Here is a 461,373-nt window from a genome sequence, read left to right on the forward strand (position 1 = left end):
TGCCCGAGTAGTACTCGAACAGCATGCCGCACGAGGTGAAGACCACGGCGATCAGTCCGAGCGCCAACAGCCACCACATCCAGAACACCAGGCCGATACCGGCGACGGCACAGGCCAGCGCGATCCCGAACGGCCAGTAGCTGCCGGGGCTGAAGAAGCCGATCTCACCAGCGCCCTCAGCGATCTCGCCGTCTTCCCGGTCTTCCGGCCGCAGGTCGATACGACGGGCGACGAACCAGAAGAAGCCGGCGCACATCGAACAGAGCAGACCGGAAAGGATCAGAGCGACAACGCCGACCCATTCCATGCCGCCGTTGTAGCCGTCACCACTTCCGTCGTTGACGACGTTGTGGGTGTAGACCCCGTAGACGGCGGCCGCACCGAACAGGAACACGGCGACCGCGGCGAAGATCTTGTATTCGGTCCTCACGACTACAGTCCTACTTCCCTGCGGCTTGGGTCTCGGGCTGGTTCCAGGTGTGCGACTGGCGCCGGGTGTTGAACGGCGAGGTGCGTGTCGCGTACGGCTCCTTGCCGATCGCGGTGAGCGCCTCCTGCGTCGACTTCCCGGCCTTCTTCGCCTCGAGGAACTGGTCGAACTCAGCCGACTCGACGACGACCAGTTCGAAGTTCATGAACGCGTGGTAAGTGCCGCACAACTCGGCGCAGCGACCGACGTACCGGCCGGTCTTGTCGAGGGTTACCTCGAAGACGTTGCGCACATTGCCCGGGAACACGTCCCGTTTGAACAGCATCTCCGGCACCCAGAACGAGTGGATGACGTCCTTGCTGGTCTCCTCGAAGCGGATCTTCTCACCGATCGGCACGACCAGGATCGGGATCACGTCCGACGACCCGACGGTGGAGGCGACCGTGTTGGCCTTCTCCCCCATGCCGTCGCGGTAGTTGAACTGCCAGTTCCACTTGAACGCGACGACCTCGACGATCTGGTCGGGGTTCTTCGACAGTTTGTCCACGTTGGTCTGCACGATCGCGGTGTAGTAGAAGAGCACCGCGACGATCAGGATCGGCGTGACCGTGTAGAGGATCTCCATCGGCATGTTGAACCGGGTCTGCACGGGCAGCTCTTCGCCGCGCTTGCGGTACCGGATCACACACCAAAAGATCAGACCCCACACTCCGACGCCGACCGTGAGGGCCGCGATCGTCGACGCGATCCACAGGTCATACATCTCATGGGCCTGAAGAGTAATGCCCCGGCTCGGCCAGCCGAAGTGGCCGAAAGCATCTCCCCAGTCCGCGATCGAACAGCCCGAGAGCAGCATCAGCAGCGTAGCGCCGCCGAGACCCAGCCCGGCCGCCCGGCCTACCGCCCGCGGCCTTCTGGCCGAACTCCTTGCGCCCACCTGCTTATGCCTCCTTAGCAGCGCCGCCTGCCCTGAATCGGACACCTGGCGGCAAGGCTCACCGACGGTCGCACACTACTCGACCTGGACCGGACCGCCCGCCACCGGGGGGCGTCGGGGCCCCCTTCACGAGGGGGCCGTCGAGGAAAACACCCGGACAACCGGACGATACCGTTCCCGGTGTGGATTACACAGGCGATCCGGCCGGGGCGCACGCGTACCTGGATGCCGCCACCGCCGCGCCGCTGCACCCGGTGGCGCGCGAGGCGCTGGTCGCCTCGCTGGCCGACGGCTGGGCGGACCCGTCCCGGCTCTATGCGGTGGGCCGGCGGGCGCAGTTGTTGCGGGAGGCGTCGGCCGAGGCGGTCGCGGAGATTCTTCTGGTACGTCCGGACGAGGTCTCGTTCTGGGCCTCGGGGACGGCCGCCGCCCAGGCCGCGGTGCTCGGTGGGCTCGGTGGCCGGAAACGGGCCGGCCGGGTTCTGGTGCATTCGGCGATCGAGCATTCCGCGGTTCTGCACGCGGCGCGCACTGCCGAGGCGGTGGAGGTGGGGGTGGACCGGCTGGGCCGGCTCGACCTGGACTCCTGGTCGGCTGAGGTGCGGCGGCCGGGGGTGGCTCTGGCGTCGCTGATCAGCGCCAGTCACGAGGTGGGCACGGTGCAGCCGGTGGCGGCGGCGGCCGAGTCGTGCGCGGCGGCGGGGGTGCCGCTCTTCGTGGACGCGGCGCAGACCGTCGGGCGCGCGCCGTTGCCGCCGGGGTGGTCGCTGTTGAGTGCGAGCGCCCACAAGTGGGGTGGCCCGGCCGGGGTCGGTGTCCTGGTGGTGCGTAAGGGCGTGCGCTGGCTGTCGCCGTACCCGCAGGATGATCTGCACCGCCCGGGGAACAATCCGGGCGCGCCCGGCCTGCCGCAGGTGGTCGCGGCGGCCGCGAGTCTGCGGGCCGCGGCGGGTGAGGCGGAGGCTGAGGGGGTGCGGCTGGGTGCGCTCGTGGACCGGATCCGGGAGCGGGTCGCGGCGACGGTGCCGGATGTGGAGATCGTCGGCGATCCGGTCGGGCGGCTGCCGCATCTGGTGACGTTCAGTTGCTTGTACGTGGATGGCGAGGCGCTGTTGCACGCCTTGGACCGGCGTGGTTTCGCGGTGTCGTCGGGTTCCTCGTGTACGTCGTCGACGCTGCGGCCGAGTCATGTGCTGGAGGCGATGGGTGTGCTCAGTCACGGCAATGTGCGGGTGTCGCTGCACCGGGGGGTCACGGAGGCGGATGTGGACCGGTTCCTGGCGGTGTTGCCGGGTGTGGTCGCGGATCTCCGGGCGGAGGCCGGGTTCTGATCACGCTTGATTGCCGTGGGCTGCGTTGTCCGATCCCGATCATCCGGCTGGCGAAGGCGATGCCGGATGTGCCGGTCGGTGGGGTGGTGCGGGTGCTCGCCGACGACCCGGCCGCGGCCAACGACATCCCTGCCTGGTGCCGGATGAAGGGCCAGGAGTTCGTCGCGGCCGACGGCCACGCGTTCGATGTGCGGCGCGTTATCTGAGGTAGTCGATCACCGGTGGGACCGGGTCTTTGGCGAGCCAGGAGTCGACGACCAGGCGTGGGCCGAGGTACGGCTCGTATTCGGCCCGGCGTTCCAGGACTCGCACCCAGTCGGGGATGCCTTCGTGGTCGCGGGCCTGGTAGCGCTCCTCGACCCGCCGCCGGTGTTCGGTGTCGTCGCCGCAGATCACTTCGACGACGCGGAGTGGCACCTGCATCCGTTCGGCCAGGTCGGTCCACAGCTCGCGGGCCGCTTTGACCGGGTTGACCGCGTCGATGATGACGTGGTGCCCGATCTTGAGTTGTTCCTCGGCGAGTGCGGCGATCACGCCGTAGGCCGCGTAGCCGGGCCGGTGCTCGTGCACGCCGTAGCGCTGCAGGGTGAAGTCGACCGTGTCGACCGCCAGGACCGCCGCGGGCAGCTCGGCTGCGACCGCGGCGGCCAGGGTGCTCTTGCCGACTCCGGGGAGTCCGGCGAAAACCGCTAGAACCATTTCTCTAGATCTACGCCTCAGGCCGGGAGGAAGGGGGAGATCTCGGCAGCGGCCTCGTCGCCGTACGCCGCGGCCAGTCGCTTGGTGAACTCGGCGGGCTTCACGTCGTACTCCTGGGTGCCGATGGTCTCCAGCACCAGGGCGGCGACCAGTGAGCCGACCTGGGCGGAGCGTTCCAGGCCGAGTCCCCACGAGATGCCGGAGAAGAAGCCGGCCCGGAAGCCGTCGCCGACGCCGGTGGGGTCTTCGCCGAGCACGTCGGGGACGACCGGCACGTGGATGCGCTCAAGGCCCGTACCGGTGATCTCGACGCCGTCCTTGCCCAGGGTGGTGACCCGGATCTTGACGTTTTCGAGGACCTGGTCGCCGGTGAGCCCGGCCTTGGTCTCCAGGAGCGAGCGCTCGTATTCGTTGGTCATCAGGTATTCGGCGCCGCTGATCAGGCTCAGCACGTCGGAGCCGTCCATCCGGGCGAGCTGCTGCGACGGGTCGGCGATGAACCGGAAGCCGCGGGCCCGGCACTCCTGCGAGTGGCGGATCATCGCGGCCGGGTCGTTCGCTCCGATCAGCACCAGGTCCAGCCCGCCGGCGCGCTCGTCGACCGGGCCGAGTTCGATGTTGCGGGCTTCGGCCATCGCGCCGGCGTAGAAGGAGGCGATCTGGTTCAGGTCGTCGTCGGTGGTGCAGACGAACCGGGCGGTGTGTGCCACGTCACTGACGTGCACCGAGTCGCAGTCGACGCCGTGCCGCTCCAGCCACGACCGGTAGTCGGCGAAGTCCGCGCCGACCGCGCCGACCAGGATCGGCCGCAGACCCAGCTTGGCCATCCCGAAGGCGATGTTGGGAGCGACTCCGCCGCGCCGGACCACCAGGTCGTCGACGAGGAACGAGAGCGAGACCTTGTGCAGCTGGTCCGCGATGAGCTGCTCGGCGAACTTGCCCGGGAAGTGCATCAGATGGTCGGTGGCGATCGAGCCGGTGACGGCGATCTTCATTTCGGCCCTCAGGGTTGGGGAGCAGGGGGTCGTTACGGCTAGAGACTACCGGTCGGTTACACAGAACAGGCCGCCCCGTGAACGGGACGGCCTGTTTCTGGAGTTGCTTGGGATCAGTGGAACGAGTCACCGCAGGCGCAGGAGTTCTGCGCGTTCGGGTTGTCGATCGTGAAGCCCTGGGCGTCGATGCGGTCGGCGAAGTCGATGGTCGCGCCCGCGAGGTAGGGCGTGCTCATCCGGTCCACCACGACCTCGACACCGTCGAAGTCGGTGACGACGTCTCCGTCGAGCGAACGCTCGTCGAAGAAGAGCTGGTAACGCATGCCGGAGCAGCCACCGGGCTGTACGGCGATGCGCAGGCGCAGGTCGTCGCGCCCTTCCTGCTCGATCAGGGCCTTGACCTTCACCGCGGCGACGTCGGTGAGGTTGATGCCGGTCGGGGCAGTCGCCTCGGTCGACTCGGTGTGCGCTTCAGTGGTCACGTAGGTATCTCCCTGCCAGGTGCGGTCATGTGCCGTACAGGCCAACGCTAACCCCATTCCCGGGGATTCCCAATCCGGGCGGGTCGCAGATCACCAACTGCCTACCTACTCCATTGCCCGGCGAGGCGTGCGGCGAGTTCCCGCAGGCCGCGGGCCGGTTCGGCCAGAGCCGTCTCTACGTTGCCGAAATGTTCGACCAGGGTGTGGGTTTCGGTCACACCAGCCGCAGACGCCTCACGCTGACCGGTCTCGTTGCGCCCGGCCAGCACCACGCAGGGCAGACCCCGATCCTGGGCGCCGGCGGCGATCCCGGCGACCACCTTGCCGCGCAGCGACTGGTGATCGAACGATCCCTCGCCGGTGATCACCAGGTCGGCGGCGTCGAGTTCCCGGTCCAGGCCGATCAGATTCGTGACCAGGTTGATACCCGAGGTCACCCGGCCGCCGAGCGCGATCAGGGCGGCGCCGATCCCGCCGGCCGCACCGCCGCCCGGCTGCAGGGCCAGGTCCTTGATCCCGAACGCCTGCTCCAGCACGCCCGCGAAGTGTTCCAGGGCCGCGTCGAGCAGCAGCACATCCTCGCGGGAGGCGCCCTTCTGCGGGCCGAAGACGTTGCTGGCGCCGTGCAGGCCGGTCAGCGGGTTGTCGACGTCGGTCGCGGCCACCAGGCGCACCTGGCGTAGCTGCGGCACCCCGCCGAGGGCGGTCGCGGCGCTCAGGGCCGCACCGCCGTACGGCAGGGCCAGTCCGGCGGCGTCCAGTGGGGCCGCGCCGAGGGCGGCCAGCATGCCCGCGCCGGCGTCGTTGACCGCCGAACCACCGAGGCCGACCACGATCTCGACCGCCCCGGTCTCGACCGCGGCGGCCAGGAGCAGGCCCAGACCGTACGAGGTGGCCGCTCTGGGGTTTCGCTCTTCGGCGGTGAGCAGGTGCAGGCCGCAAGCCTGCGCGCTCTCCACGTAGGCGACGCCGCCGGCGTGGAGGATCTCGCCCCGGGCCGGGCGGCCCAGCGGGTCGACGGTGTCCACCGGGATGCGGCGGCCGTCCAGGGCGGCGGCGAGGACCTCGACGAATCCGGGGCCGCCGTCGGCGAGCGGGCGCTGGACGAGGACGTCGCCGGGCACGGACCAGCCGTCCGCGACGGCCTGGGCGACTTCGGGAGCGGAGAGGGTACCGGCGAACTTGTCCGGACAGATCAGTACGCGCACCCCGCGAGTGTGGCAGGCCACTGTCCGGGGCGCAGCTACCGTCTCATCCGCTGTGCGACCATGGGCGGCGTGACGGCGACCTGGACCGAACCCTCGAACACCCCGTTGAGCCTGCTTCTGCTCGGTAAGGGCGTCGACCCCGCGAGCGAGCGTGGCGTGGACTGCCCCGGCGATCTGCCCGCTCCCAGTGATCCCGATCTGGTGGCCCGGGCGACCGCGGCCAAGGCGGCTCTCGGCGACCGGGTGTTCGTGCTCGGGCATCACTATCAGCGTGACGAGGTGATCCAGTTCGCCGACGTCACCGGTGACTCGTTCAAGCTCGCCCAGCAGGCGGCGGCGCGGCCGGACGCGGAGTTCATCGTGTTCTGCGGTGTGCACTTCATGGCCGAGAGCGCCGACATCCTGACCACTGCGGACCAGCGGGTCATCCTGCCCGACCTGGCGGCCGGCTGTTCGATGGCCGACATGGCGGTGCTCGGCCAGGTCGAGACCGCGTGGGAGCACTTCGAGGACCTGGGCATCACCGACCAGATCGTGCCGGTGACGTACATGAACTCGTCCGCCGACATCAAGGGTTTCGTCGGCCGTAACAACGGTGTGGTCTGCACCTCGTCGAACGCGAAGCGGGCTCTGGACTGGTCGTTCGAGCAGGGTTCGAAGGTGTTCTTCCTGCCGGATCAGCACCTGGGGCGCAACACGGCCGTGCTGGAGATGGGTTTCGACCTGGACGACTGTGTCCTCTACGACCCGCACAAGCCGCAGGGTGGTCTCACCGCTGAGCAGCTGGTGAACGCGAAGATGATCCTCTGGCGCGGGCACTGTTCGGTGCACGGCCGGTTCACCATCGACAGTGTCCGGGAGGTCCGCGAGCGGGTGCCCGGTGTCAACGTGCTGGTCCACCCGGAGTGCCGGCACGACGTGGTGCGGGCCGCCGACTACGTCGGCTCGACCGAGTACATCATCCGGGCTCTCGACGCGGCTCCGGCCGGTTCGTCGTGGGCGGTGGGGACCGAGCTCAATCTGGTCCGGCGTCTCGCGCTGGCCCACCCGGACAAGCAGGTCATGTTCCTCGACCGGTCGGTCTGCTACTGCTCGACGATGAACCGCATCGACCTTCCTCATCTGGTCTGGACGCTGGAGGAACTGGTCGCGGGCCGGGTCCCCAACGTGATCACGGTCGACGAGAAGACCGCGCGTGACGCTCGGGTCGCTTTGGACCAGATGCTCGCCTTGCCGTGACTCTGCGTAACCGAATGAATCCATCCTTTTGGTGGATTTTTGAGGCGGTTCTCAAGTGCTCTTCTTGAGAACCGCCTGGGCAGGTAGAACTCGAATCAGGCTAGTCAACAGCATTTAAACGGCGATTCAAGCCTTGCGGCGGCTGCCGTTTACGTCACTCAGCGCTATGCTTCCCCGGTTGCAGAATCGGGTACCCCCGCCCGCGCTCTGCTTACTCGATCACCCCGGGCGTTCCGACGCCTACCGGCTGGAGGTTACGTTGACCGACGATGTCCTGATCGTGCACGGTGGCACACCGCTGCAGGGTCAGATCCGGGTCCGCGGCGCCAAGAATCTCGTCTCCAAGGCCATGGTCGCCGCCCTTCTCGGTGAGACCCCGAGCCGCCTCTTCGACGTTCCGCGAATCCGGGACGTCGAGGTGGTCAGCGGCCTTCTCGAGCTGCACGGCGTGAAGGTCACCGCCGGTGTCGAGGACGGCGAACTGATGCTGGACCCCACTAGCGTGGAGAGTGCCAGCACCGACGAGATCAACGTGCACGCGGGCTCGAGCCGTATTCCGATCCTGCTCTGCGGCCCGCTGCTGCACCGCCTCGGTCACGCGTTCATTCCCGACCTGGGTGGCTGCCACATCGGCCCGCGCCCGATCGACTTCCACATCCAGTCGCTGCGCGAGTTCGGCGCGGTCGTCGACAAGACCCCCGAGGGTATGCACCTGAGCGCGCCCAACGGGCTGCACGGGGCCAAGCTCGAACTGCCGTACCCCAGCGTCGGCGCCACCGAGCAGGTCCTGCTCACCGCCGTCCGCGCCGAGGGCGTCACCGAGCTGCGCAACGCGGCCATCGAGCCGGAGATCATGGACCTGATCTGCATCCTGCAGAAGATGGGCGCCATCATCACGGTGCACACCGACCGGGTCATCGAGATCCAGGGCGTGCCCCGGCTGTACGGCTACGAGCACAAGCCGATCCCGGACCGCATCGAGGCCGCCAGCTGGGCCGCGGCCGCCCTCGCCACTCGCGGCGAGATCGAGGTCCTCGGCGCCCGCCAGGCCGACATGATGACGTTCCTCAACGTCTTCCGGTCCATCGGCGGCGAGCTGAAGATCACCGACGACCGGGTGGCCCGGGACGGCATCGCCGGCGCCCAGGGCGGCATCAAGTTCTGGCACCCCGGCGGCGAGCTCAAGGCCGTCGCGCTGGAGACCGACGTGCATCCCGGGTTCATGACCGACTGGCAGCAGCCGCTGGTCGTCGCCCTCACCCAGGCGCACGGCATCTCGATCATGCACGAGACCGTGTACGAGCAGCGGCTCGGCTACACCGAGGCGCTGAACACGATGGGCGCCACCATCCAGGTCTACCGCGACTGCCTCGGTGGCACCCCGTGCCGCTTCGGCCGCCGCAACTTCATGCACTCCGCAGTGATCGCCGGCCCGTCCAAGCTGCACGCGGCCGACCTGCGCATCCCCGACCTGCGGGCCGGGTTCGCGCACCTGATCGCGGCGCTCGCCGCCGAAGGCACCTCCCGGGTGTACGGCGTCGACCTGATCAAGCGGGGCTACGAGGACTTCGAGGGCAAGCTGGCCGCCCTCGGTGCGCACGTCGAGCGCCCCTGACCCCTCGGTTCGTCCAGTTGGATCGTCAGCAGAGAGGCCGGGATCCCCGGCCTCTCTGCGCTTTTCGGTCATCGCACGGCCCCGGCCGGGCAGTCGCCGGCCCACCCCGGAGACGGGATCTGTCGGCGATTTAGTCACGATCAACGGCGCGGTGTGTGACACACCGCGCTGTTTGGCTACGCTTCTTCACGTGTCCCCGCTGTTTCGCCGCAAGCCAGACGACCTCGTCGCCGACGCGACCTCCTCGGTAACCCAGGAGGATTCCGCCTCGGCGCATCCCAAGGGCTACACCCCCAGCAAGAAAGAGCTGGGCGTGGTGACGCCGAAACGGGTCGCCCAGGGCCGCCGCGTGCAGGACCCGGCGCCGGCCAACCGCAAGGAGGCTTACAAGCAGCTCCGTGAGCGGCAGCGGGCCGAGCGTGCCGAAGCCTCCGAGGGCATGCGCAACGGTGACGAGCGTTACCTGCTGGCCCGCGACCGGGGGCCGGAGCGTTCGCTGGTCCGGGACCTCGTCGACTCGCGGCGCACCGCCGGGTCGTACTTCATCGGTGGGGCCGTGGTGGTGCTGATCGGCTCGTCCATCGCCATCCCGGCGGTGCAGCTGGCCAGCAACCTGATCTGGGCCGCTCTGGCGCTCGCCGTCCTCATCGACAGCATCTTCATCGCCCGGCGCATCAAGAAGCAGGTCCAGACCCGCTTCCCACAGACCGACCAACGGCTGGGCTCGCTGTATTTCTACGGCATCATGCGTGGCCTGACCTTCCGCCGCATGCGCATCCCGAAGCCGAAGGTCGACCTGGGCGCCACCGTCTGACCCTTAACTTTCTCGCGAACGCGGAGGCCCACCCGGGTCTCCGCGTTCGCTGTTTCCCGGCCGACTTCAGCTTCGGCTATGCGACGCCGGCCAGGCGCAGGAGGGCCGTCGTGGCGGCGGCCGCGATCACCACCACGACGAACGGAGCCCGGCGCCAGGCCAGCATGGCTCCGACCAGGACTCCGGTGGGGCGGGCCAGGCCGGCGAACTCGCTTCCGGCCATCAGGGCCGCGGTGGCGGCCAGGGCTGCCAGCAGGGCCGCGGCGGACATCGGCAGCAGGCGTTGCACCGAGGCGGAGAGTTCCAGGCGGTCGCGCAGCAGAACTCCACTGAGCCGGATGGCGTAGGTACCGGCCGCCAGGACCAGGATCGCAGCGATCAACATCGCTCCTCCTCGGAGACAGAACCAACGACGGGATCAGGACCGACGGCAGGGTCAGGACCGGCGGCAGGGTCAGGACCGGCAGCAGGGTCAGGACCGGCAGCAGGGTCAGGACCGGCAGCAGGGTCAGGACCGGCAGCAGGGTCAGGACCGGCAGCAGGGTCAGGACCGACGGCAGGGTCAGGACCGGCAGCAGGGTCAGGACCGACGGCAGGGTCAGGACCGGCAGTGGGGTCGTGGCCGGCGACAGGTCCGGGGTCGGCGGCGGGCTTAGGGCGGCGGCGGGGGCGGGGGCGGAAGAGGACGAACAAGCCCAGGAGTGCGGACATGACCGGGAGGCCGGCGGGCAGGACCGGGGTCGCCAGGACTGCGATGGCGGCTCCGGTCAGGGCGACCAGGCGAGTGTCGCGGTCGCGGAGCGACGGCAGGATCAGGGCGATCAGGCCGGCCGGGAAAGCGGCGTCGAGGCCGAGGGCGTCGGGGTCGCCGGTGGCGCCGCCGAGGAGTACACCGAGGACGACACCGGTGTTCCAGGTGACGAAGATGGTGGCGCCGACCAGCCAGTAGACGCGACGCCGGGCGGCCGGGGTGGTCTCGGCCAGGGCGAACGCGACCGTCTCGTCGGTCATCAGGTGGCTGCCGATCAGCCGGTCCCGCCAGCGGGGGCCGATGGTGCCGGCGACCGCGAGGCCGAACGGCAGGTGCCGGGCGTTGAGGAGCAGACCGGCCAGGACGGCGGCGATCGGGTTGCCGGCGGCTAGCAGCCCGACGGCCAGGAACTGGGAGCCGCCGGCGAACACCAGCACCGACATGACGACCGGAACCCACGCGGGCAGGCCGTACGCGATCGTGATCGCTCCGAAGGAGGCGCCGACCGCGAGAGTCGCGGCGGCCAGGGCTCCGATGTCTCGCCGTTGGGCTCGCGTTCGATATAACGTCCCCATAGTTCGACATGCTGAACGACAAGTCGAGTGTTCGTCAAACCGAACGCCGTGTACCGATGGAGCGAACATGCAGCAGCCGGCCCCGCCGCTGGCCGTCATCGCCGCCGCCCTGCGCCGCGAACGCGACCGGGCCGGCATCTCCCTGACCGAGCTGGCCCGCCGGGCCGGACTGGCCAAGTCGACGCTCTCCCAGCTGGAGTCGGGCAGCGGCAACCCGAGCATCGAGACGCTGTGGGCGCTCGGGGTGGCACTCGGCATCCCGTTCAGCCGGCTGATCGAGCCGCCGCCGTCGCCGGTGCGGGTGGTCCGGGCCGGCAGCAGTCCCCGGATCCGGGCCGAGGGCGCCGACTTCTCCGGCACCCTGCTGTCGGCCGGGGTTCCCGGCACCCGGCGCGACGTCTACGTGCTGGAACTCGAACCGGGCGCCCGCCGCGACGCCGACCCGCACATCCCGGGCAGTGTCGAGCACCTGGTGGTGTCGGCCGGCCGGGTCCGGGTCGGGCCGGTCGACGGGCTGGTCGAGGTCGGGCCGGGTGACTACGTGACGTTCCCCGGTGATGTGCCGCACAGCTACCAGGCCCTCGAGCCGGGGTCCTGGGCGGTCCTGGTGATGGAGCACCGTTAGCGTTCGGCGTACAACCGGGCCACCACGTCCTCGATGTCCGGTTCGAGCACCGACAGGTCGCGCACCGGGACCGCCGCCACCAGACCGGCGACCGCGGTTCCGGCGGTCGCCGAGTCCAGCGTGAAGGTCACCCGATGACCATTAGCGGTCACCGCGGCGAGGGTGGTGCCGGGCAGGGTGAAGCCGTCCGGCAGGGGCGTCTCCAGGTCGGCGACGAGACTGCGGCGCGAACCGTACCGGGCGTGCAGTGCCTCGATGCTGCCGTCGTGCACCACCCGGCCGTGGCCGATCACCACCAGACGGTCGCAGAGCCGTTCGATGTCGGCCAGGTCGTGCGTGGTCAGGACCAGGGTGGTGTCGCCGGCCGCGCCGAGTTCGGCCAGGAACGACCGGACCGCCTGCTTGCTGACCACGTCCAGCCCGATCGTCGGCTCGTCCAGGAACAGCACCTCCGGGCCGTGCAGCAGGGCCGCGGTCAGTTCGCCGCGCATCCGCTGGCCGAGGGAGAGCTGCCGGACCGGGGTGTCCATGAACTCGTCCAGGTCGAGCAGGTCACGGCACCGTTTCAGGCGGGCGGCGTGGTCGGCGGGCGGCACCCGGTAGATGTGCCGGAGCAGCGCGAACGACTCCCGCAACGGCAGATCCCACCAGAGCTGGGACCGCTGGCCGAACACCACGCCGATCCGCAGCGCCAGTGTGGTGCGCTGCGGGACCGGGGTCAGGCCGCACACCGACACCGTCCCGGATGTGGGCGTCAGCACACCGGTCAGCATCTTCAGGGTGGTCGACTTGCCGGCGCCGTTCGGGCCGATGTAGCCGACCATCTCCCCACGGCCGATGCGCAGGCTCACCCCGTCGACCGCCGCGACCGTGCGTTTCTCCCGCCGGAGACGGCCGGCTTTCACCCGTACCAGAAAATCCTTCTTGAGGTCTTGCATCTCGATCATGAGCCGGTGCTCCGGTAGTGACGGATGCCGGATCGCCAGACGACCGCGGCAAGTGTGGCCGCACCCAGCGCGACCAGCGGGGACAGGAAACCGGACCAGGCCGGCAGACCGAGCGGGTCGTCGCGGCCGATCAGCGTCAGCGCCGGCTGGTAGGCGATGAAACCGAAGCCCAGCGTGTACGCGAACAGGTTCCGGAACCAACTTCCATAGACCGAGATCGGGTACGAGGTGAAGTCCCGCCCACCGTAGGTGAACGCCGACCCGATCTCCCCCGAGTCCACCCACCAGAACGCCAGGCTGGCACTGAGCACGAAGATCGAACTGAAGAACACCGCGGCCGCCAGCGGGGTCAGCACCAGCAGCAGCACCCGGGCCGCCGTCCAGTCGACGTCGTTGGCCGCGACCGCCAGGCCCAGCACGGTGAACCCGAACAGCACCCGCAGCGCCTTGCGGACCGGCAGATCCATCAGCAACAACTGCGGCAGCGCGGCCAGCGGCCGGACCAGCACCGCGTCCAGGGTGCCGGCCCGCACATGGTTCTTGAGATGGTCCACGTTCCCGACCAGCAGGTCGGCCAGCGAGAACCCGGCCGCGCTGATCCCGGTGATCAGCACCGCCTCCCGGAGAGTGAATCCGCCCACAGCCGGCGTGGCCCGGAACAGCACCAGCACGGTCAGCACGTCGAACACCGTGGCGCCCATGCTGCCGACCATCTCGACCCAGAACGACGTGCGGTACGAGGCGGCCGACCGGATCTGCGCGGCACCCAGAGCGGCGTACGCCCGCAACTCACCCACCCTGCACCACCAGCCGCCGCTCGGCCCGCCGCTGCACCAGCCCCGCCAGCAGCAGGACCGCGACCGCCCACACCAGCTGCCAGACCACCAGGGCGAACTGCGTCACCGCCCCGTCCCGCTCGGCGATCACGTCCAACGGCGTCTGCAACAGGCTCGGCAACGGCGTCAGCAGCCACAACGCGACCACGAACTCGTCCGGGAGCAGGCGCAACGGGAAGTAGAGACCACCCAGCACCCCGGAGCCCAGGGTCCACATCATGATCGGGCCGCGCGCGTCGTGCAGCCAGTAGGCGGTGGCGTTCACCAGGTATTTACAGCCGAAACAGATGATCACCGCGAGCAGGATCGAGAGCACGAACAGCGGAACCGTCTGCCAGCGTTCCGGCGTGTGCAGGGGGAAGAAGATCGCACCCACCAGCAACGGAGGACCGAAACGGGTCATCATCGCGTACGACGCCCGGCCCAGGTCCGCGGCCAGGAAAGCGGGCACCGGCGCGATCGGACGTAACAGGTCGGCGGCGATGTCACCACTGCGGATCCGGTCCGCCAGCTCCGTCCAGCCCCAGATGCCGATGACACTGAGTAGACCCTGGCCGACCCAGACGTACAACGCCAGCTGTTCCGGCCGGTAACCGGCCGGACTGTCGCCCGCCGCGCCCGCCGCCACCGCCAGCAGCACATAGCAGCGCAGGAAGCCGAACACCACGTTGGTGAACGTTCCGGCTAAGGTGGCTTGCCGGTAGGTCGCGTACCGCCGGAAACCTGACCCGATCAGTGCACCGAAAGTAGCGACAGAGGCGCGGAACGGACCTAATCGAGAGATCGTCGGCACGCTGGCGTCTCGCTGGTCCACGCCGTTAATCTCCTTTCTGAACCCCCCGCGACGGAGCCGGGAGACTCTACAAGGCTCTCCCGCCGGATGCGGCTCATTTTCTGGACAGGCGGAGAACACCGTGACGGAGCGTTGCCATTCGGCGGGTCAGGGCGCCCGATGAACGGATGGGGCTCCCGGCCGGGCGACAGCTGGGACGACGAACCCGCCTGGGTCTACGAGATCACCTGGGAATGGGAGCCGCTGCCCGGACAGCGCTACCCCGGCGACCCCGGACGCCGCAAGGCCGTGCACACCCCGGTCTACGAGGCGTCCCGCGGTGCGTCCGCGCCCGCCAGTGCGGTGCCGGTCAGCCCCGCCGGGCGCGCGCAGGTTCTCGGGACAGCGTGGGCAAGCGATCAGAATCAGTCGCGGTACGAGGAAGTACGCGCCGAGCAGCGTCCCGCCGGCCCACCACAGCCGCCCCGCGACGAGCCCTCCTGGAACCGGCCCATCCACATGCACGACCGTCTCCAAGGCGGAGCGGGCGACCCCCGGCGTGGAGGCACACCCGCCGCACCGGTCTCGCCCGTCTACGGTCGCGCGTCCGGTGAACAGCCCGGCACCTACCCCGGCGCGCCTCCCGGCTTCCCGCACACGCCCGGTGGGCCCGGGCGCCCCGGACAGCCCTCGGTGCCGGTCAACCCCGGGCATCCCTCGATCCCCGTCAACCCGGGACATTCCTCGGTTCCGGTCAACCCTGGATACCCGGGCGCCTCGGCACCGGTCTCGCCGGGGCGAGGCGGGCGACCGGGCGGCGGATCGTTGCCGCAGCGGCCCGTCGGCAACCCGGCCGGCCGGGAACAGCAGCCCGGCGGTTACAGCAACCAGCCGGTCTCCTCCATGCCGGGCGGAACCTACGGACCCGGGCAGACGCCGCCCGGCGGACCCGGCCGGGGACCTCAAGGCGGTTCCGGTCAGACGCCCGGCAATCAGGACTGGCGCGGCCCTCAGGGCGTTCCCGGCCAGGGAACATATGGCGGTCCTGGTTCCGGCGGCCCGGTTCAGGGTGGACCCGGCGCCGGTGGTCCCGGTGTTCAGGGCGGTCCTGGCATTCAGGGTCGTCCCGGTGTTCAGGGTGGTCCTGGTGTTCAGGGAGGTCCTGGTGTTCAGGGAGGTCCTGGTGTTCAGGGCGGCCCCGGTGCTCGTGGTGGCGCTACGCCCGGGGGACCCGGTGTCCAGGGACGACCAGGTTCGTTGGGTGGACCCGCGCCCCAGCAGGGTGGGCCGGTGCAGCCCGGCCGGTTCGACGGTCCGATGGCGCCTGCCGCTTCGGCCGGCTACGCGCCAGGCCGAGGCCGGCCCGATCAGGACCCGGGACATCCCGGTCGTCCGGGTCAGGATCAGCACGGACACCCCGCGCAGGACCAGCACGGCCGGCCGGCCGCCAACCAGTACGGTCGCGCTACGCCGGATCAGCACGGACGGCCCACTGCCGACCAATATCGGCATCCCGGGCAGGACCAGCACGGGCGCACTTCGCAGGACCAGTACGGGCGGCCGGACCTGGACCAGCGGGGTCGGCCGGTTCCGGGACAGATCTCGCCGGCTGGACCGGCCTACGGTGCCGCGCGTCCGGTGCCGTCCGAGGCGTTCCCGGCCCGTGGCCCGCGCGATGGCCGCACCCCGGACTCGCCGTTCGACCTGCGGCCCGCGCCGCAGGACCGGAACTCCCCCGCACCCGCCCGCCCCGCACCGCAGCCGACCCGGGTCACCCCGCAGCAGCCGGTCGTCCAACCGGCAGCGGTCTACCCGCCGGTCGCCGGCCAGCCCATACCGAGCCACGGCACACCCGGCGTGGCCCCCGTCTCCGGAGTAGGTCGCACCTCGCCCGGCGTGGCCCCGGTCTCCGGCGTTGCGGCCCCGCACGTCCCGGCCACTCCCCCGGGATTCGTCCCACAACCAGACCCGGCAGCCCGAAGCCAGGCCACCCCTGGACAGGCGATTCCTGGTCACACCAGTCCCGGCCAGGCGGTTCCTGGTCACACCGCTCCGGTGTCCGGGCCTGCCGGCATGGACCGGCCTGCCGCATCCGGCGTAGCGCCGGTCTCCGGCATCGCAGGAACATACCCCGGCGTCGCACCGGTGTCCGGTGTCGCGGGTTCATACCCTGGCGTCGCACCGGTGTCCGGTGTGGCGGGTCTGGACTCTCAGTCCACGGCTGGGGTGGTCCCGGGTACCGCGCCCGCTGGGCTGGACCCGCGGGTCCAGCCCGGGATCACACCCGCGGTCGGGCACACCGGGGCTACCCCGGGACCTGGGACCGGGGCAGGGACCGGGTTTTCGCAGGGGTCGGAGCAGCAGCGCGGGCGTGAGGAAGAGCAGGACCCCACCCGGCCGCTCGACCCGCGCCGGTTGGGACATGGGCCGTCCGCGGGTGAACGGCCCGGTGCCGCCTCGCATCCGGAGGATCCGACCCGGCCGTTCGGTCTGCGCCGGACCGGGCCGGAAGCGCGCGGATTCACCGAGGACAGCACCCGGCCCATCGACCCGCGCCGACTCGGAACGCACGCCGCCGCCGGAGAATCCGCCGGTCCGGATGACCGCCCCGTTGCGCCGGAGGCGCCCTACGCAGGGACAGAAACCTACGCGGGGACGGAAACCCACGCCCGGCCGGATCAGCGCACCGCCGACGCGGGCTTCGCCGGATCCCCGGCAGGCGAACACGTCTCCGCGGAACCGCCAGCCGGTGGGACGGGTCAGTCCCCCGCCGTCGGCCCGGCGGGCGTTCCGGCCCAGGCCGCTGGCACGACAAGCGTTCCGGGAACGATCTCCGGCACGACGGGCGTTCCGGTTGTTGGGGGAACGCCCGTTGGCGAACCGGATGACAGCGAACCGGCTGGTCACGGTCTCGGGTGGCTGCTTTCGCAGACTGGGCACGGCGGGACGACCCCCGTCATCGGCGACGAACCTGTTCCCGATGACGAGGTGGCGGCCGACGACGAGGTGGTTCGGCCGCTGGGCTGGTTCGCCGCGCCCGAAGACGAAGACGGGGCCGAGGACGCTACGGCTGAAACCGCTACAGCGACGGAGCTCACGTCGTCCGACGCGGACAGTTCACGAACCGAGGCAGTGCACGCAGCACCCGGCACCGCGCCTTCGCCGGACGACTCTGTCCACACGGCGCCCCCTACCGCGTCCACGGATGCCGCGTTCACGCCGGGCGACTCTGCCGATGACGCGTTCGCGTCTGACGATCTCGACCGCAGCGGGGCTGGGGTGGAGAACGACGCAGCGGGACTGCCGTCTGTCGGGTCGGGGCCGGCGTATGACGGTGCGGGAACCGTTCATGCTGGGACCGGCGCTGTGGATGCCCCGGTGGGCGAGGCGCCGGCCGAAGTTGAGGCCGAGCCGGTTTCGTTCGAGCCGATCGCCGTTGTTCGGACATTGGCTGACCCGGACGATGCCGGGTTCGAGACCGGGTACTCCCACGCTGGGACCAGCCCGTCCGCGGTGGCGAGCGGCAGCGCTGAGAACGGCCTGGCCACGGCGGCGAGCGGTCGTTTCGAGACGGAGAGCGGCCGGGCGGCGGAGGCTACCCACGAGGGCGAGGACGTCTCCGAGCAGCTTGCCGCTGAATTGCGTGAACCGGGCATTGAGGTGGGGCAGCCTGCTCCCGCGGATGACAGTTCACTGGATGCCGAGAGTCACGGGGCCGGGAACAGCGAGCAGAGTGCGGCGAACCGTCCGTCCGGCGGGATCAACTCCCTCGCCGCGATGAAGAACATCGTTGCGGCCGGGAGTATCGGCGTCACGAAGTCCCTCACCGACGAGGAAGCCCTCGACCGGCGGGGATATCCCGACACTGCAGGAAACGCCGACGTGACGGGAGACTCCGGCCCGGCGCTGGCGTCCGACCTGGCGGGAACGCGCGATACGACAGGCGTGTCCGACCTGGCGGATACCTCCGATGAGGGTGAAGAGCCTGGGGTGCCGGAGGTCGGCGGTGTCGGGTCGGCTGCGGTGGGTGCTGATGCGGTGCTTGTGGATTCGGGTGGGTTCGCCCTGGTCGATGACACCGAGGCCGGAAGCGGCGAGTCCTTCACCGGTGGGCTTTCGGAGGCTGTCTGGTCTGCGGCCTGGGCTGATTGGCAGAGCTTCGGTGGGCACGGGGACCTGGGCGGTCTGTCCGAGGCTGACTGGGGCAAGGCCTGGAGTGACTGGCAGAACTTCGGTGGGCACGGGGACCTGGGCGGCCTGTCCAAAGATGACTGGGGCAACGCCTGGACCGGTTGGCAGAGCTTCGGCGGGAACGGGCAGACGGAGACGCCCGGCCCGGCGGTAACCGGCGACACCCCGGACAGCCCGGTTGCGGACGGCGACACCCCGGACAGCGCAATCGTCGACGGAGAGGTTGCCGGACACCCGGTTGTCGAGGGCCAGGACACCGATAGCCAGGACGCTGAGGGCCAAAGCGCCGAGGGCCAGGTCGACAGCAGCAGGGCCGCGTCGATGGAGGCGTCCCGCCCGGTCGAGGGCGATCAGGCCGAAAGCGATCAGGCCGGGAACGACGACGCTGAAAACGACGCGGCCGGGGACGATGCGGTCTCGGTGGGCTCTGCGGAAACGGCCGGTGTGGATGTCGCGGTCGTCGAGGCGGGGACCGAGGAGGGCGGGGCTCCGGTCGTACCAGCGCAAGGGGTGACGGTTGGGGAAGGATCCGCCGGAAGCGCCGCAGAAGCCGGTGTGGCGGCGGCCTCGCGGGAGATCCTGCCGGAGGCGAAAGCCGGAGGGCAGGACGCAGAACAGACCGGCGAGCAAGCCAGCGACAAGATCAGCGAGCAAGCCGGGGAGCAGGGCGGCGAGAACACCGGCAAACAGGCCGAGGAGCAGGGCCGGGATCGGGCCGGGAGTGTGAGTTCGGAGCGGCTGGAGCCGGTTCGGCAGCGGCGGGGGGAGCAGGCTCCGGCGGATCGGCGGCGGGCTGAGCCGGAGCGGATTCTGGCGTCGTATCCGTGGGTGTTCGATCCGCGGACGCTGCGGGAGACCGTTGGCGAGCCGGAACGGCTGGGGGATCTGGCGGATCGGCTCAGTGACCGGCTGGAGTTCGCGGAGCGGGACAACGTGCGGGCCGGGCTGCTGAGTCTGCGGGCCGCGGTCTCGCGGGTGCTCGGTGAGCTGGATGACGCGCTCGCCGACGGGCGGGAAGGGCTGCGGCACGCGGAGGCCAGCGGGGAGTTCCGGACCGTGGCGATCGCTCAGGCGCGGCTGGCGCATGTGCTGCACTGGCGGGGAGAGTTCGACGAGGCGGACCGGTTGTATGCGCGGGCCGAATCGGTGGAACTGCCGTCGGCGGTCCGGGCGGAGATCTCCGAGTTGGCCGGGCGGTCCGTTTTCGATCAGGGTCGCCTGTTGGAGGCGGTGAACCACTTCGAGCGAGCCCTGGACGTACGTCAGGGTGAGGATCCGGAGTTGGTGGAGCGGATCGAACTGGCGCTCGACGAGATCACCCGGCGCAGTGCCGACGGCTGGGGGCCCTATCCCCGTACCCGCGACGAGGTTCTGGAGGTGCCGAAGGCGCCGATGCGGCTGCTCGACGACGGGGCGGGCCTCTGGGGGTACGCCGCCGCCGTGGAGCCGCAGTTCGCGGAGGCGCAGCCGTTCGCCGAGGGGGTGGCGTGGGTGCGCCGTCCGGGCGCGCCGGCTTGGGAGCTGATCGACACCCGGGGTGAGCTGGTGATCCCGGCGGCGCACGACTATCGGGCGGTGGGGCCGTTCGCGGAGGGCCTGGCCTGGGTGCGGCGCGACGACTCCGGCTGGTTCGCGATCGACCTGCAGAACCGGCTGATCGTGACGCCGGCCGGGTTCGAGGACGCGCGCCCGTTCCGCAGTGGTCTCGCGGTGGTCCGGCAGGGTGGCGCCTGGGGTGCGGTGGACCGGAACGGGCGGATCGCGGTGCGGCCGGCGTTCCACGGGTTCCTGACGGTGCTGCACGTCGGGGGTTCGGTGGACGGGTTCACCGACGAGGGTCTGGCCGTGGTGGACGCCGGGGACCGGTTCGGGGTGGTGGACCGGGCCGGGCAGCTGGTGGTGCCGCCGGTGCACGCCGCTGTGGTGATCCATCCGTCGGCGTTCCTGGTGCGGGACCCGGCCGGGTCGTGGGGGGCGCTGAACCGGCGTGGGGAGCCGCTCGTCGACGTCGTGCACAAGGATCGGGATTCGGCGGTGGAGCAGTTGCCCGGCGAGGCTCGCCCGGTTCTATAAAGAACCATGGAGTTTCGTCATCTCGGCCGTTCCGGCCTACTGGTCAGTGAGATCGCCTACGGCAACTGGATCACCCACGGTTCACAGGTGGCGGAGGAGGCCGCCGTCGCCTGCGTGCAGGCGGCCCTGGAATGTGGCATAACCACGTTCGACACCGCCGACGTCTACGCCGGCACCCGGGCGGAGGAGGTGCTGGGCCGGGCCTTGAAGAGTGAGCGCCGGTCCGGTCTGGAGATCTTCACCAAGGTCTTCTGGCGTACGGGGCCGGGCGCCAACGAGAGCGGGCTGTCCCGCAAGCACATCCTGGAGTCGATCGACGGTTCGCTGCGGCGGCTCGGCACCGATTACGTGGATCTCTATCAGGCGCACCGGTTCGACCATCACACGCCGCTCGAGGAGACCATGGAGGCGTTCGCCGACGTGGTGCACCGGGGCAAGGCCCATTACATCGGGGTGTCGGAGTGGACGGCCGCGGAGATCCGGGCCGCCAAGCCGCTCGCCGACGACCTGCGGATCCGGCTGGTGTCGAACCAGCCGCAGTATTCGATGCTGTGGCGGGTGATCGAGGCCGAGGTGGTGCCGGCGTCACTGGAGCTCGGTCTCGGTCAGATCGTCTGGTCGCCGCTGGCGCAGGGGGTGCTGACCGGCAAGTACAAGGCCGGGGAGCAGCCGCCGGCCGGGTCGCGGGCCACCGACGACAAGTCGGGTGCCGGGTTCATCGCCCGCTGGATGAGCGACGACGTGCTGGGCACGGTCGCCCGACTGGAGCCGCTGGCCGCGGAGGCCGGGCTGACGATGGCGCAGCTGGCGCTGGCGTGGGTGCTGCAGAACCCGAACGTCTCGGCGGCGATCATCGGCGCGTCCCGCCCGGAGCAGGTGCGGGACAACGTGACGGCGGCCGGGGTGAAATTGGACGACGGCCTGCTGAAGGCGATCGACGAGATCGTGGATCCGGTGGTGACCCGCGATCCGTCGCTCACCTCCAGCCCGGCCAAACGTCCTTAGGGCCTAGCTCTCCCAGAAACGCATCAGGGAGAAGCCGGTGGAGTAGAACTGCCAGTCGACGCCGAGGATCCCGGCCAGGAAGTCCACCGCGGTGAAGAAGTAGGAGCCGACCTCGGTCTGCCAGAGCAGCAGGAACAGCACCAGGAAGCTCCACGGGGCGACCAGGTTCCACGCGCGCTGGTAGGCCGGGCTCATCCACGGGTGGATGATGCCGCCGCCGTCCAGGCCGGGGATCGGCAGGAAGTTCAGCAGGCTCGCGCTGATCTGCAGGAAGACGAGCAGGCCGAGGGCCGCCCAGAACGCGATGTGGTCACCTTCGGCCACGAAACGCCCGGTCGCGTCCTGGCTGATCTCCGGGGCCAGGCCGAACAGGAACGGGATCGCCACGATGATCGCCAGCACCACGTTGGTCAGCGGGCCGGCCGCGCTGATCAACGACTCCTTGGCCTTGCTCTGGATGTAGCGGTGGTCGACCCAGACCGCGCCACCGGGCAGGCCGATGCCGCCGAGGATCACCACGATCACCGGCAGCACGATCGACAGCAGCGGGTGGGTGTACTTCAACGGGTTGAGCCGCAGGTAACCCCGGTCGGCGACGGTCAGGTCACCGGAGAAGTAGCCGAGGACGGCGTGTGCGTACTCGTGCAGGCAGAGGGAGATCAGCCAGCCGGTGATGACGAACAGGAAGACGTCGAACCCGACGTTGCCGAACTCGTTCCACGTCAGGACACCGCTGACCACGAAGACGGCGACGATGCCGATGAAGACCGGGCTCGGCACGAAGGCGTTGCGCGGCGTACGGGTATAGACCGGTTCGTAGGTCACGTCGTCAGCCCGATCACTCGGCCGGAGGGAGGCTCATCTGGTAGTCCACCCGATCGTCGTCGACCAGGGTGACCGCGCCGACCCCGGAGGTCTGCAGCTGCCGCCATTCCTGACCGATCCACGACTCGGCGTCCGCCTGGCTGCTGAACGTCTCAGCAGGCCCTTCGACAGGCTTGCCATCGACGTCTTCGTAGCGCCAACTCCACGGCATTGAGCCGCCCCCTCACGTCACATACCTCAGTGGGCTTCCACCCTACGGCTTCCACCCGTGCGACCCGGCTCTAAGGTACGGGGCATGTCCGAAGATCGGTGGAACACGGTTCTGGTGCTCGGTGGTATCCGCTCCGGCAAATCCGGGTTCGCCGAGTCCCTGGTGGCCGGCGCTCCGTCGGTGCGATACGTGGCTACCGCGGCCGGCGGCGAGGACGACCCCGAGTGGCAGGACCGGATCGAAGCCCATCAGCGGCGACGGCCCCAGTCCTGGACGACCGAGGAGGTCAGCCGCGAACCCGCGCTCCTGACCGAGCTGCTGCTGTCCGCGAGTGCCGGCGAGACCCTGCTCGTCGACGACCTCGGTGGCTGGGTCGCCGCCGTCCTCGACCCGTCCCGGCAGCCCAACGACGACGAGGCCGACGTGGCGGCGCTGGCCGCGGCGGTCCGGGACACCGCCGCCCGGGTCGTCCTGGTCAGCCCGGAGGTCGGGCTGTCGCTGGTGCCGCTCAACCCGGTCGGGCGGGCGTTCACCGACGCGCTGGGCACCACCAACCAGGCGCTGGCCGCGGTCTGCGACGGGGTGGCCCTGGTGGTCGCCGGTCAGCCGAGCTGGTTGAAGGGCTCGGCGGCACCTGTCGACGCGGCGGCACCGATCGAAGCGGCGCCGCCCGTCGTCGCGTCCCGGCCGATCGCGATGGCGACGCCGAGCACTCCCGCGCCCCCGCCGCCGCCGGCACAGCCGCCGGCGGAGCCGCCGGCGGAGCCGGCCACTGTGGTCGTCCCCCTCACTACGCCGGAGCCGCAGCCGAGCGCCGCCCTGAGCGAGTCCACGATGATGCTGCCACTGGTGGCGTCCGGGCTCACCGAGATCAAACCGGGCATGGACCTGCCGCTGCCGAACAGTGACGCCGGACCGGACGCCCGCGAGCGCCTGACCGACCTGGACCTGCCGGGTGCGGGGCTGGGCGCGCTGGCCGAGGCGGTCGAGTTCGCCGCCGCGACCCAGAACACGACCACCCCCAGGGCCTGGAGCGGGGTACGGGTGGTGGTGGTCACCGGCAGCCGGGCCGGTGGAGCGGCCGCCGGAAGCGACGAGGCCGATGTGGAACGGCGCATCGCCGAGACCGAACGCGGCGAGGGCCTGCTGGGACGGCTCGCCGCCCAGGCCGGCGCCGACATCTCGGTGCTGCGGACCGCTCCGGTCGGCGCCATGGAGGACGGTCCGGTCACCGTCGAGGACGCTGTGGAGACGGCGCTGCGGGACGGCTGGAAACTCGCCGACGCCGCCGTCGACGCGGGCCGGGATGTGATCCTGCTCGCCGCGATCGGTACCGGGGCCGAGGCCGCCGCGACGGCGGTGCTGGCCGCCACCACCGGGGCCGAGCCGGTCGCGACGCTGCCGCGGGTGCTCGTTCCCGGCGGCCGGTTCGACGACGCGGCCTGGATGGTGCGCTGCGCCGCGATCCGGGACGCCCTGCACCGGATCCGGCAGGAGCCGCGTGGTGCCACCGACATCCTGCGCCAGATCGGCGGCCTGGACGTGGCGGTCGCCACCGGCCTGCTGCTTGGTGCGGCCGCCCGGCGGGTTCCGGTGCTGGTGGACGGCCCGCTCGGGATCGCCGCCGGACTGGTCGCGCGGGACCTGGCCAGCCAGACCCGGCACTGGTGCCTGCTGCCGGAGAGCGGCACGCTCGCGCTGGTCAAGCAGGGTGCGGATGTGCTCGGGCTGACTCCGGTGCTGCAGACCGGCCTCGACCTGGGCGAGGGGGCGAACGCGCTGTCGGTGCTGCCGCTGCTGCGTACCGCGATCAGTCTGGCCGCGTCGTCACCGGTGCATCCGGCGCTGCTGTCCGAGGTGGGCGACGACGGTCTCGACGAGGACACCGACGACGAGATCGACGACGAGGACACCGATGTCGACGAGGACGGGCCGGACCTCTCCTTCAACACCGCGGCCTTCAACACGGTGAACTTCCGCGAGCCGGGTGCTTGACGGGATCCGGCTGGCGGTCACCACGCTGACCGTGCTGCCGCTGCGGACGGGCCGGGTCGACCGGTCCGCCGCGGCGGTGGCGATGGCGGTGGCCCCGGCCGTCGGGGCGCTGCTCGGGCTGGTGCTGGCCGGGCTGCACGAGGGGCTGCGGGCGCTGGGTTCACCGGCGCTGGTGGCGGCCGGGGTGACGGTCGCGGCGGGGGCGCTGCTGACCCGGGGGCTGCATCTGGACGGGCTGGCCGACACGGTCGACGCGCTCGGGTCGTACCGCTCCGGTCCGGCCGCCCTGGAGATCATGAAAAAGCCGGACATCGGACCGTTCGGAGTGGTGGCCCTGGCCGCCACCGTCCTGATCCAGACCGCCGCGGTCTCCTCCGCCGGGCCGTGGGCGATCGTGACCGCCTGGGCCGCCGGCCGGCTGGCGATCACCGTCGCCTGCCGCCGGGGAGTGCCCGCCGCCCGTCCCGGCGGCATGGGCGCGCTGGTGGCCTCCACGGTGCCCGGGTGGGCACTCACGGTCGCCGCGACGCTGACGGTGGCTCTGGGGGCCGCCGCGGTGCCGGGCCGTCCGTGGCAGGGGCCGGTGGCCGTCGCTCTCTCCGGGTTGGCGGTGGTCCTTCTCCTGCGTCATGTCGTACGCCGTTTCGGAGGCGTCACCGGAGACGTCCTCGGCGCGTCAGTCGAGTTGGCCGTGACGCTGACGCTGGTGGCCCTGACCACCGTGCCGAGTTAGGGCGCGAATCGAACCGCGACTCGGCACGATGGAAGCGGTAGCCGCATGCGTGGTGAGCCGGGGTGCGGATCGAACCGCGACTCGGCACGCAGCAGACGGGTGGCGGGCCGTCAGCGGACCGACGGGGTGACGAACGGGGGCTTGACCAGGCGGGCCTCGATGCGGCGGCCCCGGATGTCGATCTCGACGAGGGTGCCGTCGGTCAGGCCGGCGGCGGTGTCGATGAGGGCGAGGGCGATCCCGGACTTCTTCGTCGGCGAGAAGGTGCCGCTGGTGGTCTCTCCGACGAGCCGCTCCCCCACGTACACACTCATGTGTCCCCGGGGGATGCCGCGGCCCGTCAGTTCCAGGCCCCGCAGTGACCGGCGCGGACCGGCGGTCTTCTCGGCCTGCAGGGCCGTCTTGCCCCAGAAGGCCGGCTTGTCCCAGCCCACCGCCCAGCCGGACCGGGCCTGCACGGGGCTGATGTCGAGGCTGAGCTCCTGACCGTGCAGCGGGTAGCCCATCTCGGTGCGCAGCGTGTCCCGGGCGCCGAGGCCGCACGGGCGGACCCCGGCCTCGATGATCGCGTCCCACACCGCGGGCGCGGCGTCCCACGGGACGACCAGTTCGTAGCCGTGTTCGCCGGTGTACCCGGTCCGGCAGACGATCAGCTCGGTGCCGCCGAGGGTCCCGGTCTCGAACGACATGTAGCCGTGTGACACCGGCAGGCCGAGTTTGCCGAGGATCTCCGCGGACTGCGGGCCCTGGACGGCCAGCACGGCGTGCGAGCGGTGCTCATCGGTGATTTCCAACGAAGAGGGCGCGGCCTCGACGAGACGGCGGACCACCTCGGTGGTGTTGGCGGCGTTCGGGATCAGGAAGACGTGGTCGTCGGCGTACAGGTAGGCGATCAGGTCGTCGACGACACCGCCGGACTCGTCGCAGCAGAGGGTGTACTGCGCCTTGCCGGGTTCGATGCGGCCCAGGTCGTTGGTGAGGCAGGAGTTCACGAAGGCGGCCGCGCCGGTCCCGCGGACCCGGGCCTTGCCGAGGTGTGACACGTCGAACACGCCGGCCGACTCACGGACCGCCGCGTGCTCCTTCAGGACTCCGCCGCCGGCGTACTCCAGGGGCATGTCCCAGCCGCCGAAGGAGGCGAACTTGGCGCCGAGGGCGACGTGACGGTCGTGCAGGGGGGACTGAAGAAGCTCGGCAGACATGAGACTCAACTTACCGGTGACCTTGGGCGGGTTTAGAGTCGCGGAGACAACACATGCTTCCCGTTAGCCGGAAAGGCGCCCACAGGCGTGTTTCCGGCCCCGACGTCCCGGAGAGTCCGAGTGACCCAGCCCACCCTCAGCCTGGTCGACACCGACCCGGCCGAATCCGCGGTCGATGCCATCGTCATCGGCTTGCACAGCCAGCCCGACGAGGACGGCACGCTGCTGCCCGCCGCCGGCGCCGAGAGCATCGCCGCGGCCTTCGACGGCAAGCTGACCGCGACGCTGGCTCTGCTCGGCGCGACCGGAGCGGCCGGCGAGGTGACCAAACTGGCCACCCTCGGCACGATCTCCGCGCCGCTGCTGGTGGCGGTGGGCCTGGGCACCGAGCCGACCGGCCCGGCGCCCGAGCTGGAGACGCTGCGCCGGGGTGCCGGTGCCGCGGTCCGGGCCCTGGCCGGCAGTGCGACGGTGGTGCTGGCGCTGCCGGTGCCGGACGACACCGACGCCGCGCCGGTGCTGCGCGCCACCCTGGAGGGCGCCCTGCTCGGCGGGTACCGGTTCGCCGGTTACAAGTCGAAACCGCCGAAGGGCCGCCGGGAGCCGGTCGCCGAGCTGCGCCTGCACGTGCCGGACGCCGCCGACGAGACGGCCACGGCCGAGCTGCGGCGCGCCGAGATCGTGGCCCGCGCGGTCCGGCTGAGCCGGGACTGGGTCAACACCCCGCCGAACGTGCTGCAGCCGGCGGACCTCGCCGACCAGGTGGCGACGGCCGCGACCGAGGCCGGGCTGGGGGTCGAGGTGCTCGACTTCGAGCAGCTCAAGGCCGGCGGGTACGGCGGTATCGTGGCGGTCGGGCAGGGTTCCGAGGCGCCGCCGCGGCTGGTGAAACTGACCTACACGCCGGCCGGGGTGGACAGCCCGAAGCGGGTGGCGCTGGTCGGCAAGGGCATCACCTTCGACACCGGTGGCGTGAGCATCAAGCCGTCCGCGGGCATGTGGGAGATGAAGTCCGACATGGCCGGGGCGGCGGCGGTGGCGGCCACCATGCTGGCGATCGCGGCGCTGAAGCCGGGTGTGGCGGTCTCCGGCTACCTGGCGATCGCGGAGAACATGCCGTCCGGGTCGGCGTACCGGCCGGGCGACGTGATCACCATGTTCAACGGCAAGCGGGTCGAGGTGTTCAACACCGACGCCGAGGGCCGGATGGTGCTCGGTGACGCGATGGCGCGGGCCTGCGCGGACGGCACCGACTACCTGTTCGAGACCTCGACGCTGACCGGCGGGCAGGTGATCTCGCTGGGCAAGCGGATCGCCGGTCTGATGGGTTCGGACGAGGCGACCGCGCTGGTGGAGAAGGCCGGCACCGCAGTCGGCGAGCCGGCCTGGCGGATGCCGCTGCCGGACGACGTGCGCAAGGGCATGGAGTCGGACATCGCCGACATCTGCCAGACGAACGCGAACCTGGACCGGGCCGGGCACATGCTGCAGGGCGGGGTCTTCCTGCGGGAGTTCGTGACCGAGGGTGTCGAGTGGGCGCACATCGACATCGCGGGTCCCGCCTACCACACCGGTGAGGCGACCGGTTACTGGACGAAGGGCGGCACCGGCGTGCCGGTCCGCACCTTCCTCAAGCTGATCGACGACCTGGCCTGATCCTCGTCATCGGGGCGCTGCCCGGTCTCAGGCCGGGCGGCGCCGCTGCCGCTCGTTGTAGTCGCGCATCCGCTGTGGATAACCGAGCAGTTTGATGTCATAGACGGGCATGCTGAGCTGGTGCGCGAACTTCCACGCGACGTCGGGTGAGCCGATCCGCCGCCGGGTCCATTCACCGTCGTGTGCCACAAGCAACAGGGTGGTCTCGGTCACTGTCGTCTGTGGCTCGATGAATGCCTCGACTCCCCGACGGGAGCGGAAGAATTGCGTAAGATGCTCAAGATCGGCCTGGTTGACCTGCTTGCCGCCGGGCCCGCCGGACTGCGACCGCCGCCGAAACCAAGCCACCGCTCCTCCTCACGTTCGATCCCGCAAGGGTACGTCGGGCCGACGTGTCGTGGGCACCTGGCTGCATTGACCGGGTCGAGAAGTGACAAGATGTCAGCGACGGGACTGTGACCGTTTCCATTGTGTGACCCACACCGGAGACGATGCGACCACTGGAGTCAACGTGAGCCAGCCCAACGGCGGAACCTTCGACATCGTCATTCTCGGCGCAGGTAGTGGCGGTTATGCGGCCGCTCTGCGTGCCGCTCAGTTCGACCTCTCGGTGGCGCTGATCGACAAGGCCGAACTCGGCGGTACCTGCCTGCATCGCGGATGCATTCCGACGAAGGCGCTGCTGCACGCGGCGGAGATCGCGGATCAGACGCGCGAGAGCGAGCAGTTCGGTGTCAAGGCCGATCTGGTCGGCATCGACATGGCCGGCGTGAACGCCTACAAGGACGGTGTCGTCGGGCGCCTCTTCAAGGGCCTGACCGGCCTGCTCGGGCACAACAAGAACATCACCATCGTCCAGGGCGCGGGCAAGCTCGTCAGCAAGGACACCGTCGAGGTGGACGGCAAGCGCTACACCGGGCGCAACGTCATCCTCGCCACCGGCTCCTACTCCCGTTCCCTGCCCGGCCTGGAGGTCGACGGCACGCGGGTGCTGACCAGCGAGCACGCCCTGAAGCTGGACCGGGTGCCGACCTCGGCGATCGTGCTCGGCGGCGGCGTGATCGGCGTCGAGTTCGCCAGCGTGTGGAAGTCGTTCGGCGCCGACGTGACGATCATCGAGGCCCTGCCCCGCCTGGTCGCGGCGGAGGACGAGGAGATCTCCAAGCAGGTCGAGCGCGCCTTCCGCAAGCGGAAGATCAACTTCAAGGTCGGCAAGCCGTTCGAGAAGGTCGAGAAGACCGAGAACGGCGTCAAGGTGACCATCGCCGGCGGCGAGACCCTGGAGGCCGAGATCCTCCTGGTCGCGGTCGGCCGTGGCCCGACCACCGCGAACCTGGGTTACGAGCAGCAGGGCGTCACCCTCGACCGGGGCTTCGTGATCGTCAACGAGCGCCTGCACACCGGCGTCGGGAACATCTACGCCGTCGGCGACATCGTGCCCGGCCTGCAGCTCGCGCACCGGGGCTTCCAGCAGGGCATCTTCGTGGCCGAGGAGATCGCCGGCAAGAACCCGGCGGTCATCGACGAGGCGGGTATCCCGCGGGTTACCTACTCCGACCCCGAGGTCGCGTCGGTCGGCATCACCGAGGCCAAGGCCAAGGAGACGTACGGTGCCGACAAGGTCTCGTCGTACACGTACAACCTGGGCGGCAACGGCAAGAGCCAGATCCTCAAGACGGCCGGCTTCATCAAGCTGGTCCGGGTCGAGGACGGCCCGGTCGTCGGCGTCCACATGGTCGGCGCGCGAGTCGGCGAACTCGTCGGCGAAGCCCAGCTGATCACCAACTGGGAGGCCTTCCCCGAGGAGGTCGCCCAGCTCGTACACGCCCACCCGACGCAGAACGAGGCGCTGGGCGAGGCCTTCCTCGCGCTCGCGGGCAAACCGCTGCACGCGCACAGCTGATTTCGATCGCGTTCTGACGTTAAGGAGTTTGGGAAAACATGCCGACATCGGTAACCATGCCGCGGCTGGGTGAGAGCGTCACCGAGGGCACCGTCACCCGCTGGCTCAAGCAGGAGGGCGAGCGCGTCGAGGTTGACGAGCCGCTGCTCGAGGTCTCCACCGACAAGGTCGACACCGAGATCCCCTCGCCCGCCGCGGGCATCCTCTCGCGGATCGTGGTCGGCGAGGACGAGACCGCGGACGTCGGCAGCGAGCTGGCCGTCATCGCCGGTGACGGCGAAGAGGCCGGTTCGTCCGAGCCCGCACCCGCTCAGGAGGCCGAGGCCGAGCCGGAACCCGCCGCCCCGGTCGAGCCGTCGACGGAGAAGCCGGTCGAAGAGGAGGCCCCGGCGCCGCAGTCCGCCGCTCCGGCGAGCGGTGGCGAGGGCACCGAGGTGAAGCTGCCCGCCCTGGGCGAGAGCGTCACCGAGGGCACCATCACCCGCTGGCTGAAGGCCGTCGGCGACACCGTCGAGGCGGACGAGCCGCTGGTCGAGGTCTCCACCGACAAGGTCGACACCGAGCTGCCGTCGCCGGTCGCCGGCACGCTGCTGGAGATCAAGGTCGCCGAGGACGAGACCGCCGAGGTCGGCGCCGTCCTGGCGATCGTCGGCACCCCGGGCAGCGCCCCGGCGCCGGAGAAGAAGCCGGAGCCCGCCCCGGCCCCGGCCGCTGAGAAGCCGGCCCCGGCCGCTGAGAAGCCGGCCCCGGTCGCTGAGAAGCCGGTCGAGAAGCCCGCTCCGCAGCAGGCCGCCGCGCCGAAGGTGGAGAGCGCCCCGGCGCCGCAGATCCCGCCGGCGACCGAGACGGCCAAGGCCGCACCGGCCCCCGCCGCGGTCGCTTCGAACGGAGCCGGCGACGCCGGTTACGTCACGCCGCTGGTCCGCAAGCTGGCCGCCGAGAAGGGCGTGGACCTGTCCAGCCTGACCGGCACCGGCGTCGGTGGCCGGATCCGCAAGCAGGACGTCATCGACGCCGCGGAGAAGGCCGCCGCGGCGAAGGCGCAGCCGGCCCCGGCCGCCGCTGCCGCCCCGACGGACAAGCCCGCGGCGAAGGCGGCTGCCAAGCCGGAGCCGAGCCCGCTGCGTGGCCGCACCGAGAAGCTGCCCCGGATCCGTCAGACGATCGCCCGCCGCATGGTGGAGTCGTTGCAGGTCTCGGCCCAGCTGACCACGGTCGTCGAGGTCGACGTCACCAAGATCGCGAACCTGCGGAACAAGGCGAAGGCCGACTTCCAGGCCAAGCACGGCGTGAAGCTGACCTTCCTGCCGTTCTTCGCCCTGGCCACGGTCGAAGGACTGCAGCAGCACCCGGTGGTCAACTCGTCGCTGGACATGGAGGCGGGCACCGTCACCTACCACGGCGCCGAGCACCTCGGTATCGCGGTGGACGCGCCGAAGGGCCTGGTCGTCCCGGTCATCAAGGACGCCGGTGACCTGAACCTGGCTGGTCTGTCCAAACGGATCGCCGACCTGGCGGACCGCACCCGCAACAACAAGATCGGGCCGGACGAGATCGGTGGCGGCACCTTCACGCTGACCAACACCGGCAGCCGGGGCGCGCTGTTCGACACCCCGATCATCAACCAGCCGCAGGTCGGCATCCTCGGTCTCGGCGCGGTCGTCAAGCGCCCGGTGATCGTGAACGACCCGGAGCTGGGCGAGATCATCGTGCCGCGCTCGATGGTCTACCTGGCGCTCTCCTACGACCACCGGATCGTGGACGGCGCTGACGCGGCCCGCTTCCTGGGCACGCTGAAGGAGCGGCTGGAGGCCGGCAACTTCGAGGCCGATCTGGGCCTGTAACACCACGGATGACCGGATCGGGGGGTGCGCCAGGAGTGGCGTACCCCCCGATTTGTTTGGGCTTGTGGGATCTTCGGGAAAGAATCACGGTATGCGGATCGTCATGGCCGGTGCGTCCGGTTTCCTCGGTACCCGGCTCGCCGAGCGGCTGAGTCAGAGCGGCCACGAGATCGTCCGGCTCGTCCGGCGCCCCACCGACCGGCCCGATGAGGCCACCTGGGACCCGGCGCAGGGCCGGCTGGACACCGACGTGCTCGCCGGCGCTGGAGCGGTGATCAATCTCGCCGGCGCGAACATCGGCGACAAGCGCTGGACGGACGCCTATAAGCGGGTGCTGCGGTCCAGCCGGATCAACACCACCGACACGATCGCCCGCACCATCGGGCAGTTACCGGAGGGCGAGCGCCCGCGCACGCTGCTGCAGGCGTCCGGTGCCGGGTGGTACGGAGCGACCGGCGAGCAGGAGGTCACCGAGGAGGCCCCGGCTGGCAACACGTTCCTGGCCGACCTGTGCCGGGTGTGGGAGGCCGCCGCCCGCCCCGCCGAGGACGCCGGCACCCGGGTGGTGCTGTTGCGTACCGCTCCGACGATCGACGCCGGTGGCGCCCTTCTCAAGCCGCTGCTACCGCTGTTCAAGCTGGGCGCGGGCTCCCGGATCGGTGGGGGTAAGCAGTGGATGGCGTGGATCGCGCTGGAAGACTGGCTGGCCGCCGCCGAGTTCCTGCTCGACCGGGAGGATCTGGCCGGCCCGGTCAACATGGTGTCGCCGCAGCCGGTGCGCAACGAGGACTTCACCCGTGACCTGGCCCGCGCGCTGCACCGCCCGGCGCTGCTGACGGTGCCCGGTCCGGTGCTGGACGTGGTGATCGGCGAGATGGCCGGAGAGGCGCAGCGCAGTCAGCGGGTGCTGCCCGGTGTGCTGTCCGGTGCCGGGTTCGTGTGGGCGTACCCGGGGATGGCCGACGCCATCGCCGCCGCCCTGCGTCCCGAAGCAGCGATGACCTCCTAAGCCTTCAGGCTTTTTTGCTACCCTCCGCCTGATGTCCGTCGCCACCGATGCCCCCGCCGCGTCCGCCGATCCGCCCGTCGAGCCGTCGCCGTCCCCTGCCCGGCCGTGGCGTGCCCATCTGACCGTCGCCGCGCTGGCGCTGGCGATGGCCGTCTACGTGACGAACGGGCTCTGGCGCGATCCGTACAACCATGTGCTCTCCGACAACGTCGGGGACACCGCGTTCTTCGAGTGGCTGCTGGGCTACGGCGTCTACACGCTGGGGCACGGGGCCAATCCGTTCTTCACCGACCTGATGAACGTGCCGTGGGGGGTGAACCTGGCGGCGAACACCTCGATCTCGGTCTACACGATCCTGTTCTCGCCGCTGACGTACCTGGCCGGCCCACAGGTCAGTTACGTGACCATCCTCACGCTGAATCTGGCCGGGTCCGCGTTCGTGTGGTACCTGTTCCTGCGCCGCTGGCTGGTCGCCAGCCCGGTCGCGGCCGGGCTGGGCGGCATGTTCTGCGGGTTCGCGCCCGGTTTCATCTCGCACGCCAACGGCCACCTGAACTGGACCGCCGGCTGGATCGCCCCGCTGGTGATCTGGCAGGTGCTGCGGCTGCGGCAGCCGGGCCGGTGGCTGCGCAACGGGCTCGTGCTCGGGCTGATGCTGGCGGCGTTCTTCACCATCGCCGCCGAGGGGCTGTTCTACACCGCGCTGGCCGCCGCTCTCTTCGTCGTCGTCTGGTCGCTGGCCGGGCCGGTGCGCGACGAGGTCAAGGCCGCGTTCGGCACCGTGCTGCGGGCGGTGGCGGTGGCCGCGGTGGTCGCCGGGGCGCTGCTGGCCTACCCGCTGTACATGCACTTCGCCGGGCCGCAGACGTTCTCCGGCACCGGCTACAACCAGCGGTACTTCGCCGAGGACACGGCCGCGTACCTGTCGTTCCCGAGCCGGTCGCTGGCAGCGCTGTTCGGTCTCGGTTCCGAACTCGGCCCCAACCGGACCGAGGAGACCAGCTACTTCGGCGTGCCCTTCGTGGTCCTGATGGCCGTCGCCGCCGTGCTGGTGTGGCGGCGGGCGGCACCCGGGCGCAAGGCGACACTGCGCGCGATCATGGTGGTCGGCGCGGTGTTCACGGTGCTGTCCTGGGGCCCTCGGCTCAACTGGATGGACGCCGAGCTGCCGATCCCGCTGCCGTACGCGGCACTGGCCCGGCTGCCGCTGTTCGACGCGGCGCTGCCGTTGCGGCTGGCGCTGATCGTGGCCGTGGTGTTCGGGATCCTGCTGGCCCTGGTCACCCAGGAGCTGCTGGACAAGCGGATCGACGCGCCGAACACGCGGACCGGGCTGACCGTGGCGATCGTGGCCGCCCTGCTCCCGATCTTCCCGCTGCCGGTGCGGCACCAGGATCGCGCGCCGGAGCCGGACTTCATCGCGAACGGCACCTGGCAGCAGTACGTGTCGGCGGACGGCGTGCTGTCCGCCCTGCCGTTCGCCCTGAACGTGACCGCCGACGGCCAGCGCTGGCAGGCGTACACGATGGCCCGCGGCGGCGCCCAGTTCCGCATTCCCGGCGGCTACTTCCTCGGCCCGATGACCACCGGCGAGGAGGGCCGCGAGCAGATGGGACGGATCGGTGCTCCCCCGCTCGCGACCGACTGGCTGTTCACCCGCGCCGCGCTGTACGGCTACGTCACCGAACTGAGCAACGCCGACCGTGCGCAGGCCCGTTCCGACTTCGCCTACTGGGATGTGGAGGCGGTGTTCCTGCCGGAGAAGATCACCGGCAGCGATCACATGACACTGTTCCGCAACGCCGTCGAGGTGACCGCGACCGATCTCCTCGGCCCGCCCGAGCAGGTGGACGACGTGCTGGTGTGGCGCATTCGGCCGGGAGTGGATCCGGTCGACCAGACGGAGTGACTCCGGAGCTAGGCTTCGGAGGTGACTTCCTCTGTTCTCACCGTCCTGCGCCCCGGCCTGGTCGACTACCTGGAGGCCTGGGAGGAGCAGAAACGCCTGCACGAGGCGGTGGCGTCCGGCACGCAGCCGGACACCATCCTGCTGCTCGAGCACCCCAGTGTCTTCACCGCGGGCAAACGCACCGAGCCGGCCGACCGCCCCTTCGACGGCACCCCCGTGGTCGACGTCGACCGCGGCGGCAAGATCACTTGGCACGGTCCGGGCCAGCTCGTCGGCTACCCGATCCTGCGCCTGGCCACCCCGGTCGACGTGGTCGCCTACGTGCGCCGCACCGAGCAGATGCTGATCGACGTCTGCGCCGAGTTCGGTGTGGTCGCCGAGCGGGTCGACGGCCGCAGCGGCGCCTGGGTCCGGGCCACCGACGGCGGCCTGGACCGCAAGATCGCCCAGATCGGCATCCGGGTCTCCCGAGGCGTCACGCTGCACGGCTTCGCCCTGAACTGCGACTGCGATCTGTCAAACTTCGACCGGTTCATCCCATGTGGCATCCGCGACGCCGACGTCACGTCCCTGAGCGCCGAGGTCGGTCGCCCGATCCCGCTCAGCGAGGTCATGCCGGTCGTCGAGCGCCACCTGACCACGCTGATCTGATGGAGCTCTACCGCAACCCGCGCGACAAACGGGTCTTCGTCCCCCGGCCGAACGGGAGCATGGTGCTCAATTTCGGTCACCCGATCGCCTGGGCGATCCTGGCATGCACCACGATCATCCCTTTCACGATCGTCGCGGTGGTCACGATCGCGGTCATTCTTTAAGACCCTTTTCGGTACGAACGACAAACGGCCCCGTCAGGTCCCCGCGAGGGAACGACGGGGCCGAGGCCACCCCGCGACCGCCGGGCCGAATGCGCCGGTCACCGAACCCCACGGTCCAGCCCCGGCAGGTCCGGCGCCCGGCTCAGGGGGTGCGGTCCTCCGTCACCCGCTGGTGGGTGTCACCCGCGCCGGTGTGCTGCTGAGCGGCGTCCACACCCCGGTCGATGTGATCCGAATACTTCTGCCCGGTCCGCTGGTCGACCTGGTCGCCCAGCTTCTCCAGACCGGCGTCGACCTGCTCGTCGTGTTTCGCCACCAGTTCCTTAGCCTTGTCCAAGAAGCTCATGCAGCCCGATTGCCCTCCCCGCTCATGCCAAAACCCGGACTCACCGTTTCGAGTAGCCACGACATCCGCCCGGTAGCTCCGGTGAGAATCCCGGCCCACCGCACACGCCCCGAATGCACGCCCGCTCTGTGTGGCGGGTTGAGCGGTGATGCGCGCCCTGAGTCGGCACGCTGGCGGGGGTAGCGGTGAGCGGCGCATTCGGCCCGGCGGTCGCGAGGCGGTCCGGAGTGCCGCCCGCGTCGCGGGGAGCCGGCGGGACCGTTGTGCCGGGCGTACCAGATCTAGGTTTTCGGGATTCGCCACACCATGACGGAGCCGCCAGGGCCCTGGCAGGCGATCTGGTCTCCGGTGCCGTCGCAGCGGAGCAGTGCGTACGGCACGATCGCGCGGAGAGCCCCGCTGAACTGGTCGAACACGGCTGTGCGGTCGCTTCCGGCGCGGATCACCATCGTTCCGGCGAGCTGTCCCCGGCCTCGGTCCGCGAGGATTCTCCCGGTGTCGGGGTCGACTCGGGCGATCCGGCCGCCGGGGCCGCCGGCCAGGGTCCCGTTCCAGGTGGTCCAGTCGGTACCGGACCAGAGCGGTGCGCCGGTGCTCTGATCGAGAGCGGTCATCCCGCCGGCGTGCAGCACGCACACCCGGTTGCCGCAGCGGCTCACCCCGACCGGGCGGGGAACCGGTGCCGTCCACAGCCGTTCCAGTGTGGGCAGTCGCAGCGCGGCGATCTGCCCAGGACCGAAGACGATCGCCAGGTCACCAGCCGCCACCAGCGTCGGCAGCCCGTCGTCGATCACCCCTCCGTAAGCGTCGGTGTCCTGCTCCCGCACCGGCAGTTCCGCGACGGTGTTCACCACCTCACCGCCCGCACGCCCGTATGCCACCGCCGTGCCGTCGTCGTAGAGGACCTGCACGTGCTGTTCGGTGGTGGTGACGCCGATCGGCGCGGCCGCGACCTCCTGCCGCCAGCGGATCTTCGCGGTCACCGGGTCGAGCAGGCCGGCCCGGCCCTCCGGGGTCCAGAGCAGCACCTCGTCACCGGCCGCCATCGCCGCCGAGTAGTCGTCGTCCCGCCAGCGTGCCTTTCCGGTACTCGCGTCGAGCAGCACCGTCTGGGAGCCGTAGATCAGCGCCAGGTACGGCCCGGCCATCCGCAACTGCGGCACGGTGCCGTCGGCGTCGAACAGTCTCGTCCACAGCGGCTCGGAACTCGGCACCGTCCGGGCCTGCAACTCCATCGACCCGCCGGCGGGTCGCGAGTGCAGGCTGTAGAAGGTGTTGCCGTCCAGCATCCAGGAGACGACGAGTTCGTCAGCCACCACCGACGGCCGCAGTGTCCGGATCTCCTCAGGAACCTGTGCACCACCGAGAAACAGCGTCATCAGGACCGCGACGATCCACATCGGATGCCGCGGGGTGGGCGCGGCATCCGATGCCGGAGACGGCGGGGCGTGATCGAGATCGATGAGCACGATCGCATTCGATCCCGCCGTCCGTTAGACCGGCGTCAAGAGGCCCGCCTCATCAGTTGCGGCCTCATGCGTCACGGCGCGATCCGGTTGAGGTCGCGGGGGAACGCCGTGGTCTCGCGGACGTTCGCGATCCCGGTCAGGCGGGCCACGAACCGCTCCAGCCCGATCGCCCAGCCACCGTGCGGCGGCATGCCGAATCGAAAACCGTCGAGATATCCAGCGTACGGTTCCAGCGACTCGCCGCGGGCCGCCAGCGCGGTGACGTAGTCCTCGTACCGGTGCAGCCGCTGCCCGCCGGTGACGATCTCCAGTCCGCGGAACAGCAGGTCGAACCCGTTGGACCAGGTCGGGTCGGCCGGGTCGGGATGGGTGTAGAACGGCCGTTTGCGCATCGGGTAACCGGTGACGAAGAGGAAGTCCGAGCCGTGTTCCTTCTTCGCCCACTCACCCAGCGCACGTTCGTGCGCCGGTGCCAGGTCGGGCTCGTCCTCGGGCGCGCCGGCGATCCGCAACGCCTCGGTGAAGTGGACGGCGGGGATCTCCGCGCCCAGTTCCGCGGTGACGTCGGCGTGGTTGCCGATCTCCCTCAGCATCCCGGCGATCGTCCTGGTCAGCGCGGCCATCACGTCCCGGTGGTCGGTGATGAAACCCATCTCGGCGTCCAGTGACGTGTACTGCGCCAGGTGCCGTGCGGTGTCGCTCGGCTCGGCCCGGAACACCGGCCCCACCTCGAACACCCGCTCGAATACACCGACCATCAGCTGTTTGTAGAACTGCGGCGACTGCGCCAGATAACCCGGCCGTCCGAAGTAGTCGAGTTTGAAGACGTTCGCCCCGGACTCGGTCGCCGACTCGACGATCTTCGGCGTCTGGATCTCGACGAACCGCTGCGCCTCCAGGGACTCCCGGAAACCCTTGGCCGCGGCGGCCGCGATCCGCAGGCTCAGCGCCCGGCTGGGATGCCGCAGAGCGAGAGCGGCGTGGTCCAGCTGGGCCGGGAGACCCGCGGTCAGCGCGGGTCGATGCAGTTCGAACGGCAGCGGTACGGTCACCCGGCTCAGTTCGCGGATCACCGGCCCGGTGAGTTCCACCCCGTGCGGCGCCTGTTCGCTGGCGGTGACCGTGGCGGTCACCTCGACGACGCTCTCCTCGGAGAGTCGTTCGAGTTGCTCACGGGTCTGCGGGTCGGTGACGATCACCTGACTGAGCCCGGAGACGTCCCGGACGATCAGGAACGCCACCTGTTTGAGTAGCCGGCGGCGATGGATCCAGCCGGCGATGGTGACCGTCTCATCGATGTGCCCGGTCAGTTCGGTGGAGAGGATGCGTTGCATGGCGGGTTACCTCCTCGGATGCTGCAACGCGGCCCCAGGGAGGTGCGGGCGAGCGGGATCCTCGCGGTACCACCGCACCTTCGCGCCTTTTCACGGGCGCCTCTTTGTCGTGCTGCGGCTCCGGGGTGTCTTCACGCTCCGGCGCTCGGGTCACCCTCACAGCAGGCGGGTGACTCTCTCGGCCGGCGGATCGAAGCGTTACTCGGTCCCATCATCGCCGTGCGGCGAACGTTAACAGTCGCCGATGCGGCTTTCTCCTGAATTAGGGGTGACCGCCCTCACAGGAAAGGTCACGTGAGCCTCGTCGCCCCTACCGCGCGGCAGCCGGAGCCCGGCGTATCTTCGGGGTGTGACTATTGCTCCCGAGGGCCGCCGCATGCTGCGCATCGAGGCGCGCAACGCCGAGACTCCCATCGAGCGGAAACCGCCGTGGATCAAAGTCAAGGCGAAGATGGGCCCTGAGTACACCGAGATGCGCGGCCGGGTGCAGAAAGAGGGATTGCACACGGTCTGTCAGGAGGCCGGTTGCCCCAACATCTATGAATGTTGGGAAGACCGCGAGGCCACCTTCCTCATCGGCGGCGATCAGTGCACCCGCCGCTGTGACTTCTGCCAGATCGACACCGGCAAACCGGCCGAGTTCGATGCCGACGAGCCCCGCCGGGTCGGTGAGTCGGTCGCCACGATGGGCCTGCGTTACGCCACGATCACCGGTGTCGCCCGCGACGATCTCCCCGACGGCGGCGCCTGGTTGTATGCGGAGACCGTCCGCCAGATCCACAAGTTGCTCCCCGACTGCGGTGTCGAGCTGCTGATCCCCGACTTCAACGCCGACCCGGTGCAGCTGGCCGAGGTCTTCGGCGCGACCCCCGAGGTGCTGGCCCACAACGTGGAGACGGTGCCGCGCATCTTCAAGCGCATCCGCCCCGGTTTCCGCTATGAGCGCTCCCTCAACGTGATCACGCAGGCCCGCGCGGCCGGTCTGGTCACCAAGAGCAACCTGATCCTCGGCATGGGCGAGGAGCGTTCCGAGGTCTCCGCCGCCCTCCGCGACCTGCACGAGGCTGGTTGCGAGCTGATCACCATCACGCAGTACCTGCGGCCCACCCCGCGCCACCACCCGGTCGAGCGCTGGGTGAAGCCCGAGGAGTTCGTCGAGCTCCGTGAGGAGGCCGAGCAGATCGGCTTCGCCGGTGTGATGAGCGGCCCGCTGGTTCGCTCCTCCTACCGGGCGGGCCGCCTCTACAAGCAGGCCCTCGAAGCCCGCGCCTGACCCGCGTCACCGGGCGGCGGCTACCCGCCGTCCGGTTTCCCCCGATCGCCGGTCTACTTCTTTTTCGCCTTCTTTTCCTTTTTGCCTTTCTTGCTCTTCTTATTGCCTGCTTCCGAGTTCATGCCGGCGTCGGCGACCTCGGGCAGCAGGACCGGTGAGAGAAGCTTCAGGAAGATCATGGCGAGTGGAGCCAGCCAGGCCCACCACGGCACCAGCGAGCCCGGCCCGATCAGCATTCCGGCCACGGCGTAACTCACCTCGACTGCGGTATCCATCTGTCTGCCTCCGTGAGTAACGCGCCGGGCCGGCACTGTGCTCGCCCTGGGTGGTCGCCCACAGATATCGGACCTCAGCCCGGCCGCTTTAGCCTTCGCCCGGTCCCGCCCGGTACACCGGTGTGCCTGTTCGGGCATGATCCGGTGCCCGGGACGCCGTCCGGTACCTGAGCCCCACTACACTTTGCGGCTATGGCAAAACCCCAGGAGAAGGTGTCGTTCCGCGAGCGGCTGAAGCAGATCGGCCAGGTGTTCGCGTTCACGGCGAAGCAGGACAAGTGGTTCGTCCCGCTGGTGGTCGGCGCGGTCGCGATCCCGGTGGCGATCACCGTGGTCGTCGTGCTCCTGACGGGTGGTTACCTCTGGATCCCGGTCGGCATCCTGTTCACGCTGCTGGCTGTCCTGATCGTGCTGAACCTGCGGTCCAACACGGCGATGATGAACGTGGCGGAGGGCCAGCCCGGCGCCGCCGCCTCGCTGATGGAGAACATGCGCGGCGACTGGCGGGTCCGGCCGGCCGCGAGTTCCACCACGCAGTTCGACATGGTGCACGTGGTGATCGGCAAGCCCGGTGTGATCCTGCTCGGCGAGGGTGACCCGCAGCGGGTCCGGAGCCTGCTCAGCCAGGAGAAGAAGCGCCTGATCAAGGTCATCGGAAACGCGCCGTTGTACGACTACGTGATCGGCAGCGACGACGGCCAGCTCCCGGTCCGCAAGCTGCGCACGACCATGCTGAAGCTGCCCCGCAACCTCACCGGCAAGGATGTGAACGCTCTGGACAAGCGTCTCGGCGCCCTGATGTCGCGCCCGCAGATGCCGAAGGGCGCGATCCCGAAGAACATGCGGCCCAGCAAGGGCGCTGGGCGCCAGCAGCGACCGCGCTGATCCACCTCTGACAGATGCCCGCCTCTTCAGGCGGGCATCTTCGTATCCACAGGGCTCGTATCCACAGGGTGACCCCATGATCACTGCGAGGCGCTAACCTCGGAGCTGCACCACTGCTCCGGTGTCCATGCCGGACGGTGACGCAGACACGCACCCGTGGGCACGAAGGAGTCCCGTTCGTGGTCAGCACCCTGGCGGTCCCCGGCACCTATCCGACTCTGCGCGACGCTCTCGAGGTGGCACCCGACGGGGCGGTCGTCTCCCTGGCACCCGGCACCTACCGGGAGCGCATCGACCTGGCCGGCCGCCGTCTGGCCCTGCGGGCCGCCGGTGATCCCGGTTCGGCGGTGGTGGACGCGTCCGGGCTGGGCGGCCCGGCGCTGGCCGTCTCCTCCGGCGACGTCGAGGTCGACGGTCTGACGCTGGTCGCCGACGACTATCCGGCGGTGGCGGTCTCCGGGGGCCATGTGCGGCTGCGCCGCTGCGAGCTCTCCGCCGGTTACGGTTCCGGTCTGCAGGCGGAGGGCGGCGCCACCGTCGACGCCCTTGAGGTCCGGGTGACGAACGGTCAGCACGGGCTGGTCTTCTCCGACGCCGGCGGCACGATCGAGTCCTGTGAGATCCGCGGGGTCTCCGACGACGGGGTGATCGTGCGACTCGGCGCCGACCCGGTGATCCGCGGGACGGTGGTGAGCGACTGCGGTTACCGGGGTGTCTACGTCTACCAGTCCGGCCGCCCGGTGATCGAGCGCTGCGACATCTCCGGCACCGGTGACGCCGGCATCGTGGTGGCCCACGCGAGCCAGTCGCGGATCGTCGAGACCTGGGTGCATCAGACGTCCGGGCCGGGCATCGTGATCGGCGCCGGCTGCACGGCCGTGATCGAACAGTGCCGGGTCGAGGAGACCGCGGAGCCGAGAGTGCGCGTCGACCCGGGTGCCAAGGCGACCGTGACACTCGACGACGGCATCGGGCTCCCCCAGGCCGGACTGGTCGCCGCCGGCACCGCGCAGGACGCCGCCGAGGTCGAGCGCCTGCTCACCGAGCTCGACTCGATGATCGGCCTGGCCGGGGTGAAAGGCGAGGTCCGGTCCTTGATCGACGAGATCCAGGTGAACGAGTGGCGGCGTGGCGCGGGCCTGTCGGTCGGCGCGGTCAGCCACCACCTGATCTTCACCGGCGCGCCCGGGACGGGAAAGACCACGGTCGCCCGCATCTACGGGCAGCTGTTGAAAGCCCTCGGGGTGCTGCCGAACGGGCAGTTCCGTGAGGTGTCCCGCCGTGATCTGGTCGGGCAGTACATCGGTCACACCGCGGAGAAGACCACGTCGGTCTTCGAGGACGCGATGGGTGGGGTGCTGTTCATCGACGAGGCGTACACGCTGGCCCGGGCCGGCGGGGCGGCCGCCGACTTCGGTCAGGAGGCGATCGACACCCTGGTGAAACTGATGGAGGACCACCGCGACCAGGTGGCGGTGATCGTGGCCGGTTACACCAGCGAGATGCTCGATTTCCTGGACGCGAACTCCGGTCTGGCCTCACGGTTCGCCAAGACCATGGAATTCGAGAACTACGGCCCGGAGGAACTGGTGCGGATCGCCGGCCGGATCGCCCGGCACGACGACTACGTGTTCGCGATCGGGTTGTCCGAGGCGCTCTACGACCACTTCGGTCAGTTGGAGCAGCACCGGAACTTCGGCAACGCCCGCGAGGCGCGCAAGCTGCTCGAGAGCATGCGCAAGGCACAGTCCGGACGGCTACGGGCGATGGGGCGGATGCCCAGCCGTGACGACCTTCGGACACTCATGCTCGCCGATCTGCGGGTGGCGACCCGCTGAACTACCTTGATCTGAACGGGGAGGTGACCGGTGCATCGTGGAGAGGGAACGACGTACGGCAGTGCCGCGCCAGCGCCACGGCAGGCCACAGCGGCCGCCGCACCGTTGCGGCCACCGGCCACGCCACCGGTCTGGGGTGAGACCCCTCCCCCGGGCGGGAGCCACCCGGCCACGCTGTCTCATCAGGTGCCCGAGGCGACGGTTCGGGCCGTACCGCGCAAGGGCCATCTGGGGCCGCTGAGCCTGGTGCAGATCGTGGTCGCCGAGACCGCGCTGCTCGCCTTCGCCGCCTCGTTCACCCGGACACCACTGGTCGTCCTGCTCGCCGCGGCCGGTGGCGGCCTGCTGGTCCTGGTCTTCTTCACCCGCCGGCAGCATCGTTGGTGGCTGGAGCACTGGCAGGTCACCCACGAACACCGGCGCCGCCGGTCGGCCCGTGTCGACCCCCGGCACGGGCCGGTGCTGGCCGCGTTGCGCACGATCGCCCCCGGCCTCACCGTCCGCGACATCGGCCCCGCGACCACTGCGGCCACCTCCCCCGCGAACCTTCCCGGGCAGGTCCCGGAGACCACGGTCGGTGTCGCCCGGGACGAGGCCGGCTGGTTCAGCGGGGTGGCCCTCGACCCGGCTGCCGCCCCACTCCCCCTCGACGTGCTGGTCACCGCGCTCTCCGGCACCGGGCAACCGGGGCTGGTCCTGGGGCTGGTCACGCACACGGTTCCGGCGCCCAGCCCCGACACGCCCGCGGCGACTCCGGCCGGGGCCTCCTACCGGCAGCTCACCGAGTCGGTCAGTCCCGGCCCGGTCCCGTCGTTCCGGGAGTCGACGATCAGCATCCGCGTCGACGCCCGCACCCTGGCCGAGGCGCTGCTCGACCACACCGCCGACCCGGAGGAAGCCGCCCGTCTCGTCGCCGGGCTGGCCCGGAAGGTGGCGACCAGTCTGCGGCGCCTGGGCATCACCGGGCGGCCCCTCGACGCGGAACAGTTGCTCGCCCTGCTGGCCCGCTCCTGCGACGTGGAACCGTGGGCGCTGACCGAGGGCCCCGGGGTGGACGAGGCGTGGACGCATTGGCGGTCGGCGCGGCTGATCCACCGGACGTACTGGCTGAAGACCTGGCCCACCTCGGCGACCGAGATCGGCCCGCTCTTCGCGTGGGCGGCGACCGCACCGGCGGCCCAGACCAGCGTCACACTGGTCATCGACCCGGCTCCCGGCGACGAACTCCGGGTGCGCGCGTTCATCCGGCTCGCCACCCGTCCCGACGCCGACCTGGCCGCCCTCGACCGGGTCCTGCAGCAGGGCGTCCGCCGGGTCGGCGGCGAACTGCTCCCCCTGGACGGCGAACACGGCCTGGCGGCCTACGCGACCGCCCCGACCGGAGGCGGTGCCGGATGACCACCCCCGACGGCTATTGGCCTTCCGAACGCCACCCGGACAACCCGGACCCATCCACCAACCCTTCTGCCGGCGACAGTCCGTCCCGGCAGCCCGCCCGCGGCTCAGCCCGCAGCCCGCTCCCGCAGCAGCCGCCGAGGCTGCGGGAAGGCGAACCGGCGACGCCCGGGCCTTGGGTGCCCAGACCGGCGAGTTCCACACCGCAGGACGGCGGGCAGGAGACCTCCGCACGGCGAGACAACGGGCAGGCGAGTTCCGCACCGCAGGACGGCGGGCAGGGGGCGTCCGGGTGGCGAGACAGCGGGCAGGGGGCGTCCGGGTGGGCTGCGGTGCCTATGGCGGTTCGGCCGGTGTCGGCGCCGGTTGCGCCTTACAGCCAGCAGCAGGGTGCCGGGGAGCCGGTGGCGCGGGCTCTGGCACCGGCCGTCACCTCAGCGCCGTTGGCCCGGTCGGGAACATTCTCGGCGGCCCAACCGAGCCAGTCGGGGCAGTCGGGGCAGTCGGACCGACCAGGCAGTCCGTCGGGCCAACCGCCGGGTCGTCCGCCTGGTCGTCCGCCGTCGCCGGATGGGCCGGAGGATCCTGAACGGCCGCCGGACCGGACCGGGCCGGCGGGGACGACCAGTCGGCTGCGGATCGGCTGGCATGCCGTCGCACGGGCCGGGCTGCGACGGGTGACGGTCACCCAGTCGCTTTCGGCGGGGCTGGTGCTCGGGCTGGATCAGCGGCAGGTTCCGGTGCCGTTGCGACTCTTCGCACCCGAGCCGGTCCGGGTCACCCTGGTCGGCGGGGTGTGGGCGGCCCAGTTGGTGATCTTCCGGGCGTTCTCGATCGGGGCGCGGGTGGTCGTGGTGACGACCGAACCGCGCGCCTGGCAGGGCTTCGGCGAACGCGCCACCGGCCAGCAGAACCGTCTGACCATCGTGGCCGGTGAACCCGGCCAGCCCTGGGGAGGCACCGCCCAGACACCGCTGCTGACCGTTTTCGACCTGGGCATGACCGGCCCGACGACAAGTCCGCCGCTGGGTCCGTGGCATACCCAGCTGACGGTTCTGCGGCAGCTCGACCGTCCCGGAATCGCCGTACTCCAGGAAGCCGGCCTGGCCGTGATGCAGCGTCTCGGCGGCGACGAGGCGATCCTGGCTTCAGCGGCTCTCAAGCTGAAACCCCAGAGCGGCCAGCTGCTCCAGTCCATGGAGGACGACATGCTGGCCCTGCTCGGCGACGGCGACGACCGCTACTTGTTCCTGAACCAGACCGGAATCGAACAGCAGTACATCGGCCTCCCCCGCCGCTGACACCCGCCCAGGCCGGTGATCTCGCCGCCAGCGGGCGGGTGCGCCAACTGGTGGGCGCACCGGCTCGAAGGGGGTCGGCCGGGATTCTGATCAGTTCGTCGTGGCGATCTTCCAGGCCCGATAGTGCAATTCCGGGGCGTCGGTGAAGGACGGGTGGCGGGGGCGCCAGTTCAGTAGGCGGTGGGCCTTGGCGCTGGTCACGAGTTCGTCCTGGTCGGCGGCCATCTGCATGATGCCGCCCGCGGCGGCGCTGTCCAGTGTGATCTCGCCGGTGTAGCCGGCGGCTCGGACCGCGACACGCTGCATGTCCAGGGTGGTCAGGCTCTGGTCGTCGGCGACCACGAACACCTCGCCGTCGACGGCCGCGGGATTGTCGAGGATACGGACGTAGGCCTCGGCCAGGTCGTCGACGTGGATCCAGCTCCAGCGTTTGGTGGTGTCGCCGTAGAAGACGGGGGCCTTCGCCTCGGCAGCGGCGAACCATTGGCCGGTCATCGATGTGGTTGCCGGGCCGCCGTACAGGAAGCCGGGACGGACCACGGTGTGCGCGAGTCCTGTCGCGGCGAGTTCTTTCTCCAGGCCGAATCGGAAGCCGATCGGGCTTTCCTGGTTGCCGGGGGTGGTCTCGTCCATCAGCGGCAGCCCGGTACGGCCGTAGGCGGAGATCCCGGTGGTGTAGACGAGGTGGCGTCGGCGGCCGTCGCGGTTCTGGACTGCGGTCAGTTCGGCGAACAGCCGCTGGTCCGCGCCGACCGGGTCGCTCATGTCCATGAGCAGGTGCACGACGGCGTCGGTGCCGGTCAGGTGTCCGCGCCAGGTCTCCGGTTCGGAGAAGTCGCCCGCGACCACGGTGACCTCATGGGCGGTCAGGTCCCGGGCCGCGTGGCCGTCCGGGTCACGGGACAGGCCCAGGACGGTGTGCCCGGCGCGGGCCAAGGCGGAGGAGACGCGACGGCCGGCATAGCCGGTGGCGCCGATGACGAGAATCTGCATGGTGTTCTCCGTGCTCAGTGGGATGGTGTGCTGCCGATCGAGGCGGCGGGCGTAGCGATGCGCCGACCGACCAGGTCGGTCGGCGTCGTAGGCGAGCCTTCAAGATGCTTGCTTGGTTAAGCAAATTATCAGGTAGTTGCTTGCTTCATCAAGTAGAGTGTGGGTGTGACGAACGACAACTGGCCTGCGCCGCTTGGTCCTGAGGAGGTTCTGCTTTGGCAGAGCCTGGGACGCCTTGTGCATTCGCTGCCGCGTGCGCTGGAGGACGACATGTCGCGCACCGGGGTCACCATGACCGAGTTCGCGGTTCTGTTGATCCTCAGTCAGGCACCTGACCGTCGCATGCGGATGGCTGCTCTCGCCTCCGCCGCGGGCCTCACCCCGTCACGCATCACCCGCGTCGTCGACGACCTGGCCAGGCATGATCTGGTGCGCAAGGAACGGCACAGTCAGGACAGTCGCGGCAACGACGCCATTCTCACCGATTCCGGCCTGCGCAGGATGCGGGAGATTCAGCCCGCTCACCTGGCCAGCGCCCGGCGCCGGGTGGTCGACCGGGTTCCGTCCGCTCTGCTGCCGGCTCTCGCGCAGATCCTCGCCGAGCTCGCGGATTCACTGTCACCACAGAGCCGCGACGCCTGAAACGGCTCGCCACCAACGCGGGACTGTCCCAGGAGCCGGCGACGCAGGACTGCGCCAAGAGCGGCCGGCGTGAGACTGCACCAGGAGCCGGCCGGCGTGGGACTGTGCCAAGAGCGGCCGGCGTGGGCTGGCCGTGCGGGGACGCTCACGCCCGGCGGGCGCGTTGCGGTCTTGGGGGAACGCGGACCTCGCGCGGTGCGAGCGGGACAGGCCGATGCGGTTGGGGGCCACGCAGACCTCGTACCAGCGCAGGGGTTAACGGGTTGGCGGTGACCAGGCCAGCTGCACCAGCCGGGCGCCGTGTTTGCGGGTGATCATCCAGGCTCGGCCGGGTGGGAGGGGCTGGGGTTTGACGTTGCCGAAGAGGGCGCCCTCCTCGCGCGGGCCGGACATCATGATGCCGGGGGACGCCAGTTCGCGGATGCGGCTGATGACCGGGTCGAAGAGGGCTCGGCCGGCGCCGCCGATGCGGCGGGTGATGACGACGTGCAGGCCGATGTCGCGGGCCTGTGGCAGGAATTCCAGCAGTGGGGTGAGCGGGTTGGGGCTGGCCGAGGCGATCAGGTCGAAGTCGTCGACCAGGACGTAGAGTTCCGGGCCTTTCCACCAGCTGCGGTTGTGCAGCATCTCGGGGGTCACGTCGGCGCCGGGGAGGCGTTCGCGCATGGCGACCGCCACCTGGTTGATCAGGTCGGCGGTCACCTGGTGGGAGGTGCCGTAGCCGATGGTGTGTTCGGCGGGGACGCAGCCGAGGAGGCTGCGCCGCAGGTCGACGAGGAGCAGCAGTGCTTCGGCCGGTGGGTGCGCGGCGGTGATCGAGCGGGCCAGGCTGCGCAGGAACGAGCTCTTGCCGCTCTCCACGTCGCCGAACAGGAGCGTGTGTGGTTCGGCGTCGAAGTCGAGCCAGACCGGTTGCAGGTCGACTTCGGCGATGCCGATCGGCACGACGGCGCCGCGGGCCGCCGGTAGCGCCTCGAACGGCAGCTCGGCGGGGAGCAGCCGGACCGGTGGCGCGGGAGTGGCCGTCCAGTGTTCACCGGCGTGCCGGACCAGGTCGGCGACCGCTTCGGCGAGGTCGTCGACGCGTTGTTCCCGGTCGATGCGGGGCAGGGCGGCGAGGAAGTGGTGGCCGTCGGGGGTGAGGCCGCGGCCGGGGGCGCCTTCCGGCACGTTGACCGCCTCCCGCCGGTTGATCACCGAGTCGGCGGCCTCGCCGAGGCGCAGTTCGATCCGGGTGCCGAAGACGTCGCGGATCTGGGGGCGCACGTCCATCCAGCGGCTGGTGGCGGCGAGGATGTGGATGCCGAAGCCGAGGCCGCGGTTGGCCAGTTCGTGCAGGGTGCTTTCGAGGTCCTCGAATTCGGTGCGCATCGTGGACCAGCCGTCGACGACGAGGAAGACGTCCCCGAAGACGTCGTCGGCGAACCGGCCCTGGGCGCGGGCCCGCCGGTACGCGGCGGCGCCTTCCACGTTGTCCCGGGCGAACAGTTCCTCGCGGGCCCGCATCAGCCCGTGCAGTTCGGCGATGGTGCGGCGCACCTTGTCGACGTCGCGCCGGGTGGCCACGCTGCCGGTGTGCGGCAGGTCGGCGAGGGCGCTCAGTGGTCCGCCACCGAAGTCGAGCCCGTAGAACTGCACTTCACGCGGGGTGTGGGTGAGGGCGAGGCTGATCACCAGGGTGCGCAGCAGGTTGGATTTGCCGGACTGGGACGCCCCGACCACGATCACGTTGCCGGCCGCCCCGGCGAGGTCCAGCCACATCGGGTCGCGGCGCTGCTCGTACGGTTTGTCGATGATGCCGCCGAGCGCGTGCAGTGTCCCGAACCGGTCCGCCGCGTCGACGGTGAGGCCCCGCTCCGGCATGGTGATCACCGGCGGCAGCATCTGGCCGAGGGTGGGCGCCTTGTCCAGCGGCGGCAGCCACACCTCGTGGGCGGGCGCGCCTTTGCCTTCCATCTGCCGGACCAGCACTTCGATGAGGGTGTCGCCGACGGTGGTCTCCTCTTCCGGCTGCACGTCCGGAGAAGGAGCGTCCTCGCGCAGCGGCGCCACGTAGAAGGTGGAGAAGTCGCGGATCGGGTTGCCGCCCCGGCCTCCGGCACCGGGGGTGGCCCCGTCGCGCCGGACCGACCCGGAGACGTAGGCGGCTTTCAGCCGGATCAGGCCTTCGGTGCCGGTCCGCAGATAGCCGTGCCCGGGTGATCGGGGCAGCTCGTAGGCGTCCGGCACGCCGAGCACCGCCCGGGACTCCATCGACGAGAAGGTCCGCAGGCCGACCCGGTAGGACAGGTGTGATTCGAGCCCGCGCAGCCGCCCTTCCTCCAGTTTCTGGGAGGCCAGCAGCAGGTGGATGCCGAGGGACCGGCCGACCCGTCCGATCTGGACGAACATGTCGATGAAGTCGGGCCGGGCGCTGAGCAGTTCGGAGAACTCGTCGACGATGAAGAGCAGGCTGGGCAGCGGGGCGAGCGGCACCCCGGCCGAACGGGCCCGCTCGTAGTCCCGCTGGGAGGCGTAGTTGCCGGCTTTGCGCAGCAGCTCCTGCCGCCGGGTCAGTTCGCCCTGGATGGCGCCGAGCATCCGGTCCACCAGGGGCAGCTCGTCCTCCAGGTTGGTGATCATCGCGGCGGTGTGCGGGAGCCGGTCCAGCGAGGCGAACGTGGCGCCGCCCTTGAAGTCGACGAGCACGAAGTTGAGGATCTCCGGGCTGTGGGTGAGGCCGAGCGCGAGCACCAGGGTGCGCAGCAGCTCGGACTTGCCGGAGCCGGTGGCGCCGACCAGCAGCCCGTGCGGGCCCATGCCGTCCTGCGCGGACTCCTTGAGGTCCAGCTCGACCGGCCGCCCGTCGGCGCCGACCCCGATCGGCACCCGCAGCCGGTCCCGGTTGGGGCGGCTGGCCCACAGCTCGTTCAGGTCGATGAGATAGGGGTCGTCCTGGTCCAGCAGCTCGGCGAGCCCGGTGTTCTGCGAGATGGCCGTGGTGTCGGCGTCGGCGACCGCGGAGAGCCGCAGCGGCGCCAGCTCGCGGGCCAGCACCTCGGCCTCGGCCAGGGTCAGCACGTCGGCCCGGCCGACCTCGGTGGGACCGTCCATCGTGGTGCCGGTGACCGTGCCGTCGGCGGCGATCTCCAGCACCACCGAGCTGTCGTCGAGCAGCCGGGGCGGCGGCACCGACAGGTCGACGATGGTGACCCCGGCGACGCCGCCCTCGGTCATCAGATGGTCGGAGCCGGCGGTCGAACCCCCGTCGATGATCACCATGACGTGCGGGCCGCCGCCGGGCGTACCGGCCGGGTCGAACCGGGCCCGCTCGGCCAGCACGTCGTCGAGCATCGCCTCCAGAGCGGGCACGCTCGGCGCGACCAGCCGCACCTGCCCGATCGCGTCGGTCTTGCCCGGGTGCTGGGCGTGCGGCAGCCATTTCACCCACTCCCAGCGGGCCCGCTCGTGGTCCGGCACGCAGACACCTATGCGCAGGTCGTCGGGGGCGTGGAAGGTGGCCATCTGGGCGATCAGGGCCCGGGTGAAGTCGTGCGAGGCCCGGTCGGCGCCGCGCACGTAGATGTGCGAGAAGTCCCGCAACGCCACCGACACCGGAAGATCGGGGACCACCGAGTACGTGTTGAGAAAGCGCCGCAACGCCATCGTGCACAGCGGCTCCAGTTCGTCGACCGCCCGCGTCTGCGGCGGGACGAGCCGGGTGGCGACCTCCTGTGGGCCGACCGCGATCCGGACCACGGTGAAGTCGGCGTCCCCCCGGCGGCGCTCCCAGAGCCGGCCGCTGTCGGTGAACGTCCACAACGTCTCCGGGTCGGGGTTGCGGTAGTAGAGCGCCTCCCGCTGCCGGCGGATCGTGTCGCGCACCTGGGCCCGCAGCTGGGAGAGCTGCCGCAGGTACTGCCGGCGGGACTCGATCATCTCGCGTTTGCCGGGGCCGGAGGTCTGGGTGGCCATCATGGCGATCATGCCGAGGATCGAGACCCCATACATCGCGCCGGCCACGTAGGTGATCGCACCGCCGCGCTGCGCGCCCATCATCAGGCCCATCGCGGCCGCGCCGGCACCCATCGGCAGGATCATCAGCATCCGGGTCCAGCCCTTGCCCTGCGGCGGCGGGATCTCGGGCGGCGGCTCCAGCGTCACCTCGCCGGACGGCATCACGGGCGCGGGCCTGCGCGGCGGCCGTTTGATGATCGACACTGTCACTGAGGGCTCCCCGTTGGTGACGTAGCGACAACATCCTATCCGTGATTTCCGAGCGCCCTGCTACGTTGTCCACTGTGAGCGCACCGGCGACGAGCGGGCCCTCCCTGGCCCGGGTGACCATCGCGGCCCCCACCCGCCGCCTCGACCTCGCCCTGCCCGACAACATGCTCGTCGCCGAGCTGCTGCCACATCTGCTCCGGCATGCCGAGGGCGCGCTGGGCGAACCGTCCGAGCGTTACGGCGGCTGGGTGCTGCGCCGGGCCACCGGCACCACTCTGGACCCGGGGAAGAACCTCGCCTCGCAAGGTGTGCGCGACGGCGAACTGCTGCACCTCGATCCGGCCCGCGAGGACTGGCCGGAGCTGGCGTACGACGACGTGGTCGAAGTGATCGCCAGCGGCTCCCGGCGGGCCGGCCGATCCTGGAGCCCGGCCGCCACCCGCCGCACCGGTCTGGCCGTCACCGCCGGCGCGCTGCCGCTCGGCCTGGCCGGACTGGCCGCGACCGGCCCCGGCTGGGTGCTGCCCGCAGTGATCGCACTCGCGGTCTCGCTGGCCCTGGCGGTGCTGGGCGTCCTGCTGTCCCGGGCGTTCGGCGACGCCGGGGCGGGCGGGGTGGTCGCGGCGAGCGGCCTGCCGTACGCGTTCTTCGGCGGTGCCTGGCTACTGACCCAGCCCGGTGGCGGTTTCCTGTCGGTCGGGGCGCCCGGCCTGGTCCTGGGCTCGTCGGCGCTACTGGTGGTCAGTGTCCTCGGGCACGCCGGGGTGGCCGGGCTGACCAGACTCTTCGTCGCCGGCATCGCGGCCGCACTGACCGGGTTGCTGGCGGCGTTGCCGACCCTGGCCGGCATGTCCGCCGAGGGTGCCGCGGCGGTGGCGCTGACCGCGGCGATCGGGCTGCTGCCGGCCTATCCGGTGCTGGCCGGATGGCTCGGGCGGCTGCCGTTCCCGGACCTGCCGAGCCGGGCCGAGGAGATGCTGAAAGAGGAGAAGACACCGCGCCGGGCGGACGTCTTCGCCGCTGTGGTCCGGGCGTCCGAGGTGCTGGCCGGGTTCATCCTGTCGGCGGCGCTGTGCAGCATCGTGGCGATGGCCTGGCTGGCGCTGTCCACACCGGACGTGCCGACTGTCCTCCTGATGATCGCCGCGATCGCCGCTCTGCTGCTGCGCGCCCGGCTGCTGCCGACCCCGCAACAGCGGGTGCCGTTGCTGGTGGCCGGGCTGCTCGGCCTGGCCGGCCTGGGCGTCGGCCCGGTGGTGACCGGCGCGGTCTCCGGCGTGGTGCTGGTGGCGGTGGCGGCCGCGGTGACCGCGGTGGCCCTGCCGACCGCGCTGATCTACAGCCGCCGGGACCCGTCGCCCTATCTGGGCCGGGCCGCCGACATCCTGGACATCATCGCGATCATGGCGCTGATCCCGCTCGCGTGCGCGGTCATCGGAGTCTTCGACGACATCCGCGGACTGTTCGCGTCGATCGGCGGGTGAGGCGATGACCTCACGCCGGGACCAGCTGCAGTCCTACCAGTTCATGAACCAGCGGGTGATCTCGGCGTTCGTGATGCGCGAGACCGATCCGGCCCAGTCGCCACTGCGGCGTGGCATCGGCGCCCTGTTCGGCGGTGTGATGGTCGCGATCCTGGTGGCGGCCGGTTTCGGCATCTACGGCGTGCTCACCCGCACCGGCGCCGACCAGTGGCAACAGGACGGCGCGGTGGTCGTCGAGCGGGAGACCGGCGCCGTCTTCGTCTATCTGAACAACCGGCTCAACCCGGCACTCAACTTCGCGTCGGCGAAACTGGCCGCCGGCCGCCCCGATCCACAGGTGTTCCGGATCGCCGCCAAGTCGCTGACCGGCACCCCGCGCGGCGTGACCATCGGCATCCCCGGCGCGCCCGCGTCCCTGCCCGACGCGGGACGGCAGGCCCGTCTCCCGTGGGCGATGTGCGGCGTACCCGGCAATGATCCGCAGTCGATCCTGCTGGTCGGAGCGGCCGGCCCACCCGGCACGCCGCTGGGTGATCGCGCGCTGCTGGTGACCGACCGGGACGTGGTGCACCTGATCTGGCAGGGCCGCAAACATCCGGTGGTGGACCCGGACACGACGGTGCAGGCGCTGTTCGGCGCGGTCCAGCCCACCCGGATGGGCGTGGCCTGGCTCAACGCGCTGCCTTCCGGCGCCGACATCGCCCCGATCACCGTGAACGGCCGCGGCAACGGTTCGGACGCCGCCCGGGGCTTCGACAACGGCGACATCCTGGTGGTGCAGACCGGAAGTGGTCAGCAGTTCCACCTGATCCTCAACGACGGCCGGGCCGCGATCACCGCGCTGCAGCAGGCGGTTCTCAACGCCGCGTTCCCGGACCAGCCGCGGCAGATCTCGGTCAACGACCTCAACGACATCCCGGAGAGCCGCGCCCTGCCACCCGCCGACCCCGCCACCCGCGGCCCCGACCGGGTCCCCGCGCTGGCGCCGCTGGGCACCGGCGAATCCACGTGCGCGGTGACGTCCGACGCGTCGAAGCCACCGGCGATCACGGTCGGCGGTTCCGCGACCGCGTTCACCGCCGCCATCCCCACCACCGGCACCGCCGACGGCGGACGCCCCTTGGCTGACGCGGTACAGGTCCCGGCCGGCCGCTTCGCCCTGGTCCGAGTCCCCGGTTCCGGCGGATTCATACTGGTCACCGACGTGGCCCTACGCCACGCCGTCCGCGACGAGGACACCGTGACCCGCCTCGGCTACCCCACGTCCCTAGCGTTCGAGGTCCCCACCGCTTTGATCAACTCAATCCCGGCGGGGGTCACCCTGGACCCGGCGGCAGCGCTCAAACCAGCCCTTTCCGGTACGGGGTGAACATCTCCCACAACCGCACCGGCTCGCCTCGTCTCGACGACGCGAGGTCCGCGCGGCGCCGGGCCGCCCCGCGACCGCCGGGCGGAAGCGCCCGGTCACCGGAGCGCGTCACTGCAACGGCGGCCGGTGCGGCGGTTCGATACCCAGCCGCTCCAGTGCGGACGCCCGGATCGAGCACACCGACTCACACCCGCCGCTGCCGTCGGCCTTCTCGACCCGGCACGTGTCGATGCGAAGCTCTCCGGGCTCGAACGGATCCCAGTCGATGCCCCAGCCCCGCAGTCAAACCCGCTGAGCCCGCAGACAGCCTGAAGCGGACACGTCGCCACCGCTGACCCACAGAATCATCCACCCGGGCTCGCTCATTCCCGAAGAGTAGACGCCGTTCCCGTCAGTGGATATCCAGTTGCCACGACCAGACCGCCTGGACAACCATCGATCGATGGAGACGATCGCCGCGATCAGCGGCTACTACGACCGGGGCGGCGAGGTGAACCGGCTGCACACCGGTCGCGGCCGGCTGGAGTTCCGGCGAACCCAGGACGTGCTCAGGCGCGTACTGCCACCCGCACCGGCCCGGGTGCTCGACGTCGGCGGCGGCGCCGGAGCGCACGCCCGCTGGCTCGCGGCCGACGGCCATCAGGTGCGGCTGGTGGACCCGATGCCGATGCACGTCCAGCATGCCGGGACGATCGCCGGAGTGGACGCGGTCCTCGGCGACGCCCGCCGCCTCGACGAGCCGGACGCCGCCTACCAGGCCACCCTGCTGCTCGGGCCGCTGTACCACCTGCCCGACCGCCAGGACCGGGTGACCGCCCTACGCGAGGCGGCGCGGGTGACAGCCCCCGGCGGCATCGTCGCCGCGGCGACGATCAGCCGGTACGCCGGCCTGTACGACACTCTGGTCCGAGGCCGCTACCCCGACCCGGAGGTACGCCGGATCACCGACCGGGAACTCGTCACCGGCGTCCACGAGCCGGTCGGCCAGGAACTGTTCACCCACGCGTACTTCCACCATCCCGACGAGATCGTGACCGAATTCGCCGACGCCGGCCTGACTCAGGTGACGACGTACGCCCTGGAAGGCGGAGCCTGGCTCTTCGCCGACCGAGACGGCTGGCTGGAGGACGACGACCGCACGACGGCGCTGCTGGAGGCGTTGCGCGCCACCGAGCAGGAACCAAGCCTGTTCGGCATCAGCTCCCACCTGCTGACGGTGGCCGTCGTGTAGCAGGCCAGAAACCTGAATGGGGCGCTTTACATTTTTGGCGAGGGGCATGCTGAAGCAAAGATTGTAGGCACCCTGGGTGACGACTGTCATCTCCCAGGAATCGCGTCCAGCACCCGATTCTGCCCTAAGTGTTTCGATGCAATCAAAACCGTTTCTGGAATGAGCGAAACGACGGCGGGTAGCTGGCATGAGGAGCCGCCTGGCTACACGGAGTGGCGCACTGCGGTGAACAGAAAATTTTGGGACGGAAACTAGACTTTTAGGCCTAAAACTACTTGCGACTGGGTATCCAGTGAGCAATTTTAGGTTGGACGAATTGTGACCTGTGAAGTATGCGGCCATCAGGCGCAAGTGTTATCGGCGAATACCGATCACCAGCCGAACGCTGTGCGGATATGCGGCTGGTGCTACGCGGTGACAGATGGACAGTGGTCGCCGGAATACGCGAGATGGGAGCAGCGATGGGAACTGGCCGACATGGACAACGGCTGGGAGGACCAACCCCTGCACGTGTACGGCTTCTTCAACACGACACTTGTGTGGCATTTCCGGGGACAAAGTAACCACGTCACCGCACAAATGGACTCCCGAGTGGGCGAATGCTTGTCAAGCCTGCAAGGACGCCGCCGTCGCCATCGACAAGCGCTGGCCACTGGATCGACGCGAGCCGCGTCCGATCCGGGCCGGGTTCGACCCTCTGGTGGATGACGGTCCGCCGTTCTGATCGAAGTTGTGGCCGAAACGCAGGTTCGGGTGCCATCCGCTTGGCGGATGGCACCCGAACATCGGCGAATCCTTGGCCGCGCCGCTTGTACCGTGCCAGAACACGCACGACGGCGCTCTCGGAACGCAAGACGGCGGCCACGGCGGCTGAGAGCCGAGCATGACCGCCGCCTCACGGGTTGTTCCCGAGATGTGCCCAAGATCAGATCAGCGAGTAAACCCGCTGGTCAGTGCCTTGGTCAGCGTCAGACGTTGTAGTACATCTCGAACTCGTGCGGGGTCGGGCGGAGCCGGACCGGGTCGATCTCGTTGGAGCGCTTGTAGTCGATCCACGTGGAGATCAGGTCGTCGGTGAAGACGCCGCCGGCCGTGAGGAAGTCGTTGTCGGCTTCCAGGGAGTTCAGCACCGCGTCCAGGGAGCCGGGGACCTGCTTGACGCTGCCCCACTCCTCCGGCGGCAGGTCGTACAGGTCCTTGTCGATCGGGGCCGGCGGCTCGATCTTGTTCTTGATGCCGTCGAGGCCAGCCATCATCTGGGCCGAGAACGCCAGGTACGGGTTCGACGACGGGTCCGGCACGCGGAACTCGATGCGCTTGGCCTTCGGGTTGCTGCCGGTGACCGGGATGCGGGTGCAGGCGGACCGGTTGCGCTGCGAGTAGACCAGGTTGACCGGGGCCTCGTAGCCGGGAACCAGGCGCCGGTACGAGTTGACGGTCGGGTTGGTGAACGCGAGCAGCGACGGCGCGTGGTGCAGGAGGCCGCCGATGTACCAGCGGGCCATGTCGGACAGGCCGGCGTAACCAGTCTCGTCGTAGAACAGCGGCTCGCCGTTCAGCCAGAGGCTCTGGTGGGTGTGCATGCCGGAGCCGTTGTCCCCGAAGAGCGGCTTCGGCATGAACGTCGCGGTCTTGCGGTGCTCCCAGGCGGTGTTCTTGATGATGTACTTGAACAGCTGCATCTGGTCGCCGGCGTGCAGCAGGGTCGAGAACTTGTAGTTGATCTCGGCCTGGCCCGCGGTGCCGACCTCATGGTGCGACCGCTCGACGGTGAAGCCGGTGTCGATGAGGCGGCGGACCATGGCGTCACGCAGGTCGCTGTAGTGGTCGACCGGCGAGACCGGGAAGTAACCACCCTTGTAGGCGGTCTTGAAACCCTTGTTGCCGCCCTCTTCCTCGCGGCCCGAGTTCCAGGCGCCCTCGATCGAGTCGATGTAGTAGAACGATTGGTGGGCGGAGGTCTCGTGGCGGATCGAGTCGAAGATGTAGAACTCGGCCTCGGCCCCGAAGTAGGCGGTGTCGGCGATGCCGCTGGCGGCCAGGTAGGCCTCGGCCTTCTTGGCGACGTTCCGCGGGTCACGCGAGTAGGCCTCGCGGGTGAACGGGTCGTGGATGAAGAAGTTGAGCGCAAGGGTCTTCTGAATGCGGAACGGGTCCACGAAGGCGGTGGCGACGTCCGGCAGCAGCATCATGTCGGATTCGTGGATGGCCTGGAAGCCGCGGATCGAGGACCCGTCGAAGGCGAGGCCGTCGGTCACCACACTGTCGTCGAACGACTCGACCGGGATGTTGAAGTGCTGCATCACACCCGGGAGGTCACAGAATCGTACGTCGACGAACTTGACGTCCTCGTCTTTGAGGTATCGCAGGAGTTCCTCGGGATTGGCGAACACACGTCCTCCTGGCACAGTTTTCCGATACCGGGCGGCATGAGCCGCCACCTGGCAAGGCTTGTCGCGACGTTATGACCCTGGAGTTGCTCCAGCGTATCCCCGCTGTTTCCGCCGTGTTACGCAGCGCTCGGAGCAGGTGCGGCGAGAGCGTCAACCGGACCCCCGGACCATATCGCGTACGCTCGTCATCCGTGGCTGCTTCAACGAAGGCGGAGACGAACACCGAACCGAACGCCGAACCGGCCGGGCTCGGTCCCCGGCTCGGCGCCCTGGTGCTCGACTGGGTGCTCTGCCTGCTGATCGCGAGTCTCTACGCCAGCCCGTTCGAGAAATCGTGGCCGGCGGTTCTGGTGCTGATCCTCGCCAACACGTTCTTCCTCGGCCTGTTCGGACAGACGCCGGGCATGCGGTTGCTGCGGGTGCGCTGTGACTCCTATCCGGACGGTGGCGTCATCGGCCCGGCCCGCGGCCTGTTCCGGGCGCTGCTGCTGTCCCTCTTCATCCCGGCGATCATCCTGAACAGCGAGGGCCGGGGCCTGCACGACCGCCTCGCCGGCTCGATCGTCGTGACAGTCCCCCGGCCGTGACCGGCCTACTCGTCCGGGCGTGAATTTCGGCCGGTCACCACGCCACCGCCCGGGGTTCGTACTCCGAAGGCCTGTTCGCCGGTGATCGGCTCGTGCTCCTCCCGCACCGGGATCGGATCACCGCCGCCACGACGCCGGCCCAGTTCCGGCGCGACCGTTCCGGGCGTCTCCGACCGGGCCGCCGCCGGGCTGCGCAGACCCCACGGCCCACCGGCCGGCCTGGACCGCTCGGGCGCGCCGACGACAGCGTCCCCGGCCGGCCGGCGAGCCTCTTCAGCACCGAACAGGTCGGACCAGGCCGCACCGGGGCGTTCCCGGCGTTCCGGGCGCCACGGCGGCGGCGCGGCGGGTGAGACGGGCCGGTTCAGCACCGGCGGCGCGGTTCCCCCGGGTCGCTGGGTGGTGGGTTGCGGTCGCACCTCCGCCGCACTGCCGGGCCGTGTGCCACGATCTTCAACCGGGTTCTTGAGTACGGGTGGAGCAGCGTTCGGACGACTGAACGTCTCCGGCCCGGCCGGCGCCCCGGGAACCCGGTCCGGCACTCCCGCCCTGGTACCCGGCCGATAGACGGGCTGCCCGGACGACGACGGCGGCATGACTCCGGGCTGCCCGGTCTGCGGCGGAACGACACCGGTCCCGGACCGTCCACCCGGCGTGTCACCAGTACCGGAGAAGCCTCCCGGCGGCGTGATCCCCGTACCGGAACGTCCAGCCGGCGGGGTACCCGCTCCGGTGGCCCGGCGATCTCCGGGACGACCGGTGGGCAGCGGCGGAACCACTCCCGGCGTGGTCCGCACCGGAACCGGCGTGGTGCGCCCGGGTCGTCCGGCCGGCGGCGGAATGGCACCCGGCGGAGTGCCGCCCGGTGTGGTGCGGCCCGGCCGCCCGGCAGGTCCGGGACGTGCGCTGATCGGCGGGATGACGGTAGGTGTAGGCCGTGCGCCACCGGGGACGACGGTGGGCGTGGGCCGCGCGCCCCCGACGGGTGTGGGTCGCACGCCGCCCGGCGGCACGGTGGGTGCGGGCCGCCCGATCTGGCGTCCACCGGTCGGCGGCACGATCGGTGTGGTCTGGCCGGACGGCCGGCGGATCGTCCGTCCCGGCAGTCCACCGGGCGGCACCACGACCGGGCCACGTCCGCCCGGGCGGACGACCTGTGGAGGCAGCGTCGGCCGTACCACCGGGGGAATGATCGTGGTGCCTCCCGGCGGTGTCCCGGGAGCCGGAACCGGCGCACCCGGCGGAAGTGTCCCCGGCGGCAGGGCACCGGGCGGCAACGCGCCCGGCGGCGGCGTGCCGGGCGGGATGACGGCGGGCGGCACGGTGCCGGGCGGCAGACCACCCGGTTGCGGCAGACCGGCACCCGGCGGAAGGGTTCCGGGCGGCGTCACACCGGGCGGCAGGACTCCCGGCGGTACGACTCCGGGCTGCTGTGGGAGCGGCAGTGAAATCCCCGGCGGCAGCAGCCCGGCCGGCGGGTTCTGCCCCGGCAGGAGCCCTTGCGGCGGCTGGTTGCCGACCGGCGAGGGCAGCGGCCCCGGCCCCGCCTGACCCCCCGGACCGCCGGTGCCGGGAATCCCACCGGGATCGCTGAGCACCGCGTTCAACGGCTGGACCGGCGGGCCGACCCCGCTGGACACCACCGCGATGTAGTCGAAGAACTGGTCCCCGTAGTGCTGGGCGAGGCGCTGCGCCTCGATCCGGTACTTCTCCCGGACCAGCCCCTGGTCCTCGTCGATCTTCTCCAGGGCGGCGGCGTTCCAGCTCACTCCCTCGCTGACGAAGGCGCCGAGGTTCTCCAGGAAGCCGACCTCCCGCGTCTGCTTCAGCTCCTGCTCGTAGTCGCGTAGCAGCAGTTCCATCTGGTGCCGCGCCTCGGTCGACACGGTCACCAGGTGGCGCAGCGCGATCACGTTCTTCTGTGCGGCCTCCATCCACACGTCCAGGTAGGCGAGGGTCTCGCCGGGCCCCAGCCGCAGGAACGTGTCGCGGGCGGCCGGTGACTGCCAGCTCTCGTCGCGCAGCACGGTGCTCTGCCGGAACACGACGTCGCGCACGTCGGCGAGGAACGCCCAGGCGTTCTGCCACTGGTCGGCCAGTGCCGCCATCTGTTCCGGGTGCAGGTTCCGGATCCGCTGGGAGATCTGTTCGACGGTGGCCGGGTTACCCGGTCCGGGCGGTGCCGAGAACGGCAGGGTCGACGGCGGGTAGCTGCCGTAATGGGTCTGGCCGCTGTACGGGCTGTACCCGTAGTTGGGGTCGGCGGTGGCGCCGAAGTAGTCAGGCATCGGATCACCCGTTCACTCGGTAGCGGTCGGCGATCGGGGCGGGCGTGGCCGGCTGCCCGTCGGTACGGATTCCGGTGATCACCCGGTTCGTCTCGACGAGGTCGCCCTTGTCGTCGCGTTCGGAGGTGACGGTGACCTGTTCACGGGTCACCGAGTCGGTGATCTCGATGGTCCGCTGGACGGCCTGCCCGGAGGCGTCACGGATCTCGGTGCTGCGGCCGACGGTGTCCGTTCCCTCGTACCGCTCCCGGGTCTCGGTCGTCCCGGTCTTGTTGCCGTCGGCACCGAACGTCTCCTGGACGGTGATCCGCACGTCGTCGGTCTGTTCGGTCGAGGTGCGGGTGGTGACCGAGGAGTCCGTCTCGCCGCTCGCGCGGTAGATCGTGGTGGTGGTCGTGACCGGTCCGCCGGGCGGAACGAACGTCAGGATCTCGCGGCGTTCCCCGTTCGGCCCGGCCGCCGTCTCCAGGGTCTGGTAGGCGGAGATCCGGGCCGCCGAGGTGGGCTCCCAGTCGGTGCTGGTCGCGGCCGGTACCGGCGGCCCGACTGCCGTCCGCAGATCCTGGGCCGTGGCGCCGACGTTGTCCGCCAGTCCCCGCGGGCGCGGGGCCGTCTTGTCGCCGTACGCGAACAGGACGTCGTTCAGGGAAGCCGCGGAGAGGGCGTCGCCGGTGCCGTAACTGTTCGCCACGACCCGGGCCGCGTTGCCGATGTTGCCGACCGACTCGGCGAGCTTCTGCAGGTAGACGGTGAGTTCGCCGGCGTTGGCCACCAGCCGGGCCCGGACCGCGTCCGCCTCACCGAGCACCTCGCCGTCGAACGCCTCGCCGGGCATCTGCCCGAGCGGGAGCAGGTAGGCGGTGCGGGAGGCGATGTCCTGCTGCTGGTTCGTCATGACGGTCGCGTAGTCGCGCAGCCCGTCGAGGTCGACGTCGACCGCCGGACCGCCGCCGAGCCACGGCGCGCCGGTGTTCCTCGCCGTCTGGTCCGCGTAGGGATTGTCCGCGACCATCACGCCTCCCCATTGATCAAAATGTTTCCGGATAACACAGGGGAGTACACCCGCGACACGGATCGGGTTCGACAAGATTCTTTTTAAATGCTTCGAACCAGCGCCGTACGACCGGTGTACGGATAGGCATAACCACCGGCACGGGCCGGACCAGAGAATCGGGGAGTGACATCGTGGCAGGAACGCCGGGCATGGGTCAGGTCCATGCCACTCAGGAACAGCTCACCTCGATGGCCGGCCGTTGCGCCGACACCGGGCAGAACATCTCGCGTGGCATGAACCAGCTGCTCGGCCAGATCCAAGGCCTGAGCGGCGGCGCCTTCGCCGGAACCGCGAACAACGCGCTCCAGGACGTCTCCATCCAGCTCAACGACGGTCTCTCGAAGATCATGCAGGCGCTGGACGAGCTCGGCGGCAAGATGTCGGCCGCCTCGCAGACCTACGGCGTCAACGACGAAGAGGCCGCCCAGACCATCCGTGGTGCCGCCGCCGGTGGCGACAGCGCCGTCATCAACGCCCTCCGCGGCTGACCGGGAACGGGGAGAACACCATGAACATCACTTACAACTTCGGCCAGATCGCTGACGTCTCGTCCTCGATCAACAGCTTCCAGGGCCAGATGGACCAGCAGCTCAACGACCTGTACACCGCGTTCTCCCAGCTCTTCGCCCAGGACTGGACCGGCGCCGCCGGCACCGCCTGCGACGAGGCCCGGCAGAAGTGGAACCAGGGCGCCACCGAGATCAAGCAGGCTCTGGCCACCGTCGGCGTGAAGCTCGGGGCGTCCGCCGAGCGGATGCAGCAGGTCGACGCGCAAATCGCCTCGAACATGTGACCACACAACGGAACGAGCCGCCGGTTCTCGACCGGCGGCTCTATTTCCAGGAGTGCGTAATGGCTTCATGGCTTTTCATATCCGTACTGGCCGCGTCTTTAATGGTGTCCGCTCCGGCTTTTGCGGCGCCCGGGCAGAACTGTGCCGAACCCGGCCGGGCGCAGATAACCGGATCTTATGCGCGGGTCATGCTCCAGGCCGACGAGATCAATGCCATCGAGAACGGCGGCGGTACGACGGTGGCCGTTCTCGCCACCGGAGTCGACGCCGGCCAGCCGCAACTCGGCAACCGGGTCCTCGACGGCGCCGACGTGCTCGCGAACGCGGGCCGGGCAGGCGACGACTGCACCGGCCTCGGCACCCAGGTCGCCGGAGTGATCAGCGGCCAGCGCGGCGGCGGCGACAACGACGTGGCCGGCCTCAGCCCCGGCTCCCGCATCCTGCCGGTCCGGGTGATGCCCGACGATCCCGCCGGTTCCGAACCCACTCCCGGCTCCCTGGCCCGAGGCATCGACACGGCGGTCCAGAACGGCGCCGACGTGATCGTGGTGGCCGCGCCGGTCCGCACCGACCAGGCGATCCTCGAATCAGCAGTGGCCGACGCCGTGGCCCGAGGCGTGATCATCGTCGCCGCGGTGGGCGAACGCGCCCGCGACGAACAAGCCGACGCGGGCGGCGAGACGCCGTACCCCGCCGGGTATCGCGATGTCATCGGCGTCGGCGCGATCGACCGGGCCGGCCAGGTCCCGGCCACGTCCCGTTCCGGCGACTTCGTCGACCTGGTGGCGCCCGGAGTGGCCGTCCCCGCCCTGCAGACCGGCCGCGGCCTGGTCGAGGTGGACGGCACCGCCGTGGCCGCCGGTTTCGTAGCCGCGTCGGCCGCCCTACTCCGAGCCCGCCGCCCCGACTTGACCGTCACCGAGGTCACCGACCTGCTCCGGGCCACCGCGAGCCCCACCGCGTTCGGCACCGGCGTGGTGAACCCGTACGCCGCCTTGACCGCCCGGACTGTCGACGCGAAGACCCGGCAGCTACCGGCGTTGAAGCCCGCCCCGCTACCCGACCAGACCGCCGAGGCCCACCGCCGAACAGTGGCCCTAACTAGCGCCCTCCTGGCCGCGATCCTGGTACTGGCCCTCCTGCTGACAGCCGCAGCCTTACGCCGAAGCCGCCGCCGGCAGTGGCGCCCGGCCCTGGCCCCACACCTCCACGCCCGCCCCGAGCCACTGGAACCGGGCCCGCCGGTGATGCTCCTCGACCCGGCAGTTCCTCAGCGGTGACGGACCACTGGCGACCGATGGCGCACAGGCCTTCGGGGGTCTGCCAGGTGAGTGCGGGGAATGCTGGAAGCAGGCCGACGACCGCGTTCATCAGGCGTGCGGCCATCGGCGGCCGTAGCCGTGTCACCTCGGGTCGCCGGGAACCATGCGGTGGATCATCGCAGCACCCCAGCCCGTTGATCAGGAGCGTCTGCCCAGCAGGCCGGCGGCTCGCCACAGGCGGTCGGCTCGGCGGGTGGCCTCCGGCACGGCAGCCGCGCCGCCGGGCAGGAAGGCGGTGATCAGCCGACTCATCGGTAGCAGCGCCGGGTTCTCCCGCGGGGGCCCGCCGGGGACGACCACACCCAGGTAGGGGCGGCGCAGGGTGCGCGGAGCGATCACCGACAGGATGCGCCGCAGGTGACTGCGATGGGAGACGATCGCCACCGGCCGCTCGTCGCCGAACCAGAGGTCGGACCGGAGCAGGTTGGTCACCGTGTCGACCGATCGGCGTTCGACCCGGATGGACGCGGGGTCGGCTCCGGTCTCCACCAGCCAGGCGCGCATCAGGTCGGCTTCGGGAACGCCCTGGTAGGAGCACCCGTCGATGCTCTGCGGCGCTCCTGTGTGGTCGGCCGGGGATTTGTAGCCGGAGCAGACGATCAGGCCACGGTTCAGGGACCGGTGCAGGGCCAGCGCGGTCCGGCAGCGGTCGACTCCGCCGGAGGTCAGGGCGGTGGCGTCGGCGTCGCGGCCGTAACCGGGGATCAGGACGTGTGTGACGTCGGCCAGCGTCAGCCCCGGGGTTCCGGGCAGCACCTCGAACTCCACGAGATCAGTCTGACAGCCGGGGACCCGTGCCGGAGTGCCCGGGCGGCAAGATGGGAGGTGTGGAGATCGGGGTGCTCGGGCCGGTTGAGGTTCGAGGGGATGACGGGGCGCTTCGGCCGGTGGCGGGAGTGCGGCTGCGTACCCTCGTGGTCCTGCTCGCTCTGGACGCCGGCCGTGAGGTGACCGCCGACCGGTTGATCGACGGCATCTGGGGTGTGCGGGCGGCCGCGAACGCACTGCAGGCGCTGATGTCCCGGCTGCGGCGGACCGGGCTGACCGTGGAGGCCACCCGGAGCGGTTATCGCCTGGTGCTGGATCCGGAGCGGGTCGACGCGCACCGGTTCGCCGGGGATCCGGGGCGGTACCTGCATCTGTGGCGTGGTGATCTGGAGTTCCCGGCGGTCGCGGAGCCGGAGGCGGTCCGGTTGCGCGGGTTGCGGCTGGCGGCACAGCGGTCGGCTCTGACCGGGAACGTTCCGGAGCTGGAGGCGCTGGTCACGGCGCATCCGCTGGACGAACCGCTGGCCGCGCTGCTGATCCGGGCGCTCCGGGACGACGGTAACCGCGGGGGCGCGCTGGAGGTTTTCGAACAGACCCGGCGGCGTCTCGCGGATCAGCTGGGTGTGGATCCGTCGGCCGAGTTGTCCGGACTGCATCGGGAGCTGCTTCAGGAGCGGCGGGGCAATCTTCCGGTCGAGGTGAGCAGTTTCATCGGTGACGTGAGCACCGTGGACGTTTTGGTGAAGAGTCACCGGCTGGTCACGTTGACCGGTCCGGGTGGCAGCGGCAAGACGCGGCTGTCGGTCGAGGTCGGCGCCCGGCTGCCGGGTGAGGTGTGGCTGGTGGAGCTGGCTTCGGTGCGGGATCCGGCCGAGGTTGCGCAGGCGGTCCTGACCACGTTGGGTCTGCGCGGTCAGGGGGTGCCGCTGACCCGGCTGCGGGAGGCTCTGTCCGGCCGGGAGATGCTGCTGATCCTGGACAACTGCGAGCATGTGATCGGGGCGGCCGCCGAGGTCGCCGACGTGCTGCTGCGGGCCGCGCCGGGGCTGCGGGTGCTGGCCACCAGCCGGGAGCCGCTGGGCATCGTGGGTGAGCGGCTGTTCCCGGTGGAGCCTCTCGAACTGCCTCCACCGGGTGCGGGGCCGGAGAGCGCGGCGCGGGCTCCGGCGGTCCGGTTGCTGCTGGAGCGGGCTTCCGGTTTCACCCTGACAAGCGACAACACCACTGCGGTGGTACGGGTGTGCCGAGCCCTCGACGGCATCCCGCTCGCCATCGAGCTGGCGGCGGCTCGGCTCCGGACGCTGCCGGTGGCTGTTCTCGCCGACCGCCTGACCGACCGGTTCCGGCTGCTGACCGGCGGCAGCCGTACCGCGCTCCCCCGGCATCGGACGCTGCGCGCGGTGGTCGACTGGAGCTGGGATCTGCTGTCCGAACCGGAACGGCGGCTGTGGCGGCGGTTGTCGGCGCTGCCGGGTGGTGCCGAGGTGGCCACGGCCGAGCAGGTGTGCGGTGCCGACCCGGACCTGCTGGGCATGCTTGTCGACAAGTCGCTGCTGGGGCTGGGTGTGGACGGCCGGTACCGGATGCTGGAGTCGATCCGCGAGTACGGCCTGGAGCGCCTGGCCGAGGCCGGTGAGACCGAGTCGATGCGCCGCACTCTGGCCGCCCATCTGATCGCGCTGGCGGCCGAGGCCGAACCGCATCTGCGCCGGGCCGACCAGTTGATCTGGCTGGACCGGCTGGGCCGGGAGCACGACAACCTGCACGCGGCCGTCCGGGACGCGATCACCGCGGGCGACCGGGGGAACGCGGCCACGCTGGTGGCGAACCTGGGCTGGTACTGGTGGCTGAACGGGCACCGGACCGAAGGCACCCGGCTGTGTGTGGAGGTGCTCGCGATGACCGGGCCCACCGACCGGGCCGACCTCGCGCTGGTGCACGCGTTCACCGCGCTCAACGGGGTAGAGGGCCCGATGGGCTTCGACGAGGTGAAGTGCTATTTCCGGGAGGCCGAACGGCTCGCTGTGGGGGTGTCGGCCCGGCATCCGGGGTTGCGCATGCTCACCCCGTTGGCGGCCATCTATTCGGGTTCGCCGATGCTGTCGCGGGGTGTGTTCGGCGGTGCGGAGGACCTGGCCGACGATCCGGACCCGTGGTTGCGGGCCATCTCCCGGATGCTGATCGGGCAGGTCCGGCTGAATCTGGGGGAACCCGCGGAGGTCGCCGAGGAGGATCTACGGTTCGCGCTGGCCGGTTTCCGGGCGGTCGGGGATCGCTGGGGCATCGGGTTCACGCTCAGTTCGCTGGCCGATCTGACGGCCGCGCGCGGCGAGCTGCGGCAGGCGCTGGTGTGGCAGCGGGAGGCGCTGGCCCTGCTGGAGGTGGTGGGCATGCGGGAGGATCTGCCGCAGCTCGCCGTCAAGATGGCCCATCAGGTGTGGCTCAGTGGCGAGCACGAGGAGGCGCATCGGCTGCTCGAACGCGCCCGTGAGTACGCCCGGGACGTCGGCGCGCCCGAGGTGATGGCGTCGGTGCACCACTGTCACGCCGTGATCGCCCTGGCCGAGGGGGATCTGGACGCGGCCCGTGAGTTCAACGCGCTGGCGGTCCGGCTGATCGAGAACTCGACGTTCGCACCGCAGTTCCGGGCGATGGCGCACAGTACCGGCGCGCTGATCGAGGGGGCCGCCGGTGACCTGGCGACGGCCCGGCGGAAGCACCGGACGGCGATCCGGCTGGCGGCGAGCGCGCAGGACTCCCCGGTGATCGCGCAGGTGCTGGCCGGGATCGCGGATCTGGCGCTGAGGGAGGGCGATCCGGGGCGGGCGGCCCGGCTGCTGGGTGCCGCGGACTCGGTGCGCGGTTCCCTGGACCGGACGGTGGAGCAGGCGGAACGGACCGGCCGCGAAGCCCGCGCCGCACTGGGCGACGCGGGCTTCGAGACGGCCTACCGACGGGGTGCCGGGGTCACCATGGCGACGGCGCTGGCCGCCAGTGGGCTAGATCCGGCGCCGGAACGCCCAGACCGACAGTGGGGCGAAGACGACCAGGGAGCCGGCGCCCCACAGCAGTGACTGGATCACCGGACCGGCGACCGGACCGCCGCTGAGCAGGCCGCGGGCCGCGTCGGCGAGGATGCTTGTCGGGTTGACGTCGGCGAACGCCCGGAGCCAGCCCGGCATGGTGTCGACGGGCACGAACGCCCCGCTGGCGAAGGTGATCGGGAACAGCAGCACGAACCCGAAGATCTGCACCTTCTCCGGGGAGCTGACCAGCATCGCCACCAGCACCGACATCCAGGAGACGGCGAAACCGAAACCGAGCAGCAGGGCGAACGCGGCGAGCACCTGGACCGGGCCGGTCCCGATCCGGAACCCGAGCACCATGCCGAGGCCGAGGAGCAGGGCGACCGCCCAGGCCTGTTTGATCACGTCGGCGACGATCCGGCCGGCGAGTGGCGAGAACCGGGCGATCGGCAGGGACCGGAGCCGGTCGAAGACTCCTTTACTGATGTCGGTGTTCAGGCCGACGCCGGTGTTGAGGGTGGCGAAGAGCAGGTTCTGCACGATGATGCCGGGCAGCGCGTAGGTCAGGTACTGGCCGGGACTGTCCGCGATGGCCCCGCCGAAGACGTAGGTGAAGAGCAGCAGGAACATGATCGGCTGCACGCTGAAGTCGAACAGTTCGAACGGGTTGTGCTTGATCTGGACCAGGGTCCGCCAGGCCAGCGTGGCGGTGTTGCGGACGGCCGTCGTGGTCATGAGCGGGCTCCGGTCAGACTGAGGAAGACTTCGTCGAGGCTGGGGCTGCGCAGGGCCAGTTCGGCTACCACGAGGCCGTGTTCATCCAGTTCGCGGACCAGTTCGGCGAGCGCTCCGGGGTCACTGACCGGGGCGGTGACGAGTTCGCCGCGCACGTCGACCGGGCCGATGGCGACCCGGGCCACCGCCGCGCGTACCCGGTCCAGTTCGTCGGTGAAGGCCGGTCGCACGGTCACCGTCTGGGCTCCGGTCTGTGCCTTCAGCGAGGCGGGGGTGCCGGTGGCGATGACCCGGCCGTGGTCGATCACCACGATCTCGTGGGCGAGCTGGTCGGCCTCGTCCAGGTACTGGGTGGTGAGCAGCACGGTGGTGCCGCCGGTGACCAGGGTGCGGATGACGTCCCATACTTCGTTGCGGCTGCGCGGGTCCAGGCCGGTGGTGGGTTCGTCGAGGTAGAGCACCTGCGGGTCGCCGACCAGGCTGGCGGCCAGGTCGAGGCGGCGGCGCATGCCTCCGGAGTACTTTCCGGCGGCTCGGCTCGCGGCGTCGGTCAGTTCGAAGCGTTCCAGCAGTTCAGCGGCCCGAGCGCGGGCGTCGCGGCGGGACAGGCCGAGCAGCCGGCCGATCATCAGCAGGTTCTCGGTGCCGTTCAGGGTCTCGTCGACCGACGCGTACTGGCCGGTCAGCCCGATCAGTCTGCGGACCTCGTGCGGGTTGCGGACCACGTCGTGGCCGCCGACCCGGGCGTGCCCGGAGTCGGGGCGGATCAGGGTGGCCAGGACCCGGACGGCGGTGGTCTTCCCGGCGCCGTTCGGGCCGAGCAGTCCGAGCACGGTGCCCGGTCGCACGGCCAGGTCGACGCCGTCGAGAGCGGTGGTGTCGCCGAAGCGTTTCCCTAGCCCTTCGGCGCGGATGGCATAGGTGGTGTCCATGCCGGACACGGTGCCCGGCGGGGCTGATACGGCGCTGACACGAGGGCCGGCGCCGTATCAGCGGATGTCAGAGCAGCCGGCCGAGGTCCAGGAAGACGGTCTCGCCGGTGGCGTCGTCGATGCCGTCGTTGTCGGTGACCGCGTAGGTGCGCCCGTCACCGGCGACCGCGAGGCCTTCGACCTTGTCCTGCGTCCAGCCACGGTCCGCCGTCAGCAGCGGCAGAAGATCCTTGACCAGCTTCTTCCGTACGATCGGAGTACCGGTCCCGCTCTTCGGGGCGTCGAAGATGTAGACCTTCTTGATCGCGGCAAGGGTGCCCCGCTGGTTGTCCCGCTCGATGACGGCGAAGGTGTCGGCGTCGACCGCGACCAGCTCGGAGAGCCCGGTCCAGCCGGTGGGTGCGGTGTCGAGCGGGTAGAGCAGCCACGACCAGGTCTTGCTGACCGTGTCGTAGCGGCCGATCCGGGCGGTGTTGACCGGGTCGCCCTTGATGGCGCGCTGGACGGCCACCCACACGCCGGTGCCGTTCTCAGCCACGCCCTCCAGACCGTTGCTGGTGATCGCCGAGGCCACTTCGGACGGCAGGGCGATCTCCTCCTCGACTTCGGCGCGCTTGTTCAGGCGTACCAGCAAGTCGGGCTTTTTGCCCGCACCGGTGCCCTCGACGGCCAGCCAGTAGCCGCCTGCCTTGCGCACCACCAACCCCTCGGCGTCGTAGCCGACCGGCTTGCCGTCCTTGGTGACGGTGATCTGCGAGTCGATCACGCCGCTGGTGGTGAGGCCGAGGATGCGGGTCGGCGAGTAGACCGAGTCGGTGACGGTGGCCAGCCGGTCGCGGCGGCCGGGGACCGCGGCGAGTGCCGACAGCGCGCCCCACGGGATGTCGTTCACCGAGACCGGGTGCTCGGCGCGCGGTTTGCCGAACCCGAAGAGCTGGATGCCGCCGCGGATGCCGATCGACGGGTCCTCCTCCTCGCTGGAGACGACGATCAGGTTGCGCGACGGGACCACGACGACACCCTCGGGCGCGTTGGTGGTCGGCAGGAGCCGGGTGAACCGCGGTCTGCGCGGGTTCGACACGTCGTAGACCGCGGTGAAGTTGCCGCGTTCGGAGTTCACGAAGACGTACGGCACCCGGTTGAGCACGGCGAACGCGACGTTCTCCACTTCGATGCCCTTGGCGTCGGAGCGTTTGTCCGGGTACTGGCCGTGGGCGACGGCGAGGCGTTCCAGGGTGTTGCCGGCGTCCCAGACGACCTTGCCGGTCTTCTTGTCGAAGATCGACCAGCCGCGGGAGCCGCCCTCGTAGTCGCCCTCGTTGGCGGTGGCGAACAGGTCGTCGCTGATCCAGGCGACGCCGTCCGGCTCGCGCTTGGCGGTGATCGTGCCGGTCAGTTCGATCTCGTCGTCGTCGAGCGTGTCGACCTTCGTCAGCGTCACCGATCCCGCGTCGATGCTCTTCTTGATCTTGCGGGTCGGGAGGTCGACGACCACGACGTGGTTGTTCTCCTGCAGCGAGACGACCGCCTCGTCACGGGAGTTGATGCTGACGTACTCCGGCTCGGGATCGGTCGGCGCCACGGTGGACAATTCGGACAGATCTACTTTTTTCACGATCCACGTGCGGGTGTCGATCACGGCGAGGTAGCCCGCCGGGCCCTGCGGGATCGCGCCGTCGTCGACGTCCTCGTCCCGCTCGTTCTCGATGGCGACGGCGATGTAACGACCGCTCGGCGCGACGGCGACCGAGTCCGGTTGCCCGCCGAGGTCGATCTCGCGGACGGTCGCGCGGGATGCGGCGTCGATCACGACCAGCTTGCCGGACGGCGACGTGAAACTCGCCGAGGTGTTCACCCCGGCGAGCAGCAGCCGGCCCAGGTGCGCCACCGACGTCGGCTCGCCGCCGACCGCGAGAGTGCCCGATGGCTTCGGCGCCGTCGGGTTCGTGATGTCGACGAAACCGAGGCGTCTGCCGGGGCTGTCGGTGTAGACGACGGTGCGGCCGTCCTCGGTGACCGTGGAGATCTCGGCAGCGGCGGTGTCGCCGATCGACGAGTTCAGGTAGGCCGGGAAGGTGGCGAGCCGGCGGAACTCCGGGGTGCGGCCGTGGGCGGCCGCCGCGGTGGGCACGGCGCCGGCCGCGGCCAGGACCACGACGGAGACGACCGCCGAGGTGGAACGGCGTAGAGACATGCACTCTGCCTACGCGATGATCTTGTCCGTCTCGTGGACCGCAGACGAACGGCGAGTGCCCAGAGGTGTCCAGATCAGCAGAGCCAGGCTGAACCAGACATAGAGGTTCGAGCCGAACACCGCCAGCGGCGGCCGCGGGCCGGTCTCCCACAGCCAGGTGGCGTGCGAGGTCATCAGCACGTAGGCGGACGCGCCCAGCCAGAACCGTGGCCGGTCGGTGTCGAACAGTTTCAGGCAGAGGATCAGCGCCGGGATCAACCAGACACAGTGGTGGATCCAGGTGACCGGGCTGAGCAGACAGCCCAGCACGCCGGTCAGGGCCAGGCCACCGGCCACGTCGGCGGGGGTGCGGGCCACCCGCCACGCCCAGAACCCGAGCACGGCCAGCGCGCAGAGCAGCCACAACGTCGACTCGACCGTGTCGAACGGGCCTCGGGCCAGGGCGCCGCGCAGCGACTGGTTGGACAGGAACGACAGCACGCCGACCCGGTTGGTGTCCCACAGTGCCGACGTCCAGAACACCCGGGACTGGTCCGGGAAGATCGCCCCGGCCAGCAGGGTCACCGCCGTCGCCGCCCCGATCGAGGTGAACAGGGCCCGCCAGCGCCGGGTGACCAGCAGGTAGATGATGAAGACGCCGGGGGTCAGTTTGATCGCGGTGGCCAGGCCGATGCCGATGCCGGCCCACTTACGGTCCGTCCCGACGCCGAACAGCATGTCGAACGCGACGACGGCCAGCAGCAGCGTGTTGACTTGTCCGAAAGTGATCGTCTCGCGGACCGGTTCGAAGGCGAGGGCGAAACAGACCGCGACCGCCAGCGGGAACCATCCGGTCCAGCCCCTGCCCCGCAGGTACGACCCGGCCAGCCAGTGCACCAGCAGGGCCACCGTGACCACGGTGCCGATCGTCGCGAACGTCACCACCAGCGGCAACGGCAGCCACGCCATCGGGGCCATCACCAGACCGGCGAACGGCGGGTAGGTGAAGCCGTACGGAGTCCCCGGGCGCAGCCAGTCGTAGACCATGCCGCCGTCACGGAACCAGTACTGGACCGCCCCGTAGTAGACCTTCGAGTCGAAGAACTCGTTACGAAGCCCGCTGACCACGATCAGGGCCACCGCCACCGAGAACAAGCCGAAGACCGTTGCGATTCGTTTCATAGAACACTTTCCACGTCAGGTAGCCCACGAGCGCGGTCATCACGATCGCGCCCTGCGCCTTCGTCGCGAGGGCCAGGTTGTAACCGTCCGGCAGGCACAGGACAGCGGCCACGGTGACCGGCACCAGCAGCCACTTGGTGTCGTTCTTCGAGGTCACGGCCAGGACCGCGAGCGGCCACAGGGCGTACCAGGGATGGAAGACCGGGGCCAGCACCACGGTCGCGGTCAGGGCCAGGGCCGCGTTGCGCAGAGCGTCACCCCGCCGCAGCGCGCGCACTCCGAGCAGCACCAGCACCCCGGCCAGCAGGATCATCCCGAGCACCCGGGTCACCGGGACCGCGTGCGGCACCCCCAGCATCTGCAGGGTCATCCCGACCGCCGTCGAGGGTGCGGTCCACTGCACCGACACCCCGCTGCCGGTCAGGCCGGTGATCCAGCCCAGCCCGAGCCCCGAACCGAGCGAGACCGCCACCAGGGCCAGCACCGCCCCTCCCCCCGACCGGACGATCCGGTTGATCCGGCCCGGGATCAGCAGCAGCACGAACGGCAGCACCACGATCGCGGTCGCTTTCACCCCCACCGCGAGACCCAGCAGCACCCCGGTGGTCAGCGCCCGCTCACTGGTCGCCGCCACCATGCCGCCGAGGATCAGCGCGATCATCACGGCCTCGTTGTGAGCGCCCGAGATCAGATGCACCGGCACCAGCGGGCAGGCCAGGAACAGCCAGGTCGCCCGCTCCGGCACCAGAGCCACCCGGCGGGCCAGCACCGGCAGGCACACGGCGATCGCCACCACTCCGAGCACCGCGATCAGGCGGAGCAGCACGACGGTTGCGATCAGCGAGCCGCCGAGCTTGGCGGCCACCGCCGCCAGTACCAGGAAGACCGGACCGTAGGGGGCCGGGGAGGTGCGCCAGGTGGGCGCGACCGCGTCGCTCCAGGGACACCCCAGAAGATCAACGCCGCCGTCGTACGGGTTGAGCCCCGCCGCCTGCTGCCAGCCCTGACACGCGTACGAATACACGTCATAGCTGCCCAGCGGCAACGACACCAGCAACGGCAGCGACCACAGCCCCGCCGTCACCCACACCCACCGCACCGACGGCGGATTCCGGCGGCCCCACCACCAGGCGACGATCAGTAGTACGGTGCCGAACAGCCAGCAGAGCGGCAGCAGCACCCCGTCCTGCCCGGCGAGAATGGTGCGCGGCGTCACCGTGGGTTCCCACGGATCGGTCGCTCCACCGAGCCAGGACGCGCCGGTGAGGAAGAGACTTCCTGCCAGCCCCGTGTATCGGACGACAGACGGACGGGGCATGCCGCAGACCCTACCGTGACAGGCTGCTACCGCTGACGTACCGGTAGGGTCGTCCGGATGTGGGCGCGGCACCGGCTGGAGTGGAGCACCGCGCTGACGGCGGCGGCGCTCGGCGTGCTCTACCTGCTGCTGCCGCCGATGGGTTCGGACCTGGCCGCCCAGGTCGCCCGGACCGGGTTCTTCACCGGGCACGGTTTCACCCCGGTCGACCTGCGGTGGTATTCCGGGATCGAACAGTTCGGCTACAGCCTGATCGCGCAGCCGGTGATGGCTCTGCTCGGCGTCCGGGTCGCCGGCGTGCTGACCCTGGTGGCCGGGCCGGTGCTGCTGACGACGCTGCTCCGCCGCACCGGCGCCGCGCGCCCCGCGCTGGGCGCGGTCCTCGGGACGGTCACCTTCGCGGGAAACCTGATCAGCGGACGGGTGACGTACGGCCTGGGCGTCTGTCTCGGCCTGGCCGCCCTGCTCACCCTGACTTTCCTGGCCGCCCGCACTCCCGCCCCTCCTTCTCCCCGGGTCCGGGGGCTCGTGGCGGCCGGGGCGGTTCTCGCCGCGTTCCTCACCGGCGCGGCCAGCCCGGTCGCCGGGCTCTTCCTCGGCCTGGCCGGGGTCGCGCTGCTGCTGTCGGGCCACTACCGGGCGGGCCTGCTGGTGGCGGTGCCGGCCGCCGTGCCACTCGCGCTGACGTCCCTGCTCTTCGGCGACGGCGGATGGATGAACATCAGCCGCACCGACACCACCCAGGCCGTGCTGACCGGACTGGTGGTGGCCGCCCTGGTCCCGGTGCGACCGATCCGGATCGGCGCCCTGATCTCCTGCGCCGGAGTCCTGGCCGCCGCCCTGATCCACACCCCGGTCGGCCTGAACGCGACCCGCCTCGCGGTGATGTTCGGCCTGCCGATCCTGGCCGCCTACGCGGAACTCCCCCGCCGCTGCCCCGGATGGGCCGTCTATCCGCTGGTGGCGGTCATGGTGTGGTGGCAGCCGCCGGTGGTGATCAGTGACGTGCGGGACGTCGGGAATCCCTCCGCCGATCCGGCCTACTTCCAGCCACTGCTGGACCGGCTGGCCGAAGAGCCACTGACCGGCCGGGTGGAGATCCCACCGACCCGGTCCTATTGGGAGGCGGCCTCACTGGGCGAGATCCCCCTGGCCAGGGGCTGGCTGCGACAGGCCGACATCGACCGGAACCCACTGTTCTTCACCACGGTCCCCGGCGCGTCCGGAACCGGCGTCGAGCTGACCGCCGACAGCTACCGGGCGTGGTTGGACGAGCAGGCGGTGCAGTTCGTAGCCGTACCGGATGTGGAGATCTCCTGGTCCGGGCGAACCGAGGCGCAGATGGTCACGGCCGGGCTGCCGTATCTGTCGCTGATCTGGTCCAGCGAACACTGGCGTCTCTACGCGGTGGCCGCACCCCGGCCGATCGTCGCCGCCCCCGCCACCCTGGTCCGCCAGGATGCCGCGACGATCGTCCTGGACGCCCCCGCCGCCGGGGAGATCCCCGTCCGGGTGCGCCACCACCGCTGGCTCACCGTCTCCGGCGGAGCGACCGTGACAGCCGACGGCGCGTGGACCCGGATCCGGGTCCCGGCGGCCGGCCGCTACACATTGACCAGTGACGTGACCCTTGCGGTCCGGAGATAGCGCCGTGAACAGTCGGCAGTTGCCCGTCCTTCCCCAGGTGCTGTGCCCTTCCGCAGGGTTCCGGCCGTAGTTACTATCCCGTTGGCCGTCCTGTGGGACAGTTGCGGGTGGTGCTAGGCGTCGTCGGTTCGGTTCGAGCTTCGTCACACGAGACCCCGCACCGCACCTCCACAGGCCTCTGCCTCGTTGAATCACAGCGCGGCCGACCGCGAGCGCGAACCTCATACGACCTGGAGACATCGTGAACACCGAAGCCGCGACCATGGACGATCTGGTCGAGCCGCTGGCCGTCATCAAGCAGACCCCGCTGCGGGAGATCCGGGCCGAACACGCCGACCGAGTGGTGCGCCGGATCGTGGACAAGGAGTCCCTCCTCCGGCGGCTGGATGTCGCCGCCTTCCAGTCCGCACATTGATGCCCGGCTCGACGGATGGTGCGGCTGGTGGAGCCCATCCGCTGAGCCAGTTCGTTCTGAAGGTGCACGGCCGGTGCGACCTGGCATGCGACCACTGCTATGTCTACGAGCACGCCGATCAGAGCTGGCGGACGAAACCCCGGATGATGTCCTTGGACGTCGCCGGGGCTGCCGCGCGCCGGATCGCCGAGCACGCGGCGAGCTGGGAGCTGCCGCACGTGCGGCTGGTTCTGCACGGTGGTGAGCCGCTGCTGCTCGGGCCGGATCGGATGGACGCTCTCATCACGCGGGTGCGGGCGCCGATCGAGGCGGTCACCCGGCTCTCCCTGACGATGCAGACCAACGGTGTACGCCTCGGCACCGAGATGTGTGACGTGCTGAAGCGTCACGGGGTGCGGGTGGGTGTCTCTCTCGACGGCGATCGGGACGCCAACGACAGGCACCGCCGGTTCGCGACCGGTGCGGGCAGTTTCGACCAGGTGCGCGCGGCACTGTCGTTGCTGCGCCGGCCGGATTACCGGGAACTCTACGCCGGAATCCTCTGCACCGTGGACGTTCGCAACTCCCCGGAGCAGGTTTACCGGGCGCTGCTCGCCGAGCGCCCGCCGAACGTCGATTTCCTGCTCCCCCACGCCACCTGGGACAGTCCGCCGTACCGGCCGGAGGGGCAGCCCACCCCGTACGCGGACTGGTTCTCGGTGATCCACCGGCTCTGGCTCGCCGACGGGCAGCCGATGCGGATCCGCCTCTTCGAGGGTCTGTACTCCACCGCACGTGGCGGCCCCAGCGGCAGTGAGCAGCTCGGCGCCGACACCGTAGACCTGGCCGTGATCGAGACCGACGGGCGCTACGAGCAGGCCGATTCGGTGAAGACCGCCTACGACGGCGCCCCGGCGACCGGCCTGAGCGTGCTCACCGCCACCGTCGACGACGTCTCCCGGCTGCAGCCGATCGCCGCGCGGCAGCACAGCATCGACAACCTGAACCCGGTCTGCCGGTCGTGCCCGGTGGTCCGGCAGTGCGCCGGTGGTCTCTACGCGCACCGGTTCCGCACCGGCCACGGGTTCGCCAACCCGTCGGTCTTCTGCCCGGACCTGCGTGTCCTGATCGAGCGAACCGACAAGGAGGTCAGCGTGCACAGCGCGAACACCGAACCGGTACGGACCGGGCCTACCGGGCTGATCAGCGACATCGCGTCGGGTTTCGGCGACGAGGTGACGATCGGGTGGCTGGCCGAGCAGCAACGGTCGGTCACCCGGGCGCTGATCGCCGCGACGGTCGAGCAGCACGGCACGACCGACGGTTGGGAGACGCTCGCCTGGGTGGAGGGTGAGCGCCCGGATGCGGTCCGCCGGGTGCTGGCCCATCCGTACGCCCGGGCCTGGGCGGTCGGCATGCTCCGCACCGGCGATCCGGCCGGGATGCCTTACCTGGGCGGTCTCGCGGCGGCGGCGGCCGTGCACGCGAACCTTCAGGTGGAGACCGGGGTACGGATCGACCGGGGTGTGGTCACGCTGCCCACGGTCGGCACGCTCTACTGGCCTCAGACCGTGACCGCCGACGCCCGGATCACCATGGACCAGGGGAAACTGTGGCTCACCGGCCCCGGCGACCAGACGCTCGCGGTCGATCTCGCCGAGCCGGGTTCCACCTGGCAGCCGACCCGGTGGATCGCGCGGGACGGCTGGAGTGTGCGGATCGAGGACGGTGACCCGGCTCGGGACTGTCACGGCTGGACCCCCGCGGGCCGGCTCGACGATCGTGCCGCCGGCCGGTGGCACGAGTCGCTGACCGCGGCATGGGATCTGGTCGACACCGAGCTGCCCGGGTACGCGCCGGCCCTGCGCGCCGGACTTCAGGTGATCATGCCGTTGGAGCCGGATCCCGCCGGGAAGCAGCGGGCGGCCACCGCGATGGACGCGTTCGGCTCGATGGCCGCCGCCTTGACCGGCCCGGCCGAGCTGGCGGTGCTGTTGGTGCACGAGTTCCAGCACGCCAAGCTGGGGGCGCTCCTGGACCTTTACGACTTGCATGTCCGGGACTCGGACGAGCTGGTGGCGGTGGGCTGGAAACCCGAGCCGAGGCCGGTGGAGGCCGCCTTGCAGGGTGTTTACGCGCATGCCGCGGTGGCCGACGTGTGGCGGCTGCGTTCCGGCACCGATCCGCGCGCCGCCGAGCTGTACTCGATGTACCACCGCTGGACCACCGACGCGATCGCCGCACTGCGGCGCACGGAGGCGCTGACCCCGCTGGGGACGGACTTCGTCGACCGGCTGGCCGGCACCGTGGAGTCCTGGGGATCGTGACCGGCGAGGCTGTCACGCACGACGATCTCGTCGCCGGCCTGACCGCTCTGGGCCTCCCCGAGGGGGGCCTCCTGCTGGTGCACTGCTCGATGCGCCGGATCGGCCGGGTGGACGGTGGCGCGGCGACCCTGCTCGCCGCGCTGCGTACGGTGGGCGGCCCGGCGGTCACGATCGTGGTGCCGGCCCAGACGCCGGACAATTCGCTGACCAGTCCGGTGTACCGCACGGCCACGGCCGGGATGACCGGCGCCGAACGCGCTCGCTACGTCGCCGGCATGCCGGGCTTCGATCCGGACCACACACCGTCGTACGGCGTCGGGGTCTTCGCCGAGCAGATCCGGTCACATCCGGGGGCGCTGCGCAGCCGGCACCCGCAGACGTCCTTCGCCGCGCTGGGGCCGGAGGCCGCCGCCGTGGTGGCCGTGCACGATCTGGACTGTCATCTCGGCGAGCGTTCCCCCCTCGGTACGCTCTACCGACGTCACGCCATGATCCTGATGCTCGGTGCCGGGATGGCGAAATGCACGGCACTGCATCTCGCCGAATATCGTCTCGGCGGCCCGGTACCGACCATGGATTACTCGTGCTTCATGTCCAAAAACGGTCAACGAATCCCGCTGCGATTCAGCGCCAGGAAATTGAACGACAGCGATTTCCAGGAAGCCGGAAACGACATTCTCCGGCATTCCTGGGCGATTACCGGCCAGGTGGGCGGCGCGGAAGCCCATCTCCTGCCACTCGCCCCCGCGGTGGACCAGGCCCGCAGGTGGTTCAGCACGAGCCGCCGAATCAACAACGAAATCAATCAATGACAGCGTGAAGTCGGGCCACTACTCTGAATCTCCGGACAGGCGGCAGGAAACGGGGATCACAGTGGACGTGCGCGTCGAGGGGAAAAGATCGTGCCCACGCCCGATCTCTATTTCGCGCTGATTCACGCGCGCACCTCGATCCCGAACCAATGGGTCGACGCCTTCTATCATCGGCTCGACCTGGAGGTGCAGAGCCGGGCCGCGCCGGCCCCCGGCCTGCGGGTGGGGTCGCTCTACTTCCCGACGGCCGGTGAGGTCCGCCGGGCGCTCGACGCCGGGCTCCCCCGGGTGCGGGTGCTGGTGCCGCTCTACACCCGGGAGTTCCTGCACGACCCGCCGCCCGACTTCGGCGACCGGCTGCACCGTCTGGAGGATCCGGCCGAGCAGCCCTTCGTGCATCCGGTGCTCTGGGAGCCGCACCTGCCGGCCCGCCGGGTGAACGGGCTCGCCCAGGCCGTCTCGCTGGGCGACTCGGTCCAGGAGTACCTGGACTGCGGCATGGCCTCGATCTGCCGGCTCAACGCCTTCACCCGGCAACTGCGGCGCATCGTCGAGGAGCTGGCCGACCGGCTGGTCGTCGCGGCCGAGGCCCCGGACCGGACGCCCGCGTGGATGCTGAGCCGGGCGAGACCGCCGGTGCCGCAGAAGCCGCTCGCGCCGAGTTTCCTGATCATCGTGGTCCGGGCGGACTGGCGGGACCCCGACTGGTCGCCGTACGGCACCGGGCCGGTGACCGAGCGGGCCCGGGACGCCGCTCAGCGGCTCTCCCTGCTGACCGAGATCCGGACCGGGCCGGCGACCGACGGTCTGCAGGAGTCCGCCGGGGTTCTGCTGCTCGACTCCGGCATGCTCGACGACCCGCGGGACCGGCGGGCGGCCGAGGAGTTCCTTCGCAAGGTGCCGCCGTGGATGACGGTGGTGATGGTGATCGGGACGGATCACGCCGACCGGGCTCACGAACTGGCCGCCGAGGCGCGGGCGATGGCACCGAACGGTGTGCAGATCGCCCGGGACGGCCGGGAGTTCCAACGGGCCGTCGACGAGGCGGTCTCCAAGGCCCGCCGCAACTTCCTTCGCAGCCGGCAGACCAGAAGACCGTGGGAGGACTCGCGATGACCAGCGACCGCGACGGGCAGGTCGTCACGTTCTATTCGTACAAGGGTGGGACCGGCCGGACCATGGCGCTGGCCAACGTCGCCTGGATCCTGGCGGCGAACGGATACCGGGTGCTCACGATCGACTGGGATCTCGAATCACCCGGGCTGCACCGCTTCTTCCAGCCCTTCCTGGATCCGCGTTTCCTGGCCAGCACCAGCGGCGTGGTCGACATGATCAATCTGTACGAGTGGGACTCGTCCAAACCGGAGTGGGATCCGGGGCAGGTCGGTGGTTACGCCAGTGTCCAGCAGCACTCGTTCTCGCTGGACTGGGACCATTTCCCGGTGGGCGGCACGCTCGACTTCCTCTCCGCGGGCCGGCAGAACCCGGTGTACGAAGGTGTGCTCAGCAACATCAACTGGGACGACTTCTACCAGAACGGTGACGGCAACGGCGGCCGCTTCTTCGACGCGATGCGCGCCGACATGAAGGCCCGGTACGACTTCACCCTGATCGACAGCCAGACCGGGAACAGCGACATCGCCGGGATCTGCACCAACCATCTGCCGGACGTGCTGGTGGACTGTTTCACCTTCAGCGGCCAGGGCATCGAGGGCGCGGCCCGGATGGCCCGGCAGCTGCACAGTTCCCGGGACATCCGGGTGCTGCCGGTGCCGATGCGGGTGGATCCGGCCGAGAAGCACAAAGCCGAGATCGGGCGGACCGTGGCGATGCGGGAGTTCGCCGAGCTGCCGGCCGGACTCGACGCCGGCCGGCGCCGGGCGTACTGGCACGGTGTCGAGGTCCCCTACCAGGCGTATTACGCGTACGAGGAGACCCTGGCGACGTTCGGGGACGCTCCGGGCGCCCCGGGAACGCTGCTGAGCGCGTACGAGGCGCTCGCGGCACAGATCACCGAGGACCGGGTCACCTCGATGCCGCTGATCAATCCGAGTCTGCGCGCGCAGTTCGTCACCCGGTTCGAGCGCAAGCCGTTCTCCGAGGCCCACACGGTGCTGCTCTCCGGCGCCGGGGTGGACCAGGTGTGGCTGGAGTGGGCGCGACACATCCTGACCAACGGTGGACTCGAGGTCGTGCCCCCGCCCGAGGAGAGCGGAGACGCCGGGGAGGCGCAGCTGGTGAACGCCCAGCACGTCAAGATCATCTCTCGGGCGGAGAGCGCCGGCCAGCATGCCGGCGGCGAGAGCCCCGAGCTCCGGGCGGTCTACACCGCGGACATCACCCCGTGGAGCCGGGTGCCGTCGGTGCAGTCGGCGTTCATCGCCGGATGTGACGCCGCCACCGCGGCCACCCGGATCCTCGAACTCGTCGGCCGGCCCGCCAGCGACCTGGACGTCGTGCTGAGCGGCACCCCGCGATACCCCGGTGACGAGCCGGAACTGGTGGTGAACCTCCCGGCCCGCAACGCCCGGTTCACCGGCCGGGAGACCAACCTGCTGACCCTCCGCGAGCAGTTGCGCTCCGGGTCGGCGGTGGTCCTGTTCGGCACCCAGGCGGTCGCGCTCCAGGGCATGGGCGGGGTCGGCAAGACCCAGCTGGCGCTGGAGTACGCGTACCGCTATCGCGCCGCCTACGACGTGGTGGCGTGGCTGAACGCCGACACGGAGGAGAGTCTGCAGGGCTCCCTGCGCGACCTGGGTGCCCGGCTGAACCTGCACTCCGACCAGACCGGCCCGGAGTACGCCCGCGCGGTCGTGCAGGAACTCAGCCGGGGCCGGCGGCGCTGGCTGCTGATCCTGGACAACGCGGACGAGCCGGACGCGGTGCGCACCTATCTCCCGCACGGCGGGCACGTTCTGATCACGTCCCGGAACAAGGCCTGGGGTGAGCAGACCCGGCCGTTCGAGGTCGACGTCTTCACCCGCGACGAGAGCATCGATCACCTGGTGCAACGGGTCAACGAGATCGACCGGGCGGATGCCGACCGCGTCGCCGAGCAGCTCGCCGATCTGCCGATCGCGGTCGCGGCGGCCGCCGCGTGGCTCGACGAGACGCACACCTCCGTCGACGAATACCTCCGGCTCATCCAGGAGGAAGGGCCGAGTGCGGTGCTCACCGCGGTGACCGACCGGCCGATCGCGCGCACCTGGGATCTGTCGCTGACCCGGCTGCGCGAGCGGGATCCGGCGGCCTACCGGCTCTTCCAGCTGTGCAGTGTGCTGGCTCCGGAGATCTCCCTCGATCTGATCTTCAGTGATCAGATGGCGGAGTACCTCAAACCGTATAAACCGGCGCTCTCCGAACGGATGGTGCGTGGCTCGCTGATCCAGCAGATCAACCGGCTGGCCCTGTCCCGGCTGGACCAGCGGCCCGCCTCGTCCGGCGACGGCGACCGCAGCGGGCGGGTCCTGATCCACCGGGTGGTGCAGAACGTCGTCCGCGACCGGATGACCGAGGAGGAACTCGCCCAGGCCCGGCTGGAGGTGCATCAGGTGCTGGCGAAGGCCCGGCCGGAGGACGGTGACGTCACCGACCCGGAGCACTGGCCCCGGTTCCGGATGCTCTGGCCGCACCTGGACGCCTCGGACGCCGTCTACAGCACCGACGAGTCGGTGCGCCAGCTGCTCATCGACCGGATCCGCTACTACTACGTCCAGGCCGAGCCGATCACCGGCCGCAGCCGGGCCGAACGGATCGCCGAGATCTGGCGGCAGCAGCTGGCCGAGACCACCGACCCGGAGCAGGCGGCCACCCTGCGCCTGCAGTTGCTGCAGCTCCGCTTCAACCTGGCCAACCTGATTCGTGACCTGGGTGAGTTCGAACCCTCCCGGCAGATCGACGAGGAGGTCCTGGCCGAGCAGATGCGCCTGCTCGGGCCGGAGCATCCGCACACCCTGATGACGCGGGGCAGTTACGCGGCCGATCTGCGGGGCCTGGGCCGTTACCCGGAGGCCCTCGAACTCGACATCGACACCTACCAGACCTGGCAGGACACGTACGGCGAGGACTACCCGCGCACGTTGGCGGCCCGCAACAACCTCGCCGTGTCGTACCGGCTGATGGGCCTGTTCCGGGAGGCCGGCGAGCACGACAAGGAGGCCTGGGAACGGCGCCGGGCGATGGACGGCGACACCAACATCTGGGCGCTCGGCACCGCCGGCTGCCTGGCCCGGGACATGCGCGACGCCGGGGACTTCGGGCGCTCCGCCACGCTGCTGAAACAGACCCTCGAATACCTGATCGACACTCGCGGCCCGGACTCCCGGTCGACCCTGACCACCAAGTCGAACTACGCGGTCTCGCTGCGCAGTCTCGGCCGGATCGGCGAGGCACTTCAACTGCATCAGGAGGCGTACGCCCGGCTCCTCGAAGTCTTCGGCCCGGAGAATCCGGAGACGGTGAGCTGCCGGTTCAGTCTCGCCCTCACGCTGCTCAACTCCGGCCAGGGCGATCAGGCGGTGGCCGAACTCCTCGACGTGCACGAGTTCTGGCAGCGCCGGCTCGGCGACCGGCACCCGTACACCCTGGTCTGCAAGACCGACCTGGCCATCGCGGAACGCCAGCTCGGCCGGTTCGGTGACGCCCGCGACTGGATCCGGCCGACGGTGGAGATCTTCTCCGAGGTGCTGGGACCGGAACACCCGTACACGCTCTCCGGTCTGATGAATCTCGCGATCTGCGAGACCGAACCGTCCGAGGACGACCGCACCGGCCCGGCCGCGGCCCGGGAGACGCTGCTGAGCATCGCCGCGGGCATCCGCCGGGTGTTCGGGCCGGACCACCCGAACACGTTCCGGTTCGAGGCGAACCTCGCCCTCGTCGAGGAGACGCTGGGTGTGGTGTCCGCCGACGACCGTCTCGCGGCGCTGCGGGAACGGATCGTCCTCAAGCTCGGCGAGACCCATCCGCTGGTGGACGGGCTGGACCGCCGCCGCTACCTGTACCGGGTCATCGACCCGCACCAGTTCTAGGCCATGGCGGACTCGGAGAACACCATCCCGTCGCTGGTCGCGTCGGCCTGGCGGACCGCGCCACCGGTGCTGCGCCGGTTCGCGTACTGGGTGTGGAGCATCGGTTTCGTGGCGGTGACCCTGTCGGTCATCGCGGACGCCCGGAACTGGTGGAACGGCCTCCAGTTCACCACCAACATCATCGCCGAGCTGGTCTGCGGCATGGTCGCACTGCCGGTCGCCCTGGTGATCATCGCCAGGCTGGCCGAGTACCAGGTGAAGGAGCTGGAGCAGGCCCGGCTGAAGACGCGATACGCGGCGGCGCTGCAACAGATGACCGGTTCGGCCCAGATCACCAACGACTATCTCCAGGAGCTGGTGCAGGAGGTGGCGTCCAGCACCAACACCTTCGTGGCGGCCGCCTGGGTGGTGGACGGCTCGCTCACCGACCCGGAGGGCGCGCTCGAATCGGCCCACCTGTTGCAGGCCCAGATGGAGAGCCAGCAGTGGCTCTTCTACGAGCGGGTGATGATCCCGCTGCGGATCGAGGGCAACCAACTCCGGGTGCTGCTCAGCGAGCGTGTCAACAACGGCGAACAGACCTCCGAACGGCTCCGCTTCGAACGACTGTGGCACAACCTGGAGTCCGCGCTGCGGCACCAGAAGGTGACCATGGCGGCCGGGTACCAGGAGTTCGCCCGGGGTGTGCCCACCGCGCACCGGGCGGTCCGCCTGCGCGACGCCGCGCTCAATCACCTGCGCAGCGTCGACCAGTTGCAGCGGTACTGCGCCGAACTGGCCGCGTTCGCCACCCCGGCTCTGGAGGGTTAGGCGGTCAGCCAGGCCAGGATCGGGGGCAGCGCCTCCATCGCACCGAAGTGCGCCGCGTCGTGCTGCACGTGCACTTCCGAGCGGGGGATCCGCTGCGCCAGCCACCGGCTGTGGCTGGCCGGCGAGAACGTGTCGTGTGCGCCGTGCCAGAGCCGGACCGGCGGCACGATGGTGTCGAGGGCGAACCCCCACTCGCGGCGGAACGCCTGGATGTCGTCGAGCCAGCCGTACGGACCGACGCGCAGCGCGTCGGCGTAACTCTTCGCCAGCAGCCGCTGGAACAGCACACTCCGGGTGAACAGCAGGTCTGGCCCGGACATCTGCGCCCGCAGCTCGGCCAGCAGGCTTTCCGGGTCGTCGGCGGTCTGCTCGGCCAGAGCACGCAGTTCGTGCATGTGGTCGGCGGTGCCCCGATCGGCGGTGACGTGTTTCCGGGCGTTCGCGTCGGCCATGCCCTCGTACCAGTTGAGGTCGGCGGCGTTCCGGGGCGCCAGCCCGACCAGGACCGCGGCCCGTTCGACCCGGTGCGGCAGCACGGCGGCGCAGGCGAGCGCGTGCGGGCCACCACCGGACCGGCCGACCACGGCGAACCGGTCGAGACGCAGCCGGTCGGCGATCGCACGGACGTCGGCGGCGGCATCGACCACGCTGCGGTCCGGCAGGCGGGTGGAGCCGCCGTAACCGGGGCGGTCGTAGCTGATCAGCCGGATCCCCTGCCGGTAGAGCATGCTGGGCCGGGGCCGTGGACCGGTGCTCGAACCGGGGGTGCCGTGTAGCAGGAACACCGGTGAACCGTGCGCCGCACCGGACACCTCGACCGTGAGAACCCGGGCACCGACGCCGACCTCGAAACGTGTTGCCAAGGCGATCCTCATCCCCGGGGCACGGCCAATGCATCGATGGTAATCGTCGCAGCGACCGGCAAGCCGGGGATTTACGGTGTCTCAGACCGTGGTGCGCCGGGCCGCCCGCTCGGCACGTTTGCGCTCGCGCTGTTCGCGGGTGTGGCGCTTGCGGTTCTCCAGGTCTTGCTTCCACTGCTCGCGCGCGGGTTCGTCGCAGCCCTGGACGGCGCCCTTGGTCTGTGCGGGGCCGATGAAGGACCGGAAGGCCCAGTCGTCGAAGGTCCGGTGGTACCAGGCCTTGAACCTCTCCATAGCAGTCTCCCCAGAATAGTTAGTGGGCCAATGGTTGGTACCCCAACTATTGGTAGAATACCCGGTGACCTGAGGAGAACCGCAAGTGAGCGAGACCCCGGAAGACCCCCTGGCCCTGGAGCAACAGGTCTGTTTCGCCCTGTCGGTCGCCGCCCGTGGGGTGGTCGCGCTCTACCGCCCGCTGCTGGAGCCGATGGGCCTGACCCATCCGCAGTATCTGGTGATGCTCGCCCTCTGGCAGCACGCCCCGCTCTCCGTGCGCCGCCTCAGCGAGTTGCTCCAATTGGACCCCGGCACCCTCTCCCCGCTGCTCAAACGCCTCGAGGCGATCGGCTATCTGCACCGCGAGCGGAACCGCGCCGACGAGCGCAGTCTCGCCATCACGCTGACCGAGCGCGGCCGGGCCCTGCGGGCCGAGGCGGAGAAGATCCCGCCGGCCGTGGTCGAGCGCCTCGGCATGCCGATCGACGAGCTGCGCCGGGTGCACGAGGCGCTCACCAGGGTGATCGCGGCCACCAGCGCCTAGGGCTCGCGTGGTGACTCAAGGTGCGAATCGCACCCCGAGTCACCACGAGAGCGTGAATTCCCCGGCACCCATCCGCGCCCGTCGTTGGGCACGGTGGGAGGACGAGGCCGGATGTGGAACTGCGTCAACTGTGGTGAGCGGAACACCCTGCCCGACGGGTGCGCGTCGTGCGGAAGACCGAGACGGTCGTTGCTGCCGTGGGAGGCGCCACCGCGGGCCCCGATATTCGGGGAGCCCGATCCACCGGCACCGCTGTGGATTCCGGAGGAGGCCGAACCGGCACCGCCGGAGGAACCGATCCGCAGCCCGATCCTCCCCGCCCTGCCGATCGCCGTCCTGGTCGGGGCCCTGATCACGGCCGCGATCTTCGGCGGGCCCCGGCTGTTCGGCGGCGACCAGCCGAAGAGCACCCGGCCCGCGGCCGTCGCCCCGGTCGCGCCGGAACCTGCGCCGGTGCCGATCCTGGAGGACGATGACGTCCGGCTGGTGACGATCGACCCGGCGGTCACCGATCCACGGGCTGAGAAGGTGGCGGCCACCTTCGAGACGTTCTTCACCGGCATCAACGAACGGGACTACACGGCGGTGGCCGGTGTCCTGGACCCGGCCGGTGAACTGGACCCGCAAGCACCCGGGCAGATGGCCGCGTTCGCGAAGGGCACGTCGACCACCCGTGACGCCGACGTGGTGCTGCGGAACCTGGACCCGGCCGGAGCCGGGCGGGCGCGCGCCGAGGTGACCTTCCGCAGCAGCCAGCGGGCCGGGCACGGGCCACCGGGGCGACCGAATGAGACGTGCACCCGCTGGCGGGTGATCTATCTGCTCAGCCCGGACGGCGGCCGGTATCGGATCCGGCAGGCCGACGCCGTGACGGAGCCCTGCTGATCAGGACTCCAGCACCCGTTCCATCGCTGCCCGGGACCGCCGGGTCAGACGCAGGTACCGGTCCACGAACTCACCCGGGTCGCCGCCGCCCAGCAGGAGCACCGCGCCCGCCAGCTCGGCCCCGTGCCGGGGAAGCTGGTCGGTGGGCCGGCCGCGAACCAGGGTGAGGGCGTTGCGCACCTGGGCGGCGAGGGTCCACCCGGCCTCCATCTCGGCCGCGTCCGAGGCGCTGATCAGCCCGTCGGCCGCCGCCGAGGCGAGAGCCTCCAGGGTCCGGGTCTTTCGAAGATCCGAGCGGGCGTACGCGTTGCGCAGTTGAGTGAGCTGCACCGCCCACTCCACGTCGGAGAGCCCGCCCCGGCCCAGTTTGGTGTGCGTGTTCGGGTCCGCACCGCGGGGCAGCCGCTCGGTCTCCACCCGGGCCTTGATCCGCCGGATCTCGATCACCTGTTCGCGAGTGAGGCCACCGTCCGGGTAGCGGGAACCGTCGGCCATGGTCTCGAACCGGCGGCCCAGTTCGACGTCGCCACAGACGAACCGGGCCCGCAGCAGCGCCTGCGCCTCCCACACCTTCGACCAGCGGTCGTAGTACTGCCGGTAGGCCTGCAGGCTGCGCACCAGCGGGCCCTGCCGGCCTTCCGGGCGCAGGTCGGCGTCCACACCGAGGGCCGGGTCGGGGGCGGGCGCGTTGAGCAGCCGGCGCATCTCCTCGGCGACGGCGTGCGCGGCCGCGCTGGCCTCCCCTTCCGGACAGCCCTCCGGTTTCTCGTAGACGAAGAGCACGTCGGCGTCGGACGGGTAACTCATCTCGTAACCGCCGAGCCGGCCCATGCCGATCACGGCGAACCGCAGGCCGTCCGGGCCGGGTTTGGTGCGGCGGGCGATCCGCAGCGCCGCGTTCAGGGTGGCGTCGGTGACGTCGGAGAGGGCGACACCGATCGCGTCCACGGTCAGCGGCCGGTCCGGGGCCAGTTCGCCACCCTGGCTCAGGATGTCGGCGCAGGCGATCCGGAACAGTTCCCGGCGGCGCAGCGCCCGGACCGCGGCGATCGCCTTGACCGGGTCGGTGTGCCGGTCCCCGGCCGCGGCGAACCCGTCCAGCAGCGACTCCCGCGCGCGCGGCTGGAGTTCGGCGTCGTCGGCGAGCAGGCGCAGCGCCTCCGGGTCCCGAGTGAGCAGGTCGGTGGCGTACCGGGAGAGGCTCAGCACCCGGGCCAGCCGGCGGGCCACCGGTCCCCCGTCGCGCAGCAGCCTTAGATACCACGGGGTGCTGCCCAGCTTGTCCGAGACGGCCCGGTAGTTGAGCAGGCCCCGATCCGGTTCCGGGGCGTCGGCGAAGTCCTGCAGCAGCATCGGCAACAGGGTGCGCTGGATCGCCGCGGTCCGGGTCACCCCACCGGTCAGCGCCTCCAGATGCCGCAGTGCCCCGGCCGCGTCGGCGAACCCGAGGATCTCCAGGCGCCGGCGGGCCGACTCCGGGACCATCCGCAGCTGTTCGGCGGGCACCCGGGCGACCGCTTCGAGCAGCGGCTGGTAGAGAAGTTTCACGTGCAGGCGCCGGACCCCGGCGGCATGACCGACCCAGTCGGAACGGAACGCCTCGACGGCGTCCCGTCCGGGCAGCGCGGTGTAGCCGAGTGCCGCCGCGAGCCAGCGCAGCCCGGCCGGATCGTCGGGGACCGTGTGGGTGCGCTTGAGCTGCTGCAGTTGCAGGCGGTGCTCGACGCCGCGCAGGAAGCGGTAACCCCGTACCAGCGTCTCGCCGTCCTGCCGTCCGACATAACCGCCGGCGACCAGCGCGCGCAACGCCGGGATCGTCCCCGGGTCCCGCAGCGTCTCGTCCACCCGGCCGTGCACGAGCTGCAACAACTGCACCGCGAACTCGATGTCCCGCAGCCCGCCGGAACCGCGTTTGATCTCGCGGTCCTGTTCCTTCTTCGGGATGTTGTCGATGATCCGGCGGCGCATGTCGCGCACGTCGGCGACCGCTTCGGGCCGTTCCGCCGCGTGCCAGACCAGCGGCGCCAGATCGGCGATCCACTCCAGGGCCAGCGCCAGGTCACCGGCGGCCGGGCGGGCCTTGAGCAACGCCTGGAACTCCCAGGTACGGGCCCAGCGCCGGTAGTACGCCTGGTGACTGGCGAGGGTGCGGACCAGCGGGCCACGGCTGCCCTCGGGGCGCAACGCCGCGTCGACCGGCCAGGCCACCATGCCGCAGATCTCCATCAGCCGGGCCGCGACGGTGGTGCCCGCACTCAGGTCCTCGTCCCCGGCGGCCACGAAGATCACGTCCACGTCGGAGACGTAGTTCAGCTCGTTGCCACCGCACTTGCCCATCGCCACGACCGCGAGACGAGGCTCCGGCGTCGCTGCCGGGAGGGCGGCGACGGCTATCGCGTACGCCGCCGCCAGGGTCTCGTCGGCGAGCCGGGACAGGGCCGCCATGGTGGGCTCCAGGCCGCGGCCCGCCGTCAGGTCGGCGGCGACGATGCGCAACAGCGAGATCCGGTACGCCGTACGCAAAGCCGGCACGGTGAGCTGCTCGAAGTCGGCCAGCCCGCCCTCGGCCTCCGGCGGCAGCCCGGTCCGGCCGGTGGCCAGCGACCGCCAGTGTTCCGGGTTGGCCACCAGATGGTCACCGAGCGCCGACGACGCCCCGAGCACGGCGAGGAACCGCCGCCGCAGCCCGTGATCCTCGGCGAGTCCGCCGAGCAGTTCCGCGGCCTTCGTCTCGTCACCACGCCCGGCCGACTCGACGATCCGGTGCAGCTGCCGCAGCGCCAGGTTCGGGTCGGCGGCCTTGGAGAGCGCGTCGAGCAGCCCGGCGGCGTGCTCGTCCACCGGGACCTGCGCGTCGACGTCCCAGAGCCGCAGACCGCCGGGTCCGAGCAGGTCGCTGGCGCGGGCGCCGTTGTCGGCGAACCCGTACCGCGCGAGGCGGGTGGGCCGCGTCATCACTGCCCCAGGATCGGCAGCGTCCGGCCGGTGGGGTTCGGGATGTCGGCGTCCGGCAGCGTGCCCAGGGCCAGCTCGGCGAACCGCTGCGCGAACGGCTGCCACACCTCCTCCACGTCGGCGAGCGCCGCCGAGGTGGCCAGCACCACGGCCTCCGGGTCGTAGTCCAGCTCGGCCAGCGTGTCGGCGTCCGCACCCGCCCAGTCGGCGATCATCGCGGCGTCGCACTCGATGTGGAACTGGAGTCCCCAGGCCCGGTCACCGATCCGGAACGCCTGGACCGGGAACCGCGACGAGGCGGCGAGCAGCACCGCGTTCGCCGGCAGCTCGGTGATCTCGTCGTGGTGCCACTGGAGCACGTCGGGCAGCAGCGGCACCCACTTGAACAGCGGGTCGTCGTCGGCGGTGTCCCGTTTGGCGACCAGGCCGGGGCCGATCTCCGGGCCGCCCTCGCTGAGCTGGACCAGGCCGCCGTTCGCCCGGGCCAGCAGCTGGCCGCCGAGGCAGACACCGAGGGTCGGCACCCGGTGCCGGACCGCCTTGCGCAGCAGCCCCTCCAGCGCCGGGAACCAGGACGCGCCGGGTGCGCCCGTCTCGTCGGGATAGGCGTGCTGATCACCTCCCAGCACGATCAGCGCCAGGAAGCCCTCCGGGGTCTCCGGAAGCTCGTCCCCGGCGTGCGGCCGGAGAACGGTCAGCTCCAGACCGGCCTCGGTCAGCCATTCCCCGAGCCGCCGGGGGTCGTCACTCGGGTCGTTCTCGATGACTAGTGCGGTACCCACACGTCGAGGCTATCGGAGCCGGCCGACTTCAGCGGGCGGGCGTCCAGCGGGCGATCACCTCATCGTCGTCCACCTCGCCGGTCTCCACGAAGCCCATCGACAGGTAGAGGTCCCGGGCCGCGGTGTTGGCCGGCTGGTAACTCAGGGCCACGTCGGGTGTTCCGGGTTCGGCGATCAGCCGTTCCCGCAGCTGGCGGACCACCTCGCGGCCGATGCCCTGCCGCTGGTGCTTCCCGTCCACGACCACCCCGCCGATCCAGCGGCTGCCGTCGTCGTCCAGGCCCCACATCACGAAGCCGGCCACCTCGCCGCCCCGCACCACGGCGAGCGGGTTCCAGGTGTCGCCGTAGTTGCACAGGCAGAGGTAGTAGGCCACCTCCGCGACGAAGTCCCGCTGCTCGGGGTGCACGGTGAGGGCTGCGCAGTCACGCCAGTTGGCGGCGGTGACGGGTTCGAGCCGGATGTCGGTCATTCGGGCGATCTTGCCAAACGACCCGGAAACACCGACGGGACGCTGTCGCCGGGGGCGAGCAGAGTCAGGGCTGTTCCCGACATCAAGGAGAGACGACATGGCTGCGATCAACGGCATCGGCTGGTTCCAGATCGGCACCGACCAGCCGCAGGAGGCCGAGCGGTTCTACGGCGGGCTGTTCGGCTGGACCTTCAGCGAGGCCGCCCCGAACTACCGGTTCGTCAGCACCCCGGACCCGGACGGCCCGCAGGGCGGTATCGCCGACACCAGCGGCGGCGGCCCGAACCACGCGGTCTTCTCGGTGCTGGTCGCCGACGTCGACGCGACCTGCGCGGCGGCCGAGGCGGCCGGCGGAAAGGTGCTGGTCAACCGGACCGCCGGCGAGGGGACCCGGATCGCCCACCTGCTCGACCCGGCCGGCAACCAGTTCCAGATCTACCAACCGCCGGCTAGCTGAGCGTCAACGGCCGCAGGCGGTGGGGGAGGTCGAGGTCGACCTCCGCCAGCGTCCGCGGCCGGACCGTCTCCCGGGTCGGAATCACCGAGGCGATCCGGTCCGGGCGGAACACCCGCACCGACTCGCGCAACCGGCACCAGGCGATCAGATACCACCGGCCGCGGGCCCCGACGTAACCCAGCGGCTCGATGTCGCGTGAGGTGACCCGGCCGTGCCGGTCGGCGTAACCGATCCGGAGCACGCAACCCACCGGGAGCGCGCCACCGGACAGCCGGGGCAGCTCGGCCGGCACCGTGTCACCGGTGAGCTGGATCCGGCCGGCCAGGTCGCGGGCCTCGGCCACGTCCTCCGGGCGCATCGCCGCGAGCAGTTTACGCAGCGCGCTCGCCGCCGGATGACGGAACGGCGTGCCCTCCATGCTCCGCAGGGCGAGCGCCATCGCGACCGCTTCCTCCGGAGTCAGGTTGACCGGCGGCAGGGTGTGCGCCCGGTCCAGGCAGTAACCACCGGTGCGGCCGGTCTCCGCGTAGATCGGGGTACCAGACTGCTGTAACGCCGAGATGTCCCGCTCGACGGTGCGCAGACTCACCTCGAAACGGCCGGCGAGCCAGCGGGCGCTGCGCGGCCGCGGGGCCACCGCCCGTAACTCCTCGACGAGGGCGTAGAGGCGATCGGTGCGGTTCACCCCCGGGACGCTAGCCCGGGGGTACGACGTTTTCTTACGCGATACAGGCGCAGACGATGATCGCCGCCCCGAAGTGGGAGGCCGCGCTGACCAGTGCTCCCGGGTGTTTCTCCTGGGTGCAGATGACCTCGCCGAGCTTGCCCGGGGTCAGCCAGTCCAGCACCAGGAAGGCCAGGCCCATGATCGCGATGCCGATCAGGCCGAACAGCACCGTCGACACCAGGCCCTGACCGAACGAGTCCCAGGTCGTGAAGATCGAGGTGAAGACGATCGCCGCGATACCGAGCTGGTTCGCCGACAGCAGCAGTGCGGCGTTCGGGTTCTTCTCGACCCAGATCAGGTCGCGCAGTTTGCCCGGGGTGAGCAGGTCGACCAGAACGAATCCGACCGCCATCAGCCCGATGCCGACCGCCCCGAACACTATGCTGCGCCCGGCGCCCTCGAGTAGATCCTCCAGCACGGCTTCTCCCTCATCATGTGTAGTCCGTCCAAGACCGTATCGGAGCCGATCTACCGCGTCGATCGGACGGCGGGACCCGCGGTGACGATTTTCCGTCAGGTGGCGCTGTACCAGGGGAGCCCGCATGCGGTGTGAGGGCGCAACGAGGGGGTCGGTGGTCTTCGGATGGTGGACGCGGAGGACCTCGACGCCGTCGTGATCGCGGCGCAGTCGGGTGATGAGGAGGCGTTCCGCCTGCTCTACCGCACCCAGCAGCCGGCGCTGCTGCGCTACCTGCGGGTCCTGGTCGGGGAGGACGCCGAGGACGTCGCCTCCGAGGCCTGGTTGCAGATCGCCCGGGACCTGCGGAAGTTCTCCGGCGACGGGGACGGTTTCCGGGGCTGGACCGCGACGATCGCCCGGCACCGGGCCATGGATCTGCTGCGGTCCCAGCGGCGCCGCCCACAGGCCGGGGTGCCGGTCGAGTTCCTGACCGACTTGAGCGCCGGTGACGACACCGCCGACCGCGCTCTGGAGCTGGTGACCACCGACGCCGCGGTCGCGATGATCGCGGCACTGCCGCCGGAGCAGGCCGAGGCGGTGATGCTGCGGGTGGTGGTCGGCTTGGACGCGAAGAGCACCGGGGAGATCCTCGGACGGCGGGCGGGCGCCGTTCGTACCGCCGCTTATCGGGGTTTGCGACAACTCGCGGCCCGCCTGGGCCAACCCGCGCACCCCCCTCCTGAGCAGCGCCGATCCGCCTCGTGGAGCGGCCCGGTGACAACTTCGGCGGCGCCGGCGCTGAAGGAGATGAGATGACCAGCCGCGAGGAGTGGACCCCGATGGACCGGACGACCGCAGAGAGTCTGCTGCGCGGCGACCGGACCGGGCATGCCCTCGACCGGGTGCTGGCCGCCGCACAGGCGCCCGCGACCGAGACGGAGCTGGCGGGTGAGGCCGACGCGATGGCGGCCTTCCGGGCCGCGGCACACGCGCCGGTGCCCCGCCGGAGACGGCCGTCGACTCTCCAGTCGTGCCTGGCCCGGATGATGACCCTCAAGGTCGCGGCGGTCGCGTTCGCCACCAGCGCGACGGTCGGCGGGGTGGCCCTGGCCGCGAACACCAGCACCCTCCACGACACCACGATCAGCGCGGCGGAGACCTCGGCCGCCACCACCGCGGCGGCGACCGCACCCGTGTCGCCGTCGCCCCGCTCCACCGTCACCGTCCCCTCGTCCGCGGCCGCGTCGCCGTCGGCGGTCCCGCCGAACCGGGCCACCGACCTGTGCACCGAGTTCCAGCGGGACGACGAACGCTTCCACGAGCAGGTGAAACGGGCCGGGAAGAACCGGGCCGAGGTGGAGCGGGCCTGCCGGGCCCGAGCCGGTTCACCGAACAAGTCGCCGTCCGCCCGGCCCACCCGGGACCGGACCGGCGGTCCGAAGCCCTCCGAACGGCCCTGGCCGGGCGGAGGTGGGAATGTGACCAGCAGCGCGGGACCGCGCCGCTGACACGAGCCGGCACTCGGCGGACCGGATCTGGGGAACGGGCGGTCCGCCGGGTGCCTTAACGGTCGGTCATCGGTTGGGTCGCCCCCACCCAGCTCCCGATGACCGCACCAGCCAGGCGGTGACGGCTCGGACACCGTCGCCGCCTGGCGCTTAACGCCAAGAAGGGCCCCTCTCGCGCGAGGGGCCCTTCTTGGTAAGTCGTTACTACAGCGCGCCCAGGTACCGCTGCCGCTCGTACGGCGTGACCTCGCGGCGGAACTGCTCCCACTCGGCCCGCTTGTTGCGCAGGAAGAAGTCGAAGACGTGCTCGCCGAGCACCTCGGCGACCAGCTCGGAGCCGGCCATCACGTCGATCGCCTCGGACAGGTTCTCCGGCAGCGCCTCGTAACCGGCGGCCTTGCGCTCGGCCGGCGACAGCGACCACACGTCGTCCTCGGCGCCCGGCGGCAGCTCGTAGCCCTCTTCGATGCCCTTCAGACCGGCACCGAGCATCACAGCGAAGGCCAGGTACGGGTTCGCCGCCGAATCGATCGACCGCACCTCGACGCGAGCCGAGCTGGGCTTACCGAACGCGGGCACCCGGACCAGGGCGGACCGGTTCAGGTGGCCCCAGCTCACGAACGCCGGCGACTCGGTGATCCGGTCCGGCAGCTGCAGCGGGAACAGCCGCTTGTACGAGTTGACCCACTGGTTGGTGACCGCGGTGATCTCCCGGGCGTGCACCAGCAGACCGGCGATGAACGAACGGGCCGTCTTGGACAGCTTCTGCGGGTCCTCGCTGTCGTAGAAGGCGTTGCGCTCGCCCTCCATCAGCGACAGGTGGGTGTGCATGCCGGAACCGGGCTGGTCGGTGTACGGCTTCGGCATGAAGGTGGCCCGGACACCCTGGGTGACCGCCACCTCCTTGACCACGTGCCGGAACGTCATGATGTTGTCGGCGGTGGTGAGGGCGTCCGCATACCGCAGGTCGATCTCCTGCTGGCCGGGCGCGACCTCGTGGTGGCTGAACTCGACCGAGATGCCGATCCGCTCCAGCGAGAGCACGGCCTGACGGCGGAAGTCACGGGCCACCGCGTGGGTGGTGTGGTCGAAGTAACCACCGGTGTCGACCGGAACCGGCACCGAGCCGTCGTTCGGCCCGTCCTGGATCAGGAAGAACTCGACCTCGGGGTGCGTGTAGAAGGTGAAGCCCTTCTCGGCGGCCTTGGCCAGGGCGCGGCGCAGCACGTGCCGCGGGTCGGCCCAGGCGGCACTGCCGTCGGGCAGCAGGATGTCGCAGAACATCCGGGCGCTCTCGCCGGAGACGCCACCCTCGAACGGGAAGACCTGGAAGGTGGTCGGGTCCGGCATGGCCACCATGTCGGACTCGAAGACCCGGGCGAAGCCCTCGATCGCCGAGCCGTCGATGCCGATGCCCTCTTCGAAGGCGGACTCCAGTTCGGCCGGGGCCACCGAGACGCTCTTGAGAGTGCCGAGCACGTCGGTGAACCAGAGGCGCACGAAACGGATGTCGCGCTCCTCGAGCGTGCGAAGCACGAACTCCTGCTGTCGGTCCACTGCCACCCCTAGTCCCGGATGTCTACCTATCGAGCCGAGACTACGCTGTTCACGGCATGTGACGTCGGCCTGGGTCAGGATCAAACCGGGCGGACAGGGGCCAGAATAAGGGCATGCCCACGCTGCGCATCGCCCTCGCCCAGGTGAACTCGACAGTCGGTGACATTCCCGGCAACGTCGCGGCGGTCCGCCGCTGGTCGCGGGAGGCGGCCGACGCGGGAGCGCATCTGGTGGCGTTCCCGGAGATGATGCTGACCGGCTATCCGATCGAGGATCTGGTCTTCCGCAACTCGTTCGTCGAGGCGTCCCGGCAGGCGCTCACCGCCCTCGCCGAGGGCCTGGCCGCCGACGGTCTCGGCGAGCTGGCGGTCGTCGTCGGCTACGTGGACGCCGACGGCCCGCCCGCGATCAGCTCCGCCGCGGTGCCCGGCTCCGGCCGGCGGGACGCGTCCGCGCTGCTGCACCGCGGGGCGGTCGTCGCCACCTACTACAAGCACCACCTGCCCAACTACGGCGTCTTCGACGAGGACCGCTATTTCGAGCCCGGCGACACCCTCACCGTGGTCCGGCTCGGCGGGGCCGACGTCGCTCTCACCGTCTGCGAGGACATCTGGCAGGCCGGGGGGCCGTTCAGCGCGGCGCGTCGGGCCGGCGTCGGGCTGGTGGTCAACATCAACGCCTCGCCGTACGAGTTGAACAAGGACGACGTCCGGCTGGCCCTCGTGCAGCGGCGCGCGATCGAGGCGGGGGCGGCGGTCGCGTTCGTCAACATGGTCGGCGGGCAGGACGAGCTGGTCTTCGACGGTGACTCGATGATCGTCTCGGCGGGCGGGGAGCTACTCGCTCGTACCGGCCAGTTCTCGGAAGAACTTCTGGTTCATGATCTTGAGCTGCCGGTAGCGGCGGACAACGCTCCGGCCCCGGACGGTCGCGACGGGATGATGATCGAGCGCTTTCTGGTCTCGGGCGACATCTCCGAAATCTCCGGCACCGCGGACGGCGGTATCGCCGACCGGCTCCCCGACCATGCCGAGATCTGGTCCGCCCTGGTCCTGGGCCTGCGCGACTACGTCGACAAGAACCGGTTCCGCTCGGTGATCTTCGGCCTGTCCGGCGGCATCGACTCCGCGGTGGTCGCCGCGATCGCCGTCGACGCCCTCGGCCCCGAGCGGGTGGTCGGCGTCTCGCTGCCCAGTGGCTTCTCCTCCGGCCACTCCAAGGACGACGCCGCCGACATGGCCAAACGCACCGGCCTGGACTACCGCATCGAGCCGATCCAGCCGATGGTCGACGCGTTCCTGGCGAACATGTCGCTCTCCGGCCTGGCCGTGGAGAACCTGCAGGCCCGGGTCCGCGGCGTGATCCTGATGGCGCTCTCCAACCAGGAAGGCCACCTGGTCCTGACCACCGGCAACAAGAGCGAGCTGGCGGTCGGCTACTCCACGCTCTACGGCGACTCGGTCGGCGGATTCAACCCGCTCAAGGACGTGCCGAAGACCATGGTGTGGCAGCTCGCCCGGTGGCGGAACACCCAGGGCGACCCGCCGATCCCGGAGAACTCGATCACCAAACCGCCGAGCGCCGAACTGCGACCGGACCAGAAGGACTCGGACTCGCTGCCCGACTACGAGATCCTCGACCCGATCATCAAGGGGTACGTCGACCACGACCTCGGCCGGGACGAGCTGATCGCGGCGGGCAACGATCCGGCGCTGGTGGACCGGACGCTGCGCATGATCGACCTGGCCGAGTACAAGCGGCGCCAGTCGGCCCCCGGCACCAAGATCTCCGGCAAGGCGTTCGGCCGTGACCGTCGTCTCCCCATTACGAACTTGTTTCGCGAGGGTGTGTAGAGGTGCAACGATGTGCGGACCCGGGGACCGCATCCGCGCGGCCTCGAGGGAGGAGTCAACGACATGTCGGAAATCCCGACCTTGTACGGGGGCCCGGCCACTCGCCGTGTCCGCACCCGTGACCTGATCAACGCCAAGGCCCGCGGCGACCGCTGGCCGATGCTCACGTCGTACGACATGTACACCGCCCAGATCTTCGAACAGGCCGGCGTGCCCGTCCTGCTCGTCGGCGACTCGGCCGCCAACAACGTCTTCGGCCACGAGACCACCATCCCGGTCACCGTCGACGAGATGTTGTCGCTGGTCCGGGGCGTGGTGCGGGCCACCAAGACCGCGCTGATCGTCGGTGACCTGCCGTTCGGCAGCTACGAGGAGAGCCCCACCCAGGCGCTGCGCACCGCCGTCCGCTTCATGAAGGAAGGCGGCTGCCACGCGGTCAAGCTGGAGGGCGGCATCCGGATGGCCCCGCAGATCGAGGCGATCACCGGGGCCGGCATTCCGGTGATGGCGCACATCGGCTTCACCCCGCAGCGCGAGCACACCATCGGCGGCTACCGGGTGCAGGGCCGGGAGAACGAGGGCGCCGAAGTGATCGCGGACGCCCGCGCGATCACCGAAGCCGGGGCCTTCGCCGTCGTGCTGGAGATGGTCCCCGGCGACGTGGCTAAGCAAATCACCAAGGAGTTGCCGATCCCCACGGTCGGCATCGGCGCCGGCCCCGACACCGACGCCCAGGTCCTCGTCTGGCAGGACATGGCCGGCCTGCGCACCGGCAAGATCCCACGGTTCGTGAAGCGCTACGGCGACCTGGCGGGCGCTCTCACCGAGGCCACCCGCCAGTTCGCCGACGAGGTCCGGTCCGGCGAGTTCCCGGCCCAGGAGCACACCTTCTAATTCGCGGGTACGGGGGAACGCCGAGCTTCCACCTCGCGTTCCCCTTCCTCCCGCCGTTTCTTCGTCCGCCCCTGGTGTGTTTCCCTTTGGCCCGCCCGGCTCTGCACGCCGCAGCCTTCAGCCCGGCGCCGCCGCCTTCAGAGGCGTTCGAAGCCGACCGTCCGGGATGCCGGGTCGGCGGCCGTCAAACGCACCCGGATCCGCTGCCCGAGCGGCAGATCCCCGAGACATTTGGCCCGCACCGCCGGATCGTCGAGAGCGATACTGCCGCCGGCCGGCCGTTTCGCCGACGGCTCGTCCCGGTCAAGCACCGCGGCGTCGAACTCCTCCCCGACCCGCCCCTGCAACAGCACCGCCTCAGTCAGGTCGATCGCCCCCCGGTCAGCCGCCGAGGCGACCCGATCGGTCGACGACATGGCCTTGGGCAGACGGGGCAACGCGGCGGTCACCCACTCCGGAACCGCCCGCCCGGCATGCAGCGCCAGACAGATCTCCGTCGCGTACCGATCCGCAAGCCGCCGCAGCGGAGCCGTCACATGCGCGTACGGCGCCCCCACCCCACCATGCCCCGCATCCGCCGTCCCCGGCACAGCCGACAGCCCACTCCCGTTCCGTCCGGCCTCCGCCGACCCGGCCGGAAGTGCGGTGGCGTCGAACGCGGTGTAGCCGGCGCCTCTCAGCAGCTCAGCCGCCTGGTCGAGGAAGGCGGCCCCGCGCGGATCCGCCGGATCGACGGCGGCCACCACCACACCGACGGCCGCCCCGTCCGGCCAGGAGATTCCGAGCGGCTCAGCCGCGGCCCGCAGCTTGGCGACGGCCTCCGGTCTCGGCGACGGCATGGTCCGCAACAGCCCGACCCCGCCACCGAGCATGATCCGAGCCGCGGCCATACCGGTGAGCAGGGAGATCTGCGCGTTGTACTCCTCGATCGGCAACGGCGCCCGAAGCACCAGCCGCCATCCGCCCCCGGCTTCGTCCCGCTCGACCTCCTGCGACGGCAGCGGAAGGTTCACGGCCCCACGATCAGCGGCCCGGCGAGCCAGCAGCCCCCCGATCTCCGGCAACAGCGCCAGAGCCTCCGGCGCCTCACCGGCGTCGATCAGGCGCTGTACCCCCGCATAGTCCAGCTTGGCCCGGCTCCGGATCCGCCCCCGCTCCACGTCGACGGCCACCATCGCCCCGTCACCGTCGAGGTCGATGGTCCAGACGACCGCGGCACGCTCGACCCCCGGCAGCAGGCTGACCGCGTCCTCACTGAGCACCGGCGGATGCAACGGAATCCGCCCGTCCGGCAGATAAATGGTCTGCCCCCGAACCCAGCTCTCCGCCTCAACAGCCCCACCGGGCCGAACATAGGAGGCGACGTCAGCGATCGCGTAACAAACCCGGTACCCGCCACCGTCGAGCCGGCTCAAATGCATGGCCTGATCAAGATCCCGGGACTCGGCCGGATCGATGGTCAGAAATTCGATACCGGTCCGATCCACCAACGGCAACGGGGTGGCCCGTACCGCCTCCCCCGCTTCCGCAAGCACCGCCCCCGGAAACTCCTCCGGCAACCCCAGTTCCCGCCGCAGTCCCGAAAAGTCAATCTGCGGCGCCACCACCCGTTTGATCGGCACGCCCCATTCCTACCAGCCCCACCCCGGACTCTTCGCTGACACCGTCCACCGAAGGACGAGTCGACACAGAAAAGCGGCGTGCCTCCGGTCCCCCGACCGAAGCCACGCCGCCACTCTGATGAGCCACCGATTCCCGCCGCCGCTCCTACCGGCGACGGGCAGGTGCCCGAGACGCCTTGACCGGCTCACCGTCGGCGGTGCCACGAGCACTTCGAGCACTTCCCGGCGTACGCCCGGAACCCCCCACCCCCGAATTGGCCCCCGAGGTACGCGAGACCCGCCCCGCCTTGGCAGCATTACCGGCCACTTTGCCAGCCCCCGCCGCCACCGACTTGTTGACCGCCCGCCCAGCCCCGCCACTCCGGGAGTTGCCGGCTTTCCCGCTCGCCGCCCCGCCTCCCGACGCCGCAGCCCGCCCCGGAACAGCCTTGGCTCCAGCTTTAGCCACAGACTTCCCAGACGCTTTGGCAACAGGTTTCACCACCGCAGCCTTGGCAGCATTCCCCCTGCCCCCAGCCCCGGCCCCGTTAGCCGCACCAGCTCGGGATCCCCCAGTCGCAGAAGCCCTGGTCCCCGCCGTCTTAACCGCGCTAACCCGAGTAGCCCCAGCCACAGCCGCCTTAGCCGCAGTCGCCTTGGTCCCAGTCGCTTTGGTCCCCGTCGCCTTGGCCGCAGTCGCCTTGGCCCCCGCCGCCTTGGCCCCCGCCGCCTTAGCCGCACTCGCCCGGGTCGCTTTAGCCGCACCTACCTTGGCCCCAGTCGCTTTAACCGCACTCGCCCTTACTGCAACAGGCGTCGCGACCGCCTTCCCAGAAGCGGTCTTAGCCCCTGCAGCCTTGGCTCCCGCCGCTTTAGTCCCGGCCGCCTTGACTCCGCCTGCTTTGACAACCGGCCCCTTGGCCGGAGCCGCCTTAACGGCTGCTGCCTTGGAAGCTGTCGCTTTAGCCGTCGTCGCCTTAGCAGCAGTGCCCTTCGCAGCAGTCGCCTTGACCGCAGCACTCTTAGCCGGACCAGCCTTCGCGGCGGCCGACTTCGCCACCGTGGCTTTGCCAGCCGCCGCCTTACTGACCGGAGCCTTACCCGGAACCACCTTGCCCGGCCTCGCACCTCGACTATTCGTGGCCGCAGCAGCTTTAGCCGCACTGGCCTTGGCCGCACCAGCCTTAGCCGCACCGGCCTTAGCCACAGCCGACTTCACCGGAGTCGCCTTGGCAGCGGCCCTCTTAGCGGTCGTCTTAGCAGCGGTCGTCGCCGAAGACGCGGCCCTGGCCAGAGAGTTTCCGCCCATTGCCGTCTTCTTCGCCGCCACCTTCTTCGCGGGTGCAGCCTTCACGGGTGCAGCCTTCGCCACCGCACCAGCCCGAGCCACAGAACCACGACCCGCAGTGCCAGCAGCCGTAGCCTGCTTGGCCCCGCCCGCTGTCGTGACCCGCTTGGCCCCGCCCGCTGTCACGGCCTGCTTAGCCCCGGTTGCTTTGACGCCGACCGCTTTGCCCCCACGAGTTCCGGCGGCCGTCGCCTTACCAGCAGCGGTCTTACCCGCAGCAGTTCCAGTACCGGCCGACTTGGCCACCGTCGCCTTAGCTGCCGTCGTCTTAGCCCCCGCAGTCTTTCTTACGGTCGCCCCGCCAACGGTCGTCCCAGTCGCAGCGGCCCTACCTGCAGTGGTCCTACCCGCCGTGGCCTTACCCGCAGCGGCCCTAGTCCCAGCCGTCTTGGTCGCCTTCGCCCCGGCGGATTTGGCACCAGTGGCCCTTGTCGCGGTAGCACGAGAAGATGCCACCTGAGCAGTCCCTGCCCTCGACGTGCCGACCTCAGTGGCACTCGCCTTAGCAGCACCCGTCTTAGAGGCCTTCGCCTTCGTAGCTCCCGCTTTGGTGGCACCCGCCTTCAGAGCGGTCGCTTTGGCGGTAACGCCCGTCGTCTTGGCAGCAACCCCGGTGGTCCCAGCACCGGCAGTCCTAGCACCGCCCGCCCTGACTTCGGACGTCCTGGTATCGGACGCCGCGATTCTCGATCTCGTCGGTCTGGTCGAGGTCGGTTTGGAAGCCGCAGACTTGGCAAGGCTCTTCTTCGGAGCATCCGACCCATCAGCAGCCGCCTTCAGCCCACCAGTTCGGGTCTCCGAACCCGCAGCCTTCGAACCAGCCGCCCTCGTGCCGGTCGCCCTCGTGCCGGTCGCTCTCGTCCCAGTCGACCTCGTACCGGCTGGCTTGGCAGCACCGGTCTTGGTTCCAGCGCGAGTGGCAGCAGGCCTTCGGGGCGTCTCAGAACGAGACGAGCTCCTGCCGGAGCCGGCAGCCACGACCGGCCTGGCCGCGGTCACCTCATGGTCGGAAGTGGTCACCTCGTCGCCGCGGTCCGCTACCGGTCCGGTCGCCTCAGCCAGGTCATCATCGAACTCATCGTCCCCAAGTTCGTCGTCCTCAAGGTCGTCATCGTCGAGACCGTCGTCGCCAAGGTCGCCGTCGAGGTCGTCATCGCCGAGGGCATCGGCATCGCGGGTCTCGTCGAGATCGGCTGAAGCAGGGCCGCTGCGGTGGAGGTCGTCGGCGACTGGGTCGCTGTCCATCCCGCCCAGGCCGCCAGCAATGACTCCGGTGGAGGCGGTGGCGATGCGGCGCCGGAGTTCGTCGGCGGTGACCGGTTCGGTGGATTCGCCGGTTTCGGCGGGTGCCAGGTCGCGGCCGTCCGAACCGGAGATGCGGGCGAGGGTCGACACCCACCCCGATTCGACGGCGTCGGCCGGGCCGGTGTAGTCCGATCCGGAACCGTCCTCGCCAGCGGGATCGTCGGCGCCGAGTACCTCCAGGTCCGGGCGGTCGGCACCCCACTGGTCGGAATCCTGGTCCGGGTGTGCCGGGCCAGGATTCTTCGGGAACCAGCCACCGACGAACGTCTTGTCGGTCAGTTTCCCGGCGTCGACCGTGGCCTCTTCACCATCGTCCTGAAGACCGGAGAAAAGCTGATCCGGGCGAATACTATCGGCCGGGTACGCGGCGGCACGGGTCGCGGACTTCTCGTCCCGTTCACCGCCCCCGGTGGAAACGGTCACCTGGTTCCGCGGCAGGCTGCCCATGGCTGCCGCCACACGCCGTGAACCACCGGCACCCCCCGCAGCGGCGGACTGCCCGACACGGCGCCTCCGGGTCTCGGACCCGATCAGTACCGTGACCCCACTTCCAGCCGTCCCACCACCGCTCTTACCAGCAGACCGCCGCGCACCCGTGACACCGCCGTTACTGCTGCTGGTGCCGCCAGCGCTGCCGCTCTTCGTTCCGCCGCTCTTGGTTCCGCCAGTCCTGATAGGCCCGCCGACTGTCTCTACAGGCTGCCGTTTCGAGGACCGCTTGAACGCGACCACGTTCTCAGCACCGCCTGGCCCAGCACCCGCTTTCCTAGCCGAGCCCTTCCCAGCAACAGCAGTCCTGGTACCAGCATTGCTAGCAACAGCGGTCGTAGTACCAGCCACGGTTTTCCCGGTACCGGCCTTCCCGGTACCGGCCTTACCAGCGGGGACCTTTCCGGTACCGGCCTTTCCCATCCCAGCCTTCGCGGAGGCTTTCGCCACGGCGGGTTTCCCCGCGGTGCTCCTTCCAGCAGTAGCCGCCAAAACGACGGTCTTGCCTGCCGTGCGCTTGGTGGCCACATTCGTGGAAGCGGTGTTCTTGGAACCCGGGCTCTTTCCGGCCGCACCCTTCACCGCAGCGCTTTTCCCCGCCAACGCCTTCGCGGCAAGGCTCTTGGCGGCCGGAGCCAGCACGACGGTCTTCCCGGTCAACGCTTTGCCGCCCGCGACCTTGCTGACCGCACCTTTGCCAGCCGAGGCTTTGCCAGCCGAGGCTTTACCAACCGGTGCTTTACCAACCGGTGCTTTAGCGGTCGAGGCTTTAGCGGTCGAGGCATTGCCGACCGGCGCCTTCGGGGTCGTGACCTTCCCGATCGACGCGGTCGTGGTCTTTCCCACTGGCGCTTTCGCGGTAGCGGGCTTCGACGATCCGACCTTCGCGCTGGTACGGGTGGAAGCCCCAGTACCCCCGGAAGCGACCTTGCCCGTGGACGCAACCTTGCCCGTGGGTTTGGTGGACGCCGCGGAACGGCTCCTGGATTTGGGTGCGATCGTCTCGGTCTCGGCAGCCGCCCGGGCTGAGACGACCCGAGCAGGGCGAGTCTTAGTCGCCGCGACTGCACGACCGACGGGCCTCTTTGCTGAAACGGAGGCCGCGCCGAGCTTTCCACCGGTCCGCTGAGCAGTGATTTTCCCGGCGCTGACCGTCTTCACCGCAGTGGTTCCGGCCTTGCTCGTCTTGGCAGCGACTACCGAGGTCTTGGAAAGGGCCACCGACGGTTTGGCAGCAGATGCCAAGGTCTTGGTGGCCGACTTCGCAGGGTCTTTCGCCGGGGCCGACTTAGTGGCAGCGGACCTGACAGCGGCAGACCTGGCCGCGACGGGCTTGGCAGGAACGAGCTTGGCAGCGACGGGCTTGGCGGCAACAGGCTTGGCGGTAACAGGCTTGGCGGTAACAGGCTTGGCGGCAACAGGCTTGGCGGATGCCGTCTTGGCCGGGCTGGCCTTACTGCCGCTTCGCGATGTCGCAGGAAGCCGGGGCTTCACGATTCCAGCAGTACCGGTCGCCGCTTTTCCTCGACGTGGCTGGGAGGCGACAGCACTCTTGATGGCTCCGGCACTCTTGGTTGCGCCCACGTTCCTGGTAGGGACCGTGCTCTTCGCGGTCCTGGTCGAACTCGGGACCTTGGCCGCGACCTGCTTCGAAGCCACCGACTGTTTCGAAACTGCAGCCCCGCCCTGCCTCACCACTGCGGCCTTCTTGACCGGCCCGGTCGGCTTCCCTTTGACCGGAACCGACTTAGCGGCAACCGACTTGGCGGCGGTCACTTTGGCAACGGCCGACTTGGCGGCGGCCGGCTTGGCAACAGCGGCAGCGGCAGCGGCAGCGGCAGCGCGAGCCCGGGACGGTTGAGCGGCAGCGGAGGCGGACCGGGTGGTGGAGCGGGCGGCCTGCCGGGGTGCGGTTCCCGTGGTGGACTTGGCGGTGACGGTGGAGTGGTCACCCGTACCAGCGGCGGGGTTGGATCTGGGTTTTGGGCCCGTGCCGGAGGCAGCGGGCCTGGTCGAGGCCTTTTTGGCAGCGGGCATCGAGGTGTTCCTTTCGAATGACTGCGGGCACGTCGGCGCCGGGTGTGGACACGCCGGGAGCGGCGCTCGACGTCAGCTGGCTTCCCCTGTCCAGCGGGCGTCCTCGGCATCCCACTCGGCATTGCGCTTCTCGACCGTCTCGAGTGCCCGCGTCGCTTCGTCAGCCGTGGCGTAGGGACCGAGCCGGTATTGAGCGGGGCACACGTCGTCGCCGCTCTCCACCCGGTGGTCGCGGAGGCACCAGAAGTAGCCCGTTCCGCCCAGCCCACTGTCGTTCATTCCATCACTCTGCCGCCAAAACCGTCCATGTGCTACCGATTCAGGCAAAATGTCCCGGATTTCCTTTATGGAGCACGCGACCGGGCATAAAAAACCGCCCCGGCCGGAATCGGCCGGGGCGGTGAGGAAGCATCAGCCGATCTCGGAAGCCACCAACTCGGCGATCTGGACGGCGTTCAGCGCCGCCCCCTTGCGGAGGTTGTCGTTGGAGATGAAGAACGACAATCCGTTCTCCGCGGTGGGGTCGACCCGGAACCGGCCCACGTAGGACGGGTCACGGCCGGCCGCCTGGAGCGGCGTGGGCACTTCGGAGATCTCGACACCGGGTGCGGACGCCAGGATCTCCCGAGCCCGCGCCGGGGAGACCGGGCGGCTGAACCGGGCGTTGACCTGGATGGAGTGACCGGTGAAGACCGGCACGCGCACGCAGGTGCCGGAGACCAGCAGGCCGGGCAGGTCGAGGATCTTGCGGCTCTCGTTGCGGAGCTTCTGCTCCTCGTCGGTCTCGAAACTGCCGTCGTCGACGAACGAACCGGCCTGCGGGATCACGTTGAACGCGATCGGCTCCGGGAACACCTTGGACTCGGGGAACTCGACCGCCGAACCGTCGTGGGTGAGCTCGGTGGCGCGGTCCGCGACCTTCTTGATCTGCTCGTCGAGCTCGGCCACACCGGCGAGCCCGGCACCGCCGACCGCCTGGTAGGTGGTGGCGATGAAGGAGACCAGCCCGGCCTCGTCGTGCAGCGGGCGCAACACCGGCATGGCGGCCATGGTGGTGCAGTTCGGGTTGGCGATGATCCCCTTCGGGCGCACCCGAGCCGCGGCCGGGTTTACCTCGGCGACGACGAGCGGGATCTCCGGGTCCATCCGGAACGCCGACGAGTTGTCGACGATGACCGCGCCGGCCTCGGCGAACCGGGGCGCGTACTCCAGGGAGCTGCCCTTGCCCGCGGAGAAGAGCACGATGTCGAGGCCGGAGTAGTCGGCCGTGGCGGTGTCCTCGACGGTCACCTCGCCGTCGCCCCACTCGATGGTGCGGCCCGCGCTGCGCGCGGAGGCGAAGAGCCGGAGCTCGGAAACAGGGAACTGGCGCTCGGCCAGGATGCGGCGCATGACGCTGCCCACCTGTCCCGTCGCCCCGACGATACCGATCCTCATAGGCACCAAACTACGGCCTGAACAGCGAGTAAAGAAATCAGGTTGCTCAAATAATGGGAACCGTATCCCACATTTGAGGACAACGGGCTTAGCGTGAGTGCCATGGCGACCTACACCCATGGACACCACGAGTCGGTCTTGCGCTCGCACCGCTGGCGCACCGCAGAGAATTCGGCGGCCTACCTTCTGCCGCATCTTTCCTCCGGAATCTCACTGCTCGACGTCGGATGCGGCCCCGGCACCATCACGGCCGACCTGGCAGCGCATGTCACACCCGGCCGGGTAGTCGCACTGGAGCAGACCGGGCCGGCGCTCGACCTGGCCCGCGCGGAGATCGAGCGGCGCGGCCTGACCGGCGTCGAGTTCGCGGTCGGCGACGTGCACGCGCTGGACTACCCGGACGGGACCTTCGACGTGGTCCACGCCCACCAGGTGCTCCAGCACGTGACCGATCCGGTGGCCGCGCTGCGCGAGATGCGCCGGGTCACGAAGAAGGGCGGCGTGGTGGCGGCCCGCGACAGTGACTACGCGGCGTTCACCTGGTTCCCACAGCTGCCGGAGCTGGACGGGTGGCTGGCCCTCTACCAGCGGGTGGCCCGCGGCAACGGCGGCGAGCCGGACGCCGGGCGGCGGCTGCTGTCATGGGCACGGGAGGCCGGGTTCACCGAGGTCACCGCGACGGCCAGCGTCTGGTGTTTCGCCAACGACGAGGACCGGCAGTGGTGGGGCGGAATGTGGGCGGAGCGCATCCTAAAATCTGATATGTCGGAGATGTCACGCAAGGCCGGAGCTTCGGCAAGCGAACTCCAGCACATCTCGGCAGCCTGGCGACGCTGGGCCGACGACCCGGACGGCTGGATGATCATCCCGCACGGCGAGGTCCTCTGCCGGGCTTGAACCCCATCAAGACGGCGGCCGGTACGCCCAGTGCCAGGACTCGCGGGGCACGTTCTCCACGTAGCCGTAGTTCTTGCCGTTCTTGCGCATCCAGGAGAGGGCGTCGGAGTTGAGATCGAGGTCGGTGGCCATACCCCAGCCGTGTTCGCTGGTACCGGGCTTGGCCGCCAGCCCACCCTGGGAGTAGAGGCCTTTACGCCGGGCCAGGTCGACCTGCTCCTCGTACGGCCGGTAGGAGTCGGTGATGCCGATCTTGACACCGTCACGTTTGGCATCGTCGATCATCCGGGTCAGCGACTGGGCGGCCGGCGCCCAGAGTTTGTGGTTGGTGTCGCCGACCTGTCCGAGTGCTTCCGCGGGGATCTTGCCGTTCCCGTACGCGACAAGATCCTCCGGAATGCCCTTGCTGTTCAGTTTGTAACTCTTGTCGGCACCCTGGTTGGCCGCGACGGCACTCCGCAACTGGCTCGCGAAACTCCCCTGAGCGGGGGCCGCGCCACCCCGGGCCGCAGCCGGCCCGGTAGTGGTCGTGGCCTGCTGACCCTGCAGCGCGAGGATCCGGCTCTGGATATTCGCGATGCGCGAATTCACTCCCTCGATTCCCACGCCTTCTCGTTCGGCGAGCCGGCCGGAAACTGAGGGGCAACCCGAAAAATACTCAGGAAGCCGGGGCCAGATCGATCGTGTGCTGGGTGTGGGTCACCTTGGCCTGCAGGTAGCGCACGTTCGCCGGGGAGGCGTGCACCGCCGTCGGCCGGACCGCCCGCACCTCGACGCCCAGGTCCCGCAACTGCCGGCACTTGTCCGGGTTGTTGGTGAGCAGGTCGATGGCGTCGGCGCCGAGGGCTTCCAGCATCTGCGCGGCGGCGGTGTAGTCCCGCTCGTCGTCGGCATGACCCAGAGCGCGATTGGCCTCGTACGTGTCCATCCCGGTGTCCTGCAGCGCGTAGGCGTCGAGCTTCGCGTACAGCCCGATGCCCCGGCCCTCCTGCCGCAGGTAGAGCAGGTAGCCGCCGGTTTCGGCGATCCGCTCGACCGCCTCCCGGAGCTGGGGACCGCAGTCGCAGCGCTGCGAGCCGAAGACGTCGCCGGTCATGCACTCGGAGTGCAGGCGGACCAACGGCACTTCAGCAGTCGCGACGTCGCCGAAGGCGAGCGCGAGATGCTCCTTGCCGTCCGACAGACCGGTGAAGGTCACCACCTCGGCGGTGGCACGGTACCCGTCGGGGAACTCGAGCGGAACGGTGACGCGAGTACGAACCGGCATGCCCTCTCCCTGTGCACTTGACACTTCAAGTACGGATCGACCGTACGCGCCGGTTCATGAGGTGACCAAGGTCGCTGGTCACACCACAAGATCAACAGGGTTGGTGTTGGCCCCGCAGAGCAGAACGACCACCCGCTCCCCCGGCTCCGGCCGATAGGCCCCGGAGATCAGCGCGGCCTGCGCGGCGGCGGTGCCGTGCTCGACCACGATCCGATGCTCGTCCCACAGGTCACGGCGGGCCTCGACGATCGCGGCATCGGTGACGAGGACCGATTCGATCTTGGCGGCCACCGCGGCCTCGAAGGCGATGTCTCCGATTCGCCGGGCACCCAGCGAGTCGGCCGCCACCCCGGAGACCGGCACATCCACCGGGGCGCCCTCCTCCAACGCCGCAAAAAGCGCACACGCGGTGACCGGCTCGACAGCGACTACACGTTTTGATCGATTTGTCGCGGCGATCACCCCGGCGATCAAGCCACCACCACCCACCGCGACCAGGATCGTGTCGAAGTCCGGCAGTTCCCCCACGAGCGTGCCGTTGCCCGCGACCATCGCCGCGTCGTCGTAGGCGTGGCAGAACAACGCCCCCGTCTCCTCGCCCCGGACCACCGCCGCCGCGTAGGCCTCGGCGTACTCCGTCCCCTGCCGCACCACCCGGGCACCCAGCTTGCCGAGCTTCGCCACCTTGACCGCGGGCGCGGTGACCGGCACGAACACCTCGGCGGCGATCCCCAGTTCCCGGGCCGCGTACGCGGCGGCGAGCCCCGCGTTACCGCCGGACGCCGCGATGATCCCGGCGGCCGACGGGTTCCCGGCGAGGATCTGGTTGAACATGCCACGCGTCTTGAACGAACCCGCGTGCTGCAGGTACTCCAGCTTGAACCACCGGTCCGGCCCCGCCGCCACGGTCGGCGTCCGCCGGATCCGGCCGTCGATGCGCTTCGCCGCCGCCTGGACGTCCGACAGATTGATCACGAAACCAGCCTAGGCCACGCTCCAGGAGACCCGGCTCGACGGAACCGGTAAACGCTCACCGACCAGGCGGGCCAGGTCCAGTAATCGGTTCGAGAAGCCCCACTCGTTGTCGAACCAGCCCCGCACCTTCACCCCGCCGTCGGCGGTGGTCTGCGTGCCGGACGGGTCGAACAGGCAGGACGCCGGATTGTTCTTCACGTCGACCGACACGGTGGGGTCCGGGTCGTACGCCAGGATCCCGCGAAGCGGCCCGGCCGCCGCCTCGGCCATCGCCCGGTTGACCTCCTCCGCCGTCACCGGCCGGCCGGTCGTCCCGGAGAGTTCGGCGAGCGAACCGATCGGGGTGGGCACGCAGTAGTAGCTGTAGCGCATCTCGCCGATCTCCGGCAGCGCCACCCGGACCAGGTCACCGACCACGTAGTTGTGCGGGATGATGCTCTCCCCGGCGGCCCGGCCGAGCCGTGGATCGTCCCGCGACGTGGCGATCGCCGAGTCCTGCACGCGCTGCCAGCCCTGGGCGGCCAGGATCACCGACGTGTTCACCGAGCCCAGCCCGAACCGGTCGAGCAGCACCTTCGCCATCACGGTGAGCGCGTTGACCCCGCACGACGCCGGGGAGACCACGTCGTGGCCGACCGGATCGTACTTCTGATGGTTCGCGCCGAAGACCAGGAACGCGTCGGGATCGTCGGCCGAGGCGCTGATCACCACCTTGCGGGCACCACCGTGGGTGATGTGGTGCCGGGCGGTGGTGCCGGCCCGGAACCGGCCGGTCGCCTCGATCACCACGTCCACCCCGTGGTCGGCCCACGGGATCCGCTCCGGACGCTCGTGATGGAAGGCTTGAATGGCATGATCGTTGACCACCAGATAGTCCCCACGCGCGGCCACCGTGCCCGGGAACGCACCCCGGATGCTGTCACGGCGCAGCCCGTAGGCCAGTTTCTCGGTGGATGCGATGTCGTTCACCGCGGCGATCTCCACACCGGCGTCTGGCATGGCGGCCACGATCCGGGTCAAACTTCGGCCGATCCGCCCGAGTCCATTGATCCCGATCGTGACAGTCATCGAGCGCTCCTCGATATTGTTTACTTTGTCAGCATTTCTCCCGTGACTTGACCGCACCCACTCACACCAGGGTCCACCAGCCGTCACGGTACCGACACTATGAGTTGTGCAAGTTGCACGTCAACGGACGACATTCTCACACCCCGCGAGTGAACGCCGCCGAAACCCCGGAAGGCACAGTGGACGACCGTCCGTCATGCTGGGAGCGTGCCCGTCCTCGTCTCCCACGCCACCGCCGACGAACCGTGGGCACAGTGGATCGCCGGCGCGCTGCGTGCCGCCGGCTACGAGACACGGCTCGACCCCGCCGACAGCGCGTTCGCCGCCCGGCTCAGCGGCACCCACCTCGACGGGGGTCACGTGCTCCTGCTCCTCTCCGCCGAACACCGCGCCACCCACGCCGACTGGACCCTGCTCGCCCAGACCCCGGCCCTGGTGGGACGACTGTTCACGGTGCGCCTCGACGCCGCCGGAACGCCGCGGCCACTGCATGCGATCCCCGGCCGTAGCCTGCACGGACTCGACGAGGAGGACGCCCTCGAAACGCTGCTCACCCTGACCGGCGGAATCCCCCGGAAAAACATCGGCGAACCAGGTTTACGGCCCACCGCCGGGTGGTAATCGCACGGCCTCCCCCACGACGACCCACGATTTCCGGTACGCCCGTCGAAAGCCGCCGCCCCGACCTCCCCCGCCACCGGCCGGGTGACCCTACCGTCGCGATGACGCTCCGAAACGGAGATCAGCCGATGTACCCAGCGTGACGACCCACCTCAGGACAGGCCGCAACCGCGGATCGGCGCACCCGTAGGATGGTGGCGCGACGGACGAGTCGGCTGGGCGGTCGCGTCGGCATCCCTCACGGGGTGCCGCCGAGGAACGTCCGGACTCCGTAGAGCAGGGTGGTTGTTAATGGCAACCCGGGGCGACCCGCGGGAAAGTGCCACAGAGAACAGACCGCCGGCACGCGCCACGGTGCGGAGCCGGTAAGGGTGAAACGGTGAGGTAAGAGCTCACCAGCACCCCGGGTGACCGGGGTGGCTAGGTAAACCCCACCCGGAGCAAGGCCAAGTAAGGCCACTGCCGCAAGGCGATGGCTGGCGCAGGCGTTCGAGGGCTGCTCGCCCGAGCCTGCGGGTAGGCCGCAAGAGCCTGTCGGCAACGGCAGGCCGAGATGGATGACCGCCTCCGGTGACCCAGGTCACCGGGACAGAATCCGGCGTACCGGCCGACTCGTCCGTCGCCCCACAGGGCTACATCCGGATCATCGACTGCTCCGGGGCCCGGTGGGCACCGGAGGGCTCCAGCTCGACCCGGCCCTGGGTGAGGAAACGGTCGAGTTCTGACTGGTCGATGGCCTCTTTGTCGGCTCGGGCCTTGGCCCGTTCGGCGGCTCGGGCGGCCTTGGTCCGGGCCACCTCGTCGGCCGCCTCCTGTTTGGCCCGCCGGGTGGCAGCGGCTTTCGCCGCCCGCGCCCGCGCCACGTCGGGGTCGAGTTTTCCCTTCGGCCGGACTTCGGTGATCACTTCGACTTCGCGGGCCTCGATGGCGGCGAAGTCGGGCCTGATCTTCGCGGCGACCCATTCGACGCCGGCGACCAGGCCCACCACCAGCGCGAAGATGACGCGCAGCCCGAACGGGCCGGGGGCAGCGAAGTTCACCGCCGCGGAGATGACCACCACGACGGACAGGATCTTCATGGCGGCTCGTTTGGCGTCGACGGCCATGCCCGCAGTCTGGGTGATCGTCAGCATGGAGAGCATGGCCAGGTCGAAGACGCCCGGCACGATCCACGCGAACATGCCGGCACCGAGCGACGCCAGGTAGTGGGCCTGGTGCAGGTAGCTGGCGGCGAGGGCACCGATCAGGATCAGGTTGTTGGCACGTTTGATGGTCCGGATCGCCCTGATCATGCCGGGCACCGCACCCTTGGCGTACTCGGTGGCGAACTGCTGCGTCAGGGTATGAGTCGGCAACGCTGAGGCTCCTCCGGGGTGACGGCCGGGGCAGAACGGCCGCATTGGGACTTCAGGGGCGGCGCCGGACACGACGCTACCGGAGCTTCAGCACTATTCGGGCCAATACGGAAATTCATCTCGCGTATGCCCAAGGCGGGCGCGTATCCGGAGAACGCGCCCGCCGAAAGAGCAGCGGCCTCAGGTGGACGAGACGCTACTGACCGGAGCGACCCGCGGATCGTTCTCGTCGGCGAAGTAGTCGTCGAGCGCCGTACCGTCCGTACCCTCAGGTGTCTTGGCGGCGCGCAGCGCAATGGTGACGACCACCGCGACCAGCGCGTTGACCAGAACCGCCACGAACCCGACGTAGATCGTCTTCTTGGTGTCGAAACCGAACTCGGCCAGCGGGAAGGCCGAGCCGCCGAAGTGCAGCCGCCCGGTGACCGCGTTGGGGATCTGCCAGAGCATCCAGAAACCCAGCGACATCCCGGCCGCCCAGCCGGCGATCAGGGCGCCCCGGTGCAGCCACCGGGTGTAGAGACCGACCACCACGGCCGGAGCTGTCTGCAGGATGATCACGCCGCCGATGAGCTGCAGGTCGATGGAGAACTGCGGGTCGAGGAAGATGATGCAGGCGACCGCCCCGACCTTCACCACCAGTGACGTGATCTTGGCGACGTTCGCCTCCTGCGCCGGGGACGCGTCCTTGCGCAGATACTCCTTGTAGATGTTGCGGGTGAACAGGTTCGCCGCGGCGATCGACATGATCGCGGCCGGGACCAGCGCGCCGATCCCGATGGCGGCGAAGGCGACCCCGGTGAACCACGCCGGGAACTGCTGGTCGAACAGCAGCGGCACGACGGTGTTGCTGTCCACACTGCCGGGTTTCGCACCGGGCAGCGGTTTCACCCCGGCGGCGATGGCCATGTAGCCGAGCAGCGCGATGAGCCCGAGCAACAGGCTGTACGCCGGGAGCGCGCTCATGTTCCGCTTGATCACGTCCCGGTTCTTGCTGGCCAGGACGCCGGTGATGCTGTGCGGGTAGAGGAACAGGGCGAGCGCCGACCCGACAGCCAGGGTGAAGTACTGCAGCTGGTTGTTGGCGTTGAGGATGATCCCGTCGTTGGGTGCCGGTGACGCCTGGAACTTCGCGTCGGCGGCGTCGAAGATCGCACCCCAACCACCGAGTTTGTACGGCAGCCAGATGATCGCCACCAGGATCACGATGTAGATCAGGGTGTCCTTGACGAACGCGATCAACGCGGGCGCCCGCAGCCCCGACTGATAGGTGTAGGCGGCCAGGATCGCGAACGCGATGATGATCGGCAGATGCCGGGCGACCGCACTCTCCCCGGTCATGCCCATGGTCTTGAGGACCGCTTCGATCCCGATCAACTGCAGGGCGATGTACGGCATGGTCGCCACGATCCCGGTGATCGCGATGACCAGGGCGAGCAGCGGCGAATCGAACCGGGTGCGGACGAAATCGGCCGGCGTGACGAACCCGTGCCGGTGCGACACCGACCAGAGCCGGATCAGGATGAGGAAGAAGAGCGGATAGATCACCACGGTGTACGGCACCGCGAAGAACCCGGCGGCCCCCGCTCCGAAGACGAGTGCCGGCACGGCCACGAAGGTGTACGCCGTGTAGAGGTCACCGCCGACCAGGAACCAGGTGACCCAGCCGCCGAAACTGCGCCCGCCCAGCCCCCATTCGTCGAGGTGGGCCATGTCCTTGGGCGCCCGCCACCGGGACGCGACGAAACCCATCACACTGACCAGCAGGAACAGCAGAGTGAAGACGATGATCTCGGTGATGTGCTCGCTCATGACCGGCTCCGCTTGGTCATCTGGTACACGATCGTCGTAGTGGTGACGCCGAGCAGGATGAAGGCGAACTGGAGCCAGTAGAAGAGTGGGAAGCCGCCTATCCGCGGCTCGACATCGTTGTACAGGAATGTCAGCAGCGGCACCACGAACGGCACCACCAACAGCCAGTTCCAGGGACTTCTATCGCTACGGGGACGTTCCGGCTCAGCCATGAGGACTCCTTGGTCCAACATTTCATGTGCGTTACGTCACGCTAACGACACATCGGACTGCCGGGCGATCCCAAGTGCGCCGAACGGGTGTGGCGGTGCGCCGAACGGGCACACCACCACATCGACGAACTCCGATTACCGAAGGTGTGCGGTCTCGTTCACCGAGCGGACCGCGATGTTGCCGTCCGGCCACACGTCCATCGTCGACACTCCGGCCGCGTCCAGGAACAGCCGGTGCAGGAAGGCATCCCCCGCGGCCAGCGCATCCCGCAGGATCAGCTTGATCGGCGACACATGCGAGACAAGGACGACGACCTTTCCCGGGTACGCCTGGAGCACGGTCGCCAAGGCACCCCGCACCCGTTTCGCGACCGTCTGGAACGACTCCCCCTCCGGCGGGGCGACACTCGTGGACGCCAGCCAGGCGTTCATCTCGTCCGGCCAGCCCTCCTGCACCTCGGCGAAGGTCTTGCCCTCCCAGACACCGAAGTCACACTCGATCAGGTCATCCATGATCGTCACGGGCAGGCCACCCGCCGCGTCGGCGATGTGCTGCGCGGTCCGCCGGCACCGCAGCAGCGGCGAACTCAGCACCGCGCCGATCTCCGGGGAGATCCCGGCCACCCGGCCGGCCGCGGCCATCGCCTGTGCCTCGCCCTCGTCGGTGAGCGGCACATCGCCGCGCCCCGAGTACCGGCCCGCCGTGGTCATCGGCGTCTCACCGTGCCGAACCAGGATGATCCGGGTCGCCTCACTCAGCGAGGCCGGCGGAGCCCAGGACTTCGGGGTCTCCTTGACCGGGGGACGCTCGTCGACCGGGGGACGCGCTTCGACCGGGGGACGCGCTTCGGTGGCGATGCCCGCGGCCTCGTCCATGGCCCGGTTCGCCAGCGCGTCGGCCGCCTTGTTGCGCTCCCGCGGGATCCACTCGTAGGTGACCGCGGCGAACTTACCCACCAGCGCGGCCGCCTCGGCGGCGAGCGGGCGCAGACCGGCGTTCTTGATCTGCCAGCGGCCGGACATCTGCTCGACGACCAGTTTCGAGTCCATCTTCACGGCGACCCGTTCGGCGTTCAGCTCGGCCGCCGCCCGCAGCCCCGCGATCAGCCCCGAGTACTCCGCCACGTTGTTGGTGGCGACACCGAGCGTGTCGAACCGCTCGGCCAGCACCTCGCCGGACTCGGCGTCCCGGACCACCGCGCCGTACCCCGCCGGTCCGGGGTTCCCCCGAGAGCCACCGTCCGCCTCGATCGTGACCTTCAGTCCGCTCACAGGCCGGACTCCGCGGTCCGGACCATGATCCGGCGGCATTCCTCGCAGCGGACCACTTCGTCCTTGGCCGCCGCCTTCACCCGGTGCAGGTCGGCCCCGTAGAGCTCGATCCGGCAGCCACCACAGCGGCCCGCGTAGAACAGCGCCGCACCCAGGCCGCTGTCGGTACGGATCTTCTCGTACAGGGTGACCAGGTCCTCGGGCAGATCCGCGGCGAGCGGCCCGCGGGCCTGCTTCTTGAACTCCAGCTCCTTGGCGATCTCCGCCCACGCCGCGTCCCGGCGGTGCTCGGCGTCCGCACGGCGCTCGGCCGTGGTACCCAGCTTCGCCTGCACCCTGGTCAGCGTCGCCTCGGCGGTCTCCCGCTGCTCCATCAGCTCCAGCTCGGCGTCCTCCAACTCGGACTGCCGGCGGTTCAGCGTGGTCAGCTCGTGCTGCAGGCCCTCGACCTCACGCAGTGAGCCACCCGCTTCCAGACGCTTCTGGTCCTTGTCCTTGCGCTGCCGGACCTGGTCGATGTCCTTCTCCAGCCGGGCGATGTCCCGGTCCAGGTCGTCGACGACCACCTGGGCGCGGACCCGCTCGTCCTCCAGCGCGGCGATCTCCCGCGCGACCGCGTCGATCTCGGCCAGCTCGGGCAGCGACTTCCGCTTGTGGGCGAGCTGAGCCAGGGTGGTGTCGATGGTCTGCAGGTCGAGCAGACGACGCTGGGCTTCCGGGGCGGCCTTCACGGGCGGATCTCCAAATCATTGCGAATCGCATGGACGGTCCAGGGGTCGGTGTCCAGGTCCGACACCAGCACTTCGACGCCGAACTCCGCGCGTAACCAGACCGCCACGTCATCTAGCCAGGGCCGCTCACTCGCCCAGTGGGCGACGTCGAGCAGGGCCGGGCCACCGGCCGCGAGATGCTCGCTCACCGGATGATGCCGAAGATCGGCACAGAGGTACGCGTCGGCACCCGCCCGGACGGCGTCGGCCAGAAACGAGTCGCCCGCGCCACCGCAGACGGCGACCGTGCTGATCAGGCGCTCCGGATCGCCGGCCGCCCGCACTCCGGCCGTGGTCGCGGGCAGCCGCTGCGCCACGAACCGGGCCAGCTCGGCCAGGGTCAGCGACGCCGGCAGGGTGCCGATCCGGCCCAGGCCACGGCCCGCTCCGGCGGCCGCGCCGGTGGCCGGCACCAGCGGCCGCAGCCCGGTCAGATCCAGCCGGGCGGCGAGCGCGTCGGAGACGCCGGGGTTGGCGACGTCGGCGTTGGTGTGCGCGGTGTAGAGCGCCACACCGGCCCGGATCAGCCGGTGCACGAGGGCGCCCTTGAACGTGTCGGGCGCGATCGACGAGACCGGTTTCAACAGGAGCGGATGGTGGGCGACGATCAGGTCGGCACCGGCGTCGAGCGCCTGCTCCACGGTCTCCGGGACGCAGTCGACGACGCACAGGACACGGGACACCGGATGGTCGAACTCACCGAGCACCAGTCCGACCCGGTCCCAGGACTCCGCCCAGTCACGCGGGTAACGCGAGTCCAGGGCATCCACCACGGCTCGGACGGTGCAGTCGGTCACGAGTGCAAACCCTATACCGCTAGGAAACCGCCCCCGGCTCGACTCGACTCGCCGCCGTCGCCATCGTCGTGCTGACCGCCTGCAACGCCCGCCGCCAGGGGAAGTAGGGACGATAGCGGTCGGTCTGCCCGGGACCGCCGAGCCGGCACACGTCCTCCCCGTAGAGGACGTGCACCCCCCAGTCCCGCAACTTCGCCAGGCTCTCGTGCAACGACGGATGCAGAGCCATGACCCGATTGGTGTACGGGACGACAGCCGTCGGAATGCCGTAGCCGTATCCCTCGACCAGCAGGCCGAGCACTAGGGTGTCGGTGATCCCGGCCGCCCACTTGTTGACGGTGTTGACCGTGGCCGGCGCGACGATCATCGCGGTGGCCTCGGGCAACATGTCCGGGTCGCCGGGACTCTTGTAGTCGGAGCGGACCGGGTGCCCGGTCTGGGCCTGCAAGGCCGCCACGTCGACGAACTTACGGCCGTCCGGGGTGGTGACCACGCAGACGTCCCAGCCCTCGGTCTGGGCCAGCCCGACCAGGATCCCGACGTCCCGGGCCATCGGTGAGCCGCACACCAGCACGTACAGCACACCAGGTGAGGGGTTACCCGTAATCACTCGAGGACCCACCTCATACGCCGACTCCCATCTGTTCGGCCAGCTCCGCGATCGGAGCCGGCGGCGTGCCCCGGGTACGCCGGAGCACGTCGGAAAGGACTTCGTGGGCGAGCGGCCGGCACCGGATCTCGGAAGGGGCGAGCCGGTCGCCCTCCAGCAGCATCTCGCCCGCTTTCTCCACATCGCCGATCTGCGTGTAACCGCGGGCGATGTCGAGGTAGTGATGCGCCCGGCGTTCCGGGAGCATCGCCTGGAAGCCGGTCTTGTCCATGCTCAGGTGCGTCTCGACGGCAAGGCGCCCGTCACCGAGATCGACCGCGGTCGCGCAGCGGTGCAGCTGCACGTTGGTCGGCCCGAAACTGGTCCAGTAGTAGTTGAAGTCGCCACCCAGCTCCAGAGACGCCTGCTCGGCGCCGCAGATCAGGTCGCGCACGGTCGCGGTGTCGCCGATCCGCGCGGCCGCCATGGCCCCGTTGAGCAGCAGCATCCCGTACACCGACAGTTGTTCGGCCTTGGGTCGTTCCGGGCCGATCGGCGCCAGCCGGTTGGCGATGTTGACGTTGACCTCGAGCGACGGCCGGACCCGGCCGAGCGCGAGCAGAGCACTGCCGACCCGGTAACTGGCCAGACCGGCCAGCAACTGGTCGCCGGCTCGCTGCGAGACCGCGATCGAACGGTCCGCCGCCAGCCAGGACAACTCGTGCTCGCCGACCTTGCGCAGCGCCGACGAGGCGATCTGGTAGACCTGCCCGAGCAGGTGTGCCGCGTGGGACGCCTCGTCGCTGTTCGCGTGGGCGCTGTCCGCCGCCTGGGCGTCGCGCAGCAGCTTGGGCAGAGCACGCGCCAGTACGCCGTACTTCGCGTGCTGGTAGGTGAGCCAGGCGTGGCTGACCGCTTTGCGCATCTCCGGCAGCGGTGGCGAATGTGGCACCGCTTGGAAGAACGCGCTCATCTGGTCATACCGCTCCAGAGCCGCCCGAATCTCCTCGACCTCGACCTGGTCGATGCAGTTCTGCGCCTCCGGCTTGCGTTCCACTTCCTTGCCCAGCAACAACGTGACATCGACCTGGAGCACATCGGCGATGTCATAGACAACGGAGAACTTGTCAAGCCGGCGGACCCCGCGTTCCACCTTGTCGACCCAGCTCTTGGATTTGCCCAGCCGGTCCGCGAACACCTGCTGGGACATCTTGCGTCGGCCCCGCCAATAGGCGACGCGACGGCCGATCGGCAGCTCGTCCACGGTGCCTCCCCCACTCAACCGGCGGCCCTTCCGCCGATGAGCCATCCGGTATCAAACGCAGTGTGGACCGCTCACGTGCGCGCAGATCGCACAGCGTGTGTGATCGCCTGCTCACCGATGCTCGTAGTTTTCCTTGCAAGTTGCAAAGGGTGGATCTGCCGGTCCCAACGACGTGCGTCGGGGCGGGATACGGCCCTCCAGCCCGATCCCGGGGGTATCGAGCTATGCAGTGGACCAGCCGTCAGCCGTTCGTCCCATCGTCAATCATCGACCGGACAGTGTTGCGCCGGGCTGCCTTGCGCTATGCCGCGCACGGCTGGCCCATCACCCCTGGCTCCTTCATGACCGGGCCCCGGATCGACTGCGGTCGCCCCGGATGCCCGATAGCAAGCTGCCATCCGGCCCTTGAGAATTGGGCCGCTTCGGCAAGCGACGATCCCGCACGGATCGCCACGTGGTGGCGGCGCCTGCCGCACACCGTTCTGTTCACCACCGGATCGGTCTTCGACGTCCTGGAGGTGCCGGCCGCCATCGGCCGTAACGGCCCCGGCCGGGGCCCGGTAGCGGTGGCCGCCGCCGGGCGGTGGATGTTCCTGGTCCGGCCCGGCAGCCCACTGCGCCCCGAACTGGCGAACCGCCTTGACGTGGTCCTGCACGGCCCCGGATCCTGGATCCCCGCACCACCGAGCCGGCTGCCCGAAGGCCCGGTCCGCTGGGAGACCCCGCCGGCCCGAGGCCGATGGCACCTGCCGCACTCCGAAGAGGTGCAGGAACGATTGGCCGCAGCCGTGGGAACCGGCGGGCCACCAGTGGTGGCCCGGGTCCCGAGACAACTGTCGACCGCCCGCCGAGCGGCCTGAGCACGAGAACACCTGGCATGAGACTAGGTAACAGCATCGAGCACGATGATCGCATCACCCGGAGGGTGGAAACACGCATGAGTGAATCCCGGGCTGTCCGGTTCTGCCACGGTCAGGCGGCCAGATCCCGGTAGGCGGCGATCACAGCCTCGGTGCGATCGGCCAGCTCAGGGCCACTCTCGGCGAGCGTCCCGACGCCGGTGACCCGGGCCAGGGTCCGCTCGGCGTGCCGTGCGGTGGCCGCTACCTGCCGCTCCCTGATGAAGCTCTCACCCGCACGGGCGGCGGTGTCGACACTGCGCAGGATCCGCTGCGCGGCGTCGCCGGCTTCCCGCCACGCCGACTCGGCACGTTCCCGCTGCACGTCGGCGGCCCGCCGGGCCGGACTGTCCACCGGGATGTCGGCGTCCCGCACCCCGGCCAGGTCGGCCCGCAGCCGGCGCAACTCCTGCCGCCGCTCCAGCACCTCGGCGAACTCCCCCAGCGCCCGGGTCAGCGACCGCTCGGCGAGAACCGGGTCGATCATGGCGCCCAGAGCCGGCCAGGTAGCCCGGACCCGCTGCGCGGCGTCCAGCGCGTCATAGAAGGCGGCCCGCTCCGGAACCGTCCACAGAACCCGGGACTCCCCGTCCCGGGGCACGGCGAACGCCGCCTGCTGGGCACCGCGGGCCTGCCGCCGCCACACCGCCGCGACGACACCGGCGCATCCGGCGGCGGCGAGCCACCAGCTGACCCCGAACGCACTGAGCACCGCCGCGACGACCAGCAGCGGCAGAGCGACCCGCGAGGCGAAGACGATCCGCTCGTCCCGGCCCCGCCCACTGGGCGGCCGGCAGACGAACTCGACGAGCGACCCGGTCCGCTCCCGGCGAACCACCCCACTACGAACCCGGAGCGGGTACGACGAGACGACCACTTTCTCAGCGTCAGCCCCGACAAACAGCTCCGCGCCCACGCCGCCTCCAGGAAGAAGTCGCACCCGAACCCTCCGGGCGGGCCCTGACCGCCGAGGGGAAACCGGCCGGGACCCGCCCACCCGCCGGGTCTCCCCGCCGGACGCCAGTGAGATCGGCCCCCCGCTCCCCCACTTGAGTCCCCACCCGTTGCACCCCGGTTGCGCTCACGGTCCAAGCGCCGGAATGAGAAAAGGGGGCCCGAAGGCCCCCTTTTCCCGTGCGGTCCTACGAGTCGCCGCCGGTCTCGCCCACCGGGGCGGCGTTGACGTCGTCGATCGCGTACTTCTTGGCGGCCTCGCCCGGCACGTGTGCCGGGACCAGGCCCTTCAGCGCCAGCTGGCGCAGCGTCGCCACGGCCACCGACTCGCCGTCCACGTGGAAGTGGCGGCGCAGGGCGTGCCGGGTGTCGCTCATGCCGAAGCCGTCGGTGCCGAGCGAGGTGTACCCGTTCGGGATCCAGCGGCTGACCAGGTCGGGCACGGCCCGCATCCAGTCGCTGACCGCCACCGACGGGCCCTCGGTCGCTTCCAGCTTCTGCTGGATGTACGGCTTGCGAGGGGCGTCGCTCGGGTGGAGCAGGTTGTGCTCCTCCGCCTCGATCGCGTCCCGGCGCAGCTCGGTCCAGGACGTGACCGACCACACGTCGGCGCTGACGCCCCAGTCCTGGGCGAGCAGCTCCTGAGCCTTGAGCGCCCAGCGCATGCCGGTGCCGGAGGCGAGCAGCTGCGCCTTCGGTCCGTCCTTGAGCGAGCTCTCGCTGTACCGGTAGATGCCCTTGAGCAGGCCCTCGGTGTCAAGGCCTTCCGGCTCGGCGGGCTGGATCGCCGGCTCGTTGTAGATGGTGAGGTAGTAGAAGATGTTCTCCTGCTTCTCGCCGTACATCCGGTGCAGGCCGTCCTGCATGATGTGCGCGATCTCGTACCCGAACGCCGGGTCGTAGGACACCACGGCCGGGTTGGTCGCCGCGATCAGCAGCGAGTGCCCGTCCTCGTGCTGCAGGCCCTCACCGTTGAGTGTGGTGCGGCCGGCGGTGGCGCCGAGCAGGAAGCCCCGGGTCATCTGGTCGGCGGCCGCCCACAGCTCGTCGGCGGTCCGCTGGAACCCGAACATCGAGTAGAAGATGTACAGCGGGATCATCGGCTCGTCGTGCGTCGCGTACGACGTACCGGCGGCGATGAAGCTGGCGGTCGAACCGGCCTCGTTGATGCCCTCGTGCAGGATCTGGCCGTTCGTCGCCTCCTTGTAGGACAGGAAGAGCTCCCGGTCCACGGAGGTGTAGGTCTGGCCGTGCGGCGAGTAGATCTTCTTGGTCGGGAAGAGCGAGTCCATGCCGAAGGTGCGGGCCTCGTCCGGGATGATCGGCACCCAGCGGGAACCGAACTCCTTGTCCCGCATCAGGTCCTTGAGCAGGCGGACGAACGCCATCGTGGTGGCGATCTTCTGCTTGCCGCTGCCGCTCTTGAGCACGCTGAACGCTTTCGCGTCCGGGATGGCCAGGGACTTCGCCTTGGTCCGCCGGGACGGGATCGACCCGCCCAGCTCACGACGGCGCTCGACCATGTACTGGTACTCGTCGGACTTCTCACCGGGGTGGAAGTACGGCGGGAGGTACGGGTTCTCCTCGAGCTGCTTGTCGCTGATGTCGAGGTAGAGCCGGTCCCGGAAGCCCTTGAGGTCGGGCAGGGTCAGCTTCTTCATCTGGTGCGTGGCGTTGCGCGCCTCGAAGTGCGAGCCCAGCGTCCAGCCCTTGACGGTCTTCGCCAGGATCACGGTCGGCTGACCGGTGTGCTCGGTGGCCGCCTTGTAGGCCGCGTAGAGCTTGCGGTAGTCGTGGCCGCCGCGCTTGAGGTTCCAGATGTCGTCGTCGCTCATCGGGTCGACGAGCTTGCGGGTGCGCGGGTCCCGGCCGAAGAAGTGCTCGCGCACGTACGCCCCGGACTCGCCCTTGTAGGTCTGGTAGTCACCGTCGGGCGTGACGTTCATCAGGTTGACCAGCGCGCCGTCGGTGTCGGCGGCCAGCAGCGAGTCCCACTCGCGGCCCCAGACGACCTTGATCACGTTCCAGCCGGCGCCGCGGAAGAACGACTCCAGCTCCTGGATGACCTTGCCGTTGCCGCGTACCGGGCCGTCGAGACGCTGCAGGTTGCAGTTGATCACGAAGGTGAGGTTGTCCAGCTCCTCGCGGGCGGCCAGGCCGATCGCGCCGAGCGACTCGACCTCGTCCATCTCGCCGTCGCCGAGGAACGCCCAGACGTTCTGCTGGCTGGTGTCCTTGATGCCGCGGTTGTGCAGGTATCGGTTGTACCGCGCCTGGTAGATCGCGTTCAGCGGGCCGAGGCCCATGCTGACCGTCGGGAACTCCCAGAAGTTCGGCATCAGGCGGGGGTGCGGGTACGACGGGAGACCGCCACCCGGGTGCGACAGCTCCTGGCGGAAACCGTCGAGCTGGTGGGTGGTGAGCCGGCCTTCGAGGTAGGCCCGCGCGTACATCCCCGGGGAGGCGTGACCCTGGTAGTAGATGTGGTCGCCACCGCCCGGGTGGTCCTTGCCCCGGAAGAAGTGGTTCATGCCGACCTCGTAGAGGCTGGCGCTGGACGCGTAGGTCGAGATGTGACCGCCGACGCCGATCTCCGGGCGCTGCGCGCGGTGCACCAGCATCGCGGCGTTCCACCGGATGTAGGCGCGGATCCGCCGCTCGACGAACTCGTCGCCGGGGAACCAGGGCTCACGCTCCGGCGGGATGGTGTTGATGTAGTCCGTGGATGTCAGTGGAGGAACGCCGACCTGTCGCTCCCGGGCCCGCTCCAGCAGGCGCAACATCACATAACGGGCTCTTTTGGCGCCTCGTTCGTCGATGACTCCGTTGAGCGACTCGACCCACTCGTTGGTTTCCTCGGGGTCGATGTCAGGAAGCTGGCTCGGCAGGCCATCGCTGATCACCGGGCGCTTGCGCTCCGTGGCCACAGGCAGTCCTCTGGGTGTGAGTGTCGGACCTCCGGGCGACCCTGGTCGTTGTGGAACCAGTTGGTGGCGAATCGCTCGGAATAGGCCTCCATCCTGCCCCCTTGCCGTGCGCCTCGTCACGCCTACCCATGGTCTTCGCGATGCGCGACACATGTACTGATCAGTAACTTTGTGGAGACGTTGAAAAACAGCTGAAACAATGCCGTCACGAAAAAATCTTGAACGATCGATCCAGAACCGATTAGAGTGCGAATATGGCCAGGTTGCGGGAGTTCGACACCGATCGGGCCGTCGAGCAGGCCATGGAGCTGTTCTGGGAGCGTGGTTACGAGGCCACCTCGGTCCGGCACCTGACCGAGCGGCTCGGCGTCGGGCAGGGCTCGCTCTACGCGGCCTTCGGCAGCAAGGACGGGCTCTACCAGGCCGCCCTGGAGCACTACCGGGACAGCCTGGCCAGCACGGCGCTCGGCGAACTGGAGACCGGCGGCGACGTCCGCACCGTGTTGCGGGCGATGCTGCTGGAGCGGGTCCGGATCGCGACCGTCAGCGGGGGCCGCGGGTGCCTCTTCGTGAACGCGGCGGCCGAGCGACTGCCCGGCGACGCCGCCACCGGCCGGTTCGTCCGGGACGCGATGACCGCCTCCACCGACGCGCTGACCGCCCTGCTCGCCACGGCGGCCGGGCGGGGCGAGATCACCACCCGGCACGATCCGGCGGACCTGGCCGGCTTCCTGGTGACCTTCCTCAACGGATTACTGATCAGCAGCAAGGTGATCCCGGACGAGCGGGTGCTCGCCGGGCATCTGGAGGTCGCGCTGTCGACCCTGGAACGGAACAGTTCGCGGCCACCCTCGAACCACTGCTCCAGGGTGTCGCCGACGCCGTCACCGGATTCGATCCGGCGGTGCTGAACACCCAGATCCGGGCCACTCTCGCGACCACCGGGCGGGAGACGTCCCTGCCACTGCCGGAGAGCGCCGGCGAGTTCGCCGCGCAGGCGGCCGCGATCGGCGCCGCACTGGCCGGCTGGGCGAACAGGCGCTGGCCCGGCTGACGGCGCAGCCGATCGGTTTCCCGGCCGGGCCGCCCGTGGTCCGCAGGCGCGCGAGCGGCTCCTCGCCGAACTGCTGTTCCGCCGGGTCCGGCACACCAGCGTGGTGGAGTACGCCCGGCAGGTGATCACCGGAGCGGGCGGGCCGCCCGGGTACGGGTTCGACCACGACGGCGCGACGGTGCTCCCGGCGGTCGTGGGCGCGACCGTGCTGGACGCACCGCGGTATCTGCTGACCTGGCGGGCCGGGACCGAACCGGGCGACGCGACCTGGGTTCCGGCGATCACGGACCACGCGGCTGAGGATCGTACCGCCGCAATCGGTCTCGCATCGGTGACCAGCGGCGGACCGCTCGCCGCGCACCTCACCGCGAGCCCCGCCGAGGACGGCGTCCGCACCGCCGTCATCCACCCCACCCGGCGTGGCGCGGACCGTGATCACCCTTTCAGGAACGAGAACCTGACCTGGCGGATCGGGTTGTCGCCGTTCGGGTCCACCAGGCAGATCGACTGCCAGGTGCCGAGGGCGATCTCGCCGCCGATCACCGGGAGCGTGGCGTACGGCGGGATCCACGCCGGCAGGACGTGATCGCGGCCGTGCCCCCGGGACCCGTGCCGGTGCTGCCACTTGTCCGCGGTCGGCAGCAGGTCGTCGATCGCGGTCAGCAGGTCGTCGTCGGAACCGGCTCCGGTCTCGATGATGGCCAGTCCGGCGGTCGCGTGCGGGACGAAGACGTGCAGCAGACCGTCCTTTTCGGACCGGACGAACTTCGCGGCCTCCGGGGTGATGTCCACGACCACGGGAGAGCCGCCGCTCCGCACGGTGATCAACTCGGTACGCATCGCCAGAGCCTATGTGTACAGGTCGAGCAGCAGGAACACCACTGTGGCGGCGGCCACCCAGCCGAGGCTCTGCAACAGGCGCAGAGCGGCGTACCGCAAGATCATGTCTCTGAGTAGACCACCACGTCACCTGTCGTGTGTGGCAGATCGAACTTTCCTGCAGTGGTACTACTGGCCCGCGTCGGGAATGCTGAATCTCGTGACCACCCCGCAAAGCCTCGACGAGCGGTTCCGCGAAGCGGTCTCGGCCCTGCGGCCACCGGACTCCGGGCGCGCCCCCGGCGATCCGGTCCGGGACGGCACCACCCTGACCGGGACCCAGGCGAAGGACCTCTTCGACGCACAGCTGACCAGCCGCCACCTCGACCTCGCCGCGCGCTGGCTGCGCAGCTTCAACGAGGGCTTCCACACCACCGGTTCGTCCGGGCACGAGGGCAACGCCGCCGTCGCGGCGGTGCTGCGCGGCGACGACCCGGCCCTTCTGCATCACCGTTCGGCGGCCTTCTATTGCGTACGAGCGGCGAACACCCCCGCCACCACCGGCCCCGACCGGGCCCGCCGCCTCGAAGAGGCCGCCCGCGACGTGCTGCGCGGCGTGGTCGCGTCGGTCCGCGACCCGATCACCGGCGGCCGCGACAAGATCTTCGGCAACCCGGCCCTGCACCTGATCCCGGCCCTCGCCGGAGGTGGCGGCCACCTGCCCCGCGCGGCCGGCCTGGCCCACGCGCTGACCCGGCCCGGCGACACCCCGTGGCCGGCCGACGCGATCGTGGTCGCCTCCTTCGGCGACGGCGCCCCCGGCCGGGCCGGCGGCATCTCCGGGCTGGACATGGCCGGCCGGCTCGAATTCGCCGGCCAGCGGGTGCCGCTGCTGCTGGTGTGCGAGGACGACACGCCCGGCGGGCCCGACCCGGACGGCTGGACCGCGCGGGTGCTGCGCGGCCGCCCCGGACTGCGCTACTCGTTCGCCGACGGCTGCGACCCGGCCTCGGTGTTCGACGCGGCGAGCGAGGCGGTGGAGTTCGTCCGTGGCGAGCGCCGGCCCGCTGTCCTGCACCTGTCCACCGTCCACCTGCTCGGGCAGGCCGGCGACCCGGAACCAGGCAGCCTCGACCGGGACCCCCTCGCGGTCACCGCCCGGCTGCTCGTCGAAGCCGGGCTCTACACGCCGGACGAGGTGATCACCCGCTACGACGAGGTGGGCTGGCAGGTCCGCAAAGCCGCCGAGGAAGTGCTCGGCGAGCCGAAACTGGCCGCCCTCGGTGAGATCGCCGCCACGCTGGCGCCGCGCCGCCCGCTGCGGGTCGCGAACGCCGTCAGCGAGGCCGCCGGGCGGGCCCTCGACGCCGGGGCGCCCGACCGGGAGCGTGCCTTCGGTGGGCGGCTGCCCGAGGACGCCGGGCCGATGACCCTGGCCCAGACCATCGGCGCCACCCTCACCGACGCCCTGGCCGCTGATCCTGGAGTGCTGGTCTTCGGGCCGGCCACCACCCGGGGCGGCCGGTTCGGCGTGACCGCCGGCCTGCAAGCGGCTTTCGACGACCCGCCGGCTCGGGTTTTCGACAGCCCGCCGGACACCACCACGATCCTCGGACTGGCCCTGGGGGCCGGAGTGGCCGGTCTGCTGCCGATTCCCGAGTTGGACGGCCTGGCGGCTCTCTGGGGCGGCCTGGAGCAGCTGCGTGCCGAGGCGGCCGGCATGGGGCACCTGTCGGCCGGCGCCTACCGCAACCCGATGGTGCTACGGGTGCCCGGTCTCGCCCAGCCCTTCGGCGTCGGCGGCCACCTGGCCAACGAGAACACCGTGGCCGCCCTGCGGGACGTGCCCGGCCTCGTCGTGGCGGTCCCGGCCCGCGCCGCCGACGCCGCCCCGATGCTGCGCTCCTGCCTGGCCGCCGCGGCCGTCGACGGCACCGTCTGCGTCTTCCTCGAACCGGCCGCCCTCTACCAGACGAGGGACCTCTATCAACAAGGCGACAACGAGTGGCTGGCCCCGTACCCGGCCCCCGGCGAATGGGCCGAGGATCACGTTCCGATCGGCCGGGCCCGCACCTACGGGCTCGGCAATGCCCAGGACCTGACGATCGTGACGTACGGCAACGGTGTCCGGTTGTCGCTGCGTGTCGCGGCACAACTTGCCGCCGACGGGTACGGTTCCCGGGTGGTCGACCTCAGATGGCTGAACCCGCTGCCCACCGCGGATCTGGTGCGTGAAGCCGGAGTGACCGGTCGCGTGCTGATCGTGGACGAGACCAGGCGCTCCGGTGGTGTCGGTGAGGGAGTGCTCGCCGCTCTGGTCGATGGGGCATTTGTCGGATCCGTCCGGCGAGTGGCGGCTGCCGACGCACCCGTTCCGCTGGGTCCCGCCGCCCAGCACGTCCTCGTGGGAGAAGATGCCATCACACAGGGTGCCCACACTCTGCTGGCACGGTAAATTGCCACACACTCGGTGTGCCACTTGCGCACCGGCTCCGGAATGTGTGGACTACCCCAAAGGTTCCGGGATTTTTCTTTGACGGCTAGGAGGATTTGGACAGTGAGCGCGACCGCGGGTCAGGCCGACGGCGTACGTAGCCTGGCGGACCGGTTCGGCCTGGAGCCGAACATGGTGGTCATGGAGATGGGCTACGACGACGATGTCGACGAGGATCTCCGTGACGCCCTGACCGAACGCGTCGGTGACACGGTCGACGAGGACACCGATGAGGTGGTCGACGCGGTACTGCTCTGGTACCGCGACGGCGACGGTGACCTTTTCGAAATTCTCACCGATGCTCTCGGCCCTCTCGCCGACAACGGCGTGGTGTGGCTGCTGACCCCGAAAGCCGGGCGTGACGGACACGTCGAACCGAGCGAGATCAGTGAGTCGGCCCCCACCGCGGGCCTACAGCAGACCTCGACGGTGAACGCCGGCAAGGATTGGACCGGCGCACGCCTGGTCACCCCCCGGGGCGCCAAGAAGAAGTAGCTCACTGGCCCCTCACCCCAGGTCGGTGCCCCGGGCAGGCACCGGCCCGTCATCGTATGCCTCAGGCCCTGTCCGGCGCCTCGCTTTCATGCGTCAGCTTCATGCGTCAGCGAGGCGCCGGGCAGGGCCTACTCTTGGCGGATGCCGATCGACGTGGGAGCCCGGGCCCCCGACTTCGTCCTGAAGGACCAGAACAACCAGGAGGTCCGCCTCAGCGACTTCCACGGTCGCAAAGCGGTCCTGCTGGTGTTCTACCCCTTGGCGTTCACCAGCCGCTGCCAGGGCGAACTGACCGAGATCCAGGAGAACCTCGCCGAATACACGAGCGACCACCTCCAGGTGCTCACCGTCAGCGTGGACTCGGTCTACAGCCACAAGATCTGGGCCGGCCAGGAAGGCTACGACTTCCCGCTGCTGGCCGACTTCTGGCCACACGGGGCGGTCGCGACCGCCTACGGCGTCTTCGACGACGAACGCGGCATCGCCAACCGCGGCACCTTCCTCATCGACGAGACCGGCACCATCCGGTTCACCGAGATGACCGGCCCCGGCGAGACCCGCGACCAGACCACCTGGCGCACCGCCCTCGCCACCATCGGCCGGCGATCAGCGACAGGGTAGGATGACGGCTCCGGTCTTCACTGGAGATCGGGCGCGTAGCTCAGTGGGAGAGCACTCGCCTTACAAGCGAGGGGTCGCAGGTTCGAAACCTGCCGCGCCCACCAAACGGGCCCTCATCTGCGGAAACGTCATGATCAGCAGATGAGGGGCCGGTACGTCCGGTGGTTGGACACAACTCGCCTTCCGTGTTTTCAAACCGGAGGGGGTCCTCGCTGGCGAGCTTTCTGTCGGCATTTATCGAGACTAGGGGTTTTGGTAAATTCCGTGCCGGCCGATACGCCGCCATCTGACTGCTGTTTCGCCGTCGATCTGAACGAACTCGAATGTCGCACGACCGTCGGGTCCTGAGAATGACCAGGTCATCTCCCAGAGGCCGTTCGTATTGATCATCGGCTTGACCCGCAGGCTCGCGGGCCATTGCCGCCCGGAATCGCTTATGTATGCCGCGCATGCCGCGTTGAAAACGGGCATGAGGGAGCGGAAGATGCGCCGATGGTCGATCGGCATGGATTTCCAGTCGGCAGCGAACTCATCCGTCTTGTCGAACTTCACTCGTCGATGTCCAAGCTGTCCATGAAGTCGTCGACGTTGTCGTATGTGGTGGTGCGGCCGGCGGCGATGTCGGCGTCCGCGCGCCGTTCGCCCTCCTGCCAACCCTCAGCCCAGAACCATGCCTGGCTTGCGGGTACGGCTATGGCTGGGCGAAGTTCCAGGACGCCGTCGCTGCGCTCGGTGATCTCGACCTGGGAGCCCGGTTTGTCAAGGCCGTAGCGCTTGCGTAGCACCGGAGGCAGGGCGACGGTGCCACGTGACTGGACGGAGACGAACCCGTGGAATGAATGCGTCGTCACAGGCTCAGGCGCAGATGAGGCGTCGGCAAGGTTCTTCACGGTCCGGCGAACAGCCCTGTTGCCGGCCCGGCCGCTGGTGGAGGACCTCGCGGACTTCTTGCTCGATGCGGCTCGTGACGGTCGGCTGGTCCCGGCGTTGTCAGGTGTCTCCTCCATACGACGAGTATGCGGGAGTCACACGGTACCGCCAAGCAGCATTGCTGCAATGCAGCTTTAGAGCGCCAGCGATAGTCGCAGATCGTTTGTCATCGGACTTTCGTTGTCAATCGTGCGTTAGTAGTGGTGAGGCGTGCTCCAGAGGGGCCGCGAGGGCCGGGAAACGGCCGACTGAATCAGCGGCGAGCTCTGTCGATCTGGGCCCTGCCGCACATCGAGGATCCTCAGCGAGGTGCGAATCGTCTCAGCCGCCGTCTCGTTCAGTCGCGTACGGCTTCGTCCGAGTGCGTCCGACAGGGTGGATCGGTGCTGCTCGCGGACTGTTATGGACCTTGCCGAACGTTCCTTCGCTGAACTTACAAGCGAGGGGTCGCAGGTTCGAAACCTGCCGCGCCCACGAGTGTCGGGGTCCCCGGTCCGCAGAAAGCGCGAACCGGGGGCCGAGCCCGCGGAAACCCCGCATCGCGGTGGTCACTGTGGGCGGTCCTGCCTTTCAGGCTGGGACGTAGGTGATTACCTCTACCCCTGTTGCGGAGCGCCAGCTGCCCTGGTGGGTCAGGGCCAGGCGGGTGCCTGGTTCCCATAGGTGGGTGCCCTCGCCCACCACCACTGGGTAGATCATCAGGCGGTACTCGTCGATCAGGTTGTGTCTGGTCAAGTAGTTGACCAAGGTGCCGCTTCCGTTGATCAGCAGGGTGCCGGCGGTGGCTTTGAGTTCGGTCACCGCGGTGGCCACCTCGCCCGGCAGGAAGGTGGCGTTCCACTCCGGCTCGGTGAGTGTGGTGGTGGCCACGTGTTTCGGCATCGCGTTCATCTTCACGCCGAAGTGCCCGGTCTCGGCTTCCATCTGTGGCCAGGCCGCTTTGAAACCCTCGTACGTCTTGCGCCCGAGCAGCAGTGCGTCGGCTTCCTGAAGGTTGGCGTCCTGCCACGCGCCGAGTTCCTCATTGAAGTACGGCCCGCTCCAGACCGGCTCCTCGAACACGCCGTCGAGGGTCACGTACTCCACCGCAACGATCTTGCCCATCGCCCTCACCCCTGTCTGTCGTCGTTTCCCCCGCAACGAGCCGCCGACGGGCGGAGTCGCGGGACCGGTCTTCTCAAATCCGGTCATTTCCCGCCGATGAGTGGTTCGTGGGATTTCGCATCAGTCACAAACTCCTCCTCCTCGGTCTCGGTAGCGTGCTGATCACGGCTGTCGTACTCGTCGCCGTGGGCGCCTGGCAGAGCAGCAGGTTCGCCGACAGCACCGAGAAGGAGGTGCTCCGGCAGAATCAGGCCGCCCTCGGGCAGAGCGCCTCCGACGTCAGTGCCCTCGTCAAGACCGTCGGTGACGAGGTGCAGGAGGGCGTCGACAAGAGCATGAGCAGTGCTTCGGCGTTCCTCTCGCAGAGTGGCGGGATGCGAACCGCGAGCGGACGGGTCAGCTGGACGGCCACCAACCAGGTCACCCAGGAGGCGACCAAGGTCACTCTGCCCCGGATCGAGATCGGCGGCGACTGGCTGGGGCAGAACACCGACCTGAAGAAGGCCACCACGTTCGTCGACGACGCCAAGGAGTTGTCCGGGGCCGACGTCACGGTCTTCCAGCGGATGAACACGGCCGGCGACCTGCTGCGGGTCGGCACGACCGTCAAGTCCGCGAAGGGCACCCGGGCCATCGGCACCTACATTCCGGCCAGTGCGGACGGTAAGGCCAACGCGGTCGCCGCCGCGATCCTGGCCGGGAAGACGTACCGGGGCGTCGCGGTCGTCGTCGGCACCCCCTACATCACCGTGTACGAGCCGATCAAGAACTCGTCCGGCGCGGTGATCGGCGCGCTCTTCGTCGGTGTGCCGCAGGCCGACGCACTGTCCACGCTCACCACGGCGATCAGCGAGACGAAGATCCAGACGAACGGCTGGGTCGCCGTCTTCAGCACCGCGACCGCGGACCGCGGCCGGATCGTCGCCTCCAACCTGGCGGACCTGGTCGGCCAGACCGCTCTGGACGCCACCGACGCCGACGGCACCCGTTACGTCGAGGAGATCGTCACCAAGGCGCCGGAACTCACCGACGGCAGTACGTGGCAGTCCAAGTATCAGCTGGCCGGCGCCGCGGGTGCCCCGGCCGGTGACACCACCACCTCGGTCGCCTTCTACGCGCCGTACCAGTGGGCGGTGACCGTGGGCGGTTACGACGCCGACGCCGCGACCGCGGTGACCGTGGTCCGGGACGGGCGCTCCACGATGCTGCAGTGGTTCATGATCGCCGGGCTGCTGCTGGCCGTGGCCGGGGCGGCGCTGGCGTACCTGCAGGCTTCCCGGATCTCCCGCCGGATGGCGGGGCTGACCGGGGCACTGCAGCGCCTCGCCAACCACGATCTCACCGTGCGGGTCGACGACAAGGGTTCCGACGAGATCGGTGAGGCCGGCATCGCGCTGAACACCGCCGTCGCCGAGTTGCGCTCGGTGATGCAGGAGGTGACCACTGCCTCCGACGAGGTGGCCGGCACCGCCCAGCGGGTCACCACCACCGGCGGTGAGATGTCGGCCGCGGCGGATACCGCGGCTGACCGGGCCGGGGCGGTCAGCACCTCGGCCGAGACCGTGTCGCACGTGGTGCAGACCGTGGCCGCCGGCGCCGAGGAGATGGGCGCGTCGATCAGCGAGATCTCGCACAACGCCCAGGAGGCCGCGCAGGCCGGCCGGGACGGGGTCGGCCTGACCGCGGCCGCCGCCGGGGTCATCGCCGAACTGCGGGCTTCCACCGCGAAGATCACCGACGTGGTGCAGCTGATCGCCACCATCGCCGAGCAGACCAACCTGCTGGCCCTGAACGCGACCATCGAGGCGGCTCGCGCCGGGGAGACCGGCAAGGGCTTCGCGGTGGTCGCCGGTGAGGTCAAGGAACTGGCCCAGGAGACCGCCCGGGCGACCGAGGACGTCACCGCGCGGGTGGCCGCGATCAACGCCGACACCGCGCGCGCGGTCCAGGCCATCGATGCCATCACCGAGCGGATCGGCCAGGTCAACGACTACCAGACGGCCATCGCGGCGGCGGTCGAGGAGCAGGCGGCCACCACCGCCGAGATGGCCCGCAACATCTCCGAGGCGGCCGGCGGCAGCCGGGACATCGCCGACGGCATCGGCACGGTGAGCGGGGCGGTGCAGAGCACCCGCGAGTCGGTGGCGACGTCGCACCGGGCAGCCGACGAGCTGACCGCCACCGCGCACCGGCTCACCGACCTGGTCGGGCGGTTCACGGTCCGATAGCGGGCGGGGCGTAATCCGGTTCGGGTCGTCGGTACGCTGGTGTGGTGACTGTTCGCGTACGCTTCGCCCCCTCTCCCACCGGCATGTTCCACGTCGGCGGCGCCCGCACGGCGCTGCAGAACTGGATCTACGCCCAGCAGCACGGCGGCGTCTTCGTGCTCCGGATCGAGGACACCGACGCGGCCCGTAACAAACCCGAATGGACCGAGGGCATCCTCGCCGCGCTCGACTGGATCGGCATCGAGCGCGGGTCGTACGAAGGCCCCTACTACCAGTCCTCGTACGCTGCCGACCACACCGCCGCGGCCACCCGGCTGTACGGCGAGGGCAAGGCGTACTACTGCGACTGCACCCGTGACGACGTGCTGGCCCGGTCCGGCAACAAGCACTCCGGTTACGACGGCTTCTGCCGGGACCGGGGGCTCGAGTCGGGCGAGGGCCGCGCGCTGCGGTTCCGCACGCCCGACGAGGGCGAGACCGTGGTGGTGGACCTGGTCCGTGGCAAGCCCACGTTCGAGAACAAGCTGATCGAGGACTTCGTCATCGCCCGCTCGGACGGTTCGGCGGTGTTCCTGCTGGCCAACGTGGTCGATGACATGAGCATGGGGATCAACCACGTGTTCCGCGCCGAGGAGCACCTGCCGAACACCCCGAAGCAGCAGCTGCTGTGGGAGGCCCTGGGCCACACCCCGCCGGTGTGGGGCCACGTGCCGGTGATCGTGAACGAGAAACGGCAGAAACTGTCGAAGCGGCGGGACAAGGTGGCCCTGGAGTCGTACCGGGACGAGGGTTATCTGGCCGCCGCCATGCGCAACTACCTGTTGCTGCTCGGCTGGGCGCCGTCCGGGGACCGCGAGATCGTCCCGTGGTCGGTGATCGAGGAGGAGTTCCACCTCGAAGAGGTCAACCACGCCCCCGCCTTCTTCGACGTGAAGAAGCTGCGGGCGTTCAACGGGGAGTACATCCGGGCCCTCTCGGTCAGCGAGTTCACCCAGGTCTGCGCGCCGTGGCTGACCGGCACCGAGACCATCCCGGCGCCGTCGTGGGACCCGGAGAAGTTCGACACCGAGGTCTTCGCCACCATCGCCCCGCTGGCTCAGACCCGGATCGCGGTGCTCGCCGAGATCGTGGAGAACGTCGACTTCCTCTTCCTCGACGAGCCGGTGCGAGATGAGACGTCGTGGGCGAAAGCGATGAAGGAGGGCGCGGCGGACATCCTGGACGGCGCGGCGGCCGCCTTCGGCGCGCTCCCGGACTGGACCGCGGAGTCTTTGAAGGCCGCACTCGAGGCGGTCGGCGAGGCGCGAGGTCTCAAATTGGGTAAGACCCAGGCGCCGGTACGGGTGGCGGTGACCGGTCGGACGATCGGGCTCCCGCTTTTCGAGTCTATCGAACTGCTCGGCCGGGACCGTACGCTGGCTAGGATCTCCGCAGCTCGCGCCCGCCTCTGAGTAGCTTTGCCGCTGTCGACGGCCCGCTGTTCATAGCCGGTCGTCGACGGCGGCGATGCGCTCCGTCACCAGGGTGACCACCGGTCCGCCGTTTGCGGGGGGTCGGTACTATTCGGCCGCTGATTCACGGCCGGTTCCGTCTTCACGGCCTTCTCTCACATGGTTCCCATTCACCCCGCCTCACATTGCGGGCGGGCCTGTGTCGGGGAAGTCTGGAGGCATGGGCGGTTTGCGCGGTTCCACCACCGGGCAGAGCAGCGACTTGTGTGGGTCCATCCACGGGCGGGGAGGTCGGATGGTGCGGGGGACGTTCCACAGGCTGGTGTCGGCGACTGCGGCTGCGGCCGTGGCTCTGGCGTTGTCGTTCGGGGCGGCTCCGGCCGCTCATGCAGCGCCGAAGGCGGCACCGAAGCCGACCGCGGTCTCGATTGCCGGCGCGGACGTCGCCGAGGCGATCGTGGTCCGGCAGGAGGATCGGCCGAAGCTTTTCCAGATGTTGATGAGTGAGGTCAACTGGCTGGCTACGGCGTCATCGTCGACCTCGTCGTCGACGTCGGCTCCGAAAGCGGCGAAGCTCGGCCCGAAGTACACGGTGACGCTCCTGGTGAAGGACGCACCGAATCAGGTCTACCACCTCTACCCGCTGGCCGCCGGTGGCCCGCGGGCACATCGCCCGGCCAAACAGCCGGGCGGCAAGAAGCCGGAGGGCTGGTTCTACGGCCGGCTCTCGATGCCGGAGGCGCTGCGACTCAGCGGCGCACCGGTGGACGGCAAGCCTGACGTCGTGAGCAACGGCATCGGCGGCGGCGTCGGGACCGATCTGGCCGCGGACGACGCCAACGCGATGACCGAGGTCACCCAGGCGTTCGGTGAGTTCCGGCAGTTGTTCCTGCTCAACGGAGCGATCCTGCTGGTCATCCTGACCGGGCTGGCCGGGATGGCGTTCCTCATCCGCCGGCGGGTCTGACACTCTCCGGCTGTTCGGCGTTCCGCGAGGGCGCCGCCGTGTTCTCGACCAGGCGGACCAGATCCTCCAGGTCGGCATCGAACTCGGCGGCGCCCTCAAGCGTTTCCGGGTTCGATCCGGGCAGGCCGCCGGTGACCTCACCGGTCGTGTAACCGAGCAGGAACGCGCAGATCAGCCGGGCAGTCCGGATCACTTCGGAGCCGGGCACCCCGGCGTCGGCGAGGATGCCCTGCAGTGCCCCGGCCAGCCAAGCCGCCGCCGGGCCGGCCGCCGAGCGGTTCAGCAGCAGCGGGAAGGCACTGGGGTGGGCGCGGGCCAGCGAGCGGACCGCCCGGCCGACCGCGCACAGGCGGTGCTGCCAGTCGATGTCCGCCGGATCGCCGCCCACGGCGACGCCCAGTTCCAGGTGCAGGAGGTCGACGAGGCCGTCGAGCAGTGCGTCCTTACCTCCGACGTACGGGTAGAGCGCCATCGAGGTGAGCCCGACCCGTTCCGCGACGGCCCGCATCGACATCGCCGCGAGCCCACGCTCGTCCACCAGAGCCAGCGCCTGATCGAGGATCTGCCGTCGTTTGTCATCCACCGACCCAACCAGACCAGTGCGACGGCCGTACGGGGGCGAAACGCGCCCGTAGCCACCCCGTACTCACCCGATCGGGGAGATGCCCGGCGCCGGCCCCACGTCTCGCCGCCGCCCGGCAGTGCGGGCCGGCCGACTCAGCACCAGCGACCCGGCGGACGGCCTCGGCCGGCGGCGCGGCGGCGCGGGCGGACCGCGCCGTGCAGGTGGGCGCCAGCCCAGCCCCGCAGGTCGGTACGGCAACCGACCCGTCCCATGCCGGTCTCGGCCACCGGCTCCTCGTCGGCCGGCGACACTGCCGGGTCGTCGACGGCGGGATCCCTGTCGGTACGCGCGAACGCGTCGTCCCGTTCCATCATCTCGCCTCCTCGATCCGTGCCCTCGGCACCGGCTTCCGGCACCGCTTCCTCATCGGCACCGCGTCGCCCGGTGTGAGGTCCTGTCTCGCGTCGCGCCACAGGACCCGTCCCCCGCCCGGACCGCCGTCCGACACCTTGCCAGGTCACCGACAGAAATCACGGGAGAGGCGCACCGCTACAGCGGGCAAATGTCATAAAAACCCCTAAATCGCTCGGCGTCCGGTGCTTTCTCTCCTGTCATCCGGATGCCGGACGGCCGCACCGGCGTGCAACCCTGAGCCCGTGGCAGACACCGACACCGGTCCGGCAGCGGCCGCCCGTCCGGACACCCCGGCCAAACCGCTGCTCCCGGGCACGCTACGCCGGATCGAGCGGCACGCTGGCGCCCTGGCCAGCTCGGCGGTGGCGCGGATGGACGAGACACTGCCGTGGTTCCGGGCACTCCCGGCCGATCAGCGGTCCTGGGTGATGCTCGTCGCACAAGCCGGCGTCCGGTCCCTGGTCGAGTGGCTCCGCTCCGGCGGCACGGTCGCGGCCAGCACCGAGATCTCCGACGAGGTGTTCGCCGCCGCGCCCCGGGCGCTGACCCGGGTCATCACGCTGACCCACACCGTGCAGCTGATCAAAGCGACGATCGACGTCGCCGAGGCCGAGGTACCCGGGTTCGCCGAAGACGGCGAGCACGAGGCGCTGATCCAGGCGATCCTGCGGTTCTCCCGGGAGATCGCCTTCTCGGCCGCCCGGGTCTACGCGCGGGCCGCCGAGTCCCGCGGCGCCTGGGACGCCCGCCTGCAGGCGCTGCTCGTGGACGCCCTGCTGCGCGGCGACTCCTCCGACGTGCTGGCCAGCCGGGCCGCCGCCCTGGGCTGGGCGGACGCACCCCCGGTCGCGGTCGTGGTGGGCCGTTCCCCCGGTGGCGACATCAGCGCGGTGCTGCACGCGGTCTACCGGGCCGCCCGCCGCTCCCGGCTCGAGGTGATCGGCGGGGTGCACGGTGACCGGCTGGTGGTGGTGATCGGCGGGGCCACCGACCCGGTCGCCGCCGCGACCGCGCTCGGCTCCGCGTTCGGCGAGGGCCCGGTCGTGGTCGGGCCCGCGGTCCCCTCACTGGACCAGGCCACCGAGTCGGCGCGCGCCGCCCTGGCCGGGTTCCGGGCGGCGCAGGCCTGGCCCGGGGCGCCGTCCCCGGTGGCCGCCGACGATCTGCTGCCCGAGCGGGTGCTCTCCGGTGACATGGACGCCCGGCGCCGGCTCCGGCACGACGTCTTCGGTGCGCTGACCCGGGCCGGGAGTGGACTGCTGGAGACCCTGGACGCCTTCTTCGCCTCGGGGGGCGTGCTGGAGAGCGCGGCCCGGGAGCTCTACGTCCATCCGAACACGGTCCGTTACCGTCTGCGCCGGGTCGCCGAGGTCACCGCGCTCTCCCCGCTGGACGGCCGGGACGCCTTCGCGCTGCGAATCGCCCTGACTGTGGGGCGCCTCGACCCGGCTACGTGAGCGGGATCTCTCACCATCCGCCACACCACCAGCCAGCATAAATGGTGCGTAAGTTACCCAAGTCCACACCTGTTTTGTAGGAAACCTACAACCCTGGTCGTAGGGTTTCGTCGTGCCCGGCTACCGCACAATGCCGTCTGATCCGGAAGAGTCGAGTCCGTGCTCGCCGTACTCTCGCCCGGCCAGGGCTCCCAGAAGCCCGGCTTCCTGACTCCCTGGCTCGACCTCCCCGGTACCGAGGCCCGCCTCACCGAGTGGTCCGCCCTCGCCGGCGTCGACCTGTTGCATCTCGGCACCCGTGCCGACGCCGAGGAGATCAAGGACACCGCCCGGACCCAGCCGCTGCTGGTCGCCGCCGCTCTGCTCGCGGCCGAACAGCTTCCGCTGGACGGTGTCGGCGTGATCGCCGGCCACAGTGTCGGCGAACTGGGCGCGGCCGCCGTCGCCAGAGTGTTCTCGGCCGAGTCCGCGATCACGCTCTCCGGGGTCCGCGGCCGGGAGATGGCCGCCGCCTGCGCCCTGGAGCCGACCGGGATGAGCGCCGTCCTCGGCGGCGACCCGGACGAGGTGGTCGCCACCATCGAGAAGCACGGGCTGGTCCCGGCCAACCGCAACGGCGCCGGACAGATCGTCGCCGCCGGTGCCCTTCCCGCACTGGCCGACTTCGCCGCCGCGCCCCCGGCCAAGGCCCGGGTCATCGCGCTGAAGGTGGCCGGCGCGTTCCACACGCCGTTCATGGCCCCCGCCGAGACCGCCCTCGCCGCCGTGGCGGCCGGGGTGACCGTGCAGGATCCGGCCCGCACCCTGCTGTCGAACCTGGACGGCACCGCCGTCAGCTCCGGCACCGAGATGCTGAGCCGCCTGATCCGCCAGGTCACCGCCCCGGTCCGGTGGGACCTCTGCATGTCCACCCTCAAGGACCTGGGTGTCACCGGCATCATCGAACTACCCCCGGCGGGCACCCTCGCGGGCCTGATCAAGCGGGAGCTCAAGGGCGACGGGGCACCCGAGATCGTCACCCTGAACACGCCCGACGACCTGCCCGCCGCCCGCGATCTGATCGCCCGCATCCAAGGAGAGACACGATGACCGCGGGATCCCGCATCGTCGCGATGGGCCACTATCAGCCCTCGCGTGTGGTCACCAACGACGACCTCGCCAACACCCTGGACACCAACGACGCGTGGATCCGGGACCGGGTCGGTATCGCCGAGCGTCGGATCGCGGGCAGCGAGTCGGTCGCCGACATGGCCGTCTTCGCCGCCGAGAAGGCACTCGCCACCTCCGGTATCGCCGCCGCCGACATCGACATGGTCGTCGTCGCGACGTGCTCGGCCGAAGACCGCTGCCCCAACGTGGCCACCGCGGTCGCGGCCCGGCTCGGTATCAAGGCCCCGGCCGCGTTCGACCTGAACACCGCCTGCTCCGGCTTCTCCTACGCGCTCGCCACCGTCGATCACGCGATCAAGGCCGGTGCCTCCCGCAACGCCCTGGTGATCGGCGCGGAGAAGCTCTCCGACGTGGTCGACTGGTCCGACCGCACCACCGCCGTGCTCTTCGCCGACGGCGCGGGCGCTGCGGTGGTCAGCGCGGTCGCCGAGGGTGAGGAGGCGCAGATCGGCCCGGTGCTGTGGGGTTCCGCGCCGGACAAGGGCGACGCCCTGACCATCGCGGGCTGGCGGCCGTACATCAAGCAGACCGGCCAGGTGGTGTTCCGCTGGGCCACCACCGAGCTTGCGCCGTTCGCGGCCGAGGTCTGCCGGCGGGCCGGCATCGAGCCGTCCGAGCTGGCCGCCTTCGTCCCGCACCAGGCCAACACCCGGATCATCGACGGCATCGTGAAGCGGCTCGGCCTGAGCCCGGACGCGATCGTCGCCAAGGACCTCGTCGAGTCGGGCAACACGTCCGCCGCGAGTGTCCCCCTGGCCCTGTCCAAGCTGATCGAGCGCCGCGAGGTGCCCTCCGGGGCGCCGGTGCTGCTCTTCGGCTTCGGCGGTGGCCTCACCTACGCCGGCCAGGTCATCCGCTGCCCCTGAGCAGCGGCTCTTTCTGGCTGACGACAATCCGCACCATAGAGAAGAGAGATTTTCACAATGGCAACTCGCGCAGAGATCACCTCCGGCCTCGGTGAAATCCTCGAGGAGGTCGCCGGGGTGAACCCGGACGACGTCGCCGAGGAGAAGTCCTTCACCGACGACCTGGACGTCGACTCGCTGTCCATGGTCGAGGTCGTGGTGGCCGCCGAGGAGAAGTTCGGCGTCAAGATCCCGGACAACGAGGTCCAGAACCTCAAGACCGTCGGCGACGCCGTCAACTACATCGAGGCGAACCACTGACATGAGCTACGTAGACGTCGTCGTCACCGGGCTCGGCGCGACGACCCCGCTCGGCGGGGACGTCGCGTCCACCTGGGACGCCATGCTCGCCGGCCGCTCCGGGGTGAGTCCTCTCACCCAGGAGTGGGCCGGTGAACTGCCGGTCCGGATCGCCGCCCAGCTCAAGGTGGATCCGTCCGAACTGATCGACCGGGTCAAGCTGCGCCGGATGGACCGGGCCGAGGCGATGGGCGTGATCGCGTCCCGCGAGGCCTGGGCCGACTCCGGACTGGCCGAATCCGGGTTCGACCCGGAGCGGCTGGCCGTCAGCTACGGCACCGGCATCGGCGGGGTGCTCACCACCCTCGGCCAGAACGCCATCCTGGAGAAGTCGGGACCGCGGCGGGTCAGCCCGCACACCGTGCCGATGCTGATGCCGAACGGCCCGGCGGCGTACATCGGCCTGGAACTCGGGGCCAAGGCTGGCGTCCGCGCCATGGCGAGCGCCTGTGCCACCGGCGCCGAAGCCGTCGCGCTGGCTTTCGACCTGATCCGGCTCGGCCGGGCCGACGTGGTCGTGGCCGGCAGCACCGAAGCGGTCGTGCACCCGCTGCCGATCGCCGGTTTCGCCTCGATGCGGGCCATGTCGACCCGCAACGACGACCCGCAGCGGGCGTCTCGCCCGTGGGACAAGAACCGGGACGGCTTCGTCCTCGGTGAGGGAGCCGGCACGCTCGTCCTGGAGCGGGCCGACCACGCCGCTGCCCGTGGCGCCCGGGTCTACGCGCGGATCGCCGGTGCGGGCATCACCTCCGACGGGTTCGACATCGTCCAGCCCGACCCGGAGTGCCGTGGCGGAATCCGCGCCATGCGGATGGCGATCCAGGACGCCGGCCTGACCGGCGCCGACATCCAGCACGTGAACGCGCACGCCACCTCGACCCCGGTCGGCGACATGGGCGAGATCAAGGGCATCCGGGAGGCCATCGGTGGTCACCCGATCCTGACCTCGACCAAGTCGATGTCCGGTCACCTGCTCGGTGCGGCCGGCGCGCTCGAGTCGATCGCCACCATCCTGGCCATCCGGGACAGTGTCATCCCTCCGACGATCAACCTCGACGATCCCGACGAGCGTCTCGACCTCGAGGTAGCGGCCCACAAGGCGCGTCCCGCCGAGCTTCAGGCGGCGATGAACAACTCGTTCGGCTTCGGCGGCCACAACGTGGCGCTGATCTTCACCAGGCCCTGATCCCCAGGTCTCCCCGGTCACGGTGCGCTTCGCACCCGAACTCGGCACGCAAGAAGCCACCCGGCCTTGCGTGCCGAGTCACGGTCCGAACCGCACCTCAAGTCGGCACGCAGAAGACCATTCGGCCTTGCGTCGGGGTGCGGGGTCGCCCGGCTCGATGAGAGCCGGGCTTTTGCTGTTCTGGCGGTGAGCAGCGCATTCGGCCCGGCGGTCGCGGGGCGGCCCGGTGTCCCGCGGACCTCGCGGGGTAGGCACGCGACTGTGCCTACCCGTACCGGAAAGGCTATTTGGCGCAAGCACTCCGGGGCAGGTTGCCGACCGCGATGGGTGACCGGCCGGACGCCTTCGCCTTGCCCGCGATGACGGCGGCGAGTGCGGTGAGTGAGAGTTTGCTGGAGGAGTACGTCGCGAGCAGGGTGGGTGTCTGCGCCTGGGCCAGCAGGCCCGGCGAGTCCATCATGACCGTGACGGCGGCCGCGTCGTCGAGGTCGACACGCTCGTCACCGTAACCGACCAACCGGACGACGGAGCCGCCGGACGTCTGGACTTGGACTCCCTCGGCCTGCAGCGCCTTGATCAGGTTGACCCGGGCCACCTCGCGGCTGGCCGGGGCGGTGACCGAGACCGGGCCGGTGACCAGTGCGCCGGTGCACGCGCCGCGGAGCACGGTCACCGCGGCGGCGTTGAGGGCGGTCACAGCCTGTGCGTGGGTCTGGGAGCCGACCACGGAGAGTTCCGGTTGCGGGGTCAACGCTGTGGTGAACTTCAGCGTCAGGATGCGGGTGACGGCCTCGGTGAGGCGTTCCCGCTTCAGCGAGCCGTCCTTCAGTCCGGCAAGGATGCCGTCGCGGGCGGCGGCGATGTCCGGCGGCATCAGGAGCATGTCGTTGCCGGCGTTGAGGGCCCGGACCGCGGCTTCCCCGGCGGGCCACTTCCTGGCCGGCGCCATGTTCATCGCGTCGGTGACGGCCACGCCGGTGAACTTGAGCTGACCGCGCAGCACGTCGGTCATGATCTTGTGGGAGAAGGTGGCGGCCACCCCCTTGTCGACCGACTGCAGGTTCAGGTGACCGGACATCACCAGGCCTGCGCCGGCCTTCACGCCGGCCTGGAACGGCGGCAGATCCTGGGTCTCCCACGTCTTGCGGTTCTGGCCGATCACCGGCAGTTCGTCGTGGCTGTCCGCGGTGGTGTGGCCGTGGCCCGGGAAGTGCTTGATCGCGGCGGCCACCCCGGCCGCCTGCAGACCGCGGACGGAAGCGGCGACCTGGTCGGCGTTGACCTTCGGGTCGCTGCCGAAGGAGCGGGAGCCGATCACTCCGCCGCCGCGCGTGTTGAGGGTGTCGGCAACCGGGGCGAAGTCGACGGTGACGCCCATCGCGGCGAGTTCCTCACCGGCGGCGCGCCAGGCCGCCTCGGTGAGCGCGGGCTGGCGGGCGGCGCCGAAGGCCATCGCGGCCGGCAGCATGGTGACGCCCTCGGTGACCCGGGTGACGACGCCGTACTCCTGGTCCATGCCGATCATCAGCGGGGCGGAGGCCGGCAGGTTCCGGGACGCCTCGTGCAGGCCGGCGGTGAGGGCGCGGACCTGCTTCGGGTTCTCCACGTTGGTGGTGGGGTTGGTCTTGCTGGTCGGGTCGTCGACGGTGAAGCCGACCAGAATCATGCCGCCTAGCTTGTACTTGGTGATCATCTCGGCCGGGGTGTTCACCCCGGCGAGCCCCTGGTTGGCCTTCGCGTTGTCGGTGTCGATCTCGGTCGCGGAGCTGCCGTACGCGTACGGCATCAGCACCTGTCCGGCCAGGTCCTCGTCGCTGAGCCGGGCCACGATCTCCGCCGCGCGGGCGGCCGGATCGGCGGTGGTCGACGGGGGCGGGGCACTGCCCGAGGCGTTTCCGGAATCCGGCACCGGAGCGGCGGCGCTCGGCGCGGTCGTCACCGGCGCCGGTTCGTCGCCACAACCCCCGAGGAGCAGAACCAGGGGTACGGCCAGCGCGCGCGACAGGTTTCTCACGATCGCCATCGAACCAGTTCACGGCAAACGTCGCTACTTGGACCCCGTCGTGTCCCGGACATGATTCAGGGCGATTTGCCCGGTCCGGACGAGCGGCCCCACGGAACGGCCGTCAGCCGATCCTGGTGAACACCGCCAGCCGACTCCGGTGAGCACGGTCAGCCGACCCTGGTGAGCAGGGTCACCGGTGCGCCGTCACCCGCGTAGCGGAACGGCTCCAGCTCGACGTCCCAAGCGGTGCCGAGCGCCTTCTCCAGCGCGTGCGACAGCGCCTCGGGCGCCCGGGCCGAGGACATGATGGCGCGCAGCCGGTCCTCGCCGATCTGGATGTCGCCCGACGCGCCCATGACCCCGTGGAACAGCCCGCGACCGGGAACGTGCATGAACCGCTCCCCGTCGACACCCGGACTGGGCTCCTCGGTAACCTCGAACCTGATCATGGGCCACTGTCGCAGGGCAGCAGCCAACTCGGCGCCAGTTCCGGCCCGGCCGGTCCAGCTGCACTCAGCTCGGCGCATGCTCGGATCGACCGGTTGCACGGTCCATTGCAGTTTGACCGGCGCGGTAAGGACGCGCGCGATCGCCCATTCGACGTGCTGGCACACGGCGAGTGGGGTCGAGTGGACGTATACGACGCCACACGTTGGCACGGTGACCTCCCGGAGACCGAGGTGCGTCTTCCCCTACGACCTCGACCGCGGTTGATCGTGTCCCATGATGCCGCGTGGTGCGGACGGTGCGCCAGGGAATCCGCAACATCGACTATGGGAGCAGCCGTAGTGGCATACCCTGCCCAACGCCGTTACCTGCTCTGACGGTATGGTTGACCGGCCGTCGTGTAGAGTTGCCACGGCCTTTTTATCTACTCTTCTCAGCTTTCTCCAAGGAGTACCGCCGTGGCGAGCAACACTTCAAAGACCGCCCGCGCATCAGTCCGCGCCGGCCAGGGCACCGGTGGAGCCCTCAGCGTGCTCGGTGAGTACAAGTACCTCATCCCGCTCGCCAACGGCCGCTTCGCGTACGTGCGCAACCTGACCAACGGCAAGACCGCGCACCTCAGGACCGACTCCGACGCCTTCGTCGAGGAGATCCGGATCCTGTCCGCGGCCGGTCACGGTTCGAAGATCCGCACCGAGCTGAACAGCCTGCACAGCACCAACCCGGAGCACGGGTGGGACACCACCGAGAAGCGCCTCGTGGACGCTGGCGTCTTCGAGGGCTGATCCACGCTTGTAAAAGGCACCGCCCCGGCTGATCGAGCCGGGGCGGTGCCTTTTTGCATGATCAGTGGATCAGGGCAGGAACTCGACCCAGCCGCTGTCCAGGTCGTAGACGGCGCCGACCACGTCCACCCGGCCGGCCGCGATCTCCTCGGCCAGGCCCGGCACGTTCCGCAGCCGCTCGACGGTCCGGCTCACGTTGATCCGGATCGCCTTCTCAGTCGCGTCCTCACCCTCGAGACCCGCCTCGCGTACCGCCGGGGCCAGTTCGTCGACCAGATAGCCGACGTAGCCCACGTCGCCGCCGACGGTGGCACCGGCCCGCAGCGCCTCGACCGTCGCGGTCACCGCCCCGCAGCGCTTGTGGCCGACCACCAGGACCAGGGAGACGCTCAGCTCGGCCACCGCGAAGTTGATCGAACCGATCAGGGAGCGGTCGAGCACGTGCGCGCCGGAACGGGCCACCGCGATCGCGCCGAACGACTGGTCGAAGATCGCCTCCAGGGGAACCCGGGAGTCGATACAGCCGAACACCAGCGAGTGGGGCTTCTGCTGATTAGCGGTGGCGGCCGCCTGGGTGACGTCGTGCCCGTACCGAGGGCTGCCGTGGACAAAACGTTTGTTACCCGCGATGAGTTCGCTCAAGGCGGCTGCGGGGGTGCTGACCTGTGCGTCGCGAGTGGCCGTCATGGTGGACATTTTCGCTGCCCGAGGCGTCCGGCGAAGTCACTGCGAGCTAACTCACTGTCCTGGCCGACATCCGGGGAGGATCGGTACGCCCGGAGCGGAAGTTCCGCCGAAACATGCTGGAAATATCAGCTCGTACGAGTGATGCTTATTACCCGCGGGTACTGCGGGGACCGTGAACCGCGCGGAGGTACCCATGATCACGCTCGCTGACGGCATCCGTCTGAACGTCTCCGTCTCCGGCCCCCAGGACGCCGCGGTCACCGTCGTGCTGTCGCACGGCTGGTGCCAGGACCGGCGGACCTGGCGGCATCAGATCGAGGCACTCAGCGGGATCGGGCGCAAGGCGCCACGCGTGATCGCGTACGACACCCGCGGCCACGGCCGGTCGAGCGCCACCGACCCGTCCTCGGCCACTCTCGCGCAGCTGGGTGACGACATGGCCGAGGTGATCCGCCACTACGCCCCCACCGGCCCGGTCGTGCTGGCCGGCCACTCGATGGGCGGCATGACGGTGATGGAGTACGCCCACCGCCACCGCGCCGAGTTCACCTCCCGGGTGGCCGGGCTGCTGCTGGTGTCGACCACCGCCGAGGGCCACGCCCACACCCGGTACGGCCTGCCCCCACAGCTGGCGACGGTGCTGCGCCTCGGCGAGACCCTGGGCGCCGGCCTGCTCGCCCGCTCCGGCGCCTGGCACCCGCACCGGGTGATCATGCCCGCGCTGCGGCCGGCCCTGCGCTGGCTGCTCTTCGGCGACGAGTGCGGCGAGGAGGCCATGCTCCTGACCATGCGAGCCCTGGGCCGGGCCCCGCTGAGTTCGATCGGCGGGTTCCGCGGTTCGATCGGCACCCAGCGGCGCCTGGACACCCTGGCCGAACTCGGGGACATGCCGGCCGCGGTGCTGGTCGGCGGACGAGATCGGCTGACCCCGCCGGCGTGCGCCGAGTCGATCGCGCGGGCGCTGCCGTGTGCCGAGATGACCGTGGTGCCCGGCGCCGGGCACATGCTGCCGCTGGAACAGCCGGAGGCGGTGTCCGCGGCGCTGCTGACCGTGGTCCGCCGGGTGGCGCGGCAGGCGAAGCGGGCCCGGCGACCGATCACGGACACCACCCGCTGCCAGAGGGCCGCGTAGTCGTTTCGTTTTCCGGGGAAATGCACACCTCGCGGTGATTCGAGGACGACCGTGAGACGTTCACGCGTCCGGGCGCGTTCGACGCGGGCGTGCGGGCAGGAGTAGGTTCGATTGCCCCCTTCGCGCGAGCGCGTTTGCGCGACTGGTGGTGCGCCACGAGAGGGAGAGCAACGGACTTGAGCGACACCACTGTCCTGCAGCAGGAGATCGCGGTCGAGCAGCAGCACGTGGACCGGGTGTATACCCGTCTCGCCGAGCTGCGCAAGAACGCGTCGCGTGCCGAGAAGGAGGGCTATCAGCTCGCCGGAGTCGGCACTTTCGGCGCGCTGGTGGAACGGGATGCGATGGTCTTCCACGCGGCCCGCCGCCGGCACGCCCTGGACACCGAATACGAGGGCCTGGTCTTCGGCCGCCTCGACCAGCTGGACGGGGCCACCCACTACGTCGGCCGGATGGGTATCCGCGACGACGGCTCCAAGCCGCTGGTCGTGGACTGGCGGGCACCGGCGGCCGCGGCGTTCTACCGGGCCACCCCCGCCGAGCCGCTCGGCGTGATCCGCCGCCGGATGATCCAGTCGAGCCGGGAGAAGGTCACCGGCATCGAGGACGACCTGCTCGATCCGGAGGCGGCCCCGGAGGGCATGCGCGTCGTCGGCGACGGCGCCCTGCTGGCGAGTCTGGCCAAGGCGACCGGTCGCGGCATGCGCGACATCGTCTCCACCATCCAGCGCGAGCAGGACGACGCGATCCGGTCCCCCGCCGGAGGTGTGACCATCGTCACCGGCGGCCCCGGGACCGGCAAGACCGCGGTGGCCCTGCACCGGGCGGCCTACCTGCTGTACTCGGACCGGTCCCGGTTCGCCGGCGGCGGCATCCTGGTGATCGGCCCGTCCGGCGTGTTCGTCGAGTACATCGCGACCGTCCTCCCGTCACTCGGCGAGGACACCGCGACCCTGCGCTCGCTCGGCTCGATGGTGCCCGCCTGGGACTCGTCCCGGGTCGACACCGGCGAGGTCGCCTCGATCAAGGGCTCGCTGCGGATGCGCCGGGTCCTGGAGCGCGCCTCGCACGACACCGTGCCGGGCGCGCCCACCGAACTGAAGCTGCTCTACCGGGGCACCCTGCTGCGGCTGACCGCACAGGACCTGGAGCAGATCCGGCGGCGGGTGCTGCAGCGCGGGGCCCGGCGCAACGAGGTCCGCGGGCACGGCTTCGACCGGGTCTTCGACGTGCTGTGGGCGCAGGCCCGGGAGGCGAAACTCAGCGGGCTGCCGGAGAAGAAGGAGTTCGAGTCCGAGCTGGCCGACCGCAACGACTTCCGGGAGTTCCTGAAGGCCTGGTGGCCCCGGTTCACCCCGATGCGGGTGCTGCGCTGGCTGGCCGATCCGAGGCGGCTCCGGGCGTACGCGAACGGGGTCCTGTCCCGCGATGAGATCACCGCGCTGCAGGGCTCGTTCGACGCCCTGGAGACCGAGGGGCCGACGATCGCCGACGTGGCGCTGCTGGACGAGCTGGACGAGCTGATGGGCCGGCCCCGCAAGCCGCAGAAGAGGTCGAAGAACCCGTTCCACGTGCGGGACGGGGTCCAGGAGGTCAGCACGTTCGCCGACCGGCAGGCGGCGGCCCGCACCCAGGGGCTGCAGCGCGAGGACGACTACCGGGAGTACGCCCACATCGTCGTCGACGAGTCGCAGGACGTGTCGCCGATGCAGTGGCGGATGGTCGGCCGGCGGGGCGCCTACGCCTCCTGGACGATCGTCGGCGATCCGGCGCAGACCGCCTGGTCCGGTGACCCGGAGGAGCTGGACCGGGCCCGGGAGCGGGCGCTGGGCACCCGCAAGCGCAACAGTTACGCGCTCACCACGAACTACCGGAACTCGTCGGAGATCTTCGAGGTGGCGGCGCGGGTGATCCGCACGATCATGCCGGATCTGCCGCTGCCGTCCGCGGTGCGCAGCACCGGTGTGGCCCCGGCCGACGTGGTGGCCACGGTGGCCGGCCTGCCGGAGACGGTCCGGGAGCTGACCGAGAAGCAGCTCGCCGAGGTCGACGGGACGATCGGCGTGATCATGCCGGTGCCCCGGCAGGCCGAGGTGGCCGGCTGGGTGGCCGGGCTGCCGGAGCGGGTCCAGGTGGTGACCGCACTGGAGGCCAAGGGCATGGAGTACGACGCGGTGGTCCTGGTCGAGCCGGCGCAGATCGCGACCGACCCGGCCGGGGTCCGCACCCTGTACGTCGCCCTGTCCCGGGCGACGCAGCGGCTCACCACGGTGGGTACGAAACCCGGCTGGCTGCCGAAGGACTAGGGGATCGGCACGGAGACCGCGTCGTACGTGGTCTCCGGTGTCGGTGTGGTGGTGAAGCGGGCGTTCGGCAGGTAGAAGCGCTTGCCGTACTCGGCGATCGTGGTCGGCACGTCGAACGCCGGGTCGGTGGTCACGCCGGTCAGCGTGCCGGCCGTCCCGGACCGGTTCAGCTCGATCTCGGCGATCTGGTTGAGCCGGTTCTGCACCACGTACAGGGTCCGGCCCCGGAGCCAGAGCCCGTCGCCGTTGGTGAGCAGGGTGTCGCCCAGGTCGACCCGGGTGGTGACGCCGGACGGGGTGACCCGGAAGAGGAAGCCGGTCCCGGACTGGACGATCAGCAGGCCCCGGCCGTCCGGCGTGGCGCTGACGCCGTTGGCGTTGATCACTCCGGCCTGGAGCTGGATGTCGCCGGTGAGCGGCACCTCCACCGCCGCGGCGGGCAGTCCGAGCGGCACCTTGAACAGGGTCAGACTGCGTGAGTCGGTGAACCACGCGGCCCCGCGGGTGATGACCACGTCGTTGATGAAGGTGTCCGGCCCGGCCGGCCGGAATCGGTAGGACTTCACCACGGCCCCGGTGCGCAGGTCGATCACCCGGGCGTCACCGCCGGCACCACCGGCCACGAAGAGACGGCCACGGTGGATCTTGAGGCCCAGCGAGGCGGTGCCGGGGCCTTCGGTGAGGACGGCGCCCGCACCGGTGCGCAGATCCGCGCGATAGATGTCGCCGTCGGCACGGGACCCGAAGTAGGCGAACGGCTTGTCACCGATCGCGATGCCCTCCGGCTGGAAACCGCTCGGCAGGGTGATTGTGGCCGGCCGCGCGCCGGCCGGCGCCGCGACGGCGGGTGCGGCGGTTACGGTCACCGCCAGGACGGTGAGACAGACAGCGTTCGCAAGGGTACGGGATAGCACTAAACTTCCTTTCCATTGCATAACGGGACGCCAGAATCTCCCACCGTACCCAGTCACCGATGGCAATGTCCGCATAGTCCGGCGGCGGCCCGGCGGGCGAGGAGAAGGTGGACCACATGGGAGCCGGCCACGACCACGGGACACGATCCTTCCTCGACGGCGGCGGCGCCGGGGGTCGGCGGCTCTGGTGGGCGGCCGGCCTGCTGACCCTGTTCATGCTGGTAGAGGCGGTCACCGCGGTCGCCACCGGGTCGCTCGCGCTGCTCTCCGACGCGGGTCACATGTTCACCGACGTGCTGGCGATCGGGATGACCCTGGCGGCGATCACTGCCGCGCACCGGGCCGGCACCGACTCCGGCCGCACCTACGGGCTGTACCGGCTCGAGGTGCTGGCGGCGCTGGCCAACGCGGCCCTGCTCACCGGGGTCGCCGGGTTCGTGCTGGTGCAGGCGGTGCGGCGGTTCACCGATCCGCCGCACGTGCCGGCCGGGTGGATGCTGCTGGTCGCGGTCGGCGGCCTGATGGTGAACCTGATCGCGTTCGCGCTGCTGCGGTCCGGGGCGAAGGAGAACATCGGGGTGCGCGGGGCGTACCTGGAGGTGCTCGGGGACATGCTCGGATCGGCCGGGGTCATCCTGGCGGCGCTGATCATCTGGGGCACCGGGTGGGCGTATGCGGACCCGATCGTCGCCGTCCTGGTCGCCCTGATGATCCTGCCGCGGACGTTCGCGCTGGGCCGCTCGGCGGTCCGCATCCTGGTCCAGGCCGCGCCGGAGCACGTGGACGTGGCCGAGGTGCGGGAGCGGCTGGCCGCTGTGCCCGGTGTCGCCGATGTGCACGATCTGCACGTCTGGACGCTCACCGAGGGGATGGACGTGGCTTCCGCGCATCTGAGCCTGGATCCGCGCGCCGAGCTGGGCACGGTCCTGTCGGTGGCCCGGGAGGCCCTGCACGAGGACTTCCACATCGATCACGCCACGCTTCAGCTGGAGCCGGCCGGCGCGGGGCGGCAGTGCACTCCTACTAGCTGGTGAGGCTGTAAACGTCATCTGTACTTTTTGCGATCAGCCACGCCGGATGCGAGAAAAGATAACAATGCGAACATGAGTGACGGGCGTGTCATGGTCTTTGCTCCGGCCCCACAGCTGACGGTGACCATCGAGCAACACCACGACGAACCGGAGCTGCACGTGCATCCGGGCGGTCAGGGCATCTGGCAGACGCGGATGATCACGGTGCTGGGTGCGAAGGTGACGCTCTGCACGGCAGCCGGTGGCGAGGTGGGACGGGTGCTGAGCCCGCTTCTCAGCGAACTGCCGGGCGTGACCCTGCGCCTGGTGAACCGGGAGCACGGCAGCGGCTGGTACGTACACGACCGGCGGGGCGGCAGCCGGCAGGAGATCGCCGAGCGGCCCGGCACGCCGCTGTCCCGGCACGAACTGGACGAGTTGTACAACCTGACCCTCGCCGAGGGGTTACGGGCCGGTATTGCGATCCTGAGCGGCCCGGCGCATCCTTCGGTCATCAAACCCGAGGTGTACGGACGGCTCGCCGCCGATCTGCGGGCGAACGGCTGTCAGGTCATCGCCGACCTGTGCAGCAATCATCTCGCCGCGGTCATGGAGTCCGGCATCTCGGTGCTGAAGATCAGCCACGAGGAGCTGATCGCCGACGGGAAGGCTACGGACGGCAGCACCGGATCGCTGATCAAGGCACTGGTCCAGCTGCACGAGAACGGTGCCGAGACGGTGCTGGTCTCCCGGGCCGACATGGGGGCGCTGGCGTTGTTCGACAACGAGATCTACTCGGTGGCGCTGCCCCGGCTCACTCCGGCCGAGCATCGCGGGGCCGGCGACTCGATGACGGCCGGGGTCGCCGCCACCCTGGCCAACGGCGGTGCGATGGACGAGGCGGTACGGACCGGCGCGGCGGCCGGTGCGCTGAACGTCACCCGGCACGGGCTGGGCACCGGCCATGTGGACGCGGTCCGGGTCCTGACCGAACGGGTCCGGTTGACCCCGATTGGAAAGGCATGATGACCCCCACCACAACGGGCGATCACCCCCGAATGCGCATCCTCATCACGAACGACGACGGTATCGAGTCCCCCGGCATCCGCTGGCTGGCCCGGACGGTGGCCCACGCGGGGTACGACGTGGTGGTGGCCGCGCCACTGAGCGAGTCGAGCGGCGCCAGCGCCTCGATGACCGCCGTCGTCAAGGACGGCAAGATCGTCTCCGAGCCGCGGGAACTGGCCGGCTGCCGCAACATCCCGACCTTCGGGGTGGCCGCCTCGCCCGCCTACATCGTGCTGCTGGCCCTGCGGGACGCCTTCGGCCCGGCTCCCGACCTGATCGTCTCCGGCATCAACCGGGGCGCCAACGCCGGGGCGGCAGTGGTGCACTCCGGGACCGTCGGCGCCTGCCTGACCGGCGCCCATGCCGGCCTGCACGGGCTCGCCGTCTCGCTGGACGTGCTCACCCCGGCCTCGGCCAGCGCCTCCAGCGGGGGCGCCGCCATCGCGGCCCTGGACGCCCTGGACGACGAGCAGCACCACTGGGTCAGCGGCGCCGACCTGGCGGTCCGCCTGATCCCGGCGCTGCTGCACACCCCACCCGGCACCGTTTTCAACCTGAACGTCCCGGATCTGCACGTCGACGGGATCCGCGGGCTGCGACAGGCGCATCTGGCCCGGTTCGGCCAGGTGCAGATGAGCATCGCCGAAGCGGGTGACGGATATGTCCGGACCGCGGTGCAGGCCGCCGAGGAGACCCTCGAGGAGGGCAGCGACCTGGCCGCCCTCGCCGAGAACTTCGCGGTGGTCACCCCGATCCGGGCGCCCCACGAGGACACCGAGGTCCGGATCAACGTGGGCGCGATCCGGGTGCAGAGCCCGGCGATCTAGCGCCGTCAGGCGGTGACCGACTCCTCGAACGGCTGCGGATTGCCGAAGAGGCCGAGCAGTCCGGTGACCCAGAGCTGACGGTGCGCGAACCGGCTCGGCCGGGTGACGACCAGCTTGACGTCACTGACCCCGGCGAGCTGGAAGGCCGCCACGAGGGCACTGATGCCGACCGAGTCGATGAAGGTCACCGACTGCATGTTGAGCTCGATACGGGTGGGACAGCCGGAGGTCAGTTGAGCTTGCACTGCTTCCCGGATCTCGTACGCGTTCTCGACATCGATCTCGCCTCGCGGTGAGACCTCCACCGCGCCGTCGGCGAGCGTCGACGTCGTTATCGACAGCGTCACGCCACTTCCCTCCACCCACCCGGCAGATCCGGGCTGTTTCCTCTTGACTACGCGAGCGGCAGGCCGCCTGCCCCCTGTCGGAGCTGACGGGAACCGCCCCCGGAAGGTTCGGTGAAACTGACCGAAAGGTTAGGTCCCGAACCTGTCAGCCACCTGAGTGGCCTGTGTGAACCTGGTCAACAGTACTGCGGCGCGTCAAATCGTTTTCGAAACGTGATGGCGTCCACAGCGGACGTTTGCGGGGACCGTGGCGGGGAACTCTACTCGGGAAGACCGCGATGCTGGGAGGTTGCCGAAGATGTTCGCACGGAGGAACCGGACCGAGAAGACCGCCGACGAAGCCTGGGAGCACCTGTCCCACGCCTGGACGGCCGCCGGGGACAGTGCCGGCCGGGCCGGTGAGCGGGTGACATCGGTCACCGACGAGGCGCTGGCTCGCGCCGGAGCGGCCGCCGACGCCCTGGCCGGCCGAAGCCCGGCCCGCCCCTGGGGACTGATCGCCGTCGTCGCGCTGGCCGGAGTCGCCGCGGGCTGGGCGATCGCCAGTGCGGCCCGGGCCGCACTGGAACGCCAGGCCGAGGAAGAGGAGGCTGAACTGGCCGAGACAGCGGTGGTGGTCACTCCCACCTACGATGACCACTGATAATCAGTGGTCAGCTCACGCATCCTCGCCGATCTCCCACCGGAGGCTCGGGCTCTGTACAGTTGAGCGGCCGCCGAACTCCGACAGATAAGGTCCCCGCTGGTGCTCAGTGCAGGAAGCCTCCTGGACAACCGCTACCGGTTGGACGACCGCGTCGCCACCGGCGGCATGGGTGACGTCTGGCGAGGTACCGACGTGGTGCTCGGCCGGACCGTAGCCGTCAAAGTGCTGCGCACGGCGATGCTGGAGGACCCGGAGTTCGCCGCCCGCTTCTACGGCGAGGCACGGATGATGGCCGCCTTCCGGCATCCCGGCGTGGTCGAGGTCTACGACTACGCCAGCGACGGCGACTACGAGGGCCCGGAGAAGGTCGCCTATCTGGTGATGGCCTTCGTCGAGGGCGAGCCGCTCTCCGCGCGGGTCAAAGAGGGCCCGATCAGTGTCACCGACACCATGTCGATCGTGGCCCAGGCCGCCGACGCGCTGCACGCCGCCCACGAGAACGGGATCGTGCACCGCGACGTCAAACCCGGCAACCTGATCGTCAAGCCGACCGGCGCGGTGATCCTGGTCGACTTCGGGGTGGCCCGCTCCACCGCGATGACCAGCGTCACCGGTCTCAACGCGATCGTCGGCACCGCGCTCTACATGGCCCCCGAGCAGGTCGCCAAGGGCAACCTGACGCCGGCCACCGACATCTACGCGCTGGGTGCGGTGGCCTACCACTGCATCGCCGGCCGTCCGCCGTTCGACGGTGACAACGCCCTCCAGGTCGCGCTGCGGCACCTGGAGGACGAGCCGGACCCGCTGCCCGATCACGTGCCCTACGAGGTGCGTGACCTGATCGCGCGGGCGATGGCGAAACAGCCCGCCGACCGGTTCCAGAGTGCCGAGGAGTTCGCCCAGGCCGCGTTCGCGGTGGCCGGGCCGATCGACTGGAAACGGCTGACCGGCACCTCCCTGGTCGCCCCGGTGAGCCCGGCGACCCGGGGTGGCACGACCCAGTTCCAGAACCCGGGTGCCTACCAGAACCCCGGCAACCCCGGTAACTACGTCAGCGGGCAGTACCCGGCGGCCAACTACCCGAGCGGCCAGTTCCCGGCCGGCGCGACCCGGCCGATCAGCCCGGCTCCGCCCCGGCCGCTGCCGATGCAGCGCAGCGTCCCCGCCCCACCGGTCTCCCGCCAGTCCGGGAGCCAGCGGGTCCTGATGTTCGCGATCCTGGGACTCTTCCTGGTCGCGGGCGGTCTCGGTGTCGCCTTCGCGTTCACCCCGGACAACACCGAGCAGTCGAAGCCGCCGACCGCCACGGTCCCGGCGGAGGTGCCCGGCCCGGTGGTCTCCGACCTGCCCACCGACGAGGTCTCGCCGTCGGCTGAGGAGGAGGAGCCCGAGCCGGAACCGAGCAAGAGCCGGGTCCAGTCCAAGTCCCCCTCGCCGAGCCCGAAACCCAGCAAGACGTCGCCCTCACCGAGCCCGGCGGCGTCCTCGCCGAGCCCGCCGCCGCCGTCGCCGTCCGAGAGCCCGACGCCGGACCCCACCAGCCCGTCCCCGACGCCGCCGATCATCCCGCCGATCGAGGGCGGCGACGGCTGATCCCCAGCTGTTGTCCCCAGGCGCTGAACCACAGCGGCTGATCCTCAACTGGGCCGGTTCACGGCCGATGGTCCCGGCGGTACGGCGAGCACAGCCGTACCGCGTACGGGAAGAGGGTTGCCGCATGACAGTCCAGACTCCGCCGGAGCCAGGGCACTACCCGACCACCCCGCCCTGGGCGAACCCGGCGGCCCCCGAGCAGCCCCCGGTGCCGCCGCACGAGGCCCCGGTCTACTCCCCGGCGTACAAGCACGGCCAGTTGCTGGTCCGCTTCCCCGGCGAGGTGCACGCGGCCGGGCGGCCCGACGCGCCGTCGTGGCGGCCGGTGATGGTCTGGACCTTCTTCCTCAGCGCGCTGGGCGTGATCTCGGCGCTGCGACGGTCGGCGACGGCCAAGCGGTACGGGCGACGGCGCCGGCCGTACTGGATCGCCTTCGTCGCGTCCCTGCTGGGCGGCGCGGCGTTCTGGACGCTGCTGACGGTCAACGTCGCGATCCCGTACTACGAGTACTACCAGGAGGACCAGATCACGACGGTGGTGCAGGACACCCTGATCGGCGACCGGCGCATCATCAAGCACGTCGGCGCGGTGACGAGTGTCGCCTGCCGGCCGGAGAACGAGCGGAACTCCGACGGGGTGCGCACCTACCTGTGCACCTTCCAGCTCGCCACCGGCAAGAGCAGCGGGATGTACGTGGAGGCCGACGACAAGGGCAACTGGCTGGAAAAGGAGTGAGGCGGGCCGGTGATCCGGCCCGCCCGCACCACCGTCACGTCAGAAGGTGACCGGCGCGCCGTCGCGGACGAGCCGCCAGTTCGGCACGTAGAAGTCGGCCGGGTCGATGGCGCCCTTCGCCTGCGCCCAGTCGATGAGCAGCTGGCGGATCTCCTGCTGGGCGTTGTAGACCTGGGTCTTCACGATGCCGGGGAAGCTGCCGCCGCCGGAGCGCCGGTAGTTGTTCACCGCGACCACGAACTGCGCACCGGCCGCCACGTCCACGCCGCCGATCTGCAGGCGGGTGATCCGGCTGCCGACCGGCTTACTGATGTCGATGTCGTAGTCGACGCCGGAGAACACGTCGTAGTTGTAGTCCGGCACCGACGCGTCGGCGATCGTCTCCGGGTCGACCGGGGCGCCCATCGCGTGGGTGAGGAAGTACTTCGCCGAGTACTCCAGATACGCCTTCACCTCGGCACCGGTCAGCACGACCGCTTCCAGGGTGTTGTCGTAGATGTAGAGCCCCGCCACGTCCTTGATCTTCACGTCGCCCTGCGGGAAGACCGCGGTCCGGCTGAACGGCGCCGCGATCGACAGCACCGGCAGCGACGCGTAGGCGGTCCCGGCCAGTGCCGCCGTGACGGTGTCGGTCTGCACCTTGTTGATGTAGTCCAGGATCGGGGTGTCCTCGTACCGGCTGGTCGCGGCGGACAGTTCCTCGGTCGAGGCGGCGACGACCTGGTTGACGTACGTCACGGTCTTCTCGTGCTGCTTCTTCACCACCGCCAGGACCTTCGGGTCGGCCTCGACCGTGTTGGTGTTCAGCGACGCGGCGGCCTTGGTGGTGATCTTCCACTGGCCTTTGACCCGGGTCAGGGTGAAGTCCATCTTCGTCAGGCGCTGGCCCCACTTCGACGGCTCGGAGAGCAGCACCTGCTCACCGGTCGTCAGGTTGGTGACGAACCGCTCCGGCACCTCGCGGTGCGCGTGCCCGAAGAGGATCGCGTCGATGCCGGGGACCTGCTCGGCGATCAGCGCGGTCGGGTTCTCGTTCGGCAGCTCGGTGCCGTAGCTGGAGGTGCCGCTGTCACCACCGTGCGCGGAGATCAGCACCACGTCGGCGCCGCGGGCCCGCATGATCGGCACCCACTTGGCCGCCGTGGCGATCATGTCGGTGAACGTGATCTTGCCTTCGACGTTGGCCTTGTCCCAGATGGCCGAGCCCGGGTTGGTGAGACCCAGGATCCCGACGCGCAGGGTCGGCGCGTGCCGGCCGAGGGAGACCTTCTTGATGACGTACGGGGTGAACGCCGGCTTGCCGGTCTTGACACTGATCGCGTTCGCAGCCAGCGCCGGGAAGCCGAGCTGACGGATCCACAGGTTCAGCAGTGGCAGACCGTAGTTGAACTCGTGGTTGCCGAGCGTGATGGCGTCGTAGTGCAGCACGTTCATGGCACGCGCCATCGGGTGCTTCTCACCGGTGCTGGTGATCGGCTCCTGTTTAGCGTAGTACGTGGCGAGCGGGGTGCCCTGGATCGTGTCGCCGGCGTCCAGCACCAGGACCGGGCCGGTCGCCTCGGCACGCAACTTGTTCACCAGCGCGGCCAGCTTGGCCACGCCGACGTCGTTGTGGGCGCTGTCGTCGTACTCGGCGTCCTTGTAGTAGTCCCAGTTGTAGACGTTGCCGTGGGTGTCCGAAGTGCCCAGGACAGTCAGCCGGTAGCTGGTCTCCGGCTGCGGCTTCGGCTTACCGGCCTGCGCCGACTCGGAGATCACCAGGGGCGCGGCAACGCCGGCCGCGGTGGCGGCCAGGACACTACGTCGCGATACGGGGGCCATAGTCGGGCCTTTCGACGTCAAAAAAGGGGGATTATCGAAACCAGCACCCTAACCACCGGGAACACGATCGGTCGATCGACGGCGGGTTGCCGGGAGATCAAATCTGGTCTAGTGCCTCGATACCCAGCAGAAACATTCCGGTGTGGAGAGTCCGCGCGGTCAGGTCGGCCAGCCCCAGCCGGCTGGCCCGCACCTGGTCATCGGCCTTCAGCACCGGGCACCGCTCGTAGAACGCCGAGAACGCCGCGGCCAGCCCGTGCAGATATCCGGCGAGCCGATGCGGTTCGGCCAGGGCGGCGGCGGACCGGACGACCGGCTCGAACCCGAGCAGGGCCAGCGCGAGATCCCGTTCGGCGGGTTCACCGATCATCACCACGCCCGGTCCCTCCGCGGTCTTCCGGAAGATCGAGCAGACCCGGGCGTACGCCATCTGAAGGTAGGGGCCGGTGTTGCCGGTGATGGCGAGCATCCGATCCCAGTCGAAGACGTAGTCGCCCCGCCGGTCGCCGGAGAGGTCTGCGTACTTGATCGCGCCGATCCCCAGGGCCGGGGCGCTCGCCCGGGACACCGCCTCGTCCAGCAGCCCGGCCAGTTTGATCGAGTCACCGGCCCGGGACTTCAGCATCTTTCCGTCGGCGCCCAGGATCGACCCGAACCCGATGTGCTCGGCGTGCACCGTGTCCGGCAGCCAGCCCGCCTGCCGGGCCACCGCGAACACCATCTGGAAATGGATCCGCTGCGGAGTGCCGACCACGTAGAGCATCCGGTCCGCACCGATGGTGCCCACCCGGTGCCGAACGGCGGCCAGATCGGTCGCGGCGTACCCGAAACCGCCGTCCGCCTTCCGCACGATCAGTGGCAGCGGGGCGCCGTCCCGTCCGGTGAAACCCGCCGGGAACACACAGAGGGCGCCGTCACTCTCAGTCAGCAGGCCCTGCTCGATCAGGTCGTCGACGACCCCGGCGAGATCGTCCTGGTACGTGCTCTCACCAGCGAAGTCGTCCGGCCCGAGGGTGACGCCGAGCCGCTGGTAGACGTCCAGGAAGTACCGCTCGGACTGCCCGACCAGCGTCCGCCACAACTCCCGGGAGAGCGGGTCGCCGGACTGCAGCGCCACCACCCGCAGCCGGGCCCGGGTCCGGAAGTCGTCGTCACCGTCGAACTTGGCCCGCGCCGACTGATAAAAAGCGGTCAGGTCACCGATCGAATGGCTGCCGTCGCTCGTCTCGGCGTCGAGCAGATGCTCGATCAGCATGCCGAACGGAGTGCCCCAGTCACCGAGATGATTGACCCGGACCACGTCGTGACCCAGCCATTCGTACGTCCGGGCCAGTGCGTCCCCGATGATCGTCGACCGCAGATGGCCGACGTGCATCTCCTTGGCCACGTTCGGCCCGGAGTAGTCGACCACGATCCGCTCCGGCCGGGTCACCGGCGCGACACCCAGCCTCTCGCCGGCCCTGTTCAGCGCCCCGGTGATCAACTCGTCGGTGAGCGTCAGGTTGAGAAACCCCGGGCCGGAGACGGCGACGTCGGCGATCCCGGCCAGGCCGGCCTTCGCGGCCACCTCGGCGGCGATCTCCCGCGGCGGCCGGCCCAGCTCCCGGGCCAGGGCGAGCGGGGCACCGGACTGGAAATCGGCGTGCGGGGAGGCCCGGACCGCCGGATCGACCGGGTGACCGGCGACCGCTTCGAGGGCGGGGGCGAGCCGGTCGTGCAGGAGTGCTTCGAGATTCATGGTCGTGACCTCATCGGTGAGAGACGATGACGGGTCGGACCGGGGGTCACTTCAACCAGCTCCGGCGGGTGTCGACCCGCCGGATGGGAAGCATGACTTCAGCGGCGGCCTGTCGGACGCCGGCGTCGCACGCTGAAGCTGAACACCCGACGACTATAACTCTCCTGGGAGGATCAGATCCATGACCGGGTGGGACGAGGACGGCGACGGAATCCTGCGGTTGCCGTCCGGGCGGCTGGTCCGCGGCCGGGGCCTGCGCCGCGAGATGCCGACCGGGCACGCGCCGCAGTTCGGGGTCTACCTGCTCGGCAAGCCCCCACCGGAGTTCGGCTGGGCCAGCCGGTGGGTGCGGTGGCCCGACTTCTGGTTGCCGCGCGACCGCCCGTACACGGCAATGGTCTTGAAAGAGGCCTTGACCCGCTCCGGCAGTGAGCGTGTCGAACTGGCGTGTTTCGGCGGCGTCGGCCGAACCGGAACCGCCCTGGCCTGCCTGGCGATCCTGGACGGCGTCCCCCCACCCGAGGCGGTGACCTTCATCCGCCGCAACTACCACCACCAGGCAGTCGAGACCCCTTGGCAGAAACGCTTCGTCGCACGATTCCAAAAACTCTGAACTTGTACGGGAAAGTTGTACGAGTAAGATGAGGGCATGGTCGCGGTCAGCATCAGTCAGGCTCGGGAAAACCTCTTCCCCCTCGTCCGCCAGGTGAACGAAGATCACACCGTCGTCGAGATAGTGGCTCGCAACGGTGGCAATGCCGTGCTCATGTCCGCGGAGGACTACGAGTCGCTCCAGGAGACCCTGCACCTGTTCTCCACCCGCGCCAACGCCGCCCACCTCCTGCGAGGGCTCGCCGAGGCCCGCACCGGGTCGGCGGAGATGATCGATCCCGACGAGCTGGCCGCCCGCTTCCACGTCGAGTCCGGGGAATGAAGCTGTCGGTCGCCTCCAGCGCCATGGAGGACCTGGAGTTCTGGGCGACCAGCAACCCCAAGGTCCTGGCTCGCACGATCCGGCTGATCGCGGAGATCACGCGCAACCCGCGCAGTGGAACCGGCAAGCCGGAACGCCTCAAACACGTCTCCGGGGAGGTCTGGTCCCGGCGGATCACCGAGAAGGATCGCCTCGTCTACGACATCCGTGGCGACGTCATCACGGTGGTGGCGTGCCGGTTCCACTACGACGATCATTAGTTTCGGTCAGTTGTTTGAGGAGTTCGGCCAGTCGCTTCGACTCCTTGTGGGTCTGCCAGGCCAGCCAGAGGGTGAGGCCGCCCAAGCCGGTTCCGGTGGCGCCGGCCAGCTGGTCGGCTAAGGTCGGGCCGAGGAAACTGACCGCGAACACCGGGACCGCGATGCTGCCGAGCACCGCGAGCACGCCGATCCGCAGGTGCTTGCCCGCGAGTTGGCGTTCCATCTCCGCCGGACTGGGCTGTCGCGGTGGCGGTTCGGACTCGCGGGCGGCGTAGACGCGCTTGAGGACCTGGTCGGCGACGTACTGGATCACCAGGATCGCGACGGTGACGCCGAGTGAGACATGCCAGCCCTGCAGGCCCGGTGAGGTCATTTCAGCACCTCCTGGATGTCCTGGACGAAGCGCTGGGTCAACGGGTCACCCCGGCGCAGGTAGGCGTACGTGTGCTCCTTGAACCGCTGGGCGAACTCGGCGTAGCGGGGGTGCATCGGGCGGGGCCGGGCGTCCTCGACGGCGTTGCGGACCATCGCCAGGTGCGGCGCGGACAGCTTCAGATCCTCGTCGATGTAGGCGTCCAGGCCGGTGGGCGCGAACCCGTAGGTGGCGAGCAGTTTCTGCGCCGAGGTGTCGGTGAGGAAATTGATCACCTTCTCGGCCGCCACCCGGTGCGGGGTGTCGGTGTCGATCGCCAGGTTCTGGCCGCCGAGGATGCCGGTCGGCAGGCGGCTGAGCCGGATCTCCGCAGTACCGGGTTCGGTGCGTTCGTCCCGGTCGACACTCGGGTACCAGACCGGCCAGTTCCGCATGTAGCGCAGGTTCTCCTGCTTGAACGCCCGGATGGTGTCCTCTTCGTTGGTCCGGGACTGGATCCGGCCGGACCGCAGGGCCTCGGCGAGCGGCTTCAGCGCGCCCTGCCACTGGGTGAGGCTGGTGGAGAGGACACCCTCCTGGTCCAGGATCAGCGGGTCCTGGGCGAGGGCGTGTTCCAGGACGTTTATCACGAACGCCTCGTCGGTCTGTGGGCCGACGGTGTCGAGCTGGCCGATGAAGCCGTTCAGTTTCAGGACGTCACGCAGTTCCGGTTCCGGGTCGGCGACCCGTTTGTCGGTGATCCGGCGGAACAGCATCCCGACGTCACTGTTGAACGGGACCGCCCAGAGCCGGCCGGACTCGTCGTCGGTGCGGCACGCCCGGCGGACCGGGGCGAGCAGGGAGATGTCGTTCTGCGGTTCGATCGGCGTGATCCGGCCGGCTTCGGCGAACCGCTGGATGTGGATGATGTCCAGGTTGTAGATGTCCGCGGGGCTCTCGGTGAACTTCTCGTACTGGTCCTGAGTGGTGCTGTTGATCACCTTGAGGGCGATCGTGATATCCGGGTTCAGCCGATTCCAGAGGTTGATCAGCAGGCTCCGGCCACCGCCGGTCGGTTCGGCACCGGTGGCGAGGGTCAACGTGACCGGGTCGCTACGGGTGTACAGATAGCCGGCAGCGGAGGAGAGCAGTCCGGTGCTCAGGACACCGACCGTGAACGATCGTCGTGAGTAGACCTCCGCCATGTGATTTACGTTACTCCAGTAGCGGATCCGCTGCCCGTCGACCTGGATCCGCACATGGACCGGTACGTTCGCCACGATCAGTGGCGAGGTGTAGTCGTAGAGCAGCGGACGATTGCCGGGCTCCCCCACGTACTTGCGGAACCTGGTCGTGGTGTTGAGGTTCGCCCCCTGCCCCACGTAGTAGGTCTTCAGGTAGTCGTATTCGGCGAAGGCCCCGTTCCGGGTCGTCGCGAAGATGTCCTCGGGTGAGCGGACTTCACGCGCGTTCCAGAACGTGTTCAGGTCGGTGACCTTGTCATTCGGGCCGCCCGCCGCGATCGGGGTCGCGGTGAACTCGATCTCGTACGGGCCAGCGATCTCCTGCACCCCGGCCGACTTGATCACCGCGCCGTCACTGAAAGTGGTCCCGTCGGCGGTCTTCACGAACACCTCGGCGCGGCCGTCGCTGTCCAGGTCGTAGACGGTGACGTTGTCGTCGTTGCGGTACCCGGCCACGTCGCCGTAGCCGCTGATCTCGGCGAGCGGCGGATCGTTGGCGGCGTTGCCGGCGGCCCGGGTGTACGAGTTGACACCCAGGTCCACCCGCCACAGGTTCTTTCCGGCGAGGGTGTACGCCTCCAGGTAGTTGGGCTGGTCGAGGGCGTACGACAGCCGGGAGACGACGATCTCGTAGCGCCGTGCCGGCCGGGCACCGCGACCAGACCGCGGTCCAGCGACTCGACGATTCTCGCCGGCTGAACCGACTTTGAAGTCGAGCGTCCCGGGAATGTCAGAAGTGTGCCATGGTCTTCGCGCCCAGGCGGGCGATGGCAGAACTCTGACACCGACGGCTGACGGAGATCCGCTCACTTACAGGGGATTCACGCTCCGGCCGATGCGGCGGCTACAGAGTTGGAACAGTCAAGAAATGTCAGAGCAATGACGCACGGCCAATCTGCTCTCACACGCATGAACCGCCGTGATCGGAGTTCTCATATATGTCCATCTCCAGCAAGCGCATGCGCACGCTTGTGTCCACGGGCGCCCTCGGGACGGCTCTGGCCCTCGTGCTCGCCGGTTGTGGCGCCAAGGCCGGCGACGAGACGGCCGGCAGCGCGGCTTCCGCCGCACCCAGCTGTGTCGACACCTCCGGCAGCACCGTGAAGCTCGGTTTCCTCAACTCCCTCACCGGCGGCATGGCGATCTCTGAGAAGACCGTCTCCAATGTGCTGCACATGGCCGCCGACGAGATCAACGCCGGTGGTGGCATCCTCGGCAAGAAGATCGAGTACGTCCAGGAGGACGGCGCCACCGACTGGCCGACCTTCGCGGAGAAGACCGAGAAGCTGCTCACCCAGGACTGCGTGGCCGCGATCTTCGGCGGCTGGACCTCGTCCTCCCGCAAGGCCGTCAAGCCGGTCGTCGAGAAGAACAACGGCCTCTTCTTCTACCCGGTGCAGTACGAGGGCCTCGAGTCGTCGCCGAACATCTACTACACCGGTGCGACCACCAACCAGCAGATCATCCCGGCGATGGACTTCCTCGCCGCCCAGGGCGTGAAGAAGCTGTTCCTGGCCGGCAGCGACTACGTCTTCCCGCGCACCGCGAACGCGATCATCAAGCTGTACGCGGCCAAACTCGGCATCGAGATCGTCGGTGAGGAGTACGTGCCGCTGGACAAGGACGACTGGACCAGCCAAGTGGCGAAGATCGTGGCGGCCAAGCCCGACTTCATCTTCAACACCATCAACGGCTCGTCGAACGTCGGCTTCGTCAAGGCGTACTACGACGCCGGCCTCACCGCCGCGACCACGCCGATCATCTCGGTGTCGATCGCCGAGGAGGAGGCCCCGGCGATGGGCCACGAGGTCGCCGGTCAGTACGCGTCCTGGAACTACTTCCAGTCGCTCAAGACCGACACCAACCCGAAGTTCATCGAGAGCTGGAAGGCGTACCCCAACAGCAGCGGGGTCACCTCCGACCCGATGGAGGCCGCGTACATCTCGATGTATCTCTACAAGGCTCTCGTCGAGGCGGCCGGCTCGTTCGACGTCGACGCGGTGAACGCCGCGGCGAAGGCGAAACCCATCACGTTCGACGCACCGGAGGGCAAGGTCACGCTCGACGGCGACAACCACCACATCTCCAAGCCGGGTCACATCGGCAAGATCAACTCCAGCAACCAGTTCGACATCGTCTGGGCCTCCGACAAGTTCATCGAGCCCGACCCGTACCTCGAGGCCTACGACTGGTTCCCGGCCGACATCCGCAAGCAGCTGGTGGACGCGGCGGGCTGATCACCCGCGGGGTCGCGTGCCGCCCACGGCATGCGACCCCTCCCCTCCATCGAGACGCTAGGAAGAGAGTGCACGTGGACGCACTGATCGCACCGCTGCTGAACGGCAGCGCACAGGGGGCGCTGCTCCTGCTGGCCGCGCTGGGCCTCTCGCTCACCTTCGGCCAGATGGGCGTGATCAACATGGCCCACGGCGAGTTCCTCATGCTCGGCGCCTTCGCCGCCTACCTCGTCCAGCAGGTCATCACCGCCAGCGACCTGTCGATCCCGGTCGCGCTGCCGGTCGCGTTCGTCGCCGCCGGCCTGTTCGGCCTCCTGCTGGAGGTCACCATCATCCAGTGGATGTACCGCAGGCCCCTGGACACCCTGCTCGTCACGGTCGGTGTCAGCCTGATCCTGCAGCAGGCGGCACTGCAGATCTTCCCGTCCCAGGGCGTCCCGGTGGAGAAGCCCGGCTGGCTCGACGGGCAGCTGACCGTCCTCGGTTACGCCTGGCCACTCCGGCAGCTGTTCACCATCGTGCTCGCGTCCGCCTGCGTCGCCGCGCTGGCGGCCTGGCTCAAGTACACCTCGTTCGGCCGCCGTATCCGGGCCACCGTGCACAACCGGGACCTCGCCGAGACCTCGGGAATCTCCACCCGCACCATCGACCGCCTGACCTTCTTCACCGGGTCGGGTCTGGCCGGGGTCGCCGGTGTGGCCGCGTCGCTGATCGGCGGCACGAACTCCCAGATGGGCGCGCAGTACATCATCCCGGCCTTCCTCGTCGTCGCCGCCGGTGGCATCGGCCAGCTCAAGGGCACCATCATCGCCGCATGGGCGGTGGGTGTCGCCCTCTCGTACTTCGCCTACTGGACGACCGGCAGCCTGGCGCAGGTATTCGCCTTCATCCTCGTGATCGTCTTCCTGCAGCTGCGCCCGCAGGGCATGTTCACGGTGCGAACCAGGAGTCTGGCATGACCAAGCTGAAGCAATGGACCTCGCTCGGCGGCATCGGGGTGTTCGCCGTCCTGCTCCTCGCGGTCGCTCCGCTCGTGCTCACCGATCACTGGCTCAACAACCTCGGCAAGTACTGCTGCTGGGCCATCGCCGCCGTCGGCATCGGCCTGGCCTGGGGCCGGGGCGGGATGCTCGTGATGGGACAGGGGGTGTTCTTCGCCCTCGGCGCCTACTCGATGGCCATGCATCTCACGCTGGAGTCCGCCGGTGACCGGATCCCGGGGTTCATGGTGCTCTACGATCCGCTCGCGCCGCTTCCGATGTTCTGGGAGCCGTTCCGCAGCGCGGGATTCACCCTGCTGGCGATCGTGCTGCTCCCGGTGGTCGTGGCCGGCATCCTCGGCTACGCGCTGTTCAAGCGCCGGGTGAAGGGCGCGTACTTCGCGATCCTGACGCAGGCACTCGCCGTCGCGCTGGCCACCCTGATCAGCTCCACGATCCGCGAGACCGGCGGTGACACCGGGCTCAGCGACTTCAAGTACTTCTTCGGCTACGTGCTGAACGACCCGGCGAACAAGCTCATGGTGTACCTCATCGCGGCCGCGCTTCTCATCGTGTGCCTGCTCGCGGTGCGGCAGCTCTACCGCAGCCGCTTCGGTGAGCTGCTCGTCGCCACCCGGGACGCCGAGGAGCGTGTGCGCTTCCTCGGTTACGACCCGGCCAACGTCAAGCTCGTCGCCTTCGTCATCTCGGCGCTGATGGCGAGCATCGGCGGAGCGATGTTCGTGCCCATCGTCGGCATCATCACTCCGGCCGAGATCGGCGCCGCCGCCTCGATCCTGATGATCGCGGGTGTCGCCTTCGGCGGCCGCGCCTCGCTCTTCGGCCCGGCGCTCGGCGCGATGGCGGTCGGATGGGGACAGTCGAGCCTCGGTTCGACCTGGCCCGAAGGCTGGACCTACATCCTCGGTCTGCTGTTCATCGTCGTGATCCTGTTCCTGCCGAACGGACTGTCGTCGCTGCCGGCCCGGTTCGCGGCGCGGGCGCGGCGAAGCCCCGATCAGCAACAGCCCGCCGCGGTGCTCCCCGCCCCGGAACTCGAAGAGGTGAAGTCATGACCGACGCTTCGCTCGTTGTCACCGACCTCCACGTCGAGTTCTCCGGCTTCGTCGCGGTCGGCGGCGTCTCCTTCGACGCACACCCCGGCGAGGTCCGGTTCCTCATCGGCCCGAACGGCGCCGGCAAGACGACCTGCATCGACGCCATCACGGGACTGGTCAAGGGCACCGGGTCGGCGAGGCTCGGCGAGAAAGAGCTGCTCGGCAAGCAGGTGCACAAGATCGTCCGCCTCGGGGTCGGCCGCACGTTCCAGACCGCGAGCGTCTTCGACGAGCTCACCGTGCTGCAGAACCTCGACATCGCCGGCGGACGCCACCGCTCGTCGGCCTCGCTGCTGCGGGCCCGGCACGGCATCGACGCGACGATCGAGCAGGCGCTGGAGGAGACCGGGCTCGCCGGTGAGCTCGCCACGCCGGCCGGCGTCCTGTCGCACGGCCAGAAGCAGTGGCTGGAGATCGCGATGCTGCTCGTGCAGGACGCGAAGGTACTGCTGCTCGACGAGCCCGTCGCCGGCATGAGCCAGGACGAGCGCACCGCGACCGGCGAGCTTCTCCAGCGCATCGCGGCGAAGCGGATCGTGGTCGTGGTCGAGCACGACATGGACTTCATGCGCCGCTACGCCACCCGCGTGACCGTGCTGCACCAGGGCAGGGTGCTCTCGCAGGGCGCGGTGGCCGAGGTGCAGGCCGATCCCAAGGTGCAGGAGGTCTACCTCGGCACCGCGGGCGCCGCTACCACGGCCGCCATGGCGGTCGTGCCCGACTCGGCGGCCGGGACACCGAGCCGGACGGAGGACTGACCATGCTGGAACTCACCGACATCGAGGCCGGCTACGGGCGCACGCGGGTGCTGCACGGCGTGACGGTGCCGTCCGGCAACGTGGTGGCCGTGCTCGGCCACAACGGCGCCGGCAAGTCGACCCTGCTGCGACTCGCGATCGGCCTCATCAAGCCGTCGAAGGGCCGGGTGGTGTTCGACGGCGAGGACATCACGTCGCTCGCCCCCAACAAGCGTGTTGCTCGCGGCATGGCCTACGTACCGCAGGGTCAGCAGTCGTTCGGCCAGCTCACGACGCTGGAGAACCTTCAGCTCGTCGCCGACGGCCGCCGGGGCGGCAGGGCCCTGATCGACGCGCAGATGGCGCGCTTCCCCGCACTGGAGCAGTTCGCCAGCCGGAAGGCGGGCCTGCTCTCCGGCGGGCAGCGCCAGCAGCTCGCGATCGCCCGCGCCCTGATCACCGAGCCGAAGCTGCTCATCCTCGACGAGCCGACCGAGGGCATCCAGCCCACGATCGTCGCCGAGATCGAGCAGACCATCATGCAGCTGGCCGGCGAGGGCATCAACGTGCTGCTGGTCGAACAGCACATCGGCTTCGCGCTGGAGGCCGCCGAACGCTACGTCGTGCTCGCCTCGGGCTTCGTCACACAGACTGGAGAGGGTGGCAAGGCGGCCACCTCCACCGTGCGAGCCGCCATGGCGATCTGAGGCGGCATGACTCACACCGGCAATGCTGCCGTAACACCGAACAGTGAATATGCCCTGTGTCGACCGACAATGCGCGCGCGGCAGCAGAGGACAGCCTGGAGGACTACGCGTTCCGCTATGTGCCGCGCACCTTCCGGCGCTGGAGCGCGGCCTCCGTCGGCGCGACCGCCCTCGGGTCCATCGCGTTCCTCGCCGACTTCTCGATCGGCGCGAGCATCGGCATCGACCACGGCACCACCAACGCTGTGCTCGGCATCCTGTTCGCGTCGGTCGTCATCGTCATCGTGGGCGTGCCGGTCGCCTACTACGCCGCCCGCTACAACCTCGACCTCGACCTCATCGCCCGTGGCTCGGGGTTCGGCTACTACGGCTCCATCATCACGACCGTGATCTTCGCGGGCTTCACCTGCATCTTCTTCGCCCTGGAGGGTGCCATCATGGCGCAGGGGCTGCAGATGGCGACGGGGATGCCGTTGTGGCTCGGCTATCTCGTCTCGACCGTCGTGGTGATCCCGATCGTCATCTACGGCATGCGCGCGCTGGAACGCCTGCAGTTCTGGACCACTCCCCTGTGGCTCGCCCTCGCCCTGCTGCCGCTGCTGTGGATCCTCGTCTCCGACCCCGAGGTGGTGCGCGCCTTCACGTCGTTCACCGGCGACTCCGACGGCACGATCAGCCTCGGTGCCGTGTTCTCGAGTGCGGCCGTGTGTTTCGCCCTCACTCCGCAGCTCGCCGAGCAGATCGACTATCTCCGGGCCATGCCGCCGCGCACGCCGTCGAACGCCCGCTCGTGGTGGACGTGGTTCGCGTTCGCCGGTCCGGGCTGGGTCGTCTTCAGCGGCACCAAGCAGGTGATCGGGGTGTTTCTCGCCGTCTACCTGCTCGTCCGGGTCGACCCCGGTCTCGGGCACCAGGCGACCGAACCGGTCAAGCAGTTCGTCGTGATGTACCAGACCCTCGTCCCCGACTGGCTGGCGATCGTTCTCGCCCTGGTGCTCGTCGTGGTCGCACAGGTGAAGATCAACGTGACGAACGCGTACTCGGGCTCGCTCGCGTGGTCGAACGTCTTCACCCGGATGGCCAAGCACTACCCGGGTCGCTCGATCTTCGTGCTGTTCAATCTCGTGATCGCGTACGTGCTCATGATGCTCGACGTCTTCACCCTCATCTCCTTCGTGTTGAGCCTCTACGCGAACGTCGTCATGGCGTGGCTGGTGACGATCGCCACCGATATCGCGATCAACAAGTGGGTGCTGCACATCTCGCCGCGTTTCCCCGAGTTCCGACGCGGCATGCTGCACGACTGGAACCCGGTCGGGCTCGTGTCGGTGGGGCTCGCCTCGGTGCTGTCACTGCTCGCGTTCGCCGGAGTGTTCGGCGCCTCCGTCAAGCCGTTCTCGGTGCTCATCGCAATCGGTGTCGCGGTGGTGGCCACGCCGGTCATGGCTCTCGCCACACGGGGGCGCTACTACCTGCGCCGCCACACCGACGGCATCGACTCCCCCCGGTTCGACGAGCACGGCAACCCCTCGGGCGAGCGGCTCCGCTGTCATGTCACCGGATACACCTTCGAACGGCCGGATATGCTGGCCTCGGCTGAGAGGGGACCGCACGGCGAGGTGCAGTACGTCTCGTCGCTGGCGCTCACGCTCGACGACTCCGATCGCTTCGTGCTCCCGCCGGAAGTCACCGGGCCCTCGCACTGGGCGGCCGCCCGAAAGAGGGGGACGTGATGGAGGAGCCGGTCGACACCGCGACCGCGATTCTCGCGAGCGCCGCGGTGCTGCTGCGTGAGCGCACGTTCGACGACATCTCCTATCGTGCCCTCGCCGATGAGGTCGGTATCTCGGAACGCACGATCTACCGGCAGTACCCCACGCGGGCGCACCTGCTCGCCGCGCTCTCGAACTGGCTGGAGCAGGCCTTCTTCCCGCTGCCGCCGTTCGTGACCGTGTCCGACTTCTGTGCCGCGGTGCACGAACGCTTCCGTGCTTTCGACGCGTTGCCCGCGTACGCGTACGTCGGCGCGCGGGCGTCCGCGATCTCGCCGACGATCGACATCGAGCCGGCTTACATCACGCGGGCGATCGAGGCGATGCTCGACGTGGCGGCGCCGACGCTCAACCGGCGGGACCGGCGGCGGGTCGCGGCGTCCCTGCGCTATTTCTCGTCGGCGATGTTCTGGGCTCGGCTGCGCACGGGCTTCGACCTGGACGCCGGCGAGATCTGCGACGCGTTCGACCGCGCGGTGGGCACCGTGCTCGCGAGGCTGCCCGAGGCGACGTGGGCGACGCCGTGACCGAGTCCCCGGCGCTGAGCGGCACGCAGACGGCGATCCTCGCCGCCTACACCGAACTGATCGAGGAACTCGGCAGCGACGACGTGTCGTACCGGGTCATCGCGCGCCGGGCCGGTATCGCCGAGCGCACGGTGTTCCGCAACTATCCCACGCGCGTGGATCTGCTGCTGGCGACCGCGGCCTGGATCGAGGCGACGCTGTTCGCCCGCGAACAGTCGCACTCGATCTTCGACATCCCGCTCGCGATCCGTGAGGCGATGCGGCGGTACGACGCACGGCCGGAGCTGGCGCACGTAGTCGCCGAGACGGCGATGCGCGGGGTGAGCGGCGCGGCACCGTCACCCGGCCGGGCGCAGCTCGAACGGCTGCTGGACGCCGAGGTGCCGTCCCTCGATCCGGCGCAGCGCCGGGCCGTCGTCGCAGCGCTGTCGCACCTCGACTCCGTCGGGGCCTGGGTGACGTTCCGCCGCGAGTTCGGGATGGACCGGCGTGACATCGCCGACGCCGCCGCGTGGGCGGCGGAGGCGGTACTCGACGACATCCGCGACCGCGTCGCCCCGGTCACCACGTGAAGCGGCCGCGTCACCCGGTCACCATGTGAAGCGACCGGGGTAGACCACGTCGGCCAGCACTTTCTGCCCCGCGGCGTTGGGGTGGAAGTAGTCGTACTGACTCAGCTCGTCCACATCGAAGCGCACCCGGTGAGCCGCACCGCCGTCCCACTTGCACTTGCTGCCGTACGCCTTGCAGGCCTGTCGTAGTTGGGTGTTGTAGTCGTCGATCCGGTCCCGGACCTTCTCACGCCGCTGGCGGTCGGGAGCCGCGGTGGAGGTCGGCGCGGCCAGCATGGACGGACAGATCCCGCCCTTGCTCCACACTTCGACCGCCTTGTCGTTCGACCTGCCGACCTGCCAGAGCCGGTACAGGTCGGGGATGCTGACCACCAGCACCCGCGCCTTGGGCAGGCCTTTCTTCAGCCGGGCCAGGCCCTCGTCGACCTCGTCGCGGAAGCGGGCCACCGGTGTCATGTCCTGGACCCGGCCGGAACACGCGTCGTTCGCACCGATCAGGACGGTCACGTAGTCGGGTTTCCGCTCGACCGCCAGGCGGGCCTGCCCGTCCAGCGCGTCGGCCTCGGCGCCCGGTTCGGCGACGTTGACGGCCTTGCCTCTGATCTTGGTGTTCTTGTCGAGGATCCGCTGGTAGTGGCTCTGGATGGCGGAGTTGCCGCCGGTGGACCAGGAGTTGCGGGTGCAGCCCAGATAGGCCAGGCAGCTGCCCAGTCCAGCGGTGATCGAATCGCCGAGGGCGACCATCGACGCCGGGTAACCGGTGGCCGGTTTGGCGCTCGTCTTGGTGGGCTGGGGTGCGGCGTTGCCGGCTCCGTCGCAGGCCAGAGCGAAGACGGCCAGGACGGCGAGAAGGGCGACATGCCAACGGCGCATCATCATCCGCCAATCACTTAAGGTTCCGAAGACATTACCATCTGTCACTTCTTGCACAGAGCCCGCTGGGCACGAGCACAGTTCCGGCCCAGCCTGCCTCCCTAGCTTGCTCTGCGGAACCCTTCGGCTAGAGGAGACAACGCATCATGATCTACGCCTCCACCAAACTCCACGAAAGCACCGGCGACTCCGGTGCCAAGGTCTTCGTCGACTCGTCCGGCAAACGACGGCGGCTGGTGGCGATCTCCGGGATCTGTGCCGCGGTGGGGGCGGTGATCTACATCAGCGTGGTGGTGGCCGGCCTGGTCCAGTCGCCGGAGATCGAGCTGACCACCCGGGGCACGGTGGCCACCAGTTCGTCGGGAGGCCCCAGCTGATGGCCGTCTACGACACCAAGAAGACCAGGCCCGCTCCGGTACGCCGGATCAAGGTCCCGCAGCCACGATGGATCGTCTTCGCCGTCCTGATATCCCTCTTCGCCAGCATCCTGCTGGTGAACGGTCTCGTTCAGGGCGAGTTCACCCAGGACGGGGCGATCGAGTCGACGTCGCAGACCTCGAACGTGCCGGACGAGGCCCTGACCGGCGGGCCGATCATCCAGACCGACGGCACCACCACGACCACGGTCAGCGCCGGCAGCAAACAGATCGTGCTGACCTTCGACGACGGGCCCGATCCGGAGTACACCCCGGAGATCCTCGCAGTGCTCGCCGAGTACGACGTACCGGCCACGTTCTTCATGATCGGCTCGGAGATCAGCAAATACCCCGACCTGGTCCAGCAGGTGGTGGCCGAGGGACATGAGATCGGCATCCACACCTTCACCCATCCCGAACTGTCCAGCAAGAACGACTGGCGGCGCACGGTCGAGATGCGGGAGACCCAGCTCGCGCTGGCCGGCGCGGCCGGGGTGACCAGCGTGATCTTCCGGCCGCCGTACTCGTCGACGGTCGCCGCCCTGGACGACACCAACTGGAGTGTCATCGCCGAGATGGGCGAGGCCGGTTACCTGACCGTGGTCAACGACCTGGACAGCCGTGACTGGGAGGCCGGTGTCACCAACGCCGACATCGTCGAGGCGGTCACCCCGGACGACGGTGAGGGTGCGATCCTGCTCTTCCACGACGGCGGCGGCGACCGGTCGGACACCGCGGAAGCCCTGGCCACCGTCATCCCGGCACTGCTGGCCGAGGGGTACACGTTCACCACGGTCGCGGCCTTGAGCGGCATGGAGACGGTCAACCCGGCGGCCACCACCGACGAGCGGCTGCTCGGGCTCAGCCTGGTCGGCGCGGTGCAGATCGCCAAGAACACCACGACCTGGTTCGCCCTGCTCCTGATCGGCTTCGGGGTGCTGACCGTGGCCCGGCTGCTGCTGATGCTGGTCCTCGGACGGCGGCACGCCCGGCGCAGCCGCCGCCCCGGCGTGTGGGGCGAGCCCTACACGCAGCCGGTGACCGTGGTGGTGCCCGCCTACAACGAGAAGGAGTGCATCGCCGACACGGTCCGATCGCTGGCCGCCAGCACCCATCCGGTCCGGATCATCGTGGTCGACGACGGTTCCACCGACGGCACCGCGGAGATCGCCGAGTCACTCGGGTTCGCCGACGTGACGGTGATCTGGCAACCGAACAGCGGGAAACCGGCAGCCCTGAACACCGGGATCGCGGCGGCCGACACCGACGTGGTGGTGATGATGGACGGTGACACGGTCTTCGAGCCGGACACCGTACGCCTGCTGGTCCAGCCGTTCGCCGACAGCCGCATCGGCGCGGTGGCCGGCAACGCCAAGGTCGCCAACCGCAAGGGTCTGATCGCCCTCTGGCAGCACATCGAGTACGTGGTCGGGTTCAGCATCGACCGGCGCGCCTACGACGTGATGCAGTGCATGGCGACCGTGCCGGGGGCGATCGGCGCCTTCCGCCGGGAGGCGTTGCGGCAGGTGGACGGGCTCAGCGACGACACTCTCGCCGAGGACACCGACCTGACCATCGCGATCATCCGGGCCGGCTGGCGGGTCGTCTACGAGGAGCAGGCGCGGGCCTGGACCGAGGCGCCGACCACCGTGCGGCAGTTGTGGAAACAACGCTACCGGTGGAGTTACGGCACCATGCAGGCGATGTGGAAGCACCGGCGGGCGCTGACCGACAAGGGTGCCAGCGGTAGGTTCGGCCGGCGCGGGCTGCTCAACCTGCTGCTCTTCCAGACACTCATGCCGCTGCTGTCACCACTGATCGACGTGTTCCTGGTCTACGGGCTGTTCTTCCTCGACCCGTTGCAGACAGCGCTGGCGTGGCTGGCGATGCTGGCGGTCCAGATGATCAGCACGGTTTACGCGTTCCGGTTGGACTCCGAGTCGTTGCGCCCGGTCTGGCTGGTGCCGTTGCAGCAGTTCGTCTATCGCCAGCTGATGTACCTCGTACTCATCCAATCGGTCCTGGCCGCCATCGGCGGCATCCGGCTCGGCTGGCAGAAGCTGAACCGGGCCGGTGGATTGAGTGCCCTGCTGGTCAGCGCACCTCGGCGAGGGGGCGCAGGTACGACGGATCGTTGAGGACGTGATCGATCTGGGTGGCGAACGCCTCCGCCCGGGTCGCCACGGTCGCCTGGCGTGCCTGGATCGCGTCGACGTTGCTCTGGTCGACGACGATCCCGGGCACGTACAGCCAGCCGGCCGGCAGGACCTTGCCGGTCTTGGCGTGGTCGGCCTGCAGACGGCCGGCGACGGCGCCCTTCACGTAGTGCTCGGGCGAGACCAGCAGCAGATCGCCGGCTTTCACCGCGGCCAGGGCCTTCGAGTCGATGTCGAAGGCGGCGGCGAGCCAGGTGGCCCCGGTGTTCCGGCGGATCTCGGCGAGGTTCCAGCCGTCCGCGTCGCCGGTGCCGATGAACGCCAGCGCCGAGGAGTTGACCTTCACCAGGGTGCTCCAGGCGTCCTGGTTCGCCTCGACCTCCTGCTTCGTGTCGAACGGGCCGAGCACGGAGACCCCGGGCAGCCGCTCGGTGAACTCGTCCCGGATGCCCTTGGCCCGGTGGTCGAGGACCGGCACACCCGGGCCGGACGTCCCCAGCACGATCTTGCCGCTGGCGTCCGCCGGGAGCTTCCCGATCACCTCCCGGGCGAGCAGCCGGCCCAGCTCGTAACTGTCGTTACCGATGAACAGGTCGACGTCGGCGGTGGCCAGCGGCTGGCTGTCCACCGCGATGATCGGCACACCGCCGGCGACGGCCTCGGCCATCGGCTCGGCGAGCAGGTCCGGGGAGAGCGTGAACACCGAGAGGCCGTCCGGGGTGGCCTTCAGCATGTCCCGGAACAGGGCGACCTGGCGCGGGCCGTCGACGATGTTCGGCCCGTCCACCTGAAAGCCGACCCCGCCGACCGTGTTCACTCCGGCGATGAACCCGAGGCCCATCTCCTTGGAGTAGTTGAGCTGCTTGTTCGCCACCACGAAGCCGACCTTGGGCTTCACCGGAGGGCCCTGCTGCTCCTCGGTGCACGCGAACGAGCCGAGCAGCAGGAGCACCGACAGAACCGACATGTACCTAGACCTCATGACGGATTCAGTATGTGTGATCTCCTTCATCCCGGCGGCCGTTCGACCGATCGGGACAATGGGCCGTGTCGTACGGCCGCGTATCTGACGTCCCGGGGAGGCGCCGGCGTGTTGGTGAAGGTGGTCCGCAGCAAGGCTGTGGCGCGGGCAGCGGTGATCGGGCTCGCGCTCGGCGTCTTCGCCCTGGCCGCGCTCGCCGCGATCAGCATCACCACCAACGCGTCGACCACCAGTCACATCCGGCACAACTCGCAGATCAGTGACCGCTGGTCCCAGATCGACCTGCACATCAGCGTCGAGGCCGAGGCACTCAACGACTACATGGTGGCCAAGAAGTTCGGCAAGGATCTGCTGGACAGTGCCATGCACTCGGCCGTCGCCGACCTGGCCTGGCAGGCCCGTCACGGCGACCCCGAGGACGTCGGCAACGTCGTCCTGGTGACCGACTCGTACAACGCGTTCACCCAGTCCCTGACCGAACTGCGGCGCACCGGCACCGACCGGGAGCGCACCCAGAGCCTGGCCGACCAGGCCACCCTCAGCGCGTCGTTCGTGCGCAAGTCGGCGAACGCCAACGTCACCCGGCACCGGCTGGCGATGGACCAGTACCTGGCCGAGGCCGACCAGTTCAACCAGAAACTCAGCCTCGCCGCGATCATGGTCTGTGGCGCCGACTTCCTGCTGCTCGTGCTCTGCGCCGGGGTCCTGCTCACCCACCAGCGCCGGATCGAGGGGCAGGCGGTGGAGAGCCGGTACCGGGCGCTGCACGACGAGTTGACCGGGCTGGCCAACCGGGCGCTGCTCGCCGACGAGATCGAGAAGACGCTGCGGGTGGCCGAACGCGACGGCGAGGCGGTCGGCCTGCTGCTGCTCGACCTCAACAAGTTCAAAGAGGTGAACGACACCCTCGGGCATCACGCCGGTGACCTGCTGCTCCAGGAGGTCGGCACCCGGCTCACCAGCGCGGTCCGCAACAGCGACACGGTGGCCCGGCTCGGCGGCGACGAGTTCGCCGTGCTGATGCCGCAGATCCTGTCCCCCGAACACTGTTCGGAGATCGCCCGCCGGCTGCTCGACTCCCTGGAGGGCCCGGCCGACCTGGACGGCGTCACCGTCGACATCAGCGGCAGCGTCGGCGCGGCCGTCTTTCCGCTGCACAGCGCGACCGGGACCGAACTGCTGCAGCACGCCGACATCGCGATGTACACGGCCAAACGCAACCGGCTCGGGATCGCCGTCTACGACCCGGAGGCGGACCGGCACAACTCTCGGGAACTGGGTCTGATCGGCGAACTGCGCCGGGCCATCGACGAGGACGAACTGGTGCTGTTCTACCAGCCGAAGGTGTCCACCCGGACCGGCCGGGTGGTCGGCACCGAGGCGCTGATCCGCTGGGAACACCCGTCCCGTGGCCTGCTCATGCCCGGCGACTTCATCCCGCAGGCCGAGGAGAACGAGATCATCGTCCCGCTCACCGACCGGGTGCTGGCGATGGCCCTGGAGCAGCACCGGCTCTGGCACGACGCCGGGACGGTCCTGTCGGTCGCGGTGAACGTGCCGACGGTCTGCCTGCTCGACGAGGCGTTCGCCGACCGGGTCGGTGCGGCCCTCGACGTGGCCGGCGTGACACCCGGACTGCTCACCCTGGAGATCACCGAGACTTCGATCATCAGCGATCCGGTACGCGCGTCAGCGGTCCTGACCCGGTTGCGCGAGATGGGGGTCCGGCTGTCGGTGGACGACTTCGGTACCGGGTACTCGTCGATGTCGTACCTGCAGAACATGCCGCTGCACGAGCTGAAGATCGACCGCAGTTTCGTCGCCACGGTCGCCGACTCGCGCGGTGGCGCCGCGATCGTCCGGGCCGTGCTCGAACTGGCCCGGGCCCTCGACCTGGAGGTGGTGGCCGAGGGAGTCGAGGACGAGGCCACTCTCGTGCTGCTCGGGAGCATGGAATGCGCCTACGCGCAGGGCTACCACATCAGTCGGCCGGTCCGGCCCGCCGACCTGATCACGTGGCTGGCGTCATGGCGTACCCAGAAGGATTTTCAGCCGGTCCTGTGATTCGCTACAACCGATCCCTGCCGATCGCCGTCGGGTGTTCAGAGACAGCGACAGGGAGCGGGGCCAATGCCGGACGGATCCGACAAAAAGTACCTGGAGTACGTGCACGGGCGCGCCACCGAACTACGCCGCACCGCCTACCTGCTCTGCGGCGACACCCACCAGGCCGACGACTTCGTGCAGGAGACCCTGACGAAGTTGTACGCCCGGTGGCCGCGGATCGGGCGGGTCGACAACGTCGACGCGTACGTGCACACCATGCTGGTCCGGGTCTTCCTCGACGACCGGCGGCGCGGCTGGTGGAAGGTCCGGTTGCTGACCGGCCAGGACGAACCGCCGCCCGTCACCGGTAACCCGGAGGACCGGCCGGCGGTCCGGGCCGCGCTGGCGAGACTGCCGGCCCGGCAGCAGGCGGTGCTGGTGCTGCGCTACCTGTGCGACAAGCCGGTCCGTGAGGTGGCCGAACTGCTGAAGTGTTCCGAGGGCACGGTGAAGAGCCAGACCTCGCACGGCCTCACCCGGCTGCGGACCCTGCTCGGCCCGGACCACCGCGAACCCGCGGTCGCCGTCTCCCGGGAGCGATCATGAGAGGTGAGGACGAGATGAACGATGACGGTGCGGTCCGGATGCTGCAGCCGTTGCGGGAGGAGCCGGCCGGCCCACCGCGGTTCGACGTGGCGCGGGCGATGGCGGAGGGTCGCCGGCGCCGGGGACTGCGGCGCTGGACCGGAGGGCTGGCGCTGATCGCGCTGACCTCGGTGACGGCCGGCGGCGGCACCCTCGCCATCGCCGCGATGCAGCCGGAGACCCCGGCCCGGAAACCGGCCACGGTCACCTCGGTGGCGCCGAGCACGCAGGCGGCGGCCGCCCCCGCGGCCGCGCCGCCGCCGAAGAGCTGCCAGGTGGCGCTGCTGCCGACCGGCGGGGTGCGCAAGTCCGTGGTCACCGCTGGTGACCCGAGTGGGCGCTATCAGGCCGGGCGGCTCTACGACGCGGCCGAGAATCTGATCGTCTGGAAGAACGGGAAGATCGACGCCAGGCTCCGGATTCCCGGGGCGGACGCCAGTATCGACGACCTCAACCAGTCCGGAGTGGGAGTCGGATCGTCCTACCTCGGCGAATCGCAGCAGGCGTTCGTCTACCGCGACGGCACGTACTCCGAACTGGACGGTTCGCAGACCTCGGCGCTGGCGATCAACGAGGCCGGCGTGATCGTCGGCGCCCTCGGCCCCTTCAACGGCGAGGTTCCGGTCCGGTGGACGTCGGCCTCCGCCAAGGTGGAACGGCTGCCACTCCCGTCCGGCTACCCGGTCGGCATCGCCAAGTTGATCGCCGATGACGGCACGGTGGTCGGCTCCGTCGGCCGCGGACGGCTCACGCTGACCGCCTACCTCTGGCTACCGGACGGGACCGGAAAACTGATGCCGTTACCCACGGTCGGTGGGAAGAAGGCGGACTACTTCGAACCGACCTCGATCGCCGGCGACTGGATCCTCGGCGCGGCGATCATCGAGACCGACGACTCCGAGGGGAGACCCAGCCGCGCCCTCACACCCATCAAGTTCCGGATCTCCGACGGTACCTACCACCCGGTGCCGGCCACCGACGGGATCGGATTCGGTCAGCTGGCCGACAACGGCTGGATCCTGGCACTCAACAACGAGTCGTACAAGCCGGTCATCCTGTCCGGTTCGAAGGTCGTGAAACTGCCCGAGTACCAGCGGTTCAAGGAATACCAGGTCACCAGCTTCAGCGCGGACGGGAAGACGGTCGGCGGCTACAGCACCGACATGGGCCCCGAGGAGGTCGACAACCGGCCGTTCCTCTGGACCTGTAAATAGAGCCGCGCGGGGCCCCCGGGGGCCCCGCGCGTAGCCGCGGAAGCGGGTCGACCGGAGAGTTCAGGCGGTGGCGGTGCGCAGAGCGAAGAAGATGCCGACGCAGTGCGCGGCGAAACCAGCGACGGTCAGGGCGTGGAACACCTCGTGGAAACCGAACCAGCGAGGGTCGGGATTCGGCCGCCTGAAGCCGTAGACCACCGCACCGAGAGTGTAGAGAGCGCCGCCGATCAGCAGGAACGTGACGACCGGCGCGCCGCCGGAACGCCAGAATCCGGGCAGGTAGAGCACGGCGACCCACCCCAGGGCCATGTAGACCGGCACATACAGCCATCGCGGAGCGCCGACCCACATGACCCGGAAGGCGACCCCGGCCAGCGCACCGCACCACACGATCCACAGCAGGGTCCGAGCTTGCCCCGGCGGCAACGCGAGCACGCAGAACGGCGTGTAGCTGCCCGCGATGATCAGGAAGATGTTGGCGTGGTCGAACCGCCGCAACACACCCTCAGCAAGCCCTACCCAGTCACCACGGTGATACAGCGCGCTGACACCGAACAGGAGCGCGGCCGACAGCGTGAACAGCACCAGAGCCAGCCGGGAACCGGCATCCGGGGACAGCACCGTCAACAGCGCCCCCACCGTCACCGCGAAGGGAAAAGCGCCGGTGTGCAGCCACCCCCGCAGCCGGGGCTTGACCTCGGCGCCGACCCGATCCTCCGGCCGATTCAGCCGGACCTCTTCTCCGCTCGTTTCGCCCGGCACGTGGGCCACGACTCGGGCGACGGCGTCGCTCAACGCCGGCTCCGCATCCGCGTCGAGGTCCCGGCGACATGGACGTTCACGGGCCGCTGATCCGGCACCACTGCGACCATGACGGTGCAACCGGATGTCGAATATCTGGTCATGAGGCCTACCCACTAGAGCGCAGTCACACACGCCAGGGTCCGAGGCGGCGGCCGATTACGGGCCGCATCGATGACAGTACGCGCAGATCGGCTCCACCGCTCGGCGCTTCGGTCGCTGCATGACGAGGGCCCCGGCGCTTCAAGCGCCGGGGCCCAGGGTTTACGGGTTGAATACACCATCTACCGACAGAATCGTCGGTTTGCCTTTTCCGCGCCAACCGCTGTCAGCGGATTGCGGCGCGAGGATCGCTTAAGCGTGACCGGAGACCACCTCACGTTCGATGGAGACTGCGGTGTCCACCCCAGAACCAGAAAACACGTCCCGACGGCGGGCGATCCAACGGTGTTCGGCCCTCCCTTTCCTCTGCTTCCATGACCTGCAGTGCTAGCCGGCGACGGAGCCCCACGCAAACTTCACGGCCCCGCACACGTGCGGCAGATCCCGCTGCACCAGACAGAGCCCCGAACCTGCATCAGCCCTGCCTGCAACCGCCCTGACCTGGAAAAACGTCAGGGTCTTGTGTTACACCTACCTCGATCACTTACGGTCTGCGCCTTCAACGATCTTCGTTCCGTACAAGAGAAACACTAACCAGACCTCGCAAGAATGTCTAGTCCTGTCAGCATAGATTTTCTCGGCGCCTGACTCGGGACTCAGCAGCCGAGCCGGCTGGGGGTGGGGTCGGCAGTCACTACCGATCTCGCCGTCGGGCGGGCGACGGCCGGTCGGGCAGGGGGCCGTGCCGGCGCCGATCAGCTGTCCCCGTTACCGCATCGGGACGGCGCGGGCGGAACGGTAGCCGTCACGGTGGGCCCAGGCGGCGAACAGGCTCCAGCGCGGGTCAGGAGTGCGAGGTGGCAGTGCTCGACAGCCTCGCCGGTGCGGTAGGCGGTGAGACAAGGCCCTCGATCGCCGTCGATCTCGAACCGCTGTGACCTGCCCGCATCGGGGTGATCTCAGGAGATCGCGACGTCGTCGAACCAGACCGTGCCGGTGTTGTCGCCGGACTTCAGGTGCAGCTGGACGCTGGTGGCACCGGCCGGGGCGACCGCCTCGACGACCAGCTTGGTCCAGCCGGAGTTGCCGGCCGGGAGCCGGTTCGACAGGTTCTGGCTGATCCACTTACCGTTGACGTCGAACCAGCTCAGCGCGATCTCGGTGGTGCCGGTGGCGTTGATCCCCCGGGCGAACGCCTCGGCCCGCCACCGGAAACCGGCCTGCACTGGAGTGATCGGCGAGATGATCAGGGACGGCAGACCGGCCGCGGTACGGGTGGTGCCACTGAACCGGGCCGACCGCGCGCCGGTGCGGGCCATCTCGGGAGCGATCACGGCCGTACCCGCCGTGCTGTTGCCCTGCCGCCAGGCCGACTCCGTCGGCGACAGCTCGAAACCCAGGTTGAGCAGGCTGTTCGGCACCGTGCCGGTGGTCCACACGGTACGGACCACGGTGGCCGCGAACTTCGGGGTGCCGTCGGCGCGGTACAAGCCGAACTTGTACTGGGCGGGCATCGCCGACACCGACGAGTTGGCGGGGATCGCCCCGTTCGCGAAGTCGTTGAGCGTCCACGGCGACACCGACCCGACCCCGGCCTCGGTCGCGGCCCGGAACACCCGGGCCAGGTAGGCGCCCTGTTCCCCTTCGCTGACGACGGCGCTGCTGACACCGGTCTCGCCGATCACCACCGGGTCCGGGGCGACCGCTGCCTGCGCCTTGCGGATCTCGGCGAGCGCCCGCTCCGACGAGCCGTAGAAGTGGTAGTCGTAGTAGTCCAGCGAGGTGCCGGCCAGCGACGACTTGAGCCGCTGCAGACCGGCTGCCCCGACGCTGCCGTCGACCGAGAGGGTCAGCGGCATGGTCGGCAGCGCGGTCCGCATCGCGGGGATCAGCTGCCGGACCCAGGTCACCGCGGCCGTGTCACCGGGCTGGATCTCGTTCTTCAGCTCGACGGCGATCACTCGCGGGTCGTTCGCGTACGGCGCCAGAATCGTCTTGGCCCAGGTGACACTGTTGGTGACCTCGCCGTAGGCGGACCACCAGTCGAAGAGCGTCACCTTCACGGTCAGGCCGTGCGAGTCGGCGATGCTGATGAACTTGCGCAGCTTCGCGGTGTTCTCGGCCTTCGGCGCCGGCCAGCCGAACGCCTGCGGGAAGACGATCACCCGGACGTTGTCGGCGCCCAGCCCGGCGACCTTCGCCAGGTCCGCGTCGACGCGGGCGGCGTCGAACCCGGTCCACATCGCCGACCAGCCGGCGTCCGACGGGTAGTAGTTCATCGACTTCGCGGTCTTCGCCTCGGCGAGCCGGCTCGCCAGCGTCGGGGAAACGTCCATGACCGCAGTCTTAGCCGAGGACGCCGACGAGGCCGGCGTTGCGGGCAGACCGAGAGTCACCAGGACGGCGGAGGCCACGAGACCGGTACGGACACGCAAGCTGTTCATCGGGGCCTTTCGGAGGTCGCCTGGCTGAGCGCCCCTCTCGATCGGCGGTGGCGTCGTCCACTACAGCTTCCGGCTGAATGCGGTGTGGTTGCAATCCGGGTAGGTCAGCTCGGCCTCCACCCCGTAGTGATCGGAAAGGTAGGAGGTGCCCCCGCCGGGTAGCCGTACCTCATCCTGAAAGACCAGGTCAGCGCGGCACTGCACGGCCGCCGGCCGGACCAGGACGTGATCGAAGGCGGGCGGCGACGGCCAGCCCGGCGTCGGCCGATAGGTCGGCCGGGTGTCACCGGCCAGAACGTCCCGCAGCCCGGTCGCCGCGAGGAGACCGGCGAGCCCCGCCGACTCCCGCGGCACGTTCAGGTCGCCCACCACCACGACCGGCGTGCCGATCCCCGCGATCCGTTCCGCCAGCACCGCGAACTCGGTCCGCTGAGCGGCCGAATACCGGTTCCCCGGCGACCAGTCGTCGTCCCGGTTCGCCGACAGATGCGTATTGACCACGGTGAACACCCGGTCGATGGTGACGATCTGCGCCCCTTTGCGCATCAGGTACTCCGGCCGGGCCGGTGCGGTCAACGGAAACCGCCGAAACTCACTCCCCGTGATGGGCAGCCGAGAGAGCACCACAAGCCCGCCCCGGAGTACGACGGACCCGCTGCACGCCCGATACCGGTAGCTGGGCGCCACTGTCTCCAGAAGCCGCACGTTCCGCCGGTACATCACCTCCTGCAGACACACGACGTCATAGTCGGACCGCTCCAGCCGCTCCCCCAGAGCCCGAAGCCGCTCCCGGACGTCCCCCTTGAAAAGCGCATTGAACGTCAACAACCGCATGCCCAGGATCATCTACCAGCCCATGGGACCCAGGCGACGTCGCGCGCCTCGTTCGCCTGACGGCTGGCGGAAAGCGCGGTCCGCTGGACGCCGGGGCAGGACGATTCGGGCATGGGGCATGCGGTGGTGGTCGGGGGCAGTGTCGGTGGGCTGTTGGCGGCTCGGGCTCTGAGTGATCGGTTCGAGCGGGTCACCGTGCTCGACCGGGATCGGTTCCCGGAGGTCGCTGCGGCTCGGCGTGGGGTTCCGCAGAGTCGGCAGGCTCATGTGCTGCTGGCCAAGGGTGCGGCTGCGCTCGGGGAGATGTTTCCGGGGTTCGCGGCGGAGATGGTGACCTCGGGGGTGCCGGTGGGGGACGCGCACGCCGACTGCCGGTGGTACCTCGACGGGTATGCGATGCGGCAAGCCCCGTCGTCGATGCAGTGCTACGGGGTGAGCCGGCCGCTGCTCGAACATCTGGTGCGGCGGCGGGTGCGGGCACTGCCCGATGTGGAGATCATCGACGGCGCCGAGGTCACCGGGCTGCTGCATGACGGGCCGGCACGCGGGAGCCGGGGGCGGGTGCTCGGGGTCCGGGTCCGGCAGGACGGGGCGGACCGGGAGATCGAGGCCGATCTGGTGGTGGACGCCGGTGGGCGGGGCACCCGGATGCCGGTCTGGCTGCGGGAACTCGGGTACGGGGAGGTGCCGTCGAGCACGGTCCGCACGGGGCTGGTCTACACGTCGCGGCATTACCGGTACGTGCCGGGCGGTGACGACTTCGCGGTGGTGATGGCGCCGTATCCGGGGATGCCGCGGGCCGCGGTCATCGTGCGGCAGGACGGTGACCGGGTGGTGCTGCTGCTGGCGGGCATGCTGGGTGCGGAGCCGCCGGTCGACGACGCGGGGGTGCGGGCGTACGCCGAGTCGATGCCGGGGCCGGAGATCCGGGACTTCCTGCGGACGGCCGAGCCGATCGACGAGCCGGTGCGGATGCGCTATCCGTCGAGCGTGCGCCATCACTACGAGCGGATGCCGCGACGGCCGGCCGGGTTCGTGGCGGTCGGTGACGCGCTGTGCAGTTTCAACCCGATCTATGGGCAGGGCATCACGGTCGCGGCGTTGGAGGCCCGGTTGCTGGCCGACGAGCCGGGACGCTACTTCGAGCGGGCGGCCCGGCTGCTCGCCAATCCGTGGTCCCTGGCGACCGGTAGTGACCTGCGGTTCCCCGAGGTCAAGGGGCAGCGCCGGATGGTCGACCGGCTGTTGCACGGTTACCTGGCCCGGTTCCGGGTGGCGGCGGCCCGGGACGCGGCTCTGGGTGCGGCGTTCCTGCGGGTCTCCAACATGCTCGCCGGCCCGGCGCATCTGCTGGCCCCGCACATCGCTCTGCGTGTTCTCCGTGGGGCGAGGCGGATCCCGGTGAGCCGCGGCGGAAACCCACCAGCCGAAGTGGATCTGAGCGGGTCCTCGCGGATCTGACATTTTCAAACAGGGATAGATCCCCGATTGACACGGATCACGAATGTTGCGAATGTGCGTCCACCACGTTTCGTGTGTGAACCTGTGATCACATCCTCCAGGAGGATCCGATGTCACTCTCGCTGAAAAGCGGAGCTCTGCTCGGCACCCTACTCTTGACTCTTGCGTCTGTGAACGTTCCCACATCGGCTTCAGCAGGGCCGAAGCCATCCACTGACACCTCGTGCGCCACCACCGGCTCGGTCGACTTCGGAGTGGACCTGGCCGGGTCCGGCTGGAAGTTCACCACCGGAGACGACCCCGCGTGGGCGGCACCGTCCTTCAGCGACACCGGCTGGCGGGACTGGACCGTTCCGGACAACTGGGGCGAACACCCCGATCTGTCGTCGTACGACGGCTTCGCCTGGTATCGGAAGACCTTCACGCTGCCGGTACGCCCGGCGGGAGTCACCGATTCCGCCGTCGTCGCGGCGCTCGGCAAGATCGACGACGCCGATCAGGCGTACCTCAACGGGCAGGAGATCGGGCGCACCGGCGGTTTCCCGCCGAACTTCGACTCCACCTGGGAGGTGCCGCGCGAGTACTACCCGGCGGACGGACTGCTCAACTGGGGTGGCACCAACGTCATCGCGGTCCGGGTCTACGACGGCACCGGTGGCGGTGGCTTCTATCAGGGGCCGGTCGGGTTGTATTCGAAGGCTCGGCTGCGCACCCTGGCGGGGATCAGCGGGACCGCTGTCACCCGTACCCAATTGGCTCATGTCTGTGCGGTCTTGAACCGGCAGCACAGCGCTGTCGCCAAGGGGGACGTGCGAGGCTACGCCGCGACCCTGGCCCCCGGCTACTTCCACCAGGGTTACACGGCTGAGCTACGGCTGGCCGAAGTCAAGACCTTGATCAAGAGCGGGAGCGTGGCTCTCACCGACTCGCAGGCCGAAGTGTTCAAGGACGCTCAGGGCCGCCTCGTAGTGGACACCCTCCGCACCTGGACCGGCCTGCCCACCACCCGCGAACTGCTCTACATCGACCCCCGCAAGCAGCTGGAACTCGGCGACCGATCCCGGTTCTTCCGCTCCGGCTACGCCTCGGCGGCGATGAACCGGCGGGCGCAGTTCAACGTCTACCTGCCGGAGAGCTACACCCGCACGACCGCGAAACGCTACCCGGTCGTCTACCTGCTGAACGGCTTCAACGGCAGCAACATCGAGTGGGAGGCACGGGACATCGACACCGTGCTCGACAAGCTGATCAGGGAGAACGGCCTGGCGGAGACGATCGTGGTCTTCCCGGACGGCGGCAGCGGCTGGTACGTCGACACCTCGGCCGGCAACTACCGCTCGATGATCGTCAACGAGATCGTGCCGCTGGTCGACAGGTCGTACCGGACCGTCGCCGACCGGGACCATCGCGGCATCAGCGGCGTGTCGATGGGCGGGCAGGGCGCGTTCACCCTCGGCCTGACGAACCCCACGGTGTTCAGTTCGATCGCCAGCCACATGGGCGCACTCAGCCTGGCACCGCTGGTCGGCACCCCGGCCGAGCAGGCCGCCAATGCTGGTCTGCGGCCGCTCACCCTGGTCGCGGGCATGTCGGCGGCCGACCTGAACCGGCACCGGTTCTACTTCGACGGCGGCGACTCCGACGAGTACCGGTTCGGTGCGGCGGCCCAGCAGATGAGCACCGCCCTCGCCGCGAAGGGTGTCCGGCACGACTACCAGCTCGGGGCCGGGCGGCATGACGACGCCTACTGGATGCCGAAGCTGGTCCGCTCGTTCCAGCTGCATTCCGAGCAGTTCAGGGCGCATCCGGTGAAGTAAGGATCCGCAAATCGTGGATCAGCTCGGAGAACGTCACCGGAGGCAGGTCGCCGAAGGTGACACCGCCGCCGCGGACCATTGTCAACTCCCGTACGGTCTGCGGCGGCGCCGAGTCCACGGTGTCCGAGGCGTGCCAGCCGGGGTCGGTCTGCAGCACCGCCCACGCGCCGCCGCCGAGCGGTTTCGCCATCTGGACGGCCGCGTCGTACCACCGGGTCCAGCCGTTGCGCTCCAGCCCGCGCAGCACCGGATAGCTGGTCTTCCGTCCGGCGAACGGGTCGAAGAACCCCGGCCCGAACCGGTGCACCGGTCGGTCCAGCTGCGCGAACGGCTGCAACAGTTCGTAGTCGGCGAACACTTGCCCCCAGACGCCGAGCGTGCCCGCGGGGAAGTTCAGCGGATGCAGGATCACGACGGCAGCCGTCGACGGCAGGGTCACCGGCTCGTCGTCGAGGTCGGCCAGGGTGCCGTCCTCGGCGACCCGGACCGTGCCGGTCAGGGTGTCACCGGCGAGGACACCCCAGATCAGGCGCTGGGCGAGATGGGTCATCCACGGATGGCCGGCGAACCGGTCCAGGAAGATCCCGGCCGGGATCCGGCGCTCGGTGCACATGGCCCGTTCCAGGCGTGCGACGTGCAGCGACGCCGACGCACGGGCCTCCTTGCGCAGTGCGGTGAGCCGCTTCTTGTCCGAGCCGCGGGGCAGGTCGGCGTGAACTTCTCCGGTCGCGTCGCGCAACACCGGCCGGAGCCGATGATCGAAGACGATGCGGAAGTCACCCTTGGCGGTCGGCAGGACGTCGCCGCCGTCCACCAGACCCAGCGCTGGTACGAGCCGGTCCGCCAGTTCGTCCGAGGTGAGACCGCCCAGGTCGGCGATCGCCTCGATGTGCTGCCGGGCCCGGCTCTTGAAGACCGGGAACCGGGACCGCTCGGCGAGCAGGCTCAACTCGATCAGGGCGGCGTCGGTGCCCCGGTGCCGCAACGTGTCGAGGGCGGTCTGGGCGCGGGCACTGGCGTTGCCGCCGGCCCACTGTTTGGCGTGCGCGGCGATCCGGCGGGCGCCCGCGTCGTCGCCGATCAGCCCGACGGCGTGCATGCACCAGGTGTCCGAGGCAGGTGTCCCGGCGGTGACCCAGCGGTCGAACAGCGCCGCCGCGAACAGTGCCCGGGACGCGGCGGTCCACCGGTCACGAGCGGCGAGCACTGCGGGGTGGACCTCGTCGGAGTCGCAACTCGCCAGGCGTACCAGCAAGTGGTTGATCTCCCCCGCGGTCGCCTCGCCGCCGCCCGGAGTGACAAGCGGGGGCAACGCATCGCCGGTCAGCCGGTGGCGCGATCCAGCCGATCATCGCGCCACCCTAACCAGGGTCAGCCGCCGTAGTAACGGGTCCTTCGGTTGTTGCGGTAGCCCGGGCGGCGACCGCCGGCTAGCTGCTTGGTGGCGAAGACCCCCACGGCCAGACCGCCGGCCAGCGCGGCCAGGATGAAGCCCATGTTCGCGCCGGACATCTCGCCGCTGCCGGTCTCCGAGGCGGACAGCACCTGCGCCGGGGCCTTGGTCGTCGCGGCGGCAGCGGGTGCGGCAGCGGCCGCGGCGGCGGCCAGGTCGGCGAAGTCGACGAGCCGGCTGCTCTCCAGCAGGGTCATGTGGGTCATGACGAACTGGTTCGCCTGCTGGGCGAGCTTGCGCACGGTGTCGTTCTGGGTGCTGGCCCGGATGTTCGCGATGGCCGGGAAGATCTTGCCGTGAGCGGCGCGGAGACGGTCGATGTAGATCTGGTCGAACTGCTCGCCCTGCGCCGACTCCATCTCGTCGAGCCAGCCTTGCTGGTCCTCGTTCGGCTCGTTCGGCAGGGTGATCTTCAATTTGGTGGCGGCGTTGCGGGCCAGCAGGTCCAGCTCGGTGTGCTGGTCGGCGATGCTGCGGCCGATCCGTTTGACCCGGTTGTTCTCGGACAGGTTCTGGGCCATCTCACCGGCCGGGATCTCCCACAGTCCGGCCAGCCGGACCTTGATGACGAAATCCTTGTCGGCGGCCGAGATCTTGCCCGCGCCCCGGTCGGACAGCAGATTCTCCGGAGGAACCGGGACATCCGCTGCCCAGGCCGACTTGCCCGGGACCAGTACGACCATGACCGCTGAGATCAAGGCGGCGCTGCTTAGACGGCGCCACAAGGACCTCGATCCGACAACAGCCACGTGAACCTCCAAGGAATCCCGTCGCCCCAGGGGAGCGCCGTCGGCACAGGTTGTACACAGGGATACGGAGCGCTCCCGGAAACGGATCACACAGTTGTCGACGGAATTGAATCGGCGATAGCCCAGTCCTGACTTATATAAGCCGCCGCGCTCAGCAGTTTCGGCAGGTGGTCGTCAAGCAGTGTCTCCACCGACGTCTCCGCCGCATGCACTGTTACATTGATGGCGGCCACTACCCGGCCTTCACCGTCACGGACTCCGGTGGCCACCGAACGCACGCCCGGCGCCAGATCCTGATCGGCCAGCGCCCACCCCTTGGCCCGGATCTCCCGCAGACCGGCCTCCAGCTCGGCTGGATCCGGCAGGTTACGCGCAGTGACGCCGGAGCGGGACGGCTCGGCCAGCACCCCGGCCACCTCGCCCGGCGGCAGGGCCGCCAGCAGGATCTTGCCCATCGAGGTCGCGGCGGCCGGGAAACGGGTGCCGATGGTCACCGAGAGCGTGACGATCTTGGGGACGGCCACCCGGGCCACGTAGACGATGTCGCTGCCGTCGAGCTGGGCCATCGACGTCGACTCGTTGGTCAGCGCGACCAGCTTCTCCATGTGCGGCCGGGCCAGGTCCCACATGTTCAGCGCGTTGACGTAGGCCATGCCCAGGTCGAGAACCCGTGGGGTGAGCGCGTAGCCCCGGCCGGCGCCGCGCACGTAACCGAGCGTCTCCAGGGTGATCAGGATCCGCCGCACCGTGGGCCGGGCCAGACCGGTCCGCCCGGCGATCTCGCTCAGCGTCATCGACGGTGTGCCCGGCTGGAAGGAACGCAGGACATCGAGGCCACGCGCGAGCGCCTCGATGAAGTCGGGCCCCGCGCCCCTTCCGGTGTCGGTCACCCGGCTAATGCTTCCATTGCGCGCTGCCCGCGTTCCACTCGGTGTACTGATACGGGTTGTCGAACAGTTCGGCCTCGGGGACATCCGGGTTCATCCCCCGCAACCAGGCTTCCTCCCCCATCGTCTCGCGCAGGTGATCGACGGTGGCCTGCACCTTCGCCCGCGCCGACACCAGATCGACATCGACCAGCTTGCCGTCCCTTTTGACCACCCGGCCGCCGACCAGCACCGTGTGCACGTCGCCGCGCTGGGCCTGGAAGGCCACGTGGCCGTACGGGTTGAGGATCGGGAACATCACCGGTGACGCGTCGTTCTTGAGCAGTACCACGTCCGCCTGCTTACCGACGGTGAGCGAGCCGATCTGGGAATCCATGCCGAGGCTGCGGGCCCCGCCGAGGGTGGCCCAGTCGACGACGTGCTCGGCGCGCAGGTGATGGTTGGTGATCGTCCGCTTCCCGGCGTGCGCCTCCAGGTGCTCGCGGGCCCGGTCGGCGCCGAGCGTGCTGCGCATAGCGGAGAAGAGGTCGCCGCTCCACCAGACGCTGGTGTCCATCGACAGCGACACCGGGACACCGTACTTGCGGAGCTGCCAGGTGGGCGGGTAGCCCTGGCCGGCGCTCTGCTCGCTCTCGGTGGAGATCGAGACCGAGCCGCCGGTGGCGGCGATCCGATGGTACGAGTCGGCACTGAGCGTGGCGGCGTGCACGTAGACGGTGCCCGGGGTCATGAAGCCGTTCTCGTACATCAACCGGATGCCCTCGTCATTGGTGGCACCCCACACCCCGGCATGCGTGGTGACCGGGGCACCGAGCTCACGGGCGGTCTCGAAGGCCGCCTTCTCGGGGAACGCCGGGTCACCGGTGACGTCGAAGGCGAGCTGGAACCCGGCCAGCCGCCCGCCGTCGATCCGCCGCCGGTGGAAGTCGCGGAACCCGGCGGAGGTGGACCACTCCCACGGGCCCTGCTGGATGTTGCCGTAGGCGAGGACGAACCGGCCGGGCACCGCTTCCAGGGCGTCCACCGCGGCGTCGGCGTGCTGCGGGGTCTGCAGGCCGTGTGACCAGTCGACGGTCGTGGTGACGCCGGAGTCGATGGCCTCGATCGCGGACAGCAGGTTGCCTGCGTAGACGTCCTCGGGGCGGAAGTGCTTGCCGGATTCCAGGTAGTACCAGACGAAGTACTGGCTGAGGGTCCAGTCGGCTCCGTAGCCGCGCATGGCGGTCTGCCACATGTGCCGGTGCGTGTCGATCATGCCGGGCATCACGATGCCGCCGGAGGCGTCGATCTCCTCGGCGCCGTCCGGGGCCGTCAGCCCATGGCCGATCGCGGCGATGTGGCCGTCGACCACCAGGACGTCGGCTCCGGGCAGCACCCGGTGCTCGTCGTCCATGGTGAGCACCAGGCCGTTTCGGAAGATCACACTCATCGTCACCTTCTTTCGGACGGCTGTCCGCTGTACGGGCAGCGCGATCTTCTTAGAGTGCTCCAGGTCACCTTGAGCGTCAAGGATGCGTTTCTTTCTTGTAACGCGGATGTTGACAGGCCAGCTCGGCGCGGGGACGCTGAATCGGCGGACACGTGTCCGCAGAACGGACGGTTGTGAGTGACTACGCATCCCACGGGACCGCTGGCGGGCCTGCTCGTCGCCGATTTCTCCCGGATCCTTGCCGGGCCGTACGCGACGATGCTCCTGGCCGACCTCGGCGCCCAGGTGATCAAGGTGGAGGGGCCGGGTGGTGACGACACCCGAACCTGGATGCCACCGGTCCGCGACGGCGTCTCGACCTACTACCTCGGCATCAACCGCAACAAGCGCTCGATCTCGCTGGACCTGAAGAACCCGGCGGATCTCGAAGTCGCACAGGAGCTGGCCCGGCGTGCCGACGTGCTGATCGAGAACTTCCGGCCCGGCGGCCTGGCCCGGTTCGGACTGGACTACGACGCCGTCGCGGCCGGCAATCCGAAAGTCGTCTACGCCGGTATCAGCGGCTTCGGCTCCGGCGAAGGCGCCGCACTACCCGGGTACGACCTGATGGTCCAGGCGATCTCCGGGCTGATGAGCCTCACCGGCGATCCGGACGGTTCGCCGTACCGGGCCGGGATCTCGGTCTTCGACGTGATGGCCGGAATGCACGCGAGCATCGGCATCCTCGCCGCTCTGAACCACCGCGCGACCACCGGCCGCGGCCAGCATGTGGAGGTCAACCTGCTCAGTTCGGCACTGTCCGGCCTGGTCAACCATTCCAGCGCCTACGTCGCCGGGGGCACCGTGCCGTTCCGGATGGGCAACGCACACCCCAGCCTCTTCCCGTACGAACCGCTGCCCACCGCCGACGGCGAGCTGATCGTCATCGCCGGCAACGACGGCCAGTTCCGCAAACTCTGCCAGGTCCTCGGCCTGCCGGAACTGCCCGAGGACCCACGGTTCGGCCGCAATCAGGACCGCACCGCCAACCGGGAGGAGCTGCGGCCGATCCTGCTCGAACGGCTGGCCACCCGCACCCGCGACGAGTGGTTCCGTGACCTGCTCGCCGCCGGGGTGCCGTGCGCACCGATCAACACCATCGACGAGGGTGTCGCGTTCGCCGGTGAACTGGGCCTGAACCCGGTGATCGACTCCGGCGGGATCCCGTCGGTTCGCAACCCGATCACATTCTCCGAGACCCCGGCCCGGTACGAACTCCCGCCGCCGGGACTGAACGAGCACGGCGAGGAGATCCGCGCATGGCTGAAGAGCTGAAATTCCCGACCGGCCTCGGTACGTCCGACGCCGACTCGATCTCGCTGCTCGGGCAGGATCTGGCCGCCGATCTGATGGGGAAGGTGGGGTTCGGCGAACTGGCGTTCTGGCTGGTCGCCAAGCGCCGCCCCAGCTCCGGTGAGGTGCGGGTCTTCGAGTCGGTGCTGGTGGCGCTCGCCGATCACGGGTTCACCCCGACCGCGATCGCGGCCCGGCTCACCTACCTGTCCGCGCCGAATTCGATCCAGGGCGCGCTGGCCGCCGGGTTGCTCGGCGGCGGGTCCCGGTTCCTGGGCGTGACCGAGGACTGTGGACGGTTTCTGGCGTCGGCTCTGGCAGCCGGCCGGACCGCGGAGGACATCGCCGGCTCCGGTGAACGGATCCCCGGCCTCGGCCATCCGGTGCACAAGGTGCGAGACCCCCGGACACCGGTGCTGATCGGAATCGCCAAGGAAGAAGGGCTCTACGGACCCCACCTCCGGCTGCTGGACGGAATCGCCGCCGTACACCCCAAGAAGTTGCCGTTGAACGGCGCCGGGGTCTGTGGAGCCGCACTGGCCGATCTCGGTCTCCCGGTGGAAATGCTGCGGGGTTTCGCCCTGCTGGCCCGCGCGGCCGGGCTGCTCGGGCAGATCGCCGAGGAACAGCAGCGGCCCATCGCCAATGACATCTACATGACTGTCGATCGCAACGCGGTATTCGAACCCTAAGGACGGACCATGGCCAGCATCGTCGCGGTCATCGCCTCGACACATCATCCCTTCTACTACCGGGCCAGCACCGCCACCGGCGCGGACCGGCCCCCGTTTGCCGACGAGTGGGTCCACAAGATCACCGCCTTCCGGGAGACCCTGACCAAGGCGAACCCGGACGTGCTGGTGATGGTCGGCTCGGACCACTTCCATCAGCTGTGGCTGGACAACATGCCACAGTTCCTGGTCGGCAAGGCGCCGTTCTACGACGCGAACTGGTACAACGAGGAACGCGAATTCGGCCTGCCGAAGATGCGCCTGAAAGGCCACGAGGACCTGTCCGCGCACATCCTGCGGGCCGGTCTGGACTCCGGATTCGACCTGGCGTTCAGCAACGAGCTGCGCATCGACCACAGCGTGACCTGCCCGATCATCACGTTGCGGCCGGAGGCGGACCTGCCGATCGTGCCGATCTACACCAATATCTTCGCACCACCACTGCCGCAGCCCTCCCGGTTCGTCAAACTCGGCGAGAGCATTCGTACGATCATCGAGCAGTGGCCGTCACACCTGCGCGTCGCCGTGATCGGAACCGGTCACCTGTCGCTGGAGCTGGGCGGACCACGACAGTTCGGGCCGCAGGGACCCGATCCTGAGTTCGACCAACGGGCCGTCCAGTGGATCGCCGACGGCGACCTGGACGGCTGCCTGCGTGAAGTGACTCTGGACAGCCTGCACGAGCCGGGCAACGCCACCCACGGCTTCATGGACTTCATGCTGATGATGGGGGTCGCCGGGGCCGGGGTGAAAGCCGACTACGTCGACACGCTCGACCTGTTCCACACCATGGAGGCCTACTTCACCTGGTACCCGCAGGGAGCCCCGGCATGAGCAAGTACCTGCTGAACAAGTTCCTCTTCACCGTGGACCGGGACCCCGCGCTGGTCGAACGCTATCGGAACGATCCCGCCGAACTGGTCACCTGGTGGGAGTCCACGATGGCCAACGACCTGCTCAACTGCCACAGCGGCGAGAACACCACCTGGCTGGCCCTCACCGCCGAGGAACGAGCCGCCCTGATCGCCCGGGACCAGGTGCGACTGTTCGAGTTCGGCGCGCACCCGTTCCTGACACTGACCCTTTTCATCGCGGTGTTCGAACGGGACAACACCGAACCCCTCGAATACCAGAAGGCGTACGGTGCGTCGCTCGCCCACATCACCCGGCCCTACCCCGACATCGCGACGTGAGCTCAAGTCGGGGTGTTGTCGCGTGTGGCGTTCGTGGCCTGCCCCGTACGGCGGACCGGGAGGTCGCGCCGCACCTGGTTTCCGCCCCGGTGCGGGCCGGGGCCGGTGAACCGGCAGACGGCGCGGCCGGCCGCCACCGGTCGCAGTGCCGGGGCCGCTTCGGCGGTGGAGGTGGCCAGCAACTCGGCGATGTCCACCACTGACAACAGGTCCAGCGCGGAGGCGGTCCGGCGCAGGTCGGCGGCCTGACCCCGGCAGGCCGCGCACTGGGCGAGATGCGCCTCGGCCACCTCGGTGTCGTCCGGACCGAGCCGGCCGAGCGCAAGAAATCCCAGCAGATCCTGCACGGGTGGATCCGTGCACGGTTCACTCGTCATGCCGGAACCCATCGGGGCCCCCGGCGCTCCCTGTACCGCATGGTGCCTGCCTTCGTGCGAAAGGATACGTCGCCACTTAAACGTTGCGGGACCGCATCGCGTTCGACGAACAAGTGAGGGTAATCCCCTTTCCAAACACTCGGACATGGTCAGCCGGCAAGCGGACCGAATCGGGCGTGAACGCAGCGAGACGGAGGCGTCAGGAGACCCGGATCTCGTACAGCGAGTAGCCGTAACCGTTGGAGCGGGCCGTGCCGACGACCTTCACGTACCGTCCCGGGACCTTTCCGGCCGAGATGAGCGTGTCACCCTCGACACCCGAGGTCGTGGTGTAGACCGTGGTCCAGGTGGTGCCGTCCACCGAGACCTCCACCCGGTACGTGGTCGCGTGCGAACGCTCCCAGGTCAGGTTCACGGTGCTGACGGCCCAGACGTCACCCAGATCCACCAGGAGCCACTGCGGGTCGGAGAACTCGCTGCTCCACCGGGTCGCCGCGTCACCGTCGACGGCCATCGACGCGGGCCAGCGCCCGTCCTCCTGGCTGGAGGCGCTCGCCGGGCGGCCCAGCGCCAGGTTCGCGCCGGCAGTGTTCGGCTTGCCGGTGACCACTGTCGTCTTCCCCGGCGTGGTGGTGGCGGCCGCGGCCGGGGTGCTGGGAGTGCGTTTCGGCGTGACCGACCGTGGGGCGGAGGCCGCCGACGGGACCGGCTGCCCGGCCGCCCGGGTGACACCGCTCGGCGCGACACTGAGCGGCGGCGGCGGAGGTACGGCGTCCGACGGAGGCCCGAGCGTGATCATCGTCCGGCCGGGCACCGGCTCCCGCTGCGGCTCGGCTACCTGGTCGGTGCTGCCGCGGTTGTTCGCGATCAGGGCGGTGCCGATCACGACCGCGCCGGTCAGCACCAGCGGCACCAGCCAAGGCGCGAACCGGGAGGCCCGCGAACGGCTGCCGCCGGGCTCCGGCTCGGCCGGTCCGAGCATGTTCGGCGCGGCGGCGCTCAGGACCGGGGCATGCTGGACCGGGGCGTGCTGGACCGGGGCGTGCTGGACCGGGGCGTGCTGGACCGGGCGCGGGAGCGGGTGGGGAAGGACCTCCGTGGGGCGGCTGAAGGGCTCCACGGGCGGGGTGGCGACCACCTGACCAGCAGAAACTCCAGCCGGATGCACCGGCGCCGGTGTCCCGGCGGGGTGCGGCACCGGTGTGGTCGTCGACTGATCGGCCTTCGCCCCGGTGGATCGCTGCGGGCCGGAAAGTGCCTGGCCGTCGGACGGCGGGGTGACGCGGGCATCGGTCTCGGGCTTGACCAGCGGATTCGGTCGAGGTGTACCGACCGGCACCGGACGGGGTGTACCCACCGGCGTCGGTTGCGGCGTGCCGGCCTGCGGCGGCAGGGGCGTGCCGGGCCTGGCGGTGATCGATCCGTTGGTGGGTTCCGGAACGGGCTTGCCGACCGAGGCAGGGGCAGGCTGGGGCGATGCGGCCGAGGCAGAGGCGGGCTGGGGCGAGGCAAGCGGGCCAGGAGCAGGCTGGGGCGAGGTGGTCGGAGCGGGCCTGGTCAGGGGGGCTGGCGGCGGCAGTTGTTCGGCGGGCTGTACCTCGTAGGGCGGCAGTCCACTCAGCGCCACCGCCCGTTGCACTGGCGGCCGCTGGCCGGGGCGTGGGACCGGACTCCCGGTGTCACCGCCGCGGGCCGCGGGCGACCGGGAGGTGCCGCTGTCGTCCGTACCTTCGGCGGGCTTGCGAAGGCCGTCGCTCTCCTGGGGCTCCCGGTCATCCTTGTCCATGGGTCGCGCCTTTCGTTGTCGGTGACGTGCTGGGACCCGAACCGGCTGGAGGGCTGAACGCCGGAGGGCTGAACGCTGGAGGCAGTGCTGAAGGGATCAACGCTGGGGAAATGAACGCTGGTGTGGATCAACGCTGGAGGGGTCGACTCCGCCGTCGCGTGGTGTGACCGTGAACCATCCGGACGCCGCTGTGGCCGACGGCACGTCGGCCACCAGCCGGGAGCGGGCGCTGACCGGGGCACGGAGGTAGTTGGCGAGCAGGCGCAGCATCGGTTCGGCGATCTCGCCCACCTCCAGCCGGACCGGTTCCGGCCTGCCGGCCCAGCCCGGTCGCTGGTCGGCCACGGCGATGGCGAACTCCCAGGCGGTGACGGGGCGGCCGTCGAGCCGGAACGGCTGGCGCTGATCAGGGCCACGAGCCGCGACGACGGTACGGGACCCGTCGCCGGCCGGGAATCCCTCCGGCACCGGGGCCAGGGCCAGCAGCGGTGCGGCATCCGACGGTCCGGACGGTGCTCGCAGCGGTGCGGCGCCCGCTGGCCCGAACGGTGCCTGCAGCGGTGCGGCGCCCGGCGGTCCGGACGGTGCCCGTGGCGGTGCGGGACGGGGCGGCGTCAGCACGGTGGCCAGGTCGTCGTCGGAGAACGGGAAGGCGGTGGTCAGGCGGATCGCCGGGCGGGGCTGCCGGTCGACGCGGCGGGGCAGGCTCGCCCACCAGCCGTCGGCGCGGCGGCCGATCGTGACGGCCTGGAGCTGGTCGGCCAGGAGTTGTTCGACGTCGGGGGCGACCGGCGCGGAGCCGATCAGCAGGACCGGGCGGGGGTCGGGATCGCGGTAGGCGGCGAGGATCTCGCCCAGTTGGCCGGGCTCGACGTCACCGGCGTCGGTGCGGACGGTGCCGGTGGGCCCGTCGACGGTGAGCAGGACGGCGAAGAAGCGGCTGTCGCGATGCCACCAGCGCGGCGGGGTGGAGCGTTGCGCGGCGAGCACCACGTCAGGCCGGTCGGTGGAGTCCGGGGTGAGCAGGTGATCCAGTTCGGCCGGTTCGAAATCGACCCGGGCCCGCGCCTCGGCGGTGAGCCGGTTGAGGAGCATGTGCAGCACCGGCAGCACGTCGTCCGGTAGCGGCAGGCCGGGCAGTCCGACCAGGATCATCAACCGCCGCGACTGTCCGGGGCGGCGGCGCACGTCGCCGAGGTGCTGGCCGGCGAACGGTGGCCGCACCCAGAGACCGAACTGGGTGGCCTCGACCACCCAGCGTTCGTTGAGGCGGTAACTACCGGGTCCGGCGGGTCGCAGGTCGGCGAGGAAGTCCACCGGGCCGACCGGGACCGGCGGGCCGTCGGCGGTGCAGCGCAACCGGGACACCGGCGGGGTCCACCAGCCCTGCCCGTCGGCGTCCAGGGACACCGAGACGAGCCGGTCCGCACCGTCCAGGGTAGGCAGTCCGGTGGCCACCTCGACGGGGGTGTCCCAGTGCCGGGCGACGGTGCCGGCGAGCTGGAGCGCCGCACCGGCGGCGTCGCCGTAGGAGGCGATCAGCATCGACGGGTCGAGCGCCTCCACAAGCGAGAAGACCGCTTCGGCGTCGGGTGGGGGCGTGCCGGGACGGCCGAGTACGACGGTGACCCGGTCGCGGTCCATGGGCACGGCGAGGACGAGGTCGTCCAGGCCGGGTTCGGGCAGGTGCGGGGCGTCGGTGAAGAGCCAGATCCCGGCGGGTACGGCGTACGCCCGGACGCCCGGGGCGGCGTGCCGGACGAGCGTGTCCACTTCGGCCTCCCAGTGGGGCCGGGGATGCCGACGCCCGCCCCGCCGGACCCGGCCGTCCGGGGCGAACCAGCGCCAGCCGTCGATGGCGAACATGCCACCACCGGGGATGAGCAGCAGTTGCCCGCTGGGCGCGTACACATCGGCCTGTAGCTGGCGGGCCAGAGCGGCGGCCGGCGGCCCGCTGCCGGCCGCGTCCATACCGGCGCCGGAGACGGCGAGGCGGGCGGCGGAGCCGGGCGGGACCGCGATCGGCAGCGCTTCGGTGAGGAAGGCCCAGTCGTCGGGCCCGGCGAGCTGACCGACGACGGTGACGACGCCGGACTCGGGGGGCATCAGGGCGGCGAGTGACGCGATCGCGCCGTGCGGATCGGGACCGACGACGGCCAGCTGCTCACCGACCCAGTTGAGGGCACTCGCGGTGCCGCGCCGGGCACCGGGCTGAGACGGAGATCCACCAGACCCGCGGGCCATCACGACCGATGTCCGCGAGGGCTCCGCGATGACGGATGGAAACGCTCCCATGACAGAGTCATCGTCTCTGAACCTCTCACTTTCAGCTATCACCCCGCGCCGAGAACCACCGACACATGCGTCCAGGATCAAGGAATTATCGATGAACGGATCTGCCGCCGGCCAACTGCCCGTCGGTAGCGATCAAACTGTGACCCGTTACGACTCCATCGCCTTCATGACGTCGCGGAGAGCACGGAGCGCGTAGTGCGCCCGAGACTTGACCGTCCCCTCCGGAACGCCCAGCCGGGCGGCGACGTCGACCGCCTGGGACTCGGTGAAGTACAGCTCGACCAGCACGGCGCGGTGTGCGGGACTGAGCCGGCGCAGGGCCTCGCGGACCACGTCGGCGGTGAGCACCCGCTCCATCGCGTCACCGGCGGCAGGCACCTGGGCCAGGTCCGGCGGGCTCATCTCCGGCGGGCGGATCCTACGGGCCCGGCCCACGTCGATGACCAGGTTACGGGCGACCCGAAAGAGCCAGGCACGCACTCCGGCCGGATCCCGGGAGAGCATCGGATGATGCCGCCAGGCGCGCAGGAGCGTCTCCTGCAACAGATCCTCGGCGGCCGCCCGGTCGCCGAGGGTGAGCCCGGAGAGGTACCGGTACACGGCGGGGCCGTGCTCGGCCTGCACACTACGCAGCCAGGCGTCGCCGTCGATCGGCACTTGCTCCCGTACGTCCACAGTCTCCTACCGTGCCAGACCGGCGAACGATCCGCCGACGGACCTTCGGGCCACGATGCATCGGTGCTGCGCGGGCCAAGCAGAGCGTAGAAACACTGTGTTTCATAGATGATTCCGACTTCTTGCGGAACTTCACTTTCCCGACAAGCCGGCCGCTCCGATCGCCGCGGGCAGATCCTCGGCGGTGAGCAGGGCCAACTCGGCGGTGGTCACCTCGACCGAGGCGGCGAGCCGGGACGCCTGCATGTCCGCCATCCGCTCGAAGACCTTACGCGCCTCCCGGCCGTTGCCGAAGGTGCCGTCCTTCGGGATCCGGTCGAAGTACGTGAGCAACGCGGAGGCCGCGGCCGGGTCCAGCTGGTAGTCGTGCCGGATGCACTGGTTCTCCACAATGGTCACCAGCTCGGCAGGTGAATAGTTGGCGAACTCGATGGTCCGGCTGAAACGCGACTCCAGGCCCGGGTTCGCCTGCAGGAAGCGTTCCATGTCGGCGGAGTACCCGGCCGCGATGACCACCACGTCCTCCCGGTGATCCTCCATCAGCTTGACCAGCGTGTCGATCGCCTCACGGCCGAAGTCCGGGCCGGTGCCGCCACGGCTGTTGCTCAGCGTGTACGCCTCGTCGATGAAGAGCACCCCACCGAGCGCCGAGTTGAACGCCTCGGTGGTCTTGATCGCGGTGCCACCGATGATCTGCGCCACCAGGTCGGCGCGGGCCACCTCGACCAGGTGTCCCTTCTTCAGCACGTTGAGTTCGGCGAGGATCTTGCCGTACAAGCGGGCGATCGTGGTCTTGCCCGTGCCGGGCGCACCCGCGAAGACGAGATGCCGGGCCATCGGCGGCGCGGACAGACCGGCCTCCTGGCGTCTCTTGGACATCTTGTTCAGGTTGATCAGCGATGTGACCTCCTGCTTCACCCCGTGCAGACCGACCAGCGACTGCAGTTCCCGCAGCGGGTCGGAGCCCCGGGCGACGGATCCGCGCTCCTCCGCCGGTGGGGGTGCCGGGGCAGTGCCCGCGGTCGCCGTGCCGTACGCGTCCGGCAGCCGGTTGCGCGCGCTGGAGAGCGCCTCGACGGTGAGTGGCCCGGCGGGTTCGGCCTGGCGCAGTCCGGACCCCTGGTTGTCCCGCACGGTGCAGCCGGTGACCCGCACGGCACCGCCGGTGCGTACCGCGATCCCGTCACCGGCGTTCGCGGTGAACTCCGAATCCGTCACCGTGCCCCGCCCGCCGGCCGCGAAGACCAGCCCGTCGCCCGCGTTGTCGTGGACGCGGCAGCCGGTCAGCGAGACGTCCGCGCCGGAACCCACCGAGACTCCGTCCGCACCCGCGTCGGCGATCTCGCAGTCGCCGAACGTGGCGGTGGCGTCCTCGACGGCGACTCCGGCTCCGCCGCTGCCGCGCAGGCTCAGGCCGGACACCGAGGGCTGGGCTCCGCCGCCGACCTTCATGCCGATGCCGCCACATCGTTCGATCGTGACGTTCTCGAACCGGCCGCGGGCGCTGTCGGACACCTCGATCGCGGCGCCCTCACAGCCGAGCACCTGGAGCCGGTGCAGGAGCGGGTCGGCGCCACCGTCGAGGCGTACCCCCGCGCCGGTGCAGTCACTGACCACCATGCCGGTCACCTCGGGGGTGCTGCGATCGCCGATCGCCACGCCGGCACCCGAGATCCGGGTGGCGACGCACTCGTCCATCCGGCCGGCGGACCGGCCGGCGAAGCGGAATCCGCTACGCCGTGCGCCGGTCGCCCGGCAGCGGCGCAACGTGGGCGCGCAACGTTCGCCGGTGAAGAAGCCGTCCGCGCCGCTGCCGTCGACGGTGCAGTCCTCCAGGGTGGCCTTACCGGTGGTGGCCAGGTAGACGCCGACGCCGCTGGTCTGCCGGACGGTCAGTCGCCGCACGGTCGCCTCGGACTGCTGCTCGGCCGCGAACGCGGGTTTACCGGCCCCGATGATCTCGGTGTCCTCGATGGTGATCCGGCCGTGGCCGTTGAGGCAGATGCCGTTGCCGCGCGCCTCCCGGACCGTGCAGGAACGGACCCGGAGGTCCCCGTGCTCGGCGACGACCACACCCGAGGTGCCCAGCCGCTCGATCCGGCAGTCGTCGAGCATGCTCCCGGTCCGGGAGGTGATCACGACACCCGCACCGGCCTCGTTGGTCACCCGGCTGCCGCGCATCGTCAGTGAACCCTGGTCGCGGACGAAGACTGCGGCCCACGACGACGCGGTCAGCTCGCACTCGGTGACGCTGATCTGGCCCATCGCGAGGACCAGCGCCGGGCTGTCGCCGTCGGCGGCCGTGATGGACAGACCGGCGAGGGCGGCCGACTCGGCGGCCAGCACGACCGGGATCCCGGTCGGCGCGGTCAGCCGCACCGTACCGGGCCCGTCCTGTGCGGTGATGGTGACGATCTTCGTCAGCACCAGGTTCTCGGTGTAACTGCCGGGCTGCACGGTGATGACCGCCCCGTCCGCCGCCGCCGCGAGCGCCTCGCCGAGCGTCCGGTAACCGGATCCCGCCGACTGCGTGACGGTAATCCTCCGCTGGTTCACCCTCGTGATCCCTCCGTGTGACACCGCGGCCGGACGGCCCCGGTCCCTGCCCTCGTCCGCCCGGTGGCGGCCGTGGTCAGGAGTTGGGGCCCAGACCGCCGCCGTTGTCCCGGTCCAGGCTGACGAATTCGTTGACGGCTCCGCGTCCCTCGGTGCTCAGGTCCCGCACGAAGGTGATCGCCTTGTCGACGTACCCCAGTGTCTCGATGGCGCTCGGCTCTTTGCTCTTGGCGAAGTTCTGGCCGGTCTCGTCGGTGCCCCACGGCTCGCTGAGCGTAGTGCGCACGGTCTTGACCCGGGCCACCGCGGCTTCCAGGTCACCGACCAGGTCACCGATCGTGTTGAAGAGGCGGAGCGCACCGTCCGGCTCGAGTGTGGTCTCGTCAGCCATCGGCCCGGCCCGCCTCCTTCTTGGTGTTGGCCTTCCGCGCGTTCTCCACGAGATCGGGCAGGTTGATCGCGGAGGTCAGCAGCGTACCGACCACGTCGTTGATGTCGACCTTGCCGGCGGCGAGGTCGCCGAACTTGATGCCGGGCAACACGTCGCCGCCGGTCATCTCGTCAATCTTGCCGAAGGCCGTGCCGCGCCCACGGCGCAGGGTCTCCAACATGGTCGACGCCAGCTCGGTCGGGGACATCGTGCGGTAGCGGGTGGTGTTGAAGGTGAGCCCGGTCAGTTCGCCACGGCCGTCGAACGTGGCGGTGACCATCTTGTTCGACGACTCGACGACCGTGGTCGCCTCGTTCATCTTCCGCTGGAAGTCCTCCAGCTTGCGCTGCTCCTCGGCGAGTTTGACCAGCATCGCCTCCAACTGGCCACTGCGCCGCGGAGCGCCCTGTTCGTCAGCCATCCCTGTCTCCCCTCATCGCCTTCTTGATCTCCTGGTCGAAGTCCTTACGGAAGTCCTCCCGGGCCGCTTCGAGGCGCTGCTCCTTACGGCCGAGGACGTTCCAGCCGTTCTCCTGGCCGCTGTTCCAGGCGGACGGGTCACCCTGGAGGCCGTTGCGTTTCGCGGCCGACGAATCGAACAGCGAACCGCCGCCACCCGGCCCGCCACCCATGCCACCGCCCATGCCACCGCCACCCATCGGCGGCATGAACGGCATCATCGGCGCGCCGGAACCCGCCGCGCCGCCGGCCGCCGGTGGACTGACCGGATCGCCGGGCTGGCCCAGGCCGAGGGTCGGGACGGCCGGGCGGAACAGGTCCGCCGGGGCGGACCCGCTGGACGCCAGCGTGAGCCCGCCGGAATCGCCACGGGCGGCTTCGATCAGTGCCCGGCCGATCGAGGGCTCCTCGACGGCCACCGGTGGCGGCGGCGATTGGCCACCGATCGTCAGGCCCACGTCGCGGTACGCGTTCGCCACGTCGTGCAGGATCTGCTGAGCCTGCTGGTCGTACGGGCCGTCCGCGCCGCCCGCCCGCTGCACCTTGAGGTCACGGACCCGGGCCTGTCCGGCGGCGAGCCCGTTCGCGGTGATCCTCAGCTGGCGGCCGAGTTCGGCTTCGTCGAGTGTGTGCAGCAGCTCACGGGTACGGCGCAACGGCGCCTCCAGCCGTTCGCCGACGGCCGAGACCGAGTGGGACCACGCGTCGTCCAGTTCGCCGATCGCCCGGTCCAGCCGGCTCGCGATCGCCCGCAGGGCACGGCGCGCCTCGTCGAAGGCGGCGGCGCCACGCTCGACTTCAGACGGCGACGCCGCCTCCAGCACCGCCGAGACCTCCTGGAGGGTGTACGGCCGTCCTGCTCCCCGAGTGGTCACGGTCAGTCCCGGCCCAGAGCCTTGCTGGAGACGACGCTGCCGTCGTCCTCACCCCACATGCCGTCCTCGCCGGCCAGCCAGGTGTTGCGCTCCCGGTCGCGATCGCCCTGGCCACCGGCACCTCCGCCACCCATCGGCGGGGACATCGGCATGCCGGAGCCAGCCGTCTGGCCGGCCGCAGTACCGGGCATGAGCGGAGTCATCTGGGAGTCTCTCGCCGCGGGGCCGGTGACGGGTGCCAGTTCCAGTGGGGCGGGCTGTTCGGGGTCACCGCCACCACCACCGCTTCCGCCACCACTGCCTCCGCCGCTTCCGCCTCCGCTACCGCCGCCACTGCCTGCGGTGTCCTTGCCGGTGAGGAAGTCGGAGAGTGAGGTGTGGTCGCCGCCCTCGTCGATCAGGTCGCCGATGACACCGTCGGCCGCCTTCTTGGCGTCCTCCAGCGCGTCGATACGGGCCTGCCGCTCGTCCTCGGTCAGTCCCTTCTCGCCGCCGCCGGACTCCAGCTCGTCGATCATGTCGTCCAGCGACTCGTCCACCGCGTGCCTGGCCTCGGTGAGCGCGTTGTCGCGAAGCTGCTCGGCCTCGTCCGCGTCGATCTTCCCGTCGCCGTTGAGGTCGCCGCCGTTCTCGCCGAGCGCCTTCTCCATCGCGTCGTCGCCGAGCAGGCCCTCGATCGCCTCGTCGGCGGCCTCCTTCGCGTCCTCCAAGGCGTCGTCGCGGGCCGCCTGTTCCTCGGCGGAGAGGTCGTCCTTGTCACCGGTGGAGCTGTCGCCCTTCCCGTCGGTCGAGCTGTCGCCCTTGTCCCCGGTCGAGCCGATCGCGTCGGCGGCCGCCTTCCGGGCGTCCTCCAGCGCGTCGGCAGCGGACGGGTCGCCCGAGGTGGAGAGATCCTCGATGGCGTCGTCGGCGGCCTTCTTCGCCTCCTCCAGAGCCTTCTCGCGAGCCTCCTCGGGGGTGACGTCCCCCGCGTTGGTGTCGCCCAGGTCGTCGATGGCGTCGTTCGCCGCCTTCTTCGCCTCCTCCAGGGCCTTGTCGCGGGCCTCGTCGGCTGCCTTGTCGCCGGTGTCCTTACCCATCAGGTCGTCGATGGCCTCGTCCGAGGCCTTCTTGGCCTCGTCGAGTGCGTCCTGGCGAGCCTTCTCGGTCTCCGGGTCACCAGCTTCTACGGGGTCAGCCGACTCAAGACCTTCGATGGCTTCCTGCGCCGCCTCCTGAGCGTCCTCCAGCGCCTGCTCCCTGGCCTTCTCAGCGGCGGCCTCCTCCGCGGCGGGGTCGGCCGAGGACGTCGGGGGCAGGTCACTGCCCCCGCCGGTCCCACCGCCGCTGCCACCACCGGTCTCACCACTACCACCGCCGGACTCGCCGCCACCGGCTCCCAGTCCCTCGATGGCGTCGTTCGCCGCCTGCTGCGCGTCCTCCAGAGCCTTCTCGCGGGCCGCGGCGGCGTCGTCAGCCGCGCTACCGCCACTCGTGCCGGTCGCCTTCTTGCCGCCGGTCGACCCGCTCGTGGCACCCGGGGTGCCGGAGGTCGTCGGAATGCCGGAGCCGCCGCCGGTCTCGCCCGCGCCACTCTCCCCCGCGCCGAGGCCGTCGATGGCGTCGGAGGCCGCCTCCTTGGCGTCCTCGAGCGCGTCGTCGTACGTCGGTTCGCCGGTCTTGAGGTCGTCGATGGCGTCGTTCGCGGCCTTCTTGGCATCGTCCAGGGCCTGCTGACGCGCGGCGTCCTCCTTGCCCGAGCCGGAGCCCGAAGAACCGCCGCCGCTGCCGGTGCCAGCACCCGTGCCGGCACCGCTACCGCTGCCACTGCCTTCGCCGGATCCCTCGCCCTCGCCTTCACCTGAGCCGGATCCTGAGCCGGATCCTGAGCCGGACTCCTCGTCCTTCAAGTCCTCGAGGGCCTTATCGGCGGCTTCCTTCGCGTCGTCGAGCGCGGCGTCGTGTTCCGGGTCACCGTTCTTCAGGTCGTCGATGGCGTCGTTGACCTTGTCCTTGGCCTCGTCAAGGATGTCGTCCTTGTCGTCGCCCGAACCGCTGCCCGAGCCACCGCCCGTACCGCCGCCTTCTTCCTTCTCGTCCTTCTCGTCTTCGTCTTTCTCGTCCTCGTCCTTGCCGTCCCCGCCCTCGACCTCTTCGTCCTCGGGCTTGTTGTTGCCGCCGGTTCCGCCGCCTTCTTTGGGCTGCGTCTGCAGGTTGATGTCGAAGGGGCCGAAGCTCTCGGCGATGTCGCGGTAGCCCTGGGCCAATTGGTTCAGCCGGGCACGCAGATTGGTGAAGATCCAACGGTCGGAAGCCTTGACGGCGGCGGCCTTACCGTCGGTGATGTCATCGTCATACGACTTCTTGACATCCGACTTGGTGAGGTCCGCACCGGCCTTCCGATAGATCGAGGTGATCTGGTTGACCGCGCTCTCCTCGAGCTTCACGCGGAGCCGCTCGCCCTCGTTCTCGATGGCCGTCCACTCTTCGCGGAACTCTTTGATCGCGGTGCCGATGCCGTGGGAGTGCGCGCCGAAGTTGTACTTCCTGATGACGTCGAGCACGCCTTTGCGGCTCTTCTCGACCTTCTTCGCCACCAGGTCCTGGAAGGCGGTGCCCGCCGCGCCGCCCAGAAGCGAGTTGTCCTCACTCGTGCCGGCGATCTTCTTGGCGAGATCCTCCAGGCCGTCGAGCATGTGCTCCATCTCGCCCAGGGAGCTGGTCCAGTACTTGCCGGCGTCGTACCAGGCGTTGTCGGCGGGATTCGTCACCGCCAGCAGGTCCTCCACGTAGGCCTTGAGTTGGGCCTTGTCGGTGTATTTGGCGAACTTCTCGCCAACCGGCGGGCTCTTCTCGTCGAATGTCCCGACTTCACCCGTGGCCACAACTCACCCCAAAGACTCGAGCCCTGCACAAGAGTTCGCGCCGCCGGCCGACGGGCGAGGAAAGGCACCGGGCAGCTTGATCAGCTCCCCGGTATCACCTGACTACCTGACGTCGCCGAACCGGTTACCGGAACGGACGTCCTGCGCCTGCATGTCGTCGGCACGGACACCGAGTTCGGTGGCGAGCTCGTGCACGATCTGGTTCATGTCACCGAAGTTCTTCTCGATGCGCAGCGACAGCTCGTTGTAGTTCGCGGCCGCCGGACCGGTCCAGTTGTCCAGCGCGGTGCCGGTCTCCATCGAGAGCTTCTGAATGAGCCCCTCGACGGCCTTGTTGACGTTGTTCATCTTCGTGATGCCTTCGAAGATCTGGCTGTAGTCATAACCGATGAAATCGTCGGGCATGTCGTTCTCCTATTCCGTGTTCCGTACGCCGCGGGGTGGCTCAGATGTCTTTGAGGATGCTCACGCCGACCGTGCCGATCTGACCGGCGTTGTCGTAGTCCTGCTGATCGAAGTCCTGAATGGTGCCGTCCACGTTCCCGGCCATCGTGTTCAGGTCGGCGATGATGAGCTTCAACTCGCTGACCCACGAGTCACGCGCGCTGAGCAGCGCCCGCATCATCGCGCCGTCGCAGTGCTCGTCCATGACGGCGACTGCCTCGTCGAAGTGCTGCACCTCGAGACCGACGTCGACCGCCGTCTCGCGGTGGTCGGTGGCTACCCGGCCGGCAACGCTCGGATCGAGTTTGGTGTTCGCATTGGGGCTGCTCATCGGGTTTCTTCTCCCCTTCTGGACACTGACGAACTGGTACGGATATGGAATCAGCCGGTGCCGTGATCGAACCGGTCCATCCAGGACGGGAGCGCTTTGGAGGGGATATCCCCCGTCAACCGCCCCAGACCAGGCTCTGCAACGCGGCGGCCGGATCCAGCACCGCACCGGTGGGGAGCAGTTCGAGCAGCTCCGACGGCACGTCCACCGGGGTCTGGCCGGAGTAGCCGAGCGCCTGGACGCCGTCCGGCCGCAACGGATGTTTCACGCCGTACTCGGTGATCAGGAAGAGGGCGCCACCGGGAGTTCCCGGCGCGTAGGGGTTGCGGGCCAGCACACCGGTACCGGCGGCGATCAGCACCCGGTCCACCGTGCCGCCCGCCGCGGTGAGCCGGGGCACCGGAAGCGCGGCGTCGGCGGCCGCGGCGGAGACCCGGGAGAGACTGACCGACACGGTCGTACCGGACGAGCGGAAGGCGACACACGGCAACCCGCCTCCCCCGGTCACCGGCGACGGCGGTGCCGGCGGATAGCCCTCCATCAGTTCGGTGCTCTTGCTGACCGTCGCACCGGCCAACTCGTCCGGCCGGATCGGGATCGGCACCACGGCGCCGCCCGCGTACGCCTGCCTGATCGCCGGATCCGCCAGCAGCAGCGCCGCGCTGGTCCGGCTCAGCCGCACGAACCCGTCACCGCGGGCCAGGAACTGCTCACTGGTCCCGCTGGCCGGGTTCTGCACCTCGTAGATCTGGCCGATCGTGCTGGCCCGGCCGCTGATCGACGGCCCGGTCCGGCCACGGTTCGCGACGACGGGGAACGCCAGGTCCCGGCCGGGCGGGATCGGGTTCAGCCAGGCGGCGGTGACCAGCGCCGGTTCGACGGCCGCATAACCGAGCGCCACCGCGGCCGTCTCGGTCAGGCGGTAGCGGCGGCCCTGCCAGATGAGGTACGTCTTCAGGTCCGCGGTCTGCGCCAGGAACGCCTGGTTCCCGGTGACCGCGACCGGTGCCGTCACGTCGCCGAGCAGCAGCGTGGTGGCGGGAGCACCGGCCGGGGTCGGCGGTTGCGCGCAGACCGTCCACGCGCCGGTGTAGAGCCGGCTCGCGGCGGGCACCGAGTCGGGTGCGCCGGGGATGCCGATCGGCGCGCCCACCGGAATGCCCTTCAGCGACTCCCGGGACACCTGGACCATCCGCGGGTCGGAGTCGCCGCCCAGCACCAGCCGGGCGGACGAGTAGTTGAGCACCGGCCGGAGCTGGTCGCCCATCAACAAGTAGCGGGCGCCGGTCTCCTTCACCGCGATGACCACACCGGCCTGTCGCCAGGACTTGTCGCCGCCGGGCCGGAAGATGCCGTAGATGCCGAAGCCGCCCGCGATCACCACGGCCAGCAGGATGCCGATGACAAAACCGAGCATGGCCCGGTGGTTCGGCGGCTCGTACGGGTCCGGGCGCCCTTTCATCAGCGCCGCGTTGAGGCGGCTGACGACGTAGAAGTAGGCGTGGACCTGATCTCTGCGGGACTCCACCTCAGCTCGCCCAGGCCCGGACCATCTGGTAGATCCCGAGCACCGCGGCGAGCAGCGGGATCAGGGCGACCGCGAAGCCGATCTCCAGGACGTCCACGGCCCGGCCCCAGTACGGCCGCAGCCGGCGCCCGGGCATCGTGCCGGCCGCCGTCAGCGCGAGGGCGGCGGTCACGGTCACGGCGGGGACCAGCACCGCCGCGCGGATCAGGTCGTCCTGGTCCGCGCCGAAGCGGAACAGGACGAAGAGGACCAGTGTCGCCGCCGGTGTCATCACCGCCCAGCGGACCACCATGCCGGTCAGATGCCGGGCGCGCATGCTCATCAGCGTCGCGATCACCAGCGCCATGATCATCGGCCACATGCCGCCGGGGTGGATCAGCACCGCGGCCATCAGGATCTGCCCGGTGCCCAGGCCGACGGCGAGCGCGGCGAGATAGGCGAGGCCGGCGGTGCCACGCTCGACCACGAGGCGGTACGGCATCGGGTCGATGTCCTCGGAGAGCTGCTCGGGTTTGCCGGGCAGCAGTGGCAGTGCCAGCCCGCCGAGCCGGAACCCGAGGGGCGGCAGCATCACCCCCGCGATCAGGCTGAGCACGAGACCGCTGGCGGCGGCCTCCTGCGGTGTCACCGGTCCGACCGCGGCGAGCAGAGCCGGCACCGCGACGCTCACCACGAACGTGATGGCGCCGGTGAACAGCAGACCCGAGTCGGCCACGGCGGAGAGGCCGGCGGCCAGCGTGACCAGTGCGGCGAGGGCGGCGAGGGAGATCCGGACCGACGACGGCGCGTGCGGGGCGATCGCCTCCGAGCCGAGCCAGCCGGCGAACGAGGCGTACCCGGCGGCCGCGGCGGCGAGCACCGTGCCGGTCTGCGGGTCCGGTACCGCCCGGCTGACCAGACCGGCGGCTGAGAGCAGCGCGACGGCGAGGACGGCGGCGACGGTGGCGCGCCAGACGGCCGGACCGCCGAAACCCAGCATGACCAGGCCGGCGGTCAGCGCGAGGCAGCCCTGGGCCAGGAACATCGAGCGGGTACGGCCGTCCGACCATTTCCACGGGCTGGTCCGGGCCTGCTCGCCCACACCGTCGACGAGATCGTCGAAGTCGATCGGCGGCAACTGTTCGGCGCGGGGCCGGAAGTGCAGCGCCTCGCCGTCGAGGAGGTTCAGCTCGACGGCGGAGCGCTCCTCGTCCAGCGGCGCCTCACCGATGCGCTGCACGACCCAGCCGTCGTGTTCGGCGCCGTGGTCGGCCGCCTCCGGGCTGAGCTGCATCAGCACGGCCGGCAGCAGGTCGATCAGCGGCGCCTCGCCGGGCAGCGCCACGTCCACGGCTTTCTCACCGAGGACGAAGCGCAGACGGACCGGCGCGGCGAGGCGTTGTCGGGTCAGGCGTTCCATGTATCCGCTACCCGTCACATCGTGACATGACCACGGTCACTAGGCCCTCACCCAGCTACGGGTGCCGTTGTCGACCCACGCCACGCTGTTGTACCAGTAGATCTTCTGACCCCTGGAGTTCGTCTGGTGCTCACCGTTGACCGAGTACCAGGTGTAGTCCTTGCCCGCGTGCCGGTGGTCGCGGTGGTCCTTGTAGATGTTCGGCTCGGCCTTGGCGTCCGGCTCGCGTTTCGGGTCGAAGCTCTCGCCGGTGTTCGGCTTGCCGCTGCCGGGGCCGGTCTCCGGCGGCTTCTCGGCCACCTTGCCGTCGACGAAGGTCTCGGTCAGGTCGAGGCCGGACTTGCCGTCCGGTCCGTACCCGTCGTTCTTCTTGAGGGTGTCCTCGAGCCCCAGGTGCTTCAGGTCGTCCTTGTTGAGGGTGTCGAGGTCGAGCTTGCCGTCCTTGAAGGTGTCCTCGTCCTTCGGATCCTCATCGGCGATGGTGTCGTAGTCGGCGAGCCACTTGTCCGTCGTCAGCGGCGGGATGTCCGTCTGGTCCATCTTCTTGATGCTGTCGAGAGCCGTCGTACCGGCCTTGCTGACCGCGTCGGCGTTGTTCTCGTCGAGGCCGGTGAAGGCGTCCGCGATCGCGATCAGGCCGGTCTTGACGTCGTCCAGCGTCTTACGAAGGTGTTTGACGTGCGCGGCCACGGCGTCCTGGCGATCCTTGTTCAGGTGCTCCAGCCAGGTGGCGACCTCGAACTTGCCCGCGTTCCCGTCGACCTTCTCCAGTTTCGGGACGGCCGAGAGGAAGTCGTCGACGATCTCGCCGATCTGTTTCGCGGCCGACTTCAGCCCCTCCGGGCGTACGGACGTATTGGTCTCGCTCTTGGTGGCCACGACCATCCTCCCGAGGACATCAGACCGGATCCTTCCGGCCAGACGCTAGGCACGACATACACCGGTGGCCGGGCCCGGAGCGCCGGACGGTCAGATCACAGGGAAACCCCTCACCCGGACGGCGGGGAGCCGAACCCGTCGACGGCCGCCGCGTTGTCGACCTCGGCCGCCTCGAACTCGCCGGCGATCCGCAGCAGCGCCGCGTCGACCTCGGCGAGCGTCGCGCGCAGGTAGGCGGCGTGGGCGAGAACGGTGTCGCGACGATCGGTGACCAGGTCGCCGAGCCATCGAGCGGTGTCGAAGTCACCGAGGTCGGGAACGTAGCCGTACAGCTGGTCGACGGTCTGGGCGTGCTCGTCGAGGAGCGCGCCGAACACCGCCGCGAGGTCCCTCAGGCGCTGGACATCGACCTTCGTCTCCTCCGGCACGTTCCCGCTCCCCATTGAGGATTTGTGTTGCTATGGTGGGCTTTCTTCTTCAGCTGAGGTCCCGCAGCCCGTCACGGCAAACGCGGAACCTTCCGAGACGGTAGGCACGGTGTGCCTCGACGCGGGCGCACGCCGCACGGCGCCCGGCCGGATCGGAGGGAAACCCCTCACCGAAGGAGACGCTCGTGGGCACGACCCCGTACTCGCGCAAGGCCCGCCGGGCGGGGCCGGTCGCCCCGGCCGAGGAGATCGCGCTCCAGGAGCCGCCGATCATCCCGGAACCGGCCGAACGCGGTATCAGCGCGGTCCTGATGCTCGCCCCGATGGCCATCGCGTCGCTCGCGATGGTGCTGATGTTCCTGCGGCCCAACGCGGGCGCGCTCGCCTACGTCGGCGTCATGCTGATGGTGCTCTCCGCGGTCGCGATGATGATCGTGCCGATCATCCGCAACGCCGGGCAGCACAAGCACCGGCTCAACGGCGAACGCCGCGACTACCTGCGGTACCTGGGTCAGGTCCGGCGCAAGGTGCGCGGATCGCTGACCGAGGAGCGACGCGCCGCCCGCTGGCTGCACCCGGACCCGGGAGCGCTCTGGTCGATGGCGCTCAGCCAGCGGCTCTGGGAGCGCCGGACCGCGCACGCGGACTTCGGCGAGGTGCGGCTCGGGCTCGGGGCCCGGCGCTCCACCACCCGCCTGGTCGCGCCGAGCAGCAAACCCGTCGAGGACCTGGAACCGATGGCCGCGCACGCGCTGCGGCGATTCCTGCGCGCCTACTCCACGATGCAGGACGCGCCGATCGCGATCTACCTGCGCGGCTTCTCCCGCATCGGCTTCCAGGGAGATCTGAACACCACCCGGAGCGCGGTACGGGCGATGCTGGCCCAGCTCGTGGTCGCACACTCCCCCGCTGACCTCTACCTGGTGCTCGTGACCACCGGCCCGCACTGGGACTGGGCGAAGTGGCTCCCGCACGTGCAGGACGACTCGGCACCCGACGTCACCGGCACCCGGCGCCGGTTCGTGACGGACCTGACGCAGCTCGATGAGGCGCTGGCCGTGCTCGGCGTACCGGAACGGCCGGGCTACGAACCCGACACCCCGGTCACCGCGATCGAGCAGTACGTCGTGGTGGTCCTGGACTGGCCGCTGCTGCCCAGCGGGCACCGGCTCGGCGCCGAGGGCTACCGCAACGTCGTCACCCTGGACATCGGCGCCACCCTCGGCTGGGAACCGCATCCACACACCCTGCTGGTGCAGGCCGACGAGAGCCAGCTGAACATCACCTCCTTCGACCACCTCGGCAAGTCGAGCAGCAGCCCGCTCTGCCGCCCGGACCGGATGGGTACGGTCGCGGCCGGGGCACTGGCCCGTTCGCTGGCCCGCTACCGGGTCGGCGCCGGCGGCGACACCGAGGAGCCGCTGGCCACCGACTACGACCTGGCCGGGATGCTGCAGCTCGGTGACCTGACCCGGTTCGACACGGCCGCCTACCGCTCCGGGCGCAGCCCCGCACAGCGGCTGCGGGTGCCGATCGGGATGACCTCCACCGGCATGCAGATCGAACTGGACATCAAGGAGGCCGCCGAGGGCGGGATGGGCCCGCACGGCATGCTCATCGGCGCGACCGGTTCCGGCAAGAGCGAACTGCTGCGCACGCTGGTGCTGGCACTGGCCGCCCGGCACTCGTCCGAGGACCTCAACTTCGTGCTCGTCGACTTCAAGGGCGGCGCCGCGTTCGTCGGCTTCGAGCGGCTGCCGCACACCTCCGCGGTCATCACCAACCTCTCCGAGGAACTGGAGCTGGTCGACCGGATGCAGGACGCGCTCACCGGTGAACTGAACCGCCGCCAGGAACATCTGCGGGCCAGTGGTTATCCGTCCCGGCGCGAGTACGAACGGGCCCGTTCCGAGGGCACCGCGATGGATCCGATGCCCGCGCTGTTCATCGTGGTCGACGAGTTCAGCGAGATGCTCAGCAGCAAACCGGAGTTCATCGACGTCTTCGCGATGATCGGCCGGCTCGGCCGCAGCCTCGGGGTGCATCTGCTGCTCGCCAGCCAGCGGGTCGACGAGGGACGTATCCACACGATCGAGGGCCACCTGTCGTACCGGATCGGCCTGCGCACCTTCTCCTCCATGGAGAGCCGCAGCGTGCTCGGTGTCCCGGACGCCTACGAACTGCCGAACGCGCCCGGCAACGGGTACCTGCGCCCGGACACCACGACGCTGATCCGGTTCAAGGCCGCGTACTGCTCCGGCCCTTGGCGGCCCCCGCACCAGCGCCGCCGCCAGTCCGCGCAGGGCGGTCTCGTCCCGTTCGGCACCGAGCACCTGGTCCCGGACGAGCCGGCCACCCCGGACGAGGACGCGGAACCGGACAGCGCGAACGAGAAGGCGCCGGTGATGGCGGACGTGCTGCTGGAGGCGCTGCGCGGGCAGGGCCCGGCCGCGCATCAGGTGTGGCTGCCCCCACTGACCGACTCCACCACGCTGGAGAAGCTGCTGCCCCCGCTGGTCGAGCACCCGACACTCGGCCTCGCGCCGGTCGGCGGGTACGGCACCGGCCAGCTCACCGTACCGATCGGCCTGGTCGACCTGCCCGCCCAGCAGCGGCGCGAGTTGCTGACCGCGAGCCTGGCCGGCAGCGCCGGCAACGTCGGTGTCGTCGGCGGCCCGCAGTCCGGCAAGAGCACCCTGCTGCGCACGCTGATCACCGCGCTGGCGCTCACCCACACCGCCGCCGAGGTGCAGTTCTACTGCCTGGACTTCGGCGGTGGCGCACTGGCGTCACTGGCCCGGCTACCGCACGTCGGTGGCGTCACCGGCCGGCTGGACCGGGACAAGGTCACCCGCACCGTCCTGGAGGTGACGAATCTGCTCGCCCACCGGGAGCAGATCTTCAGCCAGAACGGCATCGACTCGATGACCAGCTACCGCCGGGCGCGGCGGACCGGCGCGTTCCAGGACGTCGACCCGTACGGCGACGTGTTCCTGATCGTCGACGGCTGGTACACGGCCCGGCAGGACTTCCAGGAACTCGACGACCGGTTCGGTGAGATCGCCGCGCGTGGACTGGGCTTCGGCGTCCACCTGGTGGTCTCCGCCGGGCGCTGGACCGAGATCCGGCCGTGGCTGCGCGACGTGCTCGGCACCCGCTTCGAACTCAAGCTCGGCGACCCGGTCGAGTCCGAGGTGCACAGCCGGACGGCCGCGACCGTGCCGAACATCCCGGGCCGCGGCATCACCGCCGACCGGCAGCACTTCCTGGGCGCGCTGCCCCGGATCGACGGCAACCCGGACACCGAGGACCTGGCCGAGGCGACCGCGGAACTCGTCGAATCGCTCGACGTCCCGTCCGCGCCGCGCGCGCCACTGGTGAAGCTGCTGCCCGACCGGCTGCCGGTCACGATGCTGCCGGCCGCCACCGCACCGTCCAAAGAGGCGGAGATCCGGATCCCGCTCGGCCTGGACGACGTCCGCCTGGAGCCGCTCTGGCACGACTTCGACGCGAACCCGCACCTGCTGATCTTCGGCGACACCGAGACCGGCAAGACGAACCTGCTGCGGCACATCGCCCGCAGCATCGCCGCGCACCACACGCCGAAGGAGGCGCGGATCGTCTTCGGCGACTTCCGGCGCGAGTTGCACGACGCGATCCCGCAGGTGCACCAGATCGGTTACTCGATGTCGGCGGAACGGCTCGCCGCGACGATGGCCGAGGCCGGGCAGATCCTCACCGGGCGGCTGCCCGGGCCGGAGATCCCGCCGAGCCGGCTCGCCAAACGCGACTGGTGGACCGGTGGCCGGATGTTCATCCTGGTCGACGACTTCGAGCTGATCGAGAGCGGCCGGGACTCACCGCTGGCCCCGTTGCTGCCGCTCCTGCCGCACGGCGCCGAGATCGGCCTGCACCTGATCATCGCGCGGAGCACCTCCGGTGCCAACCGCGGCATGATGAACCCGGTGCTGCGCCGGGCCTGGGACCTGGGCTCGCCGGGTCTGCTGCTCTCCTGCCCGCGCGAGGAGGGCTCGTTCCTCGGCAACGTGAAGCCGCGGGTGCTGCCGGTGGCCCGCGGCCAGTACATCGACCGGCGGCGCTCGGTCCGGCTGGTGCAGACGCCCGAGGTGCCGATGCCGGAACGGCCGGAGGATTAGCCGAGTCCACCGCCGGCCCGGCCCGGACTTCCGGCCGGGTCAGGCCGGCGGTGGACTCACAGGTGTTCTTTCACGGGGGTTCTTCACGGGGGTGGTGAGCGCCGGACCTCGGCCACCCGCGCCGGGCGCCAGCCCCGCCGGTGCCCGGCCGGCATCAGCACGGTGAGCAGGCAGACCATCCCGATCAACACGATGGCCAGGCCGGCGCCGAGCGCCGCCACCGTCGGGCCGATCGGGTCGGGCGGCGGCAGATCGGGACGTACGGCGGTCAACGGCGCCGCCACACCGCCCGTGCCGTCCTCCTCCGGCAGCACCGACGACACGGCGGCCGACGGATTGACCACTCCCCAGCCGAAACCCGGATCCGGGAGAGCCAGCGCCGGATGATCCGACGTCGCGATCAGCCGGTGCCGGACCTCGGCCGCGGTCAGCTTCGGCCGGTAGGCGCGCACGAGCGCCGCCACCCCGACCACGAACGGCACCGCGTAGCTGGTTCCGCTGCCCTGCCAGTGGCCGGGACCACCGGGTCCGACACTGACCACGTCCACTCCGGGTGCGGTCAGGCCCAGGTGTTTGCCCTGCTGGGAGAAGTCCGCGAGTGCCCCGGAGGCGTCGATCGCCCCCACCGCCAGCACGGTGGGCAGCGCGGCCGGGTAGGCCACCGTCTTGGCCTGCTGGGCGCCGTTCGCCGCGGCGGCCACCACTACGACGTCCTTCTCCTCGGCGTACCGGATGGCCGCGACCAGGCTCGCCTCCGGGGAGGAGGTGCTGGCCGAGATGTTGACGACGTCGGCGCCCGCGTCCACCGCGGCCCGCACCCCTTTGGCCAGCAACCCGGCGGTGCCGTCCTCCATGCTGTTGGCGACGCGCACCGGCAGCAGTCGCACGCCGGGCGCGACCCCGGTGAAACCCGTGCCCGCAGCCGGGGCCGCACCGATGATCCCGGCGATGAACGTGCCGTGCCCGAAACAGTCGTTGTCCGCGCGCGGGCTGCCGCCCTTGGTCAGGTCGACGCCGCGCATCACCCGGCCGCGCAGCTGCGGGCTGTCAGCGCCGATGCCGGTGTCCACGATCGCGACAGTCACGCCGTCGCCACGGGTCAGCGGCCAGGCGCGTTCGGCACCCAGCCGCGACTGCGGCCACGGGATACCGGTCTCGACACTCTGCGGCGCCTGAAGACACCCCGGGCTGTCCTCCGGCAGGACCGGCGCGGCGGCGGCAGGTGTGCCCACTCCGACGATCATGCCGACCACGAGAAGAGCGGCCGCCACGCGGAGCAGCGGGGCAGGCACGGAAGGAGCGGCCGCCACACGCGGCAGCGGAGCGGGCATGCTCAATCCGGGGAGCCGGACGACGACACGCGGTCCACGACCGCTGTCACCGCCAGCGAGCCGTCGGAAGCCGTGACACTGAAGCTGGCCAACTGCACCAACGGCACCGGGCTGGCCCGGGCCACCTCCTGCGGGTGGTCACCGCCGGTCAGCACGGCCATCTCCCAGCTCTGCCCGGTGACGTCCGTGACGAAGACCTGGTACGGCTCGCCGGGGTGCAGGCCACCGACGGTCGCCCGCAGCGTGACGGGTTCCTGCTGCCCGGTGACCGTCACAGCGAGAGTCGCGCCGGTGGAACTGTCCTGTGCGTTCGCCACCAGGGTCACCGGATCGGCACCGCGCGAACCGCCGACGACGGACCGGCCGAGCAGCAGACCCACCGACAACAGCACCACCACGGCGAGCCCGCCGGCGATCAGGGCCACTCGCGGCCGGCGACGACGGCGGCCCGGACCGGCCTGGCCACCGGGGCCGGACGGGGGGCGGTTCGCGATCGGCCGGGTGGTCCCGGCCGTTGCCCCGGAATTCGGAACAGACGATCCAGACGCGGGCTCACGGTCGGGCGAAACCAGTTCGGGCGAAACCAGTTCAGGCAGAACCGGCTCGGGTACTACCGTCTCGGGCGAACTCAGCTCAAGCACTACCGACTCGGGTGTGACCGGCACCGGCAGGACCGGCTCCGGTCGTACCGCAGCAAGCTCTTGATTTTGATCGGGGGGCCTCGTGCCGGAGACACCGAACTCGGCCACCAGCTCGCGGCGATCGGTCTCGGTGAGCAGGGCGAGCATCGCCACCGCCTCGCCGACCCGCTCCGCGTCCGCGAGGCACTGCGCGCAAGTGCCCAGATGGGACTCGATCGCCGCGCACTCGGCGTCCTGCAGCGCACCCGCCAGGTAGAGCCCGAGCGCACTGCGGAGCTGGGGTTCAGCACACACGTCGTCAGCCATGGGTAATCACGTCTTCACTCCCTGGCGAACGGAGGTCTGCGCTGTCATCTGCCGGGCCACCCTCAGCGAGATCCGACGACGGTGGGCTCGTCTTCCGGCCGCATCGGGCCGGCCGGCCACTCCGCGTCCAGGTCACCCTCGGCCTCGGCCCCGCGCATGGTGCGCCGCAGACGGAAGACGAGCAGGGCGCTCAGGATCAGACCGACCAGGACCGTCACCAGGAACGCGACCCGGACGCCGTCTCCGTCGGTGGACGCCCCGGCGGGATCGTTGTCCTGGGACAGCAGCGCCGTCTCCTCGGGAAGCTCCCGGGTGACCGCCGCCTCGGGGTTGATCATGCCGTAACCGTATCGGCTGTCCGGCTGAGCGTCGCCCATCCGGTCCGCGGTGATCGCGACACGGTGAACGATCTGCGGCGCCTTCAGCTCCGGATGCGAGCCACGGACCAGGGCGACCGCCCCGGCGGCCAGGGCCACCGCGTACTCGGTGCCGCTGCCCACGAACCGCTTCGTGCCGTTGATGCCGAGGCTGGCGATGTTCACTCCGGGCGCGACGACGTCGACCGACTGCGGGGCGTACTCCTCCGCGGTCTTGCCGTCGACACCGACCCCACCCACGATGATCACCTCGGCCGGCGGCTCCACCGCGCCGTCCCGCGGACCCGCGGGGGGCGCACCGGCCACCACGACGATGTCCTGGTCGAGGGCGGCCTGCACGGCCTGAACCACCGCGGGCCGGGTGACGTCCACGTAGGAACCCAGCGCGATGACGGTGGCCCCGGCGGAGACCGCGACCTCGATCGCGGCGGCCTGGGCGGCCTCGCCGGCGGCGGTGCCGTCGGTGACCACCCGGACCGGCATGACCACCGATTCGGGGGCCACCCCGGTGAAGGTCTCCTTGTTCACCGGCTGCGCGGCGACCAGACCCGCCATCGCGGTTCCGGTGCCCAGGCAGTCGCTGTCACCCCGGCCGTCGCCGGTAACGATGTTCGCGCCGATCGCCACCCGGCCGCTGAGCTGGGCGGCGCGACCGTCCACACCCGAGTCGACGACGGCGACCAGCTGGCCGACCCCACGGCTGTGCTCCCAGACCTGGTCGGCGGCGAGTTTGCGCATCGCCCAGTTGGACGGGGCACTGGCCGCGATCGCCGCGACGCACTTGCCGGAGGGTGGCGCGGCGGGCGGCGGCGAGGACGGCACCGCGCCCGGGTTGACCGGCGTGCTCGCCTGCGGAACACCCGGGCCCGTGGGCCTCTCGGCCTGGCCGGTCGTGGCTGGCTGCCCGCCGCCGGTCGAACCGCCTCCCGGCGCCGAGCCGGGAGTCGTCGCACCAGGAGCCGTCGTCGCACCCGTGTTCGTGTCCGGGGCCGCGGCCGGAGCCGGAGCGGTGGTGGGCAGAACGCCGTACCGCACGCCGGAACCGACCGCGTCCCACGGGAGCACCAGGTACCAGCCCGCGGTCAGCGAGTTCGGGTTGCTGAGCGCGCCACCGGCGGGCTGGCTCCGGCCGGAGTTCAGGTTGAAGATGTCCGTCGCCCGCCCGGCACCACCGAGGAGCCGGTCGGCGATGTTACCGAGGTTCTCCTGGCCGGCCGGGTTCACCGAGCCGACGGTGTAATAGAGGACGTAGTCCGCGGCTGCGGCCCGCGCCGGCGCGGCGCGCACCGCGCCGGTGAACAGGAGCACGGCGAGGACCGCCGCGACCCTGCTCACCGATCGGCGCATGCTCATTTGCTCAGTTTCCACTGCTGGTCGACGGCGTAGGTCTGCAGGTCCCATTGGGTCACCGCGGTGCCGTTGCTGCCGCAGCAGTCGTCACCGATGAGGTCCAGCGCCTTACCCGACTTGCGGTTGATGATGAAGTACGCGCCGTCGCCGGCGGCCTTCAACTTCCACTGCTGATTGTGGTCGGCGAACGCCGGGTCCAGCATCACCAGCTGGGCGGCGTTGTCGGCGGAGCCGTCCCGGATCCCGAGCGACTTGTTGTTGAAGTCGTTGGTGATGACCACCCAGCCGCCGTCGGCCGCATTGGCGACGTGCCAGTGCTGGTCCTTCTGCTTCAGGTTGTCCCACAGCTGCATGGTCGTGCCACCGGTCGTGACGGAGTCAGTGCCGGGCACCTCGAGCACCCGGCCGGTGAGCTGGTTGGTGATCTGCCAGGAGTCGGCGGCGTTCCAGACCGGCGTGGCCGGCTCGGTGGTCTTCGTCGTCTCGGGTTTCGCCGAGGTCTCCACCGGGCTCGGCGAGGACTTCGACGGGGACGGACTCGGCGAAGTGGACGGCGAGACGCTCGGCGACGGGGAACCCACCGACGACGAGACCGACGGGGAGACCGACGGCGACGGCGACGGCACGGTCAGGCGGGTGTCGGCCTGGTAGGTACCGACCAGAGCATCCACCATGTCGGCCAGCTGCGCGACGGACGCCTCGCGGGGCACACCGCCCTCGGCCCGGACCGCGGTGGTCCCCCACTGGTACGCCGCGAGTGCCAGCGTGTAGGCATCCTCGGTGTTGCCGTCCGCGTTCTTCAGCTTCATACCGGAGAGCTGGTTCTTCAGGTCGCACATCGCGCTGCCCAGAGCCGGGATCGCCGCCTTCGGGTCCCAGACCGAGGCGCTGGCCGACGGCCGGTACTCCTGCCACATCTTGTCGGTGAACTGCGCGATGCCCTGACCGCCGCTGCCACCCTTGAGGTTCGGGTTGAAACCGGAGAGCGCCATCAGCTGCGCGGCGACCCGCTCCGCGGAGATCACGTCGGGGCAGACCTGGCCTGCTTTGACGACCAGGCTCAGGTACTCGTCGGGGATGGCGGTGCCGGTGGGCGGTGCCACCGAGGCGTTCTCCTCCGGCTCACCGGTGAACTGCGGCTGCTCCGCGTACCAGTTGGCGTAGCCGGCGACGGTGTCGACGTACTTCTGGGCGGACTCCGGCACACCGCCGGCCTTCACCACGGTCTCCAGGCCGACCTGCCCGGCGGCCACGGCGGCTTCCCAATGGTCACCGTCGACGTCGGCCTCGCGGACCTGACCGACCGTCTCGCAGGTGCGGTGCGCGAGAGCGAGGACATTCGCCAGTACGTCGGTGCGCTGCGCCTTCTGCCACGGCGCCCACTTCTTCCAGTCCTCCGGATCCAGGTTCGCCAGGCCCTCGCCCTCGCCGGCTTTCGCCGTGGGCTGGAACTCCGAGGCGGCCATCAGCTGAGCGGCCAACCGGGGACCGGTCACCGACGGGCAGGACGTCGCGCCGACCACGATCGCGGGAAGGACGTCGTCGGGCACCCGATCGCCCTCGATCTTCGTCTCCGCGAACGCTGGGCCGACCTGCATACCGGCCACGACGACGCAGGCAACGGCGGCCGTGAAAGCCACTCCGGCCTCGACCCGCTGCCGGGTGGTACGCAGCGACTGCCACGCCCGCACGACAGCCCCCTTCACCGATCTCAATGCCACGGTTGGTTTCCCTCTCCAGCGAATGTGCTCTGTGAACGGGACCGGGCATGCTCCGGTTCACGGATACGCCAAGATTTTCCGGCGGCCTCAGACCGTGAAGCCGTGCGCCACCAAGTCCTCGTGCAGAGCCCGCAGCGCGTAGAAGGTGCGTGACTTGACCGTGCCCTCCGGGACGGCGAGGTTCTGCGCGGCCTCGGCCACCGAATGCTCCTGGAAATAGATCTCGATGAGCGCGCTGCGCAGGCGCTCCGGCAGCCGGGCCACCGCGTCGCGCACCTCCCGGGTGTTGATCAGCCGGTCGATGTCGTCAGCGGTGGTGTGGTGATCCTCGATGCGCTCGTCGAGCTGTTCCGTCGGGCGGACCTGAGCCACCCGGATGTGGTCGATGGCGATCCGCCGGGCCACGGTGAACAGCCAGCCGCGGCTCCACTCCCCGTCGGCGGTGCGCGCCTCCGGATGGTTCCACGCCCGGACCAGCGTCTCCTGGAGGATGTCCTCGGCCATCGCGCGGTTGCCCGTCGTCAGGCGCAGAAGGTAGTTCAGCAGGATCGGGCCGTGGGTCTCGTAGGCGAGCTTCAGCGCCTCGTCATGAGTCGGAAGCAACGGCGAATCGCCGTACAACGTGTTCTCCGGGGCCGGATCCATGGGAGTGATAACGACCGCATCGGGACCCGAGTTCATAACTCGCGAAGGTTTTCCCGATCTTTGTCGACCGGGGCCGAGTCGACTCATCGTTCTCGATACCTTGATGGACGGTCGTGAGCTGCTCCGAGGGTCTCCGGCGTCATGAGGCACCGGCACTCGGATCCGGGCCCGGCGATCCGAGCACCACGTTCGCCGAGACCATCAGACCGCCGTCGATCTCCTGAATACTGAAGTACCACAGGTCATCGACCGAAGACGCTATGTCGCCGGTGAACGTCCCGCCGCCGGTGCCGCCGGTGAGCTGTCCGAGCAGCAGGTCCTCGCCCTCGTCGGTGACGGCGTGGAGCTGGTACGCGACGTCGGGGGCCAGTCCGGTGGCGGAGAGCCGCACACTCACCCGGCCGTCGTCCTCGTAGAGCACGGCGGACATCTCCACACCACTGACGCCGTCCGAGGTGGACGCCACCGCGACCACCGGGCCTGGAGTCTCGGCCGACAGCCCCGGCATGATCAACAGTGCCGCGGTCACCACCGCGGCCAGCACGGTGGTCATACCGACGACGGCGCGGGCGCGGGGACGGCGCGAGGCCGACCTGCGGTGCGAGTGCGGGCCCCGGGAGAGCGGGCCGGTCACGGGCCGCGGCGGCAGGTAACCCTCGCCCAACCGGACACCCCGCCGATCGGCCGCGGGCACCGGGCCGATCCTGGCGACCGGGCGAAGCTCGCCGACAGCCGGGGAGGGGGATGCGACCGGAAGCGGAGGCGGGAGCGGCGCGGCAGCCGGACGCGAGACGACAACCGGCGGGGGTACGGGTCGGGGAGCGGCGATCGGCGCGACTCGCGGGGATCCCGGCACACCTCGCGGGGCTCCCTGCACACCTCGCGGGGCTCCCTGCGTGCCTCGCGGGGCTCCTGGTGCGCCGAAGAGCTGGCCCGGCACCGGGCCGGTGACCGGCACCTCGACGCCGAAGTCGGCGACGAGCGCGCGCACGTCCGCGACGGGGAGCATGCCGAGGACCGACACGAGGCGGTCGATCTCCGCACGCTCCACACGGCAGCGTTCGCAGGTCGTCAAGTGCTGGGAAACGGTCCGGTGTTCCACCTCGGAGAGCCGGCCGAGGACCAGAAAACCGACCAGGGTGCGCATGGTCGAGTCGTCACAGGTGGGCGCGCTCATCCGGCGTCACTCCCCCTCGCGCTCGGGCACACGACGGCAGCATCGTGCACCGGCCCCTCAGTCCGCCATCGGGGCGTCGGCCCCACCCAGCGGGCCGGAAGCATCGGCCCAGCCCACCCCGGGATAACCGGTCCACGTGATCTCCATCGCATCGCTGATCAACCCGACGACACCGTCCCGGCCGAGAAGCCCGTCGGCGGCGATCGTCCACTCGTCGGCCGGGCCCAGGTCGGCCCGCGCCCCGGCCCACAACCCCCGGGTCGGCTCCAACTCCGCACGCAACCCGGCCAGTCGCCCGGCGACCTCCGCGGCCAGTGCGTCGATGGCTCGCCCGATCACGGCCAGATCGGCCTCGGCGGCCTGGTCGGCGCCGGTCATCGGCAGTCACCGCCGGCCAGCTCCACGTCGGAACGCCGCGGGGCCTCGGCCGTCTGCTGCAGGTCACCGGCGATGTCGTGCAGGGCGTCGTCGAGCATCCGGGCGTAGATGTCATAGCCCACCAGGAGATCGGCCAGCCGGGACGGGGAGATCCGCAGGCGTGCCGGGTCCAGGCCCGCCAGGTGCTCGCGCAGCATGCCGAGACGCTCGCCGATGTCGGCGGCGGCGGCCCGGCAGTTGCCGGCCGCATTGCTCCCCATCGCTGAATACGGTCTAATCCCGCTCATAAACACCTCCAGACTCGGAAGAACACCCTGAGAACGGTGGCCGGAACGTGCCGGTTCACGATTCCGTCCAAAGAACTGACGGGAACCCCGCGACACACGACGGGCTTCGGCGAAGGACGATGACAGGATGAGACGACGATCCGCGGTGCTCGGCGCCGTGCCCCTTCTCATGTTCCTCGTCGTCGGCTCCCCCGCCGCGTCCGCCAACGCCGTCTCCACCACAGCCGCCTTCACCACCGCCGGCTCTACAGGCGCCTTCACCAGCGCGGCCTTTACCACCATCGCCGCAGGTCGGCCGGTGGCGGCTCTGCGCGTGCCTGGTGAGACCGGTAAGTACTACATCGTCGGCAAACCGGTCCGGGGGCAGCGGGAATACCTCTTCGCGATCGCCGCCAGAACCCTCGGCGACGGCAACCGGTACCGGGAGATCTTCGACCTCAACGAGGGTCGCGGACAGCCCGACGGCAAGAGCATGGACAAGTCGGCCACAGTGGAACCCGGCTGGATCCTCATCCTGCCCGCCGACGCCAAGGGGCGCGGAGTCAAGACCGGAGCGCTGCCCGGCATCGGACCCACCGCCCCGGTCGCCAAGGCACCCTCCGTGGCTACCCCGGCCCCAGCCGCCAGCGCCGCGGCCACCACGCCCACCGTGCGACCCGAGGCGGCACGCGATGACGACGGCGAGACCAGTGGACTTGCGGTGATCTGGTCGCCGAACGGGTTACGGATCGCGCTCTTCGCCCTGGCCGTGCTGCTGCTGGCCTGGGGGCAGGTCGCGTTGCGGTCACGGCGGCAGCCGGCCCGAGCGGCCGGTGCACAACCGGCCGGAGCTCCGGGCGCGGCCGGGTCTCCTGGCGTGGCCGCAACTCCTGGCGTGGCCGGGCCTGCGGGTAGCACCCGGACTGTGGGCGGGTCCGGAAAGTCCAGCGGCGTGTTCGGGAAAACCGGCGGCACAGCCGGCAAACGCGGGGCGCCTCCCGTACCGGATCCTCCGGCACGTCCGGTCAGGCCGGTAGTAGGTCCCGGGCCGGGCCGTTCGCTCGCGCCGACCGACCGGTCACCCAGCCGGCCGGACACTCCGCCGCCGGTGCCCGGCGAGCCGGCATGGGCACCGAGCAGGCCTCCTGCCGGATTCCCGGCCTGGTCACCCACGGCGGCCGGCCGGACGGACAACACCACGACCTCCCTCCCGTTGTCATCGCTCTCCGGATCGGCCGGTGACGGCGCCGGGAAACAGTTCGCGCCGGAGCAGCCCACCGAGGCGATGACGACCCCGGTACCCGCGATGCCGCTCGCGCCATCGGCCACCCCGCCGACACCCGCGATGCCGGTCGCCCCGCCGACACCCGCGCCGTCGATGTGGCCCTCGGTGGCCTCGTCGGTACCTGCGCCGCCGATGACCCCACCGGAGAGCCCGTCGGCGGCCACGCCGCTGGCGGCCCCATCGGCCGACCCGCCAGCACCCACACTGCCGGTAGCGTCGCCGACCACCCAACCGGCACCCACTCCACCGATAGCGCCATCGGCCGGCCCGGCGGCACCCGCGCCACCGATAGCACTGGCGATCGCGCTGTCGGCCGCTCCGGCGGCACCCGCGCCGCCGCTGGCCCCATCGGCCGACCCACCGTCACCGGGGCTGCCGATGGCGCCGCCGGTACCCGCGCCACGTGCGCCGGAGTCAACGGCGGCTCTCCGGGGTCCGACGTTCAAGTCGGGGTCCACGGCGGCACCTCGGAGCCTTTCGTCCGAACCGGACAGTGACATGTGGACTACGGAGCCGCCTGCGGCCAAGCCGCTGACGCCGTTCGCGCCGTCGCGCCCGCCCGCGCGCGCCGGTGCCGGTGCCGGTGCCGGTGCCGCCAGCGTTGGCAGCGGCCGTGGCTCGGGCGGAGTTGGTGACATGGGTGGAGTCGGCCACATCCGTGGCAGTGGCCATCCGGTTCTGGCTGGGCCGATGGCGTTGGCGGTGCCTGGACTTGAACCGAAGGTGCTGCTGGCCCCGCCGGCCACGGCGAATCCCTTCGCGGCGCTGGTCACGGACCTGTTCTGTGGTGGGGATCCGGCGAAGGCAAGGCTGATCGGCGCACGGCCGGCCCGCTGGGGATCGGCATACGGCTGGCTCGACGAAGGGCAGCAGCCACCGCCCTCGACCGCACCGGTGATCCTCGGAGAGCTGAACGGCCGGCGGCTGTGGATCGATCTGGCGGTCGTGCCGGACGCGCTGACCGTGGGTGGTGACGCCGGGGCCGCACGACGGGCCGGGTTGGCGATCGCCGCCGGATTCGGCGAGGACATCGACGTGCTGCTGGTCGGTGACGTGCTGAGTGAGACGTTGCCGGGTGGGACGCTGCCGGGGAACATTCGGCGGATCGGGGCGGTGGCGGAGCTGGCCGGGGACCGGTCGGCGGCCAGGGTTCGGGTGGTGGTGTGTGCCGGGGCCGACGCGCGGGGTCTGTGGGCTCCGTTGCGGGCGCTGGCGCCGGGACGGCAACGGACGGTTCCGGTGATCATCGGGGCCGGGGCGGCGGCCCGGTGGTCGATGCGGATGGGAGCGGCGACGTAGGGCGATCGGTGGGCACGGGCGTGGGCCCGGCCGTACCAGCAGAAAGATTGGTCCTGTCGTCGGGCCACACCGAGTCACCGGTCGATCCGCGAGACAGAATCTAGCGAGGAACGTTGCGATCCAGCCGACAGCAGAAGCCTGACAGCACGCCCTCACCGCAGCGGCCGGCCGACGCGGACCTGCCCATTCCGGTGGCGGGCCTGTGTGATCTGGTCCTGGTCCGCACCGCCGACGGTGGTCTGGCCCGGCCGGACGCACCGGAGACGGCGCTGAACGCCGGGCAGCTGACCGACTACGCGCAGGCGTCCGCGGTGGCCGGGCGGGATCTGCGTGTCCTCGTCGACGACGGTGCCGGCTACGCCGCGCTACTCGGGCCGGTGGCGGACTCGCTGAGCTGCGACATCATCGTCACACCGGTCGGCGCCTCGGTGAAGTTGCTGGTCACGCCGGGTGGGCGGCGTGGGGAGGCGATGCCGGTCGACCGGGTGTCGGGGGACGTGGTCGAGTGGGCGCTGGTGCAGCCGGCCGCGGTCGCGACCACGTTGCCGGGCTGGTTCGACCTGGCCGGTGGGCTGGTGCTGCACCGGCCGGGGCTCGCCACGCTGCCGTTGCCGGGCGGGCTGGAGTTCGCCAACCGGGAGGATTTCGTGGTGCGCCGGGCGGCGGTCGCCCAGCTCGGCACCGGGCATCCGGATCTGGTGACGGTGGCTCTGGCGACCCGCGACGGCGGTTTCCGGCTCTCCGCCTACCTGCTGGATCCGGCCGGACGCGCGCCGGGACGGTACTCCGGGCGCGATGTCGCCGCGGCGCTCTCCTCGATCCATCTTTACGGCGGTGACCTGCGCCTGTGGCTGCGCTGGCCGGACAACGAGAGCGAGTGCCGTCAGCTGGTGGCGGAGGTGACCGCGCTGGCGGAGGCGACCGGCGCGACCGTGTGGGCGCCCGAGCCCGGCGGTGAGGCGGTGCTGCTGCGCGGGTGCCGGGATCTCGCCGCCCGGGACCGGTCCGGCGCGATCACCGGCTGGCGGGAGTTCCGTCCGCCGGGCGCGCCGGAAACATACCGTTTCGTGACCGATCGCGACGGCCGGCTGGTGCCCCGCGAGGGGCCGGAGGTGCTGACGACCGACGGCGTTGCCCTGATCAGTACCGGTCGCCTGCCGGAGGCGGCACTGCGGGAGCGGTACTCCGATCTGTCCGCCGAGACCGGCACCGTGCTGCTGGACCTGGCCGTTCTCGACGACGGGCGGGTCGCCCTGCGGTACGGCGACGGCAGCCACCTCGCGGTGAGCACCGCCGAACTGCGCGGGCTGCTGGAGGGTTCCGGCTGGGCCGGGGAGGACCTGCTGCTGCTCACGCCGGTGCCCCCGGACCGGGCCGTCGGGATGCGGGATCACCTGACGCTGCTGGAGCGGGAGCTGGGGGTCGAGGTGTGGTGCCTGCCGCCGGGCGCGACGGTGGTGGTGCGGGACGGCCTGGCCCGTGCCGTGGACGACCGCCGGCAGCCCACCCGCTGGTTGCGGGCCGGTTCGGTGGAGTCGGCCCGGTGGCGCAACGACGACGGCTGGCTGGTCCCCCGGCAGCGGCACACCCCGGCGCCGATGCCCGCGGCTCCGGCACCGGCACCGGCCGTGGCGGCCGCGCCCCCTCCGGAGCGGATGCCGACACCGTCGGGCCCACCGGCGACGGTTCCGGCCCGGGGCGATCGGCCGCACGGGATCGGGTGGCTGCCGGCCGTCCCGGAGGTCAACGCGGAACCGCTGCAGCTCTGGCTGGCCTGCCCGTGGCCGCCACAGCGGGTGCCGGTCGAAGGGGTGCCGGCGGCGAACCTGTTCCTGATCGGCGCGCTGGACGGCGAACGGGTCGCGCGTGCCAATCCGGCTAAGTACCTGCTGAGCCTGCGGGTCGAGGCGGGCGGCGCGGTCGATCTGGGCCGGGTCACCGGCGTACCCGCCGATCTGGGTCCTCAGGTGTCGGAGCCGGGAACGTTCCTGTTGCCGGCCGGGTGGCTGAATCAGGCCCGGTTGCGGGCCGGCTGGCGCATCGGCGCGGACGGGCGCCCGCACGAGCACACCGACCTGCCCGCGGATCCGGTGGTCCTGCGCTGCACCGGAGCCCGGCACGGCGCCGACGGCCTGCCGGACGAGGCGGTGCACTGGCCGCGCGGTGAACGAGGCGGCGGGGCGTGGGCGGTGCTCCCGGAGACTCCGGCGCCGACGGCCGGTGACTCCCTGCCACTGCTGTCCCGGCGGCCGGCGGTCCGGCCCGGCAGCCGGCTGGTGCACCTGCGGGTGGAGGCGCACCAGGCGATCGACGTCCCGGCCACCGCGGCCGCGATGGCCGGGTTGACCTCGGTGCGGTCGCGGGTGCCCGACCTGGTGGCCGACGGGGTGACGCTGCTGCTGCCGAAGCAGGCCTGGGACCGGACCCGGGTGGATCAGGTGCTCTACGCCGACGACGGCAAGTGGCGGCAGCGGTCGAAGGGGATCGATCTGCCGTTGTCGAGCCTGCTGGCGCCGGAACGCGGTTAGGCCCTCAGCCGACCTGGTACTCACCGACCAGGACGGCCGAGGCCAGCTCGACCCGGGAGCGGTACCCGGTCCGGTTGAACAGCCGGGAGAGCCGGCCTTCGACGCTCTTCTCGCTGCTCTGGGTGGCGGCGGCCAGCTGCCGGTTGGACAGGCCCTCGGCGACCAGGGCGGCCAGTAGCTGCTCCCCTTCGGCGAGGGTTTCGGAGCGGCCGGGAACCGCGAGCCCGTGCTCGCGCATGGCCTGCCGGACGCGGGACCGGTGCAGGACCGCCCCGAGGTCGCCGAGCAGGTCGTATGCCTCGCCGAGCAGCGCGGGTGTGTGCCCGGTCCAGCGGACCACCCGTTCCAGGGCGCGAGCCAGTTCGTAGGGCGCACCGAACTCACGGGCCAGCGACACCACCTCACCGGCGAGTTCCGGGTTCCGGTCGGCGACCAGCCGGGCCGAGGCCGCCCGCAGCCGGGCCGCCACGGTGTCCAGTGCGGCGGCGGTCCCGGCCGCGGCGTCGGCGGCAGCCGCGGCCTCGGCCGGGTCGCCGCGTTCCATGGCCAGTTCGGTGGCGGTCAGCCAGAGTTCGTCGACACCGGCGACCAGACCGCGGCGGGCGGTTTCGGCGAGCGCCGCACCGGTGACCCGGGCGGCTGCCGCCGGATCGCCGAGGATCTGATCGATTTCGGCCGCGACCGGTTCCAACAGGTGCGGCAGGGGTGCACCGTCGGCACGGGCGGTCTCCAGCATCGCTCTGGCCCGGGACGGCCAGCCCCGCGCAAGCAGCACCTCCGCGGCCATCCGGTGCACGGTGGACTGGGCCACCGGGTAGGCCACGGCGAGGTCGGCCGCGACGCCGAACAGCGCGGCTTCCAGTGCCCGGTCCCACCGGCCGGCCCGCCAGTCCCGTAGCGCCCGCGCGGGCACGGGCAGGTCGGCGTCGGTCAGCCCGGTTCCGGCCAGCGCGCGGTGCGCCCCCACCGGGTCGCCGCTGACCGTGGCGGTCAGGAAGGCGGTCACCGCAGCTGAGGCGGCCCGGCGGCCCGAACCCGCGTCGCTGTCGCCGGTGCCGGGGTGTGGCCGGGGCGTCGCGGACGTGCGGCCGGTGACGGCCCGGATCTGGGTGCCGAGCGCCTCCGCCGTGCTGGTGATCCGGGCGGTCTCGCGTATCAGCCGCGCCGCTTCGGCCCAGCGGTCCAGCACGGTGAGTGCGGCGGCCCGGGTGACCGGTCCCCCGCACTCCCCCGAGGCGGTGGCGCGGACGGCGTCCATGTCGCGTTCGCCGCGGGCACCGATCAGGGCCAGAAGTGCGGCCTCCTCGCGAGCGGCCGGTGACAGGTCGTTCTCGGACAGAAGACCCAGCAGCGGGGTACGGGCGGAGCCGTACCGACCGGCGCGCAGTTCGGCACCGGCCCGGTTCAGCACCGCCTCGGCCCGGTCCGCGGGGTCGCCGCTGAGGTCGGCCGCGCCACTCCACCAGCGGGCCGCGTCCGCGGGCGACCGGAGCGCGGCAGCGGTGGCGTGTTCCCGGAGCAGGGTGATCGACCGTGCGGGATCGACCAGTCCACCGGCGGTGGCGACCGCGTCGGGCAGGAACCCGGGGTCACCGGAGTGCGCGTCGCCGGACCAGAGGGCCTGCACCGCGACCTGGGCCAGCCGGCGCCGCTCGTACGGTCCGAGACCGGCGCCGAGCGCGACGGCCACCGCCGGCACCGGGATCCGCCAGCCGCGCCGGTCCACCCGGGCGACGCCCTCGTCCCGCAACGTGCCCAAGTGCGCGCCCACCTCGTCGGAGGTCATGCCGAGCGCGCGGCCGATCAGAGCGGGTACCGCCGGGCCGAGCGGTTCCAGCACGGCCAGCGACCGGGCGACCGCGAAGGTGCCCGGGTCAAGACGGTGAACCGGCCGGAGCAGGTCGTGGCCCACCGGTATCCGGGGCGGCACGGTCACGTCGGCCAGGTAGGCGCGCCTGTCCACGACCCGCAGGGTGTCCGACCCGCGGTAGCCCTCGACGGCCGCCAGCAACGGGCCGGGCCGGCCACGGCTGAGCCGGCGCAGTTCGGTGCGCAACGAGTCGTGCGGCACGGCCTGCAGCAGCCGGAACACGAGCGCGTCGGCTTCGGCGGGCGGCAGTGGGCGCAGCCGGTCCATCTTGGCCAGCCCGGCCGCGCGCAGCCCGTCGAAACCGGTCAGCAGGACGGGGTTGACGGCGGCGCCGGTACGCCACGCGGCGACACATCGCACCGGCGTACGGGCCAGTTGGTGCAACGCGGCCAGCAGGGCGGTCGCGGATTCCGGGTCGGCCCACTGCGCGTCGTCGACGACGATCACCAGGCCCGGATGGCGGCGCAGCGCGCGGGTCAGCGCGGCGGCCGGTGGCTCGACGAAACCACCGCGCCCGGCACCCAACCGGGTGGGGATCGGGGCCAGTCCGGCGAGCACCCGCCCGGCCAGGTACCACGGTTCGTCCCGGTCCTCCGGCGCGAGCCGCACCTCGACGACCGGCCGCCCGGCCGCGGCCGCCGCCTCGCGCAGACCGCGCAGCGCATGGCTGCGGCCGATGCCCGCGGGGCCGGTGAGCAGGGTCAGCGCGGGTTCGGCCGGATCGACGATGGTCGTCATCGGGAAAGCACCGATCTGCTGGTCAGGACGCGACACCGAGGATGTCCGTGGTGAGGCTGACCGCGGCCAGTTCGACCCGGGACCGGCAGCCGGTACGGGCGAAGAGCCGGGTCAGGTAGTTCTCGATCGTCTTCTCGCTCATCCGTACCTGCACAGCGATCTGCCGGTTGGTACGTCCCCGCCGGATCAGCTCGATGGTCTGCATCTCGACGGCGCTGAACGCGGCCTGCGGAGACCGGGACCGCGGTCGCCGTACGCCACGCTCCCGCATCGTGGTGGTGACCGCGGACCGCAGCACCGGCGAGCCGATCTCCTCGGCCTGTGCCTGCGCTTCGAGCAGCCACGGACGCGGATCCGGGGCGACCCGGCCGAGTGCCAGCGTGGCGAGAGTCAGGTCGGGCCGGTGACCGCGGGCCCGGATCAGGCCGGTCGCCCGAGTCGCCGCGGTGGTGTCCCCAGTGGTCAGCGCCCGGATCAGCAGCGTGGTCCCGGCACTGAGACGGCGGTGCGGCCCGCTGGCGTCCGCGTCCACGATCCCGGCCAGATGGGTGGACTCCCCGGCCAGATCGAACCGCGCCGCGAGACCGGCGGCTCGGGTCAGCAACTGTTCGACGCCGATCCGGCTGCCGTGCGCCAACTGCCGGGCGTGTGCCACCCGTGCCGCGCGCAGTCGCCCGGCCGCCTCCAGCGCGGTCGCCGGTTCGGTGGCCGGGCCGTTCGCCGCCCACCACCGCAGTGCCGCGTAGGGCGCCTCGTCGGGAACCCCGGCGATCCGGGACGCGGCCTCCTCCGCGCGGCCCTGCAGGGCGAGCGCTTCGGCGGCCCAGAGCCGGGTGAACCGGCGGACTGCCGGGGCTTGGGCACCGGCCAGGTCCACCTCGCGGGCGGCGGAGAGCATGCCGGGCAGGTCACCGTGGGCGTGACAGGCGTGCAGGCGGTGGTACGCGGCGAGCAGTCCGTCAGCGGGAGTGTCGTACCGCGCCTCGCCGAGGATCAGTTGCAGGACCGTGGCCAGGTCACCCGTACCGCCGGCGGTCAGTAGTTCGTCGTTCTTCTCGTCCGCAGGGATGAGACCGGCACCGATCGATCGGGCCGCGAGGGCGACCTCCGCAGCGCTGATCAGCGTCGCCGGGCGGGCGTCCGGGGCCGCGACCGGACCGGCTGGGCGGCCGTCGAGCCACCGGTCGGCGAGGTAGGTCACGGCCGGGTCGGTCGCCTCCGGGGCGGGTGTTCCGGTGTGGACGGCCGCGAGGGTGGCGGCGGCGGCCAGGTCACCGGTGCGCCCGGCTGGTCCGGCGGCCCGCACGACGTCGGAGAGCCGGGCGAACTGGCCGGTGCGGACCAGCAGCCGCAGCAGCCGGGCGAGAATGTCGTCGGCGACCTGACCGCCACCGGCGTGCCAGAGCGCGGCGCGCAACCAGTCGGCGGCCCGGCCCGGTTCCCGGTCGGTGGCCTGGGCCGCGGTGGCGGCGAGACTCACCGCGGTACGCCGGTCGGTCGGCATGGCCACCCCGGCCGAGGTGACGTGGTCGGCCAGCGCGGCCCGGTCGGCGGGGGCCCCGGCACCGGCCCGGCGGAACATCGCCGCCGCGTACGCGCGGTGCAGCCGGGCCACCGCGGCCGGGCCCGCGTCCGCGACGAGGCGGGCCGCCAGGGCGGGACTCTGCGGCCGGATGCTGCCCCGCCGGTCGGCCACCAGCACACCGTCGGTGACCAGGGCGTCGACGATCCAGCCGTAATCGTCGAGGCGGCCGAGCGTGGCATGCGCGAAGAGCGGCAGGTCGTCCAGGCCGAACCGGGTGACGGCGGCCATGGTGGCCAGCCGGACCGCGTCGGGACCGCGCCCGAGCAGGGCGGTGACGAGCCGGTGCCCGGCGGGCAATCCGATCGGGTCCCGCGGATCCAGCAGGCACAGGTGCCCGCCGACAACCTTCAGGCGGCCGGTACGAAGGAGTTCGGCCGTCGTCTCCAGCACGGTCGCCGGGTTTCCGGCCAGCGGGCCGAGCGCGGTGGCCAGCGCGGGCAGAACCGCCTCGTCCAACGGCACCCCGTGCCGGCGGACCAGCAGGTCCCGAACCGCGTCCGCGGGCAGTGGGGGCAGGTCGACGACCGTGTCGGCGAGGGCGGCGAGCCGGCCCCGGGCGGTACGGGCGGTGGCGACCACCAGGCAGCCGGCGCGAACCGCGGCGGCCAGGGCGGCGGTCAGACCGGGGGCGTCGTCGGCGTCGTCGGCGAGCAGGACGGTCGGCACCCGGCGGCCGATCAGCCCGAACGCGGCCGAGGTCTCCTGTGACAGTTCGGCGAGGCGGCCGGGCCGGACCGGTCCGGTGTCCGCGCAGAGCGCGCCGATCGTGCTCAGCGGACCGGCCAGCAGCGGGTCGCCGAGGCGCTCGTACTGCTCGCGGACGACGTGCAGCACTGCGGCGAAACCCGCCACCGCGCCGGTCTCCTCCGGATGCGACACGCGCAGGATCGCCACGCCCGCGGGCTGCCAGGCGTCGGCGAGCGCTTCCAGAAGAGCCGTCCGGCCACTGCCGGGCACGCCGGTGACCAGCACGAACCGGCCGCCGTCGGCCGCTTCCCGGCGGGCGGTGCCGAGGATGCCGATCTGTTCGTCGCGGCCCGCTACGGTGCGCCGCCGCGGTGTGTTCCCCTTGACGCCGGGCGGCCGCCGGGCGGTCACGCCAGTTCGCGGGTGGAGCCCCCGCGTGCTCCGGCCGCGACCGCGTCCTCGCGGATCACCAGGAAGATCTCACCGGCGACGGCCAAGGAACGCAGGTAGGAGTCCGTGTCGCCGGTCTCCAGCCAGACGATCCGGCCGCCCGCCTCACGGGGACGCGGTCCGCCGCTCTCGTCGGAGAAATGCGCGTCGATCAGCAGCAACGGCACCGGTGCGGACCACAGATCCGGCACCTGCCGGCTCGCGGACGTGTCGAGCAGCACGTCGAGCTCGGCGTCGTCGCAGTCCTCGGAGCCGTACGCGGTCAGCACCCGCTGCTGCATCCGCTCCAGGTCACGTTCCGCGTGCGCGATCCGGGCCGCGTGCCGGTTCGCCGGTGCGACGGCCAGGTAGCCGGGGATCAGTTCGGCCAGCAGTTGCTCCGGATCATCGGACGTCACATGCTGGCGACCGCCTGGGTGAACCATCCGGTAGCGACCCTCGTCCTGCACAGAACCTGCCACCTCACACCTCCGCACGGGCCGGGCGTCTCGCCGGCCGTGCCTTGCAAACGGACGCCGGACCGGTTCCGTTCACGGAGATTCCCCAGCCACGCTCCAGCGGGGTGTGGTGTCCGCCTCATCCCGCCGGCGTGGCCTAGCTCCTGTCCAGCGCCGGAGCGGGTCCGAGGTGGAACAACGCGGCGAGATCGGCCCGGTCCGGCCGGTCGGCAGCGATGAGGTCCAGCAGGCTGCGGGCCTCGACCGTGTCGTCTCCCGGCCGGCCCGGCGCGGCCGCCGGTGGGTGGTGGTCCGCACCGGCGGCCCGCAGCGCCGACAGCAGGCTCAGCTGGGCCTGCAGCACGCCGAGGTGCACCACCGAGCCGGGAATCGTCGCGCGCAGCACACCGTCACCGACCGTGACCTCACCGCGTGGCGGGCGGGCGCCGGTGCCGGCGTCCGTGGCGAGCATCCCGGCCAGCGTCGTCTCGTAGGTGCCGAGCAGACCGTGCAGGCCGGACCGGCCGGCACCGAGCGTCGCGTCCACGGTGACATGGGTGATCTCGGCGACGCGGGCGGCGCGGACCGCCGTCCGCAGATCCGTCCAGGTCTCACGGGAGTCGCCGGTCAACCGCAGGGTGACCGAGTCACCGGTGGGCGCGACCGTCACGGCGTCCGGCTGGGCCAGGCGGGCGGTGAGCGCTGCGGCGTCGATCCCGGCCGGGCCGGTGTGCAGGGTCACGGTCAGCGCCTGACCGGGCTCCCGGCCGAGGCCGGGCAGGGCGTTCACGACGCGGTACGGCACCGGGTCGTCGCCCGCTTCGAGGCGCCGCTGAACCGTGGCCCGGACCGCGCCGAAGCTCTCCGGCCCGCGAACGTACCCGTCGGCCGGCCACTGGGTCTCCACCGCGATCTCCCGAGCCACCTCGGGGGTGTCCCGGCCGGAATCCGACGGCTGATCCGATGTCTCGTCGGGCTCGGCCAGAACGGCCAGCTCGCTTTCGAGGAGCGTCCGGATCGGCCCGACCGCGTCGGCCAGCACCGAGTGGCTCGCCGCGATCGCGGCCATCAACACCGGCCAGTCACTGAACAACACGGCGGGCAGTTCCCGGCGCAGTTCGGCGATGGTCTCCGACGCGGTCTCCGGCCGTCCGCCGGTGTGGTGGTTGAGGGCGACCATCACCATGGCGTCGCCGACCTCGGTCGTCTCGGAGTCCTCGGTGACCACACCGCCCATGATGTCCAGCAACAGATCGGGCAGGTCCGCCCCGGGCTGGTCGAGCAGCCCGACCAGGCGGGTACGGCGCCGCTGCGGATCGGTCTCCTGGAGGTAGCGCAACGCGTCGTCACTGCCGGTGCGGACCAGAAGCTGCCAAGCGGACAGCACCGCCCGCACCAGCCGGTTCTCGGGATCCACTTCGGATCGTTCTTTCATCAGGTCGTACACCTGATGGGCGAGGGGATGTCCGCCAGCGGCCAGGAACGGCTGGAACGCTCGCCAGGTCGCCCGGTCGAGGGGCGCGGCCAGCCACGTCTCCAACTCGGGGGCGGCCAGTTGCAGCGCGAGTTTGGAGAGGCTCTCGGCCACGTCGTTCCGGGCCTCGCTCCAGCGGCGCAGCCGGCCCAGCCAGCGGGAGCGGGCGATATCCGGCAGGTTGGGCACCGCCAAGCTGAGGACCAGGTCCGCGTCCGAGTCCCGGCTGGCGGACGCCAGCTGGGCCGCGGCGAGGACGTGGAGATTCGCCTGCTCGGCCGGACTACCGGGCCGGACCGCGTCGGTCACCAGCTTGAGCGGTTCGAGACGCAACGGTCCGAGCCGGTCCGCGATGGCGTTCAGCCGCGCCACGCGTACGTCCGGCTCGGTGTCCTGAAGGTAGTCCAGGACGGATCGGTCCTCGTGGCCGGCGGCGAGCGACAGCAGACCGACCACCACCTGGTTCCGGTCGGCACCCGCAGCCGGCGGCTGCCGGGTCTGCAGGTAACGGGCGAGCGTACCGACGATCTGTTGCCCCTCGGTGCGGAACAGCTCACTCAACGGCGACCAGCGTTCGGCGGCGACGGCCCAGGACGAACTGTCGGCCACCGCGTCCAGCCAGGGCAGGAGTTGCCGGGCCGCCAACTGTCCGAGGGTGCTCGCCAGGACGGTGTCACCCCGGTGCTGTTCCACCGACGCGATCCGGATCAGGTGAGAGCCCCACTCCCCCGCCAGCGCTGCCGACAGGTGCGGCATCGACTGCTGGACATGGACCACCCCGTCGAGCTCGCCGCCGCCGATCGTCAGTTCGGTCGCCTCGATCATCGCGAGGGTGCCCTGGTCCGCGGTGGCGAGCGTGGCGTCGAACTCCGGCAACGGCTCGTCACGCAGCAGCACCGGCTCGGCGGCCGCCTCGCGGTAGAGGTCGCCGGAGAGTGCGACCAGACGCTCGAAGTTCTCCCGGGCACGGGCCGGAGAAGCGAACTTCTCGCCGTACGACCGGATCTCCAGCACGCCGACCGGAACCTTGAGATGGCCGTTGTTGGTGTCGAGCTTGGCGAACTCACTCATCCCGCCGAAGACCTGGACCTGGTTGATCAGTTTCCCGCTCAGTGTGGATTTGAGGAAGTCCTCCACACTGAGGCGACCGGCCAGGTGAGCCGTGTACCACGGCTTCGCCGGGTCCCACTGCAGAATGTCCGACGGGACGATCGACACGTTCTCGGTGAGCCGCTCCTCGTAGTCCGGGTTGCGGGTGTCGTGGAACTCGGCGAACCGCTCGAAGATCTGCGGCGTCCGGGCGCCGATCTGGACCCGGACCCACCAGGGCAACTCGGCGTAGTAGAGGAACATGGCCTCGCGGGCGAGGACGGCGTTCTGCCGCTTCAGCATGTTGTTCGAGTCGGCCAACCCGGCGGCTATGGCGGCCGTGTGCGAGTAGACCAGGGCCATGAACCCGCCGATCGCAGTCTCCACCCGCGCGGACGGCCGGTATCCGAGCGCGGCGAGACCGATCATGACCTCGTCCGCGGCGAGGCGGCCGAAGTCGATGGCGTCGTCGAGCCGTTCCCGGACCGGTACCCCGGTGCTCGCGTCCCGCCAGGTGTGCTGCTCGACGTGCCGCAGCGCGGTCAGCAGCTTCTCGACCGGGAAGCCGACGGAGTAGTGCCAGTGCCACTGGCTGGTCTCACCCGCGGGAGTGGGCCCGATCAGGGCGCCCTCGGCGGTGCCGGGGGCCATCGTGAGCCCGTCGGAGGCGAGAACCGACTCCAGCTCTTGGTCGGGCAGTCCCGGCACGCCACCCTCGCGGGTGTTCAGCGCGTTGAAGCGCTCGTCCAGTCCATCGATCTCGCGCCACATGAACGCGGTGTCCTCGACCCGGCCGACCTCGTCCGGGAAGGTCTTGACGACCGCGGTGACGATCTCGGGCAGCGCGACGTGGCGGGCCGTCTCGTCGGTGCCGTCCAGCCGGTAGCGGACGGGCGCGTCCGGGTCGGTGGGGTCGGTGGACTCCGTGTAGACCCCTCGGGTCTCGACCTCGACGTGGAAGGACCCGTCACCAGCGGTGGCGAGCACGTCCAGACGAAGATCCTCGACGTCCTCGACGTCCTCGTAGATGTCCCGGCGCAGCTCGATCGGCATCAGGCGTTCGCCTTCGAGACCCGCGCCCTCGAACGGGCCGCCCAGCGATCTGTCCACGACGGACCGGGCGGTGGAGCCGGACTGGGTCTCCGGGCCCGGCCGCGGTGCGCGGACCAGGTGGTCGGCGCCGATGGTCAGCGCCCGGGCCTCGGCCGGGGCCTCCAGCAGTTCCGGCCGCTCGGCACGGGTGAACGCGTTGTCGCCGTCCGCACGGGTCGGGTCCGACCAGCGGACCACGCCGTCCGCGTCGTGGTAGGCGAGGTACACGTGCCCGATCGACCGGCCGGGACGGCGCAACAACACCACCGTGGCCGCCCCACGACCTGCGTCGATCAGGTTCCGCTCGACGTCGTACCAGGTACTCACCGGCGCCCAGTCCCGGCGGTCCGCCAGCCACGATTCAGCCGTCCGTTCCAGGTCGGCGTCGTCGCGGGTGCGGCCCACCCGGGAGGCGAGGCCGATCGGGTCGCCGCCCAGCAGCCGGGACGTCAGGTCGCGCGCCAGGGTGAGGCAGGTGGCCAGGGTGAGCAGTCCGGCGTCGCGGGCAGCCCGGCCCTGAGCGGAGACGGCCCGGACCTCGCGGGCGAACTCCGCCTCGCCGAGCGCGGGACGGCCGGCCGGCAGCTCCGGCGCCGACGGCAGGCCCCGGTCAGCGGCGCCGGCCAGGTCCAGGCCGGTGGGATTGAACGCCTGTGCAGCGGAGGCGGGATCCGGGACGACGCCCGAGGTCGGCACGAACCGCACCACGAACTCGCCCGGCGGCACCCCCGCGGGCTCACCGACCTGACCGTCCCAATACAACACCCGGCCGTCCTCGCCGGTGAACACGTTGAACGCGTGCGCCAACTCACCACCCGGCCAGTTGATCACCACGATGCCAGTCGAACCCGCAGAAGCCTCCCCCATCGCGGCCGTGACCGCGTCGATCCCCGCCACCGTCCGCAACTCGGCACCGGCATAGAAACCCAACGTGTCCACCTCGACCGGAACCACCGACTCCGGCGCCTCGAACCGCTCACCCCGCCCCTCGGCCCGGCGCTTCGCCATGTCCGTCACGATCGCCGCGAACACACAGTTCACCACCGAACCACTCGGGTTGATCCGCCTACCCGTCAACAACCCGAGCTCAGCCCGCTCCGCCGCCGTGAACTCCCACACCCGGCCCGCCCGAACCCACCCCACCCGATCCTCCGGCAACGCACCCGCCCTGCCACCCCTCACCGGCAGAATCGCATCCGGATCGTTCGGGTCCTGCGACTTCGTCGTCGGACGCTTCCGCGGGCCACCACTTCCGCTGCCGGACGATCCGCTGTTCGGCTGCAGCGCGCCGGTGGTGCGCCCGGTGTCCAGGGCCAGGATCTGCGCGGGCAACGGCGCGGTTCGCGACCCCGCGGTCAGCGAGAACGGCGTGGTCGGCTTCGGGGCCGGCCGGGTGGCGTCGATGGAGTTGTCCAGGAGCACGACCGCCTGGGCGACGTTGTCCGCCTGGACCGTTCCCGCCAGGCGGCCGTTGCGGTAGATCGAGTAGGTGCCCTCGGTGGCGAGCGCCTCGTTGGCGGCCGCCGGGGTGAAACTGCGTACCCGGCCCTGGTCGTCGACGGCCATGATGTCGCCGACCACCACCGGCCCGGTACGCCCGGTGGAGAGTTCCTCGGCGAAGGTCCGGTTCACGCCACCCTGCACGATGAGGCCGGTGTCGCGGGAGACCCCCGCCTCGTCGAGCCCGTCACGGATCCGCGAGGCGGTCTCACCACCCAGCGTGGACCGCCCACCGATGGTGAGGCCGCGGCCGAACAGCCCGATCCAGTCACCGGTCTTCGGCTCGGCCACGACGAACGCGGCCTGCTCGGCGCTGTCGCCCTCGCTGGGCAGGTGGAAACCGGCGGTTACCTCCTTACCGAGCTCGATGACGGTCCGCGGCACCCGGCTCTCCACGGTGGTGGCCATCAGCCGGGTCTCGGTGTGCAGGGTGGAGGCGGGAGGGGGATCACCGACCCGGCTCGGCCGCCCGACCATCGATCCGCCGACACCGGTCAGGTCGGTGGCCCGCTGCATCAGCTCGCTGATCCCGTGCCGGGCGTTGTTCCAGATGTCGGCGGCGCCGGTCGCCAGCGCCGCGACGGCACTCGGCGCCTTGCCGGTGACCTGGATCAGCGCCTCACGGCGGCGGAGCACCACCGGATGCGTACGGTCGTGGTCGGTGCTCGCCTTGTCCGGCGCGAAACGCTGTGCCTGCCGGTCCGAGAAGCGCAGCAGGGTGCCGGTGCCCCGGGCCTCGGAGCCGATGAACGAGACGCCGAACATGGTGAGGTTGACGAACCGCTGGTTGCCGGGCGCCGCACCGAACTGCGGGTGCGCCACCGCGTACCCGCTGTCGGGGTTCGATGTTCCGCCGGACTGCACCTGCCGCCGCCGGTCCGCGTCTCCCGCCCGGCCGTCCGGCCTGGTGTTCAGCGAGACCGTCGGGAACACCGACGCGACGACACGCTGCTCGATCTGGTGGGAGCCGGTCAGGACGGTGCCGACGATCGGGAAGTACTCGAAGACCGAGTTGGTGTTCTCGCCTGGCTGGAACGAGACCGGGCCGCCGGCGCTCTCATGCTCGTCGACGACGATCTGCCAGGGCCCGGCGGCGATCACCTTGGCGCTGAGCGTCCCCTCCAGCCCCAGAACCAGGGAGGAGTTCAGGAACGTCTGCTCGGCGCCGCCCTCGTGCATCACCGACCAGAGGTTGGCACCGCCGATCTCGCCGTCGAAGAACCCGTCCAGCTCCGCCGGATCGAAGCCGGGCAGCACCTCCCGGGCGAGTTGCGCCAGTCGCGGCGTGTCGACGACGAAGCTGATCCGCATCCGCGGGTCGAAGCCGTTGCTCGGTGCGTACGCCTGGATTTCGGCGAGGGTGATCGGATTCGCGTCCTCGCCGGTGACGCGCGCCCGGCCGCTGTCCGTGCCGGCGGCCGACGTGGTGTCGATCTGCACGCCGTGCAGGGCGGCCCGGTTCACCGCGGGCGTCGCGTCCGTCGCGCCCTTGATGACGGTGGCAGCGCGCGGCAGGCCCGGCCCGTTCTCGATCAGGCGCTCCGGGGAGCCGTCCGAGGCCATGAACTCCAGCAGTACGTCGGCCGGGATCCACTGCAACCCCGGGCCGGCGCCGAAGAGATGGTTCCAGGCCCGGCCGGCCAGGCCCACCCCGAGGGGCATGAAGTACCCGGCCAGCCACTCCTTCATCGGTGTGACGGTCTTGTGGACCGCCAGTTCGATCGGCACGTACATCCGGGCCAGTCCACCGCCGGACTTGGTGACGAACCGCGAGTCCTGCCGGTCGCGCTGGTCCTGCGAGTCGGTCCGCTGGCGGGTCACGTCGACAGTGGCCACGCCACCCACGAGCCGTACCAGTTCGGCCGGCTCGGCGCGCGTGTTGACCGGGCCGCCGAACCGGGCGCCGTGCATGGCCGCGTCCCGTACTCCCCGGCCGGCCGAAGCCTGCGACATGCCGTGCATCTCCATGTCGGACTCCGCCGCCGGAAGGCCGTACTGGCGCAGCGGATCCGGGCCGTTATGCCGCGGGCGGGCCACGATCGTCGTCTCCACGACCACGAGGCCGCCGTGCGCCTTCGCCTTGACCCGACTCTGGCCCACCACCACGGGCTCGTTCGTAGTGCCGGAATGGAAGTACCGGCGGATGTCGGCGTTCAGCCCGATGGCGTCGCCGATCACCCCGGCCCGCTCGTGCTGGCCGGGCACGTTGCTGATGGCGCCGACGTCGGTCAGGCCGTTGATCCCGCCATCCGCTGTGCCGAGCAGCTGTCCCAGCAGTGACCGGTCGGCCGGGGTCTGCACGTCCAGGATCGACGCGTCGCCCAGACCGAGACGCTGGCTGATCCGGCGCGGCGGGTAGACCGCGTTCGCTGGCGGTGTGTCGTCGGGCAGCCGCGGGGGCAGCAGGGTGATCGCGTGGTCGACCTGGGTCCGGACCGCGGCCGGCAGGCCGGCGATGAAGGCGTCCGGCGTGCCGAGCCCGGTGGCCGGCCAGGTGTCCCGCAGGTCCCGCCAGATGTTCGCCATGTCGTAGACGCTGACCAGCACCGTGAGGGCCTCGGGCACGTGGAGCGCGGCACTGGTCGAGACCGCGGGCTTGACGGTCTCCATCCACTGCTCGACCGTCTCCCGCCACCCGTCACCGAGGAGCGCGACCAGCGCGTTCTCCCCGAGGTACGACCGCAGCGCGTTGAGCAGATGCCGGGAGGCGCTGACCATGGTGCCGACCATGACGAGATCGATGGCGATCGTGTGCACCGGGGCGCCGTAGTTGTTGATCCGGTAGTCGGTGCCGGCGGTGGTCCGGGAGGTGGTCTTCCGCTGGCGGACGTTCTGCCGGTACCCCGGCCCCAGCGAGCCGTACGGGGTGGCGAGCGTCAGGTTGACGCTGCCGTCACGGGCTACCTCCCGGCTGTGAATGATGCCACTGAAGCCGGTCTCGGGGGTGCCGCCCTCGACGTATCCGTCGGGGGCGCTCTTGCCCGGCAGCAGTGGCACGTATCGCGGGACGTCCGCGACGTACGCCTGCAGCTCGTGCCGGCCCTCGACGTCGGCGACCATGCCGGGCTGGAATGCCTGCTCGGACGAGTGCACACCCCGCAGCGCCGGCTGAATGCCGATCAGCATCCGTTCCTCGCTGGTGAACACCCGCCGGGTCTGCCCGGACACGGTCGCCGGTGAGCCGAGGCTGTGCCCGACCGTGCGGCTCCACCGGCCCAGGCCGACCGCCCCGAACACCTTCGCCATCGTGGACTCGGGCACCGTGGCGAGCCACGCCGTGACGAACGTGTCGAACTGCCGGGCGGCGAGGCTCTGGTACATCGCGTTCAGCTCGGTCAGGCCGCGGACGCCGGAGACCCCGGAGAGCAGGGGCAACCGGGGCCCGTTGGTGAGCAGGTTCCGGTGTGTGGCGTCGACCGGGACCGGGGCGGCCACGGGCGGGCGGGCCGGTTCCACGGCTGCGCGCACGTTCGCGTCCGGCACCCAGACCTCGATGGTCGCCCGGTGGTCCAGGCCGCCGGTGTCGTTGTGGAACACCGCGACCGGGTGGGTGCCACCCTCGTCGTACGCCTCGGCCCGCAGGTTGAAGTCCATGTCGAACTTGTGCATGGACTGGGCCTGCTCGGTGTCGAGCACGATTCCCCGGCCGATCGTCCGGCCGGATGTCGCAGTGGTGGAGTTCTCCCAGGTCTTGCCGAAGACGGTGCCGTTGATTCCCATGTTGGACAGCAGCGGCGCCCACTGCTTCAGCCAGTTCCGCAGCGGCAGGCTGACGTTGGCGTCGAAGGCGAAGCGCTGGCTGCGGAACATGGACCGGAACGAGTCGAGCCGGAAGAACGTGTCGATGGTCATGTTCATGCCCAGCTCGGGTGTCTCACCCCGGTAGGCGTAAGCCGGTGTCCGGTCGCGCGGGATGAAATACCTGATCCAGGCGGTGCTGGTGCCGCCTTTCACGGTGACCTTCTCGTACGGTACCCACAGCCCCGGGCCGCGCAGAGCGCCGAACAGGCCGGCGCGGTGGGCCGGGGAGGCCGACTCCAGGAGCCGCCGGAAGTTGCGGAGCTGGTCCCCGTCCGGCTTCCCCTTGGCCAGGTAGCCGCGGCGTCGCAGGTACCGATCGACACGCTCGTCGAGGCGGGACGGGGTGGCGGGGACGACGGCGGTACCGGCGCGGGACGCACCGAGCTCGAAGTTCCGGAACACGGCCAGGCCCGGCCCGTCCCCGTCGAGGACGCCCCGCGGCAGATGAAGCGCGTTGCCGGCACCGGTCAGCGTGTACGGCAGGTACCGGATCCGGCCGTCGGCGCGCCATGTGTGGCTGGGCGGGTTGCCCCGCACGTTGCCGGCGCCGGTGAGCAGTTCGACCGTCCAGTCGAGGTGTACGTCGGCGACGTGGGCCTTCTTGATCCCCTTCGGCGCGTTCGGGTCGGGGTCCTTGCCGGACCGGAAGCCACGGCCGACGAACGAGTTGGCGCCGGTGTTGTGCCCGTCCGTCACACCGGCACCGAGACCACCGGTCAGGGAGCCGCCGAACGCCGTGAACGTGCCGGCTTTCACGGTGTCCTCGAACTTGGCCGGCACGAACGTGGCACCGGCGCTCGCCGGTAGGTCGGCGGCCTGCCGGAGGGTGACCGAGCCGCGGTCGGCCATCTGCGTCTCGTCCAGGAACTCCAGCGAGTTGTTGGCGGACCGGGTGACGACCCGGTTGCCGGGGTCGTCGATGACACGTGCCTTCAGCCGGAGTACGCCGATGTACTTGCCGTCGCGGTCGTAGAGCGGATCCGAGATCGCGCCGGCCAGGAACTGCCGGGCGAACGCGGTCTGATCGCCGGCATGCCGGGTGAACTCCTGGACGACCCGCTGCGACGCGTCATTGAGGATCACCGACGGGTACCGCCGCTCCTGGCGCAACTGCTGGGGCGTGACCCCGTGGCGCCCGGCGGACCGGGCGTGCCGGCCGGTGCCGCCGGCCCGGCTCGCCGGGTTCCTGCCGCGCGACCTCCGGATCATCCCGGGTAGCGCCGCCAGCACGTGGCGGGTCAGGGATCCCGGGTCGCGCAGTCCATCCAGCGAGATCGGGTACGTCTCCAGCGTCGCCTGGTCCGGCACCCTCGTGTCGGTCGGCGGGTCGGGTTTCGCCAGGTGCTCGGGGAAGTAGAGGGTCACGTTCTCGGTGGTGGTCCCCGGCGGGGCGGCCGTCTCGACGACGTCGGCCCATTCGTCGTCGTCGCGAGGGGCCGGGCCGGTGACGGCGGCCGGTGGGCCCACCACCGTGGGCAGTGCGCCGGCCGGCACGGCCTCGACCGACCACACCTCGCGGTAGTCGTGCTGGTAGCCCGGTTCCCGCAGCCGTTCGATCAGGGCGCTGCCGACGCCGACCTCGGCGCTGGACATCCGGGTCTGCCGGTTGTGGGTCAGCCGCGGGTTCGCCGTGAAGCTGAACACCCGCCAGATCCAGTCCGGTCCCAGGCCACGGAGGTACTGGATCGGCAGGGACAGGTCGCGGAAGTTGAAGTTGCTGTGGCTGACGGTGGTGGAGACGTCCCCGAAGCGGCGCCTCTCGCCCTGGCTGACCGGCGGGGGCGGTGCGGAGGGCTTCAGCTCCGGCTTGTCGAGGCGTTCGAGTTTGACCCGGAAGATCAGGTCGATCGCGTTACGGCCCCGGCCGACCCGGTACATGCCGCCGCTGGGCCCGACCGCGGACTGCCGGACCTTGAAAAGGGCCTCCGGCGTGGCGATCCGATCGATGTCGTCGGTGACCACCTGGTCCTGTGTCCAGAACGTCAGCGAGCGTGCGGCGTCGTAGGCGAGCCCGCGGATCCGGGCCGCGCCCTCCTCGGTGATCAGGCCACCGGAGCTGCCGGCGAGAAGGCTGTGCGTGCCCTCGAGCCGGCCGGGGTCACCGAAGACTGTCAGGTCCCGCGGTTCGTCCGACAGCTCCCGCCACTCGGCCAGCACCTCCCGGGTGTCCGCGGCGCTCTGCACGGCGTCCTCGTGTGCCTGCTTGGCAAGCGCGGCGGCACGGGTCAGCGCCTGGTGGACGCTGGTGAGCCGCTGCGCGGTGGGCAGTGCGGCATCGTCGGCGAGCAGCCCGTCTCGGCGTACGACCTCGTCGTCCAGCCGTGTGGTGGCGTTCCGGAGCTGGTCCGCCCGGAGCTGGTGCTCGTCGCGGGCGTCGGCCAGTTTCGCCCGGGGCCCGCCGGGCTCGTCGAGGGCGTCACGCAGCTTCGTGATCCCGTCGTTCGCTGTCTTCAGGTCCTTCTCGGTGTCGCTGATGAGCCGGCCGGCTTCGCCCTTGGCCTTGGCGGCGCTCTTCTCCTCGCGTTCCTGTTCGGTCACCAGGTCGGGTAGCTCGGTGACCCGTGGCTGCAACCCGCCGCGCTCGGTCCGGAGGGTGTCGCGCCGCATGCGGTCCTGCTGGTCGGCGGGCTGCTGCCGCTCGATGCCGTCCAGTTCCTCGCCGATGGCCTTCAGGCGTTCGGTGATCCGCTCCTGCTCCGCCTTGAGGGTGCGCAGCGTGTCGGCGGCGGTGGTCTGTGCCTGTGCGGCGGCTTGCTGGTCGCGCCGGGCCTGGTCCAGCGTCTCGGTCAGCGTGTCTCGTTTCGCCTCGGCCGTGACGATCTCGTCCTCGGCCTCGGTCAGGTCGTCCTGGGCGGTCCGCACCTTGGCATCGGCGCCGTCCAGCGAGTCCTGGGCGTCGGTCACGTCCTGCTGATACGTCGTGACGTTCTGCTGCGCCGCGGTCAGGTCGTCACGGATCCGCTGGACAGCGTCCATCCGGGCCTCGTGACTGCGCACCAGCGTGCCCTGGACGGCAGCCGTCCGCTGGGCTTCGGTGACGGCCGGGTCGAGCAATCTGTGCAGCAGCTCGCGGGCCCCGGCGATCCGGCTGGCGATCTCGGTACTGGTGTACCGCTCACGGCCGTCCGGGGACGGCACGGTCGACGGCGCCGGAGGATCGATCCCGGCAGCCGGCGCAGGTGTGACTCCGCGGGGCGTCACCCCGAAGAGCGCGCCGATCGCTGGTAGACCGGCGTCCTGCCCCAGGAAGCGCAACTGGTCGAGGACCATGTCGTAGGACCACATCGCCGCCGCCAGCTCAGCGCCCGCGGCCCCGAGGTCCAACCGGGGCAGGTCCCGCTCCAGCTGGGTGAGCCGCCCCTCGAAGCCTCGCACCGCCGCGTCGGCGGCGGCCCGGTCCGCCGCCCGGTCGGCGGGCGTGGCGGCCAGCGCCGCCGTCATACCGGCATTGATGGCGTCGTAGTTGGACCGGGCCGTCCCCACCGCGGTGCGCACGGCAGCCAGGGTCCGGGGCACCAGATGCCCCACGTCCTGGGGCTGGCGGTCCCAGACGATGTCGGTGAGCGCGAGGACCCGCAGGTCGTTCGGGCCCGCGACCTTGCCGGTGGCGATGTCGTGGGCCTGGCGGAAGGCGTTCCAGGCGGTGCCCTTGAAGACGTCCAGGTCGAGGATCTTCGCCCGCGCGTCGACGCCACTGAGGTGACTCGGCCGGATCGTCCAGCCCGCGTCCGTCAGGGTCTGGAACATGCCGTCGTCGCCGTACAGCTGCACCGCACTGTCGAGCTGGGTCGGCCGGCGCACCCGGAGGACCCGGCCGTTGCCGTCCACCTGCGCGCGGATCAGGTACGGCCGGTCATTGACCCGCGCCCGATAGACACCGAACCCCGGTACCAGCAAGTCGTCCCGGAGCCGCTCGCCGCTGTCGACGATGAACTGGACGAAGTCGTAAGCCTTGTCCTCTCCGGTGCGCAGGCCCATCGCCTTCGCCGCCCGGTGCAAGATTCGGCGGGGTGTGTGATCGGCCGCGGTCCACTTGGCCTTCTTGGCCACCTCGCTGAAGTGCCGCACGTCGCTGGGTGACAGCGCCGCGACCGCCCACCGCTCCCCGCCGCCGGCCGGCGTCGTGGGAGTGAGCCGATAGACGGTGCCGCCGGTGTCCGGGTTGACGATCTCGAACTCGCCCTGGTCGTTGCGCCGGCCCGACACCTGCCGGGTCCGGCCGCCCTCCATCACCTCGGTGGCGACCTCAAGCGCACTACCGTCCATAGTCGTGGGCCGCCACGCGGCGTCGTTGCTGGTCCAGGGCTGGGTGAGCGTGGTCTCGCCGGGCCCGCCGGCGCCGGGAGCGACCACCCAGCCGGCCGCTTCCAACCGCTTCCGGGCGATCTCGTTCGTGACCGAACGCTCCTGGCGATAGTCACGCGCGCCGATACCACCCTTGTTGATCCATTCCATCCGGTAGTGCTTCTCGCGAATGACCTGAGCCTTCTCGTTGATCACGCTCATCGACTGGAAGTAGGGCTTTTCGCTGTGCGCGGTGGTGAAGAACGTGTTCAGGTCGAGGGCACCGGGTACCTCCGAGTGGTTCTCCAGCAGCGAGGTGGATACGTAGTCGTCCGACTCTCGGGTGCGGGCGTCGAAGGTTCCGCGTGGGGTGCCGTCCGGGCCGAAGATCTCGAAACCCGTGTACCCACGTGGGGCGTCACCGACCGGTTCCCTGGCCACCACGAAGGAGCCGTCGGGCCCCACCGCCACGGTGTACGGCGGCAACCGGTGGCCGGGCAGCGTACCGGCCGGCGCGCCCGTCTCCAGCTGCGTGACCATGTTCACCTGCAGATCCGGCACTCGCACACCCGGCGACGCGAGCAGCCGACTGACCAGGTCGGGTGCGGAGGGCATGATCGCCGCCAGCACCTCGGAGTCCCGGTTCAGCCCGAGGTGGTCGGCGATCCGCCCGCGGGCGATCTCGTAGCCGCCGATCGCGCTCAGCATCGCCGCGCGTGCCTGGCCCGGGTCCCGGCCGGAGATCGGCGTGTCGGGCAGGTGGTCCATCGCGGCCGTGAAGACGTCCCACCGCTGGCGTGCCGCCGAGTCCGGGTGGTCCTCCAGCAGCGGCGCGACGCGCGCGTTGATGGCGGTCATCGCGGCGGGGAGCGCCCCCGCCATCCGCTGCAGGTCCGGTACCGAGTCGGGCACCGCCGCCAGCGCCAGCACGATCGGGTCGGGCGCCCGTTCGATCCCGAGCATCATGTTGACCTGCGGATTACGCAGCGGGTCGTCCGGTCCCGGGATGTCGTCGCCGGGACGGCCGGGCGGCAGGGGCTCGAGGGCGAGCTGTTCCGGGTCCTCCCCGCGGGCGGCCCGGTGCGCGGGAACCACCTTGGCGTTCTCCACGGCGGCCAGGTCGGTGAGCGCCAGAACCTCGGTGCCCAGTTCGTCCGACGTCCCCGGATGACGGGCGGCCTGGTCCCGGGAGGCGTCCGCGTCGGCGATCTGCCGGAGCACCGGGTCGGACTGGCGGACCGCGTTCTCGCTGGCCGCCGCGAGACCGATGAAGGCGGTACCGAGCACGACAGTGGCCCACGCCGACCGGCTGAGGCCGATCAGCGGGCCCGCGACGAGCACCGTGATCAGACCGACCAGGGCGGTGGGCAGGTGCGTGAAGTTCACCTGGTTCCAGCCGGACGTCTCGCTGAGCCGGCCCTCGTCCCGGCTGCGGCGATACTGGTCGATGGTGGCCGACGTCTGTCCGAAGAGGCTGCTCTGCACCGCCGGGAACTGGTCCGGGCCCGGCTCGGTGAGCTGACGGCCCGGCCTCGCGTGCGCGGCCGGATCCAGCAGATGATCGATCATGGCGATCATCTGGTCGATCCGGTAGCCGGTGTCCCACGTGGCGGCCAGTTCCCCGGCCCCCTGGTTGGTCACCATGGTCCGCCGCTCGCCGAAACCGTAGGCCGCGCCCCGTGTCAGCGTCGACGCGAGATTCACCCAGGCCAGCGGGATCGCGCTGTTCAGACGGTGGGCGAGCACGATCGACGGGAGCTGTGCGGCGCCGTCGCGCAGTGTCATCCGGACGGTGTTCTGCCACTCGGGGCCGGTGCTGCGGTGGACTCCCCGCTGCTGCGCGTCGAAGGTGGGGTCGTCCGGCCGGGTGAAGCCGAACGGCCGCCGCCGGCCCCGGGTCACCTCGGAGGTCCGGCTGACCACCTCGGTGGTGACCTGCGGGCGCATCTGCTCCAGCAGCCGCCGGACTTCTCGCAGATCACGATCAAGACCCGGAGACAGACCATCGCCGGTACGCCCGGCCAGCTCGAACAGGTGGTGATAGGCGCTCTTCACGAACTCGTTGCGCCGGGTGTCGGGCAGTTGATTCAGGTCGAAGCGGTACCGGGCGCGGGCCAACTTCGCGGGCCGGCCCTCGACCGCGTCGATCAGCGTCTGGATGAAGAGAGTGCTGATCACCTCCAGGCCGAGGCTCAGCGCGCCGTCCGCCCAGCGTCCCTTCATGCCGCCCAGCAGGAACATGCTGACGACGGCGGCCACCACGTTGGCGGGCACCCGCTTGGCCGCGTACCCCCATAGCTCCTGGGCCTGCCACTGCGCGTCGGTGTAGGGGCCGGTGGGGAACTCCCGGGTCGACTCCCAGAGCGGATCCGGGCGGTTCGGCGATCGCTTGCCGAGGTCGGTCGCGGTGTCCATCAGCGACTGGATGAACGTCTGGAAGCCGGTCTTGAGGACGCTGTTGACGACCAGGACCGGGTCCCGGCCGGCCATCCGGCCCGCGACCACCGTGGTGATGACCGACGGGACACCGGTCATCAGCCGGCGGACCAGCGGCGGCGCCAGCAGTCCGTCCGGGTAGACCGGCAGGTCCGGCAGGAAGCCGGGCCGGTCCCAGTTCACCTCGTCGTTCAGGCGGCGCTCCGCGTCCAGTCGCTGCGCCTCATCACCGAGAACCGGCGCGTGAACTTCCAGCAGTACCCGCAGCCGATCCTGGGCGGCGGTCCGTGCCGGCGCGTCGATCCGCGCCGAGGGCCGGATCCTGGACCACGGCTCGATCAGGGCACCGGCCCACTTCATCTGGTCGCCCCGGCGGTAGCCCCGCAACTGGGCGATCCGCAGCTCCCACCGGATGCCCTCGATGGCCGCCGACCGGTCCAGGCCGTCCGCACGGCGCCCGTCGGCATCGGGACGGCGGGCCAGCCAGGACGCGACCGCCCCGGAGAGTTGTGCCGCGATCCGGTCGCCGTCGGCACCCCGCCGGATCTGGATCTCCGCCCCGTCCGCGTCGTCGCGCAGCATGACCACGGTGTCGGGGTCCGTGCCCGGAGGAAGCGCGGCGACCAGGCGGATCGGTACCCGGCCGATGTCCGTGCCGAGCGGCGAGCTGCCCCGGCTGGTGCGCAGCCGCAGCTCGGGGCCGCCGGTCCGGCCGGTTCCCACCGAGGCCCCGCGCAGCCCGATCGGGACCAGCGGCAGGAACCGGGCGGCCCGGTCCGCCGCTTTGATCGTCTCCCTGGTCTCCTCGGGATCCGTAGTGGTGTCGCCGTCATCGCCGTCATCGTCGGAGAGGACCGCGAGATCGCCGTCGTTGTCGTTGTCGTCGACTACCGGGGTGATCTCCATGTCGCTGTCGTCGGGAGCGAGGCGGGACGGACCGCCCTCGTCGACCGAGGTGACCATGTTGACCCGGACGTCGTGCGAGCCCGGCCGGGCCGGGCCGTCGTTCCGCGGGATCGGCGACCGGCGTTCCTGGTCCGGCCGGACCAGGCTGTCCACCAGTTCGGCCGACGACGGCAGCAGCATCCGGAACAGGGCCGAGTCCGGATCCAGCCCGAGCTCGCCGGCGATGGTCAGGCGAGCGAAGTCGTACGCCGCGATCACGTTCTCGACGAAGGTGCGTGTCCCCTCCGGTCGCTGCGGGCCGGCCAGGTACACCACCAGGCCGTCCGCCGCATCGGTGAACGACTCCCAGGCCGCCCGAGCCGTCGAATCCGGCCCGGCGGGCAGGGTCGGCAGGATCCGGTCGCCCAGCCGTGCCGCCTCGTCCGGCAGCGCGCCGGCCAACCGCTGCAGGCCCGGCACGGACCCGAACGGCACCGCGGCCAGCCCTCTCCACACCGAGTCCGGCGAGGCCAGCTCGATCCCGGCGACCATCACGTCCGTGTAGTCGTCGCTCGGGCCGGCGAAGTACTCCCCCGGAACGTCCGTCTCGAGCGACAGTCCCTGGAAGGCGGCGAGGGGCATCGGGGTACTAGCCGGGGCCGGCCGGAACGAGGGAACCGGCGGTGTGCCGACCGGAGGCAGGAAACGGTCCCGGGACCGGGTGACGACGACATCGATGATCTCACCGGTGACCTGATCGAAGATCGGATCGTAGGTGTTCCAGTGCCCGTTGAGGTAGGTCAGCCGGCCCCGGCTGTCCTGGATCGGCCGGTCGTTCCGGTCGCGGCGGACGTCGAGGGAGACGATGGAACTGTTGTCCCGGAGAATCTGGACCTCACGCGACGGCGCCTTGACCCGCCGGCCGGTCAGCCACACGTACTTGGCGGGCCAGCTGGTGCGGGAGTCGGTCTCGGCACCGACCTCGCAGGAGGCGATGACGGTCTCCTGCAGCGGGTCCTCAGACCGCTCGTCGAAACCGGCCAGCGAGTACACCGACTCCGGGGGAATCGTCATGTTCTCGATGACGGGGCCGTCCGGGGTGCGGCGCGAGTACTCGGAGTAGGGCCCCTCCGAGGTGCCGTGCGAGAAGATGACATAGCGCCCGTCCTGCCACGGGAAGGCGTCCGCCGCCGCGCGGTACGCGTCCGGGCCCGGCCCGTCCCGTGTCACGGTCTCCGTCTCGGAGTCCGACTCCTCGTCCGACATCGGCGGTTCGTTGGTCAGCAGGAGCATGCCCGCGGTGATCGGCTCCGGAACCGGCCCCGTGGCGTCGGTGTGCACGGGGATGTAGCGAGCCGGCTCCCCACCATCCGGAGCGGAGCTGGACCCGGCGCCGGTGTTGTCGAAGGCACCGGTGTAGTCGTTGTCGTACTGCCCCGAACCGGCCAGGTCCAGGGCCGGATCGACCGCCGGTACCGGCACGGACGGCCCGGCCGGGCCCGGCCGGTCGCTGGACAGGCTCTTCGACGTGTCCACGAACCGCACCTGGGACGTCTCCGGCGGGACCATCGCGGGCTCACCGGTCTGCCCGTCCCAGAAGGTGACCCGGATCGTGCCGTCCGCGTCGTCATCGCGGAACACGTTGAACGCGTGCGCCAGCTCGCCGTCGGCCCCGTTGACGACCACGATGCCGGACGCGTCGGGCGGGGCGTCCCGCATGAACTGGATGATCGCGTCGAAACCGCCGACGGTCCGCAGCGGCTGCCCCGCGTACCAGGACAACACGCCCACCTCAGTGGCGACCGACGCCGGCGCCAGGTAGGTGCCCCGGCCCTTCGACTGCACACGCATGTCCGTCGCCAGCGAGGCGAAGACGCAGTTCAAAGTGGAGTTCTCCGGGTTGATCACCGACTTGCTCAGCCACGGCCGCCGGGTCAGCGTCTCCCCCGCGTCCCGCGCCCAGCCGACCGGCACCCACCTGCTGCGATCCGCCGGAACCGCACCCGCCACGTCGTCCCGGGCCAGCCCCGACGTGGCGTCCCGCGAAAGGGTCACGCCACCGTCTGCGCCGTCCCGGCTCTCCAGATCAACCGAGTCACCGTCAGCGTCCGCCGACTTCAACCCATCAGGACCGAGCCCATTGGGTACGGGCGCCGACCGCGCCGACACCGAAGCCGCAGCCGCTCCCGCAACCAGCAGCGGCACCACGACGACATCACCGTCGGTGATCTGCTCGTCATCCTGGTTCCGCGTGTCGTCCCGGTTCGGCGTGCTGTCGGTCCGCGACTCCGTAGACCGGGGCCGCACCGACGGATCCGCCACCGAAGTGGTGTCCTGACTGGTCACCTGCCGCACCGGTGCCCGGCCCGGATCGGTTTGGTGCGGCACTTCACGGAACTCGGCCCGCTGCTGCGCAGTCGGCCGACCGGATTCCGGCGCCGCCCCCTTGCCCTGCGAATCCGCCCTGCCCAGCGAATCCGCCTTGCCCAGCGAATCCGCCTTGCCCAGCGAGTCCGGTGACGCCGTTGTGGCCGGCGATTCCTCCAGGGTCTCCGAAGCGTCCTGCGAACGTTGCTCCGGAATCTCCGACTCCGGAAGCACCTGGTCGACCCGGTCAGGCTGATCGGTCTCCGACTGCGTGAACGTGCTCTGGGTCTCCGGCCCGGTCTCCTGCGACGGAGACGCCAGATCGTCGGCACCCGCCTTCGCATCCGACTGGCCGTCAGTCGCCAGTTGCCCCTGACCCTGCACGTTCGGCTGGCCCTGCACATTCGGCTGGGCCTGTGTGTTGGGCTGGGCCTGGCTGTTGACCTGGGTCTGCGTGACCGGCTGGGTCTGCGTGACTCCCGAGGATTCCGGCGCGGCGAGGGCACCGTCGACGGTCGCGTTCTGGACGTGCTGTGCACGATCCGGCAGCAGGTCCGGGCTGGCGATCTCGTCGCTCGCGCTCTCCGTTACGACACCCTTGTGCGGTTCGTCCGGCGTTCCCTGTGTCGTCTCGGCCGACGTGGAGTCCGGGGACTTACCGGACTCAGAGACAGTGGTGGAGACGGTCGGCGGAGTGCCCGTGCCGGTACCCCGAACCTGCGACTCCCCTTGGCGGCCGTCGGTCTTGCCGACGTCGGTGCGGTTCCCAGTATCGGTGCGGTTCCCGGCATCGGCTGTCCGGCCACTTTGATCGCCGCGCTGCGAGGTCTCGGCCGCGGGCGCCTGGAAGCCTCCACCGACGGTCGTGGACTGCCCCGACCGGCCACCGAAGCCCTCGGACTGCTCGCTGTCGGTACCGCCCCTCTCGTCGAAGTCGGAGTCGAAATCCGATTCGGAGTCGAAATCCACATCAGAATTGACGTGGTCCGACCGGTCGACCGCCGATTCCGCGTCAGATCCGAAAACGGTGTCCCCATCGGAGTCGAGGAATCCGGAGTCCCCCAGATCGGGAAATCCGGACGCGGTACCGACATCCAGGCCGTCGCCGGAGTCACCCACCACGGAATCGTCATCGCCGAATCCATCAAACCCGTCAGCCAGGTCCTCGGGATTGCCGAGATCACTGAGGTCACTGACATCGGAGTCCGTCTCGAAATCGGCCATGTTGCCGATATCAGAGACGTCACTGACGTCAGAACTACCATCATGGTAGGAATCGCCGTCGCCCCAGGTTCCCGACTCGACATCGATGTCAGCGCGAACATTCGTACCACCACCCACACCCCCGGCAGCACTCGAGTTCCCGCCCGAGTTCGCCCCACCAGCAGCAGCGTTGTTCGCCCCACCAGCCGCATTGTTCGTGCCACCACCGGTGGTGTTGTTCGTACCACCACCGGCGATATTGGTCGCCCCGCCACCGACTGCGGTGGTCGCGCCGCCGCCCACCGAGTTGGTCGTGCCTTCGCCGAGCGTGTCGTTCGCATCGCCGCCGAGAACGTCACTCTCCGACGTTTCCCCCCGGTCCGCGGAGAACGAGTTCTCAGATTCGCTGACACCATCCGTCTCGGTGGTGAACCCGTTGTCACCGGTTTCAGTAAAGGAGTCCCCGAACGCACCGTCGGCGGCACCCTCCGTCCCGGAACCACCTACTTCAGCATTCCCGAACGCGCTCTCGACATCAGCGATCGAGGCAAAACCGTTCCCGTTCGCCGTCGCATCACTGCCCCCGAAGGCATTGTCGAATGCCTCGGCCGCCGCCTTATCACTGCCGAACCCGTTCGCACCGGCATCTCCCCGGCCCTCACCACTCGCGCCCCGGCCCTCACCACTCGCGCCACGGCCCTCACCACTCGCGCCACGGCCTTCGCCGCTCGCGCCACGACCCTCACCACTCGCGCCACGACCTTCGCCGCTCGCGCCGCGGCCCTCACCGCTCGCGCCGCGGCCCTCACCGGTTGCGCCACGACCATCGGCGGTGTTGGCCCGGCCGTCCGCGCCGGTGCCCCGGCTGTTGCCCGCGCCGCCCTGCGCGTTGTTCGTCGCTCCGCCCAACGCGCCCGCTCCGGCCCCGAGCGCAGCCCCGGCGCCACCAGCCGCCGCGACCACGCCGGCCGCTGCCGCGCCGGAGCCCGTACCGAGACCGAGTTCCTCGTCGTCGAAGCGCCCGTCACCGTCGAAACCGAACGACTCGCCGGAGTCCGAATCGGAGTCGGAATCGCCCGCGACGGAATCCGCGACGGAGCCGCCGAGCAGGTGCTCCTCGTCCTCCTCCAGTTCCTCGGCGATCGTCTCGGTCTCCGCGGCGTCGTCGTCCCAGCCCTCCTCGGCATCGTCGGCACCGAGCAGCGACTCGTCATCGTCGCCGATCACCGTCGCGTCGTCATCCTCGCCGGTGCCGCCTTGGCCGCCGGTGCCGTCGCCGTCCTCGCCGTGGTCGCCGAAGTGGTCGCCGCCGCCGTCGGTGTCGCCGAGCGGGCGGAACGCCTCGTCGAACCCGTTCTTGCTCTCGATGTTGAGGTCGTCGAGGAACTGTTGCGGGCTGGCCGCGTTGTTCTCGTGCAGACCGCTGACGAACGCGCTGGTCGCCGTGCCCCAGCGGACGTCGATCGGCGCTCCGACGGCCAGCTGCCCGAGGATCTCGCCGGGGATCGCGGTCGCGGCCTGGCTGGCGCCCTTGCCGAAGATCGTTCCGCCCCGGAAGACCCAGTCGTTCTTGATGTAGACCGTGCCGTCGAGGTCTTTCCGGTCGATCTTCGCCCATCGCTTCGCGGCGGCGGCGATGGCGATCTCGGCACCGACGTTCGTGAGCGCGCCGACCGCGGCACCGATGGCGGCCTGGATCGCCGCCTTGCCGATCTTGTCCCAGTCGATACCCTCGCGGTAGTCCTTGTGGTCCTGGACGGCCTGGATGATCAGCATCAGCAACGGCTCTTCGGCCAGCTCCTGGGCGATCTCGACGAAGACCTGCCGCAGGATCGCGGTGATGATGGCCCGGAAGCCCGCCACCACGGCCGGGATCGCCAGCGCGCCGAAAAGCGAGGCGATCAGCCAGGCGAGCTGGATCGCGAGCAGCACCAGCTGGACCACGATCATGATCTTGGTTTCCTGGAGATCGGCGGCGCCGTTCTTCAGGTCCTTACGCATCTTGTCGACGCTGCCACGCAGCTCGTCGACATAGTTGATGAGCTGGTTGATCGAGTCGGTGACCCCGGTGGCGAACTGGCCGGTCATCACGTCCGGTACCGCAGTGCGCTGGAGTGCCAGAACCTCCTTCGCGGCATCGAGGGTGTCGCGCAGGTTCTCCCACTCGAAGGAGTGCTCGCGCATCCCGCTCTCGCTACCGGTCGGCCAGCGCTGGCCGATCGTGAACTCCAGGATGTCGTTGAGCCAGTCGGGGATCGGCGTGTCCACGGCAGAACGCTCCCGCTAAGCGGCGCACGCGGGCGCGACCAGGGCGCACCGCCGTGTTCCGGAGCCGTTCACCGCGGTGTCGTGACCGGCGTACTCGCTGGTCTCAGGGGTTTCGATCGGTCCCGATGACACCTGAGACACCCCCGTTGTTTCGACACTCAGCTACCCACCCGTACCAACAGCATGGGGTCTTGATCCGGCTTTTGACCTCGCCGGGGACTCCCGGGACCGTTAGGTTGCGGGGAATCCCTCGCAACGTTCGCGGCACGCCGTGGCGTGGCCTCAGGCCGAGCCCGCCCGAACGTCCACATAGCCCATCGGCGGCCCGAGCAGGCGGTCGATCGCCTCGGCGTCGGTGAGGGCCCGCGGGGCGACCGCGTGCCGCCGCTTCAGCGCCCGTTCCAGGCGGCTCAGCGCGGTCCGGTCCGCGTCGTCCAAACCCGGCCCGGACTGCTCGCCGGGCAGAACCTCCCGCAGCAGCACCGCGGTACCGGGGATCGTGACGTCCTCGGACTCCCGGGGCTTGCCCTCCCGGACCGCGAGCACCTTGAACCGGGCCCCGGCCAGGAAGACCGCCTCGTCGAGTTCCTGGTGCTCGGACAGCGCCCCGGCCTGCCTGGCGGTACGCGACCAGACCAGATAGTCGACGTCGGCACCCGCGACCGCGATGTCCCCGGCGCCGCTGACGTTGCGGAACGCGGGCTCGACGAGCATCGTGCCCTCCGGGTAGAGCTGCCGGGCCGGTACGTCGAGCCGTCCCTGACAGAGCATCGCCCGACGGCACGGCGGCAACCGGCGCAGCCCGGAGGCCAGGCACGACAGGTAGCCGGGCAGTGCCGGGGCACGGCCTGAGCGCAACCCCAGGTTGAGCGGCCCGGCGCCCACCGGTGAGCTGCCGAAGTAGAGCCGCACCGCCACCAGATCGGTCTTCGCCGCCAGGGAGGAGTCCTGGCGCAGCGCGGGCCAGGCGGCCAGCGCGGCGTTCACCGTGGTGATCGAGTCGGTGTACGCCGGGCCCAGCGCGGCGGTGAACTCCCGCTGTTCGGCGGTGGTGCTGGACCGGTCCGGGATCGGGCTTCCGGCGGCGAGTACGTAGCGCTCGGCAGCGGCGGGGTCCATCACGACCGGGCCCGGCGGGGGCGACGGAACGGCGGGCGGGGGCAGGTCCGGCAGCGGGCCGAAGTCGGCGGCCCCGAAGTCGGCGGTCCCGAGGTCCGGCCCGGAACTGGTGATCATGGGCGGGCGCATCACCGTGTCCGGCCGCGTCGCCGCGAGCGGGGGCAGGTCCGGCGGCAGACGGCCGGGGTCCGGCGCCCCCGGGAGCTGCCCGAAGTCCGGCGCACCGGGACCGGCGACCGGGTCCGGCGCGGCGGCCTTCGGCGACTCGGCCCGTGCGGCCGGCCGGACCGGCACACCCTGCGCCTGAGCACCGGCCGTGGCCTGCACCGGTGCCTGCTCCCCAGCCACGGCTTGCGCGGCGGCAGTCCGCGACGACTGCGCAGGTGCTTCGGACCACGCCGAGGTCCCGACAACCGGCGTGGTCTGCGCAGGCGCTCCGGACCATGCCGAAGTCCCGGCAACCGGGGGGCCGGCCGTGCTGTGCGCGGTGACAGCGGGCGTCTGCCAGAACTCACTCACCAGAGGTGCGGCCGTCGCCGTCTCCCAGCCCGAGGTGGCGGCGGTGGTGTCCGGTCGCGCCCATCCCGCGGTGGGCTCCTCGGGCGTCGGCGACTCCCCCACCATCCATTCGTCCGACCACTCGCCGGTATCGGTGGCAGTGACCGCCGCCGCACCCGGCGACACGACCGGCAGGACGGACGATCCGCCCGCCCAGGTCGGCAATCCGGTACCGGCGGTCGGGGCACGGGTGGCCGGCACCGCCTCCCCGGCCCCGGACCAGACGAGCGGCACGATCTGCTCCTCCGGCGCCGCCGGGCTCGACCGCTCGGCGGCCTGCAGTGGCAGGGCCACCCGGCGCGCCGCGGTCGAGATCTGGACCAGCGGATGACCGGTCCTGTGTGCCACCGCGGCGAGCGACGGCGCGGCCGCGGCACCGAACGCGGCGGCCAGCCGGGCCGCCCCCGGATGGTCAGCCGACCCGGTCACCACGAGTCCCGGTTCGCCGGAGGTCCGGGCGACCACCCGGCACAGCATCTCGACCAGCCGATCGGAGGCGGCGGCGTCCAGGGCTAGCACGCCGTCGTCAGGTTCGACGAAGGCCAGCCCGTCAGGCTCGTACGCACCGGCCGCACGCAGCAGGATCCCGGCCGGGATCACCTCGGCCAGCAGTTCGTCCTCGGCCGCGTGCCGGTAGAGCCGGTCCCCGGTCCGCACCCAGCCCCGCCCGATGAGCGCGGGTCCGTCGCCGGTGGACCGGCGTGGGCCGGCCGGTGCCGCCGGGCCACGGAACGGATCCCGGAACACATCGACCGGCCCGCCCCGCAGACTGTCGATGTTCGCGGCGAGGCTGTCGAGCCAGTCGGAGCGGGGCAACGCCCGAGCCGGATCGAGAAGCCCCGTCTCGATACGCACGACGGAGTGGGCGGGCAGCCCGGTGAAGAGGCCGGCGAGGTACGCGGGATCCACTGGCGGCTCGCCGATGTGCCGCAGGACCAGTGCCGGGCCCCGCGGGTCGACCGGCAGGTCGTAGGCGGGATCACCGGGAACGGCCGGTGCCGCGGTGGAGGCCCGGATCAGCACACCCGCGGGCAGCGGATCCGCGACCAGGCCCGGCAGCGCCACCGGACGGTCGGCGAGGGCGTGCTCCCAGTCCGGGATCGGGTGCCGGTTGCCGACGACCGGGCAGACCGTGCCGGGCCGGAAGGACCGCCAGCCCCAGGCCCCGGTGCCGCCCGCGGCGTAGAGCGTGCCATCCGGTGTGACGTGCACCGGACCGTCGGGGGCGAGCAGTTCGACGCCGGTACGTTCGGCTAGCCGCATCAGCCAGGTGGCGTGCGCGTCGTCGGGCCGGCCGATCCCGTCGGCGGCCACCCAGACCCGCTCCGCACCCCAGACCCGGGCCGCCGCCTCCACCGCACCGCGCAGCACCGCCCCGCAGGCGGGGTCACGGACGGCCAGGTCCGAGGTCATCACCAGTACGTCACCGGACGGGGTGGCGGCGTTACGCAGCAGTCGCCAGAGCAGGAGCGGCTGATCACCGGAGTGCGAGACGACCGCGGCGGAGCCGTGCCACTCCACGAACAGGTCGTATTGCGCGGGCGACCGGGAACCAGCCGGCCGGCGACGCCCGCCGAGCCACCACGGCAGCGCCATCCGACTCCGCCCCTCCGTTCGACGGGGTGTCGATCTTAACCGTTCCCCGCTGTGTACCGAGCCTGACTCACCCGCACCGGGCGCCGGGCCCGGCGCCACCCGGCGTTCCAACTTCGCGGGATATCCTCCGCCAGCACAAAGCCCGGCCAGGCGGCAACGGCCACGCGGCGCCGTTCCGGGCCGGTCGCCGGGATCACCGGACGGCCCCGGACGTCTCCGCCATCGGCGAGCCGGACCGGTCGGATCCGGCCCATCGGACCCCGCTCACCTGATTGAGTCTTCACGGCGGTGTGACACCGCATCCCGCCGTACGTCGGGGAGCTGACACCGGAGGAACCATGACCAGCGAGCCCATGTCCGAAACTGATCCCCGGCAGTCCCGGGTGGATCCCGACCCCCGGCTCCGCGCGATCGCCGTGACGGTCGGCGTGCTGACCGCCGGCTGGGTCAGCTTCCTGAGAACCTCGGAGTCCGGCGACAACACGTTCCCGGTCGGCGCCGCACTGCTCGCCCTGGTCCCGGCCCTGCTCGCGGCGCTGCCGTTCGCCCTGCCCACCCGGCTGCGCCCGGCGGCCGACACCACGGTCGCGATCCTCGTGACGGTCTACTCGGGCGCCACCTTCCCCGCGACCGGTCTGCACTACGTCCCGATGGATCTGCTGCTCTGGGCGGCGGCGATCGTGCCGTGGCGGCAACGGCGCCGGCGGGGCCCGCTCGCGGTCCGGTTGTGGCACTTCACCGCCGGGTTGCTCGTCGCGCTCCCCGGCCTGGCGAGCGTCGGCGCGGTCGGCCAGGACATGATCCCGGTCCTGAGCTTGGCGGCACTGCTCTACATCGCCGGCCCGGTCACCCTGGGTGTGCTGTGCGCTTTCCAGATCCGGGCGGCGTACGGGGTGATCGCCCTGCTGGGCACTGTCTCCATGATCTCCGCACTGCTCGACGCGGGTTTCCTGTTCGCGGCCTTCTGGTGGTTCGGCGGCCTGTACCTGACAATCGGCGCCGTCGGCTGGGTCACCACACCCGCCCACACCCGCCACCCGTCCCCGGTGGCCGACGCAACCGCCTGACCACCCACAACTGACACACTGGCCGACAAGGCCGGAGTCCGCTGTGCGACAGACGACTCGGAGATTCGGCGAATGCGCTACTTCTAGCGGGTTTCCGGGACGCGCCGCCCACACCATCGGATCCGACCTTACGAGGAGGATCCGATGGCACAGGTACTTCCCCTGATCGGCCGTGATCGTGAGATGCGGTTCTGCACCGCCCTGCTGGACTGGGTGGCACCGGACCGCCCCGCCGTGCTTCTCGTCGAGGGGCCTCCGGACAGCGGCCGGGCCCGTCTGCTGCGGGAGGTCGCCGAGGTGGGCCGGCAGAAGGGCGCCACGGTGACCGCCGAACCGGATCGGGTCGCTCTGGTCCGCAACTCCGCCCTGCTGGTGGTCACCACCGACCTGGCCGCGCTGGCGCGGCACCCGGACTCGGCAGGTGCGGGCTGGCAGGTTGCCGAGACGCACCGGGTTCTGCTGGGGCCGCTGCCGGCGGGTGAGGTCCGGCGGCTGCTCGCGGTCGCTCTTCCGGGGGTTCGGGCGGGTGCCCGGCTGATGGATCTGACCCGGGTGGCGGCGGGACGGCCGGGGGCGGTGGTGCGACTGGTCGCTGATCTGCGGGCGGAGGGTCTGCTCCGGGTCGTCGACGGGGTCGCGGTGCCGGATCCGTTCCGGCTGCCGCACCGGTTCCGGGCCCGGTTGGCGGGGCGGTTCGCGGGGCTGTCGCCGGGTGCTCGGCATCTGGTGCAGGCGGCGTCCACGCTGCGGTCGCCGTTTCCGCCGGCCCGGCTGGGTGCGCTGCTCGGCGGCACGGTGATCGGCTTGCTGCCGGCGATCGAGGAGGCGTTCGAGGCGGGTTTCCTGGTCGCTGCCGGGGACGTGATCTCGTTCTGTCACGAGCTGGCGCGCCCGGTGGTCGAGGATTCCCTGCCGGGTGCCGTGGTCGCGGCTCTGCACTCCGACCAGGCTCTACGCACCAACCAGGCCCCGCGCTCCAACCAGGCCTCGTATTCCCACCGGCCCCCGCATGCCAACAAGGCCCCGGCGGCGGCTCGGCGGGAGCGGCCGGTAGTGGTCGCCGACTGGGGTGCGCTCAGTGATCGGGAACTGGAGATCGCCGGGCTGGTAGGGCTGGCGTTGACGAACCGGCAGATCGCCTCACGGGTCAGCCGGTCGCCGCACACCGTCAGCTTCCACTTGCGGCAGATCTTCCGGAAGCTGGGGCTGACCTCCCGGGTCGAACTGGTGTCCCTGCTGCGCCGCCGCGAGAACACCGACCGCAGCCCGGCCGGGAACGTCGACCGCAGCTCGGCCGAGAACACCCGCCGCAGCCCGGCCGGGAGCGCCGGTCAGGACCCGGCCGCATAGGAGCGGGGGCGGTAGAGCCAGTCGTGCGCCCCCGGATCGGCGGTGGCCAGGGCTGCGTCCCGGATGCGTTGTTCGGCGCCGTCCGGCAGGTGATGCACCCGGAGACCGGCCCGGGACATCTCGTAGACCTGCCGGACCCGGTCCCGGCGCAGCGCCTCGAACCCGCTGAGGTCCGTACATCGGGCCAGGGTGACGGCGTCCTCGATGGCCTGGGCCGCACCCTGGGCGATGAACGGCAGGATCGGATGCGCGGCGTCCCCGATCAGCATCACCCGCCCACGACACCACGGCGACACGGGCGGCAGGTCGTACAACGCTCGTTGTTCCAGTTCGCCCGCCGCATCGATCAGTTCACGCACGGCCGGGTGCCACCCGTCGAAGTAGGGCAGCAGACGGTCGCCGGTCACTCGTACCGGCCGGTCCGGGGGTTGATCTGCCGGGGTCACGACGACCAGATTCAGCAGGCCGGGAGCGATCGGGTAGGTGACGCAGTGCCGTCCGGGGCCGAGCCACACCGTCACCCGGTGCGGCCCGGCCGACGGCAGCACCGCACGCGACGCCACCAGCCCGCTGTATCGCGGGTCCGCCGGCCCGACGGCGGCGCGCACCGCCGAATGCAGGCCGTCCGCGCCGATCACCGCGTCGAACCGGTCCTCGGTACCGTCGGTGAACCCGAGCACCACACCCGCCCCGTCGTCACACACCGTCACGCACCGGCGGCCGAAGTGGACGGGCGCCTCGCGGAGCGCCTCGGTCAGCTGCCCGCGCCGCATCGTCAGATAGGGCACACGGTACCGGCTCAGGTCGGTCCGGCCGAGCACCGTGCCGTCCGCCCAGCGGCGTAGTTCCCGCGACGCCACCGGGACCGCGAAGTCCAGTCGGACACCCAGGCCGAGCAGTGCGGCGGCGGCGTTGGGTGAGATCTGGATGCCGGTGCCGTCCTCGGCGGGTTCCGGCCGCTGTTCGAGGACGACACAGTCGGCGCCTTGGCGGGTGAGCGCGAGCGCGGTGGTCAGGCCACCGATTCCCGCACCCACGATGCCGATTCGCACGATCAATCCCTTTCAGTAGTAGCGCAGGGCCCGGTCCCAGTCCTCGTCCGCGGTGAACAGACTGCGGGGTTTCATCACCTCGGGCATCGCGGTCAGCACCCGTTCCGACACCAGGGGCACCCCTTCGACCAGGCATTCGATGTCGTACGCCGTTCCGATGGCACTGCCGAGTGCGGCGATCGCGGCGTCCCGGTGCCGGTCCGGAACCTCGATCTGCACCAGCAGTCCGGACGTCGTGTGCCGGGCCCGCCAGAACAGCACCCCGTATTCGGCGGGCAGCCCGAACACCACCTCCTCCAGCCCGACCTGGGTGATCCCGGCTCCGGCGTCGAACCGGCCGAGCACCCGCACCACCGGCAGCGTCCATCCGCACGGGCAGTCCGGGAACGTCACCTCGACCCGGTCGCCGATGTGATAGCGCAGCAGCGGCATCGCTTCCCGGCACAGCGGGGTGACCACGAGTTCCCCGGTGCCTTCGGGGGTGATCCGGCCGGTCGCCGGGTCGTACACCTCGAAGATCGCCCGGTCGGCCCACAGGTGCAGGTTGCCGAACGGGCATTCACCGGCCAGCCCCCCGGTCTCACTGGCGCCGTACTCCTGCACGACCGGCGCCCGCCACAGCCCCGCGATCCGGTTCCGCCGGGCCGGGCTCAGTGGCTCACCCGCGACCAGCAGGGCCCGCAACTCCGGGAAATCTCGGCCGGGCTGGAGTCCGGCGCATTCGGCCGCGGCCGCCCACAGCAGGGTGTCGGTCGGCAGCGACCAGGTCAGCGTGACGTTCAGGTCGTGCAAGAGCTTGACCACTTTGGCGTACGGGGTGGCAAGCGACCGGTTGTCGGCCGGCACCACGGTGGCCCCGTTCGCGAGCGCGGCGGCGTGCGCCACGTGCCCGGTGAGCATCAGCGCGTACGGCGTCCGGACCAGGAACGTGTCGGACGGCCGGATGCCGACGTGCATCCGCGAGTAACGCTCGATCAGGTCGGTCCAGTCGGCGGCGGTGTAGTAGGAGGCCGTCGGCGTTCCGGTGCTGCCACTGGACTCGTGGTAGGTGGCCAGCCGGGACCGGTCCACGGCGAGCATCCCGAACGGGTACGCGTCCCGCAGGTCGGCCTTGCTGGTCAGCGGATAGTCGGCGAGTTCACTCCGGCTGCCCGGCACCCCGTCCCGGTACCGCTGGTAGAACGCCGAGGCCGAGGCCGCGGCCAGGGTGCCCGCCAGCAGCTCGTCCTGGATCTTGGCGAGTCCGGCCCGGTCTCCCCAGTCGCCGAGGCCGGTCACAGCTCGTGACACAGTTCGTCGATGGGATAGCCGACGTGCCGTTCCCGGCCGGGCAGGTGCCCGAGCACCTCGTCGCCCGGTTTCAGTTCGGTGGAGTTGTGCACCACCCCGCCGGGGCCGAGCAGGCGCACGTGCCAGTCGTCCTGCACGATGATGTTGAGCTGTTCCCCGTTCGGGGCCACCGCGTCGATCGCGAGCAGCGGCCGAGTCTCGATCTTGACCCGGCCGACCGTCACCGGCCTGGTCCGGCCGTCGGCACGGACCGCCAGGACGGTCGAGCCGGCCCGCAGTTCGCACAGGTAACGGGTGCGTTGGTGGTCGGCCAGGGTGTACGACATGATCGCCCCGGCGTTGACCCGGAACGGCCGCATCGGCATGTACGGCAGCGGATGGGTCTCGCTCACACACAGCAGCAGTCCCCGGGACCGGGACCCGACCAGGATGCCCTCGTCCTGCCCCAGGTGGGAGCAGGTGTCCACACAGGCCCGTTCGCCGGAGCCGACGTGCCGGATCCCGGTGACGGTGAGGGTGACCAGGTCCAGGTCTGGTGAGCCGCGCCGGACCACCTCGGCCAGTTTGGTGGCGTCGCCGGGGCCGCCCGGTCGCAGCAGGATCCCGTCCGGGCCGCGTTCCAGCACGGTCAGATGCACCGAGGCCTCGTCGATCCCGGTCACCTCGGTGATGATCCGGCCGTCCGCACCGTCGGCGGCGGCCAGCACGATCTCCAGCGGGATGTGGGTGGGGTCGTGGAACCGCAGCACGGTGAGTTCGTCGCGGCGGACCCGTTCGCACGCCAGGTCCAGGCTCGCGGCGTCGGTGACGTCCACCCGGCTGCCGAACCGGATACCCGGATGGGCCGCGGCGAGCCGTGCCGGATCACCGTGCAGTTCGGGGTCGGCCAGCACCAGGTCGGCGTCACCGAAGCTGTCCGGCAGCTCGTCACCGGTCACCACGAGGACCCGGGTCACGGTCGGCGGCAACCCGGCCAGGTCCGCCGGATCATCCGTCACGATCGCCTCGAACCGCAGGTGAACGGCCTCCTCGGCGACCTCGCGCCGCCACTCACCGGCCTGCCGCAGGTCGATCCAGCAGTCCCGGTCCCGCGTCACGGCGCTCATCCGACGGCCACCGGAGTGCGGTCGTGCACGACGGCGGAGAGCCGGCGCACCACGGCGGCCGGGTCGACGGCGGTGAACACCAGGCGGCCCACCGCGACTCCGGCGGCACCGGCCCGCATCGCCGCGGACATCCGGCCGAGAACCGCCTCCGGGCCGGGTTCCGGGACACCACCGGCCGCGAGCACCGGGACACCGGCAGCGGTGAGGAGCCGGGCGGTCGCCTCCGGGTTCTCCGGCAGGGCGGTCTTCACCAGGTCGGCGCCCATCTCCGCAGCGACGGCGACGGCGTGCGCCACCAGGTCGGCGGACCGGCTGTCGCGGACCGCGGGACCCCGCACGTACATCATCGCCAGCAGCGGCACCGACCACCGATCGCAGTCCTCGGCGACCCGGGCCAGGTGCGCGATCTGGGCGGCCTCGGTCCGGGAGGCCATGTTGACGTGCACGCTGACCGCGTGGGCGCCCAGCCGCAACGCCTCCTCCACGGTCGCCACCGGATATTTCGCGTCCGGGTCGGCGGCCATCGCGGTGCTCGCGTTGAGCTGCACCGTCAGCGACAGATCCCGGAACCGGGCCGGGCGGACCCGACGGACGGCTCCCTTGTGCAGCACCACCCCGTCGGCACCGTTCTCGGCCAGCCGCGCGATCAGCGCGTCCAGGTCACCGGCCGGCCGCAGCGGTCCGGAGCCCACCGCGTGGTCGAGCGGCACCAGCAGCAGCCCGGAACCGCCACGCCGGTGCAGACTCCCGAGGCGCAACCGCCGCCCGAAGGATTCGTTCCCGTACATCGCAACACCCCCTGATCGGGTCGTCATCACCATCGATGACCGAAGCTAACGACGGCGACGGCCCCGGCCCACTGCACGATCGTGTGGGTGACTGGGTGGAAACGCTGATCAGAGCCATTCTGGAAGGGTGGCCCGGCCGTTCGGGTAGTTGCGGTAGCGGGTGGACGGTGTCACCCGTGGATTCGACTGTGATAGATATTCAGTCAGATCGACACGGGCCATCACGGGGGAACAGGGCCGTCCGCGTTCGACACCTTGACGGGGTTCTCCATGAAGTCGAGCCGTCGCCTTCTCGGCCGGGATGCCGAGGTCGCACAGCTCCGCCGTGTTCTGGACGACACCGCAGCCGGCGCCGGTGGCTGGCACACGCTGACCGGGCCGCCCGGTATCGGCAAGTCCCGGCTGCTGCGGGCGGTCATCGGCCTGGCCACCGAGCGGCAGATCACGGTCGCGGTCCGGGAGGCGTTCCATCTCGATCAGGCGGCGCCGCTGGTCACCCTGGCCGGTGCGTTACGGGACTGCGCTCCGGCGACGGAGGCGTTCGGCTGGCTGGCGCACCGGGAACCGGAACGATCCGACCCGTTCGGCACACTCCAGCGGCTGCGCGCTTCGCTGGAGGAGGCGGCCCGGCAGCGTCCGTTACTGATCGTGATCGACGACGCCCAGTGGATGGACGAGCTGAGCGCTCTCGCCATCCGGGAGCTGATCCCGGCCCTGGAGTCGTCACCGGTGCGCTGGCTGCTGTCGCACCGCCCACCGTCCGCTGACGACCGGGACCGGCCCGGTCACCAGCTGATCCAGCGGCTGTCCCGCGACGGTGGCCCGCCGATCCGGCTCGGCGTCCTGAGCGAACCGGACATCGCCCGGCTCAGCGCGGACCTGGTCGGCGCCCGGGTGGACAACACCGTGGTAGCCCTCGCCGCGTCCTGCGGTGGCAACCCGCTGCGTACCGAACAACTGCTCAAGGCCCTGCTCGCGACCGGGCAGCTGGTGGTCGCCGACGGGATCGGCTCGGTGCTCGGCGACGACCTGCCGCCGAGTTTCATCGAAGCGGTTCGCGAGGTGGTCGACACCCGCACCGGGCGGGCCGGCGGGCTGCTGCGGGCGGTGTCGGTGTTCGGCCGGCCGTTCGGCGCCGACGAGGCCGCCCGCCTGACCGGGCAGCCGATCGGGGAGGTGTACCCGCTGATCAGTGAGTCGATGGCCGACTTCCTGATCGAGGACCACCTCGGCCGGTTGTCGTTCGCCCACGACTCGGTCCGGCTGGCCGTCTACAGCATGGTGCCGCGGCTGATGCGCGAACAACTGCACGCCGAGGCCGCGGCGATCACCTCCGACTCCGGCCGGCCCGCCCTGGAGATCGCCGAGCACCAGCTCAAGAGCGGCCGGGCCGGCGCGGCCGACGCGGTGCGGATGGTCCGGTCGATGGCCGGGACCATCGCCCGGGTCGCGCCCGGAGCCGCGGCCGACGTGATGCTGCGCGCCCTGGACTCGGTCGGTCCCGGCGACCCGGACCGGCCGGCTCTGATCGCCGACACCGTCGTCCTGCTGGCCTCCGCGGCCCGGCTGACCGAAGCCCGGCGGCTCGGTGACGAGGCACTGCGCGCCGGGCTGGAACCGGAGACCGAGGCGTTGCTGCTGCTGGGCCTCGCCGAGGCGTGCAAACACGGCGGCCTGAACGAGATGTCGATCCGCTACTGCGCCGACGCGCTGGCTCACCCCGAGCTCCCCGCCGCGGTCCGGGCCCGGCTGCACGCGGTCCGCGCGCACGCCCTCTGCTACCTGGGCGAACTGGAGCAGGCCGACGGGGCCGGCGCCCAGGCCGACACCCTCGGTCAGGCCAGTCACGATTACGGCGCGGCCGTGTTCGGCCTGACCGGGCGCAGCCTGGTCGCCTTCACCACTGGCCGGCTGCACGACTCCTACGCCCACGCCCGTACCGCCACCGATCTGGTCGTCGAGCACGGCGGCGAGGCGGCCCACCGGCATCCGCGGATCTGGCTCAGTGCCGCCCTGATCACCCTGGACCGGTTCGCCGAGGCGGATCAGGTCATCCGGGCCGGCCGGCGCGAGTCCGACCGGTTCGGCAGCGGCTGGGCCGACCCGCTCTGGCACCATTTCCAGGCGACCCTGTACTTCGCCACCGGCCGTCTGGAGGAGGCCGAAGTCGAAGCCGAATCCGGTCTGGCCGTCGCCGAGCAACACTCGGCGCACGCGCTGGCCATGCCGTTGCTGGGCACGATGATCCGGCTGGCGGTGCTGCGCGGTGACTTCGGCACGGCACAGCGGCGACTGGAACGGATCCGCGGTCTGGCAGCCGACGGGGTGACCGCGGTGCCCGAGGACGTCCTCTGGCCGGAAGCCGTCCTGTTGGCGGCCACCGGTGATCAGCAGGCTGCGTTCACCCTGCTCCGCGGCCTCTACGCGGCGTTGCCGCACCGTCCCGCGCTGCTGGCCGGCGATCCCGGGGCGGCGGCCGGCCTGGTCCGGATCGCCCGTGACACCGGGCACCCGGACGAGGCGGCGGCCGTCGTCCGGGCGGCCCGGGATCTCGCCGCCCGCAACCCCGGATCGCATGCGGCGGCCGGTGCCGCCGCGCACGCCGCCGGGATCCGGCGTGGTGACCTGGCCGGGCTGCTGCACGCCGTGACCGAGTTCCGGCAGGCCGGCCGGCCCCTCGCCCTGGCCGCGGCGCTGGAGGACGCGGCCCGGCTCGGACGGGGCGAGGAGCCGCTGCGCTGGTGCCGGGAGGCGTTGTCCACGGTGTCCATGCCCGGCGCCGAACAGCCCCGGACCAGGCTGGAACGACTGCTGGACGAGCTGGGTGGCGGGACACCGGACGGCACCGCTCCGGCCGCGACCCGACTGCCGGAGCTGACCCCCGCCGAGCAGCGGGTCGCCGACGAGGTGGCGAAGGGGAAGACGAACATCGAGATCGCCGAGACCCTGTTCATCTCCCGGCACACCGTCGACGCGCACCTGCGGAACATCTTCGCCAAACTCGGCGTCCGGCGGCGGTCCGAAGTAGCCGTCCGGGTCACCCGTGCGAACGGCTCAACCACGTGAATACGGGATACGCCAGGCCCCCTTCGGCACCGAGCATGGCGGGGTGACCCGCGCCATCCCCGAACCCCCGAGGTGACCTCGATGCCGACACCCGCCACACGAACCCCCGTGCTGCTGGCCGGGGCTGGTGTCGCCGGCTCGCTGATCGCCCTGGAACTGGCCCATCACGGCGTGCCGAGCATCGTGGTGGAACGCGCCGGCAGCCCGTCCCGATTCCCCGATCCGATGCTGATCAGTGGCCGCAGCATGGAGTTGCTCCGGCGGCTGCGGCTGACCCGGGAACTGCGGGTGGACGGGGTGGACCCGGCCCGGCCCGTCGACATCCTGTGGAGCCGCCAGGCCAGCGGGTCCCCGGCACTCGCCTGGCGGCTGCCGTCGGTCACCGAGATGCGCCGGTCGTACGCCACGGTCGCGGACGGCACCGCCCCGATCGAGCCCTACCTGCTGATCTCCGGCCCGGATCTGACCGTCCGGCTGCGCCGGGCCCTGCGCAGCCACCCGCTGATCGACCTGCGGACCCGGTGGACCGTCACCGACGTGCGTGAGGAGCCGGACCGGGTGCGGGCCACGGTGATCGACGCGGAGGCGGGCACCCGGCACGTCATCGAGACGGCCTATCTGGCCGGCTGCGACGGGGCGGACAGCACCGTACGCCGCTGTGTCGGCCTGGGCATGGACGACCTGGGCCCGCCCAGCCCGCACGTCGCCGTCTATTTCCGCAGTCCGGTCCTGGCCGGGCGGTGGGCGAACCCGTCCGCGCTGATCACCACCGAGGTGACAGTGGTCGCCGGCCACTACGGCGACATCTGCGTGGCTCATCTGCCGGTCGCCGCGGACGGTCACGCCGACGTCGGCGATCCGGCGGAACTGCTGCGGGCCCGGCTGGGCGAGGACGTGCCGGAGATCGTGGCGGTGGTACAGCGGACCGGCACGGCGTCGATCGCCCGGTCGTACCGCCGGGGAAGGGTCTTCCTCGCCGGGCGGGCCGCCCATCAGCTGGAGGCGCCGGCCGAGGAGGTCGACACCTGCATCGGTGACGCGGTGGATCTGGGCTGGCGGCTCGCCGCCGTGGTGCGCCGCTGGGCCGATGACCGGCTGCTCGCCGGCTACCAGGCCGAACGGCGGCAGCAGGCACTGCTCGACTGGGAGCTGGCCCATCGGGCGTTCCAGACCCGGCGGCGTTTCCGGCGGCTGGTCGACTCGGGCGCGGACCAGCAGGCGATGGCGGAGGCGCTGCGGCAGGAGGCGCCGCAACTCGACCCGGCCCGCACCGGGCCGCCCGGACTTCGGCCACCGGCGTTCCGGCTGTCCGGTGGTGATCAGGTCTTCGACCGGCTGGGCCCGCAGTTCACCCTGGTCGATCTGAGTGCCGGCCGGGACGGGCGGTCGCTGGTGTCGGCGGCGCGGGCGCGGGGCATCCCGGTACGGCATCTGCCGGTGACGGGTGTGCCGGTGCCCGGGTCGTGGCCCGGCCGGTTCGTGCTGACCCGCCCGGACCAGGGGGTGGCGTGGTGTGCCGACGACCCGCCCGCCGACTGTGACACGGTGCTGAACGAGGTGACCGGGGCGCAGAATCGGCCGTAGTTTCGACCTCGTCTTCGGCCATAGTGGATGGATGACTCCGGATCCCACCACCGGCTGGGCGCCCGCGACGTTCCTGGGCGGGCTCACCCCCGGCACCGCCGGCGAGTTGCTGGGCCTCTGCGACCGGCGGCGTCATCCGGCGGGTGGTGTGATCCTCCGGGAGGGTGTCACCGGGTCGCAGGTGGTGCTCCTGGTGAACGGTTTCGTCAAGGTGACCACCGCGGTCGACGGGCAGGCCACCCTGCTCGGCATCCGGATGCCCGGCGAGCTGATCGGGGAGATCGGCGCGCTGACCGGGGCGCCGCGCAATGCGACCGTGACCGCCTGCGGCCCGGTTCAGGTCGGGGTCGCCTCCCGGGTCGCCTTCGAGGACTTCCTGCGCCGCCACCCGGACACGTCGAACCTGGTGATGGCGACGATCGCCCGGAAACTGACCTGGGCCAACCGGCGGCGCAGTGACTTCGCCGCGTTTCCCGCGCACATCCGCCTGGCCCGGCTGCTGGTGGAGATCTCCGAGGTGTGCGGCCGCCCGGCCCCGGACGGCCGGATCGAGATCGCCGTCCCGCTCAGTCAGCCGGAGCTGGCCGCGATGATCGCGATCGCCCGCGCAACGGTGCAGAAGGCGCTGCACGAACTGCGGGCCCTGGGGCTGATCAGCACCGCTTACCGGCGGATCGTCATCGCGGACCCGGCCGGTCTGCACCGGCTGGCGGGCGGCTGACCGTCGCGGCGCACTGTTGCGCCAGCAGGCGGGACACCCCGTCGGCGGTCATCGGCTGGGCCAGGTGGAAACCCTGCCCCAGGGTGTAACCGAGTTCGCGGAGCACCGTCACCTGCTCCGGGTTCTCGATCCCCTCGGCGACGGTGCCGAGACCGAGGGCGTGCGCGAGCTGGATCACCGCCCGCGCCACCGCCTGCCGGGCCCCGGCCGCCGCGGGCTGACCGTCGTCGATCTCGATGCCGTCCACGAACGACTTGTCCAGCTTCACGATCGAGGCGGGGAAGGCCCGCAGCAGACTCAGCGACGACTCACCGGTGCCGAAGTCGTCGAGGGCCAGGCGGATGCCCATCCGGTCGAGTTCGTACAGCGCCCGGGACACCTGCTGGCCACGCAGCACCGCCGACTCGGTGACCTCCAGGATCAGCCGTTCGCAGGGCAGTCCGCTGTCGGCGAGCGCGGCGGCCACGTCGGACACGAAGTCGGGGTCGTGCAGTTGCCGGGCGGACACGTTCAGCCCGGTCTCCTCCAGCGCGTCCGGCCCGAACTCGGCCAGCCACGCGGCCGCCTGACGACAGGTCTCCCGCAGCACGAACCGGCCCAGCGGCACGATCAGGCCGGTCCGTTCGGCGGCCGGGATGAACTCGGCCGGACTGACCACCCCGCGGACCGGGTGATGCCACCGGACCAGCGCTTCGACGCCGACCATCCGCTGCTGCTCCAGCCGCATGATCGGCTGGTAGACCACCCGCAGTTCGTCGTTGTCCAGGGCCCGCCGCAGTTCGCCGCCGAGTTGCATGTGCGCCAGGACCGGCTCGCCCATGCCGTCCACGTAACGGGTGAATCCCGCCTCACCCCGCTGCTTGGCGGTGTACTTCGCGACGTCGGCGTCCCGCAGCACCGAGTCGACGGTGGCGCCCGGCGGCGCGACGGCGATGCCGATGCAGGCCTGCACCAGAAGACGATGCTCGCTGACCGGCTGAGCGAGCGCCGCCAGCAGCCGCCCGGCCAGGCCCTCCGGATCGGTGCCCGGGCCGGTCAGCAGGACCGCGAACTCGTCGCCGCCCACCCGTACCGGCAAGCCCTCGTCCTTGATCTGCTCCTGCAGCAACCGCGCGACCGCGATCAGCAGCCGGTCGCCGACCGCCTGCCCGAGCAGATCGTTGACCGTCTTGAAATCGTCCAGGTCGACAAGCAGCACCGCTGTCTGACCGGAAGTGGTCAGTGCGGTGGCGAGCCGGTCCCGGAACTGCGCCCGGTTCGCCAGCCCGGTCAGAGCGTCGTGAGCGGCCTCGTGCTGCAGCCGCTCCTCCTGGATCCGCGAAGTCCGCAGCAGCCGGTCGTTCTCCCGATAGGCGAGGTACTGCCGGACCATGACCAGCGCGGTCACCACGACAGCGGCGATCAGGACGACCCGCACCGGCCACCGCAGAGTCGCGCCGAAGGCAACGGCGATCAACGGCACATCAATCAAGATCATTGCCAGGTACGGCAGCAGAACGCCACCGCGCACCGGCTCCCGCCGCAGCCCACGATCGGCCCGGCCCTGCGCCGCGACGCCGACAGTGATCAGCAGCGGCGCCAACGGCATCACGATCGCCTGAGCCGGCACGCTGGCGATGTACCCGAACTGCACCGCGAGCACCGACACCACCCCCGCCGGAATCCCACCGGCCGCCGCGATGAACCGCATCGCCACCCGATCGACCGGACCACCCGCGATGTACGACACTTTCGTCGCCGCCCCGACCGCCACCAGCAGACCCAGCCCGACCAGCAGCGTCGCCTGCAGACTCCACGGCTCACGGGCGGACAGCATCGGCGCCAGCCCCGCGTACCAGAGCACCGCCGAACATCCGAGAAACGCGATCGCCCGATCCAGCACGATGCGCCACCGTTCGGTACCACCGGCGGCGACCACCGGAACCCGCGCCAGCGCCCCGATCGCGATCAGGAACCCGATCGCCACGCAGGCCGCCGCCGGCGCGGGCATGCTCCGGGTCCGGACCTCATCGGCGTGTGTCAACATGTCCACGGCCAGCCAGGCGTACCCGACGGTCATGACAGCGACGGCACCCTGGACAGCCCGCCAGAACCAGCGCGCATCCCCGGGCTCTCCCTCGGGCTTTCGTCCGGGCTCTCTCCCGCGGGCCAGGTGGCGCATCGACACGGTGGCGATCGCCCCGCCGACCGGGACGAACAGGTAGGCGAACGCTTCCAGCCCGGCCCCGACGGTCAGGAAGGCGGCACACCAGACGGCACCGAGCGCGGCGACCACAACAGCGGCCCAGACATGCCTCCGGGCGGTCGCCGGTTGATCCACTCCCCGCGTCACGGCCCGACACTAGCGGTCCAACCGAACGCCGGATCTCCCCCGAACGTTCGACGTTCACCGATGCAAGACACTCCGATTCGTACGCCCGGCGGGTCGCCCTCACGCTGCGGTCCCTTTTGGACTCCCGGCGTGACAAGCTGAATGCCTGCCACGGGGGGAGCGGAGATGGATCTGCTGACCGGGACGACCGCGCTCGCGATGATCACGGCGCTGATCGTCGGGGTGTTGCTCTGGGTGATCGCTCGAGATCCGGTCCGCGCGTTCCTGCGGCCGATCGGACCGGTCGTCGCCGTCCTGGCGGTAGTGCTCTACGGTGTCGCCGCCCTGCTCATGGCCGCTCCCGTCGACCTGCTCATCGGCGAGCCCAGTGCGGCCGACGTCTGGGTGACCCTGCTGGGCGCTCCGGCGGTGGCCCTGCTGATGGGCAGCCGGTTCCGCCCGCGCCGGACCTCCGCCACCCTGACCCGAGCCCTTCTCCTGCTGGCCGGCTGTTCGGGCGCGCGGTACCTGGCCCATCTGGCCGGCTTCCCGGTCGACGGATTCTGGACGGCGGCGGCCATCTCGTTCGCCGGCCTGGCGCTGGTCGTGACCGCGTTCGAGTTCCTCCGCCGGCCAGGCGTCACCCACCTGGTGGTACGGGCGTTCGTGGTCCTGTCCCTGGCCGGCCTGGTGGCCGCTTGGGCGCAGACGAACCGGGTCCCGCTGTACGCGAATCCGCGCACCGCCTCCCCGGAGACCCTCTGGGTGATGCTGCTCGTCGAACCGCTCGGCGCGCTGGCCGCGATCCTGCTGCTGATCGCGGCCCTGCGGCACTTCGCTCCCGGCACGCTGCCCCGCGCCGACAGCGCCCGCACGCCCGCGGCGGGCGAGATCTGGAACGCCTTCGTGACGTACGAAGACGACAGCTCCGAGGGCAAGGACCGCCCGGTCCTGGTGCTGAGCGGCGGCCACAGCGGCCAGGCGACGATCCTCCGGATCACCAGCCAGGACAAGACCCGCTTCCCGGACTACCTGCCACTCCCGCACAGCCGCTGCCGCCCGGTCCTGACCAAGGACAGCTGGCTGAACCTGAAACCGGTCCCGTTGGCAGCCGACGCCTTCCGCTCCTACCGGGGCCGCTCCCCCGCCTGGCTGACCACCGAACTGGCCAAGCACGACCTGCTCCCACCCACCACGCCCAGTCGCCTGCGCTCGTGGCTGTTCCCCACCCGGGTCCGCTCCTAGTTCCGGCCGAGCACGACACCCTCCCGAATGGAGTCCGCAAGGTCCGCATCGACGGCAACCGTGGTCTTCGCCGGCGCGGAGTGCAGTTCGATGGATCTGATCGTCACCAGAACGGACGGCGCCTCACTGCCCAAGATCACGAGTTCGTCGCCGATACGCAGAGCATCGCCCTCCAGTTGCCCAGTGACGAACATCCAAGGACGGCTCGACAGACGGTGCACTCTTTCGACGATGAGCCGAGTCATCTCCGGTTCCTCCTCCACGTCTCGACAAAGCTGTCCTCAGCCTCGTACGCCTCATCCTCCAAGGGCCCGGTCAGGGTCGAGATCCGGCCCTCCTCGTACTATCTGACGTGCACGCTTTCATGTCCGAGCGTCCGCACGAGTGTCTCCTCGTCCAGAAATGCCGAGGGGCCCAGCTGAACACCGAACTGATCGGTTCTGGCCACAGCGCCCTGGATGTCCAGATACGCGATGTCGTCCGCGCTCTCGACGGCATCGACCGGCATCCCCCGAAAGTCAACGCCGGCGAGCTCGGTGTAGTGCTGGATGGTCTCCGCGGTTCGCGGCAAACCGCCACCTTGTTCGAAAGCCTCGCGGTTTGACAACGTGACGGACCGCGAGTAGAGGCTGACGCCACCATGCGGTGCCGAGCTTGTCGGTTCGGCCCGGCTGAGACGCCCGACCAGTTGCTTGAGCCGGTCGAGGATGCCCGCAAGTTCGTCGAGCCTGCCGCTCAGGCGGCGCAAGCTGTTCAACAACGCCCGAATGAAGTGCTGAATCCGGTTGGCCCACGTGGTGACCAATGCGACGACTTGGCTGACCACCACCGGGGTGGCAAGTCCCAACGTGACGCCCTCCGCGGCCAGCCACTGCGGCAACCGGACGGCAAGAGTGGCAACGAACTGGGCGATCAGGTCGCGGACTGTCTCCCGTACCAGGCCGACGAGGAGCCCGGCGCCTTCGACCGCGTACGAGATCGCGTTGGTAACGGTCGCGATGCCCTCGACCGCGGCGATCTGCTCGGCAGCGTGGGCGCGGTAGGCATCACCGGATGCGCCGTACCAGTCAGAGGTCTGCGTTCGGACCGCGGCAGCGTATCGCTCGTGGGTCCCGGCAACGGATGCAGCTACGTTACGCCAGGTAGCCGCATGCGCGGCGATCTCGTCCGGCTGGCCGGCAAGCCAGTCAAGGGCATCCTTGAGCGGCTTGACGTGCTCCAACAGCCAGCTGACACCCCAAGCCATCATGGAGCCGAGCGGATCGATCGCCACGGCCAGGGTGTCGAGGCTGCCCCCGACCCCGCCCAGGGTGGCATCGACCCAGCTGTTGTCATGGATACCGTCGCTGATCTGCCGCGCGTCCTCGATCAGTCCCAGTCCGGTAGACCAGGTGGTCGAACTCTGTGCTTGTGCGATGAGGGGATTGTCGTTCACAACGGCAACTCGAAGCCTCGGTCCACCTCGGTCAGCCGCCGTGCGCTGTCGACATCAGCAGCTTCGATCTCCACGGCAGTAGCGCGCAACTTCAGCGCCGTCTCGGACAGGCAATCAACCGCGCCGTTCAAGACGTCGACAGCACCACCGAACAGGGGACTCAACAAACCGGGCAGGAACTGGCAGATTTCCCCGTACACCCGATGGTCCATGGTCACCTCGTGCACCGCCGACCGAGTGAGGGCCATGTTCTCAGCGGCCTCGCTGACCGCGTCGGCGTGTTGCCGAACAGCCTCGGCCGGAAACTGCATTCCGGCGCTCATCCGCGGGCCGTTCCGTCCGGCGCCGGAAACCGGGCTTCGAACGAGTCGACCACCGCCCGGCCGGCCTCGCTGTCCGCACCGACCGTCGCCTTCACCTGCTCGTCGACCTTGCTGGACAACACGACCTGGACCCGCCGCATCACCACCATGATCTCGTGAGCCAGTCGCGGGCCCGGCAATCCATTCACTCGGTCGTCCAGATCCAATGACTCGACCTGTCCCGAGGAACCAACCTTCACCCGGATCGCACCGTCAAGGCCCTCAGCCGAACCCGTCAGTTCGGCAACCCGCCGCGCTAGCTCGACACTGCGCTCGGCCTGCAAATTGACCTGCGATGCCCATGAGTCCAGCCATTCTTCGGCAGCATCGACATCTTTCACTGAACTCTCCTTCTCGCCAGCACACAGCACGCTATCGGCACCATGTCAGCAGAGAAGCCGTCGCGACCGTCAGTTCTCAACGGTCGCAAGCAGGGCGCTCCCCGCCGGAGGGTCCTCCGAGCGCGACACCTTGGACGACCGACGGACACCATGTGCGGGAGTCTGCGGCCGGGAGACGGTATCGTTGGCGTATGGCGGAACCGCGGGCTTCGTCGTTCGGGCTGGACGATTTCGGGGTCGACGACCGCCTTCGGCTGTTCAGCTACGTCAACGCCGACAACCGGCTCGCCTACCTGTGGCTTCTCCGGGCTTTCGACAGTGCCCGCTCCAGCTATCACGTCGTGTTGCACTCCTCCGACGTGCAGGCGGCGATGGCCGGTCTCGCCGAGATCCACCGTGACTGCCCCGATCCGGCGGGCCTCGAACTCCCCCGCCTGCTGGACGCCCTCGTCGACTGGGGTGTGCTGGACCGCGGGCAGGACGGCACCCGCGCGGCGACTCTCGCCGAGTACCGCAATCGGCACTCCGTCTACCAGTTCACCGAGGCCGGCTACCGCGCGCACCGCGCCGTCGAGTCGGTTCTCGCCGCCGGGCTGGACGACAGCACGCTGTCCCGGCTGGTCTTCGCGGATCTGCTCGCCGACTTGCAGGCGCTGGCTAAGGCCAATACGGACGGTGACGTCGAGGAGGTCTACCGCAAGCTCAACCGGCTGGACCGGGCGCTGGCCGACGTCGCCGAACGCGCCGCCCGCTTCTATCACATGCTCGGCGACCTGAGCCGGACCCACGACATCCGCCCGGAGGTCTTCCTCAACCACAAGGATGCTCTGCTCTCCCATTTGCGCGACTTCCACGACGAGTTGCAGCGGTACACACCGCGGCTGCGGGAGGCCGTCCACGAGGTGGAGGCGACCGGACTGGAGCGGATGATCGAAGCGGCGGCCGAGGCCGACGAGCGGCTGTTCGCGACACCGGTCGAGCGCCTCGAGGACTGGCGCCGCCGCTGGCAGGGGCTGCGTTCGTGGCTGGCGCCGGAGAACGACCGGCCCAGTGAGGCCGACCGGCTGTCCGGCGCGACCATGGCCGCGATCGGTGACGTGCTCGCTCTGCTGCGCCGGGTCACCGAGGCCCGCCGGGGTGGGGTCAGCCGCGAGTCGCAGTTGCGCCATCTGGCGGCCTGGTTCACCGGCGCCGGTTCGGACCAGGCCGCGCACGCCGTCTTCGACGTGGTGTTCGGGCTGGGCGCGCCACGGCACGTCGGGGTGGCGTACCTCGACCCGGAAGCTGTTCCCGGCCGTCTCTCCTGGTGGGAGGCTCCGGCGGTGGAGCTGTCCCGTTCGCTGGTGCAGAGCGGGCGGATGCCGGGGCAGGGCAACGGCCGGATCGCGCGGATCGACCGGTCGGACTCCGCCCGCCGGGCGCTGCGGGAACGGCAGGTCGCTGAGGAGCGCCGGCAGGCGGAGGCGGCCACCAGCCTCATCGGCGCGGAGACTCTCACCGACGCGCAGGCCGGAGCGCTGCGCCGGCTTCTCGACATCGCCCTGTCGACGCGGCAGGCGGGCCGCCGAGAGGCGCCGCTGGCGGCCGCGGCTTTCGGGGTCCGGTTGACGCTCACTCCGTGTCCGGGCCGGTTCACCACCGTTCCCACCGAGTCGGGGCGGCTGCACATCGACGGCTTCGACCTCACTGTCAGCCCGGCCGCGCACACCACGGCGCGCCGGGCGGAGCCATCGGCCGCATGAGGTTCGCCGCCGACGTCTCCGATCTGGAGCTCGCCGACTACCAGCGCGCGATGCGGCTGCTGCTGCGGCATCCACTGATCACCGCGACCTGGCCGGACGAGAAGGCGCTGCCCCGGGTCCGCCGGTTCTCCACCGAACTACGGCGGGACCTGTCCGACGCGTTCGGTTACCGGCTGGAGTTGCACGGCGCCACCGCCCGGCTGGCCCGTACCGCCGATCGACTGGAGACCGGCCGGCCGGCGATCTCGCGGACCGGCCGGCCGTTCGATCGCCAGCGTTACGCGTACCTGTCGCTCTGTCTGGCGACGCTGGGCCGCTCCGGCATCCAGATCACCCTGTCCGAACTGGCCGAGGCGGTGACCGCCGACGCCGGCCGGATCACCGGGCTCGGGCTGGACCCGGACGCCGGAGCCGATCGGCGGGCGTTCGTCGACGCGGTCGCCTGGCTGGAGGAGCGGGGTGTGCTGCGGCTGGCCGACGGTTCCAGTACAGCCTGGGCCAGTGACCCCGGTACTGGCGAGGCGCTCTACGACATCGCCCGCGACGCCGTACTGGCGCTGTTCCGGCCGCCCAGGGTGTTGCAGCACATCGACTCGGTGACGGCACTGCTGGAACGGGCGCCGACCAGCAGCGGCAACGCCGAGCGCCGGGCAGCGGCGCAGGCTGCCCGGCGTGCGGTGCTGGAACAGCCGGTCGTCTACTACGACGACGTGACCGCCGAGATCGGCAACCATCTGCGCGGGCAGGCACTCCCCGCCGACCTGCAACGGCTGACCGGGTTGCGGCTGGAGCGCCGGGCCGAGGGCGTGTTGCTGGTCGACACGGCGGGCTGGTCGGTGGAACGGTTCCCGGGTACCGGATCGGTGGCGCAGGCGGCGTTGCTGCTGGCGGTGGCGATCGCCGAGCGGGTGGCCGATACGGACGGCCGGAAGACCCGCCGCATTCCGGTGCCGGATCCCACGGAGGCTCTGGAGAAACTGATCGGCCAGGTCGACGCGGGGCTGCCGGCGAGCGTTTCGCTGGGCGTGCACGCGGCCGAGGCGCCCACGGCGGAGCCGGCGGAGATCGAGACCGGGGAGCGGCGGTTGCCGCTGATCACCGACAGTTTCCTGCGGGAGGCGACGGCGGAGATCCTTGCGTCGTACGGGTCGGCTTTCGGTGCCGCCTGGCACGCCGATCCGGACCGGTTGCGTACCGAAGCGGTGGCCCTGCTCGTCCGGTTCGGCGCGGTGCTCACCGTTCCGGGCGGTGTCCTGGCCCGCCCCCTGCTAGGTCGTTATCGCAGCACCGTGGCCCAGGTCAAACAGCGCACTCTCTTCTGAACGAGGACTCTCCTTTGGCTCGTCTCGCCCCCACCCGTGCCGGTGTCATCAACCTCTGGGACTACCGCGACGAGGAGTTCCTCTTCGTCGACGGCTGGCTCGTGCTGCGCGGCCCGAACGGCTCCGGCAAGACGAAGGCTCTGGAGGTGCTGTTCCCGTTCGTGCTGGACGGGCGGATCGAGCCGCGGCGGCTGAACCCGTTCGCTGGTGAGGACCGGACGATGAAGTCGAACCTGCTCTACCGGGGGCAGGACTCGGCGTACGCCTACGTGTGGATGGAGTTCGGCGACGGCGAACGGTTCGTGACGATCGGCATCGGGTTGCGGGCTCACCGGCACAACGATCGGGTGACCCGCTGGCATTTCGTCGCCGAGGGCCGGGTCGGGGTGGACCTGTCGCTGCTGGACTCCGACGACCGCCCCGTGTCGCGGCGTGACCTGATCGACCGGCTGGGCGCGGAGTCGGTGCGCGATTCGGCCGAGGAGTACCGGCACTTGGTGGACGCACGGCTGTTCGGGCTGGGCCCGGCCCGTTACGAGCAGTTGCTCGACCTGGTGCTGACGTTGCGCAAGCCGCAGTTGGCGAAGGATCTCAACCCGGTGGAGTTGTCCCGCACTCTCCAGCGGGGCCTGCGGCCGGTGGAGGATCACTTGCTCGTCGAGGCTGCGCGCTCGTTCGACGACATGGAGGCGGTGGCCCGGACTCTCGAGGGGTTGATCGCGGCTGATGCCGCGACCACGGCCTTCCTCTCCATCTACGCCACCTACCTGCGCACCCACGCGCGGGCGGCCGCCGATGCGGTCGGTGCCCGCCGGGACGGCGTCGGCGAACGCCGGGAGGCGCTGACCACCGCGCGTGCCGAGGCCGAGGCGGCGCTGGCCCGGGTCGAGCAGAACGAGCGACGGCTGCGCACGGTCGAGGGCGAGCCGGCGCGGCTGCGGGCGCATCTGGACCGGTTGAAGAGTTCGGCCGCCTACCGGTCGCACGAGCAGCTGGCCGATCTGGAACGGCACGTGCACGACCTGGGTGAGGCGGCGCGGCGGGCCGACGAGGTGGTCCGGGCCGAGCAGGAGGGCGCCGGGCGGCGGCGGGCGGATTCGGTGCGGGCCGCCGCGACCGCGCACGACGCGCGGTCCCGGGTGAACCGGGTGACGACCGACCTGGTGGTGGAGGCCGAGGCCGGCGGCATCGAATGGCGGGCCGGCGATGCGGACTCCGGCGGGCTCGCGGCCCGGCTGGCGGCCCGGTCCGCGGCGCGCCGCGAGGATGTGCGGGCGGTGCGGGAACTGGCCGGCCGGCTGACCGAGGCGGAGCGGGAGCACGTCCGGGCGTCCGAGATCGATCGGGCCGCCCGGGCCGCGGTGGAGGACGCGACGTCCGCCGAGGAGCAGGCCGGCGACGCGCTGGAGGTCGCCAGGGAGCAGACCACCGCGGCGGTATGGGCGTGGAGCACCGAACACACCGGACTGCTGACCGAGCTGGACGTGCCGGATCTACCGGACCGTCTCGCCGAGTCGGTCGCCATCGGCCCGGATTCTCTGCATGAGGTCTACCACGGGTGGGTGGCCGCACCTGTCGGCGCGATCCGCGACGAGGTGGCCGCGCTCGGATCCCGGATCGAGCGGCTGACCGATGAGCGGCGGCAGGTGGTGGACGAGCGGGCGGCCATCGCGGCCGAACACGACGACGCCCCGCCTTCGGCGCCGACCCGGACCGCGTCGCGGGAGAACCGGGCCGGCGCGCCATTGTGGCGTCTGGTCCGGTTCGCTGACGGGATCCCGGATCCGGAGGCGGCCGGGATCGAGGCGGCCCTGCACGCGGCCGGGCTGCTGGACGCCTGGCTGCATCCGTCCGGCGAGGACACCGAGACGGCTCTGGCCGACGGTGAACAGGACGCCTACCTGCGGATCGCCACTGATCCGGCGGACCGGGCCGGCACGCTGGCCGACGTGCTGGTGGCCGAGGACCAGGATCTGGTGTCCGCCGAGCGGATCACGGCCGTCCTTCGCGGCATCGCCCTCGGGGACGTGACCGGACCGTCCGGGGTCACCGACGGTGGCCGGTGGGCGCAGGGGTCCGGAACCGGCCGGTTCGCCAAGGACCGCTGCGAATACATCGGGGCCACCGCCCGCGCGGCTCGGCGGGCCGCCCGGATCGCCGACCGGGACCGGCGGATCGCCGCCCTGGATCAGGAGATCGAGCAGGTCACGGCCGCGCGGGAGGACCGGCGGCAGGTGCTGGGCGCGGTGGACCGGGCGGGTGCGGCGTTGCCGCCGCGCACCGCGATCACCCGCGCCGAGCGCGATCTGGACCGGGCCGCGACCCTACTGCGGGTACGGCGGGAGTCGGCTCTCGAAGCGTCCGGCCGGCTCGACACCGCCGTGGCCGAGCGGGCCGCCGCCACCACCGGGTTGCGCCGGGCCAGCGCCGAACGGATGTTGCCGGCCGAGCGGCTGGACTCCACCGCTGCCGCGCTGGACCGGTTCGACCGGCTCGGGATCGAATTGCGGCACGCTCATGACGGTGTGGAGAGCGCCACCCGTGCGGCCGAGGAGGCCGCCGAACGGCACGCCGAGGCGGAGGAACGGTTCGAGGCTGCCGAGCGGGCGACCCGGGCCGCGCACGCCCGGCACACCGAGAAGGACGAGGAACTGCGGACCCTGTCGGCGGCGATCGGCGCCGAGGCGACCCGGGTGCTGGCGGAGGTCGCCGAGACCGAGGACGCCGTCACCGTCGCGGAACAGGCCCTGGAGCAGGCCCGGGAGGCGCACAGCACAGCCCAGCAGAACCGGGCGGGCGCGGCGGCGCGGGTCGAGATCGGTGCGCAGGCCGTGGCGGAGGCCGTCGTGGAGGCCCGGCGCGAGGCGGTGCGGCTCCGTCCGTACGCCCAAAGTGATCTTCTCGGTCTGATGCGCTGCCCGACTCACCTGCGGTGGCCGGCCGGCGACCCCGCGGACGATGATCTCGACCCGGCGATCGTGACGCTGCACGAGGCCGTCCTGACCGCCACCCGGGAACTGAGCCCGACCGAGACGTCGTTGAAGCAGAGCGCGACCCGGTTGACCGGCGCGCTCACCGATCTTCAGGCGCAACTGCCGGCCGCCGGGCTCGACCACCGGCCGGAATGGGACACCGACGAGGGCGTCATCGTGGTCCGGGTAGCCGACGAGCGAGGGCTGACCCCGGTCGCCACCTTCGCCGAACGGATCGCTGCCGAGCGCCGTGACCAGGAACAACTGCTCACCGACGCGGAGCAGCGGGTCTTCGAGGACGCGCTGCTGGGTCAACTGGCCGGGCAGATCCACCGCCGGACCATCGAGGCCCGGGACCTGGTCGGCGCGATGGACCAGCAGATGCGCGCCCGGAGAATGTCGTCCGGGCTGACCGTCGGGGTCGGCTGGCGGCTCTCCGACGACCTGGACCCGGAGCAGCGTGAGGTGTGCCGGCTACTGGAACGCGACCCGGCACGGCTCGGGCCGGGCCCGCTCACCACGTTGCGGCGGCATTTCGCGGCCCGGATCAAGTCGGCGCGTGCGCAGGCGGCGGAGAAGCCATACCGGGAACTGCTCGCCGAAGTGCTCGACTACCGGCAGTGGCGAGTCTTCGCGTTCACCCTGCACCGGCCGGGCGGAGTGTCCGAGCCGTTGACCCGAGCCCGGCACAGTCAGCTCTCCGGCGGCGAGCAGTCGGTGTCGCTGCACCTGCCGCTGTTCGCGGCGGCGAACGCGCTGTTCGGTTCGGCGCGCCTGGACGCGCCCCGGCTGCTCGGCCTGGACGAGGCGTTCGCCGGGGTCGACGACAACGGGCGCGGCGAGCTGATGTCGCTGGCCAAACAGTTCGATCTGGACCTTTTCATGACCGGGTACGACCTGTGGGCCACCCATCCGGCGGTGACCGGCTGTGCGCACTACGACCTGTCACACTCCACGGTGGAGCACACCGTGTCGACGGTTCTGCTGGTCTGGGACGGCACCGTGAACGTGGCCGATTTCGACGGGACGCTCGCGGCGGCACTCGGCTCGCCGTCGACCCGCGCGGTTCCCGCCGATGCCTGACCTGGCCTCCGATCCGGGCTGGCGACGGCTGCTCATGGCGGCTCGGCGAAGCCTGGAACGTACCGGCGGAAGTCTCGATGGGTCTGTCTCTCTGGCCGCGCCGGACGAGGCGGAACGGCACCTCGTCATCGGGGTGACCGGGGTGCATCGTCCGGCCGGTGTCAGCCGGGTCACGGTCCGGCTGGCCGAGATGGACACTTTCCTGCGGGACGCGTACGGGATCGGTCTGGCCGAGGTGGTCGGCCCGTTCCGGGATCGTCCCGGCGAACGTGTCCGGGAGACCGGCGGGCGTGCGGCGCTGCTGGCGCTGGCCGCCGCGAGCCGGCACGCCGGGCAGCCCTGGTTCGGCGGATGGCTGGACACGCTGCGTCGCGACGGGACGCTGACCAGGATCGTTCGCGGCGGACTGCCGTTCCCACGGGTGCTGGCGGTTCTCGAAGCGCTGCCGGTCTCCGGTGAGCCGATGCCGGTGTTCGCCGAGCGGGTCCTCGGTGACACCAAAGCCCTGGTGGACGGCCCGGTCCGTGGGCTGGTGCTACGGGCGCTGGCTGCGTGGCACGAGATCGCGCCACCGACCGGAGCGCAACAGGAACGGGCCCTGTGGGAACTGGCCGGGGTGGTGCCCGACGACCTGGCGAGTCAGGTGCTGGTTCTGAACCTCCCGGCCACCGGCGGTCTGCTCGGTGACTGGCTCACGTCGGCCGCGGCGGCGCACGTGCCGTTCCGGGTCACTCTGCACCAGCTACGGCTCACCCCGTTGACACTGCCCGCCGCGGAGATCTTCGTGTGCGAGAACCCGGCGGTGCTGCGAGCCGCCGCCGGGCACGTCACGGCCCCGCTGATCTGCGCCGAAGGGGTGCCGTCGATCGCGGTCCACGCACTCCTGGCCCGGCGCGCGCCGGGAACCGTGATCCGATGGCGCAACGACTTCGACTGGACCGGCGTACGGCTGACAGCCTCTGCCCTGGCCCGCTATCCCGGGGCCGTGCCGTGGCGGATGTCCGGCACCGACTATCTTGCCGCTGGCGGCCCGGGTCTGCCCCTGACCGGTACCCCCTCGGCCACCGCCTGGGACCCGTCACTGGCCGAGGCGATGACCGATCTCGGCCGGTCGGTGATGGAGGAACGTTTGCTGGACACCCTGCTGACCGATCTGGCCGGTCGGGCAAAATGGCCGGATGAGTCCCGTGAGCCGCGGCCGGAAGAAGACGAAGTCCCGCCAGTCCGTTCGTCGTGATCTGACGCCGGCACCGGGTGGCCCGCAGGAGTGCGACTGTCCGGAGTGTTCGGGCACCGAGTTCGACCCCGGCGTCTTCATCAACGAGCTCATCGCGTCCGCGACGGTTCACCTCGACGTCGAGGATCCGCTGGAGGCCGAGCTGTTCGGCGCGAGTTTCGCCGCCGCCGGTGAGGTCTCCGCCGACGGGTTCACCGAGGCGCTGAGCGGGGGCATCGTCCCGGCCTTGGCTCTGGTGTCCAGCACCGAGTCGCTCGGGGTGCTGCTCGCGATCGACGCGGTGCTCGACGGCGTCGGCGCCGGTGACGCCGCCCGGCACCTGCTGACGGCCGGAGTGACCGCCCCGGCGTGGGCAGGCGAGTTGAAGGAGCCGGTGACCGCGGGACCGGTCCGGCGTTACAGCGACGGGATCGGCGAGGCGTCGATCCTGCAGTGTTCCTTCGAACGGGCCGGGCGCACGCACGGTTTCCTCATCCACGTCGACCACCTCGACTGTGCCGCGGCGGCCGACATCGCCCTGGTCCCGGGCGAGATGCTGGACGGGATCGAGAAGATGGTCGTGGCGGACGCCCGCCGATCCGGTGTGCGGCTCACCGCCGAGGACCTGGATCCGGCCGAACTCCGCTGGCAGGCCGAACGTGCTCTCAGCGCCCGCCTCGACCACGACCGGGACGAGGGTGCGGCGGACCTCGGCGATGACGACGACGAGGGCCCCGGCTACCACTCCCTGGCGGTGCTGCTGCGCGCCCGGCTGAGGGTTCTTCCGGAGCCGTCGCGGCCGCCCGCCACCCACGGTGACGACGCGGGGAAGGCGGCGCTGGAGCAGTTGGCGCAGCTCTCGGCACAGGCGCGGAGCATTCAGGCCGGCGGCCGGCTGCGTCGTCCGCTCGCCCCCAAACTTCCGGCGAAACGCAAGAAGTCCGACGGGCCCGCCCCGATCCTCCAGATCAAGGTCAGTCTGCGGGGCGCGAAACCGCCGATCTGGCGGCGCCTGGAACTGCCCGGCGACACCAGCCTGGCCGACCTGCACCACATCCTCCAGACGACTTTCGGCTGGCAGGACGGCCACATGCACGTCTTCGAAACCCCGTACGGCGAGTTCGGTGTCGCCGACCGGGAACTGGAGCACCGCGCTGAGAAGCCGGTGACGCTGGAACAGGTCGCGCCCGCCACCGGAGACAAGGTGCGCTACCTCTACGACTTCGGCGACAACTGGGAACACGAGATCGTCGTGGAGAAGATCCTCGACCGCACGGCGGGTGCATATCCGCGCTGCACCGGTGGCCGGCGCGCCGCCCCGCCGGACGACTGCGGCGGTATCTGGGGCTACACCGAACTCGTGGAGATCCTCACCGACCCCACCCACCCGGAACACGCGGACCGTCTGGAGTGGCTGGGTTTGCGCTCAGCCGCCGACTTCGACCCGTCCCACTTCGACGCCGCCGCGGTGACGACCGCCCTGACCAGCCGCGGATAGGGTCGCCGGATGGCTTCGCAGCCGCACACCGACGTCGCTGAGGCGGCCCGAGAAGCGCAAACCAGGTACCGGGTGCCAGCTCTGCACCGCTTTCACCGGAAGTGAACTACCGGCACATAGCCCTGTGCCGGTAGTTCACACCCGGCGTACCACCAGTCCGGGTTTGATATCCGCTGCGGCGCCGAGCCGTGTGATGTCGTTCGGGTCGCTGGTGAAAACGATCGCGCCGTACGTCAGAGCGACCGTGACAACCGTGGCGTCGACAACATCGCGGGTGCCGGCCTTGCCACAGAGCACACCGGCAGCTTTCTGCCAGTCAGCATGGCCCGGAGTTCGGGTTCGCGGCGGTCACCGCGGTGGCCGGGGCCAGTTCCCAGCCTGTTGCGTACGCCGCCTCGAACTCCTCCAGGCCCAGCGCGGCCCGGCCCCGGCCGGTGAGCTCACGGACCTGCGGGTCGGTGTGGTCGTGTGCGCCCCGCAGCCGGGCGGCGGTCCCGAGCAGCGTCGCCGACTCGTGCTGCTGCCCGCGGGCCGCGGCGAGTGCGGCCGCCGTCACCGTCACCGGTGCCAGGGCGGGGAGTTCCCGGGTGGCCAGCGCGGACTCGTACGCCGCTCGTAATGCCTTGTCCGCTCCCGGCAGGTCGCCTTGCGCCAGGCAGAGCACCGTCCGCGCGCTGCCGGCCAGCGCCCGAGTCGCCGGGGAGAACGCCGCATCACGGACCAGACGCCGTTCAGCGTCGCCGAGCAGAACCGCCGCCCGGTCCAGCTCACCGAGCCGTGTCCGCAGACCGGCCTCCCACGCGTCGACCAGCACCAGCATCTCCACCGACGACGCCTGCAGCGCCCGCGCCCGCGCCGCGTCGATCATCACGATCGCCTGCTCGGTGTCGCCGCGCCGCACGTGGATGTCGATCCACCGCAGATCGCTGTAGAGCTGATCGCTGAGGCTGAGCACCCCGAACCCGCTAGCCAGCAGCCGAGCTTCGTCCAGATCGGCCAGCGCGCCGTCAAGATCGTCGTAACGCCGCAGCCTGGCCCGCATCGGCAGGACGGCGGCCTGCCCCCACCGGTCACCGGCGTGCCGGAAGCGGGCCAGAGCCGCGTCCACGTGCGCGCGCGTCCGGGACAGCGCACCCGTGTTCTCAGCCACCTCGGCGAGGAACATATGGGCCAGCCCGGACAGCCACTCGTCGTCACCGTCAGCCAGGCTCTGGAAGGCCCCGAACGCCGCCTCCTCCCCCAGCAGGAAGAGCAGAACCGGGCCGAACACGCGATAGTGCCCCGGCAACCGCACCTGATCGAGCAGCCGCCCGGCCAGTTCACGCATCTCCGCCTGATCTGCGGCGGCCTGCCCGGCGGTGATCCCGGACAGTGCGTCGGCCCGGTCGAGCAGGGAGACCGCTCGGGCGCAGTCCCGTTCCGGCGACGGCTCACCGCCGGGCACCGCCAGGGCCCGGGCCAGCCAGTGAGCGCCGTCGCTCTGCCGCCCGGACATCTGCCAGTACCAGGTCAGACTCAGCGCGAGACGGAGAGCCCCGGCGGAGTCGCGAACAGCGCAGAGGTGACGCAGGGCGGCGAGCGTGTTGTCGTACTCCGCGCTGATGATCTTCATGGCGTCCCGCTGGCCGGGCTCGCGCAGCCGGGAATCCTGGCGGGCCATCAGCTCAATGAAATGGTGCGCGGCCAGGTCGCGGGCGGTGTCGAGGTCACCGGTATCGCTCAGGCTTCCGACGCCGTACTCACGGATGGTTTCGAGGGTCCGGTAACGGCCGGACTCGGGCGCCAGCTGCAGCAACGACCGGTCGACGAGGGTCGCGAGCAGTTCCGGGATCTCGGCGGCGGGCACGACGCTGCCGCTGCAGACAGCGACGGCCGAGGCGGGGGTGACGCCGCCGGGCAGGATCGAGATCCGTTGAGCGACGATACGTTCCCGCTCGTCGAGTTGCTCCCAGCTCCAGGCGATGACCGCGCGCAGGGTGCGGTGCCGCGGCGGCGCGGTGCGGCTCCCAGTGGTGAGTAGCCGGGCCACCGCCTCGATCAGATGTTCACAGTTGTCGATCACCAGCAGGCACTCCCGGCCGCCGAGTTCGACGGCGAGGGCATCCGGCGCACGTTTGCGGGCGTCGAACATCGCACCGCCGCGCAGCCCGATACCGGCGAGCACGGCCGTGGCGACCTTCGCCGGTTCGGTGACGGACGCGAGGTCGACGAGCCAGGCGCCGTCGCGGTACTCGTCGCGGTGCCGGCGGGCGGCCTCCAACGCGAGCCGGGTCTTCCCAGCACCACCGGGCCCGTGCACGGTGACCAGGCGCCCGATGCTGAACAGCGTGCCGATCCGGGCGAGATCGTCGTCGCGGCCGACGAAGCTGGTCACCGGTGCCGGAAGTCCGGCCGGCTGGAACACCTCGGCCGCCTTCGGCCCGGTGTTCCGTAACAGCCGCTGGTGGCGCTCGCGCAGGGCAGATCCCGGATCGACGCCGAGAGCATCGGCCAGCGACACACGGACCCGTTCATAAACGGTCAACGCCTCGGCTTGGCGGCCCGCGGCGGCGAGCGCGTCCATCAGCAGTGCGGCCGCCCGTTCGTGAACGGTCTGCTCGGCCAGCACCCCGGTCAGCCGGGCGGCGGCAGCCTCGGCCCGTCCCAGTGCCAGCTCCACTTCGGCGAGATCCACCACCGCCTCGATCGACACCTGCGCCAGCCGTGTCGCGACGGCCGGCGCGACCACGGCGACAACCGCGGGTTCGGCGCCGGGATTCTCGCCCCACAACGCGACGGCCTCGGCAAGCGCAGCGTCCGCGGCGATCAGGTCACCCGACCGCAGACTCTCCCGTCCGGTGGTGGCGAGTTGTTCGAAACGCAGCGCGTCCACATCGGCCGCGTCCACCGCCAGCCGGTAGCCGCCGTCCGCCTGCATGAGCACACCGGCCGGGGTGAGGACCCGACGCAACCGGGTGACGAGAGTCTGCAGCGCGGCCCCCGGACCGGTCGGCGGTTGTTCGCCCCAGATCGCGTCGACCAGCACGCCGGCCTGCACCGCACGACCACCGGCAAGTGCCAACCGGACAAGCAGACCCCGCAACCACGCCCCTGGTACGGCCAGGACGGCACCGCCACGAGACACCTCGACAGTGCCGAGCAGCGTGACGCGAAGCCCCGCGTTCCCGTCCATCGACCCATCTTCGCGTACGCGTGGCGCCACCGTATTCGTCCCATGTTCGTCCCGTGTCAGCGGCCCACCGCAGTCTTCACACGAACCCCGATCCCAGGAGGACACCGTGACCGATCTCAAGCCCGAACAGCCACCGTCCCGCGGCGCCGAGCAGCGGGACTGGCATTCATGGCGAGCGGCGGCATCTATTTCGCCGCCGAGTTCATCACCGCGGCGGCGTGGACCGACCCGCCCTACAGCTACACCTACCATTTCATCAGCAATCTGGGAGTGCACGGCCCGTCGACAGCGCTCGGTCAGCACATGTACTCACCCCTCGCCGCGGTGATGAACACCGGCTTCATCCTGTTCGGCCTCACCGTGCCGGCCGCCGTCCTGATGCTGAGGGGACTGCCGGCCGGGCGGATCGGGGCACTGATCGCGACGGCCACCCTGATGGCGGCCGGCAGCACCCTGGTAGCCCTGTTCCCCGGGGACAACGATGCCTCCGTCTTCCACGGGCTGGGCGCTCTCGCAGCCTTCGGCGGTGGCAACACCCTCGCGATCCTTCTCGGCCGAGCACACCGTCTGCTGGGGATCTCCCGCCGTCTGGGCCGAACCCTGGTGCTGCTCGGAGTCCTCGGCTTCGCCTCACTGGTGGTCTACCTGACCGTGGCGACGGACACCGGCATCCTGATCGGCTTCTTCGAACGCGGCGTCATCTACCCGTTCCTGATCGGCTTCATCGCCTTGGGAGCCGCGCTGAAAGCCCCTACCCCGATGCGATGAAGAGCTAGATCATCTACTCTCTCGCCCGAATGATCCAGGTGGCGCAGGTGTTCGCCGATGTCCCGTTCCCCGCGCGCCGTAGCGGTGCGCACACCTCGGTACCGGCCCGGCGATGACCGCCGCCGAACTGACCGACGCCGCCACCCGAGGCGACCGCACCGGCGTCCTGAACCTGCTCGCGACCATGGACGACCCGGCCAGACGGGCGCGCGCCGCCCGCTGAACGCGGCCCAGAAGGCCCTGACTCCGGGCGCTCCGCCGGAGGTGCACGCCGCCGCCACGCTCGCCGCACTCGGCTGCCGCGTCACCTCCGCGGAGGTGACGAAGGCGCTGATCGCCCTATGGCGGCGGCAGCGCAATTCGTCCGACTGGGCTGGCCCGCAACTGGACGCTTTCGCCGGCCGGGACTCCGGCTGGCTCGCCGACGCCGGGCGGCGTGTCGCCGCCGCGGTGCCGGTGCGACGGCCGGTCGATTGGGCGTTCAGCGGTCACACGAACGGGGAGCTCTACCGCCTGGCCCGGGGTCTGCTGTGGATGGCGGGCGCCGTACCGGAGACCGACGACGGCTTCGTCCTCGAATGGGCGCTGACCAAGTGGCGGCGGAAACCGGAACGCACCCTGACCGACATCACGCACCCCCGCCGGACCACGGCCGAGGAGTCGGTCGCGAAGGCGTTCCGTGCCGACCCGTACACCGCTGAGTTCCTGCCCCGGGTCTTCGACATCACCGGATTCGGTACGTTCCTGAGCCACCCGTGGCATTGGCGGGCCGAACTGATCGCCCTGTCCGAGACCGGCGAACTACCCCGCGCGCCGCTGATCGACCGCTGCGTCGACGGGCTGCTGCGTGGCGGCCGGGTGATCGAGACGCGCGGCTTCCAGAAGCTGCTGGACGAGGTGGAGCCGACCGAGGACGAGCTGGCCGAACGCGCCCACGACTGGGCCGGTCTGGCCGGGCACGCCGAAGCACCGTCCGCCGGCCGGGCCGTCGAGTCACTGCGCCGTACGCCCGGGGACTCCGCCGACCTGCTCCCGGCGGTCGCCATCGCGTTCGGCTACGACGACACCACCGTGCAGGAACAGGCCTGGAAGCTCACCGCCCGGCACCTCGGCACCGCCGGTGAAACCGTACGCACGCAGCTGATCGAAGCTCTTCCGCGGTTGGCACCAGACCTGCGCGAACGAGCCGCCGCTGCGCTCGGCGCACAGCCCACAGCGACCGACTCGGAACCGCCGCCCGTCGTGGTGTCGTCACCACGGCCTACCGCCGCCGCACCCGGCAGCGCCAGCGAGGCGGTCCAGGAGATCGCCGCCCTGCTCGCCGTGCGCAGGCCGACGGCACTGGACCGGGAACGGGCGGTCGACGGCCTGATCCGCGCCGCCTACCGGGACCGGGCAGCACTGGCCGAACACCTGGCCCCCGTGGTCCACCGGCAGGGCTGGATCCCCGGCGGCCTCAACGAACTACTCAGAGCCGTCCTGGGCGAGGTCACCGTCGAAGACATCCCGGCCGACCCGGGAGACATGTCCGGCCGCGCCGACCACAAACGCTGCATCCCCTGCCTGTACGACTATCTCCTGCAGGCCCGCTGGCACGAGGCCGCCCGCCGGTTGCTGACCGAACCGGTGCCGTTCCTGCTGGCCACACCCGGCTGGAGCACAGGCGCGCTGGACGCCGCGGTGCTTGTCGAACGCCTCACCGAGTACACCCGGCTGGGCCTGCGCGCCGACCACACCGACCTCGACCAGGCACTCCTGCGGACCTGGCTGCCCGAGCCCCCGGAACGCGACCGGCTCGCCACCGCGGCGGCCGGCCCGGGCACCCCCGACGGCACCCGGCTCGCCCACTGGTTGAACACCGGCGGCGTCCACGCCGGCCATCACCCCGGTGCCCGAACCGCGTTACCAGTCGGGCGGGACGGATTCACCGTGGCCTTCCGGCACCTGGACCAGAAACTGGACGCCACCTGGCACTTCTCCACCGGCTTCCGGCCCGCCGTACTGCCCGAGTTGGTGGCACTGGTCCCGGTGTTCCGCGAATATCTCGCCGACCAGCTGACCAACCCCTACGGCTACCCCGTCTTCCTCAACGAATACCTCGCCGATCTCCCACTGCTGGTCGAGGCGGACGGCCCCGCGGGTCCCCGCCTGAACATGGTCTTCGCCAGCGCCATCGCCGGAACCGACCGGGCCGACCGACCGGCCGTGGTCGACGCGCTGTTGCAGGCGTCCGCCCGAGGCGACCTGGACGAACAGTGGTGCGGCGAACAACTCGGCCGCTGGACCACCCAGCGAGACGACATGATGGACGTCGCCCCCGTCCTGACCGAGGCCGCGCGCGCCGGGGCGTACCGCCTGGTGTGGGCCGCCTGCACGCGATGCTCCCCGCCGTGCTGGCCCTGCCGACCCGCCCCCGCAAACTCAGCGGCCTCCTGCTGCTGGCCGCCGACTGCGCCGCCCACATCGGCGCCACCGGCGAAATCCCCGGCCTGAACGACCTGGCCGACACCCCAGCCACCTCACAGGCGGCCAAACAGGCCCGCCGACTACGCCAGACTCTGGCCTCGCCCTGGTAGTCAGCTCAGGGCTGGTGCTGGGCCCACTTCGTGCACTCCGCGTCGTACTTCGGCCCGCGTTTCCCGTCATTGGCGGAGACCCTGTCGGCGAGCCAGCGACGTTGACCGTCGCTGGTCTGGACGTAGTGCATCTCGTACGACTCGAGGTTCGCCCGATCTCTACGGACCTGAGATTTTTCGCTGGTATTGCGCCAGTAGCCGATATCGGTGCAGAAGGTCACCGTGACCTGGTCCGGCCCGTTCGTCTCGACGCCCACGGTCTTGACCCAGATGGGCCCGATCCGCGGATCGTTGGTGTCCGTGGCGTTGATGAACGGTTCCAGGGTCGCTTGGTAGGACCTCTCGGTGAACAGGAACCGTCCGATCGGGATCACCGAGGGCCAATCGGTCGATGCATCCAACCATTTGAGGAAAGCGAGACTCCGCCGGGCGGCGAGTATCTCGTCGGTGTCCTGCACCTGGGACAGGTCCCAGCTGATCGGCAGATCCCTGGTTCCGTCCATCGGCAGGATCCGGTATACCTCGTCAAAGGTCATCGAGGTCGGCGCGCTTGATGCCGACGCGCCCGGGTTCACCGGCTCATCGGTATCGGTACAGCCTGCCGTGGCCAGGACCACCATCGCGGCGACCAGCGCCGCAGCGCACAGTTTCACTTGGATTCGCCTCTCTCCGGCCGGCCCAAGACATCCTTGGCCCATTCATAGCCGTTCTGGTAGCCATCCCCTGCCTGAGTCGCCGAATGACCGACCGTATCCCGGCCGTCCGCATCCTTGTAGAACTGCCAATCCCTTCGTTCGAATTCGGTCCACTCTGCTACCGGCTTCAGGTGCCCATCCTGATTGAGACCAGGCGGCAGGCCTTCGAGTCGGCCGCTCTCGTAGAGCGCCATCTCGGCGAGCTTGGCCGAGCCGTCGCGACCGGAGCCCAGCAGGTCACCGAGGTCGTAGGCAACCCTGCCCTGCCCCTCAGTCTTCGCCGATTCCTGGATCTCATCCAGCACACCGCCGACGAACTCGTTGGCCAGGTCACCGACGCCGGGCACCGGAATCCTCTCGGTCACCTTGCCGACCACCTGGTCGGCAAGGAAACTGGCGGCCTTGTACCGCTCCTCGATGACACTGTTGTGCGCCGAGTCCTGCTGCTCGCTGTCCGTGTGCAGCTGTTCCCCGGCCCCGAAATCGACGGCACCCATCACGCTGCCGTAGGTGTGTGACACGACATCGATCGATCGCAGGGCTTTGTCGTCGATGCCGGCCGCCGGGTTCTGCCCGCCGGAGAGGATCTCGTGGTAGTTGCCGGTGGCGTAAGCGGCCTCGGCAAACGCGATCGTCTGGCGCGCGCCCTCGTCCTTGCCGAGGTCGGCCAGAAAGCGGGTGAGATGGGTCCGGTCCACCTCCACGGCCGCGTCGGTGTCGAAACGCGTCCCGTCGACCATGTTCTGGTTGATGTCGGAGATGTACGACGACACGATGTTCGCCATCGAACCGCGGATCTCCGGCGGTACCAGGTTGGACTCCGCGAACCCGACGGTCTTGCCGTCCCTCGGGTTCGCGCCATTGGCTGCGCCCAGGGCCTGCTCGTCGACGTTGGACTCGTAGACGATCGACTCGACGAGCCGCCGCGCGTCCGGCCCGGGGGTATCGGTCGTGGCCTGTTCCAATGCGAGACCGAACTTCTCGAGAGCCCCGTTCTTGTAGTCCCCGCCGTGCTCCAGTACCTCGGCCGTCCAGCCGGGCCCGCCGGGAAGGTCAGCGGTCGGTTCCCAGTTCCGGTCGGTGAGCAGGTAGTCCAGCCGGGGGAGCCGACCGCCGCCGGGACCGTCGCTGGAGTAGTCGGTGACACCGGTGAGCAGGTCCCGGCCGGCCTCGCCGTTGCGAGACAGTGCGTCCATCAGGCCGTTCATCGGGTCGTACCCGGCGGGCGTCTTGTTGTCGTCGTGACCTTGGGTCCAGTCAAGGCGCACGTTCTCCCCACGCGCCTCGCCCCACAGGTCGCTGCCCTTGCCCTGCTCGATCTCGAAGTCGACGATGTCTCCGCCGATGGTCGACAGGAACCCAGAGTCGAAGCCACCACTGTGCAGCAGCGGCCCGAGCAGCTGGTAACCGTAGACATCCTCCACGTACCGCATCGGGCTGGACGGATCGCCGATGTCCATTCGGCTACGCCCGGCGGCCATCAGATCGGTGACCCACTGACTGGATAACTCGTACTCACCGGGCACATAGGTCTCACCCCGCAGACCGGTCATGGTCCCGCCCTCGGTGGTCGCGGTGCTCAGCATCACCCCGAGACCGTTCTGCAGATCCCGTACGACCTCGGCCATGTCCCGGTTGAACAGCACGTCGTCGGCATCTCTGCCCGGCCGGTCAAGCTGATAAGTAGCCAACGTGCCACTGAGCTCCAGCAGCCCCATCGGCCCGAGAGCATCAAGAAGATCAAAGGCGAAAACTTTGTCCTTGCCGTACGTCTGGACAAGGTCCCGCAACTCATCAAGCTCCGCAGCGGTCGGCTGGTAGGCCGGGTCCTTGAGCTTGCGCGCCAGCTCCTCAGCCCGCGAGATCGCACCGGCCGGGCTGGCCCCGAACCCGACCCGCGGATCAGGCACATTGTCGTTGATGACACCGGCCGTGGCGTCGTCCTGCGCCCGCGCGTACTCCACCACCGAACGCAGATCGTTGAGCAGTAACCCGGTCTCTCGCCCGGTCCGATCCAGGTTGCCACCCATGTACGCGGACGCAGGCGCGGTGATGGTGACGGCCGCCGTGTCCACGGTGTATCCGGCCTGCCGAGCGGCCGCGACGATGCTTTCGGCCTGCTGCCGCAGAGCGCTCATGGCGTACGCGTGCTGATCCATCGCCTCGTGAATGCGCCGAGCCGGGTTGTAGCTGTTACTCACTTCGACACGCAACGCGTCGGCTTCCCGGGCCGCGGCCGCCGAGCCCACACCACTCGGCCAGGCGAAGGCGAAGTCCCGGGTCCCCCGAATCAACTGGTCCGTGGCGTCATCGATGCCCCGCGCGAGCCGCTGCCACCGGTCCGCAGCCGCATGCCAGACGGTGACGTCGAACGACAACAGAAGCGGAAGCGTCATCCCACTCATCAGAACACCGACAATCCACTGCGCCGCAGTTCGTCCGCCCCGGCCCGGTCAGCGCTCTGATAACTGTCAGCAGCGGCCACCATCTTCCGACCGAGCCGATCCGCCCGAACAGTCAGCCGTTCCCACTCCGCCGACCAGGCCTTCTCCGCCGCCACAGCCGCCAAGCCGGCCACAGACCCAGGCGGAGCAGCAGGCACAAGACCAGCCCCCGTCGCGGCAACCGCCTCCCGCAACGTCACAGCGGCCCCGGCCACATCCGAGCCCATGACACGCAGGGCCACCACGTCAACCCCCAGCTGTCCTGGTTGCATCGATACCCTCCCCGTCATGCGCCCGTCCCGCGCCTCTACCGGAACGTACGCCGCCATCAATGTTTCGGTTCGCCCCTCCAGCCCACACTTAAAATCCACTACCCGACACACCAGCCCCAGCATCGGTCGCGGCACCACGAAGCGAACGCGGGCGGCGAGAACACAGTGGCCGAGTCGGTGATCCACGACCTGGCAGCTCCGGCGGCCGGTCGTCGAAGAACCCCATCGCGCTTACCAGGCCTCCAACACGCAGCCGCTCGGCGAGTTGTCGAACAGTTCAAGGCCGACGGCCCTCACCTGGAGATTGCCTCAAGCCCGGACGGTTCCTCGTGCTCCCACCCGGCTGGGTCCACAACCCCCACACCCTCGGCCAGGCCGGGGACAGCGTCCACCTGACCTCGGTAGTCCGGGAACGCACCCGCTACTGGATCGGGGAGCAGTCGCTGACCGCTCCAGAATGACGGCCTGGACGCAACCAGAACGCCCTCCTATACTGACCACGTCATGTCCGGACAGTATAGGAGGCGACATGGTCCCCCGGACCACGACGGGCAGCACGGAACAAGCGAAGGCCATCCGCGACCGCCGACTCGCGCTCAACCTGAGCATCGAGGAAGCTGCGGCCAAGGCGGGAATCGGCGCAAAATCGTGGAGCCGCTACGAGTCCGGCGGCGCCATCCGTCACGACAAGGCTCGCGGAGTATGCCGGGCACTGGGGTGGAGCAAGCTCCCCGAAGCCGAGCCGGATCAGGGCGCCCCCGGTGACGACTGGCTTCGCAAGATCGACCGTAACCACGAGGCATGGTCTGAGGCGCTCTGCTCACTCGGCGGGAGAACATGCGCGATCGCGTTCGCAGTGGGTAGCGACCTCCTCCATGACCACCTCGTCGACGATCTCCAAGCTCTCGCCAGCGAGCCCCGAGGAACACACCTCGGGCAACTCGCGGCGGCCTGGCTGGACGGTGATCTACCCCCGCAATTTCTACCTCGCTATGACTATGAGTTCGTCTACGGACTCAAAGCAGCGGTCATCAGGCTCCGCCGACGATTCAGGGGCGGGGACCTCGTCGCCCACACAGTCCTGGAGGAGTTAGCCCTCTACCTGATCTTCGAGCAGGTAGAGCTCTTGGCAGACATGGATCCCGACCTTTTCGAGGAGGATCGGGACGGAACCGAGTGGCTGGCCGAGATTCTCGGCGACCTGGACATCGAGTTTCTGCTGTTCAATTCCGGATTGGCACTGACGCCCGCCGTCTCGTACCACTTCGACCACTGGAACGAGATGCAGTTCCACACCGGCAAAGACGTGGAGGCAGCGGAGCCGTCGCGACACGAACCGTGACAGCCACGCTCCGCGCCACCACCGTGACGTGGGGTCTGGGGGCGCCCCCAGACCGGCAAAGGTGGGCCGGACGTTGCACCATGCGAACCACACCACGGCCATCCCCGGCAACCCATTGCCGGGACGTTTGACCAGTTCAAGGGGTATTCGTCCGGCCCGTTAGCCTGATTTACACCTTCCTCAGTCGCCTCGGACGGCTGTACTACCAGGCCGGCGGGACAGCGCTGGCCGCATGGTGGGCTTCGCTGGATGGTTCGTTCGTGGCTGCTGGGCTCAGGCGTACATTCCGTGAGTCTTGGCGGGCCCATCTGGCTGCTACGCTCACGCTCACTCGAGATCGTTGGGGGCGGTGCGTGTCCAACTTGGGCGGATATCAACTTATGACGACCTTCGCCAAGAAGCTCGGCGGACCGAGGAACCTTGGCCTTGCCGTCGCCCTCGTAGGTGCTGTCGTTTTGAGGGTCAGCGAGGCTGGCGTGAAGGCCGCCGTCAGGAAGGGCAAGTCCGTAAAGGAGATGTTCGACGCGCGCGCTGAAGCGGCGACCACATCGCAGGTCTACCGCATCGCCGAGGACGCAGATGCAGGCGGGGGCCTGACCCTCCGAGGCGGTGACGAGTTCCGTGTACTCGCCCGCGCTGGCGACGCGATCCTCATCGAGGTCATCGGTAATGCAAACAATCCCTGGCACGTGTCGGGCAACCTTCTCACCTCCATTTCGGACTTCACGCTCAATGACACGCAGGATTGATCCCGCGGCAAGAAGCCCTCGCGCCTGATGATGGCAAAATTTCCCGCAGAACTACGCGCACGGACCCGACGAATGTTTCCGCAGTTCTGACCCGCTCGATGGCGCCACCGGCGAAGTGCAGGCGACTCGGAGTCTTTCGTGCGGTTCCAGGCTGGGTTGCAGGGCTCGACCTTGCGGCGGTGAGCACGGTGTTCACGCTGGGTTGTTCGGGCCCCACAGTTCCATCGATTCCTGGCCCCGGCCGCCGCGATTCCAGACCGCATGGCCCCACACAGGAGTCGATGGCCGAAGGCGTCATCGCGGCCTCACCGGGTGGCGCAACTCGGGGCCGAAGTGCTGCCGCGCCGGTCTTCGACCGGCTTGCCACCGAATCGCCCCCAAGGCGTCGCTGGTGGGAGCGCAGCGCCTGGGGCAGGGCTGTCTGGCTGCGGACTCGTCGAGGCTCGGCCGGCTGAGATGCGGCTGTTCCATCCCGCGGGACCGATGGGGCCAACTGGAGCTGGAACTCCCATCGACCCATGGACACCCGTCGCAGTCGGTGGGGCCAGGACTTTCCAGAACAGTGGGGCCAGCAACACCCAGAGAAAACAGCACGGCAAGCCTGCCTCCGACTAGGTCGGCCATGCCCCTGCCAAGCCCCGGGTTTGATGGAGAGTCCATGGACACCGGGGAAGAGCAATATCTCCATCAAACCCGGGGCGTAACAAAGTGTCGTACCCGGGTGCGAGCATGTCGGCATGCCGTACCGATACGAGGATCTGGGCGACGAGGAGTTCCAGCGACTCATCCAGGCGTTACTCACCCACGCCTTCGGTCCGGACGTCCACGCCATGCCGCTGGGCCAGGCCGACGGCGGTCGGGATGCTGTTCACGGAACCGTCGTCTACCAGGTGAAGTTCACCAAGAACCAGGACCAGAGGGACCCGGTCACGTGGCTACTCCGGGTCATCGACGGGGAAGCTACCAAGATCCAGAATCTCGCCGCCCGAGGGGTGCAGCGGTATTGCCTCGTGACGAACGTTGCCGGCACAGGGAGTTTGGACTCGGGATCGATCGACCGGCTCGACGCGGCCCTGGCTGCCCGCTCCGAAGCCTGGGGCGTAAAAATTACACGCTGGTGGCGCGATGAGATTGACAATCAGATGCGATGCGCGCCGGACAGCATCATCTGTTCCTTCCTGAACGTGCTGCCCCCGGGCCAGTTGCTTGCCCGCGAGGCTCGGCTGGCCGGCACCATCCCCGGGTGGGACGCCCACCTTGTGGCTGATTCCGCTGTTGCTGACCGTGGCGGACTTTTGTCCCCGTCAGGCCGCGTGCGGCATTCCGTTATAACTCCCACAACGGTTCTGGCGTCTCTGGACCCGCCGTTCGGGCGACTGCCCGCGACTGTGCACGGCCGATCCACCGAGGTGGACCGGGTGCTCGGCATGGCTAACCGGCGGGTGCAGGTGCTGGCTGGCATGGGTGGAGTCGGCAAGACGACGATCGCTCTGCGAGCGGGCGCCATCGCACGCGATCGTGGGGATCAGGTGTTCTGGATCAATGCGACGTCGGCGGCGACCATGATCGAGGGCTTACAGGCGGTGGCCGTGCTTATCGGCGCGCCTGACGCGATCGTGGCGGAGGCGTGGGCAAGGGGCGGCCGACCGGCGGCGGAACTGCTCTGGCGATATCTTGCAGCTTGGGAACGCTCGTGGCTGTTGGTCTTCGACAACGCGGACGATCTCGACATATTGGGATGTCCCGGGGCAGCGCTGGGCGATGGCACAGGTTGGGTGCGGCCGCCCATCGGCAACGGCGTCGCGGTGGTGGTCACCACCCGGGACCGATCCCGGACGCCTTGGGGCGCCGCCGCTGATGTCACTGTTATCGCCACGCTCGACGATGCGGCGGCGACCGGCGTTCTTCTCGGTCTCGCACCAGGCGCGGGTGGGCCCGAGGAAGCGGGGTTGCTCGCCGCGCGTCTCGGGAACCTGCCGCTGGCGTTGCAGCTCGCAGGCTCCTACCTAGCCGCCGCCGCGGAGGATCCGCTGGCAGCCTCGCGCACCTTCAACGAATACGGGAGTCTTCTGGCGGAAGCACCGCTACGGATTGACGCGATGGCCGCGGAAGTGATCGGGGATCTTCGCGACGAAGACGACCGGACGCGCGACAGCGTGGCCCGCACGTGGGAGTTGTCCATCCGGCTCCTTGAGGCGCGGCGGAGCGGTCCGGTACGTGAGGCATTGCGGCTACTGGCATGGTTCGCTCCCAACGTGCCGCTTCCCAAGGCGTTCGTTGACCCCGAACGGCTCACGGGCACGCCAGTCTGGCCGGCACGGACCGAACCGGCGGACATCCGGCACGCGTTCGCCGCGCTGAGCCGCTTCGGTCTGCTCGATGTCGTGCAAATCGACGGTGGCCCGGCCTATCAAATGCATCCTCTGGTCGCTGAGGTGACCATCGCTTCAGTCAAGGACCCCGATGTGCACTGTGGCGCTGCTGGTACCGCCTATGCCGTCCTCGTGACGGAGACACCTGCGGCCGGCCGAGATCCAAAGCACTGGCAGGCCTTTGCTCCGATCGCCGAACATTGGCCAGCCATGCTGCGACGACTGCCGCCGGTCCTGCCTTCCGAGAACGTGGAACTGGTGCTGGCTTTCGCCTGCACTGCGATCAACTACTTGAGGGCGACGGCTCGGTTCAGCCAGGCTATGGAGTTATCGGCAGAGGCGCTCCGGCAGTGCGACGCGAAAACTGTGCCCTCCCTGGCCCGGCTCGGGATCCGATATCAGGGTGCACTGGTCCACCGCGATGTCGGGGACCTCGCCCAGGCGGAAACCGAGTTCCGGGACATCACCCGGATAGCGGATCTCAGTGAGGAGAAGGACAGTGACGTACTAAAGATCTCTGCGCAGTTCGAACTGGCGGCCGTTCTGCAAAGACAGGGGCGTTACGCAGAAGCGGAGCAAGAATTCACCCAGGTCCTCGATGAGGAGATCGTCAGGTACGGGGCGACAGCGCACGCCACTCTCCTGACCAGGCACGATCGGGCGGCTTCCTTACGTGCCCTGGGACGGATCGGAGAAGCCACGCGGGAGATCACCTTCGTCACGGCCGCACTCGGTCAGGTTCTCGGGCCTGACCATCCGGACACCCTGGTTGCCCGGCATGAACTGGCAGTCGCGTTGCGAGACGACAACCAGTACGTCAAAGCCGAAGCGGAGTTCCGTGAGGTACTCGCCCTCGAACGTCGCGTCTTGGGGGATCGGCATCCATCCGTACTGCAGACTCGCGGGAACATTGCGCTGACCCTGATGCTGCAGAGTCGGCTCGACGAGGCGGAGAGCGAGTACCGAGCCGTGCTCGATAGCCTTATCGAGATCCTGGGTCCCGAGCATGAGATCTCCCTGGTTACCAGGCACAACCTCACCGACGTTCATATGCTCCTGGGCAAGATCAGCAGTTTGCGGGCCGAAGAGACGTTCCGCGACATCCTTACCGGCCTGCTCGGCCAACTGGCACCCGATCACAACGCCGTGCTCGCCGTCCGCGCCGCTCTGGCGAAAACGTTGCTGGTACAGGGTAAGACCGCAGAAGCAGCCACCGAGTACGGGACGATCATCGAATACCAGGTTAAGCGTCTCGGCCCGGCGCACCCCGTGACCCTCGCGTCCCGCTCCCAGCGCGCTGCGGTGAATATGCACCTGCACGGCGGCGCATCCGTGGTCCACGAGTTGTCCGAAATTATCGATCGACAACTCGAGATCCACCCCGACGGCCATGACAACATCCTGCTCAGCCGAAAAGTTCTGGCGGATGCACTTCTCCAGGCGGGACGGGTGGACGAGGCCGAGATTCAGTTGAGGATCGTCGAACGAGCCTGGGCAAAAGCGCCAGAAGCGCAGAACGACCTGCGTATACCCACGTTACGCCAGGACCTGGCCGTAGCCCTCCGCGAACAGGGGCGACCCGAGGCGGCCGCCGCGCACCTCCAGGGCATCCTCGACTCGGTCGCGAGCAAACTGGATGACGCGCATCCGCTCGTCGTCGCCGCCCGGCAGAACCTCGCAATCTGCTTGAAAGATTCAGGTGACCCAGCAGGAGCTATCGAGCAGTACCACGCCGTACTGGCTGTAGAGGAGAGGCGCCATGGCCGGGACAGCCACGCAGCGTTGACCGTCCGGCACAATCTCGCCGTAGCCCTCCGGGATGCCGGACAGGTGGAAGAGGCCGAAACCGAACTGCGTCAGCTCATCCGGGGCCAGCGCAAAGTACTCGGTGCTGAGCATCCGACTACCCTCATCTCGCGCCAGAGCCTGGCCAAGACGCTGGCGGAGCAAGGGCGGTGGACGGAGGCGGAACGCGATTACAGGGCCGTTTTGGCCGTACAACGTCGGCGCCTCGGCGTCCTGCAGCCCGCCACGTTGACCACCTGGGGCAATCTGGCCTTCGGCTTGGCGGCGTTTGGCGATTCGCGTGCCACCGCCGAATATGAGGCGGCCCTCGACGCACACGAGACGGCGTTCGGGAGGGATCATCCGATGACGCTTACATGCCGTAACAATCTCGCTCTTACCCTGGCCAGAACTGGGGACCTGGCCGCTGCTGCCGCGCACCTACGAGCCCTTCACCAGTTGAACTGCGACCGATACGGCCCAATCCACAGCGAGACGCTGCTTGGCCGATGCAACCTGCTTTTCACGCTGGCCATGCAGGGCAGGTCGGCAGCAGCCCGGACCGGTCTCGCCGCGCTGCTGCCCATGGTGCGCGAGAAGTACGGCTGTGGCAGCAGGGCCGAGGCCTACCTGGTTCGCGGCTACAATCACCTCCTGCGACAACTCGGCCAGGCAACCATCGAACAACCCGATGGCGACCAGCTCGACGACGTCCTGGCCCGCCCGCACTCGATCGAGCACCCCTGGCTGACCGCCGCCCGGGACGCCGGTTGATCGAGCCCGAGCCAATCAGCCCAAAGTCGTTGCGGACGATCCTGCCGGGCCGCCGCGTTTGAAATGCTGGGTCGAGCGGCAAGGGCTTCGAGACGGCAAGGCAACGTCGTTGCCTCCCCAGGCGCGGGACCGATGGCCGCCCAGGGACTGGCGTCCTTTTCGTCTTGGCGATCAGCTGCCCGTTGTGCCTGACTTCTTGCCTGCCAGGGTCTTCGACTTCTTGCTCTCCTGGCTGGCATGTAATAGCGCCGCTATGCATGCAGGAACCGTACGGGCGCTTGCAAGACCGTGTCAGCGCCGTCGAGGTCGGCGAGTCGGGCTGCAAGCGTCGCCATGGCGAACCGTTCCGGCAACGCTTGGCTGAACTTGAGCCCGTCGAGGGCCTTCTTGTTGACGTCGGGGAGGCAGAGTCGCTGACTGGCGTCGGCGATGAGGGCCCGCCATTCGGCGGGGGTGACGTTTTCCCGGAGTCGGATGTGCCGGTCATCGAAGCGCTGGATCGGGTCGACGACCTCGGTGAGGGTTGCGGCGAGGGTGGCGTTCGCGCGGAAGCCTGCCCAGGTCCACCAGCGGAGGTCGTCGCCGCGGTGATCGCGCAGGATGACGCTACCGCCTGGGTGCACCAGTGAGGACTCGTCCTCACGCACCTGCGCGAGGCGGTCGATGGCTCGGCGGGTGAGATTCACCGGCGGGTCAGCACCGAGCAGTACGTCACGCATGGCACGGCTCAGTTCGAAGCCGAGGCCCGACCAGCCGCCGGTTGTCCAGCGGGCTTTGCCGCCGCCGTCGGCGGGTTCGACGAAGCAGCGGCGGCGGCGCCAGTCGATGTAGGTGACGCGCCAACTGCGTCCGTTGAGCAGGAGTCGTCGGTCGCCCTGAACTTCTTCGGTGAGTAGGGCTGGGTCGACGCGGCCCAGTTCTTCGCGGCCGACGAGCACGGTGAATTCGGGTGCGCCGGTGAAGACGGCGGTCATGCCCATGAAGTGCCGGTGTCCGAAGCGCCGTTCGGCTTCGGGCCCGATGAAGAGCATGCCGCCGTCGCTGTCGAGATAGCCCTGGTCGATCAGGTGGCGCAGGATCGGGTCGGCGCTGCGGTCGAACGGTGCGAGTCCGTTCCACCACTGCGCCCAGGTCTGGTCTCCCGCTCGGTGTTCTTGCAGGCAGAGCGCGAGGATCTGCTGTGCGGCGATGTGCCGGGGTTCGGGTGGCGCGATGACGGGCTCCACCCATCCACGGCCCCAGAGCAGCAGCAGGGCAGCCGCTTCGAGTAGGGCGTCGCCGTCGCGGGTGAGGAACAGACAGTTGCGGATGCTGCCAGGTCGGCGCCCGGTGCGTCCGAGGCGCTGGAGGAACGAGGCCACCGTCGCAGGTGTGTCGATCTGGATGACGCGGTCGAGATCGCCGACGTCGATGCCGAGTTCCAGGGTGCTGGTGGAGACGATGACGCAGTCGCGGGCTTCAGCGAACGCTTCCTCCGAGCGGCGCCGTTCGTCGGCGGAGAGCGAGGCATGGGACAGAAACGTGGTAATGCCTTTACCTCGCAGCAGGCTGCCGAGCTCTTCGACCGCTTGCCGGGACTCGCAGAAGACCAGGCGCTTCTCCCCAGCGTGGAGACCAGCAATGATTTTGGCTGCGTTCTGGAGGGAGCCGACGTAGTCGAGTTCGATTTCTCCGGGCGGCACAGCGGGAACAGGTTCTCCCGGCACGAGGACAGGCAGGTCTGGCGCGACGACGCGTGCCGGGCGGGTACCGGCGCCCGAGCCTTGCAGCCAGGTCAGGAGCTGGCTCGGATTGCCCACGGTCGCGGATAGCCCGACTCGTTGCACTGGCCGGCCGATCAGGTGGGTGAGCCGCTCTAGGACGGCCAACAGGTGCCAGCCCCGGTCGTCGCCGGCGAAGGCGTGGACCTCGTCCACCACGACGGCTTGCAGGCCGGCGAAGAACGCCCGATGGTCGACTTTCTGGCTGACCAGCATCGACTCCAGGGACTCCGGTGTGGTCAGCAGGAGGTCGGGGCGGGCGGCCAGGATGGCTTGCCGTCGGGACGCGGTGACGTCGCCGTGCCAAAGGGTGGCCTTGCGGCCGAGCCAGCTGGCATATCTGTCCAGCCGGGGCTGAAGGTTGTTGAGCAGTGCCTTGAGCGGGCAGAGGTACAGCACCGACGTACCGGACCAGCTCTCTGCTGTCATCCGGGAGAGAAGCGGGAAGGCCGCGGCCTCGGTCTTGCCGCCCGCGGTCGGCGCCAGCAGCAGGGCGTCCTCGCCCGCCAGCAACGGCTCGACTGCCGCTTCCTGCAGCGGCCGCAGGCCGGGCCACTGCAGGGAGTTGACGATGTGGTGCAGCAGGACCGGATGGAGCAGGTCGGCGGTGCTCACAGGTCGAGGGCGATCTCGTCAGCGCTGGCGGCGTTGCGTTCGACGTCGGTCATCTCGGCGGTGGTCATCGTGGGGGCATAGTGCTGGCGGGGGTCAAAGTCGGGGAACTGGTCGACCCGGTCGAGAACGTCACTGACGAGCTTCTTCAGGTAGAGACGGGGCACGATGCCGACCTTGCCGCCGAGTCCTCCGGCCACGGCCCGCGCGAGCTGATCGAGGTAGGCATCGTCGACGAGGTCCCGAACCCGCTCGGCCGCGGATGATCCGTCGGCGTAGAGGTCACGGACCCGGCCGCCCAGCTCGACCAGGGAGTCAACGGTGAAACCCGGTAGCCGGATCTGTACGGCACGTGGGTTGTCGAACCGGGGGTCGGTGTCGAAGTCGACGGCGAGGCGCTGCGCCAGGGGTGCCAGGCGCTGCACACCCTGTTGCCCGTCATAGAAGGCGGGCGTACCGGTGATGACCAGATACAGCCCTGGGAAGCGGCCGGAGTAGACCTCGTCGATCAGTTGCCGCAGCGCGTTCAGAGCCTTGTCTCGGGCGTCAGAACGGACCCGCTGCAGCGTCTCCACCTCATCGAGCACGAGCAGCAGGCCTGGATGGCCGCTGTCGCGCAGCACGGCGAGAAGTCCCTGAAGGAAACTCAGCGCAGCGAAATGGTCGAGGTTGCCTTTGACGCCCGCTACCCGTCGCGCCGCAGCTGCGACGTGCGGCTGGCCGCCGAGCCAGGCCAGGACCGCGTCTGCGGTGGCAGCGTCCCCGGACAGGCTTGCGGTTCGGTACCCGCGAAGGGCGGCGGCGAAGGCCGGCGCGCTACGGCTCACCTCGGCAAGTCGTTGATCCAGCAGGACGCTCACCGCGTGGTCGAGAGCCGCCGCGTTACCGGGGTCGACCTCATCGGCGGCTAGTACGTCTTCTTCCAGGGCGTAGAACCAGCCGTCGACGACCGAGCGTAGGGCACTGGGTGGGAAGGTCGTGGTGGTGAGCCGCTCGGTGAGCCTGCGATAGACCGTCTCCAGCTTGTGCAGTGGTGTCTCGTTCTCCGAGATCTGCACTTCGGCGGTGGCCAGGTTGGCGCGTTTGGCGCGGTCAGCGATCCAGCGTACGAAGAACGTCTTGCCGGAACCGTATTCACCGCGGACGGCTTTGAAGACAGAACCGTTGGCGGCGACAGCTTCGATGTCATCGTCGATGGCCCGATGGAACCGGTCAAGGCCGACGGCGAGCAGGTCAAGACCGGTCGAGGGTACGGCTCCGCGGCGCAGGGCGTCGATGACTTCGCGGCGTCGCAGCGGGCTGACAGCGGTCACGGGCGTTCCCCGGAGAGCCGGAACTGTTCGCGCAGGAGGCGTATGTCCAGCCGTACGGTGCGCCCGTCGTCGATCAGGGTCAGCACCGGGTAGTTGTCCACGTTGAAGACGCGCTGCAACGTGCTGACGAACCCGGTCGCGCGGGCGGGGATCTCGCCGGCGCGTTCGGCGAGGACCGCCGCCGGCAGCACGCCCTTGGCCTCCACCAGGGCGCGCACCGCTGCCTCGACCTTCTTGATGTCGAGGCGACGGGGCGTCAGCGCGTGCTGTGCCGCGAACAGTTCGCTGTTCTTCAGCTCCTCGACGAGGTCGGCGTTGCCGGACGTTGTCGCAGGTGTCGGCGAGGCTTGCGGGATGTCGAACAACGCCTCGCCGGCTGCGGCGGGTGCGACCGTCGGTTTACGGCGTGACTTGGGCGCGGCAGGCGCAAGCTCGGGGGTGATCGTTGCCGCAGAGGTAGTTGTTTGCCACCAGTCCGGGCTGCGTACTTCGACAGCTGACCAGCCCGCCGGCACCTCGGTCACGTGCGGCAGGAGGAAGGCCAGCAGAGGGATGGTGACCTCGGCCAGTGATGCCCCGCCGTGGTAGCCGGCCTTACTGGGCCGGTAGCGCAGCTGCGGGTCCCACAGCGCGATGATCCGGTTGTCCGGGGCGACGACCCGCGGCCCGGTCAGCTCCACCTCGCCGAGGCTGGCTGGACCGGGACCGGTCCGGTGCCGGGCGGAGGTGCCGTCGGCCGCTCGCACGTGTTCACCGCCGCGTTCCAGGACGTGCCCGTGGTCGCTGGTGATGACGACGGCACGGCCGGAGGACCGGGCGAGATCGAGCAGGCTGCGCAGGAAGCCGACATCGCCGAGCTGCCATCCGGCCTCGCTGCCTTCCCTGCCGTGGGCGAGTGACTCGTCGACCGTGTTGATCACGACGGCGACCAGGTGACCGGAGTCCGCCACCGCGTCGGCCAGGTCACCGGCGAACACCTCGCCGGGCCCGCCGCGAGCCGGCCCTTTGTGGAAGATCTTGGCGTCCTTGCCCCATCGGCCTTCCGTGAAGAAGCGCTTCTCGTTGTCCTGGGTGCCGCTGCGAAGAGCACCGGCGAACAGCGACGTTCGAGAGACGGCGGTCAGGGTGGGCAGGGCTGCGACGACGCCGCGTCGCCGCGAGGTCCCTGACCCGGCGAGCGGGTCGTACTCCACCCAGTGCTGCGACAGCTCGTCGGCCAACTGGATCGCAACGGCTGCGCTCATGCCGTCGAGCACGACGAGAAGGACCCGGCGATCGGCCCGCAGAAGGGGCTCGACGACACGCGGGAGCAGGTTCTCGACGGTGAGCAGCCCGCCGTCGTTGCCGGGCCCCGCGGTGGCCCAGGCCTGTAGCCGGCCCGCGAACGCCTGGTCCAGGTCGCGCCGTCGTTGCTGGGTCCGTTCGTAGATCTCCCGGAACGCCGCTTGCAACTCGGGATGCACGTCGTCGCCGGCCCAGACGTGGTCCGCCGCCACGTCCACCCAGCCCCAGTCGGAGATCTGCCGGTCCACTCCGTCGGCGACACTTGCCGGTGGTTGGACCTGTTCGCCGAGCCAGCGGACCAGTCGCTGCGCCATCTGGATCCGGCGGACGCGTTCGGGTTCGGCGGCGGCCAGTTCGTGGTCAACCAGACTGCTGACAGCCGTGCCGAGTGCCGGGTCGTCTGCCTTGTGCAGGGCGGCAAGGAGCGCGGTGGCAGCGGTGCCGATTCTGCGGGTGAATCCGGTACGCAGGATGGGGCTGTCGGCAGCGCTGGAAACCGCCCCGAACTGAAGCAGCAGTTCTTCGGCACGGTCCAGCACGGCGTGCCCGTGCCGCTTGGCCTCTGATTCCGGCGCGGACAGCATCCCGCGGACCACCTGGACGACGGCGTCAGCGAAACCGGTGACGGTCGCGTCGTGGTCCAGTTTGCCGAAGTACTGGTCGATACGTCCCCTTGCTCGGATCGCCTCATTGCCACGGGTCCGCCAGACCGCATGGCAGACCAGTCCGAGCGGCAAGGCGTCGTCGCCGTGACCGGCGTCGACGAGCGCGAACAACGCGCGTGCAGGACTCCCGTACTGGCCGGTCAGCCACGACTGGAGGCCTTCTCGTTCGGCGGCCCGCAGTAACCCGAACCCTTCGACAGCCCCTGGCTCTGCGCTCCAGCGCAGCAGGGCGTCGACGTCGAGATCGTCGGGTCCCGCTCCACGCCGGTCGAGACCGAGACGTACGGCCGCGAGGTGCCGCAAGGCGACGTCACGGGTCAGCACCGGCGTGGTCAGCTTCGGCCAGCCCGCGGGCGGCATCGCGTCGACCAGCGCTTCTCCGGCCCATGCTTCCTGTTCCAGGGCGCTGTCGGGTTGCCGGGCGCCGAAGGCCTCGACGACCAGGTCCCACGGTTCCATGGTGATGATTCGATGACGGAAGACGCGGCTGCGGACACCGTCACCGAGCGTGGCTTCGGCAAGGTCGGTGAGCAGCACCAGCACCTCGTTCGGCCGGTCGGTGACCAGCTGGTCCCAGATCGCCAGCGGGGATTCGCACGCAACGACGCGGGCGATTCTCCCGTCAGGCAGCGCGATGGTCTCATCGTGCGGCCAGGCCGGCTCGGCGCGCAGCAGGATCACCGGGTACGTACTGCCGTTGCGATGCCGTTCGAGTTGCTGCGCGACCTTCTGCCGCAGGGCGATCGGGTTGACCCGCAGCGCTCGAGCCGGCACGGATGCCTGAGTCACGGCACGATTCTCCACGTCACCTCGATGGCACCGGTGCCGTGGTCGGCAGCGAAGGCCCGTACCTGCTCGACCGCCTCGTCCACAGTGGCGGCGGTCACGGTGACTCGCCCGGCAGGCGGAACCCGGTCCTCACCGCCCTGCTTCGGAGGATCGATGATCGGCGGGGTGACGATCGGCGTCGTCGGTTTGCGTGTCGCTCGGCGCAACAGTTCGGTGGCGGCACTTCGCGCACGCCCGAGGACGGGTGCCAGCGGAGTCGTCAGCTCATCGGCACGGGCGGCGGCACGTACCTCCGCGAGGATCGATGCGGCCTCGGTGGCGTGCGGCTCCGACAGGCCGGCGATGATCTCGAAGGTCTCCCAGGGCGCACCGGACAGGGCCGAGGACACCTGAGAAGCGCTCTTGACGCTGCGCCCGGTACGGTCGGCCGGGCCGCCGAGGTCGGCGCGGGCCAGCCGCTCGATGACCTCCACCGCCGGCAGCCGCTCCTCCAACGCCGCGAGCAACTCGGAGGCGGCGCGGGCGGTCGCCAGCCGTCCCGGACCGGACTCCAGGTCGATCTCCAGCCACTTCGCATGCTGTTCCAGACGCGCGACAAGATCGTCGGCGGCGGCGCGATGCTGGGTCGCCTGCCGGGCCAGGTCCCGCCCGAAGATCGTCATCAGCCGGCCCCGCCGCAGCGCAGCAGACCGGAAACCGAAGATCGCAGTCGCGCGGCTCTGGGCTTCCTCCCAATCCTGCGGGCTGGGCAGCCGCTGCTCCCGCAACGTGTAGTCGGCGTTGATCCGTCCGGGCTCCGGTGGTGGGCTGACCTCGCCGCCGTGCAGGAAGAACGCCCGGTCGGTCTGCTCGGCGAACGTCGCCACCACGAGCTGGGCAACGATCGGGTCGAGGCCGCGCGGGTTCGGGTCGTCGATCCAGCGCAGCAGGTCACCGACACGGATATCGCCGTCGATGCCCTCGCTGGCGGCCTTCTGCTGGAAGTGCTGCGCCCAGCGGCTCTCGATGACGAACGCCGCCTCGTGCATGGTGCCCAACTCGAGAGGGTTAGCGATACGCCGCATGATCTGCCGGTGCGGCCGGTCCACCTCGACGCGGCCCTCGGTCGATTCGACCGCCTGCCGGACGTAGTCGAGGACCGTCTTCACATCGGCTGCCTTGACCAGGTCGCCCTTGCGGTCGGGGTCGAAGTCCGGGTGCGCCGGGTACTGCTGGGTGAGCATCTGGTCGCCGAGGCTTCGCAGCGCGTCGGCGAACGCCGCCCCGATCGGCAGCTTCGGCTCCAGAACCCGGGTGAGCGGCTGCAGATGATCGTCGAATCCGATCCGGACGTCGGTCGGAAGCTTGGAGGCCAAGCCGTACGCCTGGCGCAGCACGTTCTGCATCTTGGTCAGCAACGCGCTGCGCTGATTGGTCAGCGCACCGTGAGCACGACGCCGATCGTCGGGGTTGAGGTGCTCGGCGTGGCTGTCGAAGCGCTGACCTTCGAGCAGTTTGTCGATGATCACGAGCTTTCCTAGCTCGTTGAGGCGTTCCACGGTCAGTGCGGCCGGGATCCAGCACACCGTGCGTGCGGTAGTCCTGCTGAGCAGCTCCTGCACACGGTTCCGGTCGTCGGCCGGGCCGTGGCTGCCGTCGTCGAACGGGTAGTCGATGATGATCCGCCAGTTGGACGGGTTGTCGGGGTGGAACGACTCGTCGCGGATGTCGTTCTGGTCGCGCACGTTGCCGTACACCAGCTCGATGGTCCGGCGGCTGCCGCGCCAGGTGAGACCGGCTTCGGTGAAGAATGAGTCGTTCCAGGTCACGCCGAGCTGCTGCCACAGCAGTCGCTGAACGATGTGCTTGCGGGCACCCTCGTTGTCGTAGTGCTTTGCCGTGGACAGCACGCTGCCCACGTCGACGCCGACCAGTTCCAGGGAGACGACCGGGTCGTCGCCCTCGCTGATCCGAATCTCCGGAAACTCGCCGGCCCAGTCGCCCAGCTTCCGGGAAACCTGAGCGACCTCACCGCCGGGAATGGGGCTGGTGATGCTGCCGTGGTTCAGCGCCGACAGCCGCCGGGCCGTCAGGTTCCGCAGGGCCGGCACACTCGGCGCCAGCGACGCCAGCAGCAGCGTCTTGATGAGCCGGTCGTCGCCGGTAAACGCGCGCACCCGGCCGGCCACGTCGGGCGGGAGGGTGGCACCGCGGAGGGCCGCGTCCAGGTCGTCATCGGTCAGGCTGTACTGGCCTAGCAGGTACGGGCGCATCTTGAGGGCGTACAGCTTCTGGGCCATCTCGAACTCGGCCTTGAGTTTCTCGGTGAACGGCTGGTCACCGCCGCTGCTGATCACGTCGTAGAGGTCGCCGATCGGCACGAGCTGGCCGAGGCGCAGCGTGTCCCGGCGGTCGACCAGCAGTTGCCGCATCAGCTTCAGGGCGGTGCGGGAGCGCTGCAGCGCGCTGGAGACGTGCACGAGCGTGGAGAGGAAGGCCGGGCTGAACGGGTACGTCGACCGGAACGCGTCGATGTCGGCGCCGCTGGCCGCGTCGGTGCCCAACAGGGTGTCGAAGACCTCCCGGCGAACCTTGGTGGTGGCGTCGAAGGCACGGGAGATCGCGGCACCAGCCTCGTCATTGCGGGGCTTGAGGATCCGGCGGCGGGCGATCTCCGGGAGGTTGCGGTCCTCCAGCTGGATGACGTCGAAGCGGCCGCTGGCCAGGTTGAGGGTGTCCTGGTAGCTCAGCTCGTTGGCGCCGGTCACCTCCTCGCCGACGAGTTCGCGCAGGTCACGCTGCCGGGCGATGAAGCTGACGATGGGAATCGGCCGGCGGGTGTTGCCGCCTTCGACGAAGTTGGTGATCTTCTGGATCTCGCGGGAGACGAACTGCTGATCGCCGATCGAGTTGGCCAGCCAGAGGATCAGCTCGTCCAGGAAGAGGATCAGCCCGTCGTACTCGAGTTCTTCCTTGGCGTGCCGGCTGATCTCGGTCAGGCCGCGGTCCAGGGAAATGAACGCCTCGGCGTCCTCACGGGCGTTGCTGAAGAAGCCCTTGTTCCAGGTGGTCAGCAGGTCGTTGACCATCTTGCGGCGCAGCTCGTCGGAGTAGGTGCCGCCGAACGCCTGATCCAGCAGCTCACTGGTCCAGAACTTCTCGGTCTCGCCCCATTCGTCTTCGGTGTCGCCACCGGGCAGCCCGTCGATGAACTGTTTGTCCCCGATACGGCGGCGCAGGTCGGCGGCCTGCTCCAGCAGCGCGTCGGTGCGGTGCACCGCTGGGATGGGCTTGTCGGGGTGCAGCGCGCGCACCGTGTCGACGTAGCCGCCGAGAACCCGCTGCTCCAGCGAGCGAGCATCAAGCAGGTGGTACGGGATGAGCAGGAACTTGCGCCCGTCAAGCCATGCACTGTGCTTGTTCAGCAGCGGCGCGAACTCGTCCCGGCCTCGGGCCGCCTGGTCGCCACGCAACAGTGCGTGCAGCACCGCCATGAAGTGCGACTTGCCGGAGCCGAACGAGCCGTGCAGGTAGGCGGCCTTGGAGGCGTGCCCCTCGATCGCCGACCGGATCAGCCCGAGCGCCTCGTCGAAGTTGCCCAGCAGCCGGTCGGTGACCACGTACTCCTTGAGCGTGGCATTGGCGTTAGCGACGCTGTCGGCGAGCTGGAGGACGAAGTCGCTGGTGCTCGTCCGCTCCGGGATGTCGATGACCTCACGGAGCAGCGGCATGGCGCTGGGCTGTGACATGCCGCTTACCGTATAACTCCAGCGCTGAAGCTGACACGACGCTCCGCCAGGTGACCGCTAGAACGATCACTGGCACTTCCCCGAGCGGCGGAGCCGAGCCGACTGCTGTCGACCCGGCTAATCACCCTTTAGCCTGATCTGCGGCTTACGCCTTCGCCCGGCGCCCGCGGGTCGGCTTCGCCGGCCGCCAGGAAGTCATGGCCTCGTCGGTCAAATGCAGCCGGCCAGCGGTTTCGAAAAGGAACCCGGTGTAGGTGTCTGCCGGGGACTCGCCCCAGACCGGATCGAACGCGCCGTGCCACTGACGCACCCACGGCAGCACCTCGCGCAGACCTGCGAGCAGCGGAAGCAACCGTGCCGCATCCCAGTCATCCTCCTGCTCACGCGCAACGATCAAGGTGGACAGGGCCTGCGCCTGCTCCCGCTGATCCCAGCCAGCCCACCCGATCAGCAGCGACGGGGCACCGTCACGGCTGCCCCCCGGATAGGAAATAAACCGCTCCTTGGGTACGTCGAGCTTGCCCCGATGCCGCCAGTAACTGGTCTTCAAAAAGTCCGCCGAGCCGTACTTCGGCGGCACCGGTATTTTCTTCCGGAACTCCCGCTTGGCCGCCTCGTCCGGCAACGCGTCCTCCTCGCGCTGCAACTCCCACACGTGCTCCCAGTCGGCCCGCTTCGCCAGCCCGGAATCCTTGTAACGCAATGCCGCCAGGTGCGGCACATGCTCGTCGGCGATCAGGTCCGCGATTACCTTGCCGAGGTCCTGACCCGGCGCATAAAGACCAGCCACCGATAGTACGTCTTCGTCACGCCGCAACTCGTCGGCAAGCTGCGAGGTGGTCAGCGGACGAGGCTGCTCTATACCGTCGACGTGGTGGAACCACAAGTCCCACGCCTCGCACCGGTCCAGGAGCCAGTCCCGCAGCGCTTTGGCCTGCATTGCGTCCCAGCCCTCAGTGGCCCAGCGGCGCTTGCACTCGGGCCGCTCGATCAGCGCAATGTTGCGGTTGCCCTCGATGACCGCAATCCGCTGCTTCACCACCGACTGGTACTCGGCCGTCCAGTGCTCAGGCAACTCGGTGATCGGCGTTGACCCGTGCCGCGCGAACCACTGCGTCTCCAGGCCTTCGTCACGCATCTTGCGGGCCAGCACGATCTCGAACGCCCGCTCCCCGAGTCGCAACTCGGGCACCGACTCAGCCGGAGCGATCAACTCGTCGTCCAGCAACCCGTAGAGCGAGTAGACCTGCCAGTCCAACTCCTCCTGCAGCGCGATCATCCGAGCCCGAATCGAATGCCACTCCCGCTCAGCGGCAGACAACCGCTCCCGACTCGGCACCCCAGAAGCCGCGATCTCCGCTGGCCGCACCGCAGCAAGCCGCCGCGCCAGCCCATCCAACTTCCGGGTCAACCCCAGCGGGTACGACGTCGGCAGCGGAAACTCCTGCAGCTTGGTACCGGTGAACTCGTAGAAATCTTCGAAAGGAACAGTCGTCTGACGTGCGCCGCGAGAGTCAACCGTACTGCCTTTGTTGTGACTTACCTGCTTGAGCCAGAAGCAGGCGGTCGAACTGTTGAGCACCCCGAGCAGCCGCAGGTGATCGTCCTCCGACGCCCCCTCCACCAGCTTAATCACCGGCGCTGAACGGTTGAAGGCCTTGCCACCCCGATCCAACACAAAGTGGTTATGCGTAGCCACAAACGCGAAAGAAAGAGACCACTCGTTCGCCTTCTCATCTCGCGGAATTTGATGCCATTCAAACCAAGGCCGGGCGTCACTGAAATAGGTCCCTCGCGAGAATGTAGCTCGGTTTCCGAGATCATTCCTAGAAGGCCACAAGCGTTTCTCATGCTGCGGCATAACGGCTAGCTGAACCAGCCTTCGGTCTGCGTCATAGGGGTAGAAAGCGTGGTCTCCGTCAAGAGTCGCCCAGTCGCGCTGCTCATCACCCACCACCAGCCGGCGATGGTAGTCGCCTTCGACTTTCAGGCGCGCGAAAGCAGCAGCCGGTGCGGTCATGGCTTCGTCTGCGCCCATAACTCCATAGAAGCCGATGCGAAACAAATTTGATCCAAGATTGACGGCGGAGGCAGTCTCGATCGATTGCAGCAGACCGCCTGCGCCGCCACCGGCCAGACTCCACGGAAAGTTCGCGAGAGCCGACCGAGATGTGTCGGCGACGCTGATCCACTGACTTTCGGATCCGGGAGTGTCGACCTGACAAACGATGGCCTGCCATACGAGGCCTTTCCGAGGGTCAGACGGAGCGCTCGGTTCGCCGCGAATACCCATGACCGTTCGGATCGTACTGAATCTGCCTACGTTAGTGTTGCGGCCGGCCAGGATTACAGTCGGGGTGCCATGGCCGGGAATGTAGGCGCCGGAAGTGTCGATGACGTGCGTCAGGTTAACCTCAAGGGCGAACAGCTTTTCGATCATCTTCTTGCCGAACTCGCGCTTCATGAACGAGTTGGCGGTAATCTGGCCGACGAACCCGGCGTTCTTGCCTTCGCCGTCGCCCTGCTTCGCCAGTTGGAAGAAGCGCTGCGCGAATGGGACCGACAGCGCGTACTTGCCGGAGCAGGCGTCGTACATCTCGCGGTAGGCGTCGTTGAGGCCCTTGTCCTTGACCGTGATGTAGGGCGGGTTCCCGACCACGACGTGGTAGCTGCCGGCGGTCAGGATGCCCGGGTGCTCGGCGACGTCTTCGGTCGCGTAGGCGAACTCGGTCATCGGGTCCCCGCCGAAGAGCGTGCCCGCCCGGTGCTTGATCAGCGAGTCGCCGACTGCCAAGTGCATTGGGAAGACGTAGTCGGCCGCCTCGGCGAGCGTCGTGATCCCGCTGGCGCGCAGAGCCGCTACCAGCAGGCGGAACCGGGCGATCGCGACCGCGAACGGGTTGATGTCGACGCCGTGCACCGCGTCCAACGCCAGCCGGACGCGCTCGTGGGCGTCTCGGTTGGGCGCATGTCTTTCCCATTGCTTGAGCAGCCGATCGAACGCACCGAGCACGAAGTGGCCCGAGCCGCAGGTAGGGTCGATCATCTTGACCTGGTCATGCCCGAACTCGTCGATCGCCGGAGTCAGTGTCAGGTCGAGGATGAACTCCTCGACGAACTCCGGGGTTTGTAGGAGGGCGTAGGTCTTCTTGGCGTACTCGGAAAGGTCTTGATAGAGGTCGCCGAGGAACCGAGTGTCCCAGAGTTCGTCGCGGAAGATGTGCACCAGATCGCCGGACTCGCCGCGGCGGCGCCAGAAGCTGATCAGTTCCTTGGCGGCGTCGTGTGACATCGGGATCTGGTAGAGCGGGTTGTGCCGCTTGTCGAAGAGCGACTTGCCGGCCTGGGTGCCGCCGATCGCGTCGAACCCCTGGTGCAGCCAGTCGCGCAGCGTCTTGTCCGGCTGGTCGCGGAAGAACTGCGCCTCCGCCTCCTCGGCCAGCACTAGCCGGTCGCCCGGCCCGGCCAGGAACGGCTCCGGCAGCAGACCGTTGTCCTCACAGAAGCGGACGAAGACCGTGCCGAGAACCCACGCCACCGCGGCCTGGGTGACCCGCTCGTCGCGCCAGACTGTCCAGGTGGCGGCGGTGCGGCCGACCTCGAATGCGCGGTCGTACTCGCCGCGCAGCCGGAGGCGCACCTCCTCGACCGACTCGACCTGCTCCCGCAGGTCCTTTTCTAGGGTCTTGACCTGCTTCTGCAGGTCACTCAAGAGCAGTTTGCGGTCGATCACCCGATGACTTTAGCCGCCGAACAGGCTGCTGAAGAGGACCGTCTTGGCCTGGTTGTCGACCGTTTGGCGGAAGATCGCGCCGCTATGCTCGCCCGCGTGACGACCAAGGTGACAACGAAGCAGCTGTCGACGGCGCGTGGCTGCGTTCTCGGGCTTGTGCTTGGTGACGCCATCGGTGCCGCGGACGCCGAGGTGGCGTCCAGTAGCACACTGCGTGCGACCAGCGCCGCCCAGCTCGCCTGTTTCACGATCGAGGGTGTCATCCGGGCGCACGTGCGGATGACACACAAAGGGATCTGTCACCCGCCGGGCTTGGTCTGGCATGCCTACGCACGCTGGGCCAGCATGCAGGGCATTTCTGGGATCACGCCGTGGGAGAAGGAGGTCTGGCCGGATGGCTGGCTCGCTCAGGTGCCGGTGCTGGCCGCTCGGCGTGGTTCGGCGCCGGCAACTGTCACGGCGCTGCAGAACGGCACGATGGGCCAGATCGACAAGCCGGCTGGGAGCAGTGTCGGCGCGCACGCGCTGACCCGCGTCCTTCCGGCCGGGCTCGTCGGCGACTGGGTTGCAGAGCCTGGCCGCTTCGCGGCGGAGATCGCAGCGACCACCCACGCCGGTGAAGCCGTGCATGCCGCCGCCGTCGGCGCGAGGATCGTCGCCAACATCGTCAAGGGCCAGGGCATCGAGGAGGCAGTACAGCAGTCGGAGTCGGAGGGCATGAGCCTTCTGAAGCAGCCGTTCGATTCTCCCGTCGCCTCCGCCGTGGAGACCGCACGATCTCAACCTCGGCAGACCACGAAGCTGGCCCATCTCACACCCGATGCCCGAGCTGCGGCCGCGCTGGCCGGAGGCGTCTATGTCGCGCTCTCCTTTCCCGAGCGCGACCAGATCCGCGATGCCCTGCTGTTCGCCGCGTCTGGCAGCAACGGAAACCACGTCGCTGCGGTCGCTGGCGCTCTGCTGGGTGCTGCCCACGGAGCCGACGCCTTGCCCCTCGACTGGGTGTCCCGATTGGAGCTGGCGTGGGTCGCCGACGTCCTGGCTCGTGACCTCATCGCTGAGTTCGTCGACAAGCCGTCCGGCACCGAATACACCCCAGGTGGCGATCCGCACTGGTGGAATCGCTATCCGGGCTGGTGATTGACCGCACTGCGGTGCGGGGGCCTACTCGAAGCGTGGCTCAACTGCGGCAGCGAGCCATCGAAGCTGCCCGTTCTTGCCGTCGAGGCTGAAGTAGTCGCGCCAGGTGATCGGGTAGCTGCCGGACAGGTTCCGTTCGCTGCCAGCGTGGTAGCTGTCTTCGGTGCCCCACCGCAGCAGGCCCGACAGGGTTCGCCCTTCGTGGATCCGGAACGCCTGATCGCGGGTGAGCTTGGTGGTCGCGGCCGGTTGCCAGAGCCGCTGGTCGTTGGTCAGCATGATCGCGAGGCCGTTCGACGCTCGGTCGGCTTCGCAGAACCTTTCCAGCCGGGCGATGTCGAAAACGAAGCCCTGGCGGCCCAGGTCGGTGGCCTCGTGGTTGCGCAGACGGAACGGTTCCCCAGTGGCCGGGTCCGTGCCGACCCAGGTCCTGGTGAAGTACTTGAACTCCACCACTGTGCGCCCATACGGTCCGAAGCAGAGCAGGTCGACGTACTCCCGCTCGGCCTGTCGCACCTCCAACCGGATGTTGAGGTCCGGCGCCATCTCGTGCAGCACCCAGGCGAAGGCGTGCTGGAAGTCTGCCTCGGAGTGGAAGACCGGCCGTGCCCGGCTGAGTCTCTCCATGACGATGCTGAGGTCAATGGCTCCCGCGATGAGCGGCATCGGGTTGTCCTGCCGGGTCATGCGCTAGCTGCGCTGCGGTGTGTGTTCTCCACCCAGGCGTCCGGGAGGGAGATCCATTCGTTGTCGCCGACCCGGACGACGGTGCCGTCGAGTTTCGGCAGCAGATCCGGGTCTTCGGTCGGGCACAGCAGCCACAGGTCGCCGCTGCCGCCGCGGGCCGCGTCCGCCAGTTCGTACAGTCGCTTCATCGCCCGGTAGCGGGCCAGGACTGCCGCGTCGTGCAGCAGAAGCGGGCCACTGCCGGCCTGGAGTTCGTCGAGCAGTTGCGGCGCGACCGATGCCCACGCCTGCTCCACGTACTCGCCCAGTTTGATTGCCGAGCGGGTGCCGGGTTCGGCGATGTCCGCGCCGAGCACGGTTTCCCAGGTCGGTCTCGGGCGAGCATCGACCAGGCCGTGCAACGTCACCAGGAATCGGGAGGCAATGTTGAGCGGCCGGGCGGAGAAGCGCCGGACGAGTTCTTCGCGGGCCAGGGCGTACCGGGAGAGTCGTACGGTCAAGGCCCGGAAACCTCCGGCGGACGCCGCACCGGTCAGGCGTTCCTCGGAGCGCAGCGCCGAGGCGAGGATCGGAGAGTCCGCGGTCCACGCGGTGGGCGCTGTCGACGCCGATGACCGGCGTCGCACGATGGTCATGGACGAGGACGCGGCGGCCTGGGTGGGAGCGGTGTAGTGGTCGCGATTCCAGATCAGCTCGAAGCCGGCCTCGGTCAGCAGGCGGTCAAGGCGGGGGTGTCCGGGCAACGGCGCGAGGTCCGGGAAGCGGGCGGCGACCCGGTCGGCGATCTGCGCGGGGGTGAGACCGCGCGATTGACCGGGCAGGCCGGCTGGTGGAAGGACGCCGGCTTGGGCAAGGCGGAGCGCCCGGACGGGATCGAGGTTGCGCGGGTAGATCTCCAGGCGGGCCGTGGCGGCGGCGTTCTCCGAAGCCACCGCGGCGAGCAGGACCCTACGCCGTTCGTCGATGGCGTCGGCGGCGCCGCCCGGTGCGGTTACGGTCCCGAGGGTACGCAACACGGTGGCGGGACTGGGCAGCACCTCGTTGCCGGCGAGGCGGTCGGCGGCCTTGCCGAGCGCGTCGGCGTAGTCGAGCAGGGCAGGTGCGGCCGGGGTGTCTGGGCCGTCGTCCTCGCCGGCCTCCAGCGCCACAAGCAGCCGGTCGCCGTGGCGGCGGGTCAGCAGGCGCGGTTCTTCGGCGAGGGCGTCGATCTCGACGGCGGCGCGGACCGCGGCGAGTGCGACGGTGTGGCGTAGCTCGTCGCCGGTACGCATGGATCCACGGCTGGTGAGCAGGGCGGTGGCGAGTTCGTCGACGCCCATCACCCGGCCGCCGTCGCGCAGCAGGTCGATCAGCTCGGTGCGGACGCTGGACACGACCGGAATGTCGTTCCAGCGTTTGCGCTGTTTGCCGAGGATCTGCGCGACCCGACCGGGGGTGACGTTCAGGGCGGCGGCGACCTGAGGCTGTTGGGGCCAGGGTGTCAGGCCGGGCAGTGTTCCGGTCTCGTCCGGCAAACGCAGCAGGATCCGGGTGCCGTCGACCTCAGTGGCGTTGCGGCCGTTCTTGGCCGGGATGAGCAGGGTGGCGATCGCGTCCAGGCCCACCCGGACGAGTTCGGCGTCGACGGGGCCGCCGGAGGATTCGGCGGACGCCTCGGCGGCAGCGCTGCGGCGGGCGTTTGGTGAGGTGGGCAGGGTTTCCCGCTCGGCGAGCCGGGCACGCCAGTCCTTGACCCGGCGCTGCAGCTCCTGGCGGGTCTTCGCGCCCAGGCCGGGTAGGTGGGCCAGCTTGTTCGCCACGGTGAGCAGGTCACCGACCGTAGCGGCGTCCAGGCGGTGGGCAGCGGAGACCGCTCGGGGCGTCAGACCGGCGGCTTCCAGGGCAGTGGCCCGGGTCGCCTTGGCGGCGGCCTCGTCGCGGGCGGCCTCAGCGCCCTCGACATCCGGTTCCTCCTGCGGTTCGGGGTGGTTGGTACCGACCGGGGCACTGGCGTCGGAGCGTCGGAAGACCTGCTGCCAGGCGTCGCGCATGTCCTTGAGCGAGGCGAACCGAGCGCGGCTGTCACGGTGTAGGGCAAGTTGGAGGAAGTCGACCAAACCGTCACGGATCGCGGGGTCGAATGCTTCGGCGGCGAGGACCGGCGGTCCCTCGGTGTGCTGCGGATCGGCGCTGCCGTCGCCCCAGCCGGGCAGCTCACCGGAGGCCATCTCGTGCAGGGTGACGGCCAGGGCGTACCACTCGGCGTGCTTGTCGTAGACAGGCCGGTTGACCGCGCCCAGGAATGGGTCGAGGTATCGCGGTGTGCCCGCGTTGATCTCCTTGACCGACACCCCGGCCAGCGAGAAGTCGAAGAGCACGAGTTGGCGGGTGCGATTGGGACGGATCCGGATCGCGATGTTGTCCGGCTTGATGTCGCGGTGGTAGACGCCCTCGCCTTCCAGGTAGTCCAGTGCACCGAAGAGGTAGTCGCTGTAGGTTTCCAGCTCGTCGACGGTGAGCCGGCCGTCGTCGCGAAGTTTGCGGGCCAGCGTCCGGTCACCGGCGTGCTCCAGCACGATGATGGTGCGGTCGGCGATCCGCAACGGCTCGGGCCGGGCCAGCCGGATCACCCGGGAGTCGGTCAGCGGGCTCAGGACTCGCGCTTCATGGGTGAGACGGCTGGCCTTCTCGTCGGAAAGGCCGACCTTGAGTACTTCGGCGCGGCCGGTGCGGTCGTTGTCGGCGAGGAAGGCACGGCAGGTCGAACCTGTCCCGAGCCGCTTACGGACGGTCCATTCGCCGACCTTGTCACCGGAGCGTGCCTCAAGCGGATCAGTCGGCTCGGGTTCCGCCTGCGCTGGATGCACGGATGGGGGCGACGAAGGTGCGGTCAGCTCCTCCTCGACCAGCTCAAGCATCTCGAGGAACTCGGCGGCGGTCGTCAGCCGCTGAGCCGGCACCGGCGCCGTCGCGGCCTGCACGAGCTCGTCTGCGAACTCGGAGATGGAATCGGCGACCGACGAGGCACGCAGGCCGTTGTCGCGGGTCAGGCGAGACAGCAGCTCGGGACGCTGCGCAGCTGGAGGCTGCCCGGTGAGGATCAGGTAGGCCAGCGAACCAAGGCCGAAGATGTCCATCGCGACCGGGTCCGGCCGCGGAGCGGTCATTTCCGGTGCCAGGTACGCCTCCGCTGACCGTTCGAGGTGGGCCGCCGCGTGTGTTGACAGCGCTACCAAGCCGCCGCTGCCATCACTTCCAGCAGAGTCGGTTCCTCGGGTCGCGACCTGCCAGTCGCTGATCTGCAGTTGCGGAAGCAGCCACGCCTCTTCCTCAGAGCCGCCGCGCCGCTTCGGGCCTGGGGTGACGAGAATGCTGCGGGCGGACAGTGCCCGATGGTGAAGGTGACGGCGATGCGCGTACGCCACCGTCTCGGCCAACTGGCGGATCATAGTGAGCCGAGCCGGCGCGTCCAGGCGATCCTGGTATTGGGCCATGTAGTGGTCGAGTCGGATCGATCGCGGGTCGTACCGGAAGATCAGTGCCGGGCCGGCCTCGTGTGACTCCATCGAGTCGACCTGGACGATGCCGGGGTGGCTGATGCCGTGCAGGACGAGCATCTCCCGTTTGGCCGCGCGCTCGATGCTCGCCCGCTCGGTCTGCACCGCATTGCGCTCGACCAGGTAGATCCGCACCCGACGGCGTTCACGTTCCAGATCGCGGTGCTTGGCGAGGTGGTCCTGCCAGGTGGGGCCGACGTCGAACGGACGAGTCTCCAGTTCCCACGAGCCGATCTGGTAATGCCGACGGCTACGTGCGATGCCGATCTCGGCGAGCAGGTCGGGGAACGCCCGGGACATCTCGGCAGTGACTCGCTGCCGCTCGTCCTGCGGCGGGCGTTGCAACAGCGCACCGATGGTCGGCAGCCGGTTCGCCGGGTTAGGGCCGACCGGCTCGGGTCCGTAGACACCATGCAGGTGATGATCGGAAAGCTCGACCTGCAGGCCGGGCTTCGACAGGAACACCGCAGCTTGCACGAACGGAATCCGGATAGGCGACCCTCGCCGCCGGGAGGCCGCGGTTTGCAGAAGCGACTTGAGCTTCTTCGCCTTGGCATCGGCCAGATGGAGCGGGTTGTCAAAGGTGCGGGTCTGGCTAGGGCCGTGCTGAATCCAGTTCGAACCGCTGGAAACGAGCCGCCCGTTCAGGCTCTTGATCTCGATGAGATAGAGCCCGCTCGGTGCGGCGACGAGCAGGTCGACCTCGTACGGGTGGCCGGTCTGCGCGGTGAAGGTGAAGTTTGACCATGCGCGATATGGCTCGGTGTCCGGAAGTAGTTGCTGTACGTACGCCAGAGCCTCGCGCTCGTGCGCGAACTGCGATGGCGTGATCGTGGTCCACCGGCCTTCTTGCATGACCGGATCCTATTGGCTGCGAGCACCATTCCCTCCGACAGGACGGGCTGCAGCGACCGAGTTCGAATCCGTCGATCTGTCGCACCGAGTGGAACGACCTCAGTCCGGCAGGTTCGTGGCGAATCTGGTCATCAATTTCGCCCAGGCTTCGAACCGTTGAGGAGCCGCACACACGAAGATCACGCATCGAGATCGAGGAATGACACCACGTGCATGCGTCCGATAGGGTGACGCCCGGTTGATGCCGCATCGCTACGGGGAGGGCCGCGATGGGTTCGATCGCGCAGTTTCTTGGGCGAGCGGTGGATTTGCATCGGCAGGCTGCGTCGTTGCTGCTGGATGCGGAGGCGTCGGTCGCTGGGCTGGAGGATGACCAGTTCGCGGGTGCAGCGGCCGATGGTGAGCTGAGGCGGCTGGTAGCTCAGCTGCAGGCCGTGGCCCAAGCTGGCCTGCCCGGCTGGCTCGGCATGCCGCTCGACGGGCGGATCGTCAGCCGTCAGCTCGGTCAGGACGCGCGGTCGGGTGGCCCGCTGTTCCTACGGGTGGGCGATGCTGAGCCGATCCGTAACAGCGTGTTCTGGGCGGCAGCGCCGTTCGTCGGCGCCGGCCACCTGGCAATCGACACCGACGCCCGAGACCGATCCGTGGCGGCATGGCTGCGCGGTGTCCTGGTGCGCACGATCGCGGCACTGCCGGAGGGCAGCGTGCGGGTGCTGCCGGTGGACGGGGCGATGCTCGGTGCCGTGTTCACCGCATTCCGGCCGCTCATCGATGCCGAGGCGTGGGCCGCCCCGGCCACCACGCTCGCCGGACTGCGCACCGCCCTGGACGAGGCGGAGCGGCAGATCACCGCAGCGCAAGCCGGCGATCTGCAGGCACTGCCCGTGCTGCTGATCGCCGTCGCCGCGTTGCCCTCGGGGCATGGGCGTGCCGAGTGGGCGCGGCTGGCAGCGATCGCTCATGCCGGCCCGGCCGCGCGGGTGCACCTGCTGCTGGCGGGCTGGCCGCCCACGCTCATGCACGGCGACGGGCCACCACGGCTGGACCACACGACGATGATCAGCTCGGGCGTGGACGGCTGGTGGAGGATGTCCGAGACGCCAGGCCCGTACCGGTTGTCGGCCGACGGCAGCGGTCTTGCCGCACCGATCCGGCTTGATCCCGGTGCCAGCGAGGACGTGGCAGCCGAGTTCAGCCGCCGGATGGCGGCGACCGCGGCGGTGGCCCGGCGCACGGACTTCGCGTCGCTGATGCCGGACCGAATCTGGCAGGAGTCGTCCGCGACCGGGTTGCGGGCGACTGTCGGCCGGGACGGGCGGATCCCGTACGAGCTGGTACTGGACGACGCGACGCCGCACATGCTGCTCGCCGGGCGATCCGGCGCGGGCAAGACGAACCTGCTGTTGATCCTGCTGTACGCCCTCGCGTCGCGATACTCGCCGGACGAGTTGGGTCTGTATCTGCTCGATTTCAAGGAGGGTGTGTCGTTCGTCGAGTTCACGCCCACCCTGAAAGACCCGTCCTGGATCCCGCACGCCCGCACGGTCGGCATCGAGTCCGACCGCGAGTACGGGCTCGCCGTCCTGCAAGCCCTGACTCGGGAAATGAACCGCCGCGCCGCCGCACTCAAAGCTGCCGGGGTCACCAAGCTGGCCGACCTGCGCGCCAGCACCGACGTGGCGCTGCCGCGCCTGGTGGTCGTGATCGACGAGTTCCAGGTGCTGTTCGGTGCCAACGACACCCTCGCCCGCGATGCCGTCGCCGCTTTGGAGGACCTCGCCCGCAAGGGCCGCTCCTACGGCATCCACCTCATCCTCGCCTCCCAGACACTGGCCGGGATCGAAGCGCTGTACACGAAAAAGGACTCGATCTTCGGACAGTTCCCGCTGCGGATCGCGCTGCCCGGCGGCTCCGGCATCCTCGAATCCGGCAACACCGCCGCCGACGGCCTCCCGGTCGGCTCCGCCGTGGTCAACAACGCCGGCGGCGTCGAGCAGGCCAACCGGACCGTCCGGTTTCCCGAAGCCGACCCGGCCTCGCTCGCCGCACAGCGCCACATCCTGTGGCAGTCCAGGTCGCCGGTCAACGAGCCGCCCGCGGTGTTCGCCGGCTACGCCGAGCACCACATCGACGACGACCCGCTCTACCGCGCGCTCACCCCGCAGGTCCGCCGCCGGCAAGCCCTCGTCGGCCGGGCCATCGACGTCGGCTTACCGACCGTCGGCTTCGCCATGGACGCCGTACCTGGCCGACACCTGGCCGTCCTCGGCACCTCCACCATCGGCGCGGACGTCCTGCACGCCGCCACGGCCAGTCTCGCCAGCCAACACGAGCCCGGCACCGCCCGCTTCGTGGTCGCCAGTTTCGCCGCTGTCGCCGACCAGGTCGTCGATGACCTCGTCGCCGCTTTGACCGCTGCCGGGCACGACTGCACCGAAGCCGACGGCGGAACAGTTCGCGCGATCCTCGCCGAACTCGCCACCGCTGTGCCCGGCAGGCCGACATATCTGGTGGCGTTCGCCGCCGACGTCATCGTGCCGCTACTGGGCGAACGCGGCCCGGAACGCCGTACCGGCCTCGACGACCTGCGCATCGTGCTCCGCCAAGGGCCTGGCCACGGGGTCCACGTGCTGAGCTGGTGGCGAGTCGCCCGCCGCTTCTCCGACGCCATCGGAGGCTCCGCCGGACGCGAAGACGTGGCCTGCCTGGTCGCGCTCAACGTCCCCGGCAGCGAGCTGTCCTCGCTGCTCGGTGACCACACGCTGTCCTGGCAACCTCGCTCCAACCGGGCACTGCTGCTCGACCGGCACGACCAACGCCAACGGCTCATCGTGCCGTTCGTACGCCCCGGCCGCCACGACGAGATCAACGAACCGGGATGAGCTCGCGGCTGTAGACCTCTATGCCACTACCGCGCTTCGAGAAGGAGGACACGCCGATGTCCGCGATCGATGAGGTGATCGCCGCCTTGCAAGGGGTGATCGACGAACTCAACGACACCAGCAACGCCGCCAACGCCGCAGCCTCGAAAACCGACGAAGCCGTGAACCAGGCCGTCGCCCTTGGCGCTACCGCCACCGTCGCCGGCCTCACCACGGTCAAGGAGAGTATCGAGAAGCTCTCCCAACAGGTGCACGGCACGATCGAGATCGCCAACGACACCATCAGCCAGGCCCGAGCCGTCGCCGACGGCACTTGAAGAGGTAGCGGCGGGGGCAGCACAGGACCGCCCGCACGTTCTCCGCGGAAACCCAAGCGCCTGACCAAGAAGGAGCGACGAAGGAGAGCGGCAGCGCGACGCGTCGCTGAGGAGCAGCACGCCAAGGCGCCGCCACGCCGATACTTGACTCCGACCGCAATCGGGGCAATGGGAGCGGCGACGGCGGTCGCCTGGTCGCCGTGGCAGGAGTTCATGCCGGTGCCGGTGAAAGCGGTAGCCGGCGTGACGATCGCTGCGATCGCTGCAGTCGCCGCGATCCGATCTTTCGTCGACGAGCTACGGAAGAACCGAAAGGACTGATGGTGGGAAAGATTGACTTCAGTGTGGAGCCACTCGTACGCGAGGCGCTTGGAGCGGTAGTCGGCAAGGACCTTGCCCGCCTGCAACAAGCTCTCGGCGCGTTCACCAGCGATGAGGCCGCTATTCACGGCCTGAACCTCGCTACTGCGGTGTCGCTCTATGTCCTGTACGACCTCAACGAAGGCGCACGGTCGACCAACGAGGAGCTCGCTGAAATCGCAGGAGAGGTTGCAACCGCTGAAAAGTGGGTCGGCGTAGCCGAGGACGAGGTCAACAAGCACCTTCAGGCAGCTCACTCCGGAACGCGAGTCGATCAGATCCTGCCGATGGAACGCGTGATCATCCTTGCTTACGTCATCGCGGCCAATCTCCTTGCCTCCTACTGCGATGAAGGCGAGCACTGGTGGGATCTCCTCGATCGGGCTGAGGCTGCGATCGAAGCTTCGCCGGAACGGTGATGTTCGTGATGCGGGGCCGCCATGAGATGGCCTGAATACACTGACCTCGCGCGCCAACTCGCCGATGCCCGCAGCCAGGAAGAGGCGAGGTCTACGCAGGTCCGGCAGCGAGCCCTCACCGGCCGGGCCGAGATCGACAAGCTCAAACGACGGCTGAACGTTCAAGGGGAACACCTCCCTGCTCTGGCGCAGCGGTTACGGGAGCCACATCCGTCGTTCGGCGGCACAGCGCGAACTGGGCTGAACGACGTCGATGAAGCACTTCGGCGAGCCTGGGAGGCGGTGAACCAGGCTGACGTTGAGGCCCGGAAGGCCGAGGAACGCGGCATGCGGCCTGCTCTCTTCCCGACGATGTCGCCAGTAGGCCGTAACGCGCTGGTCTACTCTGTCGCGGCGTTCTGCACGTGGCTGGTTGCCTGCGGTCTGTTCATCCTCGCTCCGTCCGATGGGGCTTCGGTAGGGACGTTGTTGTGGTCGATGTGCGGCCTGCCTGCTATCGCGTACTTCGCTGCCTACATCGTCATCTCGGTGTTCGGTCGGCCGCGTGCGCAGTCGTTGGGCGACGTCGAGCATTCCGCGCGGCTGGGCGGGCTGATCTGCTTCGGCGGTAGCTTCCTCGCCTGGATCCTGGTTCTGGCGGTGACGGCGCTGATTTGAGCCGCCGTCAGCGACATGGCATCGCGCTGCGTCGCTGATGAAGCAGAACAGCCCGCGCCGGCATGGTCATGCGCTTCGACGAGTCTCACCGCCGGGGTTCGTCGGGATGCCGACCGATTCCAGGAACCTTTGGACAGTCGTGGCGAGTCCTTCGATACGGTCGTCCTCGACGAACGCGTAGCCGGCCTGCGACAAGCAGTCGGCGGCTTGTTGGGCCGCTCGCCACAGGGGATCACTCGGGCTGATCATCGCGGTCCTCCTTGAATCTCGAGAGGTTGGTCGCGGATTCGTCCGACCCGTACGTCATAGATGTGGGCCGTCGGTTCGAGGCACCTCCTTCGCTGTCGTCGAGGCCCGGCCGGTGGACGCAGTGCGTCACGACCGGCCGGGATGTTCCACGGCCACGGCACGCGGATGCCATGGCCGGTCACTCGCTGGGTTGCGGACCGGGGAGCGACAACCAGCAACCTAACCCAACCTTATGCATAAGGCAACACCTAGACGCGACAAGATGCGTCCTTATGCTTGCGGCTGGAAGTCGTCACATGGTCCACTGGTCGTGCGGACCAGGGAGAAGACGTGGCGAAGTCCAAAACGCAGTTGATCATCGATGACATCAGCACGCAGATCGAATCGGGTCGCCTCAAACCGGGCGACCGCCTACCGAGTACTGCCGAACTCCGAGCGCAGTACGACGTATCGATCACCGTAGTACGCAACGCGATTCAGTGGCTCAAGGCGAAAGGACTCGTCGAGGGCCTCTCCGGTGTCGGCGTTTTCGTCACCGAGCAGGGCGAACAGCCCAAGAGCTAGACGCTCCAGTTCCCGTCGAGCCACGGAGAGCGTGCCCGCCGACTTCCAGCGTCTTGCAGATGGTGGCAGGCTGGCTCACGTGATGGCGACCTCTGATCCTGCAGACAGCCGCCGCCATAGCGCGGTTAGCGACACCGAGGCCGCCGTCTCGCCCGCTGCGGCGGTCACCAGTCGCGAAACGTTGGCCGGCTCGCTGGCAGCGGAACTCCGCGACATGCCGGCCTCAGTGTGGCCGGCGCGGTCGCGGGGTGCGGCGTCGTCGTACGTGGTGTTCATGGAGGACGAGATCGTGCTGGTGGATCTCGTGGTGGTGTTGTGGGACATCGCGCGGTCGGGCCCGTTCCCGCCCGAGGTGACGGTTCAGGCCGGTGTCGCGGGTGCTGTCGTGCTGGTGCATGGGCCGGATTTCAGTGTGGCGGGTCGGTCGGGTGGTCCGGTGTTGGTGGTGTCGGATCAAATCCGTGGGGTGTTGCGGATCGATCGTGATCCGAGCTGGCAGCAGGAGCTCTCGGCGCTGATCGGCGAGTTGATCGCCGTGGGTCAGGGTGCGGAGCCGTTCGACGAGTCGATGCTTCCGCCGCCTCCGCGGATGCCGTGGCACCGCGACCGGTAGCCGACTTCCCGTGAACTCCACCGGCTGGTTCATCGTCGGGTTCCCGGTCGCGGGCGGCGAGGTACTTCAGGAAGCGGGCCTTGGCGCGCTGGCGTTGCTTGTAGGCGGTCTCCAGGCTCATGCCCAACTGGTCGGCGGCCTCTTTCATGCTGCCGTGGTCGAAGCCGGTGATGGTGAGCAGCTTGACGTCCCGCTCAGCCAGCGGCCGTCCATCCACGGCGAGCGCGGCAAGAAATTCGTGGAAGAGGATGCTGAGTTCCTCGTCGGGCGTGCTGTCGGCCATGGGCGCAGGTGGTCGGCGTTTGCGGGGTTTCCGGGGTTGTTGGGATGGCCGGGATTGTCGGCCCTTGGCGTGGGTGATGCCGCTCTCGATCAGTTTCATGCCGAGGTTCGTCGCCCGGATGTCGATGGTCGTCATCCGTTTCAGGAAGCCGTAGAGCAGGTCATGGTCGATGTCGGCGGTGTCGTCGCGGTGGGCCAGAACGACGCGCTTGCGAGAGCGGCGCAGGCCGCGAGCGGCGAGGCTGATCGCGAGGAGCCGGTACGGCTCGGCAGTCGCGGGCCGGCGGGCGCCGGTGATGACGGCGGCCCAGATCTGGTCGCGCTGGGGGTAGTCGGCGTCTTCGAGCAGGAACCGCAGAAGCATGCGGGGCCGCATGTCCCTGGGCGGCAGGCCGGGACCAAGGCGATCGGCCGGGATGGTCCAGTTGAGCATCGAGAAGCGGTCCTCGAACCAGTCGAACAGCGGCCCGTGCCGAGCATCCGAACCGTCCCGGTTGCCCGGCAGCACGAGCGGGGTCAGGTCCTGTAATGCCAGCTCAGCGCGCCGTGAGAGTGGTGTTGATCGGTTCGGCTGCACCACCAACCCCCATCGCCGGTGTGATCGCTGGAAAAAATCTTGTCGGTCTGGTGTCCAGAACGGCGTCGAGCCGCCCCTTTCTCCTGTAGCAAGCCCGCGCTCTCTGCTCGGCTTGCCTGCCGCCGTCGCCGCCCTCGGGCTGCGGCGGCTGCTTCGTTCATCCCTGTTCCGCTGCCGCGGGGCAGGTTCGTCGTCTCTTGTGGAGAGTAAAACCATGATTATCGATCACTGTCACGCTGTTTGGGGAGAGCAGGATACGCGCCGGATCTGTCACCAGCGCCGATCCGAGCCCGTTCGTGATCTGTCACGGTCTGTCACCGCGAACGGAATCCTTCCCGCCGCCCGGTACGGCCGGGCATCACCACCCGTGCGGGGCCGCCGGTGAGCGAACCCCGTACACCACTCCCGGCGCGGGCGGACCGTGCCGCCCGCGTCGAGGGTGTCGTCCAGGTCGTCATCATGCTGGCGATCGGGGCGGCCGCGGCGGCAGCCTCGTTCACGCACGTGCACGACGTCGCCGAGGCACACGGCCAGCCAGGGTGGCTGGCGTGGGCCGACGCCGTGGTGCTGGAGTTGATGTCCGTGGCCGGAGGCCTGGAACTCCGGCGCCGTAAACGCCTCGGTGCTCACCTGTGGTTCCCGGCCGTGGTGCTGGTCGTCGCTGTGGTGCTGTCGCTGGGCGCGCAGGTCGTGGAGGCCGAGCCGTCGGTCATCGGCTGGCTCGCGGCGGCGCTACCCGCGGTCGGGTTCCTGGCCATGGTGAAGATCGCACTCGGCCGGACGGGATCCGGCCCGGCTGCCATGGTCCCGGCCTCGGCGGCCGTCCCGGACGGTCCCGGACGTCCGCAACAGCCCACGACTGTCGCGGACGACGGTCCGCCACCCGCGACGGTCGATGACGAGATCCGCGACCTACTCCCCGTCGCCCGCAAAGCCGCGGACGACCTGACCGGCGAGGGTCGCCCGCTGTCACGCGAAGCCCTGGCCGATGTGCTACGCCGACAGGGCCACGCGATGTCGAACGCGCGGGCGTCCGCACTGGTCAAGCTCATCCGCGACCAACCCGCCCGCCCCGAAGGACCGACCGTAGACGGCGACACACCCCCGGCCATGGGGAAAGCCGACCTGCCGGCTACCGCCGTCACCGGCTCGCCGCCGTGATGACGGGCGTCGGCGGTGCTGCGGCGAGCCGTCTGCCGTCCTACCAACGAGAAGGAGTGTCCATGAACCGCCCGTTAGAAGAGCCGCGGAACGTACCTCCGTGCTCCTGCCGAAGTCCAGGCCCAGCGCCCCCGGTCGATCTGTCAAAACCTGTCACGCCCGCGACCAACGATCCATCACCATCGCTGTCCACTTCGCTCGGAACCCAACTGGCACCCAACTGCGACAGCACGCCCGGACCGTTGATCACAACGCCACCAGGTCAACCAGCCGAGGCGTCCCGTCCTCGGAACGGGACCAGCACGGCTTTCGACTCAAACCGACTGGCTGGGTGGGGTCGGGGTGTCGGTGCCGGGGTGCGTCCGGGTGACGGTGTGGGGGTCGGTCTTGACACCGACCCCCACACCGACCCCATCGTCCACCTGTCAGCCCAGGTCAGCCGCTATCCGGCGACGGTCGTCGTGTGCTGCGACAGACCCTCGTCTGGGGTCTCCCCTGGGGGTGATGCCTATCCCTACCAGCACTGAACAGCGCCTACTGCGGGCGCAATCCGCTCTCACCGGCCGTGATCTGCGGCTACTCGGCTGGCTCTACGACCACGGCGTCCTGACCACCGACCAGATCAACACCGCCCTGTACGGGTCGCTGACGTTCTGTCAGCGGCGGCTGCTCAAGCTGCTCGCGTTGGGCGTGGTGGCCCGGTTCCGGCCACAGCGCTGGGAGGGCGGCTCCTATCCGTACCACTACCTGCTCGACCAACTCGGCACCGAAATCGTCGCCGCCCAACGCCGCGACCCCCTGCCCCGTCGCGACCAAGCGAGGCAGCGCCGCCAGCACCTCACGTCCCGGGCGAACCTGCCGCACCTGCTGGCCACCAACCAGTTCTTCGTCGACCTGGCCGGCCACGAACGCACCCACCCCGGCAGCCGCCTCATCCAATGGCGGTCCGCTTCCGCCCTGCAAGAGAGAGGAGCTTTCTTCCGCACCGGCGACGACCCCAGCCTGATGCTGCTCAAGAACCTGCCCCGCCCGGACGCCCACGGCATCTGGACCGAACACGACCGGCAGATGCCCTTCCTGCTCGAGATGGATCTCGGCACCGAAAGCCTGACCGTCCTCGCCAACAAGATCATCAACTACGTCCGGCTCGCGGACATGACCCGCTGGCGGTGGCCGGTGCTGTTCTGGCTGCCCTCGACCCGCCGCGAACTCCACCTCCACCACCTCCTGACCGACACCGACGTCCCCGACCTGGTGGCCACCGCCGCCGGCGACCACGCCACCACCACCGGGCAGTCGCCCGCCGAGAACGTGTGGTGGCTGCACGGCCACCACGGCCCCCGGCTACGCCTGGCCGAACTCCCGTACGACGACCACGAGATCACGGAGCACAACTGATGAACGCCCACGAACCCGAACCCACCACGACCAGCGACAACCACGACACCGACGAGCAGCAACAAGCGAAGACCAGCGTGCTGCCGCTCCCGACCGACGACCACCGAGACGATGTGCAAGCGACACGGACCCTTGCCGAGTTGCTCGGCGAACCGGAGCCAATCCGCCAACCTCACGACGTGCAGTGGTTCACCGCGACCCTGCTGGCGCATCCGGGCAAGGCAGTCCAGACCGCCCCGGTGATCGCCATGGTCGCCGAACTGCTCGACATCCTGCGCGACGAACACGTCAGCGACCAGCAAGCCCACCACGCCCTACGCCGCGCCGTCCGATGGCTACGCATCTTCACCACCGAACCGCCCGGACCGACCAGCCGACACCACCCGGATACGGGCGGCCGCAACTACGCGGTCTCCGCGACGAACCTCGCCGCCGCGACCGCCTCCCGGCAACTGGCCACCGCCTGGCTGCGCGGCACGTCGCAAGCCGCCATCCGTACCGCCCCGGTCATCGGCGTCATCGACCAACTCCACGCCGACCTGCAGTACTCCATCACCAACCGCGACGCCCAATCCCGGCTGCGACACGCCGTCGCACTGCTCGACGTCTTCGTCACCGACGACCAGACGGCACCACAACTCCCATAGCACTCGCACGCTCTCACCGTGGCCGGCACTCCGTCGGGGTGCCGGCCACGGCTCGTGCCAAAGAATCCTCGGCCGACCACGATGCAATTGCAGAAGCCGCATTGAAGAAAGGAATCCGAGCACATGATTCGTCACGCAAAACACTCAATCTTGCGCATCTCCTATGGAGGCATATGCCGCGCGACCCCGACCATTCAGCAACAGAAATCGGGTATCATCGAAATGCGCCTGCCGAACCCCGTCCGGGATCCGAAAAAGCCAGAAAATCACGGACCGCATCCGGCCGAAAACAGGCCGCCATAACCGACATCCGAATCCACCACATCGAAACGGTCCCCATGACCGCCGCCCAATACGCCAGAGCAGTGGAAGCACTCGCCGTCCTCATCGCCCGCTACGAACGCGAACACCCCGACGACCCGACCACCGCATGACGCACGACCAGGCGGGGTGGCGCGCCAAGCGCCACCCCGCCGACCACCCCTCGGAAGGAAACGCCCGTGGCAGCCACCACCGCCCGCTCCCGACGCCGCCGCCCACGCACCGGTTTCGGCGACACCCCCACCGGCACCCGCCGCGTCGCCCTCTACCTGCGCCGCTCCACCGACGACGAGCACCAGCCGTTCTCCATCGACGCCCAACTCGCCGCTCTCACCTCGTACGTCAACTCTCAACCCGGATGGATCATCGCCGGAGAACCCTTCACCGACGACGCATCCGGAGCCACCACCGAACGCCCCGGCCTGCAACGAGCCCTACGCGCCGCCGCAGCCGGCCGCTACGACGTACTACTCGTCTACCGCGTCGACCGGTTCTCCCGCCGCCTGTCCGACCTGCTGAACCTGCTCGGCCAACTCGAAGGCGCCGGAGTCGCGTTCACCTCCGCCACCGAACCGTTCGACACCTCCACCTCCATCGGACGCATGCTCGTCCAACTCCTCGGCGTCTTCGCCGAATTCGAACGAGAAACCATCATCGACCGCGTCATCAACGGAATGAACGCCAAAGCCGCCAAAGGAAAATGGCCCGGCGGTAACCGCCCCTACGGCTACCTCATCAACCGGGAAACCCAGAAACTCGTACCACACGAACACGAAGCGGCGATCCTCTCCGAAATCGTCCGCATGTACGTGAAGAAACGCCTCGGCACCCGCGCCATCGCCGACGAACTCAACCGGCGCGGCGTCACCAACCGCACCACGGTCGTTTCAACATCATCTGGTGAGACCGAGGATGGTGAATGGCCTGGTCATGTCGCGGTTGGCCCAGCGGGTGGCTTCGGTGATGTCGGTGCGGCCTGCCAGGCGTAGGGCGTTGATGGCGAGGTTGCGTAGCGATGCGAGGACGCGGGGTCCGGAGCGGGTGCGGACGTGGGAGTGGTCCTCGCGGTAGCAGGTGTCCCTGATGAAGTGCAGGGTTTCGATGGCCCAGTGGCCGCGGTTGAACGCGGCCAGTTCGGCGGGTCCGGCTTGGTCGGCGGGGTGGCTGGTGACGCCGAGTTGTGCGGCTGCGGACTGTTTGCCGTTGCTGTGGGTGACGTAGCGTTCGATCAGCCAGACCTGTTTGACGTGCGGGAACGGCAGGCCGGGTGGAGTGGGTAGGACCCGGATGGTGGGGCGGGTGGTGCGGCCGTGCCCGGTGTCAGTGCTCTCGTGGCCGATCGGAGTGTCGGTCCAGGGCAGGGCGTCGAGGGCGTCGAACAGGGCGTGCCGGTTCTCTTTGACCGGTAGGACGAAGTGGCCACCCTGCTGGTGGATGAGTTCGGCGGTGGCTTTGACGGTGTGCAGGGCGTCGGCGGTGACCGTGACGTCGCGTAGGTCGAGAGACTCGAGCAGGGCACGGGCGGTGGCCGGTTCGCGGGTCTTGGCGCCGTCGGTCGGCGCTTGGGCGATGACGACGGCCGCTGATCCCTGGTGCGGTGGGCCGGCCAGAGCGGACAGCAGGTGCAGTTGTTCACCGTCGATGTCGACGGCGCCGCGGACGGTCTTGCCGTCCAGGCGCACCTGGATCGGGGTGTCGGTGCTGGTGGCGGTCTGCTGGGTGGTGGTCCACTCGGCGATCACCGCGTCCAGGACATCGGTGTCGGTGTCGGTGCAGACCCGCCAGAGTGTCGAGCGTGATGGCCGCCCTGCCGGGCGGGCTTCGGCCCGCGTGTACAGGCCGTCGAGGATGTGGCAGGGCACGTCGGCGACCCAGCCGCTCATCGCGCTGTAGCCCTTCAAACCGGCTACCGTGGCCGCCGCGACCAGCGCGAGCACGACCGCGACCGGATGATCACGGCCCTGGTCCGAACGGCCGTCAGAAACGGCGAGGAACAACTCCAGCAGACCGTGACACGAAGGCGTGAACGAGGCCTCGCCGACGGTCGCCGACGATGCTGGATCGGTGGTGGGGATGACAGACTGCGGCACGACGAAGCTCCGTTTGAACCAGTTCCGTGGAAAGACCTGGTCTCAACGGAGCTTCGTCCATATCCGACACGCTGAAGCCGCCACCATCACTCACCGCAACTATCGATCTTGAAACGGCCGTGCCAACCGCACCGGCAAGAAATGGTCCGGCATGACGATCGGCCGTCTCCTCGAGAACCCCGCCTACACCGGCGACATCGTCTACGGCGACACCCACGTCCCCGACGCCCACCCAGCGCTCATCGACCGCCCCACCTGGGACCACATCCGCGAGATCGCCGACTCCCGCTCCGACGCCCACAACCAGCGAGCCATGAACGGATCCGACTACCACCTCACCGGCCTGATCACCTGCCCACGCTGCAAGAACAAGTACATCGGCACCTCAGCGAAAGGCCGCACCCGCAGCTACCACTACTACACCTGCTACTCCCGCAGCCGATACGGCGCCCACGGCTGCACCAGTCCCCGCCTGGACGCCCCCGCCATGGACGAAGCCGTCCTCCAAGCACTGCACGACTTCTACCGCGACGCCGACACCCTCATCGCCACCGCCATCAACAAGGCACGAACCCACCACCGCGACACCAACGCCGACCGGCACGCCGAACTCGACGCCATCGAAGCCGCCATCACCGCCAAGACCACGGCACGCGACAAATACCGGACGGCATTCGAGAACGGCACCATGGACGAGGAAGACACCGGCCCGCGACTGCGCGAACTCCGCACCGAGATCGAAGCCCTCAAGGTCCGCCGCGACGAGATCACCGACCTGATCAGCGACGAACCCGTCGCACCGTCGCCCAGCACCCTCGCGAAGACCCGGGCCCGCCTGGAGCAGGTGATCGCCAACGGTGACTCAGCCGAGCGCAAGGCCATCATCGAAGAACTGATCGCCGAGATCCGCATCACCGGCGACGAGATCATCCCCGTGTTCCGGCTGCCGCACGACGAACCCGTCCCGGTGGACGCGGCGACACCCGCTACGTCCCCTGGCGACGGCAACGAACCGGATCCGGTTCGCGCAATGCCAAACCTGGTGGGGCGGGCGGGACTCGAACCCGCGACCGAGGGATTATGAGTCCCCTGCTCTAACCCACTGAGCTACCGCCCCGTATACCGGCGGCGATACTATCCCGTGCCCCGCTCCCAAGCCTAGCGATCTATCACTGCACCAGGGATTTCGGCAGAAGAACGATCTGCGACCGGGGATCCTCGACCATGTCGGGTGGCTGAAGATCCTCTACCCGGGGCGGTTCCTCGTTACCGGGACCGTCCTGGGTGGTGAACTCAGCGTAGTTCTCCGGGTTGATGTCGCTCATTGAAACCCCCTAAAACGGCCGTTAAACCCCGACTCGGGCTCCTAGTGACGCCAGTACCGCTCCGGCGGTGCGCCAGCCGCTGGCCATTGCGCCCTGCAGGGAGGGACTGTCGCGATGGTCACCGGCCACGAAGAGGCCGTCGCCCAGGTTTACCGGCTGGCGCAGCCTGGCCTGCGGCGGGCTGGCCGAGGGCAGGGCCTGCGGGATGCTGATGACTTCGAGGAGTTCCCAGTCGTCGGCGGGTGTGCCGTAGATCCGTGACAGTTCGACCCGGATGACCGCGTCGGAGGCGCTGGACGGCGCCGAGGTGCCGACGACGGTGGCGGCGATGAGGCTTTTGCCGCTGGGGGCGTACTCGGGCGCAGCGTTGCTCATCACCACGGTGTTGGCGATGATCTCCCGCCGGTCGCCGTCGAGCAGCAGGATCGGCTCGTCGATGGGGGCGTGGTCGGCCCCGAAGTAGTAGGTGGTGAGGCTGTGCACGTCCGGCCGGGGCAGTCGCCCGCCGAGCAGGCCGGCGGCGCCGAGCGGGTCGGTGGCGACGATCACCGCGCGGCAGCGGAGTTCGCCTCCTTCGGTGACGACCATTCCGGGGCCCAGCGAGAGGGTACGAGCCCCGACCAGCAACTGTGGGAACGGCAACGGGCCGGCGATCGCCGCGGGCAGGGCGGCCATGCCGGCGGCGGGCACCCCGATGCGACCGCGGGTGAACGAGCGCAACACCATGGCGGCGACGTGACTGGACGTGTCCAGGGACCGGTCGGCGAACACGCCGGAGAAGAACGGCCGCAATGCCTCTTCGATGATCCGGTGGGAGAGGCCGGCCGCGCGCAGCATCTCCTGGGTGCTGGTCTCCGGCATGTCGAGCAGCCGGTTCACCGGCAGGGTGGCGCAGCGGGTGGCGAGCGCGGCGAACTTGAGCCGGTCGGCGAGCGATCCGATTCCGGAGAGCAGGGTTTTCGGGGTGGTGAGTGGTTCCCGGAGCGGGTTCTCCAGCCGGTGCAGTGCCCCGCCGCGGCGCACCAGCACGCCGGACGTGAAGTAGCGCATGTCGAGCGCGTCCACGTCAGCGAGCGCGGAGAGCCGCGGGTAGGCCGTGTTGAGGACCTGAAAACCCCGGTCCAGGTGCCATCCTTCGATGACGTCGGTGGCGACGCGCCCGCCGAGCCGGTCGGACGCTTCGACGAGGAGCCACTCGACTCCGGCCCGGTCCAGCCGTCGCGCGGCGGACAGCCCGGCGAGCCCGCCGCCGACGATGACGACGTCCACCTCTACCGGCTGCGACATTTCCACCTCACAGGATGCAATTGTTACCGAACCCAGCGTAACCAGACCAACGTCCCCACGGTGTCGAAAGAGCCAGGCCCCAAACCCGACTCGGCCGTACGCCCGTCAGCACCGTCCGCAACTACCACCATGCCGACCGCACCGCCCAGTCTGATGGACGCCCACGACATCCGCATCCGCCCGCCCCAACGCAAGGGCCGGATCTGGCGAACCGAGAACGTGGAAGCCTTGCTGAGTGCTCACCGCGACCAGTCCGCGGATGCCTTTCGGGTAATCCCGGCACCTAGGGGCAGCAGAGGTCGGACAAACAGAAAACCCCAGGCCATAAGCCTGGGGTTTGAAAAGCTGCTCCCCGAATTGGACTCGAACCAATAACCTGCCGGTTAACAGCCGGCTGCTCTGCCAATTGAGCTATCGGGGATCGTTCTTTTTTTCCTTGCCACCCGGTCTCCCTGGCGACGAAGAACAGACTACATGACCACCGGGCCTCCCCACCAATGGGATACCCCCGTTCGAGCCGGAGGCCGACAGCGGGGCCGAAACCGGGATGTGGGGAGTACCGGCACGGCAGGATGGGTATGCACTCCGCAGACGCAGGCGCGTCGAACTACGGAAGGAGCCGCCATCATGCGCGGAAAGTTGATGTTCCTCACCGGTCTCGCGGCGGGCTTCGTCCTGGGCAGCCGTGCCGGCCGGGAGAAGTACGAAGAGATCCGGTCCACGGCGCAGAAGGCCTGGCAGCACCCGACGGTCCAGGAGGCCGCCGGTGTGGCCCAGGCGCAGGCCAACAAGCTCTACACCGAGGGTAAGGACAAGCTGCAGTCGTCGAAGCTCGGTGAGAAGCTGAGCACGAACGGCAGCGTGGACACCACGGACGAGCTGACCGCTCCGAGCGGCACGAAGGTCACCGGCACCACCTACTGACGACCGCCCGTCTTCCGGCGCCGCTCCCGACCCCGGGCGCGGCGCCGAGGCACGTCCGGGACAAAAACAGCCGGAACAAAAAAGTCGGAACAAGAGCAGTCGGGGCAGAACAGCAGGAGATCAGGGCGCGGGGCAGGGTTCCTGCTCCGGCACCAGCCCGAGGGCGGTCAGTTCATCGAGGACGTACGCCAGGGTCTCGCCGCGTTGTTCGTCGGTGCCGTCGACGTCGACGTCCACGTACTCGGTGCGGGCGGTGTCGGCGGCGAGCAGGTGCCGCAGGACGGGCTGCCAGGTGGCGGACGGGTCGGTTATTCGGGCGGTTATCACCGACAGCCCGGCGTCGGTGATCCGGTCGATGCCTGCTTCCGGGGCCGGCCAGTCGCGGAGCACGGTGGCCAGGTCGAGGCAGATGCCGAGCCGGTCCTTGTCGATGCGGCTGAGCGCGGCGACGGTCTGCTCGGGGCTGTCCAGGATCTGGCCGGGGCCGGGCTGGAAACCGGCGCGGACGGCTCGGCCGACTCGCCAGGCCAGGTCGGCGAGGCCGCCGGAGAGGCGGGACAGGTGGCGGGCGCCGTCGCGCTGGCGGGGTTCGTCCCAGTCGCCGGCGCGGCCGAGTCCGCCGGTGGTGAGCGCGCCGCGGACCTCTTCGGAGGGCAGTAGGTCGACGAGGACGCGGGCCAGGTCGAGGGTGTGGCGCAGCCGGGCGGGTTCGCTCCAGTCGGGGGCCGAATGCTCGCCGCCGCCCTCGGGCGCGCCACTCAACGTGACGACTTCGAGGCCTCGGGCGTCGAGTTCGTTACGCAGCCGGGTGCGGGCGCGGCCTTCGTCGGCGAGGGCGGCGGCGAGGCGGAGCGGCAGCCGAAGGGCGACGGTCAGCGCGCCGGCGCCGAAGTGACTCCGCAGGACCGTGTTGGCGGCGTCGAGTCGTTCGACGGCCGCTGTCACGTCTTCGGCGTGGACTAGGCTGATTCCGCAACTCAGGTGCACAGTTCGGCCGGAGGGATGTCGAAGCCGCATCAATATCCTCCCCGGACGAGGTCACCCGTGCAGGTGCACGTGCATTCGCACGCGCTGACGCTTCCAGTATGGACCATGCGGGAGCCGTCACCTGAACGGCCGATCTCGCGCCTCCGCGGTGCCATAGCCGCCTCCATCCGTGGATCCCATGCCCTCGGGTACGAGCCTGTGGCGTGCGGCGGATCAGCGGCGCACGTTGCGTGCGACACGACCACCAGCGCGAACATGATCGAAAGCGGCCTCACCTATCGATGCAGGTCAATGGACAAGCCCGGGGTGACCAGCGAGTAGCCACCCCGGAACCAACACGGAAGAGCAACTTCGGTCAGTCCTGATATTCAGACTGTGCACAAATGGACATGCAATCGTCGGCTGCTCGTGCGTATGTTGCGTGCCGAAGCACGCCGAAAAGCCCGATCAGTGCTGACTCAGACCGTGCTCGCTCCCCTTCTTGAGCTTGCGCGTGTCCCGCAGCTCCAGGAACGGCTCGTCGTCGGCCGGGTGGCCGGCCGCGATGGCCCGGCCCCGCTCCAGTTCCGCGTCGAGTTCGGCCCCGAGCAGGATCGCCATGTTCGAGATCCACAGCCAGACCAGGAAGGCGATGACACCGCCGAGGGTGCCGTACGTCTTGTCGTAGCTGGCGAAGTTGGCCAGGTAGATCGCGAACCCGGCGGAAGCGACCACCCACAGCACGACCGCGAACATCCCACCCGGCGTGATCCAGCGGAAGCCACCGGTCTTGGCGTTCGGTGAGGCCCAGTAGAGCAGCGCGAACATCAGGCTGACCAGGACGATCAGAACCGGCCACTTGGCGATGTTCCACGCCGTGACGGCCACCCCGCCGAAGCCCAGCCGCTCGCCGACCACCCGGGACAGCTCCCCGGTGAAGATCACGATGGTGGCCGAGGCGATCAGCATCACGCCGATGCCCGCGGTGACACCGACCCGGATCGGCAGCGTCTTCCAGATCGGGCGGCCCTCCGGCACGTCGTAGACGGCGTTCGAGGCACGCATGAACGCCGCCACATAACCCGACGCCGACCAGAACGCGACGACCAGACCGACGATCGCGGCGAACCCGGCCGTCCCGGAGTCGCCCACCTGCGTGAGCACCGTGTCGACCAGGCTGCGCAGCTGATCGTTCGGGGTCAGGTCGTTGACCGCCTCGGTGACCGTGTTCTTGCCGTCGCTCCCGAGCAGGCCGAGCAGCGAGACCAGCACCACGGCCGCCGGGAAGATCGACAGGACGCCGTAGTAGGTCAGTGCCGCCGCCCAGTCCGAGATGTTGTCCTCGTCGAACTGCTTGAAGGTCCGCTTGATCGCGGCCCAGATCCCCTTGCGGTGCAGCTGGCTGGGTCTGTCCGGCCCGGCGTCCGGGCTCGGCGCGTTCAGCTTCGGCGCGCCGTCGTCCGGGGTGCGGGACGTGGCCGCGGCGGCCACGTCGTAGTCGGCGGACCCCTGACTGCGGGCCTCGTCCGCCGGGTGGTCGTCGGTGCTGTCCGGCTGTTCGTCAGCCTGGTGGCGAAGTCTCATGGTGGGGTCCCTCCGGGCCGAAGTGATGGCCGGCCCGCAGTCGCGTCCCCACGACGACCTGCGCGAACGGCCTGACCAGGAGGTGCCCGCAGGCCGTTCGCCCTAACCATCCCGGACGGGTCACTTACCGAGCGACGCGCCACCAGGAGACGGCTCACTTACATAGTTGGCGCTCCATCCGGCGACCGGCGATCAGCAGGCCGGCGACCGTCAGGGCCAGCAGATAGGCGACGTCGAGCAACTGCATCAGGCCGGCCTCGCCCAGGGTGAGACCACGGATCAGGTCCACCGCCCGGTACAACGGGGTGACCTCGATCAGCCAGCGCAGCACCTCCGGATAGGCGCCGGCCGGGGCGAACGTGCCGGAGAACAGGAACAGGGCGAACTGGCCGGCGCTGATCAGGTCGAAGTCCTGCCAGCCACGGATCACCGTGGAGATCGCCAGCCCCAGGCCACCGAAGGCGAACCCGATCAGGACACTGGCGGGAAAAGCCAGCAGGGCCCGCGCCGGGGTGGTCAGGTCCATCACCACCATGACCACCAGGAAGGCGGCCGAGTAGACGCTGCCGCGCAGCATCGCCCAGCACAGCTCGCCGAGGGCGATCTCGATCGGCCGGACCGGAGTCGCGAGTATCCCCTCGTACAACCGCCAGAATTTCATCTTGCCGAAGAAGTTGAACGTCGTCTCGGCGAGCGCGCCACTCATCGCCGACGCCGCCAGCATCGCGGGGGCCACGAACTCGGCATAACTCACCATCCGGCCGCCGGGCAGCGGGATGTCGCCGATCAGCGCGCCCACGCCGAGACCGATCGAGAACAGGTAGAGCACCGGCTCCAGCAGGCCGCCGAGCATGGCCAGCCAGTACGCGCTCTTCAGCGCCGTCACGTTGCGCTGGGCGACAGCGGCGGACCGCCCGGCCAGGGTTGTCGTCAGCACGTCAGACCACCAGTTTCCGGCGGTAGCTCCAGACCGCCAGCGCCCACCCGGCGGCACACCACAGCGCCAGGTAGAGCACGTGCCAGACGGCTCCCGGACCGGGATCCAGGCCCAGGGTGGCGGCCCGGCTCAGATCGACACCGTGCGACAGCGGCAGGACGTAGGCGATCCACCGCAGCGCCACCGGCAGCGAGTCGACCGGGAAGAAGACCCCGGAGAACAGGGACATCGGGAGTACGGCGAAACGGAGCAGGATCGTCAGGTGGGTCTCCGAGCTGACGTTGGCCGTGAACGCTGCGACCGGAGCCGCGACCGCCAGGCCGAGCAGCACCGCGATCAGCGGCACGACCAGCGCCCACACCGAACGCAGAGTGCCGAAGGCGAGCGTCACCAGCAGGAACGCGACGACGTTGAGCAGCACCCGGAACATGATGAACGCCAGATGGCCGCCGAGGATGTCGATGATCCGCAACGGGGCCGCCGCCTGCGCGAAGTAGCTCTTCACCCAGTCGAAGCAGCTCCGCACCGGCCAGGTGGACTCGCCGACGGCGGTCTGCGCGGCGGTGGAGGCGATCAGGCCGGGGACCATCCAGGCCAGGTACGAGTGGCCGTCGATGCCGCCGGTCACGTAGGCGCCGACCCCGACGCCGAAGCCGAGCATGGTGAGCAGTGGTAGCGCCAGCGAGGAGAGGACGCTGGATCGCCAGGTGCGCCGGTAGTTGACCAGGTGGTATTCCAGGACGTAGGTCATCGTCAGTCCACCAGTGTCCGGCCGGTGAGGCGCAGGAACACGTCCTCCAGGCTGCTGCGGCGGACCAGCGAGCCGGCCGGGGTCAGGGACCGCCGGTGCACCTCGGCCAGAGCCCCGTCGCCGTCGCTCACGTAGAGCAGGATCCGGTCCGGCAGCACCTCCAGGCGCTCGCCGAGGCCCGCCAGCTTGCCGGCGTAGGTGCCCTGGTCGTCGGTGGCGAACCGCAGCTCGACGACCTCACGTGTCGAGTACTGCTCGATCAGGGCCCGGGGCGAGCCCTCGGCGACGATCTTGCCACCGTCCATCACCACGAGGCGGTCGCAGAGCTGCTCGGCCTCGTCCATGTAGTGCGTGGTCAGCACCAGCGTCACGCCCTGCTGCTTGAGCCGGAACAACCGCTCCCACACCAGGTGCCGGGCCTGCGGGTCGAGGCCGGTGGTGGGCTCGTCGAGCAGCACCAGGTCCGGCTCGTTGACCATGGCGCGGGCGATGGTGAGCCGCCGTTTCATGCCGCCGGACAGCGGCTCGACCTTGCTGCCGGCCCGCTCGCCGAGCTGGACGAAGTCCAGCAGCTCCAGAGCCCGGGCGCGGGCCGTCTTGCGCGGGATGCCGAAGAAGCGGGCATACGTCGTCAGGTTCTCCAGCACGGACAGCTCGGGGTCGAGGTTGTCGAGCTGCGGGCAGACCCCGAGCCGGGCCCGGATCGCCGGCCCATCGCGCCGTGGGTCCATGTCGAGGATGCGCAGCACCCCGTCGGTCGGTGGGGAGACACAACCGATCATGCGCATGGTGGAGCTCTTGCCCGCGCCGTTGGGCCCGAGGAAGCCGAAGGCCTCACCGGGCCGCACGTCGACGTCGATGCCGTCGACCGCGGTGAAGTCGCCGAACTTCTTGACCAGCCCGCGCGCGTGGATGAGGGAGTTCACGCCCCGACCTTACGGAGGGGGTCCGACAGTTTTCAGTCGGCCTGTTCGAGAGTGGACCGCGCCGCACCGACCAGTTCGTCGGTCGCTTCGAGAGACTGCTCGACCGGGGTCCCCGCGTCGTAACGGACCGCCCAGCTCAGCCCGTCCTGCCCGCTGACCCGGCGGCCGACCACCCGGACCGCGCCCGCGGCCAGCTCGTGATGGGTGGTGTACGCCACCGACCGGGTCACCCGGGCTCGCACCTGATCGGGCAGCTCCCCCGGTTCGAGCAGCAGGAACGACACCACCGGCCCGTCCACGAGCACCGTGTAACCGTCCCGGTCCTCGGCCACCTCGGCCGGGGTGATCCGCAGCTCCCGCCCGGACCAGGCCACCTTGTGGATCTCGTGCCAGCCGAGCCGCTCCGTGCCGGGCAGCCAGAGACCGTGGTTGGTCGCGACGACGACGTCCGCCGTCTCGGCGACCGTGCACCACGCCACGACACGTTCCTCGGGCGCCAGCGGTGGCCGCGAGCCGGCCGGAAGTCTCGGGCGCCGCCGGAAGAGCTTCACATCGCACCTGCCGCCTGGTCACGCAGGGCCCGCGCCTGCTGTTCGAGGGAGAAGAGTTCACCGGCCAGCGCGAGGTACTGGTCCTTGTGCGCCACCGGGTTGAGCCGTTGCACCTTGGACTTGAGGTCCCGGATCCGGGTGGCGAGCGCCCCGCCCTGGAGCCGGGCCAGGGTGACCTGCACGTAGCGCGGGTCGACCTGGCCGTCGAAGTAGAGCGGTTCCACCGCCAGTTCGCCGACCAGCATCTGACCGCCCATGTCGGCGCAGGCGTCCCGGACCTTCTCGATCCAGACCGCCCCGCCGGTCGCCGCCGACTGGACCCCACCGGCGTCGGTGATGGCCTCCCGGACGGCCTGGAGCACCGCGTCGCCGTAGTTCTCGGTGCCGACCGCGTCGAACATCGGCCCGGCCAGCACCGGCTCCTGCAGCGCCAGTTTCAGTGCCTCCCGCTCGACCAGCCGCTGCGGCGAGTCGGGGGCGCTCTTGGCACGTGGGGCCGGCTGCTGGGCGGCCTCACCCCGCAGCGCGTTGTTGACCGCCCGCTGCACCGGTTCCAGGTCCATGCCGAGGTCGCCGGCGAGCTTCCGGGCGTACTCCGGGCGCTTCTCCCGGTCTTTGATCTTGGCGACCAGCGGCGCGGCCTTGCGCATCGCCTCCACCCGGCCCTCGACGGTGTCCAGGTCGAACCGGCCGATGGTGTGCCGCAACGCGAAGTCGACGAGCGGCTCCCGGCCGGCGATCATGTCGCGGACCGCCAGGTCACCGCGGGCCAGCCGCAGGTCACAGGGGTCCATGTTGCCGGGCGAGACCGCGATGAAGGTACGCCCGACGAAACGCTGGTCCTCCTCGAACGCCCGCAGTGCCGCCTTCTGCCCGGCCGCGTCCCCGTCGAAGGTGTAGATGATCTCGCCGGTGAAGCTGTCGCTGTCCATCAGCAGCCGCCGCAGCACCTGGATGTGGTCCACCCCGAACGCGGTGCCACAGGTCGCCACCGCGGTCGGCTCACCGGCCTCGTGGCAGGCCATCACGTCGGTGTAGCCCTCCACGATCACCGCCCGGCCGCGCTTGGCGATCTCCCGTTTCGCGTGGTCCAGGCCGTAGAGCACGTGCGACTTCTTGTAGAGCGGCGTCTCGGGGGTGTTCAGGTATTTCGGGCCGTCGTCGTCGTCGAACAGTTTCCGCGCGCCGAACCCGATCGTGTCCCCGGTCACCTCCCGGATCGGCCAGAGCAGCCGCCGCCGGAACCGGTCGATCAGCGACCCGGACCGGGCGTGTTTGGACAGACCGGCGGTGACCAGTTCCTCGGCGGTGAAGCCCTTCAGCCGCAGGTGTTTGCTGAGCGCGTCCCAGCTGTCCGGGGCGAAACCGCAGCCGTAGCGCTCGGCCGCGTCGCGCCCGAATCCGCGCTCGGCCAGGAACTCGCGGGCCTTGCGTGCCCCCGGTGTCCCCAGCTGCTCGCGGTAGAAGTCGACGGCGGTGGCGTGCGCGGCGATCAGCCGCTGTTTCTGCCCCGACGGCGGCCGCGGTCCCGACGGCTTGCTGGTGTCGGTGTCGTAGCGCAACTGGATGCCGGCCCGGCTCGCGAGCCGCTCGACCGACTCGATGAACGTCAGGTGCTCGGCGTCCATCAGGAACTTGATCGCGTCGCCGCCCTGCCCGCAGCCGTGGCAGTAATACACGCCACGAGCAGGCGAAACGTTGAACGACGGGGATTTCTCGTCGTGGAAGGGGCACAGCCCCTTCATGTTGCCGCCGCCCGCCGACCGCAGCGTCACCGTCTCGCTGACCACGTCGGTGATTGAGGTCCGGTCGCGGACCACTGCGATGTCCTCGTCCTTGACCCTGCCCGCCACGGCTACATCCTGCCTCGTTCGGCCGGGCGGCCGCCAGCAGGGTCGGCTCGCGTCAGCGGCGTTTCTTCACGACCTTGTCGTGCCAGGCCACGGCGGTGTGGTCGGTCAGGGACGCGACCTGGTCGATCACCACTCGCAGGGCGGCCGCGTCGTCCGCCGCGCCCGCGTGCAGCGGCTGGAAGAGCGGATCCAACCCCTGCGGCGTACGGGTGAGCGCCTCGACCAGTTCGGCCAGCATCGTCCGCTGCTGTTCGTACCACTGTTCGGCGGAACGGGAGCGCATCACGTACCGGAAAGCCATGCCCTTGAGCAGAGCGCACTGATCCCGGACCGTCCGCGGCACGATCAGATCGGCCTGGTAACGGCGTAACGGATCGACGCCGTGGTGACTCTGTGTCGCGCCGACCGCCGAGGCGACGAACCGGCCGGTCAGCACGCTCGTCATCCGTTTCAGGGCGACCAGCGAGTGGTAGCCCCCGTCGTAACCGGCCACCGCGATCACGGCCGGGTCGGCGAGTAGCTGGTCGAGGGCGTGTTCCAGTTCGTCGCGGGACTCCGAGGAATAGGTGGCGGCCACGTCGGCGCACAGCTCGGCCCGCTCACCGGCGTCGGTCAGCAGATCACTGAACGTGATGTAGCCGCCGTGCACTCCGTCCTCGACGTCGTGCACCGAGTAGGCGACGTCGTCGGCCCAGTCCATCACCTGGGCCTCCAGGCAGCGGCGCTCGTCGTCCCGTCCGTCCCGGAGCCATTCGAAGACCGGCCGGTCGTCCTCGTACACGCCGAATTTGCGTTTTCCCGGTTTGCGGAACCACGGATATTTGGAGCAGGCGTCGAGGGTGGCCCGGGTCAGGTTGAGGCCCGATCCGGGCACCTTCGCCTCCAGCCGAGTGATCACCCGCAGGGTCTGCGCGTTGCCCTCGAAACCGCCGCAGGACTGCGCGGCGGTGTCCAGCGCCGACTCGCCGTTGTGACCGAACGGCGGGTGCCCGAGGTCGTGGGCGAGCCCGGCCACGTCCACCACGTCCGGATCACAGCCCAGCCGGGCGCCCATCTCCCGGGAGATCTGCGCGACCTCCAGCGAGTGGGTGAGCCGGGTGCGCAGGAAGTCGTCCGACCCGGCGGTGTGCACCTGGGTCTTGGCCGCCAGTCGCCGGAAACCGGCCGAGTGCAGGACCCGGGCCCGGTCCCGCTGGTAGGGGGTGCGGCCGTATCCACTGTCCTTGGCGGGTTCGGTGGTCCATCGCTGGGAGTCGGCCGTCATGATCACAAGACTATGTGCCCGCTCGGGTGAACCGGGCTCGGACAGCGCACCCACCGTGCGACGACAGCACTCGATGTGTCCCCCAGGATGACGACCCGTGATTCCTGGTTCACCGGCGACCGCTTCGATGCGGCGCCTGCTCACCGAGCTGGGCGAGTCGGGCCGTACCGGCGCGCTGCACGTCGGTGGCGCCCCGGGTGGGGTGCTCTACCTGATCGCCGGCCGGATCTCGTACGCCGCGACGGCTGCCAGTCCCGGCCTCGGCGAACGCCTGATCTCCTCGGGCCGGCTCGCCCCGCAGACGTGGCGGGCCGTACACGCGGAGGGTCGCGGCAGTCACCGGGTCGGCCGGGTACTGCTGCGCGACGGCTGGCTCGGGCGCCACGAACTGGCGCTGCGAGTGATGGCGGTCATCGTCGACGCCACGCACGTGCTGCTGCAACAGGCCGACGCACCGGCCCGGTTCGCGCCCGGGGAACGGCACTGGATCGGCGACGTCGCCGGGGTGGAGCTGGGCGCGCTGGGCCATCTGACCGCCGCGCGGCTGCGCGCGGTACCGCATCCACGGCGTCCACGTAAACGAGTGACGGCTACTCGACCATGACGCACACCACGTGCGACTTCTAGTCGCACGGTCACCGGAGGATGGCCCACGGTGGCGGGCGGAAAGCGCCCGAACGGGACCGCAGCACTGAGGAGTGAAGTGCCCGGCGTCGACCACTGTCTACAGGAGGCCATGACGATTCCTGGCGCTGTCGGGGCCAGCATCGTCGACTACACCACGGGCTTTCCGGTCGCTACGACCGGAGCCGCACCCAACGAGGACCACGAGGCCGCAGCCGCCGGCACGGCCGAAGTGGTCCAGGCCGCGACCAGCCGTTCGCTGTTCGTCTCGGCGATACCGCACGACCTGCTCGAAGACCTGATCATCACGACCGCCGGGGGTTATCACCTCCTGCGCATGGTCCAGACCGAGTTCGACAGCCGCCTGGTGCTCTACGTGTGGCTGGACCGGGTTCGCGGCAACCTCGCCGTGGCCCGCCGCAAGATGCAGCGCCTGGCCGACGAACTGGTCGCTGACAGATGACCGATCCAGTGACCGTGAAGGAGCGATCGGTGGCCCCGATGAGGACCGCGGCAGCGCCCGGAGACCTGCTTCTCGAGGCCTCCGACGCGCGGCAGACCGGCGCCCTGGTGGTCGGCGGTCATCCCGGCGGTGCGGTCTACGTCGTCGAGGGCCGGGTCATGTACGCCGAATCGCCGGCCGCCCCCGGGGTGGGTGAACTGCTCACCTCGTCCGGGCGGCTGGCCGGGCGGACCTGGCAGCAGGCGCTCGACATCGGCGGCTCGACCGCCCGGGTCGGCCGTCTGCTGGTCGAACAGGGTCACCTCACCCAGGGCGAGCTGGAGCTGTGTGTGCTCGGCTCGACCTACGACGCGGCGTACTTCGTCCTGTCCGAACGGTCCGCACCGGCCGAATTCCGGACCGGCGCCACCCACTGGCTCGGTCAGGTCGTGCACATCGACGCCGCCGCCGTCGAACACGAGGTACGGCGCCGGATCCAGCTGCTCGACGAGATCTTCCCCAACCCGCGGATCGACGTGGCACCGGTCATCCCGGTGCCCCGGCCACCGCGGGCCCGGGTCACGATCACCGCCCCGCAGTGGGAGCTACTGGTGCACGCCGACGGTCAGCGCACCCCCGCCGACCTGGCGCAACTCCTCGGCCGGGCCGGGTACGCGATCATCCAGGAACTACGCCGGATGGCCGCGGCCGGGCTGATCGAACAACCCGCGGAACGGGCGCCGGAGACACACGAGTTCGTCCGGCTCCCGCACCCGCGCGGCAGTTCGGCACCCCTGGGGCGGCCCGCCGTGGCGCCGGTGAGCCCACCGGTGATCGCCGGGCCGGCACCACCGGCCCGGAACCCGCCGGACCCACCGGTGATCGCGCCCGCGGTCCCACCACCGGCGGTCGCATCGCCGCCCGACCAGAACGCCGGGACGAACCGGCCACGGCTGGCCCGCCGAAAACCCGGCGCGAAACTGCCGAAAGAGGTCGCGGGCGAGAGCCCGCCCGTGCACCAGGGCACCGACGAGGTCCTGCTCAAACGCATTCGCACCGCACTGAGGGCACTGCGGTGACGCGCGCACCCCCCTCTCAGCCGAAGGCTCTCAGACGAAGGAGCGAGGAGAAGTGACGGTGGATCCGGCGGTACTCGAGGAACTCGGTCGCCTGCGCAGCAGGGTGCCGGAGCTGTCCGGCAGCGTCCTCGCCACCGCCGACGGGCTGGTCATCGCACACGACTCGCACGGCATCGAACCGGACACGCTGGCCGCACTGGCCGCGGCCCACCTGGCCCTGGCCCGGCGGTTCGCGCACGCGGTCAACCACGGTGACCTGCGGGAATCCGTCGTCGAATGCGACGGCGGTTACATCACGTCCTACACCGCAGGGCCCAACGCACTGCTCACCGTGGTCACCTCGGGCAACGCCAACCTCGCCATGGTCCACCTCGAGGCCCGCCGGTGCGTACGCCGCCTGATCCGGGTCCTCGCCCTGGAGACCGCGCCCTACCTGCGCCCCGAGATCCCCACCCAGGCCGGCCCGTCGACTCCGCTGGCCCGGCGGACCCCGATGGCCACCCTGCCGAACGTGGTCCGCCGCCGCCAAGCGACCGGCTGACCCTTGTTGACACACCATCCCACCCGATAACGGAGGAAGATTCCCATGCCCGACATGGAAACCGCACTCAAGGAAATCATGGAGATCGACGGCTGCATCGGCGTCGCGCTCGTGGACCACACCAGCGGAATGGCCCTCGGCACCCTCGGCGGCGGCAAGGAACTGGACCTGACGGTCGCCGCCGCCGGCAACACCGACGTGGTCCGGGCCAAGCTGCGGGCGATGGAGATGCTGAACCTGTCCGAGAAGATCGAGGACATCCTGATCACCCTGGACTCGCAGTACCACATGATCCGGCCCCTCACGAGCCGCTCCGGCAAGGGCCTGTTCCTGTACGTGGCCCTGCGCCGCGACCGCGCGAACCTCGCGATGGCCCGGCACCAACTCCGCCGCATCGAGAACGACCTCGACGTCTGACCCGCTACGGCGTGACCGCCACCCCCGGCGGGGAGGGCTCGCACCGCCCTCCCCGCCCCCGCTACCAGTCCGACCTCGGTGAGGCCATGCGCGTCCAGCTCAAGCCCATCAAGGCGATCGCTCAGAATCAGTCGGAGCACACTCAGACGCTCGCCAAGCACACCGCGATGTTCGAGAAGGTGACCGCGACTCTCGACAGGCATACCGCGATGCACAAGGAACACGGCCTGGCGCTCTCCGGTCTCACCATCGACATGCATCTCGCCAAAGATCGGGACGAGCAGATCATCGGACTGCTGCACACGCTGATCGACCGCGAAGACGGTCGGTAGAGCGGGCGATTCGAGGTCGCCGGGCCGGGCGTGTCACGCTAGAGCGTGTGACTGCACCGCTCATGCTCGGCGACCACGCCGTACGACCGCCTGTTGTTCTTGCTCCGATGGCGGGGATCACCAACGTGGCTTTTCGGCGGCTCTGCCGGGAGCAGGGTGGTGGGGTCTACGTCTGCGAGATGATCACCACTCGGGCGCTCGTGGAGCGGATTCCGAAGACGCTCAAGATGATCACCTTTGCTGAGGACGAGGGCTTCCGGAGTCTTCAGCTCTACGGGGTGGACCCGGATGTGACGGCGGCCGCCGTCCGGATGGTCGGTGAGGACAACCTCGCTGATCACATCGACCTGAACTTCGGGTGCCCGGTGCCGAAGGTGACGCGGCGCGGTGGCGGGTCGGCTCTGCCGTGGCGGCGCCGGCTGTTCGGGCGGATCGTGAGCCAGGCGGTGGCGGCGGCGAAACCGTTCGGGATCCCGCTCACGATCAAGATGCGCAAGGGCATCGACGACGACCATCTGACGTACGTGGATGCGGGGCTCGCCGCCCAGGAGGCGGGTGTGGCCGCCGTGGCCCTGCACGCTCGCACCGCCGAGCAGCGGTATTCCGGTAAAGCCGACTGGGACGCGATCGCCACGTTGAAGCAGGCCCTGGACGTGCCGGTGCTCGGCAACGGTGACATCTGGGAGGGTTCGGACGCCCTGCGCATGGTCGAGCACACCGGCTGCGACGGTGTCGTGGTCGGCCGGGGCTGTCTGGGCCGGCCGTGGCTGTTCGCCGACCTGGAGGCCGCGTTCACCCGGGGTGCCGCGTACCAGCCGGTGCTGCCGACCCTCGGTGAGGTCAGCAAGATCCTGGCCCGGCACGCGCAACTGCTGGTGGAGGCACTGGAGGACGAGAAGCACGGTTGTGCCGACTTCCGTAAGCACGTCGCCTGGTACCTGAAGGGTTTCCCGGTCGGCGGCGATCTGCGCCGCAGCCTGGCAATGATCTCCTCACTGGCCGAGCTGGACGACCTGCTCGCCAAGCTGGACCCGTCGATCCCGTTCCCGGCCGACGCGCTGGGTCAGCCGCGGGGCCGGGTCAACGCCCCGGGCCGGGTGACGCTGCCGCACGGCTGGCTGGACAGCCGCGACGACGAGACCGTGCCGGAGGGCGCGGAGACCGACGAGTCCGGCGGCTAACGGTTCATCCGGTAAGCGACAACCGCGGCAGCGATCGCCAGCAGCGCGACGATCACCGCAAAAGCGATCTTCACCGCGCTGTACGGCCGCTCGCCCGCCACCTCGGCCGTGCGCCCGTTCACGATCACGTTGAACGTGCGCCCGGCATGCAGGTAACACATGATCCAGACCGGTAGCAGCATCAGCTTGAACGTGACCTCGTGGTACGACGTGGCGACCTGATGCACCCGCTGCTCGTCGCCGCCGATGTCGTTCCTGCAGTCGCGTTCGATGACCGGGGCCATCCGGGCTTTGGCGTGTTCCAGGCCGGCTTCGGGTTCGACCTCGTACCGCAGGGTCTCGTGTCCGGCCAGGAACTCCGGCCGGTACGGCTGCGCCTCGGGCAGCGGCCACGGCTCCAGCTTGTGCAGATGGTCCGGCATGACCCGCCCGGTGCCCACGATCAGCACGTCGTCGAAGAACCGGGACACCGTGCCGCCGGCCGGGTACCAGCGCGTCTTGCGTACCTGCCGGGTCTTGGTCTCGCCGTTGTCCTGGTAGGTCTCGGTGACCCAGTAGTGCTCGCCGCGCTCACCGCGGTACCGCGAGACCGTTCCGGCGTCGTACGTCCAGTGCGGCAGGTACGAACTGTGCGCCGATTCGGCCTCGGTGACCTTCTTCAGGCTGTTCGGCGCGAACCAGCGGGACGCCGCCCACTTGCGCAGCGCCTCCCGCAGGGCGTTGCGGTCGAGGGCGAACGGCAGCACCGCCTCCGGCACCACCTGGTCGCCGGAGGTGACGTCGGCGACCAGCGGCGCGGCACAGAACTGGCAGCGATCGGAGATCTTGTCGCTCTGGGTGACCGCGCCGCAGCCTTTGCAGGTGAAGGTGTGCGGTGCCAGGGTGGCGATCGGTTTACGGGGCAGCCGTACGAACGGCTCGTAGGCGTGTTCGCGGACCGCCCGCTCCGGGGCGGCGATCGGGGTCTCGGCGCCACAGTAGGGGCATTTGAGGACCGTGGTGCCGGGCGCGTATTCGACGTTGGCTCCGCACGAGGAGCACGGGTACTGGGTCACTGCGGCGGGAGCGGGGGCGGAACGGACGCGAAGACACTGCTCAGCTCGGTGACCTGCCCGGCCGGGGTCCAGGCGGCCAGGCCGGCCCGCCAGACCAGGGTGTTGCGGTCCAGGCTGCCGGACGTGGCGTGCGCGGTGAGGGTGGCCACGTCGAACGGCCCCTGCTGCTGCCCGCCGATGGCCGCGAACCAGTCACCGGCGGGAAGAGGCGGCGGCGTCACCGAAGGCTGGTTGAGGGACTGCGCGGCCCGCTGACCGGCGGCCATGCCGAGCCCGAGCCCGATGGCGTCACCGCTGCCACCAGTGGCGTTGCCGATGGCCTCGGCGGTCTGGAACTTGGTGTAGGTGTCCAGGTTGCCGATCACCCCCATCGAGGTGCGCTTGTCGAGGGCGGCTTCGACCTCGGGCGGCACCGAGATGTTCTCGATGACGAACTTGGGGATCGCGATGCCGCTGGACGCCAGTTCGACGGTGAGCACCTCGGACAGGGTCTTGCCGATGGAGAGCTGCTTGGAGGCCAGGTCGAGCATCGGCACGTTCGCGGTGGCGAGCGCGCTGCCCAGGTGACTGACGACCAGCTGCCGCAGGAACTCGTGCACTTCGGCGGTACGGAACTGCGGGTCGGTGCCGACGAGTTCACTGAGCAGCCGGCCCGGGTCGGAGACCTTCATCGCGAAGCTGCCGAACGCGCGCAGCCGGACCGCCCCGAACTCGGGGTCGCGCACCATCACCGGGTTCTGGGTGCCCCACTTCATGTCGGTGAACAGCCGGGTGTTGACGAAGTACACCTCGGCCTTCCACGGCGAGTCGAAGCCGTGCCGCCAGTTCTTCAGCGTCGTCATGATCGGCATGTTCTGCGTGGTCAGCGTGTGGGTGCCGGGCGCGAACCAGTCGGCGACCCGGCCCTCGTTGACGAACACCGCGGTCTGCGACTCACGCACGACGAGCTTGGCGCCCATCTTGATCTCGTTCTGGTAGCGCGGGAAGCGCCAGACGATCGTGTCGCGGCTGTCGTCCAGCCATTCGATGATGTCGACCAGCTCACCCTTGAGTTTGTCCCAGAGGCTCATGCCGGCTCCTTCGCTCGATCATCGGTGCGCGCTCGACCGTACCAATCGGCCCCCAGACTCACGCTCACCAGGTAAAAGCGACGGCCGCCTAGGATCGTACGAATGCTGGATCGCCTGAAGAAGCTCCTCTCGCCCACACCGGTGCCGGCCCCGCGGCCCGAGTGGGACCGCCCGTGGAATCTGGCCGAGGCCGAACGGCAGGGCGAACCGATGCTCCGGCAGCGGCTGGAACAGGGCGACATCCGGGCCTGGCCGCTGTTGAGTGCCCTGCTCACCGATCAGGGCCGGATGGACGACCTGGTCCGGGCCCGTGACGAGCTGGCGGCACGGACCACGGAACAGCAGCTGAGGGAACTCGTGCACCAGTCGTCTCGGCTCTCCGACAACGAGCGGCTCGACGCCGCCGAATTCCAGCTGGCCATGGTCACCCGTTTCCCGGCCGGTTCGGACGAACTGGGGAAGTGCGCCTCACGGATGGCCGAGGCCGGCCGGCTCGACGAGGCGGTGACGTACCTCCGGGAGTCGATCCGTCTCGCCGGTCCCCGGGTCTCCTTCTTCCAGCACCCGATGTGGACGATCAAGGTGCTGACCGCCGCCGGCCGCTACGACGACGCCGAGGAATTGCTCCGGGGCTACCCTTACGACGACTACGCCATCTCCGCTCTGGCCCTGATGATGCAGGTCAGGGGGCGTACCACCGAGGGCGAACAGTTGCTCCACCAGCATATGACGACCGGCCCGGCGGTTCCGGGGCAACCTCTGCCGGCCAGCCGGGAGGTCATCCGGCTGACGCTGTTCACCCTGCTGGAACGGGCCGGCCGGACGGACGAGGCCGCCGGGCTCCGCCCCGCTCACGGCTGGTCGCACGAGCGGGGCGGACCGGCGTCGCGGAACACCTGGACCGGTAGCTGGCCGACCCCGGAACAGGACCGGCACCAGACGATCTGGTCGGTCGTCGACGACTGGGGCCGGGGGACGGCTGTTTAGAAGGCCGTCGGCCAGCCGGACGAACTCCAGCTCAGCAGGTTGACGCCGAGCCGCGCGTCGCCCGCCGCCGTGTAGTAGTGGTAGGCCAGCACGTCCTGGTCGCCGTCGGCGAAGACCGCCGGGTGGCCGGGGCCGTACACCGCGTCGTGCGAGGCCAGGATCTCGGTGCCGCCACCGGCGGTCATCAGCGTGCCGGCTCGGTCCTTGTACGGTCCGGTGATGCTCGCGGACCGGCCGACCATGGTCCGGTAGGTGCTGGACGCGCCCTTGCAGCACAGATCGAAGGCCACGAACAGGTAGTAGTAACCGTTGCGGTAGTAGATGTGCGGCGCCTCGATCGACTTGCTGTTCACGAACCGCTCGGCGAGGTGATGGATCGTGGTGTCGGCCCGTTTGCCGGTCGACGGGTTCAGTTTGATCATCTTGATGCCGCTCCAGAAGGAGCCGAAGCTGAGCCACCACTCGCCCGACGGCGTGACCGTCAGGTTCGGGTCGATCGCGTTGAAACCGCTGCTCGTGGTGCTCTCCACGATCTTGCCGTAGTTCGACCAGGTGCCGGCCGCGCCGGTGGTGCTGCCGGCCAGGAAGATCGCCGACTTACTGGAGCCGAACGTGGAGGCGGAGTAGTACATCAGGTACTTCCCGCCCCGGTACGAGATGTCCGGCGCCCACAGGTTGGTGTCACCACCGGTGTAGGCGTCCGCCCACGGGGTGCCGTTCGGGAACGCCTGCCCCGCGGCCACGAAATTGGTCCGGTCCGCCGACGTCGTCAGCCCGATACCGGGTGCCGTGTAGGCCAGGATGTAGCCGCCGCCCGGCTTCTTCACGATCGTCGGATCGTGCGCGAACGTCGACCCGGTCACCACCCCCGGGTTCGGATAGGTCGCGGCATCAGCCCTGGTCAGGCCGTACACGCTGGCGGACACGGCCAGCAGGCCGGTGGTCGCGGCGAGAAGGAACTTACGGAGACGCGATGGCATGGACGAGATCGCCTTTCGACAGGGGGACTGCCGATAGGTGTGCTCCGGGGCCGGAAAGGTTGCCTGTTCTGCCGCGGCCGTCAGCGCAGATTCGCCTCGTCGGCGGCGGCCCGCCCGGATTCCCACCCTTCCAGGCTCTCCACCCGGCTGCCGCGCACCCGGACCGTACGCGGGAAAGCCTTGTCCATCGCCTTGTCGACCTGGACCTCGCGACTGCGCAGCACCGGCAGCAGATCGCTGTGGCCGGTCATCTCCTGCTCGACCACCTGCCGCATCCGTTCCCCGATCCGCACCCCGTACGCCACCAGGAACGACCGCCGAAAAGGCTTCAACCTGGCCTTTCGTACGTTCTTCTCGTCCCGCACCATCGCCCGGTTCGCCTGCACCAGCAACGACGTGTACAGCAACTCGACCGCGTCGATGTCGGAGTCGAAGCCGAAGACCGTGCTGAACCCCAGGTCCTGCGACCAGACCGTGCGGCACGTGTTGGCCCGTGCCACCGCGTCCAGCAGGCCTGCCTTCTCACTCTCGTACGGGTGGTCCACACCGATCCGCCGCGCGAACGGGACCACGTCCACCGCCGGGGCGGTGACCTCCTCGATCCGGTACCGGGCGATCAGCTCCTGCGCCTTGGCGCTGTAGGTCTCCGCCTCGGCCGGGAACTCGGTGCCCTCCGCTTTCGCCAGCAACGCCCGCACGCGGTTGAGGATCCGCTGGTCGGAGTGGTGCTGAACGATCTTGAGCGGGGTCCCCGGCGGCGGGATCAGGATCTCGATGGCCGGCAGCCGCCGCGTCTCGGCGATCAGCGCCAGCGTGGCGTCCAGGACGGCGATCCGGTCCGGCTTACGGCCTTCCCCCGCGGTACGCAGCGACTCCGCCTGCGCCCGCCACCGCTCGTCGACGGGCGTCCGGTCCCGCAGGAAGTCCCCGGCCCCGTCCGCGACCAGGCGCGCCTGAATCGGGTTCCCGAGCCGGGCAACGGTCCGGTACAGCTCGACAGGCTGCCAGCCGTTGCTGAAGAGCCGCTCGAACTCCCCACCCAGCACCCCGGCAAGCGCCGCGTCGACCTCGGCCGCTGCCGTCCCGGTCAGGATGTCCAGTGCGTCCTCATGGTCGAGGGAACCAGACCGCACCCTTTCGATGATGTCCCGGGCGCTCATGACCAGAGATGGTAGTTGCCGACCCCGCAGATCCGGCCCCCGGAGTGTGCAGCGGCACCTCCCTGACCGGCTCGCCCCTTCTCCGCACGGGTCCGGCAGGCGCCGAGGCTCACGGCCGGGGTCGCTGCACGAAACAGTCGACCGTACGGCAGTGGTGCTGGATCCACCCCTGACTCACCGGACAGATCCAGCCCGCGACGCCGAGAGCCGTGGCGTGGATGTCGGCGACCGGGCGGTTGAAGATCGGTTCGTTGTGCGCCAGGCGATTGCGGCACAGATGCAGCACGGCGACTCCGTCATGGATGACCCGGCGCTGGGCCTGGCCCGGAAAAGCACGATGCAGTGTCTGCCGCCACAGTGTGCCGTCATAGTGATTGGCCAGAAGGAAACGCCAGAAGCCGAGGCCGAGTTCGGCCACGACCCGCCCCGGCGTCTCCGGCCTGGCGCTCCGGGCGACTCGTGTCCGCGCGGCCCGGATGTCGTCGACTGCGCGTTCCTGCAGTCCCAGCCCGCGAACCAGGTACCACCTCGGCTCCTGAAAGCGCTGTCTGGACCAGGCCGACAACCGCTCGTGCAGAGCGTTCCGCAGTACCACCTCTACATGGCCGATGGTCTCACCCAGGGCCGCGGACACTCCCGCGTTCCAGGAGTAGAGGTCTAACGCGGCACCGAGATCCCCGTTCATAGCGGCGAGGTAAGGCGCCATTCTTTCGGGCGAAAAGCGTTGCCGAAGGATCTCGAACTCGGACATCAGGCACCGTTTCCCCGGTCTGCGGCTGCTAGTATTCGAAGCGAAGACCCCGGTCGCCTCTGCCTCAGGCATGCTGCCGGGGTTATTGCTTGCGACTATACTAGTCGCCAGACCAGTTGCCTCATGCGGCGCTCCTTTTCGGACGCGGCGGGCTTGTTCTTCGGGATGCGTCTGGCAGAGTCGGTGGGGTGAGTGAGCAATCAGGGCCGCGGCGGCTGATCGCCGTTTTCGCGTCGCCGGTGGCGGAGATGCTGTTCCGGTTCGGGATCGAACTGGGGTACCGAACCGTGTTGGTGGAACCGGATCCGACGCGGCTCGCCGGGACTCCGCGGCCGCACGGGGACACCTTCGTCAGTGATCTGATGGCGGCGGAGCCGGACGAGCACACCGACATCCTGCTGACCGATCATCACCGGTCCGAGGCCGAGATCGGGGCGCTGCTGCGCGAGGCCTTGACCGGGAAGTCGCGGTGGATCGGCATTCTGGGTAATCCGCGCGCCGAGGGGCCGCACGTGGCGGCGCTGCGCGACCTGGGCGTGCCGGAGGCGGAGATCGCGCGGGTGCACCGCCCGGTCGGCCTGAACATCGGTTCGCGGACCCCGGCCGAGATCGCCGTGGCGACCCTGGCCGGGTTGATCGCGGACCGGAACGACCGTCCGGGCGGTTTCGTTTTTTAGATGATCAGCAGCCGGGCAGGCGCTTGATCAGGTAGTCCTCGATCTGGTCGAGGGAGACCCGCTCCTGCTTCATGGTGTCGCGGTCGCGCACCGTCACCGCGTTGTCGGTGAGGGTGTCGAAGTCGACGGTGACGCAGAACGGGGTGCCGATCTCGTCCTGGCGACGGTAGCGACGGCCGATGGCCTGCGAGTCGTCGAACTCGACGACCCAGCGCTTGCGCAGGTTCGCGGACAGTTCGCGGGCTTTCGGCGACAGCTCCGGGTTGCGCGACAGCGGCAGCACCGCGACCTTGACCGGGGCCAGGCGCGGGTCGAAGCGCATCACGGTGCGCTTGTCGACGCCGCCCTTGGTGTTGGGCGCCTCGTCCTCGTCGTAGGCCTCGAGTAGGAAGGCCAGCACCGCGCGGGTGAGGCCGGCGGCGGGCTCGATGACGTACGGCACCCAGCGCTCGCCCTTCTCCTGGTCGAAGAAGCTCAGGTCGACGCCGGAGTGCTTGGAGTGCGTCGTCAGGTCGAAGTCGGTGCGGTTGGCGATGCCTTCGAGTTCGGCGAATTCGGTGCCGCCGAACTGGAAGCGGTACTCGATGTCGACGGTCCGTTTCGAGTAGTGCGAGAGCTTCTCCTGGGCGTGCTCGTAGAACCGCAGGTTGCTCTCGGACAGGCCGAGGTCGCGGTACCAGTTCCAGCGCTCCTGCAGCCAGTACTCGTGCCACTGCTCGTCGCTGCCCGGCGGGACGAAGAACTCCATCTCCATCTGCTCGAACTCGCGGGTCCGGAAGATGAAGTTGCCGGGGGTGATCTCGTTGCGGAAGCTCTTGCCGACCTGGGCGATGCCGAACGGCGGCTTCTTGCGGGCCGCGGTCGCCACGTTGTTGTAGTTGACGAAGATGCCCTGGGCGGTCTCGGGCCGCAGGTAGTGCATGCCGTCGGCGCTCTCGGTCGGGCCGAGGAAGGTCTTCATCAGGCCGTTGAACATCTTCGGCTCGGTGAAGGTGCCCTTGTTGCCGCAGTTGGGGCAGTTCAGTTCCTGGAGCGAGGCGGGGGCCTTGCCGTGTTTGGCCTCGAACGCCTCTTCCAGGTGGTCGGCCCGGAACCGCTTGTGGCAGGACTGGCACTCGGTCAGCGGGTCGACGAACGCGTCGAGGTGACCGGAGGCGGCCCACACGTCACGCGACAGGATGACCGCCGAGTCCAGGCCGACGATGTCGTCGCGCTGCTGGACCATGGTCTTCCACCACTGCCGGCGGACGTTCTCCTTCAGCTCCACGCCCAGCGGACCGTAGTCCCAGGCCGAGCGGGTGCCTCCGTAGATCTCGCTGGAGGGGAAGACGAAGCCCCGGCGTTTGGCCAGGCTGACGACGCTGTCGATACGGTCGGCAGGCATGTGAATCTCCTCCTGCGCCGGCTGGGTGTCGGCGGGGAAATCAGTGGGTTATCAGGACGAAAAGCGAGATTACTCTTCGAGACCGCACACTTCGAACTTGCCTGTCGACGTGTTCTGCGTCAGGTCGGCGTCGACGCGCGCCCGGTCGCCGTCGGCGTAGACGAGCTGCACCGGCACCGAGACCCGCACCCCGAGGGAGAGGTCGCCCACCACGTACGACTCGAAGGGTTCGAAGTCCTGCATCCGCGCGGCGAAGTCGGTCTGCGTCTCGTCGATCCGGGCGTCCTCGCAGAGTTGCCGGTAGGCCCCGTCGAAGTCGCGTTCCTGGAGGTCGTCGAGGTACCGGCTGACGACCACGTCGGCCTGCTCGTCGAGGGCGCTGCTGAAGGCGGTGAGGAAGCCGCCGCCGGCGATCGCGCCGCCGCCGCAGACCAGCACGAAGATGCCCGCGACGATGGCGACCGTGGTGCCGATGCGCTTGCCGCGCCCCTCGACCGGAGGCGCCGGGAACGGCGGGTGCACACCCGGGCCCGGCGGCGGTGCGGGAGGCGGAGGAAGACTCATGTCTCCAGCCTAATGTTCAGCGCCAGGGCTCGGCGGCCCGGTCGCTCGCCGTGGTGGTGACCTCCCCGCCGGGCTCGGCTTCGGCGAGGACCTCGAAGGCGGACGGCTCGTCGAGAGAGAGCGCGAGCAGCGGGGTGGCGTGCACCTTCACGTCGAAGGCGCCGAGGGCACGCCGGTAGGCTCCGACGGACTCCCATTCGGTGATCAGGGTCCAGCCGGCCGGGTCCTCCAGGGCGCGGGCGAGCCGGCCGGAACGGTACCCGGAGGTGCGTGCCAGCGCGGCGAGCGCGGCATGTGCTTGATCCCGGAAACCGTCGAGCGTTTCCGGTGGGACCGAGAAGCGGTTGAGCACCAGCATGTGACGAGGGTACGCACACCGGACAGGAGCTTCTGTGACACCACCGGCCTTCTTTCACCGGCTTGCGCGTGTGAACCCCACCACCGCTTTCATGGTGGCGCTGGCATGGCTGCTGGCCGGCCTGTTCCTGCCCGGGATCATCGGCGCGCTGGTGCTGTTCGCGCTGGTCGCGGGCTTGGCGAGGCTCACGTTCACGACCTGGAGGGTGCAGTCGCCGATCACTCGGGTGGTCCGGTCCGGCCTGCTCCTGCTGCTGATGGTGGCGGCGATATCGAAGACCCTGTGAACTCATGCGGCTTTGACAATCATTCTCATTATCGGCCAGAGTTGCTGACATGATGCGCCGCCTCGCTGTACCCGCCGCCGCCCTGCTCCTGACCTCCGCCCTCGCCGGCTGCAGCGATTCGGCGAACGGGGACGACGGCAAGCTCGACGTCGTCACCGCCTTCTACCCGCTCCAGTTCCTCTCCGAGCGGATCGGCGGCGAGGCCGTCCGCGTCTCCACCCTCACCAAGCCGGGCGCCGAGCCGCACGACGTCGAGCTGACCGCCAGCCAGGTGGGCGAGGTCGCCGACGCGGGCGTGATCGTCTACCTGAACGGCTTCCAGCCGGCCGTGGACGACGCGGTGAAGCAGAACGGCGGCGACCGGGCCTTCGACGCCACCTCGGTGATCGAGATGATCCCGCGCGCCGAGGCCGACGACCACGCCGAGGAAGAGGGCGCGGAGCACGCCGAGGAAGAGGAGCACGGCCCGAACGACCCGCACGTCTGGCTGGACCCGGAGCGCCTGGCCACCATCGGTGACAAGCTGGCCGAGCGTCTCGGCAAGGCCGACCCGGACCACGCGGCCGACTTCACCGCCCGGGCCGCCACCCTGCGCACCGAGCTGACCACCCTGGACGGCGAGTTCAAGACCGGGCTGGCCGACTGCGCCCGCCGCGAGCTGGTCACCAGCCACAGCGCGTTCGGTTACCTGGCGAGCCGCTACGAGCTGACCCAGATCGGCATCACCGGCATCGACCCGGAGACCGAGCCGTCGCCGCAGCGCCTGGCCGCGGTGGCCGCCGAGGCCAAGGAGCACGGCACCACCACGATCTTCTTCGAGACCCTGGTCAGCCCCAAGGTCGCGGAGACCATCGCCAAGGAGGTCGGGGCGCAGACCGCGGTTCTCGACCCCATCGAGGGCCTGACCGACGCGTCAGCGGATTATTTCTCGGTGATGCGTGCCAACCTGACCGCACTGAAGCTGGGTCTGGAGTGTAAGTAAACAAAATGAGCTTTGTCGTCGAGACCGAACACCTCGCCGCCGGATACGACGGCCGCGAGATCCTGCGGGACGTGTCATTGAGGGTCACCGCAGGCGACGTGGTCGCGGTCCTCGGCGCCAACGGCTCGGGCAAATCAACATTGATTCGTACGATCCTCGGTCTCGTCCCCACCCTGCGCGGCGGGATCGAGCTGTTCGGGACCCCGCAGAAACGGTTCCGGCAGTGGGAACGGATCGGTTACGTGCCACAGCGACTCGGCGCCGGCAGCGGTGTGCCGGCCAGCGTCGGTGAGGTCGTCGCGTCGGGCCGTCTGGCCCGGCGCGGCGTCTTCGGTTTCCCCGGTAGGACCGACAAGGCGGCGGTACGCGAGGCGCTGCACGCGGTCGGCCTGCTGGACCGGATCGACGACCCGGTGGCCACTCTCTCCGGCGGTCAGCAGCAGCGCACCCTGATCGCCCGGGCGCTGGCCGGCAAGCCGGACCTGCTGGTGCTGGACGAGCCGAACGCCGGAGTCGACGCGGCCAGTCAGGAGGCGTTCGCCGGGGCACTGGCCCGGTTCGCCGGGGACGGCGGCACCATCCTGCTGGTCCTGCACGAGCTGGGCCCGCTGCGGCCGCTGATCGGGCGGGCCGTGGTGGTGCACGACGGGCGGATCGCGCACGAGGGCACTCCCCCGGAGCCGGCCGGGCATCACGCCGAACCGGACCACGAGCATCTGCATCCGCACGCTGAGGAGATCAAGCCCGCGATCTGCGAGTGGGCGCCCACCGAAGGGACGAAGGCGTACTGATGGAACTGCTCGCACTCCCCTTCATGCAGCGGGCCCTGATCGCCGCCCTGATCATCGGGCTGGCCGCCCCGGCGCTCGGCATCTACCTGGTCCAGCGGCGGCTGTCGCTGATCGGGGACGGCATCGGGCACGTGGCCCTCACCGGCGTCGGTGTCGGCCTGCTGACCGGCACGTCCCCGGTGCTGACGGCGGTTCTGGTGTCGATCGTGGGCGCGGTCGGGGTGGAGCTGATCCGGGAGCGTGGCCGTACCTCCGGGGATCTGGCCCTGGCCCTGCTCTTCTACGGCGGTATCGCCGGCGGGGTGCTGCTGGTCGGCCTCTCCGAGGACAGCAGCACCAGCCTGATGCAGTACCTGTTCGGCTCCCTGCTGACCACCTCGGCGGAGGATCTGTGGGTGATCGGCGGGCTGGGCGCGGTGGTGGTGGCCGCGATGCTGGTGTTCCGGCCGGCGCTGTTCGCACTCTGCAACGACGAGGAGTACGCGAAGGTCAGCGGCCTGCCGGTGCGGACCCTCAACATCATGCTGGCGGTGACGACCGCGCTGACGGTGACCATCGCCATGCGTACCGTCGGCCTGTTGCTCGTCTCGGCCCTGATGGTGGTGCCGGTCGCCGCGGCCCAGCAGGTGACCCGTGGTTTCCGCAGCACGATGACGCTGGGGATGCTGATCGGGGTGGGCGCCGCCGGGGCCGGGGTGCTGGTGTCGGCGGAGGCGGACACCGCACCCGGTGCGACCACGGTGCTGCTGGCCCTGGCGATCTTCGTCGGGACCGCCGTCGGCGGCTCCGCGCTGCGGCGGCTGCGGCGACGGCGCGGTGACTCTCCGGTGACCTCGGAGCCACCGGATGTCGTGCTGCATGCTTGACGTCCGGGTGGCTGTACCGTTGTCGCAACGATGACGACCACCGGCTACGAAGCGTACGAATCGGCGGGGGCGCTGCTGCGCGCGCTCTCGGCGCCGATCCGTGTGGCCATCGTGGTCGAGCTGGGTGTCGGTGAGCGCTGTGTGCACGATCTCGTGGAGAAGCTCGGCGCTCCGCAGCCCCTGGTCTCCCAGCACCTGCGGGTGCTGCGCGGAGCCGGTGTGGTGCGGGGTGTCCGGCGTGGCCGGGAGATCGCATACTCCCTGGTGGACGAACACGTCGCGCACATCGTCGCCGACGCCGTGAGCCACGCCAGGGAGAGCCGACAGTGAACGCCGATACCACGATCCGCAACACCAAGCAGCGCAGTGCGGTCAGCGCGGTCCTCGCCGAGACCGAGGGTTTCCACAGCGCACAGGACCTGCACGCGATGCTGCGTGACCGGGGCGAGCGGGTGGGGCTGACCACCGTCTACCGGACGTTGCAGGGGCTGGCCGACGCCGGCGAGATCGACGTGATGCGGCCGCCGGGTGGCGAGCACCTCTACCGTCGCTGCAGCCAGGGCCACCACCACCATCTGGTGTGCCGCTCGTGCGGGCGGACCGTCGAGGTGGCCGGGCCGGCTGTGGAGTCGTGGGCCGACAAGGTCGCCGGTCAGCACGGGTTCGTGGACGTCTCGCACACCATGGAGATCTTCGGGACATGCCCGGAGTGCGCCGCGAAGCAGTGAGTGCGACGCTTCGGGGGTGAAGTTCTACGCCGACCGCGTACCCGTCGCCCTCCGCCAGCTTCTCACCGACATCGCCGTCGTCCTCTGGGTCTACCTGTGGATCCGGGTGGCGTTGTGGATCCACGACACGGTGGAGCAGCTCGCCGTTCCCGGGCAGAAACTGGAGAGCGCCGGCAGCGGCATCGCCGCCAACCTGGCCGAGGCCAGCGGCAAGGTGGGGCGGGTTCCGCTCGTCGGTGACGAGCTGACCAAACCGTTCACCGGGGCCGCCGACGCCGCCCGGTCGATCGCCGAGGCCGGTCACGACCAGCAGGAGTTCGTGGCTCAGCTGGCGCTTATCCTGCCGGCGATCGCGTTGTCCGTACCGCTGGCTCTGGTGCTCTTCCTGTGGTTGCCGTTGCGGGTGCGCTGGATCCGCCGGGCCGGGGTCGCGGCGGCCGTCCGCGACAACCCGGCCGGGCAGGATCTGCTGGCGTTGCGGGCACTGGCCTCGCAGCCCCTGACCGACCTGGCGAAACTGGGGCCGGACATCGCTCAGAGCTGGCGCTCCGGCGATCCGGCCGCGGTCACCGCCCTGGCCGATCTGGAACTGCGCAGACTGGGGCTACGACACCGCCGCCGCTGAGTCATCGTCGTCATCGTCGTCGCCCCACTCACGGTGGGCGAACGGCAGGACGGCCCAGAAGGTGAGGAACCAGCCGCCGGTCAGCACGGTCAGCGGGATCGCCCACTTCCAGTCCAGCAGATAGTCGGTGATCATCAGGACACTGGTGGTCATCGCGATCAGCATGAAGGCCAGACCGCCGGTGGCCATCTTGTGGGCGTACCGCACCAGTTCGGGTTTGCGGCCCTGCCGGAACAGCGCGCGGTGGAACGCCACCGGCGAGATGATCATCGCGGTGGCGAACGCCGCGCTGATCAGCGCCACCACGTAGGTGTCCTTCTGGAAATCGGTGGTGTTCGGGAAGCCGCTGCTGAACGGCAGGGTCAACAGGAACGCGAAGAGGATCTGCACGCCGGTCTGCGCGACGCGCAGCTCCTGAAGGAGATCCGCGAAGTTGCGGTCCCAGCGTTGCTTCTCGGTCTCACGGGGGGAGTGGGTATCGACCGCCATGCCGCGCCGAATTCCCCGAACCACCCCATGGTCAAACGCCGATCCGTGCCAGCACCACTTCGGCCAGCTCACGGGGGGCCTGTTCGGGCACCCAATGGCTGACTCCGCGCATCACCACCAGCTGGTAGTCGGCGTCCACCCAGTCCCGGGTGCGCAACACCGCGGTCCGGCCGATCACCGGGTCCTTGTCACTCCACACGAACGTGGTCGGCACGTTCACCACGCCCAGGTTGGCGACGTCGTCACCGTTGAACGCCCGGTACCAGTTCAGGCCGCCGGTGAGCCGGCCCGGTTCGCGCATCGCCGCGATGTACTGCTCGGCGCGCATCCCGATCGGCCGCAGCATCGCCTTCAGCATCATCCCGTGCCGGGCCAGCAGCAGCCGTTCGGCCACCGGCGAACGGAACACGCTGAAGTAGGCGAGCCGGGCACTCTGACTGGTCCGGAGCCGCAACGCCAGCGCCAGCGCTCTCGGGTGCGGCACCGAGATCGCGGTCAGGGTCCGCACCCGCTCCGGGTGGCGGGCGGCGAGCTGCCAGCCGACCTGCGCGCCCCAGTCGTGGCCGACCACGTGCGCCTTCTCCACCCCGAGCGCGTCGAGGACGGCCACCGCGTCGGCGGTCACCGAGCCCATCGTGTACGCGGCCGGTTCAGCAGGCCGTGCGCCGGGCGAACAGCCACGCTGGTCCAGCGCGTACGTCCGGAGCCCGGCCGCGTGCAACCGGGGCACCATCAGGTCGAACTCCCGGGAATCCTGCGGAAATCCGTGCAGCAGGAGCACCGGATCCCCGTCCTGTGGACCGCCCTCGTGGACGTCGAATGTCAGTCCGCGAGCTTTGACCTCGATCACGTGATCCCCTCCTGTACCCACCCGTTACCAGGTGTTACGGTCACCGCAGCAAATGTAATCCGACAGGGGAGCGCACAGCGCTGAGAGTGCGGGTAAATCCGCAGACCCTCGCACCTGATCTGGGTAATGCCAGCGCAGGAAGTTCGGTCTTCTCCAGCCGCGTCGTGTCCCGGGCACCGTCGCCCGGGGGCCACGGCGTGCGTCTCCTCCCGGTACCCGCTGGGAGGCGTTTCATGACAACCAACCCGAACCGGTGGCGAACGATAGACATCGTCGTCGCCTCCGTCATCGCTGTGGCGTTCGGCGTGATCTTCTGGGCCTGGAACACGGTCTGGTCGGTCACCGAGGGCGCCTTCGCCTTCTTCCCCCCGGCGCAGACACTGCTCTACGGAGTGTGGCTGATCCCGGCCGTCCTCGGTGGGCTGATCGTCCGCAAACCAGGCGCCGCCCTCTACACCGAGCTGGTGGCGGCCATCGTGTCGGCGCTGCTCGGCAACGCGTGGGGTGCCACCGTCATCCCGCAGGGCCTGGTCCAGGGCCTGGGCGCCGAGCTGGCGTTCGCGGTCCTGTTCTACCGCACCTTCAACCTGCCGGCGGCTCTGCTGGCTGGTGCGCTGACCGGGGCGAGTGCGGCTCTCTTCGACTTCTTCGCCTGGAATTCGGAGACCGCGCTGTGGTCGTACCGGGTGCCGTACGCGCTGCTCACCGTGGTCAGCGGCACCATCCTGGCCGGGCTCGGCGCCTGGGCGCTGGTCCGGGCGCTGACCCCGACCGGGGTGCTGGACAGGTTCGGCGCTGGCCGGGAACGGGCAACCATCTAAGAGATGAGTGACGTTCGGCTTCGCGGTTTCGGGTGGCGGCACGCCGGACGCCGCGCCTGGGCTCTCCGCGGGCTGGACCTCGATGTCCGGCACGGCGAGCGGGTGCTCCTGCTGGGTCCTTCCGGGGCCGGCAAGAGCACCCTGCTCAGTGCTCTCGCCGGGCTGCTGCCGGCGGACTCCGGTGAGTCCGAGGGCACGATCGAGATCGGCGGCCCCGATTCGCGGGCCGGCATCGTCTTCCAGGATCCGCAGACCCAGATCGTGATGGCCCGCAGCGGCGACGACGTGGCGTTCGGCCTGGAGAACCAGGGGATTCCCGCCGCCGACATCTGGCCGCGGGTGTCCGATGTGCTGGATCGAGCCGGATTCCCGTACCCGATCAATCGCCCGACCGCCGCGCTCTCCGGCGGCGAGGCGCAGCGCCTGGCCCTCGCCGGCGTCCTCGTTCTTCGCCCCGGCCTGCTGCTGCTCGACGAACCGACGGCCAATCTGGACCCGTCCGGCGCCGCGCTGATCCGGGCGGCGATCACCCGCGCCACCGGCCCCGACACCACGCTGATCATCGTGGAACACCGGGTCGCCGAGGTGCTGCCGCTGGTCGACCGGGTGGTGGTCCTGGAGCCGGGCGGCGGCGTGCGAGCCGACGGATCACCCGAGGTGATCTTCGCCGCCTACGGCGACAAACTAGCCGGCGAGGGCGTCTGGGTGCCGGGTTTCACCTTTCCCCTTCTAAAATCAACATCTCCTACGACCGACGTTCTGGTACGTGCGGAGCAGGCGACCGTGGCCGGCCGTCTGGCGCCCGTCTCGATCCACGCCGGTGCCGGTGAGATCCTGGCCGTGACAGGCCCCAACGGTGCCGGCAAATCCACCCTGGCCCTGCTGCTCGGCGGCCTGCTCGCCCCCAGCACCGGCCGGATCACCGCGTTCGGCGACAACCGGCCACCGCATCGCTGGCGGGCCGCCACCCTGGCCACCCGGATCGGTTCGGTCTTCCAGAACCCGGAACACCAGTTCGTCACCGGCCGGGTCGCCGACGAACTGGCCCTCGGCCCCCGGCGGATCGGCCACTCCCCCGCCGAGGTCACCCGGATCGTCGACGAGCTGCTGCAGCGGTTGCGCCTGGACAACCTGGCCGAAGCCAACCCGTACACCCTGTCCGGAGGTGAGGCCCGCCGGCTGAGTGTCGCCACCGCGCTGGCCACCGCCCCGCAGTTGCTGGTCCTCGACGAACCCACGTTCGGCCAGGACCGCCGCACCTGGCGCGAGCTGGCCGATCTGCTGGCCGCGCTGCGCGACGACGGCCACGGCATCGTCGCGGTCACCCACGACGAGGCGTTCGTCCGCACCCTGGCCGACCGCATCGTCCCCCTCGGCGAACCGGCACCGGACCCACTCCCCCGAAGGTCGCGGCCGTGACTCTTTCGTTCGCGCCGATCGCTGATCCCACCGCGCCGCTCGCCCGTCGCAACCCGGTCGCCAAGGCCGGCGCCGCCCTCCTCTTCACCCTGCCGCTGATCTCCACAGTCGACCCGTTCACCCCGGCCGCCGCCCTGGTCGTCGAAGTACTGGTCCTGCCGTTCTTCGGAGTCCGCCCCGGCCTGCTCCTGCGCCGGGCCATGCCGCTGCTGCTCAGCGCCGCCGGCATCCTCGTCACGATGATCCTGTTCGCCGCCGACCGGACCGGCTCGCTGTTGTTGGCTCTGGGCCCGATCACGGTGACCACCGGGGTGCTGTCCACCGCGTTCGCCCTGATCCTGCGCATCTTCGCGATAGCCCTGCCCGGCATCGTGGTCTTCGCCACCACCGACCCCACCGACCTGGCCGACGCCCTGGTCCAGAACGCCAAGGCCCCCGCCCGTTTCGCGATCGGCGCCCTGGCCGCGTTCCGCCTGATCCCCCTGCTGGGCCAGGAGTGGCGAACCCTGACCTTGGCCCGCCGAGCCAGAGGCGTAGACGCCGGCCACAACCCACTGGCCAGACTGCGCCTGTTCGCCTCGACGGCGTTCGCCCTGCTGGTCGGAGCGCTACGCCGAGGCGTCCGTTTGGCGGTGGCGATGGACGCCCGCGGCTTCGACTCGGGCGTGCCCCGCACTTACGCCCGCCGCCAGCGTTTCACCACCCCGGACACGTTCCTGCTGGCATCAGCTTTCCTGACCGCGCTGGCAATCATCGCCGCCGCGGTCTTCCTGGGCTTCTTCAACCCGATCGTCGGCTGATCCAGGCGCCGTCCGGCCCGGCCTGATCGATCCAGTTCCGTGGCACGCCGATGTCGAAGTACTCGCCGCGAAGAAGGGCCAGTTTCGCCGTACGATCACGGATCACCGCGTCGAAGGCTGACACCGCTTCCTGGACGAAGAACCGCTCGGATGTGTCACGGACGGTGCCTTCGACGATCTCGACCTGCCAGCGGGTGGCCCCGGTGAGCCGGAGGTGAACACAACCGCCGGGAGAGATCCCCTCACAGCCGAGTTCCTGAAGCTCCTCGGCGAACCGTTGCGCTCGTGGATCGCCGGCGCGGCGCCGGTTCTGCTCCGCTTCGCCGCGGCTCTGCCCAAGCGCGAGGCGGGTGATCTCCGCACGCCGGCGTGTCCATACGACCCAGGTACTGGTGCCCAATGCGCTGAGTTGCCGGGCGAGTCCACGATCGTCGTACCACTGGTAAGTCCGGGCGCGGAACCTCAACTCCAACCGGTTCTCGCCGGTGACAGTGGCCTGGATGGCGCCGTCCGATGAGGTGCCGGTGACGCTCATGGTTCGCAACCGTTCGCCGAGATCAGTCTCCTGATGCCACACGGCCGCCTCGTTTCCGCAGCTTGATCATCAATTCCCATCGACGTCACTGAACCTATCCGACCCTGCCGTGGTACACCTCAGTTGTGATGAGTCCTCGTGTCGCCGTCCTGGCGGTTCTCACCGCGTCAGTGTTCGCGGCGCCGATGCCAGCCTTCGCTCGGGCCGTGGAAGCCGCGCCGAGCCTCGTGGCCGGCGGGAAAGGGGCCACCTTCGCCGGTGACGGTGGATCGGCTGCCGAAGCGGGGCTGAACCGGCCACTGGGTGCGGCGGTCGCCGCCGACGGCACGGTCTACATCGCGGACACCCGCAATCACCGGGTGCGTGCCGTGGGCGTGGACGGCGTCATCCGTACCGTCGCGGGCAACGACGGACAGACCGCCTCGACCGGACCGGTCCCGGCCGGCGCCAAAGGCACCGACGTCTCCCTCGGGTTGCCCAATACGCTGGCGGTCGGAGCGGACGGCACGCTCTTCATCGCGGACAGCCTGGCCTCACGGGTGTACGCGCTGGCAGCCGACGGAACCATCGAGGCCCGGGTGACCGCCGAGTCGCTCGGCAGCCCCATCGTCACGATCAACTCCCTGGCGGTGACCCCGTCCGGAACCCTTTATCTCGCCGATCGGGAGAACGGTCGTATCGTCGAGGTGCGGCCGGGAGACGATGCCCGTCCACTGTCGACGCCGGCGTCCCTGCCCATCGGGCTGGCCGCCGACGCCGCCGGTGACGTCTGGATCACCAGCGCGACGTCCCAGTTGAGCCGTCTCCACGACGGCAAGCTGGCGACGATCGTCGAATCCGCGGGCAGCGGATGGGCAGCCGATGAGAACCGGCCGACCTCCGCACCTTTCAACGCCACCGCGGTGAGCGCGGGCAAGGACGGCGTCTACTTCGTCGACAACCGGCAACGAACCGTCCGGCGGCTCGGCACGGACGGCACCGTGACCACGGCGGTGGCCCTGACCACTGACCCCTTCGGCGCGCGGGATCCGGTGGGCCTCGCTACGAGCGTGAGCGCCGCCGGGCCGCTCTACCTGATCGACACGGTGGGCAGCCGGGTCTTCTCGATGCCGGCCCTGCTCCCGGAGGGGAATGACACCGGCGGCACGGAACGGGTGCCGGCCTTGCTGTGGATCGCGGGCGCCGCGGGCGTCGTACTTGTCATGACGTTGTCTGTGATGGCCCGCCGCAGGCGGGTGTGAACCGCGATCGTATGAGGGGAGTCCGGCGCATGGCTGCGGAAGTGACCGGTGGTGACCTGTTCCATCTCTGGCGGGTGTCCGAAGTGCTCCTGCCGCGGGTCGCGGACGTGTTCTACGACGCGAACCGGCTTCTCGGTGGATCGGCGGGCGATGGTGGCTCGTTCCGGGTCAGCGGACCGGCATATCCCGGGTCCAGCATCATGACCAGCGCGATCGGCACCGCTTGGGAGGATCTTCGCGCCGAGATGCAAGCGATGATGGAGCAGGTCGGCACCACCGTGCTGGACGCGGGACAGGGTGTCCGCAACGCGACGCAGGCCTACCTGGACGTGGACACGGCGAACGCGAACCTGCTGCGGGACCACCTCGCGGATCCCCGCAACCTCGATCCCTCGGACGTCCCGTCCAATCCGCCGCTGCCCGGTTCGGCCGAGGACCACGGCGAGCCCTACCCGGCTTCCTGAACCACATCCGGACCGACGAGAAGGAGGCGTGGTGACGGACACGAACCTGACGACGCCGGCGGAGCTGGCCGGGCAGGCCTATGCGACGGCCGTCCGGGAGAAGGCTCACAAGCTCAAGCAGGAACTGATCCGGCAGACCCTCGAGGACTCCACGTCCTGGACGAAGGCGATCAACGACAAGTGGGCCAACGACCATCCGGGTGAGTGGGATGCCATCCCGATCTCGACAGCGGAAGCCGACATGTACCGGGAGCGGGTACGAACCCAGGACTATGAATGGGTGGTTCCGTCGTTCGAGCGGTTCCTCGATCCCGACCCGGACGCTCTCAACCCGGTCATCGAGTCGCTGGCCAGAATCGAGGGAATGCTGGAAGGCCGGGCGAGCACGAACGGCGCCTGGGTCGGGGCATCGCCGGCACTCGGGCGGATCAACGACGTGCGGGTCGAGATGGCGTTCTGGGAGGGCGCTTTCAAGGACAACTTCATCGACCACCTCGTCACGCCGCTGGAGACCGTGGTACCGAATCAGCGGGAGTTGATCAGGTACTCCCGGAACGCCGTCGAGGGAGCGAAGGTCGTCCACATCCGCTTCCGGAAGTCTGTTCTGGCCATGCTCGACAACGCCATCAGGGCCACCCAGCAACTCAGCAACAGCGCGTGCACCGGCGCCGATGCGATGAAGTGGGGAAGCATCGCCCTCTGCGTGATCGGTACCGCGGGTGGGGCGCTGGCCGCTGGCGGCGCCGCTCTCGCCGCAGCCGTGGTCGTCGACATCGTCGGCACCATCGGGGGTGGCCTGGTGCCGCAGGATCAGGAACAGACGAAGCTCGACCTGGCCGCAGACACGGCCACCGAGGTAGCGGCCAAGATCATGAGCGCGCAGAGCGTCCTCGGCAACGACACCTACCTGGCGGAGGAGGACATCGTGACGTCCCTCCGAGATCTGCACCGCGGCCTCACCGCCGAGCGCACAAGGACACTGACGTCGAACAGGTCAGGCCCTTTCGGCGTCGCCACCCCAGCGTTGGCCGACGCAACGGCGAGCCAGATCACGAGCGGCTCGTTTCGCCCTCGGCGCTGACCGATGGAACGTCACCGTGACCCGGCGAACGGGTCGGAGTCGTCGCGGTCGTCGCGTGTATCGATGATCTGCTGGCGCAGCCGGGCGATCTCCTCGTCGGCGACGTAGTACCGGCCGCGGGCCTGGCCCCGGGGGCGCAGCAGACCCACGTTGACAAGCTCTTTGAGGTCTCGGGAGCCGGTCTGTTCACTGATCGGCTCGTCTCCTTGTTGCTCGACCGCTGCTCGGTAGGTGCTGTTGCGGACGCGAAGACCGGAGGCTGCGTCGAACAGCGCGACAAGGACGCGCTCGGGAAGACGGTGCCGCTGACAGACGAACTCCAGTTCGTTCCACAGCCTCTCGGTCTCCTTGACACGCCGGAGCATGGTACGAGCCTGCCGAAGGTGCGCGGTCAGTGTGAAACGGAGCCATGGGCGTGCGTCATTGTGCGGATTCCACGCACCGGCGCCGACCTCGCCCAACACTCGGTAGTAGTCGGCGGTGTTGCGCCCGAGGTATTCCTCGATGCTCATGAACAGCGGGGTGAGCACGCCGCCACGGGCAAGGATGAGGCTCTGCAGACATCGGGCCATGCGCCCGTTACCGTCCCGGAAGGGATGGATCATGACCAGATTGAGATGTCCCATGCTCCCTTGGACAAGGCTCGGAAGATCACCGTGGTCGGCGCTGTCGAGCGCGTCGACGAGCTCGCTCATGAGCAGGGACACGTCAGCGACGTCGGGACCCGTGTAGACGATCCGGCCGGTGTCGTCGTTGCGGACGAAGATGTCGCCTTGGCGCCATTGACCGGGCCGGTTCTGCAGGTGATAGCTGGTCATCATGAAGTGCAGGCTCTTGAGCAGCTGGGTGCTGTAGGTGAACTCCGCGTCCTGAGCGAGCTGAAGGACGTAGGTCATGGCGTCCCGGTAGCCGCGCAGTGCGAGGCGGGTCTCTTCGCCCGCGTCGAGGGGATCTTCACCGAGCGCTACGGCAGCGGCGTCGTCCAGCTCCGCGTCGAAGCCCTCGATGCTGTTGGAACCTTGGATGGCGCGAGCGAACGACAATCGGCGGAGGGATCCCGACCAGCGCCGGGGCTCATGCAGCTGCCACCGCATGCGCTCTTTGAGAGCGTCGATGTCGGCGAGGACTTTGAACTCGGCGTCATGAAGCTCGGGTGTGGTGAACAGCACGGCGCACACTCCCCGCCACCGGCGATATTGATGGAATCAAGAAGGCCTAATGATTGGATAATACCATCATACCTACGGGATGATTCTCTTAACCCTTCATCCCCGCAGCGCAGCCACCCGGCACGAAGCGGGCTCTGATCGTTCGTCGGCCGGTCACGAGATCGACAGCGGGTGTTGTCCTGATCGGACGAGGGTGACGGTCATGGGTCACGGCCACGATCATCACCATGACGAGCCCGGTGTCACGGGTGCCGATGTTCCGGAGGCGCTGGATCTCAGCGTCCCGGAAACCGAACTCTCGGCCGGCGACAAGTCCCGCCGCCGCTTCCTGCTCGGTGCCGGGCTGCTCGGGGCGGGCGCCGCCTCGTCGGTGCTGGCCCGTCCGGGTGCCGCCGAGGCCGCCGGGTTGCCGCACACCCACGGTTCGACCGGCGGCGGCACTGCCCGAGGTGGTTTCACCTGGCTCGCCGGTGATCATCACATTCACACGCAGTACAGCTCGGACGCCCAGTACCGGGTGCTCGATCAGGCGCAGAAGGGGCAGGCGTACGGCCTGGATTGGCTGGTCATCACCGACCACGGCAGTGCCACCCACGCCAAGATCGGGGTGGACAAGGTCAACCCGGACATCGTGAAGACGCGTGCCGAGCTGAAGGGCCTGCTGACCTTCCAGGGGCTGGAGTGGAACATTCCGGCCGCCGAGCACGCCACCGTCTTCGTACACCCCGGCAAGAACGAGGTCGAGGTTCTCAAGCAGTTCGAGAACGCGTACGACGGCTCGCTCCTGCCGGCGACGAACACCGCCGCCCAGAACGAGGCTCTCGCGATCGCCGGCATCAAGTTCCTCGGTGAGCAGGTGAAGAAGCGGAAGATCGACGGGGCGCTGTTCTTCGCGAACCACCCGGCCCGCCGGGGCATCGACTCGCCGCACGAGATCCGTAACTGGCGGGACGCCGATCCGACCGTGGCCGTGGGTTTCGAGGGTGCGCCCGGTCATCAGGCCGCCGGCATTCCGGCCCCGAACGGCCGTGGTGGCGCGCGTGGCTACTACGACAACAGCCCGTCGGCCGCATCGTTCGCCGGTTACCCGCTGGAGTCGTACCGGACCTGGGGTGGTTTCGACTGGATGACCGCCACGGTCGGCGGGCTCTGGGACAGTCTGCTCGCCGAGGGCAAAGCCTGGTGGATCACCGTCAACTCGGACAGTCACGTCAACTACCTGGATCAGACCGAGCGTGGGCCGGGCAGTGACTTCGCCGTCAACGGCAAATACAACGATCCCGTCTACAACGGCTCGATCAACACGCAGGCCGGTGACTTCTGGCCGGGCTACTACGGGCGGACCAATGTCGGCGCGTCGTCGTTCTCGTACCGGGCGGTGATGGACGGCCTCCGTGCCGGGCGGGTCTGGGTGGATCACGGCCGGTTGATCAGAAACCTCGATGCGCGGGTACGGGTGACCGGAGATCGCCGGTCCGCCACCGGCACCCCGCTCGGTGGTGTGCTCCAGGTCAAACGCGGCACCGCCACCGAACTGGTGCTCGACATCGATCTGCAGGACATCCCGAACTGGGCCGGTTTCGTCCCGGTACTCAAGCGCGTCGACGTGATCGTCGGCACGGTCACCGGCCCGGTCTCCGACAACGACGTGTTCACCACCCCGAGCACCCGGGTGGTCAAGTCGTTCGAGATCACCAAGACCAACGGCAAGATCAGCTTCTCGTACGATCTGGGCCGCCTCGACAAGCCCTTCTACCTGCGGGTCCGGGGCACCGACGGGAACCGCACCCAGCCCGGCCTGATGGGAGCCTCGGTCGACCCGTACGGTCCCCAGCTCGATGTCGCAGGCTCTGCCGACCCGTGGGGTGACCTGTGGTTCTACACCAACCCCATCTGGGTTCTGCCTCGATGACGACACGGATCGTCGGCGTCAGCCTCGGGCACGCCACCCTCGCCGAGGCCGATCACTGGATCCGGGAGCTGACGCCGGCCCCGGTGCTGGCCTGCACCCACCTGGTGAGCACGCCGTTCCCCCATGTCGCGATCAGCCTGCTCACCGCGCTGCCCGCACCGACCGCACCGGAACTGGCGGCCGCCGCCACCGAGGCCGAAAGTGGACGGTTCGGGCGGGCCGTCCGGTTCCCGGGTGTGCAACGGCTCACCGGATCACTGACGGTCAGTGAGATCCTGCAGCGCAGTGCGATCAGCCGGGTCGAGGTGCTGGGCGGTGGCCTCCCCGATCCGGCTACCGTCGTCGACACCGGCGACTTCGTCCGGCCGCAGTTCCGCGACGGTGAGCTGGTGCTGGTCACCACCCCGGCCGCCGGTGACCGGCTGATCCCGTTCGAGACCCGCAACCCGACCCCCTGCTGCGTCAGCCATTGACCCCCGTACCGCCATCGCTCGCTCTGCGGGATGGACCGCCTGCGGTGCGTGGCGGGACGGGCCCGGTCGCCTAGGGTTTGGCACATGTCTCGTCACCCCCTGCCCCAGCTCCTGGCGGAGGCGCGCAGTGGCGTGCTGGTCTTCAGCATCACGCCGCCGAAGCGCAGCACGGCCGAGGAACGGATCAAGGAGATCGCCGAGGTCACGCTGGAACGCCTGACCGCGCTCGACCTCGACGGCCTGATTCTGTACGACATCGACGACGAATCCGACCGCAGACCCGACCGCCCGTTCCCGTACCTGCCGACGCTCGACCCGGGCCGCTACTACGCCGAGCACCTGACCGGATGGCGGAAGCCGACGATCATCTACCGGTGTGTCGGGAAGTACTCGGAGGACGAACTCGCCGAGTGGATGACCAGCGCCGACGACCGGGTGATGTCGGTGTTCGTCGGCGCGTCGTCCGGCAGCAAACAGGTCCACACCGGGCTGCGCCGGGCCCAGGAACTGCGCGCCGAGGTCCGGCCCGACCTGCCGCTGGGCGCCGTGGTGATCCCCGAACGCGCCGGCGAACACCAGCGCATGCTTGCCAAACAGGACCGCGGCGCGTCGTTCTTCGTGACCCAGGTCGTCTATCACGTCAACGAGATGAAGAACCTGCTCAGCGACTATTTCTACGAGTGCCGCACCCGGGACGCCGCGCCTCGGCCGGTGATCTTCACGTTGTCGCTGTGCGGTTCGCTGAAAACCCTCGAATTCGTCAGCTGGCTCGGCGTCGACGTGCCCCGCTGGCTGGAGAACTCGATCCGGCACTCGGAGGACCCGCTCGCCGAGTCGTACCGGCAGTGCCTGGCGATCGCCCGCGACCTGATCGACTTCTGCGAGCACCTGGGCCTGCCGTACGGCTTCAACATCGAGAGCGTCTCGATCCGCAAGGCCGAGATCGAGGCCAGCACCGACCTGGCAGCCGAAGTCGCCGGGATGCTCCGTTACCGCCGCTGATCGATCTCGGCCATCTCGGCGTCAGTGAGCCGCAGGGCCCCGGCGGCGACGTTCTCCTCCAGGTGAGCGACGTCGCCGGTGCCCGGAATCACCAGCACGTGCTCGCCCTGCTGCAGCGTCCACGCCAGCCGCACCTGCTGAACGGTGGCGTCGTGCCGCGCGGCGATCTGCTCTTCCGGCCCGCCCTCGGTCCCCGCGGCGCCGCCCTCCCGCTTCGGGCCGGCGATGGTGAAGAACGGCACGAAGGCGATCCCCCGCACACCGCATTCACGCAGCACCTCGTCATGACGCCGAAGGTCCACGGCAAAGGCGTTCTGTACGCACACCACCGGCGCGATCCCTTTCACCTCGTCAAGGTGCTCGATCCGCACATTGGACAGTCCGAGATGCCGGATCAGGCCTTCGCTCTGCAGATCCGCGAGCGCTCCGAACCGCTCGGTTATCGAATCCTCCGGCCGGTTGATCCGCAGATTGACCAGGTCGAGAGTCTCCACTCCCAGTCGCCGAAGGTTCTCCTCCACCTGCCGCCGCAGGTCAGCCGCGGTAACGGCTTCACCCCAACTCCCGTCCGCCCGCGGATCAGGCCCGACTTTGGTGGCGACAACCATTCCTTGCGGGTACGGGTGAAGCGCCTCCCGAATCAGTTCAGTCGCATACCGAACCGGCCCGTCCTCCCCCTGCAGAATCCCGCCCGGCGAAAAATAGAACGCCGCCGTGTCAATGTGATCGATCCCCAACTCAACTGCACGGCGCAGTACCTGAACAGCTCGTTCCCGCTCGTTTCGAACAGTGATCCGCATGGAACCGAAACCCATCCGGTTGACCACACGATCCCCGAGCTGCCAGGTACCCGCCGCTTCCACCCCGTAGTTCGACATCCGGCAAAGCTACGCAGTGCACCTCAAACCCACACTCGGCCACCCGCCCGATACCGAAACCCCACAAAACTTGCTAGTTTTCCATCATCGATCAGGGCACTGTCCCCGGCTCCGCAACCCAGCGAACCGGCTGCCCGGTGACCTCAGCAACGTTTCGAAGTCACGGTCGTAGTGCAGAATCGTCATCCGGTTGAGCTCGGCCGTCGCAGCCAGCAGAAGATCGACGAAGTGCTCTCGGATCGTCGCTTTGAGCTTCTCCAGGTGTTCCTCCGACCGGGAGCTGAAGTAGATCTCCAGTTCGGTCAGTTGGCAGACCGAGACCACGCCCTCCGTAAGCCACGGCTGCCAGGCTTTCCGCAGCTCAGGCAGACGGAAAGTCGCACACACGCACTGGTGTCGACCAGGTACTCCACGCTCACCGGCGGTAGTTCCGCTTGTCCAGGAAATCGTCGAAATCTCCTGCCGCACCCATCTCGCCGAGCCGCTCCAGCGCCTCGAGCCGCCAGCGCTTGGCGACCACCTCCCGGAGCGCGGCATTGACGGTCTCCTCGACCGCGGTGGTGCCGAGGATCTCGGCGGCTTTCATCAAAGCCTGCCCGTCGATGTTCAATGACTCGTTAGCCACAGCGACTCCCATGAACTCACGAGGGTAGTCTTCTAGTCTTGCATAAACTGGTCTCGAATCACCTTGCCCAGTAAAGAGTAGTCCCATGTATTGATCGACTCAAGCGGGAACGCCCTGGGAGGATGGGGGCATGCTTGTTGCTTTCTCCGTTACGCCCATCGGGGTCGGGGACTCCGTGGGAGACGCCGTCGCTGAGGCCGTCCGGGTCGTTCGGGCCTCCGGGCTGCCGAATCGGACCGACTCCATGTTCACCACGATCGAAGGCGAGTGGGACGAGGTGATGGCCGTGGTCAAACAGGCCGTCGACGCCGTCGCCGAAGTCTCACCGCGGGTCAGCCTGTCGCTCAAGGCGGACATCCGGGCCGGGGTCACCGGCGCGCTCACCGCCAAGGTCGAGTTCATCGAGCGGAAGCTGGCCGAGTGAGACGCCTCGTCATGTGGGACATCGACTACACGCTGCTCCGTGGCGGCGGGGTCGCGGCCCGCGCCTGGAAGGCGGCGTTCACCGAAGTGACCGGGGTGGCCTGGCGGGACACGCCGATCTTCGGCGGGCGGACCGACACGGACATCTGCACCGAGGTCTTCGCCGCGCACGGGGTGACCGACTGCACCCACGAGCGGTTCTTCGCCCGCTATGTGGAGGTGGTGCAGGAGATCCGGCACGAGTTCGCCACGCAGGGCGCGCTGATGCCGGGTGTCCGCGAGGTGCTGGCCCGGCTGGCCGGTGACCCGGGCGTGGTGCAGACCCTGGTCACCGGCAACGTTCCGGAGGTGGCCGCGTTCAAGGTGGCGGCGTTCGGGCTGTCCGGCTCGTTCGACGCCGAGGTGGGTGGTTACGGCACGGACGATCATGTGCGGGCCACCCTGGTCCGGCGGTGCCGGGAGCGGGCCGAGGCGAAGTACGGCGAACCGTTCCACCCGGTGGTGATCGGCGACACCGTGCACGACGTGACGGCGGCCCTGGCGAACGGCGCGGTCGCGATCGCGGTGGCGACCGGCGCCACCCCGGCGGCGGACCTGGCCGCCGCGGGCGCCCACGTGGTCCTGCCCGACCTGTCCGACCTGGAGGCGTCAGTCCAGGCCCTGACCACCATCAGGGCCTGAACCGCGGATCACGCCAAAGCCGCGCCGCACGGAAAGCCGCGCCGCACGGAAAGCCGCGCCGCACGGAAGGCCAGGCCGCGCAGAAAGCCAGGCCGGGGAACGCGACAGAACCTAGGGAAGCCGCAGCTCCGGCGGGAACCCGGTGAACCGCAGCTCGGGCGGCAGGTGCGCCAGGTCGTTGAAGACGATGACCCGGGTCCGGCCGCCCGGGAAGTACCGGATCACCGTCAGGCCGGTGTTCGCCGGGATCAGGTCGCGCCACCGCTCGGCGGGTGTCTCCAGCGCCGCCCGGGCGAACCACGCCACCTGGAAGGCGTGCGTGACCACCAACTCGTGCCGCTCCTCGGCGGCGGGACCGGTGAACCGCGCGATCATCGCGGCCGACGCGGCGGGGTCATCGGTGGGAACCCGGTCGTCCAGTTCCTCCGCCACCCGCACGGGAACCCCGGGCAGGTGGGCCGCGACGAGCGCCGCGGTCCGGACTGCCCGGGGCAGGGGACTGTGACTGACGGCCGCGAACGGCACCGCGGCCAGCCGCTCACCGAGCAGGCCGGCCTGGCGTTCGCCGGCGGCGGTCAGCCCGCTCTGATCCGGCAGGGCTTCGGCGTGCCGGACGATCCAGAGATGCCGAACTCCACTCACACCTGACCTCCACTCACCCCTGGACTCCGGTCATGTGGGGCTGACCGGGTTCGGCAGGGCACCCCCGAAACGCCGGTCGCGCTGGGCGTAGAGCTCACACGCATACCACAGGTGGCGGCGGTCGAAATCGGGCCAGAGGGTGTCCAGGTAGACCATCTCGGCGTACGCCGACTGCCACAGCAGGAAGTTGGACGTCCGCTGCTCGCCGGAGGGCCGCAGGAACATGTCCACCTCGGGGATCTCCGGGTGGTAGAGGTACTTCGCGATCGTCTTCTCGTTGACCTTGTCGGCCTTGAGCTTGCCGGCCGCCACGTCCCGGGCGATGGCCGCGGCCGCGTCGGCGATCTCCGCCTGGCCGCCGTAGTTGACACAGAACTGCAGGGTGAGCGTCTTGTTGCCGCGGCTCATCTCCTCAGCGGTCTGCAGCTCGGAGATGACGCTCTTCCACAGCCGGCCGGCCCGCCCGGACCAGACGACCCGCACTCCGAGGTCGACGAGCTGGTCCCGGCGGCGGCGGATGACGTCCCGGTTGAAGCCCATCAGGAAACGCACCTCCTCCGGCGAGCGCTTCCAGTTCTCGGTGGAGAACGCGTAGGCCGACAGGTAGGGGATGCCCAGCTCGATGGCCCCCTCGATCGTGTCGAAGAGCGAGAACTCGCCCTGCTCGTGCCCCTTGGTCCGGGACAGGCCGCGCTCCTTGGCCCACCGGCCGTTGCCGTCCATGACGACGGCGATGTGCTTCGGCAGCGCGGCGGCCGGCAACTTGGGCGGCCGGGCACCGGAGACGTGCGGAACGGGCGGACGCGGGCTCACGAGTTCAACTCCCGTCGATCGACTAGCGGAAGCGAGCGTAATGCCCGTTCCATGTGCCATTGCAGGTGGGCGGCGACCAGGCCGCTGCACTCGCGGCGCACCGAGGGCGCCGAGGAGTCCGCGACGGCCCAGTCACCGGAGGTGAGGGCGGACATCAGGCCGAGGGTGTCCGGGCTGGGATGCGCGGCGCCGGGTGGGCGGCAGTCGGGGCAGACCGAGCCCCCTGCCGGCACGGAGAACGCACCGTGCCGCCCCGGGGTGCCACAGACGGCGCACTCGGTGATCGCCGGGGCCCAGCCCGCGAAGGCCATGGCCCGCAGCAGGTACGCGTCGAGCACCAGCGTGCCGGAGTGCTCTCCCGCCGCGAGCGCCTTGACCGCCCCGAGCGTGAGCTGGAAGAGCCGCAGTGCGGGTTCCCGCTCGACCGGGGTGAGCCGCTCGGCGGTCTCGCAGATCGCACTGGCCGCCGTGTATCGCGGGTAGTCGGTGAGGAGGTTCTTGCCGTACAACGAGACCGCCTCGACCTGGCTGACCGAATGCAGGGAGCTGCCCACGCCCTCGGGAGAACCGGCCAGCTGGAGGTCGATGTGCCCGAAGGGCTCGAGCCGGGCCCCGAAGCGGGAGCCGGTGCGGCGCACCCCGCGGGCGACCGCGCGCAGCCGCCCGTGCCGGCGGGTCAGCAGGGTGACGATCCGGTCGCTCTCGCCGAGTTTCTGCGCGCGCAGAACCACCGCGTCGTCGCGGTAGAGCTGGCGGCGGTATCCGGCGGGCACGACGCCATTCTGCCCGGTACCTACGACAAACTTTCCGGCGGTGCCTACACCGAACCTCGGGCGGCGCCCACGGCCGACCCCCGCCGGCGCCTGATGCGAACTTCCGGCGGCGCTCACGGCGAACTTGCGCTGGTGCCCACGGCGAACCCCCGCCGGGGCCTACGGCGAACCCTGACCCGGATCTCAGGGTCGTCTCCGGGGCCGGTCCGGTGTTGCCGGGGGAAGCCCCGCAATAGCGTCAGGTCATGACCCGAAGAGTTGCCCTGATCCTCGCCGCCGCCTCCGTGGGCGCCCTGGCCGGCTGCGACGGCGTGGTGGGTGCCCGGATGACCTTCGACGACACCGAGAAGAACAAGATCACCGCGATCGTGCTGGCCGGTGGCCACGGCGACATCATGGTCGCCACCGAGACCGGCGCGACCGAGACGAAGATCCGCCGGATCGTCCAGGGCGGCACCGGAGTCGACACCTCCTACCAGGTGGCCGGCGGGGTGCTGACGCTCGACACCGACTGCGGACGCGATTGCGGCATCAGTTACGAGATCACCGCCCCGCCCGGGGTGGCCGTGCGCGGCGAGCTGACCTCCGGCGACGTGACACTGAGCGCGGTCGGCCCGGTCGACCTGCAACTGACCTCGGGCGACGTGATGGTGGAGCGCGCCACCGGCCCGGTCAAGCTGCGGGCCACCTCGGGCGACGTGCAGGTGATCGGCGGCACCGGGGTCGACCTGGAGTCCCGGTCCGGCAACCTCGACGTGCTGGAGAGCACCGGCCCGGTGACCGCCCGGCTCACCTCCGGCGACATCTCCCTCAGCCTGATCGAGCCGTCGTCGGTGACCGCGTCGACGACCAGCGGCGAGATCAACCTGATGGTCCCACCCGGCGACTACAAGGTCTCCGCCACCACCGGCAACGGCGAGGCCCGGGTCGAGGAGATCAAGAGCAACCCGAAGGCCACCAACGTCCTGGACCTGCGCACCCGCGACGGCGACATCGCGGTCGTCGCGGGTTAGACGATCACGGGCCCGCGATCACCTGGCCCGAGCCTCCGATCCCGAGTCGGCCGCCACGGGGGCGGCCGACAAGGAGACCGAAGCGGGCGACAGCGAGGCGGCTCCGGCCGGGGCCGGGGAGACCGGCATCGCGATCCGGCGGCCGGGCACCAGCACCGGGCGCCGGCCGGCGGCCATGTCCTCGATCCAGCCGAAAAGCGCGGTCATCGCCCCGACCAGCACGAACACCACCGTGAGCCGCCAGGTCACGCCCACCCAGCCGGTGAGCGGCAGCGCGTGCCGTTCGGCGAACTGGGTCACCGCCACCACCACCGGCACGTGCCACAGGTAGATCGTGAGGGCACGCGCGTTCAGCACGGTCAGCAGCCGGTTCTCGCTCACCCGCGGCGGCCGGACCCAGCCGAGCACGATCAGGATGAAAGCCGCCGACCAGAGGGCGTTGCCGAGTGGGATGTCGTTCAGGTCGTACCCCCGCAGGCTGGGGTGGGTGACCGTCCAGAGGACGGCGGGGACGGCCAGCGCCGCCGCGATGCCGAGCAACCGGCGCCGCCCGAGCCCGGCCAGGTGCCCGTCGTGGTGGGCGAAACCGAGCAGCCAGGCCCCGCCGTACAGAGCCAGGCCCTGCAGGACCGCCGGGACGGTGAACCCGGCCAGGGTGACGACCGTCAGCGCCAGATAGGGCGTCAGGATCGTCGCGAGCGGGAACCGTCGGTAGAGCGGCAGCACGATCGGCGAGAGCAGCACCATCCAGAGGAAGTCACGCAGGTACCACGCGTGGCTGAGGCCCTGGATCCACCAGCCGGTCGCCTCCGGGGTGTCGATCGGGAAACCCCACAGCAGAATCCGCCCGCTCCACGACGAGGTGCCGGTGACCAGCATCGTGGTGACCCCGATCAGGGCGATCATCCACAGTGACGGCAGCAGGCGGCGGAGCCGTCGCTCCACCGCCCACACTCCGAACCGGTCCAGCGAAGCCGCCATCAAGGACCCGCCCAGGGCGAACATCACCGACATCGCCGGGAAGACGATCGTGAGCGCCGTCCAGCCGGTGACGTGGTACGTCACCACCCGGACGGTCGCGACGGCACGAAGCAGGTCCAGGTACCGGTTTCGCATGGCCCAAGGTGTTACCCGCGTGACACCAACCTGTGCAAACTATGGTGAAGAACACCATAGTCGGGGAATGTCCACGTTTCGATTTAAAAACCTAGTTTTCTGAGCTGCTTGGGATCCCGCTGCCACTCCTTGGCGACCCGAACGTGCAGGTCAAGGTAGATCCGTCGGCCGAGCAGCTTTTCGATCTCGGTGCGAGCCTTCGATCCGACGTCCTTGAGCCGAGCGCCCCGGGTACCGATCACGATCGACTTCTGGCTGTCCCGTTCCACGTACAGATCCGCATAGATCTTGGTGGTCTTGCCTTCGACGAGCATCTCTTCGACGATCACCGCGATCGAGTGCGGCAGTTCGTCCCGCACGCCCTCCAGCGCCGCCTCCCGGATCAGCTCGCCGATCAGCACCTGCTCCGGCTCGTCGGTCAGCACGTCGTCCGGGTAGAGCTGCGGCGACTCCGGCAGGTGGCGGATCAGCACGTCGGTCAGGTTCTCCACCTGATGCCCGGAGACCGCACTCACCGGAATGATCTCGGCGAAGTCGTACAGTTCGGACACCGCTAGCAGCCGCTTCGTCAGCGTGGCCGGGTCGACCAGGTCCACCTTGGTGACCACCGCGACGACCTTGGCCTTGAGCTCGCCGACCTCCGCGGAGATGAAGCGGTCACCGCGCCCGATCGGCTCGTCGGCGGGGAAACAGACGCCGATCACGTCGACCTCGCTCCACACCTCGCGGACCAGGTCGTTGAGCCGCTCGCCGAGCAGCGTGCGGGGCCGGTGCAGACCGGGCGTGTCGACCAGCACGAGCTGCGAGTCCGGCCGGTGCAGGATGCCCCGGATGACGTGCCGGGTGGTCTGCGGCTTGTTCGAGGTGATCGCGATCTTCTGGCCGACGATGGCGTTGGTCAGCGTCGACTTGCCGGCGTTCGGCCGCCCGACGAAACAGGCGAAACCGGCGCGGTAGATCTCGTCTTTCGGTTCGACGGGCCGCGCGGCCTTGTGCCGGTGCTTCTTGCGTTCAAACCCGGTGCTGGTACGGGGCTCGCCCGTGGCGGTGACTCCGACCGGCGCGTCCTCGGCAGAGGAGACGCCCGTGACAGCGGCTTTCGCGGGGGCTTTCGGCCGGCCGGCACCGAACCGGGACGCACCTCGCTTGGCGAAGACCGGCTTGGCGTCACCGGTCATGGAAACGTTGATCTTGGCAGGCCCAGTCTTGCCGGCACCAGCCTTGCCAGCACCGGTCCGGTCGGAACCAGCCCGGCCGGAACCGGTCCTGTCGGACCCGGTCCTGTCGGAACCAGTCCGGTCCAAACCGGTCCGGTCCGAGCCAGCCCGGTCCAAACCGGTCCGGTCCGAGCCAGCCCGGTCCAAACCGGTCCGGTCCGAGCCAGCCCGGTCCGCGCCGGTCCGGTCGGCGCCGGTCCTGGTGAAGCCGGTCTTGCCGGCACCGGTCCGGGAACCGCCGCGGGACGAATCGCCCGAGGTGGCACCAGTACCGGCAGCGGCGCCCCGGCCACGACTGCCAGTGGAGGTCGCTCCCGACGTACCAGCCGATCGGGAAGTGGAACCACCAGCGGACCCGCCGCGCTTCCGCCCACCCTGATCCGCGGCGGCCTGCTCGGCTTCCTTCCGGGCCGCACGCCTCTCCTGACGCCGCTGCTCGTTACGCTCGCCGGCGGTGAGACGCCGGTCAGCGGCAGTGAGACGCCGGTCCTGCGATTCGCCGGCCATCAGGCACCGACCGTTCCGGTGACCGCACCGCTGGGGCCGGCCAGATGGACCGGAGCGCCGGCCGCCAGATCACGCACCGCGGCGAGACCTGCCTCTTCCAGGGTCACGGACTCGGTGACGACCGCGGCCGCCTCCAGTTTCGTCGCCCCGGCGGAGACGGCCTGCGCCACCGCCCCCTGGAGCGCGCTCAGGGTCAGGTGCGGCAACGTCACCGACGCGGCCGCGTAGGTGCGCCCGTCCTGATCCCGGACCGCCGCCCCCTCGGCCGCGCCCACCCGGGTGCGGGAGTGCCGCGCGAGGGTCACCAGTTTGGTGTCCTCGGCGCTCAGTTCAACAGCAACGGTCTGGTCAGGCATCGGCAGGTTGTCTTTCCTCGTTCTCGGCGGTGTTCTCGTCTTGTTGTTCGGCCGGTTCCGGACGCACCCGGCGCACCAGCACCGAATCGATCCGGTTACGCCGGCCGGTGGTGCCCTCGGCCGTCAGGTGCAGGCCCTCCACCTCGGCGAAGGCCCCCGGGATCGGCACCCGGCCCAGAGTCTGGGCGAGCAGGCCACCGACGGTCTCGACCTCGTCGGCGGGCAGTTCGACACCGAACACGCTACCCAAGTCCTCGATCGGCAGCCGTGCGGTCACCCGCACCGCCCCGTCCTCCAGGTGCTCGATCGGCGGGCGCTCGACATCGTACTCGTCGGTGATCTCGCCGACGATCTCCTCGAGGATGTCCTCGATGGTGACCAGGCCGGCAGTGCCACCGTACTCGTCCACGACGATCACCAGGTGATTGCGGGCCGCCTGCATCTCCGACAGCAGATCGTCGACCGGTTTCGACTCCGGCACGAAGTTCGCCGGGCGCATCGCCTCGTCGACCGGCTGCGAGATGGCGTTCGGGTCCCCGTTCTGGGTGCGCCGGATCACGTCCTTGAGGTAGAGCACCCCGAGCACGTCGTCGACACTCTCGCCGATCACCGGGATCCGCGAGAAACCCGACCGCAAGAAGAGAAAAAGCGCCTGTTGCAGGGTCTTCGGAGCTTCGATCCACACCATTTCGGTACGGGGGACCATCACTTCGCGGGCGATCGTGTCACCCAGCCCGAACACCGAGTGGATCATCTCGCGCTCGCCGTGCTCCACCACGCCACGCTGCTCGGCCAGATCGACCAGCTCCCGCAACTCCACCTGGCTGCCGAACGGCCCCTCCGGGAACCCCTTCCCCGGAGTCACCGCGTTACCGATCAGGATCAGCAGCTTGGCCAGCGGGTTCAGCACCTTGCCCAGCCAGCGCACCAGCGGGGCGGTCGCCCGGCCCACCGCGTACGCGTGCTGCCGGCCCAGCGTGCGCGGGGCGACGCCCACCACCACGAAACTGACGAGCGTCATCGCACCGGCCGACACCAGAGCGGCCTGCCAGCCGACCCCCCAGGTGTCCACCGCGACGAGCGCCACCAGCGTCGTCGCGGTCAGCTCACAGAGCAGCCGGAGCAGTAGGAGCAGATTGACGTAACGGACGACGTCGGAGGCCACGGCGGCGAGCGCGCCGGCGCCCCGCCGCCCTTCCCGGTCCAGCTCGCTGGCCCGGGCGTAGGAGACGGTCGCCAGCGCGGCGTCCGTCATCGAGGCGAGGCCGGCGAGGAGCACCAGCACGACCGCGATAGTGATCAGTTGCAGATCCGGTAGGCCGGCCGAGGCGGGGTCCATGATCAGCCGGCTTTGCGGCCGGCCCGCCAGCTCTGCAGCAACTTGTTCTGCAGAGCGAACATCTCCCGCTCCTCATCCGGCTCGGCATGGTCGTAGCCGAGCAGGTGCAGCGCGCCGTGCACGGTGAGCAGGTGCAACTCGTCGGCGGCGGTGTGCCCGGCCACGGTGGCCTGTTTCGCGGCCACCTCCGGCGAGAGCACGATGTCGCCGAGCAGCGCCGGCTCACCCGTCCCGGACTCGCCGGGACCGTGGTCGACACTCCCCTCGTCCATCGGGAAGGCGAGCACGTCGGTGGGGCCGTCGCTGCCCATCCACCGATGGTTCAGCTCGGCCATGTAGTCGATGTCGACGAGAAGGATCGACAACTCGGCGAGCGGGTTGACCCCCATCTCGTCCAGGGCGTGCCGGGCAACCGCGAGGATCGCGTCGGTGTCGACCTCGACTCCCGACTCGTTGGCGATCTCGATGGACATAGTGGTGCGCTTACCCCTTGTTACTCAGCGCCGGCGACTCGGCGCCCGGCCACCGCTGGCGGCCCGGCCCGGCACGGCATGGACGGATTGTGCTGCCTGTTGTTCCTGCTCGACGTCGAACCTCGCGTAAGCGTCGACGATCTCGGCGACCAGCCGGTGCCGGACCACGTCGGAGCTGGTCAGCTCCGAGAAGTGCACGTCCTCGACGTCACGCAGGATCTCCCGCACGATCTTGAGGCCGCTGGTGGTCCCACCCGGCAGGTCGACCTGAGTCACGTCACCGGTGACCACGATCTTCGCGCCGAACCCGAGCCGCGTCAGAAACATCTTCATCTGCTCGGGCGTGGTGTTCTGAGCCTCGTCAAGAATGATGAAAGCGTCATTAAGAGTTCTTCCACGCATGTAGGCCAGTGGTGCGACCTCGATCGTGCCGGCCGCCATCAGGCGCGGGATCGTCTCCGGGTCGAGCATGTCGTGCAGGGCGTCGTAGAGCGGCCGCAGGTACGGGTCGATCTTCTCGGTCAGGCTGCCGGGCAGGAAGCCCAGCCGCTCGCCCGCCTCGACCGCCGGCCGGGTCAGGATGATCCGGCTGACCTGCTTGGCCTGCAGAGCCTGCACCGCCTTGGCCATCGCCAGGTACGTCTTACCGGTACCGGCGGGGCCGATGCCGAAGACGATGGTGTTCTGGTCGATGGCGTCGACATACTTCTTCTGCCCCAGCGTCTTGGGCCGGATGGTGCGCCCGCGACGGGACAGGATGTTGAGGGTGAGCACCTCGGCCGGGCGCTCGGAGGTGTTCGCCTCGAGCATCTGGAGGGTGCGGCGGACGGCGTCGACGGTGAGCGTCTCGCCTTTCTCGATCAACTCGATCAACTCGGCGAAGAGCCGCTCGGCGATCGCGTTCTCCGCGGGTTCGCCGGTGATGGTGATCTCGTTGCCGCGGACGTGCACGTCGCTGTCGAGATCGCGCTCGATGAGCCGGAGGATCTCGTCCTTGGCGCCGAGCAGGTTCACCATGATCTTCGGATCGTTCACCGAGATCTTGGTCTGCGCCCGCACCGGGCTGGTCGAGCCAGTGCTGGATTCGTTCGGCGTACCGGTCATAGGGTGGCCCGGCGGGCCTCCGCCACCTGCTCTCTACTTCTGCGCCGCCCGTGACGGGCGGCTCGCTCGAGGATCGTGCCATCCTATCCGCTCGGCCGCCCGCACGCCGATGCCATTATCGCCAGGCCCCTATTCGGGGCCGTCGGACGCCCGGCCGCCGTCGAAGCCCTCCTGGAGCCGGGTGAAGCGGTAGGTCGCCCAGTGCATCCGAGTCACCGCCCCGTTGCCGTCGCGGGTGAGGCGCAGCAGCTCACCGGCCTCCCGGCCGGAGACGGTCCGGAGCACGTCCGGCTGACCGGGCAGGGGCTCGAAGACCGACGGCGGCCGGCCGGCCGGGTCGTCGGTCAGCTTCGCCTGGAGCTGCCCGCCGTGCCAGGTGAAGACGAACTCGGTGCCCTCGCCCCACCATCGGCCCAGGATCGAACGGTAGGCGGCGGGTGCGGGCGGGGCGGCCCGCCACGGGTGGATCTCGGCCGGGTCCAGGTCGACGGCGAGCCGCAGCAGTTCGTGGGCCAGGTCGTAGATCTCGCCGGCGGTGCCGGACGAGCCGAGGACCGCGCAGCCGAGCGCGCCGGGGTTGCCGTCGCCGCCGCGGCGGCCGTAGACACCGGCCAGGAAACCGGGCATCGCCCCGTCGTGGCCGACGTGCACGACCCGTTTGCCGTCCGGGACGAGGATCAGGCCGAGGCCGAACCCGGCCGCCCACACGGTCTCGTCGGTGGTGGTCAGCGGCCAGCGCATCTCGTCGACGGTGGCGGCGGCGAGCACCCGGCCGTCCGGGTCGATGATCTCCGGGGAGGCCAGGAAGGCGGCCCACCGGGCCATCTCGCCGGCGGTGCTCCAGAGCTGGGCGGCCGGGCCGACGCCGGCCATGTCGACCGGGGGTTCCGGGCGGGCCGCGTCGGAGTAGGCGTCGACCAGGTAGCCGACGGCCGCCTCGGGCGGGGTCTCGACGGTGGTCCGGGTCAGTCCGAGCGGGTTGAGGATCCGGTCGGTGAGGATCTCCGCCCAGGTGCCGCCGCGCAGCCGGGCGACCAGGTGGCCGAGGACGGCCAGGCCCAGGTTGGAGTAGTGGTAGCGGCGGGCGTTGGGCAGTACCCGTTCGGCCCGGTCGAGTTCGTCGAGGAGTTGCCCGGCGTCCGGGGTGATCAGGGTGTCCCAGACGTCGCCGTGCGGTTCGCGCTGGAAGCCGGCGGTGTGCGACAGCAGTCGCCGGATCGTGGCGTCGCCGTGTGCGGGCACGTCGAGGTGGGCCGAGATCGGCTGGTCCAGGTCGAGCAGGCCCTCGTCGCGGGCCTGCATGACCAGGACCGCGGTGAAGGTCTTGGTGACCGAGCCGATCCGGAACCGGCTGTGCGCGCCGAGCGGGTGGGCCGGGTTTCCGGAGTCACCGACGGTGTGGACCCACGGCTCCCGGTCGGCGCGGTGCAGCGCGACGGAGAGGGCGGGGATCCGGCCGTCGGCCTGGGCCCGGCGGGCGGCACGCTCGTAGCGGGGTCCGGGCGTGTTCACCGCTGCGCCGACAGCATCGGCCCGAGTGGGGCGCCGCCGACGACGTGCGCGTGCACGTGGGAGACCTCCTGGCCGCCGTGGGCGCCGGTGTTGAAGATGACCCGGAAGCCGTCGGTCAGGTCTTCCAGTTCGGCGACTTTCGCGGCGGTGGCCAGCACGTCGGCGGCCGCGGCCGGGTCGGTGGCGAGTTCGATCACGTTCGCGTGGTGGGCGACCGGGATGACCAGGACGTGCGAGGGTGCTTTCGGGTCGATGTCCCGGAAGGCGAGGGTGGTCGCGGTCCGGTGCACGACCGTCGCGGGGATCTCGCCGGCCACGATGCGGCAGAACAAACAGGAGGTTTCCACCCCATGGATCTTATGGTCCGGGGTGGGTGAAGATGGTCGGCGGATCCTCAGACACGATGGTGGGAGCGCTCTCTTGACCGATCTCGACGTTCTTCTCGGGCAACTCAGCTTGGAGGAGAAGGTGTCCCTGCTCACCGGACAGGACTTCTGGTCCCTTCCGGCCATTCCCCGGATCGGGTTGAGTTCGCTGGTCATGTCGGACGGCCCGGTCGGCGTCCGGGGCACCGGTTACACCCCTGACGACCCCTCGATCGCCCTGCCCAGCCCGACCGCGCTGGCCGCCACCTGGGACGTCGAGCTGGCCCGCCGGGCCGGGCGGCTGCTCGGCCAGGAGTCCCGCCGCAAGGGTGTGCACCTGCTGCTGGGCCCGACCGTCAACCTGCACCGCACTCCGCTCGGCGGCCGGCACTTCGAGTGCTACTCGGAGGATCCGCTGCTCACCGGGGAGATCGCGGTCGGTTTTGTGCACGGCGTGCAGGAGCACCACGTCGGCACCACGGTGAAGCACCTGGTCGGCAACGACGCCGAGACCGAGCGGATGACCGTGGACGTGCGGATCGGTGAGCGGGCGCTGCGGGAGATGTACCTCGCGCCGTTCGAGCGGGTGGCCGCGGCCGGCGGGTGGGGTGTGATGAGCGCCTACAACGGGGTCAACGGGGCTTCGATGGCGGCTAACGGGCGGATTCAGGACGAGATCCTGAAGCGGGAGTGGGGTTTCGACGGGGTGGTGGTGTCCGACTGGCGGGCCGCCCGGGACACGGTGGCGTCCGCGCTCGGCGGGCTGGACGTGGCCATGCCGGCGATGGACAACCCGTGGGGGCCGGCGCTGGTCGAGGCGGTGCGGTCCGGTGCGGTGCCGGAGCAGGTCATCGACGACAAGGTGCGGCGGGTGCTGCTGCTCGCCGCCCGTACCGGCGCGCTCGAAGGGTTTGATCTGTCCGAGGTGCCGCTGGACGAGAACGGGGACGACGTCGCGCGGGATGTGGCGACCGGGTCGTTCGTGCTGGCCCGCAACGTCGACGGGGTGCTGCCGCTGGAGGCCGGTGACCTGACCCGGGTGGCGGTGATCGGTGCGCTCGCCACCGATGCGCGGGTGCTCGGCGGTGGTAGTGCCCAGGTCACCCCGCCGCACGTGATCTCGCCGCTGGACGGGTTGCGGGCCGATCTGCCGGGGGTGGACGTGGCGTACGCGGTCGGTGCCGACCCGCGGCCGTTCCTGCCGGCGGCGCTGGGACCGGACTGGGCGCCGTTCCGGTTCGCTCTGTCGTCCACCACCGAGGCGGCGGTGTCGGCCGGGGATCACGAGTTCCCGGTCGGGGCGGCCACGATCCGCTGGATCGGCGACCCGCCCGGCGGCCTGGACGTGACCGGTATCACGAGCCTGGAGTTGCGTACCGAGATCACTCCGGCGGTCGGTGGCGACCATGTTCTGGCGGTCTCCGGGTTCGGGGCGTTCGAGCTGGTCGTGGGTGGGGAGAAGCTCTACGAGGGTTCGCTGCACCCGCCCGGCACCGGTCGCGCCGACCTGCTGCTGCACCCGCGGGAGATTCGGTTCACGGTGCCGCTGGAGGCCGGGATCCCGGTGCCGGTCGTGCTGCGGCAGTCGTTCGTGGCTGGTGCCGCGCATTCGGTCTCCACCACGCTCGGTCACCGTGCGCCGGGTCCGGACGAGGAGGGCCTGATCGCCGAGGCCGTCGAGTTGGCGGCCCGGTCGGACGTGGCGGTGATCGTCGTCGGTACCACCGAGCAGGTCGAGTCGGAGGGCTTCGACCGGACGTCGCTGGCCCTGCCCGGCCGTCAGGACGAGCTGGTGGCGCGGGTCGCGGCCGTCAATCCGCGGACGATCGTGGTGGTCAACGCCGGTTCGCCGGTGCTGCTGCCGTGGGCTGACGAGGTGGCGGCGGTGCTGCTCACCTGGTTCCCCGGGCAGGAGGCCGGTGCCGCGCTCGCCGACGTGCTCCTCGGGGTCGCCGAGCCGGGCGGGCGGCTGCCGACCACCTGGCCGAACGCGGAGAAGGACTGCCCGGTCTTCGACGCGCAGCCGGTGGACGGCACGCTCGGTTACGACGAGGGGATCTTCATCGGTTACCGAGGGTGGTTGCGGTCGGCGGCCGAGCCGCTGTTCGCGTTCGGTTCCGGTCTGGGTTACACCGATTGGTCGTACGACCACCTCGCCTACTCCGGGTCCGAGGTCAAGGTGACGGTCACCAACATCGGCTGGCGCGCGGGCCGGGAGGTCGTGCAGGTGTACCTGTCGCCGGGCGCCGACTCGATCGTCGCCCAGGCCGCGGACTCCGCTTCGCCGGTGGAGCGGCCGGAACGCTGGCTGGCCGGGTTCGGGACGGTGGACGCGGTGCCTGGTGAGTCGGTCACCGTGACGATCCCGATCGCCGAGCGGGCCTTCCAGGTGTTCGACGACGGCTGGCAGAGGGTTCCCGGCACCTACACGGTGATCGCCGCGCACGCCCTCGACGACCCGCGCCGCTCCGTCGAGATCACGATCTGACTGCCCTTATATTCGCGTACATGACTTCACGTGTGCGTGGACAGGTCTTCGGTGAAGAGGCCGAGGAATACCATCGGGTCCGCCCTGGCTATCCGAGCGAGCTGGTCACCGACCTGCTCGCGCTGGCCGGGCCGGGCCCGGTTCTGGAAGTGGGCGCCGGCACCGGCAAGGCCACCGCCGCGTTCGCCGCCCACGACGTCGACCTGACCTGCCTGGAACCGGACGCCCGGATGGCCGCCGTGCTGCGCCGGACCGTTCCCGGCGTCACGATCGTCGAGACGACCTTCGAGGACTGGGCGCCGGACCGCGGCTACGGACTGCTCATCAGCGCCCAGGCCTGGCACTGGGTGGATCCGGGCCGTCGCACCGGGCTCGCCTTCGCGACGCTGGCTCCCGGTGGTCTGTTCGCCCCGTTCTGGAACGTCTTCCTGGTCACCGACGACCGCCTGCACGCCGAACTGGCAGCGGCGAACGCCCGGCACGGCCTGGCGGAGAGTGAACACACCCCGCATTCGCTGCGGCTCAGCGACATCCCCACCGAGCCACGCCCGTATGCCGAGGAGTGGCCGGACATGGCCGATGTCGTCGAGACCTTCGACGAGCCGCGAACCCTGCGGTACCGGTCGGTGCGTTCCTACAGCTCCGCCGCCTACCGGGATCATCTGCTCACGAACTCGGCCTACCGGATCCTCGACGACGAACACCGCGAAGCCGCGGTCGCCGACGTGGCCGAGGTGATCGACGCGCACGGCGGCACGCTCGAACTGGTCGTCTACACCGACGTGGCGGTCGCCCGCCGCCCTCGATAGACCACAGCCGGGCGCCGTTTCGCGGTCAGGGTCGCGTGGTGAGTTGCGGTGCGAATCGAACCCGAACTCACCACACAGATCGGCCGTGGAACGTCGGGACCCGGGTGTCGTTACCAGCGGCCGAGGCGGGCGGAGAGCACCGCGAGGGCGGCGACTCCGGCGGTCGACGTGCGCAGCACCGCGTCGCCCAGTTTGACCGGGATCGCGCCGGCCTCGCGGAAGGCGTCCAATTCGGGGTCGCTGATGCCACCCTCCGGGCCCACCACCAGGGCGATCTCGCCCCTCGGCGGCAAGGTCGCCGCGGTGAGCCGTTCGGTGGCCTCCTCGTGCAGCACGAACGCCGCCGTGACCCCGGCCAGGCGGGCCGCCACCTGTTTCGTCGAGCTGTCCGGGTCGCCGCCGACCACCGGTAGCCAGGAGCGCCGGGCCTGCTTGGCCGCCTCCCGGGCGGTCGCGGTCCACTTGTCGCGGGCTTTGAAGCCCCGGTCGCCGCGCCATTGGGTCACCGAGCGGGACGCCGCCCACGGCACGATCTCGTCGACGCCGACCTCGGTCATCGCCTGCACGGCCAGTTCGCCCCGGTCGCCTTTGGCGATGCCCTGCACCACCACCAGACGGGGGTCCGGTGCCGGATCCCGCGTGATGCTCAGTACTGCCACGTCGATGCTGCCCCGGCCCACGTTGGCGACTTCGGCCCGCGCGGTACCGCCCCGGCCGTCGGCGAGGATCAGCGCCTCCCCGGCGCGCAGCCGTTGCACGGTGGCGGCGTGGTGCCCTTCCGGGCCGTCCAGGGTGAACGACAGACCGGTGGGAAGACTCTCGACCAGGAACAGCGGTGCGGACATCCCGGAAACGCTACCGGCACCATCCGGCACGGTCAGCCGGGCCCCGCGGTAACGAGTGCCTTTCAGCGTGGTGGGTTGCGGTTCGATTCGAACCCCGGCTCACCACGCAGTGGTACGGCAGTCGACGCGTGGTGACTTGGGGTTCGAATCGAACCGCAACTCACCACACAGAACCGGACCGGAGTTGTTGGGGTGGAAAGGCCGCGACCACCTACGGACGTCGCCCCGGAGGGCTTCGCGTTCTGGGCGCGTCAGCGGCCAGCGAAGGTCGCCGGGGTCCCGGCGGGAGCGACGATCTGTACCCCCGCGAACGCACGACATCAAGAATTTGATCTGGATCTTCGCAGAGAGCCGTGAGGGACGGCGGCCGGAGCCGTCGTCCCTCGTCACGAAGTCGCGGAGCCGTCAGTGGCCGTTGAAGGCGTCTCGCATGCGGCTGAAGAAGCCGCCCTGTTTGCTCAGTTCGGCGACGTCCTCGCCGCGGGTCTTGGCGAAGTCGCGGAGCATGCGCTCCTGGTCGACGGTGAGTTTGGTCGGCGTCTTCACGTCCAGGTGCACGAAGAGGTCGCCACGGCCCTGGCCGCGCAGGTGCGGGACGCCCTTGCCTCGGATCCGGAGCGTGCTGGCCGGTTGGGTGCCCGGTTTGACCTCGATGTTCTCTTCGCCGTCGAGGGTCTTGATCGTCATCCGGGTACCGAGCGCGGCCGCGGTCATCGGCAGCGTCACCCGGCAGTGCAGGTCGTCACCCTTGCGGGAGTAGACGTCGTGCGGGCGCTCGTGGATCTCCACGTAGAGATCACCGGCCGTGCCGCCGCCGGGGCCGACCTCGCCCTGCTGGGCCAGGCGGATCCGCATGCCGTCCTCGACACCCGCCGGGATCTTGACGGTGAGGGAACGGCGGGTCCGGATCCGGCCGTCACCGGCGCAGGTCGGGCACGGGTTCGGGACGGTCGTGCCGTGACCCTGGCAGTTCTGGCAGGGGCGGGACGAGACGACCTGGCCGAGGAAGGTGCGCTGCACCGACTGGACCTCACCGCGACCCGAACAGACCTCACAGGTGGCCAGGTGGGTGCCGGGCGCGGTGCCGGCGCCGGAACACTGGGTGCAGAGCACCGCGGTGTCGACGGTGATCGGCGCCTCGACGCCGAACGCGGTCTCCACCAGGTCCAGCTCCAGGCGCAGGATGGCGTCGGCGCCGGGTCGGGTGCGCGGGCGCGGGCCGCGGGATCCACCACCGGCGGCCGTGCCGAAGAACGCGTCCATGATGTCCTGGAAACCGACGAACGGTCCGGCTCCACCGGCACCGCCGGGCATGCCGCCACCCGGCGCGAGCGGGTCGCCACCGAGGTCGACCATCTGACGCTTCTGCTCGTCGGACAAGACCTCGTACGCCGCGTTGATCTCTTTGAACTTGTCGTGCGCCTCCGGATCCGGGTTCACATCCGGGTGAAACTGCCGAGCCAGTTTGCGGTAGGCACGCTTGATCTCGTCGTCGGTTGCCTCCCGGCTCACACCGAGAATTCCGTAATAGTCCTTGGCCACGGGGTTTGGAGTCCTCAATGTCTGCGCGAATCCGTCAATTCTGTGCCAACAGGTCGCCAACGTAGCGTGCGACCGCACGAACGGTGGCGATAGTGCCGGGGTAGTCCATCCGGGTGGGACCCAGCACTCCGAGCCCCCCGACGATAGTCGTACCCGGGCCGTAGCCACTGCTCACCACGGACGCCGACCGCAGGTTGTCGATCTGATTCTCGTCACCGATCAGGACCCGCGTGGTGCGGGGCTCCAGATCGCCGATGAGCTTGAGCAGGATGACCTCCTCCTCGAGGGCTTCGAGGACGGGCCGCAGTGTGCCCTGGAAGTCCAGCACACCGCCCCGTGTCAAGTTCGCCGTGCCCGCGAGGGCGAGGCGCTCCTCACTCCGCTCGACGAGTGTCTCCAGGAGCACCGAGGCCAGGCAGGTCATCGCGGCGCGGTGCCCGACGTCGCAGTCCTCCACGAGTTTCTGCACCAGGGCCGGGGTGTCGGCGAGGCGCTGACCGGCCAGTTTCTCGTTCACCCGGCGGCGCAGCTCCCAGACGTCACCGTCCTGCACGGGGCCGGGCAGCTCGACCAGCCGCTGCTCGACCCGGCCGGTGTCGGTGATCATCACGAGCATCAGGCGGGTCGTGGAGACCGGCACGAGCTCCAGATGGCGAACGGCGGAGCGGGACAGGCTCGGATATTGCACGACGGCTACCTGGCGGGTGAGCTGGGCCAGCAGCCGGACCGTACGATGCACCACGTCGTCGAGGTCGACGGCACCGATCATGAACCGCTCGATGGCCCGGCGCTCGGCCGGACTGAGTGGCTTTATCCTGGTCAAGCGGTCGACGAAGAGCCGGTAACCGGCGTCGGTGGGCACCCGGCCGGCGCTGGTGTGCGGCTGCCGGATGTAGCCCTCCTCCTCCAGCACCGCCATGTCGTTGCGGACGGTGGCCGAGGAGACGCCGAGTTTGTGCCGGTCCACCAGGGCCTTGCTGCCGACCGGCTCCTGGGTTTCGACGTAGTCCTCGACGATTGCCCGGAGTACCTCGAGCTTGCGGTCATCCAGACTCATATGACCCCTCCCCCTGTTGGCACTCCTGCTAATAGAGTGCCAGTCTACGTCCCCGGCGGCGGCAATGCGATGATCGAAAGTACCGAGCGGGCTCAGATCTTGGGAGCGACATCGGTATCGACCGGCTGGGACCCGGGTCCTAGCGTGTATTTCATGACCGAGCCTCCCCGCCCGCCGGATGACGACCCGACCGCGCCGTACCACCCGCAGGGCGGCTATCCACCGCCTCCGCCGCCGCCCTACACGCCGCCGCCTCCTTATGCGGATCCCTACGGCCAGCCGCAGTACGGGAAACAGCCTTACGACCAGCCGCAGTACGGCCCGCCCCAGTACGGATCCCCCTACCAGGCCGGCAGCCCGGACGAGCGCACCTGGGTCCTGATCGCCCACTTCGGTGGCGCCGCCGCGGCCTTCTTCGGTGGCGTGTTCATCGGCTGGCTCCCGCCGCTGGTCGCCTATCTGGCCCGCGGCAACCAGTCCCCGATCGTGCGTGCCGAATCACTCAAGGCGCTGAACTTCCAGCTCGTCTGGACGATCGTCGGGGTGGTCGGTTACGCGCTGATCGCCTGCGCCGGGCTGGGCCTGCTGTTCACCGCCGCGGCCTGGGTGATCGCGACCCTCTTCGGCGTGATCGCGGGGATCAAGGCGGTCAACAACGAGCCGTATCAGTATCCGATGACCTACCCGTTCATCAAGTAGTCGTCAGAGCACGTCGCGGATGACCGCGTCGGCGAGCAGGCGGCCGCGCAGCGTGAGCACGAGGCGGCCGTCGGCGTACGGCCCCGAGTCCAGCAGCCCGTCGGCCAGCGCCTGCGCGGCACCCGTGGCGTCGACCCGGTCCAGCGGGATGCCCTCGCGCAGCCGCACCCGGAGCATCACGTCCTCCATGTGCCGGTCGTCGCCGGACAACAGTTCCCGTGCGTGGCCCGGGGACAAACCGGAGGACAGGCGCTTGGCGTACGCCGACGGATGCTTCACGTTCCACCAGCGCACCCCTCCGACGTGGCTGTGCGCGCCCGGCCCGAGTCCCCACCAGTCGGCGCCGGTCCAGTAGAGCAGGTTGTGCCGGCACCGGCCGGCCTCGCCGCGGGACCAGTTGGACACCTCGTACCACTCGAAACCGGCCTCGGTGAGCGCCGCCTCGGCGGCCAGGTAGCGGTCGGCGGCGACATCGTCCTCCGGGTAGGGCAGTTCGCCCCGCCGCATCCGGGCGGCCATCCGGGTGCCGTCCTCGACGATCAGCGCGTAGGCGCTCACGTGGTCCACGCCCGCGTCGATCACCGCGCGCAGCGATCCGGCGAAGTCGTCCGGTGACTCGCCCGGAGTGCCGTAGATCAGGTCCAGGTTGACGTGCTCGAATCCGGCGTCGCGGGCTTCGGCCGCGGCCTGCGGTGCCCGGCCGGCGGTGTGCTTGCGGTCCAGGATCCGCAGCACGTTCGGCGCGGTCGACTGCATGCCGAGCGAGATCCGGGTGAACCCGGCCTGGCGCAGCCGCCGCAGGTAGGCCGGGTCGACCGACTCCGGGTTGGCCTCGGTGGTCACCTCGGCGCCGGGGGCGAGCCCCCAGGTGCGGTCGATGCCGTCCAGGATCCGGCCCAGGTCGTCGGTGCTGAGCAGGGTGGGAGTGCCGCCGCCGACGAAGACGGTGTCGACCGGGCCGGGTTCGATCACCCGGGCGGCCAGGGCCAGCTCGGCGAGGACGGTGTCCGCGTACTCCTCGCGGCTCGCCCCGCCGCCCAGCTCGGTCGCGGTGTAGGTGTTGAAGTCGCAGTAGCCGCAGCGGCTCGCGCAGAACGGGACGTGGACGTAGACGGCGAACCCGTTCTTGCCCACCGCACGGGTGGCCTCGTCGGGGAGGGACCCGTCGTCGGGTACGGGTTCACCATCAACAGTTGCGCCGGCCATGGACCCCAGTGTGCACGCAATAGAGTTCCGGGATGGATCTGGTCGGTACCGTCACCGCCGCCGGCGTGACCACGATGACACTCGACAACCCCGCCAACCGCAACGCGCTCTCCACCGCGCTGCTCGAACAACTGCTCGGCGCCCTCGCCGCGGCCGCCGCCGATCCGGAGTGCCGGGTGGTGGTCCTCTCGCACACCGGCCCGGTCTTCTGCTCGGGCGTCGACCTGCAGGAGACGGCCGCCGCCGGGCCCGGTGACCGGCTGCCCGCCGAGATGCTGGCCGACGTGCTCGCGGTGCTCTGGGAGTACCCGAAACCGCTGGTGGCGCGGATCGGCGGCCCGGCCCGCGCCGGCGGCCTGGGCCTGATCGGGGCGGCCGACATCGCGGTCTGCACCCGGTCGGCCACGTTCGCCTTCACCGAGGTCCGGCTGGGGGTCATCCCGGCGGTGATCAGCGCCACCGTGTTGCCGCGCCTGGCACCCCGGGCGGCCGCCGACCTCTTCCTCACCGGTGACGTCTTCGCCGGGCCACGGGCCGAACAGATCGGCCTGGTCACTGCCGCCGTCGAGGAGGACCGGCTGGACGCCGTGGTGGCCGGCTACTGCGCGTCGCTTCTGCGCGGCGGTCCGCTCGCGCTCGCCGGGACCAAACAACTGCTTCGCCGTACGCCGGAGGCGTCGATCCGTGCCGACCTGGCGGATCTCGCGAACCGTTCGGCCGCACACTTCACGTCCGCCGAGGGGCGGGAGGGGGTGGCCGCGAGCCGGGAGAAGCGCGACCCCGGCTGGGTCGGATGATCTTCAGGCATGATGATCGTCTTGACTCGATTCGCCCGACGCAGTGACGCCAGGCGGTGAGCGCTCGTTGTCTAGGCTTGGCGTCCGCCGGTTCGCGGGAGGTGCCGGAAAGGGGAGGTGAGCATGCGCAAACGGACGATCGCGGGTGTGCTCGCCCTGCTCGGCGTCGCCGCCGTGACCGGTGTGGTCGTGGTGATCGACAACCTGGCCGACAACATCCAACTGCCCCGGCTCATCCCGGAGTGCACGGTCAGCGCCGACGGCACGGTGACCCTGGACACCGTCCAGATGGCCAACGCGGCGACCATCGCCGCGGTCGGGGTCCGGCGTGGTCTGCCCGAGCAGGCGATCGTGGTCGCCCTGGCCACCGCGTTCCAGGAGTCCAAGCTGGAGAACCTGGACGACGGTGACCGCGACTCGGTCGGCCTCTTCCAGCAGCGGCCCAGTCAGGGCTGGGGCACGTTCGAGCAGATCAAGGACCCGCGGTATTCGGCCGGCAGGTTCTACTCGGCCCTGAAGAAGGTCAAGGGCTGGGAGGAGATGCGGGTCACCGACGCCGCACAGCGGGTGCAGCGGTCGGCGTACCCGAACGCCTACGAGAAGTGGGCCGACGAGTCACGGGTGCTGGCCGCCGCTCTGACCGGGCGGGCCACCGGCGCGGTCGACTGCACCGTTCCGGACGCTCCGGCGATCCGTGGTGCCGAGGCAGCCGCCGCCCTGCTGACCAGTCTCAAGCTGGACTGGGGCAAGAAGCTTGGCGGTCAGGCCCGCAGCGCCGAGACCGCCGGGCTGACCGTCGCGGTGGCCAGCTCGGACACCGGCTGGCGCTTCGCGCACTGGCTGGTCTCGCACGCTTCCGCCACCGGTCTCGAACGGGTACGTTTCGGTGATCTCGAGTGGCACGCCCCGAAGGGGAAGTGGCTGCCGGTCACCGACGGCAGTGGTGGCAACCAGGCTCAGGTGGTCGCCGAGGTGTTCCATTGAGATTTCTCCGGAACTATCGGTGACTATCCGCAATGTCCATCTTGCTCACCCACAAGTTGCGCTCTGTATATGTCTACATGGACAGTCCGCAACCCTCCTGGTACTAAGTAGGTCGTGCTGACGGCGATCGGATGGGCTCTACTGGGGGCGGTGAGCGTCGGCGCCATTCTCTACGGTGTGCGCCGCCACCGCCCGGCTCGGCGTGCCCCCTGGCTGCTGCTGGCCGGCTCGCTCGCAGCGCTGGCCGCCGGCGACGTGCTGTATGAGTCGGACCGTCTGCAGGCCCTCGCCGACACCATCTACCTGGTGATGTTCGCCCTGGTCGCGATGAGCCTGCACCAGTTCACCCGGGGTGGCTCGCTGCTTGTCGACCGGGCCCGCCTGATCGACCTGATCGCCTTCGCCTGCGCCGCGATGCTCGTCGTCTGGGTCTTCGTGATCGGCTCGGCGAGCAGATTCCAGACCGTCTCCCCCGCCGATGTGATCGGTGACCTGCTGCTGATCGTGGTCGCGATCCGGCTGCTCACCGCCGACCGGCGCAACATCGCGGCGGGCCTGCTGGTCACCGGCGGCCTGGCGATGCTCACCGGCGACGTCCTCTACCCGCTCACCCGGGAGAACCCGGTCACCGAGCTGGCGTTCGTGGCGCTCTACCTGATGTGGGGCGCGTCCGCGTTGCACCCGTCGATGGCCCGGCTCACCGAACCGCAGCCGGTCCAGCTGTCGCCGTGGCGGTTCCGCGACACCACCCTGCTCGCTCTCTCCGCAGCCACCCCGCCGCTGGTGCTGGTGATCGAGGCGCTCTCCGGGACGGTCCACAACGGTGTCGTGATCGCCGTCACCGGCGCGATCACCCTGCTGCTCACCATCACCCGGCTCGCCGACGCCGTCCAGCAGCACAGCCAGGCCCTCACCCGCGAACGTGCGCTGCGCGCGGCGAACACCGCCCTGGTCGCGGCCGCCGACCCACCGGCCGTCGAGGCAGCGGTCCGGGCCGCGGTCGCCCATCTACTGCCCGCCGGCGCGGTCGGCCGGGTCGTTCTCGCCACCGACGACGCCGCGCTCACCGCCGCTCTCGACAGCTCGGGAGTGCCCGCCGGGGCCGGTACCCGAAGCTGGTGGACCGGTGATCACACTCTCATCTGTCCACTGCGTCTGGAACCACTCGCCGTGGCCCGGCCCAGTGGCGGTGCCCTGGTCGTCGCCGGCCGCCGGGACGCGCTCATCGCCGGACGGGACTCGCTCGAAGTGCTGGCCGGGGAGACCGCACTGGCCCTGGACCGGATCACCCTGGTCGAGGCGGTCGGCCGCCGGGACAGCGACCTCTACCTGCGGGCGGTCACCGGCAACACCGCCGAGATCATGGCAGTGGTCGACTCCGACCACCGGATCCGGTACGCCAGCCCCGGGCTGCGCCGTCTGGCCGGCGTCGAGGAGATGCCCCCGCTCACCGCTTTCGACGAGCTGATCCACCCCGACGATCAAGAGGCGGTACGCCGGGCGCTGCGAGCCGAGGGCGACGGCAAGGTGTTCTGTGCCCTGCCCCGGCCGGACGGCACTCAAGTGCTGGCCGAGGTTCGCTATCGGGATCTGCGCGCCGACCGGCTCGTCCAGGGCCTGGTGGTGACCCTGCGGGTGGTCGGCAGCCGCAGCGACGTGGTCGAACCGGCACCGCATCACGAGCATCAGGGTGGACTGCCGGCCTGGGAGAACCGCCGCAGTGCCCAGCACAAGTTCCGGTACTGAAGTCCAGTGCTCTTCTCAAGAAAGCTTTCAGAAACGCGAAATGCCGGCACCTCGTCGGGCCGGCATTCGCGTTTTTGAGTTGTCGAACCGCGGATCTTTTCGAGTTGTCGAACCGCGGGTCAGCGGGTCAGACGGCGACGGCTGCCGACGCCGGCGACCAGGGCGACACCGATGGCGGCCAGAACGACCTGGAACGCGAACTCGATCCAGTCGAAACCGGCGGTGTCGGCGACACCGGCGGCGCGGGCGATGACCGTGCCCAGCAGCGCGGCGACGACACCGACGACCATGGTCAGCCACAGCGGGATGTTCTGCTTGCCGGGTACCACGAGCCGGCCGAGAGCGCCGATGACGAGGCCGACGATCAGGGCCACGATGATTCCGGTGAGCGTGAACTCCATGGGGTCCTCCTCGGGGGGTGGAGCTTATTGGTTGCGTCCGTCGAGCACCTCAATTCCCGACCCCCCGACGAATCAAACCGCCCTATTTTTTTGTCGCCCCCTTGGCGTCCGCGGAGTCAGAAGTGGAGAGCGCGGCGATGAAGGCCTCCTGGGGGACCTCCACCCGGCCGACCATCTTCATCCGCTTCTTGCCTTCCTTCTGCTTCTCCAGCAGCTTCCGCTTGCGGCTGATGTCACCGCCGTAACACTTCGCGAGCACGTCCTTGCGGATGGCACGGATCGTCTCGCGGGCGATGATCCGGGAGCCGATGGCCGCCTGGATCGGCACCTCGAACTGCTGGCGCGGAATGAGTTTCTGCAGCTTGGCGGCGATGCTGGTGCCGTAGGCGTACGCCTTGTCCTTGTGCACGATCGCACTGAACGCGTCCACCGGCTCACCGTGCAGCAGGATGTCCACTTTCACCAGGTCGGCGGCCTGCTCACCGGAGGGCTCGTAGTCGAGTGACGCGTAGCCCTTGGTCTTGCTCTTCAACTGGTCGAAGAAGTCGAAGATGATCTCGGCGAGCGGGAGCATGTAGCGCAGCTCCACCCGTTCGGAGGACAGGTACTCCATGCCGAGCAGGTTGCCGCGACGGCTCTGGCACAGCTCCATGACGGCGCCCACGTACTCGTTCGGCACCAGGACCGTCGCTCGTACGACCGGCTCGTGGATCTCCGCGATCTTGCCCTCGGGGAACTCGCTCGGGTTCGTGACGATCGACTCTTTCGCGTCCTCGGTGAACACCTGGTAGACCACGTTCGGCGCGGTGGAGATCAGGTCGAGGTTGAACTCGCGCTCCAGCCGCTCGCCGATGATCTCCAGGTGCAGCAGGCCCAGGTAACCGACCCGGAACCCGAAACCGAGCGCCGCCGACGTCTCCGGCTCGTAAGTGAGCGCGGCGTCGTTCAGCTTCAGCTTGTCGAGGGCGTCACGCAGCGCCGGGTAGTCCGAGCCGTCGATCGGGTACAGACCCGAGTAGACCATCGGCCTCGGCTCCTTGTAACCGCCGAGCGCGTCCTTGGCCGGGCGGAGACTGCCGGTGATGGTGTCGCCGACCTTCGACTGGCGGACGTCCTTCACACCGGTGATCAGGTAACCGACCTCGCCGACACCGAGGGCGCCGGCTTTCTCCATCTCCGGCGAGACGACACCGATCTCCAGCAGCTCGTGCACCGCGCCGGTGGACATCATCTTGATCTTGTCGCGTGCGCTGATCCGGCCGTCGATCACCCGCACGTAGGTGACGACGCCGCGATAGACGTCGTACACCGAGTCGAAGATCATCGCTCGGGCCGGGGCCTCCGCGTCGCCGACCGGCGCCACGAACTGCCGGACGATCTCGTCCAGCAGGTGATCGACGCCGACGCCGGTCTTGCCGGACACCCGCAGCACGTCGGACGGCTCACAGCCGATCAGCTTGGCCAGCTCCTCAGCGTACTTCTCCGGCTGCGCCGCCGGCAGGTCGATCTTGTTGAGCACCGGGATGATGCGGAGGTCGTTCTCCATCGCCAGGTACAGGTTGGCGAGAGTCTGCGCCTCGATCCCCTGCGCGGCGTCCACCAGCAGGACCGCACCCTCACAGGCCGCCAGACTGCGGGAGACCTCATAGGTGAAGTCGACGTGCCCCGGGGTGTCGATCATGTTGAGGACGGCGGTCTCACCCTGCTTGCCGCCCTCACGGACCGTCCAGGGCATCCGCACGGCCTGCGACTTGATGGTGATGCCGCGCTCGCGTTCGATGTCCATCCGGTCGAGGTACTGCGCGCGCATCTGGCGCGGGTCGACCACCCCGGTGATCTGCAACATCCGGTCGGCCAGCGTCGACTTGCCGTGGTCGATGTGGGCGATGATGCAGAAGTTGCGGATGCGGCTGGGATCGGTCGATCCGATCACGTTCACGCCGGGGTCGAGCGGTCCAGGCACGGTTTTCCGTTCTTCTCGGGCTGGGCTAGCGCGGTCTGATCCCCCAGCGGCCCTCCGCTTCCGGCCTCTTCACTCGGCCGTCGGGCTGCTGGGTGACACCGGCACCGGGCCGGCGTCACCTATCGTCCCACGTCCGCGAGGGAAGCTCCGATCACACCCGTTCACGCGGCCCCGAACTGTGCCTCCCCCACGGTCCCGGCTCAGACCGCGCTCACATCGGGGGCTCCAGGAACAGGGCGGACAGCTTGGGCAGACGGCGGCGCATCTCGTCCTCGTTGTCGAAATCCCACAGGTCGGCCACCTCGGGCCTGGTCCGTGGTCGCGCGCCGGACGGCAGCGGCGACCCGGTGGCCTGCTGATAAGCCCGCTCCGCGATCCCGAGCACCTCCTCGGCCTCGAAGACCGCGCCGGTGTCGGCGGCCTCCTTGATCACGGCCACGTTGGCGAGCACATCGGGTTTCTGCACGGCGGCGGCCACCGCCTTGCGCCCGTGCGCGATCAGCCAGCCCCGGAACGCGTCGAACCCGGCCTCGTCGGCACCACTGTTGATCAGATAGGCCGCGGCCCACAGATCCTCCGTGCCGGAGGCGACCATCACCTTCTCCAGGTGCAGGCCCCAGGCGACGATCTCCTCGGGGTCGACGGCGGCCAGCTCGGCGACGGCACGCTCGGCCACCTCGGCGGGGGAAGCCGGCCGGTCGGCGGTGGCACGGTCGATGACCGCCCAGAAATCGTCGGTTCGCATGCTGCGATCCTGCCAGTGCGGTACGACAATTCCACGGACGGCAGGATGGAGACATGCGGCCGATCACTCTGCCCGACGTTTCGTACGATGCGACCGCCGTACGACCGTCATGGTCTGACCTGCCGGAAACCGTGCGTGAATCGATCACCGCGCGCCTCGGCTCTCCGGTGTCCGTCGCGCGCAGCGCCGGTGGCGGTTTCACCCGGGCCTTCGCCGCGCTGCTGGATACCGAGGCCGGGACCAGGGCATTCGTGAAGGCGGCGCCGTTGAACGACCCGACGTCGCAGTGGTACGCCCGGGAGGCAGCCCTCACCGCCGCCCTCCCTCACGAGGTGACCGCCGCCCGCCCACTCTGGACTCTGACCGAATCTGACTATTTCGTGCTCGCCCTGGAACCGGTCGACGGCCGGATCCCGGAACTCCCCTGGACCCAGGCCGACCTGGACACCACGCTGCGCGCCTGGTCGGCGGCGGCGACCGCGCTCGCCTATCCGCCGCCCCGGCTCCTGGAGATCGGCATGCCCACGCTGCCGGACATCCTGCGTGCGGAGATGAGCTGGTGGTCACTGATCGCCCGGAAACGCGAGCCGATGCCCGGCCCGGCGACCCGGACGATCGCCCCGCAGCGCCTCACCGAACTGGCGCGCTTGGAACGAGCCCTGCCCGCGCTGGCCGCCGGTGACGGCATGTGCCACGGCGATCTGCGGGTCGACAACGTACTGATCGACTCCGGCGGCCGGGCCTGGATCTGTGACTGGACCTGGCCGTGCCTGGGCGCGCCCTGGTTCGACACGGTCACGCTGCTGGTCAGCGCCTATGCCAGTGGTCTGAACACCGATGCGGTGCTGCGGGCCTGGGGCGCTCCCGACGAGGGGGTCGATGGGGCGCTGGCGGCGCTGGCCGGGTACTGGCTGGGCCGAGCCGGTGGCAGCCCGAGCAGCGCGTCTCCGCACAGCCGTCAGCACCAGCGGTTCAGCGGCGAACAGGCACTCGCCTGGCTCGCCGAACGCCGCGGCTGGACCGGCGCTCCCGCTCCGGAGAAGCGGCGCTGGCTACGTCGCTGATCCCAGCCGTTTTGGCGGCTCGGAGGCGTGCTGGTAGTCTGATTCCTCGCGTGTGGTGACACGCTGTTGTTTCGTGCACTGCTGTTTCGTGCACCGGCCTCGCCGGGTGAAACAGCCGCGCTGTGACCACTCGTTTGGACCATTTTTCCGAACTAGTCAGGACAAGGCTGTCGCGTGGCGAACATCAAGTCCCAGATCAAGCGCAACCGGCAGAACGAGAAGGCCCGTCTGCGCAACAAGTCGGTCAAGTCTTCGCTGAAGACCGTGATCCGCAAGCTGCACGAGGCGAGTGACTCGGGCAACGTCGAGTCGGCCACCGCGCTGCTGCGTGACGCCTCGCGTAAGCTGGACAAGGCTGTCAGCAAGGGCGTCATCCACAAGAACCAGGCGGCCAACCGCAAGTCGGCCATCGCCAAGAAGATCGCCTCGCTGTCCGCCTGATCCTCGTCGGATCAGATCGGCCGCCGCATCGATGCGGGCGGTGATCTCAGCCCGCCCGTAACGGTGGGCAGCAACATCGAACCGGGCACCGCCGGACCTTCACGGTCCATTGCGGTGCCCGGTAGCTTTTCCCTCCCCGTACGAAACCCAGGCACGCCCTGCCCGTACGAAGACCAAAAACGCCCGCCCGTACGAGCCTCAGCACGCCCTGCCCGTACGAAGCCTCAGCGTGCCCCGCCTGCGCGAAAGCCAAGGGCGCCCGGCTTTCGCGGACCGCCCCGGGCCTTCAAAGCCCCGCCGGTGACCGCCGACGCGAACCGCCAGCCCACGGCTCGCGGGGACCGCCTCCACCGGATGCAGGTCGAACGTCAAGGCGAACCACCCACCCACGCTCGCCGACTCCCGCCACGAGATCACCCGCCCGGTCCAGCAGGTGCCCGTCCCGCGACCAGGACGCGAAGCCCATCTGTGTGGTGACTTCGGGCGCGATCCGCACCACAGATCACCACACTATTGGCGGCGCCCATCTGTGTGGTTACTTCAGGCGCGATCCGCACCACAAGTCACCACGCCATCGACAGCGCCCATCGCGTGGTGACTTCGGGCGCGATCTGAACCGTAGGTGACCAGGCAGCCAGGACCACGAGACGTCTCTGGTCTCGCCAGGCGGCTGGTGTTTCGCCAGGCGGCTGGTCTACCTGAACATGCAGCAGCGGGCCTCAGACCGGCAGCAACCTACTGGCTATTCATAGCGTCGGGCCGCGGCCTGGCGGGCCATCTGCTGGCGCACGTCCAACTGGTCGGCCCGAGGCCGATTTGAGGGCGCGCTGCCGACCGCGGGCCTGGCCTCGCGGTCGCCGGCAGCCGGATAGCCGGAAGGCCGCACCGGGAACGACCCACCGACGGCCTGCTCACCGGGCAGACCATGGTTCTCGTAGGGATGTCGGTCCGCACCGCTATAGGGATGCCGGTCCGCACCGCCGTAAGGATGCCGGTCAGCGCTGCTGTAAGGATGACTGCGGGCTGCGGCATATGGCCGCCCCTCAGCGGCGGAGGCATATGTGATGCCGCCGACCACGGGCACCTCGGCCATGCCGTCGTGCCGGTATCCGTCGGTCATGAACTCGGGCGTTGCCACCGGCCCGTATCCCATCGCCGACGGATCGCGGGAGACCACCGGCGCGAAACCACCCGGCCGCTCGAACTCCTCGGTTCGCCGACCGGACACATCCACCACCTCGGCCCCATCGGCCCGGATGACGAAGGGCACGTCTGACGCCCCGATCCCATCGCCGTAACCGGTGTCGGGTGCGCCTGACGCCATGCGCCCATCGCTGTGACCAGACAAGGACGCGCCTGACTGATCACGACCGTCGCCATAACCGGTGACGAAAGCACCCGACGCCTCACGCTCATCGCCGTGACCGGTGACGAAAGCACCTGACGTCACACGCCCGTCGCCGTGACCAGAGAAGGGTGCGGATGACATTCCGTGCCCGTCACCATGGCCGGAGAGCGCGGCGGCGGAGCGGGCGGAGGCTGGAGAGCCGAACGTGCCAAGGGCTCCGGCGTGATCAGTGCGGGCTGTGGCGGTGGGCCCGGAGCCGTCAGCGTCAGCCGGTGGCCGGTAGCTGTCGGCGGGGGACTCGAGGGCCGGGGAATCGGCGTGCGCGGCAGCGGCACGGGCGGTCATCGCGGCTGGGCGTAGGACGGACGCGCGGACCGACGCGGCCTCGCCGTCCACCGGGGGTGTGGTGGAGGCGCCGGCGACCAGGTCGTTGAACTTGACCATCAGGGCGACCGTGAACGGCAGCACCAGCACCCCCCACCAGCTGACCAGCTCGGCCAGGGCCAGCAGGAGGCCCAGGACCACGGCTCCTTCGAGGAAGACGAAGCAGAGCAGGCTGCTGGGTGCCAGGTGCCGCAGGCACAGGATCCGCGCGTAGAGCGGCTGGCCGGCCGGGTCGACGGGACGGGGACGGGTCATCGGGTGCCTCCGTCACGGCGGGCCGCGGTGATGGCGAAGACCGTCTGCTCCAGGGCGTAGCCCCGGTCCTCGGCGCCGCCCTTGACCGCGGCGTTGCAGTCGGCGGCGGCGCGCATGGCGTCGACCAGGCCTTCCGGGGTCCAGCCGCGGCTGCGGGCCTGTGCCTTCTCGATCTTCCACGCGGGCATGCCGAGGGAACTCGCCAGCTGATAAGGGTTGCCGCGGCCGGCAGAGGCGACCCGCGCGACGGTCCGGATGCCGTCGGCGAGGGCGTCGGCGATCGGCACCGGGTCGACACCGACGTGTAGGGCCCAGCGCAGGGCCTCCAGCGCGCCGGGCAGGTCGCCGACCATCGCGGCGTCGGCCACCGCGAAGCCGGTCACTTCGGCGCGGCCTTTGTAGTACCGCGCGACCACGGCTTCGGTGATCTTGCCGTCGGTGTCGGCGAGCAACTGCGAACAGGCGGCCGCGATCTCTCGCAGGTCGTTGCCGACCGCCTGGAGCAGCGCGGCCGCGGCGGACTCGTCACACCGGGCGCCATGCCGGCGGAACTCGTTGCGGACGAAAGCGGTGCGCTCGGTGTCCTTCTTGAACTTCATCACGGGCACGACCGTGGCTCCGGCCGCCCGCAGCCCGTCGGCGAACGCCTTGCCCTTGGCCCCGCCCACGTGCGTGACGATCAGGGTGACGTCGGGGTCGGGGTTCTTCGCATAGGCCAACAGGACGGTGCTGAGGTCTTTACGCACGTCCTGCCCGTTACGGATGGTGAGGACCCGGCGCCCACCGAACAGTGACGGGCTCAGCATCTCGGCGACCTCGCCGGGGACCAGTGAACCCGCCTCATAGTCCCGGACGTCCGCCCCGGGCTCGGCGGCCCGCGCAGCTTCGACCGCCTCGGCGACGGCACGAGCGGCGAGCAACTCCTCATCACCTTGGACGAGGAGCAGCGAGGGGGGCGGCGCGGCATTCACGTGCAACATCGTCGCACGGGGTACCGACAGTTCCACGGGCCTCACTCGTTAGCGCAGGCCGCTGATCACCGAATGCGAAACCAGACATATCGGCGACCTGGCATGCCTGCACGCCCGTACAGTCTCCTGCTCAGGCCTAACATGCCGGGTTGACATTTAGCCCAATTCGCTCTCTATTGAGACCCATCAGGCATAAAGTCCGCCCGCCCGAGTCCCCCTTCCGGGCGTGTCACCTCCGTCACTGCAACGAAATCACTGAGCGAATCACCGAGCGAACTCACTGAACGAATCACTAGGCGAACTCACTGAACGAAATCGCCGTGGTCGAACAACTACAACCGGTCACCGCGGCAGGGCCGAGCCGGTTCACTGTGGTGGATCACCTCGGCCCACCACGGCCAGACCGTTGCCGGCCACCACCGCCGCGACGTCACCCGACTCGTCGGTGCGCAGGACTCGCGCGCCGCCCCGAGCAATCCGTGCGAGCAGTACCGGGTTCGGATGCCCGTAATCGTTGTCCCGCCCGACCGACACCAGCGCCACCGCGGGATCGACCGCGTCCAGCAGCACCAGCGATTGCAGGGCGCTCCCGTGATGGGCGACCTTCAGCACGTCCGATCGCAGTCCCGCCCCGAACGCGGCCGCCAGATCCTCCTGCTCCTCGGTCTCGGCGTCACCGAGCAGCAGGACCGACCGGCCACCGAGCACCGCCCGTACGATCAGCGAATTGTTGTTGGGGTCCGAATTGGTCCCGCGTTTCGGCGTGATCGGCCCGAGGACCTCCAGTCGCAGGTCACCGATCGTCCAGGTCCATCCGGGGCCGGCCGGCCGCAGCGCGATCCCGGATCCGGCGGCGGCCGCTTCCACGGCGGCCCGGCCGCCGACGGGTTCCGGCCAGTCCGGGCCGATCACCGCGCCCACCTCGCGGTCCCGGAACACGCCGGCCACCCCACCGATGTGGTCGGCGTGGTAGTGGCTGACGATCAGGATCGCTACCTGCCGGATGCCGAGACGGCGCAGGCAGTGGTCGATCGCGTTCGGTTCCGGCCCGGCGTCGACGACGACCGCCCGCCCGGGCCCGGCCGGCAGCACCACGGCGTCGCCCTGCCCGACGGCGCAGGCCACCACGAGCCAGCCGGGCGGCGGCCAGCCGGGGACGAGCAGTCGCACCGGCAGCGCACCGAGGATCGCGCCGAGGGCCACCACGGTCGCCAGGCGCCGGACTAGCGCCTGCCGCGCCGCGAACAGGAACGCCACCGTCAGCAGTGCGAGCAGTAACCCACCGAAGGCACCGTCCGGCCACGGCAGCGCCCCGGCCGGCACCCGGGCCCCGATACGAGCGATCAGGACCAGCCACTCGGTGGGCCAGTGGCCGATCCAGGCGATGAATTCGGCGGCCGCCGGCCACACCGGGGACAGCACCGCCGCGGCCACCCCGAACAGCGTGGCCGGGGCGATCGCCGGAACCGCGACCAGGTTGGCCGGCAGCGCGACGAGACTGACGGTGCCGGAGATCGCCGCGACCACCGGGCTACAGGCGATCTGGGCCGCGGCCGGTACCGCCAGCGCCTCCGCCATCCCGGCCGGGCAGCCCCGGCGCCGGAGCCCGTCCCGCCAGACCGGGGCGATCAGCAGCAGACCGGCGGTGGCGAGCACCGACAGCGCGAAACCCGGATCGGACGCCAGCTCCGGATCGGCGATCAGCAGCACCGCGGCGCCCGCCGCCAGCGCGGGAACCGCCGCCCGGGGCCGCCCGGTGGCCAGCCCCAGCAGCCCGATCGCGCCCATCGCCGCAGCCCGGATCACGCTGGGTGACGGCCGGGCCAGGATGACGAACCCGGCCAGCGCCACCACGCACAGGATCGCGCAGAGCACCGGCCCGGCACCGGCCCGCCGCACCACGAACAGGACGACACCGACGACGATCGCGACATTGGTTCCGGAGACCGCGGTCAGGTGCGTCATCCCGGTCGTACGGAAATCCTCCTCCAATCCCGGGTCGAGCCGGCTGGTGTCACCGACCACCAGTCCCGGAAGCAACCCGCCGGAGTCGTCCGGCAGTGGCTCGCAGGCCCGCTGCAGTCCGGCCCGCAGCACACCCGCCGCGCGCTGCGCCCACGACGGGCGGCCGGTCAGGACGGGTGCCTTGCGCACCGAGAGGACCGCGGCCCGCAGGTCACCGGGCCTCGGTGGCATGAGCCGCCCGGTCGCGGTGACCCGTTGGCCCGGAAGTAGTCCGCGCCATCCCGGGTCCGATCCCAGCACCAACCCACGCGCGGACAGCCGGATCGGCGCGGCGTCCTCCGCGACGACGGTCTCTAGGTCGACGGCGACGAGATAGGTGGGCGGCCCGGCCGTCGCCGCCAAGGCTCGCGGGTCGTCTCGCACCACCATTTCGGCTTGTACGGTGGCCCCGCTCCGGACCAGCCCGGCCAGCACCGGAGCCTCCCGGACCGACACCCGGGCCGCCGTGGCGAGAGCCCCGCAGCCGGCCCCGAGCACCACCGCCACCGCGATCCACCGGCCGGCCCGCACCCACCAGCCGTCCGGCCGGGCCCGGATCATCGGGGCCAGGACCAGTGACGCCGCGATCGTCAGCCCGGCGGCGCCGACCGCCAGTCCCCCGCCGGCCGGCAGGTGGAGCGCGCCCAGAGCCGCGAGCCAGAGACCCACCGTGAACCCGGCCAGCCGTAGGTCAGGCACCTTTCCCGGCTCAGGACTCACCCCGCGCATCAGATCGTCACCAGGTCTTTGAGCTGCTCGTAGCGGGAATCCCCGATCCCGTCCACCTTCCGCAGATCGCTCACCGCCTTGAATCCGCCCTGGGATTCCCGGGCGTCGAGGATTCGCTGGGCGAGCACCGGCCCCACGCCGGGCAGGCCGTCCAGATCCGTGAGGGTGGCGGTGTTGAGGTTCACCAGCGAGCCACCGGTGCCGGGTGCGCCGGTGCCCGCGGCCGGCCCGGTCGTCGTGCCGGGCGGCGGGGTGACCCCCACCATGATCAGTTCGCCGTCGGTGACCCGCCGGGCGAGGTTGAGCATGGCCACGTCGACGCCGGGTTCCGCCCCGCCGGCCGCTTCCAGCGCGTCCGCGACCCGCGCTCCGGGGCTGAGACGGACCAGCCCGGGCCGGCGCACTTTCCCACCGACCGCGACCACCACCTCGACGACCGAGGGGACCGGGGTCTGAACCGCGCCGGACGCACCGATGACGGCCGTGACGGTCCCGCCCGGATCGGCCACCACATCGTCGAGCCGGGGCCGTGACCGCCATGCCAGAAAGGCCGCCACCAGCACGACGACCACCGCCACTGCGGCCAGCGCCCGCACCCCGGGCCGACCGGGATCGAAAGCGTCCAGCCATTGCCGCCGCCCATTCTCGAAGGCTCCGGCCGAACTCAATCCGGGCCCACCGGAGTCGGCCTCACCGTCCTCCCACTGCCCGGGGAAGCCGGGAAGACCCCCGGAGACCACCGAGGAGGAAGGCGCAGGAGAAACCGGGCCGGGAGTGACAGCGCGGACCGCCCCGGTGGCATCCCACGGATAGGCCGGCCCGGACACCGGCATCACCCCGAAAGGCTCACCCGAAGAGCCGCCGGAGCCGCCCCCGAACCGCCCGCCGCCCCCGGCGGCCAACACCCCCGACGACGGAAATCCACCTGGCGGAGAGCCACCCGGCGGACCCTCCCCGAAAGGGGACAGATCCTCCTCCTCCGCAGCCCAGGCAGGCACGATGTCCGCCCACTCCAGCGGCCCGGACTCGGGCACCGCCCGTCGGCGCGCGCCGTCGTCGAGCACCGCCCGCAGCCGCGCTCCCACGACGTCACCGCTATCCTTCGCCTCTCGCACGGCCCGACCGTAGGAACTTCCCGGTTCCCCCGCTCGCGGCCCTGTGGACAACCCGGCACTGTGGATGAGCGAGGAACCGACAAGTGATCTCCACCGAGGCTCTGGCCACTGCCGTGCTCCGGCTCTGTGCCGCGGGCTGTGTATTCGCCGAGGACGAGGCGGAGGTCCTGCGGGAGGCCGCCGTCGACGACGGCGCGCTGGATCTGCTGGTGTCCCGGCGGGCCACCGGTGAACCCTTGGAGCAGGTGGTCGGCTGGGCGGACTTCGGCGGGGTACGCGTACGGCTGAGTCCCGGTGTCTTCGTCCCCCGGGTCCGCAGTGAGCTGCTGGTGAATCTCGCCGCCACCGAGGTGGGCGGGGTGGTCGTCGATCTGTGCTGCGGTTCGGGGGCGCTGGGCCTGGCTCTCCGCCGGCGCCGGCCGGACATCGTGCTGCACGCGGCCGATCTGGATCCGCGGGCGGTGGCCTGCGCCCGGGCGAACCTGGACGGGAACGTGTATCAGGGCGACCTGTTCCGGGCCCTACCGAACACGTTGCGGGGGCGGGTGGACGTACTGCTGGCGAACGTCCCTTACGTCGCGACCCGCCATCTCCCGTTCCTGCCCGCCGAGGCCCGCGACCACGAGCCGCGCTCGGCCCTGGACGGTGGCGACGACGGCCTGGCGATCTTCCGGCGGGTGGCTGCGGAGGCTTCCCGCTGGTTGTCCCCCGGTGGCCTGCTGATCTCCGAGATCACTGAGGCGCAGACGACGGCGGCGATCGACGCGGTCACCGGTCATGGATTGACGGCCACGGTCATGACCGACGATGATCTCGACGCCCGCGCGATCCTGGCGCGATATCTGTAAATAAAGTACACAAAACGACCGGAGAGAAGGACCCCGGTGGGCCTGCTGCGTAGAATCGCCCGCGTCCGGCTGGCCGGCCGGATGCTGCGCCGTCTGCGCCGTGCCGGCGTTCCGGACGCCCGCTACCTGTCCCGCCCGTTCGAGGTGCGGTTCACCGCGCCGGGCGACACCGAGCCCACCATCCTGCCGCTGGCCCCGTTCCTGGCCCGGCAGCGGTCGCTGGACGATCTGATCGCGGAGTTGCTGCGGGTTCCGGTGTCGTGGCGGGAGGCCGCGCCGATGCTGCGGCCGGTGTTGCGCGGTGCGGCGCCGGGAGCGCCGTTGAGCCGCCCGGCGTTGCCGTTCCTGTCCGAGTTCGTGGTGGTCGATCAACCCGACACGATGACGTACGTCACCCCGGCCCAGTCCGCGACCTGGCACTCGTCGAAGGACCGGATCTTCGCCACCGCCCGGGCCAACCTGACCGGCGCGGTGCTGCACGGTTCGGCGACGACGGTGCGTTTCGTCGATGACGGCAACGCCTACTGGACGTCACATCTGCTATTGCCGGGCTGGCTGGGCCGCTTGTCGGAGCAGGTCGGCGGTGTTCCGGTGGCGTTCGCTCCGGAGCGGGGCACGTTACTGGTGACGGCCGACGACGGCCCGCATCTGGTGGCGCTGTTCGCCGAGGCGGAGCTGTTGTTCGCGAGGTCGCCGCACCGGCTGAGCCCGATGGCGTACGTGAGCGATGAGAACGGCTGCACGATCCCGTACCGGAGCGAGAAGCTGTACCGCACGGTCCGGCGAGCGGAGAGTCTGCTGGCCATTCACGAGTACGCCGCCCAGGGCGTCACGTTGACGCTGGTGGACGGCTGGCGTACCCGGGCGGTGTGGCCGAAGGACGGGCCGGTCCTGTTGCCGGAGGCCGACGAGGTCCTGATCGGTGACGAGGTCGTGCCTTGGGCGGATCTGCTGCCGCGCCTGACCCGTACCGATCACGAGCCGCCGCGGTGGGCACCACGGGAATGAACGACGACCCCGGCCAGTCCGGGGCCGGTGTGCGCGGCGACCACCGCACCCACCTCGGTGAGGTAGCAGTCGCGCAGCCGGTCGCCGAGCCGGTCGCCGAGCGCACCGACCAGGGCCGACGCCCGGTCGGGGGTGCCCAGGTGGTGAACGGCCACGTCGGCCTCGCCGTCGCCGGCCGCTTCGACGGCCAGATCGACGAGGCGGGTGAGGGCCCGCCCGGCGGTGCGGACCCGGTCCCGGACGGTGATCGCGCCGTTCTCCACGTGCAGGATCGGCTTGACCGAGAGGGCGGTGCCGAGCAGCGCCGAGGCGGCCCCGATCCGGCCGCCGCGGCGCAGGAACTCCAGGGTGTCGACGTAGAACAGGGTGGTCACCCGGCCGGCCACCGCGAACGCCGCCCGGGTGACCGCTTCCAGGTCGTGGCCGTCACGGGCGGCCGCGGCGGCGGCCAGCGCGGGAAAGCCGAGTCCCATCGCGGCGGTGCCGCTGTCGACGACCCGCACCCGGGGACCGACCTCGGCGGCGGCGAGTTGGGCGGCCTCGTAGGTGCCGGACAGTTTGGCGGACAGGTGCACCGAGACGACACCGTCGGCCCCGGCGTCGAGCAGGCGACGGTACTGCGTGACGAACTGGGCGGGAGCCGGCCGGGACGTACTGACGGCGGCCCGGCGCGCGGTGAGCGCCCGGGCCACCTCGGCCGGGGAGACCTCCAGGCCCTCGAGGCCGTCCCAGCCGTTGATCACGACGGTGAGCGGCACGATGGTCAGGTCATACATGCCGTTCAGTTCGGCCGGCAGGTACGCGGTGGAGTCGGTCACAACCGCGATGGTCATGCAGGCAAGGTACTCGATTCAGTGCACGGTGACCGAGGAGACCACGAACGGCTGCCCCTGCATGCAGGTGGTCATCAGGCCGGACTGGGCCTTGCCGACCACGGTGACCCGGGCACCGTCCTGGATCGACGCGCGCAACTTGTCGTCTCGGATGATCAGCAGGTGGTCGCCGGTGCCGTCCTTGAGGAGCAGACATTTCGCCTCGACCCCGGCGCTCACGGTGCCGGTGAGAGTCACCGAACCCGGCTCCGGCGAAGCAGAAGCCGAGGCCGAATAGGGAGCGGTGGACGGCTCAGCGGTGGTACCCGAGGTCGAGAAGGCAGGCTCGGGGGCACCGCCGGCGTCGATGGGGGCGTTGTTCGCGCAACCGGCGATGAGCGCCAGGAGCAGCGCGGCGGGGACGACGGCCTTACGGATCTGCATGGTGGTGAGACGTTACCGGAGCCGGCTCGGTTCCATCAGGCGAAGACCCCGGCGTTGTACGACGTGAGCTTCCACCCGCGGGACTCGTCATGGTTCAACTCGGCCCAGTGACAGTTCGCCAGCCCGCGCAGGGTGCGCATCTCCTCCCGCCGCCAGCCGAGCAGGTGACCGATGCCCTGCCGGGCCGCACCGCCGTGGGTGGCGACCACGACGGTGCCGCCGAGACGGGACGCGTCCTGCAGCGCATCGGAGACCCGCTTGCCGAGATCGTCGAGGGTCTCCACGCCACCGCCGACGACGTCCGCACCGGCGGTCCACCGGGCGTGCTCGTCGGGCCGCGAGGTGGAGATCTCGGCCATCGTGAGGCCCTGCCACTCGCCGAAGTAACGCTCACGCAGCCGCTGGTCGGGCCGGATGGTCAGCCCGGTGCGGGTGGCGAGCGCGGTGGCGGTGTCGAAGGCCCGGCTCAGGTCGCTGGCGACGATCGCGGCCGGGGCCAGGCGGACCAGCAGCTCGGCGGCGGCGTCGGCCTGATCCCGGCCCCGATCGTTGAGCGGGATGTCGGTCTGGCCCTGCACGCGGGAGCCGGCGTTCCAGTCGGTGTTGCCGTGCCGCCAGACGATGAGGCGGGTCACTGGGCTTCGGCGCCGGCTTCGGCCAGGTCGCGGTCGACGAACGGGATGATCGGGCAGTCCTTCCAGAGCTTGTCGAGGGCGTAGAACTCGCGCTCCTCGTCGTGCTGGACGTGCACCACGATGTCGTGGAAGTCGAGCAGCACCCAGCGGCCCTGCTGGTGGCCTTCACGGCGCTCCGGCTTGGCCTTCTCCGGCAGGTTGAGCAGTGCTTCCTCGATGGCGTCGACGACTGCCATGACCTGGCGCTCGTTGGAGGCCGAGGCGATGACGAACGCGTCGGTGATGTAGAGCTGATCGCCGACGTCGATGACGGTGATGTCGTGCGCCTTCTTGTCCGCGGCGGCCTGTGCGGCGGCCATGGCCAGTTCGAGTGCGCGTTCGGTGACGGGCAAAGGGGTCCCCTCGGTCGGGTGGTCAGGACGTCAAGCGTCTCACACCGGTCCGGCAATACCCGAGTCCCGATACAGGCCCCGCTTGTTGATGTACTGCACGACACCGTCCGGTACCAGGTACCAGACTGGCAGGCCGGTCGCCACCCGTTTACGGCAGTCGCTGGACGAGATGGCCATCGCCGGCACTTCGACGAGGGTGACGCTGTCGGCCGGCAGATGGTCGTTCGACAGTTCGAAGCCCGGCCGGGTGACCCCGATGAAGTGCGCCAGGCCGAGCATGGTCAGCGCGTCCTTCCAGGACATGATGCGGGCCAGGGCGTCGGCGCCGGTGATGAAGTACAGCTCGGCCGACTGCCCGTAGACCGCGCGCATGTCACGGAGCGTGTCGACGGTGTAGGTGGGGCCGTCCCGGTCGATGTCGGCGCGGCTGACGTGGAAGCGCGGGTTCGAGGCGGTGGCGATCACGGTCATCAGGTAGCGGTCCTCGGCGGGCGAGACCCGGCCCTTCTCGTACGGCTGGCCGGTGGGGACGAACATCACCTCGTCCAGGTCGAAACGCGCCTGGACCTCACTCGCGGCGACCAGGTGCCCGTGGTGGATCGGGTCGAAGGTGCCACCCATGATTCCCACACGCTTGCCCGGCATGCAGAAAATATAGATCAACCATCTAGGCGGCGTCGTACGGCTGTGAGCAGGTCGTTAGCGGTAAAGGGCTTTTCCAGAAGGGCCACCCCGGGGTCGAGAGTGCCCTGTGAGGCGAGAACCGGCTGGGCGTAACCGGACATGTAGAGCACCCGCGTGCCCGGCCGGACCACGACCAGCCGCTCGGCCAGCTCCTTGCCCAGCATCCCGGGCATCATCACGTCACTGACCAGCAGATCGATCTCGCCGTCGTGCTCAGCCGCCAACTCCAGGGCCTGGGCCCCGCCGTCCGCCGACAGCACCCGGTACCCGGCGCCGCTGAGGATCCGCCCGGCCACGTCGCGCAGCGCGTCCTCGTCCTCGACGACCAGCAGCGTCTCCCCGCGCGCCCCGGTTCCGGCCGGTTCCTCGGCGTCTTCGGCGGCGTCGAGAGGCGCACCGGCGGGCAGCAGCACGGTGATCGTGGTGCCGACGCCGACCTCACTGGTCAGCGAGACCTCGCCCCCGGCCTGGGTGACGATGCCGTAGACGGTGGCCAGCCCGAGGCCGGTCGCCTCGCCGTTGCCCTTGGTGGTGTAGAACGGCTCGAAGGCGCGCTCGGCCACCTCGGCGGCCATGCCCTGGCCGGTGTCGCTGACCCGCAGCACGACATGCTGGCCGAGCAGGGCGGTCTCGATCACCAGGCGACCGCCGCCGGGCATCGCGTCCCGGGCGTTGTGGGCCAGGTGGATCAGCATCTGTTCGAACTGGCTGGGGTCACAGGTGACGGACGGCAGGTCCGCGCCGGGGCGGATCACCAGGTCGATCTGCTCACCGGCGCTGCGGCGCAGCATCTCCTGGGAGCCGGCGATCCGCCGGTTCAGGTCGATCGGCTGGGGGCGGACCACCTCGCGCCGGGCGAAGGAGAGCAGCTGGTGGGTCAGGTCGGTGCCGCGGGTACCGGCCCGGACCACCTGTGCGGCGTCGGAGGCGATCATCGCGACGTCCGGATGCGCCGACTCCGCCTCCTCGATCACGAAGTGGGCGTAGTTGAGGATCACCCCGAGCATGTTGTTGAAGTCGTGGGCGATACCCCCGGCGAGCTGGCCCAGACTCTCCAGGCGCTGACTGCGGTGGGCGTGCGCCTCGGCCCGCAGCCGGTCCTTCTCCTCCTCGGCCCGCAGACGCTCGGTGATGTCGCGCACCACCGAGACCGCGACCCGCCCGCGGGCGGTCTCGACGACAGTGGTGGACGACTCGACCGGCAGTTCGGTGCCGTCGCGGCGGCGGACCGTGGTGACGAGACGGCCGAGCACGCCGGGTTCGCCGTCCAGGATCTGTCGCTGCCGTTCCGGGTAGTGCATCTCGGAGTCCGGTGTCAGCAGCACCTCGACACGCTGGCCGACCAGTTCGGCGCGGGGCCAGCCGAACATCTGCTCGGCCCGGTCGTTGGCCAGCACGATGCGCCCGCCGTCCAGGACCAGAATCGCGTCCGGCGCGGCCTGCAGCAGGCCACTGGACAGCTCCTCGGACCACTCCACGGCTTCACCCCCGTGGCCTCAGGCTACGAGGCCGTACGGTCACGGGGGTGCTGGACCGGCGAATCCGATCAGGCGCGGGCGGCCAGGGCGTGCCGCATGTCGTCGTCGGCGTCCTGCACCACCCGGTGCAGGATCGGGTGCGTGCCGGGCGTCGAGAGCAGGCCGGCGGCGAGTTGCCGGGTCTGTTCCGAGACGATCACCGCGGGGTACGCCGCGATGGCGATCTTCTCGGCGCTCATCCCGCTCCGGATCCGCAGCATCGCCGGCATGTCGGTGAAGTAGCGCTCGGCGTACGGCGCCAGCAGGTCCCGCTGCTCGGGCTGCCAGAAACCGGCCGAGGTGAGAGCGGCCAGCCGGTTGGAGAGTGAGCCGTCGGCGACGATCGCGGTCCAGGCGGCCTCCTTGGCGGCCGGGTCGGGACGGGCGGCCCGGCAGCGGACGGCCCACTGCTCACCGGAGGCGCTGCGGTCCCGCTCCAGCTCGGCCTCGATCACCTCGGCGCCGATCTCACCGAGCACCGCCAGGCGATAGGTGATCAGCCAGCGCAGATCGGCGTCGACGGTCAGGCCGTCCGGCACGTTCTCGCCGGTCAGCCAGCCGTGCAGCCGGCCGGTGTCGACGGTCGCGCCGATCAGGGCGCGGGCCGCGGCGAGCTGCCGGGAGTCACCGGCCGGGACGGCGGCGATCAGCAGGTCGGCGGTCTGGGCGAGCATTTCCAGCGCGGCCTCGCGGATCTCCGGGGTGGCGTACCGGTCGACCAGGCCCCGGGTGGCGGACAGCACGTCCTCGACGATGGTCACCTCGGACTCCGCCGGCAGCGCGGCCAGCACCTGCATGACCAACTCGGCGACCGGGCGTTCGCCGTCCACCACGGCGTCCAGGATCGAGGCCCAGATCACCGCGCGGGCCAGCGAGTCGTCCAGGTCCGGCAGCAGCCCCGGCGCGGCGGCCGCGGACTGCTCGTCGAGGCGGATCTTCGCGTACGTCAGGTCACCGTCGTTGAGCAGCAGCAGTTCGGCGACGGGCTGCCCGGCGAGATCGGCGAGCACGGTACGCCCGGAGGTGTCCAGCTCGACCTCGTGCCGGGACCGCAGGACCACTGAGCCGTCGTCCGCCCGGTCGTAGAGGCCGACTCCGATCAGGTGCGGGCGCAGCGTCGGGTACTCCGCGGGGGCGGTCTGCACGACGGCCACCTCGGCGTACGTCGTCCCGTCCCGGGTCACCTCGGCACGCAGCGTGTTGACCTGGGCGCGGCGCAGCCACAGCTCGGCCCAGCCGGACAGGTCCCGGCCACTGGACTTGGAGAGGGCGCCGAGCAGGTCGGTGAGCGTGGCGTTCCCGTACGCATGGGCCCGGAAGTGGTCGTTGAGACCGGCCAGGAAAGTCTCGTCACCCAGCCAGGCGACCAGTTGTTTGAGGGTCGCGGCGCCCTTGGCGTAGGAGATGCCGTCGAAGTTGAGCAGCGCCTCCTCGGTGTCGCGCACCTCGGACGGGGCGACCGGGTGGGTGGACGGGCGCTGATCGGCGCGCAGCCCCCATGCCTTGCGCTGCATCGCGAAGGTGGTCCACGCCTCGGAGAACCGGGTGGCCTCGGCGGTGACGCGGGAGCCCAGGTACTCGGCGAACGACTCGTTCAGCCACAGGTCGTCCCACCAGGCCATCGTGACCAGGTCACCGAACCACTGGTGGGCCATCTCGTGGGCGATGATGTTGGCCCGCCGCTCCCGATCACTCTCAGTGACCGCCGAGCGGGGGATCAACTCGTCCCGGAAGACGACCAGGCCCGGGTACTCCATCGCGCCGAAGTTGAACTCGGGCGCGAAGGCCTGCTGGTAGTGCCCGAACGGGTAGCGGATCTCGAACATCTCGTGGAACCGGTCCAGCGACTGCCGGGTGATCTCGAAGATCTCCGGCGCCTGCGCGTCCAGGTGCTCGGCGAGCGCGGCCCGCGCGTACAACGCCAGCGGAATGCCGTCGTGTTCGGCGGTGACCGCGTGGTACGGCCCGGCGATCAGCGTGGCCAGGTAGGTGGAGATCCGCTTGGTGGGGGCGAACTCCCAGCGGCCGGCGTCGGCGGAGACCAGGGCGCCGTTCGTGGCGACCAGCCACTGTTCGGGCGCGGTCACGCTCACCCGGAAGACGGCCTTGAGATCGGGCTGGTCGAAGGCGGGCAGCACCCGGCCCGCGTTGTTGATGAAGACGTGCTGGTAGAGATAGGTGTTGCCGTCAGCCGGGTCGACGTAGCGGTGCAGACCTTCGCCGTCGTTGCGGTACCTCATGGTCGCGTCGACGACCAGCTCGTTCTCAGCGGCCAGACCGGTCAGCTCGAGACGGGAGCCGGTCCAGGCGGCCGCTGGGACGGCCGCCCCGTTGAGCGTCATCGAGGCGACCTCGACCGGCTCGAACTCCAGGAACGTGGCAGCACCGGCGCGGGCACGGAACCGCACCACCGCACGGGATCGGAAGGTGTCGCCGGAACCGGTCAGGTCCAGGTCGACATGATAATCCTCGACCTCGACGAGGGATGCTCGTTCGACGGCTTCGGCACGGGTCAGGGTGGGCATGCCGACCATCATGCCGGTTTGTGACGCCTGCCCGAGTGCCGGGCGCGTTAGGATCTGCTCATGCGCGTGCTCCGTACCGATTGGTGGCTGCCCTGACGGGGCGGCTCACCCACACGCGCGATCACTTCCGCGGCCGTCCGACTCCGGGCGGCCGCTTCTCGTTGTACGCGTCTCCCGGGGACCGTCGGTCATTCGTACCCCAGCAATCGGAGACCCGAAATGACGACCACCCGCCGCCTGACCGGCTTCAAGCCCACCGGCCACCTGCATCTCGGAAACCTGCTGGGCGCGCTGCGCCCGCTGATCGCCGCGCAGGAGCACTCCTCGTCGATCGCGCTGATCGCCGACCTGCACGCGCTGACCATGGACCACGACCCCGCGCGGGTACGGGCCCTCACCCTCGAACAGGCCACCGTGATGCTGGCCGCGGGCGTCGACCCGGACCGCACCCCGATCGTCGTGCAGTCGCAGGTCCCCGAGCACACCGAGCTGCATTATCTGCTGGAGTGTGTGGCCGGGTTCTGTGAGGCGGCCCGCATGATCCAGTTCAAGGAGAAGTCGGCCGGCGGCGGGCACGTACGGCTCAGCCTGCTCACCTATCCGGTGCTGATGGCCGCCGACATCCTGCTGCACGACGTCGTCCAGGTACCGGTCGGCGAGGACCAGAACCAGCACCTGGAACTCGCCCGCGCCCTCGCGACCAGGTTCAACACCCGTTACGGGCCGACCTTCACGGTGCCCGAGGGGGTGCGCCCGGAGGCCGCCGCCCGGGTGATGGACCTGGCCGAACCGGCCGGCAAGATGGGCAAGAGCGGTGGTACCGGGCGGATCGCCCTGCTCGACCCGCCGGAGGTGGTGCGGAAGACGATCGCGCGGGCGGTCACCGACGAGGTGGGCGAGGTCCGGCGCGACCCGGAGAAACAGCCGGGTGTCACCAACCTGATCGACATCCTGGCCGCCTGTGCCGGGCGGACACCCGCTGATCCACACTCTTACGGCGCGCTCAAGCGGGAGGTGGCCGACGCGGTGGAGGCGGTCCTCACGCCGATCCGGGCGCGGCACGCCGAACTGGCCGCCGACCCCGGGTACGTCCGCGAGATCCTGGCGGCGGGTGTCGCGGCGGTCCGTCCACGAGCGACTGCGGTGGTACGCCGGACCCGCACCGCCCTGGGGCTACTGGACTAGCGCGGGGAGTCGCTTCTCGAACCGCACCCGGGACGGGCCGTCCACACTGACCTGCCGGTAACCGGCCGACTGGTAGAGGGCGATCGCCGCGATCTGCCGGGACTCCAGCTCCAGCCGGATCCATGGGCGGCCCGCGGCGAGCGCCTCCTCCTCGACCGCCACGATCATCTGGCGGGCCAGGCCGCGGCCGCGGAAGGCGGGGCGCACGTAGATCCGGCGCACCTCGGCCCCGCCCGGCCCGGACTGCTGCCAGGCGGCGACCGCGATACCCCGGCCGTTCACCACACCCACCAGATACTCGACGTCATCGTGCGGTTCGAACAGCCGCCCCACCGATCCACCGGACTCGGCCAGTTCGCGCTGCTGAGCGGTCACCAGGGCGGCCAGTTCCGGGTCCAGGGAGGGACGGATCTCGATAAGCACAGAGGTGACTCTAGGTGACGACCGTTTCCAGCGGGTTGCGGTGATCTGGACTGCGGCCTATCCGTCGGTGTCGTCCTCTTCGCTGATCAGAACCGGCAACTTCGAGTTGGTGATGGTGCTGACCGTGCCGTCGGACGACATGTGCTGGATCTCGTCGTCGTTGCGGATCCGGCGGCCCTTGCGGGCCGCGAGACGCTGCGCCGCCGACGGCCGGGTGTCGAGTTCCTCCAGGCGGGAGTCGGTGCCACGCGGGCCGGAGACGTACTCACCGGCGTTGGGGGCCCAGTCGAACTCCCGCTCACCGATCCGGACCGCGCTGCCCGCAACCGCGCCCTTTTTGCCGAGCGCGGCCTCGATCCCGAGCCGCTCCATCCGGTCACCCAGGTAACCGATGGCTTCGTCGTTGTCGAAGTTGGTCTGCCGCACCCAGCGCTCGACCTGGGTGCCCTTGATCACGAAGACGCCGTCCTCGTCCTGCTCGATCGTGAAGCCGGTGTCGTCGACCGCCTTCGGGCGGATCACGACCCGGGTGGCTTCCACGACCGGCCTGGACGCGCGGTAGTCGGCGACCATCTTGGCCAGGGCGAACCCGAACTCGCGCAGGCCTTCCCGGGTCATCGCGCTGACCTCGAACACCTGGTAGCCGCGGACCTCCAGGTCACCACGGACCATCTCGGCCAGGTCGCGCCCGTCCGGGATGTCGATCTTGTTGAGAACCACGATCCGGGGCCGGTCCTCCAGGCCGCCGTACGCCGACAGCTCGGCCTCGATCGCGTCCAGGTCGGCCAGCGGGTCACGCTCGATCTCCGGCGCCGCCGCGTCGAGCACGTGCACCAGCACCGAGGTCCGCTCGATGTGCCGCAGGAACTGCATGCCCAGGCCCTTGCCGGTGGCCGCGCCCGGGATCAGGCCGGGCACGTCGGCGATGGTGTAGAACACCTCACCGGCCTGCACCACACCCAGGTTCGGCACCAGCGTGGTGAACGGGTAGTCGGCGATCTTCGGCTTGGCCGCGGACATCACCGAGATCAGTGACGACTTGCCGGCCGACGGGAAACCGACCAGGCCCACGTCGGCGACACTCTTCAGCTCCAGGACCACGTCCAGCTGGTCACCCGGCTCGCCCAGCTCGGCGAAGCCCGGGACCTTGCGGCGGGCGTTGGCCAGCGAGGCGTTGCCCCGGCCGCCACGGCCACCGCGGGCCACCGTGAACTCGGTGCCGGCCCCGACCAGGTCGGCCAGCACCTCGCCGTCCTCGGTCTGCACGACCGTGCCGTCCGGCACCTTGAGGATCAGGTCCCGGCCGGTCGCGCCGTCCCGGTTCGACCCGGCGCCACCACCACCGTTGTTGGCCTTGATGTGCGGGTGGAAGTGGAAGTCCAGCAGGGTGTGCTGCTGGGCGTCCACCACCAGGGTGATGCTGCCGCCGTGCCCGCCGTTACCGCCGTCCGGGCCGCCGAGCGGCTTGAACTTCTCCCGGTGCACAGAGGAACAGCCGTGGCCGCCGTCACCCGCTTGGAGGTGCAGCACTACCCGGTCGACGAACGTGGTCACTTGTGGCTCCTACTGCGTGAGACCGAGAAAACGACAGCGGGCCGCGGACCCGAGGGTCCACAGCCCGCTGTAGAAAAAGCTACTACGCGACCGGCACGATGCTGACGGTCTTGCGACCGCGCGAGGTGCCGAACAGGACGTTACCGTGCGCAAGCGCGAACAGAGTGTCGTCGCCGCCACGGCCGACCAGGTCGCCGGGGTGGAACTTCGTGCCCCGCTGGCGGATCAGGATCTCGCCGGCGTTGACCAACTGGCCACCGAATCGCTTGACACCGAGTCGCTGCGCGGCGGAATCACGGCCGTTACGCGAGCTGGATGCACCCTTTTTATGAGCCATGGCGCGCCTACTTCCCGGTCTTGATGCCGGTAACCTTGACGCGAGTCAGCGGCTGACGGTGCCCCTGGCGCTTGTGGTATCCGGTCTTGTTCTTGAACTTGTGGATCCGGATCTTCGGACCCTTGGTGTGCTCGGCGATCTCGCCGGACACCGTAACGTTGGCAAGCTTGGCCGCTTCGGTCACCAGGTTGTCACCGTCGACGAGGAGGATCGCGGCGAGGGTCAGAGCGTCGCCGGGCTGCCCCACGAGCTTCTCAACCTCGATCACGTCGCCCTCGGCAACCTTGTACTGCTTGCCGCCGGTCTTGACGATCGCGTACATCGACGCGGACTCCCTGAGACTTACGCAGCCGGTGTGGCTGCTGGCGGATGTTGCTGAGAATCCGGGGCCGCTCATGTGTTGCTGAGGCGCACACGGAACTCACGCCCAAAAAGGCGCCGTCGGAAAGACTACTTCATTGCAGGCCCGGGGCCCAAACCAGGGCCGTCACTGCCGTCCGCAGGCCTTGTCCAGGGTGCCCTGCAACCCGGCCAGCTTCTTGTCGTCGATCTTGGCGACGTCGCCCTTGAGGGCCGTCACCTCGGCTCCCATCGCGGCGAGCGCCTTCTTGACCTGGGGATCGGCGGCCAGCTTCGACATGTCGAGCAGTGCGTAGGAGAAGTTCGCCATATCCCGGCTGACCTTCTCCTGCGCCCGCGACTTCGCCTCCGCGCCCTCACCGGCCGCCTGGATCAGCAGCTGGTAGTCCTCGGCGAAGGTCTTTCCGAAACTCGCGCTGGTACGTCCGGCCTGGGCACAGATGGCCTCGGTGTCGGCGGAGAGCGCCGCGTCGGTGGGCTTCTCGGTCTGCTGAGCCGGTGTCGCACCGAGCGAGGCCACCGGGCCGGCAGCGGCAGAGGTCACCCCACCGGCGGCGGCCGGGGTCGCCGTCCCCACGGCCGGTTCACCGGAACCGCCGCTGGAACAGCCGGTCAGGAAGACGGTGACGAGCGCCACCGTGGCGAGGGCGGGCTTGCGCATGGTCGGTCTCCTCGGGGGACGGTGATCGATCCCGCCGAGGGTAACGGAAAACCCGGCCCGGCAGTTAACTTTCTTTACAAGTAACTGCCGGGCCGGGTTCATACAGCTCAGGGCCGGGTACGCCGCCTCGCGCCGCCCCGCCTCGACCGGCGGCGGGTGCCCGTACCGGCGCCCACCACGTCGTCGTCCTCGTCCTCTTCGTCGTCGTCGGCCGCGTCCGGGTCGTCGGCGCTGACCAGGCGCATCGGCTCGGCCTCCACCCCGTTCACACCGTTCGCCGGGGCCGGCGCGTCGTACCGCGACAGGTCGTAGCCGCTCATGTCGTATTCCTCGTCGACCGAGGTGGTCAGCGCCGGCTGCGTGCGCCGGACGATCCCCGAACCCGCGACCGGAGCCACCGGGGCCTCAGTCACCGGCGCTTGGGCCACGGGAGCCTGGACGACCGGAGCCTGAACCACCGGAGCCTGAACCACCGGGGCCTGGATCACCGGCGGAACCGCGGCGATCTCGGCGACCGGACCGGTCTCCTCCACCACCGTCGACTCGATCACCGTCGGCTCGGCGGCGACCTCGGCCACCTGCTCCGCCGGGACGTTGTCGGCACCGCCACGACGGCGCCGCGACCGCGACGACGACGGTTGCTGCTGCTGCGCCTGCGCCTGCTGCGGCGGGGTCTCGGTGCGCACCACGGCGGCGACCACCTTCACCTGGGTGCCGACGCCGTTACCACCGCCACTGCCGTTGCTGCCGCCGCCGTTCTGCCGTTTCTCCGGCACCGGCTCCGGGTGGACGATCCAGCCTCGGCCCTTGCAGTGGTCGCAGTTCTCGCTGAACGCCTCCAGCAGGCCCGCGCCGATCCGCTTGCGGGTCATCTGGACCAGGCCGAGCGAAGTGATCTCGGTTACCTGGTGCTTGGTCCGGTCCCGGCCCAGGCACTCGGTGAGCCGCCGCAGCACCAGCTCGCGGTTACTCTCCAGCACCATGTCGATGAAGTCGATCACCACGATGCCACCGAGGTCGCGCAGCCGCAGCTGGCGCACGATCTCCTCGGCCGCCTCCAGGTTGTTGCGGGTGACCGTCTCCTCCAGGTTGCCGCCCGCACCGGTGTACTTGCCGGTGTTGACGTCGACCACGGTCATCGCCTCGGTGCGGTCGATCACCAGGTGACCGCCGGACGGGAGGAAGACCTTGCGGTCGAGGGCCTTGAGGATCTGCTCGTCGATCCGCCACTCGGCGAACGCGTCCGCGACCCCGGTGTGTCGGCGCAGCCGCTCCAGCAGGTCCGGGGAGACCGACTCCAGGTAGTTCGCGACCTCGGCGTACGCCTGCTCGCCCTGCACCACCAGGTCGCGGAAGTCTTCGTTGAAGAGGTCCCGGACGACCCGGATGACCAGGTCGGGCTCCTCGGACAGCGCCCGCGGGCCGTTACCCTCGGCCGCTCGCGCCTGGATGTCCTCCCACTGCGCCTGCAGCCGCTTGACGTCGCGGGCCAGCTCGTCCTCGGTGGCGCCCTCGGCCGCGGTGCGCACGATCACACCGGCGCCATCCGGCACCATCTTCTTCAGGATGTCGCGGAGCCGCTTGCGCTCGTTGTCCGGCAGCTTGCGGCTGATCCCGGAGGCGTTGCCGTTCGGCACGTAGACCAGGTGCCGGCCGGAGAGCGCGATGTGGCTGGTCAGCCGGGCGCCCTTGTGACCGATCGGGTCCTTGGTGACCTGCACCAGCACCGAGTCACCGGAGCGCAGCGCCTGCTCGATCGAGCGGGCCCGGCCCTCGAGTCCGGTGGCGTCCCAGTTGACCTCACCGGCGTAGAGCACGGCGTTGCGGCCGCGGCCCACGTCAACGAACGCGGCCTCCATGCTCGGCAGCACGTTCTGCACCTTGCCGAGGTAGACGTTGCCGACCATGGTGCCGGATGTCACCCGGGACACGTAGTGCTCGACCAGGATGCCGTCCTCGAGGACCGCGATCTGGGTTCGGTCGGCCTTCTGCCGGACGACCATCACCCGGTCGACGGCCTCACGGCGGGCCAGGAACTCCGACTCGCTCAGGATCGGCGGGCGGGTCCGGCGCTGCTCACGGCCGTCCCGGCGGCGCTGGCGCTTGGCCTCGAGCCGGGTCGAACCGGAGACACCCTGCACCTCGTCGGAGGTACGCCGGGGCTCGCGCACCCGGACCACCGTGTGCACGCCGTCCTCGATGCCGCCGGTCTCGCCGTCACCGCTGGAGCCCTTACGCCGACGCCGGCGCCGACGGCGGGTGACACCGTCGCCCTCGCCGTCCTCGGTCTCCTCGTCGTCGTCGCCCTCCTCGGCGGACGCCTCGGCGCCCTCCTCGGTGTCGCTCTCCTCGGAGTCGTCGTCGGCCTCGTCGGACGGGCCCTTGCCCCGGCCGCGGCCACGACGGCCCCGGCGACGGCGGCGACGGCCGGCGGCGCTGTCGTCGTCATCGTCGTTCTCGTCGCCTTCGCCGTCCTCGACGTCGTCGGCGCTCTCGTCTGTCTCCTCCAGAACCGGCTCGGCCTCGGTGACCGTGGCCTCCAACGGCTCCTCGGCCGCACCGCGGCGACGGCGCCGGCTGCGGCGGGGGCCCTCGGCCGGTTCCTCGGCGACCGGCGCCTCGGCGACGGCGGTGGTGCTGTTGTCCGTCTCGACGACCTCGGCGACCACCGGGGGCTCGGCGACGACGGCCACCGGCACCTCGACGGCGGCCGGACGGCGCCGGCGGGACGGCGCCGGGGTGGGCTCGGTCTCGGTGGCCTCGGGGGGCATGAAGAGCACGGCGGGCGGCAGCGCGGCACGACGGGCCCGGGTGGGCCGGGCCGGCTGCTCCTCCACGAAGTCGCCGTCGAGCGGGATGACACCGGCGATCGGGGCGGCAGCGGCGCGGGCCGCGGAGGCGGCCTCCACGGCGGCTTCCTCGATGAGGGCGGCCTCGTCCTCCTCGGTGACCGGTTCCGGGGCCACGATGACCTCGGCCGGGACGTCAGCGGGGGTCGGGTCCTCAGCCGAGACGTCCAGCAGGGTGGGCTGCTCGGCCGCGGGTTCCACCTTCTTACGGCGGGCCCGGGTGGCCTTCTTCACCGGAGCCACCGGCGCGTCCGCGACCTCGGCGGCCGGACCAGCCGCTTCAGTCGTCTCGGCCGCATCAGTCACTTCGGCCGTCTCCGGAGCGACGACCGCCTCTTCCACGGGCTCGACCTTCTTGCGGCGAGCACGGGTGGCCTTCTTGACCGGCGCGACGGGAGTCTCGTCAGTGACGGAAGTCTCGGCATCGACAACCGCACCGACGGCGTCGGCGGCATCGGCCTCCGGCGGAGGCACTACCGCTTTACGACGCGGTGCCCGGGTCCGGCGGACCGGGGTGGTGCCGGTAGCGGCGTCCGCGGGCGGAGTCGAAACTCCGTCCCGCTCACCGCCCTGATCTCCCGAATTGGTTGGGGGCTCGTTATCGAGCATGGGGCGCTCTCCAGTTCTCGGCGACCCCGGGCGCGGGTAAGCGCTGCCACGCAGGGTCGCTGCAAAGTTTTTCGGGCCCGGCCGAAACTGGGCCGGGCTTGCGAAGTCTGCCAGTGAAACCTTCTTCAACCTGACATTGGCCGAAGACCACCGGTCCGTTGTCCGGCGCCGGGTGTAACCGTCCCTGCCACGCTGAAAAAAGTTCAACGAACACCGACCGGAAATTACCGGTCAGTGCTCTCCGATCCCGACGTCCCCGCGATCCGCGTCCAACGGATCGACGATCTCCCCCTGCGCGGTGAGTGTGCCCTGGGCCAGCCGGGTCACCCGTGGGGGCACCGGCGGCTCCAGGCCGGCCACCACACGCAGACCGGAGAGGACGTCATCGGGCCGAACGGCGGGCGTTACCTGCCGTACGACAAGGTCGATTATCGCACACGGTACCGCAACGGCCCCGGAAGGTAGGTCCGGCTCATCTGTCACCGCGCACCGGGACACCGCCGCCCGGGCGTCGAAACTGCGGCGGCCCTGCTTGGTCATGCGCTCCACCAGCACTTCCGGCGCCTCGAGGAACGCGGCGACCGCCTTCTCGGCGGCCACCGTCTCGATCCCCGGCAGTTCCAGGCGCCAGGACGAGGCGTCGATCCGCTCGGCGAGGCTGCCCGCACCGGCGATCACCGCGTCCAGCACGTCCAGCCCCGGGGAGAGCGCGGCGTCCAGCGCGACCCGCAGCTCCTGCGGGTCGACCGGGGCCTGCAGGCCGATCTCCAGGTACTCCGCCTCGCTGCCGACCCCGGTCGGAGCAGCACTGGCGTAGGAGATCTTCGGGTGCGGGGTGAAACCCTGCGAGAAGGCGATCGGTACGGCGGCACGGCGCAGCGCCCGTTCGAACGCGCGAGCGAAGTCACGGTGTGAGGTGAAACGCAGTGGGCCACGTTTCGCGTACCGGATCCGGATCCGCTGGACGACCGGGGCCTGGCCGCCGACGGGCTGGTTCTTCGGGGGAATCGTCGATCTCCTAAGCGGGAACCCGCAGATTGGTCACGGGAGTCAGGGGAAGCAGCTTCTTGCCGGTGGGGCCGATCTGGATCTCGGTGTCCATCGACGGGCAGACGCCACAGTCGAAACACGGGGTCCAGCGGCAGTCGTCCTGCTCGTACTCGCTCTTGGAGTCCTGCCAGTCCTGCCAGAGCCAGTCCTTGTCGAGGCCGGAGTCCAGGTGGTCCCAGGGCAGGACCTCCTGCTCCTCGCGCTCGCGGGTGGTGAACCAGTCCAGGTCCACCCCGAACGCGGGCAGCACCTCGGCGCTGGACTCGACCCAGCGGGCGTAGGAGAAGTGCTCGGACCAGCCGTCGAACCGGGCGCCGTTCTCCCAGGCCCGGCGGATGACGTGGCCGACCCGGCGGTCGCCGCGGGACAGCAGGCCTTCGATCAGTGAGGGCTCGCCGTCGTGGTAGCGGAAACCGATCGCCCGGCCGAGCGAGCGGTCGCTGTTGATCGCGTTCTTGAGCAGCTTGAGGCGGCCGTCGATGACCTCCGGCCGGTCCATCGGCGCCCACTGGAACGGAGTGTGCGGTTTCGGCACGAAACCGCCGATCGACACGGTGCAGCGGATGTCCTTGGTGCCCGCCGCCTCGCGACCGGCCCGGATCACCTCGTGCGCCATGTCGGCGATCTCCAGGACGTCCTCGTCGGTCTCGCTGGGCAGGCCACACATGAAGTACAACTTCACCTGCCGCCAACCGTTCGAGTACGCCGTGACGACGGTCCTGATCAGGTCCTCCTTGGTCACCATCTTGTTGATGACCTTGCGGATCCGTTCCGAGCCGCCCTCGGGGGCGAAGGTGAGACCGGTGCGCCGCCCGTTGCGCGACAGCTCCTGCGCCAGGTCGATGTTGAACGCGTCGACCCGGGTGGACGGCAGCGACAGCGACACGTTGGTGTCGGCGTACTGCTCGGCCAGGCCGGAGCACATGTCACCGATCTCGGAGTGGTCGGCGCTGGAGAGCGAGAGCAGCCCGACCTCGCTGTAACCGGAGAACTCCAGGCCCTCTTTGATCATCTGGCCGACCGTGGTGATCGACCGCTCCCGCACCGGGCGGGTGATCATGCCAGCCTGGCAGAACCGGCAGCCCCGGGTGCAGCCGCGGAAGATCTCCACGGCATAGCGCTCGTGCACCGTCTCCGCCAGCGGGACCAGGGGCTTCTTCGGGTACGGCCACGCGTCCAGGTCCATCGTGGTGCGCTTGGAGACCCGGAACGGCACGTCCGGCCGGTTCGGCACGACACGCTGGATCCGGCCGTCGGGCAGGTAGTCCACGTCGTAGAACCGGGGCACGTAGATGCTCTCGGTCCGGGCCAGGCGCAGCAGGATCTCGTCGCGCCCGCCGGGACGGCCCTCGGCCTTCCACTCCCGGATGATCCCGGTGATCTCCAGGACCGCCTCCTCGCCGTCACCGAGCACGGCGGCGTCGATGAAGTCGGCGATCGGCTCCGGGTTGAAGCTGGCGTGCCCGCCGGCCAGCACGATCGGGTGTGTCTCGTCCCGGTCGGCGCTGTCCAGCGGGATACCGGCCAGGTCCAGAGCGCTGAGCATGTTCGTGTAACCCAGCTCGGTGGCGAACGAGATCCCGAACACGTCGAACGCCTTCACCGGCCGGTGCGCGTCGACGGTGAACTGCGGGACACCGTTCGCCTTCATCAGCGCCTCGAGGTCCGGCCAGACCGAATAGGTCCGCTCGGCGAGCACGCCCTCCTGCTCGTTGAGCACCTCGTAGAGGATCTGGACGCCCTGGTTGGGCAGGCCTACCTCATAGGCGTCCGGGTACATCAGCGCCCACCGGACGGTGGTGTCGTCCCAGTCCTTGACGACGGCACCCAGCTCACCGCCCACATACTGGATCGGTTTGCTGACCAGAGGGAGGAGCTGCTCGAGCTGCGGGAAGACGGAACTCACGCTCATGGGAGCCCAGCGTACGCGAGGCCGGTAGAGGCTAACGGCCCAGTTCCGCCGCCGCCTTGTCCAGGTCCGTCGTCAGCAGGTCGGCACGGAACGCGCAGAGCTGCAGGGTCATCCGGGCCGGGCCTCGTTCGCCGACGACCAGGCGGATCGGTTTCCCCCGGTCGTCCAGGTCACCGACGATGAAGTCCAGCAGCCGCACGCCGGCGCTGTCCAGGAACGAGACCGCGGTCAAGTCGATCACCACCGCGTCGGCGGTGGTCGTGCGCGCCACGATGGCCCGCCCGATGTCGTTGGCGTTGGCCAGGTCGATCTCACCCTTCAGATGGACGAGTTCGGCCACCCCCCGCCGGGAGAAGCTAACCCACTGCTCAGTCATGGTCATCTCCCCGATGCCGACGCATCGTCACCCTCGTCCCTTCGGCGCCCCGTTCGAAGGCCACCTCGTCCATCGACTCGTAGATCAGTTGCAGACCCCGGCCGCGGGCGAAGTCGGTGCCCGGCCCGCGCCACCCGCCCCGGTCGGTCACCCGGATCTCCACGGTCTCCGGGCTGATCGTGGCGGCCACGTCGACCACCCCGAACGGGTCGTCGGAGTAGCCGTGCTCGATCGAGTTGGCCACCGCCTCGGAGCAGGCCAGTAGAACCGCGTTCAGGCAGTCGGTCTCCACCCCGTGCCCGGCCAGCCAGCCGCGCATGTCGGCCCGCAGCAGGGCGATCTGCAGCGGGTCGGCGCCGATCGAGCGTTCCAGCCGCTCCTCGCTGCCGAGCGTCAGGCAGAGCATGCACACGTCGTCACCGTGGTCCTTGCCGACCAGGGTGTCGGCGAGACCCGCGGTCAGGCCCTTGAGCGGTGCGTCGCGCAACCGGGCGTACTCCCGGGCCAGGATCTCGAAACCACGGTCGATGGTGCGGTCCCGGCGCTCGATCAGGCCGTCGGTGTAGAGCAGCAGGCGGCTGCCGGCGGCCAGGCGCATCCGGTGTTCGACCCGGCGGCGGTCGCCGGCCCGGGAACCGATCGGCGCTGACCGAGCCTGCAGCAGGTACTGCGGGGAGCCGGCCGGCTCGTGCAGCAACGGCGGCAGATGACCGGCGCAGGCGTACGCCACCTCACTGCTGAGCAGATCGACCTCGACGTAGACCACGGTGGCCATCCGGGCCGAGTCGACCCGCTCACAGAACCGGTCCAGCCCCTCCAGGAGCCGGGCCGGCCCGTTCTCGGCCGACGCCAGCGCCCGGATCGCGCTGCGCAGCTGACCCATCGTGGTGGCCGCCTCGATACCGCGCCCGACCACGTCGCCGACCACCACGGCCAGCTTGTTCGCGGTGATCAGGAAGGCGTCGTACCAGTCGCCGCCGACCTCCATGTCCAGCGCGGCGGCCTGATAGTGGGTCTCCACCGCGAACCGCGGGTCGGAGCCCGGCACCGAGTCGGCGAGCAGGCTGCGCTGCAGGGTCCGGGCGATGGCCCGTTCCTGCTCGTAGAGCCGGGCGTTCTCCAGGGCCAGGGCGGCCCGGTCGGCCAGGTCGATCAGGAAGTTCCGTTCGGCCTCGGCGCCGCGGCGGTCCGGGGCCATCCGCACGGCCAGGGTGCCGAGCACGTTGCCACGGACGGTGAGCGGCAGGACCGTGCAACCGAGTCCGTCACCGTCGGTCGCGAAGACCGGGGCCGCCGACTTGATCGCCTCGGCCGTCCGGACGTCCAGTCGCGCCTGGTCGGGGGCCGGGCTGCCGTGGTACTCGACCAGTCCGGCCGGGCCCACCTGGAGCCGCACCAGAGCCCAGTCGGCGATCTCCGCGACCATCCGCTCGACCAGCCGGCGGGCTCGTTGCAGCAGCCGGTGCTCGACCTCCATCGACCGCATGGTCCGGGCCATGAACGAGGCCCGTTCCTCACGCCGCCGGACGTCGTCGTAGAGCCGGGCCCGGTCCAGCGCCTGCCCGGCCTGCTGCCCGAGCAACCGGATCACCCGCAGTTCACCGTCGGTGAGGGTGCGTTCCTCGCGGAAACTGAACGCGAGCACCCCCAGCACCGTCAGACCGCCCTCGCCGTCGGCCGGCCCGGTGGTCAGCGGCAGCAGCACCACACTCTTGCGCTCCGAGCGCCGCATCGACTCGGCCAGGTCCGGGAAGTGCTCCTCGGCGTCGGCCACGGTGCCGACCACATGCAGGTCACCGCGCCGGGTCACCTCGGCCACCGCCCGGGTCGACGAGCACGGCATGTCGTCCCAGTTGCCGGTGGTCGGGTCGGTCGAGGCGACCGCGATCAGCTGGTCCCGCTCGGTGTCGACCAGGTAGATGCTGGTGCTGGCGGCTTGGAAGGCCGGTTCCGGGGCGCGCACCACCGCCTCGGCGACCTCGGCCACGGTCGGTGCCGCCGCCAGGTCGGCCACGATCTGCTGCAGCACCCGGACCCGCTGTTCGGACGCTTCGGCCGCCCGCCGGGCGTGCAGCAGCTCCTTCTCGTAGCTGCGCCGCTCGGTCGCGTCGAAGACCATGGTGCGGATGATCCGGGGTGAGCCGGTCGGCCCGCGTTCCAGCACCGAGTTGACCAGGGTGGGCAACCGGCGCCGGTCCGGGCGGACCACCTCCAGCGCTATCTCGTGGACCTCGCCCTGCATCGCCAGCAACGGCGCGTAGTGCGTCTCGTGGTAGATCTGGTCACCCGGAGTCAGCAGGTCGCGGAACCGTTTGTGACCGATCAGGTCGGCCCGGGCATAGCCGGTCCAGGCCAGGAACGTCTCGTTGACCCGGACGATGGTGCCGTCCGGGAGCGTGGTCAGGTACCCGCACGGCGCATGCTCGTACAGGTCCTCGGGATCGTCGTCCCAGGGAAGTCGCAACTCTTGTGTCACGTCCGGCACGCCAGATTCACTCACACCAATGCTCCGCCGATCATGCCCGCCGTCTACAACCAGGCCTTGATCGCGTCAACCGTCTCTTCGGGTGCACTCAGGTTAGGGCAGTGCCCGGTGGCGTTGAGCGCGGTGAAAGTGCTGTCCGGCGTGTGCTTGTGGACGTACTCGCCGACCACGTCGGGCGCGATCACATCGTCCGAACACTGCAGGATGAGCGAGCGGACCCGCAGCTTCGGCAGGTCCTCCCGGTTGTCGGAGAGGAACGTGACCTTGGCGAACTTCTTGGCGATCGCCGGGTCGGTGCGGCAGAAGCTGTTCGTCAGCTCCTCGCCCAGCTCCGGGCGCTCCGGGTTGCCCATGATGACCGGGGCCATCGCGCTCGACCAGCCCAGATAGTTGCTGTCCAGCGACTCCAGCATCTGCTCGATGTCGGACCGCTCGAACCCGCCGACGTAACCGGCGGACTGGTCGTCGATGTACCGCGGGGACGGGCCGACCATCACGATCCCGCCGAACCGGTCCGGTTCCCGGTTCGCGGCCAGCACGCCGATCATCGAACTCACCGAGTGGCCCACGAAGATCACGTCGCGCAGGTCGTGCTCGCGGAGGATCTCCAGGACGTCCTCGGCATATCCCGCCAGAGTCCCGTGCCGGGCGTCCCGGTAAGCCGACAGGTCCGATTTGCCGTTACCGACGTGATCGAAGAGGACGATCCGGTGCGTGTCCTGGAAGGCCGGGGTGACAAAACGCCACATGTTCTGATCGCAGCCGTACCCGTGAGCGAACAACATCGGACGACCATCCATGGCACCCGAGATCGTCACGGCGTTTCTCTGCTTCGTACTCATGTGATCGTGGCGCGCCCGGGCATGCTGCGGCCCGCGGGAGCGCCCCTCCCTTCCTGCACGCGAATGATGTGTCGCACACCCGGATAGTGACCCGGGACACGAACCAGCCCTTTCGAGCCGATCGATGCCGAGTCCGGGTAACCATACGACTCCGGAGCGTTTCGCACGACGCCCACCTTGTCCGCCATTCGTGTCCGCTGTCTCCCACGGGCCACCCCGTCCCACTGGCGCACCCGGCCTAACCTGGGCAAGGAGTCTCATGTCCGGGCACGCGGGAGGAGATCGAATTCATGGCCGACCAGCAACCGGGTGACACCACACCGGTCGCCGGAATGCCCGACCCCACCCGAAACGCCGGATCCGGCGAGGGCGAGCCGCCGACCGCGGATCTGCCCGGGCGGTGGAGCGGGGCCGCGGCGGTTCCCGAGCAGGGTGGGCCGCGCCGCTCACGGTGGTCCCGCGTCAAAGACCGATTGGCTGGTACGGGTGGGCAAGCCGCCGACCTGGACGACCGCACCACGGTCCCCGCCGTCGACCCGTGGGCCGATCAGGACACTCCGGCCTGGCCGGACGTCTACACCACACCACCCGCCGACCCGACCCTCTTCGACGGCCCCGCCGAGCGGACTCTGTTCGAGACGTCCCCGGCGCCCTCGCCCGCCCTGGTGAACCGCACCCCGTTCGGAGCGTCCCCGTCGGCCTCTCCCCCGTCAGCCGAGCGCACGCTCTTCGAGACGTCTCCGGCGCCCTCATCGGGTGGTGCGGCGACCGCCCCGGCCTCGCGGGCGGCCGACTCGGCGCCGCGACCGTCCCTGCTGGATCGGGTCCGGCGCGAGACGGAACGGCTACGGAAGGAGACCTTGGCCGCCGCGCGCGAGCCGGTCAATCCGGCACCGGTACCGCCGCCACCACCGCCGTATCAGCCCGTCGGCCCGGCTCCCGGTACCTACCCGCCACCGGCCGGAGGCACCGGCCTGCCGCCGCTGGTCCGGCCGAAATGGCAGGTGTGGGGGCAGCAGGCCGCCGCGAGCAGCAGGGAAGCCGCGGCTGCGGCCCCCGAGCGACTCCGTTCCTGGGGACAGCAGGCCACCGAAATGGGCCGGCAAGTCGCGGACAAGGGCCGCCAGCTCGCGGACCCAGGTCGCCAGAGCGCGGACCACAGCCGGCAAGTCGCAGACCCGAGTCGCCAGAGCGGGCACGTCGCAGATCCGAAGCGGCCGAGCGGGCAGGGCGCGGACCCGAGGCGGCATGCCGCCGACCAGAGCCGGCAAGTAGCGGACCCGAGGCGGCCGGGCGCCGGCCAAGGGCAGCAGGTCGCCGCCGGTGTGCCCGGGAAGCTGCGGGCGTGGCGGCGTAAGGCTGCTCCGGAGGCCGCCGCGCCGCCACGGATCCCGGTCCAGTCACGGCCGGGCGCGCGACCCTGGACGCCCACCCCGCCGAAGCCCCGGCGCCGGTTCCGGCGGTTGCGGCGGCTCGTTCTGGTGGTGACGGTGGTGATCGCGCTGTTCACGGTCGGGCCGTACGTTCAGCCGCACATCCCGGTGCTGAACCAGTATCCGGTGACGGCGATCCTGCCGGACGGCTTCGCCGACCTGACGCTGCGGGACACCTCGGCCGGGCGGCAGGCCGCGCAGAAGCTGGCCGAACAGTTGCAGGAGGCGGGAGCCGGCAGCGACACGTTCGCCGGGATCTACGGCGACGGGAAGGGCAAACGGGTCACCGTCTTCGGTGTGACCGGGTTGCGCCTGACCCCGGGTTCCGACGTGGAGGCCCAACTCGGCCGGCTGTCCGACTCGCTGAAGCTGAAGAACGTGCAGTCCTACGACACCGGCGTGTTCGGCGTGCACCAGCGATGCGGAACCGGCCGCCTGGACGGCACATCGGTGGTCGCCTGCAGCTGGGCCGACCATGGCAGCCTGGCCACGGTCCTGCTCACCCGCCGTTCCCTGGAGGAGAGCGCCGACCTGGTGTCCCGCCTGCGCAGCACGGTCCTGACCACCTCAGCCTCCCTGACCCCACTCGTCTGAAACGACCAGCCCGGCGAGTTCAGGCACACCCCAGCCCTCGACCGACCGCGTCGCGTTGCGTGGTGAGCTGGGGTGCGATCCGAACCGCAACTCACCACACGTCCACTGCCGCACCACTGCGTGCTGAGCTGGGGTTCGGATCGAACCGCAACTCACCACGCGGGTGTGGGTTCGGGGCTTGGTGGAGGCGGGGCACCAGGCCGGGGCACCGCATTCGGCCCGGCGGTCGCGGGGCGGCCTTGACCGGCCGCTCTCCTCGCGTGGTCGGTGCGGGAGGTGCGGATTCGGCGGGAGTGCCTACTCGTACGAGATCAGCTGGATTTCTCTTCGCGTTTGGGGGCGTACCGCGGGATGTACTCCTGGCCGGTGAGGCGCTGGATGTCGGTCATCACCTGGTCGGTCAGCTCGCGGAGGGAGTGCCGGTCGTCGGAGCGCCCGGTCGTCTCGATCGGCTTGCCGAACTTGATGCTGATCACGTCGCGCATCGGGCTCGGGTAGAGCTGGCCGATGGGCTGGACCTTCTCGGTGCCCTGCACGCCGACCGGGATGATCGGGACACCGGCGGCGACCGCGAGCCGGGCCACGCCGGTGCGGCCGCGGTAGAGCCGGCCGTCGGGTGAGCGGGTGCCCTCGGGGTAGACGGCGACCAGGTCACCGCCGCGCAGCGCGGGGATCGCGGCGTCGAAGGCGGTGAGGGCGGCGCGGCCACCGGCACGCTCGACCCGGATGGCGCCGACCCCGGCCATCACCTGGCGGAAGAGGAATCCCTTGACCCCGGTACCGGTGAAATAGTCGGCTTTGGCCCAGAACGCCAGGTGCCGGTCGACCACTGCGGCGAGGAAGAGTTCGTCAGCGACCGAGAGGTGGTTGCTGGCGAAGATCGCGCCACCGGTGAGCGGGACGTGCTCGATGCCTTCGACGTGCGGCTGCCAGCCGGCCATCAGAACCTTGCCGAGCGTGAGCTTGCCGAACGAGTAGAGCAGCGGCAACTTCGTCCTCCGGGACGCGGTGGGGCGGGGTGGGGTGGTGGTGTTGTGAGGTTAGCTGACAGTCGCGGCGAGGAGTCTAGTGCCGTCTGACCGGCCCGGACACCCGCCCACCCTTGGCGAACATCCGGGCCGACCCGAAGTGTCAGACTGCCGAAACGGTCACCGTGACCTGTTCCCCGTCGCCGACCTCACCGGTGAAGCCGCCGGAGAGATCGGCGAACTCCACTGTCGTGGCGAGCGTCTCACCCGCGACGAACTCCCGGTACGCCTCGACCGCGGCCCGGACCGTCGCCGGCACCGACAGCACCAGCGTGATCCGGTCGCTGACGTCGAGGTCGGCGTCCCGGCGGGCCTGCTGAACGACGCGGATCACGTCGCGGGCCAGGCCTTCGGTGGCCAGTTCCGGGGTGACCGCCGTGTCGAGGACCACGACACCGCCACCGGCCGGCAGCGGCGCGGAGTTCTCCACGTCGCTGGCGACCAGCTTCAGCTCGTACTCGCCCTCGGCGAGGGTCACGCCGGCCGCGACCGGAGCGCCGTCGACGAGCTGCCAGTCACCGGACTTGACCGCCTTGATGACCTGCTGGACCTGCTTGCCGACCCGAGGACCGAGAGCCCGCGGTACGACGGTGAGGACCTGCCGGCAGTACGCGGCGACGTCGTCGGTGAAGACCACGTCCTTGACGTTGACCTCGTCCTTGAGCAGGTCACCGAGTCCGGTCAGCTTGTTGCCGTCGGCCGTCGCCACGGTGAGCGCGGCCAGCGGCAGCCGGACCCGCAGGCCCTTCGCCTTGCGCAGCGACAGGGCCGCCGAGGCGACGTCGCGGATCGCGTCCATCGACGCGACCAGTTCGTGGTCGGCCGGGAACGTGTCCGCCGACGGCCAGTCGGTCAGGTGCACCGAACGACCGCCGGTCAGGCCGCGCCAGATCTCCTCAGCCGTCAGCGGCGCGAGCGGCGCCACCACCCGGGTGAGGGTCTCCAGCACGGTGGCCAGGGTGTCGAAGGCGTCCTCGTCACCGGCCCAGAAACGGTCCCGGGAGCGGCGCACGTACCAGTTGGTGAGCGCGTCGAGGTAGCTCCTGATGGAAGCCGCCGCACCCGAGATGTCGTATTCATCCATCTGCCGTTGGACGTCTTCGACAAGCTCGCGCGTCTTCGCCAGGACGTACCGATCGAGAAGGTGTGTCGAATCCGTCCGGAGTTTCGCCTGATAGCCGGAGGCGTTGGCGTAGAGGCTGAAGAAGTACCAGACGTTCCAGAGCGGCAGCAGCACCTGGCGCACCGAGTCCCGGATCGCCGGTTCGGTCACCGGCATGTCGCCGCCCCGGAGCACCGGGGAGGACATCAGCATCCAGCGCATGGCGTCCGAGCCGTACGTGTCGAACACCCGGTACACGTCCGGATAGTTCCGCAGCGACTTGGACATCTTGCGACCGTCCTCGCCCAGCAGGATGCCGTGGCTCAGGCAGTTGCGGAACGCGGGCCGGTCGAACAGTGCCGTGGCCAGCACGTGCATGGTGTAGAACCAGCCGCGGGTCTGCCCGATGTACTCGACGATGAAGTCGCCCGGGTAGTGGTCCTCGAACCAGTCCTTGTTCTCGAACGGGTAGTGCACCTGGGCGAACGGCATCGAACCGGACTCGAACCAGCAGTCCAGCACCTCCGGAACCCGGCGCATGGTGGACTGCCCGGTCGGGTCGTCCGGGTTGGGCCGGGTCAGCTCGTCGACGTGCGGCCGGTGCAGATCCGCCACCCGCACCCCGAAGTCGCGCTCCAGCTCGTCGTAGGAGCCGTAGACGTCGACCCGCGGGTACTGCGGGTCGTCCGACTTCCACACCGGGATCGGCGAGCCCCAGAACCGGTTACGGGAGATCGACCAGTCGCGGGCGTTCGCCAGCCACTTGCCGAACGAGCCGTCCTTGATGTGCGCCGGAGTCCAGTTGATCTCCTGGTTCAGCTCGACCATCCGGTCCCGGAACGTGCTCACCGCCACGAACCAGGACGACACCGCCTTGTAGACGAGCGGGGTGTCACAGCGCCAGCAGTGCGGGTACGAGTGGACGTAGGCGTCGTGGCGCAGCACCACGCCTCGCTCCTTCAGGGCGGCGATCACCGGCTTGTTCGCGTCGAAGACCTGCAGGCCCTCGAAGTCGGGGACCAGCGAGGTGAACCGGGTGTGCTCGTCGACGGTCACCAGGGTCGGGATGCCGGCGGCGTTGCAGGCGTTCTGGTCGTCCTCACCGAAGGCCGGGGCCATGTGGACGACACCGGTGCCGTCCTCGGTGGTCACGAAGTCGGCGCCGAGCACCTGGAAGGCGTTCTCCCCGGCCTGCTCGACGAGGAAGCCGAACAGCGGGGTGTACCTCTTGCCGACCAGATCAGACCCCTGCACGGTACCGACCTGCTCGTAGCCCTCCAACTCCTTCGCGTAGGCACCGACCCGCCCGGCTCCCACGATGAGCTTTTGACCTGATTCGTCGGACATGACGGCATATTCGATGTCCGGGCCGACGGCGAGGGCCAGGTTCGACGGCAGCGTCCACGGGGTGGTCGTCCACACCGCGATGTCCTCACCGGTGTCCAGGCGGAACCGGACGGTCAGCGCCGGGTCGGTGCGATCCCGGTAGACGTCGTCCATCCGGGTCTCGGTGTTCGACAGCGGGGTCTCACAGCGCCAGCAGTACGCCAGGACGCGGAAACCCTCGTACACCAGGCCCTTCTCATGCAGCGTCTTGAACGCCCACATGACCGACTCCATGTACGCCGGGTCGAGGGTCTTGTAGTCGTTCTCGAAGTCCACCCACCGGGCCTGACGGGTGACGTACCGCTCCCAGTCCTTGGTGTAGGCGAGCACCGAAGCCCGGCAGGCCTCGTTGAACTTCTCCACACCCAGGTCGAGGATCTGCGCCTTGCTGGTGATGCCGAGCTGCTTCTCGGTCTCCACCTCGGCGGGCATGCCGTGGGTGTCCCAGCCGAACCGGCGCTCCACGTGCTTGCCACGCATCGCCTGGTAACGCGGGACCAGGTCCTTCACATAACCGGTGAAGAGGTGCCCGTAGTGCGGCAGCCCGTTGGCGAACGGCGGGCCGTCGTAGAAGACGTACTCGTTCGAGCCGTTCTCGCCGGCCGGGCGCTGCTCGACGGACGCCTCGAAGGTCTTGTCGGCCGCCCAATGGTCCAGGACGGCACGCTCGACCGCCGGAAGATCCGGACTTGCCGGTACGCCGGTGGCGTCGGTGTGTTTCGGGTAGGCCATGGTGTTCCCCTCAAGCAGTTCACATGACGTGACTGCGAGGACGAGCCGGTTTCAGCCCGCGGTACCACCTCGCTTGGCGGTTCGTGGAGACCCGCCCGCTCATTCCCGGATGACCTGCGCGGTCCGGTCCGCCCGGTTCTACTAGGGCACCGTGTGCCCGTTCTTCCGGAGGCTCCCCGGTGATGGCCGGTTCAAAGCCTGCGTGCCGTCAACGATACCGGCCCGGTTTAGATTCCCTCGACCGCATTAACCGGGCGGCCGCTGTGCCGCCCGGTGCGATCGGACCAGATCTCAGGAAGCCGTCAGGCCTTGGGGAACCAGAGGGCCAGCTCACGCTCGGCGCTCTCCGGCGAGTCGGAGGCGTGCACCAGGTTCTCCCGGTTGGAGAGAGCCAGGTCACCACGGATCGTGCCGGCCGCCGCCTTCCGGCCGTCGGTCGCGCCGATCATGGCCCGGACCACGTCGATGACCGTGTCACCGGAGAGGACCACGGCGGCCAGCGGGCCACTCGTCATGAAATCCTTCAACGGCGGGTAGAAGGCCTTGTCGACGTGCTCGGCGTAGTGCGCGTCGGCCAGCGAGCCGTCCATCGTGCGCAACTCCAGCGCCTCGACGGTCAGACCCTTACGCTCGAAACGGGACAGAATCTCGCCGAGCAGTCCGCGGCGGACCGCGTCAGGCTTGATGAGCACGAGCGAACGTTCGGTGGTGCTGGACAACGCAGTTCCTCCGTTGCAAGGGGACAGGGCCGACACGCGGGGAGTTCAGCCTATCGGTACCAGGAACGGCGCGAGCAGCGATGTCCGCACTGGCGCACTTTCGCGGACGCACCGCCGGGTCATAACCTGACGGGAACTACCGGGAGGTCCACAGTGGCGAACCAGACCGGCCGGCCTATCGCACCGGCACGCCGACTGGTGTCGGCGATCATGGCCACGCTGGCGGTCTTCGTGATCGTCTTCGGGCTGGGTATGGCGAGTTTTCCGGTCGCCATATTCGGGCTCGTCGTGCTCGGCCTAGCCGTGGGCGTCGCCTTCATGAACGTGTCACGCCGTGGCGGCCGCGCCACCGTGGCCGGCACCGCCGAGGTCAACTCGATCACGCCGCCCCCGCCCGCCGGAGCCTACGGCCGCGCCACCATCGAACTGGTGGTCGTCGCACCCGGGCTCGGCGCCTTCGAGACGATGATCCGCGAGTCCCGGGTCCCGGTCGACAGATGGCCACTGCCCGGCACCACCGTGCCGATCACCGTCGACGTCGACGACACCCGCCGCGTCCGGGTCAACTGGAAGGACGCGCCCGGCCGCCCCGAAGGCGGCGACCCGCCACCGCCGCAGCAGTCCACCGCCCGCGCGGACGCCGCCGACCTGGACGACGAGCTGCTGGGCAGCGTCGACCCGGCCCCCTGGGAGGGCCGCCACGACTGGGACGTCGACGGCGACGGCATCTCCCCGTCCCGCGGTGGCGGCGGCACCACGACATACGCCCGCCGCACCGCCGCGCCCGTCGTGGTCCGCGACACACCCGCCGGGACCATAGTCGAAGGCCACGTAGTCGACACCGAGGAGGAGCCGCCGCCGCTCCCCCGCCGGGCCGGCAGCGCCCAGCGCTTCGACCAGCCCCCGCCCACCGACCGGGACGAGCAGTTCACCACCCCGCCGCCCCGTGACCTGGCCGACGACCTGTTCAGCACCCCACCGACCCACACGTTCAACGACGACTTGTTCAGCACGCCGCCCACCCACACCTTCAACGACGACGGCCCCACCCCCGACTTCGACGACCGGCGCACTCCCCCACCCACCCGCGACTTCGACGACGACCGGCTCAGCCCTCCGCCCGCTCACGACTTCGACGACGACCGGGCCACCCCTCCGTCAGGTCGCGACTTCCAGGACGACCGGGCCACCGCGCAGCCGCCCCGCGACCTCGACGACGACCGGCTCACCACCAGCCCGGCCCGCACCTCGTCACCGGACTACGACCGGCTCACCGCCTCGCCACCGGATGACGACCGGCTCCGTGCCTCGTCACCGGGCGACGACCGTTTCGCCGCGCGGACACCTGATCCGGATGACCATCCGTTCACCGAGCGGCGGCCGGCGGATGACGACCGGCGCACGGCTCGTTCCCGTCCGGCACGCCCGGCCAGCCCGGACGCGTGGAGCGCGGTGCCCTCGGAGTCCCCGTTCACCTCGACGAGCACACCCACCTCCCCGGCCCGAGGCGGGAACCCTTCCACGGCCTACCCACCGTCGCCGTCGACCGGCCCGACAGCGGCAGCCGCATCCGGCCCGTCCGGCACCGCCACCAGCCGCCCGGCCCGCCCCCGGCCCAGCCCTCGCCGACGGTCGACCCCACCAACCACCGACACCCCTTTGGGTACGCCCCCAGAGCCCTCCACCACCCCCACCCCCGCCACGAGCAACACAACCACGGCCACCGAGAACGCGGCCACCGCGACCACGGCCACCGCGACGACGCTGCCGCAGACCACGACGGCACCCCCGGCCCAGCGCATTCCGGACGACTCCCGCCACAATCCCGCAGCCGACCACGACGCAGCCATCGACCTGGACCTGGACGGCCCACCGGCCGCCTCAGCCTCGGCGACCAACTCAGCCCCGGCGGCCGCCACCGATTCCCGCTCGACGGCCACCGCTCCGCCCCAGCGCACCGGCCCAGACGTCGTGTCCCCCATGGGTTCCGCCCCGGCCACCAGGGAACGCCCCGAGCCCGAGCCCACCGGCTCCACCCCCGCCACCGATCGCATCGCCCCGGTGTCACCGGCAGCCGATCGGACCAACCCGGTGTCACCGGCAGCCCCGTCGCTTCACCGGGCCACCGATTCGGCTTCACCCGCCGCCCCGGTGTCACCGGCACCGTCGGGCCGCCCGCGCCCCACCACCGGCCCGGCCGGAACCGCGGCACCGGCCCCGGCTTCGACCAGCGGGCCGAAGCGCTCCCGGTCCACCGGCCCGACCGATCCGGTGTCACCCGCGGCCCGATCGCCCCGGCCTATCGGGGAGACTCCGCCACCGCCACCGGCCGCCCGTCCGGCTGGTGCTCCCGCGCCGCCGCCCGCGCCGGTCGCCCGCCCGAGTCACGCGGCCCCGCCGCCACCTGCCGGACGTACCGCTCGCCCGTCTGCCTCCTCGGCCCGCCCGCCGGTCTCCCCGGTTGGCCCGCCGACCGCCACGTCCCGTCCGGCAGCCGGCCCTTCTCCGGAGCAGCCCGACCAGCAGGCCTGGTCACGGCCCACCCGGAGCGCCCCGGTCCCACCGCAGGCGTCCCGTCCGGCCCCGGCACCCCATCAGGCACCGGCTCCCCGCCCGGCCCGCGAGGACGACCGCTGGGCACCGCCGGTCCCGGAACGCCTGGCGCCCCGGCAGACCTCACGGCAGGCCCCGCCCTCGGACACCGCACAACCGGAGTCACCGCCCGAAAGCACCACGTTCAGCTCGCTCTCCTCCCCCAGCGACTCCACGGAGCCACTGGTCAGACCGTCCCGGTCTACGGAGGCCCCGGCTAGGCCGTCCCAGTTCACAGACGCCCCGACACAACCGACCCAGCCCACAGACGCCTCAACTCAGCCGTCCCGGTCCACGGACGCCTCAGCTCAGGCGGCCCAGTCCGCAGGGGTCCCGGCCGAGCCGTCTCGGTCCACGGGGATCCCGGCCGAGCCGTCCCGTGCCGAGACCCCTTGGGCACCGCCCGTCGACCGCTCCGCGACCTCGGCCCACGGTTCGGCCCCGGTGACCCCGGTACCGCCGAACGTCGAAGCCCGGCCACTGGGCAGCCGCACCCGCTTCTTCCTCCAGCCAGGGGACGAGACGCCACCGGACGACGACTTCCTACGTGACGACGAGCCGCGTGATGCAACCCCGCGCGGCGACGCCCCGCAACAGGCCACCGGAACGCAATCCGGCAGCGGAACGCGGCAGGGTGGCGCTTTCCAGTCGGGTGGTGTGGCGGGGACACGTCCTGAGCCGACTCCCGCGTCGGTCCGGCCGGAACCGCGCCCGGGCCGCACGTCTTCGTCGGCACCGACACCGGTCGGCTCGCCGCCCGCAGCCCCAGTGCCGGACCGGCCGTTCCCAAGTGCCCCACCGCCCGCAACCCCACAGGTCGCAGCCCACCCGGCCGCAGTCCAGCCGACCGCATCACCGCCGCCCGCGGACCCGCACTCCGACCAGCCCTGGGCTGGGCACGGCGACAAGGCCCGGCCCGCCGACCGGGTGTGGATCACCGATGACGATGACAAGCCGCGCCCAGACCAGATCGACATCCCCTTGGATCGGGACTTCCCGATCGGCGGCGATCTGTCCTTCACCGGAACCCGCGAACCGGCCAAGGCCACGACACCGACACCGACACCGACACCGACACCGACACCGACACCGACACCGGTGAACCGTGAGAGCACCCCGAGCGTCATCACGCCCGAGACCACTACCTCGGGCGTGTCGATCCACCAGGCACCCGCAAACCCGGCACCCACAACCCAGCAGCCCGCGAACCAGGCACCCGCGAACCAGGCACCCGAGACTCCGGCGTCCGCCGAACCGGTAGAGCCTGAGCCGGCACCCGGGACACCGCAGCCGTCAGCGCTTCGGGACGGCATCATCGGGGTGGCGGTGGGCCGGGCCGCGGTCTCGCCCGGCGCCTTCGCGACCACGCATCTGGAAGATGCCGAAGAGGACGACCAGCGACGCCCGCCGAGCGGCCCGTGGGGTGACTTCAGCCGCCGCGAGCCGGACGAACACGCGGGCGACGTGATCACCGCCTACCCCAGCGCGCGACCCGGCCCGGCCGGTGCGATCCACGGGGTGGGTATCACGGTGCTGGTAACCGATCTGAACCGGTCGACCCGGTTCTACCGGGACATCCTCGGCTTCCACGAGATCGACAACGGCGACGGCAGTGCGGTGCTCGCCTCCGGGGACACCCGGCTGGTGCTGCGAACCGTGCACAGCCTGACGTCGGAGGCGGGCCGCCTGATCTACCTGAACCTGGAGGTCGGTGACATCGAGGCGGTGCACGCCGAACTGCGGGACAAGGGTGTCAAGTTCGTCCACTCACCGCGCCCGGTGAACCGTGGTGACCGGCTGGAGTTGTGGTCGGCGACGTTCCGCGACCCGGACAACCACAACATCGCCATCACCCAGTGGCGGGCCATCCACTGACCGGAAGATCCCGGGCGGCCCGACACGGCCGCCCGGGGTTCAGCCGAGGATGCTGCGGCGGACGTGCAGGGCGTACACCCACGCCAGCCCGAAGATCACGCCGACCGCCGCGAGGGTCCAGTGCAGGAACCCTCCGGCGAGCAGCAGCACCTGAACACCGGAGCCGGCGGCCCAGGCCCAGTTCCGTTTCATCATCCCGGTCAGGATCGCCGCCACCACGGTCAGCACGACGACCGCGATGATCGGCGGGCCGCTGCGATCACCGGCGAGCATCTTCAGCGGCGCGATCATGAGCAGGAGCACGATCACTTCGAACCCGAGTGTGGCCGCGCCCAGACCCCGTACCGCCGCCTCGGGATTTTTAAGACCGGAAGGCTTGGACTCGGTCATCGCTTGAGCAGTTTCCGTGCGTCGGCGACGGTCACCACCGAGCCGGTGATCAGCACTCCGACGCCACTGAGTTCACCGGACGAGTCGTCTTCGGCGAGGAACACGGCCTCGGCGATGGCGTCCGGCATCGTGTCGCTGACGGTGACCCGGTCCTCGCCGAAGATCTCGACGGCGAGTTCCCCGAGTTGCTCGGCGGGCATCGACCGGGACGAACTGTTCCGGGTGACGACGATCCGGGCGACGGTCGGTTCGAGCAGTTCGAGAAGCCCGGTGACGTCCTTGTCGCCGAGTACCGCCATCACGGCCACCAGGTGCCGGAAGCCGAATTCCTCTTCCAGCGCGGCCACCGTGGCGGTCATCCCGTGCGGGTTGTGCGCGGTGTCGAGGAGGATGGCCGGGGCGCTGCGGACCCGTTCCAGCCGGCCCGGCGAGTCGGCGTTGGCGAACCCTTCCCGGATCAGCTCGATCTCGAGTTGCTTGTCCGGCCCGGCACCGAGGAACGCCTCGACGGCGGCGAGCGCGAGGACGGCGTTCTGTGCCTGGTGAGCGCCGAACAGCGGCAGGAAGACCTCTTCGTAGACACCGCCGAGGCCACGGAGGACCAGCACCTGCCCGCCGACCGCCTGGGTGCGCTCGACAACCCCGAACTCGCTGCCTTCCCGGGCCAGGGTGGCACCCATGGAGGCGCAGCGTTCCCGGATGGGCCGCAGGGCGTCCTCGTCCTGGAGCGCGGTGACCACCGTGGCACCCTGGTGAATGATGCCGACCTTGTGCCAGGCGATGTCCTCGATGGTGTCGCCGAGCCACTCGGTGTGGTCGAGACCGATCGGGGTGAGCACGCAGACGCCGGCTTCGATGACGTTGGTGGCGTCCTCCTCCCCACCGAGCCCGACTTCGACGACCGCGATGTCCACGGGCGCGTCGGCGAACGCCGCGTACGCCATGGCCGTGGTCATGTCGAAGTAGGTCAGCGGTTCGGGGTGCCGGTCGTCGACCAGGTCGGCCAGCGGAACCACGTCGTTGTACGTGTCGACGAACCGTTCCTCGGACACCGGGTCACCGTCGAGGCTGATGCGTTCCCGGATGCTCTCCAGGTGCGGGCTGGTGTACCGCCCGGTGTGCAGCCCGTGGGCGTTCAGCAGCGCGTCGATCATCCGGGCCGTGCTGGTCTTGCCGTTCGTCCCGGTCAGGTGGATCGCCGGGTAAGCCCGCTGCGGGCTGCCCAGCATGTCCATCAGGTCCCGGATCTTCTGCATGTCGAAGATCATGCGGGTGAAGCCGCGCTTCTCCAGCGCGGCTTCCACTTCGGCGTATTCGCTGGTCATGCGGCCGGCAGAGCGTCAAGGGCGGCAGCGATCCGAACCAGGTCGGCCTCAGCCGTGGCCAGCCGGTCCTTGATCTTCGCGACCACCTGTTCCGGGGCCTTGCCGACGAAGGCCTCGTTGCCGAGCTTGGCCCGGCACTGGGTCGCCTCCTTCTCGGCGCCCGCCTTGTCCTTCTCCAGCCGGGCCCGTTCGGCCGCCACGTCGATGGTGCCGCGGGTGTCCAGGTCGACGGTGATGCTGCCGGTCACCGCGAGGGTGGCGGTGGCGGCGAAGTCGTCGCCGGGCGCGTCGAGCCGGGCCAGCGATCGGATCAGCGCCTCGTGCGCGCTGATCCCGACGTTGCCCAGGCCGGTGAGCGCGGCGGTGACCCGCTGGCCCGGTTTGAGTCCCTGGTCGGCACGGAACCGGCGAACCTCGGTGACCACCTTCTGCAGGGCGGCCAGCTCGTCCTCGGCGGCGTCGTCGATGAGCGCCTGGTCCACCGTGGGCCAGGCCGACTTCATCACGGTCTCGCCGCCGGTGAGGGCGATCCACAGTTCCTCGGTGACGAACGGGATGACCGGGTGCAGCAGCCGCAGCAGCTGGTCGAGCACGTGCCCCAGGACGCGCTGGGTGGTCGGGCTTCCGGCGGCGAGGACCGGCTTGCTCAATTCCAGGTACCAGTCACAGACGTCGTCCCACGCGAAGTGGTAGAGGGCGTCACAGACCTTCGCGTACTCGTACGCCGCGAAGTAACCGTCCACCTCGGCGGTGACGTGCTGCAGGCGGGACAGGATCCACTTGTCGATCGCGGACAGCTCCGACTCCGCCGGCAGGTCGCCGACGGTGGTGGCCCCGTTCATCAGCGCGAACCGGGTCGCGTTCCACAGCTTGTTGCAGAAGTTGCGCGACCCCTGGCACCACTCTTCACTGATCGGCACGTCGGAGCCGGGGTTGGCGCCGCGAGCGAGCGTGAAGCGGGTGGCGTCGGCGCCGTACCGCTCGATCCAGTCGAGCGGGTCGACCACGTTGCCGAACGACTTCGACATCTTCTTGCCGAACTGGTCCCGCACCATGCCGTGCAGGTTGATCACGTCGAACGGCTGCCTGCCGTCCATCGCGTACAACCCGAACATCATCATCCGGGCCACCCAGAAGAACAGAATGTCGTAGCCGGTCACCAGCACACTGGTCGGGTAGAACTTCTCCAGCTCGGCGGTCTTCTCCGGCCAGCCCAGCGTGGAGAACGGCCACAGCCCGGAGGAGAACCAGGTGTCGAGGACGTCCTCGTCCTGGTGCCAGCCCTCACCGGTGGGCGCCTGCTCGTCGGGGCCGACACACACGATCTGGCCCTCAGGTCCGTACCAGACCGGGATCCGGTGCCCCCACCACAGCTGCCGCGAGATGCACCAGTCGTGCATGTTGTCGACCCACGCGAAGTAGCGCTTGGACAGCTCGGCCGGCTCGATCGCGACCCGGCCGTCCCGGACCGCGTCACCGGCCGCCTTCGCCAGCGGTTTGGTGTTGACGAACCACTGCAGCGACAGCCGCGGCTCCACCGTCGTCTTGCACCGCGAACAGTGCCCGACCGAATGCAGGTAGGGCCGCTTCTCCGCGACGATCCGGCCTTCCTCCCGCAGCGCGGCGACGATCGCCGGCCGGGCTTCGTACCGGTCCAGGCCCTGGAACGGGCCGGGCACCGTGATGACCGCACGCTCGTCCATGATCGCCGGGCTGGGAAGGTTGTGCCGCTGGCCGATCTCGAAGTCGTTCGGGTCGTGCGCCGGCGTCACCTTCACCGCGCCGGTGCCGAACGACGGGTCGACGTGCTCGTCCGCCACGATCGGAATGCGCCGGCCGGTCAGCGGCAGCTCCACCTCGGTGCCGACCAGGTGCTTGTACCGCTCGTCGTCGGGGTGCACGGCCACCGCGGTGTCACCGAGCATCGTCTCGGCACGCGTGGTGGCGACGACGATCGCGTTGTCACCCTCCCCGTACCGGATCGAGACCAGCTCGCCCTCGTCATCGGTGTGCTCGACCTCGATGTCACTGAGCGCGGTGAGGCACCGCGGGCACCAGTTGATGATCCGGTTGGCCCGGTAGATCAGCCCGTCGTCGAACATCTTCTTGAAGATCGTCTGCACCGCGCGGGACAGACCCTCGTCCATCGTGAAACGCTCACGCGTCCAGTCGACGGAGTCGCCGAGCCGCCGCATCTGCGCCAGGATCGCGCCGCCGGACTCGGCCTTCCACTCCCAGACCCGCTCGACGAACTTCTCCCGGCCCAGGTCGTGCCGGGACAGCTGCTGGGACGCGAGCTGCCGCTCGACGACGTTCTGCGTGGCGATGCCGGCGTGGTCCATGCCCGGCAGCCACAGCACCTCGTAGCCCTGCAGCCGCTTGAGCCGCACCAGGACATCCTGGATGGTGTGGTCGAGGGCGTGCCCCACGTGCAGCGAGCCGGTCACGTTCGGCGGCGGGATCACGATCGTGAACGGCGGCTTGTCACTCTTCGGGTCCGCGGTGAAGTAACCCTCCGATACCCACCGCTCGTACCGCCGCTGCTCTACCTCGCCCGGCTGGTACTGAGCGGAGAGTCCACCGGTGGGCCGGCTGTCGGGAGTACGGGCTCTGGTCTCATCGGTCACCCGACAAGTCTACGGATCCGTTCCGAGCACCACGAATTCGCACCTCCCCGGGAGGAAGCGATCGCACCCGGCCACTGTTCGGGCAGCATCGGGCGACACCGCCGGGATAGCTGGCGCGGGATAGGCTCGACGGATGTCGGATCGCGGCCAGCAGGCGCCCACCCCCACCGGTCCCACTCCCAGCGCGGACACGCCCGACCAGGCGCCGGTGGATCACAGCCCCGCCGCCGGTGACGTCCCGTTCGAGATCACCGCCGACGACGGTCACTCAGCGTTCCGGCTCACCGATGCGGAGAGCAACGATCCCACCGAGACGGCCGGCAACCGCAAGGTCCGCACGGTCGTCCTGAGTTCGCTGCTGGCGGTGGCTCTGGCCGGCGCCGGCACCATCGGCTGGTTCGGCTGGACGGTGAACTCGGAACGCCACACCACCCTCTCCACCCCCACCAAGATCGGCGCGCTGACCCTGAACGACAGCGAAGAGGCCACCGCCACCGCCGACTACCTGCAGACGGCCCTGTCCGCCGAGATCACCATGGACAAGGCGGTCGGCGCGGTCTACACGGCCGGCGACGACAAGTCGGTCCTCTTCTTCGGCGGCACCACTCTGCTGTGGTCCCCGGAAAGCGACTTGGATTCAGCGTTCACCCTGGTAAGCGACGACCAGAGCGCGATCACCGGCCTCAAGGAAGTCGACGCCGGCGATTTCGGCGGCACGATGAAATGCGGCATCGCCAAATCCAGCGACGGCGACCTGGCAGTCTGCGGCTGGGCCGACCACGGAAGCCTGGCCTTGGCGATGTTCACCAACCGCACCGATTCCGAAGCAGCCCCCTTGATGCGCGAACTGCGAAACGCAATCCAAACCAGATCCTGATTCGGTACGCCTACACCTCCCACAACCGCACCCCCAAGTCCCCGGCTGCGCCGCTACCGACGTCTTCCCCGACGCCCACAACAGCCCCCGGCCGCCCGAGCGGCATTTCCCCAAGGCCACTCCTGATCCCCTCAGGCCCCGATCCCAACAACCGCTCACCAGCAGCCGATCCTCAGCAGTCGACTCCCAGGGCACTGATGACCCACGGCACTGACCTCAAACCGCCGCTCAGACGCATCCAGACCGGCCCAGCTCGCCACTACCGCGATCCCCGGCTCAAGTCCCGAAACGGGCTCCAGTCCCGAACCGCATTCCGTCCCGGAAATGCAGAAAAGGCCCACCCGGTCACCCGGGTGGGCCTTTCCATACGTTTGAGTCCGGCGGCGTCCTACTCTCCCACACCCTCACGAGTGCAGTACCATCGGCGCTGGAGGGCTTAGCTACCGGGTTCGGAATGTAACCGGGCGTTTCCCCTCCGCTATGACCACCGAAACAGCCATCAGCGAAACATCAACCAGCAACCCGAGGACCGGACTTCTCCGGATCGGGGTGGTTGTTCGTTTGCTGTGAATCACACAGTGGACGCTAAGCACAAAATTTAGGGTGGTTAAGCCCTCGGCCTATTAGTACCGGTCAACTCAACACGTTACCGTGCTTACATCTCCGGCCTATCAACCCAGTAGTCTAGCTGGGAGCCTTACCCACTCAAGGTGGTGGGATACCTCATCTCGAAGCAGGCTTCCCGCTTAGATGCTTTCAGCGGTTATCCCTTCCGAACGTAGCCAACCAGCCATGCTCCTGGCGGAACAACTGGCACACCAGAGGTTCGTCCGTCCCGGTCCTCTCGTACTAGGGACAGCCCTTCTCAAGTATCCAACGCGCACGGCGGATAGGGACCGAACTGTCTCACGACGTTCTAAACCCAGCTCGCGTACCGCTTTAATGGGCGAACAGCCCAACCCTTGGGACCTGCTACAGCCCCAGGATGCGACGAGCCGACATCGAGGTGCCAAACCATCCCGTCGATATGGACTCTTGGGGAAGATCAGCCTGTTATCCCCGGGGTACCTTTTATCCGTTGAGCGACACCGCTTCCACTCGCAAGTGCCGGATCACTAGTCCCGACTTTCGTCCCTGCTCGACCCGTCAGTCTCACAGTCAAGCTCCCTTGTGCACTTACACTCAACACCTGATTGCCAACCAGGCTGAGGGAACCTTTGGGCGCCTCCGTTACCCTTTAGGAGGCAACCGCCCCAGTTAAACTACCCACCAGACACTGTCCCTCGACCCGATCAGGGCCGCAAGTTAGATACCCAAACCCAACAGAG

371 protein-coding genes, 3 tRNA genes, 2 rRNA genes, 1 other RNA gene, 2 pseudogenes and 1 riboswitch (2 of these 380 only partly in view) are annotated in these 461,373 nt (G+C 69.9%); of the genes and pseudogenes, 176 read left to right on the top strand and 203 right to left on the bottom strand.

The annotated features are described in order from the left end of the window. A protein-coding gene (locus BLU81_RS25460) for a cytochrome c oxidase subunit 4 (protein ID WP_092546978.1) crosses the window boundary here: on the bottom strand, positions 1-430 show its 5' portion. Its footprint begins 26 nt before the window's first position; the window shows 430 of its 456 coding nt (coding positions 1-430); it begins with the start codon at positions 428-430; its stop codon lies beyond the left edge, outside the window. Positions 431-440: 10 nt separating this feature from the next. Then, positions 441-1,286 carry an aa3-type cytochrome oxidase subunit II gene (gene ctaC, locus BLU81_RS25465; RefSeq protein WP_092546979.1) on the bottom strand — a complete coding sequence of 282 codons (846 nt, stop codon included), beginning with the start codon at positions 1,284-1,286 and terminating at the stop codon, positions 441-443. Between the two features lie 263 nt (positions 1,287-1,549). On the opposite strand from ctaC, the gene BLU81_RS25470 reads away from it, so the two are divergent. Further along, positions 1,550-2,698 (top strand): cysteine desulfurase family protein, encoded by a 1,149-nt coding sequence (locus BLU81_RS25470; RefSeq protein ID WP_092546980.1) that lies wholly within the window; start codon positions 1,550-1,552, stop codon positions 2,696-2,698. Continuing rightward, complete coding sequence (locus tag BLU81_RS25475; protein WP_092557622.1) at positions 2,695-2,904, top strand: sulfurtransferase TusA family protein; 210 nt, start codon at positions 2,695-2,697, stop codon at positions 2,902-2,904. Before BLU81_RS25470 ends, BLU81_RS25475 begins: the two co-directional genes overlap by 4 nt. Here the strand turns inward: BLU81_RS25475 and BLU81_RS25480 are convergent. The 4 genes from BLU81_RS25480 to BLU81_RS25495 form a co-directional block, all read right to left on the bottom strand. Further along, positions 2,897-3,397, bottom strand: coding sequence for an AAA family ATPase (locus tag BLU81_RS25480; RefSeq protein WP_092546981.1), 501 nt, complete (start codon positions 3,395-3,397; stop codon positions 2,897-2,899). The two genes, BLU81_RS25475 and BLU81_RS25480, sit on opposite strands and share 8 nt — an antisense overlap. A gap of 17 nt (positions 3,398-3,414) precedes the next feature. Further along, positions 3,415-4,392: a carbohydrate kinase family protein gene (locus BLU81_RS25485; RefSeq protein WP_092546982.1), complete on the bottom strand. Its 978-nt coding sequence runs from the start codon at positions 4,390-4,392 to the stop codon at positions 3,415-3,417. A 113-nt stretch (positions 4,393-4,505) separates the two neighbouring features. Then, a complete protein-coding gene (erpA, locus tag BLU81_RS25490; RefSeq protein ID WP_092546983.1) occupies positions 4,506-4,874 on the bottom strand; it encodes an iron-sulfur cluster insertion protein ErpA in 369 nt (122 codons plus the stop codon). Between the two features lie 101 nt (positions 4,875-4,975). Further along, positions 4,976-6,082, bottom strand: a complete 1,107-nt coding sequence (locus BLU81_RS25495; protein WP_092546984.1) for a glycerate kinase family protein — start codon at positions 6,080-6,082, stop codon at positions 4,976-4,978. A 60-nt stretch (positions 6,083-6,142) separates the two neighbouring features. On the opposite strand from BLU81_RS25495, the gene nadA reads away from it, so the two are divergent. The 3 genes from nadA to BLU81_RS25510 all read left to right on the top strand — a co-directional run bounded on the left by nadA (position 6,143) and on the right by BLU81_RS25510 (position 9,750). Continuing rightward, positions 6,143-7,321 carry a quinolinate synthase NadA gene (gene nadA / locus BLU81_RS25500; RefSeq protein ID WP_092546985.1) on the top strand — a complete coding sequence of 393 codons (1,179 nt, stop codon included), beginning with the start codon at positions 6,143-6,145 and terminating at the stop codon, positions 7,319-7,321. A 259-nt stretch (positions 7,322-7,580) separates the two neighbouring features. Beyond that, the gene (gene murA, locus BLU81_RS25505; RefSeq protein ID WP_092546986.1) at positions 7,581-8,936 is read left to right on the top strand and encodes a UDP-N-acetylglucosamine 1-carboxyvinyltransferase; all 1,356 of its coding nucleotides are present in this window, start codon (positions 7,581-7,583) and stop codon (positions 8,934-8,936) included. Positions 8,937-9,126: 190 nt separating this feature from the next. Then, positions 9,127-9,750: a DUF3043 domain-containing protein gene (locus tag BLU81_RS25510; protein WP_092546987.1), complete on the top strand. Its 624-nt coding sequence runs from the start codon at positions 9,127-9,129 to the stop codon at positions 9,748-9,750. Between the two features lie 76 nt (positions 9,751-9,826). On the opposite strand, the gene BLU81_RS25515 is transcribed toward BLU81_RS25510, so the two are convergent. Both BLU81_RS25515 and BLU81_RS25520 read right to left on the bottom strand, forming a co-directional pair. Further along, positions 9,827-10,135: an AzlD domain-containing protein gene (locus BLU81_RS25515; RefSeq protein ID WP_092546988.1), complete on the bottom strand. Its 309-nt coding sequence runs from the start codon at positions 10,133-10,135 to the stop codon at positions 9,827-9,829. Further along, positions 10,129-11,076, bottom strand: coding sequence for an AzlC family ABC transporter permease (locus tag BLU81_RS25520; RefSeq protein ID WP_231953503.1), 948 nt, complete (start codon positions 11,074-11,076; stop codon positions 10,129-10,131). Before BLU81_RS25520 ends, BLU81_RS25515 begins: the two co-directional genes overlap by 7 nt. 67 nt (positions 11,077-11,143) lie before the next feature. Between BLU81_RS25520 and BLU81_RS25525 the strand changes: the two genes are divergently transcribed. After that, on the top strand, positions 11,144-11,701 hold the full coding sequence (locus BLU81_RS25525; RefSeq protein WP_092546989.1) for a helix-turn-helix domain-containing protein: 558 nt from the start codon (positions 11,144-11,146) through the stop codon (positions 11,699-11,701). Here the strand turns inward: BLU81_RS25525 and BLU81_RS25530 are convergent. Genes BLU81_RS25530 through BLU81_RS25540 form a run of 3 tightly spaced genes read right to left on the bottom strand, consistent with a single transcriptional unit; the run spans position 11,698 to position 14,151 of the window. Then, the gene (locus tag BLU81_RS25530) at positions 11,698-12,648 is read right to left on the bottom strand and encodes an ABC transporter ATP-binding protein (protein ID WP_092546990.1); all 951 of its coding nucleotides are present in this window, start codon (positions 12,646-12,648) and stop codon (positions 11,698-11,700) included. The genes BLU81_RS25525 and BLU81_RS25530 overlap by 4 nt on opposite strands. Further along, complete coding sequence (locus tag BLU81_RS25535) at positions 12,645-13,445, bottom strand: ABC transporter permease (protein ID WP_092546991.1); 801 nt, start codon at positions 13,443-13,445, stop codon at positions 12,645-12,647. The genes BLU81_RS25530 and BLU81_RS25535 overlap by 4 nt, the downstream gene beginning before the upstream one ends. After that, the gene (locus BLU81_RS25540; protein ID WP_231953504.1) at positions 13,438-14,151 is read right to left on the bottom strand and encodes an ABC transporter permease; all 714 of its coding nucleotides are present in this window, start codon (positions 14,149-14,151) and stop codon (positions 13,438-13,440) included. Before BLU81_RS25540 ends, BLU81_RS25535 begins: the two co-directional genes overlap by 8 nt. 3,483 nt (positions 14,152-17,634) lie before the next feature. Between BLU81_RS25540 and BLU81_RS48585 the strand changes: the two genes are divergently transcribed. Next, on the top strand, positions 17,635-20,520 hold the full coding sequence (locus tag BLU81_RS48585; protein WP_157751783.1) for a WG repeat-containing protein: 2,886 nt from the start codon (positions 17,635-17,637) through the stop codon (positions 20,518-20,520). A gap of 6 nt (positions 20,521-20,526) precedes the next feature. Continuing rightward, positions 20,527-21,525, top strand: a complete 999-nt coding sequence (locus BLU81_RS25550; protein ID WP_092546994.1) for an aldo/keto reductase family protein — start codon at positions 20,527-20,529, stop codon at positions 21,523-21,525. A gap of 3 nt (positions 21,526-21,528) precedes the next feature. Here BLU81_RS25550 and BLU81_RS25555 read toward each other — a convergent pair whose 3' ends face one another. Both BLU81_RS25555 and BLU81_RS25560 read right to left on the bottom strand, forming a co-directional pair. After that, positions 21,529-22,350: a site-2 protease family protein gene (locus BLU81_RS25555; protein ID WP_092546995.1), complete on the bottom strand. Its 822-nt coding sequence runs from the start codon at positions 22,348-22,350 to the stop codon at positions 21,529-21,531. A gap of 13 nt (positions 22,351-22,363) precedes the next feature. Continuing rightward, positions 22,364-22,561: a hypothetical protein gene (locus BLU81_RS25560; RefSeq protein WP_092546996.1), complete on the bottom strand. Its 198-nt coding sequence runs from the start codon at positions 22,559-22,561 to the stop codon at positions 22,364-22,366. 84 nt (positions 22,562-22,645) lie between these two features. Here BLU81_RS25560 and BLU81_RS25565 point away from each other — a divergent pair, with 84 nt between their 5' ends. Next, positions 22,646-24,556, top strand: a complete 1,911-nt coding sequence (locus tag BLU81_RS25565) for a bifunctional adenosylcobinamide kinase/adenosylcobinamide-phosphate guanylyltransferase (RefSeq protein WP_092546997.1) — start codon at positions 22,646-22,648, stop codon at positions 24,554-24,556. Then, entirely contained in the window at positions 24,549-25,289 is a 741-nt protein-coding gene (locus tag BLU81_RS25570) for an adenosylcobinamide-GDP ribazoletransferase (protein WP_092546998.1), read from the top strand. Before BLU81_RS25565 ends, BLU81_RS25570 begins: the two co-directional genes overlap by 8 nt. Positions 25,290-25,399: 110 nt before the next feature. Here BLU81_RS25570 and gcvT read toward each other — a convergent pair whose 3' ends face one another. Further along, positions 25,400-26,491 (bottom strand): glycine cleavage system aminomethyltransferase GcvT, encoded by a 1,092-nt coding sequence (gene gcvT, locus BLU81_RS25575; RefSeq protein ID WP_092546999.1) that lies wholly within the window; start codon positions 26,489-26,491, stop codon positions 25,400-25,402. 120 nt (positions 26,492-26,611) lie between these two features. Here gcvT and BLU81_RS25580 point away from each other — a divergent pair, with 120 nt between their 5' ends. After that, positions 26,612-28,147: a leucyl aminopeptidase gene (locus tag BLU81_RS25580; protein WP_092547000.1), complete on the top strand. Its 1,536-nt coding sequence runs from the start codon at positions 26,612-26,614 to the stop codon at positions 28,145-28,147. Between the two features lie 27 nt (positions 28,148-28,174). Here the strand turns inward: BLU81_RS25580 and BLU81_RS25585 are convergent, their stop codons facing one another. Beyond that, positions 28,175-28,495, bottom strand: coding sequence for a hypothetical protein (locus BLU81_RS25585; protein ID WP_092547001.1), 321 nt, complete (start codon positions 28,493-28,495; stop codon positions 28,175-28,177). 163 nt (positions 28,496-28,658) lie between these two features. Here BLU81_RS25585 and lpdA point away from each other — a divergent pair, with 163 nt between their 5' ends. From lpdA to BLU81_RS25615, 6 genes are all read left to right on the top strand, one after another. After that, positions 28,659-30,050: a dihydrolipoyl dehydrogenase gene (gene lpdA, locus BLU81_RS25590; protein WP_092557624.1), complete on the top strand. Its 1,392-nt coding sequence runs from the start codon at positions 28,659-28,661 to the stop codon at positions 30,048-30,050. A gap of 38 nt (positions 30,051-30,088) precedes the next feature. Continuing rightward, on the top strand, positions 30,089-31,894 hold the full coding sequence (gene sucB, locus BLU81_RS25595; protein ID WP_092547002.1) for a 2-oxoglutarate dehydrogenase, E2 component, dihydrolipoamide succinyltransferase: 1,806 nt from the start codon (positions 30,089-30,091) through the stop codon (positions 31,892-31,894). Positions 31,895-31,985: 91 nt separating this feature from the next. After that, entirely contained in the window at positions 31,986-32,903 is a 918-nt protein-coding gene (locus BLU81_RS25600) for a TIGR01777 family oxidoreductase (RefSeq protein ID WP_092547003.1), read from the top strand. 31 nt (positions 32,904-32,934) lie between these two features. Beyond that, positions 32,935-34,812, top strand: coding sequence for a DUF2029 domain-containing protein (locus BLU81_RS25605; protein ID WP_092547004.1), 1,878 nt, complete (start codon positions 32,935-32,937; stop codon positions 34,810-34,812). Between the two features lie 21 nt (positions 34,813-34,833). Beyond that, positions 34,834-35,463: a lipoyl(octanoyl) transferase LipB gene (gene lipB / locus BLU81_RS25610; RefSeq protein WP_092547005.1), complete on the top strand. Its 630-nt coding sequence runs from the start codon at positions 34,834-34,836 to the stop codon at positions 35,461-35,463. Further along, positions 35,463-35,627 carry a peptide ABC transporter substrate-binding protein gene (locus tag BLU81_RS25615; protein ID WP_092547006.1) on the top strand — a complete coding sequence of 55 codons (165 nt, stop codon included), beginning with the start codon at positions 35,463-35,465 and terminating at the stop codon, positions 35,625-35,627. The genes lipB and BLU81_RS25615 overlap by 1 nt, the downstream gene beginning before the upstream one ends. A 142-nt stretch (positions 35,628-35,769) precedes the next feature. On the opposite strand, the gene BLU81_RS25620 is transcribed toward BLU81_RS25615, so the two are convergent. The 3 genes from BLU81_RS25620 to aspS form a co-directional block, all read right to left on the bottom strand. After that, positions 35,770-35,973 carry an antitoxin gene (locus tag BLU81_RS25620; RefSeq protein WP_092547007.1) on the bottom strand — a complete coding sequence of 68 codons (204 nt, stop codon included), beginning with the start codon at positions 35,971-35,973 and terminating at the stop codon, positions 35,770-35,772. A gap of 281 nt (positions 35,974-36,254) precedes the next feature. Next, positions 36,255-37,442, bottom strand: coding sequence for an outer membrane protein assembly factor BamB family protein (locus BLU81_RS25625; protein WP_092547008.1), 1,188 nt, complete (start codon positions 37,440-37,442; stop codon positions 36,255-36,257). Positions 37,443-37,513: 71 nt separating this feature from the next. Next, positions 37,514-38,776, bottom strand: coding sequence for an aspartate--tRNA(Asn) ligase (gene aspS / locus BLU81_RS25630; protein WP_092547009.1), 1,263 nt, complete (start codon positions 38,774-38,776; stop codon positions 37,514-37,516). 376 nt (positions 38,777-39,152) lie between these two features. Here aspS and lipA point away from each other — a divergent pair, with 376 nt between their 5' ends. Beyond that, positions 39,153-40,049, top strand: coding sequence for a lipoyl synthase (gene lipA / locus BLU81_RS25635; protein ID WP_092547010.1), 897 nt, complete (start codon positions 39,153-39,155; stop codon positions 40,047-40,049). Between the two features lie 53 nt (positions 40,050-40,102). Here lipA and BLU81_RS25640 read toward each other — a convergent pair whose 3' ends face one another. Next, complete coding sequence (locus BLU81_RS25640; RefSeq protein WP_092547011.1) at positions 40,103-40,324, bottom strand: hypothetical protein; 222 nt, start codon at positions 40,322-40,324, stop codon at positions 40,103-40,105. A 192-nt stretch (positions 40,325-40,516) separates the two neighbouring features. On the opposite strand from BLU81_RS25640, the gene BLU81_RS25645 reads away from it, so the two are divergent. The 4 genes from BLU81_RS25645 (at position 40,517) to BLU81_RS25660 (ending at position 45,743) form a co-directional block, all read left to right on the top strand. Continuing rightward, a complete protein-coding gene (locus tag BLU81_RS25645; protein WP_092547012.1) occupies positions 40,517-41,209 on the top strand; it encodes a DUF4191 domain-containing protein in 693 nt (230 codons plus the stop codon). A gap of 179 nt (positions 41,210-41,388) precedes the next feature. Next, complete coding sequence (locus BLU81_RS25650; RefSeq protein WP_092557626.1) at positions 41,389-43,047, top strand: right-handed parallel beta-helix repeat-containing protein; 1,659 nt, start codon at positions 41,389-41,391, stop codon at positions 43,045-43,047. Positions 43,048-43,077: 30 nt separating this feature from the next. Beyond that, positions 43,078-44,445, top strand: coding sequence for a type VII secretion protein EccE (locus BLU81_RS25655; protein ID WP_092547013.1), 1,368 nt, complete (start codon positions 43,078-43,080; stop codon positions 44,443-44,445). A 674-nt stretch (positions 44,446-45,119) separates the two neighbouring features. Continuing rightward, positions 45,120-45,743, top strand: coding sequence for a hypothetical protein (locus BLU81_RS25660; RefSeq protein ID WP_197685980.1), 624 nt, complete (start codon positions 45,120-45,122; stop codon positions 45,741-45,743). A gap of 90 nt (positions 45,744-45,833) precedes the next feature. Here BLU81_RS25660 and BLU81_RS25665 read toward each other — a convergent pair whose 3' ends face one another. Next, positions 45,834-46,736, bottom strand: a complete 903-nt coding sequence (locus BLU81_RS25665) for an NAD-dependent epimerase/dehydratase family protein (RefSeq protein ID WP_092547014.1) — start codon at positions 46,734-46,736, stop codon at positions 45,834-45,836. Between the two features lie 270 nt (positions 46,737-47,006). On the opposite strand from BLU81_RS25665, the gene BLU81_RS25670 reads away from it, so the two are divergent. Beyond that, a complete protein-coding gene (locus BLU81_RS25670; RefSeq protein ID WP_092557628.1) occupies positions 47,007-47,378 on the top strand; it encodes a MarR family winged helix-turn-helix transcriptional regulator in 372 nt (123 codons plus the stop codon). A gap of 255 nt (positions 47,379-47,633) precedes the next feature. Here BLU81_RS25670 and eccCa (BLU81_RS25675) read toward each other — a convergent pair whose 3' ends face one another. Continuing rightward, positions 47,634-51,584, bottom strand: a complete 3,951-nt coding sequence (gene eccCa / locus BLU81_RS25675) for a type VII secretion protein EccCa (protein WP_092547015.1) — start codon at positions 51,582-51,584, stop codon at positions 47,634-47,636. Between the two features lie 74 nt (positions 51,585-51,658). Between eccCa (BLU81_RS25675) and eccD (BLU81_RS25680) the strand changes: the two genes are divergently transcribed. The 3 genes from eccD (BLU81_RS25680) to BLU81_RS25690 all read left to right on the top strand — a co-directional run bounded on the left by eccD (BLU81_RS25680) (position 51,659) and on the right by BLU81_RS25690 (position 55,668). Beyond that, on the top strand, positions 51,659-53,068 hold the full coding sequence (eccD, locus tag BLU81_RS25680) for a type VII secretion integral membrane protein EccD (protein WP_092547016.1): 1,410 nt from the start codon (positions 51,659-51,661) through the stop codon (positions 53,066-53,068). A 4-nt stretch (positions 53,069-53,072) separates the two neighbouring features. Beyond that, positions 53,073-54,437: a type VII secretion protein EccB gene (eccB, locus tag BLU81_RS25685; RefSeq protein ID WP_092547017.1), complete on the top strand. Its 1,365-nt coding sequence runs from the start codon at positions 53,073-53,075 to the stop codon at positions 54,435-54,437. 442 nt (positions 54,438-54,879) lie between these two features. After that, a complete protein-coding gene (locus BLU81_RS25690; RefSeq protein WP_092547018.1) occupies positions 54,880-55,668 on the top strand; it encodes a class I SAM-dependent methyltransferase in 789 nt (262 codons plus the stop codon). 968 nt (positions 55,669-56,636) lie between these two features. Here the strand turns inward: BLU81_RS25690 and glnA (BLU81_RS25695) are convergent. After that, on the bottom strand, positions 56,637-58,061 hold the full coding sequence (glnA, locus tag BLU81_RS25695) for a type I glutamate--ammonia ligase (RefSeq protein ID WP_092547019.1): 1,425 nt from the start codon (positions 58,059-58,061) through the stop codon (positions 56,637-56,639). 191 nt (positions 58,062-58,252) lie between these two features. Between glnA (BLU81_RS25695) and BLU81_RS25700 the strand changes: the two genes are divergently transcribed. Further along, positions 58,253-58,648, top strand: a complete 396-nt coding sequence (locus BLU81_RS25700) for an RDD family protein (protein ID WP_231953505.1) — start codon at positions 58,253-58,255, stop codon at positions 58,646-58,648. A 5-nt stretch (positions 58,649-58,653) separates the two neighbouring features. Here BLU81_RS25700 and BLU81_RS25705 read toward each other — a convergent pair whose 3' ends face one another. Together BLU81_RS25705 and BLU81_RS25710 are read right to left on the bottom strand one after the other, a co-directional pair. Next, entirely contained in the window at positions 58,654-60,936 is a 2,283-nt protein-coding gene (locus BLU81_RS25705) for a hypothetical protein (RefSeq protein WP_092547021.1), read from the bottom strand. A gap of 4 nt (positions 60,937-60,940) precedes the next feature. Beyond that, the gene (locus tag BLU81_RS25710) at positions 60,941-61,948 is read right to left on the bottom strand and encodes a hypothetical protein (protein ID WP_092547022.1); all 1,008 of its coding nucleotides are present in this window, start codon (positions 61,946-61,948) and stop codon (positions 60,941-60,943) included. A gap of 173 nt (positions 61,949-62,121) precedes the next feature. On the opposite strand from BLU81_RS25710, the gene BLU81_RS25715 reads away from it, so the two are divergent. Genes BLU81_RS25715 through BLU81_RS25725 form a run of 3 tightly spaced genes read left to right on the top strand, consistent with a single transcriptional unit; the run spans position 62,122 to position 64,063 of the window. Beyond that, on the top strand, positions 62,122-62,478 hold the full coding sequence (locus tag BLU81_RS25715) for a WXG100 family type VII secretion target (protein ID WP_231953506.1): 357 nt from the start codon (positions 62,122-62,124) through the stop codon (positions 62,476-62,478). Positions 62,479-62,498: 20 nt separating this feature from the next. Further along, complete coding sequence (locus tag BLU81_RS25720) at positions 62,499-62,783, top strand: WXG100 family type VII secretion target (RefSeq protein ID WP_092547024.1); 285 nt, start codon at positions 62,499-62,501, stop codon at positions 62,781-62,783. Then, positions 62,780-64,063 (top strand): S8 family serine peptidase, encoded by a 1,284-nt coding sequence (locus BLU81_RS25725; protein WP_092547025.1) that lies wholly within the window; start codon positions 62,780-62,782, stop codon positions 64,061-64,063. Before BLU81_RS25720 ends, BLU81_RS25725 begins: the two co-directional genes overlap by 4 nt. A 180-nt stretch (positions 64,064-64,243) precedes the next feature. On the opposite strand, the gene BLU81_RS25730 is transcribed toward BLU81_RS25725, so the two are convergent. After that, entirely contained in the window at positions 64,244-64,873 is a 630-nt protein-coding gene (locus BLU81_RS25730) for a YdcF family protein (RefSeq protein ID WP_092547026.1), read from the bottom strand. Between the two features lie 128 nt (positions 64,874-65,001). On the opposite strand from BLU81_RS25730, the gene BLU81_RS25735 reads away from it, so the two are divergent. Continuing rightward, positions 65,002-67,947 (top strand): ATP-binding protein, encoded by a 2,946-nt coding sequence (locus BLU81_RS25735; protein WP_231953507.1) that lies wholly within the window; start codon positions 65,002-65,004, stop codon positions 67,945-67,947. On the opposite strand, the gene BLU81_RS25740 is transcribed toward BLU81_RS25735, so the two are convergent. The 5 genes from BLU81_RS25740 to mptB all read right to left on the bottom strand — a co-directional run bounded on the left by BLU81_RS25740 (position 67,873) and on the right by mptB (position 74,239). Further along, positions 67,873-68,634: an ABC transporter permease gene (locus BLU81_RS25740; protein ID WP_092547027.1), complete on the bottom strand. Its 762-nt coding sequence runs from the start codon at positions 68,632-68,634 to the stop codon at positions 67,873-67,875. The genes BLU81_RS25735 and BLU81_RS25740 overlap by 75 nt on opposite strands. After that, on the bottom strand, positions 68,631-69,566 hold the full coding sequence (locus BLU81_RS25745; RefSeq protein ID WP_092547028.1) for an ATP-binding cassette domain-containing protein: 936 nt from the start codon (positions 69,564-69,566) through the stop codon (positions 68,631-68,633). Before BLU81_RS25745 ends, BLU81_RS25740 begins: the two co-directional genes overlap by 4 nt. Positions 69,567-69,633: 67 nt before the next feature. Continuing rightward, positions 69,634-71,760, bottom strand: a complete 2,127-nt coding sequence (locus tag BLU81_RS25750) for an esterase-like activity of phytase family protein (protein WP_092547029.1) — start codon at positions 71,758-71,760, stop codon at positions 69,634-69,636. Positions 71,761-71,769: 9 nt separating this feature from the next. After that, positions 71,770-72,921, bottom strand: coding sequence for a glycosyltransferase 87 family protein (locus BLU81_RS25755; protein ID WP_092547030.1), 1,152 nt, complete (start codon positions 72,919-72,921; stop codon positions 71,770-71,772). Continuing rightward, positions 72,848-74,239: a polyprenol phosphomannose-dependent alpha 1,6 mannosyltransferase MptB gene (mptB, locus tag BLU81_RS25760; protein WP_092547031.1), complete on the bottom strand. Its 1,392-nt coding sequence runs from the start codon at positions 74,237-74,239 to the stop codon at positions 72,848-72,850. The genes BLU81_RS25755 and mptB overlap by 74 nt, the downstream gene beginning before the upstream one ends. A 57-nt stretch (positions 74,240-74,296) precedes the next feature. Here mptB and BLU81_RS25765 point away from each other — a divergent pair, with 57 nt between their 5' ends. The 7 genes from BLU81_RS25765 (at position 74,297) to BLU81_RS25795 (ending at position 85,259) form a co-directional block, all read left to right on the top strand. After that, the gene (locus BLU81_RS25765; protein WP_092547032.1) at positions 74,297-75,886 is read left to right on the top strand and encodes a hypothetical protein; all 1,590 of its coding nucleotides are present in this window, start codon (positions 74,297-74,299) and stop codon (positions 75,884-75,886) included. Between the two features lie 241 nt (positions 75,887-76,127). Next, entirely contained in the window at positions 76,128-76,301 is a 174-nt protein-coding gene (gene fxsA, locus BLU81_RS25770) for an FxSxx-COOH cyclophane-containing RiPP peptide (protein WP_092547033.1), read from the top strand. Then, a complete protein-coding gene (locus tag BLU81_RS25775; protein ID WP_092547034.1) occupies positions 76,301-78,607 on the top strand; it encodes an FxsB family cyclophane-forming radical SAM/SPASM peptide maturase in 2,307 nt (768 codons plus the stop codon). Before fxsA ends, BLU81_RS25775 begins: the two co-directional genes overlap by 1 nt. Beyond that, positions 78,604-79,419, top strand: coding sequence for an AAC(3) family N-acetyltransferase (locus BLU81_RS25780; protein WP_172890619.1), 816 nt, complete (start codon positions 78,604-78,606; stop codon positions 79,417-79,419). The genes BLU81_RS25775 and BLU81_RS25780 overlap by 4 nt, the downstream gene beginning before the upstream one ends. Positions 79,420-79,509: 90 nt before the next feature. Next, positions 79,510-80,535, top strand: coding sequence for a hypothetical protein (locus BLU81_RS25785; RefSeq protein ID WP_092547035.1), 1,026 nt, complete (start codon positions 79,510-79,512; stop codon positions 80,533-80,535). Continuing rightward, positions 80,532-84,449, top strand: coding sequence for an FxSxx-COOH system tetratricopeptide repeat protein (gene fxsT, locus BLU81_RS25790; RefSeq protein ID WP_092547036.1), 3,918 nt, complete (start codon positions 80,532-80,534; stop codon positions 84,447-84,449). The genes BLU81_RS25785 and fxsT overlap by 4 nt, the downstream gene beginning before the upstream one ends. A gap of 3 nt (positions 84,450-84,452) precedes the next feature. After that, positions 84,453-85,259 carry a hypothetical protein gene (locus tag BLU81_RS25795; protein ID WP_092547037.1) on the top strand — a complete coding sequence of 269 codons (807 nt, stop codon included), beginning with the start codon at positions 84,453-84,455 and terminating at the stop codon, positions 85,257-85,259. Here the strand turns inward: BLU81_RS25795 and BLU81_RS25800 are convergent. Together BLU81_RS25800 and BLU81_RS25805 are read right to left on the bottom strand one after the other, a co-directional pair. Then, on the bottom strand, positions 85,256-86,134 hold the full coding sequence (locus BLU81_RS25800) for an alpha/beta fold hydrolase (protein ID WP_092547038.1): 879 nt from the start codon (positions 86,132-86,134) through the stop codon (positions 85,256-85,258). The genes BLU81_RS25795 and BLU81_RS25800 overlap by 4 nt on opposite strands. Before the next feature lie 69 nt (positions 86,135-86,203). Next, on the bottom strand, positions 86,204-86,416 hold the full coding sequence (locus BLU81_RS25805; RefSeq protein ID WP_092547039.1) for a hypothetical protein: 213 nt from the start codon (positions 86,414-86,416) through the stop codon (positions 86,204-86,206). Positions 86,417-86,501: 85 nt separating this feature from the next. On the opposite strand from BLU81_RS25805, the gene BLU81_RS25810 reads away from it, so the two are divergent. Next, a complete protein-coding gene (locus tag BLU81_RS25810; RefSeq protein ID WP_092547040.1) occupies positions 86,502-86,942 on the top strand; it encodes a MarR family winged helix-turn-helix transcriptional regulator in 441 nt (146 codons plus the stop codon). Positions 86,943-87,131: 189 nt separating this feature from the next. Beyond that, positions 87,132-87,827 carry a hypothetical protein gene (locus tag BLU81_RS25815; RefSeq protein ID WP_092547041.1) on the top strand — a complete coding sequence of 232 codons (696 nt, stop codon included), beginning with the start codon at positions 87,132-87,134 and terminating at the stop codon, positions 87,825-87,827. On the opposite strand, the gene BLU81_RS25820 is transcribed toward BLU81_RS25815, so the two are convergent. From BLU81_RS25820 to BLU81_RS25830, 3 genes are read right to left on the bottom strand one after another with little or no spacing between them, the layout of a single operon-like run. Then, complete coding sequence (locus tag BLU81_RS25820; protein WP_092547042.1) at positions 87,828-90,782, bottom strand: bifunctional [glutamine synthetase] adenylyltransferase/[glutamine synthetase]-adenylyl-L-tyrosine phosphorylase; 2,955 nt, start codon at positions 90,780-90,782, stop codon at positions 87,828-87,830. It lies immediately after the preceding gene. Further along, a complete protein-coding gene (locus BLU81_RS25825) occupies positions 90,782-91,564 on the bottom strand; it encodes a type 1 glutamine amidotransferase (protein WP_092547043.1) in 783 nt (260 codons plus the stop codon). Before BLU81_RS25825 ends, BLU81_RS25820 begins: the two co-directional genes overlap by 1 nt. Before the next feature lie 28 nt (positions 91,565-91,592). Continuing rightward, complete coding sequence (locus tag BLU81_RS25830; RefSeq protein ID WP_092547044.1) at positions 91,593-92,036, bottom strand: GNAT family N-acetyltransferase; 444 nt, start codon at positions 92,034-92,036, stop codon at positions 91,593-91,595. 97 nt (positions 92,037-92,133) lie between these two features. Between BLU81_RS25830 and BLU81_RS25835 the strand changes: the two genes are divergently transcribed. Continuing rightward, on the top strand, positions 92,134-92,493 hold the full coding sequence (locus BLU81_RS25835; protein WP_092547045.1) for a VOC family protein: 360 nt from the start codon (positions 92,134-92,136) through the stop codon (positions 92,491-92,493). Here BLU81_RS25835 and BLU81_RS25840 read toward each other — a convergent pair. Together BLU81_RS25840 and BLU81_RS25845 are read right to left on the bottom strand one after the other, a co-directional pair. Further along, the gene (locus BLU81_RS25840; RefSeq protein WP_092547046.1) at positions 92,486-93,178 is read right to left on the bottom strand and encodes a helix-turn-helix transcriptional regulator; all 693 of its coding nucleotides are present in this window, start codon (positions 93,176-93,178) and stop codon (positions 92,486-92,488) included. The genes BLU81_RS25835 and BLU81_RS25840 overlap by 8 nt on opposite strands. 34 nt (positions 93,179-93,212) lie before the next feature. Next, positions 93,213-93,638, bottom strand: coding sequence for a DUF350 domain-containing protein (locus BLU81_RS25845; protein ID WP_092547047.1), 426 nt, complete (start codon positions 93,636-93,638; stop codon positions 93,213-93,215). Between the two features lie 165 nt (positions 93,639-93,803). Between BLU81_RS25845 and BLU81_RS25850 the strand changes: the two genes are divergently transcribed. Both BLU81_RS25850 and BLU81_RS25855 read left to right on the top strand, forming a co-directional pair. Beyond that, entirely contained in the window at positions 93,804-94,436 is a 633-nt protein-coding gene (locus BLU81_RS25850; RefSeq protein ID WP_092547048.1) for an RNA polymerase sigma factor, read from the top strand. Then, positions 94,433-95,128, top strand: coding sequence for a hypothetical protein (locus BLU81_RS25855; RefSeq protein WP_157751784.1), 696 nt, complete (start codon positions 94,433-94,435; stop codon positions 95,126-95,128). The genes BLU81_RS25850 and BLU81_RS25855 overlap by 4 nt, the downstream gene beginning before the upstream one ends. A 204-nt stretch (positions 95,129-95,332) precedes the next feature. On the opposite strand, the gene glnA (BLU81_RS25860) is transcribed toward BLU81_RS25855, so the two are convergent. After that, positions 95,333-96,685 (bottom strand): type I glutamate--ammonia ligase, encoded by a 1,353-nt coding sequence (gene glnA, locus BLU81_RS25860; RefSeq protein WP_092547050.1) that lies wholly within the window; start codon positions 96,683-96,685, stop codon positions 95,333-95,335. Between the two features lie 113 nt (positions 96,686-96,798). On the opposite strand from glnA (BLU81_RS25860), the gene BLU81_RS25865 reads away from it, so the two are divergent. Together BLU81_RS25865 and panB are read left to right on the top strand one after the other, a co-directional pair. Further along, the gene (locus tag BLU81_RS25865) at positions 96,799-98,538 is read left to right on the top strand and encodes an NAD+ synthase (RefSeq protein ID WP_092547051.1); all 1,740 of its coding nucleotides are present in this window, start codon (positions 96,799-96,801) and stop codon (positions 98,536-98,538) included. A 63-nt stretch (positions 98,539-98,601) separates the two neighbouring features. After that, complete coding sequence (panB, locus tag BLU81_RS25870) at positions 98,602-99,432, top strand: 3-methyl-2-oxobutanoate hydroxymethyltransferase (protein WP_092547052.1); 831 nt, start codon at positions 98,602-98,604, stop codon at positions 99,430-99,432. 137 nt (positions 99,433-99,569) lie between these two features. Here panB and BLU81_RS25875 read toward each other — a convergent pair whose 3' ends face one another. Then, complete coding sequence (locus BLU81_RS25875; RefSeq protein WP_092547053.1) at positions 99,570-101,054, bottom strand: RNB domain-containing ribonuclease; 1,485 nt, start codon at positions 101,052-101,054, stop codon at positions 99,570-99,572. Positions 101,055-101,172: 118 nt separating this feature from the next. Here BLU81_RS25875 and BLU81_RS52135 point away from each other — a divergent pair. The 4 genes and pseudogenes from BLU81_RS52135 to BLU81_RS25890 form a co-directional block, all read left to right on the top strand. Further along, positions 101,173-102,939 (top strand): annotated as a pseudogene (locus tag BLU81_RS52135) (hypothetical protein); the annotation flags it as partial. Positions 102,940-103,383: 444 nt separating this feature from the next. Next, positions 103,384-103,578, top strand: a complete 195-nt coding sequence (locus BLU81_RS49970) for a hypothetical protein (RefSeq protein ID WP_092547054.1) — start codon at positions 103,384-103,386, stop codon at positions 103,576-103,578. Positions 103,579-103,593: 15 nt separating this feature from the next. Further along, positions 103,594-104,154, top strand: coding sequence for a hypothetical protein (locus tag BLU81_RS25885; RefSeq protein WP_092547055.1), 561 nt, complete (start codon positions 103,594-103,596; stop codon positions 104,152-104,154). A gap of 541 nt (positions 104,155-104,695) precedes the next feature. Then, the gene (locus tag BLU81_RS25890; RefSeq protein ID WP_157751785.1) at positions 104,696-105,304 is read left to right on the top strand and encodes a hypothetical protein; all 609 of its coding nucleotides are present in this window, start codon (positions 104,696-104,698) and stop codon (positions 105,302-105,304) included. Positions 105,305-106,284: 980 nt separating this feature from the next. On the opposite strand, the gene BLU81_RS25900 is transcribed toward BLU81_RS25890, so the two are convergent. Beyond that, positions 106,285-106,491 carry a hypothetical protein gene (locus BLU81_RS25900; RefSeq protein WP_092547058.1) on the bottom strand — a complete coding sequence of 69 codons (207 nt, stop codon included), beginning with the start codon at positions 106,489-106,491 and terminating at the stop codon, positions 106,285-106,287. Positions 106,492-106,623: 132 nt separating this feature from the next. Next, positions 106,624-107,649 (bottom strand): aspartate-semialdehyde dehydrogenase, encoded by a 1,026-nt coding sequence (locus tag BLU81_RS25905; RefSeq protein ID WP_092547059.1) that lies wholly within the window; start codon positions 107,647-107,649, stop codon positions 106,624-106,626. A 102-nt stretch (positions 107,650-107,751) separates the two neighbouring features. Between BLU81_RS25905 and BLU81_RS25910 the strand changes: the two genes are divergently transcribed. After that, positions 107,752-108,546, top strand: coding sequence for a class I SAM-dependent methyltransferase (locus BLU81_RS25910; protein ID WP_092547060.1), 795 nt, complete (start codon positions 107,752-107,754; stop codon positions 108,544-108,546). Between the two features lie 6 nt (positions 108,547-108,552). Here BLU81_RS25910 and BLU81_RS25915 read toward each other — a convergent pair whose 3' ends face one another. From BLU81_RS25915 to BLU81_RS25930, 4 genes are all read right to left on the bottom strand, one after another. Then, complete coding sequence (locus BLU81_RS25915) at positions 108,553-109,152, bottom strand: M15 family metallopeptidase (protein ID WP_092547061.1); 600 nt, start codon at positions 109,150-109,152, stop codon at positions 108,553-108,555. A 52-nt stretch (positions 109,153-109,204) separates the two neighbouring features. Then, on the bottom strand, positions 109,205-109,813 hold the full coding sequence (locus BLU81_RS25920; protein WP_092547062.1) for a GTP cyclohydrolase II: 609 nt from the start codon (positions 109,811-109,813) through the stop codon (positions 109,205-109,207). A gap of 78 nt (positions 109,814-109,891) precedes the next feature. Further along, positions 109,892-110,788 (bottom strand): threonine/serine dehydratase, encoded by an 897-nt coding sequence (locus BLU81_RS25925; protein WP_092547063.1) that lies wholly within the window; start codon positions 110,786-110,788, stop codon positions 109,892-109,894. A 9-nt stretch (positions 110,789-110,797) separates the two neighbouring features. Beyond that, positions 110,798-111,856 (bottom strand): type I glyceraldehyde-3-phosphate dehydrogenase, encoded by a 1,059-nt coding sequence (locus tag BLU81_RS25930; RefSeq protein WP_092547064.1) that lies wholly within the window; start codon positions 111,854-111,856, stop codon positions 110,798-110,800. 207 nt (positions 111,857-112,063) lie between these two features. Here BLU81_RS25930 and BLU81_RS25935 point away from each other — a divergent pair, with 207 nt between their 5' ends. Together BLU81_RS25935 and rnpB are read left to right on the top strand one after the other, a co-directional pair. Beyond that, entirely contained in the window at positions 112,064-112,477 is a 414-nt protein-coding gene (locus BLU81_RS25935; protein WP_092547065.1) for a toll/interleukin-1 receptor domain-containing protein, read from the top strand. Between the two features lie 207 nt (positions 112,478-112,684). Continuing rightward, positions 112,685-113,096, top strand: an RNA gene (gene rnpB / locus BLU81_RS25940) — RNase P RNA component class A. A gap of 13 nt (positions 113,097-113,109) precedes the next feature. On the opposite strand, the gene BLU81_RS25945 is transcribed toward rnpB, so the two are convergent. From BLU81_RS25945 to BLU81_RS25980, 8 genes are all read right to left on the bottom strand, one after another. Continuing rightward, positions 113,110-113,832 carry a hypothetical protein gene (locus BLU81_RS25945; protein WP_231953509.1) on the bottom strand — a complete coding sequence of 241 codons (723 nt, stop codon included), beginning with the start codon at positions 113,830-113,832 and terminating at the stop codon, positions 113,110-113,112. A 180-nt stretch (positions 113,833-114,012) separates the two neighbouring features. Further along, positions 114,013-115,644, bottom strand: coding sequence for a monocarboxylate uptake permease MctP (mctP, locus tag BLU81_RS25950; protein WP_092547067.1), 1,632 nt, complete (start codon positions 115,642-115,644; stop codon positions 114,013-114,015). Continuing rightward, entirely contained in the window at positions 115,641-115,856 is a 216-nt protein-coding gene (locus BLU81_RS25955) for a DUF3311 domain-containing protein (RefSeq protein ID WP_092557634.1), read from the bottom strand. The genes mctP and BLU81_RS25955 overlap by 4 nt, the downstream gene beginning before the upstream one ends. Before the next feature lie 135 nt (positions 115,857-115,991). Continuing rightward, on the bottom strand, positions 115,992-117,128 hold the full coding sequence (locus BLU81_RS25960; protein ID WP_092547068.1) for a bifunctional RNase H/acid phosphatase: 1,137 nt from the start codon (positions 117,126-117,128) through the stop codon (positions 115,992-115,994). Beyond that, the gene (locus BLU81_RS25965) at positions 117,125-117,859 is read right to left on the bottom strand and encodes a zinc ribbon domain-containing protein (RefSeq protein ID WP_092547069.1); all 735 of its coding nucleotides are present in this window, start codon (positions 117,857-117,859) and stop codon (positions 117,125-117,127) included. The genes BLU81_RS25960 and BLU81_RS25965 overlap by 4 nt, the downstream gene beginning before the upstream one ends. Then, a complete protein-coding gene (locus tag BLU81_RS25970; RefSeq protein ID WP_092547070.1) occupies positions 117,856-118,695 on the bottom strand; it encodes a Nif3-like dinuclear metal center hexameric protein in 840 nt (279 codons plus the stop codon). Before BLU81_RS25970 ends, BLU81_RS25965 begins: the two co-directional genes overlap by 4 nt. Positions 118,696-118,714: 19 nt before the next feature. After that, positions 118,715-119,305, bottom strand: a complete 591-nt coding sequence (locus BLU81_RS25975) for a flavoprotein (protein WP_092547071.1) — start codon at positions 119,303-119,305, stop codon at positions 118,715-118,717. 13 nt (positions 119,306-119,318) lie between these two features. Then, positions 119,319-120,548 (bottom strand): helix-turn-helix domain-containing protein, encoded by a 1,230-nt coding sequence (locus BLU81_RS25980; RefSeq protein ID WP_092547072.1) that lies wholly within the window; start codon positions 120,546-120,548, stop codon positions 119,319-119,321. Positions 120,549-120,772: 224 nt separating this feature from the next. On the opposite strand from BLU81_RS25980, the gene BLU81_RS25985 reads away from it, so the two are divergent. Beyond that, complete coding sequence (locus tag BLU81_RS25985) at positions 120,773-121,408, top strand: bifunctional DNA primase/polymerase (RefSeq protein WP_092547073.1); 636 nt, start codon at positions 120,773-120,775, stop codon at positions 121,406-121,408. A 112-nt stretch (positions 121,409-121,520) separates the two neighbouring features. Here the strand turns inward: BLU81_RS25985 and BLU81_RS25990 are convergent, their stop codons facing one another. Together BLU81_RS25990 and aceE are read right to left on the bottom strand one after the other, a co-directional pair. Next, positions 121,521-122,363: a hypothetical protein gene (locus BLU81_RS25990; RefSeq protein ID WP_092547074.1), complete on the bottom strand. Its 843-nt coding sequence runs from the start codon at positions 122,361-122,363 to the stop codon at positions 121,521-121,523. Between the two features lie 226 nt (positions 122,364-122,589). Then, entirely contained in the window at positions 122,590-125,328 is a 2,739-nt protein-coding gene (gene aceE / locus BLU81_RS25995; RefSeq protein WP_092547075.1) for a pyruvate dehydrogenase (acetyl-transferring), homodimeric type, read from the bottom strand. 254 nt (positions 125,329-125,582) lie between these two features. Between aceE and BLU81_RS26000 the strand changes: the two genes are divergently transcribed. Further along, complete coding sequence (locus BLU81_RS26000) at positions 125,583-126,239, top strand: TetR/AcrR family transcriptional regulator (RefSeq protein WP_092547076.1); 657 nt, start codon at positions 125,583-125,585, stop codon at positions 126,237-126,239. After that, positions 126,233-126,382 (top strand): hypothetical protein, encoded by a 150-nt coding sequence (locus tag BLU81_RS48595; RefSeq protein ID WP_157751786.1) that lies wholly within the window; start codon positions 126,233-126,235, stop codon positions 126,380-126,382. The genes BLU81_RS26000 and BLU81_RS48595 overlap by 7 nt, the downstream gene beginning before the upstream one ends. 435 nt (positions 126,383-126,817) lie before the next feature. Here the strand turns inward: BLU81_RS48595 and BLU81_RS26005 are convergent, their stop codons facing one another. Beyond that, the gene (locus tag BLU81_RS26005) at positions 126,818-127,222 is read right to left on the bottom strand and encodes a YjbQ family protein (RefSeq protein WP_092547077.1); all 405 of its coding nucleotides are present in this window, start codon (positions 127,220-127,222) and stop codon (positions 126,818-126,820) included. 187 nt (positions 127,223-127,409) lie between these two features. Between BLU81_RS26005 and BLU81_RS26010 the strand changes: the two genes are divergently transcribed. From BLU81_RS26010 to BLU81_RS26025, 4 genes are all read left to right on the top strand, one after another. Continuing rightward, positions 127,410-129,656, top strand: coding sequence for a transketolase C-terminal domain-containing protein (locus BLU81_RS26010; RefSeq protein WP_092547078.1), 2,247 nt, complete (start codon positions 127,410-127,412; stop codon positions 129,654-129,656). A 102-nt stretch (positions 129,657-129,758) separates the two neighbouring features. Continuing rightward, positions 129,759-130,190 (top strand): DUF3052 domain-containing protein, encoded by a 432-nt coding sequence (locus BLU81_RS26015; RefSeq protein ID WP_092547079.1) that lies wholly within the window; start codon positions 129,759-129,761, stop codon positions 130,188-130,190. A 141-nt stretch (positions 130,191-130,331) separates the two neighbouring features. Further along, positions 130,332-130,811, top strand: coding sequence for a peroxiredoxin (locus BLU81_RS26020; RefSeq protein ID WP_092547080.1), 480 nt, complete (start codon positions 130,332-130,334; stop codon positions 130,809-130,811). Between the two features lie 29 nt (positions 130,812-130,840). Beyond that, positions 130,841-130,915, top strand: a tRNA-Val gene (locus BLU81_RS26025). 139 nt (positions 130,916-131,054) lie between these two features. Here BLU81_RS26025 and BLU81_RS26030 read toward each other — a convergent pair. The 3 genes from BLU81_RS26030 to BLU81_RS26040 form a co-directional block, all read right to left on the bottom strand. Beyond that, on the bottom strand, positions 131,055-131,363 hold the full coding sequence (locus BLU81_RS26030; RefSeq protein WP_092547081.1) for a hypothetical protein: 309 nt from the start codon (positions 131,361-131,363) through the stop codon (positions 131,055-131,057). Then, positions 131,360-131,818: an AbrB/MazE/SpoVT family DNA-binding domain-containing protein gene (locus BLU81_RS26035; RefSeq protein WP_197685981.1), complete on the bottom strand. Its 459-nt coding sequence runs from the start codon at positions 131,816-131,818 to the stop codon at positions 131,360-131,362. The genes BLU81_RS26030 and BLU81_RS26035 overlap by 4 nt, the downstream gene beginning before the upstream one ends. Positions 131,819-132,311: 493 nt before the next feature. Next, a complete protein-coding gene (locus BLU81_RS26040; protein ID WP_092547083.1) occupies positions 132,312-132,845 on the bottom strand; it encodes a dihydrofolate reductase family protein in 534 nt (177 codons plus the stop codon). 107 nt (positions 132,846-132,952) lie between these two features. Here BLU81_RS26040 and BLU81_RS51630 point away from each other — a divergent pair, with 107 nt between their 5' ends. The 3 genes from BLU81_RS51630 to BLU81_RS26055 all read left to right on the top strand — a co-directional run bounded on the left by BLU81_RS51630 (position 132,953) and on the right by BLU81_RS26055 (position 137,491). Next, positions 132,953-135,073: a methyl-accepting chemotaxis protein gene (locus tag BLU81_RS51630; protein WP_092547084.1), complete on the top strand. Its 2,121-nt coding sequence runs from the start codon at positions 132,953-132,955 to the stop codon at positions 135,071-135,073. Positions 135,074-135,117: 44 nt separating this feature from the next. Beyond that, a complete protein-coding gene (gene gltX / locus BLU81_RS26050; protein ID WP_092557636.1) occupies positions 135,118-136,524 on the top strand; it encodes a glutamate--tRNA ligase in 1,407 nt (468 codons plus the stop codon). A 295-nt stretch (positions 136,525-136,819) separates the two neighbouring features. Continuing rightward, complete coding sequence (locus BLU81_RS26055) at positions 136,820-137,491, top strand: hypothetical protein (RefSeq protein WP_231953510.1); 672 nt, start codon at positions 136,820-136,822, stop codon at positions 137,489-137,491. On the opposite strand, the gene BLU81_RS26060 is transcribed toward BLU81_RS26055, so the two are convergent. Next, positions 137,472-138,074, bottom strand: a complete 603-nt coding sequence (locus tag BLU81_RS26060) for a TetR/AcrR family transcriptional regulator (RefSeq protein WP_092547085.1) — start codon at positions 138,072-138,074, stop codon at positions 137,472-137,474. The two genes, BLU81_RS26055 and BLU81_RS26060, sit on opposite strands and share 20 nt — an antisense overlap. Positions 138,075-138,208: 134 nt before the next feature. After that, positions 138,209-138,430 carry a hypothetical protein gene (locus BLU81_RS26065; RefSeq protein ID WP_092557640.1) on the bottom strand — a complete coding sequence of 74 codons (222 nt, stop codon included), beginning with the start codon at positions 138,428-138,430 and terminating at the stop codon, positions 138,209-138,211. A 207-nt stretch (positions 138,431-138,637) separates the two neighbouring features. On the opposite strand from BLU81_RS26065, the gene BLU81_RS26070 reads away from it, so the two are divergent. The 5 genes from BLU81_RS26070 to fabF all read left to right on the top strand — a co-directional run bounded on the left by BLU81_RS26070 (position 138,638) and on the right by fabF (position 143,491). After that, positions 138,638-139,927: a PucR family transcriptional regulator gene (locus BLU81_RS26070; protein WP_373873296.1), complete on the top strand. Its 1,290-nt coding sequence runs from the start codon at positions 138,638-138,640 to the stop codon at positions 139,925-139,927. 159 nt (positions 139,928-140,086) lie between these two features. Further along, positions 140,087-141,016 carry an ACP S-malonyltransferase gene (locus tag BLU81_RS26075; RefSeq protein ID WP_092547086.1) on the top strand — a complete coding sequence of 310 codons (930 nt, stop codon included), beginning with the start codon at positions 140,087-140,089 and terminating at the stop codon, positions 141,014-141,016. Further along, positions 141,013-141,963: a beta-ketoacyl-ACP synthase III gene (locus tag BLU81_RS26080; protein WP_092547087.1), complete on the top strand. Its 951-nt coding sequence runs from the start codon at positions 141,013-141,015 to the stop codon at positions 141,961-141,963. Before BLU81_RS26075 ends, BLU81_RS26080 begins: the two co-directional genes overlap by 4 nt. A gap of 57 nt (positions 141,964-142,020) precedes the next feature. Beyond that, positions 142,021-142,263 carry an acyl carrier protein gene (locus tag BLU81_RS26085; RefSeq protein WP_092547088.1) on the top strand — a complete coding sequence of 81 codons (243 nt, stop codon included), beginning with the start codon at positions 142,021-142,023 and terminating at the stop codon, positions 142,261-142,263. 1 nt (position 142,264) lies between these two features. Beyond that, on the top strand, positions 142,265-143,491 hold the full coding sequence (gene fabF / locus BLU81_RS26090; RefSeq protein ID WP_092547089.1) for a beta-ketoacyl-ACP synthase II: 1,227 nt from the start codon (positions 142,265-142,267) through the stop codon (positions 143,489-143,491). Between the two features lie 283 nt (positions 143,492-143,774). Here the strand turns inward: fabF and BLU81_RS26095 are convergent, their stop codons facing one another. Beyond that, positions 143,775-145,514 carry a glycoside hydrolase family 3 protein gene (locus BLU81_RS26095; RefSeq protein WP_092547090.1) on the bottom strand — a complete coding sequence of 580 codons (1,740 nt, stop codon included), beginning with the start codon at positions 145,512-145,514 and terminating at the stop codon, positions 143,775-143,777. Positions 145,515-145,663: 149 nt separating this feature from the next. Further along, positions 145,664-146,155 (bottom strand): DUF3145 domain-containing protein, encoded by a 492-nt coding sequence (locus BLU81_RS26100; protein ID WP_092547091.1) that lies wholly within the window; start codon positions 146,153-146,155, stop codon positions 145,664-145,666. Between the two features lie 246 nt (positions 146,156-146,401). Between BLU81_RS26100 and BLU81_RS26105 the strand changes: the two genes are divergently transcribed. Continuing rightward, positions 146,402-146,728, top strand: a complete 327-nt coding sequence (locus tag BLU81_RS26105) for a hypothetical protein (RefSeq protein WP_092547092.1) — start codon at positions 146,402-146,404, stop codon at positions 146,726-146,728. Positions 146,729-146,797: 69 nt separating this feature from the next. Here BLU81_RS26105 and BLU81_RS26110 read toward each other — a convergent pair whose 3' ends face one another. Further along, entirely contained in the window at positions 146,798-147,415 is a 618-nt protein-coding gene (locus BLU81_RS26110; RefSeq protein ID WP_092557644.1) for a carbonic anhydrase, read from the bottom strand. A 193-nt stretch (positions 147,416-147,608) separates the two neighbouring features. Here BLU81_RS26110 and BLU81_RS26115 point away from each other — a divergent pair, with 193 nt between their 5' ends. Continuing rightward, positions 147,609-148,547: an alpha/beta fold hydrolase gene (locus tag BLU81_RS26115; protein WP_092547093.1), complete on the top strand. Its 939-nt coding sequence runs from the start codon at positions 147,609-147,611 to the stop codon at positions 148,545-148,547. A gap of 176 nt (positions 148,548-148,723) precedes the next feature. Further along, positions 148,724-150,853: a HelD family protein gene (locus tag BLU81_RS26120; protein WP_092547094.1), complete on the top strand. Its 2,130-nt coding sequence runs from the start codon at positions 148,724-148,726 to the stop codon at positions 150,851-150,853. On the opposite strand, the gene BLU81_RS26125 is transcribed toward BLU81_RS26120, so the two are convergent. Further along, positions 150,850-151,719: an SMP-30/gluconolactonase/LRE family protein gene (locus tag BLU81_RS26125; RefSeq protein WP_231953511.1), complete on the bottom strand. Its 870-nt coding sequence runs from the start codon at positions 151,717-151,719 to the stop codon at positions 150,850-150,852. The two genes, BLU81_RS26120 and BLU81_RS26125, sit on opposite strands and share 4 nt — an antisense overlap. Positions 151,720-151,883: 164 nt before the next feature. Between BLU81_RS26125 and BLU81_RS26130 the strand changes: the two genes are divergently transcribed. From BLU81_RS26130 to surE, 3 genes are all read left to right on the top strand, one after another. Next, on the top strand, positions 151,884-152,801 hold the full coding sequence (locus BLU81_RS26130; RefSeq protein WP_092547096.1) for a cation diffusion facilitator family transporter: 918 nt from the start codon (positions 151,884-151,886) through the stop codon (positions 152,799-152,801). Positions 152,802-152,870: 69 nt separating this feature from the next. Next, positions 152,871-153,803: a PfkB family carbohydrate kinase gene (locus BLU81_RS26135; RefSeq protein WP_231953512.1), complete on the top strand. Its 933-nt coding sequence runs from the start codon at positions 152,871-152,873 to the stop codon at positions 153,801-153,803. Between the two features lie 32 nt (positions 153,804-153,835). After that, positions 153,836-154,672 carry a 5'/3'-nucleotidase SurE gene (gene surE / locus BLU81_RS26140; RefSeq protein ID WP_092547097.1) on the top strand — a complete coding sequence of 279 codons (837 nt, stop codon included), beginning with the start codon at positions 153,836-153,838 and terminating at the stop codon, positions 154,670-154,672. Between the two features lie 5 nt (positions 154,673-154,677). Here the strand turns inward: surE and BLU81_RS26145 are convergent, their stop codons facing one another. Further along, positions 154,678-155,019, bottom strand: a complete 342-nt coding sequence (locus BLU81_RS26145) for an STAS domain-containing protein (protein ID WP_092547098.1) — start codon at positions 155,017-155,019, stop codon at positions 154,678-154,680. A 298-nt stretch (positions 155,020-155,317) separates the two neighbouring features. Between BLU81_RS26145 and BLU81_RS26150 the strand changes: the two genes are divergently transcribed. The 3 genes from BLU81_RS26150 to BLU81_RS26160 all read left to right on the top strand — a co-directional run bounded on the left by BLU81_RS26150 (position 155,318) and on the right by BLU81_RS26160 (position 157,994). After that, entirely contained in the window at positions 155,318-155,662 is a 345-nt protein-coding gene (locus tag BLU81_RS26150) for a hypothetical protein (protein ID WP_092547099.1), read from the top strand. 102 nt (positions 155,663-155,764) lie between these two features. Then, on the top strand, positions 155,765-157,258 hold the full coding sequence (locus tag BLU81_RS26155; protein WP_092547100.1) for a serine/threonine-protein kinase: 1,494 nt from the start codon (positions 155,765-155,767) through the stop codon (positions 157,256-157,258). Between the two features lie 124 nt (positions 157,259-157,382). Then, a complete protein-coding gene (locus BLU81_RS26160) occupies positions 157,383-157,994 on the top strand; it encodes an ECF transporter S component (protein WP_092547101.1) in 612 nt (203 codons plus the stop codon). A 39-nt stretch (positions 157,995-158,033) separates the two neighbouring features. Here the strand turns inward: BLU81_RS26160 and BLU81_RS26165 are convergent, their stop codons facing one another. Together BLU81_RS26165 and argS are read right to left on the bottom strand one after the other, a co-directional pair. Continuing rightward, positions 158,034-159,815 (bottom strand): bifunctional metallophosphatase/5'-nucleotidase, encoded by a 1,782-nt coding sequence (locus BLU81_RS26165; RefSeq protein WP_092547102.1) that lies wholly within the window; start codon positions 159,813-159,815, stop codon positions 158,034-158,036. A gap of 97 nt (positions 159,816-159,912) precedes the next feature. Beyond that, complete coding sequence (gene argS, locus BLU81_RS26170; protein WP_092547103.1) at positions 159,913-161,553, bottom strand: arginine--tRNA ligase; 1,641 nt, start codon at positions 161,551-161,553, stop codon at positions 159,913-159,915. A gap of 181 nt (positions 161,554-161,734) precedes the next feature. Between argS and BLU81_RS26175 the strand changes: the two genes are divergently transcribed. Genes BLU81_RS26175 through BLU81_RS26185 form a run of 3 tightly spaced genes read left to right on the top strand, consistent with a single transcriptional unit; the run spans position 161,735 to position 162,747 of the window. Continuing rightward, complete coding sequence (locus tag BLU81_RS26175) at positions 161,735-162,166, top strand: protein-tyrosine phosphatase family protein (protein ID WP_092547104.1); 432 nt, start codon at positions 161,735-161,737, stop codon at positions 162,164-162,166. Positions 162,167-162,202: 36 nt separating this feature from the next. Further along, complete coding sequence (locus tag BLU81_RS26180) at positions 162,203-162,487, top strand: type II toxin-antitoxin system Phd/YefM family antitoxin (RefSeq protein WP_092547105.1); 285 nt, start codon at positions 162,203-162,205, stop codon at positions 162,485-162,487. Next, positions 162,484-162,747: a Txe/YoeB family addiction module toxin gene (locus BLU81_RS26185; protein WP_092547106.1), complete on the top strand. Its 264-nt coding sequence runs from the start codon at positions 162,484-162,486 to the stop codon at positions 162,745-162,747. Before BLU81_RS26180 ends, BLU81_RS26185 begins: the two co-directional genes overlap by 4 nt. Here BLU81_RS26185 and BLU81_RS26190 read toward each other — a convergent pair. Together BLU81_RS26190 and BLU81_RS50890 are read right to left on the bottom strand one after the other, a co-directional pair. Further along, entirely contained in the window at positions 162,707-163,120 is a 414-nt protein-coding gene (locus BLU81_RS26190; protein ID WP_092547107.1) for a hypothetical protein, read from the bottom strand. The two genes, BLU81_RS26185 and BLU81_RS26190, sit on opposite strands and share 41 nt — an antisense overlap. Then, positions 163,117-165,153: a DUF6250 domain-containing protein gene (locus tag BLU81_RS50890; RefSeq protein ID WP_231953513.1), complete on the bottom strand. Its 2,037-nt coding sequence runs from the start codon at positions 165,151-165,153 to the stop codon at positions 163,117-163,119. Before BLU81_RS50890 ends, BLU81_RS26190 begins: the two co-directional genes overlap by 4 nt. 149 nt (positions 165,154-165,302) lie before the next feature. On the opposite strand from BLU81_RS50890, the gene urtA reads away from it, so the two are divergent. From urtA to BLU81_RS26235, 8 genes are all read left to right on the top strand, one after another. Beyond that, positions 165,303-166,580 (top strand): urea ABC transporter substrate-binding protein, encoded by a 1,278-nt coding sequence (gene urtA / locus BLU81_RS26200; RefSeq protein WP_231953514.1) that lies wholly within the window; start codon positions 165,303-165,305, stop codon positions 166,578-166,580. A gap of 74 nt (positions 166,581-166,654) precedes the next feature. Next, positions 166,655-167,539: an urea ABC transporter permease subunit UrtB gene (gene urtB / locus BLU81_RS26205; protein ID WP_092547109.1), complete on the top strand. Its 885-nt coding sequence runs from the start codon at positions 166,655-166,657 to the stop codon at positions 167,537-167,539. Next, positions 167,536-168,636 carry an urea ABC transporter permease subunit UrtC gene (gene urtC / locus BLU81_RS26210; RefSeq protein ID WP_092547110.1) on the top strand — a complete coding sequence of 367 codons (1,101 nt, stop codon included), beginning with the start codon at positions 167,536-167,538 and terminating at the stop codon, positions 168,634-168,636. The genes urtB and urtC overlap by 4 nt, the downstream gene beginning before the upstream one ends. Continuing rightward, positions 168,633-169,436: an urea ABC transporter ATP-binding protein UrtD gene (urtD, locus tag BLU81_RS26215; RefSeq protein WP_092547111.1), complete on the top strand. Its 804-nt coding sequence runs from the start codon at positions 168,633-168,635 to the stop codon at positions 169,434-169,436. The genes urtC and urtD overlap by 4 nt, the downstream gene beginning before the upstream one ends. Before the next feature lie 2 nt (positions 169,437-169,438). Beyond that, positions 169,439-170,122 carry an ATP-binding cassette domain-containing protein gene (locus BLU81_RS26220; protein WP_092547112.1) on the top strand — a complete coding sequence of 228 codons (684 nt, stop codon included), beginning with the start codon at positions 169,439-169,441 and terminating at the stop codon, positions 170,120-170,122. A gap of 56 nt (positions 170,123-170,178) precedes the next feature. Beyond that, positions 170,179-171,855: a purine-cytosine permease family protein gene (locus BLU81_RS26225; RefSeq protein ID WP_197685982.1), complete on the top strand. Its 1,677-nt coding sequence runs from the start codon at positions 170,179-170,181 to the stop codon at positions 171,853-171,855. Then, complete coding sequence (locus BLU81_RS26230) at positions 171,855-172,421, top strand: TetR/AcrR family transcriptional regulator (RefSeq protein WP_092547114.1); 567 nt, start codon at positions 171,855-171,857, stop codon at positions 172,419-172,421. The genes BLU81_RS26225 and BLU81_RS26230 overlap by 1 nt, the downstream gene beginning before the upstream one ends. After that, positions 172,418-172,993 carry a TetR/AcrR family transcriptional regulator gene (locus tag BLU81_RS26235; RefSeq protein WP_197685984.1) on the top strand — a complete coding sequence of 192 codons (576 nt, stop codon included), beginning with the start codon at positions 172,418-172,420 and terminating at the stop codon, positions 172,991-172,993. The genes BLU81_RS26230 and BLU81_RS26235 overlap by 4 nt, the downstream gene beginning before the upstream one ends. Before the next feature lie 18 nt (positions 172,994-173,011). Here the strand turns inward: BLU81_RS26235 and BLU81_RS26240 are convergent, their stop codons facing one another. Further along, entirely contained in the window at positions 173,012-173,869 is an 858-nt protein-coding gene (locus BLU81_RS26240; RefSeq protein ID WP_092557650.1) for an SGNH/GDSL hydrolase family protein, read from the bottom strand. A 143-nt stretch (positions 173,870-174,012) separates the two neighbouring features. Here BLU81_RS26240 and BLU81_RS26245 point away from each other — a divergent pair, with 143 nt between their 5' ends. Together BLU81_RS26245 and BLU81_RS26250 are read left to right on the top strand one after the other, a co-directional pair. Then, a complete protein-coding gene (locus BLU81_RS26245) occupies positions 174,013-174,243 on the top strand; it encodes a hypothetical protein (RefSeq protein WP_092547116.1) in 231 nt (76 codons plus the stop codon). Next, entirely contained in the window at positions 174,243-176,420 is a 2,178-nt protein-coding gene (locus BLU81_RS26250; protein ID WP_092547117.1) for a bifunctional polysaccharide deacetylase/glycosyltransferase family 2 protein, read from the top strand. The genes BLU81_RS26245 and BLU81_RS26250 overlap by 1 nt, the downstream gene beginning before the upstream one ends. Here the strand turns inward: BLU81_RS26250 and BLU81_RS26255 are convergent. Continuing rightward, entirely contained in the window at positions 176,377-177,405 is a 1,029-nt protein-coding gene (locus tag BLU81_RS26255) for a sugar ABC transporter substrate-binding protein (RefSeq protein WP_157751787.1), read from the bottom strand. The genes BLU81_RS26250 and BLU81_RS26255 overlap by 44 nt on opposite strands. Before the next feature lie 123 nt (positions 177,406-177,528). Between BLU81_RS26255 and BLU81_RS26260 the strand changes: the two genes are divergently transcribed. From BLU81_RS26260 to BLU81_RS26270, 3 genes are all read left to right on the top strand, one after another. Continuing rightward, a complete protein-coding gene (locus tag BLU81_RS26260; protein WP_172890622.1) occupies positions 177,529-179,484 on the top strand; it encodes a putative bifunctional diguanylate cyclase/phosphodiesterase in 1,956 nt (651 codons plus the stop codon). A gap of 66 nt (positions 179,485-179,550) precedes the next feature. Next, a complete protein-coding gene (locus BLU81_RS26265; protein WP_092547120.1) occupies positions 179,551-180,072 on the top strand; it encodes a SigE family RNA polymerase sigma factor in 522 nt (173 codons plus the stop codon). Beyond that, a complete protein-coding gene (locus tag BLU81_RS26270) occupies positions 180,069-181,325 on the top strand; it encodes a hypothetical protein (protein ID WP_092547121.1) in 1,257 nt (418 codons plus the stop codon). Before BLU81_RS26265 ends, BLU81_RS26270 begins: the two co-directional genes overlap by 4 nt. Positions 181,326-181,385: 60 nt before the next feature. On the opposite strand, the gene trhA is transcribed toward BLU81_RS26270, so the two are convergent. From trhA to BLU81_RS26285, 3 genes are all read right to left on the bottom strand, one after another. After that, positions 181,386-182,120: a PAQR family membrane homeostasis protein TrhA gene (gene trhA / locus BLU81_RS26275; protein ID WP_197685985.1), complete on the bottom strand. Its 735-nt coding sequence runs from the start codon at positions 182,118-182,120 to the stop codon at positions 181,386-181,388. Between the two features lie 1,067 nt (positions 182,121-183,187). Further along, complete coding sequence (locus BLU81_RS26280) at positions 183,188-184,564, bottom strand: glycoside hydrolase 5 family protein (protein ID WP_307833809.1); 1,377 nt, start codon at positions 184,562-184,564, stop codon at positions 183,188-183,190. 168 nt (positions 184,565-184,732) lie between these two features. Further along, the gene (locus BLU81_RS26285) at positions 184,733-185,506 is read right to left on the bottom strand and encodes an endonuclease/exonuclease/phosphatase family protein (protein WP_157751788.1); all 774 of its coding nucleotides are present in this window, start codon (positions 185,504-185,506) and stop codon (positions 184,733-184,735) included. A 111-nt stretch (positions 185,507-185,617) separates the two neighbouring features. Here BLU81_RS26285 and BLU81_RS26290 point away from each other — a divergent pair, with 111 nt between their 5' ends. Beyond that, on the top strand, positions 185,618-186,967 hold the full coding sequence (locus tag BLU81_RS26290) for an NAD(P)/FAD-dependent oxidoreductase (protein ID WP_092547124.1): 1,350 nt from the start codon (positions 185,618-185,620) through the stop codon (positions 186,965-186,967). 170 nt (positions 186,968-187,137) lie between these two features. Continuing rightward, positions 187,138-188,784 carry an alpha/beta hydrolase-fold protein gene (locus tag BLU81_RS26295; RefSeq protein WP_172890623.1) on the top strand — a complete coding sequence of 549 codons (1,647 nt, stop codon included), beginning with the start codon at positions 187,138-187,140 and terminating at the stop codon, positions 188,782-188,784. Here the strand turns inward: BLU81_RS26295 and BLU81_RS26300 are convergent. From BLU81_RS26300 to BLU81_RS26315, 4 genes are all read right to left on the bottom strand, one after another. After that, the gene (locus BLU81_RS26300) at positions 188,762-190,096 is read right to left on the bottom strand and encodes a DUF4132 domain-containing protein (protein ID WP_092547126.1); all 1,335 of its coding nucleotides are present in this window, start codon (positions 190,094-190,096) and stop codon (positions 188,762-188,764) included. The two genes, BLU81_RS26295 and BLU81_RS26300, sit on opposite strands and share 23 nt — an antisense overlap. A 59-nt stretch (positions 190,097-190,155) precedes the next feature. Next, positions 190,156-190,935, bottom strand: coding sequence for a DUF4142 domain-containing protein (locus BLU81_RS26305; RefSeq protein WP_231953515.1), 780 nt, complete (start codon positions 190,933-190,935; stop codon positions 190,156-190,158). 137 nt (positions 190,936-191,072) lie between these two features. Beyond that, positions 191,073-191,876, bottom strand: a complete 804-nt coding sequence (locus BLU81_RS26310) for an IclR family transcriptional regulator domain-containing protein (RefSeq protein WP_197685986.1) — start codon at positions 191,874-191,876, stop codon at positions 191,073-191,075. A 4-nt stretch (positions 191,877-191,880) separates the two neighbouring features. Further along, a complete protein-coding gene (locus BLU81_RS26315) occupies positions 191,881-193,302 on the bottom strand; it encodes an amidohydrolase family protein (protein ID WP_172890624.1) in 1,422 nt (473 codons plus the stop codon). A gap of 177 nt (positions 193,303-193,479) precedes the next feature. On the opposite strand from BLU81_RS26315, the gene BLU81_RS26320 reads away from it, so the two are divergent. The 4 genes from BLU81_RS26320 to BLU81_RS26335 are packed head-to-tail and all read left to right on the top strand — an operon-like array spanning position 193,480 to position 196,558. Continuing rightward, a complete protein-coding gene (locus BLU81_RS26320) occupies positions 193,480-194,616 on the top strand; it encodes a CaiB/BaiF CoA transferase family protein (protein ID WP_231953516.1) in 1,137 nt (378 codons plus the stop codon). Continuing rightward, positions 194,601-195,326 carry a citryl-CoA lyase gene (locus tag BLU81_RS26325; RefSeq protein ID WP_092547130.1) on the top strand — a complete coding sequence of 242 codons (726 nt, stop codon included), beginning with the start codon at positions 194,601-194,603 and terminating at the stop codon, positions 195,324-195,326. Before BLU81_RS26320 ends, BLU81_RS26325 begins: the two co-directional genes overlap by 16 nt. A 9-nt stretch (positions 195,327-195,335) precedes the next feature. Next, positions 195,336-196,199 (top strand): DODA-type extradiol aromatic ring-opening family dioxygenase, encoded by an 864-nt coding sequence (locus BLU81_RS26330; protein WP_092547131.1) that lies wholly within the window; start codon positions 195,336-195,338, stop codon positions 196,197-196,199. Beyond that, positions 196,196-196,558 (top strand): hypothetical protein, encoded by a 363-nt coding sequence (locus BLU81_RS26335; RefSeq protein ID WP_092547132.1) that lies wholly within the window; start codon positions 196,196-196,198, stop codon positions 196,556-196,558. Before BLU81_RS26330 ends, BLU81_RS26335 begins: the two co-directional genes overlap by 4 nt. 2 nt (positions 196,559-196,560) lie before the next feature. On the opposite strand, the gene BLU81_RS49980 is transcribed toward BLU81_RS26335, so the two are convergent. From BLU81_RS49980 to BLU81_RS26410, 15 genes are all read right to left on the bottom strand, one after another. After that, positions 196,561-196,905, bottom strand: a complete 345-nt coding sequence (locus BLU81_RS49980) for a zf-HC2 domain-containing protein (RefSeq protein WP_197685987.1) — start codon at positions 196,903-196,905, stop codon at positions 196,561-196,563. Positions 196,906-197,134: 229 nt separating this feature from the next. After that, a complete protein-coding gene (locus BLU81_RS26345; protein WP_092547134.1) occupies positions 197,135-198,274 on the bottom strand; it encodes a discoidin domain-containing protein in 1,140 nt (379 codons plus the stop codon). Between the two features lie 543 nt (positions 198,275-198,817). Continuing rightward, positions 198,818-200,965: a hypothetical protein gene (locus BLU81_RS26350; RefSeq protein ID WP_092547135.1), complete on the bottom strand. Its 2,148-nt coding sequence runs from the start codon at positions 200,963-200,965 to the stop codon at positions 198,818-198,820. A gap of 198 nt (positions 200,966-201,163) precedes the next feature. Beyond that, positions 201,164-201,691, bottom strand: coding sequence for a sigma-70 family RNA polymerase sigma factor (locus BLU81_RS26355; protein ID WP_231953517.1), 528 nt, complete (start codon positions 201,689-201,691; stop codon positions 201,164-201,166). 132 nt (positions 201,692-201,823) lie between these two features. Further along, a complete protein-coding gene (locus tag BLU81_RS26360) occupies positions 201,824-204,247 on the bottom strand; it encodes a right-handed parallel beta-helix repeat-containing protein (protein WP_092547136.1) in 2,424 nt (807 codons plus the stop codon). 76 nt (positions 204,248-204,323) lie between these two features. Then, on the bottom strand, positions 204,324-204,638 hold the full coding sequence (locus tag BLU81_RS26365; RefSeq protein ID WP_092547137.1) for a hypothetical protein: 315 nt from the start codon (positions 204,636-204,638) through the stop codon (positions 204,324-204,326). Then, positions 204,631-205,098, bottom strand: a complete 468-nt coding sequence (locus BLU81_RS26370) for a YbaB/EbfC family nucleoid-associated protein (protein ID WP_092547138.1) — start codon at positions 205,096-205,098, stop codon at positions 204,631-204,633. Before BLU81_RS26370 ends, BLU81_RS26365 begins: the two co-directional genes overlap by 8 nt. After that, entirely contained in the window at positions 205,091-206,011 is a 921-nt protein-coding gene (locus BLU81_RS26375) for a hypothetical protein (protein WP_092547139.1), read from the bottom strand. Before BLU81_RS26375 ends, BLU81_RS26370 begins: the two co-directional genes overlap by 8 nt. Positions 206,012-206,013: 2 nt before the next feature. Next, the gene (locus BLU81_RS26380) at positions 206,014-208,875 is read right to left on the bottom strand and encodes a midas domain-containing protein (RefSeq protein WP_092547140.1); all 2,862 of its coding nucleotides are present in this window, start codon (positions 208,873-208,875) and stop codon (positions 206,014-206,016) included. 102 nt (positions 208,876-208,977) lie between these two features. Further along, positions 208,978-209,280 carry a WXG100 family type VII secretion target gene (locus BLU81_RS26385; RefSeq protein WP_092547141.1) on the bottom strand — a complete coding sequence of 101 codons (303 nt, stop codon included), beginning with the start codon at positions 209,278-209,280 and terminating at the stop codon, positions 208,978-208,980. 40 nt (positions 209,281-209,320) lie between these two features. Beyond that, positions 209,321-209,650: a hypothetical protein gene (locus BLU81_RS26390; protein ID WP_092547142.1), complete on the bottom strand. Its 330-nt coding sequence runs from the start codon at positions 209,648-209,650 to the stop codon at positions 209,321-209,323. 115 nt (positions 209,651-209,765) lie between these two features. Further along, positions 209,766-211,178, bottom strand: a complete 1,413-nt coding sequence (gene eccB / locus BLU81_RS26395) for a type VII secretion protein EccB (protein WP_092547143.1) — start codon at positions 211,176-211,178, stop codon at positions 209,766-209,768. 1 nt (position 211,179) lies between these two features. Then, complete coding sequence (gene eccD / locus BLU81_RS26400; RefSeq protein WP_092547144.1) at positions 211,180-212,577, bottom strand: type VII secretion integral membrane protein EccD; 1,398 nt, start codon at positions 212,575-212,577, stop codon at positions 211,180-211,182. Positions 212,578-212,616: 39 nt separating this feature from the next. Next, positions 212,617-213,456: a hypothetical protein gene (locus BLU81_RS26405; protein WP_157751789.1), complete on the bottom strand. Its 840-nt coding sequence runs from the start codon at positions 213,454-213,456 to the stop codon at positions 212,617-212,619. A gap of 110 nt (positions 213,457-213,566) precedes the next feature. Continuing rightward, positions 213,567-213,884, bottom strand: a complete 318-nt coding sequence (locus tag BLU81_RS26410) for a hypothetical protein (RefSeq protein WP_157751790.1) — start codon at positions 213,882-213,884, stop codon at positions 213,567-213,569. A gap of 185 nt (positions 213,885-214,069) precedes the next feature. Here BLU81_RS26410 and eccCa (BLU81_RS26415) point away from each other — a divergent pair, with 185 nt between their 5' ends. Next, positions 214,070-218,041 carry a type VII secretion protein EccCa gene (eccCa, locus tag BLU81_RS26415; protein ID WP_092547147.1) on the top strand — a complete coding sequence of 1,324 codons (3,972 nt, stop codon included), beginning with the start codon at positions 214,070-214,072 and terminating at the stop codon, positions 218,039-218,041. Between the two features lie 83 nt (positions 218,042-218,124). Here the strand turns inward: eccCa (BLU81_RS26415) and mycP are convergent, their stop codons facing one another. From mycP to BLU81_RS26455, 8 genes are all read right to left on the bottom strand, one after another. Then, entirely contained in the window at positions 218,125-219,372 is a 1,248-nt protein-coding gene (gene mycP, locus BLU81_RS26420; RefSeq protein ID WP_197685988.1) for a type VII secretion-associated serine protease mycosin, read from the bottom strand. Between the two features lie 2 nt (positions 219,373-219,374). Continuing rightward, positions 219,375-220,319: a zf-HC2 domain-containing protein gene (locus BLU81_RS26425; protein WP_092547148.1), complete on the bottom strand. Its 945-nt coding sequence runs from the start codon at positions 220,317-220,319 to the stop codon at positions 219,375-219,377. Positions 220,320-220,381: 62 nt separating this feature from the next. Beyond that, the gene (locus BLU81_RS26430) at positions 220,382-222,049 is read right to left on the bottom strand and encodes a S8 family serine peptidase (protein WP_157751791.1); all 1,668 of its coding nucleotides are present in this window, start codon (positions 222,047-222,049) and stop codon (positions 220,382-220,384) included. Beyond that, positions 222,046-223,752: an RICIN domain-containing protein gene (locus BLU81_RS26435; RefSeq protein ID WP_157751792.1), complete on the bottom strand. Its 1,707-nt coding sequence runs from the start codon at positions 223,750-223,752 to the stop codon at positions 222,046-222,048. The genes BLU81_RS26430 and BLU81_RS26435 overlap by 4 nt, the downstream gene beginning before the upstream one ends. 102 nt (positions 223,753-223,854) lie before the next feature. Further along, positions 223,855-224,412, bottom strand: coding sequence for a sigma-70 family RNA polymerase sigma factor (locus BLU81_RS26440; protein WP_092547151.1), 558 nt, complete (start codon positions 224,410-224,412; stop codon positions 223,855-223,857). Positions 224,413-224,551: 139 nt separating this feature from the next. Further along, positions 224,552-225,589 (bottom strand): anti-sigma factor, encoded by a 1,038-nt coding sequence (locus tag BLU81_RS26445; protein ID WP_092547152.1) that lies wholly within the window; start codon positions 225,587-225,589, stop codon positions 224,552-224,554. 57 nt (positions 225,590-225,646) lie between these two features. After that, positions 225,647-225,967, bottom strand: a complete 321-nt coding sequence (locus BLU81_RS26450; protein ID WP_092547153.1) for a hypothetical protein — start codon at positions 225,965-225,967, stop codon at positions 225,647-225,649. Next, positions 225,964-226,227: a hypothetical protein gene (locus BLU81_RS26455; protein ID WP_092547154.1), complete on the bottom strand. Its 264-nt coding sequence runs from the start codon at positions 226,225-226,227 to the stop codon at positions 225,964-225,966. Before BLU81_RS26455 ends, BLU81_RS26450 begins: the two co-directional genes overlap by 4 nt. Before the next feature lie 154 nt (positions 226,228-226,381). On the opposite strand from BLU81_RS26455, the gene BLU81_RS26460 reads away from it, so the two are divergent. Beyond that, positions 226,382-228,817: a hypothetical protein gene (locus tag BLU81_RS26460; RefSeq protein ID WP_157751793.1), complete on the top strand. Its 2,436-nt coding sequence runs from the start codon at positions 226,382-226,384 to the stop codon at positions 228,815-228,817. A 113-nt stretch (positions 228,818-228,930) separates the two neighbouring features. Continuing rightward, entirely contained in the window at positions 228,931-231,345 is a 2,415-nt protein-coding gene (locus BLU81_RS26465; protein ID WP_157751794.1) for a hypothetical protein, read from the top strand. Positions 231,346-231,349: 4 nt separating this feature from the next. Here BLU81_RS26465 and BLU81_RS26470 read toward each other — a convergent pair whose 3' ends face one another. From BLU81_RS26470 to BLU81_RS26490, 5 genes are all read right to left on the bottom strand, one after another. Next, positions 231,350-233,989 (bottom strand): AAA family ATPase, encoded by a 2,640-nt coding sequence (locus tag BLU81_RS26470; protein ID WP_092547157.1) that lies wholly within the window; start codon positions 233,987-233,989, stop codon positions 231,350-231,352. Next, a complete protein-coding gene (locus tag BLU81_RS26475) occupies positions 233,976-236,636 on the bottom strand; it encodes a helix-turn-helix transcriptional regulator (RefSeq protein ID WP_092547158.1) in 2,661 nt (886 codons plus the stop codon). The genes BLU81_RS26470 and BLU81_RS26475 overlap by 14 nt, the downstream gene beginning before the upstream one ends. After that, positions 236,633-237,073, bottom strand: coding sequence for a hypothetical protein (locus tag BLU81_RS26480; RefSeq protein WP_092547159.1), 441 nt, complete (start codon positions 237,071-237,073; stop codon positions 236,633-236,635). The genes BLU81_RS26475 and BLU81_RS26480 overlap by 4 nt, the downstream gene beginning before the upstream one ends. A 196-nt stretch (positions 237,074-237,269) precedes the next feature. Continuing rightward, positions 237,270-259,511, bottom strand: coding sequence for a toxin glutamine deamidase domain-containing protein (locus BLU81_RS26485; protein WP_092547160.1), 22,242 nt, complete (start codon positions 259,509-259,511; stop codon positions 237,270-237,272). A 282-nt stretch (positions 259,512-259,793) separates the two neighbouring features. Further along, positions 259,794-262,784 carry a hypothetical protein gene (locus BLU81_RS26490; protein WP_092547162.1) on the bottom strand — a complete coding sequence of 997 codons (2,991 nt, stop codon included), beginning with the start codon at positions 262,782-262,784 and terminating at the stop codon, positions 259,794-259,796. 338 nt (positions 262,785-263,122) lie between these two features. Between BLU81_RS26490 and BLU81_RS26495 the strand changes: the two genes are divergently transcribed. Continuing rightward, positions 263,123-263,851, top strand: coding sequence for a hypothetical protein (locus BLU81_RS26495; RefSeq protein WP_157751795.1), 729 nt, complete (start codon positions 263,123-263,125; stop codon positions 263,849-263,851). Positions 263,852-263,995: 144 nt separating this feature from the next. Further along, positions 263,996-265,201 carry a helix-turn-helix transcriptional regulator gene (locus tag BLU81_RS26500; RefSeq protein WP_197685989.1) on the top strand — a complete coding sequence of 402 codons (1,206 nt, stop codon included), beginning with the start codon at positions 263,996-263,998 and terminating at the stop codon, positions 265,199-265,201. Here the strand turns inward: BLU81_RS26500 and BLU81_RS26505 are convergent. From BLU81_RS26505 to BLU81_RS26520, 4 genes are read right to left on the bottom strand one after another with little or no spacing between them, the layout of a single operon-like run. Next, positions 265,183-266,253, bottom strand: coding sequence for an FAD-dependent oxidoreductase (locus BLU81_RS26505; RefSeq protein WP_157751796.1), 1,071 nt, complete (start codon positions 266,251-266,253; stop codon positions 265,183-265,185). The two genes, BLU81_RS26500 and BLU81_RS26505, sit on opposite strands and share 19 nt — an antisense overlap. Positions 266,254-266,265: 12 nt before the next feature. Continuing rightward, positions 266,266-267,543, bottom strand: a complete 1,278-nt coding sequence (locus tag BLU81_RS26510; protein WP_092547168.1) for an AMP-binding protein — start codon at positions 267,541-267,543, stop codon at positions 266,266-266,268. Next, the gene (locus tag BLU81_RS26515) at positions 267,528-268,649 is read right to left on the bottom strand and encodes a 3-dehydroquinate synthase II family protein (RefSeq protein ID WP_092547170.1); all 1,122 of its coding nucleotides are present in this window, start codon (positions 268,647-268,649) and stop codon (positions 267,528-267,530) included. The genes BLU81_RS26510 and BLU81_RS26515 overlap by 16 nt, the downstream gene beginning before the upstream one ends. Beyond that, positions 268,646-269,437, bottom strand: a complete 792-nt coding sequence (locus BLU81_RS26520; RefSeq protein WP_092547172.1) for a 2-amino-3,7-dideoxy-D-threo-hept-6-ulosonate synthase — start codon at positions 269,435-269,437, stop codon at positions 268,646-268,648. Before BLU81_RS26520 ends, BLU81_RS26515 begins: the two co-directional genes overlap by 4 nt. Before the next feature lie 270 nt (positions 269,438-269,707). On the opposite strand from BLU81_RS26520, the gene BLU81_RS26525 reads away from it, so the two are divergent. From BLU81_RS26525 to BLU81_RS26535, 3 genes are all read left to right on the top strand, one after another. Further along, positions 269,708-272,503, top strand: a complete 2,796-nt coding sequence (locus BLU81_RS26525; RefSeq protein WP_092547173.1) for an AAA family ATPase — start codon at positions 269,708-269,710, stop codon at positions 272,501-272,503. Positions 272,504-272,584: 81 nt separating this feature from the next. Continuing rightward, on the top strand, positions 272,585-274,087 hold the full coding sequence (locus tag BLU81_RS26530; protein ID WP_092557662.1) for an FAD-dependent monooxygenase: 1,503 nt from the start codon (positions 272,585-272,587) through the stop codon (positions 274,085-274,087). 31 nt (positions 274,088-274,118) lie between these two features. After that, on the top strand, positions 274,119-274,808 hold the full coding sequence (locus tag BLU81_RS26535) for a Crp/Fnr family transcriptional regulator (protein ID WP_092547174.1): 690 nt from the start codon (positions 274,119-274,121) through the stop codon (positions 274,806-274,808). Here BLU81_RS26535 and BLU81_RS26540 read toward each other — a convergent pair. Next, positions 274,765-277,140, bottom strand: a complete 2,376-nt coding sequence (locus BLU81_RS26540; RefSeq protein ID WP_231953518.1) for a putative bifunctional diguanylate cyclase/phosphodiesterase — start codon at positions 277,138-277,140, stop codon at positions 274,765-274,767. The two genes, BLU81_RS26535 and BLU81_RS26540, sit on opposite strands and share 44 nt — an antisense overlap. 165 nt (positions 277,141-277,305) lie before the next feature. Here BLU81_RS26540 and BLU81_RS26545 point away from each other — a divergent pair, with 165 nt between their 5' ends. Further along, a complete protein-coding gene (locus BLU81_RS26545) occupies positions 277,306-278,364 on the top strand; it encodes a hypothetical protein (RefSeq protein ID WP_092547176.1) in 1,059 nt (352 codons plus the stop codon). On the opposite strand, the gene BLU81_RS26550 is transcribed toward BLU81_RS26545, so the two are convergent. From BLU81_RS26550 to BLU81_RS26565, 4 genes are all read right to left on the bottom strand, one after another. Then, positions 278,361-278,609 carry a hypothetical protein gene (locus BLU81_RS26550; protein ID WP_092557664.1) on the bottom strand — a complete coding sequence of 83 codons (249 nt, stop codon included), beginning with the start codon at positions 278,607-278,609 and terminating at the stop codon, positions 278,361-278,363. The genes BLU81_RS26545 and BLU81_RS26550 overlap by 4 nt on opposite strands. A gap of 98 nt (positions 278,610-278,707) precedes the next feature. Continuing rightward, positions 278,708-279,799, bottom strand: coding sequence for a WXG100 family type VII secretion target (locus BLU81_RS26555; RefSeq protein ID WP_231953519.1), 1,092 nt, complete (start codon positions 279,797-279,799; stop codon positions 278,708-278,710). Further along, positions 279,796-280,122 carry a hypothetical protein gene (locus BLU81_RS26560; RefSeq protein WP_092547177.1) on the bottom strand — a complete coding sequence of 109 codons (327 nt, stop codon included), beginning with the start codon at positions 280,120-280,122 and terminating at the stop codon, positions 279,796-279,798. The genes BLU81_RS26555 and BLU81_RS26560 overlap by 4 nt, the downstream gene beginning before the upstream one ends. Then, on the bottom strand, positions 280,119-280,502 hold the full coding sequence (locus BLU81_RS26565; protein WP_092547178.1) for a hypothetical protein: 384 nt from the start codon (positions 280,500-280,502) through the stop codon (positions 280,119-280,121). Before BLU81_RS26565 ends, BLU81_RS26560 begins: the two co-directional genes overlap by 4 nt. 191 nt (positions 280,503-280,693) lie before the next feature. Between BLU81_RS26565 and BLU81_RS26570 the strand changes: the two genes are divergently transcribed. From BLU81_RS26570 to BLU81_RS26590, 5 genes are read left to right on the top strand one after another with little or no spacing between them, the layout of a single operon-like run. Continuing rightward, positions 280,694-282,244, top strand: coding sequence for a TIGR02677 family protein (locus BLU81_RS26570; protein ID WP_092547179.1), 1,551 nt, complete (start codon positions 280,694-280,696; stop codon positions 282,242-282,244). Beyond that, positions 282,241-283,566 carry a TIGR02678 family protein gene (locus BLU81_RS26575; RefSeq protein WP_092547180.1) on the top strand — a complete coding sequence of 442 codons (1,326 nt, stop codon included), beginning with the start codon at positions 282,241-282,243 and terminating at the stop codon, positions 283,564-283,566. Before BLU81_RS26570 ends, BLU81_RS26575 begins: the two co-directional genes overlap by 4 nt. Before the next feature lie 14 nt (positions 283,567-283,580). After that, positions 283,581-287,621 carry a TIGR02680 family protein gene (locus BLU81_RS26580; protein ID WP_231953520.1) on the top strand — a complete coding sequence of 1,347 codons (4,041 nt, stop codon included), beginning with the start codon at positions 283,581-283,583 and terminating at the stop codon, positions 287,619-287,621. After that, complete coding sequence (locus BLU81_RS26585) at positions 287,614-288,858, top strand: TIGR02679 family protein (protein WP_092547182.1); 1,245 nt, start codon at positions 287,614-287,616, stop codon at positions 288,856-288,858. Before BLU81_RS26580 ends, BLU81_RS26585 begins: the two co-directional genes overlap by 8 nt. Beyond that, positions 288,800-290,335 carry a plasmid pRiA4b ORF-3 family protein gene (locus BLU81_RS26590; protein ID WP_092547183.1) on the top strand — a complete coding sequence of 512 codons (1,536 nt, stop codon included), beginning with the start codon at positions 288,800-288,802 and terminating at the stop codon, positions 290,333-290,335. The genes BLU81_RS26585 and BLU81_RS26590 overlap by 59 nt, the downstream gene beginning before the upstream one ends. A gap of 135 nt (positions 290,336-290,470) precedes the next feature. Here the strand turns inward: BLU81_RS26590 and BLU81_RS48605 are convergent, their stop codons facing one another. Together BLU81_RS48605 and BLU81_RS26595 are read right to left on the bottom strand one after the other, a co-directional pair. After that, the gene (locus tag BLU81_RS48605; RefSeq protein ID WP_157751797.1) at positions 290,471-290,632 is read right to left on the bottom strand and encodes a hypothetical protein; all 162 of its coding nucleotides are present in this window, start codon (positions 290,630-290,632) and stop codon (positions 290,471-290,473) included. A 19-nt stretch (positions 290,633-290,651) separates the two neighbouring features. Next, positions 290,652-293,507, bottom strand: coding sequence for a BTAD domain-containing putative transcriptional regulator (locus tag BLU81_RS26595; RefSeq protein WP_092547184.1), 2,856 nt, complete (start codon positions 293,505-293,507; stop codon positions 290,652-290,654). A gap of 168 nt (positions 293,508-293,675) precedes the next feature. Here BLU81_RS26595 and BLU81_RS26600 point away from each other — a divergent pair, with 168 nt between their 5' ends. Both BLU81_RS26600 and BLU81_RS26605 read left to right on the top strand, forming a co-directional pair. Further along, a complete protein-coding gene (locus BLU81_RS26600; protein WP_172890625.1) occupies positions 293,676-294,275 on the top strand; it encodes a DUF998 domain-containing protein in 600 nt (199 codons plus the stop codon). A 264-nt stretch (positions 294,276-294,539) separates the two neighbouring features. After that, on the top strand, positions 294,540-296,768 hold the full coding sequence (locus BLU81_RS26605) for a DUF6493 family protein (protein WP_092547186.1): 2,229 nt from the start codon (positions 294,540-294,542) through the stop codon (positions 296,766-296,768). A gap of 88 nt (positions 296,769-296,856) precedes the next feature. Here BLU81_RS26605 and BLU81_RS26610 read toward each other — a convergent pair whose 3' ends face one another. Both BLU81_RS26610 and BLU81_RS26615 read right to left on the bottom strand, forming a co-directional pair. Next, positions 296,857-297,471 (bottom strand): hypothetical protein, encoded by a 615-nt coding sequence (locus tag BLU81_RS26610; protein WP_231953521.1) that lies wholly within the window; start codon positions 297,469-297,471, stop codon positions 296,857-296,859. Positions 297,472-297,500: 29 nt separating this feature from the next. Next, on the bottom strand, positions 297,501-299,942 hold the full coding sequence (locus BLU81_RS26615; RefSeq protein ID WP_231953522.1) for a hypothetical protein: 2,442 nt from the start codon (positions 299,940-299,942) through the stop codon (positions 297,501-297,503). Positions 299,943-300,591: 649 nt separating this feature from the next. On the opposite strand from BLU81_RS26615, the gene BLU81_RS51635 reads away from it, so the two are divergent. The 4 genes from BLU81_RS51635 to BLU81_RS26635 all read left to right on the top strand — a co-directional run bounded on the left by BLU81_RS51635 (position 300,592) and on the right by BLU81_RS26635 (position 307,284). Next, on the top strand, positions 300,592-300,723 hold the full coding sequence (locus tag BLU81_RS51635) for a hypothetical protein (RefSeq protein ID WP_269460906.1): 132 nt from the start codon (positions 300,592-300,594) through the stop codon (positions 300,721-300,723). A gap of 68 nt (positions 300,724-300,791) precedes the next feature. Next, positions 300,792-301,604 (top strand): helix-turn-helix domain-containing protein, encoded by an 813-nt coding sequence (locus BLU81_RS26625; protein WP_092547188.1) that lies wholly within the window; start codon positions 300,792-300,794, stop codon positions 301,602-301,604. A 380-nt stretch (positions 301,605-301,984) separates the two neighbouring features. Next, positions 301,985-302,353: a hypothetical protein gene (locus tag BLU81_RS26630; RefSeq protein WP_157751798.1), complete on the top strand. Its 369-nt coding sequence runs from the start codon at positions 301,985-301,987 to the stop codon at positions 302,351-302,353. Between the two features lie 737 nt (positions 302,354-303,090). Next, positions 303,091-307,284 (top strand): tetratricopeptide repeat protein, encoded by a 4,194-nt coding sequence (locus BLU81_RS26635; RefSeq protein WP_092547190.1) that lies wholly within the window; start codon positions 303,091-303,093, stop codon positions 307,282-307,284. A 251-nt stretch (positions 307,285-307,535) separates the two neighbouring features. Here the strand turns inward: BLU81_RS26635 and BLU81_RS26640 are convergent, their stop codons facing one another. The 5 genes from BLU81_RS26640 to pglX form a co-directional block, all read right to left on the bottom strand. Beyond that, positions 307,536-309,659 (bottom strand): DEAD/DEAH box helicase, encoded by a 2,124-nt coding sequence (locus BLU81_RS26640; RefSeq protein WP_092547191.1) that lies wholly within the window; start codon positions 309,657-309,659, stop codon positions 307,536-307,538. Next, complete coding sequence (brxD, locus tag BLU81_RS26645; RefSeq protein WP_092547193.1) at positions 309,656-310,969, bottom strand: BREX system ATP-binding protein BrxD; 1,314 nt, start codon at positions 310,967-310,969, stop codon at positions 309,656-309,658. Before brxD ends, BLU81_RS26640 begins: the two co-directional genes overlap by 4 nt. After that, the gene (gene pglZ, locus BLU81_RS26650; RefSeq protein ID WP_092547195.1) at positions 310,966-313,707 is read right to left on the bottom strand and encodes a BREX-2 system phosphatase PglZ; all 2,742 of its coding nucleotides are present in this window, start codon (positions 313,705-313,707) and stop codon (positions 310,966-310,968) included. Before pglZ ends, brxD begins: the two co-directional genes overlap by 4 nt. Further along, positions 313,704-317,435: a BREX-2 system ATPase PglY gene (pglY, locus tag BLU81_RS26655; protein ID WP_092547197.1), complete on the bottom strand. Its 3,732-nt coding sequence runs from the start codon at positions 317,433-317,435 to the stop codon at positions 313,704-313,706. Before pglY ends, pglZ begins: the two co-directional genes overlap by 4 nt. Before the next feature lie 145 nt (positions 317,436-317,580). After that, positions 317,581-321,168 carry a BREX-2 system adenine-specific DNA-methyltransferase PglX gene (gene pglX / locus BLU81_RS26660; RefSeq protein ID WP_092547198.1) on the bottom strand — a complete coding sequence of 1,196 codons (3,588 nt, stop codon included), beginning with the start codon at positions 321,166-321,168 and terminating at the stop codon, positions 317,581-317,583. Between the two features lie 3 nt (positions 321,169-321,171). Here pglX and BLU81_RS26665 point away from each other — a divergent pair, with 3 nt between their 5' ends. Continuing rightward, on the top strand, positions 321,172-322,308 hold the full coding sequence (locus BLU81_RS26665) for an ADP-ribosylglycohydrolase family protein (RefSeq protein ID WP_197685990.1): 1,137 nt from the start codon (positions 321,172-321,174) through the stop codon (positions 322,306-322,308). 24 nt (positions 322,309-322,332) lie between these two features. Here the strand turns inward: BLU81_RS26665 and BLU81_RS26670 are convergent, their stop codons facing one another. Continuing rightward, the gene (locus BLU81_RS26670; RefSeq protein WP_197685991.1) at positions 322,333-322,995 is read right to left on the bottom strand and encodes a hypothetical protein; all 663 of its coding nucleotides are present in this window, start codon (positions 322,993-322,995) and stop codon (positions 322,333-322,335) included. Beyond that, positions 322,992-327,386 carry a BREX system serine/threonine kinase PglW gene (gene pglW / locus BLU81_RS26675; RefSeq protein WP_092547202.1) on the bottom strand — a complete coding sequence of 1,465 codons (4,395 nt, stop codon included), beginning with the start codon at positions 327,384-327,386 and terminating at the stop codon, positions 322,992-322,994. The genes BLU81_RS26670 and pglW overlap by 4 nt, the downstream gene beginning before the upstream one ends. A 269-nt stretch (positions 327,387-327,655) precedes the next feature. Between pglW and BLU81_RS26680 the strand changes: the two genes are divergently transcribed. The 13 genes from BLU81_RS26680 (at position 327,656) to BLU81_RS26730 (ending at position 338,822) form a co-directional block, all read left to right on the top strand. Next, a complete protein-coding gene (locus BLU81_RS26680; RefSeq protein WP_092547204.1) occupies positions 327,656-330,268 on the top strand; it encodes an FtsK/SpoIIIE domain-containing protein in 2,613 nt (870 codons plus the stop codon). A 56-nt stretch (positions 330,269-330,324) separates the two neighbouring features. Beyond that, complete coding sequence (locus tag BLU81_RS26685) at positions 330,325-330,585, top strand: hypothetical protein (protein WP_157751799.1); 261 nt, start codon at positions 330,325-330,327, stop codon at positions 330,583-330,585. A 168-nt stretch (positions 330,586-330,753) separates the two neighbouring features. Continuing rightward, on the top strand, positions 330,754-330,906 hold the full coding sequence (locus BLU81_RS48610) for a hypothetical protein (protein WP_157751800.1): 153 nt from the start codon (positions 330,754-330,756) through the stop codon (positions 330,904-330,906). Continuing rightward, a complete protein-coding gene (locus tag BLU81_RS26690; RefSeq protein WP_092547208.1) occupies positions 330,906-331,364 on the top strand; it encodes a hypothetical protein in 459 nt (152 codons plus the stop codon). The genes BLU81_RS48610 and BLU81_RS26690 overlap by 1 nt, the downstream gene beginning before the upstream one ends. 21 nt (positions 331,365-331,385) lie before the next feature. After that, a complete protein-coding gene (locus BLU81_RS26695; protein ID WP_092547210.1) occupies positions 331,386-332,021 on the top strand; it encodes a hypothetical protein in 636 nt (211 codons plus the stop codon). 579 nt (positions 332,022-332,600) lie between these two features. Further along, positions 332,601-332,834 (top strand): winged helix-turn-helix domain-containing protein, encoded by a 234-nt coding sequence (locus BLU81_RS26700; RefSeq protein WP_092547212.1) that lies wholly within the window; start codon positions 332,601-332,603, stop codon positions 332,832-332,834. Positions 332,835-332,865: 31 nt separating this feature from the next. After that, entirely contained in the window at positions 332,866-333,447 is a 582-nt protein-coding gene (locus BLU81_RS26705) for a hypothetical protein (RefSeq protein ID WP_157751801.1), read from the top strand. A 10-nt stretch (positions 333,448-333,457) separates the two neighbouring features. After that, entirely contained in the window at positions 333,458-334,258 is an 801-nt protein-coding gene (locus BLU81_RS26710; RefSeq protein WP_092547215.1) for a hypothetical protein, read from the top strand. A 429-nt stretch (positions 334,259-334,687) separates the two neighbouring features. Then, a complete protein-coding gene (locus BLU81_RS26715; protein WP_231953524.1) occupies positions 334,688-335,467 on the top strand; it encodes a DUF2637 domain-containing protein in 780 nt (259 codons plus the stop codon). Between the two features lie 504 nt (positions 335,468-335,971). Then, positions 335,972-336,865, top strand: coding sequence for a replication-relaxation family protein (locus tag BLU81_RS26720; RefSeq protein ID WP_092547217.1), 894 nt, complete (start codon positions 335,972-335,974; stop codon positions 336,863-336,865). Next, positions 336,865-337,512, top strand: coding sequence for a hypothetical protein (locus BLU81_RS26725; protein WP_092547219.1), 648 nt, complete (start codon positions 336,865-336,867; stop codon positions 337,510-337,512). The genes BLU81_RS26720 and BLU81_RS26725 overlap by 1 nt, the downstream gene beginning before the upstream one ends. Before the next feature lie 173 nt (positions 337,513-337,685). Beyond that, positions 337,686-337,946, top strand: a complete 261-nt coding sequence (locus BLU81_RS48615; protein WP_157751802.1) for a hypothetical protein — start codon at positions 337,686-337,688, stop codon at positions 337,944-337,946. A gap of 66 nt (positions 337,947-338,012) precedes the next feature. Next, complete coding sequence (locus BLU81_RS26730; RefSeq protein ID WP_231953525.1) at positions 338,013-338,822, top strand: recombinase family protein; 810 nt, start codon at positions 338,013-338,015, stop codon at positions 338,820-338,822. On the opposite strand, the gene BLU81_RS26735 is transcribed toward BLU81_RS26730, so the two are convergent. Beyond that, entirely contained in the window at positions 338,727-339,923 is a 1,197-nt protein-coding gene (locus BLU81_RS26735) for an ISAs1 family transposase (RefSeq protein ID WP_092547221.1), read from the bottom strand. The genes BLU81_RS26730 and BLU81_RS26735 overlap by 96 nt on opposite strands. Before the next feature lie 133 nt (positions 339,924-340,056). Between BLU81_RS26735 and BLU81_RS50895 the strand changes: the two are divergent. After that, positions 340,057-340,425: pseudogene (locus tag BLU81_RS50895) on the top strand (recombinase family protein); the annotation flags it as partial. A gap of 538 nt (positions 340,426-340,963) precedes the next feature. On the opposite strand, the gene BLU81_RS26745 reads toward BLU81_RS50895, so the two are convergent. The 4 genes from BLU81_RS26745 to BLU81_RS26755 form a co-directional block, all read right to left on the bottom strand. Beyond that, positions 340,964-341,040: transfer RNA gene (locus BLU81_RS26745), tRNA-Ile, on the bottom strand. A gap of 52 nt (positions 341,041-341,092) precedes the next feature. After that, on the bottom strand, positions 341,093-341,248 hold the full coding sequence (locus BLU81_RS49280; RefSeq protein WP_172890626.1) for a hypothetical protein: 156 nt from the start codon (positions 341,246-341,248) through the stop codon (positions 341,093-341,095). A gap of 21 nt (positions 341,249-341,269) precedes the next feature. Beyond that, a complete protein-coding gene (locus BLU81_RS26750; protein ID WP_092547223.1) occupies positions 341,270-342,535 on the bottom strand; it encodes an NAD(P)/FAD-dependent oxidoreductase in 1,266 nt (421 codons plus the stop codon). A gap of 348 nt (positions 342,536-342,883) precedes the next feature. Beyond that, positions 342,884-342,956: transfer RNA gene (locus BLU81_RS26755), tRNA-Asn, on the bottom strand. A 206-nt stretch (positions 342,957-343,162) separates the two neighbouring features. Between BLU81_RS26755 and BLU81_RS26760 the strand changes: the two genes are divergently transcribed. Next, complete coding sequence (locus tag BLU81_RS26760; protein ID WP_092547225.1) at positions 343,163-343,459, top strand: hypothetical protein; 297 nt, start codon at positions 343,163-343,165, stop codon at positions 343,457-343,459. A 120-nt stretch (positions 343,460-343,579) separates the two neighbouring features. Here the strand turns inward: BLU81_RS26760 and BLU81_RS26765 are convergent, their stop codons facing one another. The 8 genes from BLU81_RS26765 to BLU81_RS26800 all read right to left on the bottom strand — a co-directional run bounded on the left by BLU81_RS26765 (position 343,580) and on the right by BLU81_RS26800 (position 352,291). Then, positions 343,580-344,404, bottom strand: coding sequence for an apurinic/apyrimidinic endonuclease family protein (locus tag BLU81_RS26765; RefSeq protein WP_231953526.1), 825 nt, complete (start codon positions 344,402-344,404; stop codon positions 343,580-343,582). Between the two features lie 489 nt (positions 344,405-344,893). Then, positions 344,894-346,009: a YihY/virulence factor BrkB family protein gene (locus BLU81_RS26770; RefSeq protein WP_092547229.1), complete on the bottom strand. Its 1,116-nt coding sequence runs from the start codon at positions 346,007-346,009 to the stop codon at positions 344,894-344,896. 154 nt (positions 346,010-346,163) lie between these two features. Then, positions 346,164-346,946, bottom strand: a complete 783-nt coding sequence (locus tag BLU81_RS26775) for an ABC transporter permease (RefSeq protein WP_092547231.1) — start codon at positions 346,944-346,946, stop codon at positions 346,164-346,166. 1 nt (position 346,947) lies between these two features. Beyond that, the gene (locus BLU81_RS26780; protein WP_092547233.1) at positions 346,948-347,697 is read right to left on the bottom strand and encodes an ABC transporter permease; all 750 of its coding nucleotides are present in this window, start codon (positions 347,695-347,697) and stop codon (positions 346,948-346,950) included. Positions 347,698-347,699: 2 nt separating this feature from the next. Further along, positions 347,700-348,623, bottom strand: coding sequence for an ABC transporter ATP-binding protein (locus BLU81_RS26785; RefSeq protein ID WP_092547235.1), 924 nt, complete (start codon positions 348,621-348,623; stop codon positions 347,700-347,702). A 32-nt stretch (positions 348,624-348,655) separates the two neighbouring features. After that, entirely contained in the window at positions 348,656-349,174 is a 519-nt protein-coding gene (locus BLU81_RS26790) for a hypothetical protein (RefSeq protein ID WP_092547237.1), read from the bottom strand. Continuing rightward, a complete protein-coding gene (gene dnaG, locus BLU81_RS26795) occupies positions 349,171-351,027 on the bottom strand; it encodes a DNA primase (protein ID WP_092547239.1) in 1,857 nt (618 codons plus the stop codon). Before dnaG ends, BLU81_RS26790 begins: the two co-directional genes overlap by 4 nt. A 52-nt stretch (positions 351,028-351,079) precedes the next feature. After that, positions 351,080-352,291 (bottom strand): deoxyguanosinetriphosphate triphosphohydrolase, encoded by a 1,212-nt coding sequence (locus BLU81_RS26800; RefSeq protein WP_092557676.1) that lies wholly within the window; start codon positions 352,289-352,291, stop codon positions 351,080-351,082. A gap of 97 nt (positions 352,292-352,388) precedes the next feature. Between BLU81_RS26800 and BLU81_RS26805 the strand changes: the two genes are divergently transcribed. From BLU81_RS26805 to dusB, 7 genes are all read left to right on the top strand, one after another. Further along, positions 352,389-352,895 carry a DUF4388 domain-containing protein gene (locus BLU81_RS26805; protein WP_157751803.1) on the top strand — a complete coding sequence of 169 codons (507 nt, stop codon included), beginning with the start codon at positions 352,389-352,391 and terminating at the stop codon, positions 352,893-352,895. A 132-nt stretch (positions 352,896-353,027) separates the two neighbouring features. Beyond that, a complete protein-coding gene (locus BLU81_RS26810) occupies positions 353,028-353,378 on the top strand; it encodes a roadblock/LC7 domain-containing protein (RefSeq protein WP_231953527.1) in 351 nt (116 codons plus the stop codon). A 38-nt stretch (positions 353,379-353,416) separates the two neighbouring features. Beyond that, positions 353,417-354,436 carry a MarR family transcriptional regulator gene (locus tag BLU81_RS26815; RefSeq protein WP_231954824.1) on the top strand — a complete coding sequence of 340 codons (1,020 nt, stop codon included), beginning with the start codon at positions 353,417-353,419 and terminating at the stop codon, positions 354,434-354,436. A gap of 52 nt (positions 354,437-354,488) precedes the next feature. Beyond that, complete coding sequence (locus tag BLU81_RS26820; RefSeq protein WP_092547245.1) at positions 354,489-354,977, top strand: roadblock/LC7 domain-containing protein; 489 nt, start codon at positions 354,489-354,491, stop codon at positions 354,975-354,977. A 45-nt stretch (positions 354,978-355,022) separates the two neighbouring features. After that, on the top strand, positions 355,023-355,394 hold the full coding sequence (locus BLU81_RS26825; RefSeq protein WP_092547247.1) for a hypothetical protein: 372 nt from the start codon (positions 355,023-355,025) through the stop codon (positions 355,392-355,394). A gap of 11 nt (positions 355,395-355,405) precedes the next feature. Further along, on the top strand, positions 355,406-355,726 hold the full coding sequence (locus tag BLU81_RS26830) for a hypothetical protein (RefSeq protein WP_092547249.1): 321 nt from the start codon (positions 355,406-355,408) through the stop codon (positions 355,724-355,726). Between the two features lie 62 nt (positions 355,727-355,788). Then, positions 355,789-356,907, top strand: coding sequence for a tRNA dihydrouridine synthase DusB (dusB, locus tag BLU81_RS26835; protein ID WP_092557680.1), 1,119 nt, complete (start codon positions 355,789-355,791; stop codon positions 356,905-356,907). Here the strand turns inward: dusB and BLU81_RS26840 are convergent. Together BLU81_RS26840 and BLU81_RS26845 are read right to left on the bottom strand one after the other, a co-directional pair. Further along, positions 356,904-357,962: a hypothetical protein gene (locus BLU81_RS26840; RefSeq protein ID WP_092547251.1), complete on the bottom strand. Its 1,059-nt coding sequence runs from the start codon at positions 357,960-357,962 to the stop codon at positions 356,904-356,906. The two genes, dusB and BLU81_RS26840, sit on opposite strands and share 4 nt — an antisense overlap. Then, the gene (locus BLU81_RS26845) at positions 357,959-359,032 is read right to left on the bottom strand and encodes an SPFH domain-containing protein (protein WP_092547253.1); all 1,074 of its coding nucleotides are present in this window, start codon (positions 359,030-359,032) and stop codon (positions 357,959-357,961) included. Before BLU81_RS26845 ends, BLU81_RS26840 begins: the two co-directional genes overlap by 4 nt. Positions 359,033-359,134: 102 nt before the next feature. Here BLU81_RS26845 and BLU81_RS26850 point away from each other — a divergent pair, with 102 nt between their 5' ends. Further along, on the top strand, positions 359,135-360,019 hold the full coding sequence (locus BLU81_RS26850; protein WP_092547255.1) for a tetratricopeptide repeat protein: 885 nt from the start codon (positions 359,135-359,137) through the stop codon (positions 360,017-360,019). On the opposite strand, the gene BLU81_RS26855 is transcribed toward BLU81_RS26850, so the two are convergent. The 3 genes from BLU81_RS26855 to BLU81_RS26865 all read right to left on the bottom strand — a co-directional run bounded on the left by BLU81_RS26855 (position 360,016) and on the right by BLU81_RS26865 (position 362,844). Further along, on the bottom strand, positions 360,016-360,999 hold the full coding sequence (locus BLU81_RS26855; RefSeq protein WP_092547257.1) for an arabinan endo-1,5-alpha-L-arabinosidase: 984 nt from the start codon (positions 360,997-360,999) through the stop codon (positions 360,016-360,018). The genes BLU81_RS26850 and BLU81_RS26855 overlap by 4 nt on opposite strands. An 80-nt stretch (positions 361,000-361,079) precedes the next feature. After that, positions 361,080-362,159: a DUF2786 domain-containing protein gene (locus BLU81_RS26860; protein ID WP_092547259.1), complete on the bottom strand. Its 1,080-nt coding sequence runs from the start codon at positions 362,157-362,159 to the stop codon at positions 361,080-361,082. Positions 362,160-362,268: 109 nt separating this feature from the next. Further along, positions 362,269-362,844 carry a hypothetical protein gene (locus BLU81_RS26865; RefSeq protein ID WP_197685992.1) on the bottom strand — a complete coding sequence of 192 codons (576 nt, stop codon included), beginning with the start codon at positions 362,842-362,844 and terminating at the stop codon, positions 362,269-362,271. 254 nt (positions 362,845-363,098) lie between these two features. Here BLU81_RS26865 and BLU81_RS26870 point away from each other — a divergent pair, with 254 nt between their 5' ends. Next, on the top strand, positions 363,099-363,587 hold the full coding sequence (locus tag BLU81_RS26870) for an XdhC family protein (protein ID WP_231953528.1): 489 nt from the start codon (positions 363,099-363,101) through the stop codon (positions 363,585-363,587). 4 nt (positions 363,588-363,591) lie between these two features. On the opposite strand, the gene BLU81_RS26875 is transcribed toward BLU81_RS26870, so the two are convergent. The 3 genes from BLU81_RS26875 to BLU81_RS26885 form a co-directional block, all read right to left on the bottom strand. Continuing rightward, positions 363,592-364,971 (bottom strand): glycine--tRNA ligase, encoded by a 1,380-nt coding sequence (locus BLU81_RS26875; protein WP_092547263.1) that lies wholly within the window; start codon positions 364,969-364,971, stop codon positions 363,592-363,594. A 69-nt stretch (positions 364,972-365,040) separates the two neighbouring features. Continuing rightward, positions 365,041-365,535 carry a hypothetical protein gene (locus BLU81_RS26880; protein WP_092547265.1) on the bottom strand — a complete coding sequence of 165 codons (495 nt, stop codon included), beginning with the start codon at positions 365,533-365,535 and terminating at the stop codon, positions 365,041-365,043. Between the two features lie 16 nt (positions 365,536-365,551). Next, positions 365,552-365,893 (bottom strand): antibiotic biosynthesis monooxygenase family protein, encoded by a 342-nt coding sequence (locus tag BLU81_RS26885; protein ID WP_092547266.1) that lies wholly within the window; start codon positions 365,891-365,893, stop codon positions 365,552-365,554. Positions 365,894-365,927: 34 nt separating this feature from the next. Here BLU81_RS26885 and BLU81_RS26890 point away from each other — a divergent pair, with 34 nt between their 5' ends. The 7 genes from BLU81_RS26890 to BLU81_RS26920 are packed head-to-tail and all read left to right on the top strand — an operon-like array spanning position 365,928 to position 370,171. Beyond that, entirely contained in the window at positions 365,928-366,179 is a 252-nt protein-coding gene (locus tag BLU81_RS26890; RefSeq protein ID WP_307833830.1) for a DUF6703 family protein, read from the top strand. A 49-nt stretch (positions 366,180-366,228) separates the two neighbouring features. Then, positions 366,229-367,161 (top strand): metal ABC transporter substrate-binding protein, encoded by a 933-nt coding sequence (locus BLU81_RS26895; RefSeq protein WP_092547268.1) that lies wholly within the window; start codon positions 366,229-366,231, stop codon positions 367,159-367,161. A 5-nt stretch (positions 367,162-367,166) separates the two neighbouring features. Then, on the top strand, positions 367,167-367,952 hold the full coding sequence (locus BLU81_RS26900) for a metal ABC transporter ATP-binding protein (protein WP_092547270.1): 786 nt from the start codon (positions 367,167-367,169) through the stop codon (positions 367,950-367,952). Further along, complete coding sequence (locus BLU81_RS26905; protein ID WP_092547272.1) at positions 367,952-368,818, top strand: metal ABC transporter permease; 867 nt, start codon at positions 367,952-367,954, stop codon at positions 368,816-368,818. Before BLU81_RS26900 ends, BLU81_RS26905 begins: the two co-directional genes overlap by 1 nt. A 30-nt stretch (positions 368,819-368,848) precedes the next feature. Then, the gene (locus BLU81_RS26910; protein ID WP_092547273.1) at positions 368,849-369,148 is read left to right on the top strand and encodes an ArsR/SmtB family transcription factor; all 300 of its coding nucleotides are present in this window, start codon (positions 368,849-368,851) and stop codon (positions 369,146-369,148) included. Beyond that, positions 369,145-369,546: a Fur family transcriptional regulator gene (locus BLU81_RS26915; RefSeq protein WP_092547275.1), complete on the top strand. Its 402-nt coding sequence runs from the start codon at positions 369,145-369,147 to the stop codon at positions 369,544-369,546. Before BLU81_RS26910 ends, BLU81_RS26915 begins: the two co-directional genes overlap by 4 nt. A 16-nt stretch (positions 369,547-369,562) precedes the next feature. Next, entirely contained in the window at positions 369,563-370,171 is a 609-nt protein-coding gene (locus BLU81_RS26920) for a hypothetical protein (RefSeq protein ID WP_092547277.1), read from the top strand. On the opposite strand, the gene BLU81_RS26925 is transcribed toward BLU81_RS26920, so the two are convergent. Together BLU81_RS26925 and BLU81_RS26930 are read right to left on the bottom strand one after the other, a co-directional pair. Further along, positions 370,151-370,660 (bottom strand): DUF6328 family protein, encoded by a 510-nt coding sequence (locus tag BLU81_RS26925; protein WP_092547279.1) that lies wholly within the window; start codon positions 370,658-370,660, stop codon positions 370,151-370,153. The two genes, BLU81_RS26920 and BLU81_RS26925, sit on opposite strands and share 21 nt — an antisense overlap. A gap of 31 nt (positions 370,661-370,691) precedes the next feature. After that, positions 370,692-371,507, bottom strand: a complete 816-nt coding sequence (locus tag BLU81_RS26930; protein ID WP_092557686.1) for an alpha/beta fold hydrolase — start codon at positions 371,505-371,507, stop codon at positions 370,692-370,694. A 57-nt stretch (positions 371,508-371,564) separates the two neighbouring features. Then, positions 371,565-371,669, top strand: a riboswitch (TPP riboswitch). Between the two features lie 74 nt (positions 371,670-371,743). Here BLU81_RS26930 and BLU81_RS26935 point away from each other — a divergent pair. Genes BLU81_RS26935 through BLU81_RS26945 form a run of 3 tightly spaced genes read left to right on the top strand, consistent with a single transcriptional unit; the run spans position 371,744 to position 374,550 of the window. Then, positions 371,744-372,331 (top strand): ECF transporter S component, encoded by a 588-nt coding sequence (locus BLU81_RS26935; protein WP_092547281.1) that lies wholly within the window; start codon positions 371,744-371,746, stop codon positions 372,329-372,331. A 3-nt stretch (positions 372,332-372,334) separates the two neighbouring features. Continuing rightward, a complete protein-coding gene (locus BLU81_RS26940; protein WP_092547283.1) occupies positions 372,335-373,750 on the top strand; it encodes an ABC transporter ATP-binding protein in 1,416 nt (471 codons plus the stop codon). Then, positions 373,747-374,550 (top strand): energy-coupling factor transporter transmembrane component T family protein, encoded by an 804-nt coding sequence (locus tag BLU81_RS26945; RefSeq protein WP_092547285.1) that lies wholly within the window; start codon positions 373,747-373,749, stop codon positions 374,548-374,550. The genes BLU81_RS26940 and BLU81_RS26945 overlap by 4 nt, the downstream gene beginning before the upstream one ends. Here the strand turns inward: BLU81_RS26945 and BLU81_RS26950 are convergent. Beyond that, positions 374,531-375,127, bottom strand: coding sequence for a YbaB/EbfC family nucleoid-associated protein (locus BLU81_RS26950; protein WP_092547287.1), 597 nt, complete (start codon positions 375,125-375,127; stop codon positions 374,531-374,533). The genes BLU81_RS26945 and BLU81_RS26950 overlap by 20 nt on opposite strands. 86 nt (positions 375,128-375,213) lie before the next feature. Between BLU81_RS26950 and BLU81_RS26955 the strand changes: the two genes are divergently transcribed. Genes BLU81_RS26955 through BLU81_RS26965 form a run of 3 tightly spaced genes read left to right on the top strand, consistent with a single transcriptional unit; the run spans position 375,214 to position 377,871 of the window. Next, complete coding sequence (locus BLU81_RS26955; protein WP_092547289.1) at positions 375,214-376,326, top strand: NHL domain-containing protein; 1,113 nt, start codon at positions 375,214-375,216, stop codon at positions 376,324-376,326. 29 nt (positions 376,327-376,355) lie between these two features. Then, positions 376,356-376,790 carry a hypothetical protein gene (locus BLU81_RS26960; RefSeq protein ID WP_092547291.1) on the top strand — a complete coding sequence of 145 codons (435 nt, stop codon included), beginning with the start codon at positions 376,356-376,358 and terminating at the stop codon, positions 376,788-376,790. A 31-nt stretch (positions 376,791-376,821) separates the two neighbouring features. After that, complete coding sequence (locus BLU81_RS26965) at positions 376,822-377,871, top strand: hypothetical protein (protein WP_157751804.1); 1,050 nt, start codon at positions 376,822-376,824, stop codon at positions 377,869-377,871. 11 nt (positions 377,872-377,882) lie between these two features. Here BLU81_RS26965 and BLU81_RS26970 read toward each other — a convergent pair whose 3' ends face one another. After that, positions 377,883-379,040: a Fic family protein gene (locus BLU81_RS26970; protein ID WP_157751805.1), complete on the bottom strand. Its 1,158-nt coding sequence runs from the start codon at positions 379,038-379,040 to the stop codon at positions 377,883-377,885. A 202-nt stretch (positions 379,041-379,242) separates the two neighbouring features. Here BLU81_RS26970 and BLU81_RS26975 point away from each other — a divergent pair, with 202 nt between their 5' ends. The 3 genes from BLU81_RS26975 to BLU81_RS26985 all read left to right on the top strand — a co-directional run bounded on the left by BLU81_RS26975 (position 379,243) and on the right by BLU81_RS26985 (position 382,427). Then, positions 379,243-380,952 carry a PHP domain-containing protein gene (locus BLU81_RS26975; RefSeq protein ID WP_092547297.1) on the top strand — a complete coding sequence of 570 codons (1,710 nt, stop codon included), beginning with the start codon at positions 379,243-379,245 and terminating at the stop codon, positions 380,950-380,952. Next, a complete protein-coding gene (locus tag BLU81_RS26980) occupies positions 380,949-381,425 on the top strand; it encodes a hypothetical protein (RefSeq protein ID WP_092547299.1) in 477 nt (158 codons plus the stop codon). The genes BLU81_RS26975 and BLU81_RS26980 overlap by 4 nt, the downstream gene beginning before the upstream one ends. Before the next feature lie 84 nt (positions 381,426-381,509). Further along, positions 381,510-382,427 (top strand): 5,10-methylenetetrahydrofolate reductase, encoded by a 918-nt coding sequence (locus BLU81_RS26985; RefSeq protein WP_092547301.1) that lies wholly within the window; start codon positions 381,510-381,512, stop codon positions 382,425-382,427. Here the strand turns inward: BLU81_RS26985 and BLU81_RS26990 are convergent. The 3 genes from BLU81_RS26990 to BLU81_RS27000 form a co-directional block, all read right to left on the bottom strand. Continuing rightward, complete coding sequence (locus BLU81_RS26990) at positions 382,415-383,305, bottom strand: aldo/keto reductase (RefSeq protein ID WP_092547303.1); 891 nt, start codon at positions 383,303-383,305, stop codon at positions 382,415-382,417. The genes BLU81_RS26985 and BLU81_RS26990 overlap by 13 nt on opposite strands. A gap of 84 nt (positions 383,306-383,389) precedes the next feature. Further along, positions 383,390-383,629, bottom strand: coding sequence for a PIN domain-containing protein (locus BLU81_RS26995; RefSeq protein ID WP_197685993.1), 240 nt, complete (start codon positions 383,627-383,629; stop codon positions 383,390-383,392). Positions 383,630-383,720: 91 nt separating this feature from the next. Beyond that, complete coding sequence (locus BLU81_RS27000; RefSeq protein WP_172890627.1) at positions 383,721-383,930, bottom strand: type II toxin-antitoxin system VapB family antitoxin; 210 nt, start codon at positions 383,928-383,930, stop codon at positions 383,721-383,723. A 130-nt stretch (positions 383,931-384,060) separates the two neighbouring features. On the opposite strand from BLU81_RS27000, the gene BLU81_RS27005 reads away from it, so the two are divergent. Both BLU81_RS27005 and BLU81_RS27010 read left to right on the top strand, forming a co-directional pair. Further along, a complete protein-coding gene (locus BLU81_RS27005) occupies positions 384,061-384,354 on the top strand; it encodes an MTH1187 family thiamine-binding protein (RefSeq protein WP_092547307.1) in 294 nt (97 codons plus the stop codon). After that, on the top strand, positions 384,351-385,034 hold the full coding sequence (locus tag BLU81_RS27010; RefSeq protein WP_231953530.1) for an HAD family hydrolase: 684 nt from the start codon (positions 384,351-384,353) through the stop codon (positions 385,032-385,034). Before BLU81_RS27005 ends, BLU81_RS27010 begins: the two co-directional genes overlap by 4 nt. Before the next feature lie 111 nt (positions 385,035-385,145). Here BLU81_RS27010 and BLU81_RS27015 read toward each other — a convergent pair whose 3' ends face one another. From BLU81_RS27015 to recO, 3 genes are read right to left on the bottom strand one after another with little or no spacing between them, the layout of a single operon-like run. Then, positions 385,146-385,676 carry a histidine phosphatase family protein gene (locus BLU81_RS27015; RefSeq protein ID WP_092547310.1) on the bottom strand — a complete coding sequence of 177 codons (531 nt, stop codon included), beginning with the start codon at positions 385,674-385,676 and terminating at the stop codon, positions 385,146-385,148. Between the two features lie 30 nt (positions 385,677-385,706). Then, entirely contained in the window at positions 385,707-386,489 is a 783-nt protein-coding gene (locus BLU81_RS27020) for an isoprenyl transferase (RefSeq protein ID WP_092547312.1), read from the bottom strand. Then, positions 386,486-387,262 (bottom strand): DNA repair protein RecO, encoded by a 777-nt coding sequence (gene recO / locus BLU81_RS27025; RefSeq protein WP_092547314.1) that lies wholly within the window; start codon positions 387,260-387,262, stop codon positions 386,486-386,488. The genes BLU81_RS27020 and recO overlap by 4 nt, the downstream gene beginning before the upstream one ends. Before the next feature lie 245 nt (positions 387,263-387,507). Between recO and BLU81_RS27030 the strand changes: the two genes are divergently transcribed. Further along, positions 387,508-388,275, top strand: a complete 768-nt coding sequence (locus BLU81_RS27030) for a DUF4097 family beta strand repeat-containing protein (protein WP_092547317.1) — start codon at positions 387,508-387,510, stop codon at positions 388,273-388,275. A gap of 18 nt (positions 388,276-388,293) precedes the next feature. On the opposite strand, the gene BLU81_RS27035 is transcribed toward BLU81_RS27030, so the two are convergent. The 8 genes from BLU81_RS27035 to BLU81_RS27070 form a co-directional block, all read right to left on the bottom strand. Beyond that, positions 388,294-389,391 (bottom strand): acyltransferase family protein, encoded by a 1,098-nt coding sequence (locus BLU81_RS27035; protein WP_092547319.1) that lies wholly within the window; start codon positions 389,389-389,391, stop codon positions 388,294-388,296. Positions 389,392-389,474: 83 nt separating this feature from the next. Next, entirely contained in the window at positions 389,475-390,569 is a 1,095-nt protein-coding gene (gene era, locus BLU81_RS27040) for a GTPase Era (protein WP_307833829.1), read from the bottom strand. Between the two features lie 545 nt (positions 390,570-391,114). Beyond that, the gene (locus tag BLU81_RS27045; protein WP_092547321.1) at positions 391,115-391,471 is read right to left on the bottom strand and encodes a cytidine/deoxycytidylate deaminase family protein; all 357 of its coding nucleotides are present in this window, start codon (positions 391,469-391,471) and stop codon (positions 391,115-391,117) included. Beyond that, positions 391,464-392,810 carry a hemolysin family protein gene (locus tag BLU81_RS27050; protein ID WP_092547323.1) on the bottom strand — a complete coding sequence of 449 codons (1,347 nt, stop codon included), beginning with the start codon at positions 392,808-392,810 and terminating at the stop codon, positions 391,464-391,466. The genes BLU81_RS27045 and BLU81_RS27050 overlap by 8 nt, the downstream gene beginning before the upstream one ends. Before the next feature lie 2 nt (positions 392,811-392,812). Then, positions 392,813-393,283, bottom strand: coding sequence for an rRNA maturation RNase YbeY (ybeY, locus tag BLU81_RS27055; RefSeq protein WP_092547325.1), 471 nt, complete (start codon positions 393,281-393,283; stop codon positions 392,813-392,815). A gap of 24 nt (positions 393,284-393,307) precedes the next feature. Further along, positions 393,308-394,387: a PhoH family protein gene (locus tag BLU81_RS27060; RefSeq protein ID WP_172890628.1), complete on the bottom strand. Its 1,080-nt coding sequence runs from the start codon at positions 394,385-394,387 to the stop codon at positions 393,308-393,310. A gap of 129 nt (positions 394,388-394,516) precedes the next feature. Then, positions 394,517-395,899 (bottom strand): serine hydrolase domain-containing protein, encoded by a 1,383-nt coding sequence (locus BLU81_RS27065; RefSeq protein WP_092547327.1) that lies wholly within the window; start codon positions 395,897-395,899, stop codon positions 394,517-394,519. Continuing rightward, a complete protein-coding gene (locus tag BLU81_RS27070) occupies positions 395,896-396,246 on the bottom strand; it encodes an HIT domain-containing protein (RefSeq protein ID WP_231953532.1) in 351 nt (116 codons plus the stop codon). The genes BLU81_RS27065 and BLU81_RS27070 overlap by 4 nt, the downstream gene beginning before the upstream one ends. Before the next feature lie 73 nt (positions 396,247-396,319). Here BLU81_RS27070 and BLU81_RS27075 point away from each other — a divergent pair, with 73 nt between their 5' ends. Both BLU81_RS27075 and BLU81_RS27080 read left to right on the top strand, forming a co-directional pair. Further along, positions 396,320-398,752, top strand: a complete 2,433-nt coding sequence (locus BLU81_RS27075) for a beta-glucosidase family protein (RefSeq protein ID WP_092547329.1) — start codon at positions 396,320-396,322, stop codon at positions 398,750-398,752. Between the two features lie 20 nt (positions 398,753-398,772). Further along, positions 398,773-399,561, top strand: a complete 789-nt coding sequence (locus tag BLU81_RS27080; RefSeq protein WP_092547331.1) for a class I SAM-dependent methyltransferase — start codon at positions 398,773-398,775, stop codon at positions 399,559-399,561. A 110-nt stretch (positions 399,562-399,671) separates the two neighbouring features. On the opposite strand, the gene BLU81_RS27085 is transcribed toward BLU81_RS27080, so the two are convergent. The 3 genes from BLU81_RS27085 to hrcA all read right to left on the bottom strand — a co-directional run bounded on the left by BLU81_RS27085 (position 399,672) and on the right by hrcA (position 403,005). Further along, on the bottom strand, positions 399,672-400,406 hold the full coding sequence (locus tag BLU81_RS27085) for a 16S rRNA (uracil(1498)-N(3))-methyltransferase (RefSeq protein WP_092547333.1): 735 nt from the start codon (positions 400,404-400,406) through the stop codon (positions 399,672-399,674). A gap of 405 nt (positions 400,407-400,811) precedes the next feature. After that, positions 400,812-401,948, bottom strand: a complete 1,137-nt coding sequence (gene dnaJ / locus BLU81_RS27090) for a molecular chaperone DnaJ (RefSeq protein ID WP_092547335.1) — start codon at positions 401,946-401,948, stop codon at positions 400,812-400,814. Positions 401,949-401,982: 34 nt separating this feature from the next. Beyond that, positions 401,983-403,005 carry a heat-inducible transcriptional repressor HrcA gene (gene hrcA, locus BLU81_RS27095; protein WP_092547337.1) on the bottom strand — a complete coding sequence of 341 codons (1,023 nt, stop codon included), beginning with the start codon at positions 403,003-403,005 and terminating at the stop codon, positions 401,983-401,985. A gap of 153 nt (positions 403,006-403,158) precedes the next feature. On the opposite strand from hrcA, the gene BLU81_RS27100 reads away from it, so the two are divergent. Then, entirely contained in the window at positions 403,159-403,704 is a 546-nt protein-coding gene (locus BLU81_RS27100) for a DUF4870 domain-containing protein (protein WP_092547339.1), read from the top strand. Positions 403,705-403,707: 3 nt separating this feature from the next. Here the strand turns inward: BLU81_RS27100 and hemW are convergent, their stop codons facing one another. Next, entirely contained in the window at positions 403,708-404,910 is a 1,203-nt protein-coding gene (gene hemW, locus BLU81_RS27105; protein ID WP_092547341.1) for a radical SAM family heme chaperone HemW, read from the bottom strand. A gap of 32 nt (positions 404,911-404,942) precedes the next feature. Between hemW and BLU81_RS27110 the strand changes: the two genes are divergently transcribed. From BLU81_RS27110 to BLU81_RS27120, 3 genes are all read left to right on the top strand, one after another. Further along, positions 404,943-405,707 carry an enoyl-CoA hydratase-related protein gene (locus BLU81_RS27110; protein WP_092547343.1) on the top strand — a complete coding sequence of 255 codons (765 nt, stop codon included), beginning with the start codon at positions 404,943-404,945 and terminating at the stop codon, positions 405,705-405,707. 123 nt (positions 405,708-405,830) lie between these two features. Continuing rightward, complete coding sequence (locus BLU81_RS27115) at positions 405,831-406,691, top strand: hypothetical protein (protein WP_092547345.1); 861 nt, start codon at positions 405,831-405,833, stop codon at positions 406,689-406,691. Positions 406,692-406,805: 114 nt separating this feature from the next. Further along, positions 406,806-408,437, top strand: coding sequence for a PAS domain-containing protein (locus BLU81_RS27120; protein WP_092547347.1), 1,632 nt, complete (start codon positions 406,806-406,808; stop codon positions 408,435-408,437). A 119-nt stretch (positions 408,438-408,556) separates the two neighbouring features. On the opposite strand, the gene BLU81_RS27125 is transcribed toward BLU81_RS27120, so the two are convergent. The 3 genes from BLU81_RS27125 to BLU81_RS27135 form a co-directional block, all read right to left on the bottom strand. Beyond that, positions 408,557-408,838, bottom strand: coding sequence for a GlsB/YeaQ/YmgE family stress response membrane protein (locus BLU81_RS27125; RefSeq protein ID WP_092547349.1), 282 nt, complete (start codon positions 408,836-408,838; stop codon positions 408,557-408,559). Between the two features lie 82 nt (positions 408,839-408,920). Continuing rightward, positions 408,921-410,801: a translation elongation factor 4 gene (gene lepA / locus BLU81_RS27130; protein WP_092547351.1), complete on the bottom strand. Its 1,881-nt coding sequence runs from the start codon at positions 410,799-410,801 to the stop codon at positions 408,921-408,923. Between the two features lie 211 nt (positions 410,802-411,012). Continuing rightward, positions 411,013-411,546, bottom strand: coding sequence for a DUF4240 domain-containing protein (locus BLU81_RS27135; RefSeq protein WP_092547353.1), 534 nt, complete (start codon positions 411,544-411,546; stop codon positions 411,013-411,015). A gap of 53 nt (positions 411,547-411,599) precedes the next feature. Between BLU81_RS27135 and BLU81_RS27140 the strand changes: the two genes are divergently transcribed. Together BLU81_RS27140 and rpsT are read left to right on the top strand one after the other, a co-directional pair. Further along, entirely contained in the window at positions 411,600-412,610 is a 1,011-nt protein-coding gene (locus tag BLU81_RS27140; protein ID WP_092547355.1) for a phosphotransferase, read from the top strand. A 174-nt stretch (positions 412,611-412,784) separates the two neighbouring features. Further along, a complete protein-coding gene (gene rpsT, locus BLU81_RS27145; RefSeq protein WP_092547357.1) occupies positions 412,785-413,051 on the top strand; it encodes a 30S ribosomal protein S20 in 267 nt (88 codons plus the stop codon). Positions 413,052-413,793: 742 nt separating this feature from the next. On the opposite strand, the gene BLU81_RS52140 is transcribed toward rpsT, so the two are convergent. From BLU81_RS52140 to BLU81_RS27165, 4 genes are all read right to left on the bottom strand, one after another. Next, on the bottom strand, positions 413,794-415,038 hold the full coding sequence (locus BLU81_RS52140; RefSeq protein WP_092547359.1) for a hypothetical protein: 1,245 nt from the start codon (positions 415,036-415,038) through the stop codon (positions 413,794-413,796). After that, a complete protein-coding gene (gene holA, locus BLU81_RS27155; protein WP_092557694.1) occupies positions 415,035-416,018 on the bottom strand; it encodes a DNA polymerase III subunit delta in 984 nt (327 codons plus the stop codon). The genes BLU81_RS52140 and holA overlap by 4 nt, the downstream gene beginning before the upstream one ends. A gap of 357 nt (positions 416,019-416,375) precedes the next feature. Beyond that, complete coding sequence (locus BLU81_RS27160; RefSeq protein ID WP_092547361.1) at positions 416,376-418,742, bottom strand: ComEC/Rec2 family competence protein; 2,367 nt, start codon at positions 418,740-418,742, stop codon at positions 416,376-416,378. After that, the gene (locus BLU81_RS27165; RefSeq protein WP_092547363.1) at positions 418,742-419,575 is read right to left on the bottom strand and encodes a helix-hairpin-helix domain-containing protein; all 834 of its coding nucleotides are present in this window, start codon (positions 419,573-419,575) and stop codon (positions 418,742-418,744) included. Before BLU81_RS27165 ends, BLU81_RS27160 begins: the two co-directional genes overlap by 1 nt. Positions 419,576-419,940: 365 nt before the next feature. On the opposite strand from BLU81_RS27165, the gene BLU81_RS27170 reads away from it, so the two are divergent. Further along, on the top strand, positions 419,941-420,705 hold the full coding sequence (locus tag BLU81_RS27170; RefSeq protein ID WP_231953533.1) for a putative protein N(5)-glutamine methyltransferase: 765 nt from the start codon (positions 419,941-419,943) through the stop codon (positions 420,703-420,705). A 36-nt stretch (positions 420,706-420,741) separates the two neighbouring features. Then, positions 420,742-421,713, top strand: coding sequence for a hypothetical protein (locus BLU81_RS27175; protein WP_092547365.1), 972 nt, complete (start codon positions 420,742-420,744; stop codon positions 421,711-421,713). Here BLU81_RS27175 and BLU81_RS27180 read toward each other — a convergent pair. From BLU81_RS27180 to pepN, 7 genes are all read right to left on the bottom strand, one after another. Continuing rightward, positions 421,680-422,546, bottom strand: coding sequence for a DegV family protein (locus BLU81_RS27180; RefSeq protein ID WP_092547367.1), 867 nt, complete (start codon positions 422,544-422,546; stop codon positions 421,680-421,682). The genes BLU81_RS27175 and BLU81_RS27180 overlap by 34 nt on opposite strands. Positions 422,547-422,564: 18 nt before the next feature. Continuing rightward, on the bottom strand, positions 422,565-422,969 hold the full coding sequence (locus BLU81_RS27185; RefSeq protein ID WP_092547369.1) for a hypothetical protein: 405 nt from the start codon (positions 422,967-422,969) through the stop codon (positions 422,565-422,567). 35 nt (positions 422,970-423,004) lie between these two features. After that, the gene (locus BLU81_RS27190) at positions 423,005-423,604 is read right to left on the bottom strand and encodes a histidine phosphatase family protein (protein WP_092547371.1); all 600 of its coding nucleotides are present in this window, start codon (positions 423,602-423,604) and stop codon (positions 423,005-423,007) included. Continuing rightward, positions 423,601-423,996, bottom strand: a complete 396-nt coding sequence (gene rsfS / locus BLU81_RS27195) for a ribosome silencing factor (RefSeq protein ID WP_092547373.1) — start codon at positions 423,994-423,996, stop codon at positions 423,601-423,603. The genes BLU81_RS27190 and rsfS overlap by 4 nt, the downstream gene beginning before the upstream one ends. 39 nt (positions 423,997-424,035) lie before the next feature. Next, positions 424,036-424,641, bottom strand: a complete 606-nt coding sequence (gene nadD, locus BLU81_RS27200) for a nicotinate-nucleotide adenylyltransferase (protein WP_092547375.1) — start codon at positions 424,639-424,641, stop codon at positions 424,036-424,038. A gap of 14 nt (positions 424,642-424,655) precedes the next feature. Continuing rightward, a complete protein-coding gene (locus BLU81_RS27205) occupies positions 424,656-426,158 on the bottom strand; it encodes a hybrid sensor histidine kinase/response regulator (RefSeq protein ID WP_092547377.1) in 1,503 nt (500 codons plus the stop codon). 68 nt (positions 426,159-426,226) lie between these two features. Continuing rightward, positions 426,227-428,722: an aminopeptidase N gene (pepN, locus tag BLU81_RS27210; RefSeq protein ID WP_092557698.1), complete on the bottom strand. Its 2,496-nt coding sequence runs from the start codon at positions 428,720-428,722 to the stop codon at positions 426,227-426,229. A 219-nt stretch (positions 428,723-428,941) separates the two neighbouring features. Here pepN and trpS point away from each other — a divergent pair, with 219 nt between their 5' ends. After that, complete coding sequence (trpS, locus tag BLU81_RS27215; RefSeq protein ID WP_092547379.1) at positions 428,942-429,907, top strand: tryptophan--tRNA ligase; 966 nt, start codon at positions 428,942-428,944, stop codon at positions 429,905-429,907. Here trpS and BLU81_RS27220 read toward each other — a convergent pair. The 11 genes from BLU81_RS27220 to BLU81_RS27270 form a co-directional block, all read right to left on the bottom strand. Further along, a complete protein-coding gene (locus BLU81_RS27220) occupies positions 429,896-430,330 on the bottom strand; it encodes a GNAT family N-acetyltransferase (protein ID WP_092547381.1) in 435 nt (144 codons plus the stop codon). The two genes, trpS and BLU81_RS27220, sit on opposite strands and share 12 nt — an antisense overlap. 57 nt (positions 430,331-430,387) lie before the next feature. Further along, on the bottom strand, positions 430,388-431,884 hold the full coding sequence (obgE, locus tag BLU81_RS27225) for a GTPase ObgE (RefSeq protein ID WP_092547383.1): 1,497 nt from the start codon (positions 431,882-431,884) through the stop codon (positions 430,388-430,390). Between the two features lie 82 nt (positions 431,885-431,966). After that, positions 431,967-432,221, bottom strand: coding sequence for a 50S ribosomal protein L27 (gene rpmA, locus BLU81_RS27230; protein ID WP_092547385.1), 255 nt, complete (start codon positions 432,219-432,221; stop codon positions 431,967-431,969). 7 nt (positions 432,222-432,228) lie between these two features. Then, positions 432,229-432,543, bottom strand: a complete 315-nt coding sequence (rplU, locus tag BLU81_RS27235) for a 50S ribosomal protein L21 (RefSeq protein WP_092547387.1) — start codon at positions 432,541-432,543, stop codon at positions 432,229-432,231. A 165-nt stretch (positions 432,544-432,708) separates the two neighbouring features. Further along, the gene (locus BLU81_RS27240) at positions 432,709-433,242 is read right to left on the bottom strand and encodes a hypothetical protein (protein ID WP_092547389.1); all 534 of its coding nucleotides are present in this window, start codon (positions 433,240-433,242) and stop codon (positions 432,709-432,711) included. Between the two features lie 107 nt (positions 433,243-433,349). Next, on the bottom strand, positions 433,350-436,700 hold the full coding sequence (locus BLU81_RS27245; protein ID WP_092547391.1) for an Rne/Rng family ribonuclease: 3,351 nt from the start codon (positions 436,698-436,700) through the stop codon (positions 433,350-433,352). A 231-nt stretch (positions 436,701-436,931) separates the two neighbouring features. Continuing rightward, positions 436,932-437,651, bottom strand: a complete 720-nt coding sequence (locus BLU81_RS27250) for a TIGR03936 family radical SAM-associated protein (protein ID WP_092547393.1) — start codon at positions 437,649-437,651, stop codon at positions 436,932-436,934. A gap of 67 nt (positions 437,652-437,718) precedes the next feature. Then, on the bottom strand, positions 437,719-439,662 hold the full coding sequence (locus BLU81_RS27255) for a TIGR03960 family B12-binding radical SAM protein (protein ID WP_092547395.1): 1,944 nt from the start codon (positions 439,660-439,662) through the stop codon (positions 437,719-437,721). Between the two features lie 31 nt (positions 439,663-439,693). Further along, positions 439,694-440,038, bottom strand: coding sequence for an STAS domain-containing protein (locus BLU81_RS27260; RefSeq protein ID WP_092557700.1), 345 nt, complete (start codon positions 440,036-440,038; stop codon positions 439,694-439,696). Next, on the bottom strand, positions 440,031-442,538 hold the full coding sequence (locus BLU81_RS27265) for a SpoIIE family protein phosphatase (RefSeq protein WP_231953534.1): 2,508 nt from the start codon (positions 442,536-442,538) through the stop codon (positions 440,031-440,033). The genes BLU81_RS27260 and BLU81_RS27265 overlap by 8 nt, the downstream gene beginning before the upstream one ends. 29 nt (positions 442,539-442,567) lie before the next feature. Then, a complete protein-coding gene (locus BLU81_RS27270; protein WP_307833822.1) occupies positions 442,568-443,308 on the bottom strand; it encodes an alpha/beta fold hydrolase in 741 nt (246 codons plus the stop codon). Between the two features lie 347 nt (positions 443,309-443,655). Here BLU81_RS27270 and BLU81_RS27275 point away from each other — a divergent pair, with 347 nt between their 5' ends. Further along, positions 443,656-445,392, top strand: coding sequence for a hypothetical protein (locus BLU81_RS27275; protein WP_092547399.1), 1,737 nt, complete (start codon positions 443,656-443,658; stop codon positions 445,390-445,392). Positions 445,393-445,703: 311 nt separating this feature from the next. Here the strand turns inward: BLU81_RS27275 and BLU81_RS27280 are convergent, their stop codons facing one another. The 3 genes from BLU81_RS27280 to ndk form a co-directional block, all read right to left on the bottom strand. Continuing rightward, entirely contained in the window at positions 445,704-446,381 is a 678-nt protein-coding gene (locus BLU81_RS27280) for a lysophospholipid acyltransferase family protein (protein WP_092547401.1), read from the bottom strand. Between the two features lie 142 nt (positions 446,382-446,523). Continuing rightward, positions 446,524-449,640 carry an isoleucine--tRNA ligase gene (ileS, locus tag BLU81_RS27285; protein ID WP_092547403.1) on the bottom strand — a complete coding sequence of 1,039 codons (3,117 nt, stop codon included), beginning with the start codon at positions 449,638-449,640 and terminating at the stop codon, positions 446,524-446,526. A 302-nt stretch (positions 449,641-449,942) separates the two neighbouring features. After that, the gene (ndk, locus tag BLU81_RS27290; protein WP_092547405.1) at positions 449,943-450,359 is read right to left on the bottom strand and encodes a nucleoside-diphosphate kinase; all 417 of its coding nucleotides are present in this window, start codon (positions 450,357-450,359) and stop codon (positions 449,943-449,945) included. A gap of 153 nt (positions 450,360-450,512) precedes the next feature. Here ndk and BLU81_RS50905 point away from each other — a divergent pair, with 153 nt between their 5' ends. Beyond that, a complete protein-coding gene (locus BLU81_RS50905; protein WP_231953535.1) occupies positions 450,513-454,826 on the top strand; it encodes a VOC family protein in 4,314 nt (1,437 codons plus the stop codon). A gap of 39 nt (positions 454,827-454,865) precedes the next feature. Here BLU81_RS50905 and BLU81_RS27300 read toward each other — a convergent pair whose 3' ends face one another. Genes BLU81_RS27300 through BLU81_RS27310 form a run of 3 tightly spaced genes read right to left on the bottom strand, consistent with a single transcriptional unit; the run spans position 454,866 to position 459,168 of the window. After that, positions 454,866-455,216, bottom strand: a complete 351-nt coding sequence (locus tag BLU81_RS27300; protein WP_092547409.1) for a DUF4233 domain-containing protein — start codon at positions 455,214-455,216, stop codon at positions 454,866-454,868. Then, positions 455,213-456,541, bottom strand: coding sequence for a bifunctional folylpolyglutamate synthase/dihydrofolate synthase (locus tag BLU81_RS27305; protein ID WP_092547411.1), 1,329 nt, complete (start codon positions 456,539-456,541; stop codon positions 455,213-455,215). Before BLU81_RS27305 ends, BLU81_RS27300 begins: the two co-directional genes overlap by 4 nt. Then, positions 456,538-459,168: a valine--tRNA ligase gene (locus tag BLU81_RS27310; protein WP_092547413.1), complete on the bottom strand. Its 2,631-nt coding sequence runs from the start codon at positions 459,166-459,168 to the stop codon at positions 456,538-456,540. The genes BLU81_RS27305 and BLU81_RS27310 overlap by 4 nt, the downstream gene beginning before the upstream one ends. A gap of 133 nt (positions 459,169-459,301) precedes the next feature. Between BLU81_RS27310 and BLU81_RS27315 the strand changes: the two genes are divergently transcribed. Then, positions 459,302-460,045 (top strand): hypothetical protein, encoded by a 744-nt coding sequence (locus BLU81_RS27315; RefSeq protein WP_092547415.1) that lies wholly within the window; start codon positions 459,302-459,304, stop codon positions 460,043-460,045. Between the two features lie 375 nt (positions 460,046-460,420). On the opposite strand, the gene rrf is transcribed toward BLU81_RS27315, so the two are convergent. Together rrf and BLU81_RS27325 are read right to left on the bottom strand one after the other, a co-directional pair. After that, positions 460,421-460,537 (bottom strand): 5S ribosomal RNA (gene rrf / locus BLU81_RS27320). 111 nt (positions 460,538-460,648) lie between these two features. Continuing rightward, positions 460,649-461,373: ribosomal RNA gene (locus BLU81_RS27325) — 23S ribosomal RNA — on the bottom strand (it continues 2,389 nt past the right edge of the window).

Source organism: Actinoplanes derwentensis, from assembly GCF_900104725.1.
GTDB classification, from domain to species: Bacteria; Actinomycetota; Actinomycetes; order Mycobacteriales; family Micromonosporaceae; genus Actinoplanes; species Actinoplanes derwentensis.

Excerpts from the sequence above, each read along its gene's own strand:
- BLU81_RS27260 (WP_092557700.1), bottom strand. The coding sequence starts at position 440,038 with ATGACTGAGCAGTGGGTTAGCTTCTCCCGGCGGGGGGTGGCCGAACTC.
- BLU81_RS25615 (WP_092547006.1), top strand. The coding sequence starts at position 35,463 with ATGGAGCTCTACCGCAACCCGCGCGACAAACGGGTCTTCGTCCCCCGG.
- BLU81_RS26095 (WP_092547090.1), bottom strand. The coding sequence starts at position 145,514 with ATGGCGATCGTGAGAAACCTGTCGCGCGCGCTGGCCGTACCCCTGGTT.
- BLU81_RS27125 (WP_092547349.1), bottom strand. The coding sequence starts at position 408,838 with ATGGAGTTCACGCTCACCGGAATCATCGTGGCCCTGATCGTCGGCCTC.
- BLU81_RS26390 (WP_092547142.1), bottom strand. The coding sequence starts at position 209,650 with ATGAGCAGCCCCAATGCGAACACCAAACTCGATCCGAGCGTTGCCGGC.
- BLU81_RS25645 (WP_092547012.1), top strand. The coding sequence starts at position 40,517 with ATGGCAAAACCCCAGGAGAAGGTGTCGTTCCGCGAGCGGCTGAAGCAG.
- BLU81_RS26270 (WP_092547121.1), top strand. The coding sequence starts at position 180,069 with ATGAGAGGTGAGGACGAGATGAACGATGACGGTGCGGTCCGGATGCTG.
- era (WP_307833829.1), bottom strand. The coding sequence starts at position 390,569 with ATGACCGGTGACGCCAAGCCGGTCTTCGCCAAGCGAGGTGCGTCCCGG.
- BLU81_RS27160 (WP_092547361.1), bottom strand. The coding sequence starts at position 418,742 with ATGCGCGGGGTGAGTCCTGAGCCGGGAAAGGTGCCTGACCTACGGCTG.
- BLU81_RS27035 (WP_092547319.1), bottom strand. The coding sequence starts at position 389,391 with ATGCGAAACCGGTACCTGGACCTGCTTCGTGCCGTCGCGACCGTCCGG.
- hemW (WP_092547341.1), bottom strand. The coding sequence starts at position 404,910 with ATGGCCGGCGCAACTGTTGATGGTGAACCCGTACCCGACGACGGGTCC.
- BLU81_RS26080 (WP_092547087.1), top strand. The coding sequence starts at position 141,013 with ATGACCGCGGGATCCCGCATCGTCGCGATGGGCCACTATCAGCCCTCG.
- BLU81_RS26810 (WP_231953527.1), top strand. The coding sequence starts at position 353,028 with ATGACGATTCCTGGCGCTGTCGGGGCCAGCATCGTCGACTACACCACG.
- BLU81_RS27030 (WP_092547317.1), top strand. The coding sequence starts at position 387,508 with ATGACCCGAAGAGTTGCCCTGATCCTCGCCGCCGCCTCCGTGGGCGCC.
- BLU81_RS25600 (WP_092547003.1), top strand. The coding sequence starts at position 31,986 with ATGCGGATCGTCATGGCCGGTGCGTCCGGTTTCCTCGGTACCCGGCTC.
- urtD (WP_092547111.1), top strand. The coding sequence starts at position 168,633 with ATGACCGACGCTTCGCTCGTTGTCACCGACCTCCACGTCGAGTTCTCC.
- BLU81_RS26110 (WP_092557644.1), bottom strand. The coding sequence starts at position 147,415 with ATGACGGCCACTCGCGACGCACAGGTCAGCACCCCCGCAGCCGCCTTG.
- BLU81_RS26165 (WP_092547102.1), bottom strand. The coding sequence starts at position 159,815 with ATGGCCCCCGTATCGCGACGTAGTGTCCTGGCCGCCACCGCGGCCGGC.
- BLU81_RS25670 (WP_092557628.1), top strand. The coding sequence starts at position 47,007 with ATGTCGCGCACCGGGGTCACCATGACCGAGTTCGCGGTTCTGTTGATC.
- BLU81_RS27050 (WP_092547323.1), bottom strand. The coding sequence starts at position 392,810 with ATGGACCCCGCCTCGGCCGGCCTACCGGATCTGCAACTGATCACTATC.
- BLU81_RS27180 (WP_092547367.1), bottom strand. The coding sequence starts at position 422,546 with ATGACCATCGCGGTTGTGACCGACTCCACCGCGTACCTGCCGGCCGAA.
- BLU81_RS26285 (WP_157751788.1), bottom strand. The coding sequence starts at position 185,506 with ATGCGGTTGTTGACGTTCAATGCGCTTTTCAAGGGGGACGTCCGGGAG.
- BLU81_RS25485 (WP_092546982.1), bottom strand. The coding sequence starts at position 4,392 with ATGAAGATCGCCGTCACCGGCTCGATCGCCACCGACCATCTGATGCAC.
- BLU81_RS26665 (WP_197685990.1), top strand. The coding sequence starts at position 321,172 with ATGACTTTAGCCGCCGAACAGGCTGCTGAAGAGGACCGTCTTGGCCTG.
- BLU81_RS25850 (WP_092547048.1), top strand. The coding sequence starts at position 93,804 with ATGGTGGACGCGGAGGACCTCGACGCCGTCGTGATCGCGGCGCAGTCG.
- BLU81_RS25665 (WP_092547014.1), bottom strand. The coding sequence starts at position 46,736 with ATGCAGATTCTCGTCATCGGCGCCACCGGCTATGCCGGCCGTCGCGTC.
- BLU81_RS26490 (WP_092547162.1), bottom strand. The coding sequence starts at position 262,784 with ATGGCGCTGCCGTGGTGGCTCGGCGGGCGTCGCCGGCCGGCTGGTTCC.
- BLU81_RS25740 (WP_092547027.1), bottom strand. The coding sequence starts at position 68,634 with ATGACCACGACGGCCGTCCGCAACACCGCCACGCTGGCCTGGCGGACC.
- BLU81_RS26370 (WP_092547138.1), bottom strand. The coding sequence starts at position 205,098 with ATGGCTGACGAACAGGGCGCTCCGCGGCGCAGTGGCCAGTTGGAGGCG.
- BLU81_RS26135 (WP_231953512.1), top strand. The coding sequence starts at position 152,871 with ATGAGTGACGGGCGTGTCATGGTCTTTGCTCCGGCCCCACAGCTGACG.
- BLU81_RS26985 (WP_092547301.1), top strand. The coding sequence starts at position 381,510 with ATGTCTCGTCACCCCCTGCCCCAGCTCCTGGCGGAGGCGCGCAGTGGC.
- BLU81_RS25910 (WP_092547060.1), top strand. The coding sequence starts at position 107,752 with ATGGCGACCTACACCCATGGACACCACGAGTCGGTCTTGCGCTCGCAC.
- aspS (WP_092547009.1), bottom strand. The coding sequence starts at position 38,776 with ATGCAACGCATCCTCTCCACCGAACTGACCGGGCACATCGATGAGACG.
- BLU81_RS25755 (WP_092547030.1), bottom strand. The coding sequence starts at position 72,921 with ATGAAACGAATCGCAACGGTCTTCGGCTTGTTCTCGGTGGCGGTGGCC.
- BLU81_RS26770 (WP_092547229.1), bottom strand. The coding sequence starts at position 346,009 with ATGAGACTTCGCCACCAGGCTGACGAACAGCCGGACAGCACCGACGAC.
- BLU81_RS26845 (WP_092547253.1), bottom strand. The coding sequence starts at position 359,032 with ATGAGCCTCTGGGACAAACTCAAGGGTGAGCTGGTCGACATCATCGAA.
- BLU81_RS26975 (WP_092547297.1), top strand. The coding sequence starts at position 379,243 with ATGGGTCACGGCCACGATCATCACCATGACGAGCCCGGTGTCACGGGT.
- BLU81_RS26575 (WP_092547180.1), top strand. The coding sequence starts at position 282,241 with ATGAGGTTCGCCGCCGACGTCTCCGATCTGGAGCTCGCCGACTACCAG.
- BLU81_RS52140 (WP_092547359.1), bottom strand. The coding sequence starts at position 415,038 with ATGACCCGTCCCCGTCCCGTCGACCCGGCCGGCCAGCCGCTCTACGCG.
- BLU81_RS25690 (WP_092547018.1), top strand. The coding sequence starts at position 54,880 with ATGGAGACGATCGCCGCGATCAGCGGCTACTACGACCGGGGCGGCGAG.
- BLU81_RS26815 (WP_231954824.1), top strand. The coding sequence starts at position 353,417 with ATGAGGACCGCGGCAGCGCCCGGAGACCTGCTTCTCGAGGCCTCCGAC.
- BLU81_RS25620 (WP_092547007.1), bottom strand. The coding sequence starts at position 35,973 with ATGAGCTTCTTGGACAAGGCTAAGGAACTGGTGGCGAAACACGACGAG.
- BLU81_RS49970 (WP_092547054.1), top strand. The coding sequence starts at position 103,384 with ATGGTCGGAAGTGGTCACCTCGTCGCCGCGGTCCGCTACCGGTCCGGT.
- BLU81_RS26530 (WP_092557662.1), top strand. The coding sequence starts at position 272,585 with ATGCCGACACCCGCCACACGAACCCCCGTGCTGCTGGCCGGGGCTGGT.
- pepN (WP_092557698.1), bottom strand. The coding sequence starts at position 428,722 with ATGCCCACCCTGACCCGTGCCGAAGCCGTCGAACGAGCATCCCTCGTC.
- mctP (WP_092547067.1), bottom strand. The coding sequence starts at position 115,644 with ATGAGCGAGCACATCACCGAGATCATCGTCTTCACTCTGCTGTTCCTG.
- ctaC (WP_092546979.1), bottom strand. The coding sequence starts at position 1,286 with ATGCTGCTCTCGGGCTGTTCGATCGCGGACTGGGGAGATGCTTTCGGC.
- BLU81_RS26780 (WP_092547233.1), bottom strand. The coding sequence starts at position 347,697 with ATGACCTACGTCCTGGAATACCACCTGGTCAACTACCGGCGCACCTGG.
- BLU81_RS26585 (WP_092547182.1), top strand. The coding sequence starts at position 287,614 with ATGCCTGACCTGGCCTCCGATCCGGGCTGGCGACGGCTGCTCATGGCG.
- BLU81_RS25605 (WP_092547004.1), top strand. The coding sequence starts at position 32,935 with ATGTCCGTCGCCACCGATGCCCCCGCCGCGTCCGCCGATCCGCCCGTC.
- BLU81_RS26750 (WP_092547223.1), bottom strand. The coding sequence starts at position 342,535 with ATGTCGCAGCCGGTAGAGGTGGACGTCGTCATCGTCGGCGGCGGGCTC.
- BLU81_RS26550 (WP_092557664.1), bottom strand. The coding sequence starts at position 278,609 with ATGACTCGGCTCATCGTCGAAAGAGTGCACCGTCTGTCGAGCCGTCCT.
- BLU81_RS25900 (WP_092547058.1), bottom strand. The coding sequence starts at position 106,491 with ATGAACGACAGTGGGCTGGGCGGAACGGGCTACTTCTGGTGCCTCCGC.
- BLU81_RS26280 (WP_307833809.1), bottom strand. The coding sequence starts at position 184,564 with ATGGACGTTTCCCCGACGCTGGCGAGCCGGCTCGCCGAGGCGAAGACC.
- BLU81_RS26635 (WP_092547190.1), top strand. The coding sequence starts at position 303,091 with ATGCCGTACCGATACGAGGATCTGGGCGACGAGGAGTTCCAGCGACTC.
- BLU81_RS25750 (WP_092547029.1), bottom strand. The coding sequence starts at position 71,760 with ATGTCTCTACGCCGTTCCACCTCGGCGGTCGTCTCCGTCGTGGTCCTG.
- BLU81_RS26925 (WP_092547279.1), bottom strand. The coding sequence starts at position 370,660 with ATGGCGGTCGATACCCACTCCCCCCGTGAGACCGAGAAGCAACGCTGG.
- BLU81_RS25515 (WP_092546988.1), bottom strand. The coding sequence starts at position 10,135 with ATGTTGATCGCTGCGATCCTGGTCCTGGCGGCCGGTACCTACGCCATC.
- BLU81_RS26685 (WP_157751799.1), top strand. The coding sequence starts at position 330,325 with ATGTCCGCGATCGATGAGGTGATCGCCGCCTTGCAAGGGGTGATCGAC.
- BLU81_RS26760 (WP_092547225.1), top strand. The coding sequence starts at position 343,163 with ATGCGCGGAAAGTTGATGTTCCTCACCGGTCTCGCGGCGGGCTTCGTC.
- BLU81_RS26455 (WP_092547154.1), bottom strand. The coding sequence starts at position 226,227 with ATGGGGAGCAATGCGGCCGGCAACTGCCGGGCCGCCGCCGCCGACATC.
- BLU81_RS26560 (WP_092547177.1), bottom strand. The coding sequence starts at position 280,122 with ATGAGCGCCGGAATGCAGTTTCCGGCCGAGGCTGTTCGGCAACACGCC.
- pglY (WP_092547197.1), bottom strand. The coding sequence starts at position 317,435 with ATGTCACAGCCCAGCGCCATGCCGCTGCTCCGTGAGGTCATCGACATC.
- BLU81_RS27315 (WP_092547415.1), top strand. The coding sequence starts at position 459,302 with ATGTCGGATCGCGGCCAGCAGGCGCCCACCCCCACCGGTCCCACTCCC.
- BLU81_RS27255 (WP_092547395.1), bottom strand. The coding sequence starts at position 439,662 with ATGAGCGTGAGTTCCGTCTTCCCGCAGCTCGAGCAGCTCCTCCCTCTG.
- BLU81_RS26720 (WP_092547217.1), top strand. The coding sequence starts at position 335,972 with ATGCCTATCCCTACCAGCACTGAACAGCGCCTACTGCGGGCGCAATCC.
- BLU81_RS26255 (WP_157751787.1), bottom strand. The coding sequence starts at position 177,405 with ATGTCGGTTCTGTCGGTGCTCCTGCTGCTCGGCTCGTTCGCGTGCACC.
- BLU81_RS26430 (WP_157751791.1), bottom strand. The coding sequence starts at position 222,049 with ATGAGCATGCGCCGATCGGTGAGCAGGGTCGCGGCGGTCCTCGCCGTG.
- BLU81_RS26190 (WP_092547107.1), bottom strand. The coding sequence starts at position 163,120 with ATGACCTCACCGGGCCTGCAGGGCTGGCATGTCTCACTCGGCGTCACC.
- BLU81_RS25565 (WP_092546997.1), top strand. The coding sequence starts at position 22,646 with ATGTCCGAAGATCGGTGGAACACGGTTCTGGTGCTCGGTGGTATCCGC.
- BLU81_RS26590 (WP_092547183.1), top strand. The coding sequence starts at position 288,800 with ATGAGTCCCGTGAGCCGCGGCCGGAAGAAGACGAAGTCCCGCCAGTCC.
- BLU81_RS25525 (WP_092546989.1), top strand. The coding sequence starts at position 11,144 with ATGCAGCAGCCGGCCCCGCCGCTGGCCGTCATCGCCGCCGCCCTGCGC.
- BLU81_RS25720 (WP_092547024.1), top strand. The coding sequence starts at position 62,499 with ATGAACATCACTTACAACTTCGGCCAGATCGCTGACGTCTCGTCCTCG.
- urtA (WP_231953514.1), top strand. The coding sequence starts at position 165,303 with ATGCGCACGCTTGTGTCCACGGGCGCCCTCGGGACGGCTCTGGCCCTC.
- BLU81_RS26940 (WP_092547283.1), top strand. The coding sequence starts at position 372,335 with ATGAGTGACGTTCGGCTTCGCGGTTTCGGGTGGCGGCACGCCGGACGC.
- BLU81_RS26980 (WP_092547299.1), top strand. The coding sequence starts at position 380,949 with ATGACGACACGGATCGTCGGCGTCAGCCTCGGGCACGCCACCCTCGCC.
- BLU81_RS26680 (WP_092547204.1), top strand. The coding sequence starts at position 327,656 with ATGGGTTCGATCGCGCAGTTTCTTGGGCGAGCGGTGGATTTGCATCGG.
- BLU81_RS26250 (WP_092547117.1), top strand. The coding sequence starts at position 174,243 with ATGGCCGTCTACGACACCAAGAAGACCAGGCCCGCTCCGGTACGCCGG.
- BLU81_RS27245 (WP_092547391.1), bottom strand. The coding sequence starts at position 436,700 with ATGCTCGATAACGAGCCCCCAACCAATTCGGGAGATCAGGGCGGTGAG.
- eccB (WP_092547017.1), top strand. The coding sequence starts at position 53,073 with ATGACCTCACGCCGGGACCAGCTGCAGTCCTACCAGTTCATGAACCAG.
- BLU81_RS27135 (WP_092547353.1), bottom strand. The coding sequence starts at position 411,546 with ATGCGAACCGACGATTTCTGGGCGGTCATCGACCGTGCCACCGCCGAC.
- BLU81_RS48615 (WP_157751802.1), top strand. The coding sequence starts at position 337,686 with ATGCCGCGCGACCCCGACCATTCAGCAACAGAAATCGGGTATCATCGA.
- ybeY (WP_092547325.1), bottom strand. The coding sequence starts at position 393,283 with ATGTCCATCGAGATCGCCAACGAGTCGGGAGTCGAGGTCGACACCGAC.
- lipA (WP_092547010.1), top strand. The coding sequence starts at position 39,153 with ATGCTGCGCATCGAGGCGCGCAACGCCGAGACTCCCATCGAGCGGAAA.
- BLU81_RS27115 (WP_092547345.1), top strand. The coding sequence starts at position 405,831 with ATGCGCAAACGGACGATCGCGGGTGTGCTCGCCCTGCTCGGCGTCGCC.
- pglW (WP_092547202.1), bottom strand. The coding sequence starts at position 327,386 with ATGCAAGAAGGCCGGTGGACCACGATCACGCCATCGCAGTTCGCGCAC.
- BLU81_RS26570 (WP_092547179.1), top strand. The coding sequence starts at position 280,694 with ATGGCGGAACCGCGGGCTTCGTCGTTCGGGCTGGACGATTTCGGGGTC.
- BLU81_RS25775 (WP_092547034.1), top strand. The coding sequence starts at position 76,301 with ATGCCCGGCTCGACGGATGGTGCGGCTGGTGGAGCCCATCCGCTGAGC.
- gcvT (WP_092546999.1), bottom strand. The coding sequence starts at position 26,491 with ATGTCTGCCGAGCTTCTTCAGTCCCCCCTGCACGACCGTCACGTCGCC.
- panB (WP_092547052.1), top strand. The coding sequence starts at position 98,602 with ATGTCGGAAATCCCGACCTTGTACGGGGGCCCGGCCACTCGCCGTGTC.
- BLU81_RS48610 (WP_157751800.1), top strand. The coding sequence starts at position 330,754 with ATGGGAGCGGCGACGGCGGTCGCCTGGTCGCCGTGGCAGGAGTTCATG.
- BLU81_RS25560 (WP_092546996.1), bottom strand. The coding sequence starts at position 22,561 with ATGCCGTGGAGTTGGCGCTACGAAGACGTCGATGGCAAGCCTGTCGAA.
- BLU81_RS25710 (WP_092547022.1), bottom strand. The coding sequence starts at position 61,948 with ATGGTCGCGGACAATCCCTACGCGGACCAGACGGCGAGGAACACCGGC.
- sucB (WP_092547002.1), top strand. The coding sequence starts at position 30,089 with ATGCCGACATCGGTAACCATGCCGCGGCTGGGTGAGAGCGTCACCGAG.
- BLU81_RS27165 (WP_092547363.1), bottom strand. The coding sequence starts at position 419,575 with ATGCCGGTGTCCGGGCCGGCCTATCCGTGGGATGCCACCGGGGCGGTC.
- dusB (WP_092557680.1), top strand. The coding sequence starts at position 355,789 with ATGCTCGGCGACCACGCCGTACGACCGCCTGTTGTTCTTGCTCCGATG.
- rplU (WP_092547387.1), bottom strand. The coding sequence starts at position 432,543 with ATGTACGCGATCGTCAAGACCGGCGGCAAGCAGTACAAGGTTGCCGAG.
- BLU81_RS25480 (WP_092546981.1), bottom strand. The coding sequence starts at position 3,397 with ATGGTTCTAGCGGTTTTCGCCGGACTCCCCGGAGTCGGCAAGAGCACC.
- BLU81_RS26365 (WP_092547137.1), bottom strand. The coding sequence starts at position 204,638 with ATGGCTGACGAGACCACACTCGAGCCGGACGGTGCGCTCCGCCTCTTC.
- BLU81_RS26690 (WP_092547208.1), top strand. The coding sequence starts at position 330,906 with ATGGTGGGAAAGATTGACTTCAGTGTGGAGCCACTCGTACGCGAGGCG.
- BLU81_RS27110 (WP_092547343.1), top strand. The coding sequence starts at position 404,943 with ATGGATCTGGTCGGTACCGTCACCGCCGCCGGCGTGACCACGATGACA.
- BLU81_RS27085 (WP_092547333.1), bottom strand. The coding sequence starts at position 400,406 with ATGTCCGCACCGCTGTTCCTGGTCGAGAGTCTTCCCACCGGTCTGTCG.
- BLU81_RS26220 (WP_092547112.1), top strand. The coding sequence starts at position 169,439 with ATGCTGGAACTCACCGACATCGAGGCCGGCTACGGGCGCACGCGGGTG.
- BLU81_RS26240 (WP_092557650.1), bottom strand. The coding sequence starts at position 173,869 with ATGATGCGCCGTTGGCATGTCGCCCTTCTCGCCGTCCTGGCCGTCTTC.
- rpmA (WP_092547385.1), bottom strand. The coding sequence starts at position 432,221 with ATGGCTCATAAAAAGGGTGCATCCAGCTCGCGTAACGGCCGTGATTCC.
- BLU81_RS26535 (WP_092547174.1), top strand. The coding sequence starts at position 274,119 with ATGACTCCGGATCCCACCACCGGCTGGGCGCCCGCGACGTTCCTGGGC.
- BLU81_RS26175 (WP_092547104.1), top strand. The coding sequence starts at position 161,735 with ATGACCGGGTGGGACGAGGACGGCGACGGAATCCTGCGGTTGCCGTCC.
- ileS (WP_092547403.1), bottom strand. The coding sequence starts at position 449,640 with ATGGCCTACCCGAAACACACCGACGCCACCGGCGTACCGGCAAGTCCG.
- BLU81_RS25705 (WP_092547021.1), bottom strand. The coding sequence starts at position 60,936 with ATGCCTGACTACTTCGGCGCCACCGCCGACCCCAACTACGGGTACAGC.
- BLU81_RS26230 (WP_092547114.1), top strand. The coding sequence starts at position 171,855 with ATGGAGGAGCCGGTCGACACCGCGACCGCGATTCTCGCGAGCGCCGCG.
- BLU81_RS25820 (WP_092547042.1), bottom strand. The coding sequence starts at position 90,782 with ATGACGCGGCCCACCCGCCTCGCGCGGTACGGGTTCGCCGACAACGGC.
- holA (WP_092557694.1), bottom strand. The coding sequence starts at position 416,018 with ATGTTGCACGTGAATGCCGCGCCGCCCCCCTCGCTGCTCCTCGTCCAA.
- BLU81_RS25830 (WP_092547044.1), bottom strand. The coding sequence starts at position 92,036 with ATGACCGACATCCGGCTCGAACCCGTCACCGCCGCCAACTGGCGTGAC.
- BLU81_RS26905 (WP_092547272.1), top strand. The coding sequence starts at position 367,952 with ATGGAACTGCTCGCACTCCCCTTCATGCAGCGGGCCCTGATCGCCGCC.
- BLU81_RS26695 (WP_092547210.1), top strand. The coding sequence starts at position 331,386 with ATGAGATGGCCTGAATACACTGACCTCGCGCGCCAACTCGCCGATGCC.
- nadA (WP_092546985.1), top strand. The coding sequence starts at position 6,143 with ATGGGCGGCGTGACGGCGACCTGGACCGAACCCTCGAACACCCCGTTG.
- BLU81_RS27140 (WP_092547355.1), top strand. The coding sequence starts at position 411,600 with ATGCGGCCGATCACTCTGCCCGACGTTTCGTACGATGCGACCGCCGTA.
- BLU81_RS26860 (WP_092547259.1), bottom strand. The coding sequence starts at position 362,159 with ATGAGCGCCCGGGACATCATCGAAAGGGTGCGGTCTGGTTCCCTCGAC.
- BLU81_RS25520 (WP_231953503.1), bottom strand. The coding sequence starts at position 11,076 with ATGGGGACGTTATATCGAACGCGAGCCCAACGGCGAGACATCGGAGCC.
- BLU81_RS26825 (WP_092547247.1), top strand. The coding sequence starts at position 355,023 with ATGCCCGACATGGAAACCGCACTCAAGGAAATCATGGAGATCGACGGC.
- BLU81_RS26600 (WP_172890625.1), top strand. The coding sequence starts at position 293,676 with ATGGCGAGCGGCGGCATCTATTTCGCCGCCGAGTTCATCACCGCGGCG.
- BLU81_RS27045 (WP_092547321.1), bottom strand. The coding sequence starts at position 391,471 with ATGCCTGACCAGACCGTTGCTGTTGAACTGAGCGCCGAGGACACCAAA.
- BLU81_RS26880 (WP_092547265.1), bottom strand. The coding sequence starts at position 365,535 with ATGAGTCTTCCTCCGCCTCCCGCACCGCCGCCGGGCCCGGGTGTGCAC.
- BLU81_RS26150 (WP_092547099.1), top strand. The coding sequence starts at position 155,318 with ATGTTCGCACGGAGGAACCGGACCGAGAAGACCGCCGACGAAGCCTGG.
- BLU81_RS26850 (WP_092547255.1), top strand. The coding sequence starts at position 359,135 with ATGCTGGATCGCCTGAAGAAGCTCCTCTCGCCCACACCGGTGCCGGCC.
- BLU81_RS26935 (WP_092547281.1), top strand. The coding sequence starts at position 371,744 with ATGACAACCAACCCGAACCGGTGGCGAACGATAGACATCGTCGTCGCC.
- BLU81_RS26265 (WP_092547120.1), top strand. The coding sequence starts at position 179,551 with ATGCCGGACGGATCCGACAAAAAGTACCTGGAGTACGTGCACGGGCGC.
- BLU81_RS25745 (WP_092547028.1), bottom strand. The coding sequence starts at position 69,566 with ATGGACACCACCTATGCCATCCGCGCCGAAGGGCTAGGGAAACGCTTC.
- BLU81_RS26005 (WP_092547077.1), bottom strand. The coding sequence starts at position 127,222 with ATGCGTACCGAGTTGATCACCGTGCGGAGCGGCGGCTCTCCCGTGGTC.
- BLU81_RS26315 (WP_172890624.1), bottom strand. The coding sequence starts at position 193,302 with ATGAGTGTGATCTTCCGAAACGGCCTGGTGCTCACCATGGACGACGAG.
- fabF (WP_092547089.1), top strand. The coding sequence starts at position 142,265 with ATGAGCTACGTAGACGTCGTCGTCACCGGGCTCGGCGCGACGACCCCG.
- nadD (WP_092547375.1), bottom strand. The coding sequence starts at position 424,641 with ATGCCGGGCAAGCGTGTGGGAATCATGGGTGGCACCTTCGACCCGATC.
- BLU81_RS26885 (WP_092547266.1), bottom strand. The coding sequence starts at position 365,893 with ATGCTGGTGCTCAACCGCTTCTCGGTCCCACCGGAAACGCTCGACGGT.
- BLU81_RS25905 (WP_092547059.1), bottom strand. The coding sequence starts at position 107,649 with ATGAGGATCGGTATCGTCGGGGCGACGGGACAGGTGGGCAGCGTCATG.
- BLU81_RS26900 (WP_092547270.1), top strand. The coding sequence starts at position 367,167 with ATGAGCTTTGTCGTCGAGACCGAACACCTCGCCGCCGGATACGACGGC.
- BLU81_RS25530 (WP_092546990.1), bottom strand. The coding sequence starts at position 12,648 with ATGATCGAGATGCAAGACCTCAAGAAGGATTTTCTGGTACGGGTGAAA.
- BLU81_RS26010 (WP_092547078.1), top strand. The coding sequence starts at position 127,410 with ATGCTGAATCTCGTGACCACCCCGCAAAGCCTCGACGAGCGGTTCCGC.
- BLU81_RS26520 (WP_092547172.1), bottom strand. The coding sequence starts at position 269,437 with ATGTACGGGAACGAATCCTTCGGGCGGCGGTTGCGCCTCGGGAGTCTG.
- BLU81_RS26895 (WP_092547268.1), top strand. The coding sequence starts at position 366,229 with ATGATGCGCCGCCTCGCTGTACCCGCCGCCGCCCTGCTCCTGACCTCC.
- BLU81_RS25805 (WP_092547039.1), bottom strand. The coding sequence starts at position 86,416 with ATGGAGAGGTTCAAGGCCTGGTACCACCGGACCTTCGACGACTGGGCC.
- BLU81_RS49280 (WP_172890626.1), bottom strand. The coding sequence starts at position 341,248 with ATGAGCGACATCAACCCGGAGAACTACGCTGAGTTCACCACCCAGGAC.
- BLU81_RS26595 (WP_092547184.1), bottom strand. The coding sequence starts at position 293,507 with ATGGACGGGAACGCGGGGCTTCGCGTCACGCTGCTCGGCACTGTCGAG.
- BLU81_RS26630 (WP_157751798.1), top strand. The coding sequence starts at position 301,985 with ATGACGACCTTCGCCAAGAAGCTCGGCGGACCGAGGAACCTTGGCCTT.
- eccD (WP_092547144.1), bottom strand. The coding sequence starts at position 212,577 with ATGGAACGCCTGACCCGACAACGCCTCGCCGCGCCGGTCCGTCTGCGC.
- BLU81_RS26000 (WP_092547076.1), top strand. The coding sequence starts at position 125,583 with ATGGCCAGGTTGCGGGAGTTCGACACCGATCGGGCCGTCGAGCAGGCC.
- BLU81_RS26335 (WP_092547132.1), top strand. The coding sequence starts at position 196,196 with ATGAGCAAGTACCTGCTGAACAAGTTCCTCTTCACCGTGGACCGGGAC.
- BLU81_RS26990 (WP_092547303.1), bottom strand. The coding sequence starts at position 383,305 with ATGTCGAACTACGGGGTGGAAGCGGCGGGTACCTGGCAGCTCGGGGAT.
- BLU81_RS27060 (WP_172890628.1), bottom strand. The coding sequence starts at position 394,387 with ATGACCGGTACGCCGAACGAATCCAGCACTGGCTCGACCAGCCCGGTG.
- BLU81_RS27275 (WP_092547399.1), top strand. The coding sequence starts at position 443,656 with ATGGCCGACCAGCAACCGGGTGACACCACACCGGTCGCCGGAATGCCC.
- BLU81_RS26910 (WP_092547273.1), top strand. The coding sequence starts at position 368,849 with ATGACGACCACCGGCTACGAAGCGTACGAATCGGCGGGGGCGCTGCTG.
- BLU81_RS26290 (WP_092547124.1), top strand. The coding sequence starts at position 185,618 with ATGGGGCATGCGGTGGTGGTCGGGGGCAGTGTCGGTGGGCTGTTGGCG.
- BLU81_RS25955 (WP_092557634.1), bottom strand. The coding sequence starts at position 115,856 with ATGGCTGAGCCGGAACGTCCCCGTAGCGATAGAAGTCCCTGGAACTGG.
- BLU81_RS27240 (WP_092547389.1), bottom strand. The coding sequence starts at position 433,242 with ATGCGCAAGCCCGCCCTCGCCACGGTGGCGCTCGTCACCGTCTTCCTG.
- hrcA (WP_092547337.1), bottom strand. The coding sequence starts at position 403,005 with ATGAGTCTGGATGACCGCAAGCTCGAGGTACTCCGGGCAATCGTCGAG.
- BLU81_RS25865 (WP_092547051.1), top strand. The coding sequence starts at position 96,799 with ATGCCCACGCTGCGCATCGCCCTCGCCCAGGTGAACTCGACAGTCGGT.
- fxsT (WP_092547036.1), top strand. The coding sequence starts at position 80,532 with ATGACCAGCGACCGCGACGGGCAGGTCGTCACGTTCTATTCGTACAAG.
- BLU81_RS26855 (WP_092547257.1), bottom strand. The coding sequence starts at position 360,999 with ATGCCATCGCGTCTCCGTAAGTTCCTTCTCGCCGCGACCACCGGCCTG.
- BLU81_RS26445 (WP_092547152.1), bottom strand. The coding sequence starts at position 225,589 with ATGAGCGCGCCCACCTGTGACGACTCGACCATGCGCACCCTGGTCGGT.
- BLU81_RS26960 (WP_092547291.1), top strand. The coding sequence starts at position 376,356 with ATGGCTGCGGAAGTGACCGGTGGTGACCTGTTCCATCTCTGGCGGGTG.
- BLU81_RS26875 (WP_092547263.1), bottom strand. The coding sequence starts at position 364,971 with ATGCCTGCCGACCGTATCGACAGCGTCGTCAGCCTGGCCAAACGCCGG.
- BLU81_RS25920 (WP_092547062.1), bottom strand. The coding sequence starts at position 109,813 with ATGCCGGTTCGTACTCGCGTCACCGTTCCGCTCGAGTTCCCCGACGGG.
- BLU81_RS25930 (WP_092547064.1), bottom strand. The coding sequence starts at position 111,856 with ATGACTGTCACGATCGGGATCAATGGACTCGGGCGGATCGGCCGAAGT.
- BLU81_RS25550 (WP_092546994.1), top strand. The coding sequence starts at position 20,527 with ATGGAGTTTCGTCATCTCGGCCGTTCCGGCCTACTGGTCAGTGAGATC.
- BLU81_RS26325 (WP_092547130.1), top strand. The coding sequence starts at position 194,601 with ATGGCTGAAGAGCTGAAATTCCCGACCGGCCTCGGTACGTCCGACGCC.
- BLU81_RS26035 (WP_197685981.1), bottom strand. The coding sequence starts at position 131,818 with ATGGAGGAGACACCTGACAACGCCGGGACCAGCCGACCGTCACGAGCC.
- mycP (WP_197685988.1), bottom strand. The coding sequence starts at position 219,372 with ATGCCCGCTCCGCTGCCGCGTGTGGCGGCCGCTCCTTCCGTGCCTGCC.
- BLU81_RS27270 (WP_307833822.1), bottom strand. The coding sequence starts at position 443,308 with ATGTTGTTCGCTCACGGGTACGGCTGCGATCAGAACATGTGGCGTTTT.
- BLU81_RS26245 (WP_092547116.1), top strand. The coding sequence starts at position 174,013 with ATGATCTACGCCTCCACCAAACTCCACGAAAGCACCGGCGACTCCGGT.
- BLU81_RS25985 (WP_092547073.1), top strand. The coding sequence starts at position 120,773 with ATGCAGTGGACCAGCCGTCAGCCGTTCGTCCCATCGTCAATCATCGAC.
- urtC (WP_092547110.1), top strand. The coding sequence starts at position 167,536 with ATGACCAAGCTGAAGCAATGGACCTCGCTCGGCGGCATCGGGGTGTTC.
- mptB (WP_092547031.1), bottom strand. The coding sequence starts at position 74,239 with ATGCCCCGTCCGTCTGTCGTCCGATACACGGGGCTGGCAGGAAGTCTC.
- BLU81_RS25765 (WP_092547032.1), top strand. The coding sequence starts at position 74,297 with ATGTGGGCGCGGCACCGGCTGGAGTGGAGCACCGCGCTGACGGCGGCG.
- BLU81_RS26180 (WP_092547105.1), top strand. The coding sequence starts at position 162,203 with ATGGTCGCGGTCAGCATCAGTCAGGCTCGGGAAAACCTCTTCCCCCTC.
- BLU81_RS26955 (WP_092547289.1), top strand. The coding sequence starts at position 375,214 with ATGAGTCCTCGTGTCGCCGTCCTGGCGGTTCTCACCGCGTCAGTGTTC.
- BLU81_RS26130 (WP_092547096.1), top strand. The coding sequence starts at position 151,884 with ATGGGAGCCGGCCACGACCACGGGACACGATCCTTCCTCGACGGCGGC.
- BLU81_RS26440 (WP_092547151.1), bottom strand. The coding sequence starts at position 224,412 with ATGGATCCGGCCCCGGAGAACACGTTGTACGGCGATTCGCCGTTGCTT.
- BLU81_RS26020 (WP_092547080.1), top strand. The coding sequence starts at position 130,332 with ATGCCGATCGACGTGGGAGCCCGGGCCCCCGACTTCGTCCTGAAGGAC.
- BLU81_RS26085 (WP_092547088.1), top strand. The coding sequence starts at position 142,021 with ATGGCAACTCGCGCAGAGATCACCTCCGGCCTCGGTGAAATCCTCGAG.
- BLU81_RS26610 (WP_231953521.1), bottom strand. The coding sequence starts at position 297,471 with ATGGTGGTCCTGGCCACGGCAGGCTGTACCGATACCGATGAGCCGGTG.
- argS (WP_092547103.1), bottom strand. The coding sequence starts at position 161,553 with ATGAATCTCGAAGCACTCCTGCACGACCGGCTCGCCCCCGCCCTCGAA.
- BLU81_RS25835 (WP_092547045.1), top strand. The coding sequence starts at position 92,134 with ATGGCTGCGATCAACGGCATCGGCTGGTTCCAGATCGGCACCGACCAG.
- BLU81_RS26800 (WP_092557676.1), bottom strand. The coding sequence starts at position 352,291 with ATGACGGCCGACTCCCAGCGATGGACCACCGAACCCGCCAAGGACAGT.
- BLU81_RS26055 (WP_231953510.1), top strand. The coding sequence starts at position 136,820 with ATGGTGCGGGGGACGTTCCACAGGCTGGTGTCGGCGACTGCGGCTGCG.
- BLU81_RS26670 (WP_197685991.1), bottom strand. The coding sequence starts at position 322,995 with ATGACCCGGCAGGACAACCCGATGCCGCTCATCGCGGGAGCCATTGAC.
- BLU81_RS25640 (WP_092547011.1), bottom strand. The coding sequence starts at position 40,324 with ATGGATACCGCAGTCGAGGTGAGTTACGCCGTGGCCGGAATGCTGATC.
- BLU81_RS25795 (WP_092547037.1), top strand. The coding sequence starts at position 84,453 with ATGGCGGACTCGGAGAACACCATCCCGTCGCTGGTCGCGTCGGCCTGG.
- BLU81_RS27305 (WP_092547411.1), bottom strand. The coding sequence starts at position 456,541 with ATGACCAGCGAATACGCCGAAGTGGAAGCCGCGCTGGAGAAGCGCGGC.
- BLU81_RS26865 (WP_197685992.1), bottom strand. The coding sequence starts at position 362,844 with ATGAACGGGGATCTCGGTGCCGCGTTAGACCTCTACTCCTGGAACGCG.
- surE (WP_092547097.1), top strand. The coding sequence starts at position 153,836 with ATGCGCATCCTCATCACGAACGACGACGGTATCGAGTCCCCCGGCATC.
- BLU81_RS26350 (WP_092547135.1), bottom strand. The coding sequence starts at position 200,965 with ATGGCCCGCGGGTCTGGTGGATCTCCGTCTCAGCCCGGTGCCCGGCGC.
- BLU81_RS27300 (WP_092547409.1), bottom strand. The coding sequence starts at position 455,216 with ATGACCGAGTCCAAGCCTTCCGGTCTTAAAAATCCCGAGGCGGCGGTA.
- BLU81_RS27080 (WP_092547331.1), top strand. The coding sequence starts at position 398,773 with ATGACTTCACGTGTGCGTGGACAGGTCTTCGGTGAAGAGGCCGAGGAA.
- BLU81_RS26185 (WP_092547106.1), top strand. The coding sequence starts at position 162,484 with ATGAAGCTGTCGGTCGCCTCCAGCGCCATGGAGGACCTGGAGTTCTGG.
- trpS (WP_092547379.1), top strand. The coding sequence starts at position 428,942 with ATGACGACCACCCGCCGCCTGACCGGCTTCAAGCCCACCGGCCACCTG.
- BLU81_RS26425 (WP_092547148.1), bottom strand. The coding sequence starts at position 220,319 with ATGGCTGACGACGTGTGTGCTGAACCCCAGCTCCGCAGTGCGCTCGGG.
- BLU81_RS27005 (WP_092547307.1), top strand. The coding sequence starts at position 384,061 with ATGCTTGTTGCTTTCTCCGTTACGCCCATCGGGGTCGGGGACTCCGTG.
- BLU81_RS26385 (WP_092547141.1), bottom strand. The coding sequence starts at position 209,280 with ATGCCCGACGATTTCATCGGTTATGACTACAGCCAGATCTTCGAAGGC.
- BLU81_RS26160 (WP_092547101.1), top strand. The coding sequence starts at position 157,383 with ATGACAGTCCAGACTCCGCCGGAGCCAGGGCACTACCCGACCACCCCG.
- BLU81_RS26115 (WP_092547093.1), top strand. The coding sequence starts at position 147,609 with ATGATCACGCTCGCTGACGGCATCCGTCTGAACGTCTCCGTCTCCGGC.
- BLU81_RS26330 (WP_092547131.1), top strand. The coding sequence starts at position 195,336 with ATGGCCAGCATCGTCGCGGTCATCGCCTCGACACATCATCCCTTCTAC.
- BLU81_RS27185 (WP_092547369.1), bottom strand. The coding sequence starts at position 422,969 with ATGCAGATCCGTAAGGCCGTCGTCCCCGCCGCGCTGCTCCTGGCGCTC.
- BLU81_RS25855 (WP_157751784.1), top strand. The coding sequence starts at position 94,433 with ATGACCAGCCGCGAGGAGTGGACCCCGATGGACCGGACGACCGCAGAG.
- BLU81_RS26500 (WP_197685989.1), top strand. The coding sequence starts at position 263,996 with ATGGCACAGGTACTTCCCCTGATCGGCCGTGATCGTGAGATGCGGTTC.
- BLU81_RS25800 (WP_092547038.1), bottom strand. The coding sequence starts at position 86,134 with ATGAGGATCGCCTTGGCAACACGTTTCGAGGTCGGCGTCGGTGCCCGG.
- BLU81_RS26460 (WP_157751793.1), top strand. The coding sequence starts at position 226,382 with ATGAGACGACGATCCGCGGTGCTCGGCGCCGTGCCCCTTCTCATGTTC.
- BLU81_RS26625 (WP_092547188.1), top strand. The coding sequence starts at position 300,792 with ATGGTCCCCCGGACCACGACGGGCAGCACGGAACAAGCGAAGGCCATC.
- BLU81_RS26495 (WP_157751795.1), top strand. The coding sequence starts at position 263,123 with ATGACCAGCGAGCCCATGTCCGAAACTGATCCCCGGCAGTCCCGGGTG.
- BLU81_RS26545 (WP_092547176.1), top strand. The coding sequence starts at position 277,306 with ATGGATCTGCTGACCGGGACGACCGCGCTCGCGATGATCACGGCGCTG.
- BLU81_RS26450 (WP_092547153.1), bottom strand. The coding sequence starts at position 225,967 with ATGACCGGCGCCGACCAGGCCGCCGAGGCCGATCTGGCCGTGATCGGG.
- BLU81_RS26065 (WP_092557640.1), bottom strand. The coding sequence starts at position 138,430 with ATGATGGAACGGGACGACGCGTTCGCGCGTACCGACAGGGATCCCGCC.
- BLU81_RS27100 (WP_092547339.1), top strand. The coding sequence starts at position 403,159 with ATGACCGAGCCTCCCCGCCCGCCGGATGACGACCCGACCGCGCCGTAC.
- BLU81_RS26615 (WP_231953522.1), bottom strand. The coding sequence starts at position 299,942 with ATGACGCTTCCGCTTCTGTTGTCGTTCGACGTCACCGTCTGGCATGCG.
- BLU81_RS26725 (WP_092547219.1), top strand. The coding sequence starts at position 336,865 with ATGAACGCCCACGAACCCGAACCCACCACGACCAGCGACAACCACGAC.
- BLU81_RS26040 (WP_092547083.1), bottom strand. The coding sequence starts at position 132,845 with ATGGGCAAGATCGTTGCGGTGGAGTACGTGACCCTCGACGGCGTGTTC.
- BLU81_RS26525 (WP_092547173.1), top strand. The coding sequence starts at position 269,708 with ATGAAGTCGAGCCGTCGCCTTCTCGGCCGGGATGCCGAGGTCGCACAG.
- BLU81_RS26515 (WP_092547170.1), bottom strand. The coding sequence starts at position 268,649 with ATGAGCGCCGTGACGCGGGACCGGGACTGCTGGATCGACCTGCGGCAG.